This is a genomic window from Klebsiella sp. 1SOBk10mer (assembly GCF_046602535.1).
Taxonomy (GTDB): Bacteria; Pseudomonadota; Gammaproteobacteria; order Enterobacterales; family Enterobacteriaceae; genus Klebsiella; species Klebsiella quasipneumoniae.
In genome coordinates this window covers 1-376,013 of the sequence record NZ_JBKIUP010000005.1, presented here as the reverse complement: position 1 = coordinate 376,013, position 376,013 = coordinate 1, and the positions used below count along the sequence as shown (strand labels likewise).

Here is a 376,013-nt window from a genome sequence, read left to right as displayed (position 1 = left end):
GTCCCACCTGACCCCATGCCGAACTCAGAAGTGAAACGCCGTAGCGCCGATGGTAGTGTGGGGTCTCCCCATGTGAGAGTAGGGAACTGCCAGGCATCAAATAAAGCAGAAAGCCCAGTCGAAAGACTGGGCTTTTTTGCGTTTGTGTCATCCGGGGAGGGTGCCGGCATGCCTCCCCGGTGGCGCTGCGCTTACCGGGGCTACGGATCCTGAGCCACAAAACCTGGTGCGCAGCACCGTCTCCAGGCAGACCACTATGCCGGTTCGCTACTATCAGCAATAATTATCACATTAATAGGTTATCTTTACATTTCCCTTAGTAATACTATGGTTTATCTTCCCTGCGTGATGTACCAATGCATCGCTCTCCTGACGGAGAAAATATTAAGCAACTCGCTTATCTTTCATCCTGTTAACTGGTTAAACATTAAATGAAAAAACCGCTAATTGGGATTCTGATTTTCGCTTATGGATTAAGCTCACCTCTGTTTGCTGCCGAAACCGCCAACCTAACGCTTTCCGGGCGGGTCGTGTCAGAAACCTGCAATACTGATATTGTGAATAAACAACCTCTGCAGCGCTGCGGAAAAAATACCTATCTCATTGCCTCGAAAAATATAGCGAATCACGCGCGTGGTGTGGTCACTCGTACAGTGAATTTATCCAATGATACGAGTCGAAAAATAATTATCAGCAGCTACGATTAAATACCTCTCTCTATTTCAGCGCTATTATATTGTGTTCTGCTAAATAATAGCGCTGCATCTTCTTCATATATATTAACGCGTTAGCGAAATTACGGAATTATTCCCGCCGCTGAATACATCACTCCCATTTATGGCGACAATGGGTATGCTTCTCGCCGGTTTTTTGGCTTAATGAGCGATATCATTAACACTTTGTTAACTTGATCTGGTTTATATGACAGCAAATTTGATATACAAAGAGGGATGATTGCCTGTATGGATGCTGCCCGACGTACCTTGCGTTATCTGCTTTGGTTATCGGCTGGCAATATGAGAATAGAAATGAAAATCCTGCTTAACTGGTCGCCGTTGCGCCGGCTCTTCACTTACCTTCAGGAGCGCTTTACCTTTCTGGTGCTGCTCTGCTGGCCAGCGATAATCTGGCTGTTCTGCCGGGTCGGCGTATGGCTTACGGATAACCTGTATGAACTGCTGGGGAAATCACCCGCCCAGTCTTTTACCGTCTATCTGCAGCCGTTTATGACCCCCGGCACGCTGCTGCGCATCTCCATCAGCTGGGTGGTGTTGCTGTTCATTCTCTTCAGCATGGCGATGGCCTTCACCTGGGGTCTGCGCCACTTTATGAACCGCCACAAATAAACCATGCGGGCCGCCGGGAGTCGACAGCCCTTCTTAAGTCCTTATGCCATTTGACCAATCGTTTTGCGAAAACGCAGCAGGGCGATAGTAAAGAACACCGCTCCGATAGCCAGCAAGGTTAAGAACTGCGGCCAGACGATACTGAAGCTGGCGCCGCGGTACAAAATCGCCTGCGCCAGACTGACGAAGTGGGTGGTCGGCATGGTCAACATGATATCCTGAACCAGCTGCGGCATACTTTCCCGCGGCGTGGAGCCGCCGGAGAGCATCTGCAGCGGCAGCAGCACCAGGATCATCAGCAGCCCCAGCTGCGGCATCGAGCGGGCGAGGGTGCCCATAAAAATGCCGATCGAGGTTGTGGCGAACAGGCTGAGCGCCACCCCCAGCATAAACAGTAGAATCGACCCCTCAATGGGCACCTGCAACATCCCCTGTACCATCAGCACCAGCGACAAACCGGAGACCACTAGCACCACCAGCCCCATCGACCAGATCTTGGCCATCATGATCTCAAACGGCGTGACCGGCATCACCAGCAGATGCTCGATGGTACCGTGCTCGCGCTCGCGGATCAGCGCCGAGCCGGTGAGGACAATGGCCAGCATGGTGATGTTGTTGATGATCGCCATCACCGCGCCAAAGCGCTCCTGTTCCAGGTTAGGGTTAAAGCGCATTCTTATCGCCAGCTCTACCGGCAGCACGCTGTTGTCCCGATAGCGGGCAATGAAGCTGTTTACTTCGCCGCTAATAATATTCTGGATATAGCCGTTGCCGGTAAAGGCCTGGCTCATGCGCGTGGCGTCGACGTTGACCTGCACTTCCGGCTGGCGGCCGGCCAGCACATCGCGCTGGAAGTTAGGCGGAATATTGATGGCGAAAGTGTAGCGCCCGGCATCCAGGCCGGCGTCCATCTCATCGGCGGTAATCAGCTCCGGTTCGAGAAACCAGGGGCGGTAGAATGCGTTAATAATGCGTGAAGAGAGCTGCGACTTATCCATATCGGCAACCGCAATCGGCGCCAGGTGTAGCGAGCCGGGCATCACCGTGGCTGAGGAGTACACCGACACCGTAAAAGCAAACACGATCAACGCCAGCATCGCTTTATCACCCAGCAGGCTACGCAGCTCTTTGACGCCAAGATTATAAATATTGCGTAATCCGCGCATCACCCCTCCTGTTTCTTCAGCAGCAGCACGCTCAGCCCGAGCACCAGCGGCACTGCAATCAGTAGTGGAATAAAGGAGCCCCACAAATCGCTGAGATTCAGCGCTTTGGAGAAGGTGCCGCGGGCGATAGTCAGGAAGTGGCTGGTCGGGTAGATTTGCCCAATCCAGCGCCCGGGGCCTTCCAGCGACGCTACCGGATCGATCATCCCGGAGAACTGGGTCGCCGGGATTAGCGTAATGATGGCGGTGCCGAAAATAGCGGCGATTTGGCTCTTCATAAAGGTTGAGATCAGTAGTCCCAGTCCGGTGGCAATGGTGACGTACAGCAGCGCCGCCAGGCTTAGCGTCAGGAAGCTGCCCTTATGTGATACGCCAAAGACGAAGACCGACAGCGCACACAGCAGAAAAAAGTTAAACATTCCCAGCATGATGTAAGGCACCTGCTTGCCGAGCAGGAATTCGCTGCGGGTGGTCGGCGTCACGTACAGGTTGATGATCGACCCGAGCTCCTTCTCACGTACCACGCTCAGGGCGCTGAGCATCGCCGGGATCATCATCAGCAGCAGCGGGATCACCGCCGGGACGATGGCCGGGAGGCTCTTCACGTCCGGGTTATAGCGATAGCGGGTCTCGATGGAGATGAGCGAGGTCTCACGATTCGGGCTACTTTGCTGCCCGGCCATCTCCTGCAGCCAGGCGAGATGCATGGCCTGCACGTAGCCGCGCACCGTCTCCGCGCGGTTTGGCATTGCGCCATCCACCCAGACGCCGATTTGTACCGGCGTGCCGCGGGCGATATCGCGGCCAAAGTTCGGCGGGATCTCTATCGCCACCGCCAGTTCGCCGTCGCGCATCCGCCGGTCGAGCTCATCGTAACTGCGCAGCGGCGCCTGTTCGATGAAGTAGCGTGAGCCGGCGATATTCTGCGACCAGCCCTGACTGCTGAGGGTTTGATCGCGATCGAGTACCGCAAAGCGCAGATCCTCGACGTCCATGCTGATCCCATAGCCCATGATAAACATCAGGATCACCGTTCCCAGCAGCGCCAGCGTCGAACGTACAGGATCGCGGCGCAGCTCCAGCGCTTCGCGGCGGCTGTAGCTGAACAGCCGTTGCAGACTGAAGGCCTGGCGCGGGGCCGCGCGTTCTGGATGGGATGCTGCAGCAGGCGCAAGTTCCTCAGGAACTGCGGCGGTTGGCTGCGCCTCCTGGAGCCAGGCGATAAACGCCTCTTCGAGGCTGGCGGCACCGCGCTGTTCGACCAGCGCCTGCGGCGTATCGCTGGCCAGTACCTTGCCGGCGTGCATCAGCGAGATGCGGTCGCAGCGTTCCGCCTCATTCATAAAGTGGGTGGAGATAAAAATGGTCACCCGATCCTGACGCGCGAGGTCGACCATCAGCTGCCAGAACATATCCCGTGCCACTGGATCGACCCCGGAGGTGGGTTCGTCGAGGATCAGCATTTCCGGGCGATGGATGACCGCCACCGCCAGCGACAGACGCTGACGGATGCCCAACGGCAGGGCGGTGGGCAGGGCGTCTTCCACCTCGCTGAGCATGAAGCGCTCGCTCATTTCCGCCACCCGACCGGGGATTTCGCCGTCCGGAATATGAAACAGGCGGGCGTGCAGTTCGAGGTTTTGCCGGACGGTCAGTTCGCTATAGAGCGAGAAGGCCTGCGACATATAGCCCACCCGCTGGCGGGTGGCGATATCCTTCGGATCGACCGGCTGGCCGAACAGCCAGGCTTCGCCTTCGCTGGCGGGCAGCAGGCCGGTGAGCATCTTCATGGTGGTGGATTTGCCGCAGCCGTTGGAGCCGAGGAAGCCGAAGATTTCACCGCGCGCGATGCGGAAGTTAACGTGGTCGACGGCGACGAAGTCGCCAAAGCGCATGGTCAGCCCACGGGCTTCGATGGCGATCTCTTCCTCGCGGTCGTCGCGCGGCGGGATTACCACCGCCTTATGCGCCTGGCGCTGCGCTTCCGGCAGCAGGGCGATAAACGCCTGCTCCAGCGTCTGGCTGCCGGTCTGTACTTTCAGCTCCGCAGCGGTACCGGTCGCCAGCACCTCGCCGACGTTCATCGCCACCAGCCAGTCAAAGCGCTCAGCCTCTTCCATATAGGCGGTGGCCACCAGCACGCTCATCTCCGGCTGGCGCTGACGAATGCTGTCGATAAGCTCCCAGAACTGCGCCCGGGAAAGCGGGTCGACGCCGGTGGTAGGTTCATCGAGGATCAGCAGCTGCGGGTCGTGGATAAGGGCGCAACATAAACCCAGCTTTTGCTTCATCCCGCCGGAGAGCTTACCCGCCGGGCGATCGCGAAACGGCGCCAGCCCGGTGCTCTGCAGCAGCTCGTGGATACGTGATTCGCGTTCGGCTTTATCATGGCCAAACAGGCGGGCGAAGAAGTCGACGTTTTCATACACCGAGAGGGTGTGATAGAGGTTTTTCCCCAGTCCCTGCGGCATCCAGGCAATCTTCGGGCACACCTCGCGGCGATGATGAACGTCGCGCATATCGCCGCCGAGCACCATCACATTACCCTGCTCAATGGCCCGCGCCCCGGCGATGAGAGAGAGCAGGCTCGATTTGCCGACGCCGTCCGGGCCAATCAGGCCGACCATGCGCCGCGCCGGGATCGCCAGGCTGATATCCCGCAGCGCCACGGTGGCGCCGAAGCGCTGGCCAACGTTGTCCAGCCGGGCAATGGGGGGCGAGGTATCCAGTGGCGTCAATATCATTGCGGCAACCTCACCGTCAGGTCTTCTGGCCAGGAGTGCTGGTTATCCAGCCGCACGTAAGCCATGCCGGGCAGGCCGGTTTTGACATACTCCAGGTGCTGCGCCAGCAGCTCCGGCGGGATGCGCGCTTTGACGCGGAACATCAGTTTGAGACGCTCGTCGCGGGTCTCCACCGTTTTCGGCGTAAACTGCGCGACGCTGGCAACAAAGCTGATATTGGCCGGGATCACCAGATCAGGGGCGGCATCAAGGATCAGCCGCGCTTCGCTGCCAAGCGCCAGCAGGCCCGCCTGTTCGGTGGGCAGAAAGAAAGTCATATAGACGTCGGCGAGATCGACCATGTTCAGCACCCGACCACCGGCGGCCAGCACTTCCCCCGGCTCGGCGACGCGATACTGAATACGGCCGTCGCGGGGCGCCTTCAGCTCGCTATCGTCAATATCGGCAAGGATCCGCCGCTCGGTCGCCTGGGCCGCTTCGACGCGGGTTTGCGCCTGAATAATGCTGGTGCGGGCGGCCTCGATGGCGGCGCGGGCGGCGGAGACCTGGGCTTTCGCCGACTCCAGCGCCGCGCGGGCGCTCTCTGCCGCGGCGCGATCGTCATCCAGCTGCTGGGCGGAGACGGCGCCGCGCTGCGACAGGGCATTCGAGCGGACGTGACGTTTCGCTGTGGAGTCGAGCTCCGCCTGACGCTGCTTCACAACCGCTTCGCTGGCGCGCATTTCACTTTGCCGCTGATCGAGCAAGGCTCTGGCGGCCAGGACCGCGCTTTCCGCTTCCTTGATTTGCGCGGCGGCTTCAAGACGCTGCTCGTTCAGTACACGGGTATCCATTCTCGCCAGCACCTCTCCCTGGCGCACGAACTGACCCTCTTTGACCAGAATGGTGTCGATACGCCCGGCGATTTTGCTGGCAATATCCACTTCGGTGGCTTCTATTCGTCCGTTGCTACTGGCAAACCCCTCCGGGAGGCCCGGCGGGCGCAGCAGCCACCATGCCGCGGCGGCGAGTACCACCAGTAAGCCGACAAAATACCCTGTCCAACGTTTCTTTATTTTGTCCATACGCGACTCGCTTGGTTCCCTGTGCTGAGTGATACGCGTGTCTCCTCCGGCGGGCGGAGCGTCCTCCTTGCGAAGGACGAATAAAGAGGGGAAGGGCCGCTGACGCAGCGCTCTACCGCGTCGATGCGCAGCCGAACGCTGTACTACTTATGTGGTCATCATCAGCGATCCTGGCCTTAATGAAACACGCATAGTGAGAGCTACCGTTAACGCGATAGTAACATCCGTGGCGGGCTTGTCCATACGAAAGGCAGGGTCTTGTCGACGTGTTAACAAAATATCCACTACCGGCAACATTTCATCACCTCAGAACAGCACCGGCAGCCCCAGACCACGTTTCACCTCATGCAGCGTCTGCTGCGTCAGCTGGTGGGCGCGCTCGCTGCCCTGGCGCAGCAGATCCAGCAGCATCCCTTTATCCTGAATAAAGGTGGCTCGCCGTTCGCGGATCGGCGCCAGTAGCGCCTGCAGGCAGGTCTCCAGTTCATTTTTACACTGGCGATCGCCCAGCCCGCCGCGCTGATAGTGGGCTTTCATCTCAGCCACCAGTGCTTTATCGCTATGGAAAGCGTCGAGATAGGTGAACACCACGTTGCCGTCGACATGCCCCGGATCGCTGACTCTCAGGTGTGTCGGGTCGGTATACATCGCGCTGACCGCGCGGTGAATCTCCTCTTCACTGGCCGATAACGTCAGCGTATTGCCAAGCGATTTCGTCATTTTGGCGTTGCCGTCGACGCCCGGCAGGCGGCTCACTTCGCTGAGGAGCGCCTTGCAGTGGCGCAGCACTGGCGCGCCGGTGAGGCTATTCATCTTATGGACGATCTCGTTGGTCTGCTCAATCATCGGTAGCTGATCGTCGCCCACTGGCACCAGCTCGGCCTTGAAGGCGGTGATATCGGCGGCCTGGCTAATCGGATAGGCAAGAAAGCCCACCGGCAGCGAACGGGCGAATCCTTTCTGGGCAATCTCATTCTTGACCGTCGGATTACGTTCCACGCGGGCGACGGTGACGATATTCATATACAGCGCGCTGAGCTCCGCCAGCGCGGGCAGGGCGGACTGCAGGCAGATCGTGGTGAGCCTGGGGTCAATGCCGACGGCCAGATAATCGGCCATCACTTCGAGGATATGGTGGCTAACTTTTTGCGGATTGCTGCCGTTGTCAGTGAGCCCTTGCAGGTCGGCGATCAGGATAAACTGCTGGTGGTCGTGCTGCAGCGCGACGCGCTGGCGCAGCGAGCCGACGTAATGGCCAAGATGTAGCTGGCCGGTGGGGCGGTCGCCGGTGAGAATGGTTTGCGGGTGATTCATCAGGAACTCCTTATCAGACTGTTCAGCCGAAAGACGTCCTGAAAACACCAAAGCCGCCTTCCGGCGGCTTTGAAAATGGAAACGTATATCGTGCCGCCTGTTATGCAGGCAGCCACCAACGGCGGGGATAGGTCACGATCGCGTTTCTGTTCATCTTTTTATCCTGCCACGAAACCATAGTGGGGTAAACCCTGTTTGGTAAAACGCCCGGCGGCGCTGCGCTGGCGCGGGCCTACGGACTGCCCGCACAGGCCGGGTAACAGGATAAAACGACCGCTGTTACATGGTCGAGAAGACGTTCATGATCACGCCGCCGGAGATAATCAGCGCCATGGCGATAATGGCCGCCAGGTCCGGTTTCTGCTTATAGAGGATCATGGAGCAGATGGTGACGCCGACGATACCGAAGCCGCACCACAGCGAGTAGGCCACGCCCACAGGGATGGTGCTCATTGCGCGGGTGAGGGCGAAGTAGCAGAGGCCGTAGGCGCAGACCACCAGCACCGAAGGGGCCAGTTTGCTGAAACCGTTGGTCTTTTTGATCATCGAGGTGCCGGTGATTTCGGAGCCGATAGACAGCGCCAGCCATAAAAATCCGAGATTAAACATAGGGGGTATTCCTTTCCTGTTAGTTAGCGATGTTCTTATCCATGGCGGCGGCTGGCGCGGCGGGCGCCGCCTCTTCGCTCGCTTCGGAACCCATTTTCGAGAACAGGTTCATGATAATGATGCCGCTGGCGATCACCGCCATGCCGATGATGGCGGCGGTATCCGGGTGCTGGCCGTAGAATGCCATTCCCAGCGTCGAGACCACCAGAATGCCGGTGCCGGACCAGGTGGCGTACGCCAGGCCGACCGGGATATCTTTCACCGCCCTTGAGAGCGAGTAATAGCAGGTGCAGTAAAGCGCAATCAGCAGCCCGAGCAGCAGCATTTTGCTGCCGCCTTCGCTGCTACCGAACATTTTTAACGTCGAGGTTGCCGAGGTTTCGGAGAGGATAACCAGCAGCATCCATAACCAGCATTTTGTTTTCGAAGACATCGTTAAGCTCCAGGTTTTTCGTTGGGTAAGGTCATATCTTTCTGTTTTTTAAGTAATCAATAGCCGCATCGGTCAGCTGAGCGCGCGGGGCCGCCGCCAGCGCCGGATTATTCACCACGTCTGTGACGGTAAGATAACGGCGCGGTTCGCTGCTGGCGGCGGCCGGCGCGGTGGGTGCGTCCAGCTTCGCCAGCAGCTCATTCATGGTGCCGAGGAAGACGCCGCAGGCTTCCAGACGAGCCAGCGTGGCCTGCAGATGCCCGGCATAGGCGCTGCCGGCCTGCGCGCCGCGCAGCTGGTTGAGCTCGCTGTGCGGATCGCAGTGGTAGCGCAGGGCCAGAACCGGAATACCCGCCAGCAGCGCCTCGTGCGCGCAGCGGGAAACCGGATTGCGCAGGGTGCCGTTCAGCAGATCAGAGGCTTGCGGATAATCGAGAAAAGGCAGCAGTACCCCCCGCCATGGCGCTGACGGCAGGGCATCCTGCCAGGCCGATGACGGGATAATCTCGCCCACCTCTCGCCAGGCGGCGGCGTCGGCGAGACCCTCCTCCAGCGCGAGGCGCAGCGGATAGCCGCTTCCCGCCAGGCGTTGGCGGATAGCTGCGCGGTAGCCGTCAGCGGCGGTCACCATCACCAGTACCGGCGGCCGCAGGCGCTGCAAAATCCGCGCAACTACACCTTCAATCTGTTCGTCGGTCATGGCGAGCCTCCGTTAGCCGATGAGCGTCACCTGCGCGCCGTTTTTTAACCCGGCGGCATTGGCTTCTTCGGTGTCGATGTGAAATTCCAGCGCGAAGTCATCGCGCACCCGCACCACCACTTCATCGAAAGTCAGCTGGCGCTCGCCGTTGCTGCGCACGCTGACCTTCTGGCCATTGCTGACGTTGAGCTGGCGCGCGTCCTGCGGCGACATATGAATATGCCGCCAGGCGCAGATCACCTGAGAATGGAGCTCAACGTGACCGGCGGGGCCAATCAGCAGCGCGCTACCGGCATTCTCCAGTTGCCCGGACTCACGAACTGGCGCTTGAATGCCGAGCGTGAAGCAGTCGGCGCGCGACACTTCCAGTTGCGATAGCGGGCGGGTCGGGCCGAGGACGCGAACGTTGGTCAGCGAGCCCTTCGGCCCGACGGCGGTTACGCACTCCTGGGCGGCAAACTGCCCCGGCTGGCGCAGCGGTTTGAACGGCGTCAGGCTGTAGCCTTTACCGAACAATGCCTCGACGTCCTGTTGCGCGAGATGGACGTGGCGGTTGGAGATCCCCACCGGGATCGCCGGCGCCGTTGCGCTCAGGCGGGCGACGATTTTTTCGCGAAGCAAAGTGTCGATCATGACTTCTTCCCTTTCTTCAGCGCAGGGTGCTTATCTTCCGCTTCGTTCGGGATAGCGGGCGGAACGATGGGTTCCGGGGCGGTGATAACCACCGGTTCGTCCGTTTTTTCCTCGCGCGGAGGGTTGCCTTTGAGGTTGCTTAACGCTTCAACCACGCAGCGCTCCGGACGGGCAATGACCAGCGACTTCACGGTGTGCTCGGCGCCGGCAACCGCCACGCCGCGTTCGATAGCGGTGTGGATGGCGCTGATTTCCCCTTCAAAGCAGACGCTCACCAGCCCGGAGCCTGGTTTGCGATAGCCAATGCAGGTCACTCCGGCGGCTTTACAGGCGGCGTCGACGGCCTGAATGGCGGCGACCCATCCTCGCGTTTCAATTACGCCTAAACTTTTCATGGTCGGCTCCTGTTAATGGCGGACTAAGCGAATATCAAAATCAAATTGCCGGAAGAAGGCTTCCAGCCGGTCCAGTTCATCCGGCGAATAAGACGGGTCCTGGCTAATCGGGTAGGGCATATCCAGTCGTTCGTACTTTTTGCGTCCCAGCTGGTGGTACGGCAGCATGTCGATACGGCGGATATTCCCGCGCTTCGCCAGCTTCTGTACGTAATCAATGGCGCCGGTAATGGCGTCGAATGAGTCGTTGTAGCCGCGAATGAGCGGCATACGCACAATGACGTTGGCGCCGGAATCCACCAGCCATTCGAGATTGCGGCGGATCCCTTCGTTGCCGATGCCGAGCATCGCCTTGTGGTGTTCGCTGTTAATCTGCTTAATGTCGAATAAGAAGGTGTCGGTGACCGGCGCCAGCTTCTGGTAGTTGGCAAGTGGGGTGGTGCCCTGGGTTTCGACGGCAGTGTTAATCATCATCTTTTTGCATTCGCTGAATAAGGCGACGGCAAAATCGGTCTGCAGGCTCATCTCGCCGCCGCCGATGGTGACGCCGCCGCCGGAGGAGATGTAGAAGTCGTAGTCCTGCATGATGATCTCCATCAGCTCGCTGACGGTGACGTCCTTGCCCATAATGTCCAGCGCGTTCTGGGTGCAAATCTCTTCGCATTTGCGGCAGCCGATGCAGTCTTTATGGCGGTCGACGAAGTGCTTCATTTCGCCGTTCTCTTCCGCCCGATAATGAATACCCGCCGGACAGACGCTGACGCAGTCGCCGCAGTTAATGCATTTGTCGTGCGAGAACATCACCTGGAACTGGCTGTTCAGCCCTTCCGGGTTGGCGCACCACGGGCAGCGAATGTTGCAGCCCTTAAAAAACACCAGCGTGCGAATGCCATCGCCGTCATAGATCGAATATTTCTGGATATTGAAAATGCGGCCCGTTAATTCTTGTTTTGCGATCACGCTTGCCTCCCGCTCCGTCCCGTTACGGGACGGAGAACTTCCGGTTATTTCTCAAATACAGCTCATTTAATTCTCTTTAAGAGAACTAGAACTTCTCAATCACCGTACGGCTGATGATCTCGTCCTGGACCTCTTTGCACAGCTCAACGAAGTAGGCGCTGTAGCCGGCGACGCGGACGATCAGGTCGCGGTATTTATCCGGCTCCTGCTGCGCCTTCTTCAGCACTTCGTTATCGACATAGCTGAACTGCATCTGGCCATTGCCGAGAATCGAGGCGGTACGCAGCAAGGTAATCAGGCCATGGCGACCTTCCGGGGTATCCAGCAGCCCTTTGAGGAATTTGAAGTTGTGCACCATGCCGATGTTCATGGTTTCCACGTTCATCTTGCTGACCGACTTGATAATCGCCGTTGGGCCTTGCTTATCCGCGCCCTGGGTCGGGCTGATGCCGTCGGAGAGCGGCATCCACGCCAGGCGGCCGTTCGGCGTGGCGTTGGTCAGCTCGCCGATGGGCGTGTTGTTGGAGATAGACAGGGTGCCGTGGCTGAGGGTCGAGTAGAGCATCTTGTACTTACGGCACTCTTTCTCGGTCCATTCGGTAATATCCAGCGCGTACTGGTCGACATAGTTATCGTCGTTACCGTATTTCGGCGCGTTCAGGCAGTCGCGACGCAGCGCTTCGTAACCTTCAAAGTTGGCCAGCAGCGCATCGCGGATCTGCTCAAGGGTGTATTTCTTCTCTTCGAACACCAGCTTGCGGATCGCCGCCATCGAGTCGACGTAGGTCGCCAGACCGGAGAAAATCAGCCCCGGACCGTGGTTGACCATCGCGCCGCCGGCGGCGACATCTTTGCCGCTTTCCATGCAGCCTTCGACCAGCAGCGACATCAGCGGCTTCGGCGCCACATCGCGGTGGACGCGCTGGCTGATGACGGTGCCGATAGCCGACAGGCGCACGATATGGGCGATCTGCTGTTTTACCGCCGCGTCGAATGCTTCGAAGGTGCGCAGGTCGCGCAGATCGCCGGTGTCCAGCCCCTGATAGCTATCGAACAGCACCATCCGCCCGCGGTTAAGCACGAACTCGATAGCGATAGGCCACTGGGTGTAGCCGGTGGAGGTCCACTGGTAGATGCGCCCGGATTTCTGCGGTTCAACGCAGCCCATCAGGCAGTAATCGCGGGCGTCTTCAAAATCGAAGCCTTTGCGCAGCATCATCTTGATGTGGGAGTCATCGAAGTGGCAGGCCGGGAAGCCCATTCCCGCTTTCACCACGTCGACGATTTTTTCCATGTATTTCTGCGGCGACTGGTTGTGGATACGGCAGGCCAGCGACGGCTGGTAAACCTTCACGAAGCGCACGGCGTCCATAATCAGATAGGTCAGATCGTTACAGGCATCGCCGCCGCTACGTTTCTGGCCGCCAACGGTGAGGTTGATAAACGGCTGATAACCCGCGAAATATTTCGCTCCCAGTTCGCTCGACATCCACATCAGTTCGGCACATTTGATGATAAACGCCTGCAGCAGCTCCAGTGCGGTGTCGTGGGTCAAGCGGCCTTCGCGGATATCGGCTTCGAACATTGGATAGCAGTACTGGTCGACGCGCCCCAGCGACAGCCCGGTCTGGTTCTCTTCGATTTCAAACAGTGATTCGACGGTCCAGATACTCTGCAGCGCTTCCTGCAAGGTCTTCGGCGGATTGGCCGGCACGTTTTCGTTGACGTCGGCGATGGTCAGCAGCTCGGCGCGGCGCTGGGCGTTTTGCTCTTTAGCCGCCAGTTCGCGGGCATGGGCGGCGATGCGGCGAGCGTAGTTGACCACCCCTTCGCAGGTTTCAATCGCCGCTTTGTAGTAGTAAATGCGGTCGATATCTTCCGGGTTTTCCATGCTCAGGCTGGCCAGATGCGCCTCGGCATCGGCTTTAATGCCGTTCATCCCTTTGGTGAACAGCAGCACGTCGTAGCCCGGGCAGGTATCGCCGCCGCCGTTAATCTGGTGATAGGAGAGGTCGCTGACGAAGGTCTCGCCGCTGAAGGCCCAGACGCCAGCCTCACGGTATTGCGCTTCGCAAATCTCATCCAGCGAACGGCCTTCCCAGAATGGGACGATCTCTTCGCGAATGGTTTTTTTATCCGCTTCGCTGATCTCAAACGGATCCTGCGGGCGGGTGCTCATGGTGTCGAGCTCGTCGCGCACCCAGCGCCAGGCGATATCCGGCGAGAAGGCGCCCGCGCGCGGCTTACCGCACGGGTGGCCGACGATCAGCTCATCGTCCTGAATCAGAATCGGCGCAGTTTCGCAGGCGTGGCGGAAGGCTTTCGCTCGCAGCAGAATGGTCGGCATGCCTGGGTTGGCTTTCACCACTTCGGTAAAGGCCAGCGCGCGATAGATAGAGACGCTCGGGCGTACCGTCAGATAGTGGTTACGCAGACGCTGCATACGCGGGGTCAGCCCTTCCATCACCGGCGTGTCTGCGCAGGCGGCGAACGGCGCGTGGCTGACCTGTTGTGCGCCGCTAAACAGACGCACCGGCAGATTCAGCGCGCTGAGGTTACGCTGGGCGCTGATGAACATCGCCGAGAGTTCGTTCACCTCGGCATGCTCAAAAGCGGCGCCATGCAACATGGCGTCGAGCATCGGATAGCCGTCAATGGCGCAGGCGGCGCGGACTTCGCTCAGTTCCGCCAGCTTGAACCACAGGCACTCCACGAGCTCATACGCCTGCTGGGTATTCAGCGCGCCGCTGTTGATATCGCGCTGGAAGTAAGGCAGCAGCGCCTTGTCCGCCCCTTCCGGGTTGACTGCATAGCTGCCGTTATCCAGCTGGAGCGCCAGCTGGAACAGATAGAACGCCTGGCAGGCTTCTTTGAAATTACGCGCCGGATGGGCCGGCACGTGGTGGAGAATGGCTGCGCTATCGAGCAGCTCGGCTTTGCGATAAGCATTGGTCTCCGCCGCCGCCAGCTGCTCGGCGCTGTTGGCCAGATTTTGCGCCAGCGCCAGCAGGGCGTCGCAGGCGTAGATGGCGGCGCGGCAGCCGTTGACTTCATCCATACCGCTGCGGCTGACCGCGCTGCCGAGTGCGCGGGTTTTCTCTTCCAGCTGGTGCTTAATCGCCAGCACCCCTTTTTCGACCACCAGCCTGTAGTCCGGCGAATCCAGATCGCTGTTGAGGTTGAGGAACTGGAAAGCCGATGGGCGACGGGTCGCGTTTTCGTCATGGAAAATCGCCCCGTGCGGTTTACGGCTCTGGTTGCCGACAATGAGTTCGTCGGGGCTGATGGTCAGCGGCAGCTGGCGCATCAGTTCATAGAAACGGCGCGCCGGTTTAACGGCGGCGGGAACGCCCGAGATATCGCCATCCAGGGCGTTCAGCGTGGTGGCATGTTCGGTGCACAGCGTGCTTTTCTGGGCGAGTAAACGGTCTGCCAGCACTTTGACGCGCGGCGTTAAGCTGTAGTGTGCCATGGGTAAGGTTCTCCAAATCTTGTTATCAGTGGCCCTGAACGGCGTTGCCGGTCCATGCCCGGCGATAGAGTTCGGTCAGTGCGTGAGCATCCGGCGCGCGTGGGTTCGTCGGAGTACAGCTGTCGCGTAACGCCTGGCCGATCATCTCCGCCAGCCGTTGTTCAAACTCGTCTGCAAGGACGCCGGTATCGCGGATGCCGGCCGGCATGCTCATTTCGTCTTTAAGCGCCTGAATGGCGACCAGCAGGCTGGTGACGCCCTGGCGGGTAGTGGCCGCAGGCAGATCCAGCAGATGGGCTAGTCGGGCATATTTGCGGGCGGCATCGGTATCGCACAGCCCGTGATAATCAGCGTTCCAGGCGACGACGTGCGCCATCAGCAGGGCGTTGGCGCGGCCATGGGGCACGCGGAAGACGCCGCCGAGGGCGTGGGCCAGGCTGTGGGTTATCCCCAGCGACGCGTTGGTGAAGGCCATCCCCGCCATGCAGGAGGCGTTGTGCATCTTTTCGCGCGCCTGCAGGTTGTCGCCGCTGCGCCAGCAGGTTGGCAGATAGCGAAATACCTGCTGCACCACTTTCTCCGCCAGGGCGTCGGAAAAGTCGCTGGCGGCGCGGGAGACGTAGGCCTCAAGGGCGTGACACAGCACGTCCATGCCGGTGTCGGCGGTAATTGCCGGCGGCACCGAAGCCACCAGCGCCGGGTCCAGAATGGCGATATCCGGCAGCAATGACGCATCCACCAGCACCAGCTTTTCCGCGTTGGCTTTCACCACCGAAAAGGCGGTGACTTCCGAACCGGTACCGCTGGTGGTCGGGATGGCGACGAAGCACGGACGGGGACGGCCTGCCAGCGGACGGGTTTGCGCCAGGGAGAAAATAACCGCTTTGGCGGCATCGATAACCGAACCGCCGCCGAGCGCGACAACCAGATCCGGGTAGTGGTTATCCATCAGCTTCATACCGCGCACCACGGTGGTGATATCCGGATCCGCCACCACGTCGTCCCACACCTGCCAGGCGATCCCGCGCTGGCGCAGCAGGGCGGTGACGCGCTCGGCGAGGCCAAACTTCACCATCGCTTGATCGGTCACCAGCAGCACGCTGCGGGCGGAAAGTTCGTTCAGCACCGAGAGGGCGTCCTGACCGAAGCAAATCCGCGGTTTCAGTAAAAATTCACTCATTGGGCTATTCACTCCTGTTCGGCGTCCCGAAACACCTTCTCAACAATGGCGACCACCGACATCGCTTTGTAGCGCTCTTTATTGAGCGCGAAATACTCTTCCGCCAGCACGATGTCTTGCATACCGGCGCCGACGTTATCGACGGCGACCCAGGTCTGGTCCTTCATCGGCTGCTGTTTGTCATCTAAGCGGGTGATCAACAGCAGGTTGCTGCCGCGCAGCTCATCGCATTTTTGCGTGGCGACAACATGGCCGGTCACCTTTGCGAGAATCATCGTTATATCGCCTTATATCAGTGCGTTACTTAGCAAGGCGCTCCAGCACCTGGCGGATAACGCGTTCCACGTTTTGCTCGTTGATTGCGCCTTCTGCATTCGCTGCGGCGCCTGCGCTGGCGAAGCGGTCATCGCTGTCTGCCGGGTGTGCTGGCGCAGCGCTGGCCGGAGCGTTGAAACGCACGTCATCAAGAATGCTGCGCTGCGGATCGCTCGCCGGCGTGACGATGGTCGGCTGTGGCTCAGGGCGGCTGCCCGGCGCGCGAAGCTCGTCAATCGACCGCACGCCATAGCCGACTTTGCGGATATTGAGCAGGTTCATCGGGCCGACGTTGTCGGAGCTGGAGCCGCCGCCGACCGCGCCGCAGCCGAGGGTCAGCGCCGGGGAGATATTGGTGGTGGCGCCGATGCCGCCGAGCGCCGCCGGGGTGTTGATCAGAATGCGGTTGACCGGTTTTTCGAGGCTGAACTGGCGGATGACGTCCTGGTTGCGGGTGTGGATCACCAGCGTATGGCCGAGCCCTTCGTTGGTCAGCAGCTCTACCACGCGGTGGCAGGCGGCTTTCCAGTCCTCAGCCACGTACAGACCGAGTACCGGGCACAGTTTTTCGCGCGAGTAGGGGTTTTTCGGCGAGACGGTGGTCTGCTCGGCGATCAGCACTTTGGTGCTGGCCGGGACGCAGAAGCCGGCCATCTGGCTGAGGTACAGTGCGGTTTTGCCAACCACTTTCGGGTTGATGGTGCCGTTCGGGCGCAGCAGCAGCGCCGCCATTTTCGCCGCTTCATCTTCATTCATGAAGTAAGCGCCCTGCGCTTCCAGCTCGCGGTGAACCTCATCGTAAATGCAGCCTTCGACGATGATCGACTGCTCGGAGGCGCAGATCACGCCATTATCGAAGGTTTTGCTGGTGATGATATCTTTCACCGCGTGGTGGATATCGGCGCTGCGTTCGATAAATGCCGGGCCGTTGCCCGGACCGCCGCTGATGGTCGGGGTGCCGGACGCGTAGGCCGCGCGCACCATGCCTTCGCCGCCGGTGGCGAGGATCAGCGAAACGTCTTTGCTGTGCATCAGTTCTGAGGTGGCTTCGAGGGTCAGCTGGGTGATGCCGTCGACGCTGCCCTCCGGCGCGCCGGCCGCTTCCGCCGCGCGTTTGACGATCTCAATCGCCTTCCAGCTGCACTGACGTGCGCCCGGATGCGGAGAGAAGATAATGGCGTTGCCCGCCTTGAGGGCAATCAGCGCTTTATAGATAACCGTAGAGGTTGGGTTAGTTGAGGGGACCAGCGCGCAAATCACGCCCAGCGGCACGCCCACGTCCATCACTTTTTTTACCGGGTCGTCATGAATGATGCCAACGGTCTTCATATCTTTGATGGCGTCGTAAACGCGCAGCGAGGCGAAGCGGTTTTTCAGCACTTTGTCCTGCCAGTTGCCAAAACCGGTCTCTTCCGCGGCCATTTTCGCCAGCGCTTCGGCGTGGTGCGCTGCTTCCTGGGCCACGTTTTTCACGATGGCGTCGATTTGCTGCTGCGAAAAGGTGGCCAGCATTGCCTGCGCTTTTTTGGCGTTGCGCACCAGTTCCCGGGCGTTCTGCCGGGACTGCAAATCGTTATCCAGTTCAATCATGAGTCTATCCTTCATCAGACGAAAAGAGTGGGGACGGGGCGTGCCCTGTCAGGTCATGCTTTGTGCTGCGCCGCGATTTTTTCGATGTCGTTATGGGGACGCGCGATGACGCGAGAGCTGACGACTTCGCCAATGCGTTTCGCCGCTTCCACGCCGGAGTCGACCGCCGCGTTGACCGCGCCGACGTCGCCTTTCACCATCGCGGTGACGAGGCCGGAGCCGACGTTTTCATAGCCGATCAGTTCGACGTTGGCGGCTTTGCACATCGCGTCCGCGGCTTCAATACAGGCCACCAGACCTTTGGTTTCGATAAGACCAAGCGCTTCTTTCATCAGGTTTCTCCGTTAGTCCGCAATTTTGTAATGCGAGACGATTTTGTTGATGTCGTTATGCGGACGGGCGATGACCAGCGAGGTCACCACTTCGCCAATGCGCTGGGCCGATTCGACGCCGGAATCCACCGCCGCTTTCACCGCGCCGACATCGCCTTTCACCATCGCGGTGACGAGGCCGGAACCGACGTTTTCATAGCCGATCAGTTCGACGTTGGCGGCTTTACACATCGCATCCGCTGCTTCAATGCAGGCCACCAGACCTTTGGTTTCAATCAGACCTAATGCATCACCCATTTGCGTTCTCCTGGCCTTCAGGCCTTGTGTTTAATGACGATTTTGTTGATGTCGTTATGCGGACGCGCGATGACCAGCGAGGTCACCACTTCGCCGATGCGCTGCGCTGATTCCACACCGGAATCCACCGCCGCTTTTACCGCGCCGACGTCGCCCTTCACCATCACGGTGACCAGGCCGGAGCCGACGTTTTCATAGCCGATCAGTTCGACGTTGGCGGCTTTACACATCGAGTCCGCTGCTTCAATACAGGCCACCAGACCTTTGGTTTCGATAAGCCCCAATGCATCACCCATCGTGATCTCCTCCAGAACAGGTTTTGTGATTCGGGAAAACCGTCCGCGTAACGGCATCAACACGCGGAAGCGGCGTTCGGGGTTCACTATAGGGAATGGGGAGAGAGGTGAAATTTAAATCCGTGTAGATGAATATTTTAGGTTTTTACTCTGCTATTTAGCCTTATTTAGGCTTCTTTTTATCTCTTAATCCTGTTTCATGCGTGAAGATTTTCATGATGATATGGCGTTTTTTTAAGCTATTTATCGGCGGGAGATGAATGTTAATAAGATGCTAATTACTTGCCTGCGGTTGGTAATATAGCCGCGTGATAATTGTGGGTATGCTCATGTTTTGGCGTCGAAGCTAAATGCAAAACGTGCGCTTTTAGCATCCAGGGAAAAGGGGCATTAATGGAGCGTGAGCGAGGGCGCATTTTCCTCGCAGTGGTACAGGGGGGACGGGTTAATTAAGCGTGCTGCCGGACTTCAGCGTGCAGATGTAGAGCGGTGAGTTGATAGAGCTCAGCAGGATAGCTTTGTCGTTAAGCTTTTGCGCATTGAGGAACAGGCCGTCGTGGCTGTCGGACATCTCGCGCATGAAATAGTCGAAGATGACATCCGGCGATTCATCGATGGACGAGGCGCTGGATTCCCATTTCTTGATGCGGTAGTGGCGCTCGGTCGCTGAGATGCGCTGGCTGGTGTAGCTGAATTTGACGTAACGCTGCAGGTAGAGCCAGCCGGCGGCAGAATCGGTATAGCCTTCCACTACCATCGACCCGTTGCCATTGGCGGCAAAGTTAAAATGGATATTGCCGTTCACATTCTCTTTTTCCATATTTTCAAAACGCATGATCGCTTTGGTGGAGCAGCTCATCACGCCGTCGTTGGCATCCGGCAGCAGACGCCAGGCGCTAAACCCGGCGGCGGCGATAAACGCGAGGGCAGAGAGAGCGAAAAAGGTGCGGGGCGCGAGTCTCATTGCGGCTTCCAGGAGTAGTAAAAGTAGTTATCGCAATAGCTAAACGGGTTGTCTTCGTGCATCGCGCAGTGGGCGAGAAATACCCGGCCCAGGCCGTTGGTCTCCAGCCGGTCGCCATAGAAGAAAACAAAACGCTCCCCCGGCTTGCAGCTGAGCTTCAGCCGCTGACGCACCTCATCAAAATTCTTCCCGTAGGCCGTCGCCGAGACCGAACGCAGCATTTCATCGCTGGCGAGCAGTTCGCACTGGCTGTGGTTCATCAGCGTCAGATTAATTGGCCGGGCGACGTGGGTTCCGGCAAACGTGAATGCCACCAGAAGCAGGGCGATGACCAGCAGGCAGCCGCCGGCGAGATACCAGCACATTCCGCGCGCGTGTGGTGAAGCGGCAGGCGGTGTGGTTTCCCTTCCTGCACCGGCGGGTTCGCCAGGCGGCGCGGCCGGGCTGGCGACATCGGCCAGCGCCGGCCCGGCGTCGAGCAGTTCGATGCTGAGATCCTGATTCAGCTGCAGCATGCCGCGCGACACGGTGACGATAATGTTATCGATATCGTAGTGGCGGAAAGTTTTGCGCAGCATGCTCAGATACTGGTTGAGGTTGCTGTTGGAAGAAGTTAAGCCGTTATCGTCCCAGACTTTTTTCAATACTTCATCGCGACTGACCACGCCGGTATGGCGGAGAAAAAAATAGAGCAGCGCGCTGGCGGTGATGGATAACTGGCTATCCGGTTCATCGCTGCCGGGCAGGGTTAGCGTGCCGTCCGTTGCATCATAAATGAGACGGGCATTGATGTTGTAGCGCATCGCGGCCTCACTCTATTCGTTTCATGCGGGAAGCGTCATTTTGGTCAGATCGTTCACCAGCGACTGGCGGTGTTCGCTGCTCATGGTGCGCCCTTCGGTCAGCTCCGATAACCAGATGCCGTCGGCGGCGTAGCGTACCAGGGTACCGGTAGGGCCGTTATCCAGCGCATCGCCCTGCGCCAGATGATCCAGCATCCAGTCTCGCCAGCATTTTCGCAGCACCGGTTCGTCCGGCATCGCCAGCGACAGCACCATCAGCTGACGGCTTTCGTGCGTGTCCGTCAACTGCGGATTGGACAGATAGTGCAAATAGGCCCGGGTAAAGCGTCCGTAAGCGATGTTATCGGCGGCCATCAGTTCGCTAATCGCCTTTTCCATAATCGCCAGCAGCCTGGCGAACAGAGCGAAAATCAGCGCCTGCTTATTGGGAAAATGGTGCAGGAGGCCGCCTTTGCTGACCCCAGCCTCGCGGGCGACAGCGTTCAGCGACAGGGCGGCGATACCGTCCCGGCCGGCAATCATCGCCGCCGATTCAAGCAGCTGACGGTGGAGACGGACGGGATCTTTTTTACGATGCTGGGCTTCCATGTTCATGGCCGGAATCATACCGACCAGACGGTATGATTATTTTTGATCGCTATCAATATGAGAGGCGGCTTCGCGCGATGCGATGCCGTTAATGCGTGGAGGCTCACAAATTGTCATATTAATGAAAGCGATAACCCGGAAGGGCTATCGCGTTGAGGTTTATTTCGTTGCCAGGTGCACCGCCAGGCCGCTTTGCCCCGGCGCCAGCTCCGGACGCAGCGTTAGCGATGGGATCAGGTAGTCGCCATGATTTTGCCGGCGGAATGGAATGGGCTCGGTTTGCCACAGCGTGTCCAGCCGCTCGGCCAGGGTGGCGCACTGGTCGGCGAACTGCGCGGCATCGGTTTTGTCCGTGCGGTAAAACACCAGCGGCGGAAGCACCTCGAAGCCGGGATAGAACAGCATACCGTGCTGAATGGGGAACAGGATGTCGTCGATGGGGCCATTGATCCCGCGCGGTGAATAGTGTTCCGCCCAGCCGCCGGCGGTGACGATCAGCATCGCCCGCTTGCCGACGAAGGTGCCTTCCCCATAGCGATCGCCCCAGTGGCGGTCGCTGTGCTCGCCGACACCATAGGCAAAGCCCCAGGCGTACACCCGGTCGATCCAACCTTTCATGATCGCGGGCATCGAGAACCACCACAGCGGAAACTGAAAAATCACCGTATCGGCCCACAGCAGCTTTTCCTGCTCGGCGGCGATATCCGCGCTTTGAGTACCTTGGGCAAAGGCCTGTTTAGAGTCCAGGGTAGGACGCCAGAACTCGCCGACCGGCGGCGCGCCGCTGTCGTCGGCGTCATACCCGGCCTTCCAGCGCATGGCGTAGAGATCGGAGACCTGGACTTCATGACCGGCCTGCAGCAGATGACGGATGGCGAAATTTTTGAGTCCTCCATTGAGGGAGCGCGGTTCCGGATGGGCGTAAATCAGCAGTACTTTCATAACATCACCTCTGAAGTGGGAAGAGCTGCAGAGTAGGAAAGCTGGCGCTATAGTAGAAATTAATTACTTAAATCCCAGGTATAGCTGTGATTAATTTACATCGTCTGGATCTCAATCTGCTGCGCACGCTCGACGTGCTGCTCAGTGAAAATAACGTTACCCGGGCGGCGCAGCGGCTGAATCTGTCGCAGCCGTCGGTGAGTATTCAACTCGCCAGGCTGCGGGAGATGTTTGCCGACCCGCTGCTGATGCCGGGCCCGCGCGGCATGCAGCCCACCGCCCGCGCCGATGAGCTTCGCCAGCCGCTGCGCGCTGCGTTAGCCGCGCTGGAGCAGGCGGTGGCGCCGGTGGCGCCTTTTAATCCGGCCGCGGCGGCGGAGACCTGGCGGGTGGCGGCGACGGACTATATGGCTTCGGCGACCCTCATGCCGATGCTGGGCAGGCTACGCCTGGCCTCTCCCGGCAGTCGGCTGGCGGTATTCGAACTCCAGCCGGCGCGGCTGGAGCAGCAGGCGTCCAGCGATGAAGTGGATCTCTTTTTCCATACCCGCGAGGGCGCGCCGCCGGGGCTGCATCAGCGCCTGCTGTTTCGCGAGCGCTACGTGCTGGCGGGCCGGGCCGGGCATCCGGTGCTGCGGCAAGGGTTGAGCCTGGAAACGTTCTGTCAGCTGGAGCAAGCGATCGTCTCCCCGGACGGAGGCGGCTTCAGCGCGGCGACCGATACCGCGCTGGCGAATCTTGGCCTGACGCGGCGGGTTGTCCTTTCCGTGCCACATTTCCTGTTTATGCTGGAGACCCTGCGCAATAGCGATCTGGTGGCGGTGCTGCCGGAGCGGCTGGTGCGCGGGCAGAGCGGGCTGGCAGTCGTCGAGCCGCCGCTGGCGGTCGCCGGCTTTGAGATGCTGATGCTATGGCACGAACGCTGGCACCGCGACCCGGCGCATCAATGGCTGCGCCAGTTCATTGTGAATTCACTGGAGGAACAGACATGCTGAGCGGACTTAATCACCTGACCCTGGCGGTCAGCCAGCTGGCGCCGAGCGTGGCGTTTTATCAGCAGCTGTTGGGCATGACGCTGCACGCCCGCTGGGACAGCGGCGCCTATCTCTCCTGCGGCGATCTGTGGCTGTGCCTGTCGCTGGATCCGCAGCGGCGTGTCACTCCGCCGGAGGAGAGCGACTACACCCATTATGCGTTTAGCATCAGCGAAGCGGATTTCGCCCGCTTCGCCGCTCGCCTTGAGGTTGTCGGCGTGGCGGTGTGGAAGCTGAACCGTAGCGAAGGCGCCTCGCACTATTTCCTCGACCCCGACGGCCACAAGCTGGAGCTACACGTCGGCAGCCTCGTCCAGCGTCTGGCCGCCTGCCGCGAACAGCCGTATAAGGGGATGGTGTTTTTTGACCAGTGAAGCTGATTTGCGGACGCGAGGTAACCCGTCGCCCCGGTAAGCGCAGCTACACCGGGGAGAACAGGCTAAACCTCACTCCATCGCCACCTTCACCGCTTCTCCCAGCTTCACCATCACCGCTTTATGTTTCTCGGTCGGCGGCAGGGCGCAGTTGATCCTGACGCAGTTGCGATACTTGCCCGCCGCGGAAAACAGCGACCCCGGCGCGACCTGGATCTTCAGCCGGCACAGCTGTTTGGCGACGCAGACCATATCCACCTGCTCCGGGAGCTCCACCCACAGCATAAAACCGCCCTTCGGCCGGGTGACGCAGATCCCGCAGGGGAAAAACTCCCGCAGCCAGCAGGTGTAGATCTCGATATTGCGCTGATAGATCTGCCGCATCCGCCGCACGTGGCGGTGATAATGGCCTTCGCGAATAAAGTTAAAGGCCGCCAGCTGTGTTGAAGGGACGTTAGTGCCGCTGGCGGCGTACTTCATCTGTAGCAGCTTGTCGTAGTAGCGCCCGGGCGCTATCCAACCGATGCGCAGGCCGGGGGCGATGGTTTTGGTAAAGGAGCTGCAGAGCATCACCCGGCCGTCGATATCCCAGGAGTAAATCGTGCGCGGGCGCGGATATTCGGTAGCCAGCTCGCCGTAGATATCATCCTCGAAAATAACGATATCGTGGCGCTGGGCCAGGTTCAGCACCGCGCGCTTGCGGGCGTCCGGCATGATAAACCCCAGCGGGTTGTTGCAGTTCGGCACCAGGATCACCCCTTTGATCGGCCACTGATCCAGCGCCAACTCCAGGGCCTCGATGCTGATCCCGGTTTCCGGATCGGTGGGGATCTCAATCGTTTTTAATCCCAGTCCGCGCAGCATCTGCATGGTGCCGTAGTAGCAGGGGGATTCCACGGCGATGATGTCCCCTGGCTGGCACACCGACAGCAGGGCCAGCGACAGCGCGCTGTGGCAACCGCTGGTGAGCACCAGATCGTCGGCAGTCACCACCGATCCGCCGTCGAGCATCAGGCGGGCGATCTGCTCCCGCAGCTCGCGGCGACCGGCCAGTTCGTCATAGTTCAACACCTCAGTGAGGTTGTGCTGGATCGCCCGGCTCAGTTCGCGCCAGATGGGCTTCAGACTTGGCTGCGTCACGTCCGGCGAGCCGCCGCCGAAGGGGATGATCGTTTTATCGTAGCGGGCGTCGAGCATGGTCAGCACCTGATCCCACTGGGTGATCTCCACCGGGCGCTGCACCGGACGCGACATCGGCGGCACCGGCGGCTGGGCCTTGCGGGGGGCGACGAAATAGCCCGATCGCGGCTGCGGCACAATCATCTGCTGCTGCTCAAGCAGCTGATAGGCCTGCTGGACGGTGCTGATGCTGACGCCGTGCTCCTGGCTCAGGCTGCGCACCGACGGCAGCTTTTCGCCGTGACGATACAGGCCCTGTTCAATGCGTTCGGCCAGCAGCGTCGCGAGATGTTGGTAGCGGGTCATGCTGTATCCTTAATTGCCGCCATACAGATGGAATAACCAGTACAGATGGCCGGGAAAATTGGGGGCTGCTGTACGTTTTAGCCAATCTGTATGTTAAAGAAAAGTGTTTTGTGAATCTGTATTCCTTACCCCCAAATCCGTGAAGATAAAGCCTCTGGCAAGGTGAGGAGGTAAAGGATGGAATTTCATGAGAACAGGGCAAGACAGCCATTTATCGGTTTCGTACTGCTGGCGCGGTTTGTCAAAAAATGGTGGCTTCAGGAGCAAACGCGCAGAGCTTTGCAGAAAATGAGCGACGAACAGCTGAAAGATATCGGCCTGCGTCGGGATCAGATCAATTAAAAAGTGCGGTTTTTTTCAGGCATCACTTCTTCTTTGCCCCGGTAAGCGCTGGCGACGCCGGGGAAACATTCACGAAATTTATCAATTGATGCGACGCGACCTTCCGTTTCTTGATACTTACCCTGATAAGTATTATTTTCTTCTCAACAATGAGAGGAAAAGCTGTGACTGAAGACGAACTGTTTGCCCGCCGCCCGCTGGGGATGCGGATGGCCATGGTGGTGCGCCAGTGGCGCGCGATTATTGACTCCGCTATCACCGATACGGGACTCACCCAGTCCAGCTGGACGGTGCTGATGCAACTGCATCAGTTGGGGGACAACGTCTCGGTCAGCGAACTGGCGGAGGTGCAGGGGATTGAACTGCCGCCGCTGACGCGCACCCTCTCATTACTGGAAAAGCAGGGCTATCTGTTGCGTTCCACATCGCCATATGACAAACGCATTCGCCTGCTGACGCTGACCGCCGAGGGGCGGGCTATTCTGGAAAAACTGAGCCGCGTGATCGAGACCTATCAGGAGCGCGTAACCCAGACCATCCCGGAAGCCGACCTCGTCACCTTCAGCGCCACGTTAAATCAAATCGCCTGCCGTTTGCGGAATATCCGCGAAGAAGATAACAAGATCTAACACACTATGATGACGCCTGAACAAAAATTTGCCCGCTGGGTACGGGTGAGTATTGCCGCTTTTCTGGGAATATTCGCCTGGTTTATCGTTGCCGATATCTGGATCCCGCTGACGCCGGACTCCACCGTCATGCGCGTGGTGACCCCGGTTTCGTCGCGGGTCTCCGGCTATGTCTCGCACGTCTACGTGCATAACAATAGCCAGGTGAAAAAGGGCGACCTGCTGTATGAGCTCGACCCGACGCCATTCATTAATAAAGTTGAAGCGGCACAGATCGCCCTTGAACAGGCGAAACTGAGCAACCAGCAGCTGGACGCGCAAATCGCCGCCGCCCGCGCCAACCTGCGCACCGCGCAGTACACCGCCCGTAACGATAAGGTCACGCTCGATCGCTATCAGCGCCTGAGCACCATGCAGAACGTCTCGCAGTCCGATCTCGACAAGGTGCGGACCACCTGGCAGACCAGCGAGCAGTCGGTCTCGGCGCTGAACGCGCAGATCCAGAACCTGCTGATCCAGCGCGGCGAGCGCGACGATAAGCGCAACGTCACCCTGCAGAAATACCGCAACGCGCTGGAGGAGGCGCAGCTGAACCTGGCCTGGACCAAAGTGCGTGCGGAAACTGACGGCATGGTCAGCAACCTGCAGCTTAACCCGGGGATCTACGCCACCGCGGCGACGGCCGTGCTGGCGCTGGTCAACAACAATACCGATATCGTCGCTGACTTCCGTGAGAAGAGCCTGCGCCACACCGCGGTAAACACCGATGCGGCGGTGGTTTTTGACGCCCTGCCGGGGGAAGTTTTCCCGGCGCACGTGACCAGCAGCGATGCCGGGATTCTGGCGGGGCAGGAGGCGGTTAACGGGCAGCTGTCGCAGCCGGAACAGTCCACCCGCTGGGTGCGTGATGCCCAGCGAATGCGCATTCACGTCGCGCTGGATCAGCCGCTGGCGAAACCGCTGCCGACCGGCGCCCGCGCCACGGTGCAGCTGTACAATAGCGAGGGACCTTTCGCCCGCACCTTCGCCGGCCTGCAGATCCATCTGGTGAGCTGGTTGCACTATGTCTATTAATACCCTGGCGCACGTCTTTACCCCGCACGGCAATATCGTCTACACGGCGAATGATTTTCGCCAGACGGTGCGTATCGCCGTGGCCGGGACCATTGCGCTCAGCATCTCCACCTTCTACGACGTGCAGTACGGCGTATTTTTTGTGGTGTATCCGCTGATGCTGATGTCGCTGGTGCCGGTGTTCAACCGCCACGTCGCCCGCCAGTTTGTGTTCAGCGCGGCGGTGAACTGCGTCGAAATGGTGCTGATTGTCGGTTATCTGTCGCAATGGCCGGTGATCATGACGCTGGTGGTGTTCGCCCTGTACGTGATGCGTTTTCGCTTTATGAGCCAGGGGCCGCTGTTTCTGCTGGGGTCGATGGGGGTGGTGTGTCAGAGCACGATGCTCAACTTTATGAGCTACCCGACCAGCAACTGGCACACCCTGATGTTCTCCAACATGGAAGCGTGCGTGCTGGCGGTGGCGCTGAGCGCGCTGCTGCATTACCTGATCCCGGACGTCGAACCGCGCAAGCCGCCGCCGCGCATTGAAAAAGACGCTGCCCGCATCCGCCACGAGTCGCTGCTCTCCGGCACGGTGGCGACGATCATCTTCGTGGTGTTTCAAATCTGCGATCTCAGCGACTCGCTGTCGGCGCTGATGGCCGGGATCCTGATCCTGTTCCCGATGCACTATCGCGGGGCGGTGATCAGCTCGATCTGGCGCGTGGCGGGGGTGGTGCTGGCCTGTCTCTATATTCTGGTGGTGCAGCTGATTATCTATGACTTCAGCAATCACATGATCCTGATGATGCCGCTGATTGGCCTCGGGCTGGCCTTTAGCGCCCGCCTGCACGTGATGGAGAAAGTGGGCGCCGGGGTGGGCTTCGCCAGCATTACCACCATCGGCATTATGTTTGGCCAAAACCTGCATCCCTATCAGGATCTGGTGTTCAGCGATCTGTACCGCATCACCTCGGTGACGGTCTCGCTGGTGGTCACGCTGACCCTGGTTTTTCTTATGCACCGTCTGCTGAACTGCTTTGCGGCGACGCGCTTTGTGGTAAGCGATTAACCTGCCGGTGGGAAGGTGGCGAGACAGCGCCACGCTTCCCCGTCCTGCTGATACAACGCCGCCGTCTGTTCCGGGACGATCCAGGCTCGCGCGTCGGCTTCCGTCCCCTCAAGCAGGATGCACAGCCCGCAGCCGCTGCGCAGCTGGCGGGGAATATCTTTGACCTCGAAGGTCATTCCCGCCGCCTGCAGGGCTTTGCGCGTTCGCACCACTCCCACCGTGGAATGAAATAAAAACAGAAACGTTGTCATCCGCGCCTCCGCTGGCGCTGGCCGATCAGCGCCGCGCCGATCGCCCCGGCGAACTGGGCGTCGGGATGGGTTGTCACCGCCATGCCGACATGGCTTTCCAGCATGCGGGCAAAGGCGGCGCAGTGGCTGACGCCGCCGGTAAACAGCAGCGGCCCCTGCGCTGATAAGCGGCCGATAAAGTTCGCGCTGCGCCGGGCCATGGCGTTAATCACCCCCGCCAGAATCGCCTCCGGCGCGACCCCCGCCGACCGCAGGCTGATGACTTCCGATTCGGCGAATACCGTACACATGCTGGTGATGGCATGCGGTTCCACGCCGTCGGTAATGGCGTCCAGCTGTTCGACGCTGGCGCCGAGGGTGCGTGAAATGACCTCCAGAAAGCGGCCGGTGCCGGCGGCGCATTTGTCATTCATCAGAAAGTCGCTGAGGTTGCCCCCGGCATCCAGCTGGATAACCTTGCTGTCCTGGCCGCCGATATCAATCACCGTGCGGGTGTCCGGTGCCAGCAGGCGGGCGCCGAGACCATGACAGGAAATCTCCGTCACCTGTTTATTGGCGAAATCCACCAGCTGGCGACCATAGCCGGTGAGGGTTAAAAAGGGCGTTTCCGCGAGGCCAGCGCGCAGCGTCTCCCAGGCCTCATGGATGGCGTCGGCGGGGCGAAAGGGGGTCGGGCAGAGGAAACGACGCGTAACCACCCCGTCCGCGAGCAGGATGCCTTTCGTGGCAGTGGAGCCGGAATCAATACCAACCGTGTAGATCACGCGTGCTCCTTATAGCATTTCGATAAAGGCGGCGACGCGAGTGCTGAGCTGGCCGAGGTCCGCTGTCGAATAGTCGGTTTCTATCGCCATATAAGGAAGGTCGTGCTGCTGGCGGAGATGGCGTTTGATGGCCAGCGATTCCACGGCATAGGTATGGCAGGCCTGCAGAATGACGTCGATCACCCCGTCGGCCTGGTACTCCTCCACCATCTGGCTCAGCAGCTGCAGGCGCTGGTCGTTGGGGGAAATACAGGAGCAGCCGATGGCGAGATATTTGTCGGTTAAGGCGTCGTAGACGTCGCCCTCTTCCGCCACGCAGCGCTCGGTGGCCTTCGCGCCGGTGCAGTTTTCATAGCCTACCACCCAGCCGCCGTTTTCTTCGATGGCGCGAACCACTTTCTCCGCCGCGCCGCCGATCGGGCAGCCGGTGATCAGAATGCGCGGGCGGGATGCCAGTCGTTTACCCTGCTGCCACTCCTGACGGATGCGCTCCGCCATGGCGTTGAGCTCGTCAATCAGCGCGGTTTTGTCGAAGCGGAAGGTGGCGCCGTACACCACTTTCAGGATGTCGCCGCCGCTGAGCGCCGGCGGATTGAGCCGCCCGAGACGATAAAAGTGGGCCAGCGCCCGGCGTTCACGGTTTTTCAGCACGATGGCTTCACGCAGCGCCGCCTCGCTAATCGGCGCGCCAAACCGCGCCTCAATCACCTGCTGCATGCGCAGGATCTCCGCTTTCCACAGCGCGCGGGAGGCCGCGTCGCTGGCGCTGTTCGGCAGCTGCATCACGTGGACCGCCTTGAACTCGGCCATGTACTCGTACATTTTCTTTTTGCCGTCGCAGGTGGTTTCCCCGACCACCAGGTCAGAGAAATAGAAGTAGGGGCATTTATCGGTTTTGCCGAAGCCGTAGCTGCTTTTGATTAACGGACAGAGATTGCGCGGCAGATCTTTTTCCGCTTCCTCGATGGTTTCATCGGAGGTAGAGCACAGCGAGACCACCACGGCCCCCGCCGCCATAGCGATCTCCTGAGGCATAAAGGTGCAGTAGGTACCCACCAGCGGCACGTTCTGCTCTTTAAGATCCATGACGGTGAGAAAGCCCTTCTGGCGAGCTTCCGAGAACTGGTCAAAAATAGCGGGTAGATCGGTGATAAGCGACATGGTTTTCCTTCCCCGTACACGGGAGATGCTGAAAGAGTCGCCATTATAACCCTGTTGTTTGTATGCTTTTATTGATCTCCTGCGTCTGCGCGCGGCGTTAATAGACCTTCTTTAAATCCATCTCTTCCTGGATCCGCTCGCTCCACGCCAGATGAGTGCGGATGGCCTCTTCGATACCGGCGTTGTAGAACAGCGGCCCCAGCTCCTGGGCGATAAAGTCGACAAAAAATTCAGCGTCAAACTGCTCCAGCTCGAGGTTAAACGTCTCTTCGCAGTACTTGCTGAGCCTGTCGCGCAGCAGGTCACGCTGCGCCGGGCTGAGTTCAATCTCACTCATGATGGGGCTTTCTCCGTAAAAGGGGTCACGACTGCCGGGCTTCAATGACCGCTTGCGCACACTGACGCTGGTGGCGTAACAGTCCGGCGAGGCAGCAGGCGGCGATGAGCCCGGCGGCCACCGCTAACAGGTGGTAGGGCAGTCTCCCGCCATGGAACCACAGCCAGCGCGCGCCTTCAATCGATAAGGCGCTGACGCTGAGGATCACGATATTCAGCGAAGCGGAGACCGTGCCTTTCGGCAGGTCGTTGGAAAAGAGGGTAAAGCGGAACAGCGTCGGGAAAATTAGCCCGATGCCGAAGGCGTAGAAGCAGGTGCCGAGCACCGACCACAGCCAGACGTGCGGCCATACCAGATTCCCAACGATCAGGATGGCCAGGCCGAGCATCTGTACCGGCACCGCGCTGAGGACAAAGCGCGGGCGGGTGGGATCTTTTACCCAGCGCGCCACCGACAGGTTGGCGATGATGACGGCGCTGAAGACCGGCACCTGGCTCCAGGCGAACTCGCTGGTGGTCAGCCCGCCGGCGTCCATTAAAATCACCGGCGATACCGCCACCCAGCTCATCAGTGGAATATAGCTCAGCGACAGCGTGGCGGCGCCGAGCAAAAAGATGCGGTTGCGAAAGACGTTGCGAAAATCGCGCAGCACGCCCAGGGGGCTGAACGGCACATCGCCCCGGCGCACCGTCTCCGGCATGGTCAACAGCAGCCCCAGCCAGGCCACCAGCCCCATGGCGGCGATAATGCCGAACAGCGCTTTCCAGTGGATAAAATGCATCAGCGCCGCGCCGGAAAGCGGGCCGACGATCGGCGCCACCAGCACGACGGAGGTGATCACCGCCATCAGCCTGATCGACCTTTTTTCCTCAAAGGCTTCCTGCACGGTGACGTAGCCGACGGTGGCGATAAAGCAGATGCTGGTGCCCTGCACGAAGCGGGCAATCAGGAACTGGGTCATGGAGGTGGTGAACAGCGTCGCCAGGCAGGCGAGGGTGAAAATGAGCGCGCCGGTGAGCAGTACCGGACGCCGTCCGATTCGGTCAGAGAGCGGCCCCAGCAGCCACTGCAGCGCCATGCCGCCGGCCATATACAGGCTTACCGAGGCTGGAGCCAGCGCCACATCGGCGTTGAAATCCCGCACCACGTGGAGGATCCCCGGCTGGATCAGGTCGGTGGTGAGATAGGCGGAAAAATCATACAGAATGAGCGCCGCCGGGAAGAACAGCGCGGCGGCGTGCCGGGTTAGCCAGTGGGTCATCCGGTGCATTATCTCGCCCTCCCTGTGGAATATTTATCAGCGCTATTGTTCAGATAGTATCATTGCTAACCAATATGCAGATGCAGCAGCGAGGGGATCTGCGAGAGCAGCCACAACAACAGGCCGATAGTTCCCCCCACCAGGGTGCCGTTGATGCGGATGAACTGCAGATCTTTACCGATGTTGAGCTCGATCTGCCGCGACATATCGCGGGCGTCCCAGCTCTTCACCGTGTCGCTGATATGTCGAGTGAGGAAGGCGGCGAACTCCGGCGCCACCCGATGCGCCGCCTGCTCCAGGTGTTCGTTGAGCGATTCGCGCAGCGCGTCGTCGCGGAGTAAGGTTTCACCGAACCACTGGCCGGCCTCGGCGATGCGCTGCTTGATACGCGAGTCGTCGCTGCTGATATCGTTTTTTACCCAGCCGCGCAGGTCGCCCCACACTTCGCCAAGATAGCGGTTGAAGGTCTCATCGTTTTTCAGCCAGGCTTTGATGTTATCGGCCTTCTGCGCCAGTTCCGGGTCGGATTTCAGGTTATCGATTAGCTTTTGCGTCGCGCGGTCAAAGGTCTGGCGGATCTGGTGGGTGCGATCGTGGGTGACTTCGTCCAGCAGGGTATTCACGGCGTCGGTGACCATCTCGGCGCTGTGCTCGCCGAGCCACTCGGTGGGTAACAGCCTGGCCTTCAGCGGATGTTCGGTCTCCAGCCAGTGTACGATGCCGCGGGCGATAAAAGCGCGGGAGCTGTCGCGCTGCAGCAGGGCGATCAGCTGATTTATCAGCGAATCCAGCAGCTTTTGATGGCGGTTGTCGCGGGTCAACCCCTCCAGCATCATGGCGCTGGTCTGCGTCAGGTCGACCTTATCGATCGCCTTATGCACCGCGCGCCGCAGCAGGCGCTGAATGCGGGCGTCATCGGTCAGTTCGAGAAAACCGCTCATCACCTGCAGCAGGTGTTGGCCAACCCGCCGGGCGTTCTCAGGCTGGCTGAACCAGTTGCCGAGCATCAGCGCTGGTTGATAGCGGCGGATCAGCGCCACCAGCGACGGGGTATCGAGGAACTTCTCCTCAACGAAGCGGCCGAGGTTGTCGGCGATGCGATCTTTGTTGCGCGGGATAATCGCGGTATGGCGGGCGACAAAGGGCAGCGGAATACGGCGAAACAGGGCCACCACCGCAAACCAGTCGGCCAGCGCCCCGACCATCGCCGCTTCGGAAATGGCCTTCAGCGCGCTGACCCACGGCGTCGGCGGCAGCAGCAGGGTGGTAATAAATAGCGCGGCGGCGATCAGCAGCAGCGACAGCGCCAGCAGTTTGGCGCGTTTCAGTTCAGCGAGTTTTTCCATAAACTTAAGCATATAACCTGACGGCGAGGTCGTGCAAAAATCGCCAGATAATCCACAGACCGAACAACATCAGGATAGCCCCCGCCGCCCGCTCGACCCGCCAGACGATGGCGCTCAGGCGGCGCTGTACCTGCGGCAGCGCAATCGCGCTCACCAGCAGTAAATCCCAGAAGAACACCACGCTGACCATCCACAGCCCGCTCACCGTTTGCTGCAGCAGGGTGACCGCCTGCCCCAGCAGGGAGGTCATCAGCGCCAGATAAAACAGCGCATTCTTGGGGTTGAGCAGCGATGACCCCAGCCCCAGCAGTAGCTGCTTGCCGAACCCCGGACGCGATGCGCGAACGCTCTCTACCGCCAGCGCCGCGGGACGGCTGCGAATCAGCAGGCTGCCAATCCACAGTAAGTAGCCCGCGCCCAACAGCTCGATGAGTAAAAACAGCAGCGGCGCCTGGCGCAGAAGTCCCCAGCCAACGATGGCCAGAACAATATACAGCGCATTGCCGGCGGCGATGCCGAGACACAGTCCGAGGCTGCCGCGGATCCGGTAGCGTACAGCGTAACCGACCAGCAGAAAAAAATCGGGGCCCGGGCTGAGCAGGGCGACAAAGTGGGACAGGGCTAACGCCGGGAAGGCGGCGGGGAAGAGAGTCGATAAGGTATGCATAGTGGCCTCGATAATGGTGCTGAGGCCACCCTACGCCAGGTGGAAAATTACTTATTGTCGGAAATTGATCGGCTGTGCGCATACTGCCGTGGCGTGGCGGCGGTATAGCTGACGAAGGTTTTATGGAAATGGCTCTGATCGGCAAAGCCGGCCTGATAGCCGACGTCGGCGATAGGGTCCCCGGCGCGTAAGCGCGTTTTCGCATATTCGATGCGCGCCATATTGATCAAACTGGCGGGCGTCAGGCCGGTATCCTGTTTCACGGCGCGGATAACGGTCTCTTTACGTAGCGCGCTATCGTGGGCCAGTTTATCCAGCGATGGCGGCGCCGGCAGATCTGTCGCCAGGCGCTGAAACAGCAGGGCGCTGACGTGATGTGGCGCCTGCGGCGCGGCGGCGCACAGCGGCAGCGCATGCAGGAGCTGCGCCACCCGGGCGGGCAGTTGCTCAATGCAGCCGCGGCTCATCAGGGCGACAATCTGCTGGAAGCAGGCAAAGAGAGGGCTGTCGCGCAGCAGCGGCTGCGGCGAAGCCATGCTGACGGTAGGGGGAATATCCGGACGCTGCGCATGGCACCATGCCGCCTCCAGGTACAGCATATGATAGCTGCGCGGCTGGTCACGCAGCGGATTACAGCTATGCGGCGCGTGCGGCGGGATCACGATCAGATCCCCGGGCTGCAGGAGATATTCCTGTCCATTGCACAGGCAGCGCGTTTCACCGTCGATAATCGCCCCCACCGAGAGCTGCGGGTGGCTGTGGCGCTTATAGGCCTGACGGCTGCGCCAGGTGCTGCGCAGCTCCAGCCACGGCAGGCGATCGTCTCGCCAGAAGGTTTGGGGAATATCTCGGGTATGGTTCACCGCATCGACCTTTGCTGAGGGGATAAATCGTTTATAGCATGCTGCGCCGAGGCTGTCGCCCGCCGGGATTTGCGTACCGCGTCGAAAAAGGATGTCGCGCTTGCAGTCCGGGGAAATATGTTTTCGTCGCGGAACGTAAAACTCCGGTTTCCGGGGTGTCAGCGACATTCATGGGAGGTAGAGTCCCTGCAGGATAAGCAGGCAGGGATGAGCCGATGGCAAAGGGCACCACCTCGACGCCGCATGATGCGGTGTTTAAACAGTTTCTCACTCAGGCCGACATCGCGCGTGATTTCCTGGCGATCCATCTACCGCCTGCGCTGCGTCAGCGCTGCGACCTCGATACCTTACAGCTGGAGTCGGCAAGCTTTATCGAGGAGAGCCTGCGGGCCTGGTACTCCGATGTGCTGTGGTCACTCAAAACCGCGTCTGGCGAGGGCTACATTTATGTGGTTATCGAACATCAGAGCTCTCCGGATGCGCAGATGGCCTTCCGCCTGATGCGCTACGCCATCGCCGCGATGCAGCGCCATCTGGATAGCGGTCATACCAGACTGCCGCTGGTGGTGCCGATGCTGTTCTATCACGGAGCGACCACGCCATACCCGTGGTCGCTCAACTGGCTGGACTGCTTTGCCGATCCACCGCTGGCGAGGGAGCTTTATGCCTCGCCCTTTCCGCTGGTGGATATCACGGTGATCCCCGACGATGAGATCGTTCGTCACCGGCGCGTGGCATTACTCGAGCTGATACAGAAGCATATTCGCCAGCGCGATTTAATGGGGATTGTTGAGCAACTGACGACGATTTTACTTAGCGGTGACGCTAATGACAGGCAGATAAAAACGCTGTTTAATTATCTGCTGCACACTGGCAACGCGCGCCGCTTTGGCCGGTTTATCCACAAAGTGGCACAACGGGTTCCTCAGCACAGGGAGAGATTGATGACCATCGCCGAACGATTACAGGAAGTGTGGCGCAGAAAAGGCAAGCGTGAAGGACAGCATGCCGAGGCGCTGCGCATTGCCCAGAGGATGCTGGCCGACGGCATTGCCCGCGAGACGGTGGTGAAAATCACCGGCCTGACCGCCGACGAGATCGCCGCGCTGGCGCATTGATAACGCCGGGACGGCCTGACGGTCGCCCCGGTTAGCCACCGTTATGGAATATTCCGGATATACCTAACTTTACCCGCATCGCCAGCCATCTCGACTACCCTTAATATCCTTAACGGCATTTTTGACTGCCTTAATAGCGATAACAAGGAGACATGCGATATGGCCTATCAGACGGTGAATCCTGCGAACAATCAGCTTATTAAAACGTACCCGGCGCACAGCGATGCGGACGTGGAGGCGGCGCTGCGGCAGGCGGATGCGCTCTATCATTCTGCCTGGGCGAAAGGGGATATCGAACCGCGCCTGGCGGTGCTGCATAAGCTGGCGGATCTGATCGACAGCCGGGTGGAAGATCTGGCGAAAATCGCCAGCCAGGAGATGGGGAAACTCATTAAGCAGAGCCGCGGCGAAGTGAAACTGTGCGCGCAAATCGCCCGCTATTACGCCGATAACGCCAAATCGTTCCTGGCGCCGGTGAAGTATCCCTCCGAACTGGGTGAAGCATGGGTTGAGCACCACCCCATCGGCGTCTTACTGGCGGTAGAGCCGTGGAACTTCCCCTATTACCAGCTGATGCGCGTCCTGGCGCCAAACCTGGCGGCCGGGAACCCGGTTATCGCCAAACACGCCAGCATCGTGCCGCACTGCGCGGAGACCTTTGCTCATCTGGTGCGCGAGGCCGGCGCACCGGAAGGGGCGTGGACCAATCTGTTTATCTCTCAGGATCAGGTGGCGAAGATTATCGCCGACGACCGTGTGCAGGGGGCGGCGCTGACCGGGTCGGAAAAAGCCGGCAGCGTGGTGGCGGCGCAGGCGGCGAAGCATATTAAGAAATCGACCCTGGAACTCGGCGGCAACGATGTGTTTGTGGTGCTCGATGATGCTGAGCTCGAGCGCGCGGTGAAAATCGGCGTCCAGGCGCGGCTGAATAACGCCGGCCAGGTGTGTACTGCCGCCAAGCGGTTTATTCTGCATGAGAACATCGCTGAGTCGTTTCTGACGAAATTTAGCGAGGCGTTTCGCCAGGTAAAAATAGGCGATCCGCTGGATGAAAGCACCACGCTGGGGCCGCTCTCCTCTAAAGATGCGCTGGAAACCTTGAGCAAGCAGGTGGACGAGGCGGTCAAAAACGGCGCCACGCTGCATCTGGGCGGCAAAGCGGTGGCGCGGGAAGGCAACTTCTTTGAACCCACTATCCTGACCGGTATCACCCGTGACAACCCGGCGTACTTCGAAGAGTTCTTTGGCCCGGTGGCGCAGATCTACGTGGTGAAAAACGATGAGGAGGCGATTGCGCTTGCCAATGATTCTCACTATGGCCTGGGCGGCGCGGTGTTCAGTCAGGACATCGAACGCGCCAAACGGATGGCATCCGCCATTGAAACCGGGATGGTCTATATCAACTGGCTGACCGATACCGCGCCAGAACTGCCGTTTGGCGGCGTGAAGCGTTCCGGTTATGGCCGGGAGCTCTCCGATCTCGGGATCAAAGAGTTCGTGAACCAGAAGCTGGTGGTGGTGCGCCGCTAGGCCGGCCATAAAAAAACCTGCCATCCGGCAGGTTTTTTTATAATAGATTTATTGCACTTCGACTTTATCCCAGCCGCTTTTGAACATACAGCTGTCGACTAAGGTCTCCCGCTGATATTCATTCGCGTCTTCTACCGTATAACTTGTTTCAACATCCTGTTTCTTTTGCTTTTTGTCCGTTTTTTCTGAACTGGACCCGGTCACCACGTTATCCGGCGGGAGATCGACCAGGGCCTGCGCTTCACATTCGGTGAGCTTTTTATGCATCTCGGCATCGCTTAAACCCGGCTTCACCCAGGTATACTGAGTGCAGCCGGTCAGCAGCAACGCCAGGCTCAGCGCAGAGAGCGCGGCGAGACGTGATTTCATCAGAAGGTAACCCCGCCGCCCACGTAGGCGCCGTCAATCAGGGTGTGGTTTGGGCGGCCCTCTTTGCCGTCAACGCTCACGTGACGGTAACCCACCTTCAGGGTCAGTGGACCAACCGGGGACCAGCTCACGCCACCGTTCGCTTCAACATAGTTTTTCACGCTGTTGTTCAGGCCGTCGGGCGCGACATACCCTTCGCCAAATACGTGGATGCTGTCGGTCAGGGCCACGTTCACCCCGCCGCCGACCGGAAACGCGACGCCGTTATCGCCTTTTTTCGGTCCCAGATAGATAGCTTTCGCGCCAGCGTTGAGCATCACCGGGCCCACTTCCAGATTGTAACCCGCGCCAACGCCGCCGGTCTGGCTACCGTCATCGGTATTCTTCAGCCAGTGGCTTTCGGCATACAGGCCGGAAGAGGATTTACCCATTTCCATATTCAGGTTGGTAAAATTCTTACCTTGTTCAACGGTAAACCCCATTGCCATGGCGGAACCAGAGACCGCGGTCAGGGCAACAACAATAAGGATGTTAAGCTTTTTCATGGTTTGCTCCTCGTCATTAAATTTGTCTGAGGGCACCTTAACAATCGATGTTTACCTCTGCAAATGTGACTTACGTCGATTTTTTATGCTGGTTTTGTCAGCGGTGTGTTTTGATAATGTTGTAAAGACGTTGGGTTACGGCGAGGTCAATCATGAAATTTGGTCTGTTTAGCAGAGGTTTAATGGGTGAGCTAAACAGAAACTGAACAGGGCGGGCATTAATTATTAAGGATCCTATTCATTTAGTTTCTTATTATTTCCAAAAGTGTTTCTACTGTTACTTATAAAAACGTTGATTTACATTTTTCGACGCGATGACGACGTTTTGTTCCTGTCTTTGACGATGTGCGGTGAGAGAAGGGGGCCTGCGCCTTAGCGCGCAGGCGGGTAGGTTAGCGTCGTAACCCGGCAAACGCCGCGCGAATTTCCTCTTCCGGCAACTGAATGCCGATAAACACCAGCGTGGTATGCGGCGTTTCATCGCCCCACGGGCGATCCCAGTCGGCGCTGTAGAGGCGCTGCACGCCCTGGAACAGCAGCCGATTCGGCTCGCCGTCGATCCACAGCATCCCTTTATAGCGCATCAATTGATCGGCGAAGGAGAGCAGCAGGTTTTCCATTACCCGTGATACCTCGCTGATATCCACCGGGTAATCCATCTCAACCACGATTGATGACACGTCGTTTTGCTTCTCGGCCATAAAGTGGAAACGCGGTGTGCTGTTAACGACCTTCTCTTCCAGCATAAAGCCGCTGGTGTTAAACAGCTGGCTTAGATCGATATCGCCATGAATGACGGTATAAATCGGCGCCCGGGCATTGATGCGCGCCAGGCGTTCGCGCAGCTTTTCGGTATCGCCGGCAACATCAGTTTTGGTCAGCAATATGCGGTCCGCGTAGCCCACCTGCGACTGGGCAATGGTGAACTGATCCATCTGCTGGTCGGCATGGACCGCATCCACCAGGGCGATCACGCCATCCAGCAGATAGCGCTCGCAAAGCACCTCATGGGAGAAAAAGGTCTGGATAATCGGCCCCGGGTCGGCCATGCCGGTGCACTCAATCACCAGCCGGTCAAACTCGATTTCGCCGCGATCGCGGCTGTCGAGGAGATCGAGCAGGGCGTCTTCCAGTTCGTTGGAGCGCGTACAGCAGATGCAGCCGTTGGTCAGGGTTTTGATCTGCGTGGCGCGGTCGCCGATCAGCTGATCGTCAACGGAGACTTCGCCAAATTCATTTTCAATCACGGCGATTTTGAAACCGTGCTGCTCATTCAGGATATGGCGCAGGAGGGTGGTTTTTCCTGCGCCGAGAAAACCGGTGAGTAGGGTGACTGCAATCGGTGCCATTATTGCCTCCATTAACAGCAGCGTACGCCGCCTTTGCCGTCGCCGCCGTAGCGGGCCTGCTGGCGTTCGCGGAAGAATTCTTCATAAGTCATGTACGGCTGATCCGGATGGTTGGTTTGCATATGGGCGACGTAGTTGTCGTAATCCGGAATGCCAATCAGCATTTTCGCCGCCTGACCGAGATATTTTTTAGCCTGACCTAAGTTACCAAACATTGTAAGTTCCAGATAACGAATAAAGCCGGATGGCGACTCGCGCCTTATCCGGCCTACGTTAATGCGCTTGTTTGTAGGCCGGATAAACGTAGCGCTATCCGGCATCAGAGTTAATGATGTGACGAGGTCTTCACACCGCCTTCCGGTACCGGCACGTACGGGGTCTCTTTGTCGGTGCGCACCTTATTGTTGCGCACGTTGAGCCAGGTTTTGATGCCGTAGAAGATGATGCTGTACACCACCACCAGGAACAGGATACTCAGCCCGGCGTTGGTGTAGTTGTTGACCACGATATGATTCATGTTGGCAATCTGCTGCGCGGTCAGCTCGCCGCCGGCGGCGATCTTCTCTTTATACTGCTGAGCCATAAAGAAGAAGCCTTCCATCTGCGGGTTGGTGCTGAACAGCTTCAGGCCCAGCGCCCAGGTGGTGCACAGCAGCAGCCACGCTGCCGGGATAACGGTGACCCAGATATATTTGGTGCGCTGCATTTTGACCAGCACCACGGTGCCAAGCACCAGCGCCACGGCGGCCAGCATCTGGTTAGAAATACCGAACAGCGGCCACAGGCTCTTCACGCCGCCCAGCGGGTCGACCACGCCCTGATACAGCAGGTAGCCCCACAGCCCGACGCAGCCCGCGGTACCGATAATCCCGGCGACCAGCGAGTCGGTTTTTTTCAGGAACGGCACGAAGTTACCCAGCAGATCCTGCAGCATAAAGCGGCCTGCGCGGGTACCGGCATCCAGCGCGGTGAGGATAAACAGCGCTTCAAACAGGATACCAAAGTGGTACCAGAAGCCCATATCCGCCATCGGGATGATTTTATGGAACACGTGGGCGATACCGACGGCCAGCGTCGGCGCGCCGCCGGCGCGGTTCAGTACCGAAGGTTCGCCGATATCTTTCGCCGTCTGCAGGATCTGCTCAGGTGAAATCACGAAGCCCCAGGAGCTGACGGTCGCCGCCGCGTGGACGGTCACTTCTTTCAGCTGCGCGGCGATCATCGCCGCGTTTTCACCGCCCATTTCGTGCAGGTTCGGCATGACGATGCCCAGGCCCGCCGGCGGGGTGTTCATCGCGAAGTAGAGACCCGGTTCGATAATCGATGCCGCGACCAGCGCCATGATGGCCACGAAAGATTCCATCAGCATCGCGCCATAGCCGATAAAGCGGGCATCGGTTTCGTTGGCCAGCAGCTTCGGCGTGGTGCCGGAGGCGATCAGCGCGTGGAAGCCGGAGACCGCGCCGCAGGCGATAGTGATAAACAGGAACGGGAACAGGGCACCTTTCCACAGCGGGCCGGTGCCATCAATGTACTGGGTCACTGCCGGCATTTTCAGGTCCGGGTTGAGGATAACGATCCCCAGCGCCAGGCCGACGATAACGCCGATTTTCAGGAAAGTAGCCAGATAGTCACGCGGCGCCAGAATCAGCCATACCGGCAGCAGGGCGGAGATAAACGCGTAGCCAATCAGGGTAAAGGTGATGGTGGTGTCTTTAAAGGTCAGCGCCGGGCCCCAGTAGGGGTCGTGAGCAATAATGCCGCCGAACCAGATGGAGGCCACCAGCAGCACGATACCGATAACCGACACTTCACCCACGCGGCCCGGGCGCAGGAAGCGCATGTAGATCCCCATGAACAGCGCGATAGGCACCGTCGAGCAGACGGTAAAGACGCCCCACGGGCTCTCCGCCAGCGCTTTCACTACGATCAGCGCCAGTACCGCGAGGATGATGATCATAATCAGGAAGCAGCCAAACAGGGCGATAGAGCCCGGAACCGGCCCCATCTCCTGCTTGATCATCTCGCCCAGCGAGGCGCCGTTACGCCGCGAGGAGATAAACAGCACCATAAAGTCCTGTACTGCCCCCGCCAGCACCACGCCGGCCAGCAGCCAGAGGGTGCCAGGCAGATAGCCCATCTGCGCGGCAAGCACCGGGCCCACCAGCGGGCCGGCGCCGGCAATCGCGGCGAAGTGGTGGCCAAACAGCACGTAGCGGTTGGTCGGCACATAGTTCAGGCCATCGTTATTAATGACCGCCGGCGTCGAGCGCGTCGGGTCAAGCTTCATCACCTTCTGCGCGATATACAGGCTGTAATACCGGTAGGCGACGAGGTACACGGAAACCGACGCCACGACGATCCACAGGGCACTGACGTGCTCACCGCGGCGCAGGGCGACGACTGAGAGGCAAAATGCCCCGATGATTCCGAGAATCACCCAGGGTATGTGCTTGAGTAGTTTTTTGGTATCCATAGTAAAACCTGGCGTTAATTAGATGAATAATTGGCCGAAGCCGTCTGGTTTTAAGTAAGGGTTAATGGAGGTATTGATTAGCTAGGCTGGCTTCGATCTTGCCAGAACTACGCGCGCGTAAAGTTGGGTAAATCGGTGAGTGGTTGTATAGGGGGTTAAGCGGTTACTGGAGGGGGTAAGCGGTTGGCTACGAAGTGAACAGGGCTGGATTATGTGATTGTGATCACAGGAGATTGTGGCCTGCGACTCTGTTGGTTAACGCTCCTCCCCAACCGGGGAGGAGCAGGCGAGGCCATTACACCGCGACTTCCATGTCCATCATCACCGGGTGGAAACGGCGTTTAAAGTAAATCAGGCCGTGGCCTTGCGGGCTCAGGGTAATATTGCGGATCTCCACCAGATATACCAGGTGGGTACCGATGGTTTGCACCTGGCTAATCTCGCCTTCGAGACTGGCCAGCGAGCCCTTCAGCACCGGCTGCCCGAGCGCGCCGTGCTGCCAGCCGCTGAGGGCAAACCGCTCTTCCATCGTCACCCCGGTCATCCCGGCGAAATGACGGGCCATGATTTCCTGTTCGTGGTTCAGCACGTTGATGCACAACTTGCCGTTGCCCTGAAACACCGGGTTCATCGCGCTGTTGGCGTTGATACACACCATCACCGATGGCGGCGTATCCGTCACCGAGCACACCGCCGTGGCGGTAATCCCGCAGCGGCCGGCTTCGCCTGCGGTAGTGACCACATTCACCGCCGCCGACAGGCTGGCCATGGCATCGCGAAAACGCAGGCGTTGTTCATCTAATTGCATTATGACCTCCCGCTGCGAATTACTTCAGCAGCTTATCCAACATGTTGATATCAGCGTTATTGTGCAGATGCGGCACCGTCCAGCCGTTCTGGTCGTACTCGGAAAGGCAGCGGTCGACCATCGCCATCATCTTGTCCATATTGCCGGAGCTCTGCGCCTGGCGCAGACACTGCAGGCGAATCTCATCCTGGCTACCGGAGTAGTTGATTTCATACAGCTCGTGGCGGCCGCCGAATTCGCTGCCGATGGCGTCCCACATCAGTTTGAGGATCTTGATACGTTCAACGTGATCCATACCGTTGGAGCCGCGCACGTACTTCGCCAGATACTGGTCGATCTGCGGGTTGTTCAGATCGCGGGCGCTGGACGGCAGATAAATCAGGCCGCTGGTGACGTTGCGCTCGATGATGTTTTTGATCTTGGCGTAGGCCATCGGGGCCATCACGCGATAGGTCTGCAGCGCGGCGTGATCCGGCAGCCATGCGCCGTTGACCCACGGCGTCGCTTCCGAGCACATGGAATCGCTTAACGCCCAGAACATGTTGCGCCACGCCACAACTTCGCCAAGGTCGGCCTGCACACCGCGGAATTCGAGGGTACCGGTACATTCCAGAGAACGCTTCAGCAGGGCGGTGATAAAGTCCAGTTTCACCGCCAGGCGCACGCAGGCCTGCAGCGGATACATGCGGGCGAAACCGCCCTCCATGGTCCAGCGACGGCAGCGGTCAAAGTCGCGGTAAATCAGCACGTTCTCCCAGGGGATCAGCACTTTATCCATGACCAAAATCGCGTCGTTCTCGTCGAAACGGCTGGAGAGCGGATAGTCGTACGGGGACCCGGTCGCGCCGGCGACCATCTCATAGGAGGCGCGGGAGATAAGCTTCACCCCTTCGGCATCCATCGGCGCGACGAACATCAGGGCGAAGTCCGGGTTCTCGCCCATCACCTGTGCGGAGCCGAAGCCGATCATGTTGTAGTGGGTCAGCGCCGAGTTGGTGGCGACTACTTTCGCGCCGCTGACGATGATCCCGGCATCGGTCTCTTTTTCCAGCTTGATGTAAACATCCTTCACTTCATCAGCCGGCTTGTGGCGGTCAATCGGCGGGTTGACGATCGCATGGTTAAAGTACAGGCCGGTTTCCTGAATGCGGGTGTACCAGTTGCGGGCGTTCTGCTCGAACTGGCCGTAAAACGCCGGGTTGGCGCCCAGCGCGCAGCCGAAGGCGGCTTTATAGTCCGGGGTGCGGCCCATCCAGCCGTAGCTTAAGCGCGACCATTCGGCGATGGCGTCGCGCTGCTGGCGCAGATCGTCGGCGCTTTTCGCCACGCGGAAGAATTTATGGGTGTAGCCGCCGCTGCCGGTATCGGTGCCCCAGCACAGGGAATCCTGCATCTCCGGTTTGTGCAGCGCATCGTACAGTTGCGCGACAGAAGCCGCGGCATTACGGAAAGCCGGGTGGGTGGTGACATCCTTCACGCGCTCGCCGTAGATATAAATTTCGCGGCCATCCTGCAGGCTTTTTAAATATTCTTCGCCAGTTAACGGGCGTTTCGCGTCGGCGCGGAAATCTTCAGGTTTCATAGGGGCCTCTTCAGTATTTATCGGAAAATAATGTTAAATATATGTTTTGTTTTTGTTGTTTAATTGAAGCGGTTATTGCGCTTGTCGTGAAGGGACGTTTGCGACAACGACGGGTACTTTTCAGGCGGGAGTGAATTTTGTGATCTCTGCAGCTTTTGCCGGCTGGCGCGGCGCTGACCCGACCTGTGGGCCATCGTCCGGCAGGCGCAGCGCCAGCGGGGACTTACGATACCGGTACTTTTTGCGCCCGGTAGCTGCTGGGCGAGCAGCCGACCTGGCGGCTAAAAAAGCGCGCAAAATAAGCGGGATCTTTAAACCCCAGCTGCCAGGCTATCTCATTAACCGCGCTATCGGAAAACAACAGCAGCCGCTTCGCCTCGCGTAGCTGGCGGTCGAATATCAGCCGCTTCGGCGAACGGTTGGCAAAGCGGCGACAGATATCGGTCAGCCGCGATTCGGTCAGGTGCAGCTCCCTGGCGTAATCCGGTACCGTCCAGTGCTGATGGTAGTGGCTGTCGATCATCTGGTTAAAGCGCTGGAATAGCTTCAGCTCGCCGCGCATGCCGCTGGCAGCGTGATCGTCGAGCTTTGCGTTACGCAATAGCAGGGTAAAGACCGCCTGCGCCAGCAGCGCCAGGGTATGCTCGCGCCCCGGCAACTGGGCGGTAGATTCCCGGCGAATCAGCTGCCAGTAGTGCGCCAGCGCCGCCAGCTCGTCGGGTTTATCCGCCAGCGACAGGCAGATCCCCGGCAGGCCGAAGGTCTCCCGCGTGCCGGGATAAAGCACCTCCAGCAGCGGCCAGATGAGTTCTTCGTGCACCGTCAACACGTGACCATCGCTATCGGACTCGGTAATAAAGGCGTGCGGCACCGAAGGCGGCGTTATCACAAACAGCGGCGCCTGCACCGAGTAGCGATGGTCATCAAGCTGCAGCTCAATCTGCCCGGTATCAAGAAAGTGCATCTGAAAATAGCGGTCGTGGCGATGCGCCTGCATGTCGCGGCCAAAAAAGGCCGCCATACGGGCAAACGACTGATAGTGCACCTCTTCGGTACCCAGGCTCTCGTCGTAATCTTTATTGATGTCGATGTTGGCGATGGAATGCTGACACATACCCGCTCCTTAGTGGCCTTTTTGCGCCGCTAAGCCCGGCGCGGCGGCGGCGTCCTCACGCTGGCTCATTGGAATGCGGGTGAGCACCAACGCGCCGACGATCAGCAGTCCGGCGACAAACCACAGCCCGGAGCTAAAGCTGCCGGTGGTATCACGCAAAATGCCGATCAACAGCGGGCTGACGGCAGAGCCGACGTTGCCGATGGCGTTGATCACCGCCAGCGCCACCGCGCGCGACTGCAGGCTGATCACCCGATCCGGGGTGGTCCAGAAAATGGCCATCGCGGTAAAGGATCCCACCGAAGCCATAATAATGCCGATCAGCTGGATCAGGCTGTGGTGCGTTGCCGAAGCCAGCAGCCAACCCGCCGCGGCGAACAGGTAGGGCAGGATGGTATGCATCTTGCGCTCTTTGCGCCGGTCGGAGCGGCGACTCCACCAGATCATGCCGAAAATGGTGCAGAACTGCGGGATCGCCGCCAGCAGGCCAATCATGATGTTGCTACTGCCGGTGTTGAAGCTCTGCAGGATCTGCGGCGTCCAGATATTAATGGCGCTGAGGGTATTGGTCAGGCAGAAGTAGGCCAGGGTATACATCAGCACCGCTGGCGTCAGGACTTCGCGCAGCGTGGAACGCGGCGAAGCCGGGACGATCGCCGCATGTTCCCGTTCGCGATCGATCATCGCCTTCAGCGCCTGTTTCTCTTCGTTATCCAGCCAGTTGGCTTTATCCGGCGTGTCGTTGAGGAAGAACCAGGTGACGACGCCAAGCACCACCGATGGCAGGCCTTCCAGCAGAAACAGCCACTGCCAGCCCTTCAGGTTCCACAGGCCGTCGAGCGCCAGAATATAGCCGGAAAGTATCGAGCCGAGCATCATCGTCACCGGCATGGCGATCATAAACAGGGCGTTGGCGCGGGCGCGATGGTAGGCCGGGAACCACCAGGTCAGATAGACGAGGATCCCTGGTAGGAAACCAGCCTCGGCGATGCCGACCAGCATGCGCAGGATGTACAGCGTATGCGGGCTGGTGGCGAACATGGTACAGGTCGAGGCGATCCCCCAGACCACCATGATCCCGGCGATCCAACGGCGCGCGCCAACTTTCGCCAGCATGATATTGCTGGGGATCCCGCACAGCACGTAGGTGACGTAGAACAGCGTCGCCGCCAGGCCGAACATGGTGGAGGTCAGACCGAGGTCTTTGCCCATCGTCAGGCCGGCGAAGCCGATATTAATGCGGTCCAAAAATGAGAAAACAAAGAGAACGAACAGGAAGGTGATCAGGCGGCGGAACAGCTTTTTGATCACCCGGTTTTCTACTTCAACGGATTTATTATCATTGTGTTGCAGGGTAGAGGTAGTCATGTTGCGCTCCACATTATCCGTTCAATAGACGGATTTATTGTTATCGGTTGTGGTCGTTGCGGTGTGGGTAAACCGGGCCGCCAGCGCTTCTGCGCCGCGGGCCAGCAGGGTGGTATCGACGCCGACGGCGACGAACAGCGCGCCCAGTTCGAGATAGCGCTTCGCCAGCTGTTCATTGGCCATCAGGATCCCCGGCGCTTTACCGGCCTGACGGATTTGCTGGATGGCATCTTCAATGGCGGCCTGTACTTCCGGGTGCTGCGGATTGCCGCCGTGACCCATATCGGCGCTGAGGTCCGCCGGGCCGATAAACACCCCGTCCACCCCGTCGACATCGAGGATCTGCGGCAGATTTTTCAGCGCTTCGCGGGTCTCAATCTGTACCAGGACGCACATGGCGTCGTTGGCCTGGTGGAGATAATCCGGCACGCGGTTCCAGCGCGAGGCGCGGGCCAGCGCGCTGCCGACGCCGCGCATGCCGGCGGGCGGGTAGCGGGTGGCTCTGACCGCCAGCCGCGCTTCGTCGGCGTTCTGAACCATCGGCACCAGCAGGGTTTGCGCGCCGATATCCAATAGCTGTTTGATCTGCACCGGGTCGTTCCACGATGGGCGGACCACCGGCTGGCTAGGGTAGGGCGCGATGGCCTGAAGCTGGGTCAGCACCGTTTGTACATTGTTGGGCGCATGTTCGCCGTCGATCAGCAGCCAGTCGAAGCCGGCGCCGGCCAGCAGTTCGGCGCTGTAGCTACTGCACAGCCCAAGCCACAGGCCGATTTGCGGACGCCCGGCCTTGAGCGCCGCTTTAAAAGCGTTGTTCATGTTGCTCTCCTCAGACAAAGCGGCAGCTGATGGCGCCCATATTGCCGTAGTCGACATGGAAGGTATCGCCCTTGCGTGCCGGTACCGGACGGGTAAAGGAGCCGCCGAGAATAATCTGCCCGGCTTCGAGCTGAACATCGTACGGCGCCAGCTTGTTGGCCAGCCAGGCCACGCCGTTGGCCGGGTGATTGAGCACCCCGGCGGCGACGCCGGTCTCCTCAATCACGCCGTTGCGGTACAGCAGGGCGGAGATCCAGCGCAGATCCAGCTCGTCGGGTTTAATCGGGCGGCCGCCGAGGATCACCCCGGCGTTGGCGGCGTTATCGGAAATGGTGTCGAACACTTTGCGCGGGCGCTGGGTTTCCGGATCGATGTTGTGGCAGCGGGCGTCGATAAGCTCCAGCGCCGGAATAACGAAGTCGGTGGCGTTGTAGACATCAAACAGCGTGCAGTTCGGGCCGCGCAGCGGTTTGGCCAGCACGAAGGCCAGCTCGACTTCGATACGCGGCACGATAAAGCGGTCGGTGGGGATATCGCTGCCGTCGTGGAAGAACATATCGTCAAGCAGCGCGCCGTAGTCCGGCTCGCTGATCTGCGAGCTGGCCTGCATGGCTTTTGAGGTCAGGCCGATCTTGTGGCCTTTGAGTACGCGGCCTTCGGCGATCTTCATCTCGACCCACTCGCGCTGGACGGCGTATGCGTCCTCAATGGTGATTGACGGATAATCCAGCGAGATCGCGCGGATCTGTTCACGCTGTTTTTCGGCCTGATTCAGCCGCTGGGCAATCAGGGTTCGGGTCTGTTTATCGAGCATAGTGATTCCTGTGGCATTGTATTGCCGGATGGCGCTTCGCTTATCCGGCCTACAAATTCATGGCCGTTGTAGGCCCGGTAAGCGCAGCGCCACCGGGCAATTTGCACATTATTTAAATAACGCGTGCACGTTGTTCTGTTTGTAGTTCAGCGTCGGGTCGAGCTCTTCCATGGCGAACGACAGCGCCAGGTAGCGACTCTCCATCAGCGCCGCGAAATGGGATTTGATCAGCGCGAACAGCATATCTCCCACGTCCTGACGGCTCTCCAGGCTGCGCCCGGAGCCGATCTTCAGCGTCATATGGACAAAGGCGTAATCCTGCTTGCCGTCGGCCATCTGCCAGGTATCGAGCCAGTGGGCACGGCTGCGGATCCCGCCGATCGGAAAGATGCCGGTGGCGGCCAGCGCCTCGTTGACTTTGGCGAACAGCCCGGGCAGATCGGCCTGCTCGCGGATGTTGTCGGTACATTCGGCGATAAAATGCGGCATGGGGCCCCCTTACGCCTGCGCCGGCAGCGGGAACACGGCGTTAACCTGGCCGGTACCGGAGCTGGCGAACAGCTCGGTGATAAACTCCACCTTGCCGTCATATTTATCCCAGCCCAGCAGGCCGAGCAGCATCACCGTGTCGTGCATGTTGCCTTCGCCGTAGCAGTAGTCGGCGTACTCCGGCAGCATGGTGCAGAACTCTTTAAATTTGCCCTCGCGCCACAGCTTCACCACCCGCTCATCCATCTGATGATCGAACTCGCGGGTGTAGCTGTTCATCCCCTCTTCGGCGCGTTGATCGTCGATAAAGCGGTGCGACAGCGAGCCGCTGGCCAGCACCGCCACGGTGCCGTCATATTTTTCAATGGCTTTGAGGATCGCTTCGCCCAGCCTGCGGCTGTCGGCAAAGTCGTGAACGGTACAGAAGGCGGAAATAGACACCACTTTGAAATGCTTATCGCTGTTCATGTAGCGCATCGGCACCAGGGTGCCGTACTCCAGCTTCAGGCTCGGAATATTGTGCGCTTTGGCGCGTACCCCGAGCTTCACCGCCTCGTCGGCGATGAGCTGGCCCAGCTCCGGGTTGCCGTCGTAGTCGTAGGTCATGTCGCGAATAAAATGCGGCAGTTCGTTACTGGTGTAGACGCCCTGGAAATGGTCGGCGCAGTTGATGTGGTAGGCGCTGTTGACCAGCCAGTGGGTGTCGAACACGATGATGGTATCGACGCCCATTTCGCGGCAGCGCTTGCCAATTTCTTTATGTCCGTCGATCGCGCCCTGGCGGCAGCCGTGGTTTTTCCCCGGCAGCTCAGACAGATACATCGACGGCACGTGAGTGATTTTTGCTGCTAACGCTAACTTACCCATATCAGACTCCCCATTTCGGGATCGGATGGTCGCCCATCGAGATGCAGACGTTTTTCATTTCGGCGAACACTTCAAAGCTGTACTCGCCGCCTTCGCGGCCGGTGCCGGAGGCCTTCACGCCGCCGAACGGCTGACGCAGGTCGCGCACGTTCTGGGTGTTGACGAACACCATCCCGGCTTCAATACCGCGCGCCAGACGCAGCACTTTGCTGACGTCCTGGGTCCAGATATACGACGCCAGGCCGTATTCCACATCGTTAGCCAGGCGCAGCCCTTCCGCTTCGTCTTTGAACGGCAGCAGGCAGGCGACCGGGCCAAAAATCTCTTCCTGCGCGACGCGCATGCGGTTGTCGACATCCGCCAGCACCGTCGGGCGCAGGAAGTTGCCGGCTTTCAGATGCGCCGGCAGGTCGGACGGCTTATCCGCGCCGCCGGCCAGCAGGGTGGCCCCCTCTTCGATGCCGAGGCGAATGTAACCGGACACTTTCTCCCAGTGCTGTTGGCTAATCAGCGCGCCGACCTGGGTATTCGGATCGGTCGGATCGCCCACGCGCAGGCGGTTGGCGCGCTCGGCGAAGCGCTTGACGAACTCGGGGTAGATGCTCTGCTGAATAAAGATGCGCGAGCCGGCGGTGCAGCGTTCGCCGTTGATCGAGAAGATGGTGAACAGCGCGGCGTCTAACGCGCGCTCGATATCGGCGTCTTCAAAAATCAGCACCGGCGATTTGCCGCCCAGCTCCATGGAGTACTTTTTCAGGCCAGCGTTTTTCATGATGTTGCGCCCGGTGGCAGTGCCGCCGGTGAAGGAGACGGCGCGCACATCATGATGGCGCACCAGCGCGTCGCCGGCGGTGGCGCCGTAGCCCTGCACCACGTTCAGCACGCCGGCCGGGATCCCGGCCTCCAGCGCCAGCTCGCCCAGACGATCGGCGGTCAGCGGAGACAGCTCGGACATTTTCAGCACTGCGGTATTGCCTAAGGCCAGGCACGGCGCCACCTTCCAGGTGGCGGTCATAAACGGCACGTTCCATGGCGACACCAGCGCGCAGACGCCAACCGGCTGCACCAGGGTGTAGTTCAGCATCTTGTCGTCGACGGGGTAGGTTTTGCCGTTCATCTGCTGGCACACTTCGGCGAAAAATTCGAAGTTATGTGAGGCGCGCGGGATCAGCACGTTTTTGGTCTGGTGGATCGGCAGGCCGGTATCGGCAGTTTCCATCGCCGCGATCTCCGGGACGTTCTGATCGATCAGATCCCCCAGGCGGCGCATCAGGCGGGCGCGCTCTTTCATCGCCAGGTTAGCCCACTTCGGGAAGGCCTCTTTCGCCGCCGCTACCGCCTGGTTGATTTCGGCTTCGCCGCCGGAGGCGACTTCAGCCAGTACCTCGCCGGTGGCCGGGTTGGTGGTATGAAAATAGTCTGCGCCGGCAACGTTTTTACCGTTGATCCAATGGTTAATCTTTTTCATGACAGTGTCTCCTCATACGCTTGCTGGCTGATGATATGGTTGACCAGGCGGCCCACGCCCTCGACTTCAACGATCACCTCGTCGCCCGGCACCACATCGGATAGCCCTTTCGGCGTGCCGGTGGCGATCATGTCGCCCGGTTGCAGGGTCATAAATTCGCTTAAATAAGCGATGAGGAACGGGATGCTGAAGATCAGATCGGCGGTGGTGCCCTGCTGGCGCAGTTCGCCGTTGACCCAGGTGCGCAGGGCCAGATTATGCGGATCCGGGATCGCCTCTTTGCCGACGATCCACGGGCCAATCGGCGTCAGGGTATCGCGGCTTTTCACCCGCAGGTTCGGGCGGTAGTAGTTTTCCAGGTAGTCGCGGATCGCGTAGTCGTTGCACACGGTATAGCCAGCGACATAGTCCATGGCCTCGGCTTCGCTGACGCGGCGCGCGGTTTTCCCGATCACCACCACCAGTTCGGCTTCGTAGTGCATGTATTCGACGTTATCCGGGCGTACCGACTGCTGCTGGTGGCCAGTAAAGGTGTTCGGCGCTTTGATGAACACCAAAGGCTCGGTTGGCGGCTTAAATTCCAGCTCGCTGGCGTGGTCGGCGTAGTTCAGCCCCAGCGCGAACAGCGTGCCGTCGGCGGGCGGCAACCAGCGGAATTCGCCTTCTTTCAATACCGTGCCATCGTTCAGGCGCACCTGGTCGCGTTCATCGACCAGCACGTCGCGTACCTGTCCCTGCCATTCAATGCGTGCCTGTTTCATGCCAGCTCTCCTTCTGCGACAACCGGGTTTTCCAGCGTCGGGAAACCGTCGGCGAGGATACGTACCCGGTCGCCGGGGCGCAGCGTGACGCGGGAGTGGGGCGTACCGATGAGGATCGCGTCGCCGGGATTGAGGGTGGCGAACTCGCTCAAGGCGCTCAGCAGCTGCGCGGCGTTACGCTGCAGATCGCCGGTATGCCAGCTGTCCGCTTCGCGGCCGTTGATTTCGGTGATGATGGTCAGGTTATCGACGTTGCGCACCGGCGACAGCGCGCCGAGGGGGCAGAAGCCATCGCGGCACTTGGCCTTGATCGCCGGGCGATAAAAACTCTCTTCCGGCAGGCTGACGTCGTTAGCCAGCGCGTAGCCGGCGATATAGTTTGCCGCCTCTTCTTCCGCCACCTTGCGCGCGGTTTTGCCGACAATCAGCGCCACGGTGGCGCCGCTTAGCACGATTTCACCCGGCGGATAGGGGATCGCCTCGCCATCGCCAATCACGGTATTGCGCGGCTTGATAAACCAGACCGCGGTTTTCGGCGGCGTCTTGTAGGGGGCCTGTTGAAACGCCTCGCGCCAGGCGTCGAGCTGGCTGCGATGATTGAGCGCAACGGCGAAGATGGTACCTTTCATTCACCACTCCTCTGGGACTGATTTCGGTTCAAAGGGATTTTGTTAATATATTAATGATCATCTTTTATGCTTTGCGCTGAGGTTTAGCAACTGGAAGTGAATGTTTTGTGATCTGATTAACACAATATTTACACATCAGTAACTTATTTATTATTAATCAACGAGTTGAATATTTTTCAGGGAAAGACTGGTACTTTTCAGGTGCAGAAACCGGTTGTACATGGCAGGATTAACGCTAATTATTAATTTGTTAATAAGTTTTAGATGAGGCCGTTGAGGGGAAACTATGCATGATTCATTAACCATTGCCTTGTTGCAGGCGCGTGAAGCGGCGATGGCCTACTTTCGACCGATCGTTAAACGACACAATCTCACCGAACAGCAGTGGCGGATCGTGCGGATCCTCGCCGAACGTCCGTCGATGGATTTTCACGATCTGGCTTTTCGCGCCTGTATCCTGCGCCCCAGTCTGACCGGTATTTTGACGCGTATGGAGCGGGATGGGCTGGTGCTGCGCCTGAAGCCGGTTAACGATCAGCGCAAGCTATACGTCTCGCTGACGCCTGCCGGAACCGCGCTGTACGAAAGCGCCCAGGCGGAGGTGGAAGAAACCTATCGTCTGCTGGAGGCTCAGTTCACCACGGAAAAGCTGCAGCAACTGACCTCGCTGCTGGAGGAGTTTATTGCGCTTGGCGTCCCTGCCGGGCGCGGTGATGAAGAAGAGTAGCGGTTACGGCTCGGCGCTCAGCCTGGCGAGGGCAATAAGCGTTTCCGCGCGGGCGGGGGACAGCGGCTCTCTCGGCTGCGGCAGCGGCCAGCCATACAGCCAGCGGGCGCTGGCGGCGCAGGTGCGCCCTTGACAGGCGCCCATTCCGCAGCGCTGGGTCAGTTTGGCCTGCAGCCAGTCGTCGGCGGCAGCCACGTCGCCGCAGCGCACATCTTCGCAACGGCACAGCAGGCTCTCCGGCGTCGCCGCGTTTTTCAACGACTCTGCCAGCTGGAAGGTGCGGTTGATAGCCGCGGCGAAGCGCTGCCAGCGGGCGCGACGGGCAAATCGCGCCTGGGCCTGCTGGCTGGCACCGGCGGCGGCATACCCGGCGATTTCGCCCTCCACCAGCGCCAGCTCGCTCCCGCCGAAACCGGTGCACTCCCCGGCGGCGTAGACATCCGCGATGCTGGTCTCCTGCCAGCGGTTAACCTGGATCGCCTCCTGCGCCGTGGCGCAACCGAACAGCAGCCCCATCTCGATATTGGGCACCAGCCCGTAGCCGATGGCCAGCCGATCGCAGGCGATAGTCCGCTCGACGCCGCGCTGGCGCAATGTCACGGCCTCCAGCCGCGTTGTGCCGTGGGCGCGGATCGCCTGGGCGCCGCTAAGATAGCCTTTCGGGGCCAGCGTCGCTAACTGGCGCAGCTTCTGCGGCCAGCGCCACAGCCCGCTGGCGAAGCGCAGCAGCGCCGGGAGCGCCGCTTGCTCAATGATATTCGTTACCTGGCCTCCGGCCTTATTCACCGTATCCGCCACCGCCAGCAGCAGCGGGCCGCTGCCGGCAATCACCACCTTTTCTCCTTTCAGCGACAGGCCCTGCTTGATCTGCGCCTGCAGGCCGCCCGCGCCGGTCACGCCGGGTAAGGTCCAGCCGGGAAAGGGCAGCGACAGCTCGCGCGCACCGCAGCAGAGGATCAGTTTCTGCCAGTCAACCACGCCCCCGCCGTCGGCGGTTTCAAACAGCACGCTGCGCGCGGAGGGGCGGGCAATCAGCCGCGCGCCGTTCACCATCCGGATGGCGGCAGACGCGGCGATGGCGTCGCGGTAGCGCCGGGCCAGGGCGGGCAGCGTCGTCTGCGGGCCGGCGCGCCAGATTTGCCCGCCGGGTGCGGGGTTATCGTCGAGAATAATGACCTGCTTATTGCAGGCGGCGGCAGAGAGCGCGGCCGCCATGCCGGCTGGGCCGGCGCCGAGGATTAAAATGTCACAGCGCAGCGTGTGCATAGCGGCTCCTTTCTATTTGCATGCCGGCCCGGCACAGGGTCTGGCAGGCCAGCACCCGCCGGCCGTCGACGGTGATCCGGCACTCCTGGCAGATCCCCATGCCGCAAAACGGCGCGCGGGGGTCGCCGTTAACCGCCTGGCGGGTGGTGGGATCGCCGGTCAACGCCAGCGCCGCCGCCACGCTGATCCCTTCCGGCACCGTCAGCGCTTCGCCATCGACGGTGATAGTGAGCGTGTTATTCATGCGATCGCCTCCTGATGATACAGACGGGTCGGGAGCCAGGCCTCAGGCGCCAGCGGGCAGCGTTCGCCGAGGATCTGCGCCGCCAGCAGTTCAGCCGTCGCCGGGGCGGTGGTGACGCCCAGCCCTTCATGGCCCAGCGCCAGCCATACACCGCGGCGCGTGGGGTGCGGGCCAATCAGCGGATTGCCATCCTGTGAGGCGGCGCGCAGGCCGCTCCAGCAGCGGATGATATTCAGCGTCGCCAGCGCCGGCACAAAATGGCGGGCGCGATCGAGCATCTGCCCCAGCAAGGGGAGATCCAGCTGGCGCTCGCGGTTATCAAACTGGCGCGACGAGCCAATCAGCAGCTGGCCGGTGGGCCGCGGCTGCAGGTTAAAGGCCACCGAGGTGCCGCCGCCGTGGGCGCTGGCGCCGTAACCCAGTTCAACCAGCTGGTGATGTACCCGCGGCCCGTAGCGATCGGTTATCGCCAGTTGGCCTTTTTTCGGCCGCAGCCAGTTTTCTGCTAACAGCGCGTTGGCTTCAAGTCCGCAGGCCACCACGATGGCCCGCGCCTGTAGCCGTTTGCCGCTGGCGAGCTGTACCTGTGGTTCGGTAATCGCCTGCGCGCTGTCGCGCAGGCAGGTGAGATGGTCTCCGGCATCGGCCACCAGCCAGCGGGCGACGTTCGGCGCGTAGACGATACCATCGCCGGGCACCCATAGCCCGCCGGCCAGCCCGCTGCGCAGCAGCGGTTCGCGCCCGGCGATCTGCTGCGGGGTCTGCAGCTCGCTGTGGACCTGATAGCCTGCCAGCCGCCGCTGTTTTTCGCCCGCGACGGCCATCTCTTCTTCGCTATCCGCCAGCCACAGCGTGCCGCAGCCGCGCCAGGCGCAAGCGTCGGGCATCCGCGGCGTGATGGCGCGCCAGCGCGCCAGCGACCACGCCGACAGCGCCAGTTCGGCGGGGTCGTCATCCATGCACACCAGATGGCCCATACCGGCCGCTGTCGCGCCGGGCTGACCGTCGTCGATAAGCGTCACGCTCTGCCCCCGCTTCGCCAGCTGCCACGCACAGGCGGCGCCGATGATCCCGGCGCCGATCACGATGACATCGCACGACTTCACGGGGCGATCCCCCAGCAAAAGGGATCGTCCGGGTTGAGGATCAACTGATTATCGCCGCACACCCAGGCTTCGCCGCGGATCGTGGGGATGATGCCCGCGGCGGCGCGCTGGTAGCTGGCGGTAAACTGGCTGCCGATGATGCTGGCCTGGCGCCAGATCGCTCCCGGCTGCAGTTTGCCATCCTGCGCCAGGCAGGCCAGCTTGGCGCTGGTGCCGGTGCCGCACGGCGAACGATCCCAGGCCTTTCCCGGACAGAGTACGAAGCTGCGGCTGTCGGCGGCATCGTCATCGGCGAACAGCTCGATATGATCGATAACGCCGCCGTCGTCGCCGCGGATCCCCGCGGCCTCCAGCCCCTCGCGTACCGCCCAGGCGTAGTCGGTGAGCTGTGGGATGTGCGCCGGGGTAATGGCGAACGGGTGATCGTTGATCAGGAAAAACCAGTTGCCGCCCCAGGCAATATCGCCGACGACGGGGCCGAGCGCGGTCTCCACGCGGACCTGCTTTTTCCAGCGGCGGGCCGGGACGTTTTGCACCGATACGCTGCCATCGTCGTGTAACGTGGCGCTTACGTCGCCGACCGGGGTTTCAATCAGATGTACGCCTGGCTGGATACGGCCAAGCCACGCCAGCGAGGCGATAAGCCCGATGGTGCCGTGGCCGCACATATTCAGAAAACCGGCGTTGTTGAAGAAAATGACGCCAGCGGTGGCCGCCGCCGAGACCGGCTGGCACAGCAGCGCGCCGACCAGCACATCGTTGCCGCGCGGTTCGAGAATCACCGCCTGACGCCAGCGATCGAAGTCACGGGCGAAACGGTCGCGGCGCTGCGCCATGCTGCCGCCGCCGAGGTCGGGGAAGCCGTCAACGATCAGGCGGGTGGGTTCGCCGCCGGTGTGTGAATCAATGGCTCTCAGCGCAATAGGGGGGCGTGGCGCGGTCATTCTGCTCTCCGAAAGTTAACAACATGTTTCATCATGCTGGCGCAACCCGGGGCGGGCGGCTTGAGCACTTTCGGCAGAGATAATGACGAAATCGGCATAATCGTGCCGGGGTGATGTGCATACGTTGCATAGTTATTTCTTATTAATCATTTGGTTAATGGCGTGGTAAACCGAAAGTGGCGATTGCGCCAGTGGATAAACCAGGGGAAGGCGTAAAGCGGATCCAGGATCGCAAAACCGGCGGTTACCGCTTGAGGTGTTAACAGGAAGTGAATAAATATCCTTCGGTCACTTACCATGAGGAAGCCCTATGATCGGTGTTTCTGAAGCGGCGCCGCCGCGCGCTGTTAATCAACCGGAGCTGGCGGTCGATGAGCTGAGCCAGATCTGCGAAGGGCTGGCGCGCCAGCGGCCGGAGAATATGCCGGCGCTGCTCAATGCCCTGGCGCTGATCGCCCCCCTGCTCAATGCCATCCCCAACGTGGTCTTTTTTATCAAAGACCGCGAGGCGCGTTATCTGCTGGCGAACCTGACGCTGGCCCGCCGCTGCGGTTTCAAAACCGTCTCCTCGCTGCTGGGGAAAACCTCCGCCGACGTCTTTCCTTCCACGCTGGGGCAGGGGTACACCGAACAGGATCTTCGGGTATTACGGGAGGGCGTGACCCTGCGCGACCAGCTGGAAATGCATCTCTACAATGGCCGGGAACGAGGCTGGTGCCTGACGCAGAAGCTGGCGCTGCGCGATGTCCGCGGTCAGGTGATCGGCATGGCCGGGATCTCTCACGATCTGCAGGAGGCCCACGCCCGCCATCCGGCGTGGCAGCGGCTGGCGATCGTCGACGATCATATCCGGCGCCACTATCACCGGCCGATCGCCATGGAAGAGTTGACCGCCCTAAGCGGGATGTCGATTGCGCAGATCGAGCGCTACTGCAAGCGGATCTTTCATCTCACCCCGCGGCAGATGATCCACAAAGTGCGTCTGGAAAAAGCCACCGAACTGCTGGCCGGCGATACGCCGATTACCGATATCGCCTTGCAGTGCGGCTATACCGATCACAGCGCCTTCAGCCGCCAGTTCAAAGCGATGACCGGCTCGACGCCGCGCGATTTTCGCCTGACGCTGCAGGGATAACGGCTGACTCACACTTTTGTCGACTGTGCTAATTTCGTCATCGGATTAAGGGAAAACCGACAAGCCGCCGGTTCCGCGACGCGTCAATCTGTCAGTGAATATTCACCAATCATTCACCTCGACTTAACAAAATGACGACAAGGAACCGAGCATGAGCAATAAAGCGATTCACTGGAGCGGCGTATTCCCGGCGGTTAGCACGCAGTTTCGTAGCGATTACTCCCTCGATTTAGACGCCACCCACGCGGTGATGAAAAACCTGGTCAAAGATGGCGTTTCCGGGCTGGTGGTGTGCGGCAGCGTCGGGGAGAACACCTCCCTGAGCACTGATGAAAAATTGCAGATTATCGAAGTGGCGAAAGATGCCGCCGGCGGCAAAATTCCGGTGATCGCCGGGGTGGCCGAGTTCACCACCGCCTTTGCCCAGAAGATGGCGAAAGAGGCGGAGCGCGTCGGCGTCGACGGGATCATGGTGATGCCGGCGCTGGTCTACTCCTCAAAACCGCATGAAACCGCCGCCCACTTCCGCAGCGTGGCCACCGCCACCGACCTGCCGATCATGGTCTACAACAACCCGCCGATATACAAAAACGACGTGACGCCGGACATTCTCGCCGCCCTGACCGATTGCGACAACATCGTCTGCTTTAAAGACTCCTCCGGCGATACCCGCCGCTTTATCGACCTGCGTAACACCGTTGGCGATCGCTTCGTGCTGTTTGCCGGGCTGGATGACGTGGTGGTGGAAAGTATCGCCGTCGGCGCGGAAGGGTGGATCTCCGGAATGTCCAACGCCTTCCCGCGCGAAGGGGAAACGTTATTCCGTCTCGCCCGCCAACAGCGTTACGAAGAGGCGATGGCGCTGTACCGCTGGTTCATGCCGCTGCTGCATCTCGATGCGCGTCCGGATCTGGTGCAGTGCATCAAGCTGTGCGAAGAGCTACTCGGACGCGGCAGCGCCGTGACCCGTCCGCCGCGTCTGGCGCTGGAAGGGGAAACGCGCCAGCAGGTGGTGGCGATCGTGGAACAGGCGCTGGCGACTCGTCCAGCCCTGCCGGACGTCGGCCTCTGAACCCAGGAGTCAGTATGAATGCATCTCAGACCATGGCGGGACGGCAGTTTATTGCCGGCCGCCGCGTTGCCAGCGGCGAGGCGACGCTATTGAGCCTGCGGGCGGTGGATGGGGAAGCCACCGGCCATCGCTTTTATCCGGCTTCACGCGAGGAAGCCGCCCAGGCCGCGGAGGCGGCACAGCAGGCGTTTGCCGTTTATTCACAAACCACGCCGCAGCAGCGGGCGCGCTTTCTCTGCGCCATTGCCGATGAGCTGGACGCGCTGGGGGAAGCGTTTTTTGCACTCGCCGAACAGGAGACCGCGCTGCCGCTGGCGCGGCTGCAGGGCGAGCGGGCGCGCACCAGCGGCCAGCTGCGGATGTTTGCTGGCGTGATCCTGCGCGGGGATACCTTCGCCGCCCGTATTGATACCGCCTTAGCCGACCGTCAACCGCTGCCGCGCCCGGACCTGCGCCAGTATCAGCAGGCGTTAGGGCCGGTGGCGGTGTTTGGCGCCAGCAACTTTCCGCTGGCCTTTTCCACCGCTGGCGGCGATACCGCCTCGGCGCTGGCGGCTGGCTGCCCGGTGGTGGTGAAGGCCCATCCGGGCCATATGGCCACCGCCGAGCTGACCGCTGAAGCGATCGTCCGGGCGGTCGCGCGATGCGGGTTACCCGGCGGCGTCTTCAATATGATTTTCGGGACTGATATCGGCGCCGAATTAGTCCGCCATCCGGCGATTCAGGCCGTTGGCTTTACCGGCTCACTGGCCGGCGGTAAGGCGCTGTATCAAATGGCGCAGCAGCGTTCGCAGCCAATCCCGCTGTTTGCTGAAATGTCGGCGATTAACCCGCTGATTATTCTACCGCAGGCGCTGCAGACGCGGGCCGAGGCGCTGGCGAACGAGCTGGTGGCGTCATTCACCCTCGGCGGCGGCCAGTTCTGTACCCGTCCGGGGCTGATTCTGGCGCTGCGCGGCGCCGGGCTGGAACGCTTTAAGTCGGCGCTGTGCGCGGCGGTAGCGGGCTCTGCGCCGCAGGTGTTGCTCAATGCGCCGACCCTCCAGCACTACCGCCAGGGCGTGGCGGCCCTGGCGGCGCACCCGCGTATCGAGAGGCTGGCGAGCGGCCTCGCCGCCGGCGCCGGGCAGGCGCAGACCCAGCTGTGGCAGGCTCAGGTCGAGGATCTGCTGGCGCAGGATACGCTGCTGCAGACCGAAGTTTTCGGCCCGCTATCGTTGCTGGTGGAAGTGGACGACGCGGTCCAGCTACAGGCGGTGGTGAAAGCGCTGCAGGGACAGCTCACCGCGACGCTGCACGCGGAAGCGGACGACGGCCCGCTGGCGGCCAACCTGCTACCGCTGCTGTGCGAGAAGGCCGGACGGGTGCTGTTTAACGGTTATCCCACCGGCGTGGAAGTGTGCGATGCGATGGTCCACGGCGGCCCGTGGCCGGCGACGACCGATGCGCGCGGGACGTCGGTCGGCAGCCGGGCGATTGAGCGTTTTCTGCGCCCGGTCTGCCTGCAGAATGCGCCGGCCGCCCTGTTACCGCCGGCGCTGCAGGATGCGAACCCTTTGAACCTGCTGCGCCTGGTCAACGGCCAGTGGACCCGGGAAGCGATTTCCTCCTCTCATTGACGCAAGGGCATCACCATGACCATTCACACTACGCATAACAGTCAAACCCGCGTTGCTGAGTCGGGTAAGTTTAAAAAACAGCTGACCCTGACCGACCTCACCTTTATCGGCCTGGGCGCGATTTTCGGCTCGGGATGGTTATTCGCCGCCAGCCACGTCGCATCCATTGCCGGTCCGGCCGGGATCGCGTCGTGGGTGATCGGCGGCTTTGCGGTACTGCTGCTGGGGATTGTCTACTGTGAGCTGGGGGCGGCGCTGCCGCGCGCCGGCGGCATTATCCGCTACCCGGTCTTTTCCCACGGCGAGCTGATGGGCTATCTGCTGGGGTTCATCACCCTGATCGCCTTCTCCAGCCTGATCTCGATAGAAATCGTCGCCGCCCGGCAATACGCCGCGGCCTGGTTTCCGGCGCTGACCCAGCCGGGCTCCAGCTCGCCGACTCTGCTGGGGTGGGTAGTGCAGTTCCTGCTGCTTTGTTTCTTCTTTGCGCTGAATTACTACAGCGTCAAGACCTTCGCCCGCTCGAACAACTTCATCAGCGTGCTCAAGTTTCTGGTGCCGCTGCTGGTGGTGGTGACGCTGTTCGCCTTCTTTAAACCGGAGAACCTGCACGCGCAGGGCATTGCGCCGTTCGGTATGTCCGGGGTGGAAGCGGCGATCAGCGCCGGAGGAATTATCTTCGCCTATCTGGGACTGACGCCGATTATCTCGGTGGCCAGCGAAGTGCAAAAGCCGCAGCGGACTATCCCTATTGCGTTGATTTTATCAGTGGTGCTGTCAACGATTATCTACGTGCTGCTGCAGCTGGCGTTCCTTGGCAGTATCCCCACCGAGATGCTAAGCGGCGGTTGGGCCGAGGTGAGCAAACAGTTCTCGCTGCCGTATCGCGATATCGCCATTACCCTCGGCATGGGCTGGCTGGCCTTTATGGTCATTAGCGATGCGATCATCTCCCCGAGCGGCACCGGCAATATCTACATGAACGCGACGCCGCGGGTGATCTACGGCTGGGCGAAGGCGGGCACCTTCTTTAAAGCCTTTACCCATATCGATAAAGCGTCCGGTATTCCGCGCCCGGCGCTGTGGCTGACCTTCGGGCTGTCGATTTTCTGGACGCTGCCATTCCCCTCATGGGAACAGTTAATTAGCGTGGTGTCGGCTGCCCTGGTGCTGAGCTACGCCATCGCCCCGGTGACCGCCGCCGGGCTGCGCCGCAACGCCCCGGATCTGCCGAGGCCGTTCCGCGTGCGCGCCTTCGCCATCATCGGCCCGGTGTCGTTTATGGTCTCGGCGCTGATCGTCTACTGGTCCGGCTGGAATACGCTCTCGTGGCTGCTGGGGCTGCAGATCGTGATGTTTGTGGTGTACGTGATGTGCAAAGGCAAGGTGCCGGAACATACCGTGAGTCTGGCGCAGCAGGTGAAGTCTTCGCTGTGGCTGATCGCTTTTTATGCGTTGATTATCCTCTTTTCCTGGCTGGGCAGCTTCGGCGGGCTTAATGTTATTGGTCACCCCTGGGATACGGTGCTGGTGGCGGCAATGTCGCTGGGGATTTATTACTGGGGCGCGCGCAGCTGTCTGCCGCAGGCTAATTTTAGCGGAGACGAAGAAGAGTAAAGGAGAACAGTATGGAGTCGGTAACTCTATCGTTACCAGAAGCTTATGACCTGGCGCTGGCGGTGCTCAGCGCCAATGGATTCAGCGCCGACCACGCGGCGGCCATCGCCCGTAACGTGGCTGCCGGGGAGCGCGACGGCTGCGCTTCCCACGGCCTGTGGCGGCTGTTGGGCATTGTCGATACCTTACGTAAAGGTAAGGTATCGCCTGATGCCGAGCCGCAGATCCACGACCAGGCGCCGGCGATTGTGCGGGCGGATGCAGGGGGCGCCTTTTCGCTGCTGGCCTACGAGCGCGCGCTGCCGCAGCTGCTGGAGAAAGCGCGGCACAGCGGCATTGCGGCGCTGGCGATTAACCGCTGCGTCCATTTTTCCGCGCTGTTTGCCGATATTGAGCCGTTGACCGAGGCAGGGCTGGTGGGGCTAGCCTGTACGCCAAGCCACGCCTGGGTCGCCCCGGCGGGCGGCACCCGTCCGCTGTTCGGCACCAACCCTATCGCCTTTGGCTGGCCGCGGCGGGACAAGCCGCCGTTTATTGTTGATATGGCGACCAGCGCCGCGGCGCGCGGCGAGATCCAGTTGCATCAGCGCGCCGGCAAAGCGCTACCGGAAGGGTGGGGAATCGACAGCCAGGGGCAGCCGACCACCGATGCCACAGAGGTGCTGAACGGCGCGATGTTAACCTTCGGCGGCCATAAGGGCTCGGCGCTGGCGGCAATGGTTGAGCTGCTGGCCGGGCCGCTTATCGGCGATATGACCAGCGCCGAATCGCTGGCGTGGGATAACGGCGCGGGCGGTTTACCCTACGGCGGAGAGCTGATTCTGGCGCTGGATCCGCAGCGCTTTCTCGGCGCGCAGGCACAAGAGCAGCTCGCGCGCGCCGAAACCCTGTTCAGCGGGATGCAGGAGCAAGGGGCACGGTTACCGGGCGAGCGGCGGTTCGCCTGTCGCCAGCAGAGTGAGCAGCAGGGAGTGGCTATCAGCCGCGCCTTATATGATGAGATTTGCGCCTTGCGCCAGGGCGGGTAAGGCGCGGAGCGCCGCCACCCGGTACATCCCCCGGCTTGCGCTACGCTTAGCCGGGCTACCGAACGTCGCGGGTTGTGTAGCCCCCGGTGCATTCCCCGACTTGCGCTACGCTTAGCCGGGCTACCGAACGTCGCGGGTTGTGTAGCCCCCGGTGCATTCCCCGACTTGCGCTACGCTTAGCCGGGCTGCCGAACGTCGCGAGCTATGTAGCCCGGGTAAGGCGCGAAGCGCCGCCGCCCGGGATGCCTGTCAAAACAGCGTGTCGAGCTCGTCCAGCACGTTGTAGTCGTCATCGACCAGCAGCAACGTCTTCCACTTATCAAAGGTCAGACACGGGTGCGAGGTGCCGAACAGCAGAATATCGCCAACCTGCACATCGCTGCCCGGCGCCAGGCGCAGCATGCAGTGCTGATCCATGATGCCGATACTGACGATCGACTCCGCGCGCAGCGCTAACTCCTGGCCGTTACGATAATGGGCGATCGGCTGCGGCAGCCCGGCGTCGAAGGCGCAGTCGCGCTTGCCGAAATTCACCACTGCGCGATCCGCCTCAGGCACCGATTGCACCATCGCCATCAGCTCCAGCGCTGAAGTGAGATCGCCGGCGAGATCGCAGGCAATCGGATCGCGGGCGATCAGCGCTTGCTGAGCGAGATCGTAGATCCCACGATCGTGGGTGATATAACAGCCAGGGCGAATAACGATACGGCAGCGGCGCGGTTTTGCCGCCGCCAGCCAGATATTGCATACCACGTCATACCAGACGGTGCCCGCGCCGGTGAGAATAAATTCGCCGTCAACCAGCGGCTCCATGCGGCAGGCAAGCGCCGCGGCCTGTTGTAATAGCGCTTCCACCTGCGGTTGCGGATCGTCGCCGTGCAGCACCCCTTCATACAATTCCAGACCGCGTAGCCGTAGCCCCGGCAGGTCGCTGACCCGCTGTGCCAATGCCAGCGCGTCCTCCACGCTACGACAGCCGCAGCGCCCGCCCGGCACGCCAAGTTCAATCAGCACATCCAGCGTTTGTCCCTGGTCTGCGAAGAACGTGGAGAGGGCGCGGACGTTGACCTCGCTATCGACGCAGCAGATAAAATCCACCGTCCGATAGTGGGCTTTTAGCTGCGCGACCACCTGCATATTGGCTTTGCCGACCAGCTGATTGACCATCAGGACGCGTTGGATGCCGCAGGCCATCGCCGCGCTGGCCTGCCAGGCGCTGCCCACGCCGATCCCCCAGGCTCCCGCTCGCTGCTGCGCCTGAAATATCCATGGCGTCATTGTCGTTTTACCATGCGGCGCCAGCGATACGCCGCGAGCATCGGCGTAGCGCTGCATCCATGAAATATTTTTTTCCAGCGCCGACTTTTTTAGCAGCGCGGCAGGCAGACAGCCCTCTTCCGCCAGGAGATTAGCCGGCGCGGACATGAGGGCGGATTTGTGCGGAATGAGCGGTGCTGAATGGTATTTCATAACACTATCCTTTCGGGTTTTATAATCGGTGATTTGCTGGGTATCAGTTATAACTATTTGATAATTATGTTTTTAATTAATTATTATTGTTTGTTTTGAATAAAAGTATCACAAAACGATCTGGTTTTTGCGTAGTTTTCCACTGTTTTTTGCACTTGTAAATGGTTAACTTGTCGGTATGTCGAAAGGGAGTAATTGCTATGAAAGTTGACTGGCTTTTCAAAAACGTCACGGTGATCGACGGGAGCGGCGGGCCGCAATACCGTGCCGATGTGGCGGTGAAGGGCGACCGAATAATGGCTATCGCTCCGGCGCTGGACGACGCGGCGGAGCAGGAAATAGATGGTCAGGGGCGGGTACTGGCGCCTGGCTTTATCGATGTTCACACCCATGACGATATCAACGTCATCCGCATGCCGGAGTATCTGCCTAAGCTCAGCCAGGGGGTGACAACCGTGATCGTCGGCAACTGCGGGATCAGCGCGGCAACCGCCACCATGCGCGGCGAGGTGCCGGACCCGATGAATCTTCTCGGCGAACGACAGCACTTTATCTATCCCACCGTCGAAGCCTATGCCCATGCGGTAGAGGCGGCGCGACCATCGCTTAACGTCGGGACGCTGATTGGGCACACTGCGCTGCGCAATAACCATATGGATGACCTGTTCCGCCCGGCGAGCGAGACGGAAATCGCCGGCATGCGCATACAGTTGCGCGATGCGCTGCGCCAGGGCGCATTAGGACTGAGCACGGGACTTGCCTACGCCAGCGCCTTCCAGTCGACCACCGAAGAAGTGATGGCGCTCGCTGAGGAGTTGACGGCAGAGGGGGGAATTTACACCACCCACCTGCGTTCGGAGTTCGAGCCGATTCTGGAGGCGCTCGACGAGGCTTTCCGCATTGGTCGCCACGGTAACGTGCCGGTGGTGGTCTCGCACCATAAGTGCGCCGGCGCGAAAAACTGGGGTCGCACGAAGGAGACGCTGGCTTTCTTCGATGAGATGCGCCAGCGCCAGGAGATCGCCTGTGACTGTTACCCCTATTCCGCCAGCTCGTCGACGCTGGATATGAAGCAGGTCACCGATGAGTTCGATATCGTCATCACCTGGTCGGAAGCACAGCCCGAGCAGGCCGGAAAAACGCTGCAGCAGATCGCCGATGAATGGCAGGTGAGCCTGCACGACGCCGCGGCGCGGCTGATGCCGGCAGGCGCTATTTATTACAACATGGACGAGCAGGACGTACGGCGGGTGCTGGGTTATCCGGTGACCATGATTGGCTCCGACGGGCTGCCGAACGACCCGATGCCGCATCCGCGGCTGTGGGGCGCGTTTCCGCGGGTCCTGGGTCACTACTGCCGCGATGAACGGCTGTTTCCGCTGACTACCGCGATCCACAAAATGACCGGGCTGTCGTCGGCGCGCTTCCAGCTGGCGGATCGTGGGCTGGTAAAAGTGGGCTACTACGCCGATCTGGTGTTGTTTGACCCGCAGACGGTGCGCGATGTCGCCAGTTTCTCCGACCCGAAACGTCCGGCGGACGGTATTGAGGCGGTGATGGTTAACGGCGTGATGAGCTACGGCAGCGACAAAAAGATTATCGGGCGCGCGGGGCGTTTCCTGCGCCGCCGAATGAACTGAGGAGTGAAAGATGAGTATTAAACGTTATGGCGTGGAAGGTGGAACCGGGACCGGCGGGCAGCATCTGCCGTTCGCGCGGGCGGTGGAAGCGGGAGGCTGGCTGTACGTTTCCGGCCAGACGCCGATGAAGGACGGGGAAGTGGTGGAAGGCGGGATTGTCGACCAGTCGCGTCTGGCGATTCAGAACTGCGTGGATATCATGACCGAAGCGGGCTACACCCTGGCCGACGTGGTGCATGTTAAAGTGATCCTTACCGATGCGCGCTATTTTCAGTCTTTCAATAAAGTCTTCCGTGAGTTCTTTGGCGACAACCCGCCTGCCCGCATCTGCTGCGTAGCGGACCTGGTGGTGGATTGTAAAGTCGAAGTGGATGTGACCTGTTATAACGCTTCTCGCGCATAAAAAGTAAGTAACCAGAAATATAAACAGTCATTTTGAGCGCTGAAATAATTCAGCGCTTCGTAGCCTTTTACCTTTAGAAAATTAACTGGCAGGATGTGAATTATGAATAGTCATGTCTTTTTAGTCGGCTTTATTATTTACGCGTTGGCCATGATTTGGCTTGGCTGGTACGTGTCCCGTCATCAAAAAAGCGGTGAGGACTTTTTACTCGGCGGCCGTTCTTTGCCGCTGTTCCTGACGCTGGGATCCACCGTGGCGACCATGGTGGGAACCGGTTCAAGCATGGGCGCTGTCGGCTTCGGCTACAGCAATGGATGGGCCGGGATGCTCTACGGCGTGGGCGGCGCCATCGGTATTTTACTGGTGGCCTGGCTGTTTGCGCCGGTGCGAAAGCTGCGCTTTATGACTATGAGCGAAGAGCTTTCTTATTACACAGGAGGCAGCCATTTAATTAAAAACCTCGTCGGGATAATGATATTTATTGCCTCAATTGGCTGGCTAGGGGCACATATTCTTGGCGGGAGTATGTATTTAGCCTGGGCGACAGGAATTAATCTGACGGTGGCAAAAATTATTATTGCCATGGCGTTTGCGATTTACGTCATTATCGGCGGTTATTCTGCTGTGGTGTGGACGGACACCATTCAGGCATTAATTCTGTTTTTCGGTTTTATCCTGATGGCGATTCTGGCGGTGGTTCACGTCGGGGGATGGGATGCCATCGTTCAGGCGATGGATCCCAAGGCGATGAGCCTGTTTGCGGTCGATAAGTTGGGGACCATTCCGGCGCTATCGCTGGCGATGGTCATCGGCGTCGGCGTGCTGGCGACCCCTTCCTATCGCCAGCGTATTTACTCTGGAAAAGACGTCTCTTCGGTGCGGCGCTCGTTTGTCTATACCGGCGTGCTGTATCTGTTTTTCTCGGTGCTGCCGGCGATTATCGGCATGGCGGCCTGGACGATGAACCCCCATCTTGAGAACAGCAACTACGCCTTCCTGTTCGCCACCAGCTTCTTACCGGCGATCCTCGGGCTGGTGGTCCTGATTGCCGGACTTTCGGCCACCATGTCTTCGGCCAGCTCCGATGCGATAGCCGCCGTGGCCATCATGATGCGGGATGTCTATACCCTCGTTACCGGAAAAATGCCGCCGGCGCATAAGGCGATAACGCTCTCTCGCTGGATGCTGGCGTTCGTCATCGGCCTGGCGATGATCTTCGCCCTGACCTCGAACGATATCATCAGCTATATCACCAAAATGATCTCCATGCTGATGTCCGGGCTCTTCGTCTGTTCCATGCTTGGCCGCTTCTGGCTGCGCTTTAACTGGCAGGGCGCGCTCACCGCACTGCTGAGCGGCATGCTGGTGTCTATTGTGGTTCTGGTTAAGGCCGACTGGCTGGCTTACTGGGGCAATCCGTGCATTCCGTCGGTCGTTGGCAGCTTTGTTTCCGCTATTTTTGTCACCGTCATGACGCCAGCCAGCAAAATCAGCCGTCAGCAGGCGCTGGAAATGATTACCCAGGAGCGGGAAGGGGAGGCGATCCCGGCGAAGACGGCGGTGCAGGTCTCAGGAGAAGCACAATGAAGGATTATATTGCCGTCGACTGGGGCTCTACCCAGCTGCGCGGCTGGCTGATTCGCAACGGCCAGTGCGTCGAAACGAAGCAGCTGCCGCTGGGTATTACCCGCCTGAACGGACGATCGCCTGCCGATGTATTCGCGGAGCATTTGGCCCCCTGGCGCGGCGCACAGGCGCTGCCGGTGCTGATGGCCGGGATGATCGGCAGCGACGCGGGCTGGCAGGCGGTGCCGTATCTGGACTGTCCGGCGGCGATCGACGAGCCTTTGCGGCAGCTATGCGCCGTTGCTGAAGGCGTGTGGATTATTCCCGGCCTCAAGATTGAACAGGACGGGGATTTCAACGTGATGCGCGGCGAAGAGACGCAGCTGCTGGGGGCCTGCCAGCTGGCGCCGGCGGAGTGTTACGTGCTGCCGGGCACCCACTGCAAATGGGTACAGGTGGCGGGCGGCGCGGTGCGTTATTTTGCCACGGCGATGACCGGCGAACTGCATCATCTGCTGATGACGCAATCGCTGATTGGCAAAGGGCTGCCTGCCCAGCAGCCGGACGATGCGGTGTTTGAACGGGGGCTGGAAAAAGGGCTGGCGCAGCCGTCGCTGATTAGCGAACTGTTTGTCGCCAGGGCCGCCCGGGTGCTGGGAGGTCTGGCGGCGAGCTCGGTCAGCGATTACCTCTCCGGGCTGCTGATTGGTGCGGAGGTGGCGACCCTGGGGCAGCGTTTCCGTACTTCTGTCATCACGCTGGTTGGCGAACCGGCGCTGAATGCCCGCTACGGTCGGGCGATGAAGGCGCGCGGAATGACGGTTAACAGCTGCAGTGGCGATGAGGCATTGCTGGCTGGCATGGCGAGGATAATGCATGAACAAGATTAAGCTGGTGGCGATTTTACGCGGCATTCAACCCGCTGAGGCGGCAGATCATATTGAGACGCTAATCAATGCAGGCTTTCGCTATATCGAAATCCCGCTCAATTCGCCAGACTGGCAGCAGAGTATTCCGCAGATGGTTGCGCGGTTTGGCGAGCAGGCGATGATAGGCGCGGGAACGGTACTGCGCGTGGAACAGGTCGATTTTCTCGCTGAGGCCGGGGCGAAGCTTATCGTGACGCCGAATACCCAGCCTGCGGTGATCCGTCAGGCAGTGGCGCACGGAATGCAGGTTTGTGCCGGATGCGCCACCGCGACTGAGGCGTTTAACGCGCTGGATGCCGGGGCGCAGTGGCTGAAGATATTTCCGTCTTCTGCTTTCGGTCCGGACTACATTCGGGCGTTGAAAGCGGTGCTGCCGTCGGAGGTGCCGGTTCTGGCGGTGGGCGGCGTGACGCCGGAAAATCTGGCAACCTGGATGCGGGCTGGGTGCGCCGGAGCCGGCCTGGGCAGCGATCTTTATCGCGCCGGACAGGCCGTGGAATGTACCCGCCTGCAGGCGGAGAGGTTTATCGCCGCTGCCGGTGGCTAGTCGCCAAGAGGCTGGCGATCGACGCCGCCGCGGTGGCTGTCGAGGGCCAGCTTAATACGCCGTAATTTGCCTTTTGCCTGCGTTTTGTTGGCCATCGCCAGTTCGGTGGCCAGCACATCGACCATCGCCAGCATCGCATAACGCGAAGTGCTGGGCTTGAAGATATAGTCGTTTTCGCGCACCAGCAGCGGCAGCACCAGATCCGCCTGCTCCGCCAGCGGCGTCCCGGCGGGGGTAATCGCAATGACCTTCGCGCCGTACTGGCTGGCAATCGCCGCGCTCTCGATGATCTCCTGGGTATAGCCGCCCAGAGACAGCACAATCACCACATCCTGCGGCGTCACCGCCGAGCTCATCATGCGTACCAGCAGACCATCGCTCTGGCTGACGACCGGAAGACCGAGACGAAACAGGCGATATTGAATCTCCTGAGCGCAGATAGTTGACCCGCCGCCCATTCCAAGGGCGAGGATCTGCCGCGCTTCACTCAACCAGCTCACCGCACGTTTCAACGCCTCGATATCCAGCGCCCGCCGATTGGTCTCCAGCACGCTGATGATTGACTCATAGATCCCCTGTACGCCTTCGAGGTCCGGAACATCGAGGATAAACCGTTGGCCGACCGCAAGGGATTGCGCAAGCTTCATCTTCAGCTCACGGACGTCTTTACAGCCGAGCGCCCGGGCAAAACGGGTGACCGACGCCTGGCTGGTCTGAGTCAGACGCGCTATCTCGGCGATGGGTAGCTCCGCCGCCGCCGCGACATCATCGAGAATAAACTGCGCGATGCGTTTTTCGGTCGCCGTGAGTTCCACAAAGCGATCGGTAATACAGGAAATAATATCGATTGACCAGGACATACGGGTAGCAACAGGTAAGTTTTGATTGGTACTTTGTACCATATATCGCCGCTAAATTCAGCGCTGGCGTCTACAACGCCAGGCGCATGGCGCAGCGCATCTCCGGCGGCAGGCCGTGCCGGGTCTCCTGTTCTCTTTTCGCCGCCAGCCCGGCGGGCAGGGTCAGTTCATCGAGCATGGCGAATCCCAGACGGGTATAAAACGGCGCATTCCACGGCACGTCGCGGAAGGTGGTGAGGGTCACCGCCGGGTAAGCCATTTGCCGGGCGCCGTCGATAACCTGCTCCAGCAGCATCCGCCCGATGCCCTGATGCTGCCAGGCCTGGTGGACGGCGATTTCGACGATAAATAAGGCATCGTCGAGCGGTTCGGTCAGAATAAAACCCACCGGTTGCCCGGCGGCCACCGCCAGCAGACTATGTTCCGTTTCCAGATAATCATGATGGCGCGCAACGCTAATCACCTCGCTGTCCGCCAGCCAGGCGAGAGCGGGGATCTGACGAAAAGCCTGAGCGGCGGAACGTTCAATGGCCGGCAGAAGGGCGATATCACTCTCCTCGGTCAGGCGTAATCCGGCGCCGGCAGTTATAGTGTTAGTTTTCATCACCTCAGCATAGCAGCCTTCGGGAGAAAAGTATGGAGCTGACCGCCGTTCCCGCCACGCAGTTCAGCAGCGTGCAGTTAACGGATATTCTTAACGCCTGTTTTGCAGACTATCTGGTACCGGTGACCCAGTCGGTGGAGGGATTTGTTCAGCGCTTTAGCGCCGAGGGGATGAGCCTGATCGATTCCCGCGTCTGGCTGGCCGGAGATGAACCGGCGGCGATTGCGATCGTCGCGCGTCGGGGGAATATGGCTCGCCTGGCGGCCTTTGCACTGCGTCCGGCCTGGCGCGGCAAAGGTCTTGCGCGGAAATTGATGCAGGAGCTGCTGATGCTTCTGCAGCAGCAGGGGATCGAGACGGTTTTCCTGGAGGTGATCCGCGATAACCATGTGGCCGTCGCGCTGTATCAGTCGTTAGGCTTTACGCGGCGCTATGGGCTCTACGGCTACCTGAGCGCAGAGCCTCAGGCTGCGGCGCCAGGCGTGTTACAGCCTTATCCCACCCTGGCGCTGCTTAGACGCGCCGTTGAGGAGAGTAACAGTCAGCTCCCCTGGCTGATGGATCCGCTTACCTTCGCCACCCTGCCATGCCGCGTCGTGACGCTGGAACAGCGCGCCTTCGCGGTACTGGGCACCTCGGGTTCACGGCCTGTACTGCAGTTTTTATGGGTTGAACCCGCCGCCCGTCGCCAGGGGCTGGCACGGGCGCTGCTGATGGCGCTGGCGCAGCAGTTCCCGGGTATCGGCACTTCGGTGACGGTCCCGGAAACCTTTACGCCGCTGTTTGCCGCGGCGGGATATTCACCGCTATCGCTACAGCAGTATGAAATGACGATGGAGCTGACCGCAGCGAAGTTCGCTTAAGCGGGAGTGTGCGCTGGGCCGCAAAAAACAGCACGGGGCGCCGATAAGCCTCTCTTTTGCCGCATCATATCTCTTCGTAATGGCGACGAGGGGGATGTAATGCGTAAAACGGAACTGTTGGCTTTTTTGCAAAATCAGACCGATTTTTTCGATCCGGATAACCTGAACGAAGTGTTCACCGCCAGCTGGCTGGCTCAGCGTTTCGCGATGCAAAGAAATACCGCCAGCCATTATCTCAATCAGCTGGTCGCCCAGGACGTGCTGGTGAAGATCAACACCCGGCCGGTCTATTTTCTGCATAAAAAAGCCTTCTGCCAGCAGTTCTTCCCCCTTTCCCGCAGCGAGTACGCCAGCATGGCGGAGCTGCTCGCGGAGAGTGACCGCCAGCCGGAACAGGCGGACCATTTTTCGTTGCTGACTGGCCATGATGGCAGCCTGCGTAAACCGATTGAGCAGATGAAAACCGCGCTGTTTTATCCCAACGGCGGGCTACCGCTGCTTATCACCGGTGACAGCGGGACCGGTAAAAGCTATATGGCGGAGCTGATGCACGAGTTCGCGATCGCCCAGGGCCTGCTGGCGCCCGATGCGCCCTTCGTGAGCTTCAACTGCGCGCAGTATGCCAGTAATCCGGAGCTGCTGGCCGCCAACCTCTTCGGCTACGTCAAAGGCGCGTTTACCGGCGCGCAGAGCGATAAAGCCGGGGCGTTCGAGGCGGCAAACGGCGGGATGCTGTTTCTCGACGAGGTCCACCGCCTGGATGCTCAGGGGCAGGAGAAGCTGTTCACCTGGCTGGATCGCAAGGAGATCTACCGGGTGGGGGAGACCGCTCAAGGCCTGCCGATTTCGCTGCGGTTGGTGTTTGCCACCACCGAAGAGATTCACAGCACTTTTCTGACCACCTTTCTTCGTCGTATTCCGATCCTGGTCAGCTTGCCCGATCTTCAACACCGCAGCCGCGAGGAGAAGGAGGCGCTAACGCTGCAGTTTTTCTGGCAGGAGGCCCGGACGCTGGCCGCCCGGCTGCAGCTAACGCCGCGGCTTTTGCAGGTCCTGACGCAGTACGTTTATCGGGGCAACGTCGGCGAACTGAAGAATGTGGTGAAGTACGCCGTGGCATCAGCCTGGGCCAGGTCTCCGGGCAGCGAGATGCTGACCGTGACGCTGCACGATCTGCCGGAAACGATCATGGCGGCGACGCCGGCGCTCAGTGAAGCGATGGGCCAGCAGGAGCCGCTGCTAATCGAGCCGCAGACCAGCCTGGTCTGGTTGCTGCGGGCGCGCGACCCGGTTCAGGGGCTGATCTATGACGTTCAGTGTCGGATTTTGGCGCTGCATGAAGCGGTGCTGAATAAAAAAACGGTCTGGGAAGAGGCGCAAAGAAGCATGGGGGAGGAGATTGAAACCCTCTTCGATCGGCTGATCTTTGATAACCAGGATGCCAGTAGCTCGCAGATGTTGCTGCTGATCGCCCATCAGGTGCGGGAGGAGTATTATCGCCTGGAAAAACGCTTCAATATCCAGTTTAACGGTAACTGTCTTTACGCCCTGAGCCACTACCTGATCCATCGTTCCCGTCAGGCGCCGTCCACGATGAGCAATGAGAAAATCCGTCTGCTGGCGGATTTTCTGGCAAACAAATTCCCGCTGCTGTATCGCTTTTGCGAAGCGATCCTCGACGCGCTGGCGCTGAAGCTGGATATTGAGCCCCAACGTATTGACCTGCTGTTGCTGGTGCTGTGGTTCCAGAAAAATGGCGCTATTAGCCAGCAGCAGGTGACCCGGGCGATTATTCTCGCTCACGGTTACGCCACCGCCAGCAGCATCGCCAGCGTGGCGAACCGCTTGCTGAAAAGCCCGCTGTTTGAGTCATTCGACATGCCGCTCGATGTGACGCCGGAGGCTATCGCTAATCAGGTGATGGCCTACATTGAGCGCCACGCGCTGGCGTCAGGGCTGATCATTTTGGTCGATATGGGATCCCTGAACGCAATTCACAGCCATTTTAATCGTCGTCTGAACACGCCGGTGGCGATTATTAACAATGTCTCCACCGGCATGGCGATGTACGTCGGGGAGCGGATTTTGCACGGCGATATGCTGGAAGATATCGTCCGCGAGATCGGCGATGATCTGGCGGTTGAGCACCAACTCTATTACCCGCAGATCGATAAACCGCGGGCGATTTTGACCACCTGCGCCACCGGACTGGGCGCGGCGGCGAACCTGTCGGCGCTGTTAAAAGCCAGCATCCCTGAAGCGCTTGGCATTGATATTGTGGCCTGTGATGTGGAGACCCTTGCCGATCCCGCGCGGCGGGAGCCGATGCTCAGCCGCTACGAGGTGCTGGCGATCGTCGGCACCCTCGATCCGCATCTTGCCGATCTCCCGTGGATCTCGCTGGATTCGCTGATTTCCGGCGAAGGAAGTCGCCCGCTGATGCGTATCTTCGGCGAACTGGCGACGGCGGAGCAGGTTAGCGAGATCAACAACCTGATCCTGAAAAACTTCTCGCTGCGGCGAGTGATTGAGTCGGTGACGATCCTTGATACCGCGAAGGTGATCAACCAGGTTGAGCAGTTTTTGCTGCGCTATGAGCATCTGGCCGGGTACGAGGTGCCCAACGAACGTAAGGTAGCGCTGTATGTGCACATCAGCTGTCTGATAGAGCGGTTAATTCGCCACGCTTCCCCAACCCATTATTCGGGAAGGCAGTGTCCGGAGCGCGAGCTGGCTACGCTGCGCGAGGCCTTTAGTGTCATAGAGAGCGGATATAGTGTCAAAATTCCCGTTGTCGAGCTCTATTACATTCACGACATCCTGACGCGGGAAACGGAATTTATTCAGGAAGATCAAGAGTTTTAACGCTTCTCCCCCTTTTATCCTTACGTTAGCCGACGCGCCACTGTTTCTGGCACGTCGGTTGCAATTAAGAAAGCAGTGGAATGCGCTTTCGAGGTAAGGATGAAACGACACTATATTTTTGCCAGCCACGGCACCTTTGCTAACGGTTTGTTGAACTCTGTGGAGCTGATCCTCGGTAAACAGCCGGATATTCATACTCTGTGCGCCTATGTAGAAGAGGAGGTCGATCTGACGCAGCAGGTGGAGGCGCTGCTGGCGCGTTTCCCGGCGCAGGATGAGCTGATAGTGATTACGGATATTTTCGCCGGTAGCGTCAATAATGAGTTTGTGCGTTTTTTATCGCGCCCGCACTTTCATTTATTATCTGGGTTAAATCTACCGTTAATTATTGACCTGCTTATTTCTGCAGCGGAAGAGAATACCGAAAAATTAATTTCTGAAGCATTAATCAACGCCAAAGAGAGCATTCAGTACTGCAATCAGAGTATTGCCGGGGCGATGACTATGGATAAAGACTTCTGAAATGAGGATGCATGATGATTACGTTATTAAGGGTTGACCATCGATTACTTCACGGCCAGGTAGCCTTTTCCTGGACCCAATATGTCGGTGCCGATTGTATTTTAATCGCCAACGACAGTGTCCCTGAGGATGAACTGCGGAAAACCACCATTAAGCTTGCTAAACCACCCTCGGTAAAGCTGGTGATTAAAAATATAAATGATTCTATTGAAGCGATAACAAGTGGGGTTACCGATAAATATAATTTATTTATTGTTGTGGAATCGGTCAATGACGCCTGGCGTATTGCCAGCGCCGTTGAGGAAATAAAAAGTATTAATCTCGGTGGGATTAAGGCCAAAGAGGGCAGTAAAAATATTTCTAAGGCGATTAATTTACTGCCGGAGGAAATAGAGCAGTTGCAACAACTGGTGGGCAAAGGCGTCGAGGTGGAAATTCGCCAGGTCCCGAACGATCGCAAACAGCTTTTTACGGAATGCGTGTAATTCCGGAGGACAGATTATGGTAGAGGCTCTCTTACTGGGTCTGGTGGCGTTTATCGCGCAATCGGAATATGCCTTAGGGACGTCGCTGATTTCCCGGCCAATCGTCACCGGGCTGCTGACCGGTCTGGTGCTGGGGGATGTGCAGACCGGCGTCATCATGGGCGCGACGCTAGAGCTGGCGTTTATCGGCTCGTTCTCCGTTGGCGCCTCGATCCCGCCCGACGTGGTGACCGGCGGTATTCTCGGCGTGGCGTTCGCTATCACCTCCGGCGCGGGCACGGAAACGGCGCTGTTGCTCGGCCTGCCTATCGCCACCCTGACCCTGATCCTGAAAAACGTTTATCTGGGGATGTTCATTCCGTTGCTCAGCCAGAAAGCGGACGGCTATGCGGAACGGGCGGATACGCGCGGCATTGAGCGGATGCATTTGATCGCCGGATTCGGCCTGTCGCTAATGCTTGCCACGGTGGTGACCGTCTCATTCCTGGTGGGCAGCAACGCGGTGAAATCTCTGCTCGATGCGATCCCGGAATTTATCAAACACGGGCTTAGCGTAGCCACCGGGATCATTCCGGCTCTCGGCTTCGCGATGCTCGCCAGGTTGCTGATTAACAAGAAAGTGGCGCCGTACTTTTTCCTCGGCTTTGTATTGATGGCCTATTTGAAAATCCCGGTGACCGGTATCGCCATTCTCGGCGCCATCGTGGCGGTGGTGATGGTTAACGTCACCGCATTTAGCGCACCTCGTACCACGACAGAACAAGGAGTCAGCGATGACGACGAAGATGATTTCTGAAGAGACCCTGCAGCCGCAGGAGCAGGAAGAAACGCGAATTACGCCGCGTGATTTACGCCGGGTGTTCTGGCGCTCCTTCCAGATGGAGTTCTCGTGGAACTATGAGCGACAGATGAATCTTGCCTTTGTTTACGCGCTGATCCCGGTGCTGAAGAAGCTCTATCCGCGCAAAGAGGAGCTGGCCGGGGCATTGAAACGCCATCTGGTGTTCTTCAATACCACGCCGCATATCGTCACCCTGCTGCTGGGGATCACGACGGCGATGGAGGAGAAAAATAGCCAGCAGAAAAATATGGATGCCAATGCGATTGATAACGTCAAAGCTTCGCTGATGGGGCCGCTGGCCGGGCTGGGAGATTCCTTTTTCTGGGGGACGCTGCGCCTGATCGCCACCGGTATCGGCACCAGCCTGGCGCTAAAAGGCAATATTCTCGGGCCAATCCTGTTTCTGCTGGTATTTAACGTTCCGCACATTCTGGCGCGCTGGTGCTTTACCCGCTGGGGCTACGTGCTGGGCACCGGCGTCCTGCAGCGGATCCAGAAGAGCGGAATGATGGAGAGCCTGACCTACGGGGCATCGATTATCGGCCTGATGGTGGTCGGGGCGATGACCGCCTCAATGATCGATATCACCATCCCTGTCTCCTTTGGCGCCGGGGAGGCCAAAACCCAGGTGCAGGACATCATCAACGACATTCTGCCCTGCATGCTGCCGCTGGTGAGTTTCGGCATCGTCTACTGGCTACTTGGGCGCAAGGTTAAACCGCTCTCTATTATCGGCGGAATGGCGGTGGTGGGCATTCTGGGTTCGTGGATCGGATTGTTTTAACGGGAGTGAGCTATGCAACCAACAATGATGACCTATATCAGCGAAGAGCCGGCCTGTCTGGCGCAGATCCTGCGCGACTACCGGCAAAAGCTGGCGGCGATTGAGACCTTTGCCCGCCAGCACCCGGTACGCCGTATTTTGCTGCTGGCGACCGGATCGTCGCTGAACGCCGCGCTGTGCGCGCGCTATTTCTTTGAACAACGCTTCGGCGTGCTGGTTGACATTAAAGAGCCGTACAACTTTACCCATTACGAAGCTATCGACCCGCATACCGATCTGGTGGTGGCGATTTCACAGAGCGGAAAAAGCGCGTCGACGCTGGAGGCGATGCGTAAGGTACAGGCCTCAGGACTGCCGGTATTTTCCCTGACCTCCGACCCGCAAAGCCCGATAGCCCGCGCTTGCGATGGCGTTCTCGATATCAATACCGGGATCGAGAGCGTAGGGTTTGTCACCCGCGGCTTTAGCGCGACAGTGCTGAATCTGCTGCTGATGGCGCTGATGATTGCCCGCAGCCAGGGGAAGGCCAGCGAAGTCGAGGAGCAGCACTATCTTGCCGAATTCCAGCGGCTGGCGGCGGCGATCCCGGAAGTTACCGCCCGCACCGCATGTTTTATCGACAAGCATAGCGAAGCGCTGCGGGGAGGTGAGCGCTTTGTCGCTACCGGCTACGGCGCGCTGGTTGGCGTGGCGAAGGAGTTCGAAACCAAATTTACCGAAACGGTGCGCGTGCCTTCCAGCGGCTTTGAGCTGGAAGCCTATATGCACGGCCCCTATCTGGAAGCCAATGCCCGCCATGTGATGCTGTTTATTGAAGATACGCCGGACGGGCGAACCCGGGCGCTGCGCGACTATATGGCGCCGTCCATTGCCCGGGCCTTTACCCTGACGTTGAGCGACGAAGAGGATGAACAAACGCTGGCGCTAAACTGCCCGTGCGAGCATCACCTGGCGCCGCTGTTGCTGATTGTCCCAGTGCAGATGCTCGCCTGGCATACCGCAGGACTGAAAGGCATCGATCTGGCTAAACGTATTTTCGACGATTTTGACCGCGTCTTAAAAAGTAAAATCTGATTATTCAGGAGAAAACTATGTTGGGTTTTAATCAGGACGAGTACCTGACCAGTGCTCGCGAGATCATCGCTGCGCGTAAACAGGCTGAAACCGTGGCCGACGCTATTTATGACAGCGGCTGCAGCGCATTATTTTTTGCCTCGGTTGGCGGTTCCCTGGCCCCGATGATGGCTATTAATGAGTTTTCCAAAGAATTAACCAGCGTACCGGTTTATCTTGAGCAGGCGGCGGAATTAATCCATCGCGGGCATAAAAAATTAAATAAAGAGGCGGTTGTCGTCACGCTCTCTAAATCCGGCGATACCAAAGAGTCGGTGGCCATTGCCGAATGGTGCAAGGCGCAGGGGATACGCGTGGTAGCCATTACCCGTCATGCCGATTCGCCATTGGCTGCCGCCGCCAGATGGCATATTCCGATGTGCCATAAGAATGGCGTGGAATATGAGTATATGCTGCTGTACTGGTTATTCTTCCGCGTGATTTATCGTCACGGCGAGTTTGCTGAATATGAGCGTTTTGCCAGCCAGCTGGAATTGCTGCCGGAAAATCTGCTAGAGGCCAAGCGCCAGTTCGATCCGCAGGCGGATAAAATTGCCGCGCAATACCATAATAGCGACTACATGATGTGGATTGGCGGGGCGGAAATGTGGGGGGAAGTCTATCTGTTCTCGATGTGTATTCTCGAAGAGATGCAGTGGAAGCGGACGAAGTCGGTAAGCTCGGCTGAATTTTTCCACGGTACCCTGGAGCTGCTGGAAAAAGAGGTCCCGTTGTTTCTGGTGAAGGGCGAGGGGAAATGCCGGGCGCTGGACGAGCGCGTCGAACGCTTTGCCGAAAAGATAACTGACCATCTGGTGGTGATCGACCCACGCGACTATCCGCTGAACGGCATTGATGATGCGTTCCGCTGGATTATGGCGCCGTGCGTGGTGTCCACTCTGCTGGTGGACCGGCTGGCGGCCCACTTTGAGCACCATACCGGCCACGACCTGAATATCCGCCGTTATTACCGGCAGTTTGATTACTAAATCTTGCCCATGGCGGCCAGTCAGACTGGCCGCTCCGCTATTCTCCGAGGCGCTTCCCAGAAAATCATCGTCAAATCCAGCCGGGTAAAAACCGGTGGTAGAGTCCGGCTTTCCTTCTCTTTCAGGCAAGCGGATGGCCATGAAAAAACGGATGACCTCAACGCCGCATGATGCGGTCTTTAAACGATTTCTTCGCCACCCGGAGACAGCGAATGATTTCCTCATGCTCTATCTTCCCGAAGCGATCCGCCAGCGGTGCGATTTCGCTACCCTGAGGCTGCAATCGGCGAGTTTTATCGATGAGGATCTGCGCGCCTGGTATTCGGACGTGCTGTGGTCGGTGCGGACCACCTGCGGGGCGGGATATATTTACGTGGTGATAGAGCATCAGAGCTCGCCGGACAACCATATGGCTTTTCGTCTGATGCGCTATGCGATTGCCGCGATGCAGCGACACCTCGACGCCGGGCACAAAACGCTGCCGCTGGTGGTGCCGATGCTGTTTTATCACGGCGCAACCAGTCCGTATCCTTTTTCCCTCAACTGGCTGGATGAATTTGCCGACCCGCAGCTGGCGAAGAGGCTGTACGGCAGTCAGTTTCCATTGATCGACGTCACGGTCATGCCGGACGATGAAATCGTGCAGCATCGGCGGGTCGCCCTGCTGGAGCTGATGCAAAAGCATATTCGCCAGCGCGATCTCAGCGACATAACGGAGTCGTTGGCGGCCGTGGTGATGCTGGGATACACTAGCCCCCGGCAGTTGAGAATGCTGTTTCACTATATGCTGCAGTACGGTAACACGGCCGAGCCGGGCGTGTTTCTCCGCCGGCTGGCCCGCCGTCTGCCACAGTATGAGGAGACATTGATGTCTATCGCGCAAAAGCTTAAGCAGGAAGGTCGACAGGAAGGTCGGCATGAGGGCCGACAGGAAGGGCGCCTTGAGGGCTTACAGGAAGGGAGCCGGCGTGAGGCGCTGCGCATTGCCGGCAGCATGTTACAGAATGGCCTCGACAAAGAGACGGTACAGAAGATTACCGGACTGTCGGCTGACGAGCTCAAGCCGCTGTATTGCTAACACCCCGCCACCCAAACCGTTGCCCGGCGCCAAAACCCGCCGGGCAAGGTGGCTTTAACCTTCGCTTTTCACCACTTTGATCTCCACCATACCGATCCCCAGCTGACGCGGGGAGTGGCCGAGGATATTGCCCTCGTTGGTGGACTGCGGGTCCGGCGGAGTGATGGTCAGCGTGTTGCTGCGCGTCGGGTTGTCGAAATGCAGCGTCGTAGTGGTCACATCATTGACCAGAGTAAGCACTTGCTCACTTTGGCCAACCCGCACCGGGATCGGCTTATTGGCATTGGGACCGTAGGCTTTGGCGGTGATCACCAGATCAAATTTCTCCGGCAGCGGCTCTTTATATTCAATCTTCACGTCGCTGCCCAGCTGGGCATTGGACCACCGACCCCAGGACTCGGGGCGCGAAATGCCGCTAAATTGTTTCACCTCTTCCGGCGCGCCGGCAACGTTAAACACGAAGCTGTCGGCTTTATAGCGAATATCGTTGTCGACAACTTTCAGCGTATCGACGTTGCCCTTATAGCGCTCCATATCGATAAGGGTGTCCCTGAAGGCGGTCTTGCCTTTCCACTGTGGCTTATCAACGTGCTGAACCTTCTGCTCACCCCCGAGCTGGCCCTGCGAGACGCACCAGTCGGTGGAGAGCGCCAGCTCAGGAGACCACAGCTGGCCCATTTTATAGCAGCGATCGACCCACACGAAATTATCCCGCGGTGCGAAATCGGCCAGCTGGAAGCGCAGCGGCGCCGAGTATTCGCTCTCCGGCAGCGGTTCAACGCGCTGGTCCGACACCCGGAGCAGCAGCGGCAGACGGAAATGGCTGCCGGAGAAGGCGATCATGTTCTTCTGCGAGTCGATGGTGAAGTTTTTAATCTCTTTCGGGAAGTTCCACAGGCGGATCACGTCGGGTTTCCAGGCCAGGATCTTCTCTTTCATATTGATGAAAATACCGGAGAGCGACTGGCCGGAGAGACTGCTGCGCCCGAGGCCGATATAGTTATCGCCACCGAGAATATCCAGCACCGTCGCACCGTTATCCATGGTGTTGCGTTTCACTGCCAGGGTCTCCTGCTGCGGCCGATCGCCGCGCAGGACAAAGAACAAATTGCTGCGATCGTGCTTGTTGAGGTAATCCCAGGCGCTGTTCTTCATGGCCAGGTGGTCGGAAGAGACCACGATGACCGTGTTTTTGAAATAGGGAGAGGCTTTGATCTTCTCGATTAGCGCGGCGATATGTTCCTGGCTGCAGCTAACGGCGCTAAAGGAGAGGTTTTTCTTACCGTCCACGTCATAGCGTTTACGCTCGCAGGTGCGCGAAATAAAGCCGTCGGGATGGTGGGTGTCCACCGTCAGGGCGAACAGCGAAAAGCGTTTTCCGGACTGCGACAGCTCTTCGAATTTTTTCCACGTCTCCTCAAGTACCGTGTCGTCATAGAAGCCCCAGTCGTTGCGGTAGGCGGGATCCGCTACCGTGGTTTTGAGCTCTTCCGCCCCGAACAGGTGATCGAAGCCGTGGGACTTGAGAAAGACGTCTTTGCCAGCAAAGCGCAGGTTAGCTCCCTGCACAAAATAGTTTTCGTAACCGGAGTTTTTCAGGATATCGCCAAGGCAGATATTCTGCGGAAAGAAGCTGGATACGGAGGCCGAAGCGTTGCCTTCAAACGGCGCAAACAGCGGAATGCCGCACTGTGACGCGACCATGCCGGCGATGGTGTAATCGGTCCCCGGCAGCTGCATGGTATTGCTGAAATCAATGCCCTCATCTTTAATTCTGCCAAGCTCAGGGGTGAGGTTGGGGAACGCATCGTTATCAAAATAGGTGCGCTCAAGGCTTTCGCCATAGATATAGACCAGATTCAGCTGCGGATTGTCGATACGCTTCGACGGTTCTTTGTAGTACGCGGCAAAGTCCGGGTCTCCTTCCCGTGATTGCGATTTCACCAGCTCGCTGATTTGATGGAAGGCCGGGCTGGCGTCGACCGAGGCCAGCGCCAGCAGCAGCGCCGCCAGGCTGTAGCCGACGTGATGAGGATGATGCCGACGGCGGCGCAGCACCCACCCCAGGGCGCCAAAAACGGCAACCAGCGCGACGGCCACGCCGACGCCCGGCAGAATGTATTTGCCGATCCCGGCGCCGGTCAGGCTGTTGGTCAGAGTGTAGAGTACCGCGTCGTTGATGCCGTCGCCGGTAAAGTAGTCGCTGGCGTAGAGGGTGATATTCAGCACCACGAACAGGCCTAACACCGTGAGCGTGGCGGCAAACCACCAGGTGTTACGACCCGCTTTCCAGGCATAAAGCGCCACCGAAGCTAAAAATAAGGCGATGGATAACAACTCTGACACAGCTCATCCTCATTAACGCCAGTTATCGGCTGGCAGAACAGATTACTTTTCAAGCCACACTGTAATTGCAGCGCCATCTTGCTGCAATTCTAGCGTCATGAAAGTGTGCAGTTATTCAGAATTGGTTTAGAAGTTGCTTTTTTTGATCGGCGTCGCAGCCGGCGTGGCGGGGAAGCGCAAGGAGAAAAAGGAGAAAAAAGCCGTTTCAGGCCGCGCTGCCGTCGCGAAGGCGACAAACGCGGCATTAGCAGTACGTATCAGGAGAGGAAGTTAACGCCCTGTTTTAAGACCAGATCGCAGGCTTTGGTTTTCACCTGTTTCGCCAGCGAGCTGTTGCCAAGCGTATTCAGGTCCAGCTGCTGGCCGTTATTACTGTTGAGCAACCCCTGCAGGCCATCGAGATAGTTGGTGTCTTGTTTCTGTTTTTCCGGCGTGCTGAGTCCTAGTTTATCCAGCACCTGGTTTTTGACGTTATCGGCGCTGGTCACGGAGGCCAGCTTCTGTTGCGCGCAATATGACAAGATCCCGGCCGCATTATTCATGCTGCTGGCGGTCAGCGACTGGCTGCTGCCACTGAGCAGGCTGGTTAGCGAGGAGACGGACATGCCGCCGCTGCCAGCCTGGGTGCTGCCGCCGCTGAGCTGGCTGGCGGCGCTGTTGAGAGAATCCTGCCAGGAGGCAGCGTGGGCCCCGGAGAGGGTAAATGCGCTGAGGGTAAGCGCGGCAAGTAAGCCATTTTTTAACGATTTCATAGACGGACTCATAAGCGTGACTGAAGAATCACTTTAGTATAACGCCGCCGTTGTCCGGAAATCTCTTAATACTCCTTGCCGGTGACGCGGTGCCGGTAACTTTCCCAGTTGAAGATAACCCACAGGCTGTTGCCCAGGCGCATACGGTCCATCACCCGTTCGCCGAGCAGCTTATTCATCTCTTCCATATTACTGTTGGTTAGCATACCGGTAGGCCGTTTGGAGGAAGAGCGGCGGTCAACTATCTGATTGATAATGACCTTTTCATAGCGAGACTCCGTCTGCATACCAATTTCATCAATCACCAGAAGATCGACCTTGCTGAGATCGCTCAGTAATTGCTCTTCGCTCGTCTCCCGATTGCCGAAGGTATCTTTCATGGCTGACATAATATCAGCCACGGTGATAATTAAGACCGATTTCCCGCGCAGCAGCAGTTCGTTGCAGATAGCAGCCGCGAGGTGGTTTTTACCGGTGCCCGGTTTGCCGGAGAAGATAAAGCTGGCGATATTGCCATCAAACTCCTCCACGTACTGACGCGCCCGGGCGAGGGCGTTCATCTGCCCCTCGCACTCGACGCGATAGTTATCAAAGGAGCAGTTCTGATGCAGCGGGCGGATCCCCGAGCGGTTAAAGGTGCGCTGCATTTTCATCGCGCGGTTCTCCCGCTCCAGCGCTTCGGAACGCAGCTTGCCTTGCTCTTTTTGCCAGGCCAGCAGCTCTTCGCCGGTTTTAAACGCCGGTTCGATATGAGCCGGCATCATTTTCTGCAGGCGCTTCATCAGATCGCCAACGTTTTTCATGCTCATCCTCGGAAACCTCGCGGAATATGACTGTCGGGTTCGCTCACGCTGTTCACATCGCGCTTCGGCTGCCCGCCGTTGCTGGCGCGGCTGATTTGCACGCTGCGAGCCAGTTTCTGCTGCCACTGCACGTGGTGAAACACTTTACCTTCCGCCTGCCAGTAAGCGACAAAAGCGGCCAGCTCTTCCGGGGTGACCGGCTGGCTCAGGGCGATGCCCCACAGCGCGGCCAGACGCTGAAAGTCGGCGTCCGGCTGCCAGGCCGCATACATGGCAAATTTGCCCATCGGCACCGCAACCGGCGCCGCCGCGGGCTCGTCGAAAAACTGCGGGTCAAGCGCGATGTCGCTGCCGGGGCGCGCCAGCCTGGCTTCCAGTTCCAGCAGCTGCGCCAGCCGGTCTGGGGTCAGCGCATAGAACGCCGGGGCGTTGTTGGCAAAAACGGCGACAGTGCCGTCAGTCGATTTCGCCAGCAGCGCCGCGTGCTGCTGGAGGAACTCTTCCAGGCCGCTAAAATGGGAGGTTAAAATTCGCGAAGACATAACTCTATCTCAACTCTGAACTGCAAAGAGTGGGGTGATCTGCACATAGTAGCACAGAGCCCGTCGCGGAAGGAGCGTCGCGGCTTTACCGCGACGCCGGGGTTAGACGCGAGGGCGCTTACGATACAGCCACAGACCGGGTATCGACAGGCCGATGGAGAGGGCGCCCACGATTGAAGAGGCCTTTAAAAAATTGCTCAGCAGCAAAATCATCATCTCTTCAGAATAGCCAAAATGACTGATTTTTACCGCGGAGATCATCGCGGTGTAAGCGGAAATACCGGGAAACATCGGGATCACGGCGGCAACGGTAAAAATCTTCGGATGCGCCAGATACCAGCGCGACCACTGGATGCCGATGCAACCCACCAGCAGGGCGGCGAGAAACGTGGCCCATTCAATGTTAAAACCGGCGCTCATCATGACCATGCGCGAACCGTGGCCGATGGCCCCCAGCAGCGCGCACCAGCGCAGGGCGCGCCGCGGGACATTAAAGACCATCGCAAACCCGACGGCAGGGATCGCCGCCAGCAGCATGTCTTCCGCCAGCGCGAAAATAAACGAAATTATGCCCATCCCCGCAGCCCCCATACGGTCATTGCCATCACTACGCCAATGCAGGTGGCAAGGGTTAACAGGCTGGCGATCGCCCAGCGGGCGAGGCCGGTATTAATATGCCCTTTAAACATATCGGCGACGGCGTTGATCAGCGGAAAGCCCGGGACCAGCAGCAGGACGCTGGCGGCCATGGCAATGGTCGGGGTGCTGGCAAAGGTAGGGAGGCGCAGCAGCAGCCCGGAGATCGTGGTGGCCACAAAGGCAGTGATGCAGAAGTTGATCTGCGGATGCATGGAACGGTGGGTCAGCACCTGGCGAATGTACATGGCCACCGTGCTGGCGCAGAAGCTGACCAGCGCTCCATCCCAGCCGCCGTTATTCAGTTTACAGAAACAAGCGCAGGAGAGGCCCACCATGATCACCAGCAACCAGCGGGGATAGCGCAGGGGCCTAATCTGCGCGAAGCGCTTCTCGACGTCGCGATAGTCCAGCAGCTTATGCTCGGCGAGGATCACGATATGCTGCACTTCCGTCACCACATGCATATTAATGCCGCGGTCGACATTCTTACGCGTTGAGGTAAGACATTCGCCATTCTTAATGGTGGTCAGGACGATAGCGTTGGAGGAGATGGCGCTTTCGACGCTGTCCATCCCCAGCGCCAGCCCAAGACGCGTTGAAAGCTCTTCCACCAACGCGCTTTCGGCGCCGTGCTGTAACAAAAAAAGACCACACTGGATGCATAATCGTGTGATTGCCCGCTGCTGTGCCCGATCAACCTGCATATTTCCTCTGCTGTCCGCGACGCCTGGTATCTGCCGATACTTTAACCTGAAGCGCCTGGGCGGCTGAGGGGGGTGGGATCAAATAATGTGCAAAAATTTCCCGCCCGCCGGAGGGGCAGAATTTGAAGCTTCCCACACTTTTGCCAGTTTGGTGAAAAGTGCAATTTTTGTCGCCATTCATCCCTTCTTTTTCCCGTCTGACTTATCAAAAATGCAGGAAAGCACTTTTATTAAACAAAAAATATACAAATAATTAACCCTGCAAAAGTGAGACAATCCTATGAAAACACAGGTCGCGATTATTGGCGCTGGCCCTTCCGGGCTGCTGCTGGGGCAGCTCCTGCACAACGCCGGCATCCACACGGTCATTCTTGAGCGTCAAACGCCGCAGTATGTGCTGGGGCGCATCCGCGCGGGAATTCTGGAAAGCGGTACCGTCGATCTGCTTCGCGAAGCGGGCGTGGCGCAGCGAATGGACGTCGAAGGCCTGGTGCATCATGGGGTGGAGTTTCTCTTTGACGGCCAGCGGGTGCCCGTCTCACTGAGCGAGCTGACCGACGGCAAGAGCGTGATGGTTTACGGCCAGACTGAAGTGACCCGCGATCTGATGGCTGCCCGGGCCGCCAGCGACGCGCCGATCGTGTACGGCGTGAGCGAAGTGACTATCCATGACGCGAAAAGCGACCGGCCGACGATCACCTATCTTAGCGAAGGAGAATTCTGTCGCCTGGAGTGTGACTTTATCGCCGGTTGCGACGGGTTCCATGGCGTGTCGCGGCAAAGTATTCCCGCTGACATCCTCAAGACTTACGAGAGCGTCTGGCCGTTCGGCTGGTTAGGCCTGCTGGCGGATACGCCGCCGGTCAATCCGGAGCTGATCTATGCGCATCATCAGCGGGGATTCGTTTTATGTAGTCAGCGCTCACTTACTCGCAGCCGCTACTATCTGCAGGTTCCGCTGAGCGATAAAGTGGAAGACTGGTCGGACGAACGCTTCTGGCAGGAGTTGAAATGCCGATTGCCGGCGGATCTGTCATCAAAGTTAGTGACTGGTCACTCACTTGAGAAAAGCATCGCTCCCTTGCGCAGCTTCGTCGTAGAGCCGATGCAATATGGGCGATTGTTTCTGGTGGGGGATGCCGCGCATATCGTACCGCCGACCGGCGCTAAAGGGTTGAACCTGGCGGCATCGGACGTGAACTATCTGTGGCGGATCCTTCGCGAATACTACCATCATGGCCGGAGCGATCTGCTCGCGACCTATTCGCGACTGGCGCTGGATCGGGTCTGGAAAGGGGAACGCTTTAGCTGGTTCATGACCCGCCTGCTGCACGATTTCCCGCAGCAGAACGAATTCGACGCCAAAATGCAGGCGGCCGATCGCCGCTACTATCTGGGCTCGCGCGCCGGGCTGACCACCATCGCGGAAAACTACGTGGGCCTGCCCATGGAGCGCGTCGTCTGACTGAACAGGAGTAACTATGTCGCCCGTCCAAACTGTTCCGGTATTTAAGCTCTATGGCGAGGAGCGCGGCTGGCCGACGCCGGACCTGCTGCACTGCGAATCGATTTTGCAGCGCAGCAGCCTGTATCAGTGGCATATTCGTGTCCACCAGCACGCCGAAATGGTCCAGCTCCTCTATCTGCACAAAGGTCGGGCGGAGATCGAAATTGAAGGCACCACTGCGGTGATGACGGAATCCTGCATCCAGGTGGTGCCCGCCCTCTGCATTCATGGCTTTCATTTTTCACCCGGGACGCACGGATTTGTGCTCTCCCTGGCGCTGCCGCTGCTGAGCCGCTTTGAAAATCAGTTCGGCCGGCCGCTGGATGTGCTTAGCGTAGCGCAGTGTCTGCCGGTGGGGCGTTCCCGGGGGCGTATGCATACGCTGTTTTCAGCGCTTCGCGAGGAGTACAGTGCCGATCATGACGCACGGGAAATGATGCTTTATTCGCTGCTGGGGACGCTGCTGGTCTGGCTGAACCGGCAGTGCCGCCCCGCACCGCCCGCGGAAGACAAAGCGGAGCGAAAGCGCAGTATGATGCGTCATTTTTCCCGGCTTATTGAGAGCCACTACCGGCAGCATCTCCCGCTGGCGGAGTATGCGAAGTTGATTGGGCTGTCGGTCACGCATTTAAACTATTTATGTCGCGAGTTCTATGGCTGTAGCGCTCTCGGGGTACTGCATCAGCGACTGATGCTTGAGGCGCGGCGTAACCTGCAGTACACTCGCATGACGGTAACGCAACTCTCTGATTATTTGGGTTTTAGCGACGCCGCCTATTTTTCTCGCTTTTTCCGCCGCTACAGTGGCATGTCGCCTAAAGCATTTAGAGAAGCAATTAAAGAGAATGCTTCATAATTTTCAAGCCTGAAATTATTTTTGCTAAATAATAGTTTTATCTTTTCTAATTTATTAGCGCAGAGGCGTCTGTGCTAATATTCATCGCAAGTATACACAGGAATAATATTTACACGGTATGACCACGGTTCGGTCATTCAGTATATCGTGTACGCGGGCCATGAATATGTTTTTAATATTCATCCAGTAAATGGTATGGCGATCGAGTCACTCGCCGAACGTTTACGGGCAAGCGAAGGAACTTCGACAGGAAGCGGAGGTGTTATGTTACCAGGACAAGGTAAGTTTGGCGTCGTTATTAGTAAAATCCCCGTCATGCAGTCAGGGTTAAAGGTGATCTTCAATGAGAACCTCCCGGATTACGAACTCAGTTTTTGTCGCTCTCATGATGAGCTCACCCTTTTACAACTGCGGCGGGCGGTGCTGGTCGTTGCGGATATCTCCGGCGAGATTGCGCAACCCCGGGCCGTCTGCGAGCGTTATTACGCCCTCATGACCCAGTATCGTGATATTCACTGGGTTTTTATGGTCAGCGACAGCCTCTATCCATTAGCCGTTGAGCTATTAATTCGTCCCGAAAGCTCGCTCATCTCCGAGAGCGAGCCGGTAAACCGGCTGATTGAGGTGATTTGTGCCGGTAGCCGTGCGGCTGAGCAGATTAGCCGTACGCTGTTTACCGGGAATGAGGACAGCGATTTCGCAAGCTACCACTCTGCGGCGATGCTGACCCTGTCAGAGCGAAAAGTTCTGCGCCTTCTGGCGAAGGGATGGGGAATTAACCAGATCGCCGCGCTGTTGAAAAAGAGCAATAAGACGATCAGCGCGCAGAAAAATAGCGCAATGCGTCGCTTATCGCTACGCAGCAACGCTGAAATGTATGCCTGGATCAACAGCGCGCAGGGAATGCAAGAGCTGAATATCAATTCAGCTTACGGGGAGCAAATGGAATGGAAAAAAATAGCACAACCCGTCATGTCGCCATCGTAGAAAAATGTGTGATGACGGAAATGGCCTGGCGCTATATCTTTAGCCGTGAAGATAACAGCCAATACCGCATTCATTTTTTTAAAAATATCAATTTGCTCAGGGCGGTGGAAGCGTCGTTCCCATGGTCAGCAATGATCTTTTCACTTTCAGGGAGTCGTTCGTCCAGAGCCGAGAGCCTGCTTTTTCTTCACGAGATGGCGAGGATCCGACCGGAAGTCCAAACGATTATTCTGGCTAATAATGAAAGCGAAATGCGCCTGATCGGCCATTTAATGCCGTCCTGCCTGCACGGTATATTAAATAAATCTGCGCCGCGACGCGGGTTGCAGGAGCATTTATTACAGCTGCTGGATAATCATTCCCTCGCCGGCAAAGAGCATTTTTGCGGCAGAGAGGCATGCAACGATCCGCTAAGTCCGACGGAGCACGCTATTCTTCGGTATATGTCGTGGGGATATTCGCTTTCGGAAATTGCGGTGCAGCTGAACCGGAACATTAAAACCATCCGCGCGCATAAGTTCAACGCCATGACCAAGCTCGGGGTTCGCTCTGACATTGGTTTATTAAACGCGGCGGATATCTTGCTGCATTTACCGATAAACGGCCCGACCAGCGCCGTTAAACAGGTGGCATAACGCGGCTATATGCATACGTCTACCCATGTTGCGTCGGTGAGCTGCGCCATTCGTTCTGGTTCGATGCGAACGGCGCTGTGAATAGCCCCCGCTGCGGGTAGTACCTCCTGATAGTGCCTGAGCGAGACGTCACAAAAGACGTCCAGCGGATTTTCCAGACCAAACGGGCACACGCCGCCGACCGGATGGCCGGTCCAGGTCACCACCTCATCGCTGCTCAACATACGCGCTTTTGCGCCAAAGGTTTCTTTCAGCTTTTTATTATCCAGCCGCGCATCGCCCCTGGCGACGATCAGTACAATTTTATCTTTGATCTTGAGCGACAGCGTTTTGGCTATTTGTCCCGGCTCAACGTTGTGCGCGGCAGCGGCGAGCGCCACGGTGGCGGTACTCTGGTTTAACTCAATAATTTCGATATCGGGGGCGTGTTCGGCAAAGAACTGCCGTACAGACTGCAGACTCATTGGATTCTCCTGATTTAAGCCTGGTTAAATCTGTCACAAGCCTGGCGGAGTGTAAATATCGGCGCGGACAATCCAGATTCTTTCTATTTTGTCGATCTCCTTCACATTCACCGTAACCGGTTACTGTAACCGGTTGCGGTTATCTGCATTGAGATGAATACTGGAACAGTCACTTCTCCTTTTATTTATAACAAAAGAGCCGTGTATGAATCGTTGTGTTATGAGCAGTATAGCCGGTGATCCACCCGCGGCCTGCTGCATCAAAAAGCGGTCATCGTAACGGCAGGGTAATCGTTGTTGGGCCAGTATCAATAGCCTGTCAGGAGGGCTACTATGTCTGCTAACCATGCTGCGTTTAATTTGATATTTCGCTTTGTAGAAAATTACATAAGCCCCATAGCAGGGCGGATCTCATCGCAGCGTCACGTCATGGCTATCCGTGACGGTTTTATCTCCGCGATGCCGTTTATGATCGTCGGATCGTTTCTGCTGGTGTTTGCTTATCCTCCTTTTTCCCCGGATACCACCTGGGGTTTCGCCCGCGCCTGGCTGGATCTGGCAAAAGAGTTCGAGGGGCGCATTCTGACCCCTTTTGATATGACAATGGGGATCATGTCGATCTACATCTGCGCGGCAATCTCTTACAACCTCGGTAAGCACTACGAGAAATCCAATCAGCTCGATCCCTTTATGTGCGCGATGCTGTCGATCATGGCCTTTTTACTGATTGCCGCGCCGAAGACGAATGGCACGCTGCCGGTGGATAGCCTCGGCGGAACAGGGATCTTTACCGCCATTCTGGTGGCGATCTACTGTGTGGAGATGATGCGTTTTCTCAAGGCACATAACATCGGTATCCGTCTGCCGGATCAGGTCCCTCCGATGATCAAAAATTCCTTTGATCTGTTGATCCCGGTGCTGGTGGTTGTGCTAACGCTCTATCCGCTGAGCCTGTTTATTCAACACCATTTTGACATGCTGATCCCGCAGGCCATTATGGCGATTTTCAAACCGCTGGTTTCGGCGGCCGATTCCCTGCCGGCGATCCTGTTGGCGGTTCTCATCGGCCACCTGCTGTGGTTTGCCGGGATCCACGGTGCGGCGATCGTTTCCGGGATGCTGCAGATGTTCTGGCTGACCAACCTCGGTATGAACCAGCAGGCGCTGGCCCAGGGCGCACCTCTGCCGCATATCTTTATGGAGGCGTTCTGGACCTTCTTTATCGTGGTCGGAGGTTCTGGTGCCACCATGGGGCTGGTGTTCTGCTATCTGCGCAGTCGTTCAGCGCATTTGCGCTCCATTGGTCGTTTGAGCGTGGTGCCAAGCCTGTTTAACATTAACGAGCCGGTCATCTTTGGGACGCCTATTGTCATGAATCCGGTGTTCTTTATTCCGTTCCTGCTGGCGCCGATGGTGAATGCGGTACTGGCCTGGGCGGCAATGAAGCTGGATCTGATCGGCCGCGTCATCTCCGTGGTGCCGTGGACGGCGCCGGCGCCGATTGGCGGTGCCTGGGCGCTGGGCTGGGATTTCCGGGCGGCAATTCTGGTCATCGTTCTGGCCTGCGTGTCGGCGATTATCTACTTCCCGTTCTTTAAGGTGTATGAGAAACAGCTGCTTGCTCAGGAAGCGGAAGAGGCCGAACGGGCGGAACAGGAGAGTCAGCAGACCGCATAAATAGTGACCGGGCGGCCACAGGCTGCCCGTAGCTTATTGGGAACAGGGCGTTATTTTAACGTGCAGTCGCCGCACTGTTGGACGTCCGGCAGGCGATAGCGCTGACAACAGGTGCGTCGGACTAACTGCCCTTCACGCAGCACGACCGTTCGCCATAGTGGGTTATCCTGACCATCGGCGAGTTGTTTTTCAAAGAAACAGTGCTGGCGCAGGGCGGCAAGCTGCTCATCCCCCAGCAGCGCGCGCATTTCCCCAAGATACCAGTTAATCAGATAGCCTGTATTGCTCCAGATAAGCTTGCCATTGATTTCGCCCGTCGCTTCCAGCGCCTCAATAACCGGCTGCAGGGTGCGCGTCACCAGGGCATCCATCCGCGACAGCGGTGACAGTCTCTCGATGCCGGCATCACTATGGACATCAATCCAGAAACAGGCCGCCCGGCCGCTTTCGTGAAATTCGACGTGGAAATGTTCCGGCGCCAGGCTGAGACCCTGTGGTTCATTGAGCAACGCCAGCATCAGCGGCGGCACCAGCAGACCGATATACCATTGCGCCCAGAGCGAGAGCAGAGGTTTCTGTTCCCGTGTCAGCGTTGGCTGATGACGATAGATATGATCGGAATAAGTGGCCAACAGGGAGCGTAAGGCGGTGGGTTGCGACCACTCGGCGAGCGTCAACGCGTGACCGGGAGCGGATTCATCCAGGCGCAGGAAATCGAGCAGATGGGGGCGCAGGGTGGCGATTTTTTCCCGAATACTCTCCGCCAGGGCGCGCTCAGCCGTCGGCAAAGGGGCCCGCCAGATAAGTTCATCGCTGAGAGGAAGGGAACGCCAGGCCATTCGATTTCCAGATACAAATCTAAATGATAATGATTCCTGATATTAGTTGTTTGCAGGCGGCATGGCAAGAATTTTGTCGGCGCCACGATGCCGCAGCGCGCGGGTTAACTGGCCAAAATAATGTTGCGGCCTTTATTTTTAGCTTCATAGAGTGCGCCATCGGCTCGCGCCAGCGCTTGCTCAATATTGTCATCAATGAGCGGCGTCAGACCAATACTGATGGTCACGTTGGTGGCGACGCTCTCATTAAACATATGCGGGATTTTCAGGTCATAGACCCGCTGTCGAATTCGTTCGGCAGCCTGCCAGGCCGTTTCTTCGCTGCTATTGGTCAGCAGCACCATAAACTCCTCTCCACCAAAGCGGGCGACAATATCGCGCGAGCGTACGGCGTTACGAATGGCAGCAGAGACGCGAATGAGCGCCTGATCGCCCATCATATGACCGTAGTGATCGTTATAGGCTTTGAAATGATCGATATCGAGGAGCAGCACGAAGTGGTTATCGCCGTCCAGCGCCAGCAGGGTATCGAGGCGATTCTGCAGTCCGCGGCGATTATACAAACCGGTCAGGGGATCCAGCATACTGAGATCGTTGAGGGTGTTGCGTTCCTGCATCAGTTTATCCATCAATCCTTGTGTAAAGGCATCGCTGCGCTTCTGGATAATATTTTGCAGGGTAATACCGGCAATAGGCAGCATAAAACAGTAAGTCATGCGCAACCATTGTTCTCCCTCCGCCATTATCAGGCAGGCAAGGAAAGTCGGTAAAGAGTGGAGGGTAAAGGCAGTGATATTATTGGAAAAAGCGATGGTGCCGATAAACAGAATGCTTAATAGGGCGATCACCAGATAGTTAAAATGCGGCGGTGTCAATAGCATCGCCTTTGTCACTACGTGCCATGCCCATAGCATGCCAAATAACAACGAGATAGCGGAAATATTTATTTTCGATTGCGGCCATTTCCAGTGCCAGAGTAGCAGCAACCCGCTGCAGGCCACGATCAGGGCGCAGGGCAGCGTGAAACGAACTACCGTAAATAGGGGGGTGACCAGCGACAGAGAGGAAGAAATGAAATTAAGCAGTAAAAAAAGCCGTAAGGAATATTGATATTTTTGTGCGTAATGTGCTCGCCAGGTTTGTGCAGTCATATCGGAAGAATCATTATTAGTCGTTAAATTTCAAAATGATGAAAGCCAAAAATGAAGAGTCTGATAACAATGTGCAAAAAAAGGTTATTTGCAAAATAAGAAAAATATTTAATATATATCGATAATCCGCTTAATTTATCACCTTCATGAATGTATGTCATTACCGCGAACGTAAAGAATAAGGCACAGAGCACTTTGCAAATGACAAATGATAAAAATTATCATATGATATTGGTTATCATTATCGTTGTGAGAGGTAAAACCATGCTGCTGCGAGCATTAGGAAGCGGTTGGGCAGTCGTCGTTCCCGGCGCGCTGATTGTCGCTCTCGGGTATGCCGGGGTGTCGGCTGACGTATGGCGGACGCTGGTCGCGGTGGGCATGCTGATGTCCGCGGTGATGATATGGCATCGTCAACTGCGCCATTTTATCCTGCTGCCATCGTGCGTTGCATTGATTGGTGGGATAATGCTGATGATGGTGGATATCAAGCTGAGAGGATAACGTCGGGAGAGGGAAGAATATTGGTGCGAGGGGGGGGACTTGAACCCCCACGTCCGTAAGGACACTAACACCTGAAGCTAGCGCGTCTACCAATTCCGCCACCTTCGCACAGTATTCTTTCTTTGGATATTGCCTCGTTGGTGCGAGGGGGGGGACTTGAACCCCCACGTCCGTAAGGACACTAACACCTGAAGCTAGCGCGTCTACCAATTCCGCCACCTTCGCCCAGTGCGAGCAATATCTTCGTGGATTATGGTGCGAGGGGGGGGACTTGAACCCCCACGTCCGTAAGGACACTAACACCTGAAGCTAGCGCGTCTACCAATTCCGCCACCTTCGCATACCATCGACACTATGAAAGTATCGTTACCACGGAGGCGCATTCTAGTGGTTTTCGGCGACACGTCAATAGTTAATTATGCAGGTTGTATCGATTGCTGCAAAAATGGGCGGATTTGCCCGCGGGAAGCGCCAGCGGCACCAGGAGCGGGCCGCCGGCGTGAAAAGACGATTATTTTTTCGCCTGACGGGTCATGATGGTGCGATAGACCTTAAAACGTCCGGTCTGGGCGATCACCTCATGGAAGCCGAACGTCTCATCCAGCACCTGCGGATACGGCAGGAAGGCGTTGGCGACAATGCGCAGCTCGCCGCCGCTGTTGAGATGGCGAACCGCGCCGCGGATCAGCGCCTGGGCAGCTTCGAGGCTGGTCTGCAGGCCGTCATGGAATGGCGGGTTGGAGATGATCATGTCGAAGCGACCATTGACCTCGGAGAAGACGTTGCTGGCAAACACATCGCCAGCCAGGCCGTTGGCGGCAAGCGTCGCGCGGCTGGCTTCAACCGCCGGGGCGCTGACGTCGCACAGGGTGAGGCGCACTTTCGGCGAATGGCTGGCCAGCGCGGCGGCCAGCACACCCGCGCCGCAGCCGACGTCCAGCACTTTCCCTTTGGTATGCGGCTCGAGGGTGGAGAGCAGCAGCTGGCTGCCGACGTCCAGACCGTCGCGGCTGAAGACGCCCGGTAGGGTTTTAATCGTCAGATTATCCAGTGTGTATTCGCCCCAGAAAGCTTCGGCGTCGAAGGCGGGCTGCTTTTCCAGACGGCCATGATAGAGGCCACAGCGGCGAGCGCTATCCACTTTGTTTAATGGCGCGTATTCAGTCAGCATCTGCTCCGCGCTGCGGACGCCGCTGCGGTTTTCACCGACGACGAAAATGTCGCTTCCCACCGGCAGCAGAGAGAGCAGGTTCATCAGCTGGAACTGCGCCTCTGGTTTGTTCTTTGGCCAGTAGTAGATCAGGGTGTCGCACTCGGCGACGTCAGCCGCCTCAGCCACTAAGCTAAAACGGACGGTGTCACCCATCTGGCGGCTGAGGACCTGCCAGTGGTGGAACTGCTGGGTGTGGGCGCGGCTGGCCGCGGTATCCAGACGCGCAGGCAGGTCATCCTGCAGGTCACCGGCAAACAGAACGCGGGCGGACTCGAAATCATCACTGTGGCGCAGCAAGACTTCACTTGCCGGGGTAAAAGCGGACATGAAACACTCCTTCATTAAGACTGGCGCCGATTATAGTAGTTTGTTGGCGCAGATACGACGGATTTGCTATATTGCGCGCTTGTTTAACAGGAGTGTTTCGCTATGACATCCCGACGAGACTGGCAACTACAGCAGCTGGGCATTACCCAGTGGTCGCTGCGCCGACCGGGGGCGTTACAGGGCGAAATCGCTATCTCGCTTCCTGAACATATTCGTTTGGTGATGGTGGCGGAAACCCCGCCGTCGCTGACAGAGCCGCTGATTGGCGACGTATTGCGCGCGCTGGCCGTAACGCCAGATCAGGTCCTGCAGCTGACCCCGGAGCGGGTGGCGATGCTGCCGCAGGACAGCCGCTGTAACAGCTGGCGGTTGGGCACAGAGGCGTCGCTGCCGCTGGCGGGCGCCCAGGTGTCCACCCCCGCTTTTGATGAACTCCAGACCAGCGCGCCGGCTCGCAGGGCGCTCTGGCAACAAATCTGCGCACATGAACACGATTTCTATCCTCAGCACGGCTGATTTAACCCGAGCCTGGCAAATCGAAACCCGCGCCCACGCTTTCCCGTGGAGCGAACAGACCCTGGCCAGTAACCAGGGGGAACGCTATCGCAACTATCAGCTGTCGGTGGATGGCGAAATGGCGGCTTTCGCCATTACGCAAGTGGTGCTGGATGAGGCGACGCTGTTCAATATCGCTGTCGATCCCGCTTACCAGCGCCGTGGCCTGGGGCGAGCGCTGCTGGAACATGTCATTGATGAAGTCGAAAAGCTCGGCGTCGTCACGCTATGGCTGGAGGTGCGCGCCTCCAACGTTGCCGCCCTCGCGCTGTATGAAAGCTTAGGCTTCAATGAAGCGACGATTCGCCGCAACTACTACCCGACGGCCGACGGGCGCGAAGACGCCATTGTTATGGCTCTGCCAATCAGTATGTAAGACAAGGTGATACGATGAAATGGGACTGGATTTTCTTTGATGCCGATGAAACGCTGTTTACGTTTGATTCTTTCAGCGGCTTACAGCGGATGTTTCTCGACTACAGCGTGACCTTTACCGCCGAAGATTTTCAGGACTATCAGGCCGTGAATAAGCCGCTATGGGTGGATTACCAAAACGGCGCCATCACCTCGCTGCAGCTGCAGCACCAGCGTTTTGACAACTGGGCGCAACGTTTGAATGTGCCGCCGGGGGAGCTCAACGACGCGTTTATGAATGCGATGGCGGAAATCTGTGCGCCGCTGCCGGGTGCGGTCTCTCTGCTCAACGCGCTGCAGGGCAAGGTCAAAATGGGCATCATCACCAACGGCTTTACCTCGCTGCAGCAGACTCGTCTGGAGCGGACCGGTTTACGCGATCACTTTGATTTGCTAATTATTTCTGAAGAAGTGGGCGTCGCTAAACCGGACGCGCGCATTTTCGATTACGCGCTGGCGAAGGCGGGTAACCCACCGCGCTCGCGGGTGCTGATGGTCGGCGATACCGCCGAGTCGGATATTCGCGGCGGCGTGAACGCCGGACTGGCGACCTGCTGGCTCAATGCGCATCAGCGCGAGCTGCCGGCGGACCTCGAGCCGGACTGGACGGTGACCTCGTTAAGCGAACTGGAGCAGCTCCTGTGTAAACACTGATTGCCTCCCCCCCGTTGATGGGTAAAATAGCCGCAATTTTTCGTATTCCACATGCGTGGCCCATGGCCGCGTTTACTTAGAAGATTAATTATGACGTTGTCTCCTTATCTGCAAGAGGTGGCCAAACGCCGCACTTTTGCCATTATCTCTCACCCGGATGCCGGTAAGACCACCATCACCGAAAAGGTGCTGCTGTTCGGACAGGCGATTCAGACCGCCGGTACCGTAAAAGGCCGTGGCTCCAGCCAGCACGCGAAATCCGACTGGATGGAGATGGAAAAGCAGCGTGGTATCTCGATCACCACCTCGGTAATGCAGTTCCCGTATCATGACTGCCTGGTGAACCTGCTGGATACCCCGGGGCACGAAGACTTCTCCGAAGATACCTACCGTACCCTGACGGCGGTGGACTGCTGCCTGATGGTGATTGACGCGGCAAAAGGCGTCGAAGATCGGACCCGTAAGCTGATGGAAGTCACCCGTCTGCGCGATACGCCGATCCTCACTTTTATGAACAAACTCGACCGTGATATCCGCGATCCGATGGAGCTGCTGGATGAAGTCGAGAACGAGCTGAAAATTGGCTGCGCGCCGATTACCTGGCCTATCGGCTGCGGTAAGTTGTTCAAGGGCGTCTATCATCTCTACAAAGATGAAACCTACCTGTATCAGACCGGTAAAGGCCATACCATCCAGGAAGTGCGCATCGTGAAGGGGCTCAACAACCCGGATCTTGACGCGGCGGTGGGGGAAGATCTCGCGCAGCAGCTGCGTGACGAGCTGGAGCTGGTGCAGGGCGCGTCGAACGAGTTCGATAAAGATCTGTTCCTGGCCGGGGAAATCACCCCAGTGTTCTTCGGGACCGCATTAGGTAACTTCGGCGTTGACCATATGCTGGATGGCCTGGTGGAGTGGGCGCCGGCGCCGATGCCGCGTAACACCGACACCCGTGAAGTCAACGCCACGGAAGAGAAGTTCACTGGCTTCGTGTTTAAAATTCAGGCCAATATGGACCCGAAACACCGCGACCGCGTGGCTTTCATGCGCGTGGTGTCCGGTAAATATGAGAAAGGCATGAAGCTGCGTCAGGTGCGCATCGGTAAAGACGTGGTGATCTCCGACGCGCTGACCTTTATGGCCGGCGACCGTTCACACGTCGAGGAAGCCTATCCTGGGGATATTATCGGCCTGCATAACCACGGCACCATTCAGATTGGCGATACCTTCACCCAGGGCGAGATGATGAAGTTCACCGGTATTCCGAACTTCGCACCGGAACTGTTCCGTCGTATTCGCCTGAAGGATCCGCTGAAGCAGAAACAGCTGCTGAAAGGGCTGGTTCAGCTCTCTGAAGAGGGCGCGGTGCAGGTCTTCCGTCCGATCGCCAATAACGATCTGATCGTCGGCGCCGTGGGGGTGCTGCAGTTTGACGTCGTCGTGGCGCGCCTGAAAAGCGAATACAACGTGGAAGCGATTTACGAATCCGTCAACGTGGCCACCGCGCGCTGGGTTGAATCCACTGACGTGAAGAAATTCGAAGAGTTCAAGCGTAAAAACGAAGTTCAGCTGGCACTGGATGGCGGCGATAACCTGACCTACATCGCTCCGACGATGGTCAACCTGAACCTGACGCAGGAGCGTTATCCTGACGTGGTGTTCCGCAAAACGCGCGAGCACTAATCCCTGACGAAGCGCGGCGCAGGCCGCGCTTTTTTCTTCTTCTGCCCGCGCTTCCTTCCTTCTGGAAAGTTCTTAAAACGCCGCTAATTCGTCTGTTTTTTATCCATATCCTCCGCAACCCCTTCGCCTGTCTACTATATTTAATTCGTGTTTTTAAAAATGCTGGCGTAATTCACTGCGATAAGACGCCAGCGCTGGTGAAAAAACGAGGACATCACGATGACCAGACTAAAGAATGCCAATATGTTGCTGGCGCTCTTCTTAGGCTTAGCCGCGTTGAACGCCTCGGCAGAGACGGAAAAAACAACGGTAGACAGTGCGAAGTCAGCTGCCAGCAATGCGGGAGAGGCGGTAGACAATTCGATTAATAAAGTCGGCGATTTTATGGACGACAGCACCATTACCGCGCGGGTAAAGGCGGCGCTGATCGACCATAAGGATATTAACTCCGGCGATATTTCGGTGAAAACGGAAAACAAAGTGGTCACCCTCAGCGGCGACGTCACCAGTGCTGAACAGAAAAGTCAGGCGCTGAGCGTGGCAAAAGCGGTCGAAGGCGTCTCTCAGGTTAACGACAAACTGACGGTGCAGCACAAATCGTCGAGCGAGACGGCGACGCTGAAAGGCTATGCCGGGGATACCGCTATTACCAGCGAAGTGAAAGCCAAGCTGCTGGCGGATGACATTGTCCCTTCGCGCAATGTGAAAGTAGAAACTAACGCCGGCGCCGTGCATCTGACCGGTACGGTGGCTTCCGCTGCGCAGGCTGAGCGCGCCGCAGAGATTGCGAAAGCGGTCTCCGGTGTGAAAAGCGTCCGCAACGATCTTAGCGTGAAGTAAATCGAGTTATTAACAAAAGTGTTGTCTGGCCAAGGTTGCCGAACGAATAGCAGCATCCACTGAGCGATGAGCTAGACAGAAAGGGTGCGCAAACCGCTGTTCACCGTCCATTATGGTAAGGAGAAAAGTATGTTTCGATGGGGAATTATTTTTCTGGTCATTGCATTAATTGCTGCGGCCCTGGGCTTCGGTGGTCTGGCGGGTACTGCCGCTGGCGCCGCGAAAATCGTCTTTGTCGTCGGGATTATCCTGTTCCTGGTGAGCCTGTTTACTGGACGCAGACGTCCTTAGGTGGCCCGCGATGCGGGCGATGCTGAAGCCTGAGCATTTTTACTGACACGTCGTCTTACACAAAGCCAGTCCTGCGGACTGGCTTTCGCGGTTTAAGCGGCGGGCAAATTGCGTTACCTTGTCAGGAGAAGACCAATCGAACAGGAAAGCAGGGTGGGGCAACGCATTCCCGTCACGCTGGGCAATATCGCCCCGCTGGCGGTTAAACCCTTCCGACCAGGCAAGCTGGCGCTGGTGTGTGAAGGCGGGGGACAGCGAGGGATTTTCACCGCCGGGGTTCTGGACGAATTCATGCGCGCCGGATTTAACCCCTTTGACCTGATGCTGGGGACTTCCGCGGGGGCGCAAAACCTCTCCGCCTACATGTGTAATCAGCAAGGCTATGCCCGCAAAGTCATCACCCGCTACACCACCTCACGCCAATTTTTCGATCCGATGCGCTTTGTGCGCGGCGGCAACCTTATCGATCTCGACTGGCTGGTCGAGGCCACCTCGCAGCAGATGCCGCTGGCCATGAACTATGCTGAAACGCAGTTCGCGCAGGGAAAAGAGCTGTGGATGTGCGCCTGTCGCGGCGACGATTACTCCGCCAGCTATTTTTCACCAACGCCGCAAACCTGGCTGGATCTGATCCGCGCCTCCAGCGCCATCCCTGGATTTTATCGCAGCGGCGTATTGCTTGACGGCGTCAGCTACCTTGACGGCGGCGTCAGCGATGCGATCCCGGTTCAGGAGGCGGCCCGCCGCGGCGCTCAGACCATCGTGGTGATCCGCACCGTCCCCTCGCAGATGTTTTATACCCCGGAGTGGTTTAAGCGGATGGAGCGCTGGCTGGGGGAGAGCAGCCTGCAGCCGCTGGTCAATCTGGTGCATCACCACGAAACCACCTATCGCGCCATCCAGCAGTTCATCGAGAAACCGCCCGGTAAGCTGCGGATCTTCGAAATCTATCCCCAGCGGCCGCTGCGCAGCATGGCGCTTGGCAGCCGACTGCCGGCGCTGCTGGAGGACTACAAAACCGGACGCCAGTGCGGCCGTTATTTCCTGGCCACCGTGGGTAAACTGCTGGCTGACCGGCCGCCGCTGTTGCGCCACGCGCCGCGTGTTGCCCGGCCCTCGCCGGTGGTGGTGCCGCCGGTGCCGGTGGCCAATGAAGCGCCGCAGGCGACCATCATCGCTGCGCCGCAGGCCAATGACGCAAGCTTTAATCATGAGGATCTGGCGTGACGCACCGTTTTATCGATACCCACTGCCACTTCGATTTTCCCCCCTTCGCGGAAGATGAGGTCGCCAGCCTGGCGCGTGCGGCGCAGGCCGGCGTCGGACGAATTATCGTTCCGGCCATCTCCGCTGAGCGTTTTAGCCGCGTGCTGGCGCTGGCGGCGCAGCACGAGGCGCTGTATGCCGCGCTGGGCCTGCATCCGATTGTCATTGAGCAGCATACCGATGAGGGGCTGGCGCAACTGGAGGCGTCGCTGGCGCAGCGCCCGCCAAAACTGGTGGCGGTGGGGGAGATTGGTCTCGATCTCTATCGCGACGAGCCGCAGTTCGATCGTCAGCAGGCGCTGCTGGAAGCGCAGCTGCGTCTGGCGAAGCGTTACGATCTGCCGGTGATTCTCCACTCCCGACGCACCCACGATAAGCTGGCGATGCTGCTGAAAAAACATGCCCTGCCGCGTACCGGGGTGGTACATGGCTTCGCCGGCAGTCTGCAGCAGGCCGAGCGCTTTGTGCAGCTTGGCTATAAGATCGGCGTTGGCGGCACCATTACCTATCCCCGCGCCAGCAAAACCCGCGAGGTGATGGCGCGTCTGCCGCTTTCAGCCCTGCTGCTGGAGACCGATGCCCCGGATATGCCGCTCAATGGCTTTCAGGGACTGCCCAATCGCCCGGAGCAAGCTGCGCGGGTATTTGAGGCCCTGTGCGAACTGCGCCCTGAGCCTCCGGCAGCTATAGCCGAAGGGATAATGCGCAACACACTCGCCTTGTTTTCCTTACCCTCAGCCACTGTATGGTGATCGAATTCTCATAATTGTCCATCCATATCATTGATTTGCTTAAAATGTGTGAAGCCAGGCGGGCAGGATAGTTTCGGGCCGATATAATCACGCCGTTAGTGCTGGACTATCAAAACACAGGGAATCTGTATGCAAATCCTCATGGGACTTATCGGCATGGTGGCGCTGTTGGCCATTGCTGTGCTGCTCTCCAATAATCGAAAAGCCATTAACCTGCGTACCGTGCTCGGCGCCTGGATAATCCAGGTGGGTATCGGCGCGTTAATATTGTATGTACCGGCCGGGCGCTCGGCGCTGTTAGCGATGTCGAACGGCGTCGCCAGCGTTATTGCCTACGGCAATGAAGGGATTAGTTTCATCTTCGGCGGGCTGGTTTCCGATAAAATGTTCGAGGTATTTGGCGGCGGCGGCTTCGTCTTTGCCCTGCGCGTGCTGCCGGTGATCGTTTTCTTCTCGTCGCTGATTGCCGTGCTTTACTACCTGGGCATTATGCAGCTGGTCATTCGCATTCTCGGCGGCGCGCTGCGGGCGGTTCTGAAGACCTCGCGTACCGAGTCGCTGTCGGCCACGGCGAACATCTTCGTTGGTCAGACCGAAGCGCCGCTGGTGGTGCGTCCTTATATCGCCACCATGACCCGCTCGGAGCTGTTTGCGGTCATGTGCGGCGGCCTGGCCTCGGTGGCGGGTTCCGTGCTGGCGGGCTATGCGCAGATGGGCGTTCCGCTGGAGTACCTGATTGCCGCGTCGTTTATGGCGGCGCCGGGTGGACTGCTGTTTGCCAAAATTATCGTACCGGAAACGGAGAAACCGGACGATAACCCAGCTCATGACCGCCAGAGCGCGGATGCGGATAAACCGGCCAACGTGCTGGACGCCGCCGCCTCCGGCGCCGCGTCTGGTATGCAGCTGGCGCTCAACGTCGGCGCAATGCTGCTGGCGTTTATTGCGCTGATCGCTCTGCTGAACGGCATTCTGTCCGGCGTCGGCGGCTGGTTTAACCATCCGGAGCTGTCGCTGCAGATGATCCTCGGCTGGGTCTTCTCACCGCTGGCGTGGGTGATCGGCGTGCCGTGGCACGAAGCGACGGTAGCGGGGTCGTTTATCGGCCAGAAGCTGATCATTAACGAGTTCGTGGCCTATATGAACTTTGGCGAGTATCTGAAGGCGGACGCTGAGGTGGCGGCGGCCGGGCTGCAGGTCATTTCAGATCACACCAAAGCCATTATCTCTTTCGCGCTATGCGGATTCGCCAATCTGTCATCGATCGCCATCCTGATTGGCGGCCTCGGGGGGATGGCACCCAACCGGCGTCAGGATATCGCCCAGCTTGGGCTGCGTGCGGTGGCGGCGGGGACGCTGTCTAACCTGATGAGCGCCACCATCGCCGGGGTTTTCCTCGCCCTCTAAACCTGTTACCTGAACCAGCGGCCGTCGCGTCGCTGGTTTTATTGAGTTTGTGAAAATTCCATCATTTCTGGTTTTCAGAAAAACCATTTACATTTCAAATGATAATCATTTTATCACCGGCAGTGCGGACAAAATGTGCGCCACGTTGTCGAGTGGCGCTGTTATTATGTGTTAGAATTGTCACATCCCCATTGGTTGCAGAGTTTTGATTATGCTTAAGAGGGGCGTGATGATAATTGTCGCGGTATGCACCGATGTTTCGTGATTAAAATCACATTACAGTAATGCAAATTAGTAAGTAGTTTTCATTAACTGTGATGAATGTCGAAGTGTAACAGCGAGTGAATGTTACAATAGTAACAGACTTGCAAGGTGAACAAACTATTGAACCGGCACTGCGCCGGCGGAGTATGAAATGACTGATTTAAAAGCAAGCAGCCTGCGCGCGTTAAAACTGATGGACCTGACCACCCTGAACGACGACGACACCAATGAGAAGGTGATTGCCCTGTGTCATCAGGCGAAAACCCCGGTGGGTAACACCGCGGCGGTCTGTATCTATCCGCGCTTCATCCCGATTGCCCGTAAGACGCTGAACGAGCAGGGAACGCCGGATATCCGCATCGCCACGGTCACCAACTTCCCGCACGGTAATGACGATATCGATATTGCTCTGGCGGAAACCCGCGCGGCGATCGCTTACGGTGCTGATGAAGTGGACGTGGTTTTCCCGTACCGCGCGCTGATTGCCGGTAACGAACAGGTCGGCTTCGAGCTGGTGAAAGCCTGTAAAGAGGCCTGCGCGGCGGCCAACGTGCTGCTGAAAGTGATCATCGAAACCGGTGAGCTGAAAGAAGAAGCGCTGATCCGTAAAGCGTCTGAAATCTCTATCAAAGCCGGGGCCGATTTCATCAAAACCTCGACCGGTAAAGTGCCGGTGAATGCCACGCCAGAAAGCGCGCGCATCATGATGGAAGTCATTCGTGATATGGGCGTTGAGAAAACCGTTGGCTTCAAACCGGCGGGCGGCGTGCGCAGCGCGGAAGATGCGCAGCAGTTCCTGGCGATCGCCGATGAGCTGTTTGGCGCCGACTGGGCCGATGCTCGTCACTACCGCTTTGGCGCCTCCAGCCTGCTGGCCAGCCTGTTGAAAGCCTTGGGTCACGGCGACGGCAAGAGCGCCAGCAGCTACTGATTGTCAGACATTGCCGGATGAGGCTTCACTTATCCGGCCTACAGGATCGTAGGGCGGGTAAGCGTAGCGCCACCCGCCACCATTCACCCGATTCCTCATGGGGGTTACCGTGTTTCTCGCACAAGAAATTATTCGTAAAAAACGTGATGGTCAGGCATTAAGCGATGAAGAGATCCGCTTTTTCATCAACGGCATCCGCGACAATACTATCTCAGAAGGGCAGATCGCCGCGCTGGCGATGACCATCTTCTTCCATGATATGTCTATGCCGGAGCGCGTTTCGCTGACCATGGCGATGCGGGATTCCGGTACCGTTCTGGACTGGAAAAGCCTAAACCTTAACGGTCCGATCGTCGATAAACACTCCACCGGCGGCGTCGGGGATGTCACTTCGCTGATGCTGGGGCCGATGGTGGCCGCCTGCGGCGGCTATGTGCCGATGATTTCCGGCCGCGGCCTCGGCCATACCGGCGGTACCCTGGATAAACTGGAAGCCATCCCGGGCTTCGATATTTTCCCGGACGACAACCGCTTCCGCGAGATTATTAAAGATGTCGGCGTGGCGATTATCGGGCAGACCATCTCCCTCGCTCCGGCGGACAAACGTTTCTATGCCACCCGCGATATTACCGCGACGGTGGACTCCATCCCGCTGATCACCGCCTCGATCCTTGCCAAAAAGCTGGCGGAAGGGCTGGATGCGCTGGTGATGGACGTTAAAGTCGGCAGCGGCGCGTTTATGCCGACTTATGAGCTTTCCGCCGCGCTGGCGGAAGCGATCGTCGGGGTCGCCAACGGCGCCGGCGTGCGCACCACCGCGCTGCTGACCGATATGAACCAGGTGCTGGCCTCCAGCGCCGGGAACGCCGTTGAAGTTCGCGAAGCGGTTCAGTTCCTGACCGGCGAATACCGCAACCCACGCCTGTTCGACGTGACGATGGCGCTGTGTGTGGAGATGCTGATTTCCGGCAATCTGGCGAAAGATGACGCCGAAGCCCGGGCGAAACTGCAGGCGGTGCTGGATAACGGTAAAGCAGCGGAAGTCTTTGGTCGCATGGTCGCGGCGCAGAAAGGACCGAGCGACTTTGTCGAGAATTATGATCATTATCTGCCGACGGCGATGCTGAGCAAAGCAGTCTATGCTGATACCGAAGGTTTTATCAGCGCGATGGACACTCGCGCGCTGGGCATGGCAGTGGTTTCTATGGGCGGCGGCCGCCGTCAGGCATCAGACACCATTGACTATAGCGTTGGCTTTACCGAGATGGCGCGTCTGGGTGACCGCGTGGACGGACAGCGTCCGCTGGCGGTGATCCATGCCAAAGACGAGAACAGCTGGCAGGAGGCCGCGAAAGCGGTCAAAGCGGCCATTAAACTGGACGATAAAGCTCCGGAAATTACACCGACAGTCTATCGCCGTATCACTGAATAGCGATATACTGATCTGATCGCTTTTTTGCAGCGCAAGATGTATGGAGAACAAGATGAAACGTGCATTTATCATGGTGCTGGACTCCTTTGGGATTGGCGCAACGGAAGACGCAGACCGCTTTGGCGACGTCGGCGCCGATACGCTGGGCCACATTGCGGAAGCCTGCGCCAAAGGCGAAGCTGACCACGGCCGCAAAGGCCCGCTGAATTTACCGAACCTGACCCGTCTGGGGCTGGTGAAAGCGCATGAAGGCTCCACCGGTAAAATTGCCGCCGGAATGGATGGCAATGCCGAAGTGATTGGCGCCTATGCCTGGGCGCATGAACTCTCTTCTGGTAAAGATACGCCGTCCGGCCACTGGGAAATCGCTGGCGTGCCGGTACTGTTTGACTGGGGCTACTTCAGCGATCACGAAAACAGCTTCCCGCAGGAGCTGCTGGATAAGCTGGTGAAACGCGCCAACCTGCCGGGCTACCTCGGCAATTGCCACTCTTCCGGGACGGTGATTCTCGATCAGCTCGGCGAAGAGCATATGAAAACCGGGAAACCGATTTTCTATACCTCCGCTGACTCCGTATTCCAGATCGCCTGTCATGAAGAGACCTTTGGCCTCGACAAACTGTATGAGCTGTGCGAAATCGCCCGTGAAGAGCTGACCGAAGGCGGCTACAACATTGGCCGCGTCATCGCCCGTCCGTTTATCGGCGATAAAGCCGGCAACTTCCAGCGTACTGGCAACCGTCACGATCTGGCGGTCGAACCGCCGGCGCCGACCGTGCTGCAGAAGCTGGTTGACGAGAAGAACGGCCACGTGGTGTCTGTCGGTAAGATAGCGGATATCTACGCCAACTGCGGCATCACCAAAAAAGTGAAAGCCACCGGGCTGGACGCGCTGTTCGACGCAACCATTAAAGAGATGAAGGAAGCTGGCGACGAGACTATCGTCTTCACCAACTTCGTCGACTTTGACTCCTCCTGGGGCCACCGTCGCGATGTCGCCGGCTACGCGGCGGGTCTGGAACTGTTCGACCGTCGTCTGCCGGAGCTGATGGAGCTGGTAGGGGAAGACGACATTCTGATCCTCACCGCCGACCACGGCTGCGACCCGACCTGGACCGGTACCGACCACACCCGCGAGCATATTCCGGTGCTGGTGTACGGCCCGAAAGTGAAACCAGGTTCGCTCGGTCACCGTGAAACCTTCGCGGACATCGGCCAGACTATCGCGAAATACTTTGGTACGTCTGACATGGAATATGGCAAAGCCATGTTCTGAGGTCATTGCCCGGTGGCGCACAGCGATCCGGGCCTACTATTTTGTAGGCCGGGTAAGGCGTAGCCGCCACCCGGCAAAAACAACAATATAAAAGGAACTGAAGATGGCAACTCCTCACATTAACGCAGAAATGGGCGATTTCGCTGACGTAGTTTTGATGCCGGGCGACCCGCTGCGCGCCAAGCACATTGCCGAAACCTTCCTCGAAGACGTGCGTGAAGTGAATAACGTGCGCGGCATGCTGGGCTTCACCGGCACCTATAAAGGCCGCAAAATCTCCGTAATGGGCCACGGGATGGGTATCCCGTCCTGCTCTATCTACACCAAAGAGCTGATCACCGATTTCGGCGTTAAGAAAATCATCCGCGTTGGCTCCTGCGGCGCAGTGCGCGAAGACGTCAAACTGCGCGACGTGGTGATCGGCATGGGCGCTTGCACCGACTCCAAAGTGAACCGTCTGCGTTTTAAAGACCATGACTTCGCGGCGATTGCCGATTTCGGCATGGTGCGTAACGCGGTAGACGCGGCGAAAGCGTTGGGCGTTGACGCGCGCGTCGGCAACATCTTCTCCGCAGACCTGTTCTATACCCCGGACCCGTCCATGTTCGACGTGATGGAAAAATACGGCATCCTGGGCGTGGAAATGGAAGCGGCGGGTATCTACGGCGTGGCGGCGGAGTTCGGGGCGAAAGCGCTGACCATCTGCACCGTGTCTGACCATATTCGTACCCACGAGCAGACCACTGCCGCGGAGCGTCAGACCACGTTCAACGACATGATTAAAATCGCGCTGGAATCGGTACTGCTGGGCGACCAGGAGTAAGCGTGGTATAGCCCGGTAGCGCTTTGTTTACCGGGCTTGAGTCAAATCTGTAGGCCGGATAAGGCGTAACCGCCATCCGGCTTTTTTTATCAGCGCACCGCGCCGGCAATCCATGCCGACAGTTCTTTCAGTTCCGCTTCTTGCTCCGGGAAATCGCCGACCAGCGCCTCACACTGCTGCTGCAAAACCTCAGCCCGATACTGACAGCCGACTAAGCGTGCCGCCAGCGCCTCCAGCGGCGCCGGATTCAGGCTATCGGTAAAGGCCTGCGCGCGGGTGATATGTCCTTTCTCAACGTCAAAATGCAGCTCGACGCCGCCCCAGGGGAAGCGCTCGTCCAGCAGGTGGGAAAAGGCGGGCGCCTGGCCGAAGTTCCACTCCCAGCTGCTCTGGCGAGCGAAAGTGTCGGCAAAGTTCGGCAGGTCCGGCGTGTTGTCCGGGGAGATCACCTCGGCGTCTACCCGTTCGCCGTAATGGCTGAAGAACGCCTCCTGGATCGCCTCGCAAACTTGCTGATGGGTAATGCCCGGCAGTAGCTCAACCAGATTCGCCACTCGCCCGCGCACCGAGGTAATGCCTTTAGCCTGCAGCTTTTTCTGGTCCGGGTTGAGGTAGTTGGCAAGACGGCTTAAATCGGCGTTGAGCAGCAGGGTGCCGTGGTGAAAACCGCGGTCCATGGTTTCACGATAGGCGGAGCCGGAGACTTTGCGGTCGCCGCTGTCGGTTTTGACCACCAGATCGTTGCGCCCGGAGGCTTCGGCGGTTACGCCGAGTGAATTGAGCGCCGCCAGCACAATAGCGGTGGAGACGGTTTTGTCGTACTCCGGTTTGCCAGCCATAAAGGTAAAGCAGGTATTGCCGAGGTCGTGGAACACCGCGCCGCCGCCGCTGCTGCGACGGGCCAGCCGCACATGATCTTCTTCCATTCGGCGGGTATTACACTCCTTCCACGGGTTCTGCGCGCGGCCGATGACCACGGTATCGGCATTGCGCCACAGGAACAGCACCCGCTGGGTGGCGGGCATCTGGCGGAAAATGCACTCCTCGACCGCCAGGTTGAACCACGGGTCGTAAGAGTCAGAAAGCAGGAGGCGCAGTGTGGACATTATAGATTTCCTTTCTTTTCATCGTCTTCATCCTCAACCGGCTTGTTGGCGGTGAGCAGGAAGGGCGATTGCTGCCAGCGGGTGCGTTTGCCCTGCAGCAGCGTGCGGGTCAGTACCACGCCGATGGCCAGGGACAGCAACAGCATCAGGCGTAAGATATTGGTGGTATTATCCACCTGCTTCGCCTCGGTCGCCAGAGTATGGGTATCGAGGGTCAGACGCAGATAGCCCAGCGGGCCATTTTTTCCCGGCACCGGTTCGACAATCTGCTGGTTGAAGTAGCCGCCGGCTTTCTTACCATCCAGCGCCAGCCGGTCGCGAACCTCGACGCTTTCGCCAGAGCGCGCCACCAGGTCGCCCTGTTCGTCATATACCCCGGCGTCAAGTACGCGGCTGTTGTGGGTGAGCTGCGTCAACAGCTGATGGATGCGCTTCTCGTCCGGCGTCTCGCTGCGCATCAGCGGCGCGAGATTCAGCACCACCTGCTGCGCCAGCGTGCGGGCCAGCTCTTCCAGCTGCGGATTGCGTTGTTTCTGACTGTTCTGACTGAACCACGAGGCGCCCTGCATCAGCGCGACGAGCAGGGCGAGACAGATAAGGACAATGACCGCACGATGCAGCCGGAATTTCAGTTTTGCGCGAACCATATTCCACCTTTGAAAATTTGCAGCTTAATGTTGCCAGAAGCGCTGGTTACAAGGTAGCCTCATGCGTTATTTTCCTCGCCTGAATGAAGAGATGTGGAGCCGTAATGCCTAACAGTTTGACCTGGTGCGACCTGCCTGAAGACGTTTCCCTGTGGCCTGGGTTGCCGCTTTCCCTGAGCGGTGACGAGGTCATGCCGCTGGATTATCACGCCGGGCGCAGCGGTTGGCTGCTGTACGGACGTGGGCTGGATAAACGCCGTCTGACGGCGTGGCAGCGCGAGCTGGGCGCCGCGTTAGTGATCGTCGCCTCCTGGGTGGTCGAGGATTACCAGGTGATCCGCCTGGCGGGCTCGCTTACCCCGCGTGCGACGCGACTGGCGCATGAGGCGGGGCTGGACGTCGCGCCATTGGGTAAAATCCCCCATCTGCGCACCCCAGGGCTGCTGGTGATGGATATGGACTCCACGGCGATCCAAATTGAATGCATCGATGAGATCGCGAAACTGGCCGGCACCGGCGAGCTGGTGTCGGAAGTGACCGAGCGGGCGATGCGTGGCGAGCTGGACTTCACCGCCAGCCTGCGCCAGCGCGTGGCGACGCTAAAAGACGCCGATGCCAACATTCTGCTGCAGGTTCGCGACGCGCTGCCGCTGATGCCGGGCCTGGCGCAGCTGGTGCTCAAGCTGGAAACGCTGGGCTGGAAGGTGGCGATCGCCTCCGGCGGCTTTACCTTCTTTGCGGAGTATCTGCGCGACAAACTGCATCTCGACGCGGTGTTCGCCAACGAACTGGAGATCCGCGACGGTAAGCTTACCGGCAACGTACTCGGCGATATCGTCGATGCCAAATACAAAGCCAATACGCTGCGCAAGCTGGCGGAAAAGTATGAGATCCCAACGGCGCAGACCGTGGCCATCGGCGATGGCGCCAACGACCTGCCGATGATTAAAGCTGCCGGGCTTGGCATCGCATATCATGCGAAGCCTAAAGTGAATGAACAGGCGGAAGTGACTATCCGCCACGCTGACCTGATGGGGGTATTCTGTATTCTCTCGGGCAGCATGAACCAAAAGTAAGAGGTAAACGTGGCGAAAGCTCCAAAACGCGCATTTGTCTGTAATGAATGTGGTGCGGATTATCCGCGGTGGCAGGGGCAATGCAGCGCCTGCCATGCCTGGAATACCATCACCGAGATGCGCATCGCCGCGTCGCCGCAGGTGGCGAGAAACGAGCGTTTGTCAGGCTACGCCGGTAACGCCGGCGTCTCGAAGGTGCAGAAGCTGTCAGACATCAGCCTGGAAGCGCTGCCGCGTTTCTCCACCGGGTTTAAAGAGTTCGATCGCGTACTCGGCGGCGGCGTGGTGCCGGGCAGCGCGATCCTGATTGGCGGCAACCCCGGCGCGGGGAAATCGACCCTGCTGCTGCAGACTTTGTGCAAGCTGGCGGAAGGGATGAAAACGCTGTACGTCACCGGGGAGGAGTCCCTTCAGCAGGTGGCGATGCGCGCCCATCGCCTTGGGCTGCCGACGGCGAACCTGAACATGCTCTCGGAAACCAGCATTGAGCAGATCTGTCAGATTGCCGATGAAGAAAAACCGCAGCTGATGGTGATCGACTCAATCCAGGTGATGCATATGGCCGACGTTCAGTCGTCGCCGGGCAGCGTCGCCCAGGTACGTGAAACGGCGGCCTATCTGACGCGCTTTGCCAAAACTCGCGGCGTGGCGATCGTTATGGTCGGCCACGTCACCAAAGACGGTTCGCTGGCCGGCCCGAAGGTGCTGGAGCACTGTATTGACTGCTCGGTGCTGCTGGACGGCGATGCCGACTCCCGCTTCCGCACTCTGCGCAGCCACAAAAACCGCTTTGGCGCGGTGAATGAGCTGGGCGTTTTCGCCATGACCGAGCAGGGGCTGCGCGAAGTGAGCAACCCGTCCGCTATCTTCCTCAGCCGGGGAGATGAAATCACCTCCGGCAGCTCGGTGATGGTGGTCTGGGAAGGGACCCGCCCGCTGCTGGTGGAGATCCAGGCGCTGGTGGATCACTCGATGATGTCCAACCCGCGCCGCGTGGCGGTGGGGCTGGAACAGAACCGTCTGGCGATCCTGCTGGCGGTGCTGCATCGCCACGGCGGCCTGCAGATGGCCGATCAGGACGTTTTCGTCAACGTGGTCGGCGGGGTGAAGGTCACGGAAACCAGCGCCGATCTGGCGCTACTGCTGGCGATGGTCTCCAGCCTGCGCGATCGCCCGCTGCCGCAGGACCTGGTGGTCTTTGGCGAAGTGGGGCTGGCCGGCGAAATTCGCCCGGTGCCGAGCGGTCAGGAGCGTATCTCCGAAGCAGCGAAGCATGGCTTCCGCCGCGCCATCGTCCCGGCGGCCAATGTGCCGAAAAAAGTGCCGGAAGGCATGCAAATCTTTGGTGTGAAAAAGCTTTCAGACGCGCTAAGCGTTTTTGACGACTTATAATAAGTTAAAAGGAGATTAGCGATGTCGTCATTTGACTATTTAAAAAGCGCCATAAAGCAGAAAGGCTGTACCCTGCAGCAGGTGGCGGAAGCCAGCGGGATGACCAAGGGGTATCTCAGCCAGCTGTTGAACGCCAAAATCAAAAGCCCGAGCGCGCAGAAGCTTGAAGCGCTGCATCGCTTCCTCGGGCTGGAGTTTCCCCGCCGACAGAAAAGCGTCGGCGTGGTGTTTGGTAAGTTTTACCCGCTGCATACCGGGCACATCTATTTGATTCAACGCGCCTGTAGCCAGGTCGATGAGCTGCATATCATCATGGGTTATGACGATACCCGCGACCGCGAGCTGTTTGAAGAGAGCGCCATGTCGCAGCAGCCAACGGTGCCTGACCGCCTGCGCTGGCTGCTGCAGACCTTTAAATATCAGAAGAATATTCGCATCCATGCGTTCAATGAAGAGGGGATGGAGCCCTATCCGCACGGCTGGGATGTGTGGAGTCATGGGATCCGCGCTTTTATGAGCGAAAAAGGGATCGAGCCGAACCGGATCTATACCTCGGAAGAGGCCGATGCGCCGCAGTACCTTGAGCATCTGGGGATCGAGACGGTGCTTATCGATCCTAAGCGGACCTTTATGAATATTAGCGGCGGCCAGATCCGCGAGAACCCGTTCCGCTACTGGGAATATATTCCGACGGAAGTGAAACCGTTCTTTGTGCGGACGGTGGCGATCCTCGGCGGCGAGTCGAGCGGTAAATCAACGCTGGTCAATAAGCTCGCCAATATCTTCAATACTACCAGCGCCTGGGAATATGGCCGGGATTATGTCTTTTCGCATCTCGGCGGCGATGAGATGGCGCTCCAGTATTCTGATTACGATAAAATTGCCCTCGGGCATGCCCAGTATATTGATTTCGCAGTGAAATATGCCAACAAGGTGGCATTTATCGATACCGACTTCGTCAGCACTCAGGCGTTCTGTCTGAAGTACGAGGGGCGTGAGCACCCGTTCGTGCAGGCGCTGATTGATGAATACCGCTTTGACCTGGTGATCCTGCTGGAGAACAACACCCCGTGGGTGGCTGATGGGTTACGCAGTCTTGGGAGTTCGGTGGATCGTAAAGAGTTTCAGTCGCTGCTGGTGTCGCTGCTGAAAGAGAACGAGATCGAGTTCGTCCATGTGAAGGAGTCGGACTACGATACGCGCTTTCTGCGCTGCGTCGAGCTGGTGAAGCAGCTGATGGGGGAGCAGGGGTAGGTCCTCTGCAGGCTGTTGCCCTCACCCCGGCCCTCTCCCGGTGGGAGAGGGAGCAAACCCTAAAAAAGGCAACTTGCGTTGCCTTTTTGCATTTTATTTTGAGATACGTTTGTACTTGATTCGCTTGGGCTCCAGCGCGTCGGCGCCGAGAGTGCGTTTCTTGTACTCTTCGTACTCGGTAAAGTTACCTTCGAAGAACTCCACCTTACCTTCATCCTGGTAATCCAGAATGTGGGTGGCAATACGGTCAAGGAACCAGCGGTCGTGCGAGATAACCATCGCGCAGCCCGGGAACTCCAGCAGGGCGTTTTCCAGGGCGCGCAGGGTTTCGATATCCAGGTCGTTGGTCGGTTCATCGAGCAGCAGGACGTTACCGCCGACCTGCAGCAGCTTCGCCAGGTGCAGACGACCGCGTTCACCGCCGGACAGCTCGCCAACGCGTTTACCCTGGTCGACGCCTTTGAAGTTAAAGCGGCCCACGTAGGCGCGGCTCGGCATCTCGGTGTTGCCGATCTTCATGATATCCAGGCCGCCGGACACTTCTTCCCACACGGTTTTGCTGTTGTCCATCGCGTCGCGGAACTGATCGACGGAAGCCAGCTTAACGGTTTCACCCAGGGTGATGGTGCCGGAATCTGGCTGTTCCTGGCCAGACATCATGCGGAAGAGGGTGGATTTACCCGCGCCGTTCGGACCGATGATGCCGACGATAGCGCCTTTCGGTACCGAGAAGCTCAGATCGTCGATCAGCACGCGGTCGCCGTAGGATTTGCGCAGATGGCTGACTTCCAGAACTTTATCGCCCAGACGCGGGCCTGGCGGAATGAACAGTTCGTTGGTCTCGTTACGTTTCTGGTATTCAACGTTGTTAAGCTCTTCAAAGCGCGCCAGACGGGCTTTGCCCTTAGACTGACGGCCTTTCGCGCCCTGGCGTACCCACTCGAGCTCTTTCTCGATGGATTTGCGACGTGCGGCTTCCTGAGAAGCTTCCTGCGCCAGACGCTGATCTTTCTGCTCCAGCCAGGAGGAGTAGTTGCCTTCCCACGGAATACCTTCGCCGCGGTCAAGTTCGAGGATCCAGCCGGCGACGTTATCGAGGAAGTAACGGTCGTGGGTAATCGCCACCACGGTGCCTTCGAAATCGTGCAGGAAGCGTTCCAGCCAGGCGACGGACTCGGCGTCGAGGTGGTTAGTCGGTTCGTCGAGCAGCAGCATATCCGGTTTTTCCAGCAGCAGGCGGCACAGCGCGACGCGGCGGCGTTCACCACCGGAAAGATTAGCGATTTTCGCATCCCAGTCCGGCAGGCGCAGGGCGTCGGCCGCGCGCTCCAGCTGCACGTTCAGGTTGTGGCCGTCGTGCGCCTGGATAATCTCTTCGAACTTGCCTTGCTGTGCGGCAAGCTTATCGAAGTCCGCATCCGGCTCGGCGTATTTGGCATAGACTTCGTCCAGACCCTTCAGCGCGTTAACCACTTCGGCGACCGCTTCTTCCACGGACTCGCGCACGGTGTGCTCCGGGTTGAGCTGCGGCTCCTGCGGCAGGTAGCCAATTTTAATGCCGGGCTGCGGACGCGCTTCACCTTCGATCTCGGTGTCGATACCGGCCATGATGCGCAGCAGGGTAGATTTACCGGCGCCGTTCAGACCGAGCACACCGATTTTCGCGCCAGGGAAAAAGCTGAGGGAGATATTTTTCAAAATATGACGTTTCGGCGGAACCACTTTGCCGACACGATGCATGGTATAAACGAATTGAGCCACGTTGGACTTCGCCTCTTTCTATTTTGATAGATAGTTCAAAGCCGAAGTGTAGCCTTTTTCGCGCGCTAATCCCAGCGAGGCGACAGGATTCACAGAAGCGTAAAAAAATGTTCAGGACATGGCGCGTTTAGCGTTGTCTGATTAGCATAAGTAAAGCCGCCTGCCGAACCGGCAGGGGCTTTTAAGCGGCACGATGCTGCGAAAATGCACCTGAAAGAGGAAGAGCTTGTGGAAAAAGCCAAAAAAATGGCGTGGCATCTTTTGGCTGCCAGCGTTGGTCTGTTGGCGTTGAGTCAGCTGGCGCATGCGGATTCACTGGATGAACAGCGCAGCCGCTACGCACAAATTAAGCAGGCGTGGGATAACCGGCAGATGGATGTGGTTGACCAGCTGATGCCCACGTTAAGCACCTATCCCCTGTATCCCTATTTGCAGTACCGGCAGATTACCGACGATCTGATGAACCAGCCGGCGCTGGTGGTGAAAAACTTTATTGACGCCAACCCGACGCTGCCCCCGGCGCGTTCATTACGTTCGCGCTTCGTGAATGAACTGGCCCGTCGCAGCGACTGGCGCGGCTTGCTGGCGTTTAGCCCCGATAAGCCGACCAGCACCGAGGCGCAGTGCAACTACTACTACGCCAAACTGAGCGTGGGTCAGTCGCAGGAGGCCTGGAGCGGAGCGAAAGCGCTCTGGCTGACGGGCAAGAACCAGCCCGGCGCCTGTGAACCGCTGTTCAGCGCCTGGCGCGACTCCGGCCAACAGGATCCGCTGGCCTATCTCGAACGGATCCGCCTGGCGATGAAGGCCGGCAATATTGGGTTGGTGAAATCGCTGGCCCAGCAGATGCCTGCCAACTACCAGAGCATCGCCAGCGCCGTGGTCGCCCTGGCTAACGATCCTAACAGCGTTCTGACCTTTGCCCGCACCACCGGGGCGACGGACTTTACCCGCCAGATGGCCGCCGTCGCTTTCGCCAGCGTCGCCCGTCAGGATGTGGAAAATGCCCGTTTGATGATCCCTTCGCTGGTGCAGGCCCAGCAGCTCAATGAGGATCAGACCCAGGAGCTAAGCGATATTGTCGCCTGGCGCCTGATGGGGAACGATGTGACCGAAGAGCAGGCCATCTGGCGCGACGATGCGATTATGCGCTCGCAGTCCACGCCGCTGGTGGAGCGGCGGGTACGGATGGCGCTGGGGACGGGCGATCGCCATGGTCTGAATACCTGGCTGGCGCGCCTGCCGATGGAGGCGAAAGAGAAAGACGAATGGCGCTACTGGCAGGCGGATCTGTTGCTGGAGCGCGGCAGGGACGAGGAAGCGCAGGCGATCCTCCGGTCGTTGATGCAGCAGCGGGGTTTCTACCCGATGGTCGCTGCGCAGCGTCTCGGCGAGGAGTATACCCTCCGCATTGATAAAGCGATTGGCACGCTCGATCCGGCGCTGGCCTCCGGTCCGGAGATGGCCCGGGTGCGCGAGCTAATGTACTGGAATATGGATAACACCGCGCGCACTGAATGGGCGAACCTGGTCACCAGCCGTAGTAAATCCCAGCAGGCGCAGCTGGCGCGTTACGCTTTTGATCAACACTGGTGGGATCTGAGCGTACAGGCGACGATCGCCGGCAAACTGTGGGATCAGCTGGAGGAGCGCTTCCCGCTGGCCTATAACGATCTGTTTGCCCGCTATATCAGCGGTAAAGATATTCCGCAGAGCTACGCGATGGCGATTGCCCGCCAGGAGAGCGCCTGGAACCCGAAAGTGCGCTCGCCGGTCGGCGCCAGCGGGCTGATGCAGATTATGCCGGGCACCGCGACGCATACCGTCAGCATGTTCAGCATTCCCGGCTACAGCGGCCCGTCGCAGCTGTTGGATCCGGAAACCAACATCAACATCGGCACCAGCTATCTGCAGTACGTTTACCAGCAGTTCGGTAATAACCGCATCTACGCCTCGGCGGCCTATAACGCCGGGCCGGGTCGGGTACGCACCTGGCAGGGGAACAGCGCCGGACGGATCGACGCCGTGGCGTTTGTCGAGAGTATTCCGTTCTCGGAAACACGCGGCTACGTGAAGAATGTCCTCTCCTATGACGCCTACTATCGCTACTTTATGGGACAGCAGGATAAGCTCTTCAGCGATGCGGAGTGGCGGCAGCGTTACTGATCGCCGGGAAGTATGTTATGCTTTGTACTCGTTGATGAGTACATTCGACGGGCAGCGTAAGCTGCCCGTCTCAATATGGTGGCGCGATATGACCCAACAATCTCCCTATTCCGCGGCCGTTGCCGAACAACGTCATCAGGAGTGGCTGCGCTTTGTGGCGCTGCTACAGCAGGCCTATGCGCAGGATCTGCATCTACCGTTGCTGCAGCTCATGCTGACCCCTGATGAGCGTGAAGCGCTGGGGACTCGGGTGCGCATTATCGAAGAGCTGCTGCGCGGTGAGATGAGCCAGCGCGAGCTGAAAAATGAGCTCGGTGCCGGCATTGCGACCATTACCCGCGGGTCCAACAGCCTGAAGTCGGCGCCGGTTGAGCTGCGCCAGTGGCTGGAGCAGACGCTGTTGGCTAGCGATAAATAGCGTTGTGGAACGGGCTTAACGCCAGCACGACCGCCTGATGGTAAACGCTGCTGCGGGTTAATTTGCCGCCGGTGAAAACCCCAATCGCTCCCTCTTTACGACCAATCTGAACGATGCCGGTATACTGCGACATGACCGGCCCGAGGGCTTCGCCAGCGCGAACCTGCTCAAGAATAACGTCAGGCAACGGCAGCGTGGCTGAGCGCGCTTCTCCGCGCTGGCTGGCGCTTTCGATGACCACCCAGCTAAAGGTACTGTCATCGTCAATTCCGGCTTCGATGGCGACCCAGAAATCGGCATGGGGCTGGGCAAGGCGCGCATTGGCGACGCGATTTCGTGCGCCAGCGCGCGTTTCCTCGCTGCCGAAGGGCTGTTCCGGCACGCCGCTCTCGACGGAGACGGACTCAATGTGGCAGGATCCTTCGCCGAAAATCTCGTCAAAAGCCTGCAGAATTGCCTGAATTTTGGCGGGATTAGTGGTCGCTGAGACAACATGGTGCATAATCAAAACAACTCAGAATAAACTAACGTCATCGCAGTATACTCTAAATCACCCTCAGGGCAGTCGGTAATGCCCGCAAGCGGTCGATAACGAGTTCAGAACGGAAAAAAAGCATGTTACAGGTATACCTTGTTCGCCACGGTGAAACGCAGTGGAACGCCGAGCGACGTATTCAGGGTCAGTCCGACAGCCCGCTGACCGCACACGGTGAGCGCCAGGCCTGGCAGGTTGGCGAGCGCGCCAGAACGCTGGGGATCACCCATATCATTACCAGCGATCTGGGGCGAACCCGTCGCACAGCAGAGATTATCGCCGAAGCCTGCGGCTGCAGCGTGATCGCTGATGCGCGCCTGCGCGAGCTGGATATGGGGGTGCTGGAGAAGCGCCATATTGACTCGCTCAGCGAAGAAGAAGAGGGCTGGCGCCGCCAGTTGGTCAACGGCACGCCGGATGGTCGCATTCCGCAGGGCGAATCGATGCAGGAGCTTAGCGAACGTATGCATGCGGCGCTGGCCGCCTGTCTGGAATTACCGGCCGGTAGTCGACCGCTGCTGGTGAGTCATGGTATCGCGCTGGGCTGCCTGGTGAGTACGATTTTAGGGCTGCCGGCATACGCAGAGCGTCGTCTGCGCCTGCGCAACTGCTCGATCTCGCGCGTCGATTATCAGCAAAGCCCGTGGCTGGCTTCCGGCTGGGTGGTAGAAACGGCGGGCGACGTCTCGCATCTTGACGCCCCCGCGATGGACGAGCTGCAGCGTTAACGGCGGATCGGGATCAGATACTCGCAGCGCAACTGAATCGGCGTGGCCTGATCCCGGCTTTCATCTTCAGGATAGAAGCGTTCAATATCCAGCCCCTTGCGGCGCGTCAGGTTCAGCATCGGCATGCAGGTGCCGTAGACCGTCAGGATGAATTCCTGCAGGCCGGTACCCAGCCCTTCATACGTAAACATGACATACTCGCCGCCCTCCAGCGTCACCGGATGGGCGTTCTGCAGGTGGCCGTTAGCCATCTCCGGCGTCAGCGCGGTGGTATAGAACACTTCCTGCTCATCGTCTTTCTCCAGGCTCGGACGCGGTTCATGCAGCCCGTAGAGCACCGGGGGGATCGACGGCGAGTTGCCGAGGAAATCTCGCCAGAACTGGACCCGCATCTGGTTGCGGAAGTCGGAGATTTCCTCCAGCTTACAGGTATAGCTCTGAGTCACACCGAGCAGTTGAGTCGTGGGTAGGGCGACAAATTCATGTTTCGGCAGGGTAAACTCGCCAAGACGTAGCGGCGGACGCATACCGAACGAGCTCCAGTCCGGCGAGCGGCGGTAGAGAGCCGGCGTCAGCGAGAATTGCTTCTTGAACGCACGGGTGAAGGTCTGCTGGGAGTCGAAACGGTACTGCAGCGCAATATCAAGGATTGGACGGGCGGTAAGGCGTAATGCGACAGCTGATTTCGACAACCGGCGCGCGCGAATATAGGCACCGATAGCGTGGCCGGTGACATCCTTAAACATTCGCTGCAGATGCCACTTGGAATAACCTGCCTTCGCCGCCACATTGTCCAGAGAAAGCGGCTGATCCAGGTGACCTTCCAGCCAGCTAAGGAGATCGCGAATAATCCCTGCTTGATCCATAAAATGTCCCCATCCTTAAACACAGGTGCCTGATATTAAAGTAGCGGATAATAGCATTTTTTGATGTTTTAGCATTCAGTGTTTTTTTTGCTTTTAAATGCGGTAGGTCAGTGGATCTGAACGATAATTTTGTAAAGCTGTGATCTATAAACCTTTTCTGCTAGGTCCGTGATAATCACTTAGCTATATTTTTTAATAATGGTAACAATATGAAATACAAGAAGTTTGCGATGGGCCTGCTGTTGCTGGCCGGCTGTCAGATTGCTCAGGCGGAGCAGATTGGTTCCGTGGATACGGTCTTCAAATGGTTAGGACCGGATCACAAAATTGTCGTCGAAGCCTTTGACGATCCGGATGTACAGAACGTGACCTGCTATATCAGCCGGGCGAAAACCGGCGGGATCAAAGGCGGCCTGGGGCTGGCGGAGGATACCTCCGACGCGGCCATCTCCTGCCAGCAGGTCGGGCCGATTGAGCTGACGGACAAAATCAAAAATGGCAAAAGCCAGGGTGACGTGGTGTTCCAGAAGCGCACCTCGTTAGTATTTAAAAAGCTACAGGTCGTTCGCTTCTATGATGCGAAACGCAATGCGCTGGTCTACCTGACCTATTCGGATAAAGTAGTTGATGGTTCGCCGAAGAACGCCATCAGCGCCGTGCCGATTATGCCCTGGAATAAATAAACGGGAGCGCGCATGCAGCAGCCACGGATTTGGTTAGTTGAGGATGAACAGAGTATTGCCGATACCCTGGTTTATATGCTCCAGCAGGAGGGCTTCCAGGTCACCGTCTTCGACCGCGGGTTGCCCGCGCTGGAGGCTGCGGCGTATCAGGCACCCGATGTCGCCATCCTCGACGTTGGCTTGCCGGATATCAGCGGCTTCGAGCTCTGTCGGCGCCTGCTGACGCGCTTTCCGGCGCTGCCGGTGCTGTTTCTCACGGCGCGGAGCGATGAGGTCGATAAGCTGCTGGGGCTGGAAATCGGCGCTGACGATTACATCGCCAAGCCGTTTTCGCCGCGCGAAGTTTGCGCGCGGGTGCGCAGCGTGCTGCGACGGCTGCAAAAATTTGCCGCACCTTCGTCGGTAGTTCGCGTCGGCGAGTTTGTGCTTGACGAGCAGGCGGCGTCGATAAGCTGGTTCGGCCAGCCCCTGAACCTGACGCGCTATGAATTTCTGCTGTTGAAAACTTTGCTTCACGCGCCCGGTCGCGTTTTCTCCCGTCAGCAGCTGATGGAGCGGGTATGGAGCGATGCCTGGGAAAGCCTCGACCGCACCGTCGACACCCACATCAAAACCCTGCGCGCTAAACTGCGGGCCGTGAATCCTGATTTGTCGCCAATCAATACCCATCGCGGGATGGGCTACAGCCTGGGGCGCAGCTGATGCGCATCGGCATGCGCCTGCTGCTGGGCTATTTCCTTATCGTCGCGATCGCCGCGTGGTTTGTACTGTCGATCTTTGTCCAGGAAGTGAAGCCGGGCGTGCGCCGGGCGACGGAGGGGACCCTCAACGATACCGCCACCCTGCTGGCGGCGCTGGCGCGTGAGGACCTGCTGGCGGCAAACCCGCAGCAGGGCAGGCTGGCGCAGGCCTTTCAACAGCTCAACCAGCAGCGGCTAAACGCCAACATTGGCGGAATTAAAAAGGTGCGTAATGAGTACCGCGTCTATCTGACCGATGCCCGGGGCAAGGTCGTGTTTGACTCCAGTGGAGAGGCGACAGGGCAGGACTATTCACGCTGGAACGACGTCTGGCTCACCCTGCGCGGGCAGTATGGCGCGCGCAGTTCGCGCAGCGATCCGCATGATGAAGCCAGCTCGGTGATGTATATCGCCGCGCCGGTGATGGATAAGGGGCGGATTATCGGCGTGCTGAGCGTCGGTAAACCCAACCTGGCGATGACGCCGGTCATTAAGCGCAGCGAGCGGCGGATCCTCTGGGCCGGCGGCGCCCTGCTGGGCATTGCGCTGTTGATCGGCTGCGGCGTCGTCTGGTGGATCAATTTCTCTATCGGTAAGCTGGTGCGCTATGCGGACTCCGTGACCGCTGACCGCCCGCTGCCGTTGCCGGAGGTCGGCAGCAGCGAACTGCGTAAGCTGGCCCAGGCGCTGGAGAGCATGCGGGTGAAGCTCGAAGGCAAAAACGCCATCGAAAACTATGTCTATGACCTGACGCACGAGCTGAAAAGTCCGCTGGCGGCTATTCGCGGTGCGGCGGAGATTCTGCGCGAAGGGCCGCCGCCTGCGGTGGCGGCGCGGTTTACTGAGAATATCCTTGCGCAGAACACCCGCATGCAGCTGCTGGTGGAGCGGTTACTCCAGCAGGCGCGACTGGAAAGCCGGCTGGAGATAAAGCTACAGCCGGTGTCGATAGATGCGCTATACCAACGCCTGGCGGAGGAGCGCGACATCGCCCTGGCGGCGAAAGCCATTACTCTGCGCTGGCAGGCGAGTGGGATGCTGGTCAATGGCGATGGCGAACTGCTGGCCCAGGCGCTGGGTAATCTGCTCGACAACGCGATTGATTTTACCCCCCAGGGCGGCGAGATCGCCCTGGGGGTAGAGAAACGAAATGCAGAGGTGCAACTGAGCGTAACGGATAACGGATGCGGTATTCCGGACTATGCCCTGACGCGGATCTTTGAGCGGTTCTACTCGCTACCGCGTGAAGACGGCCACAAGAGCAGCGGCCTTGGGCTGGCCTTCGTTCGTGAAGTGGCGCGCCTGCATCATGGCGATATCCGTCTGCGCAATCGGCCCGAAGGCGGCGTGGTCGCTACGCTGAGACTTCACCGTCCCTTCACATAGCTTCAAATTCTCCCCACACAGCCGCCCTATGGTGAGGCCATCACGATAGGGAGAAAGCTATGTTGAAATCACCGTTATTCTGGAAAATCACCACGCTAATAGGCTGTATTGTGCTGTTATCTCTACCTTTAATGATGGTCAGGGAGCTCATCAATGAGCGGGCTGATTATCGCAGCGAGGTAGTGGACGCCATTGAGCAGAGCACCAGCGGTTCGCAAAAACTCGCCGGGCCGCTGATCGCTATTCCGGTAACCGAGACGCTGACCCGCAGGGAAAACCAAAAAGAGGTCGCCTATCAGCGTAGCTGGGTGTACTACTGGCTGCCGGAGTCGCTGGCGGTCACCGGCAAACAGACCGTGGAGTCGAGAAGGGTGGGCATCTACAGCGGGCAGGTATGGCATAACGTCCTGCAGATTAAGGCCACCTTCGATCCGCTGCGTCTGGCGTCGCTGCGAAAAACGCATATCACCCTGGGCCTGCCGCGGCTGGTGGTGAGCGTCGGCGATGCCCGCGGCATTGGCGCCATCCACGCCCCGAAGGTTAACGGCAGCGTATTAAGCGTGGAACCAGGGCTGGGGATCAGCGGCGATGGGGCGGGCATCCATATGCCGATGCCTGCGCTAGCGGAGGACAACAAACCGCTTGAGATTGCTTTTTCGCTCGATCTGAACGGAACGGGCGCATTTTCACTGGCGCCGCTCGGGCGCAACAGCGAGCTGCAGCTGACCAGTAACTGGCCGCATCCCGGCTTTCTCGGCAGCTTCCTGCCAACGAAACGCGAAGTGAATGCTGCCGGCTATCGCGCCCACTGGCAAAGCAGCTGGTTCGCCAATGATATGGGCAGCTATTTCAAGGATGATATGGAGATCCCGTGGTCGCGCTTACCGGCGTTCAGTGCCGATGTCATGTCGCTTGCCGACCAGTACCAGCTAACCGATCGGGCGACAAAATATGCCATCCTGTTAATCGGGCTGACGTTTATGGCCTTTTTCGCTTTCGAGAGCCTGACCCATCGACCCCTGCATCCGATGCAATATTTGCTGGTGGGCTTATCGCTGGTGCTGTTTTACCTGGTGCTGCTGGCGCTTTCGGAGCACATTGGATTTACCGCCGCCTGGCTGGCCGCCAGTCTGTGCGGCGCGGTGATGAATGGGATCTACCTCCAGGCGGTGCTCAGGGGATGGCGCAACAGCCTGCTGTTTGTCGCCGCGCTGCTGCTGCTGGATGGGGTGATGTGGTTTCTGCTGCACTCCGAGGACAGCGCGCTGCTGTTAGGGACCGGTGTGCTGGCGCTGGCGCTGAGCATTCTGATGTTTTTGACCCGGCGAGTGGACTGGTATGCGTTATCGTTACCGAAAGGCAGTGCGCCTCCGCCGCCGTCTGCCGATGACGACAAACTGCGCCTGTGGAAAGAGTGACGGCATAAAAAAACGGCGCCCTCGGGGCGCCGTTTTCACATCATAGCTGCGGAATAACTCGCATTATTCCTGCAGATCGCCACAGAAACGGTAACCTTCACCGTGAATGGTAGCGATGATTTCCGGAGTATCCGGAGTGGATTCGAAGTGTTTACGAATCCGACGAATGGTCACGTCAACGGTACGGTCATGCGGCTTCAGCTCGCGACCGGTCATTTTCTTCAGCAGCTCGGCACGAGACTGAATTTTGCCCGGGTTTTCGCAGAAGTGCAGCATCGCGCGGAATTCACTGCGCGGCAGCTTGTACTGTTCGCCGTTCGGGCTAACCAGGGAACGGCTGTTGATATCGAGTTCCCAGCCGTTGAACTTGTAGCTTTCCACGCTGCGACGCTCTTCGCTCACGGTACCGAGGTTCATGGTACGGGAGAGCAGGTTGCGCGCGCGGATAGTCAGTTCACGCGGGTTAAACGGTTTAGTGATATAGTCGTCAGCGCCGATTTCGAGGCCAAGGATCTTATCCACTTCGTTGTCGCGGCCGGTTAAGAACATCAGCGCGACGTCGGCCTGCTCGCGCAGCTCGCGCGCCAGCAGAAGACCATTTTTACCCGGCAGGTTGATATCCATGATCACCAGGTTGATATCATTTTCAGACAGGATCTGATGCATTTCCGCGCCATCGGTCGCTTCGAATACATCGTAACCTTCTGCTTCGAAAATACTTTTTAACGTGTTGCGTGTTACCAACTCGTCTTCAACGATAAGAATGTGCGGGGTCTGCATGTTTGCTACCTAAATTGCCAACTAAATCGAAACAGGAAGTACCAAAGTCCCTGACCTGCCTGGTGCATGTCGCAAATTAACATGCGCGGCGTAACATGACTAAAGTACGTAATTGCGTTCTTGATGCACTTTCCATCAACGTCAACAACATCATTAGCTTGGTCGTGGGTACTTTCCCTCTGGACCCGACGGTGTCAAAAACGGCTGACATCCTAACCATTTTAACAGCAACATAACAGGCTAAGAGAGGCCGAACACCCAATAAAACTACGCTTCGTTGACATATATCAAGTTCAATTGTAGCACGTTAACAGTCTTGTGAAATCATTGCATCGCCATGCTCTTTATAGTCACAATCTTTACCCGGCTCAACTAGTTGCGTGGATAAATTAATAAATACAGTGAATCCAATGTCTGGAACGATGCGTCAGATGAAATTTCATTGCCCATCATATGGATAAATGGGTTCTGTTAACATACTCCTTGTCATGGCCTCCTGAGAACAGTTTAGATTTTTTTATGGGTAAGAAAACGCAATTTTAGTGATTTTTGTTGCAAATTTGTAAATTTTCACCGCGTAAAATGGGGGGCTCCGCGCCTCAGACAACGCCTGAGAGAGAGAATGAAACCGCAATGCGTTTAACGATTATTTTGGTCGGTCCTGCCCGGGCCGAGAACGTCGGTGCCGCCGCCAGGGCGATGAAAACCATGGGATTTCGCGATCTGCGGATCGTGGACAGTGAAGCCCATCTGGCGCCGGCGGCACGCTGGGTGGCGCACGGCTCAGGCGACATCCTCGATGGCATCACCACCTATTCCACCCTTGCTGAGGCGCTGCACGACGTCGATTTTACCGTCGCCACCACCGCCCGCAGTCGCGCGCGGTTTCACTATTACGCCACGCCGCAGCAGTTGTTGCCGCTGCTGGAGGAGAAGGCGAACTGGATGACCCATACCGCGCTGGTATTTGGCCGTGAAGACGCCGGATTGACCAATGAGGAGCTGGCCCTGGCCGATGTGCTGACCGGCGTGCCGATGGTCGCGGATTATCCGTCGCTGAACCTCGGTCAGTCGGTGATGGTTTACTGCTATCAATTAGCATCGCTTATGCAACAATCGGCTCCCGCCGCTGCCGCGGCAGACCATCATCAGCTGCAGGCGTTGCGCCTCCGCACCATGGCCTTGCTTTCGCGTCTGGGCGTGGAGGACGATGCCAAACTGGCCGACTGGCTGTCGCAACGATTGGGGCTGCTGCAGCAGCGAGACACGGCAATGTTGCATCGTTTGCTGCATGATATTGAAAAAAACCTACCAGAATAAAGTTCTGTCATATTTTTTATTTATGGTTGTATGTACTGTTTTTGCGGGAGGTGTTCCGCCAATCTGGGTGTTTTTTCTTGTCGGGGTGGCGCAATACGTAAGCCGGCTGAAATGGGGTTAATTGAGAAATTCATTGACTTAAGACGGCAGATACTTTAACCAATATAGGCAGGACACACAGACAGATAAAAATACAGAGTACACAACATCCATGAATCGCATCGGCATGATTACCACCATTATCACCACCACCATTACCACAGGTAACGGTGCGGGCTGACGCGTACAGGAAACACAGAAAAAAGCCCGCACCTGAACAGTGCGGGCTTTTTTTTTGACAAGAGATCAAGGGGTAAGAACCATGCGAGTGTTGAAGTTCGGCGGTACATCAGTGGCAAATGCGGAACGGTTTCTGCGGGTTGCCGATATTCTGGAGAGTAATGCCAGGCAGGGGCAGGTAGCGACCGTCCTGTCTGCCCCGGCGAAGATCACTAACCATCTGGTAGCGATGATTGAAAAGACCATTGGCGGCCAGGATGCCCTCCCCAATATTGCCGACGCTGAACGCATTTTTGCCGAACTTCTTCAGGGCCTTGCCGACGCCCAGCCCGCTTTCCCGCTCGCCCAGTTGAAAGCCTTTGTTGAGCAGGAGTTTGCTCAGATTAAGCATGTCCTGCACGGTATTAGCCTGCTGGGTCAGTGCCCGGATAGCGTCAATGCCGCGCTGATCTGCCGAGGCGAAAAGCTCTCCATCGCCATCATGGCGGGTCTGCTGGAAGCCCGTGGTCATAAAGTCAGTGTCATTAACCCGGTGGAAAAACTGCTTGCCGTTGGTCACTACATGGAGTCCACGGTCGATATCGCCGAATCCACCCGCCGCATCGCCGCCAGCCAGATCCCGGCAGACCATATGATCCTGATGGCCGGGTTTACCGCTGGCAATGAGAAGGGGGAGCTGGTGGTGCTGGGGCGCAACGGCTCCGACTATTCGGCTGCGGTGCTGGCCGCCTGCCTGCGCGCCGATTGCTGCGAAATCTGGACCGATGTCGACGGAGTGTACACTTGCGACCCGCGCCAGGTGCCGGATGCGCGTCTGCTGAAATCGATGTCTTATCAGGAGGCGATGGAGCTCTCCTATTTTGGCGCGAAAGTGCTGCACCCGCGCACCATCGCCCCTATCGCCCAATTCCAAATCCCATGTCTGATTAAAAATACTGGCAACCCGCAGGCGCCGGGAACGCTCATCGGCGCCAGCCGCGACGAGGACGATCTGCCGGTTAAAGGCATCTCTAACCTCAACAACATGGCGATGTTCAACGTTTCCGGGCCGGGGATGAAAGGCATGGTCGGCATGGCCGCCCGCGTCTTCGCCACCATGTCCCGCGCCGGCATCTCGGTCGTGCTGATCACCCAATCCTCCTCCGAGTACAGCATCAGTTTCTGCGTGCCGCAGAGCGACTGCGCGCGAGCCAAACGGGCGATGGAAGATGAGTTTTACCTCGAGCTGAAAGAGGGACTGCTGGAGCCGCTGGCCATTATGGAGCGTCTGGCTATTATCTCGGTGGTGGGCGACGGGATGCGCACCCTGCGCGGTATCTCGGCAAAGTTTTTTGCCGCGCTGGCTCGCGCCAATATCAATATCGTGGCGATTGCTCAGGGCTCCTCCGAGCGCTCCATTTCGGTGGTGGTTAGCAATGACGATGCTACCACCGGCGTGCGCGTGACCCATCAGATGCTGTTCAACACCGATCAGGTGATCGAAGTGTTCGTCATCGGCGTCGGCGGCGTCGGCGGCGCGCTGCTGGAGCAGATCAAACGCCAGCAGGGTTGGCTGAAGAGCAAACATATCGATCTGCGCGTTTGCGGCGTGGCCAACTCTCAGGCGCTGCTGACCAGCGTGCATGGTCTGAATCTGGAAAACTGGAGTGAAGCGCTGGCGGAGGCGAAAGAACCCTTTAATCTTGGTCGCCTGATCCGCCTGGTAAAAGAGTACCACCTGCTGAATCCGGTGATCGTCGACTGTACCTCCAGCCAGGCGGTCGCCGATCAGTACGCCGACTTCCTGCGCGAAGGGTTCCATGTGGTCACGCCGAATAAAAAGGCCAATACCTCTTCACTGGATTACTATCATCAGCTGCGCCACGCGGCGAGCAGCTCGCGCCGCAAGTTCCTCTATGACACGAACGTTGGCGCTGGCCTGCCGGTGATTGAGAACCTGCAGAACCTGCTCAACGCCGGCGATGAACTGCGCCATTTCTCCGGGATCCTTTCCGGCTCCCTGTCGTTTATCTTCGGCAAGCTGGATGAGGGGGTGAGTTTCTCGGCGGCGACGGCAATGGCCCGTGAGATGGGGTATACCGAGCCGGATCCGCGCGACGATTTATCCGGGGTGGACGTCGCGCGTAAGCTGCTGATTCTGGCCCGTGAGACCGGACGTGAACTGGAGCTGTCGGACATTATCGTCGAGTCGGCGCTGCCGGCGGACTTCGACGCCAGCGGTGATGTCGAGACCTTTATGGCTCGCCTGCCGTCGCTGGATGATGAGTTCGCCTCGCGGATTGCTAAGGCGCGCGATGAAGGTAAAGTCTTGCGCTATGTCGGTAACATCGAAGAGGATGGTACCTGCCGGGTGAAAATTGCCGCCGTTGACGGTAACGATCCGCTGTACAAAGTCAAAAATGGCGAGAACGCGCTGGCCTTTTACAGCCACTATTATCAGCCATTGCCGCTGGTGCTGCGCGGCTATGGTGCCGGGAACGACGTCACGGCGGCCGGCGTATTCGCCGACCTGCTGCGCACCCTTTCCTGGAAGTTAGGAGTTTAAGATGGTCAAAGTATATGCCCCGGCTTCCAGTGCCAATATGAGCGTCGGGTTTGATGTGTTGGGCGCGGCGGTCACGCCGGTCGATGGCACGCTGCTTGGCGACAACGTCACTGTCGAAGCGGCGGAGCAATTCAGCCTGCAGAATCTGGGACGCTTCGCCAGCAAACTGCCGACGGCGCCGCAGGAGAACATTGTTTACCAGTGCTGGGAAAGCTTTTGCCGGGAGATCGGTAAGACGGTGCCGGTGGCTATGACGCTGGAAAAAAACATGCCGATTGGTTCCGGGCTGGGTTCCAGCGCCTGCTCGGTGGTCGCCGCGCTGGTGGCGATGAACGAGTTTTGCGGTAAGCCGCTGAACGAGACGCGCATGCTGGCGCTGATGGGGGAGATGGAAGGGCGTATCTCCGGCAGCATTCACTACGACAACGTGGCGCCGTGCTATCTTGGCGGCATGCAGTTGATGATCGAAGAGAATGGGATTATCAGCCAGCAGGTGCCCGGGTTTGATGAGTGGCTGTGGGTGCTGGCCTATCCGGGGATTAAAGTCTCCACCGCCGAAGCGCGGGCGATTCTGCCGGCGCAGTACCGCCGTCAGGATTGTATCGCCCATGGTCGCCACCTCGCGGGCTTTATTCATGCCTGCTACACCCGCCAGCCGCAGCTGGCGGCAAAATTGATGAAAGATGTGATTGCCGAACCGTACCGAACCAAACTGCTGCCGGGCTTTAGCGAAGCGCGTCAGGCGGCCATGGAGATGGGCGCCCAGGCTTGCGGCATCTCCGGCTCTGGCCCAACGCTATTCGCGTTGTGCGATAAGCCGGACACCGCACAGCGCGTCGCCGACTGGCTTGGCGCGCACTATCTACAGAATCAGGAAGGCTTTGTTCATATTTGCCGGCTGGATACGGCGGGCGCACGCGTAGTGGGATAACCAATGAAACTGTATAACTTAAAAGATCACAATGAGCAGGTCAGCTTTGCGCAGGCCGTTACCCAGGGACTTGGCAAGCATCAGGGCCTGTTCTTTCCGCACGTTCTGCCGGAATTCAGCCTGACTGAAATCGACGATATGCTGGCGCAGGACTTTGTCACCCGCAGCGCCAAAATTTTATCCGCCTTTATCGGCGATGAGATCCCGCAGGATGTCCTGCAGCAGCGGGTCCGCGCGGCGTTTGCGTTTCCGGCGCCGGTGAGCAAGGTTCAGGAGGATGTCGGCTGTCTGGAACTGTTCCATGGCCCCACGCTGGCGTTCAAGGATTTCGGCGGCCGCTTTATGGCGCAGATGCTGACCCACATTGCGGGCGACAAGCCGGTCACCATCCTCACGGCGACCTCTGGCGATACTGGTGCGGCGGTGGCGCATGCTTTCTATGGTCTGCCGAACGTTAAGGTGGTGATCCTCTATCCGCGCGGCAAGATCAGCCCGCTGCAGGAGAAGCTGTTCTGTACTCTCGGCGGCAACATCGAAACCGTGGCGATTGACGGCGACTTCGACGCCTGCCAGGCGCTGGTGAAGCAGGCGTTTGACGATGAAGAACTGAAGGCGACGCTGGGGCTGAACTCGGCTAACTCCATTAACATCAGCCGCCTGCTGGCGCAGATCTGCTACTACTTCGAAGCGGCGGCGCAGCTGCCGCAGGAAGCCCGCAATCAGCTGGTGATTTCTGTGCCGAGCGGCAACTTCGGCGATCTGACCGCCGGTCTGCTGGCGAAGTCGCTGGGTCTGCCGATCAAACGCTTTATCGCAGCCACCAACGCCAACGACACTGTTCCGCGCTATCTGCAGGGCGGCGAGTGGGCGCCAAAAGCCACCCAGGCGACGCTGTCCAACGCCATGGACGTCAGCCAGCCGAACAACTGGCCGCGTGTCGAAGAGCTGTTCCGCCGTAAAATCTGGCGTCTCAGCGAGCTGGGCTATGCCGCGGTCGATGATGAGACCACCAAAGCGGCAATGCGCGAGCTGAAGGCCATCGGCTACATCTCTGAGCCGCACGCGGCGATTGCCTGGCGCGCGCTGCGCGATCAGCTGCAGCCGGGAGAGTACGGTCTGTTCCTCGGCACCGCCCATCCGGCGAAGTTCAAAGAGAGCGTGGAGGAGATCCTGCAGGAGACCCTGCCGCTGCCGAAAGAGCTGGCCGACCGCGCCGACCTGCCGCTGCTGTCTCACAACCTGCCGGCGGATTTCGCCGCGCTGCGTAAGCTGATGATGGGCTAAATCCTTACCGTCCCCCTGTCGCGTCGAACGCCGCAGGGGGACGCTTACTTACTGCTCGTGGCGTTTAAACACCAGTTCGCCTTTCTCCGATGCCTCCGCATCAAAGAAATAGCCTTCGCTATTAAAGGATTTCAGCTGCTCCGGCTGGGTTAAGCGATTTTCAATAATGTAGCGGCTCATCAGGCCACGGGCTTTCTTGGCATAGAAGCTGATCACTTTGAATTTGCCGTTCTTCTCATCGAGGAAGACCGGCTTGATCAGCTGGCCCTGCAATTTTTGCGTTTTCACCGATTTAAAATACTCATCGGAAGCCAGGTTGATGACGATATCGTCGCCCTGAGCCTGCAGCGCCTGATTCAGCTTCTCGGTAATGGTATCGCCCCAGAACTGGTACAGATCTTTACCGCGCGGGTTTTCCAGACGGATCCCCATCTCCAGGCGGTAGGGCTGCATCAGGTCCAGCGGGCGCAGCACGCCATACAGGCCGGAGAGCATGCGCAGGTGTCGCTGGGCGAAGTCAAAGTCGTCCTCAGTGAGCGTCTCTGCCTGCAGGCCGGTGTAGACATCGCCCTTAAAGGCGAGGATCGCCTGGCGGGCATTTTGCGGCGTAAAGTCAGGGTGCCAGTCGTGGAAACGGGTGGCGTTCAGATCCGCCAGCTTGTCGCTGATGCTCATCAGCTTGCCGATTTGCGGCGCGGTCAGCTGACGGGCGATGCTGATAAGCTCTTGAGAATACTCGAGGAGTTCGGGCTGGGTATAGCGAGTCGTTGCCAGCGGGCTTTGATAATCGAGCGTTTTAGCAGGTGAAATCAGAATCAGCATATCCAGTCCTTGCAGGTAATTTCGACGAATTTTAACAAAAAAAGTGCATGGTGGGATCGATAGCTGCGATTGCCGCGTTATTCGCGCGGCAGTTCATTCCACGCGCCCGGGGCCAGCTGCTGGTGAATCTCGGGATAGCGCGATGCATCAAAAGTGGGCTGGATGCCCAGCTGGCGCTGACGCAGATAATCACTGGCGATAATTCGCACCGTCGGGGAGAGCAGCAGGATGGCCGTCAGGTTGGTCATCGCCATCAGCGCCATAATGATATCCGCGCTCTGCCAGACGACCGGCAGGCTAACCAGGGTCCCCAACAGCACCATCAGGACGGTGAGTATCCGCAGACCCCAGATATAACGCGGCTTATCCAGATGCAGAAAGATCAGATTATTTTCCGCATACACGTAGTTGGCCACGATAGAGCTAAAAGCGAACAGTAGCACGATGAGGGCGATAAAATCCGCTCCCCAGCCGCCGACCAGCACGCTCATCGCGTGTTGCAAGTCCTGAATACCATTGAGCGTATATTCATTGTCGGGCCGCGGCGCCAGCATGACGATAATCGCGCTGGCGGTACAGATCACGATGGTATCGATAAACACGCCAATCATCTGCACGATACCCTGCGCCGCCGGGTGTGGCGGCCATGAGGCGGCGGCTGCGGCGGCGTTAGGCGAAGAGCCCATCCCTGCTTCATTGGAGAACATGCCGCGCTGAAAGCCGCTGGTCAGCGCCTGGCTGATGGTGTAGCCCACCGCGCCGGCGGCGGCTTCCTGCCAGCCGAAGGCGCAGCGAAAGATGGTGGCGAAAATCGTCGGCAGGGCGGTGATATGCCACAGGCCGATAAGCAGGCTGGTGGCGATCCACAGCAGCGCCATGATGGGCACTATCCACTGCATCAGGCGCGCCACGCCGCGTAAACCGCGGAGGATGGCCAGCAGAACGACAACCGCCAGCACGCCGCCGCTGACCGCCGCCGGTAGATCGAACGCATAGCGCAGGGCATGAGCCACGGAGTTGGCCTGCACGGTATTGAAGATAAAGCCATAGGCCAGCAGCAGGAGGATCGAAAACAGCACGCCCATCCAGCGCATGCCGAGCCCGCGCGCCATATACCAGGCCGGGCCGCCGCGGAACTGACCGCGGCTATCGCGTTCTTTATACAACTGGGCAAGGGAACATTCGGCGAAGCTGCTGGCCATGCCGAGCAGGGCGGAGACCCACATCCAGAATACCGCTCCGGGTCCGCCGGCGGCGATGGCCAGCGTGACGCCGGCAAGATTACCGCTGCCAACCCTGGCGGCAAGACTGGTACATAACGCCTGAAAAGAGGTTAAACCGCCCGGCTGCGGGTGCAGGCTTTTTTTCAGACTGCGGCTAAATTTGCGCACGTAACGGAACTGAATACCCCGGGTTTGCCAGCTAAACCAGATCCCTGCGCCCAGTAGCAGATAAATCATCACTGAGCCCCAGAGTATTTCATTGATAAATGAGAGAAAATCAGGCATTAAACATCCTCTTGTCCATGCCGGCACGCCAGTGTAAGCGTTACCAATTAAGTGACAATCCTTGCGCTTTCAGCAAATTAATCTGCATAGTTTATCACACTCTGCGCTCTTCTCTCGTCGGCGGTTGCGCTGACCCGGCAGCGTGTTATCATCTGGGCAGACCGGTTACATCCCCTTAACTGCTGTTTAAGAGAAATATATCATGACGGATAAATTAACTTCTCTGCGTCAGTACACCACTGTCGTCGCTGACACCGGAGATATTGCGGCAATGAAGCTGTATCAGCCTCAGGATGCCACCACCAACCCTTCCCTGATCCTCGGCGCGGCTCAGATCCCTGAGTACCGTAAGCTGATTGACGACGCTGTGGCCTGGGCTCGTAGCCAGAGCAGCGATCGCGCACAGCAGATCCTTGATGCTTCCGATAAGCTGGCGGTGAACATCGGTCTCGAAATTCTGAAACTGATCCCGGGCCGTATCTCCACCGAAGTGGATGCACGTCTCTCCTACGACACCGAAGCGTCTATCGCCAAAGCTAAGCGCATTATCAAGCTGTATAACGACGCGGGCATCAGCAACGATCGTATTCTGATCAAGCTGGCTTCCACCTGGCAGGGCATTCGCGCCGCTGAGCAGCTGGAAAAAGAAGGCATCAACTGCAACCTGACCCTGCTGTTCTCCTTCGCTCAGGCTCGTGCTTGCGCCGAAGCAGGCGTCTTCCTGATTTCGCCGTTCGTTGGTCGTATCCTCGACTGGTACAAAGCCAACACCGATAAGAAAGAGTATGCGCCGGCAGAAGATCCGGGCGTGGTTTCCGTCAGCGAAATCTACGAGTACTACAAGCAGCACGGTTATGAAACCGTAGTGATGGGCGCCAGCTTCCGTAACGTTGGTGAAATTCTCGAACTGGCTGGCTGTGACCGCCTGACCATCGCGCCAGCGCTGCTGAAAGAGCTGTCCGAAAGCGAAGGGGCCGTTGAGCGTAAACTGGTGTACACCGGTGAAGTGAAAGCGCGTCCGGAGCGTATTACCGAATCTGAGTTCCTGTGGCAGCATAACCAGGATCCGATGGCGGTAGACAAACTGGCGGAAGGTATCCGTAAGTTTGCGATCGACCAGGAAAAACTGGAAAAAATGATCGGCGAACTGCTGTAATCCTGCAGGTGGCCGACGCCCGTCGGCCACATTACACTGTCTGTCCCGCCAGCAGCAGTGTATCATTTCGTTTAACGCTACAGTTTGAACGGAATAACCATGAATACCTTACGAATCGGCTTAGTTTCCATTTCCGATCGCGCCTCCAGCGGCGTCTATCAGGACAAAGGCATCCCGGCACTGGAAGAGTGGCTGGCGCGTGCCCTCACTACCCCTTTTGAACTGCAGACTCGCCTGATTCCGGATGAGCAGGTCATTATTGAGCAAACGCTGTGCGAACTGGTTGACGAGATGGGGTGCCACCTGGTGCTGACCACCGGCGGAACCGGCCCTGCGCGTCGCGATGTGACGCCCGACGCCACGCTGGCGATTGCCGATCGCGAGATGCCGGGCTTCGGCGAGCAAATGCGCCAGGTTAGCCTACACTTTGTGCCGACGGCGATCCTTTCCCGGCAGGTCGGGGTGATCCGCAAGCAGGCGCTGATCCTCAATCTACCCGGACAACCGAAAGCGATTCAGGAGACCCTGGAAGGGGTGAAAGATGCTGACGGCAACGTGCTGGTGCACGGTATTTTCGCAAGTGTACCTTATTGTGTACAGTTGCTGGAGGGGCCTTATGTGGAAACCGATGGCCGTGTGGTAGAAGCATTTCGTCCAAAAAGCGCCAGACGCGAAACTTTATCCTGAATTTGATGCATTTGTGACATAACCTGCATCGCTGATGGTGTGCCGTTTTATTTACGATATAGTGCTGTTTACTTTACACACTATAAAATACGCTGCACACCTCAGGATGAAATCGCGTTATGTCATATGCAAACCGACCGCTCAACCGCCAGGATTATAAAACGCTAACGCTGGCCGCCCTTGGCGGCGCGCTGGAGTTTTATGACTTTATCATCTTCGTTTTCTTCGCCGCCGTCGTCGGCGAGCTCTTCTTCCCCGCGGATATTCCGGAATGGCTGCGCCAGGTACAGACCTTTGGCATTTTCGCCGCCGGTTACCTGGCGCGTCCGCTGGGGGGGATCATCATGGCCCACTTTGGCGATCTGGTAGGGCGTAAAAAAATGTTTACCCTCAGCATTCTGCTGATGGCGGTGCCGACCCTGGCGATTGGTCTGCTGCCGACCTACAGCTCGGTGGGTATCGTCGCGCCGCTGCTGTTGCTGCTGATGCGTATTCTGCAGGGGGCGGCGATCGGCGGCGAGGTGCCTGGCGCCTGGGTGTTTGTCGCCGAGCATGTTCCGGAAAAACGCATTGGTATCGCCTGCGGCACGCTGACGGCCGGCCTGACCGTAGGCATCCTGCTGGGATCGGTGGTGGCGACGCTTATCAACACCAGCCTGACGCCGCAGGGGATCCACGACGGCGGCTGGCGGATCCCCTTCCTGCTGGGGGGCGTATTTGGCCTGGTGGCGATGTATCTGCGCCGCTGGCTGCAGGAGACGCCGATTTTTCTTGAGATGCAGCAGCGCAAAGCGCTGGCGCAGGAACTGCCGGTAAAGGCGGTCGTCCTCAAGCACCAGAAGGCGGTGGCGGTCTCTATGCTGCTGACCTGGCTGCTGTCGGCAGGCGTGGTGGTGGTGATCCTGATGTCGCCGGTCTGGCTACAGAAACACTATGGCTTCGCCCCGGCGATGACCCTGCAGGCCAACAGCATTGCCACGATTATGTTGTGCATCGGCTGTCTGCTCGCCGGGCTGGCGGCGGACCGCTTCGGCGCCAGCCGCACCTTTATCGTCGGCAGCCTGCTGCTGGCGGTTGCCAGCTGGGCATTTTATCACCTGTCCGGCGCCAGCCCGCAGCGGCTGTTTCTGCTGTACGGTACGGTGGGACTCTGCGTGGGCGTGGTGGGGGCGGTGCCTTATGTCATGGTGCGGGCCTTCCCGGCGGAAGTGCGCTTCACCGGCATTTCCTTTTCCTACAATCTGTCGTACGCGATTTTTGGCGGCCTGACGCCGATTGCCGTCACGATGCTGATGGGGGTGTCGCCGATGGCCCCGGCCTGGTATGTGCTGGCCTTGTCGCTGATGGGCTTGGGATTAGGTATCTGGCTGCGTCAGGGGCTGACGGCGGCGAGGTTGCCGGAAGGGGAGCTGCAGCGCTAAGCAGGTTTGCCGATGATGACCAGCCGCCGCCCTGTCATAGGGCGGCGGCGGAAGATTAACGCGGTTCGCCGATCGGCAACACGGTGCGGCCGAACTGCTCGTTCAGCACTTCGCCCATCGCCAGGTAAATGGCGCTGGCGCCGCAGATCAGGCCGATCCAGCCGGCTACTTTCACGATGCCTTCGTTATCTACCAGATGCCCAATCGCCAGCAGCGCGAACAGCACCGTCAGGCTCAGGAACACGAACTGCAGCATACGTGCGGCTTTCAGTGTGCCGAAGAACATGAACAACGTAAAAATACCCCACAGGCCGAGATACATGCCGAGGAAGTGCGCGTTCGGCGCATCAGCCAGGCCCATTTTCGGCATCAGAAGGATAGCAACCAGCGTCAGCCAGAAGCTGCCGTAGGAGGTAAAAGCGGTCAAGCCAAAGGTGTTGCCTTTTTTGTATTCCAGCAGGCCGGCAAAAATTTGCGCAATGCCACCGTAAAAAATGCCCATCGCCAGGATAGCTACATCGAATGCGAAGAGGCCGCTATTCGCCAGATTAAGCAGAATAGTGGTCATGCCGAAGCCCATAAGGCCCAGCGGTGCCGGATTAGCCAACTTAGTGTTGCCCATAATTCCTCAAAATTATCATTAAAAGGGAAGCATTACCCCGCGACTTGGCGGCGGGGCGCGGCATAATAATGAGGCGCGTAAAGGCTGTCTATGATCTGGCGGGGTATTTTTCACCAATTTCAGTTGCGCCCGACGACGAGTGGAGCATTTGTCGTAAACAGGCAATTTGCAGGACCGCGGGGATGGTGACCCGATAAGCGCTGCCGCTCACCGCTTTCACGCTGTTCAGCGCGGCGCCAAGCGGCCCCCCCAGCCCGGCGCCGCGTACCAGGCCATGACCGATGACGCTCACGGCGGCGTGCGTGCGCAGGATGGCGGTTAACCGCTCATCCAGTAGCAGGGCAACGCCTTCACTCAGCTTGCGGCGTCTCAACAGATGGGGCAGCAGGCTTTCCAGCTCAAGACTCCGGCACTCCACCGCGGCGAGAAACTGCGTTTTTTGTTCCGCATCCAGCTTATTCCAGCTGTGCTGCAGAAAATGCGTCAACAACTGTTGCTCGATCTGCGGCGTCGTCATCTGTTTATCGACCTTTGCCTTCAGCCTCTTACACACATCCAGCAGGATGGCGCGATAAAATTTGCCATGGCGGCGCAGCGTATTGGCGATGCTGTCGCCGCCGAAATGCTGTAGCTCGCCGGCGATCAACTGCCAGTTGCGGCGATAGCGATCCGGGTGGCCCTCCATAGACAGAAAGGTTTCGTTGCGCAGCAGCGTACTGGAGAGACGGGGTTTGCCATTTTCCCCGTGGGTCAGAATACGGGTAAACGCTTCCAGATGCGCCTCGCTGCACTCAGGCAGAAAGGCGAGATCGTCATCATCCAGATAATTAATACGCATAACGTTTTCTCTCGGGCAGGGGACGACGTTAGTCGTCGCCGATAATTTTCAGTGAGGCCATATCTGAGGAATTGACCGTGTGGCCTGAGAAGGCGATTTTTTTCACACAGCGCTTGTTGTCGTTATCGCTGTTGAGGGTGATCCAGCCGGTGGTGTTGCCCTCTTTGATCCCGGCGGGCACGTTCAGCGTGTGGCTGGCGCCGTGGCTGGCCTTAAAGTAGACGGTTGCTCCGGAGAGCTGTATATCGCCGCGCTCGGCGCTGAGCTGAATACGTTTGACCACCCGGCAGACGGGGAGCTTCAGCGTCAGATCGTTGGTCTCATTGCGCGGCATGGCGATCACGCCGAGGATCTTATGGTCGTTGGCGGTCGCCGAGGTGATAATTGACACGCTAAGGATAAGCCCCGCTGAAAGCCGGAATAGTGATTTCATTAATCTGTCCCCTGAATAAATAAAGTGCGAGGGCGGGGATCTTATCACTGCGAAAACGGGGCTTTTAGCGCACAAGTATTGCGTTTTATGTCAATGATATTATGAATATATTTGGTTATTTTATTCGTTATTTATATGGATGTTTCGCCATCTTTTTGGCCGCCCGGCAATATCCTTTGCTGAGCCATCGGCGACAGGGGGCGAGGGCGTCGGCTGGTCCCCGGCAAAAAATTTTTCTACTTGCCCCTTGATGCCGGGGTGGGCGACCCCATCTTGTAGTCAACCGCAGTGAAGAACCTGAAAAAAAATGATGTCTGGGCAGTTGAAACCGCAGGTTTCGCCCTTATTACAGGTTCACAACCACATGTTGATCGAATTTTTAGTGGAGACGTTTAGATGGGTAAAATTATTGGTATCGACCTGGGTACTACCAACTCTTGTGTAGCGATTATGGATGGCACTACTGCACGCGTGCTGGAGAACGCCGAAGGCGATCGCACCACGCCTTCTATCATTGCCTATACCCAGGATGGTGAAACTCTGGTTGGTCAGCCGGCTAAACGTCAGGCAGTGACAAACCCGCAAAACACCCTGTTTGCGATTAAACGCCTGATTGGCCGCCGCTTCCAGGACGAAGAAGTTCAGCGTGACGTTTCTATCATGCCATACAAAATTGTTGCCGCAGACAATGGCGACGCATGGCTGGATGTGAAAGGCACCAAAACTGCACCGCCGCAGATCTCTGCTGAAGTGCTGAAAAAAATGAAGAAAACGGCTGAAGATTACCTGGGTGAACCGGTAACTGAAGCGGTTATCACCGTACCGGCTTACTTCAACGATGCGCAACGTCAGGCCACCAAAGATGCTGGCCGTATCGCCGGTCTGGAAGTCAAACGTATCATCAACGAACCGACCGCGGCCGCGCTGGCGTACGGTCTGGATAAAGAAGTGGGCAACCGTACTATCGCGGTTTACGACCTCGGTGGTGGTACTTTCGATATCTCTATTATCGAAATCGACGAAGTGGATGGCGAAAAAACCTTCGAAGTACTGGCGACCAACGGTGACACCCACCTGGGCGGCGAGGACTTCGATACCCGTCTGATCAACTACCTCGTTGATGAATTTAAGAAAGATCAGGGCATTGACCTGCGTAACGACCCGCTGGCGATGCAGCGTCTGAAAGAAGCCGCTGAGAAAGCGAAGATTGAACTGTCTTCTGCTCAGCAGACCGACGTTAACCTGCCGTACATCACTGCAGATGCGACCGGTCCGAAACATATGAACATCAAAGTGACTCGCGCGAAACTGGAAAGCCTGGTAGAAGACCTGGTTAACCGTTCCATCGAGCCGCTGAAAGTAGCCCTGCAGGATGCCGGTCTGTCCGTTTCCGATATCAACGACGTGATCCTCGTTGGTGGTCAGACTCGTATGCCGATGGTGCAGAAGAAAGTGGCCGAGTTCTTTGGTAAAGAACCGCGTAAAGACGTTAACCCGGATGAAGCCGTGGCGATCGGTGCTGCCGTTCAGGGCGGTGTACTGACTGGTGATGTGAAAGACGTTCTGCTGCTCGACGTGACCCCGCTGTCGCTGGGTATCGAAACCATGGGCGGCGTGATGACTGCGCTGATCAGCAAAAACACCACCATCCCGACCAAGCACAGCCAGGTGTTCTCTACCGCTGAAGACAACCAGTCTGCGGTCACCATCCATGTGCTGCAGGGTGAGCGTAAACGCGCGTCTGATAACAAATCTCTGGGTCAGTTCAACCTGGATGGTATCAACCCGGCGCCGCGCGGCATGCCGCAGATCGAAGTGACCTTTGACATCGATGCTGACGGTATCCTGCACGTCTCCGCGAAAGACAAAAACAGCGGTAAAGAGCAGAAGATCACCATCAAAGCGTCTTCCGGTCTGAATGAAGAAGAAATTCAGAAAATGGTTCGCGAAGCGGAAGCTAACGCCGAATCTGACCGTAAGTTCGAAGAGCTGGTACAGACCCGCAACCAGGGCGACCATCTGCTGCACAGCACTCGCAAGCAGGTTGAAGAAGCAGGCGATAAACTGCCGGCTGACGACAAAACTGCCATTGAGTCTGCGCTGACCGCGCTGGAAACTTCGCTGAAAGGTGAAGACAAAGCGGACATCGAAGCGAAAATGCAGGCGCTGGCGCAGGCTTCCCAGAAGCTGATGGAAATCGCCCAGCAGCAGCATGCTCAGCAGCAGGCGGGTTCCGCTGACGCTCAGGCGAGCAACGCGAAAGACGACGATGTTGTCGACGCTGAGTTCGAAGAAGTGAAAGATAAAAAATAATCGCCCTTTGAACGGGTAAAACACTGGCACGGGCGAAGAGGTTTCCTCTCCGCCCGTGCACGCATGTTAAGGGGCTGAAAAACACCGATGGCAAAGCAAGATTACTACGAGATTTTAGGCGTCTCCAAAACAGCGGAAGAGCGTGAAATCAAAAAGGCTTATAAGCGCCTGGCCATGAAGTATCACCCGGACCGCAATCAGGGTGATAAAGAGGCCGAAGCCAAATTTAAAGAAATCAAAGAAGCGTATGAAATCCTGACTGATGCCCAGAAGCGTGCGGCCTACGATCAGTACGGCCACGCGGCCTTTGAGCAGGGCGGCATGGGCGGCGGCGGCGGTTTTGGCGGCGGTGCGGACTTCAGCGATATCTTTGGCGATGTTTTCGGCGATATCTTTGGCGGCGGACGTGGCCGGCAGCGCGCGGCGCGCGGCGCCGATCTCCGTTACAACATGGAGCTGACGCTGGAAGAAGCGGTACGTGGCGTCACCAAAGAGATCCGTATTCCGACGCTGGAAGAGTGCGACGTCTGCCACGGCAGCGGCGCCAAAGCTGGCAGCAAACCGCAAACCTGTCCGACCTGTCATGGCGCAGGCCAGGTCCAGATGCGTCAGGGCTTCTTTGCGGTACAGCAGACCTGTCCGCACTGTCAGGGACGCGGTACGCTGATTAAAGATCCGTGCAATAAATGTCATGGTCACGGCCGCGTTGAGAAGACCAAAACCCTGTCGGTTAAAATCCCGGCAGGCGTGGATACCGGCGACCGGATCCGTCTGGCGGGCGAAGGTGAAGCCGGCGAGCATGGCGCACCGGCAGGCGATCTGTACGTTCAGGTCCAGGTGAAGCAGCACGCTATCTTTGAGCGTGAAGGCAATAACCTGTACTGCGAAGTGCCGATCAACTTCACCATGGCAGCGCTGGGCGGCGAGATTGAGGTCCCGACGCTCGACGGCCGCGTCAATCTCAAGATTCCGGGCGAAACCCAGACCGGCAAACTGTTCCGCATGCGCGGCAAAGGCGTGAAATCCGTTCGCGGCGGCGCGCAGGGCGATCTGCTGTGCCGGGTGGTGGTGGAGACGCCGGTGGGGCTGAACGAGAAGCAGAAGCAGCTGCTGAAAGAGCTGCAGGAAAGCTTCGGCGGCCCGACCGGGGAAAACAACAGCCCGCGTTCGAAAAGCTTCTTCGACGGTGTGAAGAAGTTCTTCGACGATTTGACCCGCTAATTCCGCTTTCGCTGACTCCTGGCCCGGGCCTTTGCTGCCCGGGCTTTTTTTGTCTTATCGCTCCTCTTTGATTCGTAAAAATCGAATGTTTACTCAACTTAAATCTGATTTTTTCGAGTTATCAGTTTGTGTATTATGCTTTTATCGAGTTATTCACCAACAGGATGAAAGTAAAAGTGAAACATCTGCAACGATTCTTCAGTAGCGATGCTTCCGGCGGCATTGTCTTAATCATCGCCGCGGTGCTGGCGATGGTCATGGCCAATACCAGCGTGACCAGCGGTCTGTATCACTCCTTCCTTGATACGCCTGTACAGCTGCGGGTGGGGGCGCTGGAGATCAACAAGAATATGCTGCTCTGGATCAATGATGCCCTGATGGCGGTGTTCTTCTTGCTGATTGGCCTCGAGGTCAAACGCGAGCTGATTCAGGGCTCGCTGGCGAGTCGTCGTCAGGCGGTCTTTCCAGTGATTGCCGCGCTCGGCGGGATGATCGTCCCGGCGCTGGTCTATCTGGCCTTTAACGCTCAGGATCCTGTCGCCAGAGAGGGATGGGCGATCCCGGCAGCGACGGATATTGCCTTTGCCCTTGGCGTGCTGGCGCTGTTAGGCAGCCGCGTCCCGACGGCGCTAAAGATTTTCCTGATGGCGCTGGCGATCATTGATGACCTGGGGGCTATCGTGATTATCGCGCTGTTTTATACCCACGACCTGTCAATGCTCTCGCTGGGCGTGGCGGCGGCGGCGATTGCGGTGCTGGTGGCCCTGAATCTGAGCGGCGTGCGGCGCACTGGGATCTATATTCTGGTCGGCGCGGTACTGTGGACGGCGGTGCTGAAGTCCGGCGTTCACGCGACGCTTGCCGGGGTCATCGTCGGCTTTATGATTCCGTTACAGGAAAAGCAGGGTAAATCCCCGGCCAAAGCGCTTGAGCATGTCCTGCACCCGTGGGTCGCGTTTATGATCCTACCGCTGTTTGCCTTTGCCAACGCGGGTGTCTCGTTGCAGGGGGTCACACTTGATGGACTGACGTCGCTGCTGCCTCTGGGCATCATGGCCGGCCTGTTTATCGGTAAGCCGCTGGGGATCAGCCTGTTCTGCTGGCTGGCCCTGAAGCTGAAGTGGGCCTCGCTGCCGGAGGGGACCACCTGCGGGCAGATTATGGCGGTGGGTATCCTGTGCGGGATTGGCTTTACGATGTCGATTTTTATCGCCAGTCTCGCCTTTGGCAACGTGGATCCCGCGTTGATCAACTGGGCCAAGCTTGGCATCTTGATCGGCTCAGTGTTATCGGCCGTCACCGGATACCTCATACTGCGTCAGCGCGCGACGGATACTCGCCTCGCGGTATAACCTTTCTGCGGAGGGCCTCTCCGGCCCTCCAGGACATTATCAGGGAGAGAAGCATGTCACATATCAACTACAACCATCTGTACTACTTCTGGCACGTCTATAAAGAAGGATCTGTCGTGGGCGCGGCGGAGGCGCTGTTTCTGACGCCGCAGACCATTACCGGGCAGATCAAAGCGCTGGAGGAGCGTCTGCAGGGTAAATTATTCAAGCGCAAGGGAAGAGGGCTGGAGCCGAGCGAGCTCGGGGAGTTGGTCTTCCGCTATGCCGACCGGATGTTTACCCTGAGCCAGGAGATGCTCGACATCGTCAACTATCGCAAAGAGTCTAATCTGCTGTTTGACGTCGGCGTGGCCGATGCGCTCTCGAAGCGGCTGGTCAGCGGCGTGCTGGATGCCGCCGTTGTCGAAAGCGAGCAGATTCATCTGCGCTGTTTTGAATCCACCCATGAGCTGCTGCTGGAGCAGTTGAGCCAGCATAAGCTCGATATGATTATCTCTGACTGCCCGATCGACTCGACGCAGCAGGAAGGGCTGTTTTCGGTGAAGATTGGCGAGTGTAGCGTCAGCTTCTGGTGTATGAACCCGGCGCCGACGAAGCCGTTCCCGGCTTGTCTCGAAGAGCGACGGCTGCTAATCCCCGGCCGACGATCGATGCTGGGACGTAAGCTGCTGAACTGGATTAATGTGCAGGGTCTGAAGGTGGAGATTCTCGGCGAGTTTGACGACGCGGCGCTCATGAAAGCCTTTGGCGCTGCGCATAATGCGATATTTGTCGCGCCGACGCTCTACGCGCATGATTTCTATCATGACGAATCGATTGTCGAAATTGGCCGCATGGATAGTGTGATGGAGGAGTATCACGCTATTTTCGCCGAACGGATGATTCAGCATCCGGCGGTACAGCGCATCTGCAATCGCGATTATTCGTCGCTGTTTACTGAACCGAGATAGCCGGAAAGCGTGGCTGGCGTGGCTCAGGTCGCGCCAGGGCGGGGAAGATGACAGGCATAAAAAAACCCGCTTTCGCGGGTTTTTTCACAAAGCGACAACAAGCAGCGATTAAGCCAGTTTGTTGATCTGAGCGGTCAGGTTAGCCTTATGACGCGCAGCTTTGTTTTTGTGGATCAGACCTTTAGCAGCCTGACGGTCCACGATCGGTTGCATTTCGTTAAATGCTTTTTGTGCAGCAGCTTTGTCGCCAGCTTCGATAGCTGCGTATACTTTCTTGATGAAAGTACGCATCATAGAGCGACGGCTAGCGTTGTGCTTGCGAGCCTTTTCAGACTGAACGGCGCGCTTCTTAGCTGATTTGATATTAGCCAAGGTCCAACTCCCAAATGTGTTCTATATGGACAATTCAAAGGCCGAGGAATATGCCCGTTTAGCCTTCTTTTGTCAATGGATTTGTGCAAATAAGCGCCGTTTAACACCACAGCGCTTCATTACGTAGTGATGGCGCAAGATTCTACCAGCTTGTTGCAGGCGAATACAGCTTTTCCACCATAAAAATCGCCGGGGGCGGGCGGTTTTCCCGCTTACCCGCGCTGAGTGAATGAATTCCTGAGAACTTTCGTTGCCGAGGAGCAATCGCTGGTTAACGTTGACAGTTGTACAAGGTATACTCGGACGATTTTCACTGTTTTGAGCCAGACATGAAGCTGATACGCGGCATACATAATCTCAGTCAGGCCCCGCACGGGTGCGTGCTGACCATTGGCAATTTTGACGGCGTGCATCGTGGGCATCAGGCGCTGCTGCAGCGATTGCGCGAAGAGGGCCGCCAGCGCGGTTTACCGGTGGTGGTGATGATTTTCGAACCCCAGCCGCTCGAGCTTTTTGCCGCCGATAAAGCCCCGGCGCGGTTGACCCGCCTGCGTGAAAAGCTGAGCTATCTGGCTGAAAGCGGGGTCGACTATGTGCTGTGCGTTCGCTTCGACCGCCGGTTCGCCGCGCTGACGGCGCAGGATTTTATCAGTGAACTGCTGGTGCGCCGCCTGGGCGTGCAGTTCCTTGCCGTCGGTGACGATTTCCGCTTTGGCGCTGGTCGCCAGGGGGATTTCTTGTTATTACAAAAGGCGGGGGCGGAATACGGCTTCGACGTCACCAGCACCCAAACCTTCTGCGAAGGCGGGGTACGGATCAGCAGCACGGCGGTGCGTCAGGCGCTGGCCGATGACGATCTTCTTCTTGCGGAGACGCTGCTCGGCCATCCGTTTAGCATTTCCGGACGCGTCGTGCATGGCGACGAACTGGGCCGTACCATAGGTTTTCCGACGGCGAACTTACCGCTGCGTCGTCAGGTTTCCCCGGTTAAAGGGGTCTATGCGGTAGAAGTGACAGGTCTGGGCGACAAACCGATCGCCGGTGTCGCCAATATTGGCACCCGTCCAACGGTAGCGGGCGTGCGTCAGCAGCTCGAAGTGCATCTGTTGGACGTTGTAATGGACCTCTACGGTCGCCATATCAATGTAGTACTGCGTAAAAAGATACGTAATGAGCAGCGGTTTGCGTCGCTGGACGAGCTGAAGGCGCAAATCGCACGTGATGAGTTAACGGCCCGCGAATTATTTGGGCTGACCAGCCAGGCCTGAGCCACTGGTGTTTATCAAACCGAAATACGGAACCGAGAATCTGATGAGTGACTATAAATCGACCCTGAATTTGCCGGAAACAGGGTTCCCTATGCGTGGCGACCTCGCCAAACGCGAACCGGGAATGCTGGCGCGTTGGACCGATGATGACCTGTACGGCATCATTCGTGCAGCCAAAAAAGGCAAAAAAACCTTCATTCTGCATGATGGCCCTCCTTATGCGAATGGCAGCATTCATATTGGTCACTCGGTAAACAAGATTCTGAAAGACATTATCGTTAAGTCCAAAGGACTGACGGGCTATGACTCGCCTTACGTTCCGGGCTGGGACTGCCACGGTCTGCCGATCGAGCTGAAAGTAGAGCAGGAATACGGCAAGCCGGGTGAGAAGTTCACCGCAGCAGAATTCCGCGCCAAGTGCCGCGAATATGCCGCCGAGCAGATCGACGGCCAGCGTAAAGACTTTATTCGCCTCGGCGTGCTGGGCGACTGGTCGCATCCGTACCTGACCATGGACTTCAAAACCGAAGCCAATATCATTCGCGCGCTGGGCAAAATCATCGGCAACGGCCATCTGCATAAAGGCGCCAAGCCGGTGCACTGGTGCGTAGACTGCCGTTCCGCGCTGGCGGAAGCGGAAGTGGAGTATTACGACAAGACTTCCCCATCCATCGACGTGGCGTTCCACGCGGTAGATAAAGCCGCGGTGCTGGCGAAATTCGGCGTCGCCGACGTCAACGGCCCGGTGTCGCTGGTTATCTGGACCACCACTCCGTGGACCCTGCCGGCTAACCGTGCCATCTCCCTGTCGCCGGAGTTCGACTATGCGCTGGTGCAGGTTGACGGTCAGGCGCTGATCCTGGCGAAAGACCTGGTCGAGAGCGTGATGAAGCGCGTTGGCGCGGCCGATTACACCATCCTGGCGGCGGTGAACGGCGCCGAGCTTGAACTGATGCGTTTCCAGCATCCGTTCCTGGATTTCGACGTGCCGGCGATCCTTGGCGACCACGTGACGCTGGATGCCGGTACCGGCGCGGTGCATACCGCCGGCGGCCACGGTCCGGACGACTACACGATCAGCCAGAAATACGGTCTGGAAATCGCTAACCCGGTTGGCCCGGACGGAGCTTATCTGCCAGGCACCTATCCGTCCCTGGACGGTATCAACGTCTTCAAAGCCAACGATATCATCGTTGAGATGCTGCGTGAGCGCGGCGCGCTGCTGCATGTGGAAAAAATGCAGCACAGCTATCCGTGCTGCTGGCGCCACAAGTCGCCGATCATCTTCCGCGCCACCCCGCAGTGGTTCGTGAGCATGGATCAGAAAGGTCTGCGCGCGCAGTCGCTGAAAGAGATCAAAGGCGTGCAGTGGATCCCGGACTGGGGCCAGGCGCGTATCGAATCGATGGTCGCCAACCGTCCTGACTGGTGTATCTCCCGTCAGCGTACCTGGGGCGTGCCGATGTCGCTGTTCGTGCATAAAGAAACCCACGAACTGCACCCGCGTACCCTTGAGTTGATGGAAGAAGTCGCGAAGCGTGTTGAAGTCGACGGCATCCAGGCGTGGTGGGATCTCGATTCCCGCGACATCCTTGGCGATGACGCTGACAGCTACGAGAAAGTGCCGGATACCCTCGACGTCTGGTTTGACTCCGGATCGACCCACTCTTCCGTGGTTGACGTGCGTCCGGAATTCGCCGGTCACGCCGCCGATATGTATCTGGAAGGCTCCGACCAGCATCGTGGCTGGTTCATGTCCTCGCTGATGATTTCCACGGCGATGAAAGGCAAAGCGCCCTATCGTCAGGTACTGACCCACGGCTTCACCGTCGATGGTCAGGGGCGCAAAATGTCCAAGTCTATCGGCAACACCGTTAGCCCGCAGGACGTGATGAACAAGTTGGGCGCCGACATCCTGCGACTGTGGGTGGCTTCCACCGACTACACCGGCGAAATGGCGGTCTCTGACGAGATCCTCAAACGCGCCGCGGACAGCTATCGTCGTATCCGTAACACCGCGCGCTTCCTGCTGGCGAACCTGAACGGTTTCGATCCGGCAAAAGACATGGTCAAACCGGAAGAGATGGTGGTGCTGGATCGCTGGGCGGTCGGCTGCGCGCAGGCGGCACAGGAAGATATCCTGAAAGCCTACGAATCCTACGACTTCCACGAAGTGGTGCAGCGCCTGATGCGCTTCTGCTCCATTGAGATGGGCTCGTTCTACCTCGACATCATCAAAGACCGCCAGTACACCGCTAAGGCGGACAGCGTGGCGCGTCGCAGCTGCCAGACCGCGCTGTTCCACATCGTGGAAGCGCTGGTGCGCTGGATGGCGCCGATCATGTCCTTCACTGCGGACGAAATCTGGGGTTACCTGCCGGGCGAGCGTGAGAAATACGTCTTTACCGGCGAATGGTATCAGGGTCTCTTCGGCCTGGCCGACGACGAAGCGATGAATGACGGCTTCTGGGATGAGCTGCTGAAAGTCCGTGGCGAAGTCAACAAAGTGATCGAGCAGGCGCGTGCGGATAAGAAAGTCGGTGGTTCGCTGGAAGCTGCGGTGACGCTGTATGCTGATGCCGACCTGGCCGCTAAGCTCAACGCACTGGGGGATGAATTGCGATTTGTCCTGTTGACCTCCGGGGCGAACGTCGCAGATTATGCGAGCGCATCTGCTGATGCGCAGCAGAGCGAACTGCTCAAAGGGCTGAAAGTCGCATTGAGTAAAGCTGAAGGTGAGAAATGCCCGCGCTGCTGGCATTACACCACCGATATCGGCAAGGTGGCGGAACACGCGGAAATCTGCGGACGCTGTGTGAGCAACGTCGCCGGTGACGGCGAGCAACGTAAATTCGCCTGATGAGTAAATCGATCTGTTCAACGGGGCTACGCTGGCTGTGGGTGGTCGTAGCCGTGCTGATTATCGATCTGGGCAGCAAATTCCTGATCCTCCAGAACTTCGCTCTGGGGGAGACGGTTCCGCTGTTCCCGTCGCTTAATCTGCATTATGCCCGCAACTATGGCGCGGCCTTTAGCTTCCTCGCCGACAGCGGCGGCTGGCAGCGCTGGTTCTTTTCCGGGATCGCAATCGGCATTTGCGTGGTGCTGACGGTGCTGATGTACCGTTCGAAGGCGACGCAAAAGCTGAACAATATTGCCTACGCCCTGATTATTGGCGGCGCGCTGGGCAACTTGTTCGATCGCCTGTGGCACGGCTTTGTGGTCGATATGATCGACTTCTACGTCGGCGACTGGCACTTCGCCACTTTCAACCTCGCCGATAGCGCTATCTGCATCGGCGCGGCGATGATTGTGCTGGAAGGCTTCTTGCCGAAACCGACCGCAAAAGAGCAGGTGTAAATGTTAATGCCGGGTGGCGCCACGCCTGCCCGGCCTACAGAATGTGTGGTCTCCCGTCGCCCGGTAAGCGTAGCGCCTCCGGGCAACAGGTGACCTAAAACAAGCGAGCAATTTGCATGTCTAAATCCGTACAGAGCAACAGCGCGGTTCTCGTTCACTTCACGCTGAAGCTGGACGATGGATCCACCGCCGAGTCCACCCGTAACAATGGCAAACCGGCGCTGTTTCGCCTCGGCGACACCTCCCTGTCTGAAGGGCTGGAGCAACAGCTTCTTGGTCTGAAAGAGGGCGAGAAAAAGGCCTTTTCGCTGGAGCCTGACGCCGCTTTTGGCGTCCCGAGCCCGGACCTGATTCAGTATTTCTCTCGCCGCGAGTTTATCGACGCCGGCGAGCCGGAGATCGGCGCGATTATGCTCTTTACCGCAATGGATGGCAGCGAAATGCCTGGCGTGATCCGTGAAGTGAACGGCGATTCCATCACCGTCGACTTCAACCATCCGCTGGCCGGGCGCACCGTTCATTTTGATATTGAAGTGCTGGAGATCGATCCGGCGCTGGAGGAGTAACATGCAGATCCTGTTGGCTAACCCGCGCGGCTTTTGCGCTGGCGTTGACCGCGCTATCAGCATTGTAGAAAACGCGCTGACGCTGTACGGCGCGCCGATCTATGTTCGTCATGAAGTGGTGCATAACCGCTATGTGGTGGATAGCCTGCGCAAGCGCGGCGCCATATTTATCGAACAGATCAGCGAAGTACCGGACGGCGCGATCCTGATTTTCTCCGCTCACGGCGTATCGCAGGCGGTACGGAATGAAGCGAAGAGCCGCGACCTGACGGTGTTCGACGCCACCTGTCCGCTGGTGACGAAAGTGCATATGGAAGTCGCCCGCGCCAGCCGCCGTGGCGAAGAGTCGATTCTGATCGGCCATGCCGGACACCCGGAAGTCGAAGGCACTATGGGGCAGTACAATAACCCGCAAGGGGGCATGTACCTGGTCGAGTCGCCGGAAGATGTTCTCAAGCTGGAAGTCAAAAACGACGCCCGGCTGTCGTTTATGACCCAGACCACCCTCTCGGTGGACGATACCTCTGATGTGATTGACGCGCTGCGCGCGCGTTTCCCGAAAATCGTCGGCCCGCGCAAAGACGACATTTGCTATGCCACCACTAACCGTCAGGAAGCGGTGCGCGCGCTGGCGGAGCAGGCTGACGTGGTGCTGGTGGTCGGTTCGAAAAACTCCTCCAACTCTAACCGCCTCGCCGAACTGGCGCAGCGGATGGGTAAGGCAGCCTACCTGATTGACGATGCCTCCGATATTCAGGAAGCCTGGGTCAAGGATGCGGCCTGCGTTGGCGTGACGGCGGGCGCATCGGCGCCGGATATTCTGGTGCAGAACGTTATCACCCGGCTGCAGGAGCTGGGCGGTGGCGAAGCGGTGCCGCTGGAAGGCCGAGAAGAGAATATCGTTTTTGAAGTGCCGAAAGAGCTGCGTGTGGATGTCCGTGAAGTAGAGTAAGTTCTTTCCGCCTGCAATATGAGAAGATGCCAGACTTAACGTCTGGCATTTTTTTAGGGAGAAACCATGCGCTTACCGATCATTCTTGATACTGACCCGGGCATCGACGACGCTGCCGCCATTGCTGCGGCGCTGTTCGCTCCCGAGCTGGATCTGCAGCTGATGACCACCGTGGCAGGTAATGTCTCGGTGGAGAAGACGACCCGTAACGCGCTGCAGCTGCTGCACTTCTGGCATGCCGATGTGCCGCTGGCGCAGGGCGCTTCGATGCCGCTGGTGCGTCCCCTGCGCGATGCCGCTTCGGTGCATGGCGAATCCGGTATGGAAGGGTATGACTTTGTTGAGCATCAACGTCAACCGCTGGCGAAGCCGGCCTTCCAGGCGATCCGTGATGCGCTTATGCACGCTGCCGAGCCGATCACTCTGGTGGCGATTGGCCCGCTGACCAATATTGCGCTGCTGCTGACCCAGTATCCGGAATGCGTGTTCAACATTCGCCGGCTGGTGATCATGGGCGGCTCGGCGGGCCGCGGCAACTTTACACCGAATGCCGAATTCAATATTGCCATCGACCCGGAAGCTGCCGCGAAAGTCTTCCACAGCGGGCTGGAGATTGTGATGTGCGGGCTGGACGTCACCAATCGGGCGCTGTTGACGGCGGATTATCTGGCAACCCTGCCGACGCTGAACCAGACCGGTAAAATGCTCCATGCGCTGTTTAGCCACTATCGCAGCGGCAGCATGAGCAGTGGTCTGCGAATGCACGATCTCTGCGCTATCGCATGGCTGGCCCGCCCGGAACTGTTCACTCTGCAGCCATGTTTTGTGGCGGTGGAGACGCAGGGCACCTGGACCGCCGGCACCACGGTGGTGGATATTGAAGGACGACTGGGTCAGCCGGCGAACGCCCAGGTGGCGCTGGATATCGACGTGGAAGGGTTTCAGCGCTGGGCGGCGGAGGTGATTGCCCTGGCGCCGTAATACCCACCCAATCTTCAAGGAGAGAAGCAATGACCTATGGACAGGCGTATTTGAGCGGCTGGAAAGAGACCTTTAATTTTAGCGGCCGGGCCAGCCGACAGCAGTTCTGGACGTTTTTTCTTATCAATCTACTGATCGCCAGCGCGCCGCTGGCCGTCTGGTGTCTGGCAACCCGCCTAAACCCTCGCTACGGCATCCTCAGTTTTGTGGTCATACCCTTTGCGGCGCTGTGGCTGCTATTGATGGCGATCCCCCTGCTGGCAGTTGGCTGCCGGCGGATGCATGACATCGGCCGCTCCGGGATCTGGTTCGTGCTGGGGGTTATCATTCCGTGGTTTGCGGTTATTTCGCTGGCTCTGTGCTGCCTGCGTTCAGCGTAGGCACCGTCTCGCTGAGATAATCAATCATCGCCCGCATTCTGGCGGGCATATGCTTATCTCCCGCCCACAGCAGCCACAGATCGCCGGAATAGCTGCTGATAAATTCCCACTCGGGCAGCACCTGCACAATGTCGCCATTCGCCAGCGCCTCGCGGGCGGTGAACAGCGGCAGGCTGCCGATCCCCAGATGCTGCTTAACCGCGTCGAGGCGCACGGCGGTATGGTTGGCGGCGTACCGCCCGTATGTTTGCACCGTTTCGGTTTTCCCTTCCCGACGGAACTTCCAGCGCGCGTCGGCAGGCGTTTCGCCAAGACTGATGCAACTGTGCGCCCGCAGTTCCTGCGGCGTGTGCGGCATACCGTGGCGCTGTAAATAGGCTTCAGTGGCGCAGATAACGTGCGTGACCGGCATCAGCGGTTTGCCATGCAGGCCGGGCGAGGGGGTATCGGTGATGCGTAGCGCCAGATCGATACCGTCATCGATAAAATCCAGAGGGCGATCTTCCAGCCGCAGGCAGACGTCAACCTGCGGGTAACGGTGAAAAAACGCCATCATCAGCGGATGGATCACAAAGCGGCCGATAGCTTTCGGTACGCTGAGCGTCAGCTTTCCCTGGGCGACCGTTTGGCGACTGCCGGCGGAATCCATCGCCTGTCGCGCCGCTTCCAGCATCTGCTGGGCATGCTGGTAAACCGTTTCCCCGGCATCGCTCAGACGCAGCTTGCGAGTGGTACGCTGCAGCAGTTTGCAGCCCATCTCTCGCTCCAGCCGCGACACGCTACGGCTAACCGCGGAAGGGGTAATGCCGCTCTGGCGGGCGACGGCGGAGAAGCTGCCCTGGTCGACGATCTGTACGAAGAGGGCAAGGTCGGGCAGGAGGTTCAGATTCATTTGTGCCCCTGGAGCAAGAGTGCATTGGCGGATGATGGGATTATCGCTGTCGGTATTAATAATATACTGGGCGAACAGAGAGGAGAATCACTATGACTGAACGGGTTTATTACACCAGCGATGCTACCGACGGGCGCGCCCAGATCATCGCCTGCACTGCAGAAGCGGATGGCCGTTACGCCATCGAACTGGATCGGACGCTGTTTCACCCGCAAGGGGGCGGTCAACCGGCGGATTGCGGCTGGATTGCCGGACAGGCCGTTGAGACGGTGGTTGTGCGCGGCGACAGGGTGCTGCATATTCTGTCGCAACTCCTTCCCCTCGGTGAAGTGGAGATGAAAATTGATGCCTCCGCGAGACAGCTGCATGCTCGTCTGCATTCTGCCGGCCACCTGCTTGGCCTGGCGGGCGAACAGCTTGGCTTGCAACCGGTGAAAGCGCACCACTGGCCCGGCGAAGGGCGGATAACCTTTGCCAGCAGGAATAGCGCCGCGCTGCCGGACGCCAGTGCGCTACTGGCGCTAGTAAAGGCATGGCAGGCGCAGGATTTACCGCGTCAGGTGACGTTCGCTGACGGCATGCGCAAAGTGGGATTCGGCGAGCTGCCCGCCTATCCCTGCGGTGGCACCCACGTCGCCCGTCTGGCGGAGCTGGGCGACATTGTCATTAGTCAGATTAAGATGAAGAAGGGGCAGTTGGTGATCAGCTATTCCCTGACGTAAACGTTTCAGTTCTGCTCAGGGTAGGTCTGTTTGCCGCGATAAATACGCTCCGGTCGGCCAACCTTGCCGTAGCTGATTTCCGCTTCCAGAAAGTCGTTCTTCACTCCCTGTTCCAGATAACGGCGAGCGGTGGTTTTGCTGCTGCCAAGGATACGCGCCAGCGAGTCGGCGGTATGTACCACCGCCGGGTCGGCAAACAGCTGGAGTACGCGCTGAAAGGTGCTTTCATCGATCCCGCGTAGCGGTGCGCTGGCCGGTTCCGTCTGTTCCCGAGCCTGAATATTAAACAGCGCATCGACGTGGATCTGGCTGGCCTGTTCGCTGGAACGCAGCGAGCTGCGATAGCGGGCGAAGCGCTCCAGGGTGTGCTGCAGGCGCTGATAATGCACCGGCTTAATTAGATAGTCGAACACCCCCAGGCGCAGCGCTTCGCTGATGGTATCCATATGATTATCAGCGGTAATAAAGATGATCCGCCCCTTGTAATGGGTACTGACCGCATGGCGGATCAGATCGATACCTTTGCCATCAGGTAAGAAATTATCCAACAGGATCAGCTGCGGTTGATACAGTCTGAGTTGTTTCCTGGCGCTCTCGAGTTTATCCGCAATGCCAATGACGTCGAACTGGGGAAACTGTTTGATGTTATCCACCAGGATCTCCGCCAGCATAGGTTCGTCTTCAACGATAAGAGTGGTGATGCTATCCATGATGTTCATCTCGGGTCAGGGGAATATAAAGAGTAAAGATGGTGCCAAAGGGAAGGTTATTTTCGACGACGATGCTGCCGCCTGCCTGTTCCACGTAGCTGCGAACCAGCCAGAGTCCGATGCCATGATCTTTGCTGACGCTGCTGGTGACGCCGCGCTCGAAGATCCGATCGCGCAGCGTCTCGTCAATGCCGCATCCCTGATCGGCGACCTCGATAATCACCTCGTGGCCGTCGCTGTTGATCAGGCACTCTATCTGCTTTGAGCCCTGCGGCTGTTGCAGGCTGGCATTGTAGGCGTTATCAAGCAGATTCCCCACGATCGAGATCCATTCGTTGTGAGAAAGGGCGGTGGGTAATCTGTCGACGAAGCAGGCCGGATCGAAAACCAGTTCCAGACCGAGCTCTTTGGCGCGGTAATACTTGCCGATCAACAGCCCGGCCAGATGGTTATCCTGGAAATTCCGCGCGATAAAATCGATCACTTTCTGGTGGCTTTCCGACTGCTGTTGGATCAGATCCAGCGCATGATCGTAGCGTTTAAGAAACAGCAGGCCGGCGATGGTGGAGATCAGATTGCGATGCTCATGCTGCACGGCGCGCAGGTTATCGGCATACTGTTGCACCTGACTGAGCTGCAGGCTGAGGGTGTTGATATCGTCTTTACTACGAAAGCTGATCACCCAGCCCTGTGGCTCATTATTTAAGATCACCGCCATCCGGCTGGCGATCACTTTGATATGATTGAAGGTGACGATCTCGTCTTTTTTATTGGTCTGCGGCGCATCGTAGAAGAAAGCCTCCTGAGAAATAACGCTGCTGATCCCTTTACCGATAAGCGTCGGTTCCGGTTGGCTCAGGTTGAGCAGCCGGCGGGCAGTCTGATTAATCGCGGTGATCTTGTAACGGGAGTCGATGGCGATGAGCCCTTCGAACACGGATTCAAACAACACGCTTTGCTGGATCAACAGCTGCGACAGCTGTTGAGGTTCCATATTCAGCATCTGCTTTTTGATATGCAACGAGAAGCGGCGGGCGCAGTAGAGCAGGAGCAGTAACATGATCGCCATCGGGATCAGCAGCGAGCTTATCTGCAGGCTGAGCCAGTTCTCTAACTGTTCAATGGTATAGCCTACCGACACAATGCCAATCACCTTGCCGGTCTCGTCCTGAATCGGTGATTTACCGCGCAGCGAGGAGCCCAGCGAGCCTTTGCGCACTGACACGTAGCTTTTCGCGTTTAACAATGCTTCATCGCTATCGCCGCCCTCCATCGATTTGCCGATTTCATCAGGATTAACATGATAGAGGCGCTGGCCGTTGGCATCACCGACGGTGATATAGGTAGCGTCGGAGAACGAACGCATGGGATCGATAAGCGCTTTGATTCTGGCGAGATCGCGTTTCTGAACCGCTTCGACCAGCTCCGGCATCGCCGAAATCTGCATTGCCTGAATCAGCGCCCGCTGCCCGACCTGGTAATGCAGACGCTCTTCGGTAATGTCGGTCAGATACCATGACATCGCCAGCATAACGATCGTCGAGGTGAATAAGATCAGCAGGAAGATGCGATTCTGAAACGATCGCCTGGCAAACCAGTGGGTGATTTTTCGGGTATACATAGCGCCAATAGACATTAAATGATTAGTTTCCCCGTTTCGCGGCCCGAGAACCCGCAGATGGCGCACAGAACCGCTAATTTCAGAAAAGTGATCGATGGCAAGGGGGCGCTGTTAATCCTGACCCGGAGGCGAGGTAACGGCCACGCCTCCGGAGAGGATGCCGGCCTACATCGCCAGCACGTACTTGAGCATCACCCCGGCGGCGATCGCCGAGCCGATCACCCCGGCCACGTTCGGGCCCATGGCGTGCATCAGCAGGAAGTTCTGCCCGTCCGCTTCCAGACCCACCTTGTTCGACACCCGCGCCGCCATCGGCACCGCCGACACCCCGGCTGAACCGATCAGCGGGTTGATCGGGTTCTTACTGAACCTGTTCAGCAGCTTCGCCATCAGCACCCCGGCCGCGGTGCCCACGCAGAAGGCGATCACCCCCAGCAGCAGGATCCCCAGGGTCTGCGGCTGCAGGAACTTGTCCGCCACCAGCTTGGCTCCCACCGACAGCCCGAGGAAGATGGTCACGATGTTGATTAGCGCGTTCTGCACCGTGTCGCTCAGCCGCTCCACCACCCCGCTCTCGCGCATCAGGTTGCCGAAGCAGAACATCCCCAGCAGCGGCGCGGCGTCCGGCAGCAGGAGCGCCACCAGCAGCAACAGCACCGCCGGGAAGAGGATCTTCTCCCGCTTACTCACCGTACGCAGCTGCACCATGCGGATCTTCCGCTCCTTATTCGTGGTCAGCGCCTTCATGATCGGCGGCTGGATCAGCGGCACCAGCGCCATGTAGGAGTAGGCCGCCACCGCGATGGCCCCCAGCAGCTCCGGCGCCAGCTTGCCCGACAGGTAGATAGCCGTCGGGCCGTCGGCGCCGCCGATGATGCCGATGGCCGCCGCCTGCGGCAGGGTGAAGCTGATGATGCCGAAGTAGTTCAGCGTCAGCGCCCCGAGCACGGTGGCGAAGATACCGAACTGCGCCGCCGCCCCCAGCAGCAGGGTGCGCGGGTTGGCCAGCAGCGGGCCGAAATCGGTCATCGCCCCGACGCCCATGAAAATTACCAGCGGCGCGATGCCCGAGCCAATCGCCACCTTATAGAAGATGGCCAGCACCCCGGCGGAGTAGCCCATGTCCACCGCCAGGCTCTCCATCTGCCCCTGCACCGACGGCAGGGCCAGGGCCAGCGCGTCCTTAATGGCGTGGACGTCCGGCGCGCAGTGGAGCTTCGCGGCAATCACCGCCAGCTGCGCCGGGTCGTGGTGGGCCAGCAGGCTCTCCAGGGCGGTGAGCGCTAGCCCGGCCTCCGGAATATTGGAGAGCAGGCCGCCGAAGCCAATCGGCAGCAGCAGTAACGGCTCGAACTTCCTGGCAATCGCCAGCCAGAGCAGCAGCAGGCTGACCAGCAGCATCACCGCCTGGCCGAACCCCAGGTGCATCAGCCCCATCCCCTGAATCAGGGCGTTCAGACTTTCCATTTCCGCTCCTCGTCCTTACGCCAGGGTCATCAGGGTGTCGCCGACCGCCACCGCGTCGCCGGACTTCACCGCGATACCGCGCACGGTGCCGGCCTGCGCGGCGCGGATTTCGGTCTCCATCTTCATGGCTTCCAGAATCAGCAGCACCTCGCCTTCGGCCACCGCCTGGCCTTCCGCGGCCAGCACCTTCCAGATATTGCCCGCCAGCGGGGCGGTCACCGGGGTGCCGGCGCCGGCCGGGGCCGGGGCGGCAGCAGGCGTAGCGGCCACCGGCGCGGCGCTGAGCTGGCTGACGTCGCCGCCGTCGCTGACCTTCACCACAAAGGCCTTGCCTTCCACTTCCACGGTGTAGACGCCGGAGGCGGCTGGTTTCTCAGCCTTCGCGGCAGGTCTGGCTTCTTCCAGCTGCGGCAGCGGTTCAAAGGCTGCCGGATTGTGGCGGTTTTCGAGGAACTTGAGGCCTATTTGCGGGAACAGCGCCACGGTGAGCACGTCGTCGATGGCGTTTTCGGCAAGCGTGATGCCCTTCTCCTGCGCCTGGCGTCTGACGTCGGCTTCCAGCTGCGCCAGCTCCGGCTTCAGCAGGTCCGCCGGGCGGCAAGTGATGGCCTCTGCGCCCTCGAGTACCCGCGCCTGCAGGGCGGCGTTCACCGGCGCCGGAGTGTGGCCGTATTCACCTTTCAGAATGCCGGCGGTCTCCTTCGCGATGGTTTTGTAGCGCTCGCCGGTGAGGACGTTGAGCACCGCCTGGGTGCCGACAATCTGCGAGGTCGGGGTGACCAGCGGGATGAAACCGAGGTCCTCGCGCACGCGAGGGATTTCCGCCAGCACTTCATCCAGACGGTGGGCGGCGCTCTGTTGCTTCAGCTGGCCTTCGAGGTTGGTGAGCATCCCGCCCGGCACCTGGGCGACGAGGATACGGCTGTCGGTGCCTTTCAGCTGCCCTTCGAAGGCGTGGTACTTCTTACGCACCTCGCGGAAGTAGGCCGCGATGCTCTCCAGCTTGTGGATATTGAGGCCGGTGTCGTACGGCGTGCCGGCGAGGGTGGCCACCAGCGCTTCGGTTGCCGGATGGCCGTAGGTGGCGCTCATGGACGAAATCGCCGTATCCACGCCGTCGACCCCGGCTTCAATGGCCTTCAGCAGGGCCATCTCCGCCATGCCGGTGGTGGCGTGGCAGTGCAGGTGCAGGGTGACGTCGTAGCGTTTTTTGATTTCGCTGACCAGCTCAAAGGCGGCATGCGGCGTCAGAATGCCGGACATGTCCTTGATGGCGATGGAGTCGACGCCGGTCTCCAGCAGCTGTTCGGTGAGGTCGAGCCAGGTCTGCAGGATGTGCGCCGGGCTGGTGGTGTACGAAAGCGTGCCCTGGGCGTGGGCGCCGTGGCTGCGCACCGCCTGCAGGGCGGCCTGCATGTTGCGCGGGTCGTTCATGGCGTCGAAGACACGGAAGACGTCCATGCCGTTTTTGACGGCGCGCTCCACGAAGCGCGCCACCACGTCATCGGCGTAGTGGCGGTAGCCGAGCAGGTTCTGGCCGCGGAGCAGCATCTGCAGCGGGGTTTTCGGCATCGCTTTTTTTAGCTCGCGCAGGCGGACCCACGGGTCCTCGCCGAGAAAGCGGATGCAGGCATCAAAGGTGGCCCCGCCCCAGCACTCGAGGGAGCGGTAGCCGACGTCGTCAAGCTGAGCGGCGACGGGGAGCATATCGTCGAGGCGCAGGCGGGTGGCGAACAGGGACTGGTGGGCGTCGCGCAGGACGACATCGGTAATGGCAACGGTCATGAATTCCTCCGTGAATTAAGGGTGCAAACGGCGATGGTGGTGAATGGCGGCGACAATCGCCGGCTTTAAGCGGGCGAAGTCGTCGGCGGGCGCGACGGCGGCCGGTGCCGGTTTTGACGCCGGAAGCGGCTCGGGAAACAGACGGTTAACGGCGAGGGACATCCCCTGGATGGCGAAGATGAGCAGCAGCAGGAACACCAGCACAAAGCCCATGCCGAGAAACATCAGGGTGAAGCCTTCGCCTAGCAGCGCAGCATCAGTCATGTATACCTCTCAAAATAGGGGCACGATGGCGCGCTGCCTGGCGACGTTTCTGGCATTCCCGGCTAAGGAGCAGGGTGGATTTCCCTCTGCCGCTCCCGGCATTGGACCCTGGCGATGCTAGTCGTCGTCCGTTCAACGGCGCCATCGTGCAAATGGGTTAAATCATCATGCCGAACACGATGCTGGCGATGACCAGCACAATACCGCCACCCAAGCGGGAGGAGATTTGCGCATAAGAGATAAGGTTCATACGGTTACAGGCAGAGAGCACTTCCAGGTCACCGGAACCGCCGCGGTTGGCCATGCACAGACCCGCGGTGATCGCTGATTCAATCGGGAAGAAGCCAATCATCCAGCCGCCCAGGGCCGCGCCAACCACCGCGCCAACGACGATAACCGCGGCGATGACGACGTTAGCGAAGGTAATAGCGTTGATGATTTCCTGCAGGTCGGTGTAGCAGACGCCGACGCCGACCATCAGCACCCACAACAGCTGTTTGGAAAAGAAATCCGACAGGCGTTTGGCGCCAGCTTTGATTTCGGGTGTGCAGAGGCCAGAGGCGTTCAGCGCCGCGACGATCAGCACCATCCAGGCAAAATAGTGAATCGATACGCCGCCAATGCTGGGCAGGATTTTCTTCGCCATCACGTAGGCCAGCAGGAAGCAGGTGGTGGCCAGCACCATGCCGACGGCGGTTTCGCGATGAGTGATCTGGCCCGCTTTTTCGTCTTCTTCGACTTTAAACGAGGCTTTGCGCACCAGCTCGCCCTCGCCGCTCAGCCAGGTGTGTTTTTTACCGATGATATCGAGTACGGCGGCAAAGACGATGGCAAAGATATTGGCGATGGTCAGAATAGCGATAGCGGTTGAATAGTACTCTTCGCGAGACCGACCGGTAACGGAGTGATAAATTTCCGACAGCGGTACCGCGCCCGCGCCGTTGCCGCCGCCCATGATCGGCAGGACGTACAGCATCATAATGCGATCCATCGGGATGCCGAACACCAGGCCGATGACGATACCGAAAATCGACGCGCCGACAATGCCCATCAGAATGGTCGGGATGTAGCCGAGCAGCGATTTCAGCAGCAGACGACGGTTTACCGACAGGATCGCGCCGGTAATTAATACGGCGATGAATAAGTTAAGGAAGTTACTCTCATCCATGACGTTACTGATGGCATCGATCTCTTTCTGCGTGAAAATACCGGCATAAACGAAATATGCTGCCACCAGAAAGATCATCACTGGCGCACCACCGATATATTTGTTGAATATCGGCAGGCGTTTACCTATTTCGCCAAACAGGGCGCCGATAATAAACATAATGGCAAAGCCGCCAACCAGGTCGGTGGGTAACGCATTAAAGAAGTGGGAAAGTAATAGCGTAATTAACGCAAACGCATAAAGGGGTAACGGCATGCCGAAGATTTTAAATCCCAGCAGGTCGCTCACGCCTTTTTTCTCCGTCGCCGGAGCCTGGCTCATGTTAGTCATAAACGTTATCCTGTTTATCAATGAAGTAATAAGACCGGCGCATAGTAATAAATAGACTCAGTGTTAAGGTGTGATAACCTTCACTGAATACTCGTGTTTTTAATTAATTTAATTATTTTTATTATGCTGAATGAATTAACAACATAAAAACCATAAAGCCAATTAAGCGACGAGAAAAACTGTGATTTAAATACAAGAATCGATAGCCGAACGCTGGCGAAATACAGGTCGTTTTGGAATAACGAAGCGCTAAAAAATGACTCTGATATTAAAACGCGTTCAGCTACGGAAGGATAAATCGCGGCGAGAGGCGATTGACCTCTTTCTCCGTCAGCATCAGCTCTCATTAGAGGCTGATTGCGAAATGGCCATTATCGCCGAGTACCGGCAGCGGCTGGTCGGCTGCGGCGCCATCGCCGGCAACGTGCTGAAGTGCATCGCTATCGACCCCTCGCTGCAGGGGGAGGGGCTGAGCCTTAAGCTACTGACAGAATTACTCACCCTGGCTTACGAACTGGGGCGCAGCGAACTGTTTTTATTCACTAAGCCCTGTAACGCCGCGCTCTTTGCCGGCGCCGGCTTCTGGCCAATTGCGCAGGCCGGCAATCTCGCCGTGTTACTGGAAAATAGCCGCGAACGGCTGACCCGCTACTGCCGCCAGCTGGCGATGTACCGTCAGCCGGGACGCAAAATCGGCGCTATCGTGATGAACGCCAACCCGTTCACGCTCGGCCACCGCTGGCTGGTGGAGCAGGCGGCCCGTCAATGCGACTGGCTACACCTGTTTGTGGTGAAAGAGGATGCCTCCCGTTTCACGTATCAGGATCGCTACACGCTAATCGAAAAAGGGATTGCCGGCATCGACAAAGTGACGCTGCATCCCGGTTCGGCATACCTCATCTCGCGGGCCACCTTCCCCGGCTACTTCCTCAAAGAACAGGGGGTGGTGGATGACTGCCACAACCAGATCGATCTCCAGCTGTTCCGCGAACATTTAGCCCCGGCGCTGAAGATAACCCATCGTTTTGTCGGCACCGAGCCGCTGTGTTCGCTGACCCGCCATTACAACCAGCGTATGAAAGCGTTGCTGGCAGCGCCGGGCGACGCACCGCCTGTTGAGGTCGTTGAGCTGGCGCGGATCGAAAAAAACGGCGGGCCGATATCGGCTTCAAGGGTGCGCGAACTGTACCGGCAGCGCAACTGGCAGGCGGTGGCGGCGCTGGTGCCGCCGGGAACCCTCTCTTTTCTGATGCAACTGGCGGAAAGCGAACATCAAACCGCCTGATTTTTACGCCATAACAAAGGATTTGCCTCTATGGAAATGAAGATTGACGCCCTGGCCGGCACGCTGGAGTCCAGCGATGTGATGGTCAGGATTGGGCCGGCGACGCAGCCGGGCATTCAACTGGAGATCGACAGCATTGAGAAGCAGCAGTTTGGCGATGCGATTGAGCGAGTGGTCAGAGAAACCCTGACGCAGCTCGGTGTTAGCCAGGCCAACGTGGTGGTGGATGATAAAGGGGCGCTGGAGTGCGTTCTGCGCGCCCGAGTTCAGGCTGCGGCCCTGCGTGCGGCGCAACAGTCTCAATTGCAATGGAGCCAGCTATGAAACCACGTCGCAGTATGCTGTTTATCCCCGGCGCCAATGCCGCCATGTTAAGTACTTCATTCGTCTACGGCGCCGATGCGGTGATGTTCGACCTTGAAGATGCCGTTTCGCTGCGCGAGAAAGATACCGCTCGTCTGCTGGTGTATCAGGCGCTGCAGCACCCGCTGTATCAGGATATCGAAACGGTGGTGCGCATTAACCCACTAAATACCCCGTTTGGACTGGCCGATCTGGAAGCCGTGGTTCGTGCGGGCGTGGATATGGTGCGCCTGCCGAAAACCGACAGCAAAGAAGATATCCATGAGCTGGAAGCTCACGTTGAGCGTATTGAGCGTGCGTGCGGCCGCGAAGTGGGCAGCACCAGGCTCATGGCGGCCATCGAGTCGGCGTTGGGGGTGGTAAACGCGGTCGAGATCGCCCGCGCCAGCCCGCGTCTGTCGGCCATCGCGCTGGCGGCTTTCGATTACGTGATGGATATGGGCACCTCCCGCGGCGACGGCACTGAGCTGTTCTATGCCCGCTGCGCCGTGCTACATGCTGCGCGGGTTGCCGGCATCGCCGCCTATGACGTGGTGTGGTCGGATATTAATAATGAAGAGGGATTTCTTGCGGAAGCGAATCTGGCGAAGAACCTCGGCTTCAACGGGAAATCACTGGTCAACCCGCGCCAGATCGAACTGCTGCACCAGGTCTATGCCCCGACGCGAAAAGAGGTCGACCATGCGCTGGAGGTGATTGCCGCGGCGGAAGAGGCAGAGTCGCGCGGTCTGGGCGTGGTGTCGCTGAACGGTAAGATGATCGATGGACCGATTATCGACCACGCGCACAAAGTGGTGGCGCTTTCGGCTTCCGGTATTCGTGATTAAGGGGAATAAGATGAAAGAGACAGTAGCAATGCTTAATCAGCAGTACGTGATGCCGGAAGGATTGACCCCTTACAACGGCGTGACGGCGAAAAGTCCGTGGCTGGCTAGTGAGACGGAAAAGCGTCAGCGTAAAATCTGCGACTCGCTGGAAACGGCAATCCGTCGCTCCGGCCTGCAAAACGGCATGACCATCTCGTTCCACCACGCGTTTCGCGGCGGTGACAAAGTGGTCAATATGGTGGTGGCGAAGCTAGCGGAGATGGGATTTCGCGATCTGACCCTGGCGTCCAGTTCGCTGATCGACGCCCACTGGCCGCTGATTGAGCATATTAAAAACGGCGTGATCCGTCAGATCTACACCTCCGGTCTGCGCGGCAAGCTTGGCGAGGAGATCTCCGCCGGCCTGATGGAAAATCCGGTGCAGATCCACTCTCACGGTGGTCGCGTACAGCTGATCCAAAGCGGTGAGCTGTCCATTGACGTGGCGTTCCTCGGCGTTCCCTGCTGCGATGAGTTTGGCAACGCCAACGGCTTTAGCGGTAAGTCGCGCTGCGGCTCGCTGGGCTACGCGCGCGTTGATGCGGAACATGCCAAATGCGTCGTGCTGTTGACCGAAGAGTGGGTGGATTACCCTAACTATCCGGCCAGTATCGCCCAGGATCAGGTGGATCTGATCGTTCAGGTGGACGAAGTGGGCGATCCGCAAAAAATCACCGCGGGCGCCATTCGTTTGACCAGCAACCCGCGCGAGCTGCTGATCGCCCGCCAGGCGGCGAAAGTGGTTGAACATTCCGGTTACTTTAAAGATGGTTTCTCGCTGCAGACCGGCACCGGCGGCGCCTCGCTGGCGGTGAGCCGCTTCCTGGAAGACAAAATGCGCCGCAACGGCATTACCGCCAGTTTCGGCCTTGGCGGCATCACCGGGACGATGGTCGACCTGCATGAGAAAGGGCTGATTAAAACGCTGCTCGACACCCAATCGTTCGATGGCGATGCGGCGCGCTCGCTGGCGCAGAACCCGAACCACGTCGAAATCTCTACTAATCAGTATGCCAGCCCGGGTTCCAAAGGGGCCTCCTGCGAGCGCTTAAACGTAGTGATGCTCAGCGCGCTGGAAATTGACACCGACTTTAACGTCAACGTGATGACCGGCTCCAACGGCGTGCTGCGCGGCGCGTCAGGCGGACATAGCGATACCGCCGCCGGCGCGGATCTGACCATCATTACCGCACCGTTAGTTCGCGGTCGCATTCCCTGCGTCGTGGAAAAAGTGCTGACCCGCGTGACGCCGGGAGCCAGCGTGGATGTGCTGGTCACCGACCATGGCATTGCGGTAAACCCGGCGCGCCAGGACCTGATCGACAATTTACGCAACGCCGGTATTCCGCTGATGACCATTGAGGAACTGCAGCAGCGCGCGGAGCTGCTGACGGGCAAACCGAAAGCGATCGAATTTACCGATCGGGTGGTGGCGGTAGTCCGCTATCGCGACGGTTCGGTCATCGATGTGATCCATCAGGTGAAAAACAGCGACTAAGCGCAGAGGGGAAAGGCTATGAGCGACGTGTTAATTCAACCTCCGCGTGTGCTACGCGGGAAACCACTGAGCGCCGAAGAGGTGGTCAGCGCGGTAGAGCGCGCGCTGTTGACCGAAGTTCGCCTGACCCCAAAGCCCGGGCTGGTGGATATTCGTAACGCTGGCGCGCACCGGGATATGGATCTGGCCTCGTTTGAGGCCAGTACCGCGGTGGTGGCGCCGTGGATGGAGAAGTTTTTTATCATGGGCCACGATACCGCGGCAGTCGCGCCGGAGCAGGTATTGATGATGCTGCGTCCGGTGGGAATGGCCTGCGAGAACGATATGCTGGAGGTCACCGGCGGGGTGAATACCCATCGAGGGGCGATCTTCGCTTTTGGCCTGCTCAGCGCGGCGGCGGGCAGGCTGGTCTCGAAAGGCGAGCCGGTAGAGCAGCACCGGCTTTGCGACCAGGTGGCGCGCTTCTGTCGCGGCATGGTTATGCAGGAATTGTCCTCCGCCAGCGGGGAACGGCTGAGCAAAGGCGAGATTCATTTTCTGCGCTACGGTTTCTCCGGCGCCCGCGGCGAGGCGGAGAGCGGATTCCTGACCGTGCGTACCCAGGCGTTACCGGTCTTTAACCGCATGATGGAGGAGACTGGCGACAGCAATCTGGCGCTGCTGCAAACCCTGCTGCATCTGATGGCATGGAATGATGACACCAATCTGGTGTCTCGCGGCGGGCTGGCCGGGCTGAACTATGTCCAGCAGGAGGCGCAGCGGCTGCTGTGGCAGGGCGGCGTACTGGCTGACGGTGGCCTGGAGGCGCTGCGCCAGTTTGATGACGATCTGATTGCCCGCCATCTCAGCCCCGGCGGTAGCGCCGATCTGCTGGCGGTGACCTGGTTTTTATCCGCGTTTCCCGCCGGCGCGCTTTTCCCGCTGTAACCCTCTGCAACATGGCCTTCGCCCGCACCGTGCGGGCGGGGCATCATCATTCGCCATCCTGGTTATCACTGCGTAAACGAGGAATTGCGGCACAATCGTATAGTTTTTACTGATATCGTCCGCCGTTTGTCATAAATTTCTAATTATCGGCGTTTTTGAGTAGCGGCCCGCTGACGGGCTGGTTACTCTGAAAACAATTTACGTAATGTTAACAAAAGAGAATAGCTATGCATGATGCACAAATCCGCGTGGCCATCGCCGGCGCGGGCGGCCGGATGGGACGCCAGTTAATTCAGGCTGCGCTGCAGATGGATGGAGTGGCGCTGGGCGCGGCGCTGGAGCGCGAAGGGTCCAGCCTGGTGGGCAGCGACGCCGGCGAGCTGGCGGGCGCCGGCAAAGCGGGCGTCACGGTGCAGAGCAGCCTGACGGCGGTAAAAGATGATTTCGACGTGTTGATCGATTTTACCCGCCCGGAAGGCACGCTGAACCATCTGGCGTTTTGCCGCGACCACGGCAAAGGGATGGTCATCGGCACCACCGGTTTTGACGACGCCGGCAAGCAGGCGATTCGCGACGCCGCGCAGGAGATTGCCATTGTCTTCGCCGCGAACTTTAGCGTCGGCGTCAATGTCCTGTTAAAGCTGCTGGAGAAGGCGGCGAAGGTGATGGGCGACTACACCGACATCGAAATTATCGAAGCGCACCATCGGCATAAAGTGGATGCGCCGTCAGGCACCGCGCTGGCGATGGGCGAAGCGATCGCCGGAGCATTGAACAAAGATCTCAAGGACTGCGCGGTCTACAGTCGTGAAGGCCACACTGGCGAACGCGTCCCGGGCACCATTGGCTTCGCCACCGTCCGCGCGGGGGATATCGTCGGGGAGCATACGGCGATGTTTGCTGATATTGGCGAACGTATCGAGATCACCCATAAAGCCTCCAGTCGAATGACCTTTGCTAATGGCGCGGTTCGCTCTGCATTGTGGCTGAAAGGCAAGAAAAGCGGACTCTTTGATATGCGTGATGTGCTGGATCTGAATAGTTTATAACGATTATTACCCATCGTGATGTGGTTATTGCTATCAATAAGTTATTGATGCAAGGGGCAATATTTTGTTGCCCTTTTTTATTTTTGGCCGCTTTAGGTTGTTATTTTTCTGAATGGGCTATAAGTTAGGGTGTTGTTCGGTTTTTAAGTGAATGAAATGTAAATTTTGACCATCTGGTCCACTTTTTTGCCGTCCAGCGCCAGATTTTACACTCTTCGCCGTCCGCAAGCGTTTTCTCAGCCAGGTTTGTTGATCTTTTTGGCGTAAAAATCACATGTTATGCGCCAGTGGCGTAAAATGACATTAAAAATCTCCGCTTTAAGTTGACTTTTATCCGACATCTCTCCAGAATGCCGCCGTTTGCCAAAAATCTGCGGGCAACAGATTTGCATTGATTCAGATCGTGTTTATGAATTAATATGCAAATAAAGTGAGTGGATATTCTCTGGAGGATGTTTTGATTAAGTCAGCGCTATTGGTTCTGGAAGACGGAACCCAGTTTCACGGTCGGGCCATCGGGGCAACCGGCACGGCGGTTGGGGAAGTCGTTTTCAATACTTCAATGACCGGTTATCAAGAAATCCTCACTGATCCTTCCTATTCCCGCCAAATCGTCACTCTTACTTATCCTCATATTGGTAATGTCGGCACCAACGCCGCCGATGAAGAATCTTCTCAGGTACATGCTCAGGGTCTGGTTATTCGCGACCTGCCGCTGATTGCCAGCAACTTCCGCAGTACCGAAGACCTCTCTTCCTATCTGAAGCGCCATAACATCGTGGCGATTGCCGATATCGATACCCGCAAGCTGACGCGTCTGCTGCGTGAGAAAGGGGCGCAGAATGGCTGCATCATCGCGGGCGACAGCCCGGATGCCCAGCTGGCGCTGGAAAAAGCGAAAGCATTCCCGGGCCTGAACGGCATGGACCTGGCGAAGGAAGTGACCACCGCAGAAACCTACAGCTGGACGCAAGGCAGCTGGACCCTGGCGGGCGACCTGCCGGAAGCGAAAGCGGAAAGCGAGCTGCCGTTCCACGTCGTGGCGTATGACTTCGGCGCGAAACGCAACATCCTGCGCATGCTGGTTGACCGCGGCTGCCGCCTGACGGTGGTGCCGGCGAAGACGTCGGCGGCGGATGTGCTGGCGCTGAATCCGGACGGCATTTTCCTCTCCAACGGCCCTGGCGACCCGGCGCCGTGTGATTACGCTATCGAGGCGATTGAAAAATTCCTCGAGACCGATATTCCGGTGTTCGGCATCTGCCTCGGCCATCAGCTGCTGGCGCTGGCGAGCGGCGCCAGGACCATTAAGATGAAGTTCGGCCACCACGGCGGCAACCACCCGGTGAAAGATATTGATAACAACGTGGTGATGATCACCGCCCAGAACCACGGCTTCGCCGTGGATGAGGCGACGCTGCCGGCCAACCTGCGCGTGACCCACAAGTCGCTGTTCGACGGCACCCTGCAGGGGATCCATCGCACCGACAAGCCGGCGTTCAGCTTCCAGGGGCACCCTGAAGCGAGCCCGGGGCCGCACGATGCCGCGCCGCTGTTCGACCACTTTATCGAGTTAATTGAGCAATACCGTCAGTCCGCGAAATAATCAGGAGTAAAAGAGCCATGCCAAAACGTACAGACATACAAAGTATCCTGATTCTGGGCGCGGGCCCGATTGTTATCGGTCAGGCGTGCGAGTTTGACTACTCCGGCGCCCAGGCCTGTAAAGCCCTGCGCGAAGAGGGCTACCGCGTTATCCTGGTGAACTCTAACCCAGCGACCATCATGACCGACCCGGAAATGGCCGATGCCACCTACATCGAGCCGATTCACTGGGAAGTGGTGCGCAAAATCATCGAAAAAGAGCGCCCGGACGCGGTGCTGCCGACCATGGGCGGCCAGACGGCGCTGAACTGCGCGCTGGAGCTGGAGCGTCAGGGAGTGCTGGCTGAATTCGGTGTGACCATGATTGGCGCCACCGCCGATGCGATTGACAAGGCCGAAGACCGTCGCCGTTTCGATATCGCGATGAAAAAAATCGGTCTCGACACCGCGCGTTCAGGTATCGCCCATACGATGGAAGAGGCGCTGGCGGTAGCGGCTGACGTCGGCTATCCGTGCATCATCCGTCCGTCGTTCACCATGGGTGGCACCGGCGGCGGCATCGCCTATAACCGCGAAGAGTTTGAAGAGATTTGTACCCGCGGCCTGGATCTCTCTCCTACCAACGAGCTGCTGATTGATGAATCGCTGATCGGCTGGAAAGAGTATGAGATGGAAGTGGTGCGCGATAAGAACGACAACTGCATCATCGTCTGCTCTATCGAAAACTTCGACGCCATGGGGATCCACACCGGTGATTCCATCACCGTTGCGCCGGCGCAGACCCTGACCGACAAAGAATACCAAATCATGCGTAACGCCTCGATGGCGGTGCTGCGTGAAATCGGCGTCGAAACCGGCGGCTCTAACGTTCAGTTCGCGGTCAACCCGAAAAACGGTCGCCTGATCGTTATTGAAATGAACCCGCGCGTTTCCCGCTCCTCGGCGCTGGCCTCCAAAGCCACCGGTTTCCCGATTGCCAAAGTGGCAGCCAAGCTGGCAGTAGGTTACACCCTCGACGAGCTGATGAACGACATCACCGGCGGCCGTACCCCGGCTTCCTTCGAGCCGTCCATCGACTACGTGGTCACTAAAATCCCACGCTTTAACTTCGAAAAATTCGCCGGCGCCAATGACCGTCTGACCACCCAGATGAAGTCCGTCGGCGAAGTGATGGCGATTGGCCGTACCCAGCAGGAATCCTTGCAGAAAGCGCTGCGCGGTCTGGAAGTGGGCGCCACCGGCTTCGATCCGAAAGTGAGCCTCGACGATCCGGAAGCGCTGACCAAAATCCGCCGCGAGCTGAAAGACGCCGGCGCTGAGCGTATCTGGTACATCGCCGACGCGTTCCGCGCGGGCCTCTCGGTTGACGGCGTCTTCAACCTGACCAACATCGACCGCTGGTTCCTGGTGCAGATTGAAGAGCTGGTCCGTCTGGAAGAGAAAGTGGCGGAAGTGGGCATCAACGGCCTCGACGCTGACTTCCTGCGCACCCTGAAACGTAAAGGCTTTGCCGATGCGCGTCTGGCGAAGCTGGCTGGCGTGCGGGAAGCGGAAATCCGTAAACTGCGCGACCAGTATGACCTGCACCCTGTCTACAAGCGCGTGGACACCTGCGCCGCGGAATTCGCCACCGATACCGCCTACATGTACTCCACCTATGAAGAAGAGTGCGAGTCCAACCCGTCCGTTGACCGCGATAAAATCATGGTCCTCGGCGGCGGCCCGAACCGTATCGGTCAGGGTATCGAATTTGACTACTGCTGCGTACACGCCTCGCTGGCGCTGCGCGAAGACGGTTACGAGACCATCATGGTCAACTGTAACCCGGAAACCGTCTCTACCGACTACGACACTTCCGACCGTCTGTACTTCGAGCCGGTTACCCTGGAAGACGTGCTGGAAATCGTGCGCATCGAGAAGCCAAAAGGCGTTATCGTGCAGTACGGCGGGCAGACTCCGCTGAAGCTGGCGCGCGCCCTGGAAGCCGCAGGCGTACCGGTTATCGGTACCAGCCCGGACGCTATCGACCGGGCGGAAGATCGTGAGCGCTTCCAGCACGCGGTTGACCGTCTGAAGCTGAAGCAGCCGGCGAACGCCACCGTTACCGCCATTGAGCAGGCGGTAGAGAAAGCGAAAGAGATTGGCTACCCGCTGGTGGTGCGTCCGTCTTACGTGCTCGGCGGTCGGGCGATGGAGATCGTCTATGACGAGCAGGATCTGCGCCGCTACTTCCAGACTGCGGTCAGCGTCTCCAACGACGCGCCAGTGCTGCTGGACCGCTTCCTCGACGACGCGATTGAAGTGGATGTCGATGCCATCTGCGATGGCGAAATGGTGCTGATTGGCGGCATCATGGAGCATATCGAACAGGCAGGCGTCCACTCCGGCGACTCCGCCTGTTCCCTGCCAGCCTATACCCTGAGCAAAGAGATTCAGGATGTGATGCGCGAGCAGGTGCAGAAGCTGGCCTTCGAGCTGCAGGTTCGCGGTCTGATGAACGTCCAGTTCGCGGTGAAAGATAACGAAGTCTATCTGATTGAAGTCAACCCGCGTGCGGCGCGCACCGTGCCGTTCGTCTCCAAAGCCACCGGCGTACCGCTGGCGAAAGTGGCGGCGCGCGTGATGGCCGGTAAGACGCTGGCGCAGCAGGGCGTGACCAAAGAGATCATCCCGCCGTACTACTCGGTGAAAGAGGTGGTCCTGCCGTTCAACAAATTCCCGGGCGTTGACCCGCTGTTAGGGCCAGAAATGCGTTCCACCGGTGAAGTGATGGGCGTTGGCCGCACCTTTGCCGAAGCGTTCGCCAAAGCGCAGCTGGGCAGCAACTCGACCATGAAGAAACAAGGTCGCGCGCTGCTCTCCGTCCGCGAAGGCGACAAAGAGCGCGTGGTTGACCTGGCAGCGAAGCTGCTGAAGTTTGGCTTCGAGCTGGATGCGACTCACGGCACGGCGATTGTGCTGGGTGAAGCGGGCATCAACCCGCGTCTGGTGAACAAGGTGCATGAAGGTCGTCCGCACATTCAGGACCGTATCAAGAATGGCGAATATACCTACATCATCAACACCACCGCAGGTCGTCAGGCGATTGAAGACTCCAAGCTGATTCGCCGCAGCGCGCTGCAGTACAAGGTGCACTATGACACCACCCTGAACGGCGGCTTTGCCACCGCGATGGCGCTGAACGCTGACGCCACCGACAAGGTGATTTCGGTTCAGGAAATGCACGCTCAAATCACCAAATAAGCGCTCCGGCCTGGCCGGATAGCAACACACCTGGGCTGACGACTTCGTCAGCCCATTTTTTTGGCTGCGGCCATCTTCAGAGAGTTCTGCTTTTAACCCCCTGTCGGGTCAGGCTAACTATAGTTAGCACCATAACGATACCTATTGATGAAAAGACAGGAGGATACAATGCGGAACATTATTCTGGTGGCATCCGCACTGGCAGCGACGGCAATCATGTTCGTGGCCGGCTGCTCATCGAATCAGTCGATCAAAACCACCGACGGCAAGACCATTGTCACCAGCGGTAAACCGCAGGTGGATGATGATACCGGTCTGGTCTCTTACAAAAATGCCGAAACCGGACGCGTGGAGCAGATTAACCGCGATCAGGTGAAATCTATGGATGAGCTGGATAATTAAGGCCTGACGTTTGCCATTCAGGCGCGCGTTGTGTCCACCACCGCGACATAAATCACAGTTATCATTGTAAGCGGTTCATTTAACTGTCTACACTCTTGCTGATTACGACAAGAGCTAACGCAGGCCAATCAATGATTCTGATAATTTATGCGCATCCTTATCCGCAGCATTCGCATGCGAATAAGCGAATGCTTGAACAAGCAGGGACGCTTGAAGGCGTAGAGATACGCTCCCTCTATCAACTCTATCCCGACTTTAATATCGATGTCGCCGCCGAGCAGGCGGCGCTCGCCCGTGCCGATCTGGTTATCTGGCAGCACCCGATGCAGTGGTATAGCGTGCCGCCGCTGCTGAAGCTGTGGATGGACAAAGTGCTGTCGCACGGCTGGGCCTATGGCCATAACGGTATTGCGCTGCGCGGTAAATCGCTGATGTGGGCGGTGACCACCGGCGGCGGTGAAAGCCACTTTGATATCGGTTCGTTTCCCGGTTTCCCGGTGCTGGCGCAGCCGCTGCAGGCCACGGCGCTCTACTGCGGGATGAAATGGCTGCCGCCGTTCGCCATGCACTGCACCTTTATCTGCGATGACGAAACGCTGCAGGCGCAGGCCCGCCATTATCGTCAACGCTTAATCGACTGGCAGGAGGCACATCAAAATGGATAGCCATACGCTGATACAGGCGCTGATTTACCTGGGCGCCGCGGCGCTGATTGTGCCCATCGCCGTCCGCCTTGGGCTTGGGTCGGTGCTGGGCTATCTCATCGCCGGCTGTATTATTGGGCCGTGGGGGCTGCGGCTGGTGACCGACGCCGAGGCGATTCTGCACTTTGCCGAGATTGGCGTGGTGCTGATGCTGTTCGTCATTGGTCTGGAGCTGGATCCGCAGCGTCTGTGGAAGCTGCGCGCTTCGGTGTTTGGCGGCGGTGCGCTGCAGATGGTGGCCTGTGGGGTATTGATCGGCCTCTTCTGCATGCTGCTGGGGTTGCGCTGGCAGGTGGCCGAGCTGATCGGTATGACCCTGGCGCTCTCCTCAACCGCGATCGCCATGCAGGCGATGAATGAGCGCAATCTGACGGTATCGCAGATGGGGCGCAGCGCCTTCGCGGTGCTGCTGTTCCAGGATATCGCGGCGATCCCGCTGGTGGCGATGATCCCGCTGCTGGCGGCCAGCGGCGGCGCCACTTCGCTGATGGCTTTTGCCCTTTCCGCGCTGAAGGTGGCCGCGGCGCTGGCGCTGGTGGTGGTGCTGGGGCGCTATCTGACCCGTCCGCTGCTGCGTTTTGTTGCCCGTTCCGGTCTGCGCGAAGTATTCAGCGCCGTGGCCCTGTTCCTGGTCTTCGGCTTTGGGCTGTTGCTGGAGGAGGTGGGGCTGTCGATGGCGATGGGGGCGTTTCTCGCCGGGGTGTTGCTGGCCAGCTCCGAGTATCGCCATGCGCTGGAAAGCGATATTGAGCCGTTTAAAGGCCTGCTGCTGGGGCTGTTTTTTATCGGCGTCGGGATGTCGATTGATTTCGGCACCCTGGTCACCCATCCGCTGCGTATCGTGATTTTGCTGGTGGGTTTCCTGGCGATAAAAATGCTGATGCTGTGGCTTATCGCCAGACCGCTTGGCGTGCCTCGCGCTCAGCGCCGCTGGTTTGCGGTGCTGCTGGGGCAGGGGAGTGAATTCGCGTTTGTGGTCTTTGGCGCCGCGCGGATGGCGGAGGTGCTGGACGGCGAATGGGCAAAGGCGCTGACCCTGGCGGTGGCACTGTCGATGGCGGCAACCCCCATTCTGCTGGTGCTGTTGACCCGTCTGGAGAAATCGTCCAGCGGCCAGGCGCGGGATGCGGACGAGATTGATGAAGAGCAGCCGCGGGTGATTGTCGCCGGCTTTGGCCGCTTCGGGCAGATCGCCGGGCGACTACTGCTCTCCAGCGGGGTGAAGATGGTGATCCTCGATCACGACCCGGACCATGTCGATACTCTGCGCAAATTTGATATGAAGGTCTTCTACGGCGACGCCACCCGGGTCGATCTGCTGGAGTCGGCCGGCGCCGAAAAGGCGGAGGTACTGATCAATGCCATTGACGATCCGCACGTCAGCCTGGAGCTGGTGGCGAGGGTAAAAGAGCATTTTCCGCATCTGCAGATTATCTCCCGCGCCCGCGATGTCGATCACTATATCCAGCTGCGTCAGGCTGGCGTTGATGCCCCGGAGCGTGAAACCTTCGAGGCGGCACTGAAATCCGGCCGAATGACCCTGGAGGCGCTGGGGCTCGGCGCGTATGAAGCGCGCGAGCGGGCCGATCTGTTCCGTCGTTTCAACCTGCAGATGGTCGAAGAGATGGTGGCGATGGCGGAAAACGACGCGGCGTCGCGGGTGGCGGTCTTCAAGCGGACCAGCGATATGCTGACCGGCATCATCAACGAAGATCGTCATCATCTGTCGCTGGTGCAGCGGCACGGTTGGCAGGGGACGGAAGAGGGCAGGCACACCGGCGATATCGCCGATGAGCCGGAAAATAAGCCCTCCGCCTGACGCTAATCAGTAACATTCTGTTTTCGTTTGGATCCTGTTCTGGCGGCCCACGGTGTGAACGTGGGCTTGCCAGCAAATCAGAAAATTTTCTTATTCTTTACCCTCCGGCCAGTCGACGAAGTTGTACGCTTTCCGTATAGTGGCGACAATTTTTTGTACTCAGGAATGAATGAATGATCAGTCTGATTGCGGCGTTAGCGGTAGATCGCGTCATTGGTATGGAAAACGCCATGCCATGGAACCTGCCTGCCGATCTCGCCTGGTTCAAACGCAACACATTAAATAAGCCGGTAGTGATGGGGCGTCTGACCTGGGAATCCATTGGGCGCCCGTTGCCGGGGCGTAAAAATATCGTGATCAGCAGCAAGCCAGGCAGCGACGATCGCGTGCAGTGGGTCTCCTCCGTTGACGAAGCGATTGCCGCCTGCGGCGATGTGGAAGAGATCATGGTGATCGGCGGCGGTCGGGTGTATGAGCAGTTCCTGCCAAAGGCGCAGAAGCTCTATCTGACCCATATCGATGCGGAAGTGGAAGGCGATACCCATTTCCCGGATTACGATCCGGACCAGTGGGAATCGGTGTTCAGCGAGTTTCATGACGCCGACGCGCAGAATTCCCACAGCTACTGCTTTGAGATCCTCGAACGCCGTTAAGCGGGAAGGATAGCAATGAAAAAACCCCGGTCGCGTCTGGCGTGACCGGGGTTTTCTTTGGCGTGAATTCAGCGCGGATGACGCTGCCACTACTTTTCTGCGCCATGTTACCCGTCGCGGGATGCGTCTTTCCAGAGTGCTGCCCGGCTGACAAATGGCACGTAAACGTAGGTCGGGTAAGGCGTTAGCCGCCACCCGACACAAAAGCGGCTCCGCGTCCGCAGTTCTTGCCCGGCGGCGCTGCGCTTGCGCGGGCCTACGGGACTGCGTCATGTTTCCCGTCGCGGGAGGCGTTTTTCTGCAGCGCTGCCCGGCTGACAAATGGCACCTAAACGTAGGTCGGGTAAGGCGTTAGCCGCCACCCGACACAAAAGTGGCTTCGCGTCCGCTGTTCTTGCCCGGCGGCGCTGCGCTTGCGCGGGCCCGGGGGAGTGCGCCTGTTTCTTCAGGACGCGACGGCTTCGCCTTCGTCGAGGCTTTTCTGCCGGTTCGACGGCTGGGTAAAGTACTGCTTATCCTCCCAGCGCAGGCAGGTGAGTTCACCGCCCCAGCAGCAGCCGGTATCCAGCGCGTAAATGCCCTCCGGCGTACCGCGTCCCTCCAGCGACGCCCAGTGACCAAAGGCAATGCTGTAGGCACTGCTGACCGGACCAGGAATAGCAAACCACGGCTTCAGCGGCGCCGGGGCGTCCTCGGGCGCTTCTTTCGAGTACATATCCAGCTGGCCGTTCGGGAAGCAGTAGCGCATGCGGGTAAAAGCGTTAGAGATAAAGCGCAGGCGCGCCAGGCCGCTCAGCTCGTTGCTCCAGTGATTCGGCATGTCGCCGTACATGGCATCGAGGAAGAAAGGGTAGGAGTCGCTGGAGAGCACCGCTTCAACATCGCGCGCGCACTGCTGGGCGGTCTCCAGATCCCATTGGGGCGTGATGCCGGCGTGGGCCATCACCAGCTTTTTCTCTTCGTCCACCTGGAGCAGCGGCTGACGACGCAGCCAGTTAAGCAGCTCATCGGCATCCGGCGCTTCCAGCAGTGATTTCAGACGATCCTTCGGCTTGTTGCGGCTGATGCCGGCGAAGACCGCCAGCAAGTGTAAATCGTGATTGCCCAGCACCAGTCGCACGCTGTCGCCCAGAGATTTGACATAGCGCAGAACCTCCAGCGACCCCGGGCCACGGGCTACCAGATCGCCGGTCAGCCACAGCGTATCGCTCCGCGGGTCGAATTCAACCTGCGCTAATAATGCGATCAGTTCATCGTAGCAACCGTGAACGTCGCCAATAAGGTATGTTGACATTGTTTTAATGAATGAGCGTTGGAACTGCGAGACGGAAAACAGGGATCTCGATACGGAACGGCGCGCCGTCGATATCGATCATCTCATAATGACCCTGCATGGTTCCCAGCGGCGTTTCAATGACCGCGCCGCTGGTATATTGATATTCACCGCCGGCGGGAATATGCGGTTGCTCGCCGACCACCCCTTCACCCTGAACTTCAGTCTCACGACCGTGGCCGTTAGTGATGAGCCAGTAGCGGCCAAGCAGCTGAACCTGACTCCGCCCCAGATTGCGAATGGTGACGGTATAAGCGAAGACGTAGCGCTCTTCTTCCGGAGAAGATTGCGATTCGATATAGACGCTTTGCACCTGGACGCAAACACGAGGCGAATTGATCATGGTTAGCTCTCCTTCGATGGCAGATTGTCAGACAGCCAGTTGGCCATCTGGCAGTACTGCGCCACGGAAATATTTTCTGCACGCATGGCCGGGTCAATGCCCAGCTCGGTCAGCACTTCCACACTAAACAGGTTGCCGAGACTGTTGCGGATGGTCTTGCGGCGCTGGTTGAACGCTTCGGTGGTGATGCGGCTCAGTACCCGGATCTCTTTGACCGGATACGGCATCGTGCTGTGCGGCACCAGACGGACCACCGCGGAATCGACCTTAGGCGGCGGGGTGAACGCGCTCGGCGGCACTTCGAGTACCGGGATCACCTGGCAATAATATTGCGCCATCACGCTTAACCGACCATACGCCTTACTGTTCGGTCCGGCAACCAGACGATTCACCACTTCCTTCTGCAGCATAAAGTGCATATCGGCAATGGCATCAGTATAGCTGAACAGATGGAACATCAGCGGGGTCGAAATATTGTACGGCAGATTGCCGAAGACGCGCAGCGGCTGACCCATTTTCTCCGCCAGTTCGCCGAAGTTCATGGTCATCGCATCCTGCTGATAGATGGTCAGCTTCGGCCCGAGAAACGGATGCGTCTGCAGGCGTGCCGCCAGATCGCGGTCCAGCTCAATGACGGTCAACTGGTCAAGGCGTTCGCCGACCGGCTCGGTCAGCGCGGCGAGACCGGGGCCGATTTCAACCATCGCCTGGCCTTTCTGCGGATTAATCGCCGAGACGATGCTGTCGATCACAAACTGATCGTTGAGGAAGTTCTGCCCGAAGCGTTTACGGGCTAAATGGCCCTGATGGACTCGATTATTCATTGGGTATTAACAATCATTTTGATGGCGAGATTAAGCGCCGTGATAAAACTGCCGACGTCCGCTGTTCCCTGGCCCGCTAATTCCAGTGCGGTGCCGTGGTCGACGGAGGTACGAATAAAAGGTAAACCGAGCGTAATGTTCACGCCGCGGCCAAAGCCCTGGTATTTTAGCACGGGCAGGCCCTGATCGTGGTACATCGCGAGTACTGCATCGGCATGGTCAAGGTATTTGGGCTGGAAAAGGGTGTCAGCTGGCAGCGGACCGCTGAGGTTCATCCCCTTCCCGCGCATCTCTTCCAGCACCGGAATGATGGTATCTATCTCTTCCGTTCCCATATGACCGCCTTCGCCAGCATGCGGGTTAAGCCCGCAAACCAGCACGTGCGGCTGGGCAATACCAAATTTCGTGCGCAGGTCGTGATCGAGAATCGTGATGATCTCGCGCAGCAGGTCGGGCGTTATCGCCTCGCTGATGGCTTTCAACGGCAGATGGGTCGTCACCAGCGCCACCCGCAGCTCCTCGGTCGCCAGCATCATCACCACTTTGCTGGCCTGCGCGCGCTCTTCGAAGAACTCGGTATGACCGGTGAAGGCGATGCCGGCGTCGTTGATGTTGCCTTTGTGCACCGGGCCGGTCACTAACGCCGCGAATTCGCCGCTCAGGCAGCCGTCGCAGGCGCGCGCCAGCGTCTCGACCACGTAGGCGCCGTTCTGTACGTTCAGCACGCCGGGCTCCGCCGGGACGCTCAGCGGGACGTTAAGCAGCGTCAACGTACCGGCACGCTGCGGAACGGGCGGTTGCGCAGGATCGTATGGCAGGAGAGATAAAGGAAGACCGAGCCTTTGGGCTCGGTCAGTTAACAGGGCGCCGTCGGCGCAGATCACCAGCTCAACTGGCCAGTCGCGCTGGGCAAGCTGCACGACCAGGTCAGGGCCAATCCCGGCGGGTTCGCCGGGAGTGATAACAACTTTATGGGTATCAGGCATCGATATTAGTTGCTCAGAATTTTAACATACGCACTGGCGCGCTGTTCCTGCATCCAGGTTGCCGCTTCTTCAGAGAATTTGCGGTTCATCAGCATACGGTAAGCACGATCTTTCTGCGCGGCGTCGGTTCTGTCGACCTGACGGCTATCCAGCAGTTCGATCAGGTGCCAGCCGAAGGAGGAGTGTACCGGTCCGCTGGTCTGCCCTTTGTTCAGACGCATCAGCGCATCGCGGAACGCCGGGTCGAAGATATCCGGCGTGGCCCAGCCTAAATCACCGCCCTGGTTCGCCGAGCCCGGATCTTCAGAATACGCTTTCGCCGCTTTAGCGAAGGTGGTTTTCCCGCTCTTAATGTCGGCGGCAATTTGCTCCAGCTTCGCCTGAGCCTGCGCATCGTTCATGATTGGCGATGGCTTCAACAGAATATGACGGGCATGTACTTCAGTGACGGAGATGTTCTGGGTCCCGCCGCGCAGATCGTTCACTTTCAGAATGTGGAAGCCGACGCCGGAACGGATCGGACCGACGATATCCCCTTTCTTCGCGGTGCTTAACGCCTGAGCGAAAATGCCCGGCAGCTCCTGGATACGACCCCAGCCCATCTGGCCGCCCTTCAGCGCCTGCTGGTCGGCGGAGTAGGTGATCGCCAGTTTACCGAAGTTGGCGCCGTTGCGCGCTTGCTCAACGATAGCATTCGCTTGCTCCTGGGCCGCGGCGACTTGATCGGAGGTCGGGTTCTCCGGCAGCGGGATCAGGATGTGGCTCAGGTTGAGCTCGGTGCTGGCGTCGTTCTGGTCGCCGATCTGTTTGGCCAGCGCTTCCACTTCCTGCGGCAGCACGGTGATGCGACGACGCACCTCATTGTTACGCACTTCCGAAATCAGCATCTCTTTACGGATCTGGTTACGGTAGGTGTTGTAGTTGATGCCTTCATAGGCCAGACGGCTGCGCATCTGATCCATGGTCATGTTGTTTTGTTTAGCGATGTTGGCGATGGCCTGATCGAGCTGATCGTCAGAGACCTTCACGCCCATCTTCTGCCCCATCTGTAACACGATCTGGTCCATGATCAGTCTTTCGAGGATCTGATGGCGCAGGGTCGCGTCATCCGGCAGCTGTTGGCCAGCCTGACCAGCATTGAGCTTAACCGATTGCATCAAACCATCGACGTCGCTTTCCAGCACGACGCCATTATTGACGACGGCCGCTACTTTATCGACCACCTGGGGGGCAGCGAAACTGGTATTCGCGATCATGGCGATACCGAGAAGCAGCGTTTTCCAGTTCTTCATACTTTTTCCATTTCGATTAACCGCAAATGCGGATGATGTTGTAAACCAGCCGCATCACAGGGAGCTCTGGTACGGTAAAATGTTCGAACGCAGCATCTGCTGGGTGCCGAGGCCGTAGTTAGAGCTCAGACCGCGCAATTCGATATTGATTCCGAAGGTGTTGTCGTATTTGCTCTCGCCGCCGTTGTTGTTGCTATCCCAGCCGTTGACTTTGCGTTCGTAGCCAAGACGGATGGCGTAGCAGCAGGAGTTATACTGGACACCCAACATCTGGTTTGCTGCTTTCCGGGTATTGGTATCGTAGTAGTAGGCACCGACCACGGACCAGCGATCGACGATCGGCCAGCTGGCGGTCATCCCCACCTGCGAGATACCCTCTTTATATTGCGCCGCGGTGGAATATGACGGCAGTGTGGCCTGAATATATTCCGGGCTGGCGTAACGATAGTTAAGCTGGACTAAGCGGTTTTCATCGCGACGGTATTCAATGGTGCCGTTACCGGTTGCGACGTTATCCAGACGCGTATCGTACTGGATCCCGCCGCGCAGACCCCAGTTATCGGCAATGCGCCAGTAGGTGTCGCCGGCCCATACCAGTGAACCCGTGGTGTCGTTGTTCTCCCAGTTGATGTTGTCATCACCGGTGCGTGACTCGGTGAAATAGTAGATTTGACCAACGGAAATGTTAAAACGTTCCACCGCGGCGGCGTCATACACGCGCGAGGTGATACCGGTAGTGACCTGATTGGCCGACGCGATGCGGTCGAGACCGCTATAGGTACGGTCGCGGAACAGGCCGGAGTAGTCTGACTGCAACAGCGTGGAGTCGTAGCTGCCGATTTCACTCTGATCGCGGTACGGCACATACAGATACTGCATGCGCGGTTCCAGCGTTTGGGTGAATCCCTCCTGCAGGTCGCGCTCGAAGACCATTTTGCCATCGACTTTAAACTGCGGCATCACGCGGCTAACGGACTCTTTGTAGTCCGTGCCGTTGGCGGCGTTGTACTTATCGAGGTTGCTCTGCTGGTAGTGGGTCGCCAGCAGCTTGGCTTCGGTATTCAGACTGCCCCAGCCGTTCGACAGCGGCAGGTTGATCGTCGGTTCGAAGTGAACGCGGGTCGCTTCCGGCATGTTGTTATTCGAGTTAACAAAATGGGCGACCTGGCCGTACAGATGGGTATCGAACGGACCGACATCGTTCTGGTAGTAGTTAATGTCGAGCTGCGGCTCAGCCGAGTAGGAGTTGCTCGACTCCCGATCGAAGACCTGGAACTGCTTGGTTGAGACCGTGGCGTCAAAGTTCTGATTGACATACCCGGCGCTGAATTTCTGCGTCGCATAGCCGTCGGTACTGGAACCATACTTCGAGCTGAAATCGTTGAAGTAGTCAGGATCGCTGACCTTGGTGTAGTCAGCGTTCAGACGCCACACCTGATCGATAACCCCGGAGTGGTTCCAGTAGAACAGCCAGCGTCGGCTGTTGCTGTCGCTGGAGTGGTCATCTTCGTAGACTTTATCCGACGGCAGGTAGTCGAACTCCGTTAAGCCGCTGCCGAGCTGGGTCAGGTAGCGGAATTCGTTTTCCCACATCACGCCGCCGCGCTTGTTCATATAGTGCGGGGTGATGGTGGCATCGAAGTTTGGCGCGATGTTCCAGTAGTACGGCAGGGAGAATTCCACGCCGTTTTTGGTGCTGTATTTCGCGTTCGGGATCAGGAAGCCTGAACGACGCTTATCGCCCACCGGCAGCTGCAGGTAGGGGCTGTAGAAAATCGGCACGGAGCCAAGCTTGAAGCGGGCGTTCCAGATCTCGGCGACCTGCTCTTCGCGATCGTGGATAACTTCGCTGCCCACGACGCTCCAGGTGTCGGAGCCCGGCAGACAGGAGGTAAAGCTGCCGTTTTCCAGAATGGTATAGCGGTTTTCACCGCGCTGTTTCATCAGGTCAGCAGTGCCGCGTCCCTGGCGTCCGACCATCTGATAATCGCCCTGCCAGACGTTGGTATCTTTGGTATTCAGATTCGACCAGGCTTTTGGTCCTTTGAGGATCACCTGGTTATCGTCGTAATGCACGTTGCCCAGCGCGTCCACCGTGCGCACCGGCTGCGCCTGGCCCGCGGCCTGCTGCTGATGCAGCTGAACTTCGTCGGCGCGGAGGCGGCTATTCCCCTGGTTGATATCGACGTTGCCGGTAAAGACGGCGTTGTCCGGGTAATTGCCCTTCGCATGATCGGCGTTAATCGTCACCGGCAGATCGCCAGGCCGCCCTTCCACGAGCGGACGATCAAAGCTTGGCACGCCAAGCATACATTGCGTTGCGAGATCGGCAGCGAGGCCTTGTTGGCTATACAAGGCGCTGGCAATCATCGTAGCCAGGAGGCTGGGAATACGTTTTTTCATACGTTGTATTTATTGTTCCATCATCTTGTGGCAGCGGCTTGCAAACGGTCAGAGCCTAACTTACTCAACTTTATCACGCTAGTGTTAATCCTGCCCGTTTCGAGCCCGAGCGTTAGGCACCCTGTTGAATGACGAGTATGATAAAGCAAATTATAGGCTATGTCCCACAATTGACCGAGGCGCGAGTGCCGGGTAACGTGCGGTCATATTCGTGCTTAACGGCGACAAACAGTTGGGGAGTCTATGCAGTATTTGGGTAAAGTGATTGGCGTGGCAGTAGCTTTGCTGATGGGCGGTGGGTTCTGGGGCGTGGTGCTCGGCTTCCTGGTCGGCCATATGTTTGACCGGGCGCGCAGCCGCCGGTTGAATCTCTTCGCCAATCAGCAGGAGCGTCAGTCGCTCTTCTTTTCCACCACCTTTGAAGTGATGGGGCATCTGACCAAATCCAAGGGCCGCGTTACCGAGGCGGATATTCATGTCGCCAATGTGCTGATGGATCGCATGAATCTGCACGGCGCTTCGCGTACCGCGGCGCAGCAGGCGTTTCGCGACGGCAAAGCCGACAATTATCCGCTGCGCGAGAAGATGCGCCAGCTGCGCAGCGTCTGCTTTGGCCGCTTCGATCTGATTCGGATGTTTCTGGAAATTCAGCTGCAGGCGGCGTTCGCTGACGGCGAACTGCACCCTAACGAACGTGAAGTGCTGTTCGTCATCGCCGATGAGCTTGGCATCTCTCGCGCCCAGTTCGATCAATTCCTGCGAATGATGCAGGGCGGCGCCCAGTTTGGCGGCGGTTCGCAGCAGCAATCTTATGGTCAGCACGGCGGCAACGCCGGCTGGCAGCAGGCGCAGCGCGGGCCAACGCTGGAGGACGCCTGCAACGTGCTGGGGGTGAAACCGACTGACGACGCGGCGACGGTGAAGCGCGCCTATCGTAAGCTGATGAACGAGCACCATCCGGACAAGCTGGTGGCGAAAGGGCTGCCGCCGGAGATGATGGAGATGGCCAAACAGAAAGCCCAGGAGATCCAGAAGGCCTGGGAGCTGATCAAAGAACAGCGCGGCTTCTGAGTTTTTCAGCCCCTCGCCCGGCGAGGGGGGTTAGCGTTTGGCCTGTGCGCGGCGATACAGCCGCCGCGGATGGCCGATTTTTCCATACAGCATCTCCACCTCCAGAAACCCGGTCTCAACGCCGTGTTCAAGATAGCGGCGGGCGGTGGTTTTGCTGAGTCCGGCGGCGCTGACCACCTCATCAACGGAAAAGCAGTGTGCTTCCCGGCCGCTAAACAGACCCTGCACCAGCGCCAGGGTCTTCTCTTCAATCCCCTTGCTGCCACTATCTACGCGATAGTTCTTCGCCTGCAGTTGATAGAGGGAATCGACGTTCTGCTGATCGACGATTTTCCACTCCCGCTGCTGATCGTAGAACTGGATAAAACGCTCCAGCGACTGACTCAGCCGCTTCCATGATACCGGCTTAAGAATATAGTCGAAGGCGCCGTTGCGGATAGCCTGGCTGCAGGTTTCCATATCGCTGGCGGCGGTGATAAAGATCACCGAGCATTGGCTGGTCGCCAGCGCCGGATCGGTCATCAGCGTCACCCCTTTGCCGTCCGGCAAATAGTTATCCAGCAGTACCAGCTGCGGCGGGGTGGCGTGGAGCAACTGGCGGGCCTGGGCGAGGGAGGCCGCCATGCCCGCCAGCCGCAGACGCGGGTGTTTCTGCACAAGCTCGGCGTGCAGGCGCGCCAGCTCGCTCTCATCTTCAATGATTAGCACATCGACCAGGTCATGATGCATCGTGGGCCTCCGGGTGCGGACGGGCAGGTGCGTCGGCCGGGATAAACAGGGTGAAGATCGTTCCCCGCGGCGCGTTATCGGCGACTTCGATGGTGCCGCCCGCCTGAGTGACATAATGTTCAATAAGATACAGACCAATGCCGTGATCGCCACGGGTTTTGGTGGTGACGCCGCGTTCAAAAATGCGCTCGCGGATATCGGGGCGGATGCCGACGCCGCGGTCGGCCACTTCGATAATCAGCTCCCGGGCGTTGAGCTGGATCAGGACTTCCACCGGCTCATGCGGAAGCTCGGCGCGCTGCGTGGCTTCGATGGCGTTATCCAGCAGGTTGCCGATGATGGAGATCAGCTCGGATTCCATCAGCGACGGCAGGGGACGGTCGATGCGGCAGGCCGGGTCGAAGCTCAGCGCCACGCCTTTTTCGCGGGCGCGGGTGGCTTTGCCGAGCAGCAGACCGCACAGCGTCGGCGAGTGGAAGTGCGAGGAGATAAAGTCCAATAGCTCCTGAGCATGTTCCGACTGGGCCTGAATATAGCGGATCGCTTCGTCATAATGGCCCATATGCAGCAGGCCGGAGAGGGTAGTCATCCGGTTGAGCTGCTCGTGGCGCATGATGCGCAGATTGTCGACATAGCGCTTCACCTGGCTCAGCTGGGCGGTGAGGGCATTGATTTCATTGCGGTCACGGAATGTGATCACCCAGCCCTGCAGGGTATTCTCCAGCATAATGCGCACCCGACTGGCGAGCACGGTCAACTGGTTGAAGCGGCACAGCTCATCGTGGGTGTCGCGCTCAAGCATGTCGCCGCTGGCGAAAAAGGGCTGCGGGGAAATCACGCTGTCAATCGACTGACCGCGCAGCTGACTGGCGGGCTGGCTGAGTCCCAGCAGGCTGCGGGCGGCATGGTTTATCACCTCAATGCGCCGCTGGCGATCGATGACGATCACCCCCTCAAAGATCGACTCCATCATCGCTTTTTGCTGTCGCACCAGCAGGCCTATCTCCCGCGGCTCGAGCGAAAAAATCTGCTTTTTGATGCTGCGGGTAAAGTACCAGGAGAAGATAAACAGGGCGATGAGCAGCAGAACGGCGGCGATAAAAATATTGATCACTTTGGTCAGGGTAATGCTGTCGAGATAGCTGGTGAGGTAGCCGACGGAGACAATGCCGATCACCCGCCCCTCGTCATCGACGATCGGCGTTTTGCTGCGCAGCGAGACCCCAAGTCCGCCTTTGCGAATGGTGGTAATGGATTTTCCCTCCAGTACCGCCTGGTTGTCGCCGCCAACCAGCCGCGTGCCGACCCACTCCGGATGGACCGAATGAAACAGATGCACCCCCTGGCGGTCGCCGATGACGATAAAGCTGGCGTCGCTATGGGCGGCGATTTGCTGCATAAACGCCTGAATCGCCTGTGGGTCATGCCGGCTGACCTGCTGACGTAAATTTGGCATCAGGGCTATCTCTTCGGCCTGAATTTTGGCCCGGGCGCTCATTTCCTGATAAAGCTGGCGGCTGGCATCAAAGTAATAATAAATACCCAGTGCGATAAAGAGGACTGAGAAAAAAGCGACCAGCGAAATAAACAGCTTATATTGAAAAGATAATTTCATAGGTCCCGGACGATGTATTCACCATACCGGCACTCTATCATTTTTCTGTCACGTGACGTAAATGTTAAAGAAAAGTTGTGATCAGCGGCGCAGGCGCGGGCTGCCGCCAGCGGTTGCAGTGGATATAAGGCGTGATGGGAAATAAAAACCATAAAAACCACGATAATAAATCAGAGATATATCACCCCTGCGCGGAACAGCGAATAGAAACCATAAAAACCATAGTGACCATTAAAACTTCTTTTTTAATTCGGGGAGCTTCACATTAACGACGCCGCTGTCCCTTTACGCTGAAAATGAATAATAACGACAGGGCTGAATTTATGAGCACGACAGACAATGCATTCTCTGCAACCCTTGAACCGATCAATACGCCGAAAGCCACGCTCAGGCAGCGCTGGTGGCACATCATGGATAACTGGAAGGTAGGGATCGTCCCGCTGCCGCTGTTTTTGCTGGCCGGGGGGCTGATTGCCCTCGACTGCCTTGGCGGTAAACTGCCGAGCGATATCGTGGTGATGGTGGCCACTCTGGCTTTCTTTGGCTTCGCCTGCGGCGAGTTTGGTAAACGCCTGCCGGTGCTGGGGAAACTCGGCGCGGCGGCGATCTGCGCCACTTTTATTCCTTCCGCGCTGGTCCATTACGGCCTGCTGCCGGACGTGGTCGTGGAATCCACCACCAAATTCTATAAATCCACCAACATCCTCTATCTCTATATCTGCTGCATTATCGTCGGCAGCATCATGAGTATGAACCGTACCACCCTGATTCAGGGCTTCCTGAAGATCTTCTTCCCAATGCTGTGCGGCGAGGTGGTCGGCATGCTGGTGGGCATCGGCGTTGGCACGCTGCTGGGCATGGAGCCGTTTCAGGTGTTCTTCTTTATCGTGCTGCCGATCATGGCCGGCGGCGTGGGGGAAGGGGCGATCCCGCTGTCGATGGGCTATGCCGCGCTGATGCATATGGAGCAGGGGGTGGCCCTGGGCCGGGTGTTGCCGATGGTGATGCTCGGCAGCCTGACGGCGATCGTCATCTCCGGCTGCCTCAACCAGCTCGGCAAGCGCTTCCCGCATCTGACCGGCGAAGGGCAACTGATGCCGAACCGCAGCCATGAAACCCGCAGCCTCGGCGAGAGTGAAGGCATGAGCGGTAAAACCGACGTCGGGACGCTGGCCTCCGGCGCGCTGCTGGCGGTACTGCTGTATATGATGGGAATGCTCGGCCACAAACTGATTGGTCTGCCGGCGCCGGTGGGCATGCTGTTTCTCGCTGTGCTGTTAAAGCTGGCTAATGTGGTGTCTCCGCGCCTGCAGGAGGGATCGCAGATGGTGTATAAATTCTTCCGCACCGCGGTCACCTACCCGATCCTCTTTGCCGTCGGTGTGGCGATCACCCCGTGGCAGGAGCTGGTGAACGCCTTCACTTTCACCAATCTGCTGGTGATCGTCAGCACCGTCTCCGCGCTGGTGGCGACCGGTTTCCTGGTCGGTAAAAAGATAGGGATGCACCCGATCGATGTGGCGATTGTCTCCTGTTGCCAGAGCGGGCAGGGCGGCACCGGCGATGTGGCGATCCTGACCGCTGGTAACCGCATGAGCCTGATGCCGTTCGCGCAGATCGCTACCCGGATTGGCGGGGCGATAAATGTCTCTCTGGGGTTGCTGTTCCTCAGCCACTATCTGGCGTGATATAACGCTACGCTCAGCAATAAAACTGCTATTTTCCGCTACAGAACGCCGAAAATATCTGCGTTCTGTATCCTAAATGCTCCGCATTTAGCGATACAATCAGCGCGCGATCGGCTATCGCAACCATCATTATGACAGTCCAGGCGCTGTCGCATTTATCATATGTAGGAGAGGAATTAATGTCAGTGGATACTCCCGCCCAGGTGGGCGTCAGCATCGACGCATTGCTGGCGGCGAAAGAGCAGCGTGCAGCCCGCCAGGCCGACTGGTTGGCCCATTATCAGCAGCCTGTTATTTCCCTGACCCTGGTGACCCCCGGGGCGGTGAAGGACAGCATTCGCTATCGCAACATGATGGGCGTAGCCCTCCAGGCCTGCGATCAGCTGCTTTGGAAGCACCGCTGGCAAACGCTGGATCGTCAGGTGCTGTGGCTGCCGACCGGGCCTGAAGCGCTGTGGTGCGTGGCGCATCCGGCCAGCGAAATCAAAGCGATGTGCAGTACGCTGGAGCAGAACCATCCGCTGGGACGCTTGTGGGATATCGATGTGATCTGTCCGCAGAGCGGGCAGGTGGGACGCCAGTCGCTGGGCGAGTCGCAGCGCCGTTGCCTGCTGTGCGATGAGCCGGCGCACGCCTGCGCGCGTAGCCGTCGTCACGACACCGATCTCGTCGTTGCCCGCGTTGAGCAGATGATTGACGCGTGGTTTGCCCGCGATTAACGGGTTAGCATTCCCCGGCAGCAGAGCGCTGCCGGGGAGGTCCTAAAAGTCGAGCGGCGCGCGGAAGGTCATCGCGTTGCCGTAGGCGGGGTGGGTGATGGTGAGCGTCTCGGCGTGAAGCAGCAGGCGCGGGGCCATCGCCAGCGCCTCCGGCGTGGCGTAAAAGCGGTCGCCAAGGATCGGATGTCCCAGCGCCAGCATATGCACGCGCAGCTGGTGTGACCGTCCGGTAATTGGCTTCAGGCGCACGCGGGCGGTATTATCTTCCGCGTACTCCAGCACCTCATACTCGGTCTGCGCCGCTTTGCCGGTTTCATAACACACCTTCTGCTTTGGCCGGTTCGGCCAGTCGCAAATCAGCGGTAAATCCACCAGGCCCTCCGCCGGCTGCGGATGGCCCCAGACGCGGGCGATGTACTGCTTCTTCGGCTCGCGCTCGCGGAACTGGCGCTTCAGTTCGCGCTCGGCCGCCTTATTCAGCGCCACCACAATCACGCCGCTGGTGGCCATATCAAGGCGATGCACCGATTCGGCCTGCGGGAAGTCGCGCTGAATGCGCGTCATCACGCTGTCTTTATGCTCATCAAGACGACCCGGCACGGACAACAAGCCGCTCGGCTTGTTGACCACCATGATGTGCTCATCCTGATACAGGATCACCAGCCAGGGATCCTGCGGCGGATTGTAGTTTTCCATCGCCATTTCGCGTTCCGTTACTGGTGAGTGACGACGATCAGACGCAGCGCGTCCAGACGCCATCCGGCCTGTCCCAGCGCCTCCAGCACCTGCTGGCGGTTGCTTTCAATCGCCGCCAGTTCGTCGTCACGGATGTTCGGGTTGACCGCCTTCAGCGCTTCCAGACGGGAGAGCTCCGCCGTCAGCTTATCGTCGGCTTCACTACGCGCCGCGTCGATCAGCCCCTGCGCCGCCTTGGCGATCTGCGCTTCGCCCTGCTGCAGAATGGCATGAACGTCCTGCTGCACCGCGTTGACCAGCTTGCTGCCGGTGTGGCGATTGACCGCGCTCAGCTGGCGGTTGAAGCTTTCAAACTCCACCTGGCCGGCGAGGTTGTTGCCGTTTTTATCCAGCAGCATGCGAACCGGGGTCGCCGGCAGGAAGCGGTTGAGCTGCAGCTGCTTCGGCGCCTGCGCTTCGACCACGTAGATCAGCTCCAGCAGCAGAGTGCCGACCGGCAGCGCCTTGTTCTTCAGCAGGGAAATAGTACTGCTGCCGGTATCGCCGGAGAGGATCAGGTCGAGGCCGTTGCGGATCAGCGGGTGTTCCCAGGTGATGAACTGCGCGTCTTCACGGGACAGCGCCACGTCACGCTCGAAGGTGATGGTGCAACCGTCCTCCGGCAGGCCCGGGAAATCCGGCACCAGCATATGGTCGGAAGGGGTGAGGACGATCAGGTTTTCCCCGCGGTCGTCCTGGTTGATGCCGACGATATCGAACAGGTTCATCGAGAAGGCGATCAGGCTGGTGTCGTCATCCTGCTCTTCGATGCTCTCCGCCAGGGCCTGGGCTTTCTCGCCGCCGTTGGAGTGGATCTCCAGCAGACGGTCGCGGCCCTGCTCCAGCTGCGCTTTCAGAGCGTCATGCTGCTGGCGGCAGGATTTGATCAGATCGTCAAAGCCGTCGGTGGATTCCGGCGCCGCAAGGTAGTTGATCAGCTCGTCATGGACGCTGTCGTAGACGGTCCGTCCGGTCGGGCAGGTATGTTCAAAGGCGTCGAGGCCTTCGTGATACCAGCGCACCAGCACCGACTGCGCGGTCTTTTCCAGGTACGGGACGTGGATCTGGATATCGTGCGCCTGGCCGATACGGTCGAGACGGCCGATACGCTGCTCCAGCAGATCCGGGTTAAACGGCAGATCGAACATCACCAGGTTGCTGGCGAACTGGAAGTTGCGTCCTTCGGAGCCGATCTCGGAGCACAGCAGCACCTGGGCGCCGGTGTCTTCTTCAGCAAACCACGCCGCGGCGCGGTCGCGTTCGATAATCGACATCCCTTCATGGAACACGGCGGCGCGGATACCTTCGCGCTCGCGCAGCACCTGCTCCAGCTGGAGCGCGGTGGCGGCTTTGGCGCAAATCACCAGTACCTTCTGCGAGCGATGGCTGGTCAGGTAGCCCATCAGCCACTCGACGCGCGGGTCAAAGTTCCACCAGGTGCCGGTATCGCCTTCAAATTCCTGATAGATCTGCTCCGGGTAGAGCATGTCGCGCGCGCGCTCTTCCGCGGTTTTGCGGGCGCCCATGATGCCGGATACTTTGATGGCGGTCTGGTACTGGGTCGGCAGCGGCAGGCGAATGGTGTGCAGCTCGCGTTTCGGGAAACCTTTGACGCCGTTACGGGTGTTACGGAACAGCACGCGGCTGGTGCCGTGGCGGTCCATCAGCATCGAGACCAGCTCCTGGCGCGCGGCCTGAGCGTCTTCGCGATCGCTGTTGGCGGCCTGCAGCAGCGGCTCGATATCCTGCTCGCCGATTAGATCGCCGAGGGTATTGAGCTCGCTATCGCTTAGCTTGTTGCCCGCCAGCAGCAGAGCGACAGCGTCGGCCACCGGACGGTAGTTCTGCTGTTCTTCGACAAACTGCGCGAAATCGTGGAAGCGGTTCGGATCCAGCAGGCGCAGGCGCGCAAAGTGGCTCTCCATCCCCAGCTGTTCCGGCGTCGCGGTCAGCAGCAGAATGCCCGGCACGCGCTCGGCCAGCTGTTCAATGGCTTGATATTCGCGGCTCGGCGCCTCTTCGCTCCACACCAGGTGGTGCGCTTCATCGACCACCATCAGGTCCCACTCGGCGTCGCACAGGTGCTCCAGGCGCTGCTTGCTGCGGCGCACGAAGTCTAAAGAGCAGATCACCAGCTGTTCGGTTTCGAACGGGTTGTAGGCGTCATGCTGCGCTTCGGCGTAGCGCTCGTCGTCAAACAGCGAGAAGCGCAGGTTGAAGCGGCGCAGCATCTCCACCAGCCACTGGTGCTGAAGGGTTTCCGGGACCACGATCAGTACGCGCTCGGCGGCGCCGGAGAGCAGCTGCTGGTGCAGGATCATCCCGGCTTCGATGGTTTTACCTAAGCCCACTTCATCGGCCAGCAGGACGCGTGGCGCGTGACGACGGCCCACGTCGTGGGCGATGTTCAGCTGATGCGGGATCAGGCTGGTGCGCTGGCCGCGCAGGCCGCTCCACGGCATGCGGTACTGCTCGCTCTGGAACTTGCGCGCGCGGTAGCGCAGGGCAAAGCGGTCCATGCGGTCGATTTGGCCGGCGAACAGACGGTCCTGCGGCTTGCTGAACACCAGTTTGCTGTCGAGCAGCACTTCACGCAGGGTGACGTTCGCTTCCTGGGTATCGAGGCGGGTGCCGGTGTAGGACAGCAGCCCGTTCTCTTCATGCACTTTGTCAACGTGGAGCTGCCAGCCTTCGTGGCTGGTAATGGTGTCGCCCGGGTTAAACATCACGCGAGTGATCGGGGAATCGTTGCGTGAGTACAGACGGTTTTCGCCGATGGCGGGGAAAAGGAGAGTGACCATGCGCGCATCCAGCGCTACCACCGTCCCTAATCCTAGTTCGCTCTCTGTGTCGCTAATCCAGCGTTGACCAAGTGTAAAAGGCATATATGTTCGGCTCTTTAGTTCTTTAATTGCAGGCAATAGTTGATCATCTCCATGTACAACCGGAGATGCGTCAAAATTGGGGCCAGGAATGGAAAGGGCGCTATATTACTGGATGGCAGAACGTTCGTCACGTCCTCCTCACGGTTCATTTTCAGGCTTCTGCGCCCGCGGAATGGGTGAGAAAAAATCAAAATAGCCCCAGCTGTCCTGTCACTATTGTAGCAAAGTCGTCGTTGACGAAGGGCAGGATCCCTTCCGCTACCGGCTGCAGCTGCTTTGACAAATAGTGGTCGTAATCGAGTGGCGACTGCTGATAATCCACCGGTTCCGGACCGCCGGTGGTCCAGACGTATTTGATGGTGCCGCGTTGCTGATACTGCTGCGCCCGACCCCGCTTCAGGTTGTGCTCATCGGCAAGCCTCGCGGCGCGCACGTGCGGCGGCACGTTGCGCTGATACTCCGCCAGCGGCCGACGCAGGCGTTTGCGATAAACCAGCTGCTCATCGAGCTCGCCGTTCATCAGCCTGGCGATAGTCTCCCGCACATAATCCTGATAGGGCTGGTTGCGAAAGATGCGCAGGTACAGCTCCTGCTGAAACTGCTGGGCCAGCGGCGTCCAGTCGGTGCGCACGGTTTCCAGACCCTTGAAAACCATGCGCTGGCCGTCGCCCTCCTGAATCATTCCGGCGTAACGCTTCTTGCTGCCGGTATCGGCGCCGCGGATCGTCGGCATCAAAAAGCGGCAGAAGTGGGTTTCGTATTCCAGCTCCAGGGCGCTGGTTAGCTGGAGTTTGCCAAGCTCCTGCGCCCACCAGGCGTTGACGTCGTTCACCAGCGTCCGGCCGATCTCCGCCGCCTGCGCTTCGCTGTGCGGGCGCTTAAGCCAGACGAAGGTGGAGTCGGTATCGCCGTAGATGACGTCATAACCATTGGCTTCAATTAACGCTTTAGTCTGACGCATGATCGCGTGGCCGCGCATGGTGATCGACGAGGCGAGACGTGGGTCGAAGAAGCGGCAGGCGCTGGTGCCCAGCACGCCGTAAAAAGCGTTCATGATGATCTTCAGCGCCTGGGAGAGCGGCTTATTGTGCTGGCGCTTGGCTTCATCACGGCCGTGCCAGATCTGGCTGACAATCCCCGGCAGGCAGTGCTTGTCTCGCGAGAAGCGGGCGCCGAGGAAGCCCTCAATGCTGTGCTGGTCATCGGGCTGCGCCAGGCCCTCCACCAGGCCGACCGGATCGATTAAAAAGGTGCGAATGATCGACGGATACAGGCTCTTGTAGTCCAGCACCAGCACCGAGTCATACAGGCCGGGGCGGGAGTCCATCACATAGCCGCCGGGGCTCGCCTGGGGCGGCACGTCGCCGAGGTTCGGCGCCACGTAGCCCAGGCGGTGCATGCGCGGAAAATAGAGGTGACTGAAGGCGGCGACCGAGCCGCCGTGGCGATCGGCGGGCAGGCCGTTGACCGTCGCCCGCTCGAGCAGAAATGGCATGATCTCCGTTTTGTGGAAGATCCGCGTCACCAGCTCGCAGTCCTGTAGGTTATAGATGGCCAGCGCCGGTTTATCTTCATGGAAGCGGCGATCGATCTCGTCCATCCGATCCCATGGGTTGTCGATGGCTTTGCCTTCGCCCAGCAGCTCGCGGGCCACCGCCTCCAGCGAAAAGGAGGAGAAATTCCAGAACGCCGATTTCAGCGCGTCGATGCCGTCAATAATCAGCCGGCCGTGGGCCTGGGCGAAGAAGACACCGTTCTTAAAACCGTGCTCGCGCCACTCCAGCTCGCTGTTGCCGCGGCCGAGCCTTAGCGGGATGCGGTAGCGTTCGGCATGCTTTTGCAGGACGCGCAGATCGAACTGCACCACGTTCCAGCCGATCAGCACGTCGGGGTCGTGATCGGCAAACCAGGCGTTGAGTTTTTCCAGCAGCAGGGGGCGACTGGCGACGTAGACCAGATCGAAATCGACGCCTGGCGGCGTTTCCGGTTCGGGGCCCAGCATGTAGACCACCCGCTGACCGCAGCCTTGCAGGCCGATGCAGTACAGCTCGCCGTGGCGGCTGGTTTCGATATCCAGCGACACCCATTTCAGCGGCGGGCGATAGTCAGGATTAGGTTTCATGCGCGCGTTAACCAGCTGTGGGCCGCGCGTTTCGCCTTCCACCCACACCGGGGCGGTAATAAAGCGCTCCATCAGGTAGCGCTCCGGCGGACGGATATCGCCCTCATAGAGGGTGACGCCGCTGTCGCGGAGCATCTTCTCCAGACGCATCAGTTGACGATGGGCGCGGCAGTAGAGGCCGACAACCGGCTGGCGGTGGAAATCTTTCAGGGCCAGCGGGGCGAAGCGGAAGCCTTTCTCACCCTGCAACAGTCGCTCAGCCTGCGCCCGCTGCGCTTCGGGGATAAAGGCGACGGACTCCTGCGGCGGCAGCGTGACCTGCAGCGGGCCGTCGTCGGTGGCCAGCCAGAAGGAAAGCTCGGTGCCTTGCGGAGTGTCCCGCCAGTGACGGGTGAGTAGAAAACCTGCTCGTGGCTGGGTCACGGGTGCTCTCGATGATAAAAAACCAGGCCTGATTATAGCCTGGTTTCTCAATGAGTGCTGGGATTTTATACAGGTATTCGGCGCTGAGGTGGCCCCCGGATTTCGGCTTGCGCCTTATCCGGTCTGCCAGACGGTGCAGAGCCGTAGCCCTGCTAAACGCAGCGCGAGCAGGGTGATTATTGGCCGTAGTAGGCTTTGGCTCCATGCTTACGCAGATAGTGTTTATCCAGCAGCGTCTGCTGCATATCCGGCAGCTGCGGCGCCAGCTGGCGGCAGAAGATGCCCATATAGGCGATCTCTTCCAGCACGATGGCGTTATGCACCGCGTCTTCGGCGTTTTTACCCCACGCGAACGGGCCGTGGGAATGAACCAGCACGCCGGGCATCTGCGCCGGGTCGATCTCGCGCTGGCGGAAGGTTTCGACAATCACCTTGCCGGTTTCCCATTCGTATTCGCCGTTGATCTCCGCATCGGTCATCAGCCGGGTGCAGGGCACCGGACCATAGAAATAGTCGGCGTGGGTGGTGCCGGTCGCCGGAATAGCTTGCCCGGCCTGCGCCCAGATGGTGGCGTGGCGCGAATGGGTATGCACAATGCCGCCCAGCGTCGGGAAGGCCTGATACAGCAGGCGATGGGTCGGGGTATCCGACGAGGGTTTCTTCTTACCCTCCACCACTTCGCCGCTCTCCAGACTGACCACCACCATATCGTCGGCGGTCATCACGCGGTAATCCACGCCGGAGGGTTTGATAACCAGAACGCCCTGGTCGCGGTCGACGGCGCTGACGTTGCCCCAGGTTAAGGTCACCAGATTATGCTGCGGCAGCGCTAAATTGGCTTCCAGCACCTGGCGTTTAAGATCTTCTAACATAGTGTGCTCCGAATAGCAGGCGAGTCGGGTATCCCTCACCCCGACCCTCTCCCGTCGGGAGAGGGAGAAAGGCGGCATCGCGCCAGGCCGGTACCCTCTCCCCGGCGGGGAGAGGGGGAGGGTGAGGGGGCGACCTCTTAGCGTTTTGAACCGTAATAGACTTCATTCCAGCGCAGCGCGTCTTTGAAGGCCGGCAGACGGGTGTCGTTGTCGATGACCGTCAGCTCGATATCATTCAGTTCGGCGAACTGGCGCATATCGTCGAGGTTCAGCGCATGGCTGAAGACGGTATGGTGCGCGCCGCCGGCGATGATCCAGGCTTCCGAAGCGGTACGCAGATCCGGCTGCGCTTTCCACAGGGCGTTGGCCACAGGCAGCTTCGGCAGGTCGTGCGGGGTCGGGACGGTTTCGATGGTATTGACCAGAAGACGGAAGCGGTCTCCCAGGTCGATCAGGCTGGCGACAATCGCCGGGCCGGTCTGAGTATTGAAGATCAGGCGCGCCGGATCCGCTTTGCCGCCGATGCCCAGCGGCTGGACGTCGAGGATCGGTTTCTCGGCGGTGGCGATCGTCGGGCACACTTCCAGCATGTGCGAGCCGAGCACCAGATCGTTGCCGTTGTCGAAGTGGTAGGTGTAATCCTCCATAAAGGAGGTGCCGCCCTGCAGACCAGTTGACATCACCTTCATGATGCGAAGCAGAGCGGCGGTTTTCCAGTCGCCCTCGCCGGCAAAGCCGTAGCCCTGCTGCATCAGGCGCTGTACGGCGAGCCCCGGGAGCTGTTTCAGGCCGTGGAGATCTTCAAAGGTGGTGGTAAAGGCGTGGAAACCGCCCTGTTCGAGGAAGCGTTTCATCCCCAGCTCAATGCGCGCGGCGTCCAGCACGTTCTGACGCTTGTCGCCGTGAACCTGCGCCGCCGGGGTCAGACGATAGCTGCTCTCGTATTCATCGACCAGGGCGCTGATATCGCCGTCACTGACGCTGTTGACCACTTGCACCAGATCGCCGACCGCCCAGGTGTTCACCGAGAAGCCAAACTTGATCTGCGCCGCGACTTTATCGCCGTCGGTCACCGCCACTTCGCGCATGTTATCGCCGAAACGGCACACTTTAAGATGACGGGTATCCTGTCTGGAGACCGCCTGGCGCATCCAGCCGCCGATGCGCTGGTGGGCCTCTTTATCCTGCCAGTGGCCGGTCACCACGCTGTGCTGCTGGCGCATACGGGCGCCGATGAAGCCGAACTCGCGGCCGCCATGCGCGGTCTGGTTCAGGTTCATAAAGTCCATATCGATGCTGTCCCAGGGCAGCGCGGCATTGTACTGCGTATGGAACTGTAGCAGCGGCTTGTTGAGAATGGTCAGGCCGTTGATCCACATTTTTGCCGGCGAGAAGGTGTGCAGCCAGACCACTAACCCGGCGCATTTGTCATCGTAGTTAGCGTCGCGGCAGATGTGGGTGATCTCGTCCGGGGTGGTGCCCAGCGGCTTAAGGACCAGTTTGCACGGCAGTTTGGCTTCCGCATTCAGGCTGTTCACCACATGTTCGGCATGCTTCGTCACCTGGCGCAGGGCTTCCGGGCCGTACAGATGTTGGCTGCCAATAACGAACCATATTTCATAGTTATCAAAAATCGTCATTTTCGTATCCTTAATGGGTGAGCGCTGCCTGAGATTGCGGGGCTTTTTCCGCCTTTGCAGCCGAAGGGAGATAGTGTTGTTCGGCGCTGACCGACCACTGTTGGTAGCGCTGATAGAGTTGTTCGAAACGCTGTGCCTGCGCCGGGCGCGGCTGCAGGGTGGTTTCCACCCGGCTTGCCATCCGCTGCTGGGCGGCTGGAATATCCTCATAGACGCCGGCGGCGACGGCGGCGAAGATAGCCGCCCCCAGCGCGCAGCACTGATCGGAGGCGACAATCTGCAGCGGACGGTTCAGCACGTCGCAGCAGGCCTGCATGATGACCTGGTTTTTCCGCGCGATACCGCCAAGCGCCATGACGTTGTTAACCGGGATACCCTGCTCGGTGAAGCACTCCATAATGGCGCGGGCGCCGAAGGCGGTGGCGGCGATCAGACCGCCGAACAGCGCCGGCGCGTCGGTGGCCAGGTTAAGGTCGGTGATCACCCCTTTCAGGCGCTGGTTGGCATTCGGCGTGCGGCGGCCGTTGAACCAGTCAAGCACCACAGGCAGATGCTCCAGCGATGGATTGTTGGCCCAGGCTTCGGTGAGCGCCGGCAGTAACTGTTTTTGGCTGGCTTTGATTTGCTCCCGCAACGCTGGCTGCTGCTGGGCTAGCTGCTCCAGCGGCCAGCCGAGAATGCGACCAAACCAGGCGTAAATATCGCCGAAGGCGGACTGGCCTGCCTCCATACCGATAAAGTGCGGGACCACGCTGCCGTCGACCTGGCCGCAGATGCCTTTGACCGTGCGGTCGCCGACGCTCTCTTTATCGGCAATCAGAATGTCGCAGGTGGAGGTGCCGATGACTTTCACCAGCGCGTTAGGCTGCGCGCCGGCGCCCACGGCGCCCATATGGCAGTCGAAGGCGCCGCCGGAGATGGCCACGGTCTGCGACAGGCCCAGGCGCTGGGCCCACTCTGCGCTCAGCGTGCCGACCGGCACATCGGCCGTCCAGGTATCGGTGAACAGCGGCCAGGCCAGATGCTGGTTAATGATGGGATCAAGCTCATCGAAGAAGCTGGCCGGCGGCAGACCGCCCCAGCTCTCATGCCACAGGGATTTATGCCCGGCGCTGCAGCGGCCGCGGCGCAGATCCTGCGGACGGGTGGTGCCGGAGAGCAGGGCGGGTACCCAGTCGCAAAGCTCCACCCACGAGGCGGCTGCCTGGGCGACGGCGCTATCTTCCCGGGTGACGTGGAGGATTTTGGCCCAGAACCATTCGCTGGAGTAGATCCCGCCAATATAGCGCGAGTAATCCTCTTTGCCCGGCTGGTGGCACAGGCGGGTGATCGCCTCGGCTTCCTCGACTGCGGTGTGATCCTTCCACAGGACAAACATGGCGTTAGGGTTGTCAGCGAATTCTTCGCGCAGCGCCAGCACGTTGCCCTCGGCATCAACGGGAGCCGGGGTTGAGCCGGTGCTGTCGACGCCAATGCCCACGACGTCGGCGCGCTGTTCGGCGCTCAGGGAGGCAAGTACGCTTTTCAGCGCCGCTTCCATGGACTCGATGTAATCTCGCGGGTGGTGGCGGAACCGGTTGTTAGCGCCATCGCAATACTGTCCTTCCCGCCAGCGCGGATACCACTCCACGCTTGCCGCCAGTTCTGCGCCGGAGGCGCATTCCACCGCCAGGGCGCGGACTGAGTCACTACCAAAGTCGAGGCCAATCGCAATTGCCATCTTGTTACTCCATGCAGAAATCATTCATGCAGCAACAGTAGATATCCCCGGCAAAATCCGTCAGGCCGGATTCGCTAATCTTATGGATTATTTTGCTGTCACCTCGCAAAGTGTGACGCCGTGCAAATATTCGATGTGGACTTTCCTGCCGTATTTATAGACACTTTTGTTACCCGGCATATCACGGTGGAATGCACGCCGCTGGCGCTTTTTTCGCTTGCTGTGCGGCTTTTTAGCGAAATTCCCACTGCCGTCGCAGTCGTGACAGGGCCGAGAGCGATAAAATGATGAATATGGACAATTGGTGTCACTAATACCTTCGGGGAGAACCACGCGTATGGCCGAAACGCAAAACGATCCGCTGCTGCCGGGCTACTCTTTTAACGCTCATCTGGTCACCGGTCTGACGCCGATTGAGGCGCAGGGATATCTGGATTTTTTTATCGACCGCCCGCTGGGTATGAAAGGCTATATCCTCAACCTGACGATCCGCGGCGAGGGGGTGATCAACAACCACGGCGAGCAATTTGTCTGCCGGCCGGGCGATATGCTGCTGTTCCCGCCGGGGGAGATCCATCACTACGGCCGCCATCCCGACGCCAGCGAGTGGTATCACCAGTGGGTCTACTTCCGCCCGCGCGCCTACTGGCACGAGTGGCTCAACTGGCCGACCATCTTCGCCCAGACCGGCTTTTTCCGTCCGGACGAGCAGTGGCAGGCGCGCTTTGGCGAGCTGTTCGGCCAGATAGTCGATGCCGGACAGGGGGCGGGGCGCTATTCCGAACTGCTGGCGATTAATCTGCTGGAACAGCTCCTGCTGCGGCGGATGGAGGCGATCAACGAATCGCTGCATCCGCCGCTGGATAACCGGGTGCGCGACGCCTGCCAGTACATCAGCGACCATCTGGCGGACAGCCATTTTGATATCGCCAGCGTCGCCCAGCACGTCTGCCTGTCGCCCTCGCGTCTGTCGCACCTGTTCCGCCAGCAGTTAGGGATCAGCGTGCTCGGCTGGCGTGAAGATCAGCGCATCAGCCAGGCCAAACTGTTGCTGAGCACCACGCGGATGCCGATCGCCACCGTCGGGCGCAACGTCGGCTTTGAAGATCAGCTTTATTTTTCCCGCGTATTCAAAAAATGCACCGGCGCCAGCCCGAGCGAATTCCGCGCGGGATGTGAATAAAAAGTAAAGAAAGTGAAATGATGACCCGCTTAAATGTCACAGCCAGTAAACTATTAAGACAATTGTTGGCTTGACGACGGCGCGATGGCTTCGGAGAATCCGGGCTTCGTTTTTTAACCGGGTACATTATGCAAGCATTGCTCGAACACTTTATTACCCAATCCACGGTCTACTCGTTGTTAGCCGTGATGCTGGTGGCCTTTCTCGAGTCGCTGGCGCTGGTGGGGCTTATTTTACCCGGAACGGTGATGATGGCCGGCCTTGGGGCGCTGATTGGCGGCGGTGAGGTTAATTTCTGGCAGGCGTGGCTGGCGGGGATCGTGGGCTGTCTGCTGGGAGACTGGATCTCATTCTGGCTCGGCTGGCGCTTTAAAAAGCCGCTGCACCGCTGGTCGTTCATGAAGAAAAACCGCGCCCTGCTGGAAAAAACCGAGCATGCGCTGCACCAGCACAGCATGATCACCATCCTGATTGGCCGCTTTGTCGGGCCGACGCGTCCGCTGGTGCCGATGGTCGCCGGGATGCTCGACCTGCCGGTGGCCAAATTCGTGCTCCCGAATATTATCGGCTGCCTGCTCTGGCCGCCGCTCTATTTCCTGCCGGGGATTCTCGCCGGCGCGGCGATTGATATTCCGGCCGATGAAAACAGCGCCAGCTTTCAATGGCTGCTGCTGGGGGCGGCGCTGCTGGCCTGGCTGGCGGGGTGGCTGTGCTGGCGGCTGTGGCGGAGCGCGAAAACGTCTGGCGATCGGCTGTCCCGCTGGCTGCCGCGCGGGCGTCTGCTGTGGCTGGCGCCGTGTATGGTCGCGCTGGCGGCAACGGCGTTAACATTTGTCTTCCGCCATCCGCTGATGCCGGTCTATCTGGCGATCCTGCACAAGGTTATCGCGCGCTGATCCCCATCAGATGCGAGGCGCTGCTGCGGCCGCTTAACAGCTCGGCGGTAGCGCCATCCCAGACAATGCGCCCTTCGGCGACCACAATCGAGCGCGGCGCGATGCGCGCGGCATCTTCCACGCTGTGCGAAACCATCAGCAGGGTGAGCTGCTGCTGTTCACAGACATCCGCCACCAGCGCCAGCATCTCCTGACGCAGCGCCGGGTCGAGCGCCGAGAAAGGTTCATCCAGCAGCAGCACCGGCTGCTGGCGCACCAGACAGCGGGCCAGCGCCGCGCGCTGCCGTTGACCGCCGGAGAGCGCTCCCGGCAGGCGGTCAAGCAGGGCATCAATTCCCATCTGGACGGCAATCGCCGTGACTTTCTGCTGCTGTTCGCGGCTCAGTTTCAGGCCAGGGTGGATCCCGAGGCTGATATTCTGCCGAATGGTCAGATGGTTAAACAGGTTATTCTCCTGGAACAGCATCGAGACCGGACGTTGCGCCGGCGGCGTCGCGTGATGCGTCTCGCCGTTAATCTGCAGGCTGCCGCTGGCGGGCGGCAGAAAACCGGCGATCAGATTCAGCAGGGTGCTCTTTCCGGCGCCGCTGGGGCCGAGCACCGCGATGCGCTCGCCGCGCGCGACGTCGAGAGTAAAGCGCATCGGCAGATGCTGGTACAGCCAGGTCACATCATTGAGTTTTAGCATCACGCCCCGGAAGTTTTTCAATCAGCGTAAATAATAAGAAACAGAGCAGCAGCAGAAGCAGAGCGGTGACGGCGCCGTCCTGGCTGCGGTAGGCGCCTATCTGCTGGTAGAGATAGAAAGGCAGGGTGCGGAACGCCTCGTTGCCGAACAGCGCCACCACGCCGAAGTCGCCAATCGACAGCACGCAGGCGAAGGCTAACGCCTGGGCTAGGGGGCGCCGGAGCGCGCGAAGTTCGATGACCCGCAGTCGCGTCAGACCTTCGATCCCCAGCGACTGGCACAGCATATTGTAGCGGACGGCAATGTCGCGCATCGGGTTTTCCAGCACTTTAAGCGCGTAGGGGATCGCCATCAGAGCGTTGGTAAAGATGACGATGCCGTCGGCGGACTCCGGCAGGCCGATGCTGTTATTGAGCAGCAGAAAGAAGCCGGTAGCCAGCACGATGCCCGGCATGGCAAGGATCAGCATGCCGCTCAGCTCCATCGCCTGCCCGGCCAGCGGCCGCTGGCGGGCGCGCAGCTCTCGACTGCTCCATAGCAGCATCATTGTCAGGGTCACGCTCAACAGCCCGGCGGCGATGGCGATGCGCAGGGAAGTCGTTAATGCCTGCCAGAGGGCGGGCTGCGCCAGCACGTCCAGCATATTGCGGTTGACCCCGTCGACGATGACCGCCAGCAGCGGCGGCAGCAGCAGCAGCAGGGCGGCGCCGATCAGCAACCCATCGCTCAGCCGGCTATGCAGGCGATCGTCAGGGTCACGCCAGCCGCGGACATGGCTGACGCCGATAGCCACCGCTTTACTGAGGCGCTGGCTGAGCAGCACCAGCCCGAGGCAGCAGAGCATCTGAATCAACGCCAGCATTGCCGCTCGCGCCGGATCGTAGTCAAAGCTCAGCGCCTGGTAGATAGCCAGCTCAATCGTGGTGGCCTTCGGGCCGCCGCCCAGTGACAGCACGGTGGCGAAGCTGGCAAAGCAGAGCATAAAAATCAGCGCGGCGACGGCGGGAATGTGCCGGCGCATCCATGGCCATTCGACGAGGCGGAAGAAGGCATAGCCGCGCATGCCAAGCTGGGCGGCAATTTGCCGCTGCTCGCCGGGAATGTTCTCCAGCGCCTGCAGCAGCAGGCGGGTGGCCATCGGCATATTGAAAAAGACGTGCGCCAACAGGATGCCCTGCAGGCCGTAAGGTGAGAAATCCCACTGCCAGCCAAAAGTGTGAAACAGCGAGGCCAGCCAGCCCTGGCGGCCATAGACGCTGAGGATGCCGAACACCGCCACCAGCACCGGCAGGATCAGGGTCATCGCGCACAGACGCAGCAGCAACGTGCGGCCGGGGAAGCGACGCCGATAAAGCGCGCGGGCGAGAAAGATAGCCGGCCCCACCGAGAGCAGCGCTGACAGCGACGCCTGCCAGAAGGAGAAGCGCACCACATGCCAGAGGTAGCTATCGCTGAAGACCGTCCGCCAGCCCGCGCCGGGGGCGCTGAACCACAGCGCCAGAAACGCCGCCAGCGCGACGGCGCAGAGCAGCGTAGCGGCGAACAGGCCCGGCAGCAGCCCGCTCAGGTTTAGCGGCTGACGGCGCGTTGCCATGCGCTAATCCAGGTCTGACGCTCGCTGGCGACCTGCTGCGGGGTAAACGTCAGCGTGGTCTGCGGTTTTACCAGGCTTGCAAAACCGGCCGGCAGCGCGACCTGGGTCACCGGATACATCCAGTTGCCGGTGGGGATGGCGTTCTGGAAGCCAGGCGAGACCATGAATTTGAGGAATTTTTCCGCCAGTTCCGGCTGCTTGCTGGCGGCGGTGCGGGCGGCAACTTCGACCTGCAGATAGTGGCCTTCGGCGAAGTTCGCCGCCGCATAGTGGTCTTTCTTCTCTTCAATCATGTGGTAGGCCGGCGAGGTGGTGTAGCTCAAGACCAGGTCGCTTTCCCCTTTCAGGAACAGACCGTAGGCTTCGCTCCAGCCCTTGGTGACGGTAACGGTTTTCGCCGCCAGCTTCTGCCAGGCCTCGGGCGCTTTATCGCCATAGACCTTTTGCATCCACAGCAGCAGCCCCAGCCCCGGGGTACTGGTGCGCGGATCTTCATAGATGACCCGCCATTTTTGCGGGCTCTCGACCAGCTCTTTCAGGCTCTTCGGCGGGTTGGCCAGTTTGTTTTTGTCATAGACGAAGGCGAAATAGCCGTAGTCGTAGGGGACAAAGGTGTCGTTATCCCAGCCGCCCGGCACGCTGACCGCGCTGGCGGGTACGTTGCTTTTGGCAAACAGTTTACTCTGCGCCGCGGCTTCCAGCAGGTTGTTATCAAGGCCAAGCACGACGTCGGCCTTGCTGTTTTTGCCTTCCATGCGCAGGCGATTCAGTAGCGAAACGCCATCTTCCAGCGCGACGAACTTCAGCTCGCAGCCGCAGTCCGCTTCAAACGCTTTTTTGACCGCCGGGCCGGGGCCCCAGTCGGCAGAGAAGGAGTCATAGGTATAGACAGTGAGGACAGGCTTCGCCAGAGCGGGCATGGCGACCAGCGCCAGCAGCGGGAGTAATTTTTTCAACACTTTGCACCTCAGAAAAAAGGGGGGGCAAAGGATTTTGAGTGAGCCTCAAATCCCTTCGCCGGCGTTATCCGGATCAGGTTCGACGGGTATTTTCTCAGCCCATACGCTTCATCCTTCAAGCCGCATCTGCGTTAGCTTCGCGCGTTCACCCCAGTCACATAGTTATCTATGCTCCAGGGGATTCACCCGCTTGCTGCCTTGATGCAACTTGAATGATATTGCGTATGTTTATTAGCACCCCGTTGAGAACGGCCTTAGTGTAATGATTTTGTCAGATGACGGAAAGGCTTACGGCTCCGGCGGCGCAAACCATGCGGATTTAAAATCGAACCAGCCGAGGGTGTTCATCCGCACGCCGCGCATACTGCGCTGGCCCTGAATCATCAGCCAGTGATGGATCAGCGGCACGATATGCTGGCTGGCCAGCAGACGCTGACTCCAGGTGGCCGGATTAAACTCTCCCGCGCGCCAGCGGCTGGCGTCTTCCTGCCAGTCGATGGGGATGCAGCGCTGAATCAGCGGGACTTCGTACAGATAGGCGAATAGCGAGAATTCGATTGGCAAGGTGAAGTTAACGCTGTTGAGCCAGATATCGCTGACTACCTCGCCGCGATGCCAGGCATCGTACTCCAGCTCCTGGATCTCCAGCTTCACCTGATGCGCGGCCAGCAGGTCGCGCATGATCCCGCCGATCACCCGATGTTCGACGTGATCGCGGTAATAGGTGAGGGTGACCGTCTCCAGCCCCGCCGGCTTGTCGCTGGCGTGGTTGCTGGCGTGATGCCAGCGCGGCAGCAGGCCGTAGGCGGGAAACCAGTTGCCCTGGTAGTGTTCGCCCGCATGGTAGAGCAGGTTCGCGGGCTGGAACAGATAGCTTAACCAGCGACGCACCGCGTCGTTGGCGCCCAGCGGGCTTCGCGAGTCGAACAGCAGATAGTAGCACCCCTCTTCCAGACGACTCTCCACCGCCTTTTCGCTTTCGGTATTCCCCTGCAGCGTCAGGCCGCCGTTGGGCTCTTCGCTAATTTCCGGTAGCACCCAGACGTTCACCTCATCGATCAGCGCCCGGTAGCCAAAATAGTCCTCAAAGGCGTGGATCTTGAGCTGGTTCTGATTGTTACGCACCACGGCATACGGGCCGGTGCCGACCGGCATCGAAGAAAAGTGGTTCATGGTCTGCCACTCCTGCGGCAGCACCATCGCTGGCACCTGGCCCAGCAGCCAGGGCAGCCAGCGGTCGGGCTGGCGCAGATGAATATCCAGGGTCCAGGCGGTGGGCGACTCGATGCGTTCGATATGCGAATAGAGCGGCAGGGCATTGCTGCGCTGCAGAGAAGCGATCACATCGCTCATCTCCAGCTCACGGCCGTGGTGAAAATGGATGCCTGGCCGGAGGAAAAAGCGCCAGTGGGTGGGCGTCAACTGCTGCCAGTGGTGGGCAATATCAGCTTCCAGTTCCCCATTTTCCTCATTTACCCGCGTCAGCGCGCTGAATATTTGCCGGGCGATATGGGTTTCCGAACGTCGCAGCGCGCTGCCGGGCAGTAAATTCTTCATCGGCCGGTAGTAGAGCACGCGCAGGATGTGCCGCCCCTGGCGGAAGCTGCGCCCGAGATGCGAGACCAGCATCTGACGGACGGCGGCTTTATCGCCGACCAGCTGCACCAGCTGATCGATGCGATCCTGTTCAAGCAGATCTTCGGCACGCTGCTGCTGCAGGGCGAGGCCGGTATAGAGAAAGGTCAGCCGCGAGCGTTTTCCGCGGCCAGCCTCCGCCTTCCAGGTCAGCCAGCCGCGGGACTCCATCATATTGAGCAAGGTGCGCATGTGGCGGCGCGAGCAGCTCAGCATTTCCGCCAGTTCGTTGAGGGTGGTCTCCTGCGACTTGCCGTCGCAGCACTGCCATAGACGGATGAACTGTTGTTGCAGACGGCCGGAAGACATAAAAGGGGAACTCCTGCGCAAAACTCAGCAATTTATTACTCCCCATATTAAGCCAATAATGAATCCCGATGAAGCGAGGAGGTGAATATGATGAGGTCTACCGCAAAATCGTTCTACCAGCGCTACTTTTCTGCGACGCAGGAAGCGTCCTGGCTGGCCCGCCTGATGGCAGGACGACAGCAGGAAATCCTGGGCGAACTGATGCAGTGGGGAGTGACGTCAAAGACCTCTGATCATTGACTTGCAGACATCATGTGTGACTGAGTATTGGTGTTATACTCGTCGTTTTTCAAGCTGCAGGTGCGCGCGCTTGCCCGGGTCTATCGCTGTCGATGCTCCCAGAGCCTATGTTCTGGCCGCGTGAATCGCCCCTACGGGACTCACCCTTTCGGAGCCAGCGTAAGCGCTGCGCAAAACGGTTAACCGTTTGTCCTGCAACGTGAAATCCACAGAGTATAGAATCACCCGCCAGCAGAAAGCCTCTGCTGGCTTTTTTCGTTTACTTCGCGTGTGTTAAGGACATTTCATGCTGTGGTTGATGACGATGGGACGACGGCTAAACGGCGTCTATGCCGCCTTTATGCTGGTTGCTTTTATGATGGGCGTGGCGGGCGCATTGCAGGCGCCGACGTTGAGTTTGTTTCTCAGCCGCGAAGTGGGGGCGCAGCCGTTCTGGGTGGGCCTGTTCTACACCGTGAATGCGATAGCCGGGATCCTGGTGAGTCTGGCGCTGGCCAAGCGCTCCGATAGCCGCGGCGACCGGCGGCGGTTAATTATGTTCTGCTGTCTGATGGCGGTAGGCAATGCGCTGCTGTTTGCCTTCAACCGCCACTATCTGACGCTGATCACCTGTGGGGTGATGCTGGCATCCATCGCTAACGCCGCCATGCCGCAGCTCTTTGCCCTGGCGCGGGAATATGCCGACAGCTCGGCGCGGGAAGTGGTGATGTTCAGCTCGGTCATGCGTGCCCAGCTGTCTCTGGCGTGGGTGATTGGCCCGCCGCTGGCCTTTATGCTGGCGCTCAACTATGGCTTTACCACCATGTTCTCTATTGCGGCGGGCATCTTTGCGATCAGCCTGGCGCTGATTGCGGTCAAACTGCCCTCGGTTCCGCGCGTGGAACAGCCCTCGGAAGAGGCGGAGGCGCTGGCGCAGGCCGGCGGCTGGCAGGACAAGAATGTGCGGATGCTGTTTATCGCCTCCACCCTGATGTGGACCTGCAACACCATGTATATCATTGATATGCCGCTGTGGATCAGCAGCGATCTCGGGCTTCCCGACAGTCTGGCCGGGATCCTGATGGGCACCGCCGCCGGCCTGGAGATTCCGGCGATGATCCTCGCCGGCTACTACGTGAAGCGCTTTGGTAAACGTAAAATGATGGTAGCGGCGGTGGCGGCCGGTGTGCTGTTTTATCTGGGGCTGATCCTGTTTCATGCCCGAACGGCGCTGCTGGCCCTGCAGCTGTTCAACGCCATTTTTATCGGCATAATCGCCGGGATCGGCATGCTGTGGTTCCAGGATTTAATGCCGGGACGCGCGGGGGCGGCGACCACCCTGTTTACCAACAGTATTTCCACTGGCGTGATCCTCGCCGGCGTGATGCAGGGGGCGCTGTCGCAGAGCTATGGCCACGCCAGCGTCTACTGGACGATCGCCGCGATTTCGCTGGTGACGCTGTTTTTAACCAGCAAGGTGAAAGATATCTGACCGTCCTCTTCGCCCCGGCGTGCAATTCGCCGGGGCCGCCGTCTTTACTTCAGTTCGATTCGCTTGATGTCGCCGATGATAAAAATGTAGGCAATCACGCCGATCAGCGCCGTCAGGCCGACGTAGATCAGTGCGTAAAAGAAGTTACCCGTTGCGGAGATAATCACGCCAATTATCAGTGGGGCTATAATCGACGCCATATTAGCGCAGAAATTAAATATCCCGCCGGTCAGGCCTGCCATATTTTCCGGGGCAATATCAGAAATTAACGTCCAGCCCAGACCAACCATTCCCTGACCAAAAAATGCCACTGACATAATAATAATAACGGTGCTGTTGGCGCTCACCCAGTTCGCCGCAATAATACAGCTGGAGAGTAATAATCCGGAAATTATTGGTAACTTCCGACTGATATTGACGGAGCCGGTTCGCTTCAGCAGTCGGTCCGAGATCCAGCCGCCGAAGAGGATGCCGATGGCGGCGGCGAGAAACGGCCAGGTGGCGAAGAAGCCAACGTGCAGCCAGGGAAGATGGCGCTCGTTGGCCAGATAGCTGGGAAACCACGTCAGGAAAAACACCAACGTGGTGTTGCCCGCAAACTGACCCAGACTGGCGCCGAGGATCTGGCGACAGCCCAGCAGGCGCCTGGCGTCACGCCAGTTAAATGGAACGTTCTGGATTTTATTGTTAATACCGTTTGCGCCGATATAATCCAGCTCCGCTTGATTAGCCGTGCGCGATTCATGGGGTTCGTGATAAAAACGCCACCACACCAAAGTAAATAAAATACCTAATCCTCCGGTGAGGAAAAAAAGCGTTCTCCAGCCGTGATGTTCGAGGATTAAAAATAACAGCGGTGAGAAGGCCGCCAGTCCTATATATTCACCAACCGTATATGTTGCCGTCGCCCGTGCGCGCTCATGCTGCGGGAACCAGGTGCTGACGATGCGGCTGTTGGCCGGGAAGCAGGGCGCTTCACTGACGCCAAGTCCCAGGCGCAGAAGCAGCAGAGATTTAAGCCCGAGGGTGAAACTTTGCAGCAGGGTAAACAGCGACCAGAAGAAAATTGACAGGGCATAGGTCAGTTTGTTGCCGAAGCGGTCTAAAAACATGCCGCCGGGGATCTGCGCCAGGGCATAGGTCCAGGCAAAGGCGGAGAAAATGATGCCCATCATCGCCGGATCGATATGAATTTCCTGGGTTAACTGTGGGGCAACGATACCGAGGATGGTGCGGTCGAGATAATTGATCATCGTTCCGACGGACAACAGCAGTAAAATAACTATCCGAACGCGGCTTCTTTTTTTCGTCCCTGATGAGGAAGTGAGGACTTCCTGAGAGTTTGACATACTCATAGCGAGATCCTTTAAAGTTTAAAATATTTTTGCATATATTTGTATATGCAAAAATATCTCCGGGAACTATAGGTAGTATCTATGAATGGCAACGCTTTGTGGCACATTCATACGCTTCAGAAAATAATATTTGATACACCGCCGATATTTACCCGCTCATGCGCATTATTGGTGGCTTGCATGGTATATTAGCATCAGTGGATTTATTCTTATATTATACGGGCAAAAATAATGAACCTAAAGCAACTTTATTATTTTAAACGTCTGTCTGAAACTGAACATTATACCGAAGCGGCCTCCAGTCTGTGCATCACTCAGCCTTCGCTAAGCCATGCGATATCAGAGTTGGAGAAGGAGTTAGGGGTCGCACTGTTCGCCAGACAGGGACGGAACGTTAAAATTACGCAAAACGGCAAGCGTTTTCTGCCGTATGTCGAAGATGCCCTGGCCTCACTGGAAAATGGCCGCACAGTTTTGCAAAAAAACGGCGCTGAAAATAAAGAAAACATTCGTATCGCCTTTATTTACACGATGGGCGAATATGTTGTTCCGCAGTTAATTAATAAATATTCTCTTTCACCTGAGTTTCACAATGTGACTTTTTCTTTTACTCAAGGGACCTCGCTGACGCTGTTGCAGGAGCTGAAAGCGGGAAAAGTCGATCTGGCGATCTGCTCTTATATTGCCGATGAGCCCGATATCGATTTTATTCCGGTTATTCAGCAGGAGCTGGTGGTGGTGACCGCCAGGGATCATCCGCTGGCCCGGCTGTATGAACATGAAGTCGACCTCGTGGAGACGATTCATTATCCCTATATCTATTTTTCAGAAAATAGCGGCTTACGTCCGTTTATCGATAATGTATTTATGCAGCAAAAGCTGGTGCCGGAGATTGCCTGCTACGTGGAAGAGGATACCGCGATGGCCGGGCTGGTCAGCATTGACTACGGGATCGCGATCATGCCGCGGATCTCGGCGCTCTCCCATTACAACGTCCATATCCTGAAGATTAAAAACACCCTCCCTCCGCGCTATATCTATCTGGCGACCATGAAAGACCGGGGACTTTCCCCGGCGCTGCAGTCGTTTAAAAATGTGGTCATCCACGACAGCCAGAAGATCTGTTAGCGAATAGCCCGGAGAGGTCCTCCGGGCTAAGGGGTTATCAGGAGAGAATATCCATCACTTCACGCAGCTTATTGATGGCGATCTGTCCCGGCGCGGAAGCTTGACCCACGGTACCGAAGGTCATGGCTGAGCCAAAAAGACGCCCGGTCACCCGACTGACGCCGCCTGATTTTCCCATCGACATGGTGATCAGCGGGCGGGTGGCATACTTCTCTTTCATGGTCAGCGTGGCGGCGAGCAGGGTCAGAACGTCCTGCGGCGATTGCGGCATCACCGCGATCTTCGGCAGATCGGCACCCAGATCCTGCATGCGGCGCAGGCGATAGATGATTTCTTCCTGGGCGGGGGTTTTATGAAAATCATGGTTACTCATGATCACTTTGACGCCCGCGGCATGCGCATCGTCAACCAGCGCGCGGATCTGCGCTTCATCATTGAACAGCTCGACATCGATGACATCAACCAGTCCACTGCGCGCCGCTTCGCGGTTGAGCGCGAAGTAGGCATCGTCGCTGAGCTCGGTCTCGCCGCCTTCTTTCTTGCTGCGGAAGGTGAACAGCAACGGCAGGGCTTTCAGCGCACCACGGATTTCCGCCAGCGCGGCCATCACCTGGGCCATCTCTCTGACCTGCGTAAAGTGATCAACGCGCCATTCGATGATATCGGCGCCGGCGTCGACCAGGCCGTGGGCGTTACCCAGTATTTCATCCAGCGTTTTGCCGATCAGCGGTACACAAATTAAGGTTTCCCCTTCCTGGAAGGTGATGTTCTTTACGGTAACTGCATTTGTCATGTAGGCATCCATTATTATTCGCGTTGAACCTCAGGCGGTGACTGCGGTGCGTGATACTTTTTGCGTCGCCCGAGCCTGCAGTTGACGATAGCCGATGTACAGGGCGATCACAAAGCCGATCACGGCGATCGCAAAATCAAACCACATAATGCTGGCAATACTGATCTGCGAAAGTTTGGCGGTGATCAGCGGGATCGTGAAGCTGGCGATACTGCCGGCGGTGTAGAAGATCCCGGTTGCCTTGCCTTTCCCGTTCGGGAAGCTCATCGCCATGATCGTCGCTCCCAGCTGTAGCACTCCGCCCGCGGCGGCAAAGCCGATGACAAAGGCGAAGCCGGTAACCATCATCGGCGTCGGGAACAGGCACACCAGCAGCAGCGAGACCATCGACAGGCCAGTATAGATGATCATGGCGACGGCAGAGCTGAACACCTCTTTGACGAAGGCAGCAGTCACGAAGACGCAGACCAACGACCCAACGGTATAGATGCTGAGCAGCTTAATCGCCGAGGCATAGGGCAGCCCGACCACGAACTGGCCGTACTGCGCCAGCCACTGGCTGACCAGATAGAACGTCGCCATGCCGATATAGCCGTACAGCGTGAAGATCATCATATCCAGTTTGTTGGCCTGCGGACGGGCGAACGTTTCCGCCTGTGGCTCAGGAGATTCCTCTTTTTTCGCTGCCTGGCTGTCAGGGAATGGCATTTTAAGCAGGTAAATCCCGCTCAGTACAAAGAGCGCCGCCGCAATCACGAACGACCAGCCGAACCATAGATTCGCCCAGATCAGGAAGCTGATAATGAACGGCAGCAGGAACTGCCCGGCGGAAACGAAGGCTTTGATCAGCACGTTGGCCCGGCTGGCGGAGTGCGGGAAAGATTCCATCAGCGCCGGATAGGTGCCGGAGTCGAGGAAGCTGTTCGCCAGGCCCGCCATAATGCCGAAGACATAGGCCAGATAGATATTTTTGGTCAGCAGAATGCCGACGAAAAAGATCAGGTAGCTCAGGATCCCAAGATAGATAAAGGGCTTGCGACCGAAGCGATCCGAGAGAAATCCGGTCACGATGGTCGCTAACTTACCAATACCTAACGAGGAGATAACGATCGATACGCCGGCTTTATCTGTTCCCCACTGTTCCTGAAGATGGGCCATGTTGAGGGTGATTAACAGCACCCCCATGCCGTGGATCAGGTAGTTGAGGTACAGCCCTGCCGCGGTAGGGACGTATTTATTTTTCATCGCTTGCCCCTTAGAACAGGATGCTTTTGATGTAATCAACCGGCATCTGTTTACCCGTCCAGATTTCGAACGCGCGCGCGCCTTGCCACAGCATCATCCCGAGGCCGTTTAGCGTGCGGCAGCCTTTTTTCTCAGCCACTTCCAGCAGGTGGGTTTTGCGCGGGTTGTATACGACGTCGGAGACGATCAGATCCGGACGCAGGAAGCTGTCGTCCGGCAGCAGCATCTGGCCTTCGAACGGCTTCATGCCGACCCCGGTGGCATTGGTCAGGATCACGCTGCTATCGATTTCGGCACGCAGTTTGTCATGATCGTCAAGATCGAACAGATGGATCTCACAGCGCGTGTTGTTGCGGATCTTGGCGACCGTTTCTTCGGCGTTGGCGAAGAATTTATCGCGACGGTTGAAGATGGAGATCGCCTTCACGCCATCCAGTGCCGCCTGGACGCAGAGTGCGGTCGCCGCGCCGCCGGCACCGAGCACGGTCATCTTCTTGCCAATGATATCGATACCCGCTTCGCTAAGGGCGCGCATATAGCCGGTGCCGTCGGTGATATGCCCGGTCAGGACGCCGTCGTCATTGACCACGGTATTCACCGCCCCGACCAGCTGCGCCGCCGGCGACAGCTTATCGAGATACTGGCAAATCTCGGTTTTGTTCGGCATAGAGACATTAAAGCCGCGCAGCTTCAAAGCCCGGAAGCCCTGCACAACGTCTTTCAGCTCCTGATTACCGACTTCAAAAGCCAGGTAGACGTAGTCCAGCCCGAGATGGGCGAAAGCCTCGTTGTGCATGGTGGGCGACATGCTGTGGCGAATCGGGGTGGCTATCAGACCAATCAGCTCAGTGTGTCCAGTAATACGTTCTGCCATGACAAAAATCCTCAATAAGTTAGAAAGGGAATTCGTTGTGCTTCGCGGCTGCCCAGCGCACCCATGTCTTCGAGGGTGTCCAGCACGTTGCGGCCTTCGCGGATGCCGTCGATAATGCGTCGCGCCATCACGCTGTCGCCGATATTCATGATTTTGACGTTATTGGCATTGGCCCAGCGTTCGATCTCGTCGAGACCCGTCCGGTTGGCGCGCATCCCCAGACAGACAAAGCCGTAGTCGAAGGGGATATCGAAGGTGTGCTGTGTATTTTTCACCTGGAAATGGTCGGCAGCCACCGCCATCAGTTGCGTATTCATGTGCTGTTCGACCTGGTGCTCGTCGAGCATGGTCAACATGGCATTCTTGGTAATGATGTCGAGATCGCGACCGGCGGCGTCCTGCATTTCGATTAAGACCGCCTGCGCGCCGCGAGCGGTAAAGTATTCGATGACGTCGAGGCCAACGGCGCCCGCGCCGACAACGGCGATGCGTTTGCCCTCGACATGGGTAAATTTCGCCAGATTGTCGATCATGCCGGTAATGGAGAAGACTTTGCCTTCCGCGGCGTCAATATTCTCCCGCAGTCCAGCAATGGGCGGCAGCAGGGGGGTTGAGCCGGTGGCATTGACGATCAGATGTGGACGCAGGGCGGAAACCGAGGCCACGTCTGCCCGTTTGCCGACCTGCAGCATCAGGTTGTCCAGCGCGGCGATGCGGTTTTTCATAAACTGCGGGAAATCCGCGATGCGTTTTTTCTCCGGCAGACGGGCGATATCGCTGGCGAGACCGCCGACGTGATTTTTCGCCTCCAGCAGCCAGGTGTGGCAACCGACTTCCGCCGCCGTGCACGCGGCCTCCATCCCGGCAGTGCCGGCGCCGATGACGACCACGTTCGTTTCGCGATTAACGCGCCGCGTTTTGTAGGCATCGCCGTGAATGATGTCCGGGTTAATTGAACAGCGCAGCGGGCGCGAGCGGGCGATGCGATGGTCGGCGCAGCCGATGTTGCAGGAGATGCATTTGCGCATCAGGCGCTCTTTACCGCTTTGCACCTTCTGCACCCACTCCGGCTCGGCAATCAGACCGCGACCAATGGCAATGAGATCGGCATCGCCGCTGGCGAGGATATCCTCGGCCACCTGCGGGGTACGGATATTGCCGGCGATGACCGTGGGCTTATGGAATTTATCGCGCACCGCGCGGGAGAGGTAACGCTTCCAGCCATCCTCCAGCGACATCTGGTCGATTTGCAGATTCAGGTTGTCGTTCTGCGCCGCCGAGACGTTGATGATATCGACCTTCTCCTGACAGAGCTCAAGGATGCGCAAGGAATCTTCGAGGGTATTGCCGCCTTTGAGGAAGTCGTCGGCGCTGATGCGCAGGCTGACCGGAAAACGTGGCCCGACGCAGGCGCGAACTTTATCGACAATCAGACCTAATATTCGAGTGCGGTTTTCGACGCTGCCGCCAAATTCATCGGTGCGTTTGTTAAATAACGGCGATAAAAACTGGCTAATTAAATAGGAGTGGCCGGCATGAATTTCGACGCAGTCAAAACCCGCGCGACGAACGCGCTCTGCGGCGTCCCCGAATTTTTCCACCGCGTGATAAATTTCCTCATGGGTCATTGGCCGCGGAATATTACCGTGCTTTTTCGAGGGCGTCGTCGAGGAGGAGAGCGGTGTCTGACCCTCGAGGCGGTAGGCATAAGCGGAAGCGCCAGCGTGATTTAACTGAATGGATACGCAGGCGCCGTGTTTATGCAGGGCCTCGGTTAATTTAAACAGCCGTGGAATATATTGATCGTTATCGATGCGCAGCTGGGTGGTGCCGTTGGAAGCGAAAGGGAAATCAATACAGATATTTTCGATGGTGATAAGACCGGTGCCGCCTTTGGCCCGCAGTTCGTAGTATTCCAGCTGTTCCTGCGAGACCTCGCCATTGAGCGTAGCCATATTGGTGCCCATCGGGGGCATAATAATGCGGTTTTTTAGCGTCATGCCGTTGATGGTCAACGGACTGAAAAGGTGCGGATAGTGGCTCATCTCTTCTCTCCACAGGAGGCCGGGAGGCCGCTATGCGGGGGCCCGGGCGTGTCCTTAGTTAATATTTCTCTGTGGAAAAAGATAGCGAGGGGAAAAATTGAAAAATAATGTTTTTTTTTGCTGTGAGCTATAGGGGTTCTCTATGAGATTAACGCTTCTTTCACATTGTTATATTTTTATATTAAACACTCATACCTTATTTTTACTTGCAGTGAAGGGTTAATACATAAACCGCGCAGGTCAGGGGGAAGAAAGCGAAATCATTCGTCTTTATCGCGTGGGGCAGGCCAACGTCATGGGCTGACGTTCGAAGAATTAATATTGTTTTTTGTGCGTGAGATCTCAATTTTCTGCCGCAATAAATTAAAAAGCCCGGTCAAATGACCGGGCGCGAAGCTTAATTCATAAACGCCGGCAGCTTGTGCTCATAGTCGGAAATCGCCGCTTCATGTTGCAGCGTCAGGCCGATGCTATCCAGGCCATTAAGCATGCAGTGGCGACGGAAATCGTCGATCTTAAAGCTGTAGGTTTTATCCCCCGCTTTCACCACCTGCGCTTCCAGGTCCACTTCAAACGTAATGCCCGGGTTGGCCTGCACCAGTCTGAACAGCTCGTCGACCTGCTCATCGCTCAGCGTCACCGGCAGCAGCTGGTTGTTGAAGCTGTTGCCGTAGAAAATATCGGCAAAGCTTGGGGCGATAACGACTTTAAAACCGTAATCGGTCAGCGCCCACGGCGCATGCTCGCGGGAGGAGCCGCAGCCGAAGTTTTCCCGCGCCAGCAGGATAGAGGCGCCTTTGTACTCAGGAAAGTTCAGCACGAACTCCGGGTTCGGCTGTTGACCTTTATCATCGAGGAAGCGCCAGTCGTTGAACAGGTGCGCGCCAAAGCCGGTGCGGGTCACTTTCTGCAGAAACTGCTTGGGAATAATCGCGTCGGTATCGACGTTTGCAGCATCCAGCGGAACCACCAGGCCGGTATGTTGGGTAAATTTCTCTGCCATGATGGTCTCCTTACTTCAGATTACGGATATCGGCGAAATGGCCGGTCACAGCCGCCGCCGCGGCCATTGCCGGGCTCACCAGGTGCGTGCGTCCGCCGCGGCCCTGACGGCCTTCAAAATTACGGTTGCTGGTGGAGGCGCAGCGCTCGCCCGGGTTCAGGCGGTCGTTGTTCATCGCCAGACACATCGAGCAGCCCGGTAAGCGCCACTCAAAGCCGGCTTCGATAAAGATCTTATCCAGGCCTTCCGCTTCCGCTTGCGCTTTCACCGGACCGGAACCTGGTACCACCAACGCCTGGACGCCCGGCGCCACTTTACGCCCTTTGGCGATTTCCGCCGCGGCGCGCAAATCTTCGATACGCGAGTTGGTACAGGAGCCGATGAACACTTTATCGATAGCCACTTCCGTCAGCGGGATGCCGGATTTCAGTCCCATATAGGCCAGCGCTTTCTCAGCGCTGGCGCGTTCCACCGGGTCGCTGAATGACGCAGGATCGGGGATATTATCGGTGACCGAAATCACCTGGCCTGGGTTGGTGCCCCAGGTCACCTGCGGAGCAATCTCAGCCGCCTGCAGCGTCACCACGGTGTCAAATGTGGCGCCGTCGTCGGTTTTCAGGGTTTTCCAGTACGCCACCGCATCGTCAAAATCTTTGCCTTTCGGCGCGTGCAGACGGCCGCGTACGTAATTGAAGGTGGTTTCATCCGGCGCGACCAGGCCCGCTTTGGCGCCCATCTCGATCGCCATGTTGCACAGGGTCATGCGACCTTCCATGCTCAGATCGCGGATCGCTTCGCCGCAGAATTCCACCACGTGGCCGGTGCCGCCGGCGCTGCCGGTTTTACCAATGATCGCCAACACGATATCTTTGGCGGTGATGCCCGGCGCCGCTTTGCCTTGCACTTCGATTTTCATGGTTTTCGCACGACCCTGTTTCAGGGTCTGGGTCGCCAGCACATGTTCCACTTCGGAAGTGCCGATGCCGAAGGCCAGCGCGCCGAACGCGCCGTGGGTGGCGGTATGGGAGTCGCCGCATACAATGGTCATCCCCGGCAAGGTCACCCCTTGTTCCGGGCCCATTACGTGAACGATGCCCTGGTACGGGTGATTCAGGTCGTACAGCTCAACGCCGAACTCTTTACAGTTCTTAATCAGCTCCTGCATCTGAATGCGGGCCATCTCGCCGGACGCGTTAATGTCTTTGGTCTGCGTCGAGACGTTGTGATCCATGGTGGCGAAGGTTTTACCCGGCTGGCGCACCTGGCGGCCGTGGGCGCGCAGGCCGTCAAAGGCCTGCGGGGAGGTAACTTCATGCACCAGATGGCGGTCGATATACAACAGCGGGGTTTCGTTTTGCGCCTCATACACCACGTGCGCATCAAACAATTTTTCGTATAACGTCTTCGCCATGATTACACCCCTTCTGCGACATAGCGGGCAATGATATCGCCCATTTCATCAGTGCTGACCGCCGCCGTGCCGCGCGCTAAGTCGCCGGTACGAATCCCTTCCTCCAGAGCGCGGTTAATCGCGCTTTCAATTGCGCTCGCCGCCTCGTTAGCGTCAAGGCTATAGCGCAGCAGCAGCGCCAGGGAGAGGATCTGCGCGATCGGGTTAGCGATATTTTTGCCAGCGATATCCGGCGCCGAGCCGCCTGCAGGCTCGTACAGGCCGAAACCTTGTTCGTTAAGGCTGGCGGACGGCAGCATACCCATCGAGCCGGTGATCATTGCGCACTCGTCGGAGAGGATGTCGCCGAACAGGTTGGAGCACAGCAGCACGTCGAACTGAGACGGATCTTTAATCAGCTGCATGGTGGCGTTATCGATATACATATGCGCCAGCTCAACGTCCGGATACTCTTTGCCGATCTCACTGACGATTTCGCGCCACAGAATAGAGGACTGCAGAACGTTGGCTTTATCGATGGAGGTCACTTTGTGACGACGTTTACGGGCAGATTCAAAAGCGATGCGCGCGATACGTTCGATTTCAAAGCGGTGATACACCTCGGTATCAAAAGCTTTCTCATGCTGACCGCTGCCTTCGCGGCCTTTCGGCTGGCCGAAGTAGATGCCGCCGGTCAGTTCGCGAACGCAGAGAATGTCGAAGCCGTTGGCGGCGATGTCGGCGCGCAGCGGGCAGAACTCTTCCAGCCCCTGATACAGTTTGGCCGGGCGCAGGTTGCTGAACAGTTTGAAGTGTTTACGCAGCGGCAGCAGGGCGCCGCGCTCTGGCTGTTCTGCGGGCGGCAGGTGTTCCCACTTCGGGCCGCCAACGGAGCCGAACAGGATCGCGTCCGCCTGCTCGCATCCGGCGACCGTCGCCTGCGGCAGGGGAGTTCCCTGGCGGTCGATGGCCGCGCCGCCGACGTCGTACTGGCTGGTGGTAATGTGCATGGCAAAACGTTGGCGCACGGCTTCCAGTACTTTCATCGCCTGGTTCATCACTTCCGGGCCAATGCCATCACCCGGCAAAACGGCAATATGGTAATTCTTCGACATTACACGGTTTCCTTATTGTTCTCTTTATTCTGAGCTTTGCGTTGCAATTCTTTTTCGACTTCGGCGGCGCGCCAGATGTTGTTCAGCACATGAACCATCGCTTTGGCTGACGACTCTACGATATCCGTTGCCAGACCAACGCCGTGGAAACGGCGGCCGTTGTAGTCAACGACGATATCCACCTGGCCCAGGGCGTCTTTGCCGTGGCCTTTCGCGCTTAAGCCATATTTCACTAATTCAATGTTGTAATTGGTGACGCGGTTAATCGCCTGGTAGATAGCATCGACCGGACCGTTGCCGTTGGCGGCTTCAGTTTTGATCTCATCCCCGCAGACCAGTTTGATCGAGGCGGTGGCGATATCGCTGGAGCCGGACTGAACGTTGAAGTAATCCAGGCGGAAATGCTCTGGCTCTTCCTGCTGCTTGTTGATAAAGGCCAGCGCTTCCAGATCGTAATCGAAGACCTGTCCTTTTTTGTCCGCCAGCTTCAGGAACGCGTCATACAGATGATCCAGGTTGTAATCGCTCTCCTGGTAGCCCATCTCTTCCATCCGGTGTTTCACCGCCGCGCGGCCGGAACGGGAGGTCAGGTTCAACTGCACCTGGTTCAGACCGATGGATTCCGGGGTCATGATCTCGTAGTTTTCGCGGTTCTTCAGCACGCCGTCCTGGTGGATACCGGAGGAGTGGGCGAAGGCGCCGGTGCCGACGATGGCTTTGTTCGCCGGGATCGGCATGTTGCAGATCTGGCTGACGGTCTGGCTGGTGCGCCAGATTTCATGGTGGTTGATATTGGTGTGCACGTTCATGATGTCTTTGCGCACTTTAATCGCCATGATGACCTCTTCCAGCGCGCAGTTGCCGGCGCGCTCGCCGATACCGTTCATCGCGCCTTCTACCTGGCGAGCTCCGGCGTGGACCGCGGCGAGGGCGTTGCCGACGGCAATGCCCAGGTCATCATGGGTGTGAACGGAGATAATGGCTTTGTCGATATTCGGTACGCGCTCATACAGGCCGCTGATAATGTTGGCGTACTCGAACGGCATGGTGTAGCCGACGGTATCCGGAATATTTATGGTGGTGGCGCCAGCGTTAATCGCTGCTTCCACGACGCGAGCCAGGTCAGCTATTGGCGTACGGCCGGCGTCTTCACAGGAGAATTCGACATCGTTAGTGTAATTGCGCGCCCGCTTCACCATATAAACCGCTCGCTCAATGACTTCATCCAGGGTGCTGCGCAGTTTGGTGGCGATATGCATCGGCGAGGTGGCGATGAAGGTGTGGATACGGAACGCTTCGGCCACCTTTAAGGATTCCGCCGCCACGTCGATATCTTTCTCAACGCAACGCGCCAGAGCGCATACGCGGCTGTTTTTGATGGTGCGCGCGATGGTCTGCACGGATTCAAAATCGCCCGGAGAAGAAACCGGGAAACCGACTTCCATCACGTCAACACCCATGCGCTCGAGGGCCAGAGCGATCTGCAGCTTCTCTTTGACACTCAGGCTTGCCTGTAACGCTTGTTCGCCATCACGTAAGGTCGTATCGAAAATAATGACTTGCTGGCTCATGGTTTGGATCCTTAGTCTGTGTCCTGGCGCCTTGTTGACGAGCATAAAAAAACCCGCGCCAAGGCGCGGGTTTTATAGTCTTGCTGGAAGATGACTTAACGCTGAACGTCGCCCAACAGCCTACCGCGCAAATGGCATGCGTTTAGTAGTAGTAGGCTGGTGATGCGAGTGGTGCGAATCATTGCGTCAAACTCCAGATGAAATCGTTATGCTTTTAGAGTTACTGGATAGCCGTTTCAAAGTCAACCCCTGGCATGGAAAAAGCGTTTTTGGTCCACGGCGTGAATTAGCTAATTGTGCTGATGTTTGCCCTTTTTTGCCGAAGATCCTTTTTTGGCCCTGCGGGAGCGCACTGGGATATGTTTCATTTGACAATGTACTTTGCATTAAAGGCTTCGCTCACGATGCGCCGCGAGCGAGGCGGCAAAAAATCGCTATCTAAATGAAAAGATTATATTTATTTTTCGTGTGAATATCTCCACCCCTTAGCGGCTCTTTTTTCAATGATAAATGGTTGTTAATTTTATGGGGTAGAAAATAAAATGCTTTATTATTGCTTAAGTTACAGTTAATCATTGGTGTTGTTTTTATTTTTCTGAATTATGGTTAAACTCATCATCATTAAGTAACTAGTATGGTTTGAGCAGTTCACCTATTCTGGCGGTACCGGATTTACACTGCCACTCATAGCCTTGATATATTCCTAAAATACACCTTTGCTATTTTGCAAATGTCATTAGCATGATAAATGATATTTTCGCCGCTAATCATAGCGGTTTAGTAAAGGGAATTCATCGTGACGGCGGAACTAGATATGTTAATTGAAAGTCCAGAATATAAATCAGCCCCCGGACAGGAAGTCGTAAAACCTCAACTACGGATGGTTGATCTCAATCTGCTTACCGTTTTTGATGCGGTTATGCAGGAACAGAATATTACCCGTGCCGCCCATACGCTCGGCATGTCTCAACCAGCGGTGAGCAACGCGGTTTCACGTCTGAAAGTGATGTTTAATGATGAACTGTTTGTGCGCTATGGCCGCGGTATTCAGCCGACGGCGCGGGCCTATCAGCTCTTTGGCTCAGTGCGCCAGGCGCTGCAGCTGGTGCAAAACGAATTGCCAGGATCCGGTTTTGAACCACTGAGCAGTGAGCGTGTTTTCAATCTGTGCGTCTGTAGCCCGCTGGATAACATCCTGACGTCGGTGATATTTAATAAAGTCGCTGAAATCGCGCCCAATATTCATTTAGTCTTTAAATCAGCGCTTAATCAAAATACGGAACATCAGCTACGTTATCAGGAAACGGAATTTGTGATCGGTTATGAAGAGTTCCGTCGCCCTGAGTTTGCCTGTGTGCCGCTATTCAAAGATGAAATGGTTCTGGTGGCCAGTCGCAACCATCCGCGTATCTCCGGACCGGTGATGGAGGCTGATATTTATCGCGAGGAGCATGCCGCGGTGGCTCTCGATCGGTATGCCTCATTCAGTCTGCCGTGGTATGACACGGCCGATAAACAAGCGCGCATCGCATATCAAGGTAATGCGATGGTCAGCGTATTAAACGTGGTGTCACAAACACAGATGGTGGCCATTGCGCCGCGCTGGTTGGCAAATGAGTTTGCCGATAAGTTAGCGCTGCAAATATTACCTCTGCCGCTGAAGGTGAATAGCCGGACCTGCTATCTCTCCTGGCACGAAGCGGCGGGTCGCGATAAAGGCCATCAGTGGATGGAAGAGCTGCTGGTGGATATTTGTCAGCGCTGAGCCGATGGCAATGATCATGAAAGGGGCTTCGGCTCCTTTTTTTATATGATTGAATTACAAGAATGCAGAATTTTATGCTGTTTACTCTTTCAGTTGCTCTCCTCCCGTTAACAAAAAATGGATCAATTCCTGCTATCGCGCCTTTTCTCCGAGTATTTACTATTCTCTTTTCTTATCTCTGAAGCATTCCACCATATTTTCCTCTCTCCGCTTGTTTTTCTTCTTATTCCACTTAGAAAGCCCCTGTCGTGGCGAATTGCCTGCCTGCTGGCGAGCAGTTATGGTAGTGGCATGCAGTCCATTCACCTCAGTGCGGAGGGGTACCCCTTCGCATCGTGCGAGCGCGCGGAAATTGAGTTCCGCTGTCGTAAAACAATAAGCCTGGAGGCAAACCATGGAGATGTTGTCAGGAGCCGAGATGGTCGTCCAATCGCTTGTCGATCAGGGCGTCAAGCAAGTATTCGGCTATCCCGGAGGCGCAGTCCTCGATATCTATGATGCGTTACATACCCTTGGCGGTATCGATCATGTGCTGGTTCGCCACGAGCAGGCGGCGGTGCATATGGCGGATGGTCTGGCGCGAGCGACCGGGGAGGTCGGTGTGGTGCTGGTGACCTCAGGGCCTGGGGCGACGAACGCCATCACCGGTATCGCGACGGCCTATATGGACTCTATCCCGCTGGTGATCCTCTCAGGGCAAGTGGCGACATCGCTTATCGGCTACGATGCCTTCCAGGAGTGCGACATGGTGGGGATTTCCCGCCCGGTGGTGAAGCACAGTTTCCTGGTGAAGCAGACCGAAGATATTCCCGGCGTGCTGAAGAAAGCCTTCTGGTTAGCGGCCAGCGGTCGCCCCGGGCCGGTGGTGGTCGATCTGCCGAAGGATATACTCAATCCGGCGAAGAAACTGCCGTACGTCTGGCCAGACGCGGTCAGCATGCGCTCGTATAACCCGACGACCAGCGGCCATAAAGGCCAGATTAAACGCGCCCTGCAGACCCTGGTGGCGGCGAGCAAGCCGGTCGTCTACGTCGGCGGCGGGGCGATCAATGCGCAATGCGAACCACAGCTGCGCGAACTGGTGGAAAAGCTGAAGCTGCCGGTGGCCTCCTCCCTGATGGGGCTGGGCGCTTTCCCGGCGACGCACTCGCAGGCGTTGGGGATGCTGGGCATGCACGGCACCTATGAAGCCAACATGACCATGCACCATTCAGACGTGATTTTTGCCGTCGGCGTTCGCTTTGACGATCGGACCACCAATAACCTGGCCAAATACTGTCCGAACGCGACTGTGCTGCATATTGATATCGATCCGACCTCAATCTCGAAAACCGTGCCGGCAGATGTGCCGATCGTCGGCGATGCCCGGCTGGTGCTGGAACAGATGCTGGAGCTGCTGGAACAGGAAGAGGCGCAGCAGCCGCTGGACGATATTCGCGACTGGTGGCTACAGATTGAGCAGTGGCGCGCCCGCCATTGTCTGCGCTACGACGACCAGAGCGATAAGATCAAACCGCAGGCGGTGATTGAAACGATCTGGCGACTGACCCAGGGCGATGCCTATGTCACTTCCGATGTGGGTCAGCACCAGATGTTCGCCGCCCTTTATTACCCCTTCGACAAACCGCGGCGCTGGATTAACTCCGGTGGTCTCGGCACCATGGGCTTTGGCCTACCGGCAGCGCTGGGGGTCAAAATGGCTCTGCCGGACGAAATGGTCGTCTGCGTGACCGGTGACGGCAGTATCCAGATGAATATTCAGGAACTTTCTACCGCGCTGCAATATGAACTGCCGGTCCTGGTGCTTAACCTCAACAACCGCTATCTGGGGATGGTGAAGCAGTGGCAGGATATGCTCTATTCCGGGCGCCACTCGCAGTCCTATATGGAGTCGCTGCCGGACTTTGTGCGTCTGGCGGAAGCCTATGGCCACGTTGGCATCCGCATCAGTGAGCCACAGGAACTGGAGACGAAGCTTGCTGAAGCCCTGGAGCAGGTGCGACAGCGCCGGCTGGTGTTTGTCGATGTCACCGTCGACGGCAGTGAGCATGTGTACCCCATGCAGATCCGCGGCGGCGGCATGGATGAAATGTGGTTGAGCAAAACGGAGAGGACCTGATTATGCGCCGGATATTATCGGTATTACTGGAAAACGAATCGGGCGCATTGTCCCGCGTTATCGGCCTCTTTTCCCAGCGCGGCTATAATATAGAAAGCCTGACTGTCGCGCCGACAGACGATCCGACCCTCTCCAGGATGACCATCCAGACCGTGGGCGATGAAAAAGCGATCGAGCAGATTGAAAAGCAACTGCACAAGCTGGTGGATGTCCTGCGGGTCAGCGAACTGGGGCTGGGGGCTCATGTCGAACGTGAAATCATGCTGGTGAAGGTCCAGGCCAGCGGTTACGGCCGTGAAGAAGTGAAGCGCAACACCGAAATCTTTCGTGGACAGATTATCGACGTGACGCCTTCTATCTATACCGTCCAGCTCGCCGGCACCAGCGATAAGCTCGACGCCTTCCTGGCCTCGCTGCGCGATGTCGCTCGGATCGTGGAAGTGGCTCGCTCCGGCGTGGTCGGCCTGTCTCGCGGTGATAAAATCATGCGCTGAGGATCGGGAATTGATGCAAAAATAGCCCGGCAGCGACTGTCGGGCTTTTTTTTTGCGAAATCAGTAGGAACTGTAAGCGAAAGCGGTTGCTGCGCTAACTATTCTGCGTTTAGATGTTATAAAAAGGGTTCCATACCTGAATAATGGTTATGTTTGGCACTTCTTACCCAAGGGGCAATTGTGAAACTGGATGAAATCGCCCGGCTGGCCGGTGTTTCAAGAACCACCGCGAGCTATGTGATTAATGGCAAAGCGAAGCAGTACCGCGTAAGCGACAAGACGGTCGAAAAGGTGATGGCTGTCGTGCGAGAGCACAACTATCATCCGAATGCGGTCGCTGCTGGCCTGCGTGCAGGACGCACACGCTCTATCGGTCTGGTGATCCCGGATCTGGAAAACACCAGCTATACCCGCATTGCAAATTATCTGGAGCGGCAGGCGCGCCAGCGCGGCTATCAGCTGCTGATTGCCTGCTCGGAGGATCAGCCCGATAACGAAATGCGCTGTATCGAGCATCTGCTACAGCGCCAGGTGGACGCCATCATTGTTTCCACCTCGCTGCCGCCGGAGCACCCTTTCTACCAGCGCTGGGCTAACGATCCGTTTCCGATTGTCGCCCTCGACCGCGCCCTTGATCGCGAGCACTTCACCAGCGTCGTCGGCGCTGATCAGGATGACGCCGAGATGCTCGCCGCCGAGCTGCGGACTTTTCCAGGCGAAACGGTGCTTTATCTTGGCGCGCTGCCGGAACTGTCGGTGAGCTTCCTGCGCGAGCAAGGCTTCCGTAAAGCCTGGCAGGACGATCCGCGTGAGGTGCATTATCTCTATGCCAACAGCTATGAGCGAGAAGCGGCGGCCCAGCTATTTGAAAAATGGCTTGAAACTCATCCGATGCCGCAGGCGCTGTTTACCACCTCTTTCCCGCTGCTGCAGGGCGTCATGGATGTGACGCTGCGCCGTGAGGGTAAACTGCCTTCCGAGCTGGCGATCGCCACCTTCGGCGATAATGAGCTGCTCGATTTCCTGCAGTGTCCGGTACTGGCCGTGGCCCAGCGCCATCGCGATGTTGCTGAGCGGGTGCTCGAGATCGTCCTCGCTAGCCTCGATGAACCGCGCAAGCCGAAACCAGGCCTCAGCCGTATTCGTCGTAATCTTTATCGCCGCGGCAGCCTGAATCGCCGTTAAGGGCGCAATATCGTCAGCATCCAGGATTATTCCTGGCAGGCCTGCCAGAGAGCAGGCCGCTGGCGATAAATCAGGCAACTGACGTCCAGAATGCAAAACTGAATATATTTCAGACAAATCCCTAAACTTCTTTACGCGTTATTTTGTTTTATTCCCTGGCAATCGTTTTGTGACTCAAAACAGGACACAAAAAATGATGGTGCAGGCTTTAATTGTATTATTTTGTTACATTCACCAGGTTAATTGCTGAATTAACACCCATTTTGTTCGCCACTACCGTTCTCACCTGCCTTATCCCGCGCCTGGTCCACCCCTCAGGCAGCAACAGGTACTGTTAACGGCCGGCATAATGGCCTAAAATGCCGCTCGCGTCGCAAACTGACACTTTATATTTTCCCGCCGAAGATATTTTGTTGTTTATAACTGTTACGAGTTTGTTGGTTATTTTCTTACACGTATTCATAACGTTAATTTGCCTCGCCTGTTGATGATTTTTTCATCAGGGCTAATGTCGGCTGTAAATAATGGGTTTTTGAGCTCCGTTGGCATTCGTGCTGGCTTGACAAGCTTTTCCTCCGCTCCGTAAACTCCTTCTGGTGGGAATTTGTGGGATAAAGTGGCGAAAAGGGGTGAGGCTGGCATGTTCCGTGGAGCAACGTTAGTCAATCTCGACAGCAAAGGCCGCCTGGCCGTGCCAACGCGCTATCGCGATGGGCTGATCGAGGACGCTGCCGGTCAATTGGTATGCACCATTGACATTCATCACCCGTGCCTGCTGCTTTATCCATTGCCTGAATGGGAAGTCATCGAGCAGAAATTGTCGCGTTTATCGAGCATGAATCCCGTTGAGCGGCGCGTACAGCGTTTGCTTCTGGGTCATGCCAGCGAATGTCAGATGGATAATGCTGGTCGCTTGCTGATTGCGCCGGTGTTACGGCAGCATGCCGGGCTGACAAAAGAAGTGATGCTGGTCGGGCAGTTTAATAAATTTGAACTGTGGGACGAAACGACCTGGTATCAACGGGTCAAGGAAGATATCGACGCTGAGCAGTCCGCGACCGGTGAACTGTCGGAGCGCCTGCAGGATTTGTCTTTATAAAAATGATGGAAAATTTTAAACACACTACGGTACTTCTGGATGAAGCCGTCAACGGCCTCAATATTCGTCCAGACGGTATCTATATTGATGGTACCTTTGGTCGCGGCGGTCACTCGCGCCTGATCCTCTCCCGGCTGGGAGCGGAAGGACGCTTGCTGGCAATCGATCGCGATCCACAGGCGATTGCCGTCGCGCAAACCATCGATGATCCCCGCTTTTCCATCGTACATGGTCCATTTTCACAGCTTGCTGATTATGTCGGCGAGCGCAATCTTACCGGTAAGATCGACGGCATTCTGCTCGATCTCGGCGTCTCTTCCCCACAGCTTGACGATGCGGAACGCGGTTTTTCCTTTATGCGCGACGGACCGCTGGATATGCGCATGGATCCGACGCGCGGTCAGTCTGCGGCCGAATGGTTGCAGACCGCTGAAGAAGCGGATATCGCCTGGGTGATTAAAACATTCGGCGAAGAGCGTTTCGGCAAACGGATCGCCCGCGCGATCGTCGAACGTAATCGCATTGCACCGATGACTCGCACCAAAGAGCTGGCGGAGGTCATCGCCGCGGCTATGCCGGTAAAAGATAAGCACAAACATCCCGCGACCCGTACCTTCCAGGCGGTGCGCATTTGGGTAAACAGTGAACTGGAGGAGATAGAGCAGGCGCTAAAAAGCTCGCTCAGCGTGCTGGCCCCAGGCGGGCGGCTGTCGATCATTAGTTTTCATTCGCTGGAAGATCGCATTGTAAAGCGCTTTATGCGCGAGCAAAGCCGCGGTCCGCAGGTTCCGGCGGGAATACCGATGACCGAATCGCAGCTCAAAAAACTGGGCGGCCGTGAGTTACGAGCACTAGGCAAGTTGATGCCGGGCGAAGAAGAGGTGGCAGAGAATCCACGCGCCCGTAGTTCAGTGCTGCGTATTGCAGAGAGGACGAACGCATGATCGGCAGAGTGACAGAGGCCTTAAGCAAGGTTAAAGGGTCGATTGGAAGCAACGAGCGCCATGCTTTGCCTGGCGTGATCGGGGACGACCTTCTGCGGTTTGGGAAACTGCCACTCTGCCTGTTCATTTGCATCATTATTACGGCGATTACCGTGGTCACCACCGCGCACCACACGCGCCTGCTGACCGCGCAGCGTGAACAACTGGTTCTGGAACGCGACGCCCTGGACATTGAATGGCGCAACCTGATCCTCGAAGAGAACGCGCTCGGCGATCACAGTCGGGTTGAGCGGATCGCGACCGAGAAGTTGCAGATGCAGCACGTCGATCCATCCCAAGAAAATATCGTTGTACAGAAATAAGGATTATTGCGACGGATGAAAGCAGCGCCAAAAACGCCTAAAGCAAAACGTCAGGAAGAACAGGCCAACTTTATCAGTTGGCGTTTTGCGTTGCTGTGCGGCTGTATTCTACTGGCGCTGGCTTTTCTGCTGGGGCGGGTTGCCTGGCTACAGGTAGTCAGCCCGGACATGCTGGTGCGCCAGGGCGATATGCGTTCTCTGCGCGTACAGGAAGTATCCACCGCGCGCGGGATGATTACCGACCGCTCCGGTCGTCCGCTTGCGGTCAGCGTGCCGGTGAAGGCTATCTGGGCCGATCCAAAAGAACTTCATGATGCCGGCGGGGTAACCCTGGATACGCGCTGGAAGGCGCTGGCGGATGCCCTCAATATGCCGCTGGATCAGCTGGCGACGCGCATCAATACCAATCCGCGGATGCGTTTCATCTATCTGGCGCGTCAGGTTAACCCTGACATGGCCGACTACATCATAAAACTGAAGCTGCCGGGCATTCATCTACGTGAAGAATCCCGTCGTTACTACCCTTCCGGGGAAGTGACCGCTCACCTCATCGGCTTTACCAACGTCGACAGCCAGGGGATTGAAGGGGTCGAAAAGAGCTTTGATAAATGGCTTACCGGCCAGCCGGGCGAGCGTATCGTGCGTAAAGACCGCTATGGCCGGGTAATTGAAGACATCTCTTCCACCGACAGCCAGGCGGCGCACAACCTGGCGCTGAGCATCGACGAGCGTCTGCAGGCGCTCGTCTATCGTGAGCTGAACAACGCCGTGGCCTTTAACAAAGCCGAGTCCGGCAGCGCGGTGTTAGTGGACGTGAACACCGGCGAAGTGCTGGCGATGGCCAACAGCCCGTCCTACAACCCAAACAACTTTGCCGGCACGGCGAAAGACACCATGCGTAACCGCGCCATCACCGACGTGTTCGAACCGGGTTCGACGGTGAAGCCGATGGTGGTGATGACGGCGCTGCAGCGCGGTATCGTCAACGAAAATACCGTGCTCAATACCGTGCCTTATCGAATTAACGGCCACGAAATTAAAGACGTGGCGCGCTACAGCGAATTGACCCTGACCGGGGTACTACAGAAGTCGAGTAACGTCGGTGTTTCTAAGCTGGCGTTAGCGATGCCGTCCTCAGCGTTAGTAGATACTTACTCACGTTTTGGGCTTGGAAAGGCGACCAATTTGGGGTTGGTCGGAGAACGCAGTGGCTTATATCCTCAAAAACAACGGTGGTCTGACATAGAGAGGGCCACCTTTTCTTTCGGCTACGGGCTAATGGTAACCCCGTTACAGTTAGCGCGAGTCTACGCAACGATTGGCAGCTACGGCATCTATCGCCCGCTGTCGATTACCAAAGTTGATCCACCGGTTCCGGGCGAACGTGTCTTCCCGGAATCACTCGTTCGTACCGTCGTTCATATGATGGAAAGCGTGGCGCTACCTGGCGGCGGCGGCGTGAAAGCAGCGATCAAAGGCTATCGCATCGCGATTAAAACCGGTACGGCGAAAAAAGTGGGGCCGGATGGCCGCTACATCAACAAATATATTGCTTACACCGCAGGCGTTGCGCCCGCCAGCCATCCGCGCTTTGCGCTGGTGGTGGTGATCAACGACCCGCAGGCAGGTAAATACTACGGTGGCGCCGTTTCCGCGCCGGTGTTCGGTGCCATCATGGGCGGTGTATTGCGCACCATGAACATCGAGCCGGATGCGCTGGCAACGGGCGAAAAAAGTGAATTTGTAATTAATCAAGGCGAGGGAACAGGTGGCAGATCGTAATTTGCGCGACCTTCTCGCTCCATGGGTGCCAAACGCACCGGAGCGCATTCTGCGAGAGATGACGCTGGACAGCCGGGTGGCTGCTTCCGGCGATCTCTTTATCGCGGTACAGGGTCATCAGGCGGACGGGCGTCGTTATATCCCGCAGGCGATAGCGCAAGGTGTGGCTGCCATTATTGCTGAAGCCCAGGGCGAAGCTAAAGACGGTGAGATCCGTGAAATGCACGGCGTGCCGGTTATCTACCTGAGCCAGCTTAACGAACGCTTATCGGCGCTGGCCGGGCGTTTTTATCATCAGCCGTCGCAGCAGCTGCGTCTGGTGGGCGTGACCGGTACCAACGGCAAAACCACCACCACCCAGCTTCTGGCGCAATGGGCGAAACTGCTCGGCGAAACCAGCGCGGTGATGGGGACCGTCGGCAACGGCCTGCTGGATAAAGTGGTGCCGAGCGAAAACACCACCGGTTCTGCGGTCGATGTTCAGCACGTGCTTTCCGGCCTGGTCGAGCAGGGGGCAACCTTCGGCGCGATGGAAGTCTCTTCCCACGGGCTGGTACAGCACCGCGTGGCGGCCCTGCAGTTTGCCGCCTCGGTATTTACCAACCTGAGCCGCGACCACCTCGACTACCATGGCGACATGGCGCACTACGAAGCGGCAAAATGGCTGCTGTACTCCACCCACCATTGCGGTCAGGCCATCGTCAACGCTGACGATGAAGTCGGTCGTCGCTGGCTGGCGAAGCTGCCGGACGCGGTGGCGGTGTCGATGGAAGATCATATCAATCCGAACTGCCACGGCCGCTGGCTGAAGGCCACCGCGGTTAACTATCACGACAGCGGTGCCACCATCCAGTTTGACTCCAGCTGGGGCAACGGTGAAATCGAAAGCCGCCTGATGGGCGCCTTTAACGTTAGCAACCTCCTGTTGGCGCTGGCCACGCTGCTGGCGCTGGGCTATCCGCTGGCCGATCTGCTGAAAACTGCGGCGCGTTTACAGCCGGTATGCGGCCGTATGGAAGTGTTCAGCGCGCCCGGTAAACCGGCGGTGGTGGTGGATTATGCCCATACCCCTGACGCACTGGAAAAAGCACTGCAGGCCGCGCGCCTGCACTGCAGCGGCAAGCTGTGGTGCGTCTTCGGCTGCGGCGGCGACCGTGACAAAGGCAAGCGTCCGCTGATGGGGGCGATTGCAGAAGAGTTCGCCGATATCGTGGTCGTCACTGACGACAACCCGCGTACCGAAGAACCGCGGGCGATTATCAACGATATTCTGGCCGGCATGCTCGATGCAGGTCATGCAAAAGTGATGGAAGGCCGTGCGGAAGCGGTGACCAACGCCGTGATGCAGGCGCAGGAGAACGACGTGGTGCTGGTGGCGGGTAAAGGCCATGAAGATTACCAGATCGTCGGTAACCGTCGTCTGGATTATTCCGACCGCGTCACCGTCGCGCGTCTGCTGGGAGCGGTAGCATGATTCGCTTTACGTTAAGCCAGCTCGCCGCGATCGCCCATGGCGAACGGCAGGGTAGCGATATCGCTATCGACGAGGTAACCACCGACACCCGTAAAGTCACAGCGGGCTGCCTGTTTGTGGCGCTAAAAGGCGAGCGTTTCGACGCCCATGATTTTGCCGAACAGGCGAAAGCGGCAGGCGCCGGCGCGCTGCTGGTGAGCCGTCCGCTGGCCTGCGATCTCCCGCAGGTGATCGTGAAAGATACCCGGCAGGCTTTCGGCGAGTTAGCCGCCTGGGTCCGTCAGCAGGTGCCGACCCGCGTCGTCGCCCTAACCGGCTCGTCCGGTAAAACCTCGGTCAAAGAGATGACCGCGGCGATCCTCAGCCAGTGCGGCAATACGCTGTATACCGCCGGTAACCTGAACAACGATATCGGCGTACCGATGACTCTGCTGCGTCTGACCGAAGAACATCAGTACGCGGTGATTGAGCTCGGCGCCAACCACCAGGGCGAAATCGCCTGGACCGTCAGCCTGACGCGTCCTGAAGCGGCGCTGGTCAACAACCTTGCCGCCGCGCACCTTGAAGGTTTCGGCTCGCTGGCGGGCGTGGCGAAGGCGAAGGGCGAAATTTATACCGGACTGCCGGAAAACGGCATCGCCATTCTCAATGCCGACAACAACGACTGGCTGAACTGGCAGGCGGTGATTGGCGATCGCAAAGTGTGGCGCTTCTCACCGAATGCGGCCAACAGCGATTTCACTGCGACTAACGTGCAGATCACCAGCCACGGCACCGAATTTACGCTGCAGACTCCAACCGGTAACGTTGATGTACTGCTGCCGCTGCCGGGACGCCACAACATCGCTAACGCGCTGGCGGCGACCTCGCTGGCGATGGCGGTAGGCGCCGATCTGGCGGCGGTGAAAGCCGGTCTGGCGCAGCTGCAGGCCGTTCCGGGACGTCTGTTCCCGATCCGCCTGACCGAGAGCCAGCTGCTGCTGGATGACTCCTATAACGCTAACGTCGGTTCGATGACCGCAGCGGTGCAGGTCCTGTCAGAGATGCCCGGCTTCCGGACGATGGTGGTCGGCGATATGGCCGAACTTGGCGCGGAAAGCGCGGCTTGCCACCGTGAAGTCGGCGAAGCGGCGAAAGCGGCAGGGCTGGATTGCGTTCTCAGCGTCGGCGTCTTGAGCGCGGATATCAGCCGCGCCAGCGGCGTGGGCGAACATTTTAACGATAAAGCCGCCGTGGTGGCTCGCCTGCGCGAGCTGCTGGCGGAGCATAAGATAATGACCATTTTAGTGAAGGGTTCACGTAGTGCCGCCATGGAAGAGGTAGTACGCGCATTACAGGAGACTGGGACATGTTAGTATGGCTGGCCGAACATTTGGTCAAATATTATTCCGGCTTTAACGTCTTTTCGTATTTGACGTTTCGCGCCATCGTCAGCCTGCTGACCGCGCTGTTCATCTCTCTGTGGATGGGCCCGCGCATGATCGCCCGTCTGCAAAAACTCTCCTTCGGCCAGGTGGTTCGTAACGACGGTCCGGAGTCTCATTTCAGTAAGCGCGGTACCCCGACCATGGGGGGGATCATGATCCTCACCGCGATCACCGTGTCGGTGCTGCTGTGGGCTTACCCGTCCAACCCGTACGTCTGGTGCGTGCTGACGGTGCTGATCGGCTACGGCATCATCGGCTTCGTTGATGACTACCGTAAAGTGGTGCGCAAAGACACCAAAGGCCTGATCGCCCGCTGGAAGTACTTCTGGATGTCGGTGATTGCCCTTGGGGTCGCCTTTGCCCTGTATCTGGCGGGGAAAGACACCCCGGCGACCGAGCTGGTGGTGCCGTTCTTTAAAGACGTCATGCCGCAGCTGGGGCTGTTCTATATCCTGCTGGCCTACTTCGTGATCGTCGGCACCGGCAACGCGGTTAACCTGACCGACGGTCTCGACGGCCTGGCGATCATGCCCACCGTCTTCGTCGCGGCGGGTTTTGCGCTGGTGGCGTGGGCGACCGGTAACATGAATTTCGCCAACTACCTGCACATTCCTTATCTGCGCCACGCCGGCGAACTGGTGATCGTCTGTACGGCGATCGTCGGCGCGGGGCTAGGCTTTCTGTGGTTTAACACCTACCCGGCGCAGGTCTTTATGGGCGACGTCGGTTCGCTGGCGCTCGGTGGCGCGCTGGGTATTATCGCCGTGCTGCTGCGTCAGGAATTCCTGCTGGTGATTATGGGCGGCGTTTTCGTGGTGGAGACCCTGTCGGTGATCCTGCAGGTTGGCTCCTTTAAGCTGCGCGGTCAGCGTATCTTCCGCATGGCGCCGATCCACCACCACTATGAACTGAAAGGCTGGCCGGAGCCGCGCGTTATCGTGCGCTTCTGGATTATTTCGCTGATGCTGGTGCTGATTGGCCTGGCGACGCTGAAGGTACGTTAATCATGGCAGATTATCAGGGTAAAAAAGTCGTCATTATTGGGCTGGGCATGACCGGCCTGTCATGCGTGGACTTTTTCATGGCGCGCGGCGTAACCCCGCGCGTGATGGACACCCGCGTCGCGCCTCCTGGGCTGGATAAATTGCCTGAATCGGTCGAATGCCATGTCGGCGGCCTCAATGATACCTGGCTGCTGGCGGCGGATCTGATTGTCGCCAGTCCTGGCATCGCGCTGGCTCATCCTTCGTTGAGCGCGGCGGCAGACGCTGGCGTCGAGATCGTTGGCGATATCGAACTGTTCTGCCGCGAAGCGCAGGCGCCGATCATCGCCATTACCGGCTCGAACGGCAAAAGCACCGTCACCACCCTGGTGGGCGAGATGGCGAAAGCGGCCGGGATTAACGTCGGCGTGGGCGGCAATATCGGCCTGCCGGCGCTGATGCTGCTGGATACCGATCGTGAGCTGTATGTTCTGGAGCTCTCCAGCTTCCAGCTGGAAACCACCTCCAGCCTGCAGGCGGTGGCGGCAACCATCCTCAACGTGACTGAGGACCATATGGACCGCTACCCGCTGGGGCTGCAGCAGTATCGCGCGGCGAAGCTGCGGATTTACGAGAATGCGAAGACCTGCGTGGTCAACGCGGACGATGCGCTCACCATGCCGGTACGCGGCGCGGACGATCGCTGCATCAGCTTTGGTATCGACGTCGGTGACTATCACCTTAACCGTCAGCAGGGCGAGACCTGGCTGCGCGTAAAAGGTGAGAAAGTCCTCAATGTGAAAGAGATGTCTATCACGGGTCAGCATAACTACAGCAACGCCCTGGCGGCGCTGGCGCTGGCCGATGCCGCGGGTCTGCCGCGTGCCAGCAGCCTGAAGGCGCTGACCACCTTTACCGGCCTGGCGCATCGCTTCCAGCTGGTGCTGGATCACAACGGCGTGCGCTGGATTAACGACTCGAAGGCAACCAACGTCGGCAGTACCGAGGCGGCGCTGAACGGCCTGCAGCTTGATGGCACGCTGTATCTGCTGCTGGGCGGCGACGGCAAGTCCGCTGATTTCACTCCGCTGAAGCGCTACCTTGGCGGCGATCGTATCCGTCTGTACTGCTTTGGTCGCGACGGCGCCGAGCTCGCCGAGCTGCGTCCTGAGGTGGCGGTACAAACTGAAACCATGGAGCAGGCGATGCGTCAGATAGCGCCCCTGGTGAAGGCGGGCGATATGGTTCTCCTGTCGCCAGCCTGCGCCAGCCTGGATCAGTTTAAGAACTTTGAACAACGGGGCGAGATGTTTGCCCGCCTGGCGAAGGAGTTAGGTTGATGCGTTTCTCTCTCCCACGCCTGAGAATGCCGCAGCTGAGCTTGCCTCGGTTGAGACTGCCGCGACTGCCGGGGATGTTTATCTTCGCCTGGCTGTTCGCCGCGCTGAAAGGCTGGGTGATGGGCTCGCGCCCAAAAGATAACGACAGTCTGGTGATGTATGACCGGATGCTGCTGTGGCTGACCTTCGGCCTGGCGGCGATCGGCTTTATTATGGTGACCTCGGCGTCAATGCCGGTGGGGCAGCGCCTGGCGAACGATCCTTTCCTCTTCGCCAAACGTGACGGCTTGTACATTGTGCTGGCCTTTGTCCTCGCGCTGGTGACGCTGCGCCTGCCGATGGATTTCTGGCAGCGCCACAGTACCGCGATGCTGATCGCCTCGATCGTCATGCTGCTGATCGTGCTGGTGGTGGGTAGCTCGGTAAACGGCGCATCGCGCTGGATCGCCCTCGGTCCGCTGCGCATCCAGCCGGCGGAGTTCACCAAGCTGTCGCTGTTCTGCTACATCGCCAACTATCTGGTGCGCAAAGCCGACGAAGTGCGCAACAACCTGCGCGGCTTCTTAAAACCGATGGGCGTGATTTTCGTACTGGCCATCCTGCTGCTGGCGCAGCCTGACCTCGGTACGGTGGTGGTGCTGTTCGTCACCACGCTGGCGATGCTTTTCCTCGCCGGCGCCAAGCTGTGGCAGTTCATCGCTATTATCGGCATGGGCATCTCGGCGGTGGTCCTGTTGATCCTCGCCGAACCGTACCGTATTCGCCGCGTGACCTCCTTCTGGAACCCGTGGGAAGACCCGTTCGGCAGCGGCTATCAGCTGACCCAGTCGCTGATGGCCTTTGGCCGCGGCGAGATGTGGGGGCAGGGACTCGGCAACTCGGTGCAAAAACTGGAGTATTTGCCGGAAGCGCACACTGACTTTATCTTCGCCATCATCGGCGAAGAACTCGGTTATATCGGTGTGGTACTGGCGCTTTTAATGGTATTCTTCGTCGCTTTCCGCGCCATGTCGATTGGCCGAAAAGCGCTGGAGATCGATCATCGCTTCTCCGGCTTCCTCGCCTGTGCGATTGGTATCTGGTTTAGCTTCCAGGCGTTAGTTAACGTCGGGGCGGCGGCGGGGATGCTGCCGACGAAAGGTTTGACGCTGCCGCTGATCAGTTATGGTGGTTCCAGTCTGCTGATTATGTCGACGGCCATCATGTTGTTGTTGCGAATTGATTATGAAACGCGTCTGGAAAAAGCCCAGGCGTTTACACGGGGTGTTCGATGAGCGGTCAGGAAAAGCGGTTGATGGTGATGGCGGGCGGTACCGGCGGGCATGTGTTCCCGGGACTGGCGGTCGCGCACTATCTAATGGACCAGGGCTGGCAGGTTCGCTGGCTGGGTACCGCCGATCGTATGGAAGCGGATTTAGTGCCGAAAAACGGCATCGAGATTGATTTTATCCGTATCTCCGGCCTGCGTGGCAAAGGGATTAAAGCACAGCTGCTGGCGCCGGTGCGGATCTTCAACGCCTGGCGTCAGGCGCGGGCGATCATGAAGCGTTTCCAGCCGGACGTGGTGCTGGGTATGGGCGGCTATGTGTCCGGGCCTGGCGGCCTGGCGGCGTGGTCGCTGGGGATCCCGGTGGTCCTCCACGAACAAAACGGCATTGCCGGCCTGACCAACAAATGGCTGGCGAAGATTGCGAAGAAAGTGATGCAGGCGTTTCCCGGCGCCTTTCCGCATGCGGACGTCGTCGGGAATCCGGTGCGCACCGATGTGCTGGCGCTGCCGCTGCCGGGGCAACGTCTGGTAGGCCGTCAGGGGCCGATTCGCGTGCTGGTGGTCGGTGGCTCTCAGGGCGCGCGCGTCCTGAACCAGACCATGCCGCAGGTGGCGGCGAAGCTCGGCGATACGGTGACCATCTGGCATCAGAGCGGTAAAGGCGGCCAGCAAACCGTACAGCAGGCCTATGCCGCCGCGGGGCAGCCGCAGCATAAAGTGACGGAATTTATTGATGATATGGCCGCGGCGTATGCCTGGGCAGATGTTGTGGTATGCCGTTCCGGCGCCCTGACGGTTAGCGAAATCGCGGCTGCGGGCTTACCGGCGCTGTTTGTACCGTTCCAGCACAAAGATCGTCAGCAGTACTGGAATGCGCTGCCGCTGGAAAAAGCCGGCGCGGCGAAAATTCTCGAACAGCCGGCGTTCACGGTTGAGGCGGTAGCCTCTACTCTGGCGAGCTGGGATCGGGAAACCTTGCTGGATATGGCGGAACGAGCGCGTGGCGCTTCGATTCCGGACGCTACCGAGCGGGTAGCAGAAGAGGTCAGCGCCGTAGCTTTGGCGCGCTAATTGCGGTGATTTTCACCGCCCGAATACAGAAGTTGATGGCGTAAAGAATGAATACACAAGATTTGGCAAAACTGCGTTCCATAGTGCCCGAGATGCGTCGCGTCCGGCACATTCACTTTGTCGGCATCGGCGGTGCCGGTATGGGCGGTATTGCCGAAGTGTTGGCTAACGAAGGTTATCAGATCAGCGGCTCCGACCTGGCGCCGAATCCGGTGACCCAGCAGCTGTCGCAGCTTGGCGCCACTATTTATTTCAACCATCGCCCGGAAAACGTGCGCGATGCCAGCGTGGTCGTAGTTTCCAGCGCGATTTCCGCCGATAACCCGGAAATCGTCGCCGCGCACGAGGCGCGTATCCCGGTGATCCGTCGTGCGGAAATGCTGGCGGAGCTGATGCGCTTCCGTCACGGGATCGCCATTGCCGGGACCCATGGCAAAACCACCACCACCGCGATGGTATCCAGTATTTACGCCGAAGCCGGGCTGGACCCGACTTTCGTCAACGGCGGGTTGGTGAAAGCGGCGGGCGTCCATGCGCGCCTCGGCCATAGCCGTTACCTGATTGCGGAAGCGGATGAGAGCGATGCATCGTTCCTGCACCTGCAGCCGATGGTGGCCATTGTTACCAACATCGAAGCCGACCACATGGACACCTACCATGGCGACTTCGAGAATCTGAAGCAGACCTTTATTAACTTCCTGCACAACCTGCCGTTCTACGGACGCGCGGTGATGTGTGTGGATGACCCGGTGATCCGAGAACTGCTGCCGCGCGTCGGCCGGCAGATCACCACCTACGGTTTTAGCGACGACGCCGACGTCCGCGTAGAAGACTACTGTCAGGTTGGAGCGCAGGGGCATTTCCGCCTGGTGCGTCAGGATAAAGAACTGCTGCAGGTGACGCTCAATGCCCCGGGACGCCATAACGCGCTGAACGCGGCGGCGGCGGTCGCCGTGGCGACGGAAGAGGGGATTGACGATCAGGCTATCCTGCGCGCGCTGGAAAGCTTCCAGGGTACCGGCCGTCGTTTCGACTTCCTTGGCGAATATCCGCTGACGGAAGTCAACGGCAAAGCGGGCAGCGCGATGCTGATCGATGACTATGGCCACCACCCGACGGAAGTCGACGCCACTATCAAAGCGGCGCGTGCCGGCTGGCCGGATAAAAATCTGGTGATGGTATTCCAGCCGCACCGTTATACCCGTACTCGCGATCTGTACGATGATTTCGCCAACGTGCTGACCCAGGTCGATGCGCTGCTGATGCTCGATGTCTACCCGGCAGGCGAAGCGCCGATCCCGGGTGCCGACAGCCGCTCGCTGTGCCGTACAATCCGTGGTCGCGGTAAAGTTGACCCGATTCTGGTGTCCGACCCGACGCAGGCCGCGGCGATGCTGGCGTCGGTGCTGACCGGCAACGATTTAGTGCTGGTGCAGGGGGCCGGAAACATTGGAAAAATCGCCCGTCACCTGGCTGAAATCAAACTGATCCCGCAAAAAACGGAGGAGGAGCGCCATGGCTGATAAAATCGCGGTGCTTTTCGGTGGAACCTCCGCTGAACGTGAAGTGTCGCTGAATTCAGGCGCCGCGGTGCTGGCCGGGCTGCGTGAAGCCGGGGTGGATGCCCATCCGGTTGACCCGCGCGATGTCGATATTACCCAGTTGAAAAAGCTGGGCTTTAAGAAAGCGTTTATTGCCCTCCACGGCCGCGGCGGGGAAGATGGCACGCTGCAGGGGCTGCTGGATCTGATCCAGCTGCCTTATACCGGCAGCGGCGTGATGGCTTCGGCGATTTCAATGGATAAACTGCGCAGCAAATGGCTGTGGCAGGGGGCCGGATTACCGGTCGCGCCGTGGGTGGCGCTGACCCGCGCCCAGTTTAGCGCCGGATTGTCTGCTGATGTCGAACAGCAGATTGCGGCGCTGGGTCTGCCGCTCATCATCAAGCCCAGCCGCGAAGGCTCCAGCGTTGGGATGTCGAAAGTCAGCGAAAGCTGTGATTTAGCAAGTGCACTGGCGTTGGCTTTTCAGCATGATGATGAAGTTTTAGTCGAAAAATGGCTCAGTGGGCCGGAATTTACCGTCGCCATCGTCGGTGAAGAAATTTTACCGTCAATACGTATCCAGACGGCTGGAACCTTCTATGATTATGAGGCGAAGTATCTCTCTGATGAGACGCAATATTTCTGCCCAGGATTGGAGGATCCAGCGCGTGAGGCAGCCATTCAAAGCCTGGTGCTTAAAGCCTGGAATGTTCTGGGTTGCAAAGGCTGGGGCCGTATTGACGTCATGCTGGACAGCGATGGCCAGTTTTATCTGCTGGAAGCGAATACTTCTCCGGGCATGACCAGCCATAGCCTTGTACCGATGGCGGCGCGTCAGGCAGGAATGAGCTTCTCCCAGCTTGTTGTACGAATTCTGGACCTGGCGGGGTGATATGTCGCAGGCTGCGCTGAATACGCGGAACCATGAAGAGGACGTTTCTTCTTCGCGTCGGAGTAATGGAACGCGGCTGGCAGGGATCGTTTTCCTGCTGGCGGTGCTGTTTACCGTGCTGGTCAGCGGGTGGATGGTTCTTGGCTGGATGGAGGACGCGCAGCGTTTACCGCTGTCGAAGATGGTGGTGACCGGCGAGCGTCACTATACGCGCAATGATGACATCCGCCAGGCGATCCTGGCGCTGGGTTCGCCGGGCACCTTTATGACTCAGGACGTGAACATCATTCAGAGTCAGATTGAACGTCTGCCGTGGATTAAGCAGGCGAGCGTCCGAAAGCAGTGGCCCGATGAATTGAAGATTCATCTGGTTGAATATGTGCCGATTGCGCGCTGGAATGATCAACATATGGTGGATGCAGAGGGAAATGCCTTCAGCGTGCCGGCGGATCGCACCAGCAAACAGAATTTACCGATGTTATACGGCCCGGAAGGCAGCGAGAACGAAGTGCTGCAAGGGTATCGTGACATGGGGCAGGTGCTGGCAAAGGATAAATTCACGTTGAAAGTGGCGGCGATGACCGCCCGTCGCTCCTGGCAGTTGACGCTTAATAATGACATTAAGCTCAACCTTGGTCGTGGCGACACCATGAAACGGCTTCAGCGCTTTATGGAACTCTACCCGGTTCTTCAGCAGCAGGCGCAGACCGACGGCAAACGGATTAGCTACGTTGATTTGCGTTATGACTCGGGTGCGGCAGTGGGCTGGGTACCTGCTCCCGCAGAGGAAACTAATCAACAACAGAATCAGGCACAGGCAGAACAACAATGATCAAGGCGACGGACAGAAAACTGGTAGTTGGACTGGAGATTGGCACCGCCAAGGTGGCCGCTTTAGTAGGGGAAGTTCTGCCCGACGGCATGATTAATATCATCGGCGTGGGCAGTTGCCCATCGCGTGGTATGGATAAAGGCGGTGTGAACGACCTCGAGTCGGTGGTGAAATGCGTACAGCGCGCCATCGACCAGGCCGAACTGATGGCGGATTGCCAGATTTCATCAGTTTATTTGGCTCTTTCGGGTAAACATATAAGCTGTCAGAATGAAATCGGGATGGTACCGATTTCGGAAGAAGAAGTGACGCTGGACGACGTCGAAAACGTGGTCCATACCGCGAAGTCGGTTCGCGTCCGCGATGAGCATCGCGTCCTGCACGTGATTCCGCAGGAATACGCCATTGACTACCAGGAAGGGATTAAAAACCCGGTTGGGCTGTCCGGCGTGCGCATGCAGGCGAAGGTGCATCTGATTACCTGCCATAACGATATGGCGAAAAACATTGTTAAAGCGGTGGAACGTTGTGGTCTGAAAGTTGACCAACTTATTTTCGCCGGTTTAGCGGCCAGTTATTCCGTATTAACAGAAGACGAACGTGAGCTGGGCGTCTGCGTGGTGGATATTGGTGGTGGTACAATGGATATCGCCGTCTATACCGGCGGCGCGCTGCGTCACACCAAAGTGATCCCGTACGCGGGCAACGTGGTGACCAGCGATATCGCCTATGCCTTCGGGACGCCGCCGAGCGACGCCGAAGCCATCAAGGTTCGTCACGGTTGCGCATTGGGTTCCATCGTCGGTAAAGACGAAAACGTCGAAGTACCGAGCGTAGGCGGACGGCCGCCGCGTAGCCTGCAACGTCAGACGCTGGCTGAGGTGATTGAACCGCGCTATACCGAACTGCTTAATCTGGTCAATGAAGAGATCCTGCAGCTGCAGGAACAGCTCCGCCAGCAGGGGGTGAAACACCATCTGGCGGCGGGGATTGTGTTAACCGGCGGCGCGGCGCAAATTGAAGGTCTGGCGGCCTGTGCGCAGCGCGTGTTCCATACCCAGGTGCGCATTGGCGCGCCGCTGAACATCACCGGTTTAACGGACTATGCCCAGGAGCCGTATTATTCGACGGCGGTGGGGCTGCTGCACTACGGAAAAGAGTCACATCTGAGTGGTGAAGCGGAAGTCGAAAAACGCGTGACGGCGTCGGTGGGCTCGTGGATTAAGCGACTCAACAGCTGGCTGCGAAAAGAGTTTTAATTTTTTAAGAGAACGCAGACAATTAGCGTTCTCAGGCGACAGGCACAAGACGGAGAGAAACTATGTTTGAACCTATGGAACTGACCAACGACGCGGTGATTAAAGTCATCGGCGTCGGTGGCGGCGGCGGTAATGCCGTTGAACACATGGTGCGCGAGCGCATTGAGGGTGTTGAATTCTTCGCGGTAAACACCGATGCGCAGGCGCTGCGTAAAACGGCTGTTGGCCAGACTATCCAGATCGGTAGCGGTATTACCAAAGGTCTGGGCGCTGGCGCGAACCCGGAAGTCGGCCGTAATGCGGCGGACGAAGACCGTGAAGCGCTGCGTGCGGCCCTTGATGGCGCAGACATGGTGTTCATCGCGGCAGGCATGGGCGGCGGTACCGGTACCGGCGCGGCGCCTGTTGTTGCCGAAGTGGCTAAGGATCTGGGGATCCTCACCGTTGCGGTGGTCACTAAGCCGTTTAATTTTGAAGGTAAGAAGCGCATGGCGTTTGCTGAGCAGGGGATCACCGAGCTGTCCAAGCACGTTGACTCACTGATCACCATCCCAAACGACAAGCTGCTGAAAGTACTTGGCCGCGGTATTTCTCTGCTTGACGCGTTCGGCGCGGCAAACGACGTCCTCAAAGGCGCGGTGCAGGGTATCGCTGAACTGATCACCCGTCCGGGTCTGATGAACGTTGACTTCGCGGACGTCCGTACCGTGATGTCTGAAATGGGCTACGCGATGATGGGCTCCGGCGTGGCGAGCGGTGAAGACCGTGCGGAAGAAGCGGCTGAAATGGCCATCTCTTCTCCGCTGCTGGAAGATATCGACCTGTCCGGTGCGCGCGGCGTGCTGGTTAACATCACCGCGGGCTTCGACCTGCGTCTGGATGAGTTCGAAACCGTGGGTAACACTATCCGCGCATTTGCCTCGGATAACGCCACCGTGGTTATCGGTACCTCTCTGGACCCGGATATGAACGACGAACTGCGCGTCACCGTAGTGGCGACCGGTATCGGCATGGACAAGCGTCCGGAAATTACCCTGGTGACCAACAAACAGGTTCAGCAGCCGGTGATGGATCGCTACCAGCAGCACGGTATGTCCCCGCTGACGCAAGAGCAGAAGCCGGCGGCAAAAGTGGTGAACGACAATACGCCGCAAACCGCGAAAGAGCCGGATTATCTGGATATCCCAGCCTTCCTGCGTAAGCAAGCCGATTAAGAATCGACTGGAAGTTGGGCATCTGCGCTCTTTGTGCTAAACTGGCCTCCCGATAGTGGTGTACACTTCGGTTGGATAGGTAAATTGGCGAGATTATACGATGATCAAACAAAGGACTCTTAAACGTATCGTTCAGGCGACTGGTGTCGGTTTGCATACCGGCAAGAAAGTCACACTGACGTTACGCCCTGCGCCGGCAAATACCGGGGTCATCTATCGTCGCACCGACTTGAATCCACCGGTAGATTTTCCGGCTGATGCCAAATCTGTGCGTGATACCATGCTCTGTACTTGCCTGGTTAATGAGCATGACGTGCGGATTTCTACGGTTGAACACCTGAACGCCGCATTGGCTGGCCTGGGTATCGACAACATTATTGTTGAAGTCGATGCACCGGAAATCCCGATTATGGACGGCAGTGCGGCTCCGTTCGTTTATCTGTTGCTGGACGCCGGCATCGATGAACTGAACTGCGCCAAGAAATTTGTACGTATCAAAGAGACGGTTCGCGTCGAAGATGGCGACAAATGGGCTGAATTCAAACCGTACAATGGTTTTTCGCTGGACTTCACCATCGATTTTAACCATCCGGCGATTGATGCCAGCACCCAGCGCTATACGCTGAACTTCTCGGCCGATGCGTTCATGCGTCAGATTAGCCGTGCGCGTACCTTCGGTTTCATGCGCGATATCGAATATCTGCAGTCCCGTGGCCTGTGCCTGGGCGGCAGCTTCGATTGTGCCATCGTTGTTGACGATTATCGCGTACTGAACGAAGACGGTCTGCGCTTTGAAGACGAATTTGTTCGCCACAAAATGCTGGATGCGATCGGTGACCTGTTTATGTGTGGTCACAACATTATCGGCGCATTCACGGCGTACAAATCGGGTCACGCGTTGAACAACAAACTGCTGCAGGCTGTTCTGGCAAAACAGGAAGCCTGGGAGTATGTGACCTTCGAAGACGACGCAAAATTGCCAATGGCGTTCCGCGCACCGTCGATGGTTCTGGCGTAAGCCTGACCATTCAGTAAATTCGACTGGTAACCTGGTACTCTCTCCGACCAGGGAACCAGTCGTTTTTCTTTTATAGCCTCTTCCCGTTATTTTTCGCTGCGATCGCTGGGTAATAATTAGCGCGCGTTCGCTGCTTTATTAAGCGTTTTCCCCGGGCAACGGCCTTCATTCATGCTGCCTCAGCGCGCTATTAATGTTAGTATTTGAGCGCAAAATTATTTCTCCGGGTTGCTTTACCCCGTGGACATCAGGTTGTCCTGCGAAAAACGTCAATAAAGAGACAGCCTGAACGACGACGGGTATACCAAAGAAAGGTAATGAACGTGAGTGGATTGCTGACGCGCTGGCGACAGTTTGGCAGACGGTATTTTTGGCCGCATCTCCTGTTGGGGATGGTCGCGGCCAGCCTCGGCCTGCCTGCGCTAAGCAACGGCCATGAGACCGCGACGCCAGCAAAGGCGACCGCCAGCAACCACAACCCGAGTAAAGTTAATTTCTCCCAGCTGGCGCTGCTGGAGACGAATCGCCGGCCCAACTTTACCGTCGACTACTGGCATCAGCATGCCATTCGCACCGTTATTCGTCATCTCTCTTTCGCCATGGCGCCGCAGGCGTTGCCGGTGGCGGAAGAAGCGTCTCCGCTGCAGGCGCAGCATCTGGCGCTGCTCGACACGCTCAGCGCGCTGCTGACGCAGGACAGTACGCCGCCTGTAGTGATCCGCCAGGCGGTGTATATCCCTTCCTCATATTCTGCCTTCCGCGTCAGCGCCTGGATAAGCCAGGTGGCGGGGATCCGTGCAGGGCCTCAACGTCTCAGCTGAAAATAACCACGGACCATCCTATTTTTTGTGACTCCGCACCGCGGGGCGTTTGAGATTTTATTATGCTTATTAAAATGTTAACTAAGGTTTTCGGCAGCCGTAACGACCGTACGCTGCGTCGTATGCGCAAAGTCGTCAATATCATCAACGGTATGGAACCGGCGATGGAAAAACTCTCTGATGACGAGCTGAAAGCGAAAACCGCTGAATTCCGCGCGCGCCTGGAAAAAGGCGAAGTGCTGGAAAACCTGATCCCTGAAGCGTTCGCCGTCGTTCGCGAAGCCAGTAAGCGTGTGTTCGGCATGCGCCACTTCGACGTCCAGCTGCTGGGCGGTATGGTGCTTAACGATCGCTGCATCGCCGAGATGCGTACCGGTGAAGGTAAAACCCTGACCGCGACCCTGCCGGCCTACCTCAATGCGCTGACCGGCAAAGGCGTTCACGTGGTGACCGTCAACGACTATCTGGCGCAGCGTGACGCCGAAAATAACCGCCCGCTGTTTGAATTCCTCGGCATGACGGTTGGCATCAACATGTCCGGCCTGCCGGCGCCGGCGAAGCGTGAAGCCTACGCTGCCGATATCACCTATGGCACCAACAACGAATACGGCTTCGACTACCTGCGCGACAACATGGCCTTCAGCCCGGAAGAGCGCGTTCAGCGTAAACTGCACTATGCGCTGGTGGATGAGGTGGACTCCATCCTGATCGATGAGGCGCGTACGCCGCTGATCATTTCCGGCCCGGCGGAAGACAGCTCTGAAATGTACCGTAAGGTCAACAAGATCATTCCGCACCTGATCCGTCAGGAAAAAGAAGATTCGGACACCTTCACCGGCGAAGGCCACTTCTCGGTGGATGAAAAAGCGCGTCAGGTTAACCTGACCGAACGTGGTCTGGTGCTGATTGAAGAGCTGCTGGTACAGGAAGGCATTATGGATGAAGGTGAGTCCCTGTACTCCCCGACCAACATTATGCTGATGCACCACGTCACCGCCGCGCTGCGCGCCCATGCGCTGTTCACCCGCGACGTTGACTACATTGTTAAAGATGGCGAAGTTATCATCGTCGATGAGCACACTGGTCGTACAATGCAGGGCCGCCGCTGGTCCGATGGTCTGCACCAGGCCGTTGAGGCCAAAGAGGGCGTGGAGATCCAGAACGAGAACCAGACCCTGGCCTCTATCACCTTCCAGAACTATTTCCGTCTGTATGAGAAACTGGCGGGGATGACCGGTACCGCCGATACTGAAGCCTTTGAATTCAGCTCTATCTATAAGCTGGATACCGTGGTCGTGCCGACCAACCGTCCGATGATCCGTAAAGACATGGCGGATCTGGTCTATATGACCGAAGCGGAAAAAATTCAGGCGATTATCGAAGATATCAAAACCCGTACCGCAGCCGGTCAGCCGGTGTTGGTGGGGACAATCTCGATCGAAAAATCGGAAGTGGTTTCCCGTGAGCTGACCAAAGCCGGCATTAAGCACAACGTTCTGAACGCCAAGTTCCATGCCAGCGAAGCGGATATCGTCGCTCAGGCAGGCTATCCTTCCGCGGTGACCATCGCTACCAACATGGCGGGCCGTGGTACCGATATTATGCTCGGCGGTAGCTGGCAGGCGGAAGTCGCGGCGCTGGAAAATCCAACGCCTGAGCAGATTGAAAAAATCAAAGCCGACTGGCAGGTGCGCCACGATGCGGTACTGGCCGCAGGCGGCCTGCACATTATCGGTACCGAGCGTCATGAATCACGCCGTATCGATAACCAGCTGCGCGGCCGTGCCGGTCGTCAGGGGGATGCCGGTTCTTCCCGCTTCTACCTGTCGATGGAAGACGCCCTGATGCGTATCTTCGCCTCCGATCGCGTTTCCGGCATGATGCGTAAACTGGGGATGAAACCCGGCGAAGCCATTGAGCACCCGTGGGTCACCAAGGCTATCGCCAACGCGCAGCGTAAAGTCGAGAGCCGTAACTTCGATATTCGTAAGCAGTTGCTGGAATACGATGATGTGGCCAACGACCAGCGCCGGGCAATTTACACCCAGCGTAACGAACTGCTGGACGTGTCTGACGTCAGCGAAACCATCAACAGCATCCGCGAAGACGTGTTTAAGGCGACTATCGATGCCCATATTCCGCCGCAGTCGCTAGAGGAGATGTGGGATATCGAAGGCCTGCAGGAGCGTCTGAAAAACGACTTCGACCTCGACCTGCCAATCAAAGAGTGGCTGGATAAAGAGCCGGAGCTGCATGAAGAGACCCTGCGCGAACGTATTCTGCAGAGCGCGGTAGAGACCTACCAGCGTAAAGAAGAAGTGGTCGGCGCTGAAATGATGCGCCACTTCGAGAAAGGCGTGATGCTCCAGACTCTGGATTCACTGTGGAAAGAACATCTGGCGGCGATGGACTACCTGCGCCAGGGTATCCACCTGCGCGGCTATGCGCAGAAAGATCCGAAGCAGGAGTACAAGCGCGAATCGTTCTCTATGTTTGCCGCGATGCTGGAGTCACTGAAGTATGAAGTGATCAGCACCCTGAGCAAAGTGCAGGTGCGGATGCCGGAAGAAGTCGAGGCGATGGAGCAGCAACGTCGTGAAGAGGCCGAGCGCCTGGCGCAGATGCAGCAGCTCAGCCATCAGAGCGATGATGAAGCCGCTGCACAGGATCTGGCGGCACAAACCGGCGAACGTAAAGTGGGGCGTAACGATCCTTGCCCGTGCGGTTCCGGTAAAAAATACAAACAGTGCCATGGCCGTCTGAGCTAAGGGCTGATAAAAAAACAAAGGCGCAGAGTTCTGCGCCTTTTTTATGGAGCTGATTCAATGAAAAAACTGCAAATCGCCGTAGGGATAATTCGCAATCCAGAAGGCGACATCTTTATTACCCAGCGCGCCGCGGATGCCCATATGGCGAATAAGCTGGAGTTCCCGGGCGGTAAGATTGAATCTGATGAAACGCCGGAGCAGGCGTTGATCCGCGAGCTGCAGGAAGAGGTGGGAATTACGGCCACTACCTTTTCACTATTTGATAAGCTGGAGTATCAGTTCCCCGATCGCCACATTACGCTGTGGTTTTTCCTCGTGGAAAGCTGGGAAGGCGAGCCCTGGGGTAAAGAGGGGCAGCCGGGACAGTGGATGACGCGGCAGGCGCTGGATCCGGAAGCGTTTCCCCCGGCGAATGAACCGGTTATCCGCAAACTTATCGCCCAGGGCTGAACCCCAGGTTGGGAGGCTAACCCAACTGGCGTTGGGTTAGCGTGCCGTCAAATCAGGGCTGCTGTTCGCTCCAGTCATCGCTGTCGGAGAGATCGCCCGCGCTGGGGATGCGCTTCTCCTCTGCTGCCCATTCTCCCAAATCGATCAGCTGGCAGCGTTTGCTGCAAAATGGACGATAGGGGCTTTGTTCGCCCCATACCACGTTTTTGCCGCAGGTCGGACAATTGACGATAGTCTCTTCTGACATGTTATCTCCTTAACAGCAGGCCAGTTCAAAATCAAAGCGCTCCGGCACGATCCCATACTCACTGTCCAGCGGCAGGAAGCGGATGGCGAAACGGCTCTTATGGCCAGAGATCTGCGGATAAAGCTGGTGGGCCAGATCGAGACGCAGGCGCAGCAGATCGGCATCTTCGCCATTATCCTGATAAAAGCCATTGAGGCTGGTCTGTTTGCGAAACTGTCCGGAGTTACGAATCAGATCGAGGATCAGGCTCAGGGACTGGACCAATGGATCGAGGCTGGCAAGCCAGCTGGCCACCTGCTCGTCACGATGCGCCTGCGGCATATGGAGCCAGATATGCAGGGTCGGTAAATCGAAGCTGCAGCAGCCGCCAGGGATACTCAGGCGCTGGCGCACTAGCGCAATCAGGCGATCTTCACGCAGAAACTGACCAATGCGCGGCGCGGCCATCAGGGTGCTGGAAGACTGCTTGAGCTGCTGGCGCAGCGCGTTAATGCGCTCCTGATCGACTCCCGGCACTTCTGCCCAGGACTGGAGCTTACGCTGCTGGCGCTCCAGCTCTTTGACCAGATCGGTACGCACCTCGCCGCGCTCCAGGACATCCAGCAGATCGCCGGCGTTACGGAAAAAATGGAGCGCATCGGCATGGCTGGCAATCATCGGATGGAAAGCCATCTGCTGGATCAGAAATTCGATGCGCAGCCAGGTGCGCATTTTCTCATTAAGAGGATGTTCAAACAGAACGGGGGTATGCATTACGAGTTTTCCTGTGAGGCGGCCTGCAATGCCAGCGTTAAGTACTTTTCGTGCAGGCGGGCAACATCCGATGCCACTGCATCCGGCGTGCCAGTGTTTTCAATAACATCGTCCGCGACGGCCAGGCGCTGCTCGCGCGTGGCCTGGGCGGCAAGAATATGTTCAGCATGTTCGCGGCTGACCTTATCGCGCAGCATGGTGCGTTCGATTTGCGTCTCTTTTGGCACATCGACGACCAGTACGCGATCGGCCTGGCTGGACAGGCGGTTTTCGACCAGCAAAGGTACGACCCAGAGGAGATAAGGGGAGGTGGCGGCCTGCATCTGGCGGCGCGTTTCCTGCTGAATCAGCGGATGCAACAGCGCGTTGAGCCAGGCTTTTTCCTCCACCTGAGCAAAAATTTTTTCCCGCAGCAGACGGCGGTTTAGCGTGCCGTCGGGGGCAATCATCTGTGGCCCGAAGTGGCCGGCAATGGCCTGGAGCGCCGGGGTGCCGGGTTCGACCACCTGGCGGGCGATAACATCGGCATCGATAACCTTAATCCCGAGCTGCGCGAAGGCGTCGGCGACCGTACTTTTACCGCTGCCAATCCCGCCTGTTAACGCGACTGTGTACCCCATATCTTCTGACCCTGAAACGGATTGCTCGTATTTTTGGTATTCAGACAGCGAGGACGGGCAGTATGCCGGAGAGGCGACAGCGATCTTGTCGTGATGGCCCCGTGCCAGCCGGGAGCGCCGTCCGCTATTCTGTTTCTTTTAATCAAGCAAATCAAATGGTTAAAAATAATGCGCTGGCGGGTGGAGATATAAGCGCTTTTTTCTCCATTCACCAGGTAAATTTATACGATTGTAGCGTAAAAAAAGTGAAAATCGCAGTCTTGCGCGGGCCTGATTCGTGCGTATGATAACGTCACTGGAGTTGTGCTCTCACATTAATGCCATTAACCCCAGGAATTCGCACATGCGTATTGAAGAAGATCTGAAGCTTGGTTTCAAAGACGTTCTTATCCGCCCGAAACGCTCTACCCTCAAAAGCCGTTCTGATGTTGAGCTGGAACGTGAATTCACCTTTAAACATTCAGGCCTGACCTGGTCCGGTGTGCCGATTATTGCGGCTAACATGGACACCGTCGGCACCTTCAGCATGGCGAAAGCGCTGGCCACTTTTGGCATTCTGACGGCAGTACACAAGCACTACACCGCGGAAGAATGGCAGGCGTTTGTCCAGAGCGTATCCGCAGACGTTCTCAAGCATGTGATGGTTTCCACCGGTACTTCCGATGCGGATTTTGATAAAACGCAACAGATCATCTCTCAGAACCCACAGTTGAACTTTGTGTGCATTGACGTCGCCAATGGCTACTCTGAACACTTCGTCCAGTTTGTGGCGAAGGCGCGCGAAGCCTGGCCGCAAAAAACCATTATCGCCGGGAACGTGGTCACCGGTGAAATGTGTGAAGAGCTGATCCTCTCCGGCGCCGATATCGTCAAAGTTGGCATTGGCCCGGGCTCCGTCTGCACCACCCGCGTCAAAACCGGGGTCGGCTACCCGCAGCTCTCCGCCGTGATCGAGTGTGCTGATGCCGCACATGGCCTTGGCGGCCAGATCATCAGCGACGGCGGATGCACCATGCCGGGCGATGTGGCGAAAGCCTTCGGCGGCGGCGCTGATTTCGTGATGCTCGGCGGTATGCTGGCGGGCCACGAAGAGAGCGGCGGGACTGTGGTTGAAGAGAACGGTGAAAAATTCATGCTGTTTTACGGTATGAGCTCCGAATCGGCGATGACCCGCCATGTGGGCGGTGTCGCGAAATACCGCGCGGCGGAAGGGAAAACCGTTAAGCTGCCGCTGCGTGGCCCGGTGGACAATACCGCGCGCGACATTCTCGGCGGCCTGCGCTCTGCCTGCACTTACGTTGGCGCCTCGCGACTGAAAGAGCTGACCAAACGCACCACCTTTATCCGCGTTCAGGAACAAGAGAACCGGGTATTCAATAGCCTGTAACTGGCTGCGCTGGCGCCTGCGCGGTGCCAGCGTTGCTTATCCTCCCGCCCCGCCAATGGCATCGCCCAGATGAAAAACGGGCAAATACATCGCCACCACCAGGATCCCGACCAGCGAGCCGGTTATCACCAGCATCAGGGGTTCCAGATGCGCAGCCAGACTGTCGGCTCGCTGATGGGTCTGCTCACGATGATGATGCGCCAGGTTTTCCAGCATCTGATCCAGTGCCCCCGCGCTTTCCCCCGTGCGGATGAGCTGCAGACACAGCGGTGTAAAACCGCCGCAGCGGCTTAACGCCTGCCAGATCGGATCCCCCTGAACGATCAGCGCGCGGGCCTGCGCCAGGCGCTGGCGCCACAGCGGGCACGACAGGGTCTCTTCAACGCTTTGCAGCCCCTGCAGAAAGCTGATACCGGCGCTTTGGGTTAACGCCAGAACGGTGAATATCAGGCTCAGCTGTTGGCCGCCGATCAGGGGGCCGATGAGAGGGAGTGCGTTAAGCAGCTGCTGGCGACGCAGCAGCCAGTCGGCGCGCTGCCGGACCAGCTGGTTGAGCAGCAGCGGGCTCATCAGAAAGGCCAGCAGTAACGGCCAGCCGCGGCTCAGCATGTCCCCTGCCGCAATAACCATTCGCGTTAATAACGGCAGCGGCGTATTGAACGTCTGGTAGATGGCAGTGAATTCAGGAAGGACAAAATAAAGCATCCCCAGCACCACCAGCAGCGCCAGTGTGAGCACGATCAGCGGGTAGCGCAGCGCCTTCTTGACCTTGCCGGCGAGCCGCTGCTGCTCCTGCTGCTGGTTGGCCAGCTGCTGGCAGCAAATATCGAGCTTGCCCGTCAGTTCGCCAGTGCTAATCATCGCCAGATACAGTGGCGGAAAAGCCTGCGGCCACTGCGCCAGTGCGGCAGAGAAAGTCACGCCCTGGGCCAGTTCGCGGCCCAGCGCCTCAAGCAGCGCCTGCCACTGCCCATGCGGTTGCTGCTGCGCCAGAAGCGATAACCCTTCCGCCAACGGTAGCCCGGCCTGCAGCAGGGTTGCCAACTGGCGGATTGTTTCGCTGCTGTAGCGCGGGTGCCACAGGCTTTGCTTCACCGTACAGCGGCGTATAGCCAGCGGCAGGATGCGCTGCTGCTGGAGGTGATGCAGCACCTCCGGACGACTGGCTTGCCATAGCATCCCCTGACAAGGAGCGCCTTGCGCATCGACGCCTCGCCAGCGCCAGAGACGCTTAGTCGCCATGGGGGATCCCCAGCACCCGCACCACCTCTTCGAGGCTGGTCAAGCCCTGTTCGATAGCCTGACATCCGCTTTCGAAGAGCGTCATCATGCCCGCGGCTCGCGCCAGAGATTCGATCTCAATGGCGTTGAGCCCCTGGACTATCCCCTGACGTAGCCCCGGAGTGACAGGCAAGACCTCGAACAGCGCCAGCCTGCCGTGATACCCGTGATAACAGTGTTCGCAGCCCGCGGCCTGCCAGCGCGGCAGCGAGCGGGGCCACAGACTGTGCGGCAGGTCGGCGGCACTGCCGGCATTGCGCCGGCAGTGGGGGCACAGCTTGCGGACCAGACGCTGGGCGATAACCAGCGAGAGCGCAGAGGAGATCATCCAGCGGGCGATGCCCATTTGCTGCAGGCGGGTAAGGGTTTCGCTGGTGGAATTGGTGTGCAGAGTAGAGAGCACCAGATGACCCGTTTGGGCGGCTTTCAGCGCGATTTCAGCGGTTTCGGCATCGCGGATTTCACCCACCATCACAATATCCGGGTCCTGACGTAACAGGGCGCGCAGTACGCTGTGAAAGGTCAGCCCGGCGCGCGGGTTGATTTGCGTCTGGTTCATCCCGGCGATGGGGATCTCCAGAGGATCCTCGACGCTACAGATGTTCACTTGCTCCCGGTTTCGCGCCTGCAGGGCGCTGTAGAGGGTCACCGTTTTCCCGCTTCCGGTTGGGCCAGTGACCAGCAGCAGCCCCTGCGGCTGATTCAGCGCCTGGCGGAAGGCCGCCAGCTGAGAGGATGAGAGGCCGAGCGCCTCCAGATCCAGCGCCTGGTCAACCTGATGCAGAAGGCGCAGGACAATTTTCTCGCCATAGCGGCAGGGCAGAGTGGCGATGCGAAAGGAGAGCGGCCGTCCGGCGAGGTTCAGCGCGAACTGACCATCCTGCGGCAAACGATGCTCGGCGATATCGAGACTGGCCATCACCTTGAGTCGTGCGATAACCGGCGCGGCCAGCTCGGGCGCCAGCAGCGGCAGGGCGTGTAGCACGCCATCGACACGCAGGCGGATCCGTAAGTGCGTTTCCGTGGGTTCGATATGAATATCGGAGGCCCGCTGACGCAGGGCCTGCTCGAGGATCTGATTGACCCGTTCGGCGATGTTTTCCGGGCCTGCATTTTGCGCCAGCAGCGCCTGCTTTTCCTGGACTTGCAGGCGCTTATCCATCTGCTCCTGGCTCCAGCATTCAATATCGATCCGTTTTTGCGTCGCGAAACGTAGCGCCTCCATTAGCTCCGTCGGCGGGGTATCGACCACCGCAATGGATATCGTCTGCTCATCGCTGTGCAGCAGCAGGGCGTGATGGCGACGACAGAGAGGGAGCAGCTGTTCTGTTTTCATGTTGTCGCCCTCACTTCACGCGGAAGACGTCTTCGCAGGCCTGCTGAAGCGCGCTGTTGTCGGTGATAGTGCAGACCCGCTGCCAGCCGGTGACGCCCTCGGCGTTATCCCAGGTCGGGGTTAGGGTGACGCCCAGTCCGTTGAGACTTTCCTGGCCGGTGAGGGTAACGACCCCTTTTGCCACGCTCATGGCGGAGAGGTAGCGCGTGGTGGTTGGCGAGGGGATGCCATTGCTGCCGCCGTCGCATGTCGTCAGGCCGCCATGATCGAGCGCGCAAAGTTCAATTGCCGTCCGGTAGGGGACAAAGGTCTGCAGCAGATCGGTGAGGGCGGCTTTACGCAGGTAGTTCTGGTAGGCCGGGATGCCGATGGCGCTGAGAATGGCGATGATGCCGATGACCACCATCAGTTCAATCAGGGTAAAACCTCGTTGTTTATCCATAAGTCGCTCCTTGTTGTGACAGAAGCACTGTGACGGGATTCAGGGGGACAGGCTAGGAGACGAAAACGATCCGGGAAACCGGGTTCCAGGGTTTTTAGCGGGATTGCATGGTGAGCAAGAGCGGCTGCGAGTCGGGTCGCAAATTCAGGCCTTCACGCCGGAAACGTGAAGGCCCAATCTTCAGCGAAAACGCATCGACAGGTCGAGCGCCTGCACATGTTTGGTCAGGGCCCCGACGGAGATATAGTCGACCCCGGTGTCGGCAAATTCGCGGATGGTGTCAAAGGTGACGTTGCCGGAGACCTCGAGCGCCGCCTGGCCAGCGGTAATTTTCACCGCCTCGCGCATCAGGTCGGTGGTGAAGTTATCGAGCATAATGATATCGGCCCCGGCTTTTAACGCCTGCTCCAGCTCATCCAGCGTTTCCACTTCCACTTCCACCGGCACATCAGGATGCAGCCAGAACGCCTTTTCCACCGCCTGACGGATCGAGCCGGAGGCGATGATGTGATTTTCTTTAATCAGGAAAGCGTCGAACAGCCCCAGGCGGTGGTTGGCGCCGCCGCCGCAGAGAACCGCGTATTTCAAAGCGGTTCGCAGCCCTGGCAGCGTTTTGCGCGTATCCAGGAGTTGGGTTTTGGTGCCCGCCAGCAGGTCGACATAGCGGCGGACAACGCTGGCGACGCCGGAGAGGGTTTGCACAAAGTTCAGCGCCGTACGTTCGCCAGTGAGCAGAATGCGCGATGGGCCTTCCAGCTCGAACAGGGGTTGATCGGCTTTGACCGCATCGCCATCGGCGACGTGCCAGGTGATATTCACGTCGTCACCGGCGAGCTGAATGAAGACCTCTTCCACCCAGCGTTTACCACAGAAGACGCCATCTTCGCGGGTAATGACCACCGCATGGGAGCGGGCATCCTGCGGCAATAATTGTGCGCTAATATCGTTGCTGGCGTCGACTTCGCCGCCCAAATCTTCCCGCAGGGAGTGTGCGACAGCATCGGTAATATCGAGATTAATACGTTCCAGCAGCACGTCACGGCGGCGGTCGGGGTTGTAACGACGAGGCGACATGATAAAGCTCCAGATAGATAAGATTCAGAAGTGGGAAACATGCTAACCTGAACGACGTTTCAGTACCATACACACTTCATCCTTTGGGCCGGCGTGTGGCCCGGAAGCATGAGTTCGCGAAAGGAGATCCCGCATGCAGTTGAACGAGGGATGGCTGGTCGGCGCGCGGCGGGTTCCCTCGCCGCACCATGACTGCCGTCCGGATGAAGAGGCCCCTTCCTTATTGGTGGTGCATAATATCAGCCTGCCGCCAGGTGAATTTGGTGGTCCATGGATTGACGCGCTGTTCACCGGCACCCTGGATCCTCACGCGCATCCTTTCTTTGCCGAGATCGCTCATCTGCGCGTTTCGGCGCATTGTCTGATTCGCCGTGATGGTGAAATCGTGCAGTATGTGCCTTTCGATAAGCGTGCATGGCATGCGGGTGTCTCCAGCTATCAGGGGCGTGAACGCTGCAATGACTTTTCCATCGGTATAGAGCTGGAAGGCACGGATACCCTGGCGTATACCGATGCGCAGTACCAGCAGCTGGCGGCGGTGACGGATCTGCTTATCGCGATTTATCCTGCCATCGCCGCAAACATCACGGGCCATAGCGATATCGCGCCCGTTCGCAAGACGGACCCGGGACCGGCCTTTGACTGGAAAAAATTTCGTGCGCTGCTCAGCGCGCCGTCCGAAAAGGAGACCTCATGACGCTGTTTACTACGCTGCTGGTGCTTATCGCTGAACGCCTGTTTAAACTGGGCGAACACTGGCAGCTTGATCATCGGCTGGAGGTGGCGTTCCGCCGGATAAAACATTTCTCGTTGCCGGGAACGCTGCTGATGACCCTGGTCGCCGTCGCGGTGGTCTACATTATTCAGCGCTTGCTGCAGGGGCAGCTGTTCAACGTACCGCTGCTGGTGTTCTGGATTTTGCTAGGCCTGCTGTGCATCGGCGCCGGTAAGGTTCGGCTGCACTATCATGCCTATCTGAAAGCGGCGTCGCGCAATGACAGCCGCGCCTGCGATGCGATGGCTAGCGAGCTGACGTTGATACACGGCGTCCCCCCGGGCTGTGATGAGCGCGAGTACCTTAGCGAACTGCAAAATGCGCTGCTATGGATTAACTATCGTTACTACCTGGCGCCACTCTTCTGGTTTGTGGTCGGTGGGGCGTGGGGGCCGCTGACGCTTATCGCCTATAGCGTCCTGCGTGCCTGGCAGACGTGGCTGGCGCGCTACCAGACGCCGCATCATCGTTTGCAGTCCGGAATCGATGGTATCCTGCATATTGTGGACTGGCTGCCGGTGCGTCTGGTGGGGGTTGTCTATGCTCTGGTGGGGCATGGAGAGAAAGCGCTACCGGCGTGGTTTGCATCGTTAGGCGACCGCCATTCGTCGCAGTATCAGGTATTGACCCGCCTGGCGCAGTATTCCCTGGCTCGTGAACCGCACGTGGATAAAGTGGCGACCCCGAAGGCCGCGGTGTCGATGGCCAAGAAAACCTCGCTGGTGGTGGTGGTGATCATGGCGCTGCTGACGATTTACGGCACCCTGGTGTAACGGCCTGCGCTCGTACTCTACCTGCCACGATACCCTCACATCTGGGGCGTTAATTGCCGGATGGCGTTGCGCTTATCCGGCCTGGAGACCCACACTGCGCAGGCCCGGCAAGCAACAGCGGCGCCGGGTTCTATATCAGACGCCGTACCTGGCATGTTGCCGGGCGGCGGTTTCGCCTGACCCGGCCTGGAGAACCCGCGCCAGCGGGCCGCATACCGAACCGCTACAGCGTATCCGCCGGCGGGATGCCGAAGTCGGGCATGCCGTCCTCTCTCCAGCTGACGAGTTTTAGCCGGGTATGACGATTGGGGTCATACAGCGGGTCGCCTTCAATCTCGGTGTAATTCCGCGCGTGGTAGACCAGCACATCTTCCCCCGCCGGCGTTTGGGTAAAACTATTATGGCCCGGGCCATACTGGCGGTTTTCATAGCTGGTCCGGAACACCGGCTGCGGGGCTTTATGCCAGTTTGCCGGCTGCAGCGGATCGGCCTGCCGGTCAATCCAGAGCAACCCCATGCAGTAGTTTTCGTCGGTGGCGCTGGCGGAATAGCTGATGAACAGCTTATCGCCATGCACCAGCACCGCGGGTCCTTCATTGACCTTAAATCCCCGACACTCCCAGTCGAACTCCGGCTTGCTCAGCATGACCGGCTTGCCTTTTAGCGTCCACGGGTTGGCCATTTCAGCGAGATACAGGTTTGAGTTGCCCTCGATATGCGGCGATTTTTGCGCCCACAGGTACCAGCGTTTGCCCTGATGGATAAAGGTGGTGGCATCGAGGGCGAAGGTATCGAAAGGCGTGACCACCTGGCCTTTTTCCTGCCAGCGGCCGGTCAGCGGATCGTGGTCGGCGCACTCGATAACGAACATACGATGCTGGAACATGCCCAGCGCATCCAGATCGTGGGTATGGGTGGCGGCAAAATAGATATACCACTTACCGTCTATCTCATGTAGCTCCGGCGCCCAAATCAGCTGGCTCATCGGCCCGCTTTGCGGTGCGCGCCAGACCACTACCGGCTCCGCATCGCGTAATCCTTCAAGGGTCGCCGCGCGCCGGATCTCCAGCCGGTCGTATTCCGGCACCGAGGCAATAAAGTAGTAGTGATTAAGGTGGCGCAGAATAAAGGGATCTGCGCGCTGTTCAATAAAGGGGTTGGGCCAGTTATTCATCAGGCTTTCCTTACGTGTTCACTGGTTTTCAGTTCCTGGTATTCATTCAGCTCGCTGTAGTTGCTGCGGCGCTTCTCTAAATCGCTCTGGATCTGGCGCATCAGGGTGCGGTCAACTTTCAGCAGGCGCACCACGCCGGCGGTGATCAGGTAGCCGACGCCGGGGATAACCGAGAACAACAGCACGATGCCGTTGAGGGCGGAGGCGCTTTGCGCTTTGGCGCCAGCGTCGTAGCCGTACCATGACAACAGGAATCCGACCATCGCCCCGGCGACCGCCAGGCCGACTTTGAGGAAGAACAGATTGCCGGAGAAGCTAATGCCGGTGATGCGCTTGCCGGTTTTCCACTCGCCGTAGTCGTCAACATCGGACATCAGCGACCAGTGCAGCGGGGAGGGAATCTGATGCAGGATGTTGAGCAGGAAGTAGAGCACCATAATCAGCGTGGTGGCGTGCGGATTAAAGAAATAGAAGGCGCAGGAGAAGATCGCCAGCACGATATTGGTCCAGAAGAAGAGCTGCAGTTTGCACCAGCGGTCGGTGAGGACTTTTGCCAGCATGCTGCCAATCATCATCCCGACCACGCCGAGGCTGATAAACAGAGTGGCAAAATGGGTGCTTTGCCCCATTACCCAGGTGACGTAGTACATGGTGGCGGCCATGCGGATAAAGCCCGGACAGACGTTGCACAGCGTGAGCAGCAGGATGCGTACCCACTGGTCATTTTTCCACACGTCTTTGAGATCTTTTTTCAGTTCATCATTGGTCTGTACCGCCGGGTGGATGCGTTCGCGTACGGTAGCGAAGCAGAACAGGAACATACACATGCCGATGAAGGCCAGCACGGTCATCGCCATCTGATAGCCCTTCGCTTTATCGGCGCCGCCGAACCAGTCGGCCATTGGCAGCAGCGTTAATGACAGCAACAGCGTGGCGATACCCACCATCACGAAACGATAAGACTGGCAGGCAACGCGCTCTTTCGGATCGGCGGTCATCACCGTTCCCAGCGAGCAGTAGGGGATGTTAATCGCGGTATAGGTAATCGACAGCAGAAAGTAGGTGACAAACGCATAGATGACTTTGCTGTTATAGGTCCACTCAGGAGTGGTGAACATCAGGACGCTGAACAGGGCGTAGGGGAAAGCAATCCACAGCAGCCATGGACGAAAGCGGCCATATTTACTGCGGGTGCGGTCGGCGAGGGCGCCCATGATCGGGTCGGTCACCGCATCGATGACGCGCACCGACAGCAGCAGTACGCCCACCAGCGCCGGCGCCAGACCGAAAATATCGGTATAAAAATAGTTAACAAACAGCATGATGGCGCCAAAGATGATATTGCATCCGGCATCCCCCATCCCATAACCAATCTTTTCTTTTATTGAAAGTCTATTGTCTGCCATGTGCGGTCTCTCCGTTGCAGTATGGAGAGAATTATTGGCTGCTATCGAGAGAATTACGTTGCAGGAACGCGTTGACGATATGGATAAAAAAGCTATGGAGGGGAAAGTGTGAAGCAGATAACAATGCTCTGCGCCCGTCATTCAGGGAGGGGGCGCAGAGCAAAGAGAATTATTGATGAGATGTATTATTGTGCTTTTATGGTGGCGGCGGCTTTCTGTTTAAACAGATAGCCCACGCCCAGCACGGCGATCCATACCGGGATCAGCCAAACGGAAATCGCCATCCCCGGGGTCATCAGCATAATTACCAGCACCGCGGCCATAAACAGCAGGCACACCCAGTTACCCAGCGGGTAGAAGAGGGCGGGGAAGCGAGTGGTGACCCCCTGCTGCTGTTTGGCGCGACGGAATTTGATATGCGCGAGGCTGATCATCGCCCAGTTGATCACCAGGGCGGAGACTACCAGCGCCATCAGCAGGCCAAATGCGGATTCCGGCGCCAGGTAGTTGATCAGCACACACAGGGCGGTGACCACGGCGGAGACGAGAATGGTACTCACTGGCACGCCGCGTTTGTCGACGCTGAGCAGCGCTTTCGGTGCGTTCCCCTGCTGGGCAAGACCGAACAGCATACGGCTGTTGCAGTAGACGCAGCTGTTATACACCGACAGGGCCGCCGTCAGCACCACTACGTTGAGGGCGTTTGCCACCAGCGTATCGCCAAGCTCATGGAAAATCAGGACGAACGGACTGGTGTCCGCAGTCACACGCGTCCACGGCAGCAGCGAGAGCAGTACCGCCAGCGAGCCAACATAGAAGATCAGGATACGGTAGATAACCTGGTTAGTGGCTTTCGGGATGCTTTGCTCCGGGTTATCCGCTTCCGCCGCGGTGATACCCACCAGCTCCAGACCGCCGAAGGAGAACATGATGATCGCCATCATCATTACCAGTCCGGTAAAGCCGTGCGGCAGGAACCCGCCTTGATCCCAGAGGTTACGTACTGTCGCCTGCGGGCCGCCGTTACCGCTGAACAGCAGCCAGCCGCCGAACAAAATCATCGCCACAACGGCGACCACTTTGATAATGGCAAACCAGAACTCCATTTCCCCGAACACTTTCACGTTGGTCAGGTTAATGGCGTTGATGGCGATGAAGAAGACCGCCGCTGAGGCCCAGGTTGGGATTTCCGGCCACCAGAACTGGATATATTTGCCGACGGCAGTGAGTTCCGCCATGGCCACCAGGACATACAGCACCCAGTAGTTCCAGCCGGAGGCGAAGCCGGCAAAGCCGCCCCAGTATTTATAAGCAAAGTGGCTAAACGAACCGGCTACCGGCTCTTCCACCACCATTTCGCCCAGCTGACGCATGATCAGAAAGGCGATAAAACCGGCAATCGCGTAACCAAGAATGATACCCGGGCCGGCGGACTGAATGACGGACGCGCTCCCCAGAAACAGGCCGGTGCCGATAGCCCCGCCCAGCGCGATGAGCTGGATGTGGCGGTTTTTCAGGCCGCGCTTCAGCCGATCGCCGTGCTGTTGACCTTCCATATGAAACCTCGTGTGTGATTATTTTTTGTGTACGTCATCCGTCAGGTTGCTGCTTCACTGCTGTCCCTGCCAGAAAGCATAGCCAGCGAAAATTTGGGCGAAGTGGCCCACTTTTTACCTGAGTGATGGCGCGCACATATTGTTGTGTTTGTGTATTTAGCGACTTCCGTTTCTGTATTGTTTTGTTTACGGAAGGCGGTGCGGTAATTCAGAAAAAAGCCTTTCGTCTCAGGGAGAATAGTGGTAAGCGCGTTTGAATGCACCTGCTTTATGAAGGGATGATGACCATGTGTCTAAAAAGACATCAATAGACACATTCTGTATTATTCCGATGCATTGCTTCTTTGTGATTATTTATTCAATTGTATTGTCTTTGTATTCATTTATTGGGTCGTTGAATCGGTTCAGATAGCGTAATTTTTCGTTTCCATTAAGTTAATGCTACCTCTTTATGAGTAAACGTAACATTTGTGCAAGGTTACATTTCTGAAATGTTATTTCTGTAAGGTTGTTAAAATGTCCGTCGTTTACTGATTTCAATCAAAACCTGTATGGACAGAAGGTGAATACTTTGTTACTTTAGCGCTACGAACTTTAAATTGGTAAGACCAATTGACTCCGGGCTAATGGCAGAGACAGGGAATATGGCCTACAGCAAAATCCGCCAACCAAAATTATCCGATGTGATAGAGCAGCAGCTGGAGTTTCTGATCCTTGAGGGGACCTTGCGCCCCGGTGAAAAACTCCCGCCTGAACGCGAACTGGCTAAACAGTTCGACGTTTCCCGCCCCTCGCTGCGTGAGGCGATTCAACGCCTCGAAGCCAAGGGCCTGTTGCTTCGTCGTCAGGGAGGTGGAACGTTTGTTCAGAGCCGCCTGTGGCAGAGCTTCAGCGATCCGCTGGTCGAGCTGCTGTCCGATCACCCTGAATCCCAATTCGATCTGCTTGAGACCCGTCACGCGCTGGAAGGCATTGCGGCTTATTACGCGGCGCTGCGCAGCAATGATGAAGATCGCGACCGTATCCGCGAGCTGCATCAGGCTATTGAGCGGGCTCAGCAGTCGGGCGATCTGGACGCTGAGTCCGGCGCCGTCGTCCAGTACCAAATCGCCGTCACCGAGGCGGCACACAATGTGGTTTTGCTTCATCTGCTAAGGTGTATGGAGCCGATGCTGGCGCAAAACGTGCGTCAGAACTTTGAATTGCTGTATGCCCGCCGGGAAATGCTCCCGTTGGTCAGCAACCATCGCACTCGCATTTTCGAGGCGATAATGGCCGGGGAGCCGGAGCAGGCGCGTGAGGCGTCGCACCGTCACCTGGCGTTCATTGAGGAAATTTTGCTGGACCGTAGCCGTGAGCAGAGTCGTAGAGAACGCTCGCTGCGTCGTTTACAGCAACGAAAGGACGAGAACTCCGGTTCTTAAGCGCCATTTTTAGAGCGCGGCAACTAAACGCAGAACCTGTCTTATTGAATTTTTGGTTGTTCAAAGGTGAAGAACGAAGAGTTCAATGGGACAGGTTCCAGATTAATCAACGATTAGATAGATAAGGAATACCCCCCATGTCAGAACGTTTACCAAATGACGTGGATCCGATCGAAACTCGCGACTGGCTACAGGCGATCGAATCGGTCATCCGTGAAGAAGGTGTTGAGCGCGCTCAGTATCTTATTGATCAACTCCTTTCTGAAGCCCGCAAAGGCGGGGTGAAAGTGGCTGCTGGCGCATCGACCGGCGGTTACGTCAACACTATTGCCGTTGAAGATGAGCCGGAATATCCGGGTAATCTGGATCTGGAACGTCGTATCCGTTCTGCGATCCGCTGGAACGCCATCATGACCGTTCTGCGCGCATCGAAAAAAGATCTCGAACTGGGCGGCCACATGGCTTCTTTCCAGTCTTCCGCAACCTTCTACGAAGTGTGCTTCAACCACTTCTTCCGCGCACGCAATGAGCAGGATGGCGGCGACCTGGTGTACTTCCAGGGTCACATCTCTCCGGGCGTTTATGCGCGTGCGTTCCTGGAAGGTCGGCTGACTGAAGAGCAGATGAACAACTTCCGTCAGGAAGTTCACGGTAAAGGTCTGTCCTCTTATCCGCACCCGAAACTGATGCCGGAATTCTGGCAGTTCCCGACCGTTTCTATGGGCCTGGGCCCAATCGGGGCGATTTATCAGGCTAAATTCCTGAAATATCTGGAACACCGTGGTCTGAAAGACACCTCCAAACAAACCGTTTACGCGTTCCTGGGCGACGGTGAGATGGACGAGCCGGAATCTAAAGGCGCGATCACCATCGCGACCCGTGAGAAGCTCGACAACCTGGTGTTCGTTATCAACTGTAACCTGCAGCGTCTTGACGGTCCGGTCACCGGTAACGGCAAAATCATTAACGAACTGGAAGGCATCTTCGCGGGCGCTGGCTGGAACGTTATCAAGGTTATCTGGGGCGGTCGTTGGGATGAGCTGCTGCGTAAAGACACCAGCGGTAAGCTGATTCAGCTGATGGAAGAAACCGTTGACGGCGATTACCAGACCTTTAAATCCAAAGACGGCGCTTATGTGCGCGAGCACTTCTTCGGTAAATATCCGGAGACCGCTGCGCTGGTTGCCGACTGGACTGACGAGCAGATTTGGGCCCTGAACCGCGGTGGCCACGATCCGAAGAAAGTTTATGCTGCTCTGAAAAAAGCGCAGGAAACCAAAGGCAAAGCGACCGTTATCCTCGCCCATACCATCAAAGGTTACGGCATGGGTGACACTGCTGAAGGTAAGAACATCGCTCACCAGGTTAAGAAAATGAACATGGACGGCGTTCGCTACGTCCGCGATCGTTTCAACGTGCCGGTTGCCGATGCCGATCTGGAAAAACTGCCTTACGTCACCTTCCCGGAAGGTTCCGAAGAGCACACCTATCTGCACGCTCAGCGTCAGAAACTGCACGGCTATCTGCCGAGCCGTCAGCCGAACTTCACTGAGAAGCTGGAGCTGCCGACGCTGGAAGATTTCCGCCCGCTGCTGGAAGAGCAGAATAAAGAGATCTCTACCACTATCGCGTTCGTTCGTGCCCTGAACGTGATGCTGAAGAACAAATCCATCAAAGACCGCCTCGTGCCGATCATCGCCGACGAAGCGCGTACTTTCGGTATGGAAGGTCTGTTCCGTCAGATCGGTATCTACAGCCCGAACGGCCAGCAGTACACCCCGCAGGACCGAGAGCAGGTTGCATACTACAAAGAAGACGAGAAAGGTCAGATCCTGCAGGAAGGGATCAACGAGCTGGGCGCAGGCGCATCCTGGCTGGCTGCGGCGACCTCTTACAGCACCAACAACCTGCCGATGATCCCGTTCTACATCTACTACTCGATGTTCGGGTTCCAGCGTATCGGTGACCTGTGCTGGCAGGCTGGCGACCAGCAGGCTCGCGGCTTCCTGATTGGTGGTACTTCCGGTCGTACGACGCTGAACGGCGAAGGTCTGCAGCACGAAGATGGCCACAGCCATATTCAGTCTCTGACTATCCCGAACTGTATCTCTTACGATCCGTCCTACGCCTACGAAGTGGCGGTCATCATGCATGACGGCCTGGAGCGTATGTACGGTGAGAAACAAGAGAACGTTTACTACTACATCACTACCCTGAACGAAAACTACCACATGCCGGCCATGCCGGAAGGCGCCGAGGAAGGTATCCGCAAAGGTATCTACAAACTCGAAACCATCGAAGGTAGCAAAGGTAAAGTTCAGCTGCTGGGCTCCGGTTCTATCCTGCGTCACGTCCGTGAAGCAGCGCAGATCCTGGCGAAAGACTACGGCGTGGGCTCTGACGTGTACAGCATCACCTCCTTCACCGAACTGGCGCGTGATGGCCAGGATTGCGAACGCTGGAACATGCTGCACCCGCTGGAAACCCCGCGCGTGCCGTACATCGCTCAGGTGATGAACGACGCTCCGGCAGTGGCATCCACTGACTATATGAAACTGTTCGCCGAGCAGGTTCGTACCTACGTACCGGCTGACGATTACCGCGTACTGGGTACCGATGGCTTCGGTCGTTCCGACAGCCGTGAAAACCTGCGTCACCACTTCGAAGTCGATGCTTCCTATGTGGTCGTTGCAGCGCTGGGCGAACTGGCTAAACGTGGTGAAATCGATAAGAAAGTGGTTGCGGACGCAATTACCAAATTCAACATCGATGCAGAAAAAGTTAACCCGCGTCTGGCGTAAGAGGTAAAAGAATAATGGCTATCGAAATCAAAGTACCGGACATCGGGGCTGATGAAGTTGAAATCACCGAGATTCTGGTCAAAGTGGGCGACAAAGTTGAAGCTGAACAGTCGCTGATCACCGTAGAAGGCGATAAAGCCTCTATGGAAGTCCCGTCTCCGCAGGCTGGCGTCGTGAAAGAGATTAAAGTCTCCGTCGGCGACAAAACCGAGACTGGCAAACTGATTATGATTTTCGATTCCGCCGAGGGTGCAGCAGCCGCTGCACCTGCGCAGGAAGAGAAGAAAGAAGCCGCTCCGGCCGCCGCTGCTCCAGCAGCTGCCGCGGCAGCGAAAGAAGTGAACGTGCCGGACATCGGCGGTGACGAAGTTGAAGTCACTGAAATTCTGGTGAAAGTGGGCGATACCGTTGCGGCTGAGCAGTCTCTGATCACCGTCGAAGGCGATAAAGCCTCGATGGAAGTGCCGGCGCCGTTCGCGGGTACCGTGAAAGAGATCAAGATCAACACCGGCGATAAAGTGTCCACCGGCTCCCTGATCATGATCTTCGAAGTGGCGGGCGCTGCGCCTGCTGCCGCACCTGCTCAGGCTGCTGCTCCGGCGGCGGCTGCTCCAGCTGCGGCTGGCGGTGCGAAAGACGTTAACGTACCGGACATCGGCGGCGACGAAGTTGAAGTGACCGAAGTGATGGTAAAAGTCGGCGATAAAGTGGCTGCTGAGCAGTCCCTGATCACCGTCGAAGGCGACAAAGCATCTATGGAAGTGCCGGCGCCGTTCGCGGGCACCGTCAAAGAGATCAAAATCAGCACCGGCGATAAAGTCAAAACCGGCTCCCTGATCATGGTCTTTGAAGTGGAAGGCGCTGCGCCTGCCGCCGCACCGGCTCAGGCCGCTGCTCCGGCACCGGCTGCAGCTCCGGCTCAGGCCGCTAAGCCTGCCGCGGCACCGGCTGCGAAAGCGGAAGGTAAAACCGAATTCGCTGAAAACGATGCTTACGTCCACGCCACTCCGCTGATTCGCCGCCTGGCGCGCGAGTTCGGCGTTAACCTGGCGAAAGTGAAAGGCACCGGCCGTAAAGGTCGTATCCTGCGCGAAGACGTTCAGGCTTACGTGAAAGACGCTGTTAAGCGTGCTGAATCCGCACCGGCGGCTGCCGCTGGCGGCGGTATCCCGGGCATGCTGCCATGGCCGAAGGTTGACTTCAGCAAGTTCGGCGAAATCGAAGAAGTGGAGCTGGGCCGTATCCAGAAAATTTCTGGTGCCAACCTGAGCCGTAACTGGGTCATGATCCCGCACGTTACGCACTTCGATAAAACCGATATCACCGATCTGGAAGCGTTCCGTAAGCAGCAGAACGCAGAAGCTGAGAAGCGTAAACTGGACGTGAAATTCACCCCGGTTGTCTTCATCATGAAAGCCGTGGCCGCTGCGCTTGAGCAGATGCCGCGCTTCAACAGCTCGCTCTCCGAAGATGGTCAGCGTCTGACGCTGAAGAAATACATCAACATCGGTGTGGCGGTGGATACCCCGAACGGTCTGGTGGTTCCGGTCTTTAAAGACGTGAACAAGAAGAGCATCACCGAGCTGTCTCGTGAACTGACCACCATCTCGAAGAAAGCGCGCGATGGCAAACTGACGGCGGGCGAAATGCAGGGCGGTTGCTTCACCATCTCCAGCATCGGCGGCCTGGGTACCACCCACTTCGCGCCGATTGTTAATGCGCCGGAAGTGGCCATCCTCGGCGTGTCTAAGTCCGCGATGGAGCCGGTATGGAATGGTAAAGAGTTCGTGCCGCGTCTGATGCTGCCGATCTCTCTGTCCTTCGACCACCGCGTCATCGACGGTGCTGATGGTGCCCGCTTCATTACCATCATCAACAACACCCTGAGCGACATTCGCCGCCTGGTGATGTAATTGAAAAAGCCGGCCTGACGGCCGGCTTTTTTCTGATAACCTCAGGCTGTTTGGGATTATCAGCAACAAAGGACAAAATCGTTTGCCGTTTGTTGTTTAAAAATTGTTAACAATTTTGTAAAATACACGCGGATAGAACGTCCCGGTGGACTTGGGCGTAAAAATAATAGCGTCAGACCCGCCGGATATAAATTACAGAGGTCATGATGAGTACTGAAATCAAAACTCAGGTCGTGGTACTTGGGGCAGGTCCTGCAGGCTACTCTGCAGCCTTCCGTTGCGCTGATTTAGGTCTGGAAACCGTCATCGTAGAACGTTACAGCACCCTCGGTGGGGTGTGCCTGAACGTGGGTTGTATCCCTTCTAAAGCGCTGCTGCACGTGGCAAAAGTTATCGAAGAAGCGAAAGCGCTGGCCGAACACGGCATCGTTTTCGGCGAACCGAAAACTGACATTGACAAGATCCGCACCTGGAAAGAAAAAGTCATCACTCAGCTGACCGGTGGTCTGGCTGGCATGGCCAAAGGGCGTAAAGTGAAGGTGGTTAACGGTCTGGGTAAATTCACCGGCGCTAACACCCTGGAAGTGGAAGGCGAAAACGGCAAAACCGTGATCAACTTCGACAACGCCATCATCGCGGCGGGCTCCCGTCCGATTCAACTGCCATTTATTCCGCATGAAGATCCGCGCGTATGGGACTCCACCGACGCCCTGGAGCTGAAATCTGTGCCGAAACGCATGCTGGTCATGGGCGGCGGTATCATCGGTCTGGAAATGGGTACCGTATACCATGCGCTGGGTTCAGAGATCGACGTGGTTGAAATGTTCGACCAGGTCATCCCGGCTGCCGATAAAGATGTGGTGAAAGTCTTCACCAAACGCATCAGCAAGAAATTCAACCTGATGCTGGAAACCAAAGTGACTGCCGTTGAAGCAAAAGAAGACGGTATTTATGTTTCCATGGAAGGCAAAAAAGCGCCGGCGGAAGCACAGCGTTACGACGCCGTGCTGGTGGCTATCGGCCGCGTACCGAACGGTAAAAACCTCGACGCAGGCAAAGCGGGCGTGGAAGTTGACGATCGTGGCTTCATCCGCGTTGACAAACAAATGCGCACCAACGTGCCGCACATCTTTGCTATCGGCGATATCGTCGGTCAGCCGATGCTGGCGCACAAAGGCGTCCACGAAGGTCACGTTGCCGCAGAAGTTATCTCCGGCCTGAAGCACTACTTCGATCCGAAAGTGATCCCATCGATCGCCTACACCGAGCCAGAAGTGGCATGGGTGGGTCTGACCGAGAAAGAAGCGAAAGAGAAAGGCATCAGCTACGAAACCGCCACCTTCCCGTGGGCTGCTTCCGGCCGTGCTATCGCTTCCGACTGCGCAGACGGCATGACCAAACTGATCTTCGACAAAGAGACCCACCGTGTTATCGGTGGCGCGATTGTCGGCACCAACGGCGGCGAGCTGCTGGGTGAGATCGGCCTGGCTATCGAGATGGGCTGTGACGCTGAAGACATCGCGCTGACTATCCACGCTCACCCGACTCTGCACGAGTCTGTTGGCCTGGCGGCAGAAGTATTCGAAGGCAGCATCACCGACCTGCCGAACGCCAAAGCGAAGAAAAAGTAACTTTTTCTTTCAGGCAAAAAGCATAAGCGGCTCCCGGAGCCGCTTTTTTTATGCCTGATGTTTAGAACTATGTCGCTATTCATAAACCGCTACACCTCATACATACTTTGTAAATAGTCACTCTGTAAACTTATAGGTAGTTAACGATATCAATGAGGTGTGTGATGAAACGCTTTTTAACCACAGCGCTGGTCGCAGCAGCGTGCTTATCCGGTGTCGCCTGCGCGGCTGACGCCACGATTCCGTGGGCGGATAACAGCGGTGGTACGGAAACGACCCATATTGCGGCGATGGGCCAGGATCTGAATGCTCAGCATCAGCAAGTGACCAAGACCAGTGAAGGAGTATGGGCGGCGAATTCCGGCAGCATCAGCGCTGACGAATCGGCATTGTCCAGTACGAAACCAGCCTTTGCCGGCGATCCGTCGCTGATGCCCCACCAGGGCTAAGTGAATGAAAACGCCCGGTTGCGTATACGTAACCGGGCGTTTTTTTATGGATTGACCACCTGCCAGCCGGCGTCAGCGTCGGGGGCAAAGCGCGTTATCGCCTGGGCCTTTGCCGCGCTCTCTTCACCGAGATTGGCCTGATAAACCGTATCGTGCTGATCGATCATAAAGCTCATCACGCCGGTTTCCCCCCACGCCACAGGCCACGCCAGCAAGGCGACGCTCTGCTCAACTCTACCGGTGATAATGCGGAAGCGGTAGCCATGGTAGCCGCTGCCGGGAACCGTCGGGCTAAAGGCTGGCCCAAGCGGACTTGGCGCTTCGCCCGGCGAGGTGGGCCAGTACAGACCATCTTTTTTGCCTTCGCTACTGATGATTTTCTGCGCCCAGCGGTGGTTCAGTTGATAGTAATCCTGCTGGGCGTCAACGTAGGCATGCATGGCGGCTATCGCCGACAGTTCATTACGGCCGATAGCGCGGGTGAGGATCTCTTCTTCGCCAGCGGCCATATCAAAGCGCCAGCCCTGGGATGCTTTGACGATGGGGACTGGCAGCCGCCATGCTTCGCTACCGACGTCGAGCCAGGCTTTTTCACCCTGCTGCACAATCACATGTTTCACCTGCCAGTCGCGCTGGAAGCGGTCGACGGCAGTGGGGTCGATCCCGTCGGGGGGTAAAAAATGCTGCCAGTTATGGCCAAGCACTTCACTCAGCGCCGCATCATTTTGCTGGCCGATCGCCTCGGCCAGCGCGTTTGCGGCCTGCTCGGGGGTGGCATACTGCTGCTGGGCGAAGGCGGCAAGCGGCGACAGCATTAACGTGAACAGGGCAATTGATAATGGGTTTCTCATTCTGCTCATCCTCAGCGGCGGCGTAGTTCATTGTGTTCAGAAAGACGCTCTCTGGCGCCGTCGCGCTGCTCGCGGTTTACGCTGGAAAACTGACGACTCTGCCGTCCCCGTTCTTGCTGCGCTTGCCAGGAGGGGGCGCGGCTCTCGTTGCCGCTAAGGGCGCTGGCGCGCAGATGACTGACCGTCTGCTGACGCTGGGCTGGCGTGGCGGACTGGAGCTGCTGCCGGCGCTGTTGCTGCTGCGGTGTAGTATTCTGCTCGCGGCTCTTAATGGTTTCCCTACGCTGCTGTTGCTGCGGCGTCGGGTTTTTCAACTGCGCTTTCGCCGCGTCTCGACGCTGCTGGGTCGATGTCGGCTCGCTGTCGTAACCGCGGTAGTTGCTGCGCTGGGTGGCTTGTTTCAACTGCGCCGAGGCCGCCTGACGCTGGGCATCGCGCGAGGCGGTGTTTGCCGCCAGGTTGCCCGCCGTGGCGGTCGGCGCGCTGCGCTGCTGAAGCTGGGTCATCGCCGCCTGGCGCTGCGCCTCACGATCGACCGGCGCATGCTGGGTCGCGCTCAGTCCGCCGGATACGTTGGTCTGATGAAAGCGCTGGGCGACGGTATTATCGGGGTATGGCACGTGACCGCGATAGGCGGGATTGTGCTGCCAGTTTACGTGGTCGCCCGGCAAGTTTTGTCCGGTAATGCGGTTAAAATTATTCACATTGATATTGATGTTATCGCCATTATGCGAGTAATCCCCGCGGTGGTAGTCGTCATCGTGATGGTGGTAGTCATCATCATCATCCCAGTCGATGCTGCTGAACAGCGCCCAGGTGGTCGCCACGCCCAGGCTGTAACCGAAGCCTTTGACGAAGCTATCGGTAAACTGCTCCCCGGGAGGGGGCGGCAGATAGACCGGAGGATATGCGCTGTTCGGCCAGGTACCATAGACGGTGGAGGGGTTGTAGTTGGGAACATAGACCACCTGCGGATCGGTCGGTTCTATTTTTATGACCTGGGTTGGCGCAGGCGCCGCCGCGGTAGTGCTTGACGTTGATACGGTGCTGCTTTTCGAAGTGGTGGCCGGCACAGGCGCCGCTGCGGCGACAATCACTTTTTGCTGCGGCGTAGATTTCAGCGTCCCTGTCTCCTGGGCGATGGCACGCAGGCGTTGCACCGAGTCCATCACATCATGCGGCTGGGCCAAAAACGCATTACCCAGATTTTCCACCCAGGGCGGATTCTCGCCCATCATCGCCAGCAGGGCAGGGAAAGCGACAAGCGATTTGACGCTGGGATCTCATGGCTGGCTGGCAACTGCCTGAACGGCGGGATCCCCTTTCATGGTGGGGTTATCCTGGGACCACTGCACCGCCTGCATGACGTTGTCCGGGTAGGTGGAAGCCATCAGCACCTGCGACAGCAGACTGTCCGGGTAGAGCGCGATGGGGGCAACCCACTGGTCAATCTGCGCCTGGGTGTAGGTGGCGGCCACCGGCTCCGCGGCGGCGGGTGCGGCTGGCGTTGGCGCTGGCGCAGGCTGCGCCGTTGGCTGAGTGACCGTCTCTGGAGTACGGCTTTGCACATAGAGTGTTCCCGCCGCCGCGAGTAAGCCAGCGCTACAGAGCAGGGTGATAATATGGGGTTTGAACGGCAGTGACATAGAAGCTCCTGACCCAAAAAGTAACCCATCTCGCTAAAGTATCGGCGAAAACGGCGCGTTTGCTGAGTATAAGTAAGCGGTATGGCTTTTTATTGATGATTGTTGGGATCGGCCCATGGCGTTGTACGCGGAAAGGAATTTTTGTCGCGGGATTTGAACAGAAAGCCTGCAATATCCTGCCCTTAACGATTCAGCTAAATTTTAATGTTGCTTTTTTGTAAACAGATTAACACCTTTCAAAAATCCTGCTATGCTGCCGACGCGGTATCGGGCATTTACCCTACAAACTGCTGTCTCACAGGAGCGTGAAGAAAATCGCCCAGCCACTAAATCCTTCAAGATGCGTCAAGGCGGCAAACTGCCAATACCGAAGCAGATTGATTGAAGACGTGTAGGCCGCATTATGACAATGAGAAGCGAGGAGAACCGTCGTGCTAGAAGAATACCGTAAGCACGTAGCTGAGCGTGCCGCTATGGGGATTGTTGCCAAACCCTTAGATGCAACCCAAATGGCCGCGCTGGTAGAACTGCTGAAAAACCCGCCTGCGGGCGAAGAAGAATTCCTGTTAGACCTGCTGATTAACCGTGTACCGCCGGGCGTCGACGAAGCCGCCTATGTTAAAGCTGGATTCCTTGCCGCGATCGCCAAAGGCGAAACGACCTCCCCCCTGGTTACCCCTGAAAAAGCCGTTGAACTGCTGGGCACCATGCAGGGTGGTTACAATATCCACCCGCTGATCGATGCCCTGGACGACGCGAAACTGGCGCCGATTGCCGCGAAAGCGCTGTCCCATACTCTGCTGATGTTCGATAACTTCTACGACGTGGAAGAGAAAGCGAAAGCGGGTAACGAGCACGCTAAACAGGTTATGCAATCCTGGGCCGACGCTGAGTGGTTCCTGAACCGCCCGCAGCTGGCAGAAAAAATCACCGTTACCGTTTTCAAGGTGACTGGCGAAACGAACACCGACGACCTGTCTCCGGCGCCGGATGCCTGGTCGCGTCCGGATATCCCGCTGCACGCCCTGGCGATGCTGAAAAACGCCCGCGAAGGCATTGAACCGGATCAGCCGGGCGTGGTTGGCCCGATCAAACAGATCGAAGCACTGCAGCAGAAAGGCTACCCGCTGGCCTACGTTGGCGACGTGGTCGGGACCGGCTCTTCACGTAAATCGGCCACCAACTCGGTGCTGTGGTTTATGGGCGACGATATCCCGAACGTGCCGAACAAGCGCGGCGGCGGCCTGTGCCTGGGCGGCAAAATTGCGCCAATCTTCTTCAACACCATGGAAGATGCGGGCGCGCTGCCTATCGAAGTGGATGTGTCAAACCTGAACATGGGCGACGTCATCGACGTTTACCCGTTCAAAGGCGAAGTGCGTAATCACGAAACCAACGAACTGCTGGCCAGCTTCGAACTGAAAACCGATGTGCTGATCGACGAAGTCCGTGCCGGCGGCCGTATCCCGCTGATCATCGGTCGCGGCCTGACCACCAAAGCGCGTGAAGCGCTGGGTCTGCCGCACAGCGATGTCTTCCGTCAGGCGAAAGACGTGGCGGAAAGCACCCGCGGCTTCTCTCTGGCGCAGAAAATGGTTGGCCGCGCCTGCGGCGTTGCCGGTATCCGCCCGGGCGCCTACTGCGAGCCGAAAATGACCTCCGTCGGTTCTCAGGACACCACCGGTCCAATGACCCGTGATGAACTGAAAGACCTGGCGTGCCTGGGCTTCTCCGCTGACCTGGTGATGCAGTCCTTCTGCCACACTGCGGCCTATCCGAAGCCGGTTGACGTCACCACGCATCATACTCTGCCGGACTTCATTATGAACCGCGGCGGCGTCTCGCTGCGTCCGGGCGATGGCGTGATCCACTCCTGGCTGAACCGCATGCTGCTGCCGGATACCGTGGGCACCGGCGGCGACTCCCACACCCGTTTCCCCATCGGTATCTCCTTCCCGGCGGGCTCTGGTCTGGTGGCCTTCGCCGCCGCGACCGGCGTGATGCCGCTGGATATGCCGGAATCGGTGCTGGTGCGTTTCAAAGGTAAAATGCAGCCGGGGATTACGCTGCGCGACCTGGTCCACGCGATCCCGCTGTACGCCATCAAGCAGGGCCTGCTGACCGTTGAGAAGAAAGGTAAGAAAAACATCTTCTCTGGCCGCATCCTTGAGATTGAAGGTCTGCCGGATCTGAAAGTGGAGCAGGCGTTCGAGCTGACCGATGCCTCCGCTGAACGTTCTGCTGCAGGTTGCACCATCAAGCTGAACAAAGAGCCGATCGTTGAGTATCTGAACTCCAACATCGTCCTGCTGAAGTGGATGATCGCCGAAGGCTACGGCGACCGCCGTACCCTGGAGCGTCGTATCCAGGGCATGGAGAAATGGCTGGCGGATCCGCAGCTGCTGGAAGCCGATGCTGACGCGGAATACGCGGCAGTGATCGACATCGATTTGGCGGATATCAAAGAGCCGATTCTGTGCGCGCCGAACGATCCGGACGATGCCCGCCTGCTGTCTGACGTACAGGGCGAGAAAATCGACGAAGTGTTCATCGGCTCCTGCATGACCAACATCGGCCACTTCCGTGCCGCCGGTAAGCTGCTGGACAGCTACAAAGGCCAGTTGCCGACTCGCCTGTGGGTGGCGCCGCCAACCCGTATGGACGCCGCGCAGCTGACCGAAGAAGGTTACTACAGCGTATTTGGTAAGAGCGGGGCGCGTATCGAAATCCCTGGCTGTTCCCTGTGTATGGGTAACCAGGCGCGCGTCGCCGACGGCGCGACGGTGGTTTCCACCTCTACCCGTAACTTCCCGAACCGTTTAGGTACCGGCGCTAACGTCTATCTGGCCTCTGCCGAGCTGGCAGCGGTGGCTTCTCTGCTTGGTAAACTGCCGACGCCGGAAGAGTACCAGACCTTCGTGGCGCAGGTGGATAAGACAGCGGAAGATACCTATCGCTATCTGAACTTCAACCAGCTGGATCAGTACACTGAAAAAGCTGACGGCGTGATCTTCCAGACCGCGGTGTAAAACCAATCGGTCAGCCTGGCTGACCGTTTGGCTACAAACTCCCCAATGCCCGGTGAACATTGCATCACCGGGCATTTTTATTTCCAAACCTCCTGCCTGTTACGCTTTTTTTCTTTCGGTCTGCTGCGATAATTACTCCATGGGTACAGTGCAGCGGTGACGCATTGCCCTTGCAGAGGAAAAGACGATGGACTACGAATTTCTGCGCGATATTACCGGAGTGGTAAAGGTGCGAATGTCGATGGATCACGAGGCGATTGGCCACTGGTTCAACGAGGAGGTGAAAGACAATCTTGCTCTGCTTGACGAAGTGGAGCAGGCTGCGCGCACCGTGAAAGGCAGTGAACGTTCCTGGCAGCGTGCCGGACATGAATATACGCTGTGGCTGGATGGCGAAGAGGTGATGATCCGCGCCAATCAGCTGGAATTTTCCGGCGACGAAATCGAGGAGGGGATGAGCTACTACGACGAAGAAAGCCTCTCTCTGTGTGGTGTTGAGGATTTCCTGCAGGTGGTTGCCGCCTATCGTGAGTTTATGCAGCAGCGTTGATGACTCGTTTTGCGCCGGGCTGCGGAAAACCGTAGCCCGGCTAAGCGTCGCGTGCGCAGGGCACATCTCCGGGTCGCGACGAGTACCTTTCCCCCGCTTCCCGCCGGCGCAGAACCCAGGCCCGGCGCGCAAAATCGCCGCCGGGCATTTGAGGCATTACACGGCAGGAATATTGCGGCCGTAGTAAATCTCGCGCATCTCTTTCCACAGCAGGTCGGTAATGACCTTGCGCTCTTCAGCGGTCAACTCTTCCGGTCGGGTATGGAACATGTAATGCTTAAGGTCGAACTCCTTAAGCAACATTTTGGTATGGAAGATATTTTCCTGATAAACGTTGACGTCGACCATGTCATACAGCGACTTCATATCGTCAGACATAAAGTTCTGAATTGAGTTGATTTCATGATCGATAAAATGCTTCATCCCATTGATGTCGCGGGTAAAGCCGCGCACGCGGTAGTCAATGGTCACAATGTCCGATTCCAGCTGGTGGATCAGATAGTTCAGCGCTTTGAGCGGTGAAATAACCCCGCAGGTAGAGACTTCGATATCGGCGCGGAAGGTGCACAGGCCGCCTTCCGGGTGGCTCTCCGGATAGGTATGCACGCAGATATGGCTTTTATCGAGATGGGCGACCACGGTTTCAGGCAGCGGGCCGGGGTGTTCGGTCTGGTCGATAAGCCGCGGGTCGACGGGCTCTTCGCTTACCAGAATGGTCACGCTGGCGCCCTGGGGTTCATAATCCTGGCGGGCGATATTCAGGATATTAGCGCCAATAATAGAGCAGGTTTCGCTCAGGATCTCTGTCAGGCGATTGGCATTATAAAGTTCGTCGATATAGGCGATGTAGCCGTCGCGCTCTTCTGCCGTTTTGGCGTAACAGATATCGTAGATACAAAAACTCAGGCTTTTGGTCAGGTTGTTAAAGCCGTGCAGCTTCAATTTTTTCAATTTAGTTCACCCCCTTATTTCGCTTCACGGTGCGGACAGAGCATCATGCAGATATTGTGGTAAGGCGAAGGCCGCCGTATGGATTGCCGGATTGTAGTAACGGCAGGTCAGGTTGGCTTTGTGAAAGCGCGCCTGAATGATTTCGCTGGAAAGATGGCGCAGCGCCTCGTTGTCGCTCGCCCAGGCAAAGGTCATGATCCCGCCGTAATAGGTCGGAATCGCCGCCTGGTAGAAGCTGACGTCGCGAAAATAGTGGCTCAGTTTGCGATGGCTACCGACCGCTTCATCCTGCTGCAGGAAGCAGACGCCGTTCTGCGCAACGAAAATCCCTCCCGGATTCAGGCAGCGTTTGCAGCCTTCATAAAAAGCCGAGGTGAAGAGGCTTTCCCCCGGGCCAATAGGGTCGGTACAGTCCGAAATGATCACATCAAACGTTTGCGTCGTCTGGTTAACAAAATTGACGCCATCATCAATTACCAGCGTAAAGCGCGGATCGTCATAGGCGCCGGCGCTATGGTTGGGCAGGTACTGGCGGCAGAATGAGACCACCCCGGCGTCGATTTCCACCATGGTGATGCTTTCGATGCTGCGATGACGAGAGACTTCGCGCAGCATCGCGCCATCGCCGCCGCCGATGATCAGGACATGCTTGGCGTTGCCGTGAGCCAGCAGCGGCACGTGGGTCATCATTTCGTGATAGATAAACTCATCGCGTTCGGTGGTTTGCACGACGCCATCCAGCGCCATCACCCGGCCAAAGGCGCGGTTGTCAAAGATGATCAGATCCTGATGATCGGTTTTTTCGTGGTACAGCACGTTATCAACGCTAAAGTACTGACCAAAATGGTCATGCAGCGTTTCATGCCACAGTGGATTATCGGCCACGGTGAGGCTCCTCCTTCGTTAACATCTGTTACACCCGTAAAACGAGTGCAACATCATAGACAACTATAGATGAGGATGCACGGCGGTTATTGCAGCAATGCGGCAGGAATAACAGCACCGCCCGGAGAGGGCGGTGGGGAGACAGGGCTATTTTGCCGGCGCGGGTTGGCTATCCACTATCCGCACGGAATAGACCATGGTGGCGCCTGGGGGGATCTTCGGTGGCAACCCTTTACTGCCATAGGCTTTGTCGGGCGGGACGACCAGCGTCACGGAGCCGTGGTTCTGCAGGCGCTTCAGCGGGCCGCGAAATACCGGGGGATAGGCATCCAGTTTCTGGGTAAGCGCCTGATCTTTCGTCTCCATATCATTGATCACCGTTCCGTCCGTCAGCATCTCTTTGATCACCACGGTCACCAGATCGTTGCCGCTAATTTTTCCTTTACCCGGGTAATCGATACGGCTGTAGACGCCCTCTTTGAAGACCACACCTTTTTTGCGCGCAAACGCCTGCTGGTATTTCTGACCGGCGCTGATGTTTTTCTGCTCGATTTTATTCAGGTTCTGGAAAACCTGCTGTGAAATGTCAAACAGCGCTTTGTTACGCTCCTGTTCGCCGAGGCGAAGCTGGCCGCTGAAAGCATCTTCGATGCCCTGCAGCACCAGGCCAGCGTCGACGTTAACCCCCTGAGTGCGACGAGTCGTGAGGACATTAAGCGCCTCTGTACCCATCGAGGCGCCGATGGCGTAAGCCTGCTGTTCACCTGGCGCGCTGAGTTTGGCGGCGGTTTTGCCGGTGGTATTTCTCGGCGGGACCGTCAGCTGCGTCCGCAGCAGCTGGATTTCATCCTCTTTCATCCGCAGCTGGGCGTTATCTTTGTCCGCCTGCAGGCGATAGGCCGCCACTATGGCCGCCATCTCGGGGGGCTCATCTTTTGCCGCCACGGCGGCATCGGCGCGGCTCGATGGCGCTTTTTCCGCCGCGGCGAGCCGGTTAACCAGCGACTGCTTATCGGCATTAAGGGCTTTGACCTGATCAAGAGCGGTCTGCTGCGTCTTCTCTGCCGCGGCGAGCCGGTTAGCCAGCGACTGCTTATCGGCGTTAAGGGTTTTAACCTGGTCGAGGGTGGTCTGCTGCGTCTTCTCTGCCGCGGCGAGCCGGTTTGTCAGCGACTGCTTATCGGCGTTAAGGGCTTTAACCTGGTCGAGGGCGGTCTGCTGCGTCTTCTCTGCCGCGGCGAGCCGGTTAGCCAGCGACTGCTTATCGGCGTTAAGGGCTTTGACCTGGTCGAGGGCGGTCTGCTGCGTCTTCTCTGCCGCGGCGAGTCGGTTTGTCAGCGACTGCTTATCGGCGTTAAGGGCTTTGACTTGCTCGAGGGCGGTCTGCTGCGTCTTCTCTGCCGCGGCGAGCCGGTTTGTCAGCGACTGCTTATCGGCGTTAAGGGCTTTGACCTGGTCGAGAGCGGTCTGCTTCTCTTTTTCCATCACGGCCAGCCGGGTGGTTAACGACTGCTTGTCGGCGGCGAGGGCTTTTGCGTGGTCAGGAGCGGCCTGCTGCGCTTTTTCCATCGCGGCCAACCGGGTAGCGAGCGTCTGTTTATCCGTATTCAGAGCGGTGAGGATGGCGCTGAGCCGTTTATTTTCAGCTTCGGCTTGCTGAAGCTGTGACGTTAATTGTTGGATCTGCTGCAGCGCGGCGGCCTGACTTTGCTGCAGAATAGAATTCTGGGCTGTGCTTTCTTTTTTTATTAACGCCTCATTTTTCGCGGTGGCGGCGGTTAAGGCGACCTGTAATTCTTTTATTTTGTTATTTAATGCCGCTTGCTCATTCGCGATGGAGGTTTCGGTGGCCGGAGTGTTAGCAAGCTGTTTTTTTAATTGCTGAATAGTTTTATCTTTTTGCTCAATGGTCGCCTGCTGGCTGGCGATTCTTTTTTGCAATTGTGCGGTATTAGGCGTCTTTTTTTTATTATCCGCATTTTGACGACCGCCTGACGTTTGCTTTGCGGTTGCAGTATCGCTTTTTTCATGCGCCTGGGTTTGCTGCTGGGCGTAGTCAAGAAACGCCGGCGCGGCGCCGGCGAAGAACGGTGTTGAAAGCGCCAGCGCCGCGACGAGCATCAGCAGGGGCGCGTTGAGGGTCAGCGTGGCGGCTCTGTTCATGGCTGTTTGCTTTCACCCCGCTGTACCAGGCTATCGATCAGCGTTTTCTGGATATCGGCGCATAGTTTGATGGATTTAAACTGATACATGGAGTCAATGCCAAGCCGGGTGGGATCCGCCACTTTCTCGCGCACGCTGTTGTATTGTGATGCCGCACGCACTAAGGCATTGAAGTCATTGCTAAGTTTGGTTGCCTGCTGTGGGTTAACCTCTTTTAGCGAGTCCAGCGCCTGTCGGCAGGATTCAATACGCGCTTGTTCGCTAGCCGCGCGCTCCTGTTCTGCCTGCTGCTGTGACGTTAGCGGAGTGGTGAGCGGTTTTACCTGCTGGCGAGAGGCGGTATTGCTACAGCCGGCTAATAACATAGCGGCGAGTGGAATAATACGAAGAGTCAGCGAGATATTCACAATTTCAGTCCATGAAGTAGATATATTTTCAACGGATTCTAAAAGGCTGTTTTTTATTTTGCAATATATCATTAGGGATATTTTATTGTTTTTTTCTGGAAAGGCTGTTAGTGCGGGTTTAATTTATTTATTGGATTTATGTATTGCGATATATATAAGGTTTATTTTATATAAAATAATAATGGTAAATATTAGAGGCGGGTGAGGAGGGGAAAAGCGCGGCGCGTTGCCGCCCGCGCGGGAAATTATTTGACGTAAGCCAGCAGGCTAAGTGAATCGCGGGCCAGCGCTTTACATTTTTTCGCCGTCGGAAGGTTAATGCCGCTGAGATCGCGATAGCTGTCTTCGCCAAGCGCTTTCATGTTGTAGCTGTCGTAGTTGCTCAGGTCCCATTGGTTCTGCTGGGCAAAGAACACCAGGGCGCGACGGATCTGCGTGTTGGGCAGGTTCTGGTAGCCACAGTCGTTTTTCAGAAACACAAAAACCGCGGTTAAATCAGCCATGTCTTCCGCTTCGGATTCGCTGAGCGCGTAGCTGTTGGCGGAGAGAGTAAGCAGGCTGCCGAGTACCATTGTTCTGAAAAGCGTCTTCATTTTTTCTACCGTTAGATCACCGACGCTTCAAATTAGCATACTTCTTTACACAGCGCCGATCTTTATTCTCACTCTTCTGCTTGACCTTCCCGTTACGGTAGGGTTTAAGCTCAAATATTCGCCCGCAGAATAAAAGGATGTGAATATGCAACGTCGAGACTTCCTCAAACTGACCGCCGCGGTCAGCATGGCCAGCGCGTTACCGCTTTGGAGCCGTGCGGTCTTTGCAGCCAGTCGCCCGGCCCTGCCGGTACCGTCGCTGTTGACGGCCGATGCGCGCAACCGTATCGAGCTGACCATCCAGGCGGGCAAAACGCAATTTGGCGGGATGAACGCCACCACATGGGGGTATAACGGCTCGCTGCTGGGGCCCGCGCTGCAGCTGACGCAGGGGAAGACCATCACGGTGGACATTACTAACCAGCTGGCAGAAGAGACCACGCTGCACTGGCATGGTCTGGAGGTCCCGGGCGAGGTCGACGGGGGACCGCAGGGGGTTATCGCCCCGGGCTCCACTCGGACGGTGAGCTTCTCGCCAACGCAACGGGCGGCCACCTGCTGGTTTCACCCCCATCAGCACGGGACCACCGGTCGGCAGGTGGCGATGGGGCTGGCGGGGCTGGTGCTGATCGAGGATGAAGAGAGCGGACGCCTGCTGTTGCCGAAGCAGTGGGGAATCGATGATGTACCGGTTATCGTACAGGACAAGAAGTTTACCGCCGCTGGCGAAATTGATTATCAGCTGGATGTCATGAGCGCCGCCGTCGGCTGGTTTGGCGATACGCTGTTGACCAATGGCGCTCTCTATCCTGAACATGCCGCCCCGCGCGGCTGGCTACGTCTGCGCTTGCTGAACGGCTGTAATGCCCGTTCCCTCAATTTTGCGACCAGTGATAAGCGCCCGCTGTACGTGGTGGCCAGCGACGGCGGTCTGCTGGCGGAGCCGGTGAAGGTCAATGAACTGCCGGTCTTGATGGGGGAGCGTTTTGAGGTGCTGGTGGACACCAGCGACGGTAAACCTTTTGATCTGGTGACCCTGCCGGTGAGCCAGATGGGCATGGCCATTGCGCCTTTCGATAAACCACAGCCGGTACTGCGCGTCCAGCCGCTGGTTATTCCTGCCTCCGGTAAGCTGCTGGATACCCTGGCCGCTCTGCCGGCGCTACCGTCCCTGACGGGGCTGACGCAGCGTCAGCTCCAGCTGTCGATGGATCCGATGCTTGACAGGATGGGCATGCAGGCGCTGATGGAGAAATATGGCGATCAGGCGATGGCCGGAATGGATCACGGCATGATGGGGCACGGCGGGATGGGCGACATGGGGAGTATGCACCACGGCGACATGAGCAACATGAACCACAGGTCCGGCATGAATCATGGTATGTCGTCGGCTAAGGGGTTTGATTTCCATAACGCCAACCGCATCAACGGCAAAGCCTTCGACATGAATGTGCCGATGTTTGCCGCCGCCAGAGGAGAGTATGAACGCTGGGTCATCTCCGGCAAGGGCGACATGATGCTGCATCCGTTCCACATTCACGGCACCCAGTTCCGCATCCTTAGCGAAAACGGCAAGCCGCCAGCGGCGCATCGTAGCGGCTGGAAAGACACCGTTCGTGTGGAAGGGGACGTGAGTGAAGTATTAGTGAAGTTTGATCATCCGGCGCCGAAGGAGTTTGCCTATATGGCCCACTGCCACCTGCTGGAACATGAAGACACCGGGATGATGTTGGGGTTCACGGTTTAGGGCGGTATAGCCCTGGCGCGTGGAAATAGGGGATCAAGACAAAAAAAACGGCAACTTTCGTTGCCGTTTTGCGTTTTATTTCGCCTCATCCGGGAGCGCATAGGCGACGATATAATCGCCCATTTTTGTGCCGAACGAGCCGTGACCGCCGGCAGAGATGACAACATACTGTTTGCCATTCACTTCGTAAGTCATCGGAGTCGCCTGGCCGCCGGCTGGCAGACGGGCTTCCCACAGTTTCTCACCATTGCTCATATTGTACGCGCGCAGGTAGTTATCCGCGGTCGCGCCGATGAACAGGACGTTACCCGCCGTGGAGATTGGCCCACCCAGCATCGGCATACCCATGGTGAACGGCAGTTTAACCGGCATCGGGAACGGCAGGCTATCCTGCGGAGTACCGATACGTTTTTTCCATACCACTTCGTTGGTTTTTAGATCCAGCGCGGAGATATAGCCCCATGCCGGCTGTTTGCACGGCAGGCCGAACGGCGACAGGAACGGGTTCAGGGTGACGCCGTAAGGGACACCGTACTGCGGCTGCACGCCGGACTCGGTGCCTGAGCCTTTCGCATCTTTCGGCGGTTCCATTGGGTTGCCCGGGCCGCGTGGGATCAGTTTAGAGACGAACGGCAGCGCCATTGGGTTGGCGATAGCCACCTGACGGTTCGGATCGACGGAGATGCCGCCCCATTCAAACATCCCCAGGTTACCCGGGAAGACAAGGGTGCCCTGCTCAGACGGCGGGGTAAAGATACCTTCATAGCGCATCTGGTGGAAAATCACGCGGCACACCAGCTGGTCGAACATGGTGGCGCCCCACATGTCCGCGCCGGTCAGATCTTTCTTCGGACGGAAGCTCAGATCGGAGAAGGGCTGAGTTTTGGCCACATAATCGCCTTTGGCGGCGCCCTGCGGGACCGGTTTTTCCGGAGCCGGGACCACCAGCTCGCCGTTACGACGATCCAGCACGAAGATGTTGCCGGTTTTCGCCGGAGCATAGATGACCGGCACGGTTTTGCCATTGACTTCAATGTCAGCCAGCGTCGGCTGAGAAGGCATGTCCATATCCCACAGGTCGTGGTGGACGGTCTGGTAGCTCCAGGCCAGTTTACCGGTGGTGGCGTTCAGCGCGACAATCGAGCTGGCATAGCGCTCTTGCTCCGGCGTGCGGTTGCCGCCCCAGATATCCGGAGTGGTCACGCCCATCGGCAGATAGACCAGATCCAGTTTGGCGTCGTAGGCGGCAGGCGCCCAGGAGTTCGGTGAGTTGAGCGTGAAGTGATGCTCATCGCTTGGGATGGCGTTCGGATCTTTCGCGCCTGGATCGAAGGCCCACAGCAGTTTCCCGGTATTCACATCAAAACCGCGGATCACGCCTGACGGCTCACGGGTAGAGAAGTTATCGGTGACTGCGCCGGCAATCACGATGGTCTTATCGGTGATAATCGGCGGGGAAGTGGGTTCATACATGCCCGGCGTGGTCACTGGCATGTTGGTCTGCAGGTTGAGAATACCTTTGTTGGCAAAGGTTTCGCACAGCTTACCGTTGTCGGCGTTTACTGCGAACAGGCGACCATCGTTCACCGGCAGGATAATGCGGCGCGGACAGTCGGCCACGACGTCAGCAGGGGCGTTATCCGCTTTCGCTTCGTGATACGAGACACCGCGGCAGGTGACGTGCTGGAATGACGGGTCGGCGTTCAGCTGCGGGTCAAAATGCCATTTCTCTTTACCGGTGGAGGCGTCAAGCGCGAACAGGCGCTGATGGGCGGTACACAGGAAGAGCGTGTCGCCGACTTTAATCGGTGTCACTTCGTTAGTGATTTCACCCGGATCGTTCGGCTGTTTCAGGTCGCCGGTGCGGAACACCCAGGCTTCCTTCAGGTTCTTCACGTTGTCGGCGTTAATCTGCTTCAGCGGGGAGAAGCGCTGACCTTCCTGGTTGCGGCCATAGGCCGGCCAGTCGCCGTCGGCAACGGTGGAGATCGGCGCGGCCGGGGTGGCGTCGGCGCTCAGGGTGCCGTTGATCTCCTGCGGGTCGTTAAAACCAGCCCAGGTCAGCATGCCGCCGCTGATCAGCAGGGCGACGACCAGCGCGCCTACGGCGCCAGCGGAAGGCACCGGCAGACGACGCCAGACAAAAGGCAGGATCAGCCAGATACCAAAGAAGACGAGGATGTCGCTACGTGGCGTCAGCGCCCAGAAGTCGAAGCCGACTTCCCAGACGCCCCAGATCATGGTCGCCAGCAGCAGCGCGGCGTACAGCCACAGCGCAGCGCGCTTGCCGCGCAGCAGCATCACGGTCACGCCCAGCATCACCAGACCGGCGATGGGGTAGTACCAGGAGCCGCCAAGCACGACCAGCCATGCTCCGCCGATTAAAAGATAGAGGCCGCAGAACGCTGCAAATAGCGCAGTCAGCGTCACCAGGAGCCTTGATTGTTGAGACTTTGTTTCAGCCATAGAAAGTTACTCATGTGTTTGTTAATTTTTTAACTGCAATTAATTATAGGATTTAACAAGTGTGATCGGAATCACAAATATGGCTTTATTAATCCCTGCACCGCAGATTTCTTTTTGCTGGTATACTGGATGGCTTGCCGGTCATCGTCGGGGCGAAAGCAGCGGCTTTGATGATTTATATTTAGAATCAAATGGTTAGTCTTATGAAACATACTGTAGAAGTGATGATCCCGGAATCCGAGATCAAAGCGCGCATCGCGGAACTGGGTCGTCAAATCAACGAACATTATCAGGACAGCGGCAGCGAAATGGTGCTGGTGGGGCTGCTGCGCGGCTCGTTTATGTTCATGGCCGACCTGTGCCGTGAAGTGCAGGTGCCGCATGAAGTCGATTTTATGACCGCCTCGAGCTACGGCAGCGGCATGTCCACCACCCGTGATGTGAAAATCCTCAAAGATCTGGACGAAGACATCCGTGGTAAAGACGTACTGATCGTGGAAGACATCATCGACTCCGGCAATACCCTGTCTAAAGTGCGTGAGATCCTCAGCCTGCGCGAGCCGAAGTCGCTGGCCATTTGTACGCTGCTGGATAAACCAAGCCGCCGTGAAGTGAATGTCCCGGTTGAGTTCGTCGGTTTCGCCATTCCGGACGAGTTCGTGGTGGGCTACGGTATCGACTACGCTCAGCGCTACCGCCATCTGCCGTATATCGGCAAAGTCACCCTGCTGGACGAGTAAGGGGATATTCCACTCAGGCGCGCGCCGCTCGCGCCTGAGTGGCTAAGTCTGAAGGCTATTTGTGGTTGATGTGCTTGATCTTGAGGTTGGAGATCCCGTGGCGATAGCGCTGTTCGAGGGTTTCCCGGCTCACGGCGGTCACATCCAGATCGCGCAGCAGTCCGTCGTGAATGCCGTATGCCCAGCCGTGGATGGTGACTTTCTGTCCGCGCTTCCACGCCGATTGCATAATCGTCGAATGTCCCAGGTTGTATACCTGCTCCATCACGTTCAGTTCACAAAGAGTATCCAGACGGCGCTCCTCCGGCATTTCTCCCAGCAGCGAGCTGTGTTTAAACCAGATATCGCGGATATGCAGCAGCCAGTTGTCGATGAGCCCCAGCTCTGGGTTCTCCACCGCCGCCTGCACGCCGCCGCAGCCGTAGTGGCCGCAGATAATGATGTGCTCAACTTCAAGGACATCGACGGCATACTGCACCACCGACAGGCAATTGAGGTCGGTGTGGATCACCAGATTCGCCACGTTACGATGCACAAACAGTTCGCCTGGCTCCAGGCCGGTGAGTCGCTCAGCGGGAACGCGGCTGTCAGAACAGCCAATCCACAGGAAGCGCGGTTTCTGCGTTTGCGACAGTTTCTCAAAAAAGCCGGGGTCCTCTTCCACCAGCATTTTTGACCATAGTGCATTGTTGCTGATGAGTGTATCTATATCATTCATGGACGTTATCGGCCTGTAACCAAGTAAGTGCGTTGCGCTAATATAGGGTAAGCTCACCTTTTTTAAAACCATCTTAACCCGTGATACTTCAGGCTGCAGATGCGCTGGCCGCGCGAGTACAGCGCAAACGTCAGTCAGGCGGGTTAATGACGTGTCATGACACGAGAAGAGATATTTAATGACCATTGCTCTGGAATTAAAACAGCTCAAAAAAACCTACCCCGGCGGGGTTCAGGCACTGCGGGGAATCGATCTGCAGGTTGAAGCGGGGGATTTCTATGCCCTGCTGGGCCCGAACGGGGCGGGAAAATCCACGACGATCGGCATCATCAGCTCGCTGGTGAACAAAACCTCCGGTCAGGTCAATGTCTTTGGCTACGATCTGGAGAAAGATGTCGTCAACGCCAAGCGCCAGCTTGGCCTGGTGCCGCAGGAGTTTAACTTTAACCCGTTCGAGACCGTGCAGCAGATCGTCGTTAACCAGGCGGGCTACTACGGCGTTGAGCGTAAAGAAGCCATCGCCCGCAGCGAAAAGTACTTAAAACAGCTCGATCTATGGGAAAAACGCAGCGAACGCGCGCGGATGCTCTCCGGCGGGATGAAGCGCCGCCTGATGATCGCTCGCGCGTTGATGCATGAGCCGAAGCTGCTGATCCTCGACGAGCCGACCGCCGGCGTCGATATCGAACTCCGCCGCTCGATGTGGGGCTTCCTCAAGGATCTCAACGATCGCGGAACCACCATTATTCTGACCACCCACTATCTCGAAGAGGCCGAAATGCTGTGCCGCAACATCGGCATCATCCAGCACGGTACGCTGGTGGAAAACACCTCGATGAAAGCGCTGCTGTCGAAGCTGAAGTCAGAGACCTTTATTCTCGACCTCGCGCCAAAAAGCCCGGTGCCGAAGCTCGAGGGCTACCAGTATCAGCTGGTCGATACCTCGACGCTGGAAGTGGAGGTCCTGCGCGAGCAGGGGATTAACAGCGTCTTCGCGCAGCTGAGCGCCCAGGGGGTGCAGGTACTGAGTATGCGTAACAAAGCCAACCGTCTGGAAGAGCTGTTTGTCACCCTGGTGCATGAGCGAAAAGGAGAGTCAGCATGATGCAGCTTTATTGGGTCGCGCTGAAAAGCATCTGGACCAAAGAGATCCACCGTTTTATGCGCATCTGGGTGCAGACGCTGGTGCCGCCGGTGATTACCATGACCCTGTACTTCGTGATTTTCGGCAACCTGATCGGCTCGCGCATCGGCGAGATGCATGGCTTTACCTATATGCAGTTTATCGTGCCGGGCCTGATCATGATGGCGGTGATCACCAACGCTTACGCCAACGTCGCCTCGTCGTTCTTCAGCGCCAAGTTTCAGCGCAACATTGAGGAGCTGCTGGTGGCACCGGTGCCGACGCACGTGATTATCGCCGGCTATGTGGGCGGCGGGGTGGCGCGCGGGCTGTGCGTGGGCATCCTGGTGACCGCGGTGTCGCTGTTCTTTGTGCCGTTCCAGGTTCACTCCTGGCTGTTTGTCGCCCTGACGCTGCTCCTTACCGCGGTGCTGTTCTCGCTGGCCGGGCTGCTGAACGCGGTGTTTGCCAAGACCTTCGATGACATCAGCCTGATCCCGACCTTTGTGCTGACGCCGCTGACCTATCTCGGCGGGGTGTTCTACTCGCTGACCCTGCTGCCGCCGTTCTGGCAGGGGCTGTCGCATCTGAACCCCATCGTCTACATGATCAGCGGTTTCCGCTTCGGCTTCCTCGGTATCAACGATGTGCCGCTGGTGACCACCTTTGCGGTGCTGGTGGTCTTCATCGTCGCCTTCTATCTCCTCTGCTGGTCGTTAATCCAGCGCGGCCGCGGCCTGCGTAGCTGATACTCATCACGGTTAGCGCTTCCGGACGCCAATACGCGAAGCGCTAACCGCTTATCTTTGACCGCCATCACCGATACGCCATCTTCCCCTTGCTACATTGTTGGCTGGCTAAGGAGGGAAGCATGCTTGGTTGGGTCATTACCTGCCACGATGAGCTGGCGCAGGAGATGCTGGATCGTCTTGAACAAAAATTTGGTCCACTGGCCCAGTGCCGGGCGGTCAATTACTGGCGCAATCTCAGCAGCAATATGTTGAGCCGGATGATGTGCGATGCGCTGCATGCCACCGACTCCGGGGACGGGGTCATTTTCCTTACCGACAGAACCGGCGCGGCGCCTTATCGGGCCGCGGCGCTGATGAGCCACAAACATACCCACTGCGAAGTGATCTCCGGCGTCAGCTATTCATTACTTGAGCGAATGTATCTGCTGCGGAATACGTTAAGCAGCGAGGCGTTTCGCCAGGCTATCGTCAGCGCGGGCGGTCCGATGGTGAGCAGCCTGTGGCATCAGCAGCAGAAGAACCCCCCGTTCCGGTTGCGTCATGATACCTTTGGAAATTAAGCAGCGGGACAGATGCCGCTTTTGTTACAATAACCGCCGTTGATGGTTTACCGGTTCGATGCGCATGCTTGCCCGATTTTTTACTCTGCTTCTTTTACTGACCTCACTCAGCGTCTCCGCCAGTCTGCTTAGCCAGCAGGGCAAGCCTGTGCGCTATATGCAAACCACCGAAGACGCGGTTATCTGGGCGCAGGTGGGGAACCATGTGGTCAGCGTCGGCAATGTGCGTGCCGGGCAAATCCTCGCGGTTGTCCCGACGGCGGCTGATTACTATGAGTTTCGCTTCGGCTTCGGCACCGGGTTTATTGACAAGGGCCATCTGGAGCCAGTGCAGGGTAAGCAGCGGGTGGAGGACCGTCTTGGGGATCTCAATAAGCCGCTGAGTAATCAGAATTTACTCACCTGGAAAGATACGCCGCTCTATGACGCTCCCTCAGTGAGCAGCGCGCCGTTCGGCACGCTGGCCAATAATCTGCGCTATCCGATCCTCAGCAAGCTGAAGGACCGGCTCAATCAGACCTGGTTTCAGATCCGCATTGGCGACCGGCTGGCGTGGGTCAGCAGTCTGGATGCGCAGGAGGATAACGGGATCCCCGTGCTGACCTATCACCATATTCTGCGTGACGAAGAGAACACCCGTTTCCGCCATACCTCGACCACCACCTCGGTACGCGCCTTTAATAACCAGATGACCTGGCTGCGGGATCAGGGTTATACCACGCTGACCCTCTATCAGCTGGAAGGCTACGTGCGCAATAAAATCAACCTTCCGGCGCGGGCAGTCGCCATCACCTTCGATGACGGCTTGAAATCGGTAAATCGCTACGCCTATCCGGTGCTGAAACAGTATGGCTTCCACGCCACCGCCTTTATTATTTCATCGCGTATTAAGCGTCATCCGCAGCAATGGGATCCGAAATCGCTGCAGTTCATGAGCATTTCTGAGCTCCGGCAGATCCAGGACGTCTTTGACATTCAGTCGCATACCCACTTTCTCCACCGGGTGGACGCCAGCCGGCGGCCGATCTTATTCAGCCGCAACTACCATAATATTCTGTTTGATTTTGCCCGCTCGCGTCGGGCGCTGAGCCAGTTTAATCCACATGTGCTCTACCTTTCCTATCCCTTCGGCGGCTATAACGCCACGGCGGTGCAGGCGGCGAATGACGCCGGGTTTCATATGGCGGTGACGACGGTGCGTGGGAAGGTGAAGCCGGGGGACAATCCGTTTCTGCTAAAGCGGTTATATATCTTACGCACGGATTCGCTGGAGACGATGTCGCGGCTGATCAGTAACCAGCCGCAGGGGTAAACTTCGGCGCTGCACCTGAGTGCGGCGCCGTGGTCATCAGGCGACCTGCACCGGAATCGCTTTTGCCTGGCGCTTCATTTCGTTGTCGCCTTCGAAGTAGGCGATGTTGGGCTGCCAGCGGCGCGCCTCTTCGTCAGACATGGTGACGAAGCTGGCGATGATCAGGATATCGCCGACGCTGGCGCAGTGCGCGGCGGCGCCGTTAACGGAGATGATTCTGGAGCCTCGCTCGGCGGCAATGGCGTAGGTGGAGAAACGGTTGCCGTTGGTGACGTTCCAGAGGTGAATGGTTTCATTCTCCAGAATACCGGCCGCATCCAGGAAGTCCTGGTCAATGGCGCAGGACCCTTCATAGTGCAGGTCAGCCTGCGTCACTTTTACGCGGTGGAGCTTGCCCTGCAGCATATTACGCATCATAACTTCTACCCTTCAACCTTAATGTAGCAGAGCGGACACGACGTCCGCCCTGAGAAAAGCCCGGGCAAGTATTGCCCGATTTTTACCCGCTGTCTACTGACCGAGCGTGACGATCTGGTTGTCGATCAGGCGGGCCTGACCGAGCCAGGCGGCCATCAGGATGACCGCGCGCTGGCTGGCGTCGGTCAGTTCAAGCAGGGTGTCGGCATCGCGGATCTGAATGTCGTCGGCGCGGAAACCTTTCTCGTTCAGCTCCTGTTCGGCGATAGCGATGATCTCGTCGAGCTGACGGTCGCCGGCGGCCAGTTTTTCCGCCACCGCGCTCAGCACTTTATACAGGCCGGGAGCGATTTTGCGCTGGTCGGCGGTCAGGTAGCCGTTACGCGAGCTTAGCGCCAGGCCATCCTTCGCGCGGACGATCGGCACGCCGATAATATCGATATCGTAGCCCATGTCGGCAACCATCTTGCGGATCAGCGCCAGCTGCTGGAAGTCTTTCTCGCCAAAGCAAGCGACGTCAGGCTGAACCAGGTTAAACAGCTTACTGACGATGGTCGATACGCCGCGGAAATGGCCCGGGCGGCTGGCGCCTTCCAGCATGGTGGACAGGCCGGGGACGTCGACGTAGGTCTGGCCTTCGGTGCCCTGCGGGTAGACTTCCGCCGGCGTCGGCGCGAAGACAAAATCGACATGACGCTTGTTCAGCTTTTCACAATCATCCTGTAGGGTGCGCGGGTAGCGCGCCAGGTCATCGGCGCGGTCAAACTGCATCGGATTGACGAAAATACTGACCACCACCACGTCCGCGCTGGCTTTGGCTTCATCAACCAGCTTCATATGACCATCATGCAGGTTGCCCATCGTCGGGACCAGCGCGATACGCTTGCCTTCCTGACGCAGACGGCGGATATGCTGACGCAGCAGCAGCACGGATTCTATAATCAGCACAACAAGACTCCTTAATGGAAACTGTGTTCTTCGCCCGGATAGACCCCGGATTCAACTTCGGCAATATACTGCCGCACCGCGGCGCGGATGTCGCCCGCCTCGGCAAGGAAATTCTTGGCAAATTTCGGAATGTGGCCGCCGGTAATGCCGAAAGCGTCATGCATCACCAGGATCTGCCCATCGGTGACGTTGCCCGCGCCGATGCCGATCACCGGAATGGTCAGGGCTTCGGTGATGCGTTTCGCCAGGGCGACCGGGACGCACTCCAGCACCAGCAGTTGCGCGCCTGCCGCTTCCAGCGCTAACGCGTCTTCAAACAGGGTCTGCGCCGCATCGCCGCGTCCCTGCACTTTATAGCCACCGAAGACGTTCACCGACTGCGGCGTCAGGCCGAGATGGCCGCAAACCGGCACCGCGCGTTCCGCCAGCATCTTCACGGTCTCGGCCAGCCAGGCGCCGCCTTCGAGTTTGACCATATTGGCGCCAGCGCGCATCACGACGGCGGCATTTTCGAAGGCCTGCTCCGGCGTGGCGTAGGCCATAAACGGCAGGTCGGCGAGCAGCAGGCTGTTCGGCGCGCCGCGGCGGACGGCGCGGGTGTGATAGGCGATATCTTCTACGGTGACCGGCAGGGTGGAGTCGTGACCCTGCACCGTCATTCCCAGCGAGTCGCCCACCAGCAGCACATTAATGCCTTCATCGGCGAACAGCTTCGCGAAGCTATGGTCGTAGGCGGTAATGGTGGCAAAGCGCTTCTTTTCCTGTTTGCATTTCTGCAGCAGGGCAATGGTGGTCGGTTTCATAACATTTCCTGATGATGAAAGTCATATTAACCGGCATTCTAACAGCAGCATTCAGAGGGGCAATGATTTTGGGCAACCGATTACGACGATCGCCGCAAATGCTAAAAAAGGAGAGGGAATTACCAGATAGCGGGCTTTGCCGCGCCGAGATCATCCAGCACGGCGCGCAGCGCCATGCCGTCAGGAAAGTGGAGGTCCGGGGCGATCTCGAACAGCGGCCAGAGCATAAAGCCGCGGTTTCTCATATCGTAGTGCGGAACGGTCAGGCGCTCGCTGTTAATGACCGCATCGCCAAACAGCATAATGTCGAGATCGAGGGTGCGCGGCCCCCAGCGTTCGGCTTTGCGCACCCGACCCTGCTGCAGCTCAATGCGCTGGGTGTGATCGAGCAGTGCCTCAGGGGACAGCGTGGTTTCCAGCGCGACGGCGGCGTTGAGATAGTCTGGCTGATCCTGCGGGCCCAGCGGCGGCGTGCGGTAGAACGAAGAGACGTTCACCACGCGGCTGTGCGGAATTTCGCCCAGGGCGTGGATAGCCGCCTGCACCTGCGCCAGTGGCGAAGCGAGGTTACTGCCGAGGGCGATATAGGCCAGGGTCATGCGTTACCCTGGCGTGGCGCGCGCTTGCGCGGACGGCGGTGGCGACGGCGCGGCGCCGGATCGTCCCCGAGGTCGTTGAGCATATCTTTTTGCGCCGGCGGCGCGGCGACCTGGAATTCGCCCCACCATTTGGTCAGACGCTGCAGTTCGCCGTTGTTTTCAGCGCCAGCGCGTAGCTCCAGCAGATCGTAGGCGGCGCGGAATTTCGGATGCTCCATCAGCTTCCAGGCGCGTTTGCCCTGGCGACGGGACATGCGCAGCTGCAGCTGCCAGATATCGCGGATCAGGGTGGTGATGCGCTTAGGGATCGCCAGCGTACGGCAGGCTTCGTCCAGTACGTCGTTCATCGCCAGGGCGAAGGCGTCATAGTATGCCAGACCGCTCTCCTGGGCGATTTTCTGCGCCGTCTCCAGCAGCGGATACCAGAACATCACTGCGAACAGGAAGGCCGGATTGACGCGCATGTCGTTACGAATGCGGGTATCGGTGTTCTTCAGCACCTGGTTGATGATCCGCTCCATCGGGCTATCGCCGCGCTCGGTAAAGTAGCGGGTGATGGTCGGGAACAGCGGCTGGAACAGGTTGTATTCCCGCAGCAGCAGGTAGGTCTGATAGCCATGCCCGGCCTGCAGCAGCTTGAGCACTTCTTCGAACAGGCGCGCCGGCGGCACGTCGTGGAGCAGGGCGGCCAGCCGCGGCAGCGGTTCGGCCGTTTCCGGACTGATGGTCATATCCAGCTTGGCGGCGAAGCGCACCGCGCGCAGCATGCGTACCGGATCCTCGCGATAGCGGGTTTCCGGATTGCCGATCAGGCGGATCACGCCGTCCTGCAGATCCTTCATGCCGCCGACGTAGTCGCGAACGGTAAAGTCCGCCACGCTGTAATAGAGGCTGTTGATGGTGAAGTCGCGACGCTGGGCGTCCTCTTCGATCGAGCCGAAGATATTATCACGCAGCAGCATGCCGTTCTGGCCCCGCTGGGAGGTGACGCGATCGGTAGTGTGCCCTTCGTGATGGCCACGGAAGGTAGCGACCTCAATAATTTCCGGCCCGAACATGACGTGCGCGAGGCGGAAACGGCGCCCGACCAGACGGCAGTTGCGGAACAGCTTACGCACCTGATCCGGCGTGGCGTTGGTCGTGACGTCAAAATCTTTTGGCTTTTTGCCAAGCAGCAGGTCGCGGACGCCGCCGCCGACCAGCCAGGACTCGTAGCCCGCCTTGTTGAGGCGGTACATGACCTTGAGGGCGTTTTCACTGATATCTTTGCGGGAAATAGCATGCTGCTCACGCGGGATCACCGTCATAGGCGTTGGTTCGACGGCGGCTTCTGCCTCGCGCTCCTCACGGCTTAGCACCTTACGGCAAAAATTAGCGACTCGGGTAAAAATGGTGCACCTCGTAGTGTCAGACGGACTTCAGATCAACTGTACAGTGTAAAAATAGCGGCTAATCATAGCTCAGCGGGAGCCATTTGAGAATGCTCGATTTTCGCCGGCTGCCAGTTGGCGACGGCCTGGGCGAGTAAATCATCGATGCTCAGGGCCTGCCACTCCCCGGCGATCTCCTGATTCAGAAAGCGGAGCGCCCGGACGATTTCGGGGCGCGGATCGCCTTCCGGCAGCGCCGGCGCGTGGTTTTGTTTAGAGAGCTTATTGCCGTCGGCATTGAGGGCCAGCGGCAGATGGAGGTAGTCCGGTGCCTGCCAGCCAAAATGCTGATACAGCGAAATCTGCCGCACCGTCGGCTCAATCAGATCGGCGCCGCGGACGATCTCGGTGATCCCCTGAAAGTGGTCATCGACCACCACCGCCAGGTTGTAGGCAAACAGTCCGTCGCGACGGTGGATAATAAAATCTTCTCGCGCCAGCGGCTCGTTGGCGACCAGCGTGCCGCGCAGGCGGTCGGTGAACTGCAGAACCGGACGGGTCTGGCGCAGACGCAGCGCGGCGTTTTCCGCCCCCAGCCCAAGGTCGCGGCAGTGACCATCATAGATCCCGCCTACGGCGTGGATCCGCGCGCGGGTGCAGGTGCAGTAGTAGCTCAGCCCTTGCTCGCTCAGCCAGGCCAGCGCCTCGCGGTAGGCTTCGTGCCGTTGCGACTGCCAGAGCACCTCGCCGTCCCAGTGCAGACCGTAGTGGTCGAGCTGGCGCAGGATGGTGTCGGCGGCCCCGGGGACTTCGCGCGGCGGGTCGATATCTTCAATACGAACGCGCCAGATACCCTGGTTCGCGCGGGCCTGCAGGTAGCTGCCGAGCGCGGCGATCAGAGAGCCGAAGTGGAGTTCGCCGGAGGGGGAGGGAGCAAAGCGCCCTATATAGCGTGAGTCAGTCATGGTACGGACAACAGAACCAGGCGGGAGAGACTCCCGCCAGAGAGTGAGGCAGCAGGGGATTAGCCCGCCATCTGTTTTTCGCGAATTTCCGCCAGGGTTTTGCAGTCAATGCACAGATCCGCTGTCGGACGCGCTTCCAGACGGCGAATGCCGATCTCCACGCCGCAGGATTCGCAGTAGCCGAAGTCTTCGTCTTCAACTTTTTTCAGCGTTTTCTCGATCTTTTTGATCAATTTACGTTCGCGGTCGCGGTTACGCAGCTCCAGGCTGAACTCTTCTTCCTGGGCGGCACGGTCTACCGGGTCCGGGAAGTTAGCAGCTTCATCCTGCATGTGCGATACGGTGCGATCCACTTCATCCCTGAGTTGATTACGCCATGCTTCAAGAATACGCTTGAAGTGCGCCAGCTGGGCTTCGTTCATATACTCTTCGCCCGGTTTCTCTTGGTACGGCTCCACCCCAGCGATGGCGAGAATACTCAGGGACGATGTTTTACGGTTTTGCCCTTCTTGCATGTTGCTTCTCCTTAACACGCACTATCGATCCCCATGTGGGGGAAAATCAGGCCGCTATAAATAGCAGATGCTTTTCCGGATAGCAATTATCTAAACGTTACACTTGACAACCCTGTGAAGAAAAGCGTATTCGCGCTTGCGACCCGAACACTATTTAGCCACTTATTTACCGGGGTTTAACACCACGGCGATCGGCTTATTCAGAGTCATCCTCGTCGTAGAAAGTTCCGCTTTCCAGGCGAGAATTTCCACCCCCTTGTCGCGGGCTTCTGTTAACAGCTGTGCGTATCTGGCATCAATATGATGCGCGGGAGAGAAACGGTCAATTGCCGAATGCAGGACGGCAAATAAAATCACCGCGCGGTCGCCATTTGCCGCGACGGCCATCAGCTCCCGCAGGTGCTTCTGTCCGCGCATAGTCACCGCATCAGGAAAATAACCGTATTCTTTCTCCGCCAACGTAACCGATTTCACTTCAATATAGCAGTTTTGGCGATCATCTGCCTGTAACATAATATCGATACGGCTATTCTCAGCGCCATATTTCACTTCGCTTTTCAGCTGGTTATAGCCTGAAAGTTCAGGGATTATTCCGGCGGAAATTGCTTCTTTCGCCAGCGTATTCGCGCGCAGCGTGTTGACGCAAATAACGGCGCCCTGCTGCGTTTCAGTTAATTCCCAGGTATGGGCATATTTGCGCTTCGCATTGTCAGAAGTGGAATACCAGACGGTGTCGCCCGGGACGGCGCAGCCGGTCATGGCACCGGTATTTGGGCAGTGGAGCGTCAATTCGCGGCCATCGGGGGTCACCACGTCGGCAAGAAAACGTTTGTAACGTTTAAGCAAAATGGCGGGTTGCAACGGCGGATCAAACTGCATCAATTTTCCTTATCAAACGGATAATGTTCCAGCGCCGTGTAGCGCGTGCGCCCGTGGCTAAAGCTGGATTCATAGAGCACGAACTCGTTCACCGGAAACGTCCAGCGAAAGCCGGGCGGCGGGATCGGCACCGCCTGACGGGCATCGCGCCACAGGGTAATGTGCGGATGAAACGGCTGCGGACTCTGATAGCAGCCGCTGCGCGCCGCCTGAGCGCGCAGCATACTGGCAAGCTGCAGCAGGCCGCGCGGTGGCTGACGGGTCCCGAGCCAGACCACCCGCGAACGCAGCCACTGTCCGGCATCGTCCAGCGTCAGGGTAAAGCCCGGCTGCTGGAGGCGGCCGGCGAGGGCAGACAGCGCCCGCTGTTTTTCCGCGCTCACCTCGCCGAGAAACGCCAGCGTCAGATGAAGGTTATCCGCCGCGACGGGCCTGCCGGCATCCTCAGGGAAGTGCGTTGCCCGCCACTGGACAATCTGTTTGCGGACGGCAGGCGGCAGTTCAATCGCAAAAAACAGCCTTTTCGGCTCAGACATGATAGAGACTCGGTAATGAATTAGGGGGATGCTACAATGCGAGCCCCTGAATGTTAACCCCCGGAGCCTTTTGTGTCCTCATTGCCGGTTGCCGCCGTCCTCCCAGAACTGTTATCCGCCCTGCAGCATGCGCCGCAGGTTTTGCTCAACGCGCCGACCGGCGCCGGGAAGTCGACCTGGCTGCCGCTGCAGATCCTCGCTGAGGGTAACATCGCGGGACGCATTATCCTGCTGGAGCCTAGGCGTCTGGCGGCGCGCAATGTCGCGCAGCGGCTGGCTGAACTGCTCGGCGAAAAGCCAGGGGAGACCGTGGGTTACCGCATGCGTGCCGAAACCTGCGTCGGGCCACAGACCCGCCTGGAGGTGGTCACGGAGGGGATCCTGACGCGCATGATCCAGCGCGATCCCGAGCTGACGGGCGTGGGGCTGGTGATCCTCGATGAGTTTCACGAGCGCAGCCTGCAGGCGGATCTGGCGCTGGCCCTGCTGCTTGATGTCCAGCAGGGGTTACGTGACGATCTCAAACTGCTCATCATGTCGGCGACCCTTGATAACGATCGCCTGCAGCGTCTGCTGCCTGAGGCGCCGGTGGTGGTCTCGGAGGGGCGCGCTTATCCGGTGGAGCGTCGCTTCAGCCCGCTCTCCGCGCACCAGCGTTTTGATGAGGCGGTGGCGATAGCGGCGGCGGAGCTCCTGCGGCATGAACAGGGATCGATGCTGCTGTTTCTGCCCGGCGTCGGCGAGATCCAGCGCGTTCAGGAACAGCTGACGGAGCGTGTGGCGGAGGATGTCATCCTCTGCCCGCTGTATGGCGCTTTGCCCCTAAGCGAGCAGCGCAAAGCGATCCTCCCGGCGCCGGCCGGGAAGCGCAAAGTGGTGCTGGCCACCAACATTGCTGAGACCAGTTTAACCATCGAGGGCATCCGCCTGGTGGTCGACACCGCCCAGGAGCGCGTTGCCCGCTTTGACCCGCGCACCGGCCTGACCCGGCTGGTGACGCAGCGCATCAGCCAGGCATCGATGACCCAGCGCGCTGGACGCGCCGGTCGTCTCTCCCCGGGGATCTGCCTGCATTTGCTCGGCAAAGAACAGGCCGAACGAGCGGCGGCGCAGAGCGAACCGGAGATCCTGCACAGCGATCTGTCGGCGCTGTTGCTGGAGCTGCTGCAGTGGGGTTGCCACGATCCGGCCTCGCTGGCCTGGCTGGATCAGCCGCCGGCGGTGAACCTGGCTGCCGCGCGCCGCCTGCTGGAGGCGCTCTCGGCGCTGGACGGCGAGCGGCTGTCGGCGTTTGGCCGCAAAATGGCCACCCTCGGCAACGAGCCCCGGCTGGCGGCGATGCTGGCCGCTGCGCAGACCGATGACGAAGTGGCGACGGCGGCCAGGCTGGCGGCGATCCTTGAGGAGCCGCCGCGCGGCGGGCTGGTGGATTTGGGCGCCGTCTTTTCCCGTCAGCAGGCCAACTGGCAGCAGCGCGCGCAGCAGCTGATGAAGCGTCTGGCCTGCCGCAGCGGCCAGCCCGATGCGGGACGAATGGCTGCGCTCCTGGCGTCGGCCTTCGCCGACCGCATCGCCCGCCGCCGCGGTCAGGAGGGACGCTATCAGCTGGCGAACGGTATGGGCGCGATGCTGGACGCCGACGACGCGCTGGGCCGCCATGAGTGGCTGATCGCTCCGCTGCTGCTGCAGGGCAGCGCCTCACCGGATGCCCGCATGCTGCTGGCTCTGCCGGTGGATATCGGCGAGCTGATCGCCGCCCGTCCCGAGCTGGCGCAGCGTTCCGACACGGTGGAGTGGGATGAAGCGCAGGGGACGCTGAAAGCCTGGCGGCGGACGGTGACGGGCCAGCTGGTGATTAAGACCCAGCCGCTGGCGAAGCCCTCTGAGGCGGAGCTGCATCAGGCGATGCTCAACGGGATTCGTGAGAAAGGCCTCGGTGTGCTCAACTGGACGCCAGAGGCCGAGCAGCTGCGGCTGCGGCTGCAGTGTGCGGCGCAATGGCTGCCGGAAGAGGCGTGGCCCGCGGTGGATGACGCTTCGCTGCTGGCCTCGCTGGAGGCATGGCTGCTGCCGCAGATGAACGGCGTTCACTCGCTGCGGGCGCTGAAGGCGCTGGATCTGCGGCAGGCGCTCCAGGACTGGCTGCCGTGGCCGCTGCGCCAGAAGCTGGATCGCGAGCTGCCGACGCACTATACCGTGCCGACCGGCAGCCGTCTGGCTATCCGTTACCATGCGGAGAACCCGCCGGCGCTGGCGGTGCGTATGCAGGAGATGTTCGGCGAGGCCACGACGCCGGTTATCGCCGAGGGGCGAGTGCCACTGGTGCTGGAGCTGCTGTCGCCCGCTCAGCGTCCGTTGCAGATCACGCGCGATCTCAGCGCCTTCTGGCAGGGGAGCTACCGTGAGGTACAGAAAGAGATGAAGGGACGCTATCCGAAACACGTCTGGCCGGACGATCCGGCCAACGCCGCCCCGACCCGACGCAGCAAAAAATATTCGTAGCCCCAGGCGCCGGGCGGCATTCTGCCCGGCCAGTCGAACCACTCACGCTAGACCATCTGCTGCCAGAGAAAAACGCCCCCTCCCGCCAGCGCCAGCCAGGGGCCGAAGGCCAGCGGCTGCTGCAGCGACTGCCGGGTCCACAGGCGCTGCAGCAGGGTCCACATCAGCCCGCTGGCCGAGGCGAACAACAGCACCTGCGGCAGAGCCTGCCAGCCGCACCAGGCGCCCAGCGCCGCCAGCAGCTTAAAATCGCCATAGCCCAGAGCCTCTTTGCCGGTCAGCAGGCGGAACAGCCAATAGACCGACCACAGTGCCAGATAACCAGCCATCGCCCCGGCGACCGCGTCCGGCAGCGCAATGTACACCTCGTTAAGATTAAACAGCAGTCCGGCCCACAGCAGGGGCAGGGTCAGGCGATCGGGCAGCAGCTGGGTCCGGGCATCAATCCGCGCCAGTATCAGCAGAAAGGAGAGCAGCACCAGGCCGCCCGCCAGTGCCAGTCCCGGCGCGAGCAGCGCCCCGGCGAGGATAAACAGCAGGCCGGTGGTCAGCTCGGTCAGCGGATAGCTCCACGAGATGCGCGCCTGACAGCAGCGGGCGCGACGGCCTAGCCAGAGGAAGCTGAGCAGCGGGATATTGTCCCGCCAGGCGATCGGCTGGCGACACTGCGGACAGGATGAGCCCGGCGTGCTGAGGGTTAGCGGCTCGTCGTCCGCGGTCTGGGCCAGCATGCGCGGCAGACGGTAGATCACCACGTTGTAAAAGCTGCCCAGCGCCAGGCCGAACAGCAGCAGAAAGCCATACCAGACAAGGGGGAAATGCAGCGATAATGCGGCTAATGTCGTCATTTTTGCTCCTTTAATCACCATTTTCCCTGCAGCTGCCACGGCGTCGGGCCCGGGTCGTTTTTGGCCATCGGGCGGGTGACCAGCAGCGCCAGCAGGGGCGGTATCCCCTGCCTGGGCTGTAGCGTACCGTGAAACAGATAGCGGCCATCGGGCGACAGGGTGCCCTCGCCGCTGAGGCTCAGCTGATGAGAATCCTGGCGGATGGCCAGCGCCACGGCGCCGGTCGCCGTACAGCTTAAGGTGCCACTGACCTGGGCTAACTCCAGGCTACCGACCGGAGAGTGCAGCCTGGCCTGACGCCACAGCGCGCGTCCGGCGGTGATTTGCCGACAGCGCCCCTCGCTGAAGTGCGCTTCGGCCAGGCTGAAAGTAACCTCTCCCTCGGCGCTGACGGGCATGGTCGGCGTTAGCCAGCGACCGAGCAGGCTGGCGGGGGCGGTGAGCCGTCCCTCCTGCAGGCGCAGATCGCGGATGCCCCACAGCCGGGCCTGACCCTCCACGCCGCGGGGATCGCTGAGCGCGATCTGCCAGCCAGCCAGGGTGAGTGACCACGTCAGCCGCTCAAGCCGTTCGCCGCGCCAGGAGACTGACTGCGCCGCGCCGCGCCAGATGCTGCCGCTGAGGTTGGCCACCTGTACCTCGGGCGGCAGCATCGGGACTAACAGGCGCGCCGGGGCGGTGGCGGTCAACCACAGCAGATAGAGCGCCAGCAGTAGCCCAACCGCGAACCCGTTAGCTTTCATCGTCGCGCTCCAGCAGCAGATGGTTGACCGTGACCCAGCCCGGCCGCGACGGCTGTGCGGTTACGGATAGCGAGACCGCGTTGACGCCGCGCATCGCCGGGGCGTCCAGCCAGTCCATCAGCGCCTGAAAGGCGCAGGGCTGAAGGGTGACCTGAAGACGTTTTCCCTGTGGCTGCAGACGAACGACTTCCAGCCCGTGGCTCGCCGCCTCGCGCATCACCAGCGCGGTGAGCGCCTCTTTTGCCGCCGGCGCGGGCTGCTGGCTGAGCTGCTGCAGGCGCGGACCCTGCTGCGTCATCCAGCGCAGGCTGGCCTGTTCTTTCACCAGGATTTGCCGCCACTGCGCCTCGCGGGCTCGCCAGGGCTGCCACAGCCCGTACCAGAGGGCGCACACCACCAGCAGCCCCGCGAGTCCGAGCAGCAGGCGCTGCTCCGACGGCGTGCGCTGCCGCCACCAGATAAACAGATTAGCCATCGTTTTCCTCCAGCGTCAGTTGTCCTTCAATGCCATCCGGTTTCGTGGTCATGTCGCCTGGCCGGACGCGAAACCGCGGCTGCGCCCGCTGGGTGAACTGCTCCAGCGCCCGGGAAGAGGCCGCGGCGATATCCAGTTGCAGACGGTTGGCCGCGGCATCCCAGCTCAGCGCCCGCAGGCGGATCCCCGGCGTGTCGCTGATGATGTTCTGCAACGCGCTGAGGCGGTCGACGAGGGGGGCATGCTGCGCCTGACGGGCGAGGGGTTGCAGATGCTGCTGCATCTGCAGTCGCGGGTTAATCACCTTTTTCTCCGTAGGAAACCAGCGATGATAGTAGGCCCGGCTGGCCTGCTGGGCCGCCTCGGCCTGGCGCGCCAGATCGCGATGATCCAGAACGCTATTCACCGCCGCCAGCAGCGCCAGGGCCAGCGCGGCATACCGAGCCGGACGCCAGCTCCCCTGCGCAGGCTGCCGACGGCGGATGGCAAACTCTCCCTGCAGCAGGCTGATCTTCTGCGCCGCCGGATGATTTGCGGCGAGGGAGAGCAGCGTCTGCGCAGGCTGCGCGCGCCACGCTCCCGGCGCCGCGGGCGGCGGCGAATAGCTGTCGATGACGTGCTCTTCCGCCTCGCCCTGCAGCAGCTCCGCCAGCCAGGAGCTTTCCGCCGCCATGCCGCTCCATGGCTGGTGGCGGATCAGCCACTGCTCGTCCACCTGCACCGCGCTCCACGCCGGCGGTTGCCAGGGCAGGGCCAGCACATCGGGCGTCAACGCCAGGGGGCGTAGGGAGAGCGACTCGCAGCGCGCCAGCCAGTCGCGCATTTTTTGCCGCTGCACGGCGACGATCTCGCACTGGGCCTGCTGGCGGTGGAGCAGGGCAAAATGGGTGGCTTCCACATCGTCGGCCAGCTGCTCTTCCAACAGGAACGGGGCCACCTGCAGCGGCGGTTTACGCAGGCCCGCCGGCAGGCTGAGGGGGTGAAACGCGCAGTCGCTGGCCGGGATCAGCACCCAGGCCGGGTAATGCGCCGCCAGCGCCGGGAAAGGGCTGGCGTCGTCAGCCGGCCACCGGCCGCGGGCTTCGTGATGCGGATCGCCGGGGGCGAAGAGTTGCCAGTGCAGCGGCGCCTGCCCGGGGGCGAAGCGCACGATCAGCATGGCCTGGGGGGAAGCGTTAAACTTATTCATCAACCACCATAGAAAGTCCGTATCGCCGCTGGACGACGGTAAAGGCGCGCCCCTCCTGTTGCAGGACGCTGTGCAGCTGAAAGCGAAGGTTGCCGGTCACCACGGTGAAGGCGGCGATAAAGCGTGTGCTGCGCACCGTCAGCCAGGGGCGGGCGAGCGTGGTATCGGTTTTCTGCAGCGTAGGCTGCGCGAGAAACGCGGCGACGCTGCTCCATCCGGTTCGCGGGCGGTTGTGCAACAGCTGTTGCGCCTCCTGCAGCGTCAGATCGCCGGGAAAGAGGGCCACCAGCAGGGCGGCCTGTGAGGGCCGCAGGGTGTTGACATTGACCTGCAGCGCGTCATCCGGCTGGACGCAGACGAAGGGGAGCAGGCGCTGATAGAGCGCGGCGTCCATACCGGCCAGCAGGCGCAGCTCGCTGACGTCCTGCATCGGCTGGTTGGCGGCGAGATAGCCCGGGGTTTGTGCCATATAAACCTCGTCCTCCGCCCCGTTCAGTCGCGGCTGGCCGTCGCTGTCCGTCCAGTCGCCGAGGGCGGCGGCGATCTGGCTGGCGCGCAGCGGCGATTCGCCGAGCAGCGCCAGCAGCCGGACGAAGACGTCGGTCGGGTAGAGCGTTTCGCCGCTGGTCTCATCCGCGCGATGGTTGATGGCATTGAGGTTAAAGCAGGCGTGCCCGTCGCGGATCGTGGCGAGGATTTCGCCATCGTCGAGGGTAAAGCGGCGTCCCTCCTGCGCCCAGGTTTGCGCCAGGTTCGTTTGACTGGGCGAGTCCAGCGCGTCGCGTTGCAGCAGCGCGGCGGCCATGTTTTCCGCCGCCAGGGCGTACCATCTGGCCTGCAGATTATCGAGGGTCACGGCGGTGTGTTGATACATGACCGAGGTGCGTTCGGTCATGGCGCTGGCGAGGATCATCATCAGGGCGAGGATGAACAGCACCATCAGGAGCGCGACGCCGCGTTGCCGATTTTTCACTGGCCGCCCCCCGGGGTAAGTAAAAACAGGCGGGTTATCTCCCCGCTGTTCGCCAGGGTCAGGGTGATCTCCAGCCCCTGCGGCAGCGTCTGAGGGCGGTCCCAGGTCTCCTGCCAGCGCCCGTCGGCATAAAACCGCAGGCGAAATGCCGTCACCTCGCGCAGCAGCACCCGGACCGTCGGCTGGCTCCCGGTCAGCGGATCCTGCTGATCGAAGCTCAGCCGTTCAAGCTGCTGCTGGCGCAGGCGGTAGCTGACGTTCTGGATCTCCGAGCGCGGGAGGATCCCCAGCGGATTCGGCCAGCCGCTGCGGCTGAAGGCCAGCCCCCAGTCATCGCTCTGCAACTGAAAACGTCCGGCAAAGAAAAGCGTGTCGCTGTTTCTGGCGCGACGGGGAATGATGTGCGTGACATCGTCGGCTATCTGGCGAAAAGCGCGCTGGAGGGCGGCGATCTGCTGGCTCTTCTCGCGGGTGAGGCCATCGGCGCGGATGACGTTCTGCAGCACCATCACGGCGGCGGCGCTGAGGACGGCGAGGATAGCCAGCGCCAGCAGCGTTTCAATCAGGGTGAAACCGCGCATTTTCGTTATCATGGCGGCGTCACCCAGGTGCGCAGAGTCGCCAGCGGCGCGGGATCGTTTTTTTGCCGCCGGACCTCCACGTCCAGCGCCCGCAGCTGCGGCAGCGCGGTTTCCACCCCCTGCCAGCGGACGAACCAGCGCGTCCCGGCGGCCTCCACGGTGGTTTCAGACCAGCTGAGGGCAGGCCAGCGTTTCTCCAGCCGCAGCTGCACCAGCTGATTATCCGCCAGCCAGCTGGCGAGGATTTTCTCTTCCATACGCCCGAGCTGCCGCGTCTGCTGCAGGGTGGATTGCATCACCGCCAGGCCGGCGAGGGCGAAAATCACCAGCGCGACCATCACTTCGATAAGCGTCATTCCGCTCTCGCGTTTCATGGCTGCTCCCGCGCCGCCAGCGGCTGACTGTCGCCCTGGGCGTCGATGTTGATGCCCGTCGCGGCGTCAATCCGCAGCTGAAACGGGGTGACTTCGCCGCCGGGAAAGATGATCACGTCGGGCTGCTCGCCCGGCGTCCACGCCTGGCCGTTGGGAAAGCGCAGCGTCAGCCTGGCATGCGGGAGGGTTTCCGCCGTGGTGGCGCGCCCGGCCTGCAGCGGCAGCCACTGCGCGTTGCCCCAGCGGTCGTCAGCCGCCGCCGGGGCGCCTTCGTCGGCAGGCTGCAGGCGCATAAACTGCCAGCGGTCAGGGTGGATAACGATCCCGAAGAGCTGGCCGGTTTGCTGCCCGCGCTCGCGGACAAAATCCAGCTGCGCCTGAAAGCGCGCCAGGATCTGCGTGGCCTCCTGGGTGCGGGCGGAGGGAAACGCCAGCAGCACCATGCTGGCGCTGACGCCGATCAGCAGCAGGACCAGCATCATTTCCAGGAGGGTGAAACCGCGCTGAGACACTATTTCTTCCCGAGGGTCCAGTTGCCGATGTCGTCATTGGTGTCGGGCATCCCGTCCGGGCCGACGCTGAAGACGTCGATGGCGCCATGCTGACCGGGGCTTAACAGCTGATACTCATTTCCCCATGGGTCCTGCGGCAGGCGGCGGATATAGCCGCCTTCCGGGTAGTTGCGGGCATGCGGCTCGACGGCCGGGGCGGTCACCAGCGCCTGCAGACCCTGTTCGGTATTCGGGTAGCGGCTGTTGTCCAGCTTATACATGTCCAGCGCCCCCTCAAGCGCCACCAGATCGCTGACCACCTTCTGGCGGTCCGCTTTCTCCTTGTTGCCCATCAGGTTAGGTACCACCAGGCTGGCGAGGATGCCGAGAATGACGATCACCACCATAATTTCCAGTAACGTGAAGCCGCGTTGCCGTTGCATAGTTTTCTCCATTAATACAGTCACATACTCATAAGGGTATTCAGTTGCAGGATCGGCTGCAGGATGGCCAGCACGATAAACAGCACCATGCCGGCCATGGTGACCACCAGCAGGGGTTCAAACAGGCTGAGAGACATCTGGATCTGCGCGCTCAGTTCCCGGTCCTGGTTCTCCGCCGCGCGCTCCAGCATGGCGGTCAGCTCACCGCTCTGTTCGCCGCTGGCGATCATGTAGCGCATCATCGGCGGAAACAGGGCCGTGGCCTCCAGCGCTCGATGCAGGCTGACGCCTTCGCGCACCGACTCGCTGGCGGTCTCCAGCTGGCTGCGCGCCCAGGTATTGCTGAGAACGCCCGCGCTGATGCGCATCGACAGCAGCAGCGGCACCGCGCTGGCGTTGAGAATGCTTAAGGTGCGGGCGTAGCGCGCGCTGTTGACGCTGCGCGTCACGCGGCCGATGACCGGCAGGCGCAGCAGCGCCCGGTCCCAGGCGAGCCGCCGGGCAGGCTGGCGCAGCAGATAGCGCAGCCCCAGCAGCGCCAGTAACGACAGCAGCACCAGCCAGGGGCCCGCGCTGCGCACCATGTCGCTCAGGCTCATCAGCAGCCGGGTAGAGAAGGGCAGAGCCTGTTTAAGATGGACAAACTGCTCGACGACTTTCGGCACCACGGTGGAGAGCAGAATGGCGATCACGCTGATGGCGACCAGCGTCAGCACGATGGGGTAGATCATCGCCTGCAGCAGGCGGGCGCGAAGCTGCTGGCGCTGCTCGGTATAGTCCGCCAGCCGATTCAGCACGCCGTCGAGATGGCCGGAGGTTTCGCCAGCCGCCACCATGGCGCAGAACAGGCCGTCGAAGCAGGCGGGATAGCCGCGCATCGCCTCCGCCAGCGAATGGCCTTCGAGCACTTTGCTCCGCACCCCGGCCATTAACGTTCTCAGCGGCGCCTTTTCGCACTGCTGGGCGACGGCATCGAGCGCTTTCTCCAGCGGAATGCCGGCGGCGACCAGGGTGGCCAGCTGGCGAGTGAGCAGGGCTAAATCACCGGCGCTGGTGCGCCGGGTAAGGAGCCCGCCGCGCCAAAGCCGGCTCGCCGGGTCGGCGGCGGCCACTTCCAGCGCCAGCCAGCCTTTGTCCCGCAGCAGCTGGCGGGCGTGGCGGGTGGAGTCGGCTTGTTGAACGCCGCGGCGGGTTTTGCCCTGCGCGTCCAGCGCCTGATAGCGAAACAGGGCCATCTCAGACGCTGTCCGCCGTTTGCTGTTCGGTGACCCGCATCACCTCCTCCCAGCTGGTGATCCCCGCCAGCGCTTTATCGCGCCCGGCATGGCGCAGGGTCTGCCAGGCCGGCCCCAGCTGCTGGATCAGGGTGATCTCATTTTCGCCGCGGTGGATGGCGGCGCGGACGCGGTCGTCGATCGGCAGCAGCTCGTGAATGCCGGTGCGTCCGCGATAGCCGGTGAAATTACACCGGGCGCAGCCTTTTGGCCGCCACAGCGGCGTGCCGGTCGGGACCGCCATCTGCCGGGCGGTGTCGGCATCCGCCTGCGTGGGCTGACGGCAGTGCGGGCACAGTTGGCGCACCAGCCGCTGCGACATCACTGCCAGCAGCGACGTGGAGAGTAAAAAAGGCTCCACGCCCATATCCTGCAGGCGGGAAATAGCGCCCAGCGCGCTGTTGGTGTGCAGAGTCGACAGCACCAGGTGGCCGGTGAGCGAGGCCTGAACGGCGATCTGCGCGGTTTCGCCATCGCGGATTTCGCCCACCAGCACCACGTCCGGATCCTGGCGCAGGATGGCGCGCAGGCCGCGGGCGAAGGTCATCTCGACTTTGGCGTTGACCTGGGTCTGGCCGATGCCCTCCAGCTCATATTCCACCGGATCTTCAATGGTCATGATGTTGCGCTCCCGGGCGTCGAGGCGGCTGAGGGCGGCGTAGAGCGTCGTGCTTTTCCCGGATCCGGTCGGCCCGGTGACCAGAATGATGCCGTGTGGCCGGGCGATCAGCGCGTCGACCTGGTCGAGCAGGGCGGGGGGCATGCCCAGCGTCAGCAGATCCAGGTTGACGCTGTTTTTGTCCAGCAGGCGCAGCACCACGCGTTCCCCATGGCTGGAGGGCAGGGTGGAGACGCGCACGTCTATCGCCCGCCCGCCGATGCGCAGCGCCATACGGCCATCCTGGGGAACCCGTTTTTCCGCAATGTCCAGGCTCGCCATCACCTTGATACGCGAAATTAACAGCGCGGCCAGCCGCCGCTGCGGGCGGAGAATTTCCCGCAGCACGCCGTCGACGCGAAAGCGGATCTGCAGATGGCGCTCATAGGTTTCGATATGGATATCGGAGGCTTTCTCTTTGATAGCCTCGGTGAGCATGGCGTTGATCAGACGGATAATCGGCGCATCGTCCTCGCTGTCGAGCAGATCGTCGGTATCCGGCAGCTCTTCGGCGAGGGTATAGAGGTCAAGCTCATTGCCGATGTCGGCCATCATCCGGTGCGCTTCCGCCGAGTCGCGCTGATAGCTGAGCACCAGCGCTTTCTCGAACGCGTCCGGCGCCAGACGGCTGACGCTCATCGGCCCGTCCGCCAGGCGGCGCGCTTCCAGCAGCGCCCGGGCGGCGGTGTCCGCGCGGCACAGCGCTTCGCAGCGTTCGCCGTCGCTGAGCAGCACCAGATGGTGCGCCCGGGCCCAGGCGAAGGGCAGCAGCGGACGGCGTTCGGCGGCTGGCGTCATAGGCGGCCTCCGAGGTTAAAAGCGTCAATGGCGGCGCTGACCTGGCGGAAGGCCTGGGTCTCCTGCTGCGGGTAGATGTGCAACAGATCGTTGCTGAGCGATGCTTCGCTGCTCTCTTTGCCCCGCTGTTTGGTTTGCGCATCGTTGAAGGCGGTGTACTGGCCGGAAGAGGCCTGGCGGTACTCATCGCGGTCGCGAATAATGGTCGGGCGGATAAACAGCATCAGGTTGCGCTTCGACACTTTCTTGCTGTCGGAGCGGAACAGCGCGCCGATCACCGGGATGTCGCCGAGCAGCGGCACTTTGTCGGCGGTATCGGTGACGCTTTTATCCAGCAGCCCGCCAACCACCACCGTTTCGCCGCTGCCGACCAGCACGGCGTTATTCACCGTCCGGGTATTAAAGGTCGCTCCGAGATCGCTGCTGGTGCTGGAGGCCGAATCGGCGACGCTCGATACTTCCTGCTCAATCTCCAGCAGCACGGCATCGCCTTCGTTAATCTGCGGCTTCACCTTCAGCTTAATGCCCACGGTTTTGCGCTCGACGGTATTAAAGATGTTGTCGCCGGAGGTGGTTTGCGAGCCGGTTAACACCGGGACTTCCTGGCCGACGTTGAAGGTGGCTTGCATATTGTCGAGGGTGACGATGCTGGGGGTGGCCAGAATATCGTTCTTGGTACTGCTGGAGAGGGCGGTCAGCAGCATCGCCCAGTTCCCCTGATAGAAACCGGCGGCGATACCGTTAAACGAGCCGAGGGCGCTGGCCAGCGAGCTGCTGATGGTGCCGTCTTTGTTGTACTGGTTGGCGCCGGCGATGACGCTGGATATCGGCAAACCGCTGTTGGTGAACTGGGTCATGCCGGCGTTTTTATTGGCCCACTGGATACCGAGATTGAGGCCGTCGGCATCCTGCACTTCGGCGATAATCGCCTCCACCAGCACCTGAGGGCGGCGGATATCCAGCTGGGCGATCACTCGCTCCAGATCGTTCATCACGTCCGGCGCGGCGGTGACGATCAGGGCGTTGGTCTGGCCGTGGGCTTTGATAATGATATTTTTATCGATCGCGGCCACCGGTTTGGCGCTTTGCTTATCGTTCTGCAACGAGCTGCTGATCCCGGTCAGGACCTCCACCAGATCGGCGGCTTTGGCGTACTTCAGGTAGATCACTTTGGTGTTGCCCTGCACCGCCTGCTGGCGGTCGAGCTGTTTGATCATGGCGATAATGCGCTGGCGCGAGTTTGGCTCGCCGCTCACCAGCACCGAGTTGGTACGCTCATCGGCCACCACGTTCGCCACCATCGATCCCGGCAGCGCCGATTTGCTGGTGTCTTTATTGAGTTCGGTAACCAGTTTGACCACCTCCGCAGCGGAGGCCCAGGAGAGAGGCACGGTCACCACGCTGCGATCCCCGGCGTTGTCGACGCGTTCGACAATAGTCAGCAGGCGTTTGATCACCGCCGCGCGGCCGGTCATCAGCAGGACGTTGGAGGGTTCATAATGGACCACGCTGCCGGCGCCAGCGTTATCATTCAGCTGGCGGAGCAGCGGTGCGAGATCGCGGGCGGCGACGTTGGTCAGGGGCACCACCCGGGTGACGACCTCATCGCCTTCGCCCGGCGCGGCCTCGCTGGCGACCGGAACGGCCGAGGTCTTGGCGTCTTTAGCGCGGACCACCTTCAGCACGCCGTTATTCATATTAATCACGGCGAAGCCATATACATCCAGCACGCTGAGGAAGAATTGATAATATTGCTCTTCATTGAGCATATCGTAACTGCGCACGGTGATAGTGCCGCGTACGCTGGGATCGATAATCACCGTTTTATTCAGGTTTTTGCTGACGGTATTGATAAATTCCTGGATATCGGTGCCTTTAAAACTGGCGGAAAATTCCTCCGCGGCGGCCGGGGAAAATAGCAGCGGGGTTAATATCAGCAGCGCAGGCAGCATTTTTCGCAGGCGTTTCATGGTTGGCAATTATTCATCCCCCAGGGCGAAAACAATATCGTGTCGTTGGCCTTCCCGCTCAACGGTTAGCGTTATTTCGGTCATGTCGGCCAAATTCTGCAGCGCCTGTTGCGCTTGTTCCTGATCGCGTAAATCGATGCCATTTAAGGCAATCGCCAAATCATTTGCCTGTAGGCCGGCCTGGCGAAACAGCGAGGGGTCTTTGCCAGGATTAAGTCGATAGCCCTGCAGTTTGTCGCCGCTGAGTACCGGCGAAATCGTTAAATACATGAGGATATTTTGCGGCTGCTCGCGGAGTCGCTTCATCAGGGGCGGACGGGGCGCGGCGGCGGGCGATGACGACGGCGCGCGGGTATCGTTAAATAATAAAATGGCCTCCTGGCGCCCCTGATAGTTGACGATGATCCGGTCTGGCAGGATGGCAGCGATCTGCGCATCGTACCCCGGGGTGGTATCGCCGACGCTAAGGCTAACCTGCTGATTTCCCTTTTCAATAATCGCGATGGATCGCGCCGGGTTGCTGCTGGCGAGCAGCCCGGCCAGGCGTAGCTTCAGGCTGGAAACCGGCACCTGATTGAGGCTGGTGGCCGCCGCTGGCGCGGGGGGGGTTTTAGCCGCCAGGCCAAACAGGGTAAATGCGGGCCGTACGTTTTTTAATTCCGGTTCCGCTGCCGGAGGCGCGGTTAACGGCAGGGCGGAAATATCCTCAGAACTGACAGGGAATACCACCCGCCAGGTTAATTTCGCCAGCTGCGGAATGGCGGTTATTAATATGATGAGCGTCACAATTTGGGGTAATAATTTAATTATCCCTTTATTTATATTTGTTAACCCCATCACAGAAACTGGCATTTTAATTCCTTTGCTAATTTATTTTTCTGCACGCTGGCGTAATACCCTACCGAAACAGGTAGGTGATTATTGGTTTTTGAATGAATTATTGCCGGAGAGTGGCGATAAGCGTGGCGAATCATAATCAGTTTGCGGTTTGCGGTCGTCATTCCCTTTATTCATTTACTCCCCCGGCTTCCTACGCCCCCCTCTCATTTGTGGGGGATGATTGCGCCTGGGAAAGCAAAAATATCTAATTAGCGCGCTGTAAAGATATTCATCCTTTCTTACCTTTTATAATTTAATAAGCATATTAGGGACTATCGAATGCTCAGATATACCTGTCATGCCCTATTTATTGGATCGTTAGTATTATTGAGTGGCTGTGATAACAGCTCTTCCTCCTCTTCCTCTGGCTCACCTGGCGACCCAGGTAATCCCGGCACGCCCGACCCGCAGGATGTCGTCGTCCGTTTACCGGACGTTGCCGTCCCTGGCGAAGCGGTACAGGCCTCTGCCAACCAGGCTGTCATTCATCTCGTCGATATCGCCGGCATCACCAGCAGCACGCCGGCCGACTATGCCAGCAAAAACCTCTATCTGTGGAATAACGAAACCTGCGATGCGCTGAGCGCGCCGGTGGCGGACTGGAATGATGTCAGCACCACGCCGACCGGCAGCGACAAATATGGCCCTTACTGGGTGATCCCGTTGACCAAAGAGAGCGGATGTATCAACGTTATCGTCCGCGATGGCACCAATAAGCTTATCGACAGCGACCTGCGCGTCTCTTTCAGCGATTTCACCGATCGGACGGTATCGGTCATCGCCGGCAACAGCGCGGTCTATGACTCCCGCACCGACGCCTTCCGCGCCGCCTTTGGCGTGGCGCTGGCCGATGCGCACTGGGTCGATAAGACCACTCTGCTGTGGCCGGGCGGGGAAATTAAACCCATTGTGCGCCTCTATTACAGCCACAGCAGTAAGGTGGCAGCCGACAGTAACGGCGAATTTACCGATAAATATGTCAAGCTGACCCCCACCACCGTCAGCCAGCAGGTGAGCATGCGCTTCCCGCATCTCGCTAGCTATCCTGCCTTTAAGCTGCCGGATGACGTCAACGTCGATGAATTGCTGCAGGGCGAGACGGTGGCGATATCCGCCGAAAGCGACGGGATCCTGAGCTCCGCCACCCAGGTGCAGACCGCCGGCGTACTGGACGATACCTATGCCGCCGCCGCCGAGGCGCTGAGCTATGGCGCCCAGCTAACCGATAGCGGCGTGACCTTCCGCGTCTGGGCGCCCACGGCGCAGCAGGCCGAGCTGGTGATCTATAGCGCGGACAAGAAAGTGATAGCCAGTCACCCGATGACCCGCGACAGCGCCTCCGGCGCCTGGTCCTGGCAGGGAGGGAGCGACCTGAAAGGCGCGTTCTACCGCTACGCGATGACGGTCTACCACCCGCAGTCGCGTAAAGTCGAGCAGTACGAAGTGACCGATCCCTACGCCCATAGTTTGTCGACCAACTCGGAGTACAGCCAGGTGGTCGATCTGAACGACAGCGCGCTGAAGCCGGAAGGCTGGGACGGGCTGACGATGCCGCACGCGCAGAAAACCAAAGCCGACCTGGCGAAAATGACGATCCACGAATCGCATATTCGCGATCTCTCCGCCTGGGATCAAACCGTTCCTGCGGAGCTGCGCGGTAAGTATCTGGCGCTCACCGCCCAGGAGAGCAATATGGTCCAGCATCTGAAACAGCTGTCGGCCTCGGGCGTGACCCATATTGAGCTGCTGCCGGTCTTCGATCTGGCGACGGTCAATGAGTTCAGCGACAAAGTCGCTGATATTCAGCAGCCGTTCAGTCGCCTGTGCGAGGTCAACAGCGCGGTGAAGAGCAGCGAGTTCGCGGGCTATTGCGACAGCGGTTCGACGGTTGAAGAGGTGCTGACTCAGCTGAAGCAGAACGACAGCAAGGATAACCCGCAGGTGCAGGCGTTGAATACGCTGGTGGCGCAGACCGACTCCTATAACTGGGGCTACGATCCGTTCCACTACACGGTACCGGAAGGATCCTACGCCACCGATCCAGAAGGCACGGCGCGCATTAAAGAGTTCCGCACCATGATTCAGGCGATCAAGCAGGATCTGGGAATGAACGTCATTATGGACGTGGTGTACAACCACACCAACGCCGCAGGCCCGACCGACCGCACTTCGGTACTGGATAAGATCGTCCCCTGGTACTATCAGCGTCTGAACGAAACTACCGGCAGCGTGGAATCGGCTACCTGTTGCTCCGACTCGGCGCCAGAGCACCGGATGTTCGCCAAGCTTATCGCCGATTCACTGGCGGTATGGACCACCGATTATAAGATCGATGGCTTCCGCTTCGACCTGATGGGCTACCACCCGAAAGCGCAGATCCTCTCGGCCTGGGAACGCATTAAAGCGCTGAACCCGGATATCTACTTCTTTGGCGAAGGCTGGGATTCCAACCAGAGCGATCGCTTTGAAATTGCCTCGCAAATCAATCTCAAAGGCACCGGGATCGGCACGTTCTCCGATCGTCTGCGCGACGCCGTGCGCGGCGGCGGGCCGTTCGACTCCGGTGATGCATTGCGCCAGAACCAGGGCGTGGGCAGCGGGGCCGGCGTTCTGCCGAATGAGCTGACCACCCTGACCGACGATCAGGCGCGTCACCTCGCCGATCTGACCCGTCTCGGCATGGCCGGTAACCTTGCGGACTTCGTGCTGATCGACAAAGACGGCGCGGTGAAGAGAGGCAGCGAGATTGACTATAACGGCGCGCCAGGCGGCTACGCGGCTGATCCGACGGAAGTCGTGAACTATGTGTCAAAACACGATAACCAGACGCTGTGGGACATGATCAGCTATAAAGCCGCTCAGGAGGCAGATCTCGATACCCGCGTCCGGATGCAGGCGGTGTCGCTGGCGACGGTGATGCTCGGCCAGGGGATCGCCTTTGACCAGCAGGGCTCAGAGCTGCTGCGCTCTAAATCCTTTACCCGCGACTCGTATGATTCCGGCGACTGGTTTAACCGCGTGGACTACTCCCTGCAGGACAACAACTACAACGTCGGTATGCCGCGCAGCAGCGATGATGGCAGCAACTATGACATCATCGCCCGCGTGAAGGACTGGGTGGCCACCCCGGGCGAAGCCGAGCTCAAGCAGATGACCGCGTTTTATCAGGAGCTGACCGCGCTGCGTAAATCGTCGCCGCTGTTTACCCTCGGCGACGGCGCGACGGTGATGCAGCGCGTGGACTTCCGCAATACCGGCGCCGATCAGCAGACTGGTCTGCTGGTGATGACCATCGATGACGGGATCCAGGCTGGCGCCAGCCTGGACAGCCGCGTCGACGGCATCGTGGTGGCGATCAACGCTGCCCCGGAAAGCCGGACGCTGCAGGATTTCGCCGGCACATCGCTCCAGCTGAGCGCTATTCAGCAGGCGGCGGGCGACCGGTCGCTGGCCAGCGGCGTGCAGGTTGCCGCTGACGGCTCGGTCACGCTGCCGGCCTGGTCGGTTGCCGTCCTCGAATTGCCGCAGGGCGAATCGCAGGGCGCCGGCCTGCCGGTGAGCAGTAAATAAGGTGACGTGGGGCGCCCGTAAGGGCGCCTTCTCGTTATCGTGAGGGAACAGGAGACCGTTGTGATTGTTCGTGATGACAGTGAAAGAGGGATCCCCCCGCTGGTGGCGCATCAGCCGCCCACCACACTGGCGGACGCGCCGGTGGTCCGCGGCCGGATGGTGCAGATCCCTGGCTGGATTATCCCGCTATACGCCGGATTATTTATCGCGCTCGGCTGGTTTGGCGGCGAGCAGTGGCGTCACCCGGCACCGCCGCAAACGCTGCCCTTGCCGGTGGCGCATGCGGCGCTTCTGCCGTTAACCGCTGCCGGAGAGGCCGCGCCAAAGACGCCGCCGCCGGCGGCAAAAGCCAGCGCGCCCGCCGCGCCGGTGGTGGACAGCGATACGCTGCCGCCTCTGCGCTACAGCGCCCATGTCTACGCCTCGTTAGCGGAAAAGCGCAGCATTGTGTTAAACGGCAAAGCGTGGACCGAGGGCGATTCCCCGCTGCCCAATCTGGTGGTGGAGCAGATCCAGCAGGATGTGACGATCTTTAGCTTCAATGGCACGACCTTTACCCTCGCGGCGCTGGAGGACTGGCCCGGCGGGAAAATTGACGAGGAGCCGAAAGGCGAATAAGGAGCAAGCGCAATTCAATGCGCGTTGAAGATATTTTGCTTAGTCGCCGCGTAGGCTGGCAATAAAGGGAGCAAGCTGGCGATTAAATTGACTGCACTGTGTGGCTTCCGGGGTGCTGTCCTGTAAAAGCTGTTGGTAAAGCCGGTCGCTATTTTGACTTAACGTTGCCGGGTCAATATTTCCCCATCCGCGCGCTTTGCCTACATTCACCACCGCCCGATAAATAGTTTCATCGGCGGGCAGATCGCTACGATTACATTTATTCTTGAGATAGCGCGTTCCTGCCGCCACGGACGAGAGCTGCTCGAGCTGCGCCTGGCTACTGATGGCCGGACTGAGCGTTGAGGCGGGTTTCTGTTGGCAGCCAGAGAGTAAGGCCACCACGCAAAGCGGGAATATAAGTGGAATGCGCATAGTAGAGTAATCAAAATAATGAATCACTGGCCGCTAGTTTAACAAATATTTCCCTGGTGTCATCATAAAATATTATTCTACATAAATGTTAACAGCCTCTCATTTTTATTGGCAGAAACTCGATTCATCCCCTTTACTTCTCTCAATAATAAATGCTGTCGTCCAGGAAATATATTTTCAGTCTGAGGCGATGCCGCCGCATTTGGCATCAGGGCGAGCGTCATTTTTTATGTTATTAAAAAACATACTCTTTCCCATCTTGTTACGTAAGCACGAGGTAAAATGCTGGTTAAGAATGTCGCATTTTAGTGCTATCCTGTATGCCCTGAACATTACGTGCTATGTTCTGACTTATTCTGCCAGTGATGCGTTTAACACATTGATTTTATGGTGAATTTCTATTGTTAGTATCATGTGAAGCGAAGCAAAGCAACCCTTTGAAAGGTGGGCGGCGCGTTCTGCCCGCCAGCAGGTTGTCGTCCTGAGGATGAGCAGCCTGAACGTTAATTTGAGAGATTTCTTCTTCCTCTGAACGGAGGAAGTATTGAGAATCAGGCCTTTGCGCCTGAACGTTGCGGAGAAAAAGCATGGCGGGAGATGACCGCGAGCCTATCGGACGTAAGGGAAGACCCTCACGTCCGACAAAACAGAAAGTCACCCGTCGCCGGGTCCGGGAAGAGGACTACGACGACGAGTATGATGACGATGATTATGAGGATGAGAAACCGGTGCCGAGAAAAGCCAAAGGCAAAGGTGGCAAGCCTCGTCGTAAGCGCAGCTGGCTGTGGCTGCTGGTCAAGCTGGGGATTGTCTTCGCGGTGCTGATTGCCGCCTATGGCGTCTACCTCGACCAGAAAATCCGCAGCCGCATCGACGGTAAAGTTTGGGAGCTGCCGGCTGCGGTCTATGGCCGGATGGTGAACCTTGAGCCGGACATGCAGATCAGCAAAAACGAGATGGTACGTCTGCTGAACGCCACCCAGTATCGTCAGGTTAGCGCGATGACGCGTCCCGGCGAATATACGGTGCAGGCCAACAGCATCGAGATGATCCGCCGTCCGTTCGATTTCCCGGACAGTAAAGAAGGGCAGGTGCGCGCGCGTCTGACCTTCGACGGCGACCATCTGGAAACCATCGAGAATATGGATAACAACCGCCAGTTCGGTTTCTTCCGCCTCGATCCGCGGCTTATTACCATGCTGCAGTCGCCGAACGGCGAGCAGCGTCTGTTCGTGAAGCGCAGCGGCTTCCCTGACCTGCTGGTGGATACACTGCTGGCGACCGAAGACCGCCACTTCTACGAGCACGATGGCATCAGCCTCTATTCCATCGGCCGTGCGGTGCTGGCGAACCTGACGGCAGGCCGGACGGTGCAAGGGGCAAGTACCCTGACCCAGCAGTTGGTGAAAAACCTGTTCCTCTCCAGCGAGCGCTCCTACTGGCGTAAAGCCAACGAAGCGTACATGGCGCTGATCGTCGACGCCCGCTACAGCAAGGATCGCATCCTTGAGCTGTACATGAACGAGGTGTACCTCGGTCAGAGCGGCGATAACGAAATTCGCGGCTTCCCGCTGGCCAGCCTGTACTACTTTGGCCGTCCGGTGGAAGAGCTGAGCCTCGACCAGCAGGCGCTGCTGGTGGGGATGGTGAAAGGGGCCTCGGTGTATAACCCGTGGCGCAACCCGAAGCTGGCCCTTGAGCGACGCAATCTGGTGCTGCGTCTGCTGCAGCAGCAGCAGGTCATCGACCAGGAGCTGTACGACATGCTGAGCGCGCGTCCGCTGGGCGTGCAGCCGCGCGGCGGGGTCATTTCACCACAGCCGGCGTTCATGCAGATGGTGCGTCAGGAGCTGCAGGCGAAGCTGGGCGATAAAGTAAAAGATCTCTCCGGCGTGAAGATCTTCACTACCTTCGACTCGGTGGCGCAGGATGCCGCGGAAAAAGCGGCTACTGAAGGGATCCCGGTACTGAAGAAACAGCGCAAGCTGGCAGATCTGGAAACCGCCATGGTGGTGGTGGACCGCTTTACCGGTGAAGTGCGGGCGATGGTCGGCGGCGCGGAGCCGCAGTTCGCCGGCTACAACCGCGCGATGCAGGCCCGTCGGTCGATTGGTTCTCTGGCCAAGCCGGCGACCTATCTGACCGCGCTGAGCCAGCCGAATCAGTATCGCCTGAATACGTGGATCGCCGATGCGCCAGTGACCATTCGCCTGTCCAATGGCCAGACCTGGTCGCCGCAGAACGACGATCGTCGCTTCAGCGGTCAGGTGATGCTGGTAGATGCCCTGACTCGTTCGATGAACGTGCCGACGGTTAACCTCGGGATGGCGCTGGGCTTGCCGGCGGTGGTCGATACCTGGACCAAACTGGGGGCGCCGAAGAATCAGCTCAACGCCGTGCCGGCGATGCTGCTTGGCGCGCTGAACCTGACGCCGATTGAAGTGGCCCAGGCCTTCCAGACTATCGCCAGCGGCGGCAACCGTGCACCACTCTCCGCCCTGCGGTCAGTGATTGCGGAAGATGGCACGGTGCTGTATCAGAGCTACCCGCAGGCGGAGCGCGCGGTGCCTGCCCAGGCGGCCTACATGACGCTGTGGACCATGCAGCAGGTAGTGCAGCGCGGGACGGGGCGTCAGCTGGGGGCGAAGTATCCGGGCCTCCATCTGGCGGGGAAAACCGGGACCACCAACAATAACGTCGATACCTGGTTTGCCGGGATCGACGGTAGCCAGGTGACCATCACCTGGGTGGGTCGCGACAATAACCAGCCAACCAAACTGTACGGTGCCAGCGGTGCGATGTCGATTTATCAGCGTTATCTGGCGAACCAGACGCCAACGCCGCTGGTGCTGACGCCGCCCGAAGATGTGGTCGACATGGGCGTGGACAGCAACGGCAACTTCGTCTGCAGCGGCGGGATGCGTTCGCTGCCGGTGTGGACGACGCAGCCGGATGCGCTGTGCCGCCAGGGCGAGATGATGCAGCAGCAGCAGTTGCAGCAGCAGGAAGCGAACAACCCGTTCAATCAGTCCGGGCAGCAGCAGCCTCAGCAGCAACAGCAACCGCAGCAACAGCCGCCGAAGCAGCAGGAGAAGAGCGACGGCGTCGCGGGCTGGATCAAGGATATGTTCGGCAGTAACTGATTTAAGCCCTAAGACCAGACCCCTTAAGACGAAAGTATTAAGGGGTTTTTTTATGCCTGTAAAAAAGTTAACGGCTCTTTAACTCCATAATAACTATCTGGTTATTAATTCAGCCCTCGACCCGCAGCGACAGGCATATCGCTTGCCTTGCCTTCGACGTTTCGCCTATTATATCGCCCGTCATAATAATAATTCTCGTTTACGTTATCATTCACTTTCATCAGAGATATACCCATGGCGCGTCCAAAAACTGCTCAGCCAAACCACTCGCTGCGTAAAGTCGCAGCTGTAGTAGCCACGGCGGTTAGCGGCATGTCTGTCTACGCACAGGCAGCAGAACAACCGAAGCAAGAAGAAACCATCACCGTCGTTGCCGCTCCGGCCGCCCAGGAAAGCGCCTGGGGACCGGCGCCGACCATCGCGGCGAAACGCTCCGCCACGGCGACGAAAACCGATACCCCGATCGAAAAAACGCCGCAGTCTGTGTCGGTGGTGACGCGCCAGGAGATGGAGATGCGCCAGCCGACGACGGTAAAAGAGGCGCTCTCCTATACGCCAAGCGTCTTCTCCACCCGCGGCAGTTCGACCACTTATGACGTGGTCACCATTCGCGGCTTCACCACCTCAACGACCGTCAACACCAACCAGTATCTGGACGGCATGAAGCTGCAGGGGAATAACTACTCTGAAGTCTCCATGGATCCTTACTTCCTGGAGCGCGTGGAAGTGATGCGCGGGCCAACCTCGGTGCTGTACGGCAACAGCAACCCGGGCGGTATCGTCAGCATGGTCAGCAAACGCCCGACCACCGAGCCGCTGAAAGAAGTGCAGTTTAAGATGGGCACCGACAATCTGTGGCAGACCGGGTTTGACTTCAGCGACGCCATTGATGATGCCGGCGTCTGGTCTTACCGCCTGACCGGCCTGGGCCGCAGCCAGGATGCCCAGCAGCAGATGGCGAAATCGACCCGCTACGCGGTGGCGCCCTCCTTTAGCTGGCGTCCGGACGATAAAACCGACTTCACTTTCCTGAGCAACTTCCAGAATGACCCGGATGCGGGCTACTACGGCTGGCTGCCGCGCGAAGGCACCGTGGTGCCGTATTACGACGCCAATGGTAAGGCGCACAAGCTGCCAACCGATTTCAATGAAGGCGAGGCGGATAATAAAATCTCCCGCCGCCAGAAGATGGTGGGCTACAGCTTCTCCCATCAGTTCGATGATACCTTTACCGTGCGGCAGAACCTGCGCTATGCCGAGGTCGATACCCTGTATCGCTCGGTGTACGGCAATGGCTATGTCGCGCCGGGCTACATGAATCGCGCCTATGTGCGCTCCGACGAGCACCTGAACACCTTTACCGTCGATACCCAGCTGCAGTCTGATTTCGCCACCGGCGCGGTCAGCCATACGCTGCTGACCGGCGTGGACTACTCGCGGATGCGTAATGATGTGGATGCCGACTACGGGACGGCGGATCCTATCAGCATGAATAATCCGCAGTACGGCAATCCGAATATTCAGGTTACCTTCCCGTACGCGGTGCTCAACCGGATGGAACAGACCGGCCTGTACGCGCAGGATCAGATGGAGTGGGATAAGTGGGTCATGACCCTGGGCGGTCGTTACGACTACGCCACCACCTCAACGTTAACCCGCGCCACCAACAGCCTGGCGGAGAACCACGACCAGCAGTTCAGCTGGCGCGGCGGCATCAACTACCTGTTCGATAACGGTATCTCTCCGTACTTCAGCTACAGCGAATCGTTTGAACCGGTATCGGGCTCCAGCAGCAGCGGCAAGCCGTTCGATCCGTCGCGCGGTAAGCAGTATGAAGCCGGCGTGAAATATGTGCCGAAAGATATGCCGGTGGTGGTCACCGCGGCGGTCTATCAGCTGACCAAAGACAAGAACCTGACGGCGGATCCGGCTAACCAGGCGTTCAGCATCCAGACCGGCGAGATCCGCTCCCGCGGCCTTGAGCTGGAGGCGAAAGCGGCAGTTAACGCCAATATCAACCTGACCGCAGCCTACAGCTATACCGATGCGGAATACACTCACGATACGGTGTTCAACGGCAAACGTCCGGCGGAAGTGCCGCGTAATATGGCCTCCCTGTGGGCGGATTATACCTTCCACGAAACCGCGCTCAGCGGTCTGACGATTGGGGCCGGGGCGCGCTATATCGGTTCAACGGTCAGCTACTACAAAAATGACACCAGCACCGGTAAGAAAAATGATTCCTTTAGTGTGGCCGGTTATGCGCTGATGGATGCGACGGTGAAATACGATCTGGCGCGCTTTGGCCTGCCGGGGTCGTCGGTCGGCGTCAACGTCAACAACCTGTTCGACCGCGAATATGTCTCCAGTTGCTACAGCGAATACGCTTGCTACTGGGGGGCCGGACGTCAGGTCGTCGCCACCGCCACCTTCCGTTTCTAACCACCTACGGGCGCGGTTCGCCGCGCCCTTTATCAGGTTATCGCTATGCAGGAACAGACTCCGCACGCAGAAACCACCTTCGCGTTGGATCGCGTCACTTTCCGTGTGCCTGGCCGCACGTTGCTCCATCCGCTCTCGCTCACCTTCCCGGCTGGAAAAGTCACAGGCCTGATCGGTCATAATGGCTCCGGCAAGTCGACGTTACTGAAAATGCTTGGCCGTCATCAGCCGCCTTCCGCAGGCGATGTGCTGCTGGACGGGCAGCCGCTGGAGAGCTGGGGCAGCAAAGCCTTTGCCCGCAAAGTGGCCTATCTGCCGCAGCAGCTGCCGCCGGCCGAAGGTATGACGGTGCGTGAGCTGGTGGCCATCGGCCGCTACCCGTGGCACGGCGCGCTGGGTCGCTTTGGCGCGGCGGACCGCGAGAAAGTGGAAGAGGCGATTGCGCTGGTGGGGCTGAAGCCGCTCGCCCATCGCCTGGTGGACAGCCTCTCCGGCGGCGAACGCCAGCGGGCGTGGATCGCCATGCTGGTGGCGCAGGATAGCCGCTGTCTGCTGCTCGATGAACCCACCTCGGCGCTGGATATCGCCCATCAGGTTGATGTCCTCGCGCTGGTGCATCGCCTCAGCCAGCAGCGCGGCCTGACGGTGATCGCCGTCCTGCACGACATTAATATGGCGGCCCGCTACTGCGACTATCTGGTGGCCCTGCGCGGCGGAGAAATGATCGCCCAGGGGACGCCGGCGGAACTGATGCGCAGCGACACCCTGGAACAAATCTACGGCATCCCGATGGGGATCCTGCCGCACCCGGCCGGCGCGGCGCCGGTAAGCTTTGTCTATTGATGATGACCCCGACTCAGATAACCCGACGCCGCCTGCTGACCGCGATGGCGCTCTCGCCGCTGCTGTGGCAGATGCGCGGCGCGCAGGCGGCGAACGTTGACCCGCAGCGCGTGGTCGCCCTGGAGTGGCTGCCGGCGGAGCTGCTGCTGGCGCTGGGCGTCACGCCTTACGGCGTGGCCGATATCCCCAACTATCGCCTGTGGGTGAACGAACCCGCGCTGCCCGACTCGGTGATCGATGTCGGTTTGCGTACCGAACCCAATCTTGAACTGCTGACGCAGATGAAACCGTCATTTATCGTCTGGTCGGCAGGCTACGGCCCGTCGCCGGAGAAGCTGGCGCGTATCGCCCCCGGCCGCGGATTTACCTTCAGCGATGGCAAACGTCCGCTGGCGATGGCTCAGCGCTCGCTGCTGGAGATGGCTGACCTGCTGGGCAAAACACAACAGGCTCAGCACCACCTGGCGGAGTTTGAGGCGCTGATGGCGAGCCTGAAGCCGCGTTTTGCCGGGCGCGGCGACCGTCCGCTGTTGATGATCTCCCTGCTCGATCCGCGCCATGTACTGGTTTTTGGCGAAAACTGCCTGTTCCAGGAAGTGCTCGATCGCTTTGGCATCAAAAACGCCTGGCGCGGCGAAGCGGCGTTCTGGGGCAGCGTCAGCGTTGGCATCGACCGGCTGGCGGAATTTAACGAGGCCGATGTGATCTGTTTCGATCATGGTAACGAGCGGGAGATGACCCAACTGCTGGCGACCCCGCTGTGGCAGGCGATGCCGTTCGTGCGCGCGGGGCGCTTCCAGCGCGTTCCGGCGGTGTGGTTCTATGGCGCGACGCTGTCGGCGATGCATTTTGCCCGCGTGCTGGCCGAGGCCCAGGGGAATCCGGCATGAATAGGCGTATTTCACCGTTAGCCATTATCCTGCTGGCCGGGCTGCTGGTTGCCGCCTTCGCGTTGAGCATCGTCAATCTCAACGTCGCCTTGCCCTATGCGCAATGGCGGCAGGCGCTGTGGCAGCCGGATAGCGATCGGATTGCCCAGATGCTGTTTCATTACAGCCTGCTGCCGCGGGTGACCGTTTCACTGCTGGTGGGGGCCGGGCTGGGACTGGTCGGCGTACTGTTCCAGCAGGTGCTGCGCAATCCGCTGGCGGAGCCAACCACCCTTGGCGTCGCCACCGGCGCGCAACTGGGGATCACAGTCACTACGCTGTGGGCCATCCCCGGCGTGCTGGCGTCGCAGTTTGCCGCGCTGGCCGGAGCCTGTCTGGTGGGAGCGCTGGTGTTTGGCGTCTCCTGGGGCAAGCGCCTGTCGCCGGTAACGCTGATCCTGGCGGGCCTGGTGGTCAGCCTCTACTGCGGGGCGCTTAACCAGCTGATGGTGATTTTCCATCACGACCAGCTGCAGAGTATGTTCTTGTGGAGCACCGGGACGCTGACGCAAACCGACTGGAGCGTGGCGCAGCGCCTGTGGCCGCAGCTGCTGGGCGGCGCAGTACTCACGCTGCTGCTGCTGCGTCCGCTGACCCTGATGGGGCTCGATGACGGAGTGGCGCGCAACCTTGGGCTGGCGTTGTCTCTGGCGCGCCTCGGCGCCCTGACGCTGGCGATCGTGATGAGCGCGCTGCTGGTCAACGCGGTCGGGATTATCGGCTTTATCGGCCTGTTCGCGCCGCTGCTGGCGAAAATGCTCGGCGCCCGTCGACTGCTGGCCCGGCTGCTGCTGGCGGCGCTGATCGGCGCGCTGCTCCTGTGGCTTTCAGATCAGGTGATCCTCTGGCTGAGCAGGGTATGGCGGGAAGTCTCCACCGGCTCGGTCACCGCCCTGATTGGCGCGCCGCTGCTGCTGTGGCTGCTGCCGCGGCTGCGCAGCATCAGCGCCCCGGTGATGAACGGCGGCGATAACGTGCAGCCTGAGCGCTATCACGTGCAAGGGTTTGTTCTCGGGGGCGTCGCGTTGCTGCTGCTGGCGGTGAGCGTGGCGCTGGCCTTTGGTCGCGATGCCCACGGTTGGCTGTGGGCTCACGGCGATCTGCTGGAGCAACTGCTGCCCTGGCGCTGGCCGCGAGTGCTGTCGGCGCTGTTCGCCGGGGTGATGCTGGCGGTCGCCGGCTGTATTATCCAGCGCCTGACCGGCAACCCGATGGCCAGTCCGGAAGTGCTGGGCATCAGCTCCGGCGCCGCCTTTGGCGTGGTGCTGATGCTGTTCTTCGTCCCTGGCGACGCCTTTGGCTGGCTGCTGCCGGCCGGGAGCCTTGGCGCGGCCGGCACCTTGCTGATCATTATGCTGGCCGCCGGGCGCGGCGGCTTTTCGCCGCATCGGATGCTGCTGGCGGGGATGGCGCTCAGTACCGCCTTCACCATGCTGCTGATGATGCTGCAGGCCAGCGGCGATCCGCGCATGGCGCAGATCCTGACGTGGATCTCAGGGTCGACCTACAGCGCGACGCCGGAGAGGGTGGTCCGCAGCGGCGCGGTGATGCTGCTCCTGCTGGCGCTGGCGCCGCTCTGTCGCCGTTGGCTGACCATCCTGCCGCTGGGCGGGGAGGCGGCGCGAGCGGTGGGCATGGCGCTGACCTCATCGCGGATTGTTCTGCTGCTGCTGGCGGCCTGCCTGACGGCGGCGGCGACGCTGACCATCGGCCCGCTGAGCTTCGTCGGGCTGATGGCGTCGCATATCGCACGGATGATGGGCTTCCGGCGCACGCTGCCGCATATGGTGATCTCCGGGCTGACTGGCGGGCTGCTGCTGGTCTTCGCCGACTGGTGTGGACGAATGATCATGTTTCCCTACCAGATCCCGGCGGGGCTGTTATCAACCTTTATCGGCGCGCCGTACTTTATCTATTTGCTGAGAAAGCAGAGCCGCTAACGCGTGGCGTTAGCGCGAAAGATCCCGGATAGCGGCGCGTTGCGCTTTATCCGGGCTACCGCACGGTGCCGTTTTTTTGTTGGGTAGCGGCTAACGCCTTACCCGACCTACGGTCCGTGCCATTGCGGGTTTGGTAGGCCGGGTAAGCGGAGCGTCACCCGGCATGCAGGGAGCTTACAGTTTGGCAAACACCCGACGCGCGGCGTCGATGGTATTGTCGATATCTTCTTCGCTGTGGGCCACGGACATAAAGCCAGCCTCAAATGCTGACGGCGCCAGGTACACGCCTTCCTCCAGCATCAGATGGAAGAAGCGCTTGAAGCGTTCGACATCGCACTTCACCACATCCTGATAGCAGGTGACAGTTTCGGCATCGGTAAAGAAGATGCCGAACATGCCGCCGACGTTATTGACCACCAGCGGGATCCCGGCGTCACGCGCCGCATCAAGCAGACCTTGCGCCAGCTGGTTGGTCAGCTCGGTGAGGGTTTCATGTACGCCCGGCTGCGCCACTTCGCTTAAGCAGGCGAAGCCGGCGGCCATGGCGATCGGGTTACCGGAGAGGGTACCGGCCTGATAAACCGGGCCGGTGGGGGCCAGAGCGTCCATCACCTCGCGACGGCCGCCGAAAGCGCCTACCGGCATCCCGCCGCCGATGATTTTCCCGAGACAGGTCAGATCCGGCTCCACGCCGTAATAAGCCTGCGCGCCCGCCAGCGCCACGCGGAAGCCGGTCATCACTTCGTCGATGATCAGCAGGGCGCCAAATTCGTCGCACAGCGCGCGCAGGCCCGGCAGGAACTCCGGCTGCGGCGGAATGCAGTTCATATTCCCGGCGACCGGCTCGACGATGATGCAGGCGATATCCTGTGGATATTGCTCGAACGCCGCGCGCACCGAGGCGAGGTCGTTATAGGTGCAGGTCAGGGTGTGTTTGGCGAAATCAGCCGGCACGCCCGGCGAGTTCGGCTGGCCGAGGGTCAGCGCGCCGGAACCGGCTTTCACCAGCAGGCAGTCGGCATGGCCGTGGTAGCAGCCTTCGAACTTGATGATCTTGTCGCGGCCGGTGAAGCCGCGCGCCAGGCGAATCGCGCTCATGGTGGCTTCGGTACCGGAGTTCACCATCCGCACCATATCCATGGTCGGTACCAGCTCGGTCACTAGCGCCGCCATTTTCACTTCCATTTCGGTCGGCGCGCCAAAGCTCAGGCCGCGTGACGCCGCCTCGATCACCGCGTTGCGGATCGCCGGATGGTTGTGGCCCAGCACCATCGGACCCCAGGAGCCGACATAATCGATATAGGCCTTTCCATCCACGTCATAGAGGTAAGCGCCATCCGCGCGTTCGATAAACAGCGGGGTACCGCCGACGCCGGTAAAGGCGCGCACCGGCGAGTTAACGCCGCCGGGGATCAGTTCGCGCGCAGTATGGTACAGATTTTCAGATTTGCTCATGGCCAGGGTCCTGGTTCGTGAAAAATGTTTTATCGGCTATTCTAAGTTATTCCAGGATGGTTATGAAAGTTTTGCCCAATTGAAACAATGTGCCGCAAGGGCATTTTTTTGACGACGCAGCGCGCCGGGGCGGCTAAAATGCCTCTCTCTTCATTTGTATTACCAATAATTGATAACGGCATGAAAGCAGAAACTCCCTCTTTTGAAGCACATCAGTTCGTGCGGGTGCGTCGCGGCGATGCGGTGCGCCGCTTAATTCAGCGCGATAAAACGCCGCTGGCGGTGCTGTTTATGGCGGCGGTGGTCGGCACGCTGGCCGGGCTGGTGGGCGTGGCGTTTGAAAAGAGCGTGAACTGGGTGCAGAACCAGCGGATCGGCGCGCTGGCGCAGGTAGCGGACCACTGGTATCTGGTCTGGCCGCTGGCGTTTATCTTGTCGGCGCTGCTGGCGATGGTCGGCTATTTCCTCGTGCGCCGCTTTGCGCCGGAGGCTGGCGGATCGGGGATCCCGGAGATCGAAGGGGCGCTGGAGGAGCTGCGGCCGGTGCGCTGGTGGCGCGTGCTGCCGGTGAAATTCATCGGCGGCATGGGGACCCTGGGCGCCGGAATGGTGCTGGGACGCGAAGGGCCGATGGTGCAGCTTGGCGGCAACATTGGGCGCATGGTGCTGGATATTTTCCGCATGCGCAGTCCGGAAGCGCGGCACACGCTGCTGGCGACCGGCGCGGCATCGGGTCTCTCAGCGGCTTTTAACGCGCCGCTGGCTGGTATCCTGTTTATCATCGAAGAGATGCGCCCGCAGTTCCGCTACAACCTGATCTCCATTAAAGCGGTATTTACCGGCGTGATCATGTCGAGCATTGTGTTTCGCATTTTTAACGGCGAGGCGGCAATTATAGAGGTGGGCAAGCTGAGCAATGCCCCGGTGAATACGCTGTGGCTGTACCTGGTGCTGGGGATGCTGTTTGGCTGCTTCGGCCCGCTGTTTAATTTTCTGGTGCTGCGCACCCAGGATCTGTTCCAGCGCATTCACGGCGGCAACATCAAAAAATGGGTGTTAATGGGCGGGATCATCGGCGGGCTTTGCGGTCTGCTGGGGCTGATGCAGCCCTCCGCGGTGGGCGGTGGCTTTAACCTGATCCCCATCGCCGCCGCCGGTAACTTCTCCGTCGGTTTGCTGCTGTTTATCTTTATTGCCCGCGTGGTGACCACGCTGATCTGCTTCTCCTCCGGCGCGCCGGGGGGCATCTTCGCCCCGATGCTGGCGCTCGGCACGCTGCTGGGCACGGCGTTCGGCATGGCGGCTATTCCGCTGTTTCCGTCCTACCATCTCGATGCCGGCACCTTCGCTATCGCCGGCATGGGCGCGCTTCTCGCCGCCTCGGTGCGTGCGCCGCTGACCGGGATTGTGCTGGTGCTGGAGATGACCGATAACTATCAGCTCATTTTGCCAATGATTATTACCTGCCTTGGCGCAACACTACTGGCGCAATTCCTCGGCGGTAAGCCTTTGTATTCGACCATTCTGCAACGTACTCTGGCGAAGCAGGAGGCCGAGCAGGCGGCAAAAGCGCAGCAGGCGCCCCGGGAGAATACTTGAACGATTTACCAGGGTATTAGATAATGGCTCAAAAGGCCCGGTTATTCTTTAACCGGCCGGAAGTATCAATGGGAGCAAAAAATGAGTGATGACGTAGCGTTGCCGCTGGAGTTTACCGAAGCCGCAGCCAATAAAGTAAAACACCTGATTGCGGATGAAGATAATCCGAACCTGAAACTGCGCGTGTATATTACCGGCGGCGGTTGCAGCGGTTTCCAGTATGGCTTCACCTTCGACGATCAGGTGAACGAAGGGGATATGACCATTGAGAAACAGGGTGTCGGCCTGGTGGTTGACCCAATGAGCCTGCAGTATCTGGTCGGCGGCTCTGTCGACTATACCGAAGGGCTGGAAGGTTCGCGCTTTATCGTGACCAACCCGAACGCGAAAAGCACCTGCGGCTGCGGATCCTCGTTCAGCGTGTAAAGCGAGTGCGACCGGGCGTCTTCCCCTTCTGCGAGAGGGTGCCAACGTTAAAAACGGTAACCTCAGGTTACCGTTTTGCTTTTATGACCGTCCGTTATCGTCCAGCGCAAACGTCGGCAGCTTCAGGTGCCAGCGGATCGCCGCCAGACGAATCACCAGGGTCACCACCATCCCCATCATCGCCGAATTCTCCAGCGGGAGATGAAAGGTGTCGTGCGCGGTGGCGTGGACAATGCCGCCCACAATACAGGCGGTGGCGTAGATCTCGGTGCGCAGAATCATAGGAATTTCGCGCGCCAGCACGTCGCGGATTATCCCGCCGCCAACGCCGGTCACCACGCCCATGCACACCGCGACCAGCGGGCCGCTGCCGGCGAGAAACGCTTTATTCACCCCGATGCCGACAAACACCGCCAGACCGACGGCATCAAGAACGGGCAGGATCCATTTCGGCAGCCGGCGCGGCTGGCGGACCAGCAGGATGGTCAGCATGCTGGTGACCATTGCCACCACCAGATCGGTGGGATCTTTGACCCAGAATACCGGGCCATTCGCCAGCGCCATATCGCGGATGGTACCGCCGCCCACCGCCGTCACCACGCCTAACACCAGCACGCCGAATGGGTCCATACGCAATTTCCCCGCCAGCAGAACGCCGGAGATCGCGAAGACAGCTGTGCCAATAATATCCAGCCAATAGACAAGCATCGTTGATTCCCACTGAACATCCGGTATGCCGGATGGTTATTTTACCTGGTCGAGCGCCGCACAAAGTTGTTTGGCGGCGAGGATAATACGTGGGCTTGCGCGTTCAAACCAGTCGCTGTGTAACGCAATCAACGAAATGGTGAGCTGATGTTGCCAAAAGCGCTGCGCTTCGGCGATGCGGCTGGCGTCGCCGGTCACCACAATCGCCTGCGGCTGACGGGCCAGCACCTGTTCGCGGCTCACCTGCGGCCAGGGAACGCGGCTGGCGGCAAAGATATTCTCGCCGCCGCACAGCCTCAGCACCTGATCCTGAATTGAGCCGGGGCCGCTGGTGAATAGCGGTGCGGAACCGAACTGCAGGAAGACGCGTTTCTTCGGCGCGCTGGCATAGCGCGCTTTCAGCGCATCGTATTCCTGCTGCATCGACTGCGCCGCCTGCTGTGCTTTTTCCGGCTGTGGGCTCCACTGCGCCAGCTGACGCAGGGTGGCGATGATCTCTTCGATGGTCGAAGTCTGTACCCACAGGACGTGGATCCCCAGCGACTGCAGCTGGTTAACCTGACGTTCGGCATTACCCCCGCGCCAGGCCAGCACCAGGTCTGGCTTGAGCGCTACGATGCGCTCCAGGTTCATTCCCTGCCAGCTGGCAACTTGCTCAATCGTTTTGGCCTGCGGCGGATAATCGGAATAACTGCTGACGCCGACCGGCGTGATCCCGGCGGCAAAGGCCAGTTCGGTATTGGCGGGGGAGAGGGTGATCACCCGCGGCGCGGCCAGCAGCCACGCCGGGGCGAGTAACAGCAGCGCGGCAAGCGCGAAGGAGAGCGACTTAGCCACGTGCCAGGTTCTGTACCAGATTCTCCACCATCAGGGTGGACTGTCTGGCGGCGACCGCAAGGAACTCCTCAAAGCTGAGGTGGGACTGCTGGTCGGCCACATCGGAGATGGCGCGAACCACCACGAAAGGAACCTTAAAGTTATGGCAGACGTGAGCGATGGCAGTCGCTTCCATTTCCACAGCGATCGCCTGCGGGAAATTATGGCGGATCTTCGCCAGACCGACAGAGCCGTTAATGAAGGCATCACCGCTGACGATCAGGCCGCGAACGGCATTGAGATCTAACGCGTTAATGCAGCTCTCCGCCGCGGCCACCAGTTTTTCGTCCGCTTTAAAGCCGGCCGGGCAGCCAGGCAACTGGCCGTACTCATAGCCGAAGGCGGTGACGTCGGCGTCGTGGTAGCGCGCTTCATCGGAGACGACGATATCGCCGACCTTCAGGGTCGGCGCCAGGCCGCCGGCAGAGCCGGTATTAATGATCACGTCAGGCTGGCAGCGCTCCAGCAGCAGGGTCGCGCCCATCGCCGCCGCCACTTTCCCGATACCAGACTTCAGCAGCGCGACGTCAACGCCGTGAAGTTGGCCGGTATAGATTTCGCTCCCGCCAATAGTGATAGTCTGGCGGTTTTCGATTTTGTCGCGCAGAAGGGTAACTTCCTCTTCCATAGCGCCAATAATGCCAATTTTCATAGATTTACTCGCGATGTGTCAGGTTTAGTTGCATAGTCTATCATGCGCTTAAGGGGAAGCGTATTGCTCGCGCGGGAGAGGCTATGGCAAAGATTGATTTTCGCAACAAGATAAACTGGCGTCGACGCTTCCGTTCGCCGCCGCGTGTCGAGACGGAGCGCGACATCCTGCGGATCTTCGAAAGCGATCGGGGACGGATCGTCAACTCGCCGGCAATCCGTCGCTTACAGCAAAAAACTCAGGTCTTCCCGCTGGAGCGCAACGCGGCGGTGCGTACCCGCCTGACCCACTCGCTGGAGGTGCAGCAGGTGGGACGCTATATCGCCAAAGAGGTGCTGAGCCGGCTGAAAGAGCTGAGGCTACTGGAGGAGTATGGCCTGGAAGAGCTGACCGGGCCATTCGAGAGCGTGGTGGAGATGGCCTGCCTGATGCACGATATCGGCAATCCCCCGTTTGGCCATTTTGGCGAGGCGGCGATTAACGACTGGTTCCGCCAGCGTCTGGCGCCCGGCGATGCGCTCGGGCAGCCGCTGACCGACGATCGCTGTGAAGTGCAGGCATTACGCTTGCATGAAGGGGAAACGTCGCTTAACGCGCTGCGCCGCAAAGTGCGCCAGGATCTCTGCAGCTTTGAGGGCAACGCCCAGGGCATTCGTCTGGTCCATACGCTGATGCGCATGAATCTGACCTGGGCGCAGGTCGGCTGTATTCTGAAATATACTCGGCCGGCGTGGTGGTCCGAGGCGACGCCAGCCAGCCACAGCTATTTAATGAAAAAGCCTGGCTACTATTTAGCCGAAGAGGAGTATGTGGCGCGCCTGCGTAAAGAACTGGATCTGGCGCCTTACAATCGGTTCCCATTAACCTGGATTATGGAAGCCGCGGATGACATCTCATATTGCGTCGCGGATCTCGAGGACGCGGTGGAAAAACGTATTTTCAGCGCTGAGCAGCTTTATCAGCATCTTTACGACGCCTGGGGCTGCCATGAAAAAGGATCGTTATTCTCACAGGTAGTGGAAAATGCCTGGGAGAAATCACGAGCCAATTCCCTGAAACAGAGCGCGGAAGATCAGTTTTTTATGTATTTGCGGGTGAACACGCTGAATAAGCTGGTGCCCTACGCGGCGCGCCGATTTATTGACAACCTGCCGGCCATCTTTACGGGCGACTTTAATCATGCGCTGCTCGAGGACGACAGCGATTGCAGTCAGCTGCTGGAGCTTTATAAAAATGTGGCGATGAAACAGGTGTTTAGCCATCCGGATGTCGAGCAGCTGGAATTGCAGGGCTACCGGGTGATCAGTGGCCTGCTGGATATCTATCAGCCGCTGCTGAAATTATCGCTCGAGGATTTCAGCGAATTAGTGGCGCAGGAGCGGGTACGGCGTTTACCCATTGCCTCCCGGCTGTATCAGAAACTATCAACCCGCCACCGGCTGGCCTATGTGGAAGCGGTAAATAAGCTGGCGCGCACGGCGCCTGAATTTGCGCTGATGGAATACTATTATCGCTGCCGTCTGATTCAGGATTATATCAGCGGGATGACGGATTTGTATGCGTGGGATGAATATCGGCGGCTAATGGCGGTGGAATAAGCTGGAGTTTTGTAAAGATGGACAATAAATTTTTACTTTTTCCAGAAACTTAATTCCGGAACTTAGCGCTATAAAATGACTCTGATAGTCACGTACACAGCAACTTTCGTTTTCTGATATTGAGATTGAAACTGATGAAAAAAACCACGTTAGCAATGAGTGCACTGGCTCTGAGTTTAGGTCTGGCGTTGTCCCCGCTCTCTGCGAGCGCGGCAGAAACGGCATCTTCGGCCACTAATGCACAGCAGATGCCAAGCCTGGCCCCGATGCTGGAGAAGGTGATGCCGTCGGTGGTGAGCATTAACGTTGAAGGTAGCACCACCGTTAATACCCCACGGATGCCACGTAACTTCCAGCAGTTCTTTGGCGATAACTCGCCGTTCTGCCAGGACGGTTCTCCTTTCCAGAGTTCGCCGTTTTGCCAGGGCGGCGGACAGGGCGGTCAGCCTGACGGCGGCCAGCAGCAGAAATTTATGGCGCTGGGCTCCGGCGTGATCATTGATGCGGCCAAGGGGTATGTGGTGACCAACAACCACGTCGTGGACAACGCCACCACAATTAAGGTTCAACTGAGCGATGGCCGTAAGTTTGATGCCAAAGTGGTTGGCAAAGATCCGCGCTCTGATATCGCGCTGATTCAGATTCAGGATCCGAAAAACCTGACGGCGATTAAGCTCGCCGACTCTGACGCGCTGCGCGTTGGCGACTACACCGTGGCTATCGGTAACCCGTTCGGTCTGGGCGAAACCGTGACCTCCGGGATTGTTTCCGCGCTGGGTCGTAGCGGCCTGAACGTGGAAAACTACGAAAACTTTATCCAGACCGATGCGGCGATTAACCGCGGGAACTCCGGCGGCGCCCTGGTGAACCTCAACGGCGAGCTGATCGGCATCAACACCGCCATTCTGGCGCCGGACGGCGGCAACATCGGTATCGGTTTTGCTATCCCAAGCAACATGGTGAAAAACCTGACCGAGCAGATGGTGAAATATGGCCAGGTGAAACGCGGCGAGCTCGGCATCATGGGGACCGAACTGAACTCTGAGCTGGCGAAAGCGATGAAAGTCGACGCCCAGCGCGGCGCCTTTGTCAGCCAGGTGATGCCGGGGTCGGCGGCCGCGAAAGCGGGCATTAAAGCCGGCGACGTGATCACCTCTCTCAACGGGAAGGCGATCAGCAGCTTCGCCGCGCTGCGTGCCCAGGTCGGCACCATGCCTATCGGCAGCAAAGTTGAGCTTGGTCTGCTGCGCGACGGCAAACCGGTGACCGTGACCGTCGAACTGCAGCAGAGCAACCAGACCCAGGTTGACTCCAGCACCATCTTCAACGGGATTGAAGGGGCGGAAATGAGCAACAAGGGTCAGGACAAAGGTGTGGTGGTCAATAATGTGAAAGCCGGTACCCCGGCGGCGCAGATTGGCCTCAAGAAAGGCGACGTCATCGTCGGGGCGAACCAGCAGCCGGTGAAAAACATCGCCGATCTGCGGAAAATCTTCGACGCCAAACCGTCCGTGCTGGCGCTGAACATTCAGCGCGGCGACGCCTCTATCTATCTGCTGTTGCAGTAATAGTCAGCGCTCGCTCTCCAGCCCCTTCCCTCGCCGAGGGCAGGGGCTTTTTTTCGTTCTGTGACCGCTTCCACAACTCCACATATCTCACCCGGGCTTCGGGCATATGCACAATGCAGCAGAGCAACGACTCTTTTATGCTGGTGCCCTGCAAAGGGGAGGATTACATGGCTGGCTGGCATCTTGATACCAAAATGGCGCAGGATATTGTGGCGCGGACGATGCGCATCATCGATACCAACATCAACGTGATGGATGCCCGCGGGCGGATTATCGGCAGCGGCGATCGGGAAAGGATTGGTGAATTGCACGAAGGCGCGCTGCTGGTGCTTTCCCAGGGGCGGGTGGTGGATATCGACGATGCGGTCGCTCGCCATCTCCACGGAGTGCGTCAAGGGATCAACCTGCCGCTGCGCCTGGAGGGGGAGATCGTCGGGGTGATCGGCCTGACCGGCGAGCCGGAGTCGCTGCGAAAATATGGCGAGCTGGTGTGCATGACGGCTGAGATGATGCTGGAGCAGTCGCGACTGATGCATCTCCTGGCGCAGGACAGCCGTCTGCGCGAAGAGCTGGTGATGAACCTGATTCAGGCGGAAGAGCATACCCCGGCGCTGAACGAATGGGCGCAGCGTTTAGGAATTGACCTGAATCAGCCGCGCGTAGTGGCGATGATTGAGGTGGACAGCGGCCAGCTCGGCGTGGACAGCGCGATGGCGGAGCTACAGCAGTTGCAGAACGCGCTGACCACCCCCGATCGCAATAATCTGGTGGCCATTGTCTCGCTCACGGAAATGGTGGTGTTGAAACCGGCGCTGAACAGCTTTGGCCGCTGGGACGCAGACGATCACGTCCGCCGCGTCGAGCAGCTTATCGCCAGGATGAAAGAGAATGGGCAGCTCCGCTTCCGCGTGGCGCTGGGCAACTTCTTCACCGGTCCCGGGAGTATCGCCCGCTCTTACCGTACCGCACGCACGACGATGATGGTGGGCAAGCAGCGGATGCCGGAGAGCCGCTGCTACTTCTATCAGGATCTGATGCTGCCGGTGCTGCTTGACAGCCTGCGCGGCGGCTGGCAGGCCAATGAGCTGGCCCGTCCGCTGGCGCGTCTCAAGGCGATGGACAACAACGGGCTGCTGCGGCGAACGCTGCAGGCGTGGTTTCGCCATAACGTGCAGCCGCTGGCGACGTCAAAGGCGCTGTTTATTCATCGCAATACCCTGGAGTACCGGTTGAATCGTATCTCGGAGCTGACGGGGCTGGATCTTGGCAGCTTTGACGACCGGCTGCTGCTGTATATTGCGCTGCAGCTGGATGAACAACGCTAAGGCGTCGAGATAAAAATGCCGGGAGGCGGTTCGCCTTACCCGGCCTGGAGGATGCATGGCGTAAGCGGCAGATTATATTGGTTGCCCGGTCAGGCGGTGCGCCGCCGGGAACGCTGTCACTTACGGGTAAGTTTTTCCAGATCGGCTTCGATTTCGCTGATCTTGTTGGTGACCACACTTTCCAGATGGCGTAAATCGTCGAGGATTTTACGCTTGAGATCGATTTCAGTGCGATCGCGCTGGCAGATCTGATCCAGCTCATCGATAACGTAGCGCAGGTTCGGGCTGATCTCCTGGACCTCTTTGTAGCCCTGGCCGACGCCGTCGGCGACGACGGTTTTGCGCTGACGCGGATATTTGAACTTCACGCTCTTGGCGAAGAATTCGCCTTTGTCTTTCTGAAAGTAAATTTTCAGAATGTCATTGTTAGCTTCCTGCCGCAGGCTATAGCGATCGATCTCATCAGGGTTGGTAATGCCAAGACTTTTCAGATTATCGTACATAACGGTACCTTTGATAGCATCATAACCATTGAATAATTAACGAAAAAATCCATTTTCGCCAGCATCAAATATAAAAAAAGCGGGATATCTCCCGCTTTTTATTTGCTTTAGTCGATGGTGCGCAGCAGTTCGTTAATGCCGACCTTGCCGCGGGTTTTGGCATCGACTTTCTTCACGATCACCGCGCAGTACAGGCTGTATTTACCATCTTTCGACGGCAGGTTGCCTGATACCACTACCGAGCCAGCCGGCACGCGGCCGTAGAAGACTTCGCCGGTTTCGCGATCGTAGATTTTGGTGCTCTGACCGAGGTAAACGCCCATGGAGATCACGGAGCCTTCTTCGACAATCACCCCTTCAACCACTTCAGAGCGCGCGCCGATGAAGCAGTTATCTTCGATGATGGTCGGGTTCGCCTGCAGCGGCTCCAGTACGCCACCAATGCCGACGCCGCCGGACAGGTGAACGTTTTTACCGATCTGCGCGCAGGAGCCGACGGTGGCCCAGGTGTCAACCATGGTGCCTTCGTCAACGTAGGCGCCGATGTTCACATAGGACGGCATCAGCACGGTGTTGCGGGCGATGAACGCGCCCTGACGCACCGCTGCCGGCGGCACCACGCGGAAACCTTCTTTCTGGAAACGCGCTTCGTCATAGTCAGCGAATTTCATCGGGACTTTATCGAAGTAGCGGCTTTCCGCACCATCGATAACCTGGTTATCGTTAATACGGAAAGAGAGCAGTACCGCCTTCTTCAGCCACTGATGCGTCACCCACTGACCGTCGATCTTCTCAGCGACGCGCAGCGCGCCGGAATCCAGAAGGGCGATAACCTGGTTAACCGCTTCGCGGGTCACGGTATCCACATTAGCCGGCGTGATGTCGGCGCGACGCTCGAAAGCGGACTCAATAACGTTCTGTAACTGCTGCATTGTTTCTTTCCATTCACTAAAAAAAATACGTCACCCTTTATCGTTTGGATTGAGGGCCGCTGTCAACCGTTGTTGCACTTCTTGTTGCAGCTCATTATTAAGGGCACGCCGGTCGGCGGTAGCGATTATAAATAAATCTTCTACTCGCTCACCAATTGTCGTAATTCGCGCCCCGTGAAGCGAAATTCCGAGGTCGGCGAATACCTGACCGACACGGGCGAGCAGCCCGGGCTGGTCAAGGGCTATCAGCTCGAGAAACGATTTCCGATCGGTATGGGTCGGCAGGAAATTTACCTCGGTGTCCACCGAGAAATGACGCAGTTTTGCCGCCTGACGACGGGGCGCCGGGGGCTCCCAACTGCGCTGCGTGATGGTCTGTTCCAGACCCTGGCGGATCGCTTCGTGGCGATCGGCGGACAGCGGACTGCCGTCGGGTTCGAGGACAATAAAGGTGTCCATCGCCATGCCGTCGCGGGTGGTGAAGATCTGCGCATCGTGGACGCTGAGGTTGCGACGGTCCAGTTCGCCACACACCGCGGCGAACAGGTAAGGGCGATCCGGACTCCAGATAAAAATCTCCGTTCCGCCGCGGGTGGCCTGCGAGCTCAGGAGGATCATCGGCTTATTCAGATCGTGGCGCAGCAGGTTGCGGGCGTGCCAGGCGAGCTGCGTCGGCGTATGTCGCACGAAATAGTTGGCGCGGCAGCGGTTCCAGATCTGATGCAGCGCCTCTTCATTAATATTGTCCATCCGCAGCAGGGCCAGCGCCTGCAACTGATGGTGACGCACGCGTTCGCGCATGTCCGGGGTGCTTTGCATGCCGCGACGCAGCTGTTTTTCAGTGGCAAAATAGAGTTCGCGCAGCAGGCTCTGCTTCCAGCTGTTCCACAGGGTTTCGTTGGTGGCGCAGATATCGGCGACGGTCAGACACACCAGATAGCGCAGGCGATTTTCCGTTTGCACCTCCTCGGCGAACTGCTTAATCACCTCCGGATCCTGAATATCGCGCCGCTGGGCGGTGACCGACATCAGCAAGTGGTGACGCACCAGCCAGGCGACCAGCTGCGTTTCCCGGGAGTTCAGCCCGTGCAGCTCGGCAAACTTCAGCACATCCTGCGCGCCGAGGATCGAGTGGTCGCCGCCGCGCCCTTTGGCGATGTCGTGGAACAGGGCGGCGATTAAAATCAGCTCCGGGTGCGTTAAACGCGGCCATAACTCCACGCACAGCGGGTGGCGGCTACGAGTCTCTTCTTTAGCAAAACTCTCCAGCTTGAGCATCACGCGGATGGTGTGTTCATCGACGGTATAGGCGTGAAACAGGTCGAACTGCATCTGGCCGACAATATGAGACCACTGCGGCATATAGGCCCACAGCACGCTGTGACGATGCATCGGCAGCAGTCCGCGACTCACTGCTCCCTGATGGCGCAGCATGCTGAGAAAGAGCGTGCGCGCCTCCGGGATATAGCACAGCGGCTGGGTCAGATGGCGGCGGGCGTGGCGCAGATGGCGCAACGTCGTGGAGTAGATGCCGGTGATGGTGCTGTTGCGCACCATAATATAAAACATGCGCAGAATGGCCTGCGGCTCGCGAATAAACAGCGTATCGTCACGCAGATCGATCAGCGTGCCGCGCAGCTGGAAGTCATCATCGATCGGGCGCGGTTTTTCATCCTCGGTCAGCGCAAGGATGGCCTCTTCAAACAGCTGTAGCAGCATCTGGTTCAGCTCGCTCACCCGGCGGGTGACGCGGAAGAAGTCCTTCATCATATGCTCAATCGGCTGGTTGCCGTCGCCTTCATAGCGGAGCCGGCGGGCGACGCTGAGCTGGCGGTCGAAAAGCAGGCGGTTGTCATAGCGAGTGAGTTCGAGATGCAGCGCGAAGCGGATACGCCACAGTTGATGCAGACACTCGTTGAGCTCATTGCGCTCGGCTTCGGTCAGAAAACCGAAGCCGACCATCTCATCCATTGAGGTGGCGCCGAAATGGCGGCGAGCCACCCACTGTAGCGTATGGATATCGCGCAGGCCGCCGGGACTGCTTTTCACGTCCGGCTCGAGGTTATAGCTGGTGCCGTGATAACGCTGATGACGGACGTTCTGCTCTTCGACCTTGGCGGCGAAGAACTTTTCTGATGGCCAGAAGCCGTCGCTAAAAATATGTTTTTGCAGCTCAAGGAACAGCGCGACATCGCCGATCAGCAGGCGCGATTCGATTAAGTTCGTGGCGACGGTGAGATCTGAAAGCCCTTCCAGCAGACACTCTTCGAGAGTGCGTACGCTATGGCCTACCTCCAGTTTGACGTCCCACAGCAGCGTCAGCAGTTCGCCGACCTTTTGCGCCTGGTCGTCCGGCAGCTTTTTGCGGCTGAGGATCAGCAGATCGACGTCAGAAAGCGGATGCAGCTCGCCGCGACCGTAGCCGCCGACGGCCACCAGCGCCAGGTCGCAGACGGATTCGAATCCACTGGCGATCCACAACCGCTGCAGCAGCTGGTCGATAAATTCGGTGCGCGCCGCAATGAGCAGCTCCGCGGCGATACCGGCGTCAAACGCCTCGCCCAGCCAGTGCTGAAAGGTATCGATGTGCGCCTTTATTGCAGCACAGTTCAGATCGCCCTGCGGCCAGCTTACCGGATGTTCCGGCGGGATGGGCAGAAGAGGGGAGGCTGTGTCAGGTAATGAGTTGCTCATCGCGTCACCATAAGAAAAAACTATCTAATAAAAAAGCCGGCGGGCGCCGGCTTTTCATCATTCATCGTGCGAGATTATCGCCGGGATGGTGTCATCCTTACGTAGCGTCAGAATTTCGCAGCCGTTGTCTGTCACCACAATAGTATGCTCGTACTGCGCAGACAAGCTCCGGTCTTTGGTTTTCACCGTCCAGCCGTCTTTCATGCTGCGGATCTCTTTTTTACCGGCATTGACCATCGGCTCGATGGTGAAGGTCATGCCTGGTTTGAGCACGACGTTGGTTTCCGGCGAGTCGTAGTGCAGCACCTGCGGCTCTTCATGGAAGCCGCGGCCGATGCCATGACCGCAGTATTCGCGAACCACGGAGAATCCTTCCGCTTCCACATATTTCTGGATCGCCGCGCCGATGGTGCGCAGATTGATGCCCGGCTTCACCATCTTCAGCGCCAGGTACAGGCTTTCCTGAGTGATGCGGCACAGGCGCTCGCCGAGAATCGTCGGTTTGCCGACGATAAACATTTTGGAGGTATCGCCATGGAAATCATCTTTAATGACGGTCACGTCGATATTCACGATATCGCCATCTTTCAGCAGTTTGCCGTCGTCAGGGATACCGTGACAGACCACTTCGTTGACCGAAATGCAGACGGATTTCGGATAGCCGTGATAGCCGAGACAGGCGGAAATGGCCTTCTGCTCGTTAACGATATAGTCGTTACAGATACGGTCCAGTTCGCCAGTGCTGACGCCCGGCTTAACCCAGGGTTCGATCATTTCCAGCACTTCAGCGGCCAGGCGACCGGCAACGCGCATTTTTTCAATATCTTCAGATGTCTTAATAGAGATAGCCATGGAGTATGTCCAGCAGTGTCGATATTTTCGACAATAATAGAGTAAGTCCTGTCAATGGTAACAGTCCGGGCAGGCTGGTGCCAAACTGAGAATCATTAACAGCACGCGACGTCAACAAGAGTTGGTGTCTGGGTGGATTTTGTGGTATAAAGCGCGCCGGACTTCCGATCCATCTCAGATACACAGGATGGACGGGAGCGACAAATCTCACTTTGTGTAACAACACACACGTATCGGCACATATTCCGGGGTGCCCTTTGGGGTCGGTAATATGGGATACGTGGAGGCATAACCCCAATTTAATCTATAGAGGTTTTAAACATGGCAACTGTTTCCATGCGCGACATGCTCAAGGCTGGTGTTCACTTCGGTCACCAGACCCGTTACTGGAACCCGAAAATGAAGCCGTTCATCTTCGGTGCGCGTAACAAAGTTCACATCATCAACCTTGAGAAAACCGTACCGATGTTCAACGACGCTCTGGCTGAACTGAACAAGATCGCTGCTCGTAAAGGTAAAATCCTTTTCGTTGGTACTAAGCGCGCTGCAAGCGAAGCGGTAAAAGACGCTGCTCTGAGCTGCGACCAGTTCTTCGTGAACCATCGCTGGCTGGGCGGTATGCTGACTAACTGGAAAACCGTTCGTCAGTCCATCAAACGTCTGAAAGACCTGGAAACTCAGTCCCAGGACGGTACTTTCGACAAGCTGACCAAGAAAGAAGCGCTGATGCGTACTCGTGAGCTGGACAAGCTGGAAAACAGCCTGGGCGGTATCAAAGACATGGGCGGCCTGCCGGACGCACTGTTCGTAATCGACGCTGACCACGAGCACATCGCTATCAAAGAAGCAAACAACCTGGGCATCCCGGTATTTGCTATCGTTGATACCAACTCTGATCCGGACGGCGTAGACTTCGTTATCCCGGGTAACGACGATGCAATCCGCGCAGTAAGCCTGTACCTGGGCGCTGTTGCTGCTACCGTTCGTGAAGGTCGCTCTCAGGACCTGGCTTCTCAGGCGGAAGAAAGCTTCGTAGAAGCTGAATAATAAGGTTTAAGCCCTTATTAGTACCGTGTATGAATAGGGGCCCATTATCGGCCCCTTTTTTCAATTTACGCTGTTTGGCCGTTGGCCGGGCAGTATCCACATCTCCCGAGGATTTTAGAATGGCTGAAATTACCGCTTCCCTGGTAAAAGAGCTGCGCGAACGTACTGGCGCAGGCATGATGGATTGCAAAAAAGCGCTGACTGAAGCGAATGGCGACATCGAGCTGGCAATCGAAAACATGCGTAAATCCGGCGCGATCAAAGCGGCGAAGAAAGCAGGCAACGTGGCTGCTGACGGCGTGATCAAAACCAAAATCGAAGGCAACTACGGTTACATTCTGGAAGTTAACTGCCAGACTGACTTCGTTGCTAAAGATGGTGGTTTCCAGGCATTTGCTGACAAAGTACTGGACGCCGCTGTTGCGGGTAAAATCTCCGACGTTGAAGTTCTGAAAGCGCAGTTCGAAGAAGAACGTGTTGCCCTGGTTGCTAAAATCGGCGAGAACATCAACATCCGTCGTATCGCTGTTCTGGAAGGCGACGTTCTGGGCAGCTACCAGCACGGTGCGCGCATCGGCGTTTTGGTTGCCGCTAAAGGCGCTGACGAAGAGCTGGTTAAGCAGCTGGCAATGCACGTTGCTGCAAGCAAGCCGGAATTCGTTAAGCCGGAAGACGTGTCTGCTGAAGTGGTAGAGAAAGAGTACCAGGTTCAGCTGGACATCGCGATGCAGTCCGGTAAGCCGAAAGAAATCGCAGAGAAAATGGTTGAAGGCCGCATGAAGAAATTCACCGGCGAAGTTTCTCTGACTGGTCAGCCTTTCGTCATGGAGCCGAGCAAATCTGTTGGTCAGCTGCTGAAAGAGCACAACGCTGACGTGACTGGCTTCATCCGCTTTGAAGTGGGCGAAGGCATCGAGAAAGTTGAGACTGACTTTGCAGCAGAAGTTGCTGCGATGTCCAAGCAGTCTTAATTTTTACAAGGAGCCGCCTGAGGGCGGCTTCTTTTTGCGCCCATTTTGTAAATTCAGCCAACTGCTTATAGTGACCGCGCTGAAATGCGACATACAATGTCGCCGGAATTCTCACATCTCATTCGTTGACAGTCTCAGGAAAGAAACATGGCTACCAATGCAAAACCCGTCTACAAACGTATTCTGCTGAAATTAAGTGGCGAAGCGCTGCAGGGCTCAGAAGGCTTCGGTATTGATGCAAGCATACTTGACCGCATGGCTCAGGAGATCAAAGAGCTGGTTGAGCTGGGTATTCAGGTTGGCGTAGTAATTGGTGGCGGTAACCTGTTCCGTGGTGCTGGTCTGGCGAAAGCGGGTATGAACCGCGTTGTGGGCGACCACATGGGCATGCTGGCAACGGTTATGAATGGCCTCGCGATGCGCGATGCGCTCCACCGCGCCTATGTGAACGCTCGTCTGATGTCCGCCATTCCGCTGAACGGCGTGTGTGACAACTACAGCTGGGCAGAGGCGATCAGCCTGCTGCGCAACAACCGCGTGGTGATCCTTTCCGCGGGTACCGGCAACCCGTTCTTTACCACCGATTCCGCAGCCTGCCTGCGCGGTATTGAAATTGAAGCCGATGTGGTGCTGAAAGCCACCAAGGTTGACGGCGTATTCACCGCTGATCCGGCCAAAGATCCTTCCGCCACGATGTACGATCAGCTGACCTACAGCGAAGTGCTGGAAAAAGAGCTGAAAGTGATGGATCTCGCGGCCTTCACCCTGGCGCGTGACCATAAATTGCCGATTCGCGTCTTCAACATGAACAAACCTGGCGCCCTGCGTCGCGTGGTGATGGGCGAAAAAGAAGGCACATTGATCACGGAATAATTCCCGTCAGCGCCAAATCCGGGTAATATTCCGCTTTACTTTCGCGGGGATATTACCCGGTGATTTTCATTAAATCTGACTATACTTAGCTCATTTTCCGACGGGTGCCCCGTCTGGTCTGACTGAGACAAGCTTTCAAGGATTCGTAACGTGATTAGCGATATCAGAAAAGATGCTGAAATCCGCATGGAAAAATGCGTCGAAGCATTCAAAAACCAAATCAGCAAAATTCGCACGGGTCGTGCTTCTCCGAGCCTGCTGGACGGGATTGTTGTTGAATACTACGGTACGCCGACCCCGCTGCGCCAGCTGGCCAGCGTCACCGTCGAAGACTCCCGTACCCTGAAAATCAACGTCTTTGACCGTTCTATGTCCGCGGCCGTTGAAAAAGCGATCATGGCGTCCGACCTCGGTCTGAACCCAAGCTCTGCCGGCAGCGATATTCGTGTTCCGCTGCCGCCGCTGACCGAAGAGCGTCGTAAAGATCTGACCAAGATCGTGCGTGGTGAAGCTGAGCAGGCGCGCGTTGCCGTACGTAACGTTCGCCGCGACGCCAACGACAAAGTCAAAGCGCTGCTGAAAGAGAAAGAGATCAGCGAGGATGACGATCGCCGTTCTCAGGACGACGTGCAGAAAATGACTGACGCCGCCATCAAGAAAGTTGACGCGGCGCTGGCAGACAAAGAAGCAGAACTGATGCAGTTCTGATGCTCTGCCCTTACTCGGGCCTGACAGCGTCTGGTCTGAGTAAAATCCGAAACGCCGTACAGAAGACTGTACGCTCAATTCTCGGGATTGCGTTGCGACCGCTGGCCTTGTAGCCTTTAGCGCTAAGTTGAAGGCCTAATGCCGCCGTCTTATCCCTGATAATTGCTGCGTAGGGGCTTGCTGGCGGCGTTTTGCTTTTTATTCTGTTTCCACTCTTCTGGACGTCTCATGAAGCAATTAACCGTTCTCGGTTCGACCGGCTCCATTGGCTGTAGCACGCTGGACGTGGTGCGCCATAATCCCGGTCGCTTTTCCGTCGCCGCGCTGGTCGCGGGGAAAAACGTTGACCGTATGGTTGAACAATGCCTTGAATTTACCCCCCGTTACGCCGTGATGGACGATGCGCAAAGCGCTGAGCGATTGCGCACCCGTCTGCAGGAACATGGCTGCCGTACCGAGGTGCTGAGCGGCCAGCAGGCGGCGGCAGAGGTCGCAGCGCTGGAGGAGGTCGATCAGGTGATGGCGGCTATCGTCGGCGCGGCGGGGCTGGTGCCGACGCTGGCGGCGATCCGCGCCGGGAAAACGGTGTTGTTAGCGAATAAAGAGTCGCTGGTGACCTGCGGTCGCTTGTTCATGGAGGCGGTTCAACGATCGGGGGCGCGATTGCTGCCGGTCGATAGCGAACATAACGCGATTTTTCAGAGTATGCCGGAGACAATTCAGCAGCATCTGGGATACGCTGACCTGGCGCAGAATGGCGTTTCATCCATCCTGCTGACCGGCTCGGGCGGGCCTTTCCGTGAGACAGCGGTAGCTGAACTGGCGGCGATGACGCCGGATCAGGCCTGCCGTCATCCTAACTGGTCGATGGGACGCAAGATCTCCGTTGACTCCGCTACGATGATGAACAAAGGCCTGGAATATATTGAAGCGCGCTGGCTGTTTAACGCCTCGGCCCGGCAGATGGAGGTCCTTATCCATCCGCAGTCGGTGATCCACTCGATGGTTCGCTATCAGGACGGCAGCGTGCTGGCGCAGCTTGGGGAGCCGGATATGCGCACGCCGATCGCCCATACCATGGGCTGGCCGCAGCGGCTGAACTCCGGCGCTAAGCCGCTGGACTTCTGCCAACTGAGCAATCTGAGCTTCTCCGCGCCAGACTATACGCGGTATCCGTGCCTGAAGCTGGCGATGGAGGCGTTTGACGTCGGCCAGGCGGCGACCACCACGCTGAATGCGGCCAATGAAGAGTCGGTTGCCGCGTTTCTGCATGGCGATATCCGCTTTACCGATATTGCGGCGGTTAACCAGACTGTGCTGGATAAGATGAACCTGCAGGAGCCGCAAAGCATTGATGACGTTCTGGTTATCGACGCTGAGGCCCGCGCGGTTGCTCATCAACAGCTGAAACGGTTGGTCACCCAGGCGTAACGCGGTGATATTTGTGGGCGCAAAGCTTCAGTGATATAGTCTGCGCCACCCGATCGTTGCATTTTGTTGTTAAAGATTACGGTGGCCGTGGCAAAACACGGCTTTTTTGCGTAAAGCTTTTGGTTGTTCTCTGCGATTGGCTGCAGCCCCGGCACCGGATAAAAAGGCGTATCCAGCGCGGCCCGGTGGCCTCTGTTTGGTGGCTAGTTAATCCTTATTATGGACTTAAAACGCGTGATGTTGTCTGCTAATCAAACTGTCAGCGAAATATCGCCCACACATGGCTGCCGTCATGTCGCCATTATTATGGATGGCAACGGCCGTTGGGCGAAACGGCAAGGTAAAATTCGCGCTTTCGGGCACAAGGCCGGTGCGAAATCCGTGCGTCGCGCGGTCTCTTTCGCGGCGAATAATGGGATTGAGGCGTTAACGTTATACGCGTTCAGCAGCGAAAACTGGAACCGTCCGGCTCAGGAAGTCAGTGCGCTGATGGAGCTGTTCGTCTGGGCGCTGGATAGCGAAGTCAAAAGCCTGCACCGACACAATGTGCGTTTGCGGATTATTGGCGACACCACGCGCTTCAATGCGCGCCTGCAGGAGCGTATCCGCAAAGCGGAAGCGCTGACCGCGAACAATACCGGCTTAACGCTGAATATTGCGGCCAATTACGGCGGTCGCTGGGATATTACCCAGGGCGTTCGTTTGCTGGCGAAACAGGTACAGGACGGGACGCTGCTGCCTGAGCAGATCACGGAAGACATGCTGAGTCAGCAGGTCTGCATGCATGAACTGGCTCCCGTAGATTTAGTTATTAGGACCGGGGGAGAGCACCGAATAAGTAATTTTCTGATTTGGCAAATTGCCTATGCCGAACTTTACTTTACGGATGTTCTTTGGCCCGATTTTGCTGAACAGGACTTTGAAGGTGCACTCCATGCCTTTGTTAATCGAGAGCGTCGTTTCGGCGGCACTGAGCCGGGTGGCAGTCATGCCTGATGGGGGTCACTTTTGCTGAAGTATCGCCTGATATCTGCTTTCGTCTTAATCCCCGTCGTCATTGCGGCGCTGTTTTTATTGCCGCCTATGGGGTTTGCTATCGTGACCCTGGTGGTCTGTATGCTCGCCGCATGGGAGTGGGGGCAACTGAGTGGTTTCACCTCGACGTCGCAGCGGGTCTGGCTGGCGGTGTTGTGCGGCCTTCTGCTGGCGGCGATGCTGTTTCTGCTGCCGGAATACCATTATGACGTTCATCAACCGATGGTTGAAGGCTCGCTGTGGGCCTCTTTCGCCTGGTGGATCGTCGCGCTGCTGCTGGTGCTCTCTTATCCGGCGTCGGCGGCATTCTGGCGTCACTCTAAAGTGCTGCGCCTCATCTTCGGTATCCTGACCATTGTCCCGTTTTTCTGGGGCATGCTGGCGCTGCGCGCCTGGCACTATACCGATAACCATTACAGCGGTGCGCTGTGGCTCCTGTACGTGATGATTCTGGTCTGGGGAGCGGATTCCGGCGCCTATATGTTTGGCAAAATGTTTGGCAAGCACAAGCTGGCGCCGAAGGTTTCGCCGGGAAAAACCTGGCAGGGCTTTTTTGGCGGTTTGCTGACCGCGGCGGTGATCTCCTGGGCCTACGGGGTGTGGGCCCATCTTGACGTTACGCCAACGGTGCTGCTGGTCTGTTCGGTGGTAGCCGCCCTGGCTTCGGTGCTGGGCGATTTGACGGAAAGTATGTTTAAGCGCGAGGCCGGCATTAAGGACAGCGGGCACTTGATTCCCGGACACGGCGGTATTCTCGATCGTATCGACAGCCTGACGGCGGCGGTGCCGGTCTTCGCCTGTCTGCTACTGTTGGTCTTCAGGACGATTTGACGGAAGGTGATATGCTGAGCGTGCTCTGGAATCTGGCAGCTTTTATCATTGCGCTTGGCGTACTGATTACGGTGCATGAGTTTGGCCATTTTTGGGTAGCGCGTCGCTGCGGTATCCGGGTTGAGCGTTTTTCTATCGGCTTCGGCAAAGCGTTGTGGCGGCGGATGGATAAGCAGGGTACGGAGTTCGTCATTGCCCTGATCCCGCTGGGCGGCTACGTCAAGATGCTGGATGAGCGTGTTGAAGCGGTGGCGCCGGAGATGCGCCACTACGCGTTCAATAATAAAACCGTCGGCCAGCGCGCGGCGGTCATTGCCGCCGGTCCCATCGCTAACTTCCTTTTCGCTATCTTTGCCTACTGGCTGGTCTTCATCATCGGCGTTCCTGGGGTCCGTCCGGTAGTGGGTGAAATAACGCCCAATTCGGTTGCCGCGCAAGCACAAATTGCAAAAGGAACGGAACTTAAAGCGATAGATGGTATCGAAACGCCTGATTGGGATGCGGTGCGTCTGCAGCTGGTGGCCAAAATCGGCAACCCGCAAACAATACTTACCGTCGCCCCTTTCGGGACTAATCAGCGCCAGGATAAAATCGTCGATCTGCGGCACTGGGCGTTTGAGCCAGACAAGCAAGATCCCGTCACGTCGCTGGGGATCCAGCCGCGCAGCGCGCAGATTGATACGGTGCTGGCGGAGGTCCAGGCGGGCTCGGCAGCGCAGAAAGCAGGTTTGCAAGCGGGCGACCGGATCGTTAAAGTCGATGGTCAACCGTTAACGCAGTGGATGACGTTTGTTAATCTGGTGCGCGATAATCCGGGCAAAGCGCTGGCGCTGGAGATTGAACGGCAGGGGAGTGCGCTGCCGTTAACCCTGACGCCGGATGCAAAAACGGTGAAAGGTAAGGCAGAAGGGTTCGCAGGGGTGGTGCCAAAGGTCATCCCGCTGCCTGAAGAATACAAGACAGTACGTCAGTACGGACCGTTTGCCGCCATCGCTGAAGCCACGGATAAAACCTGGCAGCTGATGTCACTGACGGTCAGGATGCTGGGTAAATTGATAACCGGTGATGTCAAACTGAACAACCTCAGTGGGCCGATCTCTATCGCTCAGGGGGCTGGAATGTCAGCGGAGTTTGGGTTGATTTATTATCTGATGTTCCTTGCGCTGATTAGCGTGAACCTCGGAATCATCAACCTGTTCCCACTACCCGTACTGGATGGGGGACATCTGCTGTTTTTGGCGATTGAAAAGCTGAAGGGCGGGCCGGTATCCGAGCGAGTTCAAGACTTTAGTTATCGCATTGGCTCAATACTGCTGGTGCTGTTAATGGGGCTTGCACTTTTCAATGATTTCTCTCGGTTATAAGAGAGTTTGTTAGGAAGAACGCATAATAACGATGGCGATGAAAAAGTTGCTCATAGCGTCGCTGCTGTTTAGCAGCGCGACTGTATACGGTGCTGAAGGGTTCGTGGTGAAGGACATTCATTTCGAAGGCTTGCAGCGTGTCGCTGTTGGTGCGGCCCTCCTCAGTATGCCAGTGCGTCCTGGCGATACGGTGACCGACGATGATATCAGTAACACTATTCGCGCGCTGTTTGCCACTGGCAACTTCGAAGACGTCCGCGTCCTGCGCGATGGTGATACCCTGCTGGTGCAGGTGAAAGAGCGTCCGACGATCGCCAGCATCACCTTCTCCGGCAACAAGTCGGTGAAAGATGACATGCTCAAGCAGAACCTTGAGGCCTCTGGCGTTCGGGTGGGCGAGTCGCTTGACCGCACGACCATCGCGGATATCGAGAAGGGCCTCGAGGATTTCTACTACAGCGTCGGTAAATACAGCGCCAGCGTCAAAGCGGTCGTTACCCCGCTGCCGCGTAACCGTGTCGACCTGAAACTGGTCTTCCAGGAAGGCGTCTCCGCTAAAATTCAGCAGATCAACATCGTCGGCAACCATGCGTTTTCGACTGATGAGCTGATCTCCCACTTCCAGCTGCGCGATGAAGTGCCGTGGTGGAACGTGGTCGGCGACCGTAAATACCAGAAGCAGAAACTGGCGGGCGACCTTGAAACCCTGCGCAGCTACTACCTGGATCGCGGCTATGCCCGTTTCAACATCGATTCTACCCAGGTCAGCCTGACGCCGGATAAGAAAGGGATCTACATCACCGTCAACATCACCGAAGGCGATCAGTACAAGTTTTCCGGGGTGCAGGTGACGGGCAACCTCGCCGGCCATTCCGCGGAAATCGAAGCGCTGACCAAAGTCGAGCCGGGTGAACTGTATAACGGCGCGAAAGTGACCAAGATGGAAAACGACATCAAGAAACTGTTGGGTCGTTATGGTTACGCCTACCCGCGCGTACAGTCGCAGCCGGAGATCAACGACAGCGATAAAACCGTTAAGCTGCACGTCAACGTCGACGCGGGCAACCGCTATTACGTGCGTAAAATTCGCTTCGAAGGCAATGACACCTCCAAAGACGCCGTTCTGCGCCGCGAAATGCGCCAGATGGAAGGCGCGTGGCTGGGCAGCGACCTCGTCGATCAGGGTAAAGACCGTCTCAACCGTTTAGGCTTCTTCGAAACGGTCGATACCGATACCCAGCGCGTACCAGGCAGCCCGGACCAGGTCGACGTAGTCTACAAGGTGAAAGAGCGTAACACCGGTAGCTTCAACTTCGGTATCGGTTACGGTACCGAGAGCGGCGTCAGCTTCCAGGCGGGCGTTCAGCAGGATAACTGGTTAGGTACTGGCTATGCTGTCGGGATCAACGGCACCAAAAACGACTACCAGACCTATACCGAGCTGTCGGTGACCAACCCGTACTTCACCGTAGACGGTGTGAGCCTCGGCGGTCGTATCTTCTATAATGACTTTGACGCGAACGATGCGGATCTGTCTGACTATACCAACAAAAGCTATGGTACAGACGTCACGCTGGGCTTCCCGGTCAACGAATACAACACGCTGCGCGCGGGCGTCGGGTATGTGCATAACTCCCTGTCCAATATGCAGCCGCAGGTGGCGATGTGGCGTTACCTGAACTCGATGGGCCAGTATCCGGACAACACCAACGACCGGAACTCGTTCAGTGCGAATGACTTCACCTTCAACTACGGTTGGACCTATAACAAGCTTGACCGCGGCTTCTTCCCAACCGAAGGTTCGCGCGTCAACCTGAACGGTAAAGTGACCATTCCGGGTTCGGACAACGAATACTACAAAGCGACGTTGGATACCGCCACCTATGTGCCGATCGACAACGATCATGAATGGGTGGTGCTGGGTCGTACCCGCTTTGGCTATGGCGATGGTATCGGCGGCAAAGAGATGCCGTTCTATGAGAACTTCTATGCAGGTGGCTCCAGCACCGTGCGTGGCTTCCAGTCGAACACCATTGGTCCGAAGGCGGTGTACTTCCCGTCGAGCAGCCGTCATGATGGCGACAGCGGCTATACCAACGACTGTAAGAGCACCGAATCCGCACCGTGTAAATCCGATGATGCGGTGGGCGGTAACGCCATGGCGGTGGCCAGCCTGGAGCTGATTACCCCGACGCCGTTTATTAGTGACAAATATGCGAACTCGGTCCGGACTTCCTTCTTCTGGGATATGGGTACCGTATGGGATACTCACTGGGATTCGAACGCGTACGCTGGATATCCGGATTACAGCGATCCGAGCAACATCCGTATGTCTGCGGGTATTGCCGTGCAGTGGATGTCGCCGTTGGGGCCGTTGGTCTTCTCCTACGCCCAACCGTTCAAAAAGTACGATGGAGACAAAGCCGAACAGTTCCAGTTTAACATTGGTAAAACCTGGTAATTGTTGGCGGCAACGGAATGCAAGTGCAGTATAGCGCTGACCGTAGGCGATAACGCGTTTATCGCCTCGCCACGCAAATAACGGTACCCCTGGGTACTCATGGGATGGTAAGGAGTTTATTGTGAAAAAGTGGTTATTAGCTGCAGGTCTGGGTTTGGCAATGGTAACTTCCGCTCAGGCGGCAGATAAAATTGCCCTGGTGAACATGAACAGCCTGTTCCAACAGGTTGCCCAGAAGACTGGCGTTTCCAACACGCTGGAAAACGAGTTCAAAGGCCGCGCTAGCGAACTGCAGCGTATGGAAGGCGACTTGCAGTCTAAAATGCAGCGTCTGCAGTCCATGAAGCCGGGCGCCGATCGTACCAAACTGGAAAAAGACGTGATGGCTCAGCGCCAGACCTTCTCCCAGAAAGCGCAGGCGTTTGAACAGGATCGCGCTCGTCGTTCCAACGAAGAGCGTGGCAAACTGGTGACCCGTATCCAGACTGCCGTACAGAGCGTAGCGAAAGATCAGAGCATCGATCTGGTGGTTGACGCGAATGCCGTTGCATACAACAGCAGCGATGTAAAAGACATCACCGCTGATGTGCTGAAACAGGTTAAATAAGTAATGCCTTCAATTCGACTGGCTGATCTCGCGCAGCAGTTGGATGCAGAATTACACGGTGATGGCGATATCGTCATCACCGGCGTTGCGTCCATGCAGAGCGCGAAAACGGGCCAAATCACTTTCATGGTCAACCCTAAGTACCGTGAGCACCTGGCCGCTTGCCAGGCTTCTGCCGTTGTGATGACGCAGGATGATTTGCCTTTTGCCCATAGCGCCGCGCTGGTAGTGCGTAATCCCTACCTGACCTACGCGCGCATGGCTCAAATTCTGGATACCACGCCGCAGCCGGCACAGGATATCGCGCCGAGCGCGGTTATCGATCCGACGGCGAAGCTGGGTAGCAACGTTGCCATCGGCGCCAACGCCGTTATCGAATCCGGGGTAGAGCTGGGCGATAACGTGGTCATCGGCGCAGGCTGCTTCGTTGGGAAAAATACGAAAATAGGCGCCGGCTCGCGTCTGTGGGCTAATGTGACCGTTTACCATGAGATTGAGATCGGCGAGAATTGCCTGATCCAGTCCAGCACGGTGATCGGTGCGGATGGCTTCGGCTACGCCAACGATCGCGGCAACTGGGTGAAGATCCCGCAGCTGGGTCGCGTCATTATTGGCGATCGCGTGGAGATCGGCGCCTGCACCACAATTGACCGCGGCGCGCTGGACGATACCGTGATTGGCAACGGGGTTATCATTGATAACCAGTGCCAGATTGCGCATAACGTGGTGATTGGCGACAATACCGCGGTTGCCGGCGGTGTCATCATGGCAGGCAGCCTGAAAATCGGCCGCTACTGCATGATTGGCGGCGCCAGCGTGATTAACGGCCATATGGAAATCTGCGATAAGGTCACCGTCACGGGGATGGGAATGGTGATGCGTCCTATCAGCGAACCTGGCGTATACTCCTCCGGTATTCCGCTGCAGCCGAACAAGGCGTGGCGTAAAACCGCTGCGCTGGTGATGAATATTGACGAGATGAGCAAGCGCCTGAAAGCGATTGAGCGCAAGGTTAATCAACAAGACTAATTCATCATTTGGTCACATGACATTTCCGGCCTGTTGCATTCGCTAAAAGATTGCCGCAGGCCGTGTTATTATTGCCTTTTAGTACATTTAGACAGGAAGAGTATTTTGACTACTGACACTCATACTCTGCACATTGAAGAGATTCTGGAACTTCTGCCTCACCGTTACCCGTTCCTGCTGGTAGACCGCGTGCTGGATTTTGAAGAAGGTCGTTTTCTGCGCGCAGTAAAAAATGTTTCTGTAAACGAGCCGTTTTTCCAGGGGCATTTCCCTGGTAAGCCGATTTTGCCGGGCGTCCTGATTCTGGAAGCAATGGCGCAGGCCACCGGGATTCTGGCATTCAAAAGCGTTGGAAAACTGGAACCAGGCGAGCTGTATTACTTCGCGGGCATCGATGAAGCACGTTTCAAACGCCCGGTAGTACCAGGCGATCAGATGATTATGGAAGTCACTTTCGAGAAAACCCGCCGCGGCCTGACCCGTTTCAAAGGCGTTGCGCTGGTTGACGGTAAAGTGGTTTGCGAAGCGACGATGATGTGTGCGCGTAGCCGGGAGGCCTGATACGTGATTGATAAAACCGCTTTTGTTCATCCTACCGCCATTGTAGAAGAAGGCGCCGTGATTGGTGCTAACGTCCACATTGGTCCGTTTTGTATTGTTGGCGCCAACGTCGAAATCGGCGAAGGCACCGTACTGAAGTCTCACGTTGTCGTTAATGGCCACACCAAAATCGGCCGTGACAATGAGATCTATCAGTTCGCTTCCATCGGCGAAGTTAACCAGGATCTGAAATATGCTGGCGAACCGACCCGGGTGGAAATTGGCGATCGCAACCGCATTCGCGAAAGCGTCACCATTCATCGCGGCACAGTACAGGGCGGTGGATTAACAAAGGTGGGCAACGATAACCTGCTGATGATCAACTCCCACGTGGCGCACGATTGTACGCTTGGCGATCGCTGCATCCTGGCCAATAACGCGACGCTCGCGGGCCATGTTTCGCTGGATGATTATGTCATTATCGGCGGCATGACCGCGGTGCACCAGTTCTGCGTCATTGGCTCACATGTTATGGTTGGCGGCTGCTCCGGCGTGGCGCAGGACGTTCCGCCGTTCGTGATTGCCCAGGGCAACCATGCGACGCCATTCGGCGTCAATATCGAAGGCCTGAAACGCCGCGGCTTCAGCCGGGAAGCGATTACCGCGATCCGCAACGCGTATAAACTGCTGTACCGCAGCGGCAAGACGCTGGAAGAAGCCAAGCCGGAGATCGCCGAACTGGCGACTCAGCATCCTGAAGTCCAGCCGTTTGTCGATTTCTTCGCCCGCTCTACCCGCGGCTTGATTCGTTAATGACTGAACAGCGTCCCCTGACGATTGCCCTGGTCGCCGGAGAAACCTCCGGCGATATTCTTGGCGCCGGCCTCATCCGCGCCCTCAAAGCACGCATCCCGAATGCGCGCTTTGTCGGCGTGGCGGGACCGCTGATGCAGGCGGAAGGGTGTGAAGCCTGGTACGAAATGGAAGAGCTGGCGGTGATGGGGATTGTTGAAGTGCTCGGTCGCCTGCGTCGCTTACTCCATATTCGCGCCGATTTGACCCGCCGCTTCGGCGAGCTGCGTCCCGACGTCTTCGTCGGCATCGACGCCCCTGATTTCAATATTACCCTCGAAGGGAATCTGAAAAAGCAGGGCATCAAAACCATTCACTACGTCAGCCCGTCGGTCTGGGCCTGGCGACAAAAACGCGTTTTCAAAATCGGCAGATCCACCGATCTGGTGCTGGCCTTTCTGCCTTTCGAAAAAGCGTTTTATGACAAATTTAACGTTCCCTGCCGTTTTATCGGCCATACCATGGCGGATGCGATGCCGCTGGATCCTGACAAAGGCGCAGCGCGCGATCGGTTAGGGATCCCGCACGACGTGCGTTGCCTGGCGCTGTTGCCCGGCAGCCGCGGCGCAGAAGTCGAAATGCTCAGCGCGGACTTTCTGAAAACCGCTCAGCTTCTGCGGGCTAGCTATCCCGATCTGCAGGTGGTGGTGCCGCTGGTTAATGCCAAACGGCGGGAGCAGTTTGAGCGAATTAAAGCTGAGACGGCGCCGGATATGATCGTCCATATGCTGGACGGTCAGGCGCGCGATGCGATGATCGCCAGCGACGCCGCGCTGCTGGCCTCCGGGACGGCGGCGCTGGAGTGTATGCTGGCGAAATGCCCGATGGTGGTTGGCTATCGCATGAAGCCGTTCACCTTCTGGCTGGCGAAGCGGTTGGTTAAAACCGACTACGTCTCGTTGCCGAACCTGCTTGCCGGGCGCGAGCTGGTTAAAGAGCTGCTGCAGGATGAGTGCGAGCCTCAGGCGCTGGCTGCCGCTCTGCAGCCGCTGCTGGCCGATGGCAAAACCAGTCATGAGATGCATGAGACATTCCGCGCGCTGCATCAGCAGATCCGCTGCAACGCCGATGAGCAGGCGGCGGATGCCGTACTGGAGTTAGCAAAACAATGATGGAGTTCGTCTATCCGCATACCCATCTGGTTGCCGGCGTCGATGAGGTCGGGCGTGGCCCCCTGGTTGGCGCGGTGGTGACCGCGGCGGTGATCCTCGATCCGGCGAAGCCGATTGTGGGTCTGAATGATTCCAAAAAACTCAGCGAGAAGCGTCGTCTGGCGCTGTTCGATGAGATTAAAGAGAAAGCGCTGTGCTGGAGCCTGGGGCGCGCCGAGCCGCACGAAATCGATGAGCTGAATATCCTGCATGCCACTATGCTGGCGATGCAGCGCGCCGTCGCCGGCCTGAGCATTGTACCCGAGTTTGTTCTGATCGATGGCAACCGCTGCCCATCGCTACCGATGCCCTCCCTGGCAGTAGTCAAAGGCGACAGCCGGGTGGCAGAAATCAGCGCAGCGTCTATTCTGGCAAAAGTCACTCGTGACGCCGAAATGGCCACGCTGGACCTCGCATTTCCCCACTACGGATTTGCCCAGCATAAAGGCTATCCCACCGCTGTTCACCTGCAGAAGCTGCAGGAACACGGCGCAACAGAGCATCACCGGCGCAGTTTTGGCCCGGTGAAGCGTGCCCTGGGCCTGGCGTCCAACTAAGTCACCGGGATCTAAAGATGGCTGAACCACGTTTCGTACACCTGCGGGTGCACAGCGACTATTCCATGATCGATGGGCTGGCAAAGACCGGGCCGCTGGTCAAGAAGGCGGCCTCGCTTGGCATGCCAGCGCTGGCGATCACCGATTTCACCAACCTCTGCGGGCTGGTGAAGTTCTACGGGACGGGACACGGCGCGGGGATTAAGCCGATCGTCGGCGCCGATTTCCACGTGCAGTGCGACCTGCTCGGCGACGAATTTACCGAGCTGACCGTGCTGGCGGCGAATAACACCGGCTACCAGAACCTGACTCTGCTGATTTCCCGCGCCTATCAGCGCGGCTACGGCGCCCTGGGGCCGTGGATCGATCGCGACTGGCTGGTGGAACATCAGGAAGGGCTGATTCTGCTCTCCGGCGGCCGTAAAGGCGACGTCGGCGTCAGCCTGATCCGCGGCAACATGCCGCTGGTTGAGCAGTGCGTCGCCTTCTATGAAGAGCATTTCCCGGATCGCTATTTTCTGGAGCTGATCCGCACCGGTCGTCAGGATGAAGAGAGTTATCTTCATGCCGCCGTGGCGCTGGCGGAAGCGCGTGGTCTGCCGGTGGTGGCGACCAACGATGTCCGCTTCCTCGACACTGGCGACTTTGACGCCCATGAAATCCGCGTCGCTATTCACGATGGCTTCACCCTCGACGACCCGAAACGGCCGCGCAACTACTCGCCGCAGCAATATATGCGCAGCGAGGAAGAGATGTGCGAGCTGTTCGCCGATATTCCGGAAGCGCTGGCAAACAGCGTTGAAATTGCCAAGCGCTGCAACGTCACCGTGCGGCTTGGCGAATATTTCCTGCCGCAGTTCCCGACCGGCGATATGACCACGGAAGATTTCCTGGTGATGAAATCGAAAGAAGGTCTGGAGGAGCGGCTGGAATTCCTCTTCCCGGATCCGGAAGTGCGCGCGAAGCGCCGGCCGGAATACGACGAGCGTCTGGATATCGAGCTGCAGGTGATCAACCAGATGGGCTTCCCCGGCTACTTCCTGATCGTGATGGAGTTTATCCAGTGGTCGAAGGATAACGGTGTGCCGGTCGGCCCGGGCCGCGGTTCCGGCGCCGGTTCGCTGGTGGCCTACGCGCTGAAGATCACCGATCTCGACCCGCTGGAGTTCGACCTGCTGTTCGAACGTTTCCTTAACCCAGAGCGTGTCTCAATGCCCGACTTTGACGTCGACTTCTGCATGGAGAAACGCGACCAGGTTATCGAGCACGTGGCGGATATGTATGGCCGCGACGCGGTATCGCAGATCATCACCTTCGGTACCATGGCGGCGAAAGCGGTCATCCGGGATGTGGGCCGCGTGCTGGGTCACCCGTACGGCTTTGTCGACCGCATCTCCAAGCTGGTGCCGCCCGATCCGGGCATGACGCTGGCGAAAGCCTTCGAGGCCGAGCCGCAGCTGCCGGAGATCTACGAGGCGGACGAAGAAGTGAAAGCGCTGATCGACATGGCGCGTAAGCTGGAAGGGGTGACGCGAAACGCCGGTAAGCATGCGGGCGGCGTGGTTATCGCACCGACCAAGATCACCGACTTCGCCCCGCTGTATTGCGATGAGCAGGGGCTGCATCCGGTTACCCAGTTTGACAAGAACGACGTGGAATACGCCGGGCTGGTGAAATTCGACTTCCTCGGTCTGCGTACGCTCACTATCATTAACTGGGCGCTGGAGATGATTAATAAGCGCCGTGAGAAGAACGGTGAAGGGCCGCTGGATATCGCCGCCATCCCGCTGGATGACAAGAAAAGCTTCGACATGCTGCAGCGCTCGGAAACCACTGCGGTCTTCCAGCTTGAATCGCGCGGCATGAAAGATCTGATTAAACGCCTGCAGCCGGACTGCTTCGAAGATATGATCGCTCTGGTGGCCCTGTTCCGCCCGGGCCCGCTGCAGTCGGGGATGGTAGATAACTTTATCGACCGTAAGCACGGCCGAGAAGAGATCTCGTATCCGGACGTGCAGTGGCAGCATGAAAGCCTGAAACCGGTGCTGGAGCCGACCTACGGCATCATCCTGTATCAGGAACAGGTCATGCAGATTGCCCAGGTGCTGTCCGGGTATACCCTCGGCGGCGCGGATATGCTGCGTCGCGCGATGGGTAAGAAAAAGCCGGAGGAGATGGCCAAGCAGCGTTCTATCTTTGAGGATGGGGCGAAGAAAAACGGCATTGACGGCGAACTGGCGATGAAAATCTTTGACCTGGTGGAGAAATTCGCCGGTTACGGGTTTAACAAATCGCACTCCGCCGCGTACGCGCTGGTTTCTTACCAGACGCTATGGCTTAAGGCGCACTATCCGGCTGAGTTTATGGCGGCGGTAATGACCGCCGATATGGATAACACCGAGAAGGTCGTTGGCCTGGTGGACGAGTGCTGGCGGATGGGGCTGAAAATTTTGCCGCCTGATATTAACTCCGGCCTGTACCATTTCCACGTCAACGACGACGGCGAGATCGTCTACGGTATCGGCGCCATCAAGGGCGTCGGCGAAGGGCCGATCGAAGCGATCATTGAGGCGCGCAACAACGGCGGTTATTTCCGCGAGCTGTTCGACCTCTGCGCGCGGACCGATATTAAAAAGCTCAACCGTCGCGTGCTGGAAAAGCTGATTATGTCCGGGGCGTTCGATCGTCTCGGTCCGCACCGTGCGGCGCTGATGAATTCGCTGGGCGATGCGCTGAAAGCCGCCGACCAGCACGCCAAAGCCGAGGCCATCGGCCAGGCTGATATGTTCGGCGTACTGGCGGAAGAGCCTGAGCAGATTGAACAGTCCTACGCCAGCTGCCAGCCGTGGCCTGAGCAGGTGGTGCTGGATGGTGAAAGGGAGACCCTGGGGCTGTACCTGACCGGGCACCCGATTAACCAGTATCTGAAAGAGATTGAGCGCTACGTCGGCGGCGTGAGGCTCAAAGACATGCATCCGACCGATCGTGGAAAAGTGACCACGGCGGCGGGGCTGGTGATTGCGGCGCGGGTAATGGTCACCAAGCGCGGCAATCGTATCGGCATCTGTACCCTGGATGACCGTTCCGGGCGGCTGGAAGTGATGTTATTCACCGACGCGCTGGATAAATATCAGCAGTTGCTGGAAAAAGACCGCATACTTATCGTCAGCGGACAGGTCAGCTTTGATGACTTTAGCGGGGGGCTTAAAATGACCGCCCGTGAAGTCATGGACATTGACGAAGCCCGGGAAAAATATGCTCGCGGGCTTGCTATCTCGCTGACGGACAGGCAAATTGATGACCAGCTTTTAAACCGACTCCGTCAGTCTCTGGAACCCCACCGTTCGGGAACCATTCCAGTGCACCTCTACTATCAGAGGGCGGATGCACGCGCGCGGTTGCGTTTCGGCGCAACATGGCGCGTCTCTCCGAGCGATCGTTTACTCAACGATCTGCGTGGCCTTATCGGCTCGGAGCAGGTGGAACTGGAGTTTGACTAATACAGGAATACTATGAGTCTGAATTTCCTAGATTTTGAACAGCCGATTGCAGAGCTGGAAGCGAAAATCGATTCCCTGACTGCGGTAAGCCGTCAGGATGAGAAACTGGATATTAACATCGACGAAGAAGTGCATCGTCTGCGCGAGAAAAGCGTAGAGCTGACGCGCAAAATCTTCTCCGATCTCGGTGCATGGCAGGTTGCGCAACTGGCGCGCCACCCGCGCCGTCCTTACACCCTGGATTATGTCCGCCTGGCGTTCGACGAGTTTGACGAACTGGCCGGTGACCGTGCCTACGCTGACGATAAAGCGATTGTCGGCGGTATCGCGCGTCTTGATGGTCGTCCGGTGATGATCATTGGCCACCAGAAAGGTCGCGAAACCAAAGAAAAAATTCGTCGCAACTTTGGTATGCCGGCCCCGGAAGGCTACCGCAAAGCGCTGCGCCTGATGGAGATGGCTGAGCGGTTTAAAATGCCGATCATCACCTTCATCGACACCCCGGGCGCCTACCCGGGCGTTGGCGCGGAAGAGCGCGGCCAGTCGGAAGCGATCGCTCGCAATCTGCGTGAAATGTCGCGTCTGAGCGTGCCGGTGATCTGCACCGTGATCGGCGAAGGCGGCTCCGGCGGCGCGCTGGCGATCGGCGTGGGCGACAAGGTCAACATGCTGCAGTACAGCACCTATTCGGTGATTTCGCCGGAAGGCTGTGCCTCCATTCTGTGGAAGAGCGCGGATAAAGCGCCGCTGGCTGCGGAAGCGATGGGTATTATCGCCCCGCGTCTGAAAGAGCTGAAGCTGATCGATTCTATCGTTCCGGAACCGCTGGGCGGCGCCCACCGCAACCCGGAAGCGATGGCGGCAAACCTGAAAGCGCAGCTGCTGGCGGACCTGGCCGATCTCGATCTTCTCAGCGAAGAAGAGCTGCTTAACCGCCGCTATCAACGTCTGATGAGCTACGGTTACGCCTAAGTATTCCGCTAGCGCAAAAGACTAAGGGCCGGATTTTCCGGCCCTTTTTTATGTGCGATGCGCCCAGGGGATTGCTATGATGCTGGACTTAGGTGAATACCAGGAGGAAAGCGTGAATATCATCGCCATCATGGGGCCTCACGGCGTCTATCACAAAGACGAGCCGATCAAAGAACTGGAAGCGGCGCTGCAGCGCCAGGGCTTCCAGACTATCTGGCCGCAAAACAGCGCCGACCTGCTGCAGTTTATCGAGCACAACCCGCGCATCTGCGGCGTGATCTTCGACTGGGATGAGTACAGCGTCGATCTGTGCAGCGATATCAATCAGCTCAATGAATATCTGCCTCTGTACGCCTTTATTAACGCCCACTCGACGATGGATGTCAGCAGTCAGGATCTGCGCATGACGCTGTGGTTTTTCGAATATGCGCTGGGACTCTCCGAAGAGATCGCCACCCGCATCGGGCAGTATACCCGCGAGTACCTGGACAATATCACCCCGCCGTTTACCCGCGCGCTGTTTAACTATGTGCAGGAGGGTAAATATACCTTTTGTACGCCGGGTCATATGGGTGGCAGCGCCTATCAGAAAAGCCCAGTGGGCTGCCTGTTCTATGACTTTTTTGGCGGGAATACGCTGAAGGCGGATGTCTCGATTTCGGTCACCGAGCTGGGCTCCCTGCTGGATCATACCGGCCCGCATCTGGAGGCGGAGGAGTATATCGCTCGCGCCTTTGGCGCCGAGCAAAGCTATATGGTGACCAACGGTACCTCAACGTCCAATAAAATTGTCGGCATGTACTCGGCGCCCGCCGGCAGCACGCTGCTGATTGACCGTAACTGTCACAAATCGCTGGCCCACCTGCTGATGATGAGCGATGTGGTTCCCCTGTGGCTGAAGCCGACCCGCAACGCGCTGGGGATCCTCGGCGGTATCCCCCGGCGCGAGTTTACCCGCGACAGTATTCAGCAGAAAGTGCGCGACACGGGCGGGGCGCAGTGGCCCGTGCATGCGGTGATCACCAACTCCACCTACGATGGCCTGCTCTACAACACCACCTGGCTTAAAGAGACGCTCGACGTCCCGTCGATCCATTTCGATTCCGCCTGGGTGCCGTATACCCATTTCCATCCGATATATCAGGGGAAAAGCGGCATGAGCGGTGAGCGGATCCCCGGTAAAGTCATCTTCGAGACGCAGTCGACGCATAAGATGCTGGCCGCGCTGTCGCAGGCCTCGTTGATCCACATTAAGGGCAACTATGATGAAGAGACCTTCAATGAAGCCTTTATGATGCATACCTCTACATCGCCGAGCTACCCCATCGTCGCGTCGATTGAGACCGCGGCGGCGATGCTGCGCGGTAACTCCGGTAAGCGCCTGATCCAGCGCTCCATTGAGCGGGCGCTGGACTTCCGCAAAGAGGTGCAGCGACTGCGCGAAGAGTCGGACGGCTGGTTCTTTGATATCTGGCAGCCGGAAGCGGTGGATAAAGCCGAGTGCTGGCCGGTGGCACCGGGCGAAGACTGGCACGGTTTCAAAGATGCCGATGCGGATCATATGTATCTCGATCCGGTGAAGGTCACCATTCTGACGCCGGGCATGGACGAGCAGGGGAATATGGATGAAGAGGGGATCCCGGCGGCGCTGGTGGCGAAGTTCCTCGACGAGCGGGGCGTGGTGGTGGAGAAAACGGGCCCCTACAACCTGCTGTTCCTCTTTAGCATCGGTATCGATAAAACCCGGGCGATGGGGCTGCTGCGCGGCCTGACCGAGTTTAAGCGTGCCTACGATCTAAATCTGCGGGTGAAGAATATGCTGCCGGATCTGTACGCCGAAGATCCCGACTTCTACCGCAATATGCGGATCCAGGATCTGGCGCAGGGGATCCACCGCTTGATCCGCCAGCACCAGCTGCCGCAGCTGATGCTCAGCGCCTTTGACGTCCTGCCGGAAATGAAAATGACGCCGCATCATGCCTGGCAGCGCCAGATTAAAGGTGAGGTGGAAACTATTGAACTGGAGAACCTGGTGGGCCGGATTTCGGCCAACATGATCCTCCCTTATCCGCCGGGGGTACCGCTGCTGATGCCAGGAGAGATGATCACGGAGGAGAGCCGGGCGGTGCTCGACTTCCTGCTGATGCTCTGCTCCATAGGACGTCATTACCCGGGGTTTGAGACCGATATTCACGGCGCGAAGCGCGATGAGGACGGCGTTTATCGGGTACGAGTCTTAAAAAATGACGAAAGGCTTGCGCGTTAACGGCGCGCACGAGTAACGTGGCTGGCTTAACAGAAGGAGTTTGACCATGCTGGGTTTGAAACGGGTTCACCATATTGCCATCATTGCGACCGACTACGCCCGCAGTAAAGCGTTCTATTGCGATACTCTGGGGTTTACGCTGCAAAGCGAGTTTTATCGCGCCGAGCGTGACTCCTGGAAAGGCGATCTGGCGCTCAACGGCGAGTATGTGATTGAGCTGTTCTCGTTCCCGTTTCCGCCGGCCCGCCCCAGTCGTCCGGAAGCCTGCGGGCTGCGTCATCTGGCCTTTAGCGTGGATGATATCGACGCTGCGGTAGCGCATTTGACTGCGCATGGCGTGGAGTGCGAAGCGATTCGCGTCGATCCCTTTACCGGTAAACGCTTTACCTTCTTTAGCGATCCGGACGACCTGCCGCTGGAAATATATCAGCAGTAAACCTTGCCAGCGCGACCCTGGCCCGGTAACGTGCCGGGCCATCACTTCTTGGTATGTTTGTGGTTATGACGGCTGACATTGCGCATACGCTTCATCCCCATCGCCAGCTGCTGGTGGCCTTCAGCGGCGGTCTGGACTCGACGGTTCTTCTGCATCAGCTGGTGCTGCTGCGGGAACAGGATCCCTCGCTGACGCTGCGGGCGGTACATGTTCACCACGGCCTTAGCGCCCACGCAGACGACTGGGTGGCGCACTGTCGGCAGATTTGCCAGCAGTGGCAGGTGCCGTTGGTGGTGCATCGCGTGACGTTAGCCCGGGGCGGCCTGGGGGTCGAGGCCCATGCCCGTGCGGCGCGCTATCAGGCCTTTCAGGATACGCTCAATGCCGGCGAGGTGTTAGTGACCGCCCAGCACCAGGATGACCAGTGCGAAACGCTGTTGCTGGCGTTAAAACGCGGCAGCGGTCCTACTGGTCTGTCGGCGATGGCGCCATCCTCTGCCTTTGCCGACAGCCGACTACTGCGTCCTCTCCTCAATGAAACCCGCGAATCGCTACGCCAGTGGGCGCTCGCCCATCAGTTGTCGTGGATTGAAGATGAGAGTAATCAGGACGATACCTATGACCGCAACTTTCTGCGCCTGCGGGTGATCCCGCTGCTGCGCGAGCGCTGGCCGCACTTTAGCGAGGCCGTCGCCCGCAGCGCCAGCCTGTGCGCCGAGCAGGAGCAACTGCTGGACGAGATACTGGCGGCGGAGCTCGCGTCGCTGGTGGCCGAAGACGGGTCGCTGGCTATCGCACCACTGACGTCGATGAGTTCTCCCCGCCGCGCGGCGCTGCTGCGTCGCTGGCTCGCCGGGCAGCGGGCGCCGATGCCTGCCCGCGAGGTGCCGGAGCGCCTCTGGCACGAGGTGGCGCTGGCGCGGGAAGATGCCAGCCCCTGCCTGCGGTTGGGGGAATTTACCGTCCGTCGTTTTCAGCAGCGCTTGTACTGGGTGAGATATGTACCCGGGCAGGCGGATAGCGTCCAGCACTGGCCCGACTGGCGCCAGCCGCTGCGGCTGGCGGACGGTCTCGGCGAGCTGATGCTGCAGCCGGGCGGTAGGCTGCGCCCGCCCTCGGCGGATGAGCCGATCACCGTCCGCTTTCGCGCCAGCGGCAATCTGCATATCGTCGGGCGTCATGGCGGCCGTAAGCTAAAGAAGATCTGGCAGGAGCTGGGCGTTGCTCCGTGGCGACGAGACACCACGCCGCTGCTGTTTTACGGTGAAACGCCGATTGCCGCAGCGGACAATCTGTTTGTGACCCACGAAGGTGAAGTCAAAGACGGGGAAGGGGTCAGTCTGACATGGAGGAAAACGGGCGGTTAAGCCCGTTTTGATTCAGGATTCGCTCACCACCACGGTGCCGATTTCCGGGTGACTGAAGCTGGCGATTTTATCCAGGCGCAGCTCGCGGACGTTGCCGGCGAGTTCGACCACCAGATACTCGATATTTTTACGCGAGATTAGATCGCTGGCCTTCGCCTGCAGCTGTTCGCCATCCTTCAGCGCCAGCGTCAGCACCAGGTGATGCTGGCAGGCCAGCTCCAGGTTGTCGTAATCATCGCAGTTAATGGGTTGATAAGTATCATTCATTGACATAATCGCTCACCAGTAAGTTTGCTGCCGCATAAGCGGCCTTTTCCCTGACTGACTCCGAAAGGGCCTCATCCGCCGCAATCTCATTCAATACTTTCAACACGCAACCCAGCGCATCCGGGATATACCCTAAGTCTCCGCTGGCTATTTCCGCATACCGCTTGCGTATTAACTCACAATAGTGGTCCACATGCCCTCCTGTCAGCGTTCTGACTCAACCGTGGGATGCAAGTTTAAGCCTACGAAGATAAACTCTGTTTAGCAAGGGAACTATATCATAGTCATTTAAGCAATTTCAGCAGGATGAAACAGGTTGCTGCGATTGCTGACAGCCTTTTGCCGCCAGTTTCGCTACAATGTACGCCATTTTTTTCAGGAGTTTATTCATGGCGCTGAAAGCGACGATATATAAAGCCGCGGTGAATGTAGCCGATCTGGATCGCAACCAGTTTCTGGATGCTAACCTGACGCTGGCGCAGCACCCGTCGGAAACCCAGGAGCGCATGATGCTGCGCCTGCTGGCGTGGATCAAATATGCCGATGAACGGCTGCAGTTTACGCGCGGCCTCTCGTCAGACGACGAGCCGGAGCTGTGGCTGCTTAACGATCATCTCGGGGTTGATCTGTGGATCGAGCTGGGGCTGCCGGACGAGAAACGTATCAAGAAAGCCTGCTCGCGGGCGCAGGCGGTGGCGTTGTTCGCCTATAACAGCCGGGCGGCTGAAATCTGGTGGCAGCAAAATCAGAACAAGCTTGCGGCGTACCCGAAGCTGACCATCTGGTATCTTGATGATGCCCAGCTGGCGCAGCTTAGCGCTTTTGCCGACCGCACGATGACGCTGCAGGCCACGTTGCAGGAGGGGAGCATCTGGTTATCCGATGCTCAGAACAATCTGGAAATTCAGCTTACCGCCTGGCAAGCGCCGGCATGATTACTATCAGCCGCAGTGTGGCCATTGCTGACAACGAGATCACGCTGGAAGGTATTCGCGCCCAGGGGGCCGGGGGCCAACACGTGAACAAAGCGTCGACCGCGATCCATCTGCGCTTCGATATTAAAGCCTCGAGCCTGCCGGCGTTTTACAAAGAGCGCCTGCTCGCCGCCAGCCATCACTTAATTTCTGCTGACGGTGTGGTTATCATTAAGGCTCAGGAATATCGCAGTCAGGAGATGAACCGCGAAGCGGCGATCGCCCGGCTGGTGGCCCTTATCAAAGAATTAACCGCAGTGCAAAAAAGTCGCCGGGAGACGCGACCGACTCGGGCATCCAAAGAGCGTCGCCTTGCTTCTAAGGCGCAAAAGTCCTCAGTCAAGGCGCTGCGTGGAAAAGTTCGCCAGTGAAGGCGTCGGCGAACGGGTGGAATGGATCATAAGGAAAGTAGAGTGAAGAAAATCATATTCTCCGTGATAGCGGCCTGTTCGCTGTTCGCGCTGTTTGGTTGTAACCATCGCGCCGAAAATGACACGGTTCAGCCGGCAGCGATGGAAGAGCTCAAACCGATGCAGCAAAGCTGGCGTGGGGTGCTGCCCTGCGCGGATTGCGAAGGCATCGACACCTCGCTGTTCCTGGAAAAAGACGGTACCTGGGTGATGAATGAGCACTATCAGGGCGCTGGTCGTGAACCATCTTCCTTTGCCTCTTACGGCACCTGGGCGCGTACAGCGGATAAGCTGGTACTGACCAACAGCAAGGGCGAAAAATCGTACTTTCGCGCGAAGGGCGACAAGCTGGAGATGCTCGACCGCAACGGGAGTCCCATTCAGTCTCCTCTCAACTATACCCTGGAGCCGGTGAAGGCCAGCCTGCCGACCACCCCGATGGCGATGCGTGGCATGTACTTCTATATGGCCGATGCGGCAACCTTTACTGATTGCGCGACCGGTAAACGCGTCGCGGTGGCGAACAATGCCCAGCTTGAGCGGGATTATGCCGCTGCCCGCGGCAATGATTCACGTCCGGTTCTGCTGGTGGTGGAAGGGCACTTTACCCTCGAGGCGAACCCGGATACCGGCGAAATGATGAAAACGCTGATGACGGATCAGGCCGGCAAATTTATTCCAGGGAAAGACTGCGGACACTGATTGTCCGGCTCCTGCCCGGGGAATGGGCAGGAGATACGCCTCAGCGGTAGCCGGCCAGCGGACTTCGTTCATGGTGGTTTTACCGTCCCCCTTTTCCACCAACCATAGCGCACGAATCATGAGCCTCATGACGGGTGGGAAAGGGCAAATCGTTCTTTTACTCCGCACCGGCCTTCGGTTTGTTCACCAGATACAGCGCGACGTGGCTCACGGAAGAGGGGCTGAAGGCGCGGATCCCAAACGAAGTGACGCCGAGGCTGGAGAAGAAGAGCAGGTCGCCGGAACGTAGGTCGCTTTCGGCGATTTCGCGCAGTCCGCTGCCGGCAATCGAGCTTTGGCGCCGGAGGGGACAGCCCATGGCAGTGAGCAGCTATCGGTCGCGGATGCGGAAGGGGCGCTGCGGCCGATGTCTACAGTGCAGGCGGTAGGCAGGAGCAGGGCGGAGGTCAGCAGCCCGCTGCTGAGAAGAGGTGCAGTCATGGGTACAGTCCTTGTAAAAAAAAGGCCCTGACATCCGTTCAGGGCCCTGGTTGGGTGATTAGCCTTTTATCGCTTTAACCAGATATTCCACAATATCCCCGGTCTTAATCAGCTGCTTCTCACCGTTGCGACGATACTTGTATTCGATATCGTCATTGTCGAGGTTACGATCGCCCAGCACGATGGTGTGCGGGATACCGATCAGCTCCATATCGGCGAACATCACGCCCGGACGCTCTTTACGATCGTCCATCAGCACTTCAATACCCTGGGCGCTCAGCTCGGCGTACAGTTTCTCCGCCAGCTCCTGCACACGGTAAGATTTGTGCATGTTCATCGGCAGGATCGCCACCTGGAACGGCGCAATCGCATCCGGCCAGACGATACCGCGATCGTCAAAGTTCTGCTCAATCGCCGCCGCCACTACGCGAGTGACCCCGATACCATAGCAACCCATCGTCAGGATCTGGTTGCGGCCATCTTCGCCCTGGACCGCGGCTTTCATCGCCTCGGAGTACTTCGTCCCCAGCTGGAAGATATGACCCACTTCGATACCGCGCTTGATAAGCAGGGTACCTTTGCCGTCCGGGCTCGGATCGCCGGCGACGACGTTACGGATGTCCGCGACTTCCGGCGTGGCGACATCGCGGTCCCAGTTGATGCCGAAGTAGTGTTTGCCATCGATGTTGGCGCCGGCGGCGAAATCGCTCATCACCGCCACAGTACGGTCGATAATCACCGGCACCGGCAGGTTCACCGGACCCAGGGAGCCCGGACCGGCTTTCACCAGGGCGCGGATCTCTTCTTCGGTGGCGAAGGTCAGCGGGCTGGCGACCTGCGGCAGTTTTTCGGCTTTCACTTCGTTCAGCTCGTGATCGCCGCGCACCAGCAGGGCAACCAGCGGGGAAGCGCTATCTTCAACCGCTTTCACCAGCAGGGTTTTCACGGTTTTTTCGATCGGCAGGTTGAACTGCTCAACCAGCTCGGCGATGGTTTTGGCGTTCGGCGTGTCGACCAGGGTCATCTCCTGGGTGGCGGCCGCGCGCGGCGTTTTCGGCGCAACGGCTTCCGCAAACTCGATGTTTGCCGCGTAGTCGGAGCTGTCGGAGAAGATCACATCGTCTTCGCCGCTCTGCGCCAGCACCTGGAATTCATGAGAGGCGCTGCCGCCGATAGAGCCGGTATCAGCCTGTACCGCGCGGAAGTCCAGCCCCATGCGGCTGAAGATTTTACTGTAAGCGGCGTACATCGCATCGTAGGTTTCCTGCAGCGATTCCTGCGAAGTATGGAAAGAATACGCATCTTTCATCAGGAATTCGCGGGAGCGCATCACGCCGAAACGCGGACGCACTTCGTCGCGGAATTTGGTCTGGATCTGATAGAAGTTCAGCGGCAGCTGCTTATAGGAGTTCAGCTCGTTGCGGATCAGGTCGGTGATGACCTCTTCGTGGGTTGGACCGAGGACGAACGGACGATCGCCACGATCGGCAATGCGCAGCAGTTCCGGGCCGTACTGCTCCCAGCGACCGCTCTCCTGCCATAGTTCAGATGGCTGAACGACCGGCATTAACACCTCGATCGCACCGGCGTTGTTCATCTCTTCACGCACGATGTTTTCGACTTTTTTCAGGACGCGCACGCCGGTCGGCAGCCAGGTGTATAACCCGGAGGCCAGCTTGCGGATCATCCCGGCGCGCAGCATCAGCTGGTGGCTGATTACCTCGGCGTCGGCAGGTGTCTCCTTCAGAGTGGAGAGCAGATATTGGCTAGTACGCATGTTGTAACGGTTCCAGTTAAACGAGCGGAACAGGCTGGTTGCCCAGCCTGAAACAAAAAAAGTGGTTTAGTTTACCAGTGTGGCAAAGATGCCAAAAGAGAGGAAAATAAAATTAGCGCGCTTCGAGGGCAAAGACTTCAAAACCGGAGGCAGTCACCCGCCAGCGGACGTTGAAATCCAGCAGCCAGACGGCGTAATTTTTACCTGCCTCTTCCTCTTTACGGTAGGCCGGGCGCGGATCCTGCGCCAGCACCTCTCGGATAAACGCCTTCAGATGCGGATAACGCTTCTCCAGATGCAAAAGCTGCGTTTCGACCTCGGCGGTAAAACTGACGACTTGATCCGCCTGCGGTGCCTGTTGCGCGTAGCTGGCGTGCGCGTTGGGCAGCGCTTCGGCAAACGGCAGATAGGGTTTGATGTCGACCACCGGCGTACCATCGACGAGATCGAGGCTGCCGAGCTCCAGTATCACCTGCTCTTTCTGACAGCGAACGCCCTTCAGCTCAACCAGCGACATGCCAATGGGATTGGGGCGAAACGTGGAGCGGGTGGCGAAGACGCCCATACGCGCGTTGCCCCCGAGACGGGGAGGGCGCACCGTCGGACGCCAGCCGCCTTCCATGGTCTGATGAAACACAAACAAGATCCACAGATGGCTGAAGCTTTCCAGACCACGCACGGCGTCGGCCTGGTTGTAGGGCGCGATCAGATGGAGTTCTCCGCCGCCGTGCTTGACCAGACCCGGCTGGCGAGGCACGGCAAACTTCTCTTTATACGGCGAGCGGATCACGCCTATCTGCGCGAACTGAAATGCACTCATTGCGCCGATACGTTAAGCGCCGAGCCCAGACAAACCGCCTGACGGTAGCAGCCTGGGGTACCGCTGGTCACTTCGCAGCGGTGCAGCAGGACAGCATTGGCTTTCATTCGTGCGGCATTAATCTGCAGGCGCTTGCGGGCGGTAGGGATATTCGGCGGAGAATCCTGATTCGAAGCCTGGCAGGACTCGCCAGACACTTCACCCAGATCGCGGAACGGTTTACCTACCAGTTCTGACGCATCGGTATAAATACGTACCGGCGCCGGACGGGTTGCGCGTGGTTTGGTCGGCTCCGATTTAACCGGAGGAGTTGCAGTGCTTTGAACAGGCTCGACGGGAGATCTGCTTAGCATGGAACAACCGCTTAACATGAGTGCTATCAAACAGACCGGTAAAGCACGCATAATATTTCCTCAATGAATAAAAAACAGGGCGTTATTGAATCAGGTGCTTGCATAAATGACAAGACGGGCGTGAAGCCCGTCCTGAATGATATTACGGTGAGAAAAGATTACCAGCCTTTCACTGCGCCGCCGTTAAAGATCTTGTTTGCTGCTTCGTAAACTTCATCGCTCTGGTAAGCCTGAACGAATTTTTTCACATTCTCAGCATCTTTATTGTCTTCACGCGCCACGATCAGGTTCACGTACGGCGACTCTTTCCCTTCAACAAAGATGCCGTCTTTCGCCGGGGTCAGGCCAATCTGACTGGCGTAAGTGGTGTTGATAACGGCCAGCGCAATCTGCGCGTCGTCGAGAGAACGCGGCAGCTGCGGCGCTTCCAGTTCAACAATCTTCAGGTTTTTCGGGTTCTCGACGATATCCAGCGAGGTCGGCAGCAGGCCAACGCCGTCTTTCAGTTTGATCAGGCCCACCTGCTGCAGCAGCAGCAGAGAACGACCGAGGTTGGTCGGATCGTTAGGGACGGCGATCTGCGAGCCCGGCTGCAGTTCGTCCAGCGATTTGATTTTCTTCGAGTAACCCGCGATCGGGTAGACGAAGGTGTTGCCGACAGCCACCAGCTTGTAGCCGCGGTCTTTAATCTGCTGGTCGAGGTACGGTTTATGCTGGAAGGCGTTGACGTCGATATCACCTTTGCTCAGCGCTTCGTTCGGCAGAACGTAATCGTTGAAGGTCACCAGCTCAACGTCAAGGCCATACTTCTCTTTTGCCACTTTCTGCGCGACTTCAGCGACCTGCTGCTCCGCCCCGACGATAACGCCGACTTTAATATGATTCGGATCTTTTTCATCCTGACCGCAACCCACCAGCGCCAGAGAACCGATTAACGCACCAACTGCCGCAAAGGTTTTGAAATTAAAGGCCATGTTATTTCCTTCCTGTAAGAATGAGTGTTGTCTGCCAATAACGTTATTTATGAGTCACAGCCCGGACGATGCGATCGCCAGAGAATTGAATTAAATAAACCAGAATAACCAGCAATACCAGTACGGTATTCATCACGGTGGCGTTGTAGCCGATATAGCCATACTGATAACCAATCTGCCCCAAACCGCCGGCGCCCACCGCGCCGCCCATGGCGGAATAGCCCACCAGGGTGATAAGAGTGATAGTGGCGGCGTTGACCAGACCCGGCAGCGCTTCAGGCAGCAGAACCTTACGCACGATCTGCAGCGGCGTAGCGCCCATTGCCCGGGAGGCTTCAATAAGGCCTGTCGGGATCTCCAGCAGCGCGTTCTCCACCATGCGAGCGATAAACGGCGCGGCGCCCACTGTCAACGGCACGATCGCCGCCTGCAGGCCGATTGAGGTGCCGACGATTACGCGGGTAAACGGGATCATCCAGACCAACAGGATAATGAACGGGATGGAGCGGAAAATGTTCACCAGCGCCGACAGCGTCCGGTACAGTTTAGCATTGGCGACGATTTGCCCCGGACGGGTCACGTACAGCAGCACGCCCACCGGCAGGCCAAGGACAAAACCGAAGAAGCCGGAGACAAAGGTCATTGCCAGCGTTTCCCATACGCCGCGCAACAGCAGCCACATCATTGCCTCAGACATAACCCAATACCTCTACTTTTACATGATGTTCCTGCAGCCAGGCGATAGCCGCCTGAGTGTCTTCCTGTGTACCGTGCATTTCAGTCAGCATGATGCCGAACTTCACCCCGCCGGCATAATCCATCTGCGCGCTAATAATGTTGTTATTCACGTTGAAGCGACGCGCGGTTTCAGAAAGCAGCGGCGCATCGACGGAGTGGCCGGTAAATTCCATGCGCAGCATTGGTACGCTATCCGCTGTAGCGGTAGGTTTCAGGCGCGCCTGGTAGTCATCCGGAATATCCAGGTGCAGGGTCGACTGAATAAACTGCTGGGCCAGCGGCGTCTTCGGATGGGAGAAGACTTCGCTCACCGTGTCCTGCTCAATCAACTGGCCGTTGCTAATCACTGCCACGCAGTCGCAAATGCGTTTCACCACATCCATTTCGTGGGTGATCAGCAGGATGGTCAGCCCCAGACGACGGTTAATATCTTTCAGCAGTTCGAGAATGGAACGGGTGGTGGCCGGATCCAGGGCGCTGGTGGCTTCATCGCACAGCAGTACCTTGGGGTTACTGGCCAGCGCGCGGGCAATGGCGACACGCTGTTTCTGACCGCCGGAGAGATTAGCCGGATAGCTGTCGTGCTTATCACCCAGGCCGACAAGATCCAGCAGCTCCGTCACGCGGCGTTTGATTTCTGCCTGTGGCGTGTTATCCAGCTCCAGAGGTAACGCCACGTTGCCGAAAACGGTGCGGGATGCCAGCAGGTTAAAATGCTGGAAAATCATGCCAATCTGACGGCGAGCGCGGGTTAGCTCTTTTTCCGACAGCGCAGTCAGCTCCTGACCGTCAACCTGTACGCTGCCCTCAGTCGGGCGCTCCAGCAGGTTAACGCAGCGAATCAGCGTACTTTTACCGGCGCCGGAGGCACCGATGACGCCGTAAATCTGTCCGGCAGGGACATGCAGGCTGACGTTATTCAGCGCCTGAATGCTGCGATTCCCCTGCTGGAACACTTTGGTGATATTGGAAAGTTTAATCATCAGTTATTTATTATCGTTTAGCCGTTTGCCGTGGCATTTTCTTCTGCCGTATCCAGGCGATGCCTGGCAATGAAATGGATGTTAAGGCATCCAGACGTCTAAATCAATCTGACTCTTTATAATGAGCACTTTCTTGCATGCGGAAACATGCGATACTAACGGCACTAGCCTTTTTCAGGAGCAAACCGGTGGCAAAGTCAGTACCCGCAATTTTTCTCGACCGTGACGGCACTATTAATGTCGATCATGGCTACGTCCACGAAATCGACAATTTTGAATTTATCGATGGCGTCATTGACGCAATGCGCGAACTAAAAGAGATGGGCTACGCGCTGGTGCTGGTCACTAACCAGTCCGGTATTGCTCGCGGTAAATTTACCGAAGCTCAGTTTGAAACGCTGACCGAATGGATGGACTGGTCTCTGGCAGACCGTGGCGTCGATCTGGACGGTATCTATTATTGCCCGCATCACCCGCAGGGTGCGGTTGAGGAGTACCGTCAGACTTGTGATTGCCGTAAACCGCATCCGGGGATGCTGATCTCCGCTCGCGATTATCTGCATATCGATATGGCCGCTTCCTATATGGTAGGGGACAAACTGGAAGATATGCAGGCTGCAGCGGCTGCTGATGTCGGTACTAAAGTGCTGGTACGTACCGGTAAGCCTGTTACTGAAGAAGCGGAAAAAGCCGCGGACTGGGTGCTAAATAGCCTGACAGAGCTGCCGGCGGCGATTAAAAAGCAGCAAAAATAAGCGTTACGTATAAAAGATGAGCGGTTGAAATAAAATTGTATTTTTCCGCTTGTCATTCCCGGCGGGCTCCCTATAATGCGCCTCCATCGACACGGCGGATGTGAATCACTTCACACAAACAGCCGGTTCGGTTGAAGAGAAAAATCCTGAAAAACGGGTTGACTCTGAAAGAGGAAAGCGTAATATACGCCACCTCGCGACAGAGCGCTAAAGCGCGTCGCAACTGCTCTTTAACAATTTATCAGACAATCTGTGTGGGCACTCAAAGTGACATGGATTCTTAATGTCTTCGGA

Annotated in this window: 347 protein-coding genes, 3 tRNA genes, 1 rRNA gene, 4 pseudogenes, 1 riboswitch and 1 other annotated feature; of the genes and pseudogenes, 179 read left to right on the top strand and 176 right to left on the bottom strand. The window is 58.4% G+C overall.

What is annotated here, in order from left to right:
• From rrf to ACLH1I_RS16205, 3 genes are all read left to right on the top strand, one after another.
• Nucleotides 1-95, top strand: a 5S ribosomal RNA gene (gene rrf / locus ACLH1I_RS16215); the annotation flags it as partial.
• Nucleotides 96-431: 336 nt separating this feature from the next.
• Nucleotides 432-707: a DUF2574 family protein gene (locus ACLH1I_RS16210; RefSeq protein ID WP_004204116.1), complete on the top strand. Its 276-nt coding sequence runs from the start codon at nucleotides 432-434 to the stop codon at nucleotides 705-707.
• 321 nt (nucleotides 708-1,028) lie between these two features.
• Entirely contained in the window at nucleotides 1,029-1,346 is a 318-nt protein-coding gene (locus ACLH1I_RS16205) for a hypothetical protein (protein WP_004204117.1), read from the top strand.
• A 41-nt stretch (nucleotides 1,347-1,387) separates the two neighbouring features.
• On the opposite strand, the gene ACLH1I_RS16200 is transcribed toward ACLH1I_RS16205, so the two are convergent.
• The 21 genes from ACLH1I_RS16200 to ACLH1I_RS16100 form a co-directional block, all read right to left on the bottom strand.
• Nucleotides 1,388-2,512, bottom strand: coding sequence for an ABC transporter permease (locus tag ACLH1I_RS16200; RefSeq protein ID WP_023319637.1), 1,125 nt, complete (start codon nucleotides 2,510-2,512; stop codon nucleotides 1,388-1,390).
• Nucleotides 2,512-5,256 (bottom strand): ribosome-associated ATPase/putative transporter RbbA, encoded by a 2,745-nt coding sequence (gene rbbA, locus ACLH1I_RS16195; protein ID WP_151629108.1) that lies wholly within the window; start codon nucleotides 5,254-5,256, stop codon nucleotides 2,512-2,514. Before rbbA ends, ACLH1I_RS16200 begins: the two co-directional genes overlap by 1 nt.
• Nucleotides 5,253-6,320 carry an HlyD family secretion protein gene (locus tag ACLH1I_RS16190; RefSeq protein WP_017899150.1) on the bottom strand — a complete coding sequence of 356 codons (1,068 nt, stop codon included), beginning with the start codon at nucleotides 6,318-6,320 and terminating at the stop codon, nucleotides 5,253-5,255. The genes rbbA and ACLH1I_RS16190 overlap by 4 nt, the downstream gene beginning before the upstream one ends.
• Before the next feature lie 306 nt (nucleotides 6,321-6,626).
• Nucleotides 6,627-7,634 (bottom strand): tryptophan--tRNA ligase, encoded by a 1,008-nt coding sequence (trpS, locus tag ACLH1I_RS16185; RefSeq protein WP_017899149.1) that lies wholly within the window; start codon nucleotides 7,632-7,634, stop codon nucleotides 6,627-6,629.
• A 279-nt stretch (nucleotides 7,635-7,913) separates the two neighbouring features.
• On the bottom strand, nucleotides 7,914-8,243 hold the full coding sequence (locus ACLH1I_RS16180) for a DMT family transporter (protein WP_004204123.1): 330 nt from the start codon (nucleotides 8,241-8,243) through the stop codon (nucleotides 7,914-7,916).
• Between the two features lie 19 nt (nucleotides 8,244-8,262).
• Complete coding sequence (locus ACLH1I_RS16175) at nucleotides 8,263-8,676, bottom strand: DMT family transporter (RefSeq protein ID WP_017899148.1); 414 nt, start codon at nucleotides 8,674-8,676, stop codon at nucleotides 8,263-8,265.
• Between the two features lie 31 nt (nucleotides 8,677-8,707).
• Nucleotides 8,708-9,376 carry a hypothetical protein gene (locus ACLH1I_RS16170; RefSeq protein WP_004204125.1) on the bottom strand — a complete coding sequence of 223 codons (669 nt, stop codon included), beginning with the start codon at nucleotides 9,374-9,376 and terminating at the stop codon, nucleotides 8,708-8,710.
• Between the two features lie 12 nt (nucleotides 9,377-9,388).
• Nucleotides 9,389-10,009 (bottom strand): phosphate propanoyltransferase, encoded by a 621-nt coding sequence (locus ACLH1I_RS16165; RefSeq protein ID WP_004204126.1) that lies wholly within the window; start codon nucleotides 10,007-10,009, stop codon nucleotides 9,389-9,391.
• Nucleotides 10,006-10,404: a BMC domain-containing protein gene (locus tag ACLH1I_RS16160; RefSeq protein ID WP_004204127.1), complete on the bottom strand. Its 399-nt coding sequence runs from the start codon at nucleotides 10,402-10,404 to the stop codon at nucleotides 10,006-10,008. The genes ACLH1I_RS16165 and ACLH1I_RS16160 overlap by 4 nt, the downstream gene beginning before the upstream one ends.
• 12 nt (nucleotides 10,405-10,416) lie before the next feature.
• On the bottom strand, nucleotides 10,417-11,364 hold the full coding sequence (gene cutD / locus ACLH1I_RS16155; protein ID WP_023319643.1) for a choline TMA-lyase-activating enzyme: 948 nt from the start codon (nucleotides 11,362-11,364) through the stop codon (nucleotides 10,417-10,419).
• Nucleotides 11,365-11,449: 85 nt separating this feature from the next.
• A complete protein-coding gene (gene cutC / locus ACLH1I_RS16150; RefSeq protein ID WP_151629110.1) occupies nucleotides 11,450-14,836 on the bottom strand; it encodes a choline trimethylamine-lyase in 3,387 nt (1,128 codons plus the stop codon).
• 25 nt (nucleotides 14,837-14,861) lie between these two features.
• Complete coding sequence (locus ACLH1I_RS16145; RefSeq protein ID WP_151629112.1) at nucleotides 14,862-16,016, bottom strand: 1-propanol dehydrogenase PduQ; 1,155 nt, start codon at nucleotides 16,014-16,016, stop codon at nucleotides 14,862-14,864.
• An 8-nt stretch (nucleotides 16,017-16,024) separates the two neighbouring features.
• A complete protein-coding gene (locus tag ACLH1I_RS16140; protein ID WP_096833540.1) occupies nucleotides 16,025-16,291 on the bottom strand; it encodes a EutN/CcmL family microcompartment protein in 267 nt (88 codons plus the stop codon).
• A gap of 25 nt (nucleotides 16,292-16,316) precedes the next feature.
• Nucleotides 16,317-17,921, bottom strand: coding sequence for an acetaldehyde dehydrogenase (acetylating) (locus ACLH1I_RS16135; protein ID WP_151629114.1), 1,605 nt, complete (start codon nucleotides 17,919-17,921; stop codon nucleotides 16,317-16,319).
• 53 nt (nucleotides 17,922-17,974) lie between these two features.
• On the bottom strand, nucleotides 17,975-18,253 hold the full coding sequence (locus tag ACLH1I_RS16130; protein ID WP_004146125.1) for a BMC domain-containing protein: 279 nt from the start codon (nucleotides 18,251-18,253) through the stop codon (nucleotides 17,975-17,977).
• Nucleotides 18,254-18,265: 12 nt separating this feature from the next.
• Nucleotides 18,266-18,550: a BMC domain-containing protein gene (locus ACLH1I_RS16125; RefSeq protein WP_002442227.1), complete on the bottom strand. Its 285-nt coding sequence runs from the start codon at nucleotides 18,548-18,550 to the stop codon at nucleotides 18,266-18,268.
• A gap of 17 nt (nucleotides 18,551-18,567) precedes the next feature.
• Nucleotides 18,568-18,846 carry a BMC domain-containing protein gene (locus ACLH1I_RS16120; RefSeq protein WP_004182810.1) on the bottom strand — a complete coding sequence of 93 codons (279 nt, stop codon included), beginning with the start codon at nucleotides 18,844-18,846 and terminating at the stop codon, nucleotides 18,568-18,570.
• A gap of 445 nt (nucleotides 18,847-19,291) precedes the next feature.
• The gene (locus ACLH1I_RS16115; RefSeq protein ID WP_004204137.1) at nucleotides 19,292-19,810 is read right to left on the bottom strand and encodes a FidL-like protein; all 519 of its coding nucleotides are present in this window, start codon (nucleotides 19,808-19,810) and stop codon (nucleotides 19,292-19,294) included.
• A complete protein-coding gene (locus tag ACLH1I_RS16110) occupies nucleotides 19,807-20,613 on the bottom strand; it encodes a transcriptional regulator (protein ID WP_023319648.1) in 807 nt (268 codons plus the stop codon). The genes ACLH1I_RS16115 and ACLH1I_RS16110 overlap by 4 nt, the downstream gene beginning before the upstream one ends.
• A 21-nt stretch (nucleotides 20,614-20,634) precedes the next feature.
• Nucleotides 20,635-21,219: a TetR/AcrR family transcriptional regulator gene (locus ACLH1I_RS16105; protein WP_017899140.1), complete on the bottom strand. Its 585-nt coding sequence runs from the start codon at nucleotides 21,217-21,219 to the stop codon at nucleotides 20,635-20,637.
• Nucleotides 21,220-21,360: 141 nt separating this feature from the next.
• On the bottom strand, nucleotides 21,361-22,143 hold the full coding sequence (locus ACLH1I_RS16100; protein ID WP_023319649.1) for an NAD(P)H-dependent oxidoreductase: 783 nt from the start codon (nucleotides 22,141-22,143) through the stop codon (nucleotides 21,361-21,363).
• 86 nt (nucleotides 22,144-22,229) lie between these two features.
• Here ACLH1I_RS16100 and ACLH1I_RS16095 point away from each other — a divergent pair, with 86 nt between their 5' ends.
• Together ACLH1I_RS16095 and fosA are read left to right on the top strand one after the other, a co-directional pair.
• A complete protein-coding gene (locus ACLH1I_RS16095; protein ID WP_087827573.1) occupies nucleotides 22,230-23,138 on the top strand; it encodes a LysR family transcriptional regulator in 909 nt (302 codons plus the stop codon).
• Nucleotides 23,132-23,551, top strand: a complete 420-nt coding sequence (gene fosA / locus ACLH1I_RS16090) for a FosA5 family fosfomycin resistance glutathione transferase (protein WP_146412500.1) — start codon at nucleotides 23,132-23,134, stop codon at nucleotides 23,549-23,551. Before ACLH1I_RS16095 ends, fosA begins: the two co-directional genes overlap by 7 nt.
• A gap of 72 nt (nucleotides 23,552-23,623) precedes the next feature.
• Here fosA and ACLH1I_RS16085 read toward each other — a convergent pair whose 3' ends face one another.
• Complete coding sequence (locus tag ACLH1I_RS16085; RefSeq protein ID WP_198079789.1) at nucleotides 23,624-25,036, bottom strand: PLP-dependent aminotransferase family protein; 1,413 nt, start codon at nucleotides 25,034-25,036, stop codon at nucleotides 23,624-23,626.
• Nucleotides 25,037-25,213: 177 nt separating this feature from the next.
• Between ACLH1I_RS16085 and ACLH1I_RS16080 the strand changes: the two genes are divergently transcribed.
• The 4 genes from ACLH1I_RS16080 (at nucleotide 25,214) to ACLH1I_RS16065 (ending at nucleotide 28,135) form a co-directional block, all read left to right on the top strand.
• Nucleotides 25,214-25,378 carry a DUF1127 domain-containing protein gene (locus ACLH1I_RS16080; RefSeq protein WP_004204150.1) on the top strand — a complete coding sequence of 55 codons (165 nt, stop codon included), beginning with the start codon at nucleotides 25,214-25,216 and terminating at the stop codon, nucleotides 25,376-25,378.
• Nucleotides 25,379-25,542: 164 nt separating this feature from the next.
• On the top strand, nucleotides 25,543-26,007 hold the full coding sequence (locus ACLH1I_RS16075) for a MarR family winged helix-turn-helix transcriptional regulator (RefSeq protein ID WP_004204151.1): 465 nt from the start codon (nucleotides 25,543-25,545) through the stop codon (nucleotides 26,005-26,007).
• A gap of 6 nt (nucleotides 26,008-26,013) precedes the next feature.
• Complete coding sequence (locus ACLH1I_RS16070) at nucleotides 26,014-27,081, top strand: HlyD family secretion protein (protein WP_004204152.1); 1,068 nt, start codon at nucleotides 26,014-26,016, stop codon at nucleotides 27,079-27,081.
• Complete coding sequence (locus tag ACLH1I_RS16065) at nucleotides 27,071-28,135, top strand: DUF2955 domain-containing protein (RefSeq protein WP_004204153.1); 1,065 nt, start codon at nucleotides 27,071-27,073, stop codon at nucleotides 28,133-28,135. The genes ACLH1I_RS16070 and ACLH1I_RS16065 overlap by 11 nt, the downstream gene beginning before the upstream one ends.
• Here the strand turns inward: ACLH1I_RS16065 and ACLH1I_RS16060 are convergent.
• From ACLH1I_RS16060 to ACLH1I_RS16025, 8 genes are all read right to left on the bottom strand, one after another.
• A complete protein-coding gene (locus ACLH1I_RS16060; protein ID WP_004204154.1) occupies nucleotides 28,132-28,386 on the bottom strand; it encodes a DUF3343 domain-containing protein in 255 nt (84 codons plus the stop codon). The two genes, ACLH1I_RS16065 and ACLH1I_RS16060, sit on opposite strands and share 4 nt — an antisense overlap.
• Entirely contained in the window at nucleotides 28,383-29,150 is a 768-nt protein-coding gene (gene yjiL / locus ACLH1I_RS16055) for a putative 2-hydroxyacyl-CoA dehydratase activator YjiL (RefSeq protein ID WP_017899136.1), read from the bottom strand. The genes ACLH1I_RS16060 and yjiL overlap by 4 nt, the downstream gene beginning before the upstream one ends.
• Before the next feature lie 9 nt (nucleotides 29,151-29,159).
• Nucleotides 29,160-30,311 carry a double-cubane-cluster-containing anaerobic reductase gene (locus ACLH1I_RS16050; RefSeq protein ID WP_062914351.1) on the bottom strand — a complete coding sequence of 384 codons (1,152 nt, stop codon included), beginning with the start codon at nucleotides 30,309-30,311 and terminating at the stop codon, nucleotides 29,160-29,162.
• A gap of 97 nt (nucleotides 30,312-30,408) precedes the next feature.
• Nucleotides 30,409-30,648 (bottom strand): DUF2164 domain-containing protein, encoded by a 240-nt coding sequence (locus ACLH1I_RS16045; RefSeq protein ID WP_004204157.1) that lies wholly within the window; start codon nucleotides 30,646-30,648, stop codon nucleotides 30,409-30,411.
• Between the two features lie 25 nt (nucleotides 30,649-30,673).
• Nucleotides 30,674-31,921, bottom strand: a complete 1,248-nt coding sequence (mdtM, locus tag ACLH1I_RS16040; RefSeq protein ID WP_025999147.1) for a multidrug efflux MFS transporter MdtM — start codon at nucleotides 31,919-31,921, stop codon at nucleotides 30,674-30,676.
• Between the two features lie 53 nt (nucleotides 31,922-31,974).
• Complete coding sequence (locus tag ACLH1I_RS16035; protein WP_023319661.1) at nucleotides 31,975-33,267, bottom strand: DUF445 domain-containing protein; 1,293 nt, start codon at nucleotides 33,265-33,267, stop codon at nucleotides 31,975-31,977.
• The gene (locus tag ACLH1I_RS16030) at nucleotides 33,260-33,922 is read right to left on the bottom strand and encodes a LysE family translocator (protein WP_151629118.1); all 663 of its coding nucleotides are present in this window, start codon (nucleotides 33,920-33,922) and stop codon (nucleotides 33,260-33,262) included. Before ACLH1I_RS16030 ends, ACLH1I_RS16035 begins: the two co-directional genes overlap by 8 nt.
• 47 nt (nucleotides 33,923-33,969) lie before the next feature.
• On the bottom strand, nucleotides 33,970-34,785 hold the full coding sequence (locus ACLH1I_RS16025) for an AraC family transcriptional regulator (protein ID WP_085846576.1): 816 nt from the start codon (nucleotides 34,783-34,785) through the stop codon (nucleotides 33,970-33,972).
• A 215-nt stretch (nucleotides 34,786-35,000) separates the two neighbouring features.
• On the opposite strand from ACLH1I_RS16025, the gene ACLH1I_RS16020 reads away from it, so the two are divergent.
• Together ACLH1I_RS16020 and ACLH1I_RS16015 are read left to right on the top strand one after the other, a co-directional pair.
• Entirely contained in the window at nucleotides 35,001-35,903 is a 903-nt protein-coding gene (locus ACLH1I_RS16020) for an Rpn family recombination-promoting nuclease/putative transposase (protein ID WP_117246851.1), read from the top strand.
• A gap of 159 nt (nucleotides 35,904-36,062) precedes the next feature.
• A complete protein-coding gene (locus ACLH1I_RS16015; RefSeq protein ID WP_060656745.1) occupies nucleotides 36,063-37,433 on the top strand; it encodes an NAD-dependent succinate-semialdehyde dehydrogenase in 1,371 nt (456 codons plus the stop codon).
• Between the two features lie 48 nt (nucleotides 37,434-37,481).
• Here ACLH1I_RS16015 and ACLH1I_RS16010 read toward each other — a convergent pair whose 3' ends face one another.
• The 17 genes and pseudogenes from ACLH1I_RS16010 to ACLH1I_RS15930 all read right to left on the bottom strand — a co-directional run bounded on the left by ACLH1I_RS16010 (nucleotide 37,482) and on the right by ACLH1I_RS15930 (nucleotide 53,113).
• Nucleotides 37,482-37,802, bottom strand: coding sequence for a hypothetical protein (locus ACLH1I_RS16010; RefSeq protein WP_004204165.1), 321 nt, complete (start codon nucleotides 37,800-37,802; stop codon nucleotides 37,482-37,484).
• Nucleotides 37,802-38,347 carry a YfaZ family outer membrane protein gene (locus tag ACLH1I_RS16005; protein ID WP_032455495.1) on the bottom strand — a complete coding sequence of 182 codons (546 nt, stop codon included), beginning with the start codon at nucleotides 38,345-38,347 and terminating at the stop codon, nucleotides 37,802-37,804. The genes ACLH1I_RS16010 and ACLH1I_RS16005 overlap by 1 nt, the downstream gene beginning before the upstream one ends.
• 392 nt (nucleotides 38,348-38,739) lie before the next feature.
• Nucleotides 38,740-39,696 (bottom strand): GTPase, encoded by a 957-nt coding sequence (gene yjiA / locus ACLH1I_RS16000; RefSeq protein WP_094334268.1) that lies wholly within the window; start codon nucleotides 39,694-39,696, stop codon nucleotides 38,740-38,742.
• Between the two features lie 11 nt (nucleotides 39,697-39,707).
• A complete protein-coding gene (locus tag ACLH1I_RS15995; protein WP_004204171.1) occupies nucleotides 39,708-39,911 on the bottom strand; it encodes a YbdD/YjiX family protein in 204 nt (67 codons plus the stop codon).
• Nucleotides 39,912-40,021: 110 nt separating this feature from the next.
• Nucleotides 40,022-42,172 (bottom strand): carbon starvation CstA family protein, encoded by a 2,151-nt coding sequence (locus ACLH1I_RS15990; RefSeq protein ID WP_004204173.1) that lies wholly within the window; start codon nucleotides 42,170-42,172, stop codon nucleotides 40,022-40,024.
• A gap of 295 nt (nucleotides 42,173-42,467) precedes the next feature.
• Nucleotides 42,468-42,980, bottom strand: a complete 513-nt coding sequence (locus ACLH1I_RS15985; protein ID WP_017899127.1) for a 4-hydroxyphenylacetate 3-monooxygenase reductase subunit — start codon at nucleotides 42,978-42,980, stop codon at nucleotides 42,468-42,470.
• Between the two features lie 19 nt (nucleotides 42,981-42,999).
• Nucleotides 43,000-44,562, bottom strand: coding sequence for a 4-hydroxyphenylacetate 3-monooxygenase, oxygenase component (gene hpaB, locus ACLH1I_RS15980; protein ID WP_002887473.1), 1,563 nt, complete (start codon nucleotides 44,560-44,562; stop codon nucleotides 43,000-43,002).
• A 223-nt stretch (nucleotides 44,563-44,785) separates the two neighbouring features.
• Nucleotides 44,786-45,676, bottom strand: coding sequence for a 4-hydroxyphenylacetate catabolism regulatory protein HpaA (gene hpaA / locus ACLH1I_RS15975; protein WP_004204176.1), 891 nt, complete (start codon nucleotides 45,674-45,676; stop codon nucleotides 44,786-44,788).
• Nucleotides 45,677-45,685: 9 nt separating this feature from the next.
• Entirely contained in the window at nucleotides 45,686-47,044 is a 1,359-nt protein-coding gene (gene hpaX, locus ACLH1I_RS15970; protein WP_004204177.1) for a 4-hydroxyphenylacetate permease, read from the bottom strand.
• A 21-nt stretch (nucleotides 47,045-47,065) separates the two neighbouring features.
• Nucleotides 47,066-47,863, bottom strand: a complete 798-nt coding sequence (gene hpaI, locus ACLH1I_RS15965; protein ID WP_017899125.1) for a 4-hydroxy-2-oxoheptanedioate aldolase — start codon at nucleotides 47,861-47,863, stop codon at nucleotides 47,066-47,068.
• Nucleotides 47,864-47,873: 10 nt separating this feature from the next.
• Complete coding sequence (gene hpaH, locus ACLH1I_RS15960; protein ID WP_004204180.1) at nucleotides 47,874-48,677, bottom strand: 2-oxo-hept-4-ene-1,7-dioate hydratase; 804 nt, start codon at nucleotides 48,675-48,677, stop codon at nucleotides 47,874-47,876.
• Between the two features lie 108 nt (nucleotides 48,678-48,785).
• Nucleotides 48,786-49,166: a 5-carboxymethyl-2-hydroxymuconate Delta-isomerase gene (locus ACLH1I_RS15955; RefSeq protein ID WP_017899124.1), complete on the bottom strand. Its 381-nt coding sequence runs from the start codon at nucleotides 49,164-49,166 to the stop codon at nucleotides 48,786-48,788.
• A gap of 9 nt (nucleotides 49,167-49,175) precedes the next feature.
• Nucleotides 49,176-50,033 carry a 3,4-dihydroxyphenylacetate 2,3-dioxygenase gene (hpaD, locus tag ACLH1I_RS15950; protein WP_002887492.1) on the bottom strand — a complete coding sequence of 286 codons (858 nt, stop codon included), beginning with the start codon at nucleotides 50,031-50,033 and terminating at the stop codon, nucleotides 49,176-49,178.
• Between the two features lies 1 nt (nucleotide 50,034).
• Nucleotides 50,035-51,501 carry a 5-carboxymethyl-2-hydroxymuconate semialdehyde dehydrogenase gene (gene hpaE, locus ACLH1I_RS15945; RefSeq protein ID WP_004204183.1) on the bottom strand — a complete coding sequence of 489 codons (1,467 nt, stop codon included), beginning with the start codon at nucleotides 51,499-51,501 and terminating at the stop codon, nucleotides 50,035-50,037.
• Nucleotides 51,498-52,262: a fumarylacetoacetate hydrolase family protein gene (locus tag ACLH1I_RS15940; RefSeq protein WP_048322902.1), complete on the bottom strand. Its 765-nt coding sequence runs from the start codon at nucleotides 52,260-52,262 to the stop codon at nucleotides 51,498-51,500. The genes hpaE and ACLH1I_RS15940 overlap by 4 nt, the downstream gene beginning before the upstream one ends.
• Complete coding sequence (locus ACLH1I_RS15935) at nucleotides 52,259-52,891, bottom strand: fumarylacetoacetate hydrolase family protein (protein ID WP_048322904.1); 633 nt, start codon at nucleotides 52,889-52,891, stop codon at nucleotides 52,259-52,261. The genes ACLH1I_RS15940 and ACLH1I_RS15935 overlap by 4 nt, the downstream gene beginning before the upstream one ends.
• A 57-nt stretch (nucleotides 52,892-52,948) precedes the next feature.
• Nucleotides 52,949-53,113, bottom strand: a pseudogene (locus tag ACLH1I_RS15930) (hypothetical protein).
• Nucleotides 53,114-53,177: 64 nt separating this feature from the next.
• Between ACLH1I_RS15930 and hpaR the strand changes: the two are divergent.
• Nucleotides 53,178-53,618, top strand: coding sequence for a homoprotocatechuate degradation operon regulator HpaR (gene hpaR / locus ACLH1I_RS15925; protein ID WP_002887503.1), 441 nt, complete (start codon nucleotides 53,178-53,180; stop codon nucleotides 53,616-53,618).
• Nucleotides 53,619-53,621: 3 nt separating this feature from the next.
• On the opposite strand, the gene ACLH1I_RS15920 is transcribed toward hpaR, so the two are convergent.
• Genes ACLH1I_RS15920 through ACLH1I_RS15905 form a run of 4 tightly spaced genes read right to left on the bottom strand, consistent with a single transcriptional unit; the run spans nucleotide 53,622 to nucleotide 57,178 of the window.
• The gene (locus ACLH1I_RS15920; protein ID WP_072042548.1) at nucleotides 53,622-54,884 is read right to left on the bottom strand and encodes an FAD-dependent oxidoreductase; all 1,263 of its coding nucleotides are present in this window, start codon (nucleotides 54,882-54,884) and stop codon (nucleotides 53,622-53,624) included.
• Nucleotides 54,865-55,128 (bottom strand): (2Fe-2S)-binding protein, encoded by a 264-nt coding sequence (locus tag ACLH1I_RS15915; protein ID WP_017899119.1) that lies wholly within the window; start codon nucleotides 55,126-55,128, stop codon nucleotides 54,865-54,867. The genes ACLH1I_RS15920 and ACLH1I_RS15915 overlap by 20 nt, the downstream gene beginning before the upstream one ends.
• The gene (locus ACLH1I_RS15910) at nucleotides 55,125-56,234 is read right to left on the bottom strand and encodes an NAD(P)/FAD-dependent oxidoreductase (RefSeq protein ID WP_064151049.1); all 1,110 of its coding nucleotides are present in this window, start codon (nucleotides 56,232-56,234) and stop codon (nucleotides 55,125-55,127) included. Before ACLH1I_RS15910 ends, ACLH1I_RS15915 begins: the two co-directional genes overlap by 4 nt.
• Entirely contained in the window at nucleotides 56,231-57,178 is a 948-nt protein-coding gene (locus ACLH1I_RS15905; protein ID WP_065802804.1) for a 4-hydroxyproline epimerase, read from the bottom strand. Before ACLH1I_RS15905 ends, ACLH1I_RS15910 begins: the two co-directional genes overlap by 4 nt.
• Before the next feature lie 310 nt (nucleotides 57,179-57,488).
• On the opposite strand from ACLH1I_RS15905, the gene ACLH1I_RS15900 reads away from it, so the two are divergent.
• The 5 genes from ACLH1I_RS15900 to ACLH1I_RS15880 all read left to right on the top strand — a co-directional run bounded on the left by ACLH1I_RS15900 (nucleotide 57,489) and on the right by ACLH1I_RS15880 (nucleotide 63,649).
• Entirely contained in the window at nucleotides 57,489-58,313 is an 825-nt protein-coding gene (locus tag ACLH1I_RS15900; protein WP_017899117.1) for an AraC family transcriptional regulator, read from the top strand.
• A gap of 151 nt (nucleotides 58,314-58,464) precedes the next feature.
• Nucleotides 58,465-59,385: a dihydrodipicolinate synthase family protein gene (locus ACLH1I_RS15895; RefSeq protein ID WP_064151050.1), complete on the top strand. Its 921-nt coding sequence runs from the start codon at nucleotides 58,465-58,467 to the stop codon at nucleotides 59,383-59,385.
• Nucleotides 59,386-59,399: 14 nt separating this feature from the next.
• Nucleotides 59,400-61,004 (top strand): aldehyde dehydrogenase (NADP(+)), encoded by a 1,605-nt coding sequence (locus ACLH1I_RS15890; protein ID WP_065802802.1) that lies wholly within the window; start codon nucleotides 59,400-59,402, stop codon nucleotides 61,002-61,004.
• 15 nt (nucleotides 61,005-61,019) lie between these two features.
• Nucleotides 61,020-62,621, top strand: a complete 1,602-nt coding sequence (locus tag ACLH1I_RS15885) for an APC family permease (RefSeq protein WP_065802801.1) — start codon at nucleotides 61,020-61,022, stop codon at nucleotides 62,619-62,621.
• Nucleotides 62,622-62,632: 11 nt separating this feature from the next.
• A complete protein-coding gene (locus tag ACLH1I_RS15880; RefSeq protein ID WP_065802800.1) occupies nucleotides 62,633-63,649 on the top strand; it encodes an Ldh family oxidoreductase in 1,017 nt (338 codons plus the stop codon).
• Between the two features lie 249 nt (nucleotides 63,650-63,898).
• On the opposite strand, the gene ACLH1I_RS15875 is transcribed toward ACLH1I_RS15880, so the two are convergent.
• Complete coding sequence (locus ACLH1I_RS15875; RefSeq protein WP_065802799.1) at nucleotides 63,899-65,119, bottom strand: amino acid deaminase; 1,221 nt, start codon at nucleotides 65,117-65,119, stop codon at nucleotides 63,899-63,901.
• Nucleotides 65,120-65,195: 76 nt separating this feature from the next.
• Complete coding sequence (locus ACLH1I_RS15870; protein WP_032426003.1) at nucleotides 65,196-65,342, bottom strand: hypothetical protein; 147 nt, start codon at nucleotides 65,340-65,342, stop codon at nucleotides 65,196-65,198.
• On the opposite strand from ACLH1I_RS15870, the gene ACLH1I_RS15865 reads away from it, so the two are divergent.
• The 5 genes from ACLH1I_RS15865 (at nucleotide 65,320) to ACLH1I_RS15845 (ending at nucleotide 70,204) form a co-directional block, all read left to right on the top strand.
• A complete protein-coding gene (locus ACLH1I_RS15865; RefSeq protein ID WP_065802798.1) occupies nucleotides 65,320-66,759 on the top strand; it encodes an N-acyl-D-amino-acid deacylase family protein in 1,440 nt (479 codons plus the stop codon). The two genes, ACLH1I_RS15870 and ACLH1I_RS15865, sit on opposite strands and share 23 nt — an antisense overlap.
• A gap of 10 nt (nucleotides 66,760-66,769) precedes the next feature.
• A complete protein-coding gene (locus ACLH1I_RS15860) occupies nucleotides 66,770-67,162 on the top strand; it encodes a RidA family protein (RefSeq protein WP_004204205.1) in 393 nt (130 codons plus the stop codon).
• A gap of 102 nt (nucleotides 67,163-67,264) precedes the next feature.
• Complete coding sequence (locus tag ACLH1I_RS15855; RefSeq protein ID WP_065802797.1) at nucleotides 67,265-68,749, top strand: sodium:solute symporter family protein; 1,485 nt, start codon at nucleotides 67,265-67,267, stop codon at nucleotides 68,747-68,749.
• Complete coding sequence (locus ACLH1I_RS15850; protein ID WP_032455508.1) at nucleotides 68,746-69,618, top strand: 2-dehydro-3-deoxygalactonokinase; 873 nt, start codon at nucleotides 68,746-68,748, stop codon at nucleotides 69,616-69,618. The genes ACLH1I_RS15855 and ACLH1I_RS15850 overlap by 4 nt, the downstream gene beginning before the upstream one ends.
• Nucleotides 69,605-70,204 carry a 2-dehydro-3-deoxy-6-phosphogalactonate aldolase gene (locus ACLH1I_RS15845; RefSeq protein ID WP_032455509.1) on the top strand — a complete coding sequence of 200 codons (600 nt, stop codon included), beginning with the start codon at nucleotides 69,605-69,607 and terminating at the stop codon, nucleotides 70,202-70,204. The genes ACLH1I_RS15850 and ACLH1I_RS15845 overlap by 14 nt, the downstream gene beginning before the upstream one ends.
• Here the strand turns inward: ACLH1I_RS15845 and ACLH1I_RS15840 are convergent.
• Both ACLH1I_RS15840 and ACLH1I_RS15835 read right to left on the bottom strand, forming a co-directional pair.
• The gene (locus ACLH1I_RS15840) at nucleotides 70,201-71,064 is read right to left on the bottom strand and encodes a MurR/RpiR family transcriptional regulator (RefSeq protein WP_032455510.1); all 864 of its coding nucleotides are present in this window, start codon (nucleotides 71,062-71,064) and stop codon (nucleotides 70,201-70,203) included. The genes ACLH1I_RS15845 and ACLH1I_RS15840 overlap by 4 nt on opposite strands.
• Nucleotides 71,065-71,134: 70 nt before the next feature.
• Entirely contained in the window at nucleotides 71,135-71,668 is a 534-nt protein-coding gene (locus tag ACLH1I_RS15835) for a GNAT family N-acetyltransferase (RefSeq protein WP_048322916.1), read from the bottom strand.
• A 32-nt stretch (nucleotides 71,669-71,700) separates the two neighbouring features.
• Between ACLH1I_RS15835 and ACLH1I_RS15830 the strand changes: the two genes are divergently transcribed.
• The 9 genes from ACLH1I_RS15830 to ACLH1I_RS15790 all read left to right on the top strand — a co-directional run bounded on the left by ACLH1I_RS15830 (nucleotide 71,701) and on the right by ACLH1I_RS15790 (nucleotide 81,208).
• The gene (locus ACLH1I_RS15830) at nucleotides 71,701-72,531 is read left to right on the top strand and encodes a GNAT family N-acetyltransferase (RefSeq protein ID WP_065802796.1); all 831 of its coding nucleotides are present in this window, start codon (nucleotides 71,701-71,703) and stop codon (nucleotides 72,529-72,531) included.
• A 99-nt stretch (nucleotides 72,532-72,630) separates the two neighbouring features.
• Nucleotides 72,631-75,396: a sigma 54-interacting transcriptional regulator gene (locus ACLH1I_RS15825; RefSeq protein WP_102005154.1), complete on the top strand. Its 2,766-nt coding sequence runs from the start codon at nucleotides 72,631-72,633 to the stop codon at nucleotides 75,394-75,396.
• 99 nt (nucleotides 75,397-75,495) lie between these two features.
• Nucleotides 75,496-75,918, top strand: coding sequence for a PTS sugar transporter subunit IIA (locus tag ACLH1I_RS15820; RefSeq protein WP_004886440.1), 423 nt, complete (start codon nucleotides 75,496-75,498; stop codon nucleotides 75,916-75,918).
• A gap of 14 nt (nucleotides 75,919-75,932) precedes the next feature.
• Nucleotides 75,933-76,403, top strand: a complete 471-nt coding sequence (locus ACLH1I_RS15815; protein ID WP_004886443.1) for a PTS sugar transporter subunit IIB — start codon at nucleotides 75,933-75,935, stop codon at nucleotides 76,401-76,403.
• 16 nt (nucleotides 76,404-76,419) lie between these two features.
• The gene (locus ACLH1I_RS15810) at nucleotides 76,420-77,199 is read left to right on the top strand and encodes a PTS mannose/fructose/sorbose/N-acetylgalactosamine transporter subunit IIC (protein WP_004886445.1); all 780 of its coding nucleotides are present in this window, start codon (nucleotides 76,420-76,422) and stop codon (nucleotides 77,197-77,199) included.
• Nucleotides 77,177-78,028 carry a PTS system mannose/fructose/sorbose family transporter subunit IID gene (locus ACLH1I_RS15805; RefSeq protein ID WP_043522309.1) on the top strand — a complete coding sequence of 284 codons (852 nt, stop codon included), beginning with the start codon at nucleotides 77,177-77,179 and terminating at the stop codon, nucleotides 78,026-78,028. Before ACLH1I_RS15810 ends, ACLH1I_RS15805 begins: the two co-directional genes overlap by 23 nt.
• Before the next feature lie 12 nt (nucleotides 78,029-78,040).
• Nucleotides 78,041-79,102: an SIS domain-containing protein gene (locus tag ACLH1I_RS15800; protein WP_065697293.1), complete on the top strand. Its 1,062-nt coding sequence runs from the start codon at nucleotides 78,041-78,043 to the stop codon at nucleotides 79,100-79,102.
• Nucleotides 79,103-79,119: 17 nt separating this feature from the next.
• Nucleotides 79,120-80,130: an SIS domain-containing protein gene (locus ACLH1I_RS15795; RefSeq protein ID WP_192796523.1), complete on the top strand. Its 1,011-nt coding sequence runs from the start codon at nucleotides 79,120-79,122 to the stop codon at nucleotides 80,128-80,130.
• 133 nt (nucleotides 80,131-80,263) lie between these two features.
• On the top strand, nucleotides 80,264-81,208 hold the full coding sequence (locus tag ACLH1I_RS15790) for an Rpn family recombination-promoting nuclease/putative transposase (RefSeq protein WP_074384302.1): 945 nt from the start codon (nucleotides 80,264-80,266) through the stop codon (nucleotides 81,206-81,208).
• Nucleotides 81,209-81,262: 54 nt separating this feature from the next.
• On the opposite strand, the gene opgB is transcribed toward ACLH1I_RS15790, so the two are convergent.
• From opgB to ACLH1I_RS15760, 6 genes are all read right to left on the bottom strand, one after another.
• Entirely contained in the window at nucleotides 81,263-83,554 is a 2,292-nt protein-coding gene (gene opgB / locus ACLH1I_RS15785; protein WP_017899105.1) for a phosphatidylglycerol--membrane-oligosaccharide glycerophosphotransferase, read from the bottom strand.
• Nucleotides 83,555-83,811: 257 nt separating this feature from the next.
• Nucleotides 83,812-84,306, bottom strand: a complete 495-nt coding sequence (locus ACLH1I_RS15780; protein WP_004886462.1) for a DUF2501 domain-containing protein — start codon at nucleotides 84,304-84,306, stop codon at nucleotides 83,812-83,814.
• A gap of 65 nt (nucleotides 84,307-84,371) precedes the next feature.
• Nucleotides 84,372-85,109, bottom strand: a complete 738-nt coding sequence (dnaC, locus tag ACLH1I_RS15775) for a DNA replication protein DnaC (protein ID WP_025999144.1) — start codon at nucleotides 85,107-85,109, stop codon at nucleotides 84,372-84,374.
• Between the two features lie 2 nt (nucleotides 85,110-85,111).
• A complete protein-coding gene (gene dnaT, locus ACLH1I_RS15770; protein WP_017899103.1) occupies nucleotides 85,112-85,651 on the bottom strand; it encodes a primosomal protein DnaT in 540 nt (179 codons plus the stop codon).
• 102 nt (nucleotides 85,652-85,753) lie between these two features.
• Nucleotides 85,754-86,227 carry a threonine/serine exporter gene (locus ACLH1I_RS15765; protein WP_032455516.1) on the bottom strand — a complete coding sequence of 158 codons (474 nt, stop codon included), beginning with the start codon at nucleotides 86,225-86,227 and terminating at the stop codon, nucleotides 85,754-85,756.
• On the bottom strand, nucleotides 86,218-86,994 hold the full coding sequence (locus ACLH1I_RS15760) for a threonine/serine exporter ThrE family protein (protein ID WP_017899102.1): 777 nt from the start codon (nucleotides 86,992-86,994) through the stop codon (nucleotides 86,218-86,220). Before ACLH1I_RS15760 ends, ACLH1I_RS15765 begins: the two co-directional genes overlap by 10 nt.
• Before the next feature lie 280 nt (nucleotides 86,995-87,274).
• Here ACLH1I_RS15760 and pobA point away from each other — a divergent pair, with 280 nt between their 5' ends.
• The 4 genes from pobA (at nucleotide 87,275) to bglJ (ending at nucleotide 90,979) form a co-directional block, all read left to right on the top strand.
• Nucleotides 87,275-88,459, top strand: a complete 1,185-nt coding sequence (pobA, locus tag ACLH1I_RS15755) for a 4-hydroxybenzoate 3-monooxygenase (RefSeq protein WP_032455518.1) — start codon at nucleotides 87,275-87,277, stop codon at nucleotides 88,457-88,459.
• Nucleotides 88,460-88,475: 16 nt separating this feature from the next.
• A complete protein-coding gene (locus ACLH1I_RS15750; RefSeq protein ID WP_023319686.1) occupies nucleotides 88,476-89,357 on the top strand; it encodes a helix-turn-helix domain-containing protein in 882 nt (293 codons plus the stop codon).
• A gap of 264 nt (nucleotides 89,358-89,621) precedes the next feature.
• Nucleotides 89,622-90,344, top strand: a complete 723-nt coding sequence (locus ACLH1I_RS15745; RefSeq protein WP_025999143.1) for a helix-turn-helix transcriptional regulator — start codon at nucleotides 89,622-89,624, stop codon at nucleotides 90,342-90,344.
• Entirely contained in the window at nucleotides 90,305-90,979 is a 675-nt protein-coding gene (gene bglJ / locus ACLH1I_RS15740) for a DNA-binding transcriptional activator BglJ (protein ID WP_023319687.1), read from the top strand. Before ACLH1I_RS15745 ends, bglJ begins: the two co-directional genes overlap by 40 nt.
• Before the next feature lie 5 nt (nucleotides 90,980-90,984).
• Here bglJ and ACLH1I_RS15735 read toward each other — a convergent pair whose 3' ends face one another.
• Nucleotides 90,985-91,443, bottom strand: a complete 459-nt coding sequence (locus tag ACLH1I_RS15735) for a YbaK/EbsC family protein (RefSeq protein WP_004886490.1) — start codon at nucleotides 91,441-91,443, stop codon at nucleotides 90,985-90,987.
• 333 nt (nucleotides 91,444-91,776) lie between these two features.
• On the opposite strand from ACLH1I_RS15735, the gene ACLH1I_RS15730 reads away from it, so the two are divergent.
• The gene (locus ACLH1I_RS15730; protein ID WP_002887650.1) at nucleotides 91,777-93,120 is read left to right on the top strand and encodes a PTS cellobiose transporter subunit IIC; all 1,344 of its coding nucleotides are present in this window, start codon (nucleotides 91,777-91,779) and stop codon (nucleotides 93,118-93,120) included.
• A 50-nt stretch (nucleotides 93,121-93,170) separates the two neighbouring features.
• Here the strand turns inward: ACLH1I_RS15730 and fhuF are convergent, their stop codons facing one another.
• The 3 genes from fhuF to ACLH1I_RS15715 all read right to left on the bottom strand — a co-directional run bounded on the left by fhuF (nucleotide 93,171) and on the right by ACLH1I_RS15715 (nucleotide 95,304).
• A complete protein-coding gene (fhuF, locus tag ACLH1I_RS15725) occupies nucleotides 93,171-93,959 on the bottom strand; it encodes a siderophore-iron reductase FhuF (RefSeq protein WP_023319688.1) in 789 nt (262 codons plus the stop codon).
• Between the two features lie 104 nt (nucleotides 93,960-94,063).
• Entirely contained in the window at nucleotides 94,064-95,110 is a 1,047-nt protein-coding gene (locus tag ACLH1I_RS15720; RefSeq protein WP_004886496.1) for a GGDEF domain-containing protein, read from the bottom strand.
• A 23-nt stretch (nucleotides 95,111-95,133) separates the two neighbouring features.
• Nucleotides 95,134-95,304, bottom strand: a complete 171-nt coding sequence (locus ACLH1I_RS15715) for a hypothetical protein (RefSeq protein ID WP_072096669.1) — start codon at nucleotides 95,302-95,304, stop codon at nucleotides 95,134-95,136.
• A gap of 70 nt (nucleotides 95,305-95,374) precedes the next feature.
• On the opposite strand from ACLH1I_RS15715, the gene ACLH1I_RS15710 reads away from it, so the two are divergent.
• Nucleotides 95,375-95,614 (top strand): DUF1435 domain-containing protein, encoded by a 240-nt coding sequence (locus ACLH1I_RS15710; RefSeq protein ID WP_004886500.1) that lies wholly within the window; start codon nucleotides 95,375-95,377, stop codon nucleotides 95,612-95,614.
• Nucleotides 95,615-95,635: 21 nt separating this feature from the next.
• Here ACLH1I_RS15710 and ACLH1I_RS15705 read toward each other — a convergent pair.
• The 4 genes from ACLH1I_RS15705 to rsmC all read right to left on the bottom strand — a co-directional run bounded on the left by ACLH1I_RS15705 (nucleotide 95,636) and on the right by rsmC (nucleotide 97,154).
• Nucleotides 95,636-95,722, bottom strand: a tRNA-Leu gene (locus tag ACLH1I_RS15705).
• A gap of 30 nt (nucleotides 95,723-95,752) precedes the next feature.
• Nucleotides 95,753-95,839: transfer RNA gene (locus ACLH1I_RS15700), tRNA-Leu, on the bottom strand.
• A gap of 28 nt (nucleotides 95,840-95,867) precedes the next feature.
• Nucleotides 95,868-95,954: transfer RNA gene (locus ACLH1I_RS15695), tRNA-Leu, on the bottom strand.
• Nucleotides 95,955-96,125: 171 nt separating this feature from the next.
• A complete protein-coding gene (rsmC, locus tag ACLH1I_RS15690) occupies nucleotides 96,126-97,154 on the bottom strand; it encodes a 16S rRNA (guanine(1207)-N(2))-methyltransferase RsmC (protein ID WP_065878081.1) in 1,029 nt (342 codons plus the stop codon).
• Nucleotides 97,155-97,256: 102 nt separating this feature from the next.
• Here rsmC and ACLH1I_RS15685 point away from each other — a divergent pair, with 102 nt between their 5' ends.
• From ACLH1I_RS15685 to deoD, 13 genes are all read left to right on the top strand, one after another.
• The gene (locus ACLH1I_RS15685; RefSeq protein WP_004886506.1) at nucleotides 97,257-97,670 is read left to right on the top strand and encodes a DNA polymerase III subunit psi; all 414 of its coding nucleotides are present in this window, start codon (nucleotides 97,257-97,259) and stop codon (nucleotides 97,668-97,670) included.
• Nucleotides 97,639-98,085, top strand: a complete 447-nt coding sequence (rimI, locus tag ACLH1I_RS15680; RefSeq protein ID WP_017901235.1) for a ribosomal protein S18-alanine N-acetyltransferase — start codon at nucleotides 97,639-97,641, stop codon at nucleotides 98,083-98,085. Before ACLH1I_RS15685 ends, rimI begins: the two co-directional genes overlap by 32 nt.
• A 14-nt stretch (nucleotides 98,086-98,099) precedes the next feature.
• On the top strand, nucleotides 98,100-98,777 hold the full coding sequence (yjjG, locus tag ACLH1I_RS15675; protein WP_004886511.1) for a pyrimidine 5'-nucleotidase: 678 nt from the start codon (nucleotides 98,100-98,102) through the stop codon (nucleotides 98,775-98,777).
• Between the two features lie 90 nt (nucleotides 98,778-98,867).
• Entirely contained in the window at nucleotides 98,868-100,457 is a 1,590-nt protein-coding gene (gene prfC, locus ACLH1I_RS15670) for a peptide chain release factor 3 (protein ID WP_004886513.1), read from the top strand.
• 219 nt (nucleotides 100,458-100,676) lie between these two features.
• Nucleotides 100,677-101,297, top strand: a complete 621-nt coding sequence (gene osmY / locus ACLH1I_RS15665; RefSeq protein WP_017901234.1) for a molecular chaperone OsmY — start codon at nucleotides 100,677-100,679, stop codon at nucleotides 101,295-101,297.
• A gap of 129 nt (nucleotides 101,298-101,426) precedes the next feature.
• On the top strand, nucleotides 101,427-101,588 hold the full coding sequence (locus ACLH1I_RS15660) for a DUF1328 domain-containing protein (RefSeq protein WP_002887716.1): 162 nt from the start codon (nucleotides 101,427-101,429) through the stop codon (nucleotides 101,586-101,588).
• A 153-nt stretch (nucleotides 101,589-101,741) separates the two neighbouring features.
• Complete coding sequence (locus ACLH1I_RS15655) at nucleotides 101,742-102,815, top strand: patatin family protein (protein ID WP_004886521.1); 1,074 nt, start codon at nucleotides 101,742-101,744, stop codon at nucleotides 102,813-102,815.
• Nucleotides 102,812-103,606, top strand: coding sequence for a metal-dependent hydrolase (locus ACLH1I_RS15650; RefSeq protein ID WP_017901233.1), 795 nt, complete (start codon nucleotides 102,812-102,814; stop codon nucleotides 103,604-103,606). Before ACLH1I_RS15655 ends, ACLH1I_RS15650 begins: the two co-directional genes overlap by 4 nt.
• Nucleotides 103,607-103,735: 129 nt before the next feature.
• Entirely contained in the window at nucleotides 103,736-105,013 is a 1,278-nt protein-coding gene (locus tag ACLH1I_RS15645; protein WP_017901232.1) for a NupC/NupG family nucleoside CNT transporter, read from the top strand.
• Between the two features lie 415 nt (nucleotides 105,014-105,428).
• The gene (deoC, locus tag ACLH1I_RS15640) at nucleotides 105,429-106,208 is read left to right on the top strand and encodes a deoxyribose-phosphate aldolase (protein WP_004886530.1); all 780 of its coding nucleotides are present in this window, start codon (nucleotides 105,429-105,431) and stop codon (nucleotides 106,206-106,208) included.
• A 109-nt stretch (nucleotides 106,209-106,317) separates the two neighbouring features.
• Nucleotides 106,318-107,640, top strand: a complete 1,323-nt coding sequence (gene deoA, locus ACLH1I_RS15635) for a thymidine phosphorylase (RefSeq protein WP_198079791.1) — start codon at nucleotides 106,318-106,320, stop codon at nucleotides 107,638-107,640.
• 52 nt (nucleotides 107,641-107,692) lie between these two features.
• Nucleotides 107,693-108,916 (top strand): phosphopentomutase, encoded by a 1,224-nt coding sequence (deoB, locus tag ACLH1I_RS15630; protein ID WP_004886536.1) that lies wholly within the window; start codon nucleotides 107,693-107,695, stop codon nucleotides 108,914-108,916.
• Nucleotides 108,917-109,019: 103 nt separating this feature from the next.
• The gene (deoD, locus tag ACLH1I_RS15625; RefSeq protein ID WP_004886539.1) at nucleotides 109,020-109,739 is read left to right on the top strand and encodes a purine-nucleoside phosphorylase; all 720 of its coding nucleotides are present in this window, start codon (nucleotides 109,020-109,022) and stop codon (nucleotides 109,737-109,739) included.
• 89 nt (nucleotides 109,740-109,828) lie between these two features.
• On the opposite strand, the gene lplA is transcribed toward deoD, so the two are convergent.
• Nucleotides 109,829-110,845, bottom strand: a complete 1,017-nt coding sequence (gene lplA, locus ACLH1I_RS15620) for a lipoate--protein ligase LplA (RefSeq protein ID WP_043522288.1) — start codon at nucleotides 110,843-110,845, stop codon at nucleotides 109,829-109,831.
• Nucleotides 110,845-111,492 carry a YtjB family periplasmic protein gene (locus ACLH1I_RS15615; RefSeq protein ID WP_017901229.1) on the bottom strand — a complete coding sequence of 216 codons (648 nt, stop codon included), beginning with the start codon at nucleotides 111,490-111,492 and terminating at the stop codon, nucleotides 110,845-110,847. The genes lplA and ACLH1I_RS15615 overlap by 1 nt, the downstream gene beginning before the upstream one ends.
• Nucleotides 111,493-111,596: 104 nt before the next feature.
• Between ACLH1I_RS15615 and serB the strand changes: the two genes are divergently transcribed.
• Genes serB through nadR form a run of 3 tightly spaced genes read left to right on the top strand, consistent with a single transcriptional unit; the run spans nucleotide 111,597 to nucleotide 115,214 of the window.
• Nucleotides 111,597-112,568, top strand: coding sequence for a phosphoserine phosphatase (gene serB, locus ACLH1I_RS15610; RefSeq protein ID WP_004886545.1), 972 nt, complete (start codon nucleotides 111,597-111,599; stop codon nucleotides 112,566-112,568).
• Between the two features lie 9 nt (nucleotides 112,569-112,577).
• Nucleotides 112,578-113,960 (top strand): DNA repair protein RadA, encoded by a 1,383-nt coding sequence (gene radA / locus ACLH1I_RS15605; RefSeq protein ID WP_002887800.1) that lies wholly within the window; start codon nucleotides 112,578-112,580, stop codon nucleotides 113,958-113,960.
• 21 nt (nucleotides 113,961-113,981) lie between these two features.
• Entirely contained in the window at nucleotides 113,982-115,214 is a 1,233-nt protein-coding gene (gene nadR / locus ACLH1I_RS15600) for a multifunctional transcriptional regulator/nicotinamide-nucleotide adenylyltransferase/ribosylnicotinamide kinase NadR (protein ID WP_004886547.1), read from the top strand.
• A gap of 93 nt (nucleotides 115,215-115,307) precedes the next feature.
• On the opposite strand, the gene ettA is transcribed toward nadR, so the two are convergent.
• Entirely contained in the window at nucleotides 115,308-116,975 is a 1,668-nt protein-coding gene (gene ettA, locus ACLH1I_RS15595) for an energy-dependent translational throttle protein EttA (protein ID WP_004204211.1), read from the bottom strand.
• A 228-nt stretch (nucleotides 116,976-117,203) separates the two neighbouring features.
• On the opposite strand from ettA, the gene sltY reads away from it, so the two are divergent.
• Both sltY and trpR read left to right on the top strand, forming a co-directional pair.
• Entirely contained in the window at nucleotides 117,204-119,141 is a 1,938-nt protein-coding gene (sltY, locus tag ACLH1I_RS15590) for a murein transglycosylase (RefSeq protein ID WP_198079793.1), read from the top strand.
• Between the two features lie 88 nt (nucleotides 119,142-119,229).
• Nucleotides 119,230-119,559, top strand: coding sequence for a trp operon repressor (trpR, locus tag ACLH1I_RS15585; RefSeq protein WP_004204213.1), 330 nt, complete (start codon nucleotides 119,230-119,232; stop codon nucleotides 119,557-119,559).
• Here the strand turns inward: trpR and yjjX are convergent.
• Nucleotides 119,546-120,061 carry an inosine/xanthosine triphosphatase gene (gene yjjX / locus ACLH1I_RS15580; RefSeq protein WP_151629133.1) on the bottom strand — a complete coding sequence of 172 codons (516 nt, stop codon included), beginning with the start codon at nucleotides 120,059-120,061 and terminating at the stop codon, nucleotides 119,546-119,548. The two genes, trpR and yjjX, sit on opposite strands and share 14 nt — an antisense overlap.
• 113 nt (nucleotides 120,062-120,174) lie before the next feature.
• On the opposite strand from yjjX, the gene gpmB reads away from it, so the two are divergent.
• Nucleotides 120,175-120,822: a 2,3-diphosphoglycerate-dependent phosphoglycerate mutase GpmB gene (gene gpmB, locus ACLH1I_RS15575; RefSeq protein ID WP_004204216.1), complete on the top strand. Its 648-nt coding sequence runs from the start codon at nucleotides 120,175-120,177 to the stop codon at nucleotides 120,820-120,822.
• Here gpmB and robA read toward each other — a convergent pair.
• Nucleotides 120,819-121,688: an MDR efflux pump AcrAB transcriptional activator RobA gene (gene robA / locus ACLH1I_RS15570; RefSeq protein ID WP_004204217.1), complete on the bottom strand. Its 870-nt coding sequence runs from the start codon at nucleotides 121,686-121,688 to the stop codon at nucleotides 120,819-120,821. The genes gpmB and robA overlap by 4 nt on opposite strands.
• A gap of 209 nt (nucleotides 121,689-121,897) precedes the next feature.
• Between robA and creA the strand changes: the two genes are divergently transcribed.
• Genes creA through creD form a run of 4 tightly spaced genes read left to right on the top strand, consistent with a single transcriptional unit; the run spans nucleotide 121,898 to nucleotide 125,915 of the window.
• On the top strand, nucleotides 121,898-122,371 hold the full coding sequence (gene creA, locus ACLH1I_RS15565) for a protein CreA (protein WP_004204218.1): 474 nt from the start codon (nucleotides 121,898-121,900) through the stop codon (nucleotides 122,369-122,371).
• A 12-nt stretch (nucleotides 122,372-122,383) separates the two neighbouring features.
• Nucleotides 122,384-123,073 (top strand): two-component system response regulator CreB, encoded by a 690-nt coding sequence (creB, locus tag ACLH1I_RS15560; RefSeq protein ID WP_032455528.1) that lies wholly within the window; start codon nucleotides 122,384-122,386, stop codon nucleotides 123,071-123,073.
• Nucleotides 123,073-124,497, top strand: coding sequence for a two-component system sensor histidine kinase CreC (gene creC / locus ACLH1I_RS15555; protein WP_017901225.1), 1,425 nt, complete (start codon nucleotides 123,073-123,075; stop codon nucleotides 124,495-124,497). The genes creB and creC overlap by 1 nt, the downstream gene beginning before the upstream one ends.
• Nucleotides 124,498-124,556: 59 nt before the next feature.
• Nucleotides 124,557-125,915, top strand: a complete 1,359-nt coding sequence (creD, locus tag ACLH1I_RS15550) for a cell envelope integrity protein CreD (protein ID WP_192796524.1) — start codon at nucleotides 124,557-124,559, stop codon at nucleotides 125,913-125,915.
• Between the two features lie 63 nt (nucleotides 125,916-125,978).
• On the opposite strand, the gene arcA is transcribed toward creD, so the two are convergent.
• Nucleotides 125,979-126,695 carry a two-component system response regulator ArcA gene (arcA, locus tag ACLH1I_RS15545; protein WP_002887843.1) on the bottom strand — a complete coding sequence of 239 codons (717 nt, stop codon included), beginning with the start codon at nucleotides 126,693-126,695 and terminating at the stop codon, nucleotides 125,979-125,981.
• 95 nt (nucleotides 126,696-126,790) lie between these two features.
• On the opposite strand from arcA, the gene yjjY reads away from it, so the two are divergent.
• The 6 genes from yjjY (at nucleotide 126,791) to thrC (ending at nucleotide 133,054) form a co-directional block, all read left to right on the top strand.
• Nucleotides 126,791-126,931, top strand: coding sequence for a protein YjjY (yjjY, locus tag ACLH1I_RS15540; RefSeq protein WP_004146984.1), 141 nt, complete (start codon nucleotides 126,791-126,793; stop codon nucleotides 126,929-126,931).
• Nucleotides 126,932-127,328: 397 nt separating this feature from the next.
• Nucleotides 127,329-128,015: a tRNA/rRNA methyltransferase gene (locus ACLH1I_RS15535; RefSeq protein WP_004204223.1), complete on the top strand. Its 687-nt coding sequence runs from the start codon at nucleotides 127,329-127,331 to the stop codon at nucleotides 128,013-128,015.
• 211 nt (nucleotides 128,016-128,226) lie between these two features.
• Nucleotides 128,227-128,295 carry a thr operon leader peptide gene (gene thrL, locus ACLH1I_RS15530; protein WP_004222578.1) on the top strand — a complete coding sequence of 23 codons (69 nt, stop codon included), beginning with the start codon at nucleotides 128,227-128,229 and terminating at the stop codon, nucleotides 128,293-128,295.
• Nucleotides 128,234-128,351 (top strand) — a sequence feature (Thr leader region). (Overlaps the previous gene by 62 nt.)
• Before the next feature lie 25 nt (nucleotides 128,352-128,376).
• The gene (thrA, locus tag ACLH1I_RS15525; RefSeq protein ID WP_009309175.1) at nucleotides 128,377-130,839 is read left to right on the top strand and encodes a bifunctional aspartate kinase/homoserine dehydrogenase I; all 2,463 of its coding nucleotides are present in this window, start codon (nucleotides 128,377-128,379) and stop codon (nucleotides 130,837-130,839) included.
• 1 nt (nucleotide 130,840) lies between these two features.
• A complete protein-coding gene (thrB, locus tag ACLH1I_RS15520; protein ID WP_002887853.1) occupies nucleotides 130,841-131,770 on the top strand; it encodes a homoserine kinase in 930 nt (309 codons plus the stop codon).
• Nucleotides 131,771-131,773: 3 nt separating this feature from the next.
• Nucleotides 131,774-133,054: a threonine synthase gene (gene thrC, locus ACLH1I_RS15515; RefSeq protein WP_151629135.1), complete on the top strand. Its 1,281-nt coding sequence runs from the start codon at nucleotides 131,774-131,776 to the stop codon at nucleotides 133,052-133,054.
• A 48-nt stretch (nucleotides 133,055-133,102) separates the two neighbouring features.
• Here thrC and yaaA read toward each other — a convergent pair whose 3' ends face one another.
• Nucleotides 133,103-133,876, bottom strand: a complete 774-nt coding sequence (gene yaaA, locus ACLH1I_RS15510; protein ID WP_009309177.1) for a peroxide stress protein YaaA — start codon at nucleotides 133,874-133,876, stop codon at nucleotides 133,103-133,105.
• 77 nt (nucleotides 133,877-133,953) lie between these two features.
• A complete protein-coding gene (locus tag ACLH1I_RS15505) occupies nucleotides 133,954-135,384 on the bottom strand; it encodes an alanine/glycine:cation symporter family protein (protein WP_004204227.1) in 1,431 nt (476 codons plus the stop codon).
• 202 nt (nucleotides 135,385-135,586) lie between these two features.
• Between ACLH1I_RS15505 and tal the strand changes: the two genes are divergently transcribed.
• From tal to ACLH1I_RS15490, 3 genes are all read left to right on the top strand, one after another.
• On the top strand, nucleotides 135,587-136,540 hold the full coding sequence (gene tal / locus ACLH1I_RS15500) for a transaldolase (RefSeq protein ID WP_004204228.1): 954 nt from the start codon (nucleotides 135,587-135,589) through the stop codon (nucleotides 136,538-136,540).
• A 99-nt stretch (nucleotides 136,541-136,639) separates the two neighbouring features.
• On the top strand, nucleotides 136,640-137,227 hold the full coding sequence (gene mog / locus ACLH1I_RS15495; protein ID WP_004204229.1) for a molybdopterin adenylyltransferase: 588 nt from the start codon (nucleotides 136,640-136,642) through the stop codon (nucleotides 137,225-137,227).
• 119 nt (nucleotides 137,228-137,346) lie between these two features.
• Entirely contained in the window at nucleotides 137,347-138,648 is a 1,302-nt protein-coding gene (locus ACLH1I_RS15490; RefSeq protein WP_004204230.1) for an MFS transporter, read from the top strand.
• Between the two features lie 55 nt (nucleotides 138,649-138,703).
• Here ACLH1I_RS15490 and satP read toward each other — a convergent pair whose 3' ends face one another.
• From satP to ACLH1I_RS15475, 3 genes are all read right to left on the bottom strand, one after another.
• A complete protein-coding gene (satP, locus tag ACLH1I_RS15485) occupies nucleotides 138,704-139,270 on the bottom strand; it encodes an acetate uptake transporter (RefSeq protein ID WP_004204231.1) in 567 nt (188 codons plus the stop codon).
• Between the two features lie 88 nt (nucleotides 139,271-139,358).
• On the bottom strand, nucleotides 139,359-140,108 hold the full coding sequence (gene msyB, locus ACLH1I_RS15480; protein ID WP_151629137.1) for an acidic protein MsyB: 750 nt from the start codon (nucleotides 140,106-140,108) through the stop codon (nucleotides 139,359-139,361).
• Between the two features lie 28 nt (nucleotides 140,109-140,136).
• Nucleotides 140,137-140,541, bottom strand: a complete 405-nt coding sequence (locus tag ACLH1I_RS15475) for a DUF2541 family protein (protein ID WP_151629139.1) — start codon at nucleotides 140,539-140,541, stop codon at nucleotides 140,137-140,139.
• Nucleotides 140,542-140,937: 396 nt separating this feature from the next.
• Between ACLH1I_RS15475 and dnaK the strand changes: the two genes are divergently transcribed.
• From dnaK to nhaR, 4 genes are all read left to right on the top strand, one after another.
• On the top strand, nucleotides 140,938-142,854 hold the full coding sequence (dnaK, locus tag ACLH1I_RS15470) for a molecular chaperone DnaK (protein ID WP_004204234.1): 1,917 nt from the start codon (nucleotides 140,938-140,940) through the stop codon (nucleotides 142,852-142,854).
• Between the two features lie 87 nt (nucleotides 142,855-142,941).
• Complete coding sequence (gene dnaJ, locus ACLH1I_RS15465) at nucleotides 142,942-144,075, top strand: molecular chaperone DnaJ (RefSeq protein ID WP_002887955.1); 1,134 nt, start codon at nucleotides 142,942-142,944, stop codon at nucleotides 144,073-144,075.
• A gap of 176 nt (nucleotides 144,076-144,251) precedes the next feature.
• Complete coding sequence (nhaA, locus tag ACLH1I_RS15460) at nucleotides 144,252-145,427, top strand: Na+/H+ antiporter NhaA (protein ID WP_017901221.1); 1,176 nt, start codon at nucleotides 144,252-144,254, stop codon at nucleotides 145,425-145,427.
• 53 nt (nucleotides 145,428-145,480) lie between these two features.
• A complete protein-coding gene (nhaR, locus tag ACLH1I_RS15455; RefSeq protein ID WP_002887961.1) occupies nucleotides 145,481-146,377 on the top strand; it encodes a transcriptional activator NhaR in 897 nt (298 codons plus the stop codon).
• A gap of 108 nt (nucleotides 146,378-146,485) precedes the next feature.
• Here the strand turns inward: nhaR and rpsT are convergent, their stop codons facing one another.
• Nucleotides 146,486-146,749: a 30S ribosomal protein S20 gene (rpsT, locus tag ACLH1I_RS15450; protein WP_002887965.1), complete on the bottom strand. Its 264-nt coding sequence runs from the start codon at nucleotides 146,747-146,749 to the stop codon at nucleotides 146,486-146,488.
• 116 nt (nucleotides 146,750-146,865) lie between these two features.
• Between rpsT and ACLH1I_RS15445 the strand changes: the two are divergent.
• From ACLH1I_RS15445 to ACLH1I_RS15410, 8 genes and pseudogenes are all read left to right on the top strand, one after another.
• Nucleotides 146,866-147,071, top strand: a pseudogene (locus ACLH1I_RS15445) (DUF2575 domain-containing protein); the annotation flags it as partial.
• Between the two features lie 7 nt (nucleotides 147,072-147,078).
• Nucleotides 147,079-148,017, top strand: a complete 939-nt coding sequence (gene ribF, locus ACLH1I_RS15440) for a bifunctional riboflavin kinase/FAD synthetase (RefSeq protein ID WP_004204236.1) — start codon at nucleotides 147,079-147,081, stop codon at nucleotides 148,015-148,017.
• A 43-nt stretch (nucleotides 148,018-148,060) separates the two neighbouring features.
• Nucleotides 148,061-150,877, top strand: coding sequence for an isoleucine--tRNA ligase (gene ileS / locus ACLH1I_RS15435; protein ID WP_004204238.1), 2,817 nt, complete (start codon nucleotides 148,061-148,063; stop codon nucleotides 150,875-150,877).
• Entirely contained in the window at nucleotides 150,877-151,377 is a 501-nt protein-coding gene (lspA, locus tag ACLH1I_RS15430; protein WP_017901219.1) for a signal peptidase II, read from the top strand. Before ileS ends, lspA begins: the two co-directional genes overlap by 1 nt.
• 116 nt (nucleotides 151,378-151,493) lie before the next feature.
• On the top strand, nucleotides 151,494-151,943 hold the full coding sequence (fkpB, locus tag ACLH1I_RS15425; RefSeq protein ID WP_004204241.1) for an FKBP-type peptidyl-prolyl cis-trans isomerase: 450 nt from the start codon (nucleotides 151,494-151,496) through the stop codon (nucleotides 151,941-151,943).
• Nucleotide 151,944: 1 nt separating this feature from the next.
• Nucleotides 151,945-152,895, top strand: coding sequence for a 4-hydroxy-3-methylbut-2-enyl diphosphate reductase (gene ispH, locus ACLH1I_RS15420; protein ID WP_002887979.1), 951 nt, complete (start codon nucleotides 151,945-151,947; stop codon nucleotides 152,893-152,895).
• 66 nt (nucleotides 152,896-152,961) lie between these two features.
• Nucleotides 152,962-153,876, top strand: a complete 915-nt coding sequence (rihC, locus tag ACLH1I_RS15415) for a ribonucleoside hydrolase RihC (RefSeq protein ID WP_004204242.1) — start codon at nucleotides 152,962-152,964, stop codon at nucleotides 153,874-153,876.
• Between the two features lie 29 nt (nucleotides 153,877-153,905).
• Entirely contained in the window at nucleotides 153,906-154,256 is a 351-nt protein-coding gene (locus ACLH1I_RS15410) for a DUF805 domain-containing protein (protein ID WP_198079795.1), read from the top strand.
• On the opposite strand, the gene ACLH1I_RS15405 is transcribed toward ACLH1I_RS15410, so the two are convergent.
• On the bottom strand, nucleotides 154,219-155,148 hold the full coding sequence (locus ACLH1I_RS15405) for a LysR family transcriptional regulator (RefSeq protein WP_049093225.1): 930 nt from the start codon (nucleotides 155,146-155,148) through the stop codon (nucleotides 154,219-154,221). The two genes, ACLH1I_RS15410 and ACLH1I_RS15405, sit on opposite strands and share 38 nt — an antisense overlap.
• Nucleotides 155,149-155,240: 92 nt before the next feature.
• Between ACLH1I_RS15405 and ACLH1I_RS15400 the strand changes: the two genes are divergently transcribed.
• The gene (locus ACLH1I_RS15400) at nucleotides 155,241-155,870 is read left to right on the top strand and encodes an alanyl-tRNA editing protein (protein WP_198079797.1); all 630 of its coding nucleotides are present in this window, start codon (nucleotides 155,241-155,243) and stop codon (nucleotides 155,868-155,870) included.
• Nucleotides 155,871-155,875: 5 nt separating this feature from the next.
• Here the strand turns inward: ACLH1I_RS15400 and ACLH1I_RS15395 are convergent, their stop codons facing one another.
• The 6 genes from ACLH1I_RS15395 to citS form a co-directional block, all read right to left on the bottom strand.
• On the bottom strand, nucleotides 155,876-156,580 hold the full coding sequence (locus ACLH1I_RS15395) for a response regulator (RefSeq protein ID WP_017901216.1): 705 nt from the start codon (nucleotides 156,578-156,580) through the stop codon (nucleotides 155,876-155,878).
• Nucleotides 156,573-158,201, bottom strand: a complete 1,629-nt coding sequence (locus ACLH1I_RS15390; protein WP_048322953.1) for a sensor histidine kinase — start codon at nucleotides 158,199-158,201, stop codon at nucleotides 156,573-156,575. Before ACLH1I_RS15390 ends, ACLH1I_RS15395 begins: the two co-directional genes overlap by 8 nt.
• A 165-nt stretch (nucleotides 158,202-158,366) precedes the next feature.
• Nucleotides 158,367-159,668: an oxaloacetate decarboxylase subunit beta gene (locus tag ACLH1I_RS15385; protein WP_004204249.1), complete on the bottom strand. Its 1,302-nt coding sequence runs from the start codon at nucleotides 159,666-159,668 to the stop codon at nucleotides 158,367-158,369.
• 15 nt (nucleotides 159,669-159,683) lie between these two features.
• Nucleotides 159,684-161,453 carry a sodium-extruding oxaloacetate decarboxylase subunit alpha gene (gene oadA / locus ACLH1I_RS15380; RefSeq protein WP_017901214.1) on the bottom strand — a complete coding sequence of 590 codons (1,770 nt, stop codon included), beginning with the start codon at nucleotides 161,451-161,453 and terminating at the stop codon, nucleotides 159,684-159,686.
• A gap of 15 nt (nucleotides 161,454-161,468) precedes the next feature.
• A complete protein-coding gene (locus ACLH1I_RS15375) occupies nucleotides 161,469-161,717 on the bottom strand; it encodes an oxaloacetate decarboxylase subunit gamma (protein WP_004204254.1) in 249 nt (82 codons plus the stop codon).
• 157 nt (nucleotides 161,718-161,874) lie between these two features.
• Nucleotides 161,875-163,215 (bottom strand): citrate/sodium symporter CitS, encoded by a 1,341-nt coding sequence (citS, locus tag ACLH1I_RS15370; protein WP_004204255.1) that lies wholly within the window; start codon nucleotides 163,213-163,215, stop codon nucleotides 161,875-161,877.
• A gap of 256 nt (nucleotides 163,216-163,471) precedes the next feature.
• Between citS and citC the strand changes: the two genes are divergently transcribed.
• The 12 genes from citC (at nucleotide 163,472) to folA (ending at nucleotide 177,629) form a co-directional block, all read left to right on the top strand.
• A complete protein-coding gene (citC, locus tag ACLH1I_RS15365) occupies nucleotides 163,472-164,500 on the top strand; it encodes a [citrate (pro-3S)-lyase] ligase (protein WP_004204257.1) in 1,029 nt (342 codons plus the stop codon).
• A gap of 30 nt (nucleotides 164,501-164,530) precedes the next feature.
• Nucleotides 164,531-164,824 (top strand): citrate lyase acyl carrier protein, encoded by a 294-nt coding sequence (citD, locus tag ACLH1I_RS15360; RefSeq protein ID WP_198079798.1) that lies wholly within the window; start codon nucleotides 164,531-164,533, stop codon nucleotides 164,822-164,824.
• A complete protein-coding gene (citE, locus tag ACLH1I_RS15355) occupies nucleotides 164,821-165,690 on the top strand; it encodes a citrate (pro-3S)-lyase subunit beta (protein WP_004204262.1) in 870 nt (289 codons plus the stop codon). The genes citD and citE overlap by 4 nt, the downstream gene beginning before the upstream one ends.
• Nucleotides 165,691-165,700: 10 nt before the next feature.
• The gene (gene citF / locus ACLH1I_RS15350; protein WP_004204263.1) at nucleotides 165,701-167,227 is read left to right on the top strand and encodes a citrate lyase subunit alpha; all 1,527 of its coding nucleotides are present in this window, start codon (nucleotides 165,701-165,703) and stop codon (nucleotides 167,225-167,227) included.
• 18 nt (nucleotides 167,228-167,245) lie between these two features.
• Complete coding sequence (citG, locus tag ACLH1I_RS15345; protein WP_004204264.1) at nucleotides 167,246-168,154, top strand: triphosphoribosyl-dephospho-CoA synthase CitG; 909 nt, start codon at nucleotides 167,246-167,248, stop codon at nucleotides 168,152-168,154.
• Nucleotides 168,155-168,381: 227 nt separating this feature from the next.
• The gene (dapB, locus tag ACLH1I_RS15340) at nucleotides 168,382-169,203 is read left to right on the top strand and encodes a 4-hydroxy-tetrahydrodipicolinate reductase (RefSeq protein ID WP_004204265.1); all 822 of its coding nucleotides are present in this window, start codon (nucleotides 168,382-168,384) and stop codon (nucleotides 169,201-169,203) included.
• A gap of 457 nt (nucleotides 169,204-169,660) precedes the next feature.
• Nucleotides 169,661-170,809: a glutamine-hydrolyzing carbamoyl-phosphate synthase small subunit gene (gene carA / locus ACLH1I_RS15335; protein WP_004204266.1), complete on the top strand. Its 1,149-nt coding sequence runs from the start codon at nucleotides 169,661-169,663 to the stop codon at nucleotides 170,807-170,809.
• A gap of 17 nt (nucleotides 170,810-170,826) precedes the next feature.
• Nucleotides 170,827-174,051 (top strand): carbamoyl-phosphate synthase large subunit, encoded by a 3,225-nt coding sequence (gene carB, locus ACLH1I_RS15330; protein ID WP_017901208.1) that lies wholly within the window; start codon nucleotides 170,827-170,829, stop codon nucleotides 174,049-174,051.
• A 168-nt stretch (nucleotides 174,052-174,219) separates the two neighbouring features.
• Nucleotides 174,220-174,453, top strand: coding sequence for a YgdI/YgdR family lipoprotein (locus tag ACLH1I_RS15325; RefSeq protein ID WP_198079800.1), 234 nt, complete (start codon nucleotides 174,220-174,222; stop codon nucleotides 174,451-174,453).
• 131 nt (nucleotides 174,454-174,584) lie between these two features.
• Complete coding sequence (gene kefF / locus ACLH1I_RS15320) at nucleotides 174,585-175,118, top strand: glutathione-regulated potassium-efflux system oxidoreductase KefF (protein WP_004204269.1); 534 nt, start codon at nucleotides 174,585-174,587, stop codon at nucleotides 175,116-175,118.
• Entirely contained in the window at nucleotides 175,111-176,976 is a 1,866-nt protein-coding gene (kefC, locus tag ACLH1I_RS15315) for a glutathione-regulated potassium-efflux system protein KefC (protein WP_004204270.1), read from the top strand. The genes kefF and kefC overlap by 8 nt, the downstream gene beginning before the upstream one ends.
• Nucleotides 176,977-177,149: 173 nt before the next feature.
• On the top strand, nucleotides 177,150-177,629 hold the full coding sequence (folA, locus tag ACLH1I_RS15310; protein WP_004204271.1) for a type 3 dihydrofolate reductase: 480 nt from the start codon (nucleotides 177,150-177,152) through the stop codon (nucleotides 177,627-177,629).
• Between the two features lie 445 nt (nucleotides 177,630-178,074).
• Here folA and apaH read toward each other — a convergent pair whose 3' ends face one another.
• Genes apaH through lptD form a run of 6 tightly spaced genes read right to left on the bottom strand, consistent with a single transcriptional unit; the run spans nucleotide 178,075 to nucleotide 184,810 of the window.
• Nucleotides 178,075-178,923: a bis(5'-nucleosyl)-tetraphosphatase (symmetrical) ApaH gene (gene apaH, locus ACLH1I_RS15305; RefSeq protein ID WP_004204272.1), complete on the bottom strand. Its 849-nt coding sequence runs from the start codon at nucleotides 178,921-178,923 to the stop codon at nucleotides 178,075-178,077.
• 4 nt (nucleotides 178,924-178,927) lie between these two features.
• Nucleotides 178,928-179,305, bottom strand: a complete 378-nt coding sequence (apaG, locus tag ACLH1I_RS15300; protein ID WP_004204274.1) for a Co2+/Mg2+ efflux protein ApaG — start codon at nucleotides 179,303-179,305, stop codon at nucleotides 178,928-178,930.
• A gap of 2 nt (nucleotides 179,306-179,307) precedes the next feature.
• On the bottom strand, nucleotides 179,308-180,129 hold the full coding sequence (gene rsmA / locus ACLH1I_RS15295) for a 16S rRNA (adenine(1518)-N(6)/adenine(1519)-N(6))-dimethyltransferase RsmA (RefSeq protein WP_004204275.1): 822 nt from the start codon (nucleotides 180,127-180,129) through the stop codon (nucleotides 179,308-179,310).
• Nucleotides 180,126-181,115: a 4-hydroxythreonine-4-phosphate dehydrogenase PdxA gene (gene pdxA / locus ACLH1I_RS15290; protein WP_101839073.1), complete on the bottom strand. Its 990-nt coding sequence runs from the start codon at nucleotides 181,113-181,115 to the stop codon at nucleotides 180,126-180,128. Before pdxA ends, rsmA begins: the two co-directional genes overlap by 4 nt.
• 5 nt (nucleotides 181,116-181,120) lie before the next feature.
• Complete coding sequence (gene surA, locus ACLH1I_RS15285; RefSeq protein ID WP_004204278.1) at nucleotides 181,121-182,407, bottom strand: peptidylprolyl isomerase SurA; 1,287 nt, start codon at nucleotides 182,405-182,407, stop codon at nucleotides 181,121-181,123.
• A 54-nt stretch (nucleotides 182,408-182,461) separates the two neighbouring features.
• On the bottom strand, nucleotides 182,462-184,810 hold the full coding sequence (gene lptD, locus ACLH1I_RS15280; protein WP_004204279.1) for an LPS assembly protein LptD: 2,349 nt from the start codon (nucleotides 184,808-184,810) through the stop codon (nucleotides 182,462-182,464).
• 243 nt (nucleotides 184,811-185,053) lie between these two features.
• Between lptD and djlA the strand changes: the two genes are divergently transcribed.
• Nucleotides 185,054-185,881, top strand: coding sequence for a co-chaperone DjlA (djlA, locus tag ACLH1I_RS15275; protein WP_008807470.1), 828 nt, complete (start codon nucleotides 185,054-185,056; stop codon nucleotides 185,879-185,881).
• A 30-nt stretch (nucleotides 185,882-185,911) separates the two neighbouring features.
• On the opposite strand, the gene ACLH1I_RS15270 is transcribed toward djlA, so the two are convergent.
• Nucleotides 185,912-186,610, bottom strand: coding sequence for a response regulator (locus ACLH1I_RS15270; protein ID WP_004204282.1), 699 nt, complete (start codon nucleotides 186,608-186,610; stop codon nucleotides 185,912-185,914).
• A complete protein-coding gene (locus tag ACLH1I_RS15265) occupies nucleotides 186,600-188,225 on the bottom strand; it encodes a sensor histidine kinase (protein WP_017901206.1) in 1,626 nt (541 codons plus the stop codon). Before ACLH1I_RS15265 ends, ACLH1I_RS15270 begins: the two co-directional genes overlap by 11 nt.
• A 323-nt stretch (nucleotides 188,226-188,548) precedes the next feature.
• On the opposite strand from ACLH1I_RS15265, the gene ACLH1I_RS15260 reads away from it, so the two are divergent.
• Together ACLH1I_RS15260 and citX are read left to right on the top strand one after the other, a co-directional pair.
• The gene (locus tag ACLH1I_RS15260) at nucleotides 188,549-189,913 is read left to right on the top strand and encodes a 2-hydroxycarboxylate transporter family protein (protein WP_004204284.1); all 1,365 of its coding nucleotides are present in this window, start codon (nucleotides 188,549-188,551) and stop codon (nucleotides 189,911-189,913) included.
• A gap of 179 nt (nucleotides 189,914-190,092) precedes the next feature.
• On the top strand, nucleotides 190,093-190,632 hold the full coding sequence (gene citX / locus ACLH1I_RS15255) for a citrate lyase holo-[acyl-carrier protein] synthase (protein ID WP_048322973.1): 540 nt from the start codon (nucleotides 190,093-190,095) through the stop codon (nucleotides 190,630-190,632).
• Between the two features lie 42 nt (nucleotides 190,633-190,674).
• Here citX and rluA read toward each other — a convergent pair whose 3' ends face one another.
• From rluA to araB, 6 genes are all read right to left on the bottom strand, one after another.
• Complete coding sequence (gene rluA / locus ACLH1I_RS15250; protein ID WP_004204288.1) at nucleotides 190,675-191,334, bottom strand: bifunctional tRNA pseudouridine(32) synthase/23S rRNA pseudouridine(746) synthase RluA; 660 nt, start codon at nucleotides 191,332-191,334, stop codon at nucleotides 190,675-190,677.
• 11 nt (nucleotides 191,335-191,345) lie between these two features.
• Nucleotides 191,346-194,252 (bottom strand): RNA polymerase-associated protein RapA, encoded by a 2,907-nt coding sequence (gene rapA, locus ACLH1I_RS15245; protein WP_017901204.1) that lies wholly within the window; start codon nucleotides 194,250-194,252, stop codon nucleotides 191,346-191,348.
• A gap of 187 nt (nucleotides 194,253-194,439) precedes the next feature.
• Complete coding sequence (polB, locus tag ACLH1I_RS15240) at nucleotides 194,440-196,797, bottom strand: DNA polymerase II (RefSeq protein WP_048322975.1); 2,358 nt, start codon at nucleotides 196,795-196,797, stop codon at nucleotides 194,440-194,442.
• 176 nt (nucleotides 196,798-196,973) lie between these two features.
• Complete coding sequence (araD, locus tag ACLH1I_RS15235) at nucleotides 196,974-197,669, bottom strand: L-ribulose-5-phosphate 4-epimerase (protein ID WP_017901201.1); 696 nt, start codon at nucleotides 197,667-197,669, stop codon at nucleotides 196,974-196,976.
• 137 nt (nucleotides 197,670-197,806) lie between these two features.
• Nucleotides 197,807-199,309, bottom strand: a complete 1,503-nt coding sequence (araA, locus tag ACLH1I_RS15230; protein ID WP_004204297.1) for an L-arabinose isomerase — start codon at nucleotides 199,307-199,309, stop codon at nucleotides 197,807-197,809.
• A 10-nt stretch (nucleotides 199,310-199,319) separates the two neighbouring features.
• Nucleotides 199,320-201,029, bottom strand: coding sequence for a ribulokinase (araB, locus tag ACLH1I_RS15225; protein ID WP_048322978.1), 1,710 nt, complete (start codon nucleotides 201,027-201,029; stop codon nucleotides 199,320-199,322).
• A gap of 337 nt (nucleotides 201,030-201,366) precedes the next feature.
• On the opposite strand from araB, the gene araC reads away from it, so the two are divergent.
• Both araC and ACLH1I_RS15215 read left to right on the top strand, forming a co-directional pair.
• Entirely contained in the window at nucleotides 201,367-202,212 is an 846-nt protein-coding gene (araC, locus tag ACLH1I_RS15220) for an arabinose operon transcriptional regulator AraC (protein WP_004204301.1), read from the top strand.
• A 128-nt stretch (nucleotides 202,213-202,340) separates the two neighbouring features.
• The gene (locus ACLH1I_RS15215; protein ID WP_004204302.1) at nucleotides 202,341-203,108 is read left to right on the top strand and encodes a DedA family protein; all 768 of its coding nucleotides are present in this window, start codon (nucleotides 202,341-202,343) and stop codon (nucleotides 203,106-203,108) included.
• On the opposite strand, the gene thiQ is transcribed toward ACLH1I_RS15215, so the two are convergent.
• The 4 genes from thiQ to sgrR all read right to left on the bottom strand — a co-directional run bounded on the left by thiQ (nucleotide 203,095) and on the right by sgrR (nucleotide 208,293).
• Nucleotides 203,095-203,796 (bottom strand): thiamine ABC transporter ATP-binding protein ThiQ, encoded by a 702-nt coding sequence (thiQ, locus tag ACLH1I_RS15210; RefSeq protein ID WP_004204303.1) that lies wholly within the window; start codon nucleotides 203,794-203,796, stop codon nucleotides 203,095-203,097. The two genes, ACLH1I_RS15215 and thiQ, sit on opposite strands and share 14 nt — an antisense overlap.
• Nucleotides 203,780-205,390 carry a thiamine/thiamine pyrophosphate ABC transporter permease ThiP gene (gene thiP / locus ACLH1I_RS15205; RefSeq protein ID WP_004204304.1) on the bottom strand — a complete coding sequence of 537 codons (1,611 nt, stop codon included), beginning with the start codon at nucleotides 205,388-205,390 and terminating at the stop codon, nucleotides 203,780-203,782. Before thiP ends, thiQ begins: the two co-directional genes overlap by 17 nt.
• The gene (thiB, locus tag ACLH1I_RS15200; protein WP_004204306.1) at nucleotides 205,366-206,349 is read right to left on the bottom strand and encodes a thiamine ABC transporter substrate binding subunit; all 984 of its coding nucleotides are present in this window, start codon (nucleotides 206,347-206,349) and stop codon (nucleotides 205,366-205,368) included. Before thiB ends, thiP begins: the two co-directional genes overlap by 25 nt.
• A gap of 32 nt (nucleotides 206,350-206,381) precedes the next feature.
• Nucleotides 206,382-206,601, bottom strand: a riboswitch (TPP riboswitch).
• A gap of 36 nt (nucleotides 206,602-206,637) precedes the next feature.
• Entirely contained in the window at nucleotides 206,638-208,293 is a 1,656-nt protein-coding gene (gene sgrR, locus ACLH1I_RS15195; protein WP_048322981.1) for an HTH-type transcriptional regulator SgrR, read from the bottom strand.
• 87 nt (nucleotides 208,294-208,380) lie between these two features.
• Here sgrR and sgrT point away from each other — a divergent pair, with 87 nt between their 5' ends.
• Nucleotides 208,381-208,533, top strand: coding sequence for a glucose uptake inhibitor SgrT (gene sgrT / locus ACLH1I_RS15190; protein ID WP_004204309.1), 153 nt, complete (start codon nucleotides 208,381-208,383; stop codon nucleotides 208,531-208,533).
• A 286-nt stretch (nucleotides 208,534-208,819) separates the two neighbouring features.
• Nucleotides 208,820-210,004 (top strand): sugar efflux transporter, encoded by a 1,185-nt coding sequence (locus ACLH1I_RS15185; protein WP_004204311.1) that lies wholly within the window; start codon nucleotides 208,820-208,822, stop codon nucleotides 210,002-210,004.
• A 44-nt stretch (nucleotides 210,005-210,048) separates the two neighbouring features.
• On the opposite strand, the gene ACLH1I_RS15180 is transcribed toward ACLH1I_RS15185, so the two are convergent.
• Complete coding sequence (locus ACLH1I_RS15180) at nucleotides 210,049-211,359, bottom strand: MFS transporter (protein ID WP_004204313.1); 1,311 nt, start codon at nucleotides 211,357-211,359, stop codon at nucleotides 210,049-210,051.
• A 231-nt stretch (nucleotides 211,360-211,590) separates the two neighbouring features.
• Here ACLH1I_RS15180 and ACLH1I_RS15175 point away from each other — a divergent pair, with 231 nt between their 5' ends.
• Nucleotides 211,591-212,487, top strand: a complete 897-nt coding sequence (locus ACLH1I_RS15175) for a LysR family transcriptional regulator (RefSeq protein ID WP_004204315.1) — start codon at nucleotides 211,591-211,593, stop codon at nucleotides 212,485-212,487.
• A 37-nt stretch (nucleotides 212,488-212,524) separates the two neighbouring features.
• Here ACLH1I_RS15175 and aroD read toward each other — a convergent pair whose 3' ends face one another.
• The 9 genes from aroD to leuL all read right to left on the bottom strand — a co-directional run bounded on the left by aroD (nucleotide 212,525) and on the right by leuL (nucleotide 222,705).
• Entirely contained in the window at nucleotides 212,525-213,280 is a 756-nt protein-coding gene (gene aroD / locus ACLH1I_RS15170) for a type I 3-dehydroquinate dehydratase (RefSeq protein ID WP_048322983.1), read from the bottom strand.
• A gap of 30 nt (nucleotides 213,281-213,310) precedes the next feature.
• Complete coding sequence (locus tag ACLH1I_RS15165; protein ID WP_048322985.1) at nucleotides 213,311-214,525, bottom strand: MFS transporter; 1,215 nt, start codon at nucleotides 214,523-214,525, stop codon at nucleotides 213,311-213,313.
• A gap of 10 nt (nucleotides 214,526-214,535) precedes the next feature.
• Entirely contained in the window at nucleotides 214,536-215,399 is an 864-nt protein-coding gene (locus tag ACLH1I_RS15160; protein WP_017901194.1) for a shikimate dehydrogenase, read from the bottom strand.
• An 11-nt stretch (nucleotides 215,400-215,410) separates the two neighbouring features.
• On the bottom strand, nucleotides 215,411-217,444 hold the full coding sequence (locus ACLH1I_RS15155; RefSeq protein WP_151629143.1) for an FAD-dependent oxidoreductase: 2,034 nt from the start codon (nucleotides 217,442-217,444) through the stop codon (nucleotides 215,411-215,413).
• A gap of 397 nt (nucleotides 217,445-217,841) precedes the next feature.
• Nucleotides 217,842-218,447, bottom strand: coding sequence for a 3-isopropylmalate dehydratase small subunit (leuD, locus tag ACLH1I_RS15150; protein ID WP_004204321.1), 606 nt, complete (start codon nucleotides 218,445-218,447; stop codon nucleotides 217,842-217,844).
• A 10-nt stretch (nucleotides 218,448-218,457) separates the two neighbouring features.
• Nucleotides 218,458-219,858, bottom strand: a complete 1,401-nt coding sequence (gene leuC / locus ACLH1I_RS15145) for a 3-isopropylmalate dehydratase large subunit (protein ID WP_004177417.1) — start codon at nucleotides 219,856-219,858, stop codon at nucleotides 218,458-218,460.
• A gap of 2 nt (nucleotides 219,859-219,860) precedes the next feature.
• A complete protein-coding gene (leuB, locus tag ACLH1I_RS15140; protein WP_117263583.1) occupies nucleotides 219,861-220,952 on the bottom strand; it encodes a 3-isopropylmalate dehydrogenase in 1,092 nt (363 codons plus the stop codon).
• The gene (leuA, locus tag ACLH1I_RS15135) at nucleotides 220,952-222,523 is read right to left on the bottom strand and encodes a 2-isopropylmalate synthase (protein WP_004204323.1); all 1,572 of its coding nucleotides are present in this window, start codon (nucleotides 222,521-222,523) and stop codon (nucleotides 220,952-220,954) included. Before leuA ends, leuB begins: the two co-directional genes overlap by 1 nt.
• Before the next feature lie 95 nt (nucleotides 222,524-222,618).
• The gene (leuL, locus tag ACLH1I_RS15130; protein WP_017901192.1) at nucleotides 222,619-222,705 is read right to left on the bottom strand and encodes a leu operon leader peptide; all 87 of its coding nucleotides are present in this window, start codon (nucleotides 222,703-222,705) and stop codon (nucleotides 222,619-222,621) included.
• Between the two features lie 614 nt (nucleotides 222,706-223,319).
• Between leuL and leuO the strand changes: the two genes are divergently transcribed.
• From leuO to mutT, 23 genes are all read left to right on the top strand, one after another.
• Entirely contained in the window at nucleotides 223,320-224,288 is a 969-nt protein-coding gene (leuO, locus tag ACLH1I_RS15125) for a transcriptional regulator LeuO (protein WP_072140386.1), read from the top strand.
• Between the two features lie 394 nt (nucleotides 224,289-224,682).
• A complete protein-coding gene (gene ilvI / locus ACLH1I_RS15120; protein ID WP_017901190.1) occupies nucleotides 224,683-226,407 on the top strand; it encodes an acetolactate synthase 3 large subunit in 1,725 nt (574 codons plus the stop codon).
• A gap of 2 nt (nucleotides 226,408-226,409) precedes the next feature.
• Nucleotides 226,410-226,901, top strand: a complete 492-nt coding sequence (gene ilvN, locus ACLH1I_RS15115) for an acetolactate synthase small subunit (RefSeq protein WP_048993195.1) — start codon at nucleotides 226,410-226,412, stop codon at nucleotides 226,899-226,901.
• A 180-nt stretch (nucleotides 226,902-227,081) separates the two neighbouring features.
• Nucleotides 227,082-228,086, top strand: coding sequence for a catabolite repressor/activator (cra, locus tag ACLH1I_RS15110; protein WP_004145952.1), 1,005 nt, complete (start codon nucleotides 227,082-227,084; stop codon nucleotides 228,084-228,086).
• A gap of 640 nt (nucleotides 228,087-228,726) precedes the next feature.
• A complete protein-coding gene (mraZ, locus tag ACLH1I_RS15105; protein ID WP_004204327.1) occupies nucleotides 228,727-229,185 on the top strand; it encodes a division/cell wall cluster transcriptional repressor MraZ in 459 nt (152 codons plus the stop codon).
• A gap of 2 nt (nucleotides 229,186-229,187) precedes the next feature.
• A complete protein-coding gene (gene rsmH, locus ACLH1I_RS15100) occupies nucleotides 229,188-230,129 on the top strand; it encodes a 16S rRNA (cytosine(1402)-N(4))-methyltransferase RsmH (protein WP_017901189.1) in 942 nt (313 codons plus the stop codon).
• Complete coding sequence (gene ftsL, locus ACLH1I_RS15095; protein WP_002888550.1) at nucleotides 230,126-230,491, top strand: cell division protein FtsL; 366 nt, start codon at nucleotides 230,126-230,128, stop codon at nucleotides 230,489-230,491. Before rsmH ends, ftsL begins: the two co-directional genes overlap by 4 nt.
• A gap of 15 nt (nucleotides 230,492-230,506) precedes the next feature.
• Nucleotides 230,507-232,273 (top strand): peptidoglycan glycosyltransferase FtsI, encoded by a 1,767-nt coding sequence (locus tag ACLH1I_RS15090; protein ID WP_198079802.1) that lies wholly within the window; start codon nucleotides 230,507-230,509, stop codon nucleotides 232,271-232,273.
• Entirely contained in the window at nucleotides 232,260-233,747 is a 1,488-nt protein-coding gene (murE, locus tag ACLH1I_RS15085; protein ID WP_017901188.1) for a UDP-N-acetylmuramoyl-L-alanyl-D-glutamate--2,6-diaminopimelate ligase, read from the top strand. Before ACLH1I_RS15090 ends, murE begins: the two co-directional genes overlap by 14 nt.
• The gene (gene murF, locus ACLH1I_RS15080) at nucleotides 233,744-235,102 is read left to right on the top strand and encodes a UDP-N-acetylmuramoyl-tripeptide--D-alanyl-D-alanine ligase (protein ID WP_048322988.1); all 1,359 of its coding nucleotides are present in this window, start codon (nucleotides 233,744-233,746) and stop codon (nucleotides 235,100-235,102) included. Before murE ends, murF begins: the two co-directional genes overlap by 4 nt.
• On the top strand, nucleotides 235,096-236,178 hold the full coding sequence (gene mraY, locus ACLH1I_RS15075) for a phospho-N-acetylmuramoyl-pentapeptide-transferase (protein WP_004204335.1): 1,083 nt from the start codon (nucleotides 235,096-235,098) through the stop codon (nucleotides 236,176-236,178). The genes murF and mraY overlap by 7 nt, the downstream gene beginning before the upstream one ends.
• 2 nt (nucleotides 236,179-236,180) lie before the next feature.
• Nucleotides 236,181-237,497 carry a UDP-N-acetylmuramoyl-L-alanine--D-glutamate ligase gene (gene murD / locus ACLH1I_RS15070; protein ID WP_004204336.1) on the top strand — a complete coding sequence of 439 codons (1,317 nt, stop codon included), beginning with the start codon at nucleotides 236,181-236,183 and terminating at the stop codon, nucleotides 237,495-237,497.
• Nucleotides 237,497-238,771, top strand: a complete 1,275-nt coding sequence (ftsW, locus tag ACLH1I_RS15065) for a cell division protein FtsW (protein ID WP_004204337.1) — start codon at nucleotides 237,497-237,499, stop codon at nucleotides 238,769-238,771. The genes murD and ftsW overlap by 1 nt, the downstream gene beginning before the upstream one ends.
• Entirely contained in the window at nucleotides 238,768-239,838 is a 1,071-nt protein-coding gene (murG, locus tag ACLH1I_RS15060) for an undecaprenyldiphospho-muramoylpentapeptide beta-N-acetylglucosaminyltransferase (protein WP_017901186.1), read from the top strand. Before ftsW ends, murG begins: the two co-directional genes overlap by 4 nt.
• Nucleotides 239,839-239,885: 47 nt before the next feature.
• Complete coding sequence (gene murC, locus ACLH1I_RS15055) at nucleotides 239,886-241,361, top strand: UDP-N-acetylmuramate--L-alanine ligase (RefSeq protein WP_151629146.1); 1,476 nt, start codon at nucleotides 239,886-239,888, stop codon at nucleotides 241,359-241,361.
• Nucleotides 241,354-242,274, top strand: coding sequence for a D-alanine--D-alanine ligase (locus ACLH1I_RS15050; protein ID WP_043522234.1), 921 nt, complete (start codon nucleotides 241,354-241,356; stop codon nucleotides 242,272-242,274). Before murC ends, ACLH1I_RS15050 begins: the two co-directional genes overlap by 8 nt.
• A gap of 1 nt (nucleotide 242,275) precedes the next feature.
• Entirely contained in the window at nucleotides 242,276-243,106 is an 831-nt protein-coding gene (ftsQ, locus tag ACLH1I_RS15045) for a cell division protein FtsQ (protein WP_004204342.1), read from the top strand.
• Nucleotides 243,103-244,365: a cell division protein FtsA gene (gene ftsA / locus ACLH1I_RS15040; RefSeq protein ID WP_004204343.1), complete on the top strand. Its 1,263-nt coding sequence runs from the start codon at nucleotides 243,103-243,105 to the stop codon at nucleotides 244,363-244,365. The genes ftsQ and ftsA overlap by 4 nt, the downstream gene beginning before the upstream one ends.
• A 62-nt stretch (nucleotides 244,366-244,427) precedes the next feature.
• Nucleotides 244,428-245,579 (top strand): cell division protein FtsZ, encoded by a 1,152-nt coding sequence (gene ftsZ / locus ACLH1I_RS15035; protein ID WP_002888628.1) that lies wholly within the window; start codon nucleotides 244,428-244,430, stop codon nucleotides 245,577-245,579.
• A 100-nt stretch (nucleotides 245,580-245,679) separates the two neighbouring features.
• Nucleotides 245,680-246,597 carry a UDP-3-O-acyl-N-acetylglucosamine deacetylase gene (gene lpxC, locus ACLH1I_RS15030; protein ID WP_002888632.1) on the top strand — a complete coding sequence of 306 codons (918 nt, stop codon included), beginning with the start codon at nucleotides 245,680-245,682 and terminating at the stop codon, nucleotides 246,595-246,597.
• Between the two features lie 323 nt (nucleotides 246,598-246,920).
• Nucleotides 246,921-247,418: a secA translation cis-regulator SecM gene (gene secM / locus ACLH1I_RS15025; RefSeq protein ID WP_004204345.1), complete on the top strand. Its 498-nt coding sequence runs from the start codon at nucleotides 246,921-246,923 to the stop codon at nucleotides 247,416-247,418.
• A gap of 62 nt (nucleotides 247,419-247,480) precedes the next feature.
• Entirely contained in the window at nucleotides 247,481-250,186 is a 2,706-nt protein-coding gene (gene secA / locus ACLH1I_RS15020; protein WP_004204346.1) for a preprotein translocase subunit SecA, read from the top strand.
• Between the two features lie 57 nt (nucleotides 250,187-250,243).
• On the top strand, nucleotides 250,244-250,636 hold the full coding sequence (gene mutT, locus ACLH1I_RS15015; RefSeq protein WP_017901183.1) for an 8-oxo-dGTP diphosphatase MutT: 393 nt from the start codon (nucleotides 250,244-250,246) through the stop codon (nucleotides 250,634-250,636).
• Between the two features lie 52 nt (nucleotides 250,637-250,688).
• On the opposite strand, the gene yacG is transcribed toward mutT, so the two are convergent.
• From yacG to coaE, 3 genes are read right to left on the bottom strand one after another with little or no spacing between them, the layout of a single operon-like run.
• Nucleotides 250,689-250,883, bottom strand: a complete 195-nt coding sequence (gene yacG / locus ACLH1I_RS15010; RefSeq protein ID WP_004204348.1) for a DNA gyrase inhibitor YacG — start codon at nucleotides 250,881-250,883, stop codon at nucleotides 250,689-250,691.
• 9 nt (nucleotides 250,884-250,892) lie between these two features.
• Nucleotides 250,893-251,636: a cell division protein ZapD gene (gene zapD / locus ACLH1I_RS15005; protein ID WP_017901182.1), complete on the bottom strand. Its 744-nt coding sequence runs from the start codon at nucleotides 251,634-251,636 to the stop codon at nucleotides 250,893-250,895.
• Nucleotides 251,636-252,256, bottom strand: coding sequence for a dephospho-CoA kinase (gene coaE, locus ACLH1I_RS15000; protein ID WP_017901181.1), 621 nt, complete (start codon nucleotides 252,254-252,256; stop codon nucleotides 251,636-251,638). The genes zapD and coaE overlap by 1 nt, the downstream gene beginning before the upstream one ends.
• 343 nt (nucleotides 252,257-252,599) lie before the next feature.
• Between coaE and ACLH1I_RS14995 the strand changes: the two genes are divergently transcribed.
• The gene (locus ACLH1I_RS14995) at nucleotides 252,600-253,643 is read left to right on the top strand and encodes a GMP reductase (RefSeq protein ID WP_017901180.1); all 1,044 of its coding nucleotides are present in this window, start codon (nucleotides 252,600-252,602) and stop codon (nucleotides 253,641-253,643) included.
• Nucleotides 253,644-253,679: 36 nt separating this feature from the next.
• Here ACLH1I_RS14995 and hofC read toward each other — a convergent pair whose 3' ends face one another.
• The 4 genes from hofC to nadC form a co-directional block, all read right to left on the bottom strand.
• On the bottom strand, nucleotides 253,680-254,885 hold the full coding sequence (gene hofC / locus ACLH1I_RS14990) for a protein transport protein HofC (RefSeq protein ID WP_017901179.1): 1,206 nt from the start codon (nucleotides 254,883-254,885) through the stop codon (nucleotides 253,680-253,682).
• On the bottom strand, nucleotides 254,875-256,260 hold the full coding sequence (gene gspE / locus ACLH1I_RS14985; RefSeq protein ID WP_080936185.1) for a type II secretion system protein GspE: 1,386 nt from the start codon (nucleotides 256,258-256,260) through the stop codon (nucleotides 254,875-254,877). The genes hofC and gspE (ACLH1I_RS14985) overlap by 11 nt, the downstream gene beginning before the upstream one ends.
• 10 nt (nucleotides 256,261-256,270) lie before the next feature.
• The gene (gene ppdD / locus ACLH1I_RS14980) at nucleotides 256,271-256,702 is read right to left on the bottom strand and encodes a prepilin peptidase-dependent pilin (protein WP_004204358.1); all 432 of its coding nucleotides are present in this window, start codon (nucleotides 256,700-256,702) and stop codon (nucleotides 256,271-256,273) included.
• 180 nt (nucleotides 256,703-256,882) lie between these two features.
• Nucleotides 256,883-257,776: a carboxylating nicotinate-nucleotide diphosphorylase gene (gene nadC / locus ACLH1I_RS14975; RefSeq protein WP_017901176.1), complete on the bottom strand. Its 894-nt coding sequence runs from the start codon at nucleotides 257,774-257,776 to the stop codon at nucleotides 256,883-256,885.
• Between the two features lie 133 nt (nucleotides 257,777-257,909).
• On the opposite strand from nadC, the gene ampD reads away from it, so the two are divergent.
• Together ampD and ampE are read left to right on the top strand one after the other, a co-directional pair.
• Entirely contained in the window at nucleotides 257,910-258,473 is a 564-nt protein-coding gene (gene ampD, locus ACLH1I_RS14970) for a 1,6-anhydro-N-acetylmuramyl-L-alanine amidase AmpD (protein ID WP_023319732.1), read from the top strand.
• Nucleotides 258,470-259,324: a beta-lactamase regulator AmpE gene (ampE, locus tag ACLH1I_RS14965; RefSeq protein WP_004204361.1), complete on the top strand. Its 855-nt coding sequence runs from the start codon at nucleotides 258,470-258,472 to the stop codon at nucleotides 259,322-259,324. The genes ampD and ampE overlap by 4 nt, the downstream gene beginning before the upstream one ends.
• A 223-nt stretch (nucleotides 259,325-259,547) precedes the next feature.
• Here the strand turns inward: ampE and ACLH1I_RS14960 are convergent, their stop codons facing one another.
• From ACLH1I_RS14960 to aroP, 3 genes are all read right to left on the bottom strand, one after another.
• On the bottom strand, nucleotides 259,548-260,498 hold the full coding sequence (locus ACLH1I_RS14960) for a family 43 glycosylhydrolase (RefSeq protein WP_017901174.1): 951 nt from the start codon (nucleotides 260,496-260,498) through the stop codon (nucleotides 259,548-259,550).
• Complete coding sequence (locus tag ACLH1I_RS14955; RefSeq protein WP_151629147.1) at nucleotides 260,498-261,904, bottom strand: glycoside-pentoside-hexuronide (GPH):cation symporter; 1,407 nt, start codon at nucleotides 261,902-261,904, stop codon at nucleotides 260,498-260,500. Before ACLH1I_RS14955 ends, ACLH1I_RS14960 begins: the two co-directional genes overlap by 1 nt.
• A gap of 185 nt (nucleotides 261,905-262,089) precedes the next feature.
• On the bottom strand, nucleotides 262,090-263,460 hold the full coding sequence (gene aroP / locus ACLH1I_RS14950; RefSeq protein ID WP_151629149.1) for an aromatic amino acid transporter AroP: 1,371 nt from the start codon (nucleotides 263,458-263,460) through the stop codon (nucleotides 262,090-262,092).
• A 644-nt stretch (nucleotides 263,461-264,104) separates the two neighbouring features.
• Between aroP and pdhR the strand changes: the two genes are divergently transcribed.
• From pdhR to ACLH1I_RS14925, 5 genes are all read left to right on the top strand, one after another.
• On the top strand, nucleotides 264,105-264,884 hold the full coding sequence (gene pdhR / locus ACLH1I_RS14945) for a pyruvate dehydrogenase complex transcriptional repressor PdhR (RefSeq protein WP_002888699.1): 780 nt from the start codon (nucleotides 264,105-264,107) through the stop codon (nucleotides 264,882-264,884).
• 137 nt (nucleotides 264,885-265,021) lie between these two features.
• Entirely contained in the window at nucleotides 265,022-267,685 is a 2,664-nt protein-coding gene (gene aceE, locus ACLH1I_RS14940; protein ID WP_198079803.1) for a pyruvate dehydrogenase (acetyl-transferring), homodimeric type, read from the top strand.
• 14 nt (nucleotides 267,686-267,699) lie between these two features.
• The gene (aceF, locus tag ACLH1I_RS14935) at nucleotides 267,700-269,598 is read left to right on the top strand and encodes a pyruvate dehydrogenase complex dihydrolipoyllysine-residue acetyltransferase (RefSeq protein ID WP_053810760.1); all 1,899 of its coding nucleotides are present in this window, start codon (nucleotides 267,700-267,702) and stop codon (nucleotides 269,596-269,598) included.
• Nucleotides 269,599-269,804: 206 nt separating this feature from the next.
• On the top strand, nucleotides 269,805-271,229 hold the full coding sequence (gene lpdA / locus ACLH1I_RS14930) for a dihydrolipoyl dehydrogenase (protein ID WP_002888731.1): 1,425 nt from the start codon (nucleotides 269,805-269,807) through the stop codon (nucleotides 271,227-271,229).
• 164 nt (nucleotides 271,230-271,393) lie between these two features.
• The gene (locus ACLH1I_RS14925; protein ID WP_004204367.1) at nucleotides 271,394-271,678 is read left to right on the top strand and encodes a hypothetical protein; all 285 of its coding nucleotides are present in this window, start codon (nucleotides 271,394-271,396) and stop codon (nucleotides 271,676-271,678) included.
• A 44-nt stretch (nucleotides 271,679-271,722) separates the two neighbouring features.
• On the opposite strand, the gene ACLH1I_RS14920 is transcribed toward ACLH1I_RS14925, so the two are convergent.
• The gene (locus ACLH1I_RS14920; RefSeq protein WP_151629151.1) at nucleotides 271,723-272,529 is read right to left on the bottom strand and encodes a DUF2950 family protein; all 807 of its coding nucleotides are present in this window, start codon (nucleotides 272,527-272,529) and stop codon (nucleotides 271,723-271,725) included.
• Between the two features lie 11 nt (nucleotides 272,530-272,540).
• A pseudogene (locus ACLH1I_RS14915) lies at nucleotides 272,541-274,175 on the bottom strand (DUF3300 domain-containing protein).
• Nucleotides 274,176-274,606: 431 nt separating this feature from the next.
• Here ACLH1I_RS14915 and acnB point away from each other — a divergent pair.
• Nucleotides 274,607-277,204, top strand: a complete 2,598-nt coding sequence (acnB, locus tag ACLH1I_RS14910) for a bifunctional aconitate hydratase 2/2-methylisocitrate dehydratase (protein WP_151629155.1) — start codon at nucleotides 274,607-274,609, stop codon at nucleotides 277,202-277,204.
• Between the two features lie 187 nt (nucleotides 277,205-277,391).
• Nucleotides 277,392-277,754 carry a protein YacL gene (gene yacL, locus ACLH1I_RS14905; RefSeq protein ID WP_004204373.1) on the top strand — a complete coding sequence of 121 codons (363 nt, stop codon included), beginning with the start codon at nucleotides 277,392-277,394 and terminating at the stop codon, nucleotides 277,752-277,754.
• Nucleotides 277,755-277,910: 156 nt separating this feature from the next.
• On the opposite strand, the gene speD is transcribed toward yacL, so the two are convergent.
• The 5 genes from speD to ACLH1I_RS14880 form a co-directional block, all read right to left on the bottom strand.
• Nucleotides 277,911-278,705, bottom strand: coding sequence for an adenosylmethionine decarboxylase (gene speD, locus ACLH1I_RS14900; protein WP_004204375.1), 795 nt, complete (start codon nucleotides 278,703-278,705; stop codon nucleotides 277,911-277,913).
• 24 nt (nucleotides 278,706-278,729) lie between these two features.
• Entirely contained in the window at nucleotides 278,730-279,590 is an 861-nt protein-coding gene (speE, locus tag ACLH1I_RS14895; protein ID WP_004204376.1) for a polyamine aminopropyltransferase, read from the bottom strand.
• 147 nt (nucleotides 279,591-279,737) lie between these two features.
• Nucleotides 279,738-281,075: an FKBP-type peptidyl-prolyl cis-trans isomerase N-terminal domain-containing protein gene (locus ACLH1I_RS14890; RefSeq protein ID WP_374405364.1), complete on the bottom strand. Its 1,338-nt coding sequence runs from the start codon at nucleotides 281,073-281,075 to the stop codon at nucleotides 279,738-279,740.
• Nucleotides 281,076-281,749: 674 nt separating this feature from the next.
• Nucleotides 281,750-282,160 (bottom strand): hypothetical protein, encoded by a 411-nt coding sequence (locus ACLH1I_RS14885; RefSeq protein WP_004204380.1) that lies wholly within the window; start codon nucleotides 282,158-282,160, stop codon nucleotides 281,750-281,752.
• A gap of 245 nt (nucleotides 282,161-282,405) precedes the next feature.
• The gene (locus ACLH1I_RS14880; protein ID WP_004204381.1) at nucleotides 282,406-282,753 is read right to left on the bottom strand and encodes a YacC family pilotin-like protein; all 348 of its coding nucleotides are present in this window, start codon (nucleotides 282,751-282,753) and stop codon (nucleotides 282,406-282,408) included.
• A 145-nt stretch (nucleotides 282,754-282,898) separates the two neighbouring features.
• Here ACLH1I_RS14880 and cueO point away from each other — a divergent pair, with 145 nt between their 5' ends.
• Nucleotides 282,899-284,500 (top strand): multicopper oxidase CueO, encoded by a 1,602-nt coding sequence (gene cueO, locus ACLH1I_RS14875; protein WP_151629158.1) that lies wholly within the window; start codon nucleotides 282,899-282,901, stop codon nucleotides 284,498-284,500.
• A gap of 75 nt (nucleotides 284,501-284,575) precedes the next feature.
• On the opposite strand, the gene ACLH1I_RS14870 is transcribed toward cueO, so the two are convergent.
• Complete coding sequence (locus tag ACLH1I_RS14870) at nucleotides 284,576-286,966, bottom strand: glucose/quinate/shikimate family membrane-bound PQQ-dependent dehydrogenase (RefSeq protein WP_198079805.1); 2,391 nt, start codon at nucleotides 286,964-286,966, stop codon at nucleotides 284,576-284,578.
• A 79-nt stretch (nucleotides 286,967-287,045) separates the two neighbouring features.
• Here ACLH1I_RS14870 and ACLH1I_RS14865 point away from each other — a divergent pair, with 79 nt between their 5' ends.
• Nucleotides 287,046-287,165 carry a hypothetical protein gene (locus ACLH1I_RS14865; protein ID WP_032426021.1) on the top strand — a complete coding sequence of 40 codons (120 nt, stop codon included), beginning with the start codon at nucleotides 287,046-287,048 and terminating at the stop codon, nucleotides 287,163-287,165.
• Nucleotides 287,166-287,169: 4 nt separating this feature from the next.
• Nucleotides 287,170-287,706: a hypoxanthine phosphoribosyltransferase gene (gene hpt / locus ACLH1I_RS14860; RefSeq protein ID WP_004204384.1), complete on the top strand. Its 537-nt coding sequence runs from the start codon at nucleotides 287,170-287,172 to the stop codon at nucleotides 287,704-287,706.
• A 55-nt stretch (nucleotides 287,707-287,761) separates the two neighbouring features.
• Here hpt and can read toward each other — a convergent pair whose 3' ends face one another.
• On the bottom strand, nucleotides 287,762-288,424 hold the full coding sequence (gene can / locus ACLH1I_RS14855; RefSeq protein WP_004204385.1) for a carbonate dehydratase: 663 nt from the start codon (nucleotides 288,422-288,424) through the stop codon (nucleotides 287,762-287,764).
• Nucleotides 288,425-288,602: 178 nt separating this feature from the next.
• On the opposite strand from can, the gene ACLH1I_RS14850 reads away from it, so the two are divergent.
• The 4 genes from ACLH1I_RS14850 (at nucleotide 288,603) to ACLH1I_RS14835 (ending at nucleotide 292,171) form a co-directional block, all read left to right on the top strand.
• Nucleotides 288,603-289,529, top strand: a complete 927-nt coding sequence (locus tag ACLH1I_RS14850) for an ABC transporter ATP-binding protein (protein ID WP_004204387.1) — start codon at nucleotides 288,603-288,605, stop codon at nucleotides 289,527-289,529.
• Complete coding sequence (locus ACLH1I_RS14845; protein ID WP_004204389.1) at nucleotides 289,526-290,296, top strand: ABC transporter permease; 771 nt, start codon at nucleotides 289,526-289,528, stop codon at nucleotides 290,294-290,296. Before ACLH1I_RS14850 ends, ACLH1I_RS14845 begins: the two co-directional genes overlap by 4 nt.
• Before the next feature lie 122 nt (nucleotides 290,297-290,418).
• The gene (locus ACLH1I_RS14840) at nucleotides 290,419-290,859 is read left to right on the top strand and encodes a PTS sugar transporter subunit IIA (protein WP_004204391.1); all 441 of its coding nucleotides are present in this window, start codon (nucleotides 290,419-290,421) and stop codon (nucleotides 290,857-290,859) included.
• A gap of 58 nt (nucleotides 290,860-290,917) precedes the next feature.
• Nucleotides 290,918-292,171: a polysaccharide deacetylase family protein gene (locus tag ACLH1I_RS14835; protein WP_151629161.1), complete on the top strand. Its 1,254-nt coding sequence runs from the start codon at nucleotides 290,918-290,920 to the stop codon at nucleotides 292,169-292,171.
• A gap of 36 nt (nucleotides 292,172-292,207) precedes the next feature.
• On the opposite strand, the gene panD is transcribed toward ACLH1I_RS14835, so the two are convergent.
• From panD to thpR, 9 genes are all read right to left on the bottom strand, one after another.
• On the bottom strand, nucleotides 292,208-292,588 hold the full coding sequence (panD, locus tag ACLH1I_RS14830; RefSeq protein WP_004204397.1) for an aspartate 1-decarboxylase: 381 nt from the start codon (nucleotides 292,586-292,588) through the stop codon (nucleotides 292,208-292,210).
• Nucleotides 292,589-292,681: 93 nt separating this feature from the next.
• Nucleotides 292,682-293,536, bottom strand: coding sequence for a pantoate--beta-alanine ligase (gene panC, locus ACLH1I_RS14825; RefSeq protein WP_004204399.1), 855 nt, complete (start codon nucleotides 293,534-293,536; stop codon nucleotides 292,682-292,684).
• Between the two features lie 11 nt (nucleotides 293,537-293,547).
• Complete coding sequence (panB, locus tag ACLH1I_RS14820) at nucleotides 293,548-294,339, bottom strand: 3-methyl-2-oxobutanoate hydroxymethyltransferase (RefSeq protein ID WP_004204400.1); 792 nt, start codon at nucleotides 294,337-294,339, stop codon at nucleotides 293,548-293,550.
• A gap of 119 nt (nucleotides 294,340-294,458) precedes the next feature.
• On the bottom strand, nucleotides 294,459-294,938 hold the full coding sequence (gene folK / locus ACLH1I_RS14815; RefSeq protein ID WP_023319748.1) for a 2-amino-4-hydroxy-6-hydroxymethyldihydropteridine diphosphokinase: 480 nt from the start codon (nucleotides 294,936-294,938) through the stop codon (nucleotides 294,459-294,461).
• Complete coding sequence (pcnB, locus tag ACLH1I_RS14810) at nucleotides 294,935-296,329, bottom strand: polynucleotide adenylyltransferase PcnB (RefSeq protein WP_071592560.1); 1,395 nt, start codon at nucleotides 296,327-296,329, stop codon at nucleotides 294,935-294,937. The genes folK and pcnB overlap by 4 nt, the downstream gene beginning before the upstream one ends.
• Before the next feature lie 62 nt (nucleotides 296,330-296,391).
• Nucleotides 296,392-297,273 (bottom strand): tRNA glutamyl-Q(34) synthetase GluQRS, encoded by an 882-nt coding sequence (gene gluQRS, locus ACLH1I_RS14805; protein ID WP_004204403.1) that lies wholly within the window; start codon nucleotides 297,271-297,273, stop codon nucleotides 296,392-296,394.
• Between the two features lie 59 nt (nucleotides 297,274-297,332).
• Nucleotides 297,333-297,788, bottom strand: coding sequence for an RNA polymerase-binding protein DksA (gene dksA / locus ACLH1I_RS14800; protein WP_002888845.1), 456 nt, complete (start codon nucleotides 297,786-297,788; stop codon nucleotides 297,333-297,335).
• A 162-nt stretch (nucleotides 297,789-297,950) separates the two neighbouring features.
• Nucleotides 297,951-298,667 carry a DNA/RNA nuclease SfsA gene (sfsA, locus tag ACLH1I_RS14795; RefSeq protein WP_004204404.1) on the bottom strand — a complete coding sequence of 239 codons (717 nt, stop codon included), beginning with the start codon at nucleotides 298,665-298,667 and terminating at the stop codon, nucleotides 297,951-297,953.
• Nucleotides 298,667-299,203: an RNA 2',3'-cyclic phosphodiesterase gene (thpR, locus tag ACLH1I_RS14790; protein ID WP_049116602.1), complete on the bottom strand. Its 537-nt coding sequence runs from the start codon at nucleotides 299,201-299,203 to the stop codon at nucleotides 298,667-298,669. Before thpR ends, sfsA begins: the two co-directional genes overlap by 1 nt.
• A 72-nt stretch (nucleotides 299,204-299,275) precedes the next feature.
• Between thpR and hrpB the strand changes: the two genes are divergently transcribed.
• Entirely contained in the window at nucleotides 299,276-301,705 is a 2,430-nt protein-coding gene (hrpB, locus tag ACLH1I_RS14785; protein ID WP_032455567.1) for an ATP-dependent helicase HrpB, read from the top strand.
• A gap of 47 nt (nucleotides 301,706-301,752) precedes the next feature.
• On the opposite strand, the gene ACLH1I_RS14780 is transcribed toward hrpB, so the two are convergent.
• Genes ACLH1I_RS14780 through ACLH1I_RS14715 form a run of 14 tightly spaced genes read right to left on the bottom strand, consistent with a single transcriptional unit; the run spans nucleotide 301,753 to nucleotide 313,496 of the window.
• Nucleotides 301,753-302,553, bottom strand: a complete 801-nt coding sequence (locus tag ACLH1I_RS14780; RefSeq protein ID WP_049116597.1) for a prepilin peptidase — start codon at nucleotides 302,551-302,553, stop codon at nucleotides 301,753-301,755.
• 14 nt (nucleotides 302,554-302,567) lie between these two features.
• Entirely contained in the window at nucleotides 302,568-303,296 is a 729-nt protein-coding gene (locus ACLH1I_RS14775) for a type II secretion system protein N (protein WP_064178512.1), read from the bottom strand.
• Nucleotides 303,286-303,771 (bottom strand): type II secretion system protein M, encoded by a 486-nt coding sequence (locus ACLH1I_RS14770; RefSeq protein WP_043521988.1) that lies wholly within the window; start codon nucleotides 303,769-303,771, stop codon nucleotides 303,286-303,288. The genes ACLH1I_RS14775 and ACLH1I_RS14770 overlap by 11 nt, the downstream gene beginning before the upstream one ends.
• A complete protein-coding gene (gene gspL / locus ACLH1I_RS14765) occupies nucleotides 303,764-304,960 on the bottom strand; it encodes a type II secretion system protein GspL (RefSeq protein WP_064187719.1) in 1,197 nt (398 codons plus the stop codon). Before gspL ends, ACLH1I_RS14770 begins: the two co-directional genes overlap by 8 nt.
• Nucleotides 304,953-305,933: a type II secretion system minor pseudopilin GspK gene (gspK, locus tag ACLH1I_RS14760; RefSeq protein WP_077268679.1), complete on the bottom strand. Its 981-nt coding sequence runs from the start codon at nucleotides 305,931-305,933 to the stop codon at nucleotides 304,953-304,955. Before gspK ends, gspL begins: the two co-directional genes overlap by 8 nt.
• Complete coding sequence (gene gspJ / locus ACLH1I_RS14755; RefSeq protein ID WP_048323018.1) at nucleotides 305,930-306,526, bottom strand: type II secretion system minor pseudopilin GspJ; 597 nt, start codon at nucleotides 306,524-306,526, stop codon at nucleotides 305,930-305,932. Before gspJ ends, gspK begins: the two co-directional genes overlap by 4 nt.
• A complete protein-coding gene (gene gspI / locus ACLH1I_RS14750; RefSeq protein ID WP_053810752.1) occupies nucleotides 306,523-306,888 on the bottom strand; it encodes a type II secretion system minor pseudopilin GspI in 366 nt (121 codons plus the stop codon). Before gspI ends, gspJ begins: the two co-directional genes overlap by 4 nt.
• A complete protein-coding gene (gspH, locus tag ACLH1I_RS14745; RefSeq protein WP_053810751.1) occupies nucleotides 306,885-307,400 on the bottom strand; it encodes a type II secretion system minor pseudopilin GspH in 516 nt (171 codons plus the stop codon). Before gspH ends, gspI begins: the two co-directional genes overlap by 4 nt.
• Nucleotides 307,400-307,822 (bottom strand): type II secretion system major pseudopilin GspG, encoded by a 423-nt coding sequence (gene gspG / locus ACLH1I_RS14740; protein WP_004204417.1) that lies wholly within the window; start codon nucleotides 307,820-307,822, stop codon nucleotides 307,400-307,402. The genes gspH and gspG overlap by 1 nt, the downstream gene beginning before the upstream one ends.
• A 20-nt stretch (nucleotides 307,823-307,842) precedes the next feature.
• A complete protein-coding gene (gene gspF, locus ACLH1I_RS14735) occupies nucleotides 307,843-309,057 on the bottom strand; it encodes a type II secretion system inner membrane protein GspF (RefSeq protein ID WP_151629164.1) in 1,215 nt (404 codons plus the stop codon).
• A gap of 1 nt (nucleotide 309,058) precedes the next feature.
• On the bottom strand, nucleotides 309,059-310,552 hold the full coding sequence (gene gspE / locus ACLH1I_RS14730) for a type II secretion system ATPase GspE (RefSeq protein WP_017901153.1): 1,494 nt from the start codon (nucleotides 310,550-310,552) through the stop codon (nucleotides 309,059-309,061).
• The gene (pulD, locus tag ACLH1I_RS14725) at nucleotides 310,549-312,522 is read right to left on the bottom strand and encodes a GspD family T2SS secretin variant PulD (RefSeq protein WP_004204420.1); all 1,974 of its coding nucleotides are present in this window, start codon (nucleotides 312,520-312,522) and stop codon (nucleotides 310,549-310,551) included. Before pulD ends, gspE (ACLH1I_RS14730) begins: the two co-directional genes overlap by 4 nt.
• A gap of 9 nt (nucleotides 312,523-312,531) precedes the next feature.
• Nucleotides 312,532-313,374: a type II secretion system protein GspC gene (gene gspC, locus ACLH1I_RS14720; RefSeq protein ID WP_151629166.1), complete on the bottom strand. Its 843-nt coding sequence runs from the start codon at nucleotides 313,372-313,374 to the stop codon at nucleotides 312,532-312,534.
• Nucleotides 313,359-313,496, bottom strand: coding sequence for a hypothetical protein (locus ACLH1I_RS14715; RefSeq protein WP_192796526.1), 138 nt, complete (start codon nucleotides 313,494-313,496; stop codon nucleotides 313,359-313,361). Before ACLH1I_RS14715 ends, gspC begins: the two co-directional genes overlap by 16 nt.
• A 184-nt stretch (nucleotides 313,497-313,680) precedes the next feature.
• Between ACLH1I_RS14715 and pulA the strand changes: the two genes are divergently transcribed.
• Both pulA and gspB read left to right on the top strand, forming a co-directional pair.
• A complete protein-coding gene (gene pulA / locus ACLH1I_RS14710) occupies nucleotides 313,681-316,971 on the top strand; it encodes a pullulanase-type alpha-1,6-glucosidase (protein ID WP_198079806.1) in 3,291 nt (1,096 codons plus the stop codon).
• 60 nt (nucleotides 316,972-317,031) lie between these two features.
• Nucleotides 317,032-317,589, top strand: a complete 558-nt coding sequence (gspB, locus tag ACLH1I_RS14705) for a type II secretion system assembly factor GspB (RefSeq protein ID WP_004204426.1) — start codon at nucleotides 317,032-317,034, stop codon at nucleotides 317,587-317,589.
• 39 nt (nucleotides 317,590-317,628) lie between these two features.
• Here the strand turns inward: gspB and gspS are convergent, their stop codons facing one another.
• Nucleotides 317,629-318,003 (bottom strand): type II secretion system pilot lipoprotein GspS, encoded by a 375-nt coding sequence (gene gspS, locus ACLH1I_RS14700; RefSeq protein WP_023319765.1) that lies wholly within the window; start codon nucleotides 318,001-318,003, stop codon nucleotides 317,629-317,631.
• A 587-nt stretch (nucleotides 318,004-318,590) separates the two neighbouring features.
• Between gspS and mrcB the strand changes: the two genes are divergently transcribed.
• The 5 genes from mrcB to fhuB all read left to right on the top strand — a co-directional run bounded on the left by mrcB (nucleotide 318,591) and on the right by fhuB (nucleotide 327,300).
• Nucleotides 318,591-321,146, top strand: a complete 2,556-nt coding sequence (gene mrcB, locus ACLH1I_RS14695; RefSeq protein WP_023319766.1) for a bifunctional glycosyl transferase/transpeptidase — start codon at nucleotides 318,591-318,593, stop codon at nucleotides 321,144-321,146.
• 234 nt (nucleotides 321,147-321,380) lie between these two features.
• The gene (gene fhuA, locus ACLH1I_RS14690; protein ID WP_004204430.1) at nucleotides 321,381-323,588 is read left to right on the top strand and encodes a ferrichrome porin FhuA; all 2,208 of its coding nucleotides are present in this window, start codon (nucleotides 321,381-321,383) and stop codon (nucleotides 323,586-323,588) included.
• A gap of 45 nt (nucleotides 323,589-323,633) precedes the next feature.
• The gene (gene fhuC / locus ACLH1I_RS14685; protein ID WP_004204431.1) at nucleotides 323,634-324,431 is read left to right on the top strand and encodes a Fe3+-hydroxamate ABC transporter ATP-binding protein FhuC; all 798 of its coding nucleotides are present in this window, start codon (nucleotides 323,634-323,636) and stop codon (nucleotides 324,429-324,431) included.
• A complete protein-coding gene (gene fhuD, locus ACLH1I_RS14680; protein WP_049116584.1) occupies nucleotides 324,431-325,321 on the top strand; it encodes a Fe(3+)-hydroxamate ABC transporter substrate-binding protein FhuD in 891 nt (296 codons plus the stop codon). Before fhuC ends, fhuD begins: the two co-directional genes overlap by 1 nt.
• Nucleotides 325,318-327,300 (top strand): Fe(3+)-hydroxamate ABC transporter permease FhuB, encoded by a 1,983-nt coding sequence (fhuB, locus tag ACLH1I_RS14675; RefSeq protein WP_198079807.1) that lies wholly within the window; start codon nucleotides 325,318-325,320, stop codon nucleotides 327,298-327,300. The genes fhuD and fhuB overlap by 4 nt, the downstream gene beginning before the upstream one ends.
• A gap of 174 nt (nucleotides 327,301-327,474) precedes the next feature.
• Here the strand turns inward: fhuB and hemL are convergent, their stop codons facing one another.
• On the bottom strand, nucleotides 327,475-328,755 hold the full coding sequence (gene hemL / locus ACLH1I_RS14670) for a glutamate-1-semialdehyde 2,1-aminomutase (RefSeq protein WP_004204435.1): 1,281 nt from the start codon (nucleotides 328,753-328,755) through the stop codon (nucleotides 327,475-327,477).
• A 180-nt stretch (nucleotides 328,756-328,935) separates the two neighbouring features.
• On the opposite strand from hemL, the gene clcA reads away from it, so the two are divergent.
• Both clcA and erpA read left to right on the top strand, forming a co-directional pair.
• Complete coding sequence (clcA, locus tag ACLH1I_RS14665) at nucleotides 328,936-330,354, top strand: H(+)/Cl(-) exchange transporter ClcA (protein ID WP_004204436.1); 1,419 nt, start codon at nucleotides 328,936-328,938, stop codon at nucleotides 330,352-330,354.
• Between the two features lie 81 nt (nucleotides 330,355-330,435).
• Complete coding sequence (gene erpA / locus ACLH1I_RS14660; RefSeq protein ID WP_002889275.1) at nucleotides 330,436-330,780, top strand: iron-sulfur cluster insertion protein ErpA; 345 nt, start codon at nucleotides 330,436-330,438, stop codon at nucleotides 330,778-330,780.
• Nucleotides 330,781-330,861: 81 nt separating this feature from the next.
• Here the strand turns inward: erpA and ACLH1I_RS14655 are convergent, their stop codons facing one another.
• Genes ACLH1I_RS14655 through mtnN form a run of 3 tightly spaced genes read right to left on the bottom strand, consistent with a single transcriptional unit; the run spans nucleotide 330,862 to nucleotide 333,016 of the window.
• Entirely contained in the window at nucleotides 330,862-331,488 is a 627-nt protein-coding gene (locus tag ACLH1I_RS14655) for a TRIC cation channel family protein (RefSeq protein WP_004204437.1), read from the bottom strand.
• 36 nt (nucleotides 331,489-331,524) lie between these two features.
• Nucleotides 331,525-332,325 carry a vitamin B12 ABC transporter substrate-binding protein BtuF gene (btuF, locus tag ACLH1I_RS14650; RefSeq protein WP_151629170.1) on the bottom strand — a complete coding sequence of 267 codons (801 nt, stop codon included), beginning with the start codon at nucleotides 332,323-332,325 and terminating at the stop codon, nucleotides 331,525-331,527.
• Entirely contained in the window at nucleotides 332,318-333,016 is a 699-nt protein-coding gene (gene mtnN, locus ACLH1I_RS14645; protein ID WP_004204440.1) for a 5'-methylthioadenosine/S-adenosylhomocysteine nucleosidase, read from the bottom strand. The genes btuF and mtnN overlap by 8 nt, the downstream gene beginning before the upstream one ends.
• Before the next feature lie 83 nt (nucleotides 333,017-333,099).
• Between mtnN and dgt the strand changes: the two genes are divergently transcribed.
• The 3 genes from dgt (at nucleotide 333,100) to cdaR (ending at nucleotide 337,507) form a co-directional block, all read left to right on the top strand.
• Nucleotides 333,100-334,614 (top strand): dGTPase, encoded by a 1,515-nt coding sequence (gene dgt / locus ACLH1I_RS14640; protein WP_004204441.1) that lies wholly within the window; start codon nucleotides 333,100-333,102, stop codon nucleotides 334,612-334,614.
• Between the two features lie 134 nt (nucleotides 334,615-334,748).
• Nucleotides 334,749-336,182 carry a serine endoprotease DegP gene (gene degP / locus ACLH1I_RS14635; protein ID WP_004145870.1) on the top strand — a complete coding sequence of 478 codons (1,434 nt, stop codon included), beginning with the start codon at nucleotides 334,749-334,751 and terminating at the stop codon, nucleotides 336,180-336,182.
• 167 nt (nucleotides 336,183-336,349) lie between these two features.
• Nucleotides 336,350-337,507 carry a DNA-binding transcriptional regulator CdaR gene (gene cdaR, locus ACLH1I_RS14630; RefSeq protein ID WP_004204443.1) on the top strand — a complete coding sequence of 386 codons (1,158 nt, stop codon included), beginning with the start codon at nucleotides 336,350-336,352 and terminating at the stop codon, nucleotides 337,505-337,507.
• Nucleotides 337,508-337,623: 116 nt separating this feature from the next.
• Here the strand turns inward: cdaR and ACLH1I_RS14625 are convergent, their stop codons facing one another.
• The 4 genes from ACLH1I_RS14625 to map all read right to left on the bottom strand — a co-directional run bounded on the left by ACLH1I_RS14625 (nucleotide 337,624) and on the right by map (nucleotide 342,488).
• The gene (locus ACLH1I_RS14625; RefSeq protein WP_002889292.1) at nucleotides 337,624-338,010 is read right to left on the bottom strand and encodes a DUF3461 family protein; all 387 of its coding nucleotides are present in this window, start codon (nucleotides 338,008-338,010) and stop codon (nucleotides 337,624-337,626) included.
• 107 nt (nucleotides 338,011-338,117) lie between these two features.
• A complete protein-coding gene (gene dapD, locus ACLH1I_RS14620; protein WP_002889295.1) occupies nucleotides 338,118-338,942 on the bottom strand; it encodes a 2,3,4,5-tetrahydropyridine-2,6-dicarboxylate N-succinyltransferase in 825 nt (274 codons plus the stop codon).
• 30 nt (nucleotides 338,943-338,972) lie between these two features.
• Nucleotides 338,973-341,636, bottom strand: a complete 2,664-nt coding sequence (glnD, locus tag ACLH1I_RS14615; protein ID WP_151629172.1) for a bifunctional uridylyltransferase/uridylyl-removing protein GlnD — start codon at nucleotides 341,634-341,636, stop codon at nucleotides 338,973-338,975.
• A 57-nt stretch (nucleotides 341,637-341,693) separates the two neighbouring features.
• Nucleotides 341,694-342,488, bottom strand: a complete 795-nt coding sequence (gene map / locus ACLH1I_RS14610) for a type I methionyl aminopeptidase (protein ID WP_004204446.1) — start codon at nucleotides 342,486-342,488, stop codon at nucleotides 341,694-341,696.
• A gap of 321 nt (nucleotides 342,489-342,809) precedes the next feature.
• Here map and rpsB point away from each other — a divergent pair, with 321 nt between their 5' ends.
• The 20 genes from rpsB (at nucleotide 342,810) to tilS (ending at nucleotide 366,486) form a co-directional block, all read left to right on the top strand.
• Nucleotides 342,810-343,535: a 30S ribosomal protein S2 gene (gene rpsB / locus ACLH1I_RS14605; protein ID WP_004204447.1), complete on the top strand. Its 726-nt coding sequence runs from the start codon at nucleotides 342,810-342,812 to the stop codon at nucleotides 343,533-343,535.
• A gap of 119 nt (nucleotides 343,536-343,654) precedes the next feature.
• Nucleotides 343,655-344,506 carry a translation elongation factor Ts gene (tsf, locus tag ACLH1I_RS14600; protein ID WP_004151930.1) on the top strand — a complete coding sequence of 284 codons (852 nt, stop codon included), beginning with the start codon at nucleotides 343,655-343,657 and terminating at the stop codon, nucleotides 344,504-344,506.
• A gap of 147 nt (nucleotides 344,507-344,653) precedes the next feature.
• A complete protein-coding gene (gene pyrH / locus ACLH1I_RS14595) occupies nucleotides 344,654-345,379 on the top strand; it encodes a UMP kinase (RefSeq protein ID WP_002889306.1) in 726 nt (241 codons plus the stop codon).
• Between the two features lie 150 nt (nucleotides 345,380-345,529).
• Nucleotides 345,530-346,087 carry a ribosome recycling factor gene (gene frr / locus ACLH1I_RS14590; RefSeq protein ID WP_002889308.1) on the top strand — a complete coding sequence of 186 codons (558 nt, stop codon included), beginning with the start codon at nucleotides 345,530-345,532 and terminating at the stop codon, nucleotides 346,085-346,087.
• Between the two features lie 228 nt (nucleotides 346,088-346,315).
• Nucleotides 346,316-347,518: a 1-deoxy-D-xylulose-5-phosphate reductoisomerase gene (gene ispC / locus ACLH1I_RS14585; RefSeq protein ID WP_048294195.1), complete on the top strand. Its 1,203-nt coding sequence runs from the start codon at nucleotides 346,316-346,318 to the stop codon at nucleotides 347,516-347,518.
• A 237-nt stretch (nucleotides 347,519-347,755) separates the two neighbouring features.
• Nucleotides 347,756-348,514 carry a (2E,6E)-farnesyl-diphosphate-specific ditrans,polycis-undecaprenyl-diphosphate synthase gene (gene ispU, locus ACLH1I_RS14580; protein ID WP_002889316.1) on the top strand — a complete coding sequence of 253 codons (759 nt, stop codon included), beginning with the start codon at nucleotides 347,756-347,758 and terminating at the stop codon, nucleotides 348,512-348,514.
• Between the two features lie 12 nt (nucleotides 348,515-348,526).
• Nucleotides 348,527-349,384, top strand: a complete 858-nt coding sequence (cdsA, locus tag ACLH1I_RS14575) for a phosphatidate cytidylyltransferase (protein ID WP_023292047.1) — start codon at nucleotides 348,527-348,529, stop codon at nucleotides 349,382-349,384.
• Nucleotides 349,385-349,395: 11 nt separating this feature from the next.
• Nucleotides 349,396-350,748 carry a sigma E protease regulator RseP gene (gene rseP, locus ACLH1I_RS14570; RefSeq protein ID WP_004204451.1) on the top strand — a complete coding sequence of 451 codons (1,353 nt, stop codon included), beginning with the start codon at nucleotides 349,396-349,398 and terminating at the stop codon, nucleotides 350,746-350,748.
• A 31-nt stretch (nucleotides 350,749-350,779) separates the two neighbouring features.
• Entirely contained in the window at nucleotides 350,780-353,209 is a 2,430-nt protein-coding gene (gene bamA, locus ACLH1I_RS14565) for an outer membrane protein assembly factor BamA (RefSeq protein WP_004204452.1), read from the top strand.
• A gap of 121 nt (nucleotides 353,210-353,330) precedes the next feature.
• Nucleotides 353,331-353,816: a molecular chaperone Skp gene (gene skp / locus ACLH1I_RS14560; RefSeq protein ID WP_002889325.1), complete on the top strand. Its 486-nt coding sequence runs from the start codon at nucleotides 353,331-353,333 to the stop codon at nucleotides 353,814-353,816.
• Between the two features lie 3 nt (nucleotides 353,817-353,819).
• On the top strand, nucleotides 353,820-354,845 hold the full coding sequence (lpxD, locus tag ACLH1I_RS14555) for a UDP-3-O-(3-hydroxymyristoyl)glucosamine N-acyltransferase (protein WP_032452898.1): 1,026 nt from the start codon (nucleotides 353,820-353,822) through the stop codon (nucleotides 354,843-354,845).
• Between the two features lie 105 nt (nucleotides 354,846-354,950).
• Complete coding sequence (fabZ, locus tag ACLH1I_RS14550) at nucleotides 354,951-355,406, top strand: 3-hydroxyacyl-ACP dehydratase FabZ (protein WP_004145858.1); 456 nt, start codon at nucleotides 354,951-354,953, stop codon at nucleotides 355,404-355,406.
• Nucleotides 355,407-355,409: 3 nt separating this feature from the next.
• Nucleotides 355,410-356,198, top strand: coding sequence for an acyl-ACP--UDP-N-acetylglucosamine O-acyltransferase (gene lpxA / locus ACLH1I_RS14545; protein WP_151629174.1), 789 nt, complete (start codon nucleotides 355,410-355,412; stop codon nucleotides 356,196-356,198).
• Entirely contained in the window at nucleotides 356,198-357,349 is a 1,152-nt protein-coding gene (gene lpxB, locus ACLH1I_RS14540; protein WP_004204457.1) for a lipid-A-disaccharide synthase, read from the top strand. The genes lpxA and lpxB overlap by 1 nt, the downstream gene beginning before the upstream one ends.
• Nucleotides 357,346-357,945, top strand: a complete 600-nt coding sequence (rnhB, locus tag ACLH1I_RS14535; protein ID WP_004204458.1) for a ribonuclease HII — start codon at nucleotides 357,346-357,348, stop codon at nucleotides 357,943-357,945. The genes lpxB and rnhB overlap by 4 nt, the downstream gene beginning before the upstream one ends.
• Before the next feature lie 17 nt (nucleotides 357,946-357,962).
• A complete protein-coding gene (gene dnaE / locus ACLH1I_RS14530; protein WP_017900653.1) occupies nucleotides 357,963-361,445 on the top strand; it encodes a DNA polymerase III subunit alpha in 3,483 nt (1,160 codons plus the stop codon).
• 12 nt (nucleotides 361,446-361,457) lie between these two features.
• Entirely contained in the window at nucleotides 361,458-362,417 is a 960-nt protein-coding gene (accA, locus tag ACLH1I_RS14525; RefSeq protein ID WP_004204460.1) for an acetyl-CoA carboxylase carboxyl transferase subunit alpha, read from the top strand.
• A gap of 112 nt (nucleotides 362,418-362,529) precedes the next feature.
• Nucleotides 362,530-364,683, top strand: a complete 2,154-nt coding sequence (locus ACLH1I_RS14520) for a lysine decarboxylase LdcC (protein WP_004204462.1) — start codon at nucleotides 362,530-362,532, stop codon at nucleotides 364,681-364,683.
• Nucleotides 364,684-364,729: 46 nt separating this feature from the next.
• The gene (locus ACLH1I_RS14515; protein WP_004204463.1) at nucleotides 364,730-365,119 is read left to right on the top strand and encodes a VOC family protein; all 390 of its coding nucleotides are present in this window, start codon (nucleotides 364,730-364,732) and stop codon (nucleotides 365,117-365,119) included.
• A gap of 53 nt (nucleotides 365,120-365,172) precedes the next feature.
• Nucleotides 365,173-366,486, top strand: coding sequence for a tRNA lysidine(34) synthetase TilS (gene tilS, locus ACLH1I_RS14510; RefSeq protein ID WP_064189493.1), 1,314 nt, complete (start codon nucleotides 365,173-365,175; stop codon nucleotides 366,484-366,486).
• A 12-nt stretch (nucleotides 366,487-366,498) separates the two neighbouring features.
• On the opposite strand, the gene rof is transcribed toward tilS, so the two are convergent.
• Both rof and ACLH1I_RS14500 read right to left on the bottom strand, forming a co-directional pair.
• Nucleotides 366,499-366,759, bottom strand: a complete 261-nt coding sequence (rof, locus tag ACLH1I_RS14505) for a Rho-binding antiterminator (RefSeq protein WP_002889424.1) — start codon at nucleotides 366,757-366,759, stop codon at nucleotides 366,499-366,501.
• Nucleotides 366,746-366,946, bottom strand: a complete 201-nt coding sequence (locus ACLH1I_RS14500) for a YaeP family protein (RefSeq protein ID WP_002889429.1) — start codon at nucleotides 366,944-366,946, stop codon at nucleotides 366,746-366,748. Before ACLH1I_RS14500 ends, rof begins: the two co-directional genes overlap by 14 nt.
• Before the next feature lie 196 nt (nucleotides 366,947-367,142).
• Here ACLH1I_RS14500 and ACLH1I_RS14495 point away from each other — a divergent pair, with 196 nt between their 5' ends.
• The 3 genes from ACLH1I_RS14495 to nlpE are packed head-to-tail and all read left to right on the top strand — an operon-like array spanning nucleotide 367,143 to nucleotide 368,839.
• Complete coding sequence (locus tag ACLH1I_RS14495; protein WP_004204466.1) at nucleotides 367,143-367,688, top strand: YaeQ family protein; 546 nt, start codon at nucleotides 367,143-367,145, stop codon at nucleotides 367,686-367,688.
• On the top strand, nucleotides 367,685-368,098 hold the full coding sequence (gene arfB / locus ACLH1I_RS14490) for an alternative ribosome rescue aminoacyl-tRNA hydrolase ArfB (protein ID WP_004204468.1): 414 nt from the start codon (nucleotides 367,685-367,687) through the stop codon (nucleotides 368,096-368,098). Before ACLH1I_RS14495 ends, arfB begins: the two co-directional genes overlap by 4 nt.
• Nucleotides 368,099-368,140: 42 nt before the next feature.
• Nucleotides 368,141-368,839 carry an envelope stress response activation lipoprotein NlpE gene (nlpE, locus tag ACLH1I_RS14485; protein ID WP_004204471.1) on the top strand — a complete coding sequence of 233 codons (699 nt, stop codon included), beginning with the start codon at nucleotides 368,141-368,143 and terminating at the stop codon, nucleotides 368,837-368,839.
• 187 nt (nucleotides 368,840-369,026) lie between these two features.
• Here nlpE and ACLH1I_RS14480 read toward each other — a convergent pair.
• The 7 genes and pseudogenes from ACLH1I_RS14480 to metN all read right to left on the bottom strand — a co-directional run.
• Nucleotides 369,027-369,319, bottom strand: a pseudogene (locus tag ACLH1I_RS14480) (hypothetical protein); the annotation flags it as partial.
• Between the two features lie 58 nt (nucleotides 369,320-369,377).
• Complete coding sequence (gene proS, locus ACLH1I_RS14475) at nucleotides 369,378-371,096, bottom strand: proline--tRNA ligase (protein ID WP_004204474.1); 1,719 nt, start codon at nucleotides 371,094-371,096, stop codon at nucleotides 369,378-369,380.
• Nucleotides 371,097-371,208: 112 nt separating this feature from the next.
• A complete protein-coding gene (gene tsaA, locus ACLH1I_RS14470; RefSeq protein ID WP_043521946.1) occupies nucleotides 371,209-371,916 on the bottom strand; it encodes a tRNA (N6-threonylcarbamoyladenosine(37)-N6)-methyltransferase TrmO in 708 nt (235 codons plus the stop codon).
• The gene (gene rcsF, locus ACLH1I_RS14465; protein ID WP_004204477.1) at nucleotides 371,913-372,320 is read right to left on the bottom strand and encodes an Rcs stress response system protein RcsF; all 408 of its coding nucleotides are present in this window, start codon (nucleotides 372,318-372,320) and stop codon (nucleotides 371,913-371,915) included. Before rcsF ends, tsaA begins: the two co-directional genes overlap by 4 nt.
• A 107-nt stretch (nucleotides 372,321-372,427) precedes the next feature.
• On the bottom strand, nucleotides 372,428-373,243 hold the full coding sequence (gene metQ / locus ACLH1I_RS14460) for a methionine ABC transporter substrate-binding lipoprotein MetQ (RefSeq protein WP_002889445.1): 816 nt from the start codon (nucleotides 373,241-373,243) through the stop codon (nucleotides 372,428-372,430).
• A 43-nt stretch (nucleotides 373,244-373,286) separates the two neighbouring features.
• A complete protein-coding gene (locus ACLH1I_RS14455; protein ID WP_004204478.1) occupies nucleotides 373,287-373,940 on the bottom strand; it encodes a methionine ABC transporter permease MetI in 654 nt (217 codons plus the stop codon).
• Nucleotides 373,933-374,964, bottom strand: a complete 1,032-nt coding sequence (metN, locus tag ACLH1I_RS14450) for a methionine ABC transporter ATP-binding protein MetN (protein WP_002889450.1) — start codon at nucleotides 374,962-374,964, stop codon at nucleotides 373,933-373,935. The genes ACLH1I_RS14455 and metN overlap by 8 nt, the downstream gene beginning before the upstream one ends.
• A 188-nt stretch (nucleotides 374,965-375,152) precedes the next feature.
• Between metN and gmhB the strand changes: the two genes are divergently transcribed.
• A complete protein-coding gene (gene gmhB, locus ACLH1I_RS14445) occupies nucleotides 375,153-375,719 on the top strand; it encodes a D-glycero-beta-D-manno-heptose 1,7-bisphosphate 7-phosphatase (protein ID WP_004204479.1) in 567 nt (188 codons plus the stop codon).
• The last annotated feature ends 294 nt before the right edge of the window (nucleotides 375,720-376,013 follow it).

Excerpts from the sequence above, each read along its gene's own strand:
- ACLH1I_RS16125 (WP_002442227.1), bottom strand. The coding sequence starts at position 18,550 with ATGGGTGATGCATTAGGTCTGATTGAAACCAAAGGTCTGGTGGCCTGC.
- ACLH1I_RS15935 (WP_048322904.1), bottom strand. The coding sequence starts at position 52,891 with ATGAAAGGTACCATCTTCGCCGTTGCGCTCAATCATCGCAGCCAGCTC.
- leuC (WP_004177417.1), bottom strand. The coding sequence starts at position 219,858 with ATGGCGAAGACGTTATACGAAAAATTGTTTGATGCGCACGTGGTGTAT.
- ACLH1I_RS15645 (WP_017901232.1), top strand. The coding sequence starts at position 103,736 with ATGCAAATCCTCATGGGACTTATCGGCATGGTGGCGCTGTTGGCCATT.
- ACLH1I_RS15660 (WP_002887716.1), top strand. The coding sequence starts at position 101,427 with ATGTTTCGATGGGGAATTATTTTTCTGGTCATTGCATTAATTGCTGCG.
- hpaX (WP_004204177.1), bottom strand. The coding sequence starts at position 47,044 with ATGACTACCTCTACCCTGCAACACAATGATAATAAATCCGTTGAAGTA.
- panD (WP_004204397.1), bottom strand. The coding sequence starts at position 292,588 with ATGATGCGTAATATGCTGCAGGGCAAGCTCCACCGCGTAAAAGTGACG.
- pdhR (WP_002888699.1), top strand. The coding sequence starts at position 264,105 with ATGGCCTACAGCAAAATCCGCCAACCAAAATTATCCGATGTGATAGAG.
- lspA (WP_017901219.1), top strand. The coding sequence starts at position 150,877 with ATGAGTAAATCGATCTGTTCAACGGGGCTACGCTGGCTGTGGGTGGTC.
- ACLH1I_RS16175 (WP_017899148.1), bottom strand. The coding sequence starts at position 8,676 with ATGTCTTCGAAAACAAAATGCTGGTTATGGATGCTGCTGGTTATCCTC.
- citE (WP_004204262.1), top strand. The coding sequence starts at position 164,821 with ATGAAACCACGTCGCAGTATGCTGTTTATCCCCGGCGCCAATGCCGCC.
- leuL (WP_017901192.1), bottom strand. The coding sequence starts at position 222,705 with ATGATTCGCACCACTCGCATCACCAGCCTACTACTACTAAACGCATGC.
- msyB (WP_151629137.1), bottom strand. The coding sequence starts at position 140,108 with ATGCGTATTAATTATCTGGATGATGACGATCTCGCCTTTCTGCCTGAG.
- gspE (WP_080936185.1), bottom strand. The coding sequence starts at position 256,260 with ATGAAAACAGAACAGCTGCTCCCTCTCTGTCGTCGCCATCACGCCCTG.
- lpxB (WP_004204457.1), top strand. The coding sequence starts at position 356,198 with ATGACTGAACAGCGTCCCCTGACGATTGCCCTGGTCGCCGGAGAAACC.
- ACLH1I_RS15410 (WP_198079795.1), top strand. The coding sequence starts at position 153,906 with ATGACCTATGGACAGGCGTATTTGAGCGGCTGGAAAGAGACCTTTAAT.
- pyrH (WP_002889306.1), top strand. The coding sequence starts at position 344,654 with ATGGCTACCAATGCAAAACCCGTCTACAAACGTATTCTGCTGAAATTA.
- ACLH1I_RS15905 (WP_065802804.1), bottom strand. The coding sequence starts at position 57,178 with ATGACCGCGCCACGCCCCCCTATTGCGCTGAGAGCCATTGATTCACAC.
- hpaR (WP_002887503.1), top strand. The coding sequence starts at position 53,178 with ATGCATGATTCATTAACCATTGCCTTGTTGCAGGCGCGTGAAGCGGCG.
- ispC (WP_048294195.1), top strand. The coding sequence starts at position 346,316 with ATGAAGCAATTAACCGTTCTCGGTTCGACCGGCTCCATTGGCTGTAGC.
- ACLH1I_RS16085 (WP_198079789.1), bottom strand. The coding sequence starts at position 25,036 with ATGACCCGCTACCAACATCTCGCGACGCTGCTGGCCGAACGCATTGAA.
- ACLH1I_RS14835 (WP_151629161.1), top strand. The coding sequence starts at position 290,918 with ATGCGCATGCTTGCCCGATTTTTTACTCTGCTTCTTTTACTGACCTCA.
- ACLH1I_RS15215 (WP_004204302.1), top strand. The coding sequence starts at position 202,341 with ATGCAAGCATTGCTCGAACACTTTATTACCCAATCCACGGTCTACTCG.
- cdaR (WP_004204443.1), top strand. The coding sequence starts at position 336,350 with ATGGCTGGCTGGCATCTTGATACCAAAATGGCGCAGGATATTGTGGCG.
- ACLH1I_RS15325 (WP_198079800.1), top strand. The coding sequence starts at position 174,220 with ATGCGGAACATTATTCTGGTGGCATCCGCACTGGCAGCGACGGCAATC.
- kefC (WP_004204270.1), top strand. The coding sequence starts at position 175,111 with ATGGATAGCCATACGCTGATACAGGCGCTGATTTACCTGGGCGCCGCG.
- hpaA (WP_004204176.1), bottom strand. The coding sequence starts at position 45,676 with ATGTGTCAGCATTCCATCGCCAACATCGACATCAATAAAGATTACGAC.
- ACLH1I_RS15745 (WP_025999143.1), top strand. The coding sequence starts at position 89,622 with ATGTTACCAGGACAAGGTAAGTTTGGCGTCGTTATTAGTAAAATCCCC.
- thrA (WP_009309175.1), top strand. The coding sequence starts at position 128,377 with ATGCGAGTGTTGAAGTTCGGCGGTACATCAGTGGCAAATGCGGAACGG.
- ACLH1I_RS16005 (WP_032455495.1), bottom strand. The coding sequence starts at position 38,347 with ATGAAAAAGCTTAACATCCTTATTGTTGTTGCCCTGACCGCGGTCTCT.
- yjjY (WP_004146984.1), top strand. The coding sequence starts at position 126,791 with ATGACTAAAGTACGTAATTGCGTTCTTGATGCACTTTCCATCAACGTC.
- djlA (WP_008807470.1), top strand. The coding sequence starts at position 185,054 with ATGCAGTATTTGGGTAAAGTGATTGGCGTGGCAGTAGCTTTGCTGATG.
- ACLH1I_RS15835 (WP_048322916.1), bottom strand. The coding sequence starts at position 71,668 with ATGAAAACTAACACTATAACTGCCGGCGCCGGATTACGCCTGACCGAG.
- ACLH1I_RS16160 (WP_004204127.1), bottom strand. The coding sequence starts at position 10,404 with ATGAAAAGTTTAGGCGTAATTGAAACGCGAGGATGGGTCGCCGCCATT.
- bamA (WP_004204452.1), top strand. The coding sequence starts at position 350,780 with ATGGCGATGAAAAAGTTGCTCATAGCGTCGCTGCTGTTTAGCAGCGCG.
- folA (WP_004204271.1), top strand. The coding sequence starts at position 177,150 with ATGATCAGTCTGATTGCGGCGTTAGCGGTAGATCGCGTCATTGGTATG.
- ACLH1I_RS16165 (WP_004204126.1), bottom strand. The coding sequence starts at position 10,009 with ATGATCGACACTTTGCTTCGCGAAAAAATCGTCGCCCGCCTGAGCGCA.
- ACLH1I_RS15820 (WP_004886440.1), top strand. The coding sequence starts at position 75,496 with ATGAAACGACACTATATTTTTGCCAGCCACGGCACCTTTGCTAACGGT.
- serB (WP_004886545.1), top strand. The coding sequence starts at position 111,597 with ATGCCTAACAGTTTGACCTGGTGCGACCTGCCTGAAGACGTTTCCCTG.
- yjjG (WP_004886511.1), top strand. The coding sequence starts at position 98,100 with ATGAAATGGGACTGGATTTTCTTTGATGCCGATGAAACGCTGTTTACG.
- clcA (WP_004204436.1), top strand. The coding sequence starts at position 328,936 with ATGAAAGCAGAAACTCCCTCTTTTGAAGCACATCAGTTCGTGCGGGTG.
- hpaE (WP_004204183.1), bottom strand. The coding sequence starts at position 51,501 with ATGAAAAAGATTAACCATTGGATCAACGGTAAAAACGTTGCCGGCGCA.
- araB (WP_048322978.1), bottom strand. The coding sequence starts at position 201,029 with ATGGCAATTGCGATTGGCCTCGACTTTGGTAGTGACTCAGTCCGCGCC.
- ACLH1I_RS15810 (WP_004886445.1), top strand. The coding sequence starts at position 76,420 with ATGGTAGAGGCTCTCTTACTGGGTCTGGTGGCGTTTATCGCGCAATCG.
- rsmC (WP_065878081.1), bottom strand. The coding sequence starts at position 97,154 with ATGTCCGCTTTTACCCCGGCAAGTGAAGTCTTGCTGCGCCACAGTGAT.
- surA (WP_004204278.1), bottom strand. The coding sequence starts at position 182,407 with ATGAAGAACTGGAAAACGCTGCTTCTCGGTATCGCCATGATCGCGAAT.
- ACLH1I_RS16065 (WP_004204153.1), top strand. The coding sequence starts at position 27,071 with ATGTCTATTAATACCCTGGCGCACGTCTTTACCCCGCACGGCAATATC.
- hpaI (WP_017899125.1), bottom strand. The coding sequence starts at position 47,863 with ATGAACAACGCTTTTAAAGCGGCGCTCAAGGCCGGGCGTCCGCAAATC.
- thiP (WP_004204304.1), bottom strand. The coding sequence starts at position 205,390 with ATGGCAACGCGCCGTCAGCCGCTAAACCTGAGCGGGCTGCTGCCGGGC.
- ACLH1I_RS15475 (WP_151629139.1), bottom strand. The coding sequence starts at position 140,541 with ATGAAATCACTATTCCGGCTTTCAGCGGGGCTTATCCTTAGCGTGTCA.
- ACLH1I_RS15825 (WP_102005154.1), top strand. The coding sequence starts at position 72,631 with ATGCGTAAAACGGAACTGTTGGCTTTTTTGCAAAATCAGACCGATTTT.
- murG (WP_017901186.1), top strand. The coding sequence starts at position 238,768 with ATGAGCGGTCAGGAAAAGCGGTTGATGGTGATGGCGGGCGGTACCGGC.
- murF (WP_048322988.1), top strand. The coding sequence starts at position 233,744 with ATGATTCGCTTTACGTTAAGCCAGCTCGCCGCGATCGCCCATGGCGAA.
- ACLH1I_RS15535 (WP_004204223.1), top strand. The coding sequence starts at position 127,329 with ATGCGTTTAACGATTATTTTGGTCGGTCCTGCCCGGGCCGAGAACGTC.
- ACLH1I_RS16210 (WP_004204116.1), top strand. The coding sequence starts at position 432 with ATGAAAAAACCGCTAATTGGGATTCTGATTTTCGCTTATGGATTAAGC.
- ACLH1I_RS14960 (WP_017901174.1), bottom strand. The coding sequence starts at position 260,498 with ATGAATAACTGGCCCAACCCCTTTATTGAACAGCGCGCAGATCCCTTT.
- mrcB (WP_023319766.1), top strand. The coding sequence starts at position 318,591 with ATGGCGGGAGATGACCGCGAGCCTATCGGACGTAAGGGAAGACCCTCA.
- ACLH1I_RS15865 (WP_065802798.1), top strand. The coding sequence starts at position 65,320 with ATGAAAGTTGACTGGCTTTTCAAAAACGTCACGGTGATCGACGGGAGC.
- gspF (WP_151629164.1), bottom strand. The coding sequence starts at position 309,057 with ATGGCCCTGTTTCGCTATCAGGCGCTGGACGCGCAGGGCAAAACCCGC.
- dnaK (WP_004204234.1), top strand. The coding sequence starts at position 140,938 with ATGGGTAAAATTATTGGTATCGACCTGGGTACTACCAACTCTTGTGTA.
- rpsB (WP_004204447.1), top strand. The coding sequence starts at position 342,810 with ATGGCAACTGTTTCCATGCGCGACATGCTCAAGGCTGGTGTTCACTTC.
- ACLH1I_RS15390 (WP_048322953.1), bottom strand. The coding sequence starts at position 158,201 with ATGTATACCCGAAAAATCACCCACTGGTTTGCCAGGCGATCGTTTCAG.
- ACLH1I_RS14625 (WP_002889292.1), bottom strand. The coding sequence starts at position 338,010 with ATGTACGATAATCTGAAAAGTCTTGGCATTACCAACCCTGATGAGATC.
- ACLH1I_RS15395 (WP_017901216.1), bottom strand. The coding sequence starts at position 156,580 with ATGGATAGCATCACCACTCTTATCGTTGAAGACGAACCTATGCTGGCG.
- rihC (WP_004204242.1), top strand. The coding sequence starts at position 152,962 with ATGCGCTTACCGATCATTCTTGATACTGACCCGGGCATCGACGACGCT.
- ACLH1I_RS15260 (WP_004204284.1), top strand. The coding sequence starts at position 188,549 with ATGAGCACGACAGACAATGCATTCTCTGCAACCCTTGAACCGATCAAT.
- citD (WP_198079798.1), top strand. The coding sequence starts at position 164,531 with ATGGAAATGAAGATTGACGCCCTGGCCGGCACGCTGGAGTCCAGCGAT.
- hofC (WP_017901179.1), bottom strand. The coding sequence starts at position 254,885 with ATGGCGACTAAGCGTCTCTGGCGCTGGCGAGGCGTCGATGCGCAAGGC.
- lpxC (WP_002888632.1), top strand. The coding sequence starts at position 245,680 with ATGATCAAACAAAGGACTCTTAAACGTATCGTTCAGGCGACTGGTGTC.
- ftsZ (WP_002888628.1), top strand. The coding sequence starts at position 244,428 with ATGTTTGAACCTATGGAACTGACCAACGACGCGGTGATTAAAGTCATC.
- rsmA (WP_004204275.1), bottom strand. The coding sequence starts at position 180,129 with ATGAATAATCGAGTCCATCAGGGCCATTTAGCCCGTAAACGCTTCGGG.
- ACLH1I_RS15795 (WP_192796523.1), top strand. The coding sequence starts at position 79,120 with ATGTTGGGTTTTAATCAGGACGAGTACCTGACCAGTGCTCGCGAGATC.
- ACLH1I_RS15895 (WP_064151050.1), top strand. The coding sequence starts at position 58,465 with ATGAGCAATAAAGCGATTCACTGGAGCGGCGTATTCCCGGCGGTTAGC.
- ACLH1I_RS15990 (WP_004204173.1), bottom strand. The coding sequence starts at position 42,172 with ATGGATACCAAAAAACTACTCAAGCACATACCCTGGGTGATTCTCGGA.
- ACLH1I_RS16140 (WP_096833540.1), bottom strand. The coding sequence starts at position 16,291 with ATGATTCTCGCAAAGGTGACCGGCCATGTTGTCGCCACGCAAAAATGC.
- lptD (WP_004204279.1), bottom strand. The coding sequence starts at position 184,810 with ATGAAAAAACGTATTCCCAGCCTCCTGGCTACGATGATTGCCAGCGCC.
- ACLH1I_RS16015 (WP_060656745.1), top strand. The coding sequence starts at position 36,063 with ATGGCCTATCAGACGGTGAATCCTGCGAACAATCAGCTTATTAAAACG.
- hpaB (WP_002887473.1), bottom strand. The coding sequence starts at position 44,562 with ATGAAACCTGAAGATTTCCGCGCCGACGCGAAACGCCCGTTAACTGGC.
- sgrT (WP_004204309.1), top strand. The coding sequence starts at position 208,381 with ATGATGAGGTCTACCGCAAAATCGTTCTACCAGCGCTACTTTTCTGCG.
- bglJ (WP_023319687.1), top strand. The coding sequence starts at position 90,305 with ATGGAAAAAAATAGCACAACCCGTCATGTCGCCATCGTAGAAAAATGT.
- ACLH1I_RS14870 (WP_198079805.1), bottom strand. The coding sequence starts at position 286,966 with ATGGCTGAAACAAAGTCTCAACAATCAAGGCTCCTGGTGACGCTGACT.
- gspJ (WP_048323018.1), bottom strand. The coding sequence starts at position 306,526 with ATGATAACGAAAATGCGCGGTTTCACCCTGATTGAAACGCTGCTGGCG.
- ACLH1I_RS15710 (WP_004886500.1), top strand. The coding sequence starts at position 95,375 with ATGCTGCTGCGAGCATTAGGAAGCGGTTGGGCAGTCGTCGTTCCCGGC.
- ACLH1I_RS15730 (WP_002887650.1), top strand. The coding sequence starts at position 91,777 with ATGTCTGCTAACCATGCTGCGTTTAATTTGATATTTCGCTTTGTAGAA.
- tsf (WP_004151930.1), top strand. The coding sequence starts at position 343,655 with ATGGCTGAAATTACCGCTTCCCTGGTAAAAGAGCTGCGCGAACGTACT.
- hemL (WP_004204435.1), bottom strand. The coding sequence starts at position 328,755 with ATGAGCAAATCTGAAAATCTGTACCATACTGCGCGCGAACTGATCCCC.
- ACLH1I_RS14515 (WP_004204463.1), top strand. The coding sequence starts at position 364,730 with ATGCTGGGTTTGAAACGGGTTCACCATATTGCCATCATTGCGACCGAC.
- ACLH1I_RS16130 (WP_004146125.1), bottom strand. The coding sequence starts at position 18,253 with ATGAAAGAAGCGCTTGGTCTTATCGAAACCAAAGGTCTGGTGGCCTGT.
- ileS (WP_004204238.1), top strand. The coding sequence starts at position 148,061 with ATGAGTGACTATAAATCGACCCTGAATTTGCCGGAAACAGGGTTCCCT.
- pulA (WP_198079806.1), top strand. The coding sequence starts at position 313,681 with ATGCTCAGATATACCTGTCATGCCCTATTTATTGGATCGTTAGTATTA.
- ACLH1I_RS16180 (WP_004204123.1), bottom strand. The coding sequence starts at position 8,243 with ATGTTTAATCTCGGATTTTTATGGCTGGCGCTGTCTATCGGCTCCGAA.
- thrC (WP_151629135.1), top strand. The coding sequence starts at position 131,774 with ATGAAACTGTATAACTTAAAAGATCACAATGAGCAGGTCAGCTTTGCG.
- araC (WP_004204301.1), top strand. The coding sequence starts at position 201,367 with ATGGCCGAAACGCAAAACGATCCGCTGCTGCCGGGCTACTCTTTTAAC.
- fosA (WP_146412500.1), top strand. The coding sequence starts at position 23,132 with ATGCTGAGCGGACTTAATCACCTGACCCTGGCGGTCAGCCAGCTGGCG.
- fhuA (WP_004204430.1), top strand. The coding sequence starts at position 321,381 with ATGGCGCGTCCAAAAACTGCTCAGCCAAACCACTCGCTGCGTAAAGTC.
- rseP (WP_004204451.1), top strand. The coding sequence starts at position 349,396 with ATGCTGAGCGTGCTCTGGAATCTGGCAGCTTTTATCATTGCGCTTGGC.
- ACLH1I_RS15385 (WP_004204249.1), bottom strand. The coding sequence starts at position 159,668 with ATGGAAAGTCTGAACGCCCTGATTCAGGGGATGGGGCTGATGCACCTG.
- ftsQ (WP_004204342.1), top strand. The coding sequence starts at position 242,276 with ATGTCGCAGGCTGCGCTGAATACGCGGAACCATGAAGAGGACGTTTCT.
- citX (WP_048322973.1), top strand. The coding sequence starts at position 190,093 with ATGTCAGTGGATACTCCCGCCCAGGTGGGCGTCAGCATCGACGCATTG.
- ACLH1I_RS14775 (WP_064178512.1), bottom strand. The coding sequence starts at position 303,296 with ATGAAAGCTAACGGGTTCGCGGTTGGGCTACTGCTGGCGCTCTATCTG.
- folK (WP_023319748.1), bottom strand. The coding sequence starts at position 294,938 with ATGACCCTGGCCTATATCGCCCTCGGCAGTAACCTCGCTTCGCCACTG.
- ACLH1I_RS15780 (WP_004886462.1), bottom strand. The coding sequence starts at position 84,306 with ATGAAATCGTTAAAAAATGGCTTACTTGCCGCGCTTACCCTCAGCGCA.
- ACLH1I_RS14920 (WP_151629151.1), bottom strand. The coding sequence starts at position 272,529 with ATGAGAAACCCATTATCAATTGCCCTGTTCACGTTAATGCTGTCGCCG.
- ACLH1I_RS15995 (WP_004204171.1), bottom strand. The coding sequence starts at position 39,911 with ATGTTTGGTAACTTAGGTCAGGCTAAAAAATATCTCGGTCAGGCGGCG.
- ACLH1I_RS15790 (WP_074384302.1), top strand. The coding sequence starts at position 80,264 with ATGGCCATGAAAAAACGGATGACCTCAACGCCGCATGATGCGGTCTTT.
- ACLH1I_RS14840 (WP_004204391.1), top strand. The coding sequence starts at position 290,419 with ATGCTTGGTTGGGTCATTACCTGCCACGATGAGCTGGCGCAGGAGATG.
- ACLH1I_RS14880 (WP_004204381.1), bottom strand. The coding sequence starts at position 282,753 with ATGAAGACGCTTTTCAGAACAATGGTACTCGGCAGCCTGCTTACTCTC.
- ACLH1I_RS16035 (WP_023319661.1), bottom strand. The coding sequence starts at position 33,267 with ATGCTTAAGTTTATGGAAAAACTCGCTGAACTGAAACGCGCCAAACTG.
- ACLH1I_RS14655 (WP_004204437.1), bottom strand. The coding sequence starts at position 331,488 with ATGCTTGTCTATTGGCTGGATATTATTGGCACAGCTGTCTTCGCGATC.
- prfC (WP_004886513.1), top strand. The coding sequence starts at position 98,868 with ATGACGTTGTCTCCTTATCTGCAAGAGGTGGCCAAACGCCGCACTTTT.
- ACLH1I_RS14455 (WP_004204478.1), bottom strand. The coding sequence starts at position 373,940 with ATGTCTGAGGCAATGATGTGGCTGCTGTTGCGCGGCGTATGGGAAACG.
- ACLH1I_RS15890 (WP_065802802.1), top strand. The coding sequence starts at position 59,400 with ATGAATGCATCTCAGACCATGGCGGGACGGCAGTTTATTGCCGGCCGC.
- ACLH1I_RS14845 (WP_004204389.1), top strand. The coding sequence starts at position 289,526 with ATGATGCAGCTTTATTGGGTCGCGCTGAAAAGCATCTGGACCAAAGAG.
- yjjX (WP_151629133.1), bottom strand. The coding sequence starts at position 120,061 with ATGCACCATGTTGTCTCAGCGACCACTAATCCCGCCAAAATTCAGGCA.
- dnaE (WP_017900653.1), top strand. The coding sequence starts at position 357,963 with ATGGCTGAACCACGTTTCGTACACCTGCGGGTGCACAGCGACTATTCC.
- deoC (WP_004886530.1), top strand. The coding sequence starts at position 105,429 with ATGACTGATTTAAAAGCAAGCAGCCTGCGCGCGTTAAAACTGATGGAC.
- ampE (WP_004204361.1), top strand. The coding sequence starts at position 258,470 with ATGACGCTGTTTACTACGCTGCTGGTGCTTATCGCTGAACGCCTGTTT.
- leuA (WP_004204323.1), bottom strand. The coding sequence starts at position 222,523 with ATGAGCCAGCAAGTCATTATTTTCGATACGACCTTACGTGATGGCGAA.
- cueO (WP_151629158.1), top strand. The coding sequence starts at position 282,899 with ATGCAACGTCGAGACTTCCTCAAACTGACCGCCGCGGTCAGCATGGCC.
- satP (WP_004204231.1), bottom strand. The coding sequence starts at position 139,270 with ATGGGCAACACTAAGTTGGCTAATCCGGCACCGCTGGGCCTTATGGGC.
- trpS (WP_017899149.1), bottom strand. The coding sequence starts at position 7,634 with ATGAATCACCCGCAAACCATTCTCACCGGCGACCGCCCCACCGGCCAG.
- tsaA (WP_043521946.1), bottom strand. The coding sequence starts at position 371,916 with ATGAGTGCATTTCAGTTCGCGCAGATAGGCGTGATCCGCTCGCCGTAT.
- ACLH1I_RS16145 (WP_151629112.1), bottom strand. The coding sequence starts at position 16,016 with ATGAGTGAATTTTTACTGAAACCGCGGATTTGCTTCGGTCAGGACGCC.
- ACLH1I_RS16115 (WP_004204137.1), bottom strand. The coding sequence starts at position 19,810 with ATGAGACTCGCGCCCCGCACCTTTTTCGCTCTCTCTGCCCTCGCGTTT.
- aceF (WP_053810760.1), top strand. The coding sequence starts at position 267,700 with ATGGCTATCGAAATCAAAGTACCGGACATCGGGGCTGATGAAGTTGAA.
- ACLH1I_RS16010 (WP_004204165.1), bottom strand. The coding sequence starts at position 37,802 with ATGAAATCACGTCTCGCCGCGCTCTCTGCGCTGAGCCTGGCGTTGCTG.
- leuD (WP_004204321.1), bottom strand. The coding sequence starts at position 218,447 with ATGGCAGAGAAATTTACCCAACATACCGGCCTGGTGGTTCCGCTGGAT.
- ACLH1I_RS15855 (WP_065802797.1), top strand. The coding sequence starts at position 67,265 with ATGAATAGTCATGTCTTTTTAGTCGGCTTTATTATTTACGCGTTGGCC.
- ACLH1I_RS15940 (WP_048322902.1), bottom strand. The coding sequence starts at position 52,262 with ATGAAACAGGCACGCATTGAATGGCAGGGACAGGTACGCGACGTGCTG.
- gluQRS (WP_004204403.1), bottom strand. The coding sequence starts at position 297,273 with ATGACTGACTCACGCTATATAGGGCGCTTTGCTCCCTCCCCCTCCGGC.
- ACLH1I_RS15155 (WP_151629143.1), bottom strand. The coding sequence starts at position 217,444 with ATGAGCCACTATCCGCACCTTTTCAGTCCGTTGACCATCAACGGCATG.
- ACLH1I_RS16020 (WP_117246851.1), top strand. The coding sequence starts at position 35,001 with ATGGCAAAGGGCACCACCTCGACGCCGCATGATGCGGTGTTTAAACAG.
- ACLH1I_RS16045 (WP_004204157.1), bottom strand. The coding sequence starts at position 30,648 with ATGAGTGAGATTGAACTCAGCCCGGCGCAGCGTGACCTGCTGCGCGAC.
- citG (WP_004204264.1), top strand. The coding sequence starts at position 167,246 with ATGAGCGACGTGTTAATTCAACCTCCGCGTGTGCTACGCGGGAAACCA.
- ACLH1I_RS15805 (WP_043522309.1), top strand. The coding sequence starts at position 77,177 with ATGACGACGAAGATGATTTCTGAAGAGACCCTGCAGCCGCAGGAGCAG.
- secA (WP_004204346.1), top strand. The coding sequence starts at position 247,481 with ATGCTTATTAAAATGTTAACTAAGGTTTTCGGCAGCCGTAACGACCGT.
- rimI (WP_017901235.1), top strand. The coding sequence starts at position 97,639 with ATGAACACGATTTCTATCCTCAGCACGGCTGATTTAACCCGAGCCTGG.
- ACLH1I_RS15875 (WP_065802799.1), bottom strand. The coding sequence starts at position 65,119 with ATGAAATACCATTCAGCACCGCTCATTCCGCACAAATCCGCCCTCATG.
- ACLH1I_RS15850 (WP_032455508.1), top strand. The coding sequence starts at position 68,746 with ATGAAGGATTATATTGCCGTCGACTGGGGCTCTACCCAGCTGCGCGGC.
- ACLH1I_RS15160 (WP_017901194.1), bottom strand. The coding sequence starts at position 215,399 with ATGGCAGAACGTATTACTGGACACACTGAGCTGATTGGTCTGATAGCC.
- rapA (WP_017901204.1), bottom strand. The coding sequence starts at position 194,252 with ATGCCTTTTACACTTGGTCAACGCTGGATTAGCGACACAGAGAGCGAA.
- sfsA (WP_004204404.1), bottom strand. The coding sequence starts at position 298,667 with ATGCAGTTTGATCCGCCGTTGCAACCCGCCATTTTGCTTAAACGTTAC.
- aroP (WP_151629149.1), bottom strand. The coding sequence starts at position 263,460 with ATGGAAGGTCAACAGCACGGCGATCGGCTGAAGCGCGGCCTGAAAAAC.
- leuB (WP_117263583.1), bottom strand. The coding sequence starts at position 220,952 with ATGTCGAAGAATTACCATATTGCCGTTTTGCCGGGTGATGGCATTGGC.
- ACLH1I_RS15800 (WP_065697293.1), top strand. The coding sequence starts at position 78,041 with ATGCAACCAACAATGATGACCTATATCAGCGAAGAGCCGGCCTGTCTG.
- ACLH1I_RS14495 (WP_004204466.1), top strand. The coding sequence starts at position 367,143 with ATGGCGCTGAAAGCGACGATATATAAAGCCGCGGTGAATGTAGCCGAT.
- ACLH1I_RS15735 (WP_004886490.1), bottom strand. The coding sequence starts at position 91,443 with ATGAGTCTGCAGTCTGTACGGCAGTTCTTTGCCGAACACGCCCCCGAT.
- ACLH1I_RS15845 (WP_032455509.1), top strand. The coding sequence starts at position 69,605 with ATGAACAAGATTAAGCTGGTGGCGATTTTACGCGGCATTCAACCCGCT.
- metQ (WP_002889445.1), bottom strand. The coding sequence starts at position 373,243 with ATGGCCTTTAATTTCAAAACCTTTGCGGCAGTTGGTGCGTTAATCGGT.
- ACLH1I_RS15815 (WP_004886443.1), top strand. The coding sequence starts at position 75,933 with ATGATTACGTTATTAAGGGTTGACCATCGATTACTTCACGGCCAGGTA.
- robA (WP_004204217.1), bottom strand. The coding sequence starts at position 121,688 with ATGGATCAAGCAGGGATTATTCGCGATCTCCTTAGCTGGCTGGAAGGT.
- ACLH1I_RS14955 (WP_151629147.1), bottom strand. The coding sequence starts at position 261,904 with ATGGCAGACAATAGACTTTCAATAAAAGAAAAGATTGGTTATGGGATG.
- ACLH1I_RS16200 (WP_023319637.1), bottom strand. The coding sequence starts at position 2,512 with ATGCGCGGATTACGCAATATTTATAATCTTGGCGTCAAAGAGCTGCGT.
- ispU (WP_002889316.1), top strand. The coding sequence starts at position 347,756 with ATGTTGTCTGCTAATCAAACTGTCAGCGAAATATCGCCCACACATGGC.
- ACLH1I_RS14715 (WP_192796526.1), bottom strand. The coding sequence starts at position 313,496 with ATGATTCGCCACGCTTATCGCCACTCTCCGGCAATAATTCATTCAAAA.
- hpt (WP_004204384.1), top strand. The coding sequence starts at position 287,170 with ATGAAACATACTGTAGAAGTGATGATCCCGGAATCCGAGATCAAAGCG.
- fkpB (WP_004204241.1), top strand. The coding sequence starts at position 151,494 with ATGTCTAAATCCGTACAGAGCAACAGCGCGGTTCTCGTTCACTTCACG.
- gspC (WP_151629166.1), bottom strand. The coding sequence starts at position 313,374 with ATGCCAGTTTCTGTGATGGGGTTAACAAATATAAATAAAGGGATAATT.
- gspE (WP_017901153.1), bottom strand. The coding sequence starts at position 310,552 with ATGACGCCAGCCGCCGAACGCCGTCCGCTGCTGCCCTTCGCCTGGGCC.
- gpmB (WP_004204216.1), top strand. The coding sequence starts at position 120,175 with ATGTTACAGGTATACCTTGTTCGCCACGGTGAAACGCAGTGGAACGCC.
- pobA (WP_032455518.1), top strand. The coding sequence starts at position 87,275 with ATGAAAACACAGGTCGCGATTATTGGCGCTGGCCCTTCCGGGCTGCTG.
- tal (WP_004204228.1), top strand. The coding sequence starts at position 135,587 with ATGACGGATAAATTAACTTCTCTGCGTCAGTACACCACTGTCGTCGCT.
- ACLH1I_RS15955 (WP_017899124.1), bottom strand. The coding sequence starts at position 49,166 with ATGCCGCATTTTATCGCCGAATGTACCGACAACATCCGCGAGCAGGCC.
- rsmH (WP_017901189.1), top strand. The coding sequence starts at position 229,188 with ATGATGGAAAATTTTAAACACACTACGGTACTTCTGGATGAAGCCGTC.
- can (WP_004204385.1), bottom strand. The coding sequence starts at position 288,424 with ATGAATGATATAGATACACTCATCAGCAACAATGCACTATGGTCAAAA.
- citS (WP_004204255.1), bottom strand. The coding sequence starts at position 163,215 with ATGACTAACATGAGCCAGGCTCCGGCGACGGAGAAAAAAGGCGTGAGC.
- dnaT (WP_017899103.1), bottom strand. The coding sequence starts at position 85,651 with ATGTCTTCGCGAATTTTAACCTCCCATTTTAGCGGCCTGGAAGAGTTC.
- zapD (WP_017901182.1), bottom strand. The coding sequence starts at position 251,636 with ATGCATACCCCCGTTCTGTTTGAACATCCTCTTAATGAGAAAATGCGC.
- ACLH1I_RS14925 (WP_004204367.1), top strand. The coding sequence starts at position 271,394 with ATGAAACGCTTTTTAACCACAGCGCTGGTCGCAGCAGCGTGCTTATCC.
- fhuD (WP_049116584.1), top strand. The coding sequence starts at position 324,431 with ATGATGACCCCGACTCAGATAACCCGACGCCGCCTGCTGACCGCGATG.
- ACLH1I_RS16120 (WP_004182810.1), bottom strand. The coding sequence starts at position 18,846 with ATGGGTGATGCATTGGGGCTTATCGAAACCAAAGGTCTGGTGGCCTGT.
- ACLH1I_RS15165 (WP_048322985.1), bottom strand. The coding sequence starts at position 214,525 with ATGAAAAATAAATACGTCCCTACCGCGGCAGGGCTGTACCTCAACTAC.
- ACLH1I_RS16135 (WP_151629114.1), bottom strand. The coding sequence starts at position 17,921 with ATGATTGAACTGGATAACGATTTGCAGTCCCGGCAGAACGCCCGGGAA.
- thpR (WP_049116602.1), bottom strand. The coding sequence starts at position 299,203 with ATGTCTGAGCCGAAAAGGCTGTTTTTTGCGATTGAACTGCCGCCTGCC.
- kefF (WP_004204269.1), top strand. The coding sequence starts at position 174,585 with ATGATTCTGATAATTTATGCGCATCCTTATCCGCAGCATTCGCATGCG.
- pdxA (WP_101839073.1), bottom strand. The coding sequence starts at position 181,115 with ATGCCTGATACCCATAAAGTTGTTATCACTCCCGGCGAACCCGCCGGG.
- ACLH1I_RS15750 (WP_023319686.1), top strand. The coding sequence starts at position 88,476 with ATGTCGCCCGTCCAAACTGTTCCGGTATTTAAGCTCTATGGCGAGGAG.
- carB (WP_017901208.1), top strand. The coding sequence starts at position 170,827 with ATGCCAAAACGTACAGACATACAAAGTATCCTGATTCTGGGCGCGGGC.
- araA (WP_004204297.1), bottom strand. The coding sequence starts at position 199,309 with ATGACGATTTTTGATAACTATGAAATATGGTTCGTTATTGGCAGCCAA.
- ampD (WP_023319732.1), top strand. The coding sequence starts at position 257,910 with ATGCAGTTGAACGAGGGATGGCTGGTCGGCGCGCGGCGGGTTCCCTCG.
- ribF (WP_004204236.1), top strand. The coding sequence starts at position 147,079 with ATGAAGCTGATACGCGGCATACATAATCTCAGTCAGGCCCCGCACGGG.
- oadA (WP_017901214.1), bottom strand. The coding sequence starts at position 161,453 with ATGACCGTTGCCATTACCGATGTCGTCCTGCGCGACGCCCACCAGTCC.
- gspG (WP_004204417.1), bottom strand. The coding sequence starts at position 307,822 with ATGCAACGGCAACGCGGCTTCACGTTACTGGAAATTATGGTGGTGATC.
- thiQ (WP_004204303.1), bottom strand. The coding sequence starts at position 203,796 with ATGCTAAAACTCAATGATGTGACCTGGCTGTACCAGCATCTGCCGATG.
- ACLH1I_RS15375 (WP_004204254.1), bottom strand. The coding sequence starts at position 161,717 with ATGACTGATGCTGCGCTGCTAGGCGAAGGCTTCACCCTGATGTTTCTC.
- ACLH1I_RS16030 (WP_151629118.1), bottom strand. The coding sequence starts at position 33,922 with ATGCATACCTTATCGACTCTCTTCCCCGCCGCCTTCCCGGCGTTAGCC.
- sgrR (WP_048322981.1), bottom strand. The coding sequence starts at position 208,293 with ATGTCTTCCGGCCGTCTGCAACAACAGTTCATCCGTCTATGGCAGTGC.
- dksA (WP_002888845.1), bottom strand. The coding sequence starts at position 297,788 with ATGCAAGAAGGGCAAAACCGTAAAACATCGTCCCTGAGTATTCTCGCC.
- ACLH1I_RS16100 (WP_023319649.1), bottom strand. The coding sequence starts at position 22,143 with ATGAAAGTACTGCTGATTTACGCCCATCCGGAACCGCGCTCCCTCAAT.
- ACLH1I_RS15615 (WP_017901229.1), bottom strand. The coding sequence starts at position 111,492 with ATGGTTCGCGCAAAACTGAAATTCCGGCTGCATCGTGCGGTCATTGTC.
- dnaC (WP_025999144.1), bottom strand. The coding sequence starts at position 85,109 with ATGAAAAACGTTGGCGATCTGATGAAGCGCCTGCAGAAAATGATGCCG.
- ACLH1I_RS15720 (WP_004886496.1), bottom strand. The coding sequence starts at position 95,110 with ATGACTGCACAAACCTGGCGAGCACATTACGCACAAAAATATCAATAT.
- mog (WP_004204229.1), top strand. The coding sequence starts at position 136,640 with ATGAATACCTTACGAATCGGCTTAGTTTCCATTTCCGATCGCGCCTCC.
- fhuB (WP_198079807.1), top strand. The coding sequence starts at position 325,318 with ATGAATAGGCGTATTTCACCGTTAGCCATTATCCTGCTGGCCGGGCTG.
- gspI (WP_053810752.1), bottom strand. The coding sequence starts at position 306,888 with ATGAAACGCGAGAGCGGAATGACGCTTATCGAAGTGATGGTCGCGCTG.
- murD (WP_004204336.1), top strand. The coding sequence starts at position 236,181 with ATGGCAGATTATCAGGGTAAAAAAGTCGTCATTATTGGGCTGGGCATG.
- arfB (WP_004204468.1), top strand. The coding sequence starts at position 367,685 with ATGATTACTATCAGCCGCAGTGTGGCCATTGCTGACAACGAGATCACG.
- hpaH (WP_004204180.1), bottom strand. The coding sequence starts at position 48,677 with ATGCTCGATAAACAGACCCGAACCCTGATTGCCCAGCGGCTGAATCAG.
- gspS (WP_023319765.1), bottom strand. The coding sequence starts at position 318,003 with ATGCGCATTCCACTTATATTCCCGCTTTGCGTGGTGGCCTTACTCTCT.
- glnD (WP_151629172.1), bottom strand. The coding sequence starts at position 341,636 with ATGAGCAACTCATTACCTGACACAGCCTCCCCTCTTCTGCCCATCCCG.
- ACLH1I_RS15270 (WP_004204282.1), bottom strand. The coding sequence starts at position 186,610 with ATGCATCATGACCTGGTCGATGTGCTAATCATTGAAGATGAGAGCGAG.
- ilvN (WP_048993195.1), top strand. The coding sequence starts at position 226,410 with ATGCGCCGGATATTATCGGTATTACTGGAAAACGAATCGGGCGCATTG.
- dapB (WP_004204265.1), top strand. The coding sequence starts at position 168,382 with ATGCATGATGCACAAATCCGCGTGGCCATCGCCGGCGCGGGCGGCCGG.
- coaE (WP_017901181.1), bottom strand. The coding sequence starts at position 252,256 with ATGGGGTACACAGTCGCGTTAACAGGCGGGATTGGCAGCGGTAAAAGT.
- accA (WP_004204460.1), top strand. The coding sequence starts at position 361,458 with ATGAGTCTGAATTTCCTAGATTTTGAACAGCCGATTGCAGAGCTGGAA.
- nadC (WP_017901176.1), bottom strand. The coding sequence starts at position 257,776 with ATGTCGCCTCGTCGTTACAACCCCGACCGCCGCCGTGACGTGCTGCTG.
- ACLH1I_RS15265 (WP_017901206.1), bottom strand. The coding sequence starts at position 188,225 with ATGAAATTATCTTTTCAATATAAGCTGTTTATTTCGCTGGTCGCTTTT.
- apaH (WP_004204272.1), bottom strand. The coding sequence starts at position 178,923 with ATGTCAACATACCTTATTGGCGACGTTCACGGTTGCTACGATGAACTG.
- ACLH1I_RS15920 (WP_072042548.1), bottom strand. The coding sequence starts at position 54,884 with ATGCACACGCTGCGCTGTGACATTTTAATCCTCGGCGCCGGCCCAGCC.
- lplA (WP_043522288.1), bottom strand. The coding sequence starts at position 110,845 with ATGTCCACACTGCGCCTCCTGCTTTCTGACTCTTACGACCCGTGGTTC.
- deoD (WP_004886539.1), top strand. The coding sequence starts at position 109,020 with ATGGCAACTCCTCACATTAACGCAGAAATGGGCGATTTCGCTGACGTA.
- dnaJ (WP_002887955.1), top strand. The coding sequence starts at position 142,942 with ATGGCAAAGCAAGATTACTACGAGATTTTAGGCGTCTCCAAAACAGCG.
- dapD (WP_002889295.1), bottom strand. The coding sequence starts at position 338,942 with ATGCAGCAGTTACAGAACGTTATTGAGTCCGCTTTCGAGCGTCGCGCC.
- creD (WP_192796524.1), top strand. The coding sequence starts at position 124,557 with ATGTTGAAATCACCGTTATTCTGGAAAATCACCACGCTAATAGGCTGT.
- ACLH1I_RS15400 (WP_198079797.1), top strand. The coding sequence starts at position 155,241 with ATGACTGAACGGGTTTATTACACCAGCGATGCTACCGACGGGCGCGCC.
- ACLH1I_RS15830 (WP_065802796.1), top strand. The coding sequence starts at position 71,701 with ATGGAGCTGACCGCCGTTCCCGCCACGCAGTTCAGCAGCGTGCAGTTA.
- rbbA (WP_151629108.1), bottom strand. The coding sequence starts at position 5,256 with ATGATATTGACGCCACTGGATACCTCGCCCCCCATTGCCCGGCTGGAC.
- ftsA (WP_004204343.1), top strand. The coding sequence starts at position 243,103 with ATGATCAAGGCGACGGACAGAAAACTGGTAGTTGGACTGGAGATTGGC.
- citF (WP_004204263.1), top strand. The coding sequence starts at position 165,701 with ATGAAAGAGACAGTAGCAATGCTTAATCAGCAGTACGTGATGCCGGAA.
- yjiA (WP_094334268.1), bottom strand. The coding sequence starts at position 39,696 with ATGGCACCGATTGCAGTCACCCTACTCACCGGTTTTCTCGGCGCAGGA.
- hpaD (WP_002887492.1), bottom strand. The coding sequence starts at position 50,033 with ATGGGTAAGTTAGCGTTAGCAGCAAAAATCACTCACGTGCCGTCGATG.
- fhuF (WP_023319688.1), bottom strand. The coding sequence starts at position 93,959 with ATGGCCTGGCGTTCCCTTCCTCTCAGCGATGAACTTATCTGGCGGGCC.
- ACLH1I_RS14995 (WP_017901180.1), top strand. The coding sequence starts at position 252,600 with ATGCGTATTGAAGAAGATCTGAAGCTTGGTTTCAAAGACGTTCTTATC.
- mraZ (WP_004204327.1), top strand. The coding sequence starts at position 228,727 with ATGTTCCGTGGAGCAACGTTAGTCAATCTCGACAGCAAAGGCCGCCTG.
- apaG (WP_004204274.1), bottom strand. The coding sequence starts at position 179,305 with ATGATCAATTCGCCTCGTGTTTGCGTCCAGGTGCAAAGCGTCTATATC.
- mraY (WP_004204335.1), top strand. The coding sequence starts at position 235,096 with ATGTTAGTATGGCTGGCCGAACATTTGGTCAAATATTATTCCGGCTTT.
- aceE (WP_198079803.1), top strand. The coding sequence starts at position 265,022 with ATGTCAGAACGTTTACCAAATGACGTGGATCCGATCGAAACTCGCGAC.
- map (WP_004204446.1), bottom strand. The coding sequence starts at position 342,488 with ATGGCTATCTCTATTAAGACATCTGAAGATATTGAAAAAATGCGCGTT.
- ACLH1I_RS14780 (WP_049116597.1), bottom strand. The coding sequence starts at position 302,553 with ATGACGACATTAGCCGCATTATCGCTGCATTTCCCCCTTGTCTGGTAT.
- ACLH1I_RS15765 (WP_032455516.1), bottom strand. The coding sequence starts at position 86,227 with ATGGGCATAATTTCGTTTATTTTCGCGCTGGCGGAAGACATGCTGCTG.
- ACLH1I_RS16190 (WP_017899150.1), bottom strand. The coding sequence starts at position 6,320 with ATGGACAAAATAAAGAAACGTTGGACAGGGTATTTTGTCGGCTTACTG.
- cutC (WP_151629110.1), bottom strand. The coding sequence starts at position 14,836 with ATGGCACACTACAGCTTAACGCCGCGCGTCAAAGTGCTGGCAGACCGT.
- ACLH1I_RS15180 (WP_004204313.1), bottom strand. The coding sequence starts at position 211,359 with ATGAGTATGTCAAACTCTCAGGAAGTCCTCACTTCCTCATCAGGGACG.
- rcsF (WP_004204477.1), bottom strand. The coding sequence starts at position 372,320 with ATGCGTGCTTTACCGGTCTGTTTGATAGCACTCATGTTAAGCGGTTGT.
- ACLH1I_RS15880 (WP_065802800.1), top strand. The coding sequence starts at position 62,633 with ATGGAGTCGGTAACTCTATCGTTACCAGAAGCTTATGACCTGGCGCTG.
- ACLH1I_RS15050 (WP_043522234.1), top strand. The coding sequence starts at position 241,354 with ATGGCTGATAAAATCGCGGTGCTTTTCGGTGGAACCTCCGCTGAACGT.
- ACLH1I_RS15405 (WP_049093225.1), bottom strand. The coding sequence starts at position 155,148 with ATGAATCTGAACCTCCTGCCCGACCTTGCCCTCTTCGTACAGATCGTC.
- gspL (WP_064187719.1), bottom strand. The coding sequence starts at position 304,960 with ATGAATAAGTTTAACGCTTCCCCCCAGGCCATGCTGATCGTGCGCTTC.
- ACLH1I_RS14770 (WP_043521988.1), bottom strand. The coding sequence starts at position 303,771 with ATGGCTAATCTGTTTATCTGGTGGCGGCAGCGCACGCCGTCGGAGCAG.
- ftsW (WP_004204337.1), top strand. The coding sequence starts at position 237,497 with ATGCGTTTCTCTCTCCCACGCCTGAGAATGCCGCAGCTGAGCTTGCCT.
- ACLH1I_RS15900 (WP_017899117.1), top strand. The coding sequence starts at position 57,489 with ATGATCGGTGTTTCTGAAGCGGCGCCGCCGCGCGCTGTTAATCAACCG.
- ACLH1I_RS15185 (WP_004204311.1), top strand. The coding sequence starts at position 208,820 with ATGCTGTGGTTGATGACGATGGGACGACGGCTAAACGGCGTCTATGCC.
- ACLH1I_RS16080 (WP_004204150.1), top strand. The coding sequence starts at position 25,214 with ATGGAATTTCATGAGAACAGGGCAAGACAGCCATTTATCGGTTTCGTA.
- rnhB (WP_004204458.1), top strand. The coding sequence starts at position 357,346 with ATGATGGAGTTCGTCTATCCGCATACCCATCTGGTTGCCGGCGTCGAT.
- proS (WP_004204474.1), bottom strand. The coding sequence starts at position 371,096 with ATGCGTACTAGCCAATATCTGCTCTCCACTCTGAAGGAGACACCTGCC.
- ACLH1I_RS15760 (WP_017899102.1), bottom strand. The coding sequence starts at position 86,994 with ATGCAGGTTGATCGGGCACAGCAGCGGGCAATCACACGATTATGCATC.
- mtnN (WP_004204440.1), bottom strand. The coding sequence starts at position 333,016 with ATGAAAATTGGCATTATTGGCGCTATGGAAGAGGAAGTTACCCTTCTG.
- arcA (WP_002887843.1), bottom strand. The coding sequence starts at position 126,695 with ATGCAGACCCCGCACATTCTTATCGTTGAAGACGAGTTGGTAACACGC.
- ftsL (WP_002888550.1), top strand. The coding sequence starts at position 230,126 with ATGATCGGCAGAGTGACAGAGGCCTTAAGCAAGGTTAAAGGGTCGATT.
- ACLH1I_RS14865 (WP_032426021.1), top strand. The coding sequence starts at position 287,046 with ATGGCTTTATTAATCCCTGCACCGCAGATTTCTTTTTGCTGGTATACT.
- ACLH1I_RS16070 (WP_004204152.1), top strand. The coding sequence starts at position 26,014 with ATGATGACGCCTGAACAAAAATTTGCCCGCTGGGTACGGGTGAGTATT.
- ACLH1I_RS16110 (WP_023319648.1), bottom strand. The coding sequence starts at position 20,613 with ATGCGCTACAACATCAATGCCCGTCTCATTTATGATGCAACGGACGGC.
- thrB (WP_002887853.1), top strand. The coding sequence starts at position 130,841 with ATGGTCAAAGTATATGCCCCGGCTTCCAGTGCCAATATGAGCGTCGGG.
- ACLH1I_RS15175 (WP_004204315.1), top strand. The coding sequence starts at position 211,591 with ATGAACCTAAAGCAACTTTATTATTTTAAACGTCTGTCTGAAACTGAA.
- creB (WP_032455528.1), top strand. The coding sequence starts at position 122,384 with ATGCAGCAGCCACGGATTTGGTTAGTTGAGGATGAACAGAGTATTGCC.
- creA (WP_004204218.1), top strand. The coding sequence starts at position 121,898 with ATGAAATACAAGAAGTTTGCGATGGGCCTGCTGTTGCTGGCCGGCTGT.
- ACLH1I_RS16050 (WP_062914351.1), bottom strand. The coding sequence starts at position 30,311 with ATGTCGCTTATCACCGATCTACCCGCTATTTTTGACCAGTTCTCGGAA.
- ACLH1I_RS16170 (WP_004204125.1), bottom strand. The coding sequence starts at position 9,376 with ATGACCGACGAACAGATTGAAGGTGTAGTTGCGCGGATTTTGCAGCGC.
- araD (WP_017901201.1), bottom strand. The coding sequence starts at position 197,669 with ATGTTAGAAGATCTTAAACGCCAGGTGCTGGAAGCCAATTTAGCGCTG.
- citC (WP_004204257.1), top strand. The coding sequence starts at position 163,472 with ATGACTCTGATATTAAAACGCGTTCAGCTACGGAAGGATAAATCGCGG.
- ACLH1I_RS16105 (WP_017899140.1), bottom strand. The coding sequence starts at position 21,219 with ATGATTCCGGCCATGAACATGGAAGCCCAGCATCGTAAAAAAGATCCC.
- murC (WP_151629146.1), top strand. The coding sequence starts at position 239,886 with ATGAATACACAAGATTTGGCAAAACTGCGTTCCATAGTGCCCGAGATG.
- ACLH1I_RS15860 (WP_004204205.1), top strand. The coding sequence starts at position 66,770 with ATGAGTATTAAACGTTATGGCGTGGAAGGTGGAACCGGGACCGGCGGG.
- ispH (WP_002887979.1), top strand. The coding sequence starts at position 151,945 with ATGCAGATCCTGTTGGCTAACCCGCGCGGCTTTTGCGCTGGCGTTGAC.
- ACLH1I_RS14890 (WP_374405364.1), bottom strand. The coding sequence starts at position 281,075 with ATGGAAAAAGAGAAGCAGACCGCTCTCGACCAGGTCAAAGCCCTTAAC.
- dgt (WP_004204441.1), top strand. The coding sequence starts at position 333,100 with ATGGCAAAGATTGATTTTCGCAACAAGATAAACTGGCGTCGACGCTTC.
- ACLH1I_RS15840 (WP_032455510.1), bottom strand. The coding sequence starts at position 71,064 with ATGTCCTGGTCAATCGATATTATTTCCTGTATTACCGATCGCTTTGTG.
- ppdD (WP_004204358.1), bottom strand. The coding sequence starts at position 256,702 with ATGGATAAACAACGAGGTTTTACCCTGATTGAACTGATGGTGGTCATC.
- ACLH1I_RS15915 (WP_017899119.1), bottom strand. The coding sequence starts at position 55,128 with ATGAATAACACGCTCACTATCACCGTCGATGGCGAAGCGCTGACGGTG.
- ACLH1I_RS16205 (WP_004204117.1), top strand. The coding sequence starts at position 1,029 with ATGAAAATCCTGCTTAACTGGTCGCCGTTGCGCCGGCTCTTCACTTAC.
- ACLH1I_RS16060 (WP_004204154.1), bottom strand. The coding sequence starts at position 28,386 with ATGACAACGTTTCTGTTTTTATTTCATTCCACGGTGGGAGTGGTGCGA.
- rof (WP_002889424.1), bottom strand. The coding sequence starts at position 366,759 with ATGTCAATGAATGATACTTATCAACCCATTAACTGCGATGATTACGAC.
- ACLH1I_RS14850 (WP_004204387.1), top strand. The coding sequence starts at position 288,603 with ATGACCATTGCTCTGGAATTAAAACAGCTCAAAAAAACCTACCCCGGC.
- osmY (WP_017901234.1), top strand. The coding sequence starts at position 100,677 with ATGACCAGACTAAAGAATGCCAATATGTTGCTGGCGCTCTTCTTAGGC.
- trpR (WP_004204213.1), top strand. The coding sequence starts at position 119,230 with ATGACCCAACAATCTCCCTATTCCGCGGCCGTTGCCGAACAACGTCAT.
- tilS (WP_064189493.1), top strand. The coding sequence starts at position 365,173 with ATGTTTGTGGTTATGACGGCTGACATTGCGCATACGCTTCATCCCCAT.
- erpA (WP_002889275.1), top strand. The coding sequence starts at position 330,436 with ATGAGTGATGACGTAGCGTTGCCGCTGGAGTTTACCGAAGCCGCAGCC.
- ACLH1I_RS15490 (WP_004204230.1), top strand. The coding sequence starts at position 137,347 with ATGTCATATGCAAACCGACCGCTCAACCGCCAGGATTATAAAACGCTA.
- fhuC (WP_004204431.1), top strand. The coding sequence starts at position 323,634 with ATGCAGGAACAGACTCCGCACGCAGAAACCACCTTCGCGTTGGATCGC.
- ACLH1I_RS15985 (WP_017899127.1), bottom strand. The coding sequence starts at position 42,980 with ATGCAATTAGATGAACAACGCCTGCGTTTTCGCGATGCCATGGCCAGC.
- nhaR (WP_002887961.1), top strand. The coding sequence starts at position 145,481 with ATGTCACATATCAACTACAACCATCTGTACTACTTCTGGCACGTCTAT.
- creC (WP_017901225.1), top strand. The coding sequence starts at position 123,073 with ATGCGCATCGGCATGCGCCTGCTGCTGGGCTATTTCCTTATCGTCGCG.
- ACLH1I_RS15090 (WP_198079802.1), top strand. The coding sequence starts at position 230,507 with ATGAAAGCAGCGCCAAAAACGCCTAAAGCAAAACGTCAGGAAGAACAG.
- mutT (WP_017901183.1), top strand. The coding sequence starts at position 250,244 with ATGAAAAAACTGCAAATCGCCGTAGGGATAATTCGCAATCCAGAAGGC.
- nadR (WP_004886547.1), top strand. The coding sequence starts at position 113,982 with ATGTCGTCATTTGACTATTTAAAAAGCGCCATAAAGCAGAAAGGCTGT.
- aroD (WP_048322983.1), bottom strand. The coding sequence starts at position 213,280 with ATGACAAATGCAGTTACCGTAAAGAACATCACCTTCCAGGAAGGGGAA.
- ACLH1I_RS15505 (WP_004204227.1), bottom strand. The coding sequence starts at position 135,384 with ATGCCTGATTTTCTCTCATTTATCAATGAAATACTCTGGGGCTCAGTG.
- metN (WP_002889450.1), bottom strand. The coding sequence starts at position 374,964 with ATGATTAAACTTTCCAATATCACCAAAGTGTTCCAGCAGGGGAATCGC.
- ACLH1I_RS15685 (WP_004886506.1), top strand. The coding sequence starts at position 97,257 with ATGACATCCCGACGAGACTGGCAACTACAGCAGCTGGGCATTACCCAG.
- pulD (WP_004204420.1), bottom strand. The coding sequence starts at position 312,522 with ATGAAACGCCTGCGAAAAATGCTGCCTGCGCTGCTGATATTAACCCCG.
- deoB (WP_004886536.1), top strand. The coding sequence starts at position 107,693 with ATGAAACGTGCATTTATCATGGTGCTGGACTCCTTTGGGATTGGCGCA.
- ACLH1I_RS15885 (WP_065802801.1), top strand. The coding sequence starts at position 61,020 with ATGACCATTCACACTACGCATAACAGTCAAACCCGCGTTGCTGAGTCG.
- degP (WP_004145870.1), top strand. The coding sequence starts at position 334,749 with ATGAAAAAAACCACGTTAGCAATGAGTGCACTGGCTCTGAGTTTAGGT.
- panB (WP_004204400.1), bottom strand. The coding sequence starts at position 294,339 with ATGAAACCGACCACCATTGCCCTGCTGCAGAAATGCAAACAGGAAAAG.
- yacG (WP_004204348.1), bottom strand. The coding sequence starts at position 250,883 with ATGTCAGAAGAGACTATCGTCAATTGTCCGACCTGCGGCAAAAACGTG.
- lpdA (WP_002888731.1), top strand. The coding sequence starts at position 269,805 with ATGAGTACTGAAATCAAAACTCAGGTCGTGGTACTTGGGGCAGGTCCT.
- yacL (WP_004204373.1), top strand. The coding sequence starts at position 277,392 with ATGGACTACGAATTTCTGCGCGATATTACCGGAGTGGTAAAGGTGCGA.
- ilvI (WP_017901190.1), top strand. The coding sequence starts at position 224,683 with ATGGAGATGTTGTCAGGAGCCGAGATGGTCGTCCAATCGCTTGTCGAT.
- yaaA (WP_009309177.1), bottom strand. The coding sequence starts at position 133,876 with ATGCTGATTCTGATTTCACCTGCTAAAACGCTCGATTATCAAAGCCCG.
- rluA (WP_004204288.1), bottom strand. The coding sequence starts at position 191,334 with ATGGCGATGGAAAACTACAATCCGCCGCAGGATCCCTGGCTGGTGATC.
- lpxD (WP_032452898.1), top strand. The coding sequence starts at position 353,820 with ATGCCTTCAATTCGACTGGCTGATCTCGCGCAGCAGTTGGATGCAGAA.